General features: G+C 61.4%; 277 protein-coding genes, 2 tRNA genes, 2 pseudogenes and 1 riboswitch (1 of these 282 running past the window's edge). Of the genes and pseudogenes, 145 read left to right on the forward strand and 136 right to left on the reverse strand.

Annotated features, from left to right (window positions below; genetic code table 11):
• Nucleotides 1-889 carry the 3' portion of an extracellular solute-binding protein gene (locus JFT44_RS06140; protein WP_057958156.1) on the forward strand. Its footprint begins 137 nt before the window's first position, so only the last 889 of its 1,026 coding nucleotides appear in the window; the start codon falls outside the window, past its left edge; its stop codon occupies nucleotides 887-889.
• Complete coding sequence (locus JFT44_RS06145; RefSeq protein WP_186625913.1) at nucleotides 889-2,454, forward strand: iron ABC transporter permease; 1,566 nt, start codon at nucleotides 889-891, stop codon at nucleotides 2,452-2,454. The genes JFT44_RS06140 and JFT44_RS06145 overlap by 1 nt, the downstream gene beginning before the upstream one ends.
• Before the next feature lie 72 nt (nucleotides 2,455-2,526).
• On the opposite strand, the gene JFT44_RS06150 is transcribed toward JFT44_RS06145, so the two are convergent.
• The 12 genes from JFT44_RS06150 to JFT44_RS06205 all read right to left on the reverse strand — a co-directional run bounded on the left by JFT44_RS06150 (nucleotide 2,527) and on the right by JFT44_RS06205 (nucleotide 16,877).
• Complete coding sequence (locus JFT44_RS06150; RefSeq protein WP_186625914.1) at nucleotides 2,527-4,461, reverse strand: methyl-accepting chemotaxis protein; 1,935 nt, start codon at nucleotides 4,459-4,461, stop codon at nucleotides 2,527-2,529.
• A gap of 139 nt (nucleotides 4,462-4,600) precedes the next feature.
• The gene (locus JFT44_RS06155; RefSeq protein ID WP_057437412.1) at nucleotides 4,601-5,890 is read right to left on the reverse strand and encodes an adenylosuccinate synthase; all 1,290 of its coding nucleotides are present in this window, start codon (nucleotides 5,888-5,890) and stop codon (nucleotides 4,601-4,603) included.
• Between the two features lie 54 nt (nucleotides 5,891-5,944).
• Nucleotides 5,945-7,132 carry an ATP phosphoribosyltransferase regulatory subunit gene (locus tag JFT44_RS06160; protein WP_057958153.1) on the reverse strand — a complete coding sequence of 396 codons (1,188 nt, stop codon included), beginning with the start codon at nucleotides 7,130-7,132 and terminating at the stop codon, nucleotides 5,945-5,947.
• 296 nt (nucleotides 7,133-7,428) lie between these two features.
• A complete protein-coding gene (hflC, locus tag JFT44_RS06165; RefSeq protein ID WP_017849753.1) occupies nucleotides 7,429-8,295 on the reverse strand; it encodes a protease modulator HflC in 867 nt (288 codons plus the stop codon).
• Complete coding sequence (gene hflK, locus JFT44_RS06170; protein WP_057958152.1) at nucleotides 8,295-9,473, reverse strand: FtsH protease activity modulator HflK; 1,179 nt, start codon at nucleotides 9,471-9,473, stop codon at nucleotides 8,295-8,297. Before hflK ends, hflC begins: the two co-directional genes overlap by 1 nt.
• A 96-nt stretch (nucleotides 9,474-9,569) precedes the next feature.
• Nucleotides 9,570-10,871 carry a ribosome rescue GTPase HflX gene (gene hflX / locus JFT44_RS06175; RefSeq protein WP_029299582.1) on the reverse strand — a complete coding sequence of 434 codons (1,302 nt, stop codon included), beginning with the start codon at nucleotides 10,869-10,871 and terminating at the stop codon, nucleotides 9,570-9,572.
• A gap of 12 nt (nucleotides 10,872-10,883) precedes the next feature.
• A complete protein-coding gene (gene hfq, locus JFT44_RS06180; RefSeq protein WP_010221594.1) occupies nucleotides 10,884-11,144 on the reverse strand; it encodes an RNA chaperone Hfq in 261 nt (86 codons plus the stop codon).
• A gap of 94 nt (nucleotides 11,145-11,238) precedes the next feature.
• Entirely contained in the window at nucleotides 11,239-12,210 is a 972-nt protein-coding gene (gene miaA / locus JFT44_RS06185) for a tRNA (adenosine(37)-N6)-dimethylallyltransferase MiaA (protein ID WP_057958151.1), read from the reverse strand.
• Nucleotides 12,210-14,108: a DNA mismatch repair endonuclease MutL gene (gene mutL, locus JFT44_RS06190; protein ID WP_186625919.1), complete on the reverse strand. Its 1,899-nt coding sequence runs from the start codon at nucleotides 14,106-14,108 to the stop codon at nucleotides 12,210-12,212. Before mutL ends, miaA begins: the two co-directional genes overlap by 1 nt.
• 14 nt (nucleotides 14,109-14,122) lie before the next feature.
• Nucleotides 14,123-15,544: an N-acetylmuramoyl-L-alanine amidase gene (locus JFT44_RS06195; RefSeq protein ID WP_057958187.1), complete on the reverse strand. Its 1,422-nt coding sequence runs from the start codon at nucleotides 15,542-15,544 to the stop codon at nucleotides 14,123-14,125.
• Nucleotides 15,545-15,561: 17 nt separating this feature from the next.
• On the reverse strand, nucleotides 15,562-16,029 hold the full coding sequence (gene tsaE / locus JFT44_RS06200; protein WP_057437400.1) for a tRNA (adenosine(37)-N6)-threonylcarbamoyltransferase complex ATPase subunit type 1 TsaE: 468 nt from the start codon (nucleotides 16,027-16,029) through the stop codon (nucleotides 15,562-15,564).
• Entirely contained in the window at nucleotides 16,017-16,877 is an 861-nt protein-coding gene (locus JFT44_RS06205) for an NAD(P)H-hydrate dehydratase (RefSeq protein WP_057437392.1), read from the reverse strand. Before JFT44_RS06205 ends, tsaE begins: the two co-directional genes overlap by 13 nt.
• A 63-nt stretch (nucleotides 16,878-16,940) precedes the next feature.
• Here JFT44_RS06205 and queG point away from each other — a divergent pair, with 63 nt between their 5' ends.
• Complete coding sequence (gene queG, locus JFT44_RS06210; RefSeq protein WP_057958149.1) at nucleotides 16,941-18,020, forward strand: tRNA epoxyqueuosine(34) reductase QueG; 1,080 nt, start codon at nucleotides 16,941-16,943, stop codon at nucleotides 18,018-18,020.
• Here queG and JFT44_RS06215 read toward each other — a convergent pair.
• Together JFT44_RS06215 and orn are read right to left on the reverse strand one after the other, a co-directional pair.
• A complete protein-coding gene (locus tag JFT44_RS06215) occupies nucleotides 18,002-18,616 on the reverse strand; it encodes a trimeric intracellular cation channel family protein (protein WP_169851492.1) in 615 nt (204 codons plus the stop codon). The genes queG and JFT44_RS06215 overlap by 19 nt on opposite strands.
• Nucleotides 18,617-18,813: 197 nt before the next feature.
• Nucleotides 18,814-19,356, reverse strand: coding sequence for an oligoribonuclease (orn, locus tag JFT44_RS06220; protein ID WP_003188046.1), 543 nt, complete (start codon nucleotides 19,354-19,356; stop codon nucleotides 18,814-18,816).
• 106 nt (nucleotides 19,357-19,462) lie between these two features.
• On the opposite strand from orn, the gene rsgA reads away from it, so the two are divergent.
• On the forward strand, nucleotides 19,463-20,494 hold the full coding sequence (gene rsgA, locus JFT44_RS06225; protein ID WP_057437388.1) for a small ribosomal subunit biogenesis GTPase RsgA: 1,032 nt from the start codon (nucleotides 19,463-19,465) through the stop codon (nucleotides 20,492-20,494).
• Between the two features lie 284 nt (nucleotides 20,495-20,778).
• A complete protein-coding gene (locus tag JFT44_RS06230) occupies nucleotides 20,779-21,174 on the forward strand; it encodes a type II toxin-antitoxin system PemK/MazF family toxin (protein WP_186625915.1) in 396 nt (131 codons plus the stop codon).
• Nucleotides 21,175-21,227: 53 nt separating this feature from the next.
• Here the strand turns inward: JFT44_RS06230 and motB are convergent, their stop codons facing one another.
• Together motB and motA are read right to left on the reverse strand one after the other, a co-directional pair.
• Nucleotides 21,228-22,250: a flagellar motor protein MotB gene (gene motB / locus JFT44_RS06235; RefSeq protein ID WP_186625916.1), complete on the reverse strand. Its 1,023-nt coding sequence runs from the start codon at nucleotides 22,248-22,250 to the stop codon at nucleotides 21,228-21,230.
• A 3-nt stretch (nucleotides 22,251-22,253) separates the two neighbouring features.
• Nucleotides 22,254-23,105: a flagellar motor stator protein MotA gene (gene motA, locus JFT44_RS06240; RefSeq protein WP_120731393.1), complete on the reverse strand. Its 852-nt coding sequence runs from the start codon at nucleotides 23,103-23,105 to the stop codon at nucleotides 22,254-22,256.
• A gap of 166 nt (nucleotides 23,106-23,271) precedes the next feature.
• On the opposite strand from motA, the gene JFT44_RS06245 reads away from it, so the two are divergent.
• Genes JFT44_RS06245 through asd form a run of 3 tightly spaced genes read left to right on the forward strand, consistent with a single transcriptional unit; the run spans nucleotide 23,272 to nucleotide 26,557 of the window.
• Entirely contained in the window at nucleotides 23,272-24,807 is a 1,536-nt protein-coding gene (locus JFT44_RS06245) for an HDOD domain-containing protein (RefSeq protein ID WP_120731391.1), read from the forward strand.
• A gap of 57 nt (nucleotides 24,808-24,864) precedes the next feature.
• The gene (locus JFT44_RS06250) at nucleotides 24,865-25,680 is read left to right on the forward strand and encodes a rhodanese-like domain-containing protein (RefSeq protein WP_057958145.1); all 816 of its coding nucleotides are present in this window, start codon (nucleotides 24,865-24,867) and stop codon (nucleotides 25,678-25,680) included.
• 16 nt (nucleotides 25,681-25,696) lie between these two features.
• Nucleotides 25,697-26,557, forward strand: coding sequence for an archaetidylserine decarboxylase (gene asd / locus JFT44_RS06255; protein WP_198830445.1), 861 nt, complete (start codon nucleotides 25,697-25,699; stop codon nucleotides 26,555-26,557).
• A gap of 133 nt (nucleotides 26,558-26,690) precedes the next feature.
• On the opposite strand, the gene serB is transcribed toward asd, so the two are convergent.
• Entirely contained in the window at nucleotides 26,691-27,902 is a 1,212-nt protein-coding gene (gene serB, locus JFT44_RS06260; protein ID WP_057958143.1) for a phosphoserine phosphatase SerB, read from the reverse strand.
• 133 nt (nucleotides 27,903-28,035) lie between these two features.
• On the opposite strand from serB, the gene JFT44_RS06265 reads away from it, so the two are divergent.
• Complete coding sequence (locus tag JFT44_RS06265; RefSeq protein WP_120731386.1) at nucleotides 28,036-29,565, forward strand: AhpA/YtjB family protein; 1,530 nt, start codon at nucleotides 28,036-28,038, stop codon at nucleotides 29,563-29,565.
• 164 nt (nucleotides 29,566-29,729) lie between these two features.
• On the opposite strand, the gene JFT44_RS06270 is transcribed toward JFT44_RS06265, so the two are convergent.
• The 6 genes from JFT44_RS06270 to JFT44_RS06295 all read right to left on the reverse strand — a co-directional run bounded on the left by JFT44_RS06270 (nucleotide 29,730) and on the right by JFT44_RS06295 (nucleotide 36,959).
• Nucleotides 29,730-30,437 (reverse strand): membrane integrity-associated transporter subunit PqiC, encoded by a 708-nt coding sequence (locus tag JFT44_RS06270; protein ID WP_057444497.1) that lies wholly within the window; start codon nucleotides 30,435-30,437, stop codon nucleotides 29,730-29,732.
• A 176-nt stretch (nucleotides 30,438-30,613) separates the two neighbouring features.
• Nucleotides 30,614-32,878: a DNA topoisomerase IV subunit A gene (gene parC / locus JFT44_RS06275; RefSeq protein ID WP_057437367.1), complete on the reverse strand. Its 2,265-nt coding sequence runs from the start codon at nucleotides 32,876-32,878 to the stop codon at nucleotides 30,614-30,616.
• A gap of 10 nt (nucleotides 32,879-32,888) precedes the next feature.
• Entirely contained in the window at nucleotides 32,889-33,410 is a 522-nt protein-coding gene (locus JFT44_RS06280; protein WP_057437365.1) for a TIGR02281 family clan AA aspartic protease, read from the reverse strand.
• Entirely contained in the window at nucleotides 33,407-34,402 is a 996-nt protein-coding gene (locus JFT44_RS06285; protein WP_198830446.1) for an esterase-like activity of phytase family protein, read from the reverse strand. Before JFT44_RS06285 ends, JFT44_RS06280 begins: the two co-directional genes overlap by 4 nt.
• Nucleotides 34,402-36,306 (reverse strand): DNA topoisomerase IV subunit B, encoded by a 1,905-nt coding sequence (parE, locus tag JFT44_RS06290; protein ID WP_057437361.1) that lies wholly within the window; start codon nucleotides 36,304-36,306, stop codon nucleotides 34,402-34,404. Before parE ends, JFT44_RS06285 begins: the two co-directional genes overlap by 1 nt.
• A 44-nt stretch (nucleotides 36,307-36,350) precedes the next feature.
• Nucleotides 36,351-36,959: a YqiA/YcfP family alpha/beta fold hydrolase gene (locus tag JFT44_RS06295; RefSeq protein ID WP_057958139.1), complete on the reverse strand. Its 609-nt coding sequence runs from the start codon at nucleotides 36,957-36,959 to the stop codon at nucleotides 36,351-36,353.
• A 133-nt stretch (nucleotides 36,960-37,092) separates the two neighbouring features.
• On the opposite strand from JFT44_RS06295, the gene JFT44_RS06300 reads away from it, so the two are divergent.
• From JFT44_RS06300 to JFT44_RS06310, 3 genes are all read left to right on the forward strand, one after another.
• The gene (locus JFT44_RS06300; RefSeq protein ID WP_057437349.1) at nucleotides 37,093-37,983 is read left to right on the forward strand and encodes a LysR family transcriptional regulator; all 891 of its coding nucleotides are present in this window, start codon (nucleotides 37,093-37,095) and stop codon (nucleotides 37,981-37,983) included.
• Between the two features lie 259 nt (nucleotides 37,984-38,242).
• Nucleotides 38,243-39,559, forward strand: a complete 1,317-nt coding sequence (locus JFT44_RS06305) for an MFS transporter (protein WP_169959889.1) — start codon at nucleotides 38,243-38,245, stop codon at nucleotides 39,557-39,559.
• A gap of 71 nt (nucleotides 39,560-39,630) precedes the next feature.
• On the forward strand, nucleotides 39,631-40,614 hold the full coding sequence (locus tag JFT44_RS06310; RefSeq protein WP_169959890.1) for a M14 family metallopeptidase: 984 nt from the start codon (nucleotides 39,631-39,633) through the stop codon (nucleotides 40,612-40,614).
• A gap of 1 nt (nucleotide 40,615) precedes the next feature.
• Here JFT44_RS06310 and cpdA read toward each other — a convergent pair whose 3' ends face one another.
• The 3 genes from cpdA to JFT44_RS06325 form a co-directional block, all read right to left on the reverse strand.
• Nucleotides 40,616-41,431 (reverse strand): 3',5'-cyclic-AMP phosphodiesterase, encoded by an 816-nt coding sequence (gene cpdA / locus JFT44_RS06315; protein ID WP_115127244.1) that lies wholly within the window; start codon nucleotides 41,429-41,431, stop codon nucleotides 40,616-40,618.
• 98 nt (nucleotides 41,432-41,529) lie between these two features.
• Nucleotides 41,530-41,979, reverse strand: coding sequence for a DUF1249 domain-containing protein (locus tag JFT44_RS06320; protein WP_057437343.1), 450 nt, complete (start codon nucleotides 41,977-41,979; stop codon nucleotides 41,530-41,532).
• Nucleotides 41,970-42,587 carry an NUDIX domain-containing protein gene (locus JFT44_RS06325; RefSeq protein ID WP_057437341.1) on the reverse strand — a complete coding sequence of 206 codons (618 nt, stop codon included), beginning with the start codon at nucleotides 42,585-42,587 and terminating at the stop codon, nucleotides 41,970-41,972. Before JFT44_RS06325 ends, JFT44_RS06320 begins: the two co-directional genes overlap by 10 nt.
• 202 nt (nucleotides 42,588-42,789) lie before the next feature.
• Here JFT44_RS06325 and JFT44_RS06330 point away from each other — a divergent pair, with 202 nt between their 5' ends.
• Nucleotides 42,790-43,536, forward strand: coding sequence for an RsiV family protein (locus JFT44_RS06330; RefSeq protein WP_057437337.1), 747 nt, complete (start codon nucleotides 42,790-42,792; stop codon nucleotides 43,534-43,536).
• On the opposite strand, the gene cytX is transcribed toward JFT44_RS06330, so the two are convergent.
• Nucleotides 43,505-44,794, reverse strand: coding sequence for a putative hydroxymethylpyrimidine transporter CytX (cytX, locus tag JFT44_RS06335; RefSeq protein ID WP_198791932.1), 1,290 nt, complete (start codon nucleotides 44,792-44,794; stop codon nucleotides 43,505-43,507). The two genes, JFT44_RS06330 and cytX, sit on opposite strands and share 32 nt — an antisense overlap.
• Before the next feature lie 135 nt (nucleotides 44,795-44,929).
• Nucleotides 44,930-46,819, reverse strand: a complete 1,890-nt coding sequence (thiC, locus tag JFT44_RS06340; protein WP_057437335.1) for a phosphomethylpyrimidine synthase ThiC — start codon at nucleotides 46,817-46,819, stop codon at nucleotides 44,930-44,932.
• Between the two features lie 150 nt (nucleotides 46,820-46,969).
• Nucleotides 46,970-47,075: riboswitch (TPP riboswitch) on the reverse strand.
• 196 nt (nucleotides 47,076-47,271) lie between these two features.
• Between thiC and JFT44_RS06345 the strand changes: the two genes are divergently transcribed.
• Nucleotides 47,272-48,711: a TolC family outer membrane protein gene (locus tag JFT44_RS06345; RefSeq protein ID WP_120731374.1), complete on the forward strand. Its 1,440-nt coding sequence runs from the start codon at nucleotides 47,272-47,274 to the stop codon at nucleotides 48,709-48,711.
• A 332-nt stretch (nucleotides 48,712-49,043) separates the two neighbouring features.
• Here the strand turns inward: JFT44_RS06345 and waaA are convergent, their stop codons facing one another.
• The gene (gene waaA, locus JFT44_RS06350; protein WP_057958131.1) at nucleotides 49,044-50,321 is read right to left on the reverse strand and encodes a lipid IV(A) 3-deoxy-D-manno-octulosonic acid transferase; all 1,278 of its coding nucleotides are present in this window, start codon (nucleotides 50,319-50,321) and stop codon (nucleotides 49,044-49,046) included.
• A 23-nt stretch (nucleotides 50,322-50,344) separates the two neighbouring features.
• The gene (locus JFT44_RS06355; protein WP_198830447.1) at nucleotides 50,345-51,235 is read right to left on the reverse strand and encodes a LysR family transcriptional regulator; all 891 of its coding nucleotides are present in this window, start codon (nucleotides 51,233-51,235) and stop codon (nucleotides 50,345-50,347) included.
• 103 nt (nucleotides 51,236-51,338) lie between these two features.
• Here JFT44_RS06355 and JFT44_RS06360 point away from each other — a divergent pair, with 103 nt between their 5' ends.
• The 4 genes from JFT44_RS06360 to JFT44_RS06375 all read left to right on the forward strand — a co-directional run bounded on the left by JFT44_RS06360 (nucleotide 51,339) and on the right by JFT44_RS06375 (nucleotide 54,751).
• Nucleotides 51,339-51,674: a multidrug efflux SMR transporter gene (locus JFT44_RS06360; RefSeq protein WP_057437331.1), complete on the forward strand. Its 336-nt coding sequence runs from the start codon at nucleotides 51,339-51,341 to the stop codon at nucleotides 51,672-51,674.
• Nucleotides 51,675-51,759: 85 nt separating this feature from the next.
• Complete coding sequence (locus tag JFT44_RS06365; RefSeq protein WP_057958129.1) at nucleotides 51,760-52,935, forward strand: FAD-binding oxidoreductase; 1,176 nt, start codon at nucleotides 51,760-51,762, stop codon at nucleotides 52,933-52,935.
• Nucleotides 52,932-53,744, forward strand: a complete 813-nt coding sequence (locus JFT44_RS06370) for an aldo/keto reductase (protein ID WP_057958128.1) — start codon at nucleotides 52,932-52,934, stop codon at nucleotides 53,742-53,744. Before JFT44_RS06365 ends, JFT44_RS06370 begins: the two co-directional genes overlap by 4 nt.
• Nucleotides 53,745-53,785: 41 nt before the next feature.
• Complete coding sequence (locus JFT44_RS06375; RefSeq protein WP_057437325.1) at nucleotides 53,786-54,751, forward strand: hypothetical protein; 966 nt, start codon at nucleotides 53,786-53,788, stop codon at nucleotides 54,749-54,751.
• A 27-nt stretch (nucleotides 54,752-54,778) separates the two neighbouring features.
• Here the strand turns inward: JFT44_RS06375 and JFT44_RS06380 are convergent, their stop codons facing one another.
• The 3 genes from JFT44_RS06380 to msbA all read right to left on the reverse strand — a co-directional run bounded on the left by JFT44_RS06380 (nucleotide 54,779) and on the right by msbA (nucleotide 59,081).
• Complete coding sequence (locus tag JFT44_RS06380) at nucleotides 54,779-55,708, reverse strand: NAD-dependent epimerase/dehydratase family protein (protein ID WP_057958127.1); 930 nt, start codon at nucleotides 55,706-55,708, stop codon at nucleotides 54,779-54,781.
• A gap of 10 nt (nucleotides 55,709-55,718) precedes the next feature.
• Nucleotides 55,719-57,155 (reverse strand): bifunctional D-glycero-beta-D-manno-heptose-7-phosphate kinase/D-glycero-beta-D-manno-heptose 1-phosphate adenylyltransferase HldE, encoded by a 1,437-nt coding sequence (gene hldE / locus JFT44_RS06385; RefSeq protein ID WP_057958126.1) that lies wholly within the window; start codon nucleotides 57,153-57,155, stop codon nucleotides 55,719-55,721.
• Nucleotides 57,156-57,260: 105 nt separating this feature from the next.
• A complete protein-coding gene (gene msbA, locus JFT44_RS06390) occupies nucleotides 57,261-59,081 on the reverse strand; it encodes a lipid A export permease/ATP-binding protein MsbA (protein WP_120731370.1) in 1,821 nt (606 codons plus the stop codon).
• A gap of 124 nt (nucleotides 59,082-59,205) precedes the next feature.
• On the opposite strand from msbA, the gene JFT44_RS06395 reads away from it, so the two are divergent.
• Entirely contained in the window at nucleotides 59,206-59,862 is a 657-nt protein-coding gene (locus tag JFT44_RS06395; RefSeq protein ID WP_186625801.1) for a phosphotransferase, read from the forward strand.
• A 2-nt stretch (nucleotides 59,863-59,864) separates the two neighbouring features.
• Here JFT44_RS06395 and JFT44_RS06400 read toward each other — a convergent pair whose 3' ends face one another.
• From JFT44_RS06400 to JFT44_RS06415, 4 genes are all read right to left on the reverse strand, one after another.
• Nucleotides 59,865-61,229, reverse strand: a complete 1,365-nt coding sequence (locus JFT44_RS06400; RefSeq protein WP_233098297.1) for a hypothetical protein — start codon at nucleotides 61,227-61,229, stop codon at nucleotides 59,865-59,867.
• A gap of 268 nt (nucleotides 61,230-61,497) precedes the next feature.
• Complete coding sequence (locus tag JFT44_RS06405) at nucleotides 61,498-62,403, reverse strand: glycosyltransferase family A protein (RefSeq protein ID WP_233093217.1); 906 nt, start codon at nucleotides 62,401-62,403, stop codon at nucleotides 61,498-61,500.
• Nucleotides 62,396-64,150 carry a carbamoyltransferase gene (locus JFT44_RS06410; protein WP_057437314.1) on the reverse strand — a complete coding sequence of 585 codons (1,755 nt, stop codon included), beginning with the start codon at nucleotides 64,148-64,150 and terminating at the stop codon, nucleotides 62,396-62,398. Before JFT44_RS06410 ends, JFT44_RS06405 begins: the two co-directional genes overlap by 8 nt.
• Before the next feature lie 150 nt (nucleotides 64,151-64,300).
• Nucleotides 64,301-64,642: a YceK/YidQ family lipoprotein gene (locus tag JFT44_RS06415; RefSeq protein ID WP_057437310.1), complete on the reverse strand. Its 342-nt coding sequence runs from the start codon at nucleotides 64,640-64,642 to the stop codon at nucleotides 64,301-64,303.
• Between the two features lie 163 nt (nucleotides 64,643-64,805).
• Between JFT44_RS06415 and JFT44_RS06420 the strand changes: the two genes are divergently transcribed.
• Nucleotides 64,806-66,899 (forward strand): TonB-dependent receptor, encoded by a 2,094-nt coding sequence (locus JFT44_RS06420; RefSeq protein ID WP_198830448.1) that lies wholly within the window; start codon nucleotides 64,806-64,808, stop codon nucleotides 66,897-66,899.
• Between the two features lie 150 nt (nucleotides 66,900-67,049).
• Here JFT44_RS06420 and JFT44_RS06425 read toward each other — a convergent pair whose 3' ends face one another.
• The 9 genes from JFT44_RS06425 to glnE all read right to left on the reverse strand — a co-directional run bounded on the left by JFT44_RS06425 (nucleotide 67,050) and on the right by glnE (nucleotide 77,667).
• The gene (locus tag JFT44_RS06425) at nucleotides 67,050-67,361 is read right to left on the reverse strand and encodes a hypothetical protein (RefSeq protein WP_128593001.1); all 312 of its coding nucleotides are present in this window, start codon (nucleotides 67,359-67,361) and stop codon (nucleotides 67,050-67,052) included.
• Between the two features lie 209 nt (nucleotides 67,362-67,570).
• Complete coding sequence (locus tag JFT44_RS06430) at nucleotides 67,571-69,022, reverse strand: lipopolysaccharide kinase InaA family protein (protein WP_057958121.1); 1,452 nt, start codon at nucleotides 69,020-69,022, stop codon at nucleotides 67,571-67,573.
• Nucleotides 69,022-69,774 carry a lipopolysaccharide kinase InaA family protein gene (locus JFT44_RS06435; RefSeq protein ID WP_057437306.1) on the reverse strand — a complete coding sequence of 251 codons (753 nt, stop codon included), beginning with the start codon at nucleotides 69,772-69,774 and terminating at the stop codon, nucleotides 69,022-69,024. The genes JFT44_RS06430 and JFT44_RS06435 overlap by 1 nt, the downstream gene beginning before the upstream one ends.
• Nucleotides 69,771-70,505 (reverse strand): lipopolysaccharide kinase InaA family protein, encoded by a 735-nt coding sequence (locus tag JFT44_RS06440; protein ID WP_057958119.1) that lies wholly within the window; start codon nucleotides 70,503-70,505, stop codon nucleotides 69,771-69,773. The genes JFT44_RS06435 and JFT44_RS06440 overlap by 4 nt, the downstream gene beginning before the upstream one ends.
• The gene (gene rfaP, locus JFT44_RS06445; RefSeq protein WP_057958118.1) at nucleotides 70,505-71,311 is read right to left on the reverse strand and encodes a lipopolysaccharide core heptose(I) kinase RfaP; all 807 of its coding nucleotides are present in this window, start codon (nucleotides 71,309-71,311) and stop codon (nucleotides 70,505-70,507) included. Before rfaP ends, JFT44_RS06440 begins: the two co-directional genes overlap by 1 nt.
• The gene (locus JFT44_RS06450; protein ID WP_115127231.1) at nucleotides 71,311-72,432 is read right to left on the reverse strand and encodes a glycosyltransferase family 4 protein; all 1,122 of its coding nucleotides are present in this window, start codon (nucleotides 72,430-72,432) and stop codon (nucleotides 71,311-71,313) included. Before JFT44_RS06450 ends, rfaP begins: the two co-directional genes overlap by 1 nt.
• Nucleotides 72,432-73,493: a lipopolysaccharide heptosyltransferase I gene (gene waaC, locus JFT44_RS06455; protein ID WP_057437702.1), complete on the reverse strand. Its 1,062-nt coding sequence runs from the start codon at nucleotides 73,491-73,493 to the stop codon at nucleotides 72,432-72,434. Before waaC ends, JFT44_RS06450 begins: the two co-directional genes overlap by 1 nt.
• A 1-nt stretch (nucleotide 73,494) precedes the next feature.
• The gene (waaF, locus tag JFT44_RS06460; RefSeq protein ID WP_115127229.1) at nucleotides 73,495-74,529 is read right to left on the reverse strand and encodes a lipopolysaccharide heptosyltransferase II; all 1,035 of its coding nucleotides are present in this window, start codon (nucleotides 74,527-74,529) and stop codon (nucleotides 73,495-73,497) included.
• A 198-nt stretch (nucleotides 74,530-74,727) separates the two neighbouring features.
• Nucleotides 74,728-77,667, reverse strand: coding sequence for a bifunctional [glutamate--ammonia ligase]-adenylyl-L-tyrosine phosphorylase/[glutamate--ammonia-ligase] adenylyltransferase (gene glnE / locus JFT44_RS06465; protein WP_057958115.1), 2,940 nt, complete (start codon nucleotides 77,665-77,667; stop codon nucleotides 74,728-74,730).
• Between the two features lie 383 nt (nucleotides 77,668-78,050).
• Here glnE and aceE point away from each other — a divergent pair, with 383 nt between their 5' ends.
• From aceE to msrA, 4 genes are all read left to right on the forward strand, one after another.
• Entirely contained in the window at nucleotides 78,051-80,696 is a 2,646-nt protein-coding gene (gene aceE, locus JFT44_RS06470) for a pyruvate dehydrogenase (acetyl-transferring), homodimeric type (protein ID WP_057958114.1), read from the forward strand.
• 11 nt (nucleotides 80,697-80,707) lie between these two features.
• Nucleotides 80,708-82,360, forward strand: coding sequence for a dihydrolipoyllysine-residue acetyltransferase (gene aceF / locus JFT44_RS06475; protein ID WP_198830449.1), 1,653 nt, complete (start codon nucleotides 80,708-80,710; stop codon nucleotides 82,358-82,360).
• 314 nt (nucleotides 82,361-82,674) lie between these two features.
• Nucleotides 82,675-85,365 (forward strand): bifunctional diguanylate cyclase/phosphodiesterase, encoded by a 2,691-nt coding sequence (locus JFT44_RS06480; RefSeq protein ID WP_120731356.1) that lies wholly within the window; start codon nucleotides 82,675-82,677, stop codon nucleotides 85,363-85,365.
• A gap of 67 nt (nucleotides 85,366-85,432) precedes the next feature.
• On the forward strand, nucleotides 85,433-86,080 hold the full coding sequence (gene msrA, locus JFT44_RS06485; RefSeq protein ID WP_057444633.1) for a peptide-methionine (S)-S-oxide reductase MsrA: 648 nt from the start codon (nucleotides 85,433-85,435) through the stop codon (nucleotides 86,078-86,080).
• A 96-nt stretch (nucleotides 86,081-86,176) separates the two neighbouring features.
• On the opposite strand, the gene JFT44_RS06490 is transcribed toward msrA, so the two are convergent.
• Nucleotides 86,177-87,013, reverse strand: a complete 837-nt coding sequence (locus JFT44_RS06490) for a 23S rRNA (adenine(2030)-N(6))-methyltransferase RlmJ (protein WP_057958111.1) — start codon at nucleotides 87,011-87,013, stop codon at nucleotides 86,177-86,179.
• 252 nt (nucleotides 87,014-87,265) lie between these two features.
• On the opposite strand from JFT44_RS06490, the gene JFT44_RS06495 reads away from it, so the two are divergent.
• Entirely contained in the window at nucleotides 87,266-88,534 is a 1,269-nt protein-coding gene (locus JFT44_RS06495) for an O-acetylhomoserine aminocarboxypropyltransferase/cysteine synthase family protein (protein ID WP_057437305.1), read from the forward strand.
• Nucleotide 88,535: 1 nt separating this feature from the next.
• Here the strand turns inward: JFT44_RS06495 and JFT44_RS06500 are convergent, their stop codons facing one another.
• From JFT44_RS06500 to putP, 3 genes are all read right to left on the reverse strand, one after another.
• Nucleotides 88,536-89,246 (reverse strand): DUF4123 domain-containing protein, encoded by a 711-nt coding sequence (locus JFT44_RS06500; RefSeq protein WP_057958110.1) that lies wholly within the window; start codon nucleotides 89,244-89,246, stop codon nucleotides 88,536-88,538.
• Nucleotides 89,246-91,282 carry a type VI secretion system tip protein VgrG gene (locus JFT44_RS06505; protein ID WP_186625796.1) on the reverse strand — a complete coding sequence of 679 codons (2,037 nt, stop codon included), beginning with the start codon at nucleotides 91,280-91,282 and terminating at the stop codon, nucleotides 89,246-89,248. Before JFT44_RS06505 ends, JFT44_RS06500 begins: the two co-directional genes overlap by 1 nt.
• A 188-nt stretch (nucleotides 91,283-91,470) precedes the next feature.
• Nucleotides 91,471-92,955, reverse strand: coding sequence for a sodium/proline symporter PutP (putP, locus tag JFT44_RS06510; RefSeq protein ID WP_057958108.1), 1,485 nt, complete (start codon nucleotides 92,953-92,955; stop codon nucleotides 91,471-91,473).
• A 458-nt stretch (nucleotides 92,956-93,413) separates the two neighbouring features.
• On the opposite strand from putP, the gene putA reads away from it, so the two are divergent.
• Both putA and JFT44_RS06520 read left to right on the forward strand, forming a co-directional pair.
• Nucleotides 93,414-97,367: a trifunctional transcriptional regulator/proline dehydrogenase/L-glutamate gamma-semialdehyde dehydrogenase gene (gene putA, locus JFT44_RS06515; RefSeq protein WP_186625795.1), complete on the forward strand. Its 3,954-nt coding sequence runs from the start codon at nucleotides 93,414-93,416 to the stop codon at nucleotides 97,365-97,367.
• Between the two features lie 221 nt (nucleotides 97,368-97,588).
• Nucleotides 97,589-99,391, forward strand: coding sequence for an acyl-CoA dehydrogenase (locus JFT44_RS06520; protein ID WP_120731348.1), 1,803 nt, complete (start codon nucleotides 97,589-97,591; stop codon nucleotides 99,389-99,391).
• On the opposite strand, the gene JFT44_RS06525 is transcribed toward JFT44_RS06520, so the two are convergent.
• Together JFT44_RS06525 and JFT44_RS06530 are read right to left on the reverse strand one after the other, a co-directional pair.
• A complete protein-coding gene (locus JFT44_RS06525; RefSeq protein ID WP_057437293.1) occupies nucleotides 99,392-99,685 on the reverse strand; it encodes a cell division protein ZapA in 294 nt (97 codons plus the stop codon).
• Nucleotides 99,682-99,912, reverse strand: a complete 231-nt coding sequence (locus tag JFT44_RS06530; protein WP_029299225.1) for a hypothetical protein — start codon at nucleotides 99,910-99,912, stop codon at nucleotides 99,682-99,684. The genes JFT44_RS06525 and JFT44_RS06530 overlap by 4 nt, the downstream gene beginning before the upstream one ends.
• Before the next feature lie 275 nt (nucleotides 99,913-100,187).
• Here JFT44_RS06530 and JFT44_RS06535 point away from each other — a divergent pair, with 275 nt between their 5' ends.
• The 5 genes from JFT44_RS06535 to trxC all read left to right on the forward strand — a co-directional run bounded on the left by JFT44_RS06535 (nucleotide 100,188) and on the right by trxC (nucleotide 109,347).
• Nucleotides 100,188-101,813 (forward strand): methyl-accepting chemotaxis protein, encoded by a 1,626-nt coding sequence (locus JFT44_RS06535; RefSeq protein WP_057958105.1) that lies wholly within the window; start codon nucleotides 100,188-100,190, stop codon nucleotides 101,811-101,813.
• Nucleotides 101,814-101,972: 159 nt separating this feature from the next.
• Nucleotides 101,973-103,715, forward strand: coding sequence for a potassium/proton antiporter (locus JFT44_RS06540; protein WP_057958104.1), 1,743 nt, complete (start codon nucleotides 101,973-101,975; stop codon nucleotides 103,713-103,715).
• A 70-nt stretch (nucleotides 103,716-103,785) separates the two neighbouring features.
• Nucleotides 103,786-107,124, forward strand: a complete 3,339-nt coding sequence (gene mscK / locus JFT44_RS06545) for a mechanosensitive channel MscK (RefSeq protein WP_057958103.1) — start codon at nucleotides 103,786-103,788, stop codon at nucleotides 107,122-107,124.
• A gap of 48 nt (nucleotides 107,125-107,172) precedes the next feature.
• Nucleotides 107,173-108,636, forward strand: coding sequence for a protein adenylyltransferase SelO (gene selO / locus JFT44_RS06550; protein WP_057958102.1), 1,464 nt, complete (start codon nucleotides 107,173-107,175; stop codon nucleotides 108,634-108,636).
• Between the two features lie 276 nt (nucleotides 108,637-108,912).
• Complete coding sequence (gene trxC / locus JFT44_RS06555) at nucleotides 108,913-109,347, forward strand: thioredoxin TrxC (RefSeq protein WP_057958101.1); 435 nt, start codon at nucleotides 108,913-108,915, stop codon at nucleotides 109,345-109,347.
• A 96-nt stretch (nucleotides 109,348-109,443) separates the two neighbouring features.
• Here the strand turns inward: trxC and JFT44_RS06560 are convergent, their stop codons facing one another.
• Nucleotides 109,444-110,214 (reverse strand): ParA family protein, encoded by a 771-nt coding sequence (locus JFT44_RS06560; protein WP_057958100.1) that lies wholly within the window; start codon nucleotides 110,212-110,214, stop codon nucleotides 109,444-109,446.
• Nucleotides 110,215-110,563: 349 nt separating this feature from the next.
• On the opposite strand from JFT44_RS06560, the gene JFT44_RS06565 reads away from it, so the two are divergent.
• The 20 genes from JFT44_RS06565 (at nucleotide 110,564) to JFT44_RS06660 (ending at nucleotide 128,086) form a co-directional block, all read left to right on the forward strand.
• A complete protein-coding gene (locus tag JFT44_RS06565) occupies nucleotides 110,564-111,283 on the forward strand; it encodes a beta-ketoacyl synthase chain length factor (protein WP_057958099.1) in 720 nt (239 codons plus the stop codon).
• A complete protein-coding gene (locus JFT44_RS06570; protein WP_057437274.1) occupies nucleotides 111,259-112,071 on the forward strand; it encodes a 1-acyl-sn-glycerol-3-phosphate acyltransferase in 813 nt (270 codons plus the stop codon). The genes JFT44_RS06565 and JFT44_RS06570 overlap by 25 nt, the downstream gene beginning before the upstream one ends.
• A complete protein-coding gene (locus JFT44_RS06575; protein WP_057958098.1) occupies nucleotides 112,049-112,318 on the forward strand; it encodes a phosphopantetheine-binding protein in 270 nt (89 codons plus the stop codon). The genes JFT44_RS06570 and JFT44_RS06575 overlap by 23 nt, the downstream gene beginning before the upstream one ends.
• Nucleotides 112,319-112,327: 9 nt before the next feature.
• Complete coding sequence (locus JFT44_RS06580) at nucleotides 112,328-112,582, forward strand: acyl carrier protein (RefSeq protein WP_032862153.1); 255 nt, start codon at nucleotides 112,328-112,330, stop codon at nucleotides 112,580-112,582.
• Complete coding sequence (locus JFT44_RS06585; RefSeq protein ID WP_057958097.1) at nucleotides 112,579-113,124, forward strand: hypothetical protein; 546 nt, start codon at nucleotides 112,579-112,581, stop codon at nucleotides 113,122-113,124. The genes JFT44_RS06580 and JFT44_RS06585 overlap by 4 nt, the downstream gene beginning before the upstream one ends.
• On the forward strand, nucleotides 113,121-114,791 hold the full coding sequence (locus tag JFT44_RS06590; RefSeq protein ID WP_169989270.1) for an acyl-CoA synthetase family protein: 1,671 nt from the start codon (nucleotides 113,121-113,123) through the stop codon (nucleotides 114,789-114,791). The genes JFT44_RS06585 and JFT44_RS06590 overlap by 4 nt, the downstream gene beginning before the upstream one ends.
• A 122-nt stretch (nucleotides 114,792-114,913) precedes the next feature.
• Nucleotides 114,914-115,648 (forward strand): glycosyltransferase family 2 protein, encoded by a 735-nt coding sequence (locus JFT44_RS06595; protein ID WP_057437268.1) that lies wholly within the window; start codon nucleotides 114,914-114,916, stop codon nucleotides 115,646-115,648.
• The gene (locus JFT44_RS06600) at nucleotides 115,645-116,583 is read left to right on the forward strand and encodes a glycosyl transferase (protein ID WP_169989269.1); all 939 of its coding nucleotides are present in this window, start codon (nucleotides 115,645-115,647) and stop codon (nucleotides 116,581-116,583) included. Before JFT44_RS06595 ends, JFT44_RS06600 begins: the two co-directional genes overlap by 4 nt.
• Nucleotides 116,564-118,108: a histidine ammonia-lyase gene (gene hutH, locus JFT44_RS06605; RefSeq protein ID WP_057958094.1), complete on the forward strand. Its 1,545-nt coding sequence runs from the start codon at nucleotides 116,564-116,566 to the stop codon at nucleotides 118,106-118,108. The genes JFT44_RS06600 and hutH (JFT44_RS06605) overlap by 20 nt, the downstream gene beginning before the upstream one ends.
• Nucleotides 118,101-118,529: a thioesterase family protein gene (locus tag JFT44_RS06610; protein ID WP_057958093.1), complete on the forward strand. Its 429-nt coding sequence runs from the start codon at nucleotides 118,101-118,103 to the stop codon at nucleotides 118,527-118,529. Before hutH (JFT44_RS06605) ends, JFT44_RS06610 begins: the two co-directional genes overlap by 8 nt.
• Nucleotides 118,523-119,206: an outer membrane lipoprotein carrier protein LolA gene (locus tag JFT44_RS06615; protein ID WP_233096763.1), complete on the forward strand. Its 684-nt coding sequence runs from the start codon at nucleotides 118,523-118,525 to the stop codon at nucleotides 119,204-119,206. The genes JFT44_RS06610 and JFT44_RS06615 overlap by 7 nt, the downstream gene beginning before the upstream one ends.
• A complete protein-coding gene (locus JFT44_RS06620; RefSeq protein WP_057958092.1) occupies nucleotides 119,196-121,508 on the forward strand; it encodes an MMPL family transporter in 2,313 nt (770 codons plus the stop codon). Before JFT44_RS06615 ends, JFT44_RS06620 begins: the two co-directional genes overlap by 11 nt.
• 57 nt (nucleotides 121,509-121,565) lie before the next feature.
• Nucleotides 121,566-122,813 (forward strand): NAD(P)/FAD-dependent oxidoreductase, encoded by a 1,248-nt coding sequence (locus JFT44_RS06625; RefSeq protein ID WP_081044168.1) that lies wholly within the window; start codon nucleotides 121,566-121,568, stop codon nucleotides 122,811-122,813.
• 11 nt (nucleotides 122,814-122,824) lie between these two features.
• Nucleotides 122,825-123,559 carry a class I SAM-dependent methyltransferase gene (locus JFT44_RS06630; protein WP_169989309.1) on the forward strand — a complete coding sequence of 245 codons (735 nt, stop codon included), beginning with the start codon at nucleotides 122,825-122,827 and terminating at the stop codon, nucleotides 123,557-123,559.
• A complete protein-coding gene (locus tag JFT44_RS06635) occupies nucleotides 123,556-124,038 on the forward strand; it encodes a hypothetical protein (protein ID WP_057958090.1) in 483 nt (160 codons plus the stop codon). Before JFT44_RS06630 ends, JFT44_RS06635 begins: the two co-directional genes overlap by 4 nt.
• Nucleotides 124,035-125,201 (forward strand): beta-ketoacyl-[acyl-carrier-protein] synthase family protein, encoded by a 1,167-nt coding sequence (locus JFT44_RS06640; protein WP_057958089.1) that lies wholly within the window; start codon nucleotides 124,035-124,037, stop codon nucleotides 125,199-125,201. Before JFT44_RS06635 ends, JFT44_RS06640 begins: the two co-directional genes overlap by 4 nt.
• Entirely contained in the window at nucleotides 125,198-125,662 is a 465-nt protein-coding gene (locus JFT44_RS06645; protein ID WP_057437248.1) for a hotdog family protein, read from the forward strand. The genes JFT44_RS06640 and JFT44_RS06645 overlap by 4 nt, the downstream gene beginning before the upstream one ends.
• Nucleotides 125,655-126,383 carry a 3-oxoacyl-ACP reductase FabG gene (gene fabG / locus JFT44_RS06650; RefSeq protein WP_057437246.1) on the forward strand — a complete coding sequence of 243 codons (729 nt, stop codon included), beginning with the start codon at nucleotides 125,655-125,657 and terminating at the stop codon, nucleotides 126,381-126,383. The genes JFT44_RS06645 and fabG overlap by 8 nt, the downstream gene beginning before the upstream one ends.
• Complete coding sequence (locus JFT44_RS06655) at nucleotides 126,383-127,609, forward strand: beta-ketoacyl-ACP synthase (protein WP_198830450.1); 1,227 nt, start codon at nucleotides 126,383-126,385, stop codon at nucleotides 127,607-127,609. The genes fabG and JFT44_RS06655 overlap by 1 nt, the downstream gene beginning before the upstream one ends.
• Nucleotides 127,610-127,636: 27 nt before the next feature.
• Entirely contained in the window at nucleotides 127,637-128,086 is a 450-nt protein-coding gene (locus tag JFT44_RS06660) for a hypothetical protein (protein WP_057958088.1), read from the forward strand.
• A gap of 227 nt (nucleotides 128,087-128,313) precedes the next feature.
• Here JFT44_RS06660 and JFT44_RS28600 read toward each other — a convergent pair whose 3' ends face one another.
• Nucleotides 128,314-128,514, reverse strand: a complete 201-nt coding sequence (locus JFT44_RS28600; protein ID WP_233098298.1) for a type II toxin-antitoxin system PemK/MazF family toxin — start codon at nucleotides 128,512-128,514, stop codon at nucleotides 128,314-128,316.
• Nucleotides 128,515-128,567: 53 nt separating this feature from the next.
• Nucleotides 128,568-129,461, reverse strand: a complete 894-nt coding sequence (locus JFT44_RS06670) for a LysR family transcriptional regulator (RefSeq protein ID WP_057437242.1) — start codon at nucleotides 129,459-129,461, stop codon at nucleotides 128,568-128,570.
• A gap of 171 nt (nucleotides 129,462-129,632) precedes the next feature.
• Here JFT44_RS06670 and JFT44_RS06675 point away from each other — a divergent pair, with 171 nt between their 5' ends.
• Nucleotides 129,633-130,850, forward strand: coding sequence for an MFS transporter (locus JFT44_RS06675; RefSeq protein ID WP_233098307.1), 1,218 nt, complete (start codon nucleotides 129,633-129,635; stop codon nucleotides 130,848-130,850).
• Between the two features lie 133 nt (nucleotides 130,851-130,983).
• Here JFT44_RS06675 and hemE read toward each other — a convergent pair whose 3' ends face one another.
• From hemE to pilM, 11 genes are all read right to left on the reverse strand, one after another.
• Nucleotides 130,984-132,051 carry a uroporphyrinogen decarboxylase gene (gene hemE, locus JFT44_RS06680; protein WP_057437235.1) on the reverse strand — a complete coding sequence of 356 codons (1,068 nt, stop codon included), beginning with the start codon at nucleotides 132,049-132,051 and terminating at the stop codon, nucleotides 130,984-130,986.
• 241 nt (nucleotides 132,052-132,292) lie between these two features.
• Nucleotides 132,293-133,711, reverse strand: a complete 1,419-nt coding sequence (locus tag JFT44_RS06685; RefSeq protein WP_034105894.1) for an FAD-dependent oxidoreductase — start codon at nucleotides 133,709-133,711, stop codon at nucleotides 132,293-132,295.
• Between the two features lie 32 nt (nucleotides 133,712-133,743).
• A complete protein-coding gene (gene gltB, locus JFT44_RS06690) occupies nucleotides 133,744-138,189 on the reverse strand; it encodes a glutamate synthase large subunit (RefSeq protein ID WP_120731332.1) in 4,446 nt (1,481 codons plus the stop codon).
• Between the two features lie 350 nt (nucleotides 138,190-138,539).
• Nucleotides 138,540-140,114, reverse strand: a complete 1,575-nt coding sequence (locus JFT44_RS06695) for an SPOR domain-containing protein (protein ID WP_057958083.1) — start codon at nucleotides 140,112-140,114, stop codon at nucleotides 138,540-138,542.
• Nucleotides 140,115-140,124: 10 nt separating this feature from the next.
• On the reverse strand, nucleotides 140,125-141,225 hold the full coding sequence (aroB, locus tag JFT44_RS06700) for a 3-dehydroquinate synthase (protein ID WP_057958082.1): 1,101 nt from the start codon (nucleotides 141,223-141,225) through the stop codon (nucleotides 140,125-140,127).
• Nucleotides 141,226-141,372: 147 nt separating this feature from the next.
• Nucleotides 141,373-141,891 carry a shikimate kinase AroK gene (gene aroK, locus JFT44_RS06705; RefSeq protein WP_057437234.1) on the reverse strand — a complete coding sequence of 173 codons (519 nt, stop codon included), beginning with the start codon at nucleotides 141,889-141,891 and terminating at the stop codon, nucleotides 141,373-141,375.
• A gap of 4 nt (nucleotides 141,892-141,895) precedes the next feature.
• Nucleotides 141,896-143,227 (reverse strand): type IV pilus secretin PilQ, encoded by a 1,332-nt coding sequence (locus tag JFT44_RS06710; RefSeq protein ID WP_057958081.1) that lies wholly within the window; start codon nucleotides 143,225-143,227, stop codon nucleotides 141,896-141,898.
• Nucleotides 143,228-143,296: 69 nt separating this feature from the next.
• Nucleotides 143,297-143,812 carry a pilus assembly protein PilP gene (locus JFT44_RS06715; protein ID WP_081044166.1) on the reverse strand — a complete coding sequence of 172 codons (516 nt, stop codon included), beginning with the start codon at nucleotides 143,810-143,812 and terminating at the stop codon, nucleotides 143,297-143,299.
• On the reverse strand, nucleotides 143,809-144,429 hold the full coding sequence (locus tag JFT44_RS06720) for a type 4a pilus biogenesis protein PilO (RefSeq protein WP_057958080.1): 621 nt from the start codon (nucleotides 144,427-144,429) through the stop codon (nucleotides 143,809-143,811). The genes JFT44_RS06715 and JFT44_RS06720 overlap by 4 nt, the downstream gene beginning before the upstream one ends.
• A complete protein-coding gene (locus tag JFT44_RS06725) occupies nucleotides 144,426-144,977 on the reverse strand; it encodes a PilN domain-containing protein (RefSeq protein WP_169989265.1) in 552 nt (183 codons plus the stop codon). The genes JFT44_RS06720 and JFT44_RS06725 overlap by 4 nt, the downstream gene beginning before the upstream one ends.
• A complete protein-coding gene (pilM, locus tag JFT44_RS06730; protein WP_128593035.1) occupies nucleotides 144,977-145,630 on the reverse strand; it encodes a type IV pilus biogenesis protein PilM in 654 nt (217 codons plus the stop codon). The genes JFT44_RS06725 and pilM overlap by 1 nt, the downstream gene beginning before the upstream one ends.
• A 220-nt stretch (nucleotides 145,631-145,850) precedes the next feature.
• Here pilM and JFT44_RS06735 point away from each other — a divergent pair, with 220 nt between their 5' ends.
• Nucleotides 145,851-148,292: a penicillin-binding protein 1A gene (locus JFT44_RS06735; protein ID WP_370693729.1), complete on the forward strand. Its 2,442-nt coding sequence runs from the start codon at nucleotides 145,851-145,853 to the stop codon at nucleotides 148,290-148,292.
• Nucleotides 148,293-148,502: 210 nt separating this feature from the next.
• Here JFT44_RS06735 and JFT44_RS06740 read toward each other — a convergent pair whose 3' ends face one another.
• The 3 genes from JFT44_RS06740 to rpmE all read right to left on the reverse strand — a co-directional run bounded on the left by JFT44_RS06740 (nucleotide 148,503) and on the right by rpmE (nucleotide 151,005).
• Nucleotides 148,503-149,771 (reverse strand): malic enzyme-like NAD(P)-binding protein, encoded by a 1,269-nt coding sequence (locus JFT44_RS06740; protein ID WP_057958076.1) that lies wholly within the window; start codon nucleotides 149,769-149,771, stop codon nucleotides 148,503-148,505.
• A 182-nt stretch (nucleotides 149,772-149,953) separates the two neighbouring features.
• A complete protein-coding gene (locus tag JFT44_RS06745; RefSeq protein ID WP_170059436.1) occupies nucleotides 149,954-150,760 on the reverse strand; it encodes a thermonuclease family protein in 807 nt (268 codons plus the stop codon).
• Between the two features lie 14 nt (nucleotides 150,761-150,774).
• Nucleotides 150,775-151,005 (reverse strand): 50S ribosomal protein L31, encoded by a 231-nt coding sequence (gene rpmE, locus JFT44_RS06750; RefSeq protein ID WP_198830452.1) that lies wholly within the window; start codon nucleotides 151,003-151,005, stop codon nucleotides 150,775-150,777.
• 202 nt (nucleotides 151,006-151,207) lie between these two features.
• Here rpmE and JFT44_RS06755 point away from each other — a divergent pair, with 202 nt between their 5' ends.
• From JFT44_RS06755 to JFT44_RS06805, 11 genes are all read left to right on the forward strand, one after another.
• Nucleotides 151,208-153,427, forward strand: a complete 2,220-nt coding sequence (locus JFT44_RS06755) for a primosomal protein N' (RefSeq protein WP_198830453.1) — start codon at nucleotides 151,208-151,210, stop codon at nucleotides 153,425-153,427.
• A gap of 180 nt (nucleotides 153,428-153,607) precedes the next feature.
• On the forward strand, nucleotides 153,608-155,344 hold the full coding sequence (gene argS, locus JFT44_RS06760) for an arginine--tRNA ligase (RefSeq protein WP_128593005.1): 1,737 nt from the start codon (nucleotides 153,608-153,610) through the stop codon (nucleotides 155,342-155,344).
• Between the two features lies 1 nt (nucleotide 155,345).
• Entirely contained in the window at nucleotides 155,346-156,047 is a 702-nt protein-coding gene (locus JFT44_RS06765) for an SPOR domain-containing protein (RefSeq protein ID WP_029296044.1), read from the forward strand.
• Nucleotides 156,048-156,302: 255 nt separating this feature from the next.
• Complete coding sequence (hslV, locus tag JFT44_RS06770) at nucleotides 156,303-156,833, forward strand: ATP-dependent protease subunit HslV (RefSeq protein WP_017738857.1); 531 nt, start codon at nucleotides 156,303-156,305, stop codon at nucleotides 156,831-156,833.
• Between the two features lie 39 nt (nucleotides 156,834-156,872).
• Nucleotides 156,873-158,210, forward strand: coding sequence for an ATP-dependent protease ATPase subunit HslU (hslU, locus tag JFT44_RS06775; RefSeq protein ID WP_057437226.1), 1,338 nt, complete (start codon nucleotides 156,873-156,875; stop codon nucleotides 158,208-158,210).
• Between the two features lie 162 nt (nucleotides 158,211-158,372).
• Nucleotides 158,373-158,750 carry a gamma-butyrobetaine hydroxylase-like domain-containing protein gene (locus JFT44_RS06780; protein WP_057437225.1) on the forward strand — a complete coding sequence of 126 codons (378 nt, stop codon included), beginning with the start codon at nucleotides 158,373-158,375 and terminating at the stop codon, nucleotides 158,748-158,750.
• Between the two features lie 250 nt (nucleotides 158,751-159,000).
• Nucleotides 159,001-160,680 (forward strand): class II poly(R)-hydroxyalkanoic acid synthase, encoded by a 1,680-nt coding sequence (phaC, locus tag JFT44_RS06785; protein WP_057958071.1) that lies wholly within the window; start codon nucleotides 159,001-159,003, stop codon nucleotides 160,678-160,680.
• Between the two features lie 156 nt (nucleotides 160,681-160,836).
• Nucleotides 160,837-161,694, forward strand: coding sequence for a poly(3-hydroxyalkanoate) depolymerase (phaZ, locus tag JFT44_RS06790; protein WP_057437223.1), 858 nt, complete (start codon nucleotides 160,837-160,839; stop codon nucleotides 161,692-161,694).
• A 102-nt stretch (nucleotides 161,695-161,796) separates the two neighbouring features.
• Nucleotides 161,797-163,479, forward strand: coding sequence for a class II poly(R)-hydroxyalkanoic acid synthase (phaC, locus tag JFT44_RS06795; protein WP_057437221.1), 1,683 nt, complete (start codon nucleotides 161,797-161,799; stop codon nucleotides 163,477-163,479).
• A 27-nt stretch (nucleotides 163,480-163,506) separates the two neighbouring features.
• Nucleotides 163,507-164,133: a TetR/AcrR family transcriptional regulator gene (locus JFT44_RS06800; protein WP_057437220.1), complete on the forward strand. Its 627-nt coding sequence runs from the start codon at nucleotides 163,507-163,509 to the stop codon at nucleotides 164,131-164,133.
• A gap of 500 nt (nucleotides 164,134-164,633) precedes the next feature.
• Nucleotides 164,634-165,530, forward strand: coding sequence for a LysR family transcriptional regulator (locus tag JFT44_RS06805; RefSeq protein ID WP_057958069.1), 897 nt, complete (start codon nucleotides 164,634-164,636; stop codon nucleotides 165,528-165,530).
• Nucleotides 165,531-165,612: 82 nt separating this feature from the next.
• Here JFT44_RS06805 and JFT44_RS06810 read toward each other — a convergent pair whose 3' ends face one another.
• The 3 genes from JFT44_RS06810 to JFT44_RS06820 all read right to left on the reverse strand — a co-directional run bounded on the left by JFT44_RS06810 (nucleotide 165,613) and on the right by JFT44_RS06820 (nucleotide 167,417).
• Nucleotides 165,613-166,569, reverse strand: a complete 957-nt coding sequence (locus JFT44_RS06810) for a phasin family protein (protein WP_186625136.1) — start codon at nucleotides 166,567-166,569, stop codon at nucleotides 165,613-165,615.
• An 11-nt stretch (nucleotides 166,570-166,580) separates the two neighbouring features.
• Nucleotides 166,581-167,003 (reverse strand): phasin family protein, encoded by a 423-nt coding sequence (locus JFT44_RS06815; protein WP_057437211.1) that lies wholly within the window; start codon nucleotides 167,001-167,003, stop codon nucleotides 166,581-166,583.
• Between the two features lie 138 nt (nucleotides 167,004-167,141).
• Nucleotides 167,142-167,417 (reverse strand): polyhydroxyalkanoic acid system family protein, encoded by a 276-nt coding sequence (locus JFT44_RS06820; RefSeq protein WP_038445377.1) that lies wholly within the window; start codon nucleotides 167,415-167,417, stop codon nucleotides 167,142-167,144.
• Between the two features lie 155 nt (nucleotides 167,418-167,572).
• On the opposite strand from JFT44_RS06820, the gene ubiE reads away from it, so the two are divergent.
• The 12 genes and pseudogenes from ubiE (at nucleotide 167,573) to JFT44_RS06875 (ending at nucleotide 177,707) form a co-directional block, all read left to right on the forward strand.
• On the forward strand, nucleotides 167,573-168,343 hold the full coding sequence (gene ubiE, locus JFT44_RS06825; RefSeq protein ID WP_003209306.1) for a bifunctional demethylmenaquinone methyltransferase/2-methoxy-6-polyprenyl-1,4-benzoquinol methylase UbiE: 771 nt from the start codon (nucleotides 167,573-167,575) through the stop codon (nucleotides 168,341-168,343).
• Nucleotides 168,343-168,966, forward strand: a complete 624-nt coding sequence (locus tag JFT44_RS06830; RefSeq protein WP_128593008.1) for an SCP2 domain-containing protein — start codon at nucleotides 168,343-168,345, stop codon at nucleotides 168,964-168,966. The genes ubiE and JFT44_RS06830 overlap by 1 nt, the downstream gene beginning before the upstream one ends.
• On the forward strand, nucleotides 168,963-170,567 hold the full coding sequence (gene ubiB / locus JFT44_RS06835) for a ubiquinone biosynthesis regulatory protein kinase UbiB (RefSeq protein WP_057958067.1): 1,605 nt from the start codon (nucleotides 168,963-168,965) through the stop codon (nucleotides 170,565-170,567). Before JFT44_RS06830 ends, ubiB begins: the two co-directional genes overlap by 4 nt.
• Before the next feature lie 64 nt (nucleotides 170,568-170,631).
• Nucleotides 170,632-171,024 carry a phosphoribosyl-AMP cyclohydrolase gene (hisI, locus tag JFT44_RS06840; RefSeq protein WP_029296001.1) on the forward strand — a complete coding sequence of 131 codons (393 nt, stop codon included), beginning with the start codon at nucleotides 170,632-170,634 and terminating at the stop codon, nucleotides 171,022-171,024.
• 2 nt (nucleotides 171,025-171,026) lie between these two features.
• Nucleotides 171,027-171,359 (forward strand): phosphoribosyl-ATP diphosphatase, encoded by a 333-nt coding sequence (locus tag JFT44_RS06845; RefSeq protein WP_029295998.1) that lies wholly within the window; start codon nucleotides 171,027-171,029, stop codon nucleotides 171,357-171,359.
• A 27-nt stretch (nucleotides 171,360-171,386) separates the two neighbouring features.
• A complete protein-coding gene (locus tag JFT44_RS06850; RefSeq protein WP_038445371.1) occupies nucleotides 171,387-171,665 on the forward strand; it encodes a twin-arginine translocase TatA/TatE family subunit in 279 nt (92 codons plus the stop codon).
• A gap of 10 nt (nucleotides 171,666-171,675) precedes the next feature.
• Nucleotides 171,676-172,083 carry a Sec-independent protein translocase protein TatB gene (gene tatB, locus JFT44_RS06855; RefSeq protein ID WP_057958066.1) on the forward strand — a complete coding sequence of 136 codons (408 nt, stop codon included), beginning with the start codon at nucleotides 171,676-171,678 and terminating at the stop codon, nucleotides 172,081-172,083.
• Nucleotides 172,080-172,871 (forward strand): twin-arginine translocase subunit TatC, encoded by a 792-nt coding sequence (gene tatC, locus JFT44_RS06860; protein ID WP_057958065.1) that lies wholly within the window; start codon nucleotides 172,080-172,082, stop codon nucleotides 172,869-172,871. The genes tatB and tatC overlap by 4 nt, the downstream gene beginning before the upstream one ends.
• On the forward strand, nucleotides 172,868-173,575 hold the full coding sequence (locus JFT44_RS06865; RefSeq protein ID WP_120731318.1) for a 16S rRNA (uracil(1498)-N(3))-methyltransferase: 708 nt from the start codon (nucleotides 172,868-172,870) through the stop codon (nucleotides 173,573-173,575). Before tatC ends, JFT44_RS06865 begins: the two co-directional genes overlap by 4 nt.
• Before the next feature lie 121 nt (nucleotides 173,576-173,696).
• A pseudogene (locus JFT44_RS29045) lies at nucleotides 173,697-174,710 on the forward strand (methyl-accepting chemotaxis protein); the annotation flags it as partial.
• 198 nt (nucleotides 174,711-174,908) lie between these two features.
• Entirely contained in the window at nucleotides 174,909-175,613 is a 705-nt protein-coding gene (locus tag JFT44_RS29050) for a methyl-accepting chemotaxis protein (RefSeq protein WP_374067396.1), read from the forward strand.
• Nucleotides 175,614-175,799: 186 nt separating this feature from the next.
• On the forward strand, nucleotides 175,800-177,707 hold the full coding sequence (locus JFT44_RS06875; RefSeq protein WP_198830454.1) for a methyl-accepting chemotaxis protein: 1,908 nt from the start codon (nucleotides 175,800-175,802) through the stop codon (nucleotides 177,705-177,707).
• Nucleotides 177,708-177,723: 16 nt separating this feature from the next.
• Here JFT44_RS06875 and JFT44_RS06880 read toward each other — a convergent pair whose 3' ends face one another.
• From JFT44_RS06880 to hutC, 22 genes are all read right to left on the reverse strand, one after another.
• Nucleotides 177,724-178,458, reverse strand: coding sequence for an amino acid ABC transporter ATP-binding protein (locus JFT44_RS06880; RefSeq protein WP_057958061.1), 735 nt, complete (start codon nucleotides 178,456-178,458; stop codon nucleotides 177,724-177,726).
• Nucleotides 178,451-179,410, reverse strand: coding sequence for an amino acid ABC transporter permease (locus tag JFT44_RS06885; RefSeq protein WP_198830455.1), 960 nt, complete (start codon nucleotides 179,408-179,410; stop codon nucleotides 178,451-178,453). The genes JFT44_RS06880 and JFT44_RS06885 overlap by 8 nt, the downstream gene beginning before the upstream one ends.
• Nucleotides 179,411-179,533: 123 nt before the next feature.
• On the reverse strand, nucleotides 179,534-180,331 hold the full coding sequence (locus tag JFT44_RS06890; protein ID WP_057958059.1) for a transporter substrate-binding domain-containing protein: 798 nt from the start codon (nucleotides 180,329-180,331) through the stop codon (nucleotides 179,534-179,536).
• 221 nt (nucleotides 180,332-180,552) lie between these two features.
• Entirely contained in the window at nucleotides 180,553-181,353 is an 801-nt protein-coding gene (locus tag JFT44_RS06895) for a transporter substrate-binding domain-containing protein (protein WP_120731312.1), read from the reverse strand.
• A gap of 229 nt (nucleotides 181,354-181,582) precedes the next feature.
• Nucleotides 181,583-184,153 carry a glucans biosynthesis glucosyltransferase MdoH gene (mdoH, locus tag JFT44_RS06900; RefSeq protein WP_198830456.1) on the reverse strand — a complete coding sequence of 857 codons (2,571 nt, stop codon included), beginning with the start codon at nucleotides 184,151-184,153 and terminating at the stop codon, nucleotides 181,583-181,585.
• On the reverse strand, nucleotides 184,146-185,873 hold the full coding sequence (locus tag JFT44_RS06905; RefSeq protein ID WP_057958074.1) for a glucan biosynthesis protein G: 1,728 nt from the start codon (nucleotides 185,871-185,873) through the stop codon (nucleotides 184,146-184,148). The genes mdoH and JFT44_RS06905 overlap by 8 nt, the downstream gene beginning before the upstream one ends.
• A 266-nt stretch (nucleotides 185,874-186,139) precedes the next feature.
• On the reverse strand, nucleotides 186,140-186,577 hold the full coding sequence (dtd, locus tag JFT44_RS06910) for a D-aminoacyl-tRNA deacylase (RefSeq protein WP_198830457.1): 438 nt from the start codon (nucleotides 186,575-186,577) through the stop codon (nucleotides 186,140-186,142).
• Complete coding sequence (gene pip, locus JFT44_RS06915; protein WP_186625125.1) at nucleotides 186,574-187,545, reverse strand: prolyl aminopeptidase; 972 nt, start codon at nucleotides 187,543-187,545, stop codon at nucleotides 186,574-186,576. Before pip ends, dtd begins: the two co-directional genes overlap by 4 nt.
• A 338-nt stretch (nucleotides 187,546-187,883) precedes the next feature.
• Nucleotides 187,884-188,252, reverse strand: coding sequence for a hypothetical protein (locus tag JFT44_RS06920; protein ID WP_198799417.1), 369 nt, complete (start codon nucleotides 188,250-188,252; stop codon nucleotides 187,884-187,886).
• A 7-nt stretch (nucleotides 188,253-188,259) separates the two neighbouring features.
• Nucleotides 188,260-189,099: an RNase A-like domain-containing protein gene (locus tag JFT44_RS06925; RefSeq protein ID WP_198830458.1), complete on the reverse strand. Its 840-nt coding sequence runs from the start codon at nucleotides 189,097-189,099 to the stop codon at nucleotides 188,260-188,262.
• Nucleotides 189,100-189,197: 98 nt separating this feature from the next.
• Nucleotides 189,198-190,013 carry an N-formylglutamate deformylase gene (hutG, locus tag JFT44_RS06930; protein WP_169989256.1) on the reverse strand — a complete coding sequence of 272 codons (816 nt, stop codon included), beginning with the start codon at nucleotides 190,011-190,013 and terminating at the stop codon, nucleotides 189,198-189,200.
• A 29-nt stretch (nucleotides 190,014-190,042) separates the two neighbouring features.
• Nucleotides 190,043-191,248, reverse strand: coding sequence for an imidazolonepropionase (gene hutI, locus JFT44_RS06935; protein WP_198830459.1), 1,206 nt, complete (start codon nucleotides 191,246-191,248; stop codon nucleotides 190,043-190,045).
• A gap of 15 nt (nucleotides 191,249-191,263) precedes the next feature.
• Nucleotides 191,264-192,673 carry an amino acid permease gene (locus JFT44_RS06940; RefSeq protein WP_057437175.1) on the reverse strand — a complete coding sequence of 470 codons (1,410 nt, stop codon included), beginning with the start codon at nucleotides 192,671-192,673 and terminating at the stop codon, nucleotides 191,264-191,266.
• Between the two features lie 92 nt (nucleotides 192,674-192,765).
• Nucleotides 192,766-194,304, reverse strand: a complete 1,539-nt coding sequence (hutH, locus tag JFT44_RS06945; RefSeq protein ID WP_198830460.1) for a histidine ammonia-lyase — start codon at nucleotides 194,302-194,304, stop codon at nucleotides 192,766-192,768.
• Nucleotides 194,305-194,323: 19 nt separating this feature from the next.
• Nucleotides 194,324-195,847 carry a histidine ammonia-lyase gene (gene hutH, locus JFT44_RS06950; RefSeq protein WP_120734390.1) on the reverse strand — a complete coding sequence of 508 codons (1,524 nt, stop codon included), beginning with the start codon at nucleotides 195,845-195,847 and terminating at the stop codon, nucleotides 194,324-194,326.
• A 136-nt stretch (nucleotides 195,848-195,983) separates the two neighbouring features.
• Nucleotides 195,984-196,808: a glycine betaine/L-proline ABC transporter ATP-binding protein gene (locus tag JFT44_RS06955; protein ID WP_115127186.1), complete on the reverse strand. Its 825-nt coding sequence runs from the start codon at nucleotides 196,806-196,808 to the stop codon at nucleotides 195,984-195,986.
• A complete protein-coding gene (locus JFT44_RS06960) occupies nucleotides 196,805-197,656 on the reverse strand; it encodes a proline/glycine betaine ABC transporter permease (RefSeq protein WP_198830461.1) in 852 nt (283 codons plus the stop codon). Before JFT44_RS06960 ends, JFT44_RS06955 begins: the two co-directional genes overlap by 4 nt.
• A 72-nt stretch (nucleotides 197,657-197,728) precedes the next feature.
• The gene (locus tag JFT44_RS06965) at nucleotides 197,729-198,697 is read right to left on the reverse strand and encodes an ABC transporter substrate-binding protein (RefSeq protein WP_198791939.1); all 969 of its coding nucleotides are present in this window, start codon (nucleotides 198,695-198,697) and stop codon (nucleotides 197,729-197,731) included.
• A 68-nt stretch (nucleotides 198,698-198,765) separates the two neighbouring features.
• Nucleotides 198,766-200,235, reverse strand: coding sequence for a cytosine permease (locus JFT44_RS06970; protein WP_057958050.1), 1,470 nt, complete (start codon nucleotides 200,233-200,235; stop codon nucleotides 198,766-198,768).
• Between the two features lie 175 nt (nucleotides 200,236-200,410).
• On the reverse strand, nucleotides 200,411-202,096 hold the full coding sequence (gene hutU, locus JFT44_RS06975; protein ID WP_169989252.1) for a urocanate hydratase: 1,686 nt from the start codon (nucleotides 202,094-202,096) through the stop codon (nucleotides 200,411-200,413).
• Nucleotides 202,097-202,488: 392 nt separating this feature from the next.
• Nucleotides 202,489-203,049, reverse strand: a complete 561-nt coding sequence (locus JFT44_RS06980; protein ID WP_198830462.1) for a HutD family protein — start codon at nucleotides 203,047-203,049, stop codon at nucleotides 202,489-202,491.
• On the reverse strand, nucleotides 203,046-203,756 hold the full coding sequence (gene hutC, locus JFT44_RS06985; protein ID WP_233093227.1) for a histidine utilization repressor: 711 nt from the start codon (nucleotides 203,754-203,756) through the stop codon (nucleotides 203,046-203,048). The genes JFT44_RS06980 and hutC overlap by 4 nt, the downstream gene beginning before the upstream one ends.
• Before the next feature lie 147 nt (nucleotides 203,757-203,903).
• Between hutC and JFT44_RS06990 the strand changes: the two genes are divergently transcribed.
• The gene (locus tag JFT44_RS06990) at nucleotides 203,904-205,268 is read left to right on the forward strand and encodes a formimidoylglutamate deiminase (RefSeq protein WP_198830463.1); all 1,365 of its coding nucleotides are present in this window, start codon (nucleotides 203,904-203,906) and stop codon (nucleotides 205,266-205,268) included.
• 338 nt (nucleotides 205,269-205,606) lie between these two features.
• Nucleotides 205,607-205,915 (forward strand): DUF6124 family protein, encoded by a 309-nt coding sequence (locus tag JFT44_RS06995; RefSeq protein WP_057958046.1) that lies wholly within the window; start codon nucleotides 205,607-205,609, stop codon nucleotides 205,913-205,915.
• Nucleotides 205,916-205,963: 48 nt separating this feature from the next.
• Here JFT44_RS06995 and JFT44_RS07000 read toward each other — a convergent pair whose 3' ends face one another.
• From JFT44_RS07000 to JFT44_RS07025, 6 genes are all read right to left on the reverse strand, one after another.
• Nucleotides 205,964-206,533: a lipocalin family protein gene (locus JFT44_RS07000; protein WP_032862264.1), complete on the reverse strand. Its 570-nt coding sequence runs from the start codon at nucleotides 206,531-206,533 to the stop codon at nucleotides 205,964-205,966.
• 30 nt (nucleotides 206,534-206,563) lie between these two features.
• Entirely contained in the window at nucleotides 206,564-206,818 is a 255-nt protein-coding gene (locus JFT44_RS07005) for a lipoprotein (RefSeq protein WP_038445326.1), read from the reverse strand.
• Between the two features lie 237 nt (nucleotides 206,819-207,055).
• Nucleotides 207,056-208,066 (reverse strand): class 1 fructose-bisphosphatase, encoded by a 1,011-nt coding sequence (locus JFT44_RS07010; protein ID WP_057437154.1) that lies wholly within the window; start codon nucleotides 208,064-208,066, stop codon nucleotides 207,056-207,058.
• Between the two features lie 112 nt (nucleotides 208,067-208,178).
• Nucleotides 208,179-209,516, reverse strand: a complete 1,338-nt coding sequence (locus tag JFT44_RS07015; protein WP_198830479.1) for a DUF3999 domain-containing protein — start codon at nucleotides 209,514-209,516, stop codon at nucleotides 208,179-208,181.
• Nucleotides 209,516-212,587, reverse strand: coding sequence for a DUF2339 domain-containing protein (locus JFT44_RS07020; RefSeq protein ID WP_169989251.1), 3,072 nt, complete (start codon nucleotides 212,585-212,587; stop codon nucleotides 209,516-209,518). Before JFT44_RS07020 ends, JFT44_RS07015 begins: the two co-directional genes overlap by 1 nt.
• Nucleotides 212,588-212,743: 156 nt before the next feature.
• Nucleotides 212,744-215,194 carry a glycogen/starch/alpha-glucan phosphorylase gene (locus JFT44_RS07025; protein ID WP_115127180.1) on the reverse strand — a complete coding sequence of 817 codons (2,451 nt, stop codon included), beginning with the start codon at nucleotides 215,192-215,194 and terminating at the stop codon, nucleotides 212,744-212,746.
• A 240-nt stretch (nucleotides 215,195-215,434) separates the two neighbouring features.
• Here JFT44_RS07025 and JFT44_RS07030 point away from each other — a divergent pair, with 240 nt between their 5' ends.
• Nucleotides 215,435-215,869 carry a YkgJ family cysteine cluster protein gene (locus tag JFT44_RS07030; protein ID WP_032862271.1) on the forward strand — a complete coding sequence of 145 codons (435 nt, stop codon included), beginning with the start codon at nucleotides 215,435-215,437 and terminating at the stop codon, nucleotides 215,867-215,869.
• A 206-nt stretch (nucleotides 215,870-216,075) separates the two neighbouring features.
• On the opposite strand, the gene typA is transcribed toward JFT44_RS07030, so the two are convergent.
• Together typA and thiI are read right to left on the reverse strand one after the other, a co-directional pair.
• Nucleotides 216,076-217,896, reverse strand: coding sequence for a translational GTPase TypA (typA, locus tag JFT44_RS07035; RefSeq protein ID WP_024072901.1), 1,821 nt, complete (start codon nucleotides 217,894-217,896; stop codon nucleotides 216,076-216,078).
• A 139-nt stretch (nucleotides 217,897-218,035) separates the two neighbouring features.
• Nucleotides 218,036-219,490, reverse strand: a complete 1,455-nt coding sequence (thiI, locus tag JFT44_RS07040) for a tRNA uracil 4-sulfurtransferase ThiI (protein WP_057437149.1) — start codon at nucleotides 219,488-219,490, stop codon at nucleotides 218,036-218,038.
• A 333-nt stretch (nucleotides 219,491-219,823) separates the two neighbouring features.
• Here thiI and glnA point away from each other — a divergent pair, with 333 nt between their 5' ends.
• The 3 genes from glnA to ntrC all read left to right on the forward strand — a co-directional run bounded on the left by glnA (nucleotide 219,824) and on the right by ntrC (nucleotide 224,150).
• Complete coding sequence (glnA, locus tag JFT44_RS07045; RefSeq protein ID WP_057958042.1) at nucleotides 219,824-221,230, forward strand: glutamate--ammonia ligase; 1,407 nt, start codon at nucleotides 219,824-219,826, stop codon at nucleotides 221,228-221,230.
• A 401-nt stretch (nucleotides 221,231-221,631) separates the two neighbouring features.
• Nucleotides 221,632-222,717, forward strand: coding sequence for a nitrogen regulation protein NR(II) (gene glnL, locus JFT44_RS07050; protein ID WP_057437145.1), 1,086 nt, complete (start codon nucleotides 221,632-221,634; stop codon nucleotides 222,715-222,717).
• Nucleotides 222,714-224,150, forward strand: coding sequence for a nitrogen regulation protein NR(I) (gene ntrC, locus JFT44_RS07055; protein WP_057444610.1), 1,437 nt, complete (start codon nucleotides 222,714-222,716; stop codon nucleotides 224,148-224,150). The genes glnL and ntrC overlap by 4 nt, the downstream gene beginning before the upstream one ends.
• A 426-nt stretch (nucleotides 224,151-224,576) precedes the next feature.
• Here ntrC and JFT44_RS07060 read toward each other — a convergent pair whose 3' ends face one another.
• Complete coding sequence (locus JFT44_RS07060; protein WP_057958040.1) at nucleotides 224,577-225,017, reverse strand: hypothetical protein; 441 nt, start codon at nucleotides 225,015-225,017, stop codon at nucleotides 224,577-224,579.
• Here JFT44_RS07060 and JFT44_RS07065 point away from each other — a divergent pair.
• A complete protein-coding gene (locus JFT44_RS07065) occupies nucleotides 225,016-225,471 on the forward strand; it encodes a tRNA (cytidine(34)-2'-O)-methyltransferase (protein WP_057437141.1) in 456 nt (151 codons plus the stop codon). The genes JFT44_RS07060 and JFT44_RS07065 overlap by 2 nt on opposite strands.
• Nucleotides 225,472-225,628: 157 nt before the next feature.
• Here JFT44_RS07065 and secB read toward each other — a convergent pair whose 3' ends face one another.
• From secB to JFT44_RS07080, 3 genes are read right to left on the reverse strand one after another with little or no spacing between them, the layout of a single operon-like run.
• Entirely contained in the window at nucleotides 225,629-226,114 is a 486-nt protein-coding gene (gene secB, locus JFT44_RS07070) for a protein-export chaperone SecB (protein WP_057437139.1), read from the reverse strand.
• Between the two features lie 44 nt (nucleotides 226,115-226,158).
• On the reverse strand, nucleotides 226,159-226,413 hold the full coding sequence (gene grxC / locus JFT44_RS07075; protein ID WP_115127178.1) for a glutaredoxin 3: 255 nt from the start codon (nucleotides 226,411-226,413) through the stop codon (nucleotides 226,159-226,161).
• Between the two features lies 1 nt (nucleotide 226,414).
• Complete coding sequence (locus JFT44_RS07080) at nucleotides 226,415-226,828, reverse strand: rhodanese-like domain-containing protein (protein WP_029295907.1); 414 nt, start codon at nucleotides 226,826-226,828, stop codon at nucleotides 226,415-226,417.
• Nucleotides 226,829-226,979: 151 nt separating this feature from the next.
• Here JFT44_RS07080 and gpmI point away from each other — a divergent pair, with 151 nt between their 5' ends.
• From gpmI to JFT44_RS07100, 4 genes are all read left to right on the forward strand, one after another.
• Nucleotides 226,980-228,506 carry a 2,3-bisphosphoglycerate-independent phosphoglycerate mutase gene (gene gpmI, locus JFT44_RS07085; RefSeq protein ID WP_169989250.1) on the forward strand — a complete coding sequence of 509 codons (1,527 nt, stop codon included), beginning with the start codon at nucleotides 226,980-226,982 and terminating at the stop codon, nucleotides 228,504-228,506.
• 257 nt (nucleotides 228,507-228,763) lie between these two features.
• A complete protein-coding gene (locus JFT44_RS07090) occupies nucleotides 228,764-230,050 on the forward strand; it encodes a murein hydrolase activator EnvC (RefSeq protein WP_057958037.1) in 1,287 nt (428 codons plus the stop codon).
• Between the two features lie 29 nt (nucleotides 230,051-230,079).
• Nucleotides 230,080-231,387: a S41 family peptidase gene (locus JFT44_RS07095; RefSeq protein ID WP_057958036.1), complete on the forward strand. Its 1,308-nt coding sequence runs from the start codon at nucleotides 230,080-230,082 to the stop codon at nucleotides 231,385-231,387.
• Nucleotide 231,388: 1 nt separating this feature from the next.
• Nucleotides 231,389-232,162, forward strand: a complete 774-nt coding sequence (locus tag JFT44_RS07100) for a divergent polysaccharide deacetylase family protein (protein ID WP_057958035.1) — start codon at nucleotides 231,389-231,391, stop codon at nucleotides 232,160-232,162.
• Between the two features lie 3 nt (nucleotides 232,163-232,165).
• Here the strand turns inward: JFT44_RS07100 and JFT44_RS07105 are convergent, their stop codons facing one another.
• The 7 genes from JFT44_RS07105 to JFT44_RS07135 form a co-directional block, all read right to left on the reverse strand.
• On the reverse strand, nucleotides 232,166-232,921 hold the full coding sequence (locus tag JFT44_RS07105; RefSeq protein WP_057444609.1) for an ABC transporter substrate-binding protein: 756 nt from the start codon (nucleotides 232,919-232,921) through the stop codon (nucleotides 232,166-232,168).
• Nucleotides 232,922-232,987: 66 nt separating this feature from the next.
• On the reverse strand, nucleotides 232,988-233,758 hold the full coding sequence (hisF, locus tag JFT44_RS07110; RefSeq protein ID WP_003171107.1) for an imidazole glycerol phosphate synthase subunit HisF: 771 nt from the start codon (nucleotides 233,756-233,758) through the stop codon (nucleotides 232,988-232,990).
• Between the two features lie 9 nt (nucleotides 233,759-233,767).
• Complete coding sequence (gene hisA, locus JFT44_RS07115; RefSeq protein ID WP_038445290.1) at nucleotides 233,768-234,505, reverse strand: 1-(5-phosphoribosyl)-5-[(5-phosphoribosylamino)methylideneamino]imidazole-4-carboxamide isomerase; 738 nt, start codon at nucleotides 234,503-234,505, stop codon at nucleotides 233,768-233,770.
• A 39-nt stretch (nucleotides 234,506-234,544) separates the two neighbouring features.
• Nucleotides 234,545-234,802 (reverse strand): DUF2164 domain-containing protein, encoded by a 258-nt coding sequence (locus JFT44_RS07120; RefSeq protein ID WP_029295898.1) that lies wholly within the window; start codon nucleotides 234,800-234,802, stop codon nucleotides 234,545-234,547.
• Nucleotides 234,802-235,440 carry an imidazole glycerol phosphate synthase subunit HisH gene (gene hisH, locus JFT44_RS07125; RefSeq protein WP_057437127.1) on the reverse strand — a complete coding sequence of 213 codons (639 nt, stop codon included), beginning with the start codon at nucleotides 235,438-235,440 and terminating at the stop codon, nucleotides 234,802-234,804. Before hisH ends, JFT44_RS07120 begins: the two co-directional genes overlap by 1 nt.
• Nucleotides 235,440-236,033: an imidazoleglycerol-phosphate dehydratase HisB gene (gene hisB, locus JFT44_RS07130; protein ID WP_003218037.1), complete on the reverse strand. Its 594-nt coding sequence runs from the start codon at nucleotides 236,031-236,033 to the stop codon at nucleotides 235,440-235,442. The genes hisH and hisB overlap by 1 nt, the downstream gene beginning before the upstream one ends.
• A 254-nt stretch (nucleotides 236,034-236,287) precedes the next feature.
• The gene (locus JFT44_RS07135) at nucleotides 236,288-237,949 is read right to left on the reverse strand and encodes an OFA family MFS transporter (protein WP_057958034.1); all 1,662 of its coding nucleotides are present in this window, start codon (nucleotides 237,947-237,949) and stop codon (nucleotides 236,288-236,290) included.
• A 296-nt stretch (nucleotides 237,950-238,245) separates the two neighbouring features.
• Between JFT44_RS07135 and JFT44_RS07140 the strand changes: the two genes are divergently transcribed.
• From JFT44_RS07140 to JFT44_RS07165, 6 genes are all read left to right on the forward strand, one after another.
• A complete protein-coding gene (locus JFT44_RS07140) occupies nucleotides 238,246-240,465 on the forward strand; it encodes an AsmA family protein (protein WP_120731290.1) in 2,220 nt (739 codons plus the stop codon).
• Entirely contained in the window at nucleotides 240,462-241,529 is a 1,068-nt protein-coding gene (mutY, locus tag JFT44_RS07145) for an A/G-specific adenine glycosylase (RefSeq protein WP_057958032.1), read from the forward strand. Before JFT44_RS07140 ends, mutY begins: the two co-directional genes overlap by 4 nt.
• Nucleotides 241,526-241,798 (forward strand): oxidative damage protection protein, encoded by a 273-nt coding sequence (locus JFT44_RS07150; RefSeq protein ID WP_038445278.1) that lies wholly within the window; start codon nucleotides 241,526-241,528, stop codon nucleotides 241,796-241,798. Before mutY ends, JFT44_RS07150 begins: the two co-directional genes overlap by 4 nt.
• A 103-nt stretch (nucleotides 241,799-241,901) precedes the next feature.
• A tRNA-Phe gene (locus tag JFT44_RS07155) sits at nucleotides 241,902-241,977 on the forward strand.
• Nucleotides 241,978-242,184: 207 nt separating this feature from the next.
• On the forward strand, nucleotides 242,185-242,853 hold the full coding sequence (locus tag JFT44_RS07160) for a hypothetical protein (protein ID WP_057437122.1): 669 nt from the start codon (nucleotides 242,185-242,187) through the stop codon (nucleotides 242,851-242,853).
• Between the two features lie 303 nt (nucleotides 242,854-243,156).
• Nucleotides 243,157-245,232, forward strand: a complete 2,076-nt coding sequence (locus tag JFT44_RS07165) for a TonB-dependent siderophore receptor (protein WP_198817965.1) — start codon at nucleotides 243,157-243,159, stop codon at nucleotides 245,230-245,232.
• Between the two features lie 29 nt (nucleotides 245,233-245,261).
• Here the strand turns inward: JFT44_RS07165 and JFT44_RS07170 are convergent, their stop codons facing one another.
• Nucleotides 245,262-246,902, reverse strand: a complete 1,641-nt coding sequence (locus JFT44_RS07170) for a glycosyltransferase family 39 protein (RefSeq protein WP_198830464.1) — start codon at nucleotides 246,900-246,902, stop codon at nucleotides 245,262-245,264.
• 322 nt (nucleotides 246,903-247,224) lie between these two features.
• On the opposite strand from JFT44_RS07170, the gene JFT44_RS07175 reads away from it, so the two are divergent.
• Both JFT44_RS07175 and JFT44_RS07180 read left to right on the forward strand, forming a co-directional pair.
• Nucleotides 247,225-248,133 (forward strand): alpha/beta fold hydrolase, encoded by a 909-nt coding sequence (locus JFT44_RS07175; protein ID WP_120731284.1) that lies wholly within the window; start codon nucleotides 247,225-247,227, stop codon nucleotides 248,131-248,133.
• 70 nt (nucleotides 248,134-248,203) lie between these two features.
• Nucleotides 248,204-248,617 (forward strand): hypothetical protein, encoded by a 414-nt coding sequence (locus JFT44_RS07180; protein ID WP_198830465.1) that lies wholly within the window; start codon nucleotides 248,204-248,206, stop codon nucleotides 248,615-248,617.
• 255 nt (nucleotides 248,618-248,872) lie between these two features.
• Here JFT44_RS07180 and gabP read toward each other — a convergent pair whose 3' ends face one another.
• On the reverse strand, nucleotides 248,873-250,264 hold the full coding sequence (gene gabP, locus JFT44_RS07185; RefSeq protein ID WP_169989243.1) for a GABA permease: 1,392 nt from the start codon (nucleotides 250,262-250,264) through the stop codon (nucleotides 248,873-248,875).
• Between the two features lie 553 nt (nucleotides 250,265-250,817).
• Here gabP and JFT44_RS07190 point away from each other — a divergent pair.
• From JFT44_RS07190 to JFT44_RS07210, 5 genes are all read left to right on the forward strand, one after another.
• Entirely contained in the window at nucleotides 250,818-251,591 is a 774-nt protein-coding gene (locus JFT44_RS07190) for an ABC transporter ATP-binding protein (RefSeq protein WP_057437115.1), read from the forward strand.
• A gap of 13 nt (nucleotides 251,592-251,604) precedes the next feature.
• Nucleotides 251,605-252,357, forward strand: coding sequence for an ABC transporter substrate-binding protein (locus JFT44_RS07195; protein WP_032862321.1), 753 nt, complete (start codon nucleotides 251,605-251,607; stop codon nucleotides 252,355-252,357).
• A 74-nt stretch (nucleotides 252,358-252,431) separates the two neighbouring features.
• On the forward strand, nucleotides 252,432-253,127 hold the full coding sequence (locus JFT44_RS07200; protein WP_057437111.1) for an ABC transporter permease: 696 nt from the start codon (nucleotides 252,432-252,434) through the stop codon (nucleotides 253,125-253,127).
• A 38-nt stretch (nucleotides 253,128-253,165) separates the two neighbouring features.
• Nucleotides 253,166-253,855: an ABC transporter permease gene (locus JFT44_RS07205; protein ID WP_029295855.1), complete on the forward strand. Its 690-nt coding sequence runs from the start codon at nucleotides 253,166-253,168 to the stop codon at nucleotides 253,853-253,855.
• Nucleotides 253,836-255,059 carry a methyltransferase gene (locus JFT44_RS07210; RefSeq protein ID WP_198830466.1) on the forward strand — a complete coding sequence of 408 codons (1,224 nt, stop codon included), beginning with the start codon at nucleotides 253,836-253,838 and terminating at the stop codon, nucleotides 255,057-255,059. The genes JFT44_RS07205 and JFT44_RS07210 overlap by 20 nt, the downstream gene beginning before the upstream one ends.
• A 230-nt stretch (nucleotides 255,060-255,289) precedes the next feature.
• Here the strand turns inward: JFT44_RS07210 and bcsQ are convergent, their stop codons facing one another.
• Both bcsQ and JFT44_RS07220 read right to left on the reverse strand, forming a co-directional pair.
• A complete protein-coding gene (gene bcsQ / locus JFT44_RS07215; RefSeq protein ID WP_198830467.1) occupies nucleotides 255,290-256,141 on the reverse strand; it encodes a cellulose biosynthesis protein BcsQ in 852 nt (283 codons plus the stop codon).
• A gap of 190 nt (nucleotides 256,142-256,331) precedes the next feature.
• Nucleotides 256,332-257,180 (reverse strand): SDR family NAD(P)-dependent oxidoreductase, encoded by an 849-nt coding sequence (locus JFT44_RS07220; protein WP_198830468.1) that lies wholly within the window; start codon nucleotides 257,178-257,180, stop codon nucleotides 256,332-256,334.
• Between the two features lie 252 nt (nucleotides 257,181-257,432).
• Here JFT44_RS07220 and JFT44_RS07225 point away from each other — a divergent pair.
• The 6 genes from JFT44_RS07225 (at nucleotide 257,433) to JFT44_RS07250 (ending at nucleotide 267,363) form a co-directional block, all read left to right on the forward strand.
• A tRNA-Thr gene (locus tag JFT44_RS07225) sits at nucleotides 257,433-257,508 on the forward strand.
• A 172-nt stretch (nucleotides 257,509-257,680) separates the two neighbouring features.
• Nucleotides 257,681-259,003 (forward strand): integrase arm-type DNA-binding domain-containing protein, encoded by a 1,323-nt coding sequence (locus tag JFT44_RS07230; RefSeq protein WP_060767896.1) that lies wholly within the window; start codon nucleotides 257,681-257,683, stop codon nucleotides 259,001-259,003.
• A gap of 911 nt (nucleotides 259,004-259,914) precedes the next feature.
• Nucleotides 259,915-260,898, forward strand: coding sequence for an integrase domain-containing protein (locus JFT44_RS07235; protein WP_060767897.1), 984 nt, complete (start codon nucleotides 259,915-259,917; stop codon nucleotides 260,896-260,898).
• Nucleotides 260,895-261,200, forward strand: a complete 306-nt coding sequence (locus JFT44_RS07240; RefSeq protein ID WP_060767898.1) for a hypothetical protein — start codon at nucleotides 260,895-260,897, stop codon at nucleotides 261,198-261,200. The genes JFT44_RS07235 and JFT44_RS07240 overlap by 4 nt, the downstream gene beginning before the upstream one ends.
• Nucleotides 261,201-261,698: 498 nt before the next feature.
• Nucleotides 261,699-266,273: an ATP-binding protein gene (locus JFT44_RS07245; RefSeq protein WP_060767899.1), complete on the forward strand. Its 4,575-nt coding sequence runs from the start codon at nucleotides 261,699-261,701 to the stop codon at nucleotides 266,271-266,273.
• A gap of 799 nt (nucleotides 266,274-267,072) precedes the next feature.
• Nucleotides 267,073-267,363 carry a DUF3077 domain-containing protein gene (locus JFT44_RS07250; RefSeq protein WP_057437100.1) on the forward strand — a complete coding sequence of 97 codons (291 nt, stop codon included), beginning with the start codon at nucleotides 267,073-267,075 and terminating at the stop codon, nucleotides 267,361-267,363.
• Between the two features lie 43 nt (nucleotides 267,364-267,406).
• On the opposite strand, the gene JFT44_RS07255 is transcribed toward JFT44_RS07250, so the two are convergent.
• Nucleotides 267,407-268,204: a helix-turn-helix domain-containing protein gene (locus JFT44_RS07255; protein WP_057437098.1), complete on the reverse strand. Its 798-nt coding sequence runs from the start codon at nucleotides 268,202-268,204 to the stop codon at nucleotides 267,407-267,409.
• Between the two features lie 119 nt (nucleotides 268,205-268,323).
• Between JFT44_RS07255 and JFT44_RS07260 the strand changes: the two genes are divergently transcribed.
• The 4 genes from JFT44_RS07260 to JFT44_RS07275 all read left to right on the forward strand — a co-directional run bounded on the left by JFT44_RS07260 (nucleotide 268,324) and on the right by JFT44_RS07275 (nucleotide 272,666).
• On the forward strand, nucleotides 268,324-269,202 hold the full coding sequence (locus JFT44_RS07260) for an EamA family transporter (protein ID WP_169989232.1): 879 nt from the start codon (nucleotides 268,324-268,326) through the stop codon (nucleotides 269,200-269,202).
• Nucleotides 269,203-269,338: 136 nt separating this feature from the next.
• The gene (locus JFT44_RS07265) at nucleotides 269,339-270,685 is read left to right on the forward strand and encodes a CHASE2 domain-containing protein (RefSeq protein ID WP_169959959.1); all 1,347 of its coding nucleotides are present in this window, start codon (nucleotides 269,339-269,341) and stop codon (nucleotides 270,683-270,685) included.
• A 37-nt stretch (nucleotides 270,686-270,722) separates the two neighbouring features.
• Nucleotides 270,723-271,088, forward strand: a complete 366-nt coding sequence (locus JFT44_RS07270; protein WP_057437096.1) for a hypothetical protein — start codon at nucleotides 270,723-270,725, stop codon at nucleotides 271,086-271,088.
• Nucleotides 271,089-271,100: 12 nt separating this feature from the next.
• Nucleotides 271,101-272,666 carry a M48 family metallopeptidase gene (locus JFT44_RS07275; RefSeq protein ID WP_057958018.1) on the forward strand — a complete coding sequence of 522 codons (1,566 nt, stop codon included), beginning with the start codon at nucleotides 271,101-271,103 and terminating at the stop codon, nucleotides 272,664-272,666.
• A gap of 75 nt (nucleotides 272,667-272,741) precedes the next feature.
• Here the strand turns inward: JFT44_RS07275 and JFT44_RS07280 are convergent, their stop codons facing one another.
• The gene (locus tag JFT44_RS07280) at nucleotides 272,742-274,058 is read right to left on the reverse strand and encodes an OprD family porin (RefSeq protein WP_169959961.1); all 1,317 of its coding nucleotides are present in this window, start codon (nucleotides 274,056-274,058) and stop codon (nucleotides 272,742-272,744) included.
• A gap of 459 nt (nucleotides 274,059-274,517) precedes the next feature.
• On the opposite strand from JFT44_RS07280, the gene JFT44_RS07285 reads away from it, so the two are divergent.
• Nucleotides 274,518-276,590 carry a TonB-dependent siderophore receptor gene (locus JFT44_RS07285; RefSeq protein WP_057958016.1) on the forward strand — a complete coding sequence of 691 codons (2,073 nt, stop codon included), beginning with the start codon at nucleotides 274,518-274,520 and terminating at the stop codon, nucleotides 276,588-276,590.
• Between the two features lie 186 nt (nucleotides 276,591-276,776).
• On the opposite strand, the gene JFT44_RS07290 is transcribed toward JFT44_RS07285, so the two are convergent.
• The 4 genes from JFT44_RS07290 to JFT44_RS07305 all read right to left on the reverse strand — a co-directional run bounded on the left by JFT44_RS07290 (nucleotide 276,777) and on the right by JFT44_RS07305 (nucleotide 282,344).
• Nucleotides 276,777-276,989, reverse strand: coding sequence for a hypothetical protein (locus JFT44_RS07290; RefSeq protein WP_057958013.1), 213 nt, complete (start codon nucleotides 276,987-276,989; stop codon nucleotides 276,777-276,779).
• A gap of 231 nt (nucleotides 276,990-277,220) precedes the next feature.
• Complete coding sequence (aguA, locus tag JFT44_RS07295; RefSeq protein ID WP_198830469.1) at nucleotides 277,221-278,339, reverse strand: agmatine deiminase; 1,119 nt, start codon at nucleotides 278,337-278,339, stop codon at nucleotides 277,221-277,223.
• A 5-nt stretch (nucleotides 278,340-278,344) separates the two neighbouring features.
• Nucleotides 278,345-279,223 carry an N-carbamoylputrescine amidase gene (gene aguB / locus JFT44_RS07300; protein WP_057437091.1) on the reverse strand — a complete coding sequence of 293 codons (879 nt, stop codon included), beginning with the start codon at nucleotides 279,221-279,223 and terminating at the stop codon, nucleotides 278,345-278,347.
• Between the two features lie 211 nt (nucleotides 279,224-279,434).
• A complete protein-coding gene (locus JFT44_RS07305; protein WP_198830470.1) occupies nucleotides 279,435-282,344 on the reverse strand; it encodes an aminotransferase in 2,910 nt (969 codons plus the stop codon).
• A 177-nt stretch (nucleotides 282,345-282,521) separates the two neighbouring features.
• Between JFT44_RS07305 and rfbB the strand changes: the two genes are divergently transcribed.
• From rfbB to JFT44_RS07340, 7 genes are read left to right on the forward strand one after another with little or no spacing between them, the layout of a single operon-like run.
• Nucleotides 282,522-283,604: a dTDP-glucose 4,6-dehydratase gene (rfbB, locus tag JFT44_RS07310; protein WP_198830471.1), complete on the forward strand. Its 1,083-nt coding sequence runs from the start codon at nucleotides 282,522-282,524 to the stop codon at nucleotides 283,602-283,604.
• Nucleotides 283,601-284,476, forward strand: a complete 876-nt coding sequence (gene rfbA / locus JFT44_RS07315; RefSeq protein ID WP_198830472.1) for a glucose-1-phosphate thymidylyltransferase RfbA — start codon at nucleotides 283,601-283,603, stop codon at nucleotides 284,474-284,476. Before rfbB ends, rfbA begins: the two co-directional genes overlap by 4 nt.
• Entirely contained in the window at nucleotides 284,473-285,018 is a 546-nt protein-coding gene (rfbC, locus tag JFT44_RS07320; protein WP_169959966.1) for a dTDP-4-dehydrorhamnose 3,5-epimerase, read from the forward strand. Before rfbA ends, rfbC begins: the two co-directional genes overlap by 4 nt.
• Complete coding sequence (rfbD, locus tag JFT44_RS07325) at nucleotides 285,015-285,896, forward strand: dTDP-4-dehydrorhamnose reductase (protein ID WP_198830473.1); 882 nt, start codon at nucleotides 285,015-285,017, stop codon at nucleotides 285,894-285,896. The genes rfbC and rfbD overlap by 4 nt, the downstream gene beginning before the upstream one ends.
• Nucleotides 285,897-285,931: 35 nt before the next feature.
• On the forward strand, nucleotides 285,932-287,740 hold the full coding sequence (locus JFT44_RS07330) for an ATP-binding protein (protein WP_198791962.1): 1,809 nt from the start codon (nucleotides 285,932-285,934) through the stop codon (nucleotides 287,738-287,740).
• Nucleotides 287,737-289,119, forward strand: a complete 1,383-nt coding sequence (locus tag JFT44_RS07335; protein ID WP_120731254.1) for a sigma-54 dependent transcriptional regulator — start codon at nucleotides 287,737-287,739, stop codon at nucleotides 289,117-289,119. The genes JFT44_RS07330 and JFT44_RS07335 overlap by 4 nt, the downstream gene beginning before the upstream one ends.
• Nucleotides 289,120-289,145: 26 nt before the next feature.
• The gene (locus tag JFT44_RS07340; RefSeq protein WP_057958008.1) at nucleotides 289,146-289,601 is read left to right on the forward strand and encodes a thioesterase domain-containing protein; all 456 of its coding nucleotides are present in this window, start codon (nucleotides 289,146-289,148) and stop codon (nucleotides 289,599-289,601) included.
• Between the two features lie 81 nt (nucleotides 289,602-289,682).
• Here JFT44_RS07340 and cysQ read toward each other — a convergent pair whose 3' ends face one another.
• A complete protein-coding gene (gene cysQ, locus JFT44_RS07345; protein WP_057958007.1) occupies nucleotides 289,683-290,519 on the reverse strand; it encodes a 3'(2'),5'-bisphosphate nucleotidase CysQ in 837 nt (278 codons plus the stop codon).
• Nucleotides 290,516-291,082: an ADP compounds hydrolase NudE gene (nudE, locus tag JFT44_RS07350; protein ID WP_057958006.1), complete on the reverse strand. Its 567-nt coding sequence runs from the start codon at nucleotides 291,080-291,082 to the stop codon at nucleotides 290,516-290,518. Before nudE ends, cysQ begins: the two co-directional genes overlap by 4 nt.
• A gap of 91 nt (nucleotides 291,083-291,173) precedes the next feature.
• On the opposite strand from nudE, the gene yrfG reads away from it, so the two are divergent.
• Nucleotides 291,174-291,836: a GMP/IMP nucleotidase gene (gene yrfG, locus JFT44_RS07355; protein WP_057958005.1), complete on the forward strand. Its 663-nt coding sequence runs from the start codon at nucleotides 291,174-291,176 to the stop codon at nucleotides 291,834-291,836.
• Nucleotides 291,837-291,963: 127 nt separating this feature from the next.
• Here yrfG and lysM read toward each other — a convergent pair whose 3' ends face one another.
• Nucleotides 291,964-292,404, reverse strand: a complete 441-nt coding sequence (gene lysM, locus JFT44_RS07360; RefSeq protein ID WP_057437074.1) for a peptidoglycan-binding protein LysM — start codon at nucleotides 292,402-292,404, stop codon at nucleotides 291,964-291,966.
• A 133-nt stretch (nucleotides 292,405-292,537) separates the two neighbouring features.
• Between lysM and JFT44_RS07365 the strand changes: the two genes are divergently transcribed.
• From JFT44_RS07365 to JFT44_RS07380, 4 genes are all read left to right on the forward strand, one after another.
• Nucleotides 292,538-293,407, forward strand: a complete 870-nt coding sequence (locus tag JFT44_RS07365; protein WP_057444600.1) for a LysR family transcriptional regulator — start codon at nucleotides 292,538-292,540, stop codon at nucleotides 293,405-293,407.
• A gap of 115 nt (nucleotides 293,408-293,522) precedes the next feature.
• Entirely contained in the window at nucleotides 293,523-294,362 is an 840-nt protein-coding gene (fdhD, locus tag JFT44_RS07370; protein WP_057958003.1) for a formate dehydrogenase accessory sulfurtransferase FdhD, read from the forward strand.
• On the forward strand, nucleotides 294,359-296,707 hold the full coding sequence (locus JFT44_RS07375) for an FdhF/YdeP family oxidoreductase (protein ID WP_186625090.1): 2,349 nt from the start codon (nucleotides 294,359-294,361) through the stop codon (nucleotides 296,705-296,707). The genes fdhD and JFT44_RS07375 overlap by 4 nt, the downstream gene beginning before the upstream one ends.
• A gap of 223 nt (nucleotides 296,708-296,930) precedes the next feature.
• On the forward strand, nucleotides 296,931-297,410 hold the full coding sequence (locus tag JFT44_RS07380) for a glycine zipper domain-containing protein (RefSeq protein WP_057437072.1): 480 nt from the start codon (nucleotides 296,931-296,933) through the stop codon (nucleotides 297,408-297,410).
• 134 nt (nucleotides 297,411-297,544) lie between these two features.
• Here JFT44_RS07380 and JFT44_RS07385 read toward each other — a convergent pair whose 3' ends face one another.
• From JFT44_RS07385 to JFT44_RS07395, 3 genes are all read right to left on the reverse strand, one after another.
• Entirely contained in the window at nucleotides 297,545-297,976 is a 432-nt protein-coding gene (locus JFT44_RS07385; protein ID WP_057437070.1) for a thioesterase family protein, read from the reverse strand.
• Nucleotides 297,977-297,999: 23 nt separating this feature from the next.
• Nucleotides 298,000-299,937, reverse strand: a complete 1,938-nt coding sequence (locus JFT44_RS07390; protein WP_120731245.1) for an ATP-dependent DNA helicase RecQ — start codon at nucleotides 299,935-299,937, stop codon at nucleotides 298,000-298,002.
• Between the two features lie 273 nt (nucleotides 299,938-300,210).
• Nucleotides 300,211-301,386, reverse strand: a complete 1,176-nt coding sequence (locus tag JFT44_RS07395) for a tetratricopeptide repeat protein (protein WP_057437068.1) — start codon at nucleotides 301,384-301,386, stop codon at nucleotides 300,211-300,213.
• 292 nt (nucleotides 301,387-301,678) lie between these two features.
• Here JFT44_RS07395 and JFT44_RS07400 point away from each other — a divergent pair, with 292 nt between their 5' ends.
• Complete coding sequence (locus tag JFT44_RS07400) at nucleotides 301,679-302,161, forward strand: hypothetical protein (RefSeq protein ID WP_057958000.1); 483 nt, start codon at nucleotides 301,679-301,681, stop codon at nucleotides 302,159-302,161.
• Nucleotides 302,162-302,435: 274 nt separating this feature from the next.
• Nucleotides 302,436-302,792, forward strand: a complete 357-nt coding sequence (locus JFT44_RS28955) for a DUF1493 family protein (protein ID WP_029299791.1) — start codon at nucleotides 302,436-302,438, stop codon at nucleotides 302,790-302,792.
• Between the two features lie 115 nt (nucleotides 302,793-302,907).
• Here JFT44_RS28955 and JFT44_RS07410 read toward each other — a convergent pair whose 3' ends face one another.
• Both JFT44_RS07410 and hslO read right to left on the reverse strand, forming a co-directional pair.
• Nucleotides 302,908-304,449 carry a phosphoenolpyruvate carboxykinase gene (locus JFT44_RS07410; RefSeq protein WP_057437065.1) on the reverse strand — a complete coding sequence of 514 codons (1,542 nt, stop codon included), beginning with the start codon at nucleotides 304,447-304,449 and terminating at the stop codon, nucleotides 302,908-302,910.
• A gap of 179 nt (nucleotides 304,450-304,628) precedes the next feature.
• Nucleotides 304,629-305,531, reverse strand: a complete 903-nt coding sequence (gene hslO, locus JFT44_RS07415; RefSeq protein WP_057437064.1) for an Hsp33 family molecular chaperone HslO — start codon at nucleotides 305,529-305,531, stop codon at nucleotides 304,629-304,631.
• 126 nt (nucleotides 305,532-305,657) lie between these two features.
• Between hslO and JFT44_RS07420 the strand changes: the two genes are divergently transcribed.
• Nucleotides 305,658-306,458 carry a phosphatase PAP2 family protein gene (locus tag JFT44_RS07420; RefSeq protein WP_057957999.1) on the forward strand — a complete coding sequence of 267 codons (801 nt, stop codon included), beginning with the start codon at nucleotides 305,658-305,660 and terminating at the stop codon, nucleotides 306,456-306,458.
• Nucleotides 306,459-306,499: 41 nt separating this feature from the next.
• Here the strand turns inward: JFT44_RS07420 and JFT44_RS07425 are convergent, their stop codons facing one another.
• Entirely contained in the window at nucleotides 306,500-306,907 is a 408-nt protein-coding gene (locus tag JFT44_RS07425; RefSeq protein WP_057437060.1) for an RNA-binding S4 domain-containing protein, read from the reverse strand.
• A 300-nt stretch (nucleotides 306,908-307,207) separates the two neighbouring features.
• On the opposite strand from JFT44_RS07425, the gene JFT44_RS07430 reads away from it, so the two are divergent.
• Nucleotides 307,208-307,672, forward strand: coding sequence for an ATP-dependent zinc protease (locus tag JFT44_RS07430; RefSeq protein ID WP_374067400.1), 465 nt, complete (start codon nucleotides 307,208-307,210; stop codon nucleotides 307,670-307,672).
• A complete protein-coding gene (gene rimK / locus JFT44_RS07435; protein ID WP_057957998.1) occupies nucleotides 307,669-308,574 on the forward strand; it encodes a 30S ribosomal protein S6--L-glutamate ligase in 906 nt (301 codons plus the stop codon). The genes JFT44_RS07430 and rimK overlap by 4 nt, the downstream gene beginning before the upstream one ends.
• A gap of 129 nt (nucleotides 308,575-308,703) precedes the next feature.
• Here rimK and JFT44_RS07440 read toward each other — a convergent pair whose 3' ends face one another.
• Together JFT44_RS07440 and ompR are read right to left on the reverse strand one after the other, a co-directional pair.
• Nucleotides 308,704-310,017: an ATP-binding protein gene (locus JFT44_RS07440; protein ID WP_057437058.1), complete on the reverse strand. Its 1,314-nt coding sequence runs from the start codon at nucleotides 310,015-310,017 to the stop codon at nucleotides 308,704-308,706.
• A gap of 116 nt (nucleotides 310,018-310,133) precedes the next feature.
• Nucleotides 310,134-310,874, reverse strand: coding sequence for a two-component system response regulator OmpR (gene ompR / locus JFT44_RS07445; RefSeq protein ID WP_032856582.1), 741 nt, complete (start codon nucleotides 310,872-310,874; stop codon nucleotides 310,134-310,136).
• Between the two features lie 334 nt (nucleotides 310,875-311,208).
• Here ompR and JFT44_RS07450 point away from each other — a divergent pair, with 334 nt between their 5' ends.
• The 7 genes from JFT44_RS07450 to tauD all read left to right on the forward strand — a co-directional run bounded on the left by JFT44_RS07450 (nucleotide 311,209) and on the right by tauD (nucleotide 319,418).
• Nucleotides 311,209-313,545, forward strand: coding sequence for a Tex family protein (locus JFT44_RS07450; RefSeq protein WP_115127153.1), 2,337 nt, complete (start codon nucleotides 311,209-311,211; stop codon nucleotides 313,543-313,545).
• Complete coding sequence (locus JFT44_RS07455; protein WP_057437056.1) at nucleotides 313,545-313,928, forward strand: PaaI family thioesterase; 384 nt, start codon at nucleotides 313,545-313,547, stop codon at nucleotides 313,926-313,928. Before JFT44_RS07450 ends, JFT44_RS07455 begins: the two co-directional genes overlap by 1 nt.
• A gap of 215 nt (nucleotides 313,929-314,143) precedes the next feature.
• A complete protein-coding gene (gshA, locus tag JFT44_RS07460) occupies nucleotides 314,144-315,727 on the forward strand; it encodes a glutamate--cysteine ligase (RefSeq protein WP_169990608.1) in 1,584 nt (527 codons plus the stop codon).
• A 244-nt stretch (nucleotides 315,728-315,971) separates the two neighbouring features.
• Nucleotides 315,972-316,949 (forward strand): taurine ABC transporter substrate-binding protein, encoded by a 978-nt coding sequence (gene tauA, locus JFT44_RS07465; RefSeq protein ID WP_169990609.1) that lies wholly within the window; start codon nucleotides 315,972-315,974, stop codon nucleotides 316,947-316,949.
• 16 nt (nucleotides 316,950-316,965) lie between these two features.
• Nucleotides 316,966-317,745 (forward strand): taurine ABC transporter ATP-binding subunit, encoded by a 780-nt coding sequence (tauB, locus tag JFT44_RS07470; protein WP_057437050.1) that lies wholly within the window; start codon nucleotides 316,966-316,968, stop codon nucleotides 317,743-317,745.
• A complete protein-coding gene (gene tauC, locus JFT44_RS07475) occupies nucleotides 317,742-318,569 on the forward strand; it encodes a taurine ABC transporter permease TauC (RefSeq protein WP_057957994.1) in 828 nt (275 codons plus the stop codon). Before tauB ends, tauC begins: the two co-directional genes overlap by 4 nt.
• Nucleotides 318,570-318,581: 12 nt before the next feature.
• Nucleotides 318,582-319,418 carry a taurine dioxygenase gene (tauD, locus tag JFT44_RS07480; RefSeq protein ID WP_198830474.1) on the forward strand — a complete coding sequence of 279 codons (837 nt, stop codon included), beginning with the start codon at nucleotides 318,582-318,584 and terminating at the stop codon, nucleotides 319,416-319,418.
• A gap of 49 nt (nucleotides 319,419-319,467) precedes the next feature.
• Here tauD and betT read toward each other — a convergent pair whose 3' ends face one another.
• Together betT and epsC are read right to left on the reverse strand one after the other, a co-directional pair.
• Entirely contained in the window at nucleotides 319,468-321,432 is a 1,965-nt protein-coding gene (gene betT, locus JFT44_RS07485; protein ID WP_164844872.1) for a choline transporter BetT, read from the reverse strand.
• Between the two features lie 408 nt (nucleotides 321,433-321,840).
• Complete coding sequence (gene epsC / locus JFT44_RS07490; protein WP_186625083.1) at nucleotides 321,841-322,767, reverse strand: serine O-acetyltransferase EpsC; 927 nt, start codon at nucleotides 322,765-322,767, stop codon at nucleotides 321,841-321,843.
• A 166-nt stretch (nucleotides 322,768-322,933) separates the two neighbouring features.
• On the opposite strand from epsC, the gene JFT44_RS07495 reads away from it, so the two are divergent.
• The 9 genes and pseudogenes from JFT44_RS07495 to JFT44_RS07535 all read left to right on the forward strand — a co-directional run.
• Complete coding sequence (locus JFT44_RS07495) at nucleotides 322,934-323,926, forward strand: D-cysteine desulfhydrase (RefSeq protein ID WP_169990611.1); 993 nt, start codon at nucleotides 322,934-322,936, stop codon at nucleotides 323,924-323,926.
• 177 nt (nucleotides 323,927-324,103) lie between these two features.
• Nucleotides 324,104-324,898 (forward strand): cystine ABC transporter substrate-binding protein, encoded by a 795-nt coding sequence (tcyJ, locus tag JFT44_RS07500; RefSeq protein ID WP_057437040.1) that lies wholly within the window; start codon nucleotides 324,104-324,106, stop codon nucleotides 324,896-324,898.
• Entirely contained in the window at nucleotides 324,898-325,563 is a 666-nt protein-coding gene (tcyL, locus tag JFT44_RS07505) for a cystine ABC transporter permease (protein WP_032884921.1), read from the forward strand. Before tcyJ ends, tcyL begins: the two co-directional genes overlap by 1 nt.
• A gap of 3 nt (nucleotides 325,564-325,566) precedes the next feature.
• A complete protein-coding gene (tcyN, locus tag JFT44_RS07510) occupies nucleotides 325,567-326,313 on the forward strand; it encodes an L-cystine ABC transporter ATP-binding protein TcyN (protein WP_198830475.1) in 747 nt (248 codons plus the stop codon).
• A gap of 307 nt (nucleotides 326,314-326,620) precedes the next feature.
• Nucleotides 326,621-327,397 carry a hypothetical protein gene (locus JFT44_RS07515; protein WP_198830476.1) on the forward strand — a complete coding sequence of 259 codons (777 nt, stop codon included), beginning with the start codon at nucleotides 326,621-326,623 and terminating at the stop codon, nucleotides 327,395-327,397.
• Nucleotides 327,398-327,581: 184 nt separating this feature from the next.
• Nucleotides 327,582-328,823, forward strand: coding sequence for an SfnB family sulfur acquisition oxidoreductase (locus JFT44_RS07520; RefSeq protein ID WP_198830477.1), 1,242 nt, complete (start codon nucleotides 327,582-327,584; stop codon nucleotides 328,821-328,823).
• 23 nt (nucleotides 328,824-328,846) lie between these two features.
• Complete coding sequence (locus JFT44_RS07525; RefSeq protein ID WP_115127149.1) at nucleotides 328,847-330,040, forward strand: SfnB family sulfur acquisition oxidoreductase; 1,194 nt, start codon at nucleotides 328,847-328,849, stop codon at nucleotides 330,038-330,040.
• A complete protein-coding gene (locus JFT44_RS07530) occupies nucleotides 330,040-331,401 on the forward strand; it encodes an LLM class flavin-dependent oxidoreductase (protein ID WP_057437674.1) in 1,362 nt (453 codons plus the stop codon). The genes JFT44_RS07525 and JFT44_RS07530 overlap by 1 nt, the downstream gene beginning before the upstream one ends.
• Before the next feature lie 43 nt (nucleotides 331,402-331,444).
• Nucleotides 331,445-331,732: pseudogene (locus tag JFT44_RS07535) on the forward strand (MetQ/NlpA family ABC transporter substrate-binding protein); the annotation flags it as partial.
• Nucleotides 331,733-331,861: the final 129 nt, after the last annotated feature.

The raw sequence follows: 331,861 nt of genomic DNA on the forward strand, positions 1-331,861 counted from the left end.
GGAAGTCGGCGATGAACTCGCCAAGGCCTTCGAAGCCAAGACCGGCATTCATGTGAATGTACGCAAGGGCAGCAGCAACCAACTGGCCAGCCAGGTCGTCGAAGAGGGTGAGCGCTCCCCCGCCGACGTGATCTACACCGAAGAATCCCCACCACTGAACAAACTTGGCGAACAAGGCCTGCTGGCCACTATCGACGCCAGTACCCTGGATGTCCTGCCCAAGGAATACGTGGCCGCCAATGGCGCCTGGATGGGCGTCACCGCACGTACCCGGGTAGTGGCCTTCAATCCGAAATTGATCAAGGAAGAAGAGCTACCCAAGTCGGTACTGGATTTCGCCAACCCCGAGTGGCAGGGCAAAGTGGGCTTCGTCCCCACCAGCGGCGCCTTCCAGGAACAGGCTGTGGCCATCATCAAACTGCATGGTCGCGATGCCGCCGAAGAATGGCTGACCGGGCTGCGCGCGTTCGGCAAGGTCTACAGCAATAACATGGTCGCCCTCAAAGCCGTGGAAAACGGCGAAGTAGCGACGGTGCTGGTGAATAACTACTACTGGTTTGCCCTGAAAAAGGAAAAAACCAACCTGGATTCGCAACTGCACTACTTCACCGATGGCGATGCTGGCGGCCTGATCACCGTATCGGCAGCAGCGGCATTGAAATCCAGCAAGCACCCCAAGCAAGCCCAGCAACTGCTGGCGTTCATGGCCAGCGAAGAAGGCCAGCGGGTTATCACCAACACCTCCGCCGAGTACCCGCTGCGCAAGGGCATGCAGTCCAACCGCGGCCTCAAGCCATTCAGCGAACTGCAACCGCCCAAAGTCACTCCCGCCGACCTGGGCAACGCCGAAGAAGCCCTGGAGCTGGAACGTGACGTTGGCTTGAACTGATGACCCCATCGCAATCTGCCCCCGCCTTGCGCGGCGGCTTTAGCCCCCGGCGCAAACGCCCGTCAATCTGGCTGCTGCTGCCGGTCTTTTTACTGGTGGGCTTGAGCCTGCTGCCGTTGGTGTATGTGGGCCTCAAGGCCTGGCAAGCCGGCTGGGCCGAGGCTGTGCATCTGCTGTGGCGCCCGTATGTGTTCGGGCTACTGCGCAACACCTTGGCATTAATGGTCGGCGTGACCGTCGCCTGCGCGGTGATCGGCCTGTCCCTGGCCTGGCTGCTGGAGCGCAGCAACCTGCCGGGCCGGCGGATCTGGGGCGTAATCCTGTGCCTGCCGTTTGCCGTGCCGGCGTTTGTCAGCAGCTTTACCTGGGTATCCCTGAGCGCCCAGTTCGAAGGCCTGGGCGGCGCCATCCTGGTCATGACCCTGTCCAAATACCCCCTGGTGTTCCTGCCGGTGGCGGCCACCCTGCGCAACCTGGACCCGTCCCTGGAAGAGTCGGCCCGCACCCTGGGGCTCAATCGCTGGAGCGTGTTTTTTCGCATCACCCTGCCGTTGCTGTGGCCGTCGCTGCTGGCCGGCGCCCTGTTGATCGCCTTGCATATGCTGGTGGAGTTCGGCGCCCTGTCGATCATCGGCCTGCAGACCTTCACCACGGCGATCTACCAACAGTTCGAATTGGAGTTCAGCAACGCCAATGCGGCGATGCTGTCTGCGGTGCTGCTGGTCATGTGCCTGACCCTGCTGTGGCTGGAACTGCGCGTGCGCGGCAAGGGCCGGCATGTGCGCACCGGACAAGGCGCGGCGCGGCATGCCGAACAGGTTCGACTGGGCAGATGGGCGCCATTGGGCCAGCTGTACTGCCTGATGCTGGCGATCATTGGCAGTGGCATTCCGTTGGGGATGCTCGGCTACTGGCTGGCCGTGGGTTCTTCAGCAGCCTTCCCGATAGCCGAGATCAGCGAGGCGCTGCTGTCCTCCCTGGCGCTGTCCCTGGGCGGCGCGGCACTCTGCCTGGCGCTGGCCTTACCGGTGGGTCTTCTGGTGGTGCGCTACAAAGGCCAACTGGCGCTGTGGGCCGAACGCCTGCCCTACTTGCTGCACGCCCTGCCCGGCCTGGTGATTGCCCTGACCCTGGTGTATTTCGCCCTGCATTACGTGCCGGCGCTGTATCAGACCTCGGCGTTGCTGCTGATCGCCTACGCGCTGCTGTTCCTGCCACTGGCCCAGGCGCCGATCCGTACCGCCTTGAACAAGGCTGCACCGCAACTGGAAGAGGCGGCCCGCACCCTCGGCGCATCGTCGTTCAGCGCGTTTTGTCGGGTGACCCTGCCGATTATCTTTCCGGCATTGGGCGCGGCGTTTGCGCTGGTGTTCCTCGATGCGATGAAGGAGTTGACCGCGACTTTGCTGCTCAGTCCAACCGGGTTGAATACCCTGGCCACGGCGGTGTGGGCGCACACCTCGAATGTGGAGTTTGCGGCGGCGGCGCCTTATGCGGCGCTGTTGATTCTGGTGTCGGGGCTGCCCGTCTACCTGCTCACGACACGGATGTATCTGAGCCGCTGAGAGCGCTATCGCAGGCAAGCCAGCTCCTACATTGGAGTGGGTTTGCCCGCGATAAGGCCCGAGCCGCCAACCTCAGGCCCGGAACTGCCCCAGGCTGGCCTTCAACTGCGCCGCCAAGCCATCCAGCACCTTGCCGCTGGCCGTGGTTTCCACCACCGCCTGCGCTGCGCGCTCGGCCTGGGCATGGATCACCTCGACCCGCCCCCGCACCGCATGCGCGCCCTGGGCCTGATGTTCGGCAGCCCGGGTCGCCAGGCCAATCGCCGCATGCACCTGCTCCACTGAGTCTTGCACCGTTTGCTGCAAGCGCACACTTTCGCGCAGCACCAGCAGACCCTCGCTGGCCTGGCGCCCGGCCTTGCCGATGGTCTCCACCGCCTCGCGCGCGCCTTGCTGCAACGCCACGATATGCGCCTGGATATCACCGGTAGAGCTTTGGGTTTTACTGGCCAACGCCCGCACTTCGTCTGCCACCACCGCAAAACCCCGCCCGGTTTCACCGGCACGCGCCGCCTCAATGGCGGCATTCAGGGCCAGCAGGTTGGTTTGCTCGGCAATGCCGTGGATCACCGTCAACACCACTTCAATCTGCTCGCTTTGCTGGGCCAGGCGCTCGATCACCTTGGAACCGGCCTGCACCTGCCCGGCCAAGGCCTCGATCAAACTGCCGACCTCGGCCGAAGTACGGGAGTTTTCATCCGTGGCCTGACGGATATCCACCACCTGCTGCAACGCGGCCTGCATGGCATGGCTTTCAGCCTGGGCCTCGTCAGCCATTTGCGACAGCGCCCGCAGGCTCTCGGCCACTTCATCACGCTGCAAACCTGCTGCGGCATCGGCGCCGGCATTGCGCAGGGTCATCGCGCCGATTTCCACGCCGGTACGCTGGGCCACATCGCCCGCCTCACGCACGATGGGCTGCAACTTATCCACAAACCGATTGACCGCCGAAGCCATGGCGCCGATTTCATCCTTGCTGTTGATCTGCACACGCTTGGTCAGGTCACCGTCACCGGCCGCCAAATCATCCATAGCCGCGATCAGCAGCTTGAGGCGATTGACCACCCGCCGCCCCAGCACCACGGCAATCAGCAACAGCACACCCAGGCCCACCACCGCCAGACCCAGACCGATACGCCAGCGCAGGGCCTGCGCGGCCTCTTGTACGGCGCTGGAGGTATTGGCGGTCATTTGCGTGGCCGTGGCCTGCGCCGACTGCAGACGGGCACCCATGGCCGCCGCACTGTCCGCCGCCGCGCCTTTGAGGCTGTCGCCCACCAATTGACCGCCATTGGCGATCAGCGCGGCAAAACGCTGGTCCAGCGCCGCCAGGTCCGCCTCGACCGCAGCGGTGGAAACCCCCATCAGCACCTTGCCGATCTCTACACCATTGGGGCTGATGGACGCTTCGACGTAGTACACCGAAGGGTCGCTTTTCGCAGCACTCAACACTTTGTCCAACGCACGGTCGCCCTGGCCTTTTTCCAGGAGCGCCTTGTTGATCGGGTTTGCCCGGTTCAAATAACGAGTCAGGTGCTGGCCTGTGGCGTCGTCATACACCACAAACAGTACATTGGGATTGCGCTGGGCACGCCGAGCGAACTCCGACAACGCAGGAACATCGCTGTCCCACATTGCACGGGGCGCAACCGAGGCCAGCAACTGCGCCATATCATTGGCAGAGTCCCTCAGGTCCTTTTCCAGGGTCGTACGCAGTTGCTGCTGCTCTTGCTTCAATCGCGCAGAAAGCCCGGCCGTGAGGCGGTCGCTGGTGCTGGACGACAAGCTATCCAGGCTGGACGTCACTTCCTTGCCGGCCTGGGTCAATTCGCCCGACAGTTTCTGGCTGTCCACACCCAGGCGTTTGCCCAAATCGGCTTCCAGGGCCGTGACTGTGCTCCGGGTCAGGGCGACCGCCACCAGCACTTGCACCAAAAGAGCGATACCAAGGGTAACGAACACCGGCCGCAACAGCCGGCTTTGTAACAATGAGAGAACGGCAGACATCGGGAATCCCTCCACCACGGGTGCCATTAAATTGATAGCACCGCGAAAGAGAGAAACATAGCAAGGGTCGTGCCGTGCGCACCGCAGAAACGACAAAGGGCCCCCGAAGGGACCCTTTGCTTTTTACATCAACAGCTTATTAAGCGAACGGATGACGCAAAACGATGGTCTCGTTGCGGTCCGGGCCCGTCGAAATAATGTCGATCGGCGCGCCAATCAGCTCTTCAACGCGCTTGATGTAGGCGCGGGCGTTAGCTGGCAGTTCTTCCAGGGTCTTGGCACCCACGGTCGATTCGCTCCAGCCCGGCACTTCTTCGTACACAGGCTGCAGGCCCACGTAGCTGTCAGCGTCGGTCGGGGCAACATCATTACCTTCGGCGTCTTTGTAACCAACGCAGATGTTGATGGTTTCCAGGCCGTCGAGTACGTCCAGCTTGGTCAGGCAGATACCCGAGATGCTGTTCACGTCGATAGCGCGACGCAGGATGACAGCATCGAACCAGCCACAACGACGGGCACGACCGGTCGTCGCGCCGAACTCGTGGCCTTGTTTGGCCAGGTGCGCACCGACGTCGTCGAACAGCTCAGTCGGGAACGGACCCGAACCTACGCGCGTGGTGTAGGCCTTGGTGATGCCCAGGATGTAGTCCAGGAACATCGGACCAACGCCCGAACCCGTCGCAACGCCGCCAGCGGTGGTGTTGGAGCTGGTCACGTACGGGTAGGTACCGTGGTCGATGTCCAGCAACGAGCCCTGGGCACCTTCGAACATGATGTCTTTGCCGGCGCGACGCAGGTCGTGCAGTTCGGCAGTCACGTCCAGCATCAGCGGCTTGAGCAGCTCGGCGTATTCCTTGCACTCGGCCAGGGTCTTGTCGAACTCAATGGCTGGCTCTTTGTAGTAACCGACCAGCATGAAGTTGTGGTAATCCACCAGTTCACGCAGCTTGTCTTCAAAGCGCGGCATGTTGAGCAGGTCGCCCACACGCAGGCCACGACGTGCAACCTTGTCTTCGTAGGCCGGGCCGATACCGCGACCGGTGGTGCCGATCTTCAGCTCGCCACGGGCCTTTTCACGGGCCTGGTCCAGCGCAACGTGGAAGGACAGGATCAGCGGGCAGGACGGGCTGATACGCAGGCGCTCGCGCACCGGTACGCCTTTCTCTTCCAGCTTGGTGATCTCGCGCAGCAGGGCGTCAGGTGCAACCACCACGCCGTTGCCGATCAGGCACTGCACGCCTTCGCGCAGTACGCCCGACGGGATCAGGTGCAAGACGGTTTTTTCGCCATCGATGACCAGGGTGTGGCCAGCGTTGTGGCCACCTTGGTAGCGCACTACGGCGGCAGCATGTTCGGTCAGCAGATCAACGATCTTGCCTTTGCCCTCATCACCCCATTGGGTGCCCAGGACTACGACATTCTTACCCATAACACTTGTCCTCATTCGCGCAAACTTGGTGCCGGCGTTGGCCGGCAGGAAAACTCAAGAAGCCAGTGGCGATACTTGCCAAAGCCCGTTCTGCTGAATCAATTGCCGGTCGCAGTCCGCTTCACGGGCGGCGGCCAATGGCTGCCCAGGCAAGGCCTGGACGACACGCTGACCCTCACTGCGCAACTGGCAGACCTGCTGCCAGAGTGCCGCGTCCGTACTGTCTGGCATCCAGATACCGCCAGACGGTAGCTCGACTTCAGCACGCCCCAGGGTCACCAGGGTTTTCAAATCGGTGGAAAAGCCAGTCGCCGGACGGGCACGACCGAAGTCGGCGCCGATATCGTCATAACGACCGCCTTGGGCGATGGCTTGGCCAACGCCCGGAACAAACACCGCGAACACCACACCGGTGTGGTAGTGGTAGCCGCGCAACTCACCCAGGTCAAAATACAACGGCAGTTGCGGGAAGCGCGCCGACAACTGCTCGGCAATCGCCAGCACGTCGTCCAGGGCCGCCAGCACCGGGGCCGGCGCGTTGGCCAGGCGATCACGGGCAGCGGTCAGCACTTCGCGACCACCACACAGGTCCACCAGCGCACGCAGCATGCCAGCCAGGTCGGCAGGCACGCCTTCGGTCAGGGCGATCACTTCGTCGATGGCCTTGCGCTGCAGGGCATCGAACAACTGCTGCTCCACTTCGCCGGACAAACCGGCCGCACGGGCCAGGCCACGGTAGATACCGACATGCCCCAGGTCCATGTGGACATCCGGCACATCGGCCAGTTGCAGCATCGCCAGCATCAGGCTGATGACTTCAACGTCGCTGCTCGGGCTCGCATCGCCATACAACTCGGCGCCCAACTGGATCGGGCTACGGGACGATGACAAGGCGCGCGGTTGCGCATGCAGCACGCTGCCGGCGTAGCACAGGCGGCTCGGCCCTTCACGACGCAAGGTATGCGCATCAATGCGCGCCACTTGCGGCGTGATGTCGGCGCGAAAGCCCATTTGCCGGCCCGATTGCGGGTCGATGACCTTGAAGGTGCGCAGATCCAGGTCCTGGCCCGCGCCGGTCAGCAGGGATTCCAGGTACTCGATATGGGGAGTCACGACAAACTCGTAACCCCAGCTCTGGAACAGATCCAACACCTGGCGACGCGCGATTTCAATACGCGCAGCCTCTGGTGGCAGTACTTCTTCGATGCCATCTGGCAGCAGCCAGCGGTCTACCGTTGCCATTACGCCATTCCCCTATGACCCGGCCTGCCCTTGGGCGAGCCTTGAGTGAAGCAGAAAATACCCGGCCCCTGCATAAACCACGCGCAAGAGCGACGTGACGAATGGCCTGTAGACGGCCTCGTCGGGCACTTTCCTCGAAAAACCTGTCACGCCTGCAACGCACAACAACAATCAAACATGCAGACGCAAAAAAGCCGGGAATTTCCCGGCTGCCGCATCATACACCCGTTTTCCGAAAGGATCACCCCGCCGAGCGTTTTAGCCGCCCGACGGAGTGGAACCAGCCAGTCAGCGGGTTACTTGGACTTTTCCAGGTAGCGGAAGAAATCGCTACTTGGGTCCAGCACCATGACATCGGTTTTGTTCGCAAAGCTTTCACGGTAGGCACGCAGGCTACGGTAGAACGCGTAGAACTCCTGGTCCTGGCCATAAGCCTTGGCGTAGATCGACGCGGCTTGGGCATCACCATCACCACGAGCCTCTTCGGACTCACGATAGGCCTCTGCCAACAGTACGCGACGCTGACGGTCGGCATCCGCACGGATACCTTCAGCCAGTTCGTTACCCTTGGCACGGTGCTCACGCGCCTCACGCTCACGCTCGGTGCTCATACGCTCGAACACGCTGCGGTTCACTTCCTTGGGCAGGTCAATGGCCTTGACCCGAACATCGACCACTTCGATACCCAGCTCTTTTTCCGCCATGGTGTTCAGCGAACGGGTGATGTCAGCCATCAGCGCATCACGCTCACCGGATACCACCTCGTGCAGGGTGCGCTTACCAAACTGGTCGCGCAGGCCCGATTCCAGACGACGGGACAAACGCTCGTCGGCAATCTGCTTGAGGCCGGAAGTCGCGGTGTAGAAGCGCTCGGCATCCTTGACGCGCCACTTGGCGTAGGCGTCAACCATCACGGCTTTCTTTTCCAGGGTCAGGAAACGCTGTGTCGGTGCATCCAGGGTCATCAGGCGGGCGTCAAACTTGCGCACCTGGTTGACGTAAGGGACTTTCACATGCAGGCCCGGCTGGACATCCGCCTGAACCACACGCCCGAATTGCAGCAACACCGCACGCTCGGTCTGAGCCACGATGTAGAAGCAGTTCCAGGCAGCGATGACCACGACGACGCCCACAATCAGGGCGGTCAGCGATTTATTGCTCATCAACGACTCTCCCGGGAACGTGTTTGCTGTTGCTGCAAGTCAGCGGCCGCACGGGCGCTCGCTTCGTTGGCAGCGGCAGTCGAACTGGCGGAAGACGAAGTACTGCCGGCACTACGACCACCTTCGATCATCTTGTCCAGCGGCAGGTACAGCAGGTTGTTCTGCCCACCCTTGTTGCCGGTCACGAGAACCTTGCTGGTGTTGGTGAAGACTTCCTGCATGGTGTCCAGGTACAGACGCTCGCGGGTGACTTCCGGTGCCTTGCGGTACTCGGCCACCAGCTTGGTGAAGCGGTCAGCCTCACCCTTGGCGCGGGACACGACTTCGTCGCGGTAACCGTTGGCATCTTCAATGATGCGCTGGGCCTGACCACGGGCTTCCGGCACCACGCCGTTGGCGTAGGTTTCAGCCTGGTTGCGCGAACGCTGCTCGTCTTCACGGGCACGGATCACGTCATCGAAGGCTTCCTGCACTTCACGCGGTGCCGCTGCGCTCTGTACGTTGACCTGGGTAACGGTGATACCGGTGCGATAGGTATCGAGGAACCGTTGCAGGCGCTCCTTGATCTCGCTGGCCATCAGTTCACGGCCTTCGGTCAGCACCTGGTCCATCGCAGTGGAACCCACTACGTGGCGCAGGGCGCTTTCGGTCGCGTGCTGCAAGCTGATTTCCGGCTGGTCGACGTTAAGCACGAAGTCCTGCAGATTGCTGATCTTGTACTGCACGGTCAGCGGCACTTCGACGATGTTCTCGTCTTCGGTCAGCATCTGGCCCTGCTTGGTGTAGGCACGCTCACGCGTGACGTTCTCCATGTACTTCTTGTCGATCGGCGGGAAGTAGATATTCAGGCCGGGGCCGACAGTCTCGTAGTACTTGCCGAAGCGCAGCACCACGGCTTGCTCCTGCTCGTCCACCACATAGACCGCGCTGTACAGCCAGACAGCCGCCAGCGCCACGAGGCCCAGGCCAAGCAGGCCGTAGCCGCCGCCCTTGCCTGTGCGACCGCCGTCGTCACCACCACGTTTTTTTCCACCACCGAACAACCCATTCAGGCTTTCCTGCAGCTTTCGGAAGGCCTCGTCGAGATCTGGTGGCCCCTTGCGGTCGCCATTATTGCGGCGTTTACCACCCCAAGGATCCTGATTATTCGAGTTGCCACCCGGCTCATTCCAAGCCATAGCGCTCTCCATCTGATAAAGCAAAGACGCACCCACGGCGCGCCGACCAATGCTACAGAATGCCTGCCACAGCGGCACAACCGCTTTCTCAGGCTTTTATTGCAAAGTGTGTTGTTCGAGGAACTCCGTCGGTACAACGCCCTCACGACTCACCAGCCGATTGAGCTCCGAACGAGGCAAACGAACAGCCAGCAGGCTGACACCCTCTTCGTCGTGTTCTTCTTTCTGTACGGCACCCAGTTCAAAGAACTGAGCACGCAGTCGAGCAAAACGCTGAGGCAAGCGCAAGGTGCCGACGAACAAATCGCCACCGAGCAACTCGGCAATCGCCTGCTCAAGCAATTCCAGACCACTACCGTCCCGCGCCGACAGCCAGACCCGCTGGGGCCTGCCGTTTTCGTCGCGCTGGATTTGCGGCTCCACACCTTCAAGCAAATCGAGTTTGTTATAGACCTCGAGGATCGGCAAGTCCTGGGCGCCAATCTCACCCAGTACTACCATGACCTGCTCGATCTGCAACATCCGGTCAGGCTCGGCCGCATCAATGACGTGCAGCAGCAGGTCGGAGTTGCTCGACTCTTCGAGCGTAGACCGGAATGCCTCGACCAGCTTGTGCGGCAAGTGGCGGATGAAGCCCACAGTGTCGGCCAGCACAATCGGCCCCAGGTCGTCGAGTTCCAGACGGCGCAAGGTCGGGTCAAGGGTGGCGAACAATTGGTCTGCCGCGTACACGTCCGATTTGGTCACGTTGTTGAACAGCGTGGATTTACCGGCGTTGGTGTAGCCCACCAGGGACACGGTAGGGATATCCGCACGGGTACGGCCGCGTCGCGATTGCTCGCGCTGACTGCGCACCTTCTCCAGCCGGCCCTTGATCTGGCGCAGGCGCACCCGCAGCAGACGCCGGTCGGTTTCGAGTTGGGTTTCACCCGGCCCACGCATGCCGATACCGCCACCCTGACGCTCAAGGTGCGTCCAGCCGCGAACCAGGCGGGTGCTCATGTGGTCAAGCTGGGCCAGTTCGACCTGGAGCTTGCCTTCATGGGTACGGGCGCGTTGGGCGAAGATATCGAGAATCAGACCGGTACGGTCAATCACGCGACACTCGAAAACACGTTCGAGGTTACGTTCCTGACTGGGCGTGAGGATGTGATTGAAGATAACCAGATCGGCTTCTTCGGCATGGACCAGGTCGCGCAGTTCCTCGACCTTGCCGCTGCCAATCAGAAATTTGGCGGTTGGCCGATGACGCGGCACGTTAAAAAACGCGACGGTCTCGGCGCCGGCCGAATTTGCCAGCTCCTGAAACTCCTGCGGATCTTCGCGCGCCTCAGGGTCCTGTCCATCCAAGTGAACGAGGATTACTCGCTCACCACCACCGTGGCGCTCAAAGAACAAAGGAGACTCCTATCAGGCGTTACCTGGCTCAGCGTCACCCTGTTCGGATTCGGTTGCGCTAGGCAGACGAATTGGACGAACCGGCACTACTGTCGAGATAGCGTGTTTGTAGACCATCTGGCTGACGGTGTTTTTCAGCAGGATCACGAACTGGTCGAAAGACTCGATCGTACCTTGCAGCTTGATGCCGTTGACCAGATAGATGGAAACCCCAACTTTCTCTTTACGTAAAGTATTCAAGTAAGGGTCTTGTAGCGAATGCCCTTTTGACATGTGCCGCACTCCTTTAAGGATCAATAATAAAAAATCGGAAAATAGATAGCTTGTGACCGTCACACCCCCAAGGATAGACGGCAATTGCAAGGACTCAGCTCAATATGGAGACCGTTCCCAAGTATTTCAAGGCGCGTGACAGATTGTCGCAATCCAGACTGTCCAGCCAATGCAGGTCAGTCCAACTGCGCAGCCAAGTGAACTGGCGTTTTGCCAATTGGCGCGTGGCAATAATGCCGCGCTCCTGCATTTCGGCTGACGTCAGCTTGCCATCCAGATGATCCCAGACTTGGCGGTAGCCTACAGCACGTATCGAAGGCAATCCCGGATGCAGATCACCTCTTGAACGCAGTGCTACGACCTCCTCCACGAACCCCTGTTCCAACATAATTGTGAATCTTTGTGCAATTCGTTCATGCAGCACCTGCCGATTCGCCGGAGCGATAGCCAGATTGGCGACAGTATAGGGCAATTGTCCCGGTCCAGAGGTGCCTGCGTCAGTACTTTGCGCAGATTGTCTGAGGCGATGGGCCGTCATTGTCTGGCCACTCACGCGCCAGACTTCCAGAGCCCGGCTCAGGCGCTGGGGGTCGTTGGGGTGAATGCGCGCGGCAGATACCGGGTCAATCGCCGCCAATTGCTCGTGCAGGGCCTGCCAACCAAGGCGTGCAGCCTCTTCTTCGATTTCGGCGCGCACCTGCGGATCGGCGGGCGGCATGTCGGCCAAGCCTTCCTGCAGCGCCTTGTAATAGAGCATCGTGCCGCCCACCAGCAGCGGGATATTGCCCCGCGCGGTGATTTCAGCCATGGCCGCCAGGGCATCGGTACGAAAATCCGCCGCCGAGTAGCTTTGCGATGGATCAATAATGTCGATCAGTCGATGGGGATGGGCGGCCAACAGCTCCTTGGACGGCTTGGCGGTACCAATGTCCATGTCCCGGTAAACCAGGGCTGAATCAACACTGATCAGCTCACAGGGCAAAACCTTGGTCAGCTCGATCGCAAGGTCTGTCTTGCCGGCGGCCGTCGGGCCCATCAGGAAGATGGCGGGAGGTAGAGAGCTCATCAGCGGCCGCGCAGGAATAGTTTGTCCAGATCATCCAGGCCCATTTGGGTCCAGGTCGGTCGGCCATGGTTGCACTGGCCACTGCGCTCGGTGTTTTCCATGTCCCGCAGCAGGCCGTTCATTTCCGGCAGGGCCAGGCGCCGGTTGGCGCGGATCGCGCCGTGGCAGGCCATGGTGCCGAGCAGTTCGTTGATATGCGCCTGGATCCGGTCACTGGTGCCGTATTCCATCAGGTCCGCCAGCACGTCGGCCACCAGCCGATTGGCCTCGGCCTGCTTGAGCAGGGCGGGAATCTGCCGGATGGCCAGGGTTTCCGGGCCCAGGCGCTGCAACTCAAAACCCAGTTTCTGGAACACCGCGTGGTGCTCCTCGGCGCAATCGGCTTCCCGCTGGCTCACCGCCAGGGACTCCGGCACCAGCAATGGCTGGCCGCTCAGGCCTTCACTGGCCATGGCGATCTTCAGGCGCTCGTACATGATCCGTTCGTGGGCCGCGTGCATGTCCACCAGCACCAGGCCGTGGGCGTTTTCCGCGAGGATATAGATACCCTTGAGCTGGGCCAGGGCATAACCCAGGGGCGGGATATCACCGCCGCCTTCCGGCAGGGCCACTGCGCCCGACTCGGCATCGGGCAGCGGCGCGAAGAATTCGCGATAGGCCGCCTGGGCCTCGGCCACCGGCACCGCCGATTGCGGACGCGGGGTGTATTGATACTGATAGCCCGCCCCCGCGCCGGAACCCGGCGCCGGGTAACTTGGCTGGGCTTGCGGCGATTGCAGCAGGTTGGCCGCCAGGCTCATTTCGCCCTGGGGCCCGAATTCACCGGCCTCCGGCCCTGTCGGGCGGACGACGGCGGTGACAATCGGCGCCGCCAGTTGATCGTCCGGGCGCACATCGCCCAAGGCACGGTGCAAGGTGCCATAGAGGAAGTCATGGACCATGCGCCCGTCACGGAAGCGCACCTCGTGCTTGGTCGGGTGCACGTTGACGTCGACCACCGCGGGGTCCACTTCAAAAAACAGCACAAAGGTTGGGTGCCGGCCATTGAACAGCACGTCGCGATAGGCCTGGCGCACCGCATGGGCCACCAGCTTGTCGCGTACGGCACGGCCATTCACAAAGAAATACTGCAAGTCTGCCTGGCTGCGGGAGAACGTCGGCAGGCCGACCCAACCCCACAAATGCAGGCCGTTACGCTCGATCTCAATCGGCAGCGCCTGTTCCAGGAAGCCTGCGCCGCAGATTGCCGACACGCGTCGGGCGCGGGCGGCATCGTCATTGGCCTCATGCAGGCTGAGGATGGTCTTGCCGTTGTGGCGCAGGTGGAAGGCCACATCAAAGCGCGCCAGGGCCAGGCGCTTGATGACTTCTTGCAGGTGATCGAATTCGGTTTTTTCGGCCTTGAGGAATTTGCGCCGCGCCGGGGTATTGAAGAACAGGTCGCGCACTTCCACCGAGGTGCCCACTGGATGGGCTGCCGGCTGGACCCGAGGGGCCATGTCACGGCCTTCGGTTTCCACCTGCCAGGCCTGTTCGGCGCCACGGGTGCGGGAGGTCAAGGTCAGGCGCGCCACGGAGCTGATTGATGCCAGCGCCTCACCACGAAAGCCCAGGCTCATCACCCGCTCAAGGTCTTCCAGGTCACGGATTTTGCTGGTGGCATGGCGTGCCAGTGCCAGCGGCAGGTCGTCCGAGGAAATCCCGCTACCGTCGTCGCGCACCCGCAGCAGCTTGACGCCGCCCTGCTCGACATCCACGTCGATGCGCTTGGCGCCGGAGTCGAGGCTGTTTTCCAGCAGTTCCTTGATCACCGACGCCGGGCGCTCAACCACCTCGCCCGCAGCGATCTGGTTGGCCAGCCGCGGGCTGAGCAGTTCGATGCGCGAAGCGCTGTTCAATACCGATTCGCTCATTACTGTGCTGCCAACTTAGTGCTGGGGATGGTCAACACCTGGCCGACTTTCAGCTCATCGGTTTTCAGGTTATTGGCGCTGCGCAAGGTGGCGGCCGAGACCTGGAAACGCACGGCCAGCATGGCCAAGGTGTCGCCGGGCTGCACCCGGTGATCACGCGGGCCCTGGGCGATTTTCCCGGAGTCCCGTAGCCAGGCGATATAGGTGCCCGGCGGCGGGTTCTGCTGGAAGAACTGACGCACGCCGGAACTGATGGAGCGCGCCAACGCCTGCTGGTGGCTGGCGCTGGCCAGCTTGTTGGCTTCGTTGGCGTTGGAGATAAAGCCGGTTTCGACCAGGATCGACGGGATATCCGGCGACTTGAGCACCATAAACCCGGCCTGCTCCACCCGCTGCTTGTGCAACGGGGTGACCCGGCCCATGTTGGTCAGGACTTTCTGCCCGACGTTCAGGCTGGAGGTCAGCGAGGCAGTCATCGACAGATCCAGCAATACACCCGCGAGCATGCGGTCCTTGTCATCCAGGGACACGTTGCCGGCACCGCCGATCAAGTCGGAACGGTTTTCGCTGTCGGCCAGCCAGCGTGCGGTCTCGGATGTGGCGCCACGATCCGACAGGGCAAACACCGAGGCGCCAAAGGCGGCCTTCGACGGGGCGGCGTCGGCGTGGATCGACACGAACAGGTCGGCGCCCTTCTTGCGGGCGATTTCGGTACGCCCGCGCAGCGGGATGAAGTAGTCGCCGGTACGGGTCAATTCGGCGCGGTAGCCTTTCATCCCGTTGATCTGGCGCTGCAATTCGCGGGCGATGGCCAGGACCACGTCTTTTTCGTGCTGGCCACGGGAGCCCGAGGCGCCCGGGTCTTCACCGCCGTGGCCGGCGTCGATCACCACGATGACGTCACGTTTGCCGGCCGGGGCTGGCGGCAGCGGTGGCAACTTGACCTGGGGCTGCGCGGGGCTGACCGGCACGGCTGGCGTGGTGGCGACCGAAGGCGCAGGTGCCGGGGCTGGCGCCGCATCGGCAGGGTTATCGAACAGATCGACCACCAGGCGGTTGCCATACTGGGCGTTCGGCGCGAGGGAAAAACTCTTCGGCGTCACGACCTTTTTCAGGTCGATGACCACCCGCAGGTCAGTCGGCGTGCGCTGGGCCGAGCGCATCGCGGTAATCGGCGTGTTCGCAGTGGAGACCTTCAGGGGCGCGGCCAGGGTCGCACCGTTGATGTCAATCACCAGGCGATCAGGCGCCGTCAGGGTAAAGACACTGTGCTGGACCGGGCCAGACAGGTCGAACACCAGTCGCGTGTTATCCGGAGCTCGCCACAGGCGCACACTTTTCACCTGTGAAGCAGCCAGAGCATTGACAGTCATTGCCGCAAGCAACACCCCCACGACAGCAACCAACGCGCGAAAGCGCATACCTAACCCACCCATTATTAGAATTTCAAAGCCAAAGCGGCACACCAGGACTCACTGCGCGCGCTCTGGGACAACAATTTCAACTGACGCCCATGGTTATGCGCAGTAATGGTAATGGTCAGGTCGGGCTTTGGCAAAAAGCCTGTGCCCTTGTCCGGCCACTCGATCAGGCACAAGGCGTCGCCATCGAAGTAATCGCGGATGCCCATGTACTCCAATTCCTCGGGATCCACCAGGCGATACAGGTCGAAATGGAACGCCCGCACCTCACCGATCTCGTAAGGCTCTACCAGGGTGAACGTCGGACTTTTCACTGCACCACTATGCCCAAGCCCGCGAATGATGCCGCGCGACAGCGTGGTTTTGCCGGCGCCCAGATCACCTTGCAGAAAAATCAGGCCCACACCCCCGGTGATCTCGGCAATGCTCTTGCCGAGAGCCACCATGGCCTCTTCATCCGCTATAAACAGCGTTACTTCAGACACGGTGACTGCTCCTCCAACAACTGACGAATGGCGGGAATCAGGTCACTGGCCACCAGGCCGCGACCCAAGGTGCCCTGACGATCGCCCGCCGTGGCGTGCAACCACACTGCCAGGCTGGCGGCCTCGAACGCTGGCATGCCTTGGGCCAGCAGCGCGCCGGTCAAGCCGGCGAGCACATCCCCCAGGCCCGCCGATGCCATGGCCGGATGCCCCTGGTCACAGCGCGCCACCCGCCCATCCGGGCTGGCGATCAGGCTGCCCGCGCCCTTGAGCACCGTGACTGCATTGAATTTCTGGCTCAGCGCGCGCGCCACCTTAAGCCGGTCGGCCTGAACCTCGGCTGTCGAGATCCCCATCAGCCGCGCTGCCTCCCCTGGGTGCGGAGTGATCACGCAATCGGCCGGCAAGGTTACATGGCCTGCGGCCAGCAGGTTCAGCGCGTCTGCATCCCAGACCTGGGGTTGCCGGGCATTGGCGGCCACCGACAGTAGGCTTTTGCCCCACGCCATGTCGCCCAGGCCAGGGCCGACAACCATCACCGAGACTTTTTCCAGCAAACCCATCAACTGATTGGCCGAATGCACGCCGCGCACCATGACTTCCGGCAAGCGGGTCAAAGCGGCGGGGACATGTTCACTGCGGGTCGCCAGGGACACCAGGCCAGCACCGCTGCGCAAGGCGCTTTCAGCACTCAGTAGCGCGGCGCCGCCAAAGCCATGGTCGCCACCAATCACCAGGACGTGGCCAAACTGCCCCTTGTGGGCCTCTGGGGAACGCGCAGCCAGTTGCGGCAATTGGCCGGGCAACAGGGGCTGCACGTCGGTTATTTCGTGTTTTGTCTGCGGCATGCGTCTTCAAGCTCCGATGTCTGGCAGAATTATACGCATCTAACCTGCGGTTTCTCTCGTCTCATGCCTGCTATTACCACCGATCTGCCCGCCCTCGCCCAATCGATCAAAGACTGGGGTCGCGAGCTGGGCTTTCAACAAGTCGGCATCAGCGGCCTGGACCTGGCCGAGCATGAACAGCACCTACAGCGCTGGCTCGACGCGGGCTACCACGGCGAGATGGACTACATGGGCGCCCATGGCAGCAAACGCTCGCACCCGGACGAGTTGGTACCCGGCACCTTGCGCGTGGTGTCCCTGCGCATGGATTACCTGCCCGGCGATACGCAAATGGCGCAACTGCTGGCCCAACCCGAAAAAGCCTATATCTCCCGCTACGCCCTGGGCCGCGACTACCACAAGCTGATCCGCAAGCGCGTGCAGCAACTGGCCGACCGCATCCAGGCACAGATCGGCCCGTTTGGTTTTCGCGCCTTTGTCGACAGCGCCCCAGTGCTGGAAAAAGCCATCGCCGAACAAGCCGGCCTGGGCTGGATCGGCAAAAACACCCTGGTCCTCAACCGCAAGGCCGGTAGCTACTTCTTCCTCAGCGAACTGTTCGTCGACCTGCCACTGCCCGTCGACCCGCCCCACAGCACCGAACACTGCGGCCGCTGCACCGCCTGCCTGGACATCTGCCCCACCAATGCCTTCGTCGGCCCCTATGTGCTGGACGCCCGGCGCTGCATTTCCTACTTGACCATCGAACTCAAGAGCGCAATCCCCGAGGATCTGCGGCCACTGATTGGCAACCGCGTGTTCGGCTGCGATGACTGTCAGATCGTTTGCCCGTGGAATCGTTTCGCCCGACCTTCAGGAGAAAGCGATTTCAAGCCGCGCCACAACCTGGATAACGCCGAACTGGCCGAGTTATTTATGTGGGATGAGGATAAATTCCTCAGCAGTACCGAAGGCTCGCCGCTACGCCGCGCCGGTTATGAGCGTTGGCTGCGTAACCTGGCCGTGGGCCTGGGCAACGCGCCTTCCAGCATTCCGGTGCTGGAAGCCTTGAAGGCGCGCCGGGACTACCCCTCCGAACTGGTCCGCGAACATGTCGAATGGGCGCTGAACCAGCACGCGACGCGTCAATGTTCGTCGTTGTAGACGAACTTGGGCATTTCCCAGTGAAAGCGGATGGCCAGCAGTCGCAGTAGAAAACCGCTGAACAGGGTGAGCAGAATCGCTTGCTCGCTGGGCAGTTCGAGGTAGATGCACAGCATGTAGCACCAGGCGGCGAGGAACGACACGCTGGCATACAACTCGCGGCGGAAGATCAACGGAATATCGTTACAGAAAATATCCCGCAGGATCCCGCCGAAGACTCCGGTGATCACCCCGCTGACCGAGGCCACCAGCATGCCGTGCCCCATTTCCAGGGCCGTCATGCAGCCGATCAGGGTGAAAGCCACCAGCCCTACGGCGTCCAGCGCCAAAAACAGTGAGCGCAAGTGGCGCATCAGCGGGGCGATAAAGATCGTCACCAATGCCGCTACCGAGGTCAGCACCAGGTATTCCGGATGTTTGACCCAGGTCAGCGGGTAATGGCCGAGCAACACATCGCGCACCGAACCGCCACCCAGCGCCGTCACGCAGGCGATCAACACCACGCCAAACCAGTCCATGCCACGACGGCCGGCGGACAAGGCGCCGGTCATGGCTTCGGCGGTGATGGCGATGAGGTAGAGCATCAGCAGCATGATGGCGATCCTTGCAAAGAGGCGCGCAGTCTAATCATTTGGCGAAGGCACCAAAAGGGGGCGCTCGGCGAAAGACCGAGCATGCCCACACTTGGAATGCGATCAAGTGTGTGGTTTGAGGGCACAGAACTTTGCACACACCACACAGCAACTGTGGGAGCGGGCTTGCCCGCGATGGCGCCAGCCCTGGCGCCACGAACTCAAGCCTTGATGAAATGCTTGCGGTAATGCTGCAACTCGGCAATCGACTCGCGGATATCATCCAGGGCCAGGTGGGTGCTGCCCTTATGGAAGCTGTCCTTGACCTCTGGCGCCCAACGCGCGGCCAGTTCTTTCAAGGTCGACACATCGAGGTTGCGGTAGTGGAAGTAGCTTTCCAGCCCCTTCATATGGGTATAAAGGAAGCGGCGGTCCTGGCAGATGCTGTTGCCACAGATCGGCGACTTGCCCTTGGGCACCCACTTTTCCAGGAAGGCAATCGTCTGGGCCTCAGCCTCGGCCATGCTGATGCGGCTGTCGCGCACGCGCTGGGTCAGGCCCGAGTTGCCGTGGGTGCGGGTGTTCCACTCGTCCATGGTGGCCAGCACCGCGTCGCTGTGGTGGATGGCGATCACCGGACCTTCGGCCAAGGTGTTGAGGTTGCTGTCGGTGACAATGGTCGCCATCTCGATGATGACGTCGGTGTCAGGGTTCAGACCGGTCATTTCCAGATCGATCCAAATCAGGTTCTGTGGGTTTTGCATGTCGTGGTTCCTTGGCACCTTGGCGTAGCTGCGCAGTTTAGCAGGCGGGGCGTGCTAGACTCGCGACCGTTTTATCCAACCTTTGCATTATCGACACGGAACACCAATGGCCAAACGCCAGCTCAACCGTCGCCAAAACTGGCGCATCGAAAAAATCCAGGGTGAACGCGCTGCCCGCGCCGCCAAACGTGAATCTTCTGCCGTGGAAGCGCTGGAGGGTGGCGACCTGGGCCCCGAACAAACGGGCCTGGTGATCGCGCACTTTGGGGTGCAGGTCGAAGTCGAGGCCCTGGAGGGCGAGCTGGCCGGCGAAGTGTTCCGCTGCCACCTGCGCGCCAACCTGCCGGCCCTGGTAACCGGCGACAAAGTGGTGTGGCGTGCCGGCAACCAAGGCATCGGGGTGATCGTCGCGCAACTGCCGCGCAGCACCGAACTGCGCCGCCCGGACAGCCGTGGCCAACTCAAGCCGGTGGCGGCCAACGTCGACATGATTGTCATCGTCTTCGCCCCGCTGCCCGAGCCACACGCCAACCTGATCGACCGCTACCTGGTGGCGGCCGAGCACGCCGGCATCCGCCCGCTGTTGCTGCTGAACAAATTCGACCTGATCGACGACCAGAACGCCCCGGCGCTGAATGCGTTGCTTGCGGTGTATCGGCAGTTGGGCTACCCGGTGCTGGAAGTCTCGGCACACCATGGCAACGGCATGGAACAGCTGCAACAGCAGTTGGACGGGCGCATCAGCGTGTTCGTCGGCCAGTCGGGCGTGGGTAAGTCGTCGCTGGTCAACAGCCTGCTACCGGAAGTCGAGACCCGCGTCGGCCCGCTGTCGGAGCTGTCCGGCCAGGGTACGCACACCACCACCACCGCACGCCTGTTCCACTTCCCGGGCGGTGGCGAGCTGATCGACTCCCCCGGCATCCGTGAATTCGGCCTGGGCCACGTCAGCCGCGCAGATGTAGAAGCGGGTTTCATCGAGTTCAACGACTTGATCGGCACGTGCCGCTTCCGCGACTGCAAGCACGACCGCGAGCCGGGTTGTGCGTTGCTCAAGGCCCTGGAAGACGGGCGCGTGCAGCAACAACGCATGAACAGCTATCGCTCGATCATCGCGAGTTTGCCGGAAAGCAGTTACTGAGTGGCCATGCCTCGATACACTTTAAGTGCAGCCTGCAACCCCCCTACTCCATTGATTTAATAGGGGCCGGCATCAAGAATTCAGGACAACTGGGTGGCTCGTTGACACAAGCCAGCTTGAATTCGGAATTCCTGATGCCCATAATCACTCCGTTACCGGCGAAAGTCGGCAGGAGTCTGGATCCTTCCCGGAGTTGATCCAGCGGCGCAGAAGGGGCGAAGCAAGCTCCACTGCGTGTCGAATGAAGCCGCCTTCGGGCGGCTTTGCTTTTGCGGGACATTCGATTGACTCTCTACTATCACCCCAAACAAGGCGATGTTCTTCTCTGCGATTTCACACGAGGCTGTGTCGCCCCTGAAATGCTGAAGATCCGTAAAGTCGTGGTGATATCCCCTACCTCCAGCCACAATCGCAGGCTGTGCACTGTAGTCCCGATCGCCTCTACTGCCCCCGAAGTCCAGCATGCCTGGCACCACCTGTTACACATCAACCCCCTTCAGTCCGATGGCTACAAAGAGCTGTGGGTGAAGTGCGACATGATCTATACCGTGAGTTTCGAGCGCCTCGACAAGCTGCATAGAAAGACCCGCTCCAAAGGTCGGGAGTACTTCGTACCGCGGCTGAATACCGATGATATGCAAGGCGTGATCAGTGGCGTCAAAGCCTACCTCCCACTTTGAGCACAAGTAAAAACGCCCCGACTGATCGGGGCGCTTTCATTTAGACGGTACGCCTACGAGCCTGGCGCAGGCACCGTAGGAGCCTTTACCCCGCCCTCATCAAACAGATTCAGCTTCTGCCGCAACTCATGGGCCGGCAACGGCTGCTGCTCGGGTGGCAGGGCATTCGGGTCTAACGGCACTTCACCCGGTGCGCCCTCGCCCTGGGTCGGTACCGGCGCAGGGGCACCCTGCTCGCCTTCGATGGCACGCTGGGCCTTTTTGGTCAGCACCACAATATCAATGCGCCGGTTGATCGGGTTGAACGGGTCCTGGACATCAAACAGCTGGGATGAAGCAAAGCCCACGACGCGCGCCACCTGGGTATCCGGATAGCTGCCGGCCACCAGGACACGGCGGGCGGCGTTGGCACGGTTGGCCGACAACTCCCAATTACCGAAATCGCCCAGGCCCGAATACGGCTTGGCATCGGTGTGGCCGCTGACGCTGATCTTGTTCGGCACCGCCTTGATGGTGTCGGCCATGGCCAGCAGGATGTCTTCGAAGTAAGACTTCAAGCGCGCACTGCCAGAGTCGAACATCGGTCGATTGGCCGCATCCATGATCTGGATACGCAGGCCGTCCTGGGTGATATCGAAGTGGATCTGATCCTTGAATTTTTGCAGTTGCGGGTTTTCATCGACCTTGTTCTGCAACTCTTGCAGTAACAGCTCCAGGCGTTCCTGCTCGACCTGTTCGGCCATGCTCTCGACGGTCTGGCGCTCGATCGGGATATTTTCCTGGGGCGCTTCGGTCTGCACCTCCGGGTTGATGGTGCGTTCAGGGGCCAATTCGGGCGAGCCGCCCAAGTCGATCACAAACGGCGTGCCGCTCTCGGAAAACCCAATGGGGTCCTTGAAGTAACCGGCGATGGCGATCTTCTGTTCCGGCGTCGCGGTGGACATCAGCCACAACACCAAAAAGAACGCCATCATCGCCGTCGCAAAGTCAGCGAAGGCAATTTTCCAGGCACCACCGTGGTGCCCAGCAGCGAAGCGCTTGACGCGCTTGATGATAATCGGCTGGTTGTTTTCCATGGCTTAGCGACCGCGAACTGCTTGTTCCAGCTCGGCAAAGCTTGGACGGTGCTTCGGATACAGCACCTTGCGCCCGAACTCCACCGCCAGGGATGGCGGCATACCGGAAGCCGAAGCCACCAGGGACGCCTTGATCGCTTCGTAGATATTCAGCTCTTCCTTGGCGTCGTGGGCCAGGGAGGTGGCCAGCGGGCCAAAGAAACCATAGGCTGCGAGAATACCGAAGAAGGTCCCCACCAGCGCCGCGCCGACGTGCATACCGATGGCCGCCTGGTCGCCTTCGCCCAGGGACGCCATGGTCACCACGATCCCCAGTACTGCCGCGACAATACCGAAACCGGGCATGCCGTCGGCGATACCGGTCACGGCGTGGGATGGGTGCTCGAGTTCTTCCTTGAGGCTGAACAGCTCCATGTCGAACAGGCCTTCCAGCTCGTGGGGGGCCATGTTGCCGGAGGACATGATGCGCAGGTAGTCGCAGACATAGGCGGTCATGCGGTCATCCTTGAGCACGGCCGGGTACTTGGCGAAGATCGGGCTCGCTGCGGCGTCCTCGATATCCGCCTCGATGGCCATCATGCCTTCGCGGCGGCTCTTGTTCAGGATCTCGTAGACCAGGCCCAGCACTTCCAGATAGAACGTGTGGGAAAAGCGCGAGCTGAACATGCCCAGCGACTTTTTGATCACGTGCATGGTCATGTAGCTAGGGTTGGCCTGCAGGAAAGCGCCAAACGCCGCACCGCCGATGATCAGCACTTCGAAGGGCTGGATCAGCGCAGCAATTTTACCGTGGGACAGAACGTATCCGCCGAGCACGCTTGCGATGACGACGATGATGCCGATAATTTTAGCCATAGGGGATGAGTACTTGCGCCGTCGGGTTCATGGACATATTCGGAAGATCTAAAAACTCTTCTTCTACTTATCGGCAAAACTGCGCCAGACTATAGCCCGTTAAGGCGAAAAGCCAGTTCGGCCCACTCCGGGCGTGTTGACCGCAAGTGATGATCGCGCCCCAATCATGGCAAACGAAACGACAGTCCCAACTACAAAACCCAACTCTCTGGCTGGCTGGATCAAGCGTCTGGACGAGGTTCTCCTGCCCGTCCCGCAGGCGAGCCACATTGCCGTGTGCAAGGCCATCGGCGACAGTCGCCGTTCGTTGCGAGATATTGCAGAGCTGATGCAAGACAGCCCGGCACTGGTCCTGAGCGTCATGCGTGAAGCCAACAACCAGGCCCACGGCAGCCTGGCAGAGCCCGCAGAAAACCTTGAAGTGGCGATCAACCGCCTCGGCCTCAAGCGCACCGAAGAACTGCTCGCGCGCCTGCCGTCGGTGCCGCTCAATGAAATCCCCGTGGCCCTGCGCCAATTGCAGCTGATCAGCCAGCATGCCTCGCAGCAAGCCAGCGGCCTGTTTGCCAGCCGCCTGGCGCGCCTGTGGCAGGATATTCATTGGGGCAGCCTGCTGTTTCTTTCACCGCTGTGGCCGATGGCCGTTGCCTACCCCAAGCTCCTGGAGGAATGGGAGCTGCGGGTGATCCACAAGGGTCAATCGGCACGCAAGGTCGAACAGGAATTGTTTGGCGTGCCCCTGCTGGCACTGTGCCTGGAGCTGACCGAGGCCTGGCGCTTGCCGATCTGGGTATCCCAGGGCTACCAACTGCTGCTCAAGGAACAACGCTTACTGGTCAAGGCCCTGCACATCGCCCGCGATGAAGTGCCGTTGAGCCAGCAGCAAAAACTCGATGCCGACCCGGCGCTGCGGCGCTGGCTGAACCAACCGGCCAATACCGTGCTACTGGCCAATGGCATGGCACTGGCGGCCCAGGAATCCTGGGCCTGCCCCCATACCCAGCGCTGGCAGTACCTCACCGCGTTGTACCTGCAACAACCACTGGCCGACGTGCAGCAACAGGTGCACCAACAGGCGGTCATCAGCGCGCGCCATACCCTGACCGCCGGTCTCTGGCATCCGGCACTGGCGTTGATCTGGCCCTGGCATGTGCAACGAGTGCATCGCGGCCTGCTGCCCGCACCGCCGCCGACCGCCGAAGCCCTGGCGGTGTGGCGCAAGCGTTGTACTGAGCTGCTGGTGGAGCCCAGCCGCTTCGCCAATGCGATGCACTTGACCACCTGCGCCAAGGAGGCCCTGGTTGCCAGTGGCATGCAGCGCGTGATGTTGCTGATGGCCGACAAGGCCTTGGCCACTTTGCGCGTGCATCAGGTCGACGGCCTGCCCAAGGACGCTGCCAACCTGAGCCTTGAGTCCGCACAAAGCACGCTGCTGCAACGCTTGCTGGAGAAGCCTGCGCAAGTGCGCCTCAACCCGGAAAATCACGCACAATTCGCGGTGCTGCTGCCTGCTTCATTGCGGCGCCTGTTCGTCGGCGAGCATTTGCTGCTGCGCTCCCTGAGCTGTAACGGCCGGGTGGTGATGCTGATGATTGCCGACCAGGGGGGCGGGCCGTTCTCCGAAACCACCGTGCAGGCCTTCGGCAAAACCGCCCAATGCATCGAGAAAGCCCTGCACTGCTTTACCAACCGCACCGCTTGATGCTTGCGTTACAATCGCCCTCTTTTATCACCCAACCTAGCGCCCGGGAGACCTCACATGCCTGACTTTTCTGGCTTGCCGCTGGTGATCGAACCCAGCGACCTGCTTAGTCGCCTCGCTGCCGAGCCGTTGATTCTGGTGGACCTCACCAGCGCCGCCCGTTATGCCCAGGGGCATATCCCCGGTGCGCACTTTGTCGATCCCAAGCGCACCCAGTTGGGCCAGCCACCGGCCCCAGGGCTGCTGCCGGCCAAGGCCGACCTGGAGAAACTGTTCGGCGAACTGGGCCACACCCCGGATGCCACCTACGTGGTGTATGACGACGAAGGCGGCGGCTGGGCCGGGCGGTTTATCTGGTTGCTCGACGTGATCGGCCACAAGAAATATCACTACCTTGATGGCGGCCTGCTGGCATGGCTGGATGAACAGCACCCCGTGTCCACCGAGGCCACCGTTGCCGTCGGCGGCCCGGTCAGCCTGACCCTGCACGACGAGCCCACGGCCACCCGCGAATACCTGCAAAGCCGCCTCGGTGCTGCCGACCTGGGCATCTGGGATGCCCGTGGCCCGCTGGAATACAGCGGCGAAAAAGTCCTCGCGGCCAAGGGCGGGCATATTCCCGGCGCAGTCAACTTCGAATGGACGGCGGGCATGGACAAGGCACGCAACCTGCGGATCCGCCGCGACATGCCGCAGATCCTCGAAGGCCTGGGCCTGACCAAAGACAAAGAAATCATCACCCACTGCCAGACTCACCACCGTTCTGGCTTCACCTACCTGGTGGCCAAGGCGCTCGGTTATCCGCGAGTCAAAGGTTATGCCGGTTCCTGGGGCGAATGGGGCAACCACCCCGACACCCCCGTCGAGATTTAAGGTTTAAGGACAGTTCATGAAAAAGCGTTTGTTTATCCTCAGCCAGTACCTGCTGCCCCACCACCTGCTGTCGCGCCTGGCCGGCTGCATTGCCGAATGCCGTGTGCGCTGGTTCAAAAATGCCTTCACCACCTGGTTCGCCAAGCGCTACCAGGTGGATATGTCCCAGGCCCTGGTAGAAGACGTGACCGCTTACGAGCACTTCAACGCCTTCTTCACCCGCGCCCTGAAAGACGGCGCCCGCCCCCTGGACTCAACCCCGGGCGCAGTGCTGAGCCCGGCAGACGGCGCAGTCAGCCAGCTCGGCCCGATCGAGCACGGCCGCGTGTTCCAGGCCAAGGGCCACAGTTTCAGCGTGCTGGAACTGCTCGGTGGCGACGCCGCCGTTGCCGCACCGTTCATGGGCGGCGACTTTGCCACCATTTACCTGTCGCCGAAGGACTACCACCGCGTGCACATGCCACTGGCCGGCACCCTGCGGGAAATGGTCTACGTGCCTGGGCGGATTTTCTCGGTCAACCAGACCACGGCCGAAAACGTGCCGGAGTTGTTTGCGCGTAACGAGCGTGTGGTTTGCCTGTTCGACACCGAGCGCGGCCCGATGGCCGTGGTATTGGTGGGCGCGATGATTGTCGCGTCGATTGAAACCGTATGGGCCGGCCTGGTAACGCCGCCCAAGCGCGAGCTGAAAACCGTGCGCTACGACGAAGCCGCCCGTGCGCCGATCCACCTGGAAAAAGGTGCGGAACTGGGACGCTTCAAGCTGGGTTCGACCGCTATCGTGCTGTTTGGGCCGGATCAGGTGAAGTGGGCGCAAGAGCTGGCGGCAGGCACGCCGGTGCAGATGGGCCAGGGTATCGCGCTGCCAAAAGCCTGATCCGAATACAGCGAAAATCAAATGTGGGAGCGGGCTTGCTCGCGAAGGCGGTGTGACAGTCGACACCTTAGTTGACTGACACACCGCCTTCGCGAGCAAGCCCGCTCCCACATTTTTGACCGCGTTCCTGTCGTTATTGGCCGTCGCGGTCGCGAAAGCCCAACAGATACAACACACCGTCCAACCCCAAGGTCGAAATCGCCTGCTTGGCCGACTGTTTGACCAACGGCTTGGCCCGGAACGCTACGCCCAACCCGGCGATAGCCAGCATCGGCAAGTCGTTGGCGCCGTCGCCGACCGCAATGGTCTGCTCCAGACGCAAACCTTCCTTGTGCGCCAGCTCCTTGAGCAAGTCAGCCTTGCGTTGCGCATCGACAATCGGTTCGACCGCCACGCCCGTCACCTTGCCATCCACCACTTCCAGCTCGTTGGCGAACACGTAGTCGATGCCCAGCTTGGCCTGCAATTGCTTGGCGAAGTAGGTAAAGCCACCCGAGAGGATCGCGGTCTTGTAGCCCAGGCGCTTGAGTTCGGCGAACAGGGTTTCGGCACCTTCGGTCAAGCGCAGGGAGGCGCCAATGGAATCGAGGACGCTGACGTCCAGGCCCTTGAGCAATGCCAGGCGCTCCTTGAAGCTGGCGCGAAAATCCAGCTCGCCGGCCATGGCGCGCTCGGTGATCGCCGAGACTTGCTCGCCCACGCCTGCGGCCTTGGCCAACTCGTCGATGACTTCGGCTTCGATCAGAGTCGAGTCCATGTCGAACACCGCCAGGCGCCGGTTACGACGGAACAGCGAATCTTCCTGGAAGGCGATATCCACGTTCAGTTCCTGGGCCACGCTGAGGAACTCGGCGCGCAAGGCTTGCGGGTCAGCCGGCTCACCGCGCACGGAGAACTCGATGCAGCCCTTGCCCTGGTCCGCCGGGGTGTTCAGGGGCATGCGACCCGACAGACGGTCGATATGGTCGATATTCAAGCCATATTGCGCAGTGATCGAGCTGACCCGCTGCAATTGTTCAGCCGTGACCTTGCGCGTCAGCAGGGTGACGATGTGGCGTTTCTTGCCTTGGCCGGCCACCCAGTGCTGGTAATCCGCTTCGGATACCGGGGTAAAACGCACCTGCTGGTCCAGCTTATAGGCGGTAAACAGGATGTCCTTGAGCACAGACGACGCCTGTTCGCTATCTGGAATCTCCACCAGGATGCCGAACGACAGGGTGTCGTGGATCACGGCCTGGCCGATGTCGAGAATGGTCACGCCACCCTGGGCCAGAACACCGGTAATGGCTGCGGTAAGACCCGGACGGTCAACACCGGTGATGTTAATCAGGACAATTTCGCGCAAAGCGCACCCCCGAGCTGGAAAAAAACCGCATTCTACCCACTTTCAGTGACCATCGGGCACAGCCAACGCTTTGCCGGTCTTGGGCCTGTCGCTATACTGCGCGTCAACTTCACGGACCAAGAGCCGAGCGCAAGTGAACCGGCCCACGCCAGTAAAAACCGATAACTTCTTCCTGCTGATCTTCCGGGCACTGCGCCACCGCCGTGTACCGATCGCATTACGCATCGCCAGCCATAACGTGATCCTGGTCGCCCTGGCCCTGGTAATCTACGCCTGCGTGATGGGTTTGCAGTTCAAACAGGCCATGCACGAGCAAGCCGACGCCCTGGGCGAGAGCTTGACGACCCAGACCGCCACCTCGGCGACCGAGCTGTTGGTGTCCAATGACATCCTCAGCCTCAACGTGCTGCTCAACAACCTGACCAAGAACCCGCTGGTGGCCCACGCGGCCATCTACAGCGTGGACAACCGGATCATGGCCGAAGCCGGGCAACGCCCGAGAAACGGCCTGCTGGGTGAGGCCGAAGGCCTGTACCAGAGCAATATCACGTTTCAGGATGTGAAAGCCGGCCAATTGCGCATCAGCCTGGACATGCAACAGTTCCAGCAGCCGATGACCATCAGCCTGCAAAGCATGGGCATCCTCAGCGCGATCCTGCTGGCCTTGGCCCTGGCCTTGAGCCTGCGCCTGGGCCGGCATATCTCCACGCCGCTGATGCAGTTGCGCATCTGGCTGCGCGACATCGACGAACACACCCCGGCCACCGACCGCCAGGATGAGATCGGCGACCTTGCCCGCCAGTTGCACACCAGCTTTGCCCCGGAGCCGGTCATACCTGAAGCCAAGCCCGAGCCGGAGTTCGACGACACCGACTATGACGACGAACCCGAGTTCGAAGTGCGCAACCTGCGCGATCCGAACTTCGACGAGTCGACGCCGATGGCTGGCCTCAAGCCTGCACCGCGCACGGCCATCAAGGCCGAAGAAGACAGCCTGGACGATGACGACCCGTTTGCCGACCTGCGTGACGAGTCGGCGCCAAGCCCGGTGGTCGCGCCCCGGCCTGCGAGCAGCCAGCCCCAGCACAGCGCGGTGTTGGCCGTGCAACTGGGCGCCCAGGAGCAATTGCGCCGCCTGCCACGGGCACGCCTGACCGAGTTGCTGGAACGCTACCGCGATTGCCTGGACCAGGCAGCCTCGCTGTACCAGAGCGAACTGCACACCTTGAACGACGGCAGCACGTTGATGCTGTTCCACAGCGAAGACAGCGGCGAAGACTACCTGACCAATGCCATCTGCTGCGGTGAACTGCTGCGCGCCCTGGGCCATGCCTTGCAGATCGAAGTCGCCGACAGCGGCATCACCCTGCAACTGCAACTGGGCCTGACATTGGGCGATGATCTGTATGGCATGAGCCAGATTGATCTGCTGCTGACCGAAAACGCCCAGGACGCCCTAGCCTTGTCGCAACACAGCCGCAACCTGCTGCTGGTGGAGCGCAAGATCAGCGACGACGCCTTGATCCGCCAACGCGCACGTATCCGGCCGATTGCCAGCCCTGAAGGCGCGTGCTGTGTAGAGCGCTTGATGGAGCCTTACCCGTCGATGCTGGAACGTCAGCTGGCACGGATGCATGAGACCCGCAACAAGCCAGCAATGTGACACAGGCTTGTGTGGGAGCGGGCTTGCCCGCGATAGCGCTGGATCAGTCAATCAAGTGTCGACTGACACTGCGCTATCGCGGGCAAGCCCGCTCCCACATTGGATCTGCGCCAAACAAAAAGGCCCGCTTACTCAGCGGGCCTTTTATTTGGCTGCGATTCAGGTCAGAACCTGAACACTTCCATATCCGTACGAATCGGCGATGCCATCGGGATCTTCGGCTTTTCCGGGGCTGCCGGCTTGGCCGGCGCCGGGGCCTGCTTGCGCGGGGCCTCGGCAATCGGTGGCTGGTTGGCCAATGGCTTGAGGGCAACCGACAACTGCTCAGCCAAACGCTGCAACAACACGCCCTGGGCCTGGACCTGGGAAGCGGTGCTGCCGGCATGCTGCTCCTGCAGATGCACAATGCGGTTGTCCCGCACCTGGCCACGGCGGTCGATCAGGCGCCATTGCGCGTCAAGGATGGCCGGCTGCGAAGCCCCGGAGTCCAGGCGCGTGATAGTCAGCAACACCTGCACATCCGGCGTGAAGCTGGTGGGCGCCGGCGACAGCACCACACGCTGGCTGTCCAGATGGCCGGCCACCTGGCGCAGCATCAACTGGTTGATATCCGAAGACAGGCTACCGGCCCAACGGCCGTCGATGGAGCCTTGCAGGCTGCCATCGTCCTGGCGTTGCAGCAGGGTTTCACGTTGCAGGTAATCGGCAACCACGACCGGCCCGAGCAAGACCGCCATGCCAGCACTTTGCGCAGGTTGCGCCGGATTTCCGCTATCCAGCTGGTACAGCGACACCGGTTGGTGCGTAGTGCAACCCGCCAACCCCAAAAGGCCAGCGAGCATCAAAAATAAAGGAAGGCGTGGAGCAGTCATCATCCCATCCAGGTGGCTGCCACAAGGCAAACCACAATGTAATACTAAAAATAACCTATACGCGCTCAGCCACGCCGGCGCTGGAAAGGCCATATCATCCGTGAATATGCGCCATGACTCCAGCGCGAAAGCGCCGATCTACGCGTTAAATCGTAGATCGGGTGCTCTATATCGCTTTAAGCAGGTGTTTCTACCAGCAAAGCATCCACCCGCTGGAAGCCACGGGGCAATTTGTTCCCGCGGCGTCCACGTTCACCCTTGTAATGCTCAAGGTCATCAGGGCGCAGGGACAGCGTACGTTTACCGGCCTGCAGCACCAGGGTAGAGCCTTCCGGGATCACCGCGATGTCGGTCACGTACTCTTCGCGACTGGCCACCCGCTCCCCTGGGATACCAATGATCTTGTTGCCCTTGCCCTTGCCCAACTGCGGCAGGTCGCTGATCTTGAACACCAGCAAACGCCCCTCGGTGGTCACCGAGGCCAGCCAATTGCCTTCACGGTCCTCGACCGGACGCGGCAGGATCACCTTGGCGTTGTTCGGCAGGCTCAACAGCGCCTTGCCCGCCTTGTTCTTGGCCTGCAAATCCTCGCCCTTGACCACGAAACCGTAGCCGGCGTCAGAGGCGATGACGTACAGCGAGTCATCATCGGGCAGCAATACACATTCAAAACTTGCCCCTGGCGGCGGCGCCAGGCGGCCGGTCAACGGCTCGCCCTGGCCCCGTGCAGATGGCAGGGTATGGGCCGGCACCGAATAACTGCGCCCGGTGGAGTCGATAAACACCGCGAACTGGTTGGAACGCCCGGCTGCGGCGGTCTTGAACCCATCGCCGGCTTTGTACGACAAACCGGTGGCATCAATATCATGCCCCTTGGCGGAACGAACCCAACCCTTTTCCGACAGAACGACGGTAATTTTCTCGTTGGGCAACAGCTCGGTTTCGGTCAGGGCCTTGGCTTCGGCACGCTCGACAATCGGCGAGCGGCGGTCGTCGCCATAGGTTTCGGCATCTTTGATCAATTCGCTGCGCACCAGCTTCTTGAGCTTGGCTTCGCTGCCCAGCAGGGCTTGCAGCTTGGCTTGTTCCTTGAGCAGCGCGTCCTGTTCGTCGCGCAGCTTCATCTCTTCCAGGCGCGCCAACTGACGCAGGCGGGTGTCGAGGATGTAGTCGGCCTGGATCTCGCTCAGCTCGAAACGCGCGATCAGCTCGGCTTTCGGGTGCTCGGCGGTGCGGATAATGTGGATCACTTCATCCAGGTTGAGATAGGCGATCAGCAAGCCGTCCAACAGGTGCAGGCGACGCTCGACCTTGTCCAGGCGGAACTGCAGGCGGCGGCGCACGGTATTGACCCGGAACTCCAGCCACTCCACCAGCAGGTTGCGCAGGTTTTTCAACTGCGGCTTGCCGTCCAGGCCAATGATGTTGACGTTGACCCGGTAGCTGGATTCCAGCTCGGTGCTGGCAAACAGATGCTGCATCAGCACTTCGTGATCGACCCGGCTATTGGTCGGGATGATCACGATGCGGCAAGGGTTCTCGTGGTCGGACTCGTCACGCAGGTCCGCCACTTGCGGCAGCTTCGACGGCTTGGCCTGCATCAGCGCGGCAATCTGTTCCAGCACCTTGGCGCCGGAGACCTGGTGCGGCAAGGCGGTGACGATGATGTCGCCATCTTCGATGTGGTACACCGCACGCATGCGCACCGAGCCCTTGCCGGTCTCGTACATTTTCAGCAGGTCGGCACGCGGCGTGATGATTTCCGCTTCGGTCGGGTAATCCGGGCCCTGGATATGCTCACACAGTTGCTCAACCGTGGCCTTGGGCTCATCGAGCAGGCGCACGCAGGCCGTGGCGACTTCACGCAGGTTGTGCGGTGGCACATCAGTGGCCATGCCCACGGCGATGCCGGTGGTGCCGTTGAGCAGGATATTGGGCAGGCGCGCCGGCAATACCAATGGCTCGTCGAGGGTGCCGTCGAAGTTCGGGCCCCAGTCTGCCGTGCCTTGGCCCAGCTCGCTGAGCAGCACTTCGGAGTAGCGCGACAGGCGCGCCTCGGTATAACGCATGGCAGCGAACGACTTGGGATCATCCGGCGCCCCCCAGTTGCCCTGGCCATCGACCAAGGTGTAGCGGTAGCTGAACGGCTGGGCCATCAGCACCATGGCTTCGTAGCACGCCGAGTCGCCGTGGGGGTGGAACTTGCCGAGCACGTCACCGACGGTACGCGCCGACTTCTTGTGCTTGGAGTCCGCGTCCAGGCCCAACTCACTCATGGCGTAGATAATGCGCCGCTGTACCGGTTTCAGGCCGTCGCCGATGTGCGGCAAGGCACGGTCCATGATCACGTACATGGAGTAGTTGAGGTAGGCATTTTCGGTGAAGTCAGCCAGCGACCGGCGTTCTACGCCGTCTAAGCTGTCTGCAAGGATGTCACTCATGCGGGCCTCATCATTGTCTGGTCTGGCGTAGCAGCAAGGTGCCGCCACGCTGGGTAAATTCAAGTTGTTTCAATGCGCTCATGCCCAACAGCACTTGCTCGCCACCCAGCCCCGGCGCCACCAGGGCGCGCACGTCCTGCAGGACGATATCGCCCAACTGCAGGCGGTCGAGGTGGGTGCGATAGCCCTGGCTGCGGCCGTTGGCGGTGCTCAAGGTCACCGGCAAACCGCGCTTGAGCCCCAGGCGTTCGGCCAACTCGGCCGGCACCGCCACATCGGTGGCGCCGGTATCGAGCATGAAATCCACCGGCTGGCCGTTGATCTGGCCAGTGGCGACGAAATGCCCTTGGCCGTTACCGACCAGTTTCACTTCGATATAACCCTCGTGTTGCTGTGAGGTGACCACGGCATTGGGGTTTTCCTGCCGCGCCTCCCATTGCCCGAAAAACCGCGTGGCCAGAAACAGTCCGGCACCCCAGGCCACGAACATCAACACCCGCCCGGCACGCTTGCCCGGTGGTTGCGCACTCAAGGCTGGGCGCTCCAGCCACCGGCCGGGGCGGCAAAACGATAGACCATCGGGCGTTTTTCAGCATCGGCCCGAGCGCCGAAATTATTGTCGATGCCAATCCAGGCGCCGTCGGCGTCAATCAACAGGGCTTCCGCCAGGCCGTAGTTCTGGGGGTAACGTCGATTTGGCACCAGGGCCTCATCGGCATACGACCAGCACAACTCGACCGTGGCCGTCACGCTGTCGCGCCGGCAGATCTGGAACGCGTTGCGCTCCAGGGTAAACAGCTTGCCGTTGAACAACGCCAGGTCAGCAAAGTCCTTGGACACCGCCCTGGCCCCCGGAAACTGCGCCGGTTGCATTTCCTGGCCGGCTTCGCTCAACAGTACGCACGGGCCATCACAATCCCAAACGCTTTGCCCGCGCTTGATCGAGATCAGCCCGCGCCGCTCACGCTCGGCTGCCAGCCAGATCTGGTTGCCCTCGGGGTTGACCGCCAAGCCCTCAAACAGGGCATTGAAGTGCAACAACAGGCCACTGGCCCGCGCCTCGCGGACCATGCCAGGGGCAATCTTCAGCCACTCGGGATCACCGCTTGCCGGCACCTGCAGCACGGCCGCATGGGCTTCGCTGACGATATAGCGATTACCCGCGGCGTCACAGCTGATGCCTTCAAAATCCAGGTCGCCGCCGCGAATTACCGACGCCGCCGTGGTGCGTGCGCGCAAGCCCCAGGGCAGGCCAGACTCGGGCACCGGCGGCACGTTGATCGTTACCGTCTCGGCCTGCCAGGTGTCGGCGCGGGTATCGAGGCGGTAGATCTGGTCGTCGTCGCGGTCAGAGACCGTCCACAAGTCCTTGCCACACAAGGCCAGGCCCGACAGGTTGCCGCCGCGCATGCCGTCTACAGGGTGTTCGGACAACAACTTGAGCTCGGCCGCAGGCTGGGCAACCACTGGGGTAGCAGCCAACCCGCTCAACAACAGTATCGCCAGGGCGAAACCGCTGCGCATCAGCCCAATACCTCGGCCAGGTTGCCTTTGGACTCCAGCCAGGCCTTGCGGTCGCCGGCGCGCTTCTTGGCCAGCAACATGTCCATCATTTCCGAAGTGGCGGCATAGTCTTCGAGGGTCAACTGCACCAGGCGCCGGGTGTTCGGGTCCATGGTGGTTTCGCGCAGTTGCGGCGGGTTCATTTCACCCAGGCCCTTGAATCGGGTGACTTGTGGCTTGCCGCGCTTCTTCTCGGCCACCAGGCGGTCGAGGATGCCGTCGCGTTCGGCCTCGTCCAGGGCGTAGAAGATTTCTTTGCCCAGGTCGATGCGGTACAGCGGCGGCATGGCCACGTAGACGTGACCGGCATCCACCAGCGGGCGGAAATGCTGGACGAACAGTGCGCAGAGCAACGTGGCAATGTGCAGACCATCGGAGTCGGCGTCGGCCAGGATGCAGATCTTGCCGTAGCGCAACTGGCTCATGTCCTCGGCGCCTGGATCGACGCCAATGGCCACGGCGATGTTGTGCACTTCCTGGCTGGCCAGGACTTCGCTGCCATCGACTTCCCAGGTGTTGAGGATCTTGCCGCGCAGCGGCAGGATCGCCTGGAATTCCTTGTCCCGCGCCTGTTTGGCCGAACCACCGGCGGAATCACCTTCGACCAGGAACAGTTCGGAGCGCATCGGGTCCTGGCCGGCGCAGTCCGCCAGCTTGCCGGGCAACGCCGGGCCCTGGGTAATGCGCTTGCGCTCGACCTTTTTGCTGGCCTTGAGGCGACGGCCGGCGTTGTTGATCGCCAGCTCCGCCAGGGCCAGGCCCAGTTCCGGGTGCTCGTTGAGCCACAGGCTGAACGCATCCTTGACCACGCCCGAGACAAACGCCGCGGCCTCGCGGGACGACAGGCGTTCCTTGGTCTGGCCGGAGAATTGCGGCTCCTGCATTTTCATCGACAGCACAAAGGCGATGCGTTCCCAGACGTCTTCCGGCGCCAGCTTCACGCCGCGCGGCAACAGGCTGCGGTATTCGCAGAATTCGCGCATGGCATCCAGCAAGCCCTGGCGCAGACCGTTGACGTGGGTACCGCCCTGGGCGGTGGGGATCAGGTTGACGTAGCTTTCCTGGACGCTGTCGCCCCCTTCGGGCAGCCACAGCAAGGCCCAGTCCACGGCCTCCTTGTTACCTGCCAGGCTGCCGCAGAACGGCTCGTTGGGCAGGCGTTCGAACTCGCTGACCGAGTCTTCGAGGTAGGAGCGCAAGCCGTCTTCGTAGTGCCACTCGACCTTTTCGCCGGTGCCTTTGTCTTCAAAACTGACCAGCAAGCCCGGGCACAGTACGGCCTTGGCCTTGAGTACGTGCTTGAGGCGGCTGATGGAGAATTTCGGGGAATCGAAGTATTTCGGGTCCGGCGCGAAGTACACGCTGGTCCCGGTATTGCGCTTGCCGACCGTACCGACCACTTCCAGCTCGGTGGCCTTGTAGCCATCGGCGAAGGTCATCTGGTATTCGTTGCCGTCGCGCTTGACCTTGACCCGCACCTGCGTGGACAAGGCGTTGACCACGGAAATACCCACACCGTGCAAGCCGCCGGAAAACTGGTAGTTCTTGTTGGAGAACTTGCCGCCCGCGTGCAGCTTGGTGAGGATCAGCTCGACACCCGACACGCCCTCTTCCGGGTGGATGTCCACCGGCATACCGCGCCCGTCGTCGGACACTTCCAGGGAATGGTCGGCGTGCAGGATGACCTGGACCGACTTGGCATGCCCGGCCAAGGCTTCGTCGACGCTGTTGTCGATGACTTCCTGGGCAAGGTGGTTCGGCCGACTGGTGTCGGTGTACATGCCGGGGCGTTTGCGCACCGGGTCGAGGCCCGAGAGGACTTCGATGGCGTCGGCGTTATAAGAGCTAGCGCTGGGAGTGGCCATGGGGTCTCGTCGTGAGTCGTTCGATTAAAAAGTAACCTGCGGTTTCACAATGCGGTGAAATCGAAGGATTGGTACTGATCTGCACCAATGCCGGCAAAACTCAACAGCGCCGGCAACTGTCGGCCAAAGCCCTGGTAACCGTGGTCGCCGCCAGCCTGGATACGCAAGGCACAGGCCCGGTAATACTGCTCGGCGAGGCGATAATCCAGTGTTTCGTCCCCGGTCTGCAACCACACCTGATAGCGCTGGGCATCCTGGGGCGCTGCAACCTCAAGCTCAGCCAGGGCCGCGACGTGATCGTGGGTCAGTTCCCAGGTTTCATCGGTGTAGAGGTTCGTCTGGGTGCCCAGGTAACCGTCGAACATGCGATGGGGGCTGACCGCCGGGTTGACCAACAGCGCCTTGAGGCCATGGCGTTCGGCAAGATGGGTTGCATAGTAGCCGCCGAGTGAGCTGCCGACCAGCAGCGGCCGCCCCAGCTCGCCGATCGCCTGCTCCAGCTGGACCATCGCCTGGCGTGGGTGGTGATGCAAGGCCGGCACCCGCAGTTGGTCGGCCAGACCGAGACTGTCCATCACGCCCATCAGTAAGCTGGCCTTGGTCGAGGCCGGCGCACTGTTGAAACCGTGGATATACAAGATCGAAGCGGACATGCAGGGCTCTCCGTGCGTTATCAGCCAAAGGGGCGCAGTTTACAGGGAACGCGGGGGTTGTGGGTGCAGCCCATCGCCGCTGGCGGTACTATCGCTGACGCCGCGTTGATGAGCCGCCAGGCAGGAAAACCGCATGCAACTAGAATGGCTTGAGGATTTTATCGAACTGGCCCGCACCCGCAGCCTGTCGCGGGCCGCCGAAAATCGCTGTGTCACGCACCCGGCGTTCGGCCGACGTATCCGCGCCCTGGAAGAATGGGTCGGTACACCCTTGATCGAGCGCAAACAGCCCCTGTCACTGACGCCTTGCGGCGTGCTGTTCCTGGACGCCGCGACACAATCATTGCAACTGCTGACCACTGTCAGGGCGCAATTCAAAGGCACCACCCTGAGCCGCGACGAGCCTGTGCGCATCGCCACCGGCCGGACCCTGGCCAGCGATTTTTTCCCGGACTGGTACGAGTCATTGCACCAGCGCCTGGGCAATTTTGCAGTGTCATTGGTCACCAGCGGGGCGCAAGAAGCGATCAGCAAGCTGTCCGCCGGTGAGGTCGACCTGCTGTTGAGCTTTTCCAGCCCATTGACCCAGACACTGCTGGGCGCGGAGCGTTGCGACTCCCGGGTACTGGCCAATGAGGAACTGTTGCCGGTCAGTGCGCCGGACGCCAATGGCCTGCCGCGCCAGCAGATCTGCACCGCGCCCTGCGCCATGAGCATCCCCTGGCTGGCCTTTTCTCCGTCCCTGGCACTGCGCGGCGTGCTGGCCCAGCACCTTGAGCGGCTGCCACAGCACCTGGCGCTGCGCATGGTCTACCAGGCGGACTCTTATGACGCCATCCTGGAAATGGCCAAGCGTGGCAGAGGCCTGGCATGGCTGCCGCGCATGGTGGTCAAGGATGCGCTGGCCTCGGGCGAGTTGCTGATTGCAGGCGGCCCCGAGTTTCACGTCGCCTTCGACGTCTCGCTGCATCGCCTGCACGCCAACCAGAGCGAAATGGTCATGAAGATCTGGGAAGGTCTGTGAACCTGTCGTTGCGCCAACAGCGTTTGCGATCATAGCGCCAGGCATTGCATCAACTCCAAGATGCGTAAAACCCAATGCCTGTCGGCCCCGTGCCAAAACAGCTCAAACCTGTGCCGAAACGGCAATTGCTGTTCGTGCGCACTTGATTCAATTTCACCCGGGCTTTCACCCATAACAATTAATGCCTTCGATCTCGTCAGGCCGCGCTGCGGTTCGGCGAATCCGAATGCCAACTGTGAAACAGACCCGGTGCACACCCATGACAGTCCCATCATCCGTCTTATCATCGGCACAGGCTCCAACCCAGCGAGGTCCATGGAAGGAGATCGTCGCTGCCAGTGTCGGCAACGCCTTGGAGTTTTATGATTTGCTGATCTACGGCTATTTCGCAGTAGTGATCAGCAAACAGTTTTTCCCATCCGATAACGAAACCACCTCACTGCTGCTGGCCGTAGGCTCGTTTGGCATTTCCTTCCTGATGCGCCCCCTGGGCGCCATCGTGCTCGGTTCCTACACCGACAGGGCCGGGCGAAAGGCATCGTTAACGATGTCGATCATGATCATGCTGATCGGCACCGCAATGATTACCTTCGCCCCGACCTATGAGCAGATCGGCTTGGCAGCGCCGCTGTTGATCATCGTTGCGCGCATGCTCCAGGGCTTTTCTACGGGCGGTGAGTTTGGTGCGGCGACCGCATTCATGGTCGAGCACGCCGATGCCAAACGCCGTGGCTTCTTTGCCAGTTGGCAATTGTCGACCCAGGGCCTGGCGACCGTACTGGCCGCGGGGGTCAGTGCAATCCTCAGCTATGTGCTGTCGGATGTGCAGTTGAACGACTGGGGTTGGCGTGTGGCCTTCGGCTTCGGCCTGCTGATCGGGCCGGTGGGTTTCTACATTCGCACGCAAATCGATGAAACCCCAGACTTCAAGAAAACCGCCGCCAGCACAAAGGTGAAGACGCCGCTGCGCGATGTGTTGGTCAAAGGGCACGTCAGCCTGTTGCTGGCTATCGGCGTGGTGGCCGGGGCCACAGCATTCAACTATGTGCACAAGCTGTACATGCCCATTTATGCCCTTAAACAACTGAACATCACCGCCACCTCTTCGTATCTCGGGGCGCTGATGACTGGCGTGACCCTGATGTTGATGGCCCCGGTATTTGGTGGCTTATCCGATCGCTACGGACGCTTTCGGGTACTGACAATCGCCTTGCTGCTTACCGGGTTTTCGTCCTATCCGATGTTCGCCCTGCTCAACGCCTTCCCCAGCTTTTCTACGCTGCTGACCGTGCAGGCGATTGTCGGGTTGTTGATCGCTGCCTGCCTGGGGCCCATCCCGGCGATGCTTGCCGATATTTTCCCAACCAGCATTCGCGGGACCGGCCTGGCGCTGAGCTACAACTTTTCCGTCACCCTGTTTGGTGGTTTTGCGCCCTTGATCGTGACCTGGATGATCGACGCCAGCGGCAGCAAGCTGGCCCCCAGCTTTTATGTCATGGCGACCATTCTGATCAGCGTACTGGCGATTATCTGCCTGGGCCGACGCATGCGCGGCACCCACCCCGCTGCCCATTAAACAAACCCTTCCTGCTTGTCGCGCGCCAAGCCCGCGCGGCAAGTGCACACCTCGGTCAGTCGGAGACTGAAATGAAAACCCTTGAGCAGGTTCGTGCAGCACTCAAACCCTACCCCGTGGAGGTCCAGTTCCCTGATCTGAGCCAATGGAAAACCGGTAACTGCGGGATCGACTACATCCACAGCTTCGACAGCGGCACGCCAGGGCCCCATGTGCTGATCATGGCGCTGACCCATGGCAATGAAGTCAGCGGCGCAATCGCGGTGGACGCCCTGTTGCGCAGCGGGGTGCGCCCGCGCCAGGGGCGATTGTCCCTGGGCTTTGCCAACATACAGGCCTATCAACGCTTCGACCCACAGGACATTGATGCGACCCGCTTTATTGACGAGGACATGAACCGCGTCTGGCTGCCATCAACCCTCGACGGCCCGCGCGACTCCGCCGAATTGCGCCGCGCCCGGGAGCTGCGCCCGCTGATCGACAGCGTCGATTTGCTGCTCGATATCCACTCAATGCACGAAGAATCACCGCCGCTGATGATGTGCGGTGCATGCGCCAAAGGCCTGGCGTTCGCCCAATCATTAGGCGTACCGGCAACCATCGTCGCAGACGCCGGCCACGCCAACGGCCGGCGCATGCGTGACTACGGCGGATTCGGCGATGCCGCCAGCCCCAAGAATGCGCTGCTGATCGAGACCGGCCAGCACTTTTCGAAAAGCAGTGAACGGGTCGCCCTCGACGTCGCGGCCCGCTTCCTGATTGCGACTCAGGCAGTCGTCGAGGCGGATGTATCGACGTTTCTCAGCCAGGAAAAACCTGCAGCCCAGCAATGTTTGCAAGTCACTGACCCAGTGATTGCCCACAGCATGGACTTCAGTTTCACCGATGACTTTCGTGGCCTGGAGCGGATCAGCCACGCGGGAACGGTGATCGCCCGGGATGCCCAGCGCGAAATCGTCACGCCGTATGACAACTGCGTGTTGATTCAGCCTTCGCTGCGGCATCTGGGGCAAGGCGTTACGGTGGTGAGGTTAGCGCGGGACCACCGTCAATAGATCAGTAGCCATTGCTGGCGTAATCGACGGTGAAGGCAAACCCCTGGACCCGCTCTACGCCTGTTTCCAAGCGTCCATCGGCATGCAAACGCAGCCAGCGATAGCCAGGGGCCTGTTCGCTGACGTTGAAATCCTCACTGCCCGGGGTGAACTGGATACAGGTCGACGGCGACGCCAGCAGGCGCACGCCATGGCGTTCGCGGTCGATTTCCTGGTGCACATGCCCCCACAGCACCGCCCGTACCTGGGGAAACCGGTCGAGGACAGCGAACAGCGCCTCAGGGTTACGCAGGCCAATCGGCTCCATCCAGGCACAGCCGATAGGCACGGGGTGATGATGGAAGCACACCAGGTGATGGCGGCCCGGTGCTTCGCTCAACGCCTGGGCCAAGAGCTGCAGTTGCACATCCGCCAGATAACCCGGCACCGAGCCCGGCACGGCGGAGTCCAGCATAATGACCCGCCAGTTGCCCACATCCACCACCGGCTCCAGCAACGCACTGCCCATGGTGGCCTCGGCCATGACCTGCGGCTCATCGTGGTTGCCCGGGATCCAGCGCGCCGGGGCCCCGACCTGCTGGCTCAGTTCGCGAAACAGCTGGTAGGACGCAAGCGTGCCGTCCTGGGACAGGTCGCCGGTGGCCAGCAGCAAATCAATCTGCGGCTGCTGGGCGCGGACCAGGTCAATCACCCGCTGCAGGCTGTCACGGGTGTTCATGCCCAGCAGCGTACCGTCGGCCTCGGCAAACAGGTGGCTGTCAGACAGTTGCACCAGCAACGCCGGCGCATCAGGGTTCACGATGGATACGCTCGGCAAGGCGTTCTCCCAGGGCGATCACGAAAAATGGACAATGGGCGCAATTATGCTGGGGCAGGATACAAAGAGGAAACCCGTGAAGCAGACGCAGTTCACATCTACCGCACGACTTCAAACTCATGGCCCAACGCCAGGCAATGGCTCAACCACTCGCCGAGGAACACATTGAGCTGGGCTTTCTCATCGGGCTGGTGCATGAACACATTGGGGTAAGGATAGATGCTGCGAAAGCGCCGTGCATGTTCGGCGCTGACTACTTCGGCCATCTGTGCATCGTGATACACCTGCACTTCCAACTGCGGCACCGGCAGCCACGGCAGGCTGTGCTCCTGGCGCACCCGCAGGGTGCTGGTGTAGGGGCAGGTGAGGATCACTTCCAGGTTCAACACGCCGAGCATCTGGTCGCCGTGGGTCACGGCGATCCGGCGCGCTTCGGGCGCGTGGCGCATGTCCGGCAACAGGCGCATCAGCCGCGCGTAGTTAGCCTCGCAAGCGGCTTGCAAGCCGATCAGATCAACCCGGTAGCGTTCCCGTACCTTTACTGCCATAGCCCCCTCACTTCCGCGCGATTAAGCGCAAGCCATTGCAGGGCGATAATGCTGGCTGCGTTGGAAATTTTACCGTCGCGTACCGCTTGCAGGGCATCTTCAAAAGCCCAGACGGTGACACGGATATCTTCTGCCTCCTCGGCCAGGCCATGGATACCGCCGGCACCGGCACTGTCGCAACGCCCCAAAAACAGGTGGACGAATTCGGTGCTGCCACCCGGCGAGGGGAAATATTTGGTGATCGGCCACAGCGCGGAGAAGGTCAGCCCAGCTTCCTCTTCGGCTTCGCGGTGTGCAACCTCCTCCGGTTGCTCGTCCTTGTCGATCAGGCCGGCCACCATTTCCACCAGCCAGGGGTTGTCGGTGCGACCCATGGCGCCCACACGAAATTGCTCGATCAACACCACTTCATCGCGCTGCGGGTCGTAGGGCAGTACACACACGGCATCGTGGCGCACAAAAATCTCACGGTTGATAACCGGGCTCATGCCGCCATCGAACAACTCGTGACGCAGTTGCACGCGATCGAGCTTGTAGAAGCCGCTGTAGGCATTGTCGCGCTGAACCTCTTCGAATCTGGTCGGCGTCGATTTCGCACTGTCGGTCATATCAACCCTCGTTTAATCCGGTGTGTGTCTTAGCATCGCGCCATCCTACAGCGCTCGCGCGCCTCGGTGCAGCCTCTTTGCGGTTGCCGGGACGGGCGGCGGCGGTCACACTCACTGTAATCAGCTTAGTGGCGAACTGACTGGGATGCCGATAGTCGAAGCCCCATATCTTTCGCTCTTCTCCGCTTTATGAAGGACGCCCATGTCGCTGTTAAAAGTCGCCTCCGTGGCCTGTATTGCCCTGACGCTCGGTGCTTGCCAGAGCCTGTTCCAACCCAGCTACCGTGCGCCGCTGGAAGCCACTCGCGATGCCTCAGAGGTGGTGCAACCCGGCTGCACCACTGCCGATTGCCCGCTGGTGAACATCGATACAGTGCATTTCGCCAGCGAGCCCAAGCTCGATGCGCTGATCGAGCAACGCCTGCTGGAAATGACCCGCACCACCCCCGGCGCCCCGGTGCCGGCGACCTTGAATGCCTATCGGGAAAAATTCCTGCGTGAGTCCGGCCCGCGCAACAGCATGTATTTGCAGGCCAAGGTACGGGAGCAGCATGACGGCTTGGTGATCATCGAGCTGTCCAGCTACCTGGACACCGGCGGTGCCCACGGCGAACCCGGCCGTGGCTTCATCAACTACTCGCGCCAACAGCAAAAAAACCTGACCCTGGCGGACATGCTGCGCCCCGGCAAGGAAGACGCGTTCTGGAAAGCCGCCCAGGTGGCCCACAACAGCTGGCTGATCAGCACTCGCCTGAGCCTGGAGCCGGAGTACGTGAAAAGCTGGCCCTTCCAGAAAACCCCGAACGTGGCGCTGACCTACGGTGCCGTGGTGCTCAAGTACCCTACGACCACCATTGCGCCTTACGCCATGGGCCACGTCGAGTTGCAGATTCCTTACGCTCGCCTCGACGGCATCATCAAGCCTGAGCTGGTGCCCGTGCGCCGCTGAAAGCGCGCCCAAGGATAAATTGCAACAGCCCTGCCAGCGTCAGTGCCGGCAGGGTCGCGCCAATATCCGGGTACAGATTGACCAGCAGATGATAGGTACTGACTCCTCCCAGCCAGGCCAGCAATGCCGGCCAGCGCAGGCTTGTAGCCAGGGCCTGGCCACGCCGGCGCAGAATGAAGTGGTCCACCAGCACCACGCCAAACAGCGGCGCGAATACCGAGCCGATCAACAGCAGGAAGTTCTGATACTGGGCCAAGGGCGCAAAGCAGGCGATCAGCGTGCACACAAGCCCAATCGCCAGCGCCAGGTGCTCGACTTTCAGGCGCAATAGCATGCCGCTGGACACCGCCGCCGAGTGAATATCAGCGAAGGCGTTTTCTGATTCATCCAACAGAATCAGCAACAGCGGAATCCCCAGGCCAGCCCCGGCCAACGCCAGCAACAGCGCATTGACTTCGCCACTGGGCGCAAACGCCAGGGTGTAGGCCACGCCCAGGCTCATCAGCCAGAAACTACCGATAAAAAAGCCCAGGGCGGTGCCGCCGAACACACGGGTGGCGCGCTGGCCGAAGCGTGAGTAATCGGCAATCAGCGGCAGCCAGGACAACGGCATGGCAATGGCGATGTCAAACCCGACGGCAAACGGCAGCGAACCATCGCCGGCCTGGGCCCACAGCGCGGCCAGGTCGGCCTTGGCGAACAGGTTCCAGGTCAGCCACAGGCACGCCGCCAGCAACAGCCAGATCCCCCACTTGCGCAGGATCTGCCGCACGAAGGTCAACGGGCCGCTGACCGCGAGCAACGTGGCGAGGCCGCCGAAGAACACGGTCCAGAGCAACGGGCTGGCCCACAGGCTGCCGGCGCTGAAAGCCCGGGTACCCAGCAGGCTGGCGGCATCGCGCATGACAATAATCTCGAACGAGCCCCAGCCGATCAGTTGCAACAGGTTCAACAGCGCCGGCAGGCTCGCCCCCTTGGCGCCGAGGCTGAGCTTGAGGGCGGCCATGGACGACAGGCCGGTGTCACTGCCGATCACCCCGACGGCGGCCAGCAACAGCACGCCCACCAGGGTACCGAGCAAGATCGCCAGCAACGACCCCGACAGGCCCAGCCCCGGCGCCAACAGTGCACCGGTTTGCAGGACCATCAGGCCGATGCCGAGGGAGAACCATAGGGAAAACAGATCGCGGGCGCCGAAGACTCTTTTATCGGCAGGCACCGCGATGTCAGGGGAATAGGTGCTGGGTTGAATGCTCAAGGGGGTTATCTCAGAGGGACATGATCGTTCCCACGCTCTGCGTGGGAATGCCGCTTTGGACGCTCCGCGTCCGCTTTGTGACGCGCAGCGTCACGGGATGCATTCCCACGCGGAGCGTGGGAACGATCATTGGGCTCAGACCTTTTTGTAGAGCTGACTGCCTTCCTGCTTGAACCGCTCCGCCTGCTCGGCCAAGCCCTTGGCCACATCCACGTCCACCGCCTCGATGCGCTGGTTGGCCGCGTACTCGCGCACTTCCTGGGTGATTTTCATCGAGCAGAATTTCGGCCCGCACATCGAGCAGAAATGCGCGACCTTGGCCGAGTCCTTGGGCAGGGTTTCATCGTGATAGGAACGTGCGGTGTCCGGGTCCAGGCCGAGGTTGAACTGATCTTCCCAGCGGAACTCGAACCGCGCCTTGCTCAAGGCGTTGTCGCGGATCTGCGCGCCCGGATGACCTTTTGCCAAGTCGGCCGCGTGGGCCGCAATCTTGTAGGTGATGATCCCGGTCTTCACGTCATCCTTGTTCGGCAGGCCCAGGTGTTCCTTGGGCGTGACGTAGCAGAGCATGGCGCAACCGAACCAGCCGATCATCGCCGCGCCGATGCCCGAGGTGATGTGGTCGTAGCCCGGTGCAATATCGGTGGTCAGCGGGCCCAGGGTGTAGAACGGCGCTTCGTCACAGCACTCCAGCTGCTTGTCCATGTTTTCCTTGATCAACTGCATCGGCACATGGCCAGGGCCTTCGATCATGGTTTGCACATCGTGTTTCCAGGCGATCTTCGTCAACTCGCCGAGGGTTTCCAGCTCGCCGAACTGCGCCGCATCGTTGGCGTCGGCAATCGAGCCTGGGCGCAGGCCATCGCCGAGGGAGAAACTGACATCGTAGGCCTTCATGATTTCGCAGATTTCGTCGAAATGCGTGTAGGTGAAGTTCTCTTTATGGTGCGCCAGGCACCACTTGGCCATGATCGAGCCGCCCCGGGACACAATGCCGGTGACGCGCTTGGCGGTCAGCGGTACATAGCGCAGCAACACGCCGGCGTGGATGGTGAAGTAGTCGACGCCCTGCTCGGCCTGTTCGATCAAGGTGTCGCGGAACAGCTCCCAGGTCAGGTCTTCGGCGGCGCCGCCGACTTTTTCCAGGGCCTGGTAGATCGGCACGGTACCGATCGGCACCGGCGAGTTGCGGATGATCCACTCGCGGGTTTCGTGGATGTGCTTGCCGGTGGACAGGTCCATCACCGTGTCCGAGCCCCAGCGAATACCCCAGGTGAGTTTCGCCACTTCTTCTTCGATGGACGAACCCAGGGCGCTGTTGCCGATATTGCCGTTGACCTTCACCAGGAAGTTACGGCCGATGATCATCGGCTCCAGTTCGGTGTGGTTGATGTTGGCCGGAATGATGGCGCGGCCACGGGCGATTTCTTCGCGCACAAACTCCGGGGTGATGATTTTCGGCACGCTGGCCCCGAAGCTGTGCCCGGCGTGTTGCTGGTCGAGCAGGCCAGTGGCGCGAGCCTCTTCGAGCTTCATGTTTTCGCGGATGGCGACGTATTCCATCTCGGCGGTGATGATGCCTTTGCGCGCGTAATGCATCTGGGTCACGTTGGCCCCGGCCTTGGCGCGGCGCGGGTTTTTCACGTGGGCAAAACGCAGGGCGGTCAGCTCGGCGTCGCTCAGGCGCTGCTGGCCGAAGTGCGAACTGAGGCCCGCCAGGCGCTCGGTGTCGCCACGGGATTCGATCCACGGCGAGCGCACATCGCCCAGGCCTTTGCGCACGTCGATGATGATATTCGGGTCGGTATACGGCCCGGAGGTGTCGTAGACCACCACTGGCGCATTGATTTCGCCGCCGAAGTCGGTGGGGGTCACGTCCAGGCTGACTTCACGCATCGGCACGCGGATATCCGGGCGAGTGCCCTGCACATAGACTTTTTGCGAGCGGGTAAACGGCTGCACGGATCCGGAATCGACCTTGGCCGACTCACTCAAATGCACGGTGTTTTTTAGTTTTGTACTCATCACGGGCTCTCCAGACACATCCAGGCAGTGGATTTTTGTCGGAGTGAACCTGTGGCGGACGGACGCACTGGAACCAGTGCTGTGCTTGGCGCACGAGGGCTGTTCGATTGTCGAACAACATCCCGGACGAAGCACAAGAGGACTCGCCGGGTGACGAGAAATCTTGTTCCCTACGCAGGCGCTAACCTGATCAGGTTCAACGGGATCCGGTATTTACCGATCTCAGCCTCATAGCAAGGCACCCCGACAAGAACGAGGCCAGTCTAGACCATGGAGCAGGCAAATTGCCAATAGCGGTGCATTCAGCGTGATGAATGGCGCAATTACAGGATTGTTGTGCCGGGGTACGGCCACTACACTCGGCTCCTGCCTCAGCGGCTTGACGCTATGGATTGCTCGTCGTAGCCTTGAACGCTAAATTATTGTCGTAATATTTATCTAGGGATCGCCTCATGCTGCGCAAACTTTCACTGGCTCTTGCCGTGTCTTGTGCGACCAATGGAATGGTCTGGGCAGCAGAAGCGCCCTTGTCGACCAAAACCGACCTGGTCAGCGTCTACCAGGAAGCGGTGGACAACAACGCCGACCTGGCCGCCGCCCGCGCCCAATATGGCGCGCAAAAAGAAGTGGTGCCCCAGGCCCGTGCCGGCTTGCTGCCCAACCTTTCGGCCGGCGCCGACGTGAACAACGTACGCACCCAGATCGACACCCCGTCAGCCACCGCCAATCGCGATGCCCACACCTGGCGTGCGACCCTGAGCCAGCCACTGTTCCGTGCCGACCGCTGGTTCCAGTTGCAGGCGGCCGAAGCGGTCAATGAACAGGCCGCACTGCAGCTGTCGGCCACCGAGCAGGAACTGATCCTGCAAAGCGCGGAAAACTACTTTGCGGTGCTGCGCGCCCAGGACAACCTGGCCTCGACCAAGGCCGAAGAAGCCGCTTTCAAGCGCCAGCTGGACCAGTCCAACGAGCGTTTCGACGTGGGCCTGTCGGACAAGACCGACGTGCTGCAATCCCAGGCCAGCTACGACACCGCGCGGGCCAACCGGATCCTCGCCCAGCGCCAGGTGGATGACGCGTTTGAAGCGCTGATCACTCTGACCAACCGCCAGTACAACGCGATCCAGGGCATTGTCCACACCCTGCCCGTTTTGCCGCCAGCGCCGAATGACGCCAAGGCCTGGGTCGACACCGCCGGACGGCAGAACCTGAACCTGCTGGCCAGCAACTATGCGGTCACCGCTGCCGAAGAAACCCTCAAGCAACGCAAGGCCGGCCACGCGCCGACCCTGGACGCGGTGGCGCAATACGAAAAAGGCGACAACGACGCCCTCGGTTTCAGCAACCCCAACGCGTTCGGCCAGCCCTATCGTGGTGATGTCGAGCAACGCACCATCGGCCTGCGCCTGAATATCCCGCTGTACAGCGGCGGCCTCACCAGCTCCCAGGTACGTGAATCCTATTCGCGCCTGGGCCAGACCGAACAGCAACGCGAAGGCCTGCGCCGCCAGGTGGTGGAAAACACCCGCAACCTGCACCGCGCGGTGAACACCGATGTGGAACAGGTACAGGCACGCCGCCAGTCGATCATCTCCAACCAGAGCGCAGTGGAAGCCACGGAAATCGGTTACCAGGTGGGCACACGCAATATCGTCGACGTGCTCGACGCCCAGCGCCAGCTGTACACCTCGGTGCGCAACTACAACAACAGCCGTTATGACTACATCCTCGACAACCTGCGCTTGAAGCAGGCGGCAGGGACGTTGAACCCAGGGGATCTGCAGGATCTGGCGCGGTACCTGAAGGCTGACTACAACCCGGACAAGGATTTCCTGCCGCCGGATCTGGCCAAGGCCGCGTCCGAACAACTGAAGGCCCGCCCCAACAATTGAGCCACACCACAACAGCCGTGTGAGAGTTGGCTGGTGTGGGAGCCGGGCTTGCCCGCGATACAGGCACCTCGGTTTATCTACACGTCTCTTTAGTGATTCTTAGGTTTGTGTACATATCCGTTGCTGCGGTCATGGCCACTTAGGGTTCCGCCCTTACGGCGGCTCACTTTGGGGCTTTCCAAAGTGAGCCGCCGTAAGGGCGGAACCAATAGCCGCCGTAACCGCAGCAACGGATATGTACACAACCCCAATAAGCACTAGATAAAAGAGTTATGTAGATACCTATGGCTATCGCAAGCAAGCCAGCTCCCACATTTTTGACCGAGCGGGGGTCAGGGTTTGATTAGTCTGTCCAAGCCATCGAGCAAACGCTTCAACGCGCCCTGATTAGCCTGCATCACCTTAAGCCCCGCCAGCGCCCGCTTGCGCGCATCCTGCGGTAGCTCGAACAGCTGCCGCACCACCTCGGCCAACCCCTCGGCATCATCCACTTCCTGCAACGCTCCGGCCTCGCGCATCATCGCGGCGATTTCGAGGAAGTTGAACAGGTGCGGGCCACTGATCACCGGTTTGGCCAGCGCCGCCGGCTCCAGCAGGTTGTGCCCGCCATTGGGCACCAGGCTGCCGCCGACAAAGGCGCTATCGGCCAAGGCGTAGAGAAACAGCAACTCGCCCATGGTGTCGCCAAGCAATACCGAGGTGTCGGCACCGACCGGCGCGCCGCTGGAGCGCTGCACCGTAGCAAAACCCTGCTGTTGGCAAAGCTCCAGCACTGCGTTGAACCGCTCCGGGTGACGGGGCACCAGGATCAGCAGCGCATTGGGGTAACTGGCGAGCAGTTGCCGATGGGCAGCCAGCACCACTTCATCTTCGCCCTCGTGGGTACTGGCGGCGATCCATACCGGGCGCTCGCTGGCCTGCCATTGCTCGCGCAACGCAGCGGCGCGCGCCAGCAGTTCGGGGTCGATGGTCAGGTCAAACTTGATCGAGCCGGTGACTTCGACTGTTTCCGGGCGCGCGCCCAGGCTGCGGAAGCGCTCGGCCTCGGTGGCGGTCTGCACGGCAAACAGGCTCATTTCTGCCAGCATTGGCGCAGTCAGCTTGGCGAAACGCCCGTAACCCTTGGCCGAACGTGCCGACAGCCGCGCATTGGCCAAGGCCACGGGAATCCCGCGCTTGGCACATTGGTGAATATGGTTGGGCCACAATTCGGTTTCCATGATGACCGCAAGCCTGGGCTGCACCCGGTCCAGAAAACGCTTGGCGGCACACGGTAAATCGTAAGGCAGGTAGCAATGCTGGATGCGCGGTTCATCGGCGAACAGCGCCTGGATCCGCTCGGAACCGGTGGGCGTCATGCAGGTGACGGTGATCGGCAACTGTGGATGCCGCTCCAGCAAACCGCGGATCATCGGCGCGGCGGCGATGCTCTCGCCCACCGACACCGCGTGCACCCAGATCCCGCCGGGCTTGAGTACCGGCAAGCCGTAGGAAAAGCGCTCGCTGACGCGCTTGGCGTAGGCCGGCGCCTTGCGGGCCCGCAGCCATAGACGTAAGGCCACCAACGGCAGCGCCAGGTAAAACAGACAGCTATAGAGAGTTCTATTCATGGCGGCGGAGTTTATCGGCTTTTTCAGCCGATCGCCTGCAAACACGCGGTAAAACGTTCGGCCAGAAAGCGCGCCGCCGGGCCAAGGGGCTCATCGCGCCGCCACACCAATTCCACCACCAGGGCCGGCGGCGTCCACTCGCTGTCCAACTCGACCATCTGCCCCTGATACGTCGGGTACTGCACCACATGCCGGGGCAACCAGGCCCAGCCCAGGCCGCGCACCAACCATTCGGCCAGCACGTAGAAACTGTCGGCGCGCCATACCTGGGGGCTGGCCGCCTCGCTGCCGGGGTAGACGCTGGTCTGGGTCGACATCAGCAATTGGCGAAACTGCGCCAGACGCTGGCAATCGACAAACCCACCCCTGGCCAGCGGGTGCCCGACGCCACACACCGTGACCATTTCCACACTGCCGACCACCCGCCGTTCAAGGGCCTCAGGGATCTGATCGTGGTAGAACAGCAACCCCAGGTCGGCCTTGCGCTCCACCAACTTGCGAGCGACATCGCCCTGGGCCGTGCTGGACAATTGCACCTCCAGACTGGGAAATTTCCCGGCCAGCGCGTCAAGGCTGTCGAGTACCGGCTGATACAGCATGGCTTCGTCCTGGGCCAGGCGCAGCCGCGCTTCTTCGCCGCGCATCAGGGACAGGGCGCGGCCGTTGAGGCGCTCACACTGGCGCAGCACTTCCCGGGCTTCCTCCAGCAATACCGTGCCGGCCTCGGTCAGGCGTGGCTGGCGACCGCTGCTGCGATCAAACAGGCTCACGCCCAGGTCGGCCTCGAGCAGAGCAATGCCATTGCTCACCGCCGATTGCGCCTTGCGCTGGTCCCGTGCCACCGCCGAGAACGAGCGCTGCTCGGCGACGCTGACAAACAGGCGCATCTGCTCCAGATTCCACTGCACGCTCATTGGCTCAACCCATCTTGAATTCGGATAGGTAATGACTTTACCCCATCTGCGGATTCTCTAGAATGCCGGCCTTATTACACGCCCCAATTCCGAGGAACACCCCATGAACGCCGCCTACTACTACCTGGCCATTGCCATCTGCTCGGAAGTGATCGCCACCGTTTCCATGAAAGCGATCAAGGGCTGGAGCACGCCAATCCCCCTGCTGCTGGTGATCGTCGGCTATGGCGTCGCATTCTGGATGCTGACCCTGGTGGTGCGCACCGTGCCCGTGGGCGTGGCCTACGCAGTGTGGGCGGGGCTGGGGATCGTCATGGTCAGCATCGCGGCGCTGTTTATCTACGGGCAAAAACTCGATCTGCCGGCGATGCTGGGGATGGGCATGATTGTGCTGGGGGTGGTGGTGATTCAGTTGTTTTCGAAAACCGCGGGCCACTGACCTTCTACAGTTGTTGATCCTGGGCAAAGATCCCGCTGTCGAGTCTGTATACTTGGCCTCTTGTTCCGAACACTGAGGTCGCCCCATGCCATCCGTTATTTCCACCGACGTCCTGATTGTCGGCGCCGGGGTTGCCGGCCTCTGGCTCAATGCGCGCCTGCGCAGCCAGGGGTTCTCCACGATTGTGGTGGAGAACGCGACCTTGGGTGGCGGGCAGAGCGTGAAGTCCCAGGGGATCATTCACGGCGGTGCGAAGTACGCCCTGCATGGCGCCCTGACCGGCGCCTCCGAAGCCATTGCCGATATGCCGCGACGCTGGCGGGAAGCGCTGGCGGGCAGTGGCGAGCTGGACCTGACGGGCGTGCGCCTGTTGTCCCAGGCTCATTACCTGTGGTCGCCGGGCACCCTGGCCGGCAACCTCACCAGCTTCTTCGCCAGCAAGGCGGTGCGTGGCCGCGTCGATCAGGTCAAGGGTGACGATTTGCCGCCGGCCCTGCAAGACCGCCGCTTCAAGGGCAAGGTCTATCGCCTGGCCGAACTGGTGGTGGACGTGCCGAGCCTGATCGAGCGCCTGGCACAACTGGCCGGCGACGGCCTGCTCGCCGGGCAACAGATCGAACCGCTGCTGGAAGATGACATCCTCGTCGGCCTGAAAGTCGACGGCCGGGCGATCCGCGCCCAGCGCATCGTGCTGAGTGCCGGCGGCGGCACCGCCGAGCTGCTGACGGCCCTGGGCCTGAGCCAGCCGGCCATGCAAAAACGCCCGCTGCATATGATCATCGCCAAGGGCCCCGGCCTCAAACCTCTGTACGCGCACTGCCTGGGTGGCGGCACCAAGCCTCGGATCACCATCACCACGCACCCGGCCGCCGATGGCCGTTGGGTGTGGTACATGGGCGGTGATATTGCCGAGACCGAAGGCGTGCACCGCACGCCCGCCGAGCAGATCGCCACGGCGCAAAAGGAACTGGCGCACCTGCTGCCATGGATCGACATGAGCCAGACCCAATGGGCGACCCTGCGAGTAGACCGCGCCGAACCCCTGCAAACGGGCCTGACCCGGCCGGACAACGCGTTCCTCGCCGAACAGGGCCGCTTGCTGGTGGGTTGGCCGACCAAGCTGGCCCTGGCGCCGGACTTCGCCGACCGGGTGCTCAGCGCCCTGCAACGTGACGGCATCCAGCCAACGCCAAGCACACCGCTGCCCGAACTGCCGCGCCCGGCCATCGCCCAACCTGCCTGGGAGCAATTGTTGCCATGAGCCTACCGACCCTGCATGACCTCCATCGCCCCCTGGGCAGCACCGGCCTGCTGGTGTCGCCACTGGGCCTGGGCACCGTGAAGCTGGGGCGCGACCAGGGGGTGAAGTACCCCAATGGTTTCCAGATCCCCAATGATGAAGAAGCGCGCATGTTGCTGCGCCAGGCCCGCGAGCTGGGGATCAACCTGATCGACACCGCCCCCGCCTACGGCCATAGCGAAGAGCGCCTGGGGCCGTTGCTGCGAGGCCAGCGCCAGGACTGGGTGATCGTCAGCAAGGTCGGCGAAGAGTTTGCCGACGGTGTGTCCCATCACGATTTCAGTGCCGCCCACACCCGGTTGTCCGTGGAGCGCAGCTTGAAACGCCTGGAAACGGATTTTATCGACCTGGTGCTGGTGCATTCCGACGGTAATGACTTGCATATCCTCAACAACTGCGAGGTGTACCAGACTCTGGCGGAGCTTAAGCGCGAGGGCAAGATTCGCGGTTTCGGCTTCTCCGGCAAAACCGTCGAAGGCGGGGTGAAGGCTCTGGAACAAGGCGATTGCGCCATGGTCACCTACAATCTGAGCGAGCAAAACGAAAAAGCCGTGATTGATTACGCTGCCGCCCATGGCAAAGGCATCCTGGTGAAAAAGGCCCTGGCCAGTGGCCATGCCTGCCTTGAACCGGGAGTGGATCCAATTCACGCCAGTTTCACCTTGTTGTTTGCGCAAACGGGCGTGGCCAGTGCTATTGTCGGGACCATCAACCCGCTGCACCTTGCCCATAATGTGGCAACCGCTGCCAAGATCATTCGCCAATCCTGATGCCGCCGACGCGGCCGACCCCGACGCAAGAAGGAGCCGACATGCCGCGAACGCTCATAAGAAAAAACCCCAGTAATTTCAAAACACTGCCGCTGTACGTCGAAGCCACCCCCGAAGGCCTGAGCTACCAGAGCGTGGGCATGCCGCTCAACTTTGCCCAGACCCTGCAGCGGCGCAAGCCAGTGGACGTAGCAGACGCCGAACGCTTTGCCCTGGAACTGGCCAACCTCGGGGTGTCGGTGCGCCTGACGCTGCACTGGCAAAACCGCGATTACTGGGTGTTGGTGCGCCAGCGCCGGCAGGACCGTGGCGATGTGGTGCTCAAGCTGATTTCCGGCTACGTGCCAGCCCATGAACTGAACCTGCCGCTGCACACCGCTATTCAGGAAATCGCCGAGGAATGCCTGCTGGAAACCCCGGAGGGCTGGCTCGGCGGACGTTTCAATGACACTTGGCTGCCGGCGCCCTACTCCAGCGCCCTGCACTACCGCGAGGCATTGCCGTTTCGCCTGTCGCCGCTGTCCGGCGCTGCCCGCCCGGTGCGCTGCGCCAGCATGCAGTTGATCGAACGCCCGCGGGCCTATGTGCACCTGCCCACGGCCTCACTGCAATTGATCTATGACCTGCGCCTGGAAGTGCCCAAGGAAGCCAAGTCCCTGAGCCTGTTCCATGTGGACGAACGCCTGGAGGGCGACCAACTGGTGGCCCGCCTGGACCGCCAGCGCCCGGATTTGTACCTGATGCCCCTGAAGGACGGCCAGCCGTGCGCCGAGCTGTATACCCTGAAGAAGGATCAACTGATCCCGGCGAGCACCCGTGGGTTGTACCTGGCGGAGAGTTTTGCCCAGCAGGAGGGCTGGTTGGTGCGTGATGAGCGGATCCGCTGGAAGGACTGGCTCAGGCAACAGGGCCTGAGCGCGCCGGAGAAGGAATCGAAGTTGAAGCAATTGACCGGGCGGGCCAGGCAGATCTTGCGCAAGATGGTGCCGAAGAAGGCGGGTCGCTGAAGCAGCCCCGCCTGTGGCGAGCGGTACCTACTGGTTGAGTAGTCGCTCCAGACCAACCTTCAGCGGCGTCGGCTCAGGCAATGTGAAGCTTGCCGCCAAGCGCTGGTTGTTGGCTCTGGAGTGCCGGATATCCCCCGAGCGCGGCGCTGTGTAGCTGACAGCCGGCAACGAGCCGATGATTTCCGACAGCGCCTGCAGCAACTGCTTGAGGGTGGTGGTGTGGTTCCAGCCGACATTGATCGCGCCCAGGGGGGCATCCGCCATTTCCACGGCTTGCACCAGTACCGCTACCAGATCCCCTACGTACATGAAGTCACGGGTTTGCTCACCGTCGCCGAATACGGCAATCGGCAGGCCTTTTTGCGCGCGCTCGCTGAAGATGCTGATCACCCCGGAATACGGCGATGACGGATCCTGGCGCGGGCCAAAAATATTGAAGAAGCGGAAAATCACCGGCTCCAGGCCATGCTGGCGGCGATAGAAGTCAAAGTAGTGCTCGCTGGCCAGCTTGTCCGAGGCATATGGCGTCAACGGCGCCTTGGCGGTTTGCTCGTCGATCGAGTCGCCCTCGCCGTTATTGCCATACACCGCCGCACTGGAGGCAAACACCACGCGCTTGACCCCAGCCTGGCGCATGGCCTCGCAGACATTCAGGCTGCCCACGAAGTTGCTCTGGTGCGTACTGACCGGGTCATCCACCGACGCCTGCACCGAAGCAACCGCCGCCAGATGCACCACCGCCGTCGCCCCCACCGCTGCGCGGGCGACCAGTGCGGCATCGGCCACATCGCCTTCGAGCAGTTGCAGGCGCGGGTTATCCAATGGCAGGTTACTGCGCTTGCCGGTGGACAGGTTATCCAGCACACGCACCGCATAGCCCTTGGCTAGCAGTGCATCGACCAGATTGGAGCCGATAAAACCAGCGCCGCCGGTAATCAGTACGAGAGCATCAGACATAGCGGTAAACCTATTGGGCGGCATCGTTGGTTTGACGAATTTTATCGACAATCGCGGTGGTCGAGCTGTTCTCCACCAACCCCAGGACTTTGACCTTGCCGCCATAGGCATTGACGATATCGGCGCCGACCACCTGGTCGACCGAGTAATCCCCGCCCTTGACCAATACATCTGGCTTGACCTGGGCCAGCAGGTTTTCCGGGGTGCCCTCGGAGAAGCTGATCACCCAGTCCACCGCGCCTAACCCAGCCAGCACCGCCATGCGCCGATCCACGCTGTTGATGGGCCGGCCAGGGCCTTTGAGGCGGCTGACCGAAGCATCGTCGTTGATCGCCACGATCAGGCGATCACCCTGGGCACGAGCCTGCTCCAGGTAAGTCACATGGCCGGCATGCAGGATGTCGAAACAACCATTGGTGAAGACAATGCTTTCGTTATGGGCGCGGGCATCGTCAATCGCCAGCAGCAACTGCTCAAGGCTCAACACGCCACGCTCCGAACCTTCCTCACGCTGGATCGCGCGACGCAGTTCCGGGGCGCTGATGGACGCCGTACCCAGTTTGCCGACCACGATGCTCGCCGCCAGGTTGGCCAGGGCCACCGCGTGGGGCAACTCCTCGCCGGCGGCGATCGCCGCCGCCAGGGTGGAAATAACGGTGTCGCCGGCGCCGGTGACGTCGAACACTTCCCGCGCTCGCGCAGGCAGGTGCATGGCCGGGTGACCGGGGCGCAACAGGGTCATGCCGTGTTCGCCACGGGTCACCAGCAACGCGCCGAGGTCGAGATCGGCCATCAGGCTTGCGCCTTTGCTCACCAAATCGTGCTCATCGACGCAGCCGCCGACGATGGTTTCAAATTCGCTGAGATTCGGCGTGATCAGGCTGGCGCCCCGGTAGACCGAGAAGTCCTTGCCCTTGGGGTCGGCCAGCACCGGGATACCCCGGGCCTTGGCGGCCTGGATCAGCACCTGGTGGTTTTTCAGTGCGCCTTTGCCGTAGTCCGACAGCACCAGCACCTTGATGCCTTCAAGCAACGCGTCGACCTGGTCACTGAGGGCCAGGGCGTCGGTGGCAAAGGGTTCTTCAAAGTCGATACGCAGCAATTGCTGGTGACGGCTCATGACCCGCAGCTTGACGATGGTCGGCTGGTGGGCAATGCGCTGGAACAGCGCACGCACGCCAGCGCCGCGCAGGCTGTTGGTCAGGCTGTCGGCGGCTTCGTCGTCGCCGGTCACGCCGACCAGGGAGGCCGGGGCGCCGAGCGCGGCGATGTTAAGGGCAACGTTGGCGGCGCCCCCTGGACGGTCTTCGATTTGCTCGACCTTGACTACCGGTACCGGTGCCTCAGGGGAAATCCGTGAGGTACCGCCATGCCAGTAACGGTCGAGCATGACATCGCCGACCACCAAGACAGGGGCTTGATCGAATCGCGGCATGGACAACTTCATGGAGCAACCCACATACAAAATGAACAGGGGCGCGATATTAGCACAGGGAAAAGCATCGACCGATTCAATCCTGGCGGTCAATGCCAGCCTGGCTGCAATGGCGCCTCAATAGGCATCTGTCACGTGGGAGGGCGCCACCGGGTCACCTTCTTCGAACTCCTTGGCGTGCAACCGCGCGTAGTAGCCATTCTTCGCCAGCAACTCGACGTGGGTGCCGCGCTCGACAATCTGGCCGTCATCCATCACCAGGATCAGGTCGGCTTTCTCGATGGTGCTCAGGCGGTGGGCAATCACCAGGGTCGTGCGGTTCTTCACCACATGGTCCAGGGCAGCCTGGATATGGCGCTCGGACTCGGTATCCAGGGCCGAGGTGGCCTCGTCGAGAATCAACAGCGGCGCATCCTTGAGCAGGGCCCGGGCAATCGCGATGCGTTGGCGCTGGCCACCGGACAGCAACACGCCGTTCTCGCCCACCAGGGTTTCATAGCCCTGGGGCATCTTCACGATGAACTCATCGGCATAGGCTTCGCGAGCGGCATGATGCACCGCGTCGGTGGGCGCGCCGGCCAGGTCGCCATAGGCGATGTTGTTGGTCACGGTGTCGTTGAACAAGGTGACCTGCTGGGTCACCAGGGCGATTTGCCGGCGCAGGTTACGCAGGGTGAAATCCTGCACGCGTACGCCATCGAGCAGAATCTGCCCCTGTTCGTGCTGATAGAAGCGTGGGATCAAGCCCGCCAGGGTGGATTTGCCGCTGCCCGAACGCCCTACCAGTGCGACCATTTGCCCAGGCTCGACGATAAAGCTGATGTCGTTGAGCACCTTCTTGTCGCTATCCGGGTATTGGAAGCTGAGGTTGCGCACTTCAATGCGCCCCGCCAGACGCTCATGTTCAATCACGCCCTGGTCAACTTCTACCGGCTCATCCAACTGCTCGAAAATACTTTCGGCGCCCGCCACACCCTTCTGGATGGTCGAGCTGACTTCGGAAAGCTGGCGAATCGGCTTGGGCAACAAGCCAGCCATGGTGATGTAGGCCACCAGATCACCCGGCGAGGCATCGCCACGCAAATACAGGACCAGGAACATGACCACGGCCATCGCACTGTAGGTCACCAACTGCAGCATCGGCGTGTACACCGCGCCGGTCTTGGTCATCGCCAGCTGCTTCTCGGTGTTGCTCAGGCTCGCCTGCTTGAAGCGCACCTTTTCATACTGCTCACCGCCAAAGCTGCGGACCACGCGGTAGCCGTGGATCGTCTCGGATGCCACATGGGTCACGTCGCCCATGGACACCTGGATTTTCTTGCTTTGCTTGCGGAATTTACGACTGGTGCTGTTCACCATCATGCCGATCACCGGCAGGATCGCCAGCATCACCAGGGTCAGTTTCCAGTTCATCCACACCAGGGTGCAGAACAGGAAAATCACGGTCATGCCTTCACGGATAACCACCTTGATCGCATCGGTGGCAGCACCGGTGACCATGGTCACGTTAAAGGTAATGCGCGAGATCAGATGGCCGGAGTTGTTCTTGTCAAAGAAGCGGTTGGGCAACTCCAACAGCTTGTTGAACAGCACTACACGCAGGTCGTGGACCAACCCCAGGGAAACCCGGGCCAGGAAGAAGTTGCCGAGGAACGAACCTACGCCCTGCCAGGCCGCGATCAGCACGATCATCAGCGGCACGGTTTCCAGCAACTGCAACTTGCCCAGATAGGGGTTGCCGGGGAACAGACTGGCCTCGGGGTTCGCCAAGCCATCGACAAAATACTTGAGGATATAAGCGAGCATCGGCTGGGTCGATGCGAAGATCAGGAACCCGACGATACTCAGGATGAACAGACCCACATAAGGCCGTACGTAAGTCAGGAGGCGAAAGTAAATCGCCAGCGTCGACTGGGTTTTCGGTTCAGGACTGCTCATGGGAATCCGCGCAAATCAGTAAGGCGCGGATCATATCACAGGCCTCTTCAGCCCAAAAAACATGAGCAGGGGCCAGCCTTGCACCAAGTCGGTTAAGATAACCGGCTATTGATGGGAGTCAGGCATGCAAGTAATCGATCACAACACCTATGAGGCACTGCGCGCCGGCGCGCAGGTGCTGGAAGCCGATGGTTCTGGCGACAAGGTGCTCCGGTTGACCGATGGTTGCATGCTCAAACTGTTCCGGCGCAAGCGCCTGCTCAGTTCGGCGCTGTTCTACCCGTATGCACAACGTTTCGCCAATAACACCCGCGCCCTGCAGCAACGGGATATCCCCTGCCCGCGCATCATTGCGGTGTATCGCATCCCCAGCATTGCGCGGGATGCGGTGTACTACAGCCCGCTGGCCGGGGAAACCATCCGCCAGTTACAGCTTGCCACAGCCGAGGCCGACGCCCTGCGTGTGCGTCTTGGCAGCTTCATTGCGCAATTGCATGAGAAGGGCGTGTACTTTCGCTCGCTGCACTTTGGCAACGTGGTCCTGACACCGGAAAACACCCTGGGGCTGATCGACATTGCCGACCTGAGTTGCCAGACCGCCCCCCTGAGCCAGAGCAAGCGCCTGCGTAACTTCAGCCACCTGCGACGCTACCCTGAGGACCGCCAGTGGCTGCTGGGCGATGATGCCGGGCAAGCCTTTTTCGATGGCTATCGCCAGGGCTTGCCGGCAGGCAGTCAACAGGCGCCGTTGATTGAGCGCCTGCGGCAACTACTGGACTGATCTTACTGGGTGATGACCAGTACCGTGGCGCCTCGACGATTGGCGAAGCGCTCGACGATGCGCAGGTTGCGCTCGGCCAGCCAACTGGTGAGCCAGGGCTCGTTGCCGCGGGCTTCGATCAGGAAGTAGCGGAATTTACCTGCGTGCGCCGGAGACATCGCAGCTTCACGGGTCAGTTTCTTGAGCAGATAACCCCGTCCAGCGTAATAGCCGATACGGCCATCATCGAAGTAAGCAGGCACATCCGGCTCGACATTCGCCGCCATCCAGCGCCCCGCCTCGACGTACTGGACCTTGCCCGGCCCGGTGGACACCACATTGGACAGCATCACCAATAGGCATATCGCCACCAGCGCCTTGCCCAGGCGCGGGAACTGCTGGGCAAACATCTGCAGCGCCATCGCCAACGCTGGCACCAACAGCAGGTTCAAGAAGCTCATGTAGCGCATGTTCATGAACTGCTGCTGGATAAAGAACAACAACAATACCAGCAGGTACAACACCGCCGCCCAGGCAAAAGGCCGGTATTCATGCCAGTAGCGCTTGATCGCCTGCCAATTGCGGCCCCGTAAAAACGGCACGGCAAACGGACCGCAAATATTCACAAAGCTGATGGCCATGGTCGCCAGGATGCCAAAGAAGATGATGCGCCCTGCTTCATCCCGGGAGTACTTGTTGATCAGCGAGTTGGCGAACTGCTCGCGCAGCAAATCGAATGACGCCAGGACACTGCTCGGGTTGATCATGTCCATATAGTAGGCAACGCGCGCCGACGAAAAACCACCCGTTGCCGTGACCAACACCATCCCCGCAACCACGCCGAGCAGCGGTAGCGCAATAAACTGCAGGAGTGCCAGGCGCCGCTCACGCACCCACAGGCCAGGCAACTGCCATAAGCCCAGCGCAGGCAACAGCAACAACGCTTCCAGCCGGAAGGCTGCCGCCGCGACAATTGCCAGGTGGATGGTTGCCGCACGCAGCCACCCCCCTCGAGCCTGCCAACGCATGGCCAGCCAGAGCGTCAGGGTGCAGAAAAACCAGAAGCCGAACTCACGCAGGATCTCACCGCGAAACTCGTTGAACGCCGGCATCGCCAGCACCACCAGGCAGGCCCAGGGCGCAACCTGCACCGAGCGCTGGCGAACGCAGTCAACCAGCAGGGCACAGGTCCCGGCGGCAAACAGCGAACACCATAAGTGGGCACTCAGTTCTATGGGCAGGGCTGTAACCGAATGGGTGCCGGCCAGGAGCAGCGAGAACCAGGGCCAGTTGAACAGGGCAAAGGCGGCTTTCGGGCCGTGGACGTAAGCGGTCTGGGCAATGGTCAGGTAGAAAGCCGCATCACGCCCGACCGTCGCTGCGCCCAATATGGCGATCAGGGATAGCAGCAGACTCCCGAAAAATGCCACTCGAACGGGATGTTCGACGACAACACTCAACACCCGGGCCCAAAATTTACTGCCTATTCCAACCACACCCCCCCCTTAAAACCTGGCGTCACATCGTGCGCACAAGATTTGGAAACATATATTCCAGAAAAACCACCACGCCACAAAAAACCAACGCCCGGTCATTGCAATCAACTCAGGCGCTTCATAGGTCATTCCAGGCGTAGCGTAACAGGCTATAAAACGCTTACTTGAACATCAGCTGAAGCGCCTTGCGTGTGTACGACCAGCGAGTCAGGGCACGCCAGTCTGTACGTACCGCCTGGCAGTAAAACTGCCTGGCAAGCGTGTATTCACCAGCACTGAAGCAATTGCGAAACAAAGACAGGCAGCGCTGCGCGAGAAACGCACGGCGCAAGCCTTGCAACTCTGCCGGCATACGCACTGGCGAAAACACCTCGTCAACCAGGCTCACACCCGCCGCCACACTGTGCTTGATGTCATGCCGCAAGCTGTCTGCATGTTTGTAGATCAAGGCCAGCGGCTGGTCGATAACCGTGCAGGGCACGCGCGCCAGGGCCTGGGCAAACACCGGGATATCCTCGGCGTTGCGCATGCGCTCCGGGTAGTTGCCTACCGCAAAAATCTCCCGGTGCATGGCGCAGGCGCCATTGGAGATGGCGATGGTCTTGTCCAGCAAATACCCGCGCACCCGCAGATAAGGCGTAGCAGGCAACGGCTTGACGGCATGCAGGCGGCGCTTGCCATCTTCAAATACCGACCAGTGGCCACCGATGATCAGGCGGCTATCCGGGTGAGCAGCAATATGCTGCGCAACCAGGGCCAGGGCGCCCGGGGCCATTTCATCATCGGCGTCCAGGAACATCAGGTACTGGCCCGCAGACTCCTCAATGCCACGATTGCGCACCGAGGCCAGGCCGCCATTGGGCTTGCGCAACACCTGGAAGCGTCCCGGATGCTTGGCCAGCAGAGCGTCCAGCACCTGCGGCGTGTCGTCGGTAGAGCCGTCATCAATCACCAACAACTGCGCATCGGCTTCGTCGAGTTGCGCCAGCACCGACTCAACCGCGCGCCCCAGGGTGCGCGCGTAGTTGTAGGCAGGGATGACGACGCCAATCAGTGCTTCAGTCAACGGCTTGCCCTTCCACACCATCTTTGACGACCAGGATGTCTTCCATGATCAGGTACTGCAGGTCGGAGCCGAAGAACATGTTCAATGCGTCGGTCGGCGAGCAGATCATTGCTTCGCCACGGCGGTTGAGCGAGGTGTTCAGGGACACACCGTTGCCGGTCAGCACTTCCAGCTCTTTCATCATGTCGTAGTAGCGCGGGTTGTACTCGCGCTTGAGCACCTGGGCGCGGGAGGTGCCATCTTCATGGACCACTTCCGGCACGCGGGTTTTCCACTCTTCGGCGACTTCAAAGGTGAAGGTCATGAACGGGGCCGGGTGATCGACCTTGATCATCTGCGGGGCCACGGTGTCGAGCATCGACGGGCAGAAGGGCCTCCAGCGCTCGCGGAACTTGATCTGGTGGTTGATCCGGTCAGCCACGCCCACGGCGCTCGGGCAACCGATGATCGAACGACCGCCCAAGGCGCGCGGACCGAACTCCATGCGTCCCTGGAACCAGGCTACCGGGTTGCCGTCGACCATGATCTGGGCGATGCGCTTGGGCATATCGTCGATCTGGCGCCACTTCGGCTTGCTCGGGTGCTTGGCACACGCGGCAATCACTTCTTCGTTGCTGTAGGACGGGCCGAGATAGACGTGCTCCATCTTCTCTACCGGTACCCCACGGGCATGGGACACATAGGCCGCCGCGCCCACGGCGGTGCCGGCATCGCCGGACGCCGGCTGCACGAACAGCTCCTTGACGTCATCGCGGGCAATGATCTTCTGGTTCAACTTGACGTTCAACGCGCAGCCGCCGGCGAAGGCCAGCTTGCCGGTTTCCTTGAGGATATCGCCCAGGTAATGGTCGATCATCTGCAACGACAGCTTCTCGAACAGAGCCTGCATGCTGGCCGCGTAGTGGATGTACGGCTCGTCGGCGATATCGCCTTCGCGCTTGGGGCCCAGCCACTCGATCAGTTTTGGCGAGAAGTAGAAGCCCTTGCCCTTCTCTTTATAGCGGCGCAGGCCGATGACGTTGGCATAGTCGGTGTTGATCACCAACTCGCCATTTTCAAAAGAGGCCAGGCGCGAGAAATCGTACTTGCTGGCATCGCCATAGGGTGCCATGCCCATGACCTTGAACTCGCCGTCGAGCATCTCGAAACCGAGGAACTCGGTGATCGCGCCGTACAGGCCGCCCAGGGAGTCCGGGTCGTAGAATTCTTTGATCTTGTGGATCTTGCCGTTCTCGCCATAACCGAAGAAGGTCGTGGCGTACTCGCCTTTACCGTCGATCCCGAGGATCGCGGTCTTCTCCTGGAAGCCCGAGCAGTGATAGGCGCTGGAGGCGTGGGCCAGGTGGTGTTCAACCGGTTCGATCTTGATCTTCTTCGGATCGAAGCCCAGTTGCTCCAGGCACCAGACAATCTTGTTGCGATAGCGCTTGTAGCGCCGGTTGCCCATCAGGATCGCGTCAAGGGCGCGGTCCGGGGCGTACCAGTAACGCTTGGCATAGTGCCAGCGAGCCTCGCCGAACAAGCTGATCGGGGCAAACGGGATCGCCACCACATCAACGTCGGAGGGTTTGATGCCAGCCTGTTCCAGGCAGAACTTCGCCGATTCGTAGGGCATGCGGTTCTTTGCATGTTTATCACGTACGAAGCGCTCTTCTTCGGCCGCCGCGATCAGCTTGCCGTCGATATACAGGGCTGCGGAAGGATCATGGCTAAGGGCGCCGGACAGGCCAAGAATCGTCAATGCCACTGGGGTCTAGCCTCTTTTAGTCTGCATGCAGGCGCTGGCGCCTGAAAAATATGTGCCCCTCGCCTCGGCGAGAAAAGCTAAAGGGCGGGATTATAGCTTAAAAGCGGCAAAACGCCTCTAGCCGCAAATGGCAGGGAGAAACAAGAGGCATCATCGGAAAATCTCGATACTGCCATCGCGGTTCTGTCGGTAGACGGTGTAGGGCAGTACCAAAGTATCGAGGACACCCGACAGGGCAAAATCAATGGCAATCCAGGGTACCGAGGCAATCTGCTGGTCTTCCAGGCTTTTCTTGCCGTTGGGTTCGCCATTCAGGGAGCAGAAGTCATACACCACCCCGCTGTAGATACGGGGCACGCTCTCGCAGTGGCTGCGCAGGTCCTTGAGTTTCTGGCTGGCTACTGCGTCTTCGCGAAACACCGTGTCGAGGGTGCCGCAGGCGGTGGTCGAAAGGACAATGGCGGCAAGCAGCAGAATATTTGTAGGATTCACGGGCAACCCTCTTTGGCATGGGGCGGACAGCCTAACCCAAGATGGCGTAAGACGAATATGCCGGCATTTTGCGGGAATATTCGTCGGAAACGCCACGCAGAATCGTTAAACTCGCGCCCTTTTTTCCGCGCCCGCGCTGCGCGTCATAGAAGTTGGTTCGCTCATGAAAGTTGTTGCTCCCACCTGTTTTGCGATGTTGCTCCCCAGCCTGCTGGGCCTGCAGCAAACGGCCCTGGCCGAAGAGGCCCCACTGATTCTCGACCCCAGTGTGGTGACGGGCTCGCGTAGTGCCAGCCGCAGTTTCGACCTGCCCTACTCGGTGGACAGCATCAGCCGTGAGCAGATCAGCGACGGCCAGCTGGGCATCAATGCCTCGGAAGCCCTGTCCCGCGTGCCGGGGCTGGTGGTGCAGAACCGCCAGAACTATGCCCAGGACCTGCAGATTTCCTCCCGTGGTTTTGGCGCGCGCTCGGCGTTTGGCGTACGCGGGATCAAGCTGATTGCCGATGGCATCCCCGCCAGCACCCCGGATGGCCAGGGCCAGGCCGCCACCTTCAACCTCGACACCGCCGACCGCATCGAAGTCCTGCGCGGCCCGGCAGCCACCCTGTATGGCAGCAACGCCGGCGGGGTGATCCAGATGTTCTCGCGCAACGGCGAAGGCCCACCCCGTATCGGCGCCGAAACCCTGGTCGGCAGCGATGGCCTGAACAAGCATCACCTCAGCGCCGAGGGCGCGGTGCAGGGCGCCGGTTTTGTCCTCGATGCCTCACGCATGGACACCGACGGCTACCGCGACCACAGCAGCGCCCGCCGCGACCAGACCTTCGCCAAGCTCAACCTCGAGCCCGATGACGACAGCAAGCTGGCCCTGATCTACAGCAGCCTGGAGCAGAACGGCACCCAGGACCCGCTGGGGCAGACCTGGGCAGGCTACAAGGCCGACCCGCGCTCGGTGAGCAGCAATGCCCTGGCGTACAACACACGCAAGAGCATTGATCACCAACAGGTAGGGATGAATTACGAGCGGTACATTGGCGATGCGACATTGCAGGTGAATGCCTACACCGGGCGCAGGAGTGTGATTCAGTATTTGTCGATTCCCAAGGGTGTTCCGAGCAACGAACGCGGCGGCGGCGTCGTGCAATTCGACCGCAAGTTCTACGGCGGCGGCGTGCGCTGGATGCAGCCCATCGACAGCGTGCCGGGCGAATTGATGATCATCACCGGCCTGGACTTCGACCAGAGCGAAGATAGCCGTCACGGCTACCAGAACTACAGCGGCAACACCCTCGGCGTGAAAGGCGAATTGCGCCGCAATGAAATCGACACCGCCCGCAGCCTCGACCCGTACATCCAGGCCAACTGGGCCATCGACCGCTGGACCCTGCAAGCCGGGCTGCGCCACAGCACCATGGAAATGGACGTCGATGACCAGTTCCTGAGCAATGGCGATGCCAGTGGCAACAAGACCTACCAGAAGAACACGCCGTCGATGAGCGTGATGTACGCGTTTACCCCTGAGCTGCACGGCTATGTCAGCGCTGGCAAGGGCTTCGAAACGCCGACCCAGGCCGAAATGGCCTACGCCCCGGGCGCCATCGAAGGTTTCAACTTTGGCCTGAAGCCGTCAGAAAGCACTCAATATGAAGTGGGTTTGAAGGCGCAGGTGAACAACAGCACGCGGGTCAATGCCGCTGTGTTCCAGATCACCACCGAGGATGAGCTGGTAGTCGCACAGTCCAATGGCGGACGCACCAGCTACCAAAACGCCGGCCGCACCCTGCGCCGTGGCTTTGAGCTGGGTATCGAAAGCCAACTGAGCGAACAGTGGAGCGCCAACCTCGCCTACACCCGCCTGCAAGCCACCTACGACAGCAACTTCAGCAACAGCGGCAAAACCGTGGAGAAGGGCAACTACCTACCCGGCGTCCCACAGACCACGCTCTTTGCCGAACTGAACTGGAAACCACGGGACTGGGTCAGCACCGCCGTCGAAGGCATGTACCGCAGCAAGATCTATGTCGAAGACACCAACCAGAAGCATGCTGCTCCGGCTTACAGCGTTTTCAACTGGCGTGCACGCTTTGAACAGAAAGTCGAACACTGGACCTTTCACCAGACCCTGCGCCTGGACAACCTGCTGGATCGCCAGTACATCGGTTCGGTGATTGTCGGCGATGGCAACGATCGTTATTACGAAGCCGCGCCCGGCAGGTCGTGGTATGCGGGCGCAGGAGCCCAGTACAGCTTTTGAGTGATAAAAACCAATGGGCAAATAACATTGCCCATTTGGCTCCCACATTAATAACAGAAACTTCCTATAACCCGCCCCCTACACTTTGAAAAGTACCCACCAAAATTACAAAGAACCACAAACAAAAATACCCACTCAACTTTTAAGCAATCATCCATCAGCTTTTAATTGCCACTCCCCATTGGTTCCGTAAACCAGCTCATGATCTATGGGCTCTCGATAGGGATCACCGAAGTTCACATAACCGCCATCACCTTTGCCATTAGAGGCGGTTGGCTGCCATTCCTGGGTATCGGCGTTAAAAAATTCGGCATCATCACCAGCGGTTGTGTCCTTTGGATTGCGCACACCCGACTGCACTTTATCTATTGGGCTTGTTGGATTCACCGGATCTATCGGCTTATTTTTACCGGCCAGATCACTGTAAAAAGAAAACGGATGAAAGCCTGTTATCGAAGTCATTTGCACACCCCCGGAATTAACATTTCGACCACTCAATAAACATCTATGTAAGATATTCCTATCAAGCGTCGATACAACCTATTAACCCCAACAAACAATGTCCAGAGCACTACTTAATCAAAATATTAAGTAATGCCCCTTGCCTTCGAAAACACTGTGATTTCCCAGACCTGAAGAAATCGCTACGACTTATGACGGCCTAACGCGGATCACCCAACTAACTCGCTCACCTTGGGCAAGCGCTGATCAATCACACGATACAAAGCACTATCAGCCGGCCAGTTGCGCATAAACCGCGCACGGTCCTTGGCAAACGCCGGTGCGAAGCTGCTCAGCGAGCCATGCTGACACATCGAATCCAGATCAATCAGCACCCAACGCCCTCCTTGCCAGAACAGGTTGCGCCCCTTGAAGTCGCCATGGCTGATCCGCTCGCGAATCAGCTCGCCAAACAGGCGATCCAGGGCCAATAGCTCAGGCTCGGGCACCTCGCCGCTGTCCACGTAAGGGGCCAGGTGTTCGATCAGGTCGGGCCCGGACAGGTGCTCGGTGACCAGATAAGCCCGGCTGCGCAGCCAGAAAAAGCGTCGCTCCAGAAGCGCCAGGGGCTTGGGCGTGGCAATCCCCAGGAATGTCAGGCGGTTGCCTTCGCTCCAGGCGTGCCAGGCGCGGCTGGGCCTCCAGAAGCGCCTGAGCCAGTGCATAAAACCCTTGATGTTGTAGCGCTTGATCACCAGCGCTCGACCCGCAGCATCAACCCCGGCCACCGTGGCCGAGGCGCCGGCCTTGTACATTTGGCCCTGGTCGACAAGCCTATCGACGTTTGCCAGTACCGGCAGCAGGGTAGCTTCTTCTTCACGCCGGATGGCGCGCAGCCCAAAGGCCCCGCGCACTACGCTGAACAAGGTGCACTCACGGCCAATCTTGCCCATGAAGTCTTTCAGGCGCCAGGCGCGCACTTTGCGCACCTGTTTTTGCAAGGCTTCCAGGGGCAACGCGTGCTCGCCGTTGCTTAACAGGTAGTGCACCAGTAATTCTTCGGTAAACGGTTCGAGGTCGCTCGGTAACTGGGCAAAAAACACCCCGAGGTTTTCCAGCACCCGGTTACGTGACAGGGGTTTACCCGCCTGTTCGACGCAGATCCCCCCCCCGTCGATCAAATACAGCTTGTCAGCCTGACGCATCAAGTTGTCCAGGTGCAGATCTTCCTGCCACAAACCCTTGGCGTGCATCTGGGCAATCGCACCCAGCGCTTCGGCCAGTACCGCCTGTTGCTCATCGGCCAAGGGCGGCAAGGCTTCGACTGCCGCCCAGGCGTCGGCCAGGCTTTGGGCCCCTTCCAGAAACTCGAACAGCAGCCAGCCACCCTCACCGTCTTGCAGGCCGTCGGCGAGCAACAGCGGGGTAGTGAGGCCTTGCTCGGCGAGCAGGCGCACGCCCTGGAGTTCGCGCTGGAAATGTCGCGCGGCGTTGCTACCCACCAGCAACTTGGCCAGCACCGGCCGGCCACGCCAGATGGCCGCGCCCACATAACGCTGGCCGGGCAACACCCGCAACAGGCTCAGCAGTTGCAACTGCCCAGGGCCCGCTGCATCCGCCAACTCAATACTCAAGGGCAACGTGGGCGTACGCCCGGCGTTTTTGAGCTCAGACAACCGCATCAGCGGGCCTCCTTGTGACTGCGCCGCCCCGCCAGGTACTGCGCCCAGGTATCCACCAGCGAACTGTCCTCCGGCTGGTCGAGGTAGGCCGCCAGGAATTGCCGCACCTGCGCTGCCGTCCATGCGCCAGCACGGCGCAGCAATGGCTCAAGGTCTTTGACCCGATCACGCCGGCCCAGCAACAGCGGCCGGGTTTTTTCCAGGTCGATCAACTGCGCCGCGTAACCGTCGCCGGTGGCCTGCAGGAAGATATGTTTAGGGTAAAAACAGCCATGCACCTGGCCGACGCCATGGAGCTTGCGCGCCAATTGGCCGCAAGCCACGAGGATCGCGTGGTGCTGGGCGGCACTCAGGGCCGGCCACTGCTCAAGCAATGAGTCCAGGTCATTCCAGCCATCCAACGCGCGGGTCAGCAGCAAGGCGCGGTATTCGCCGGCAACCTTGCGCTCGCCATAAAAGGCGGCCTGCAAGGCCGGGATCGCCTTCTGCCGATAGCGGCTGATATTGCGAAACTCACGGGCAAAGGTCGGCTCGCCAAAGGGCCGATGCAGGGTGCGCGTCAGGTAGTTGCTCTGGCGCTTGAGGTAAAAGCCACGGCCTTCCAGTTCCAGGCGGAACACACTGCTCCAGCCGCCGCGACTGGTGTTGGGCTCATCCACTGCGTCCAGTTGCCTGGCCCACAGGGCGTCGAAGTCAGCCAGGCCATTGCGCTCCAGCAAGGCCCGGTCTTCAGTTGCCAGGAAGTCATTCATTCGCGTCCCTCGAAAAACTTCAGCACATGGCGAATCCGCTGTTTATCCGACGTATTCAGGTGCTTGCGCCGACAATATTGCATGTAGAAGCGTAGGCGCTGGGTGGCCGACAAGTGGTATTTGGCAACCTTGTCCAGGCACGCCAGGTCCTTGGTGATCCGGTACTTGAGCCAGAACCCGCGCCAGAAGTCGCCGTTGGGGCAGTCGATCAGGTACAGGGTCTGCTGGTCGTCGATCAACAGGTTGCGCCACTTCAAATCGTTGTGGGTAAACCGGTGGTCGTGCATGGTCCGGGTGTATTCGGCGAGCTGGCGGCTGACCTTGTCGACCCATACCGGGTCGGACAATTGCGGATCCTTGCGTTCGGCCAGGGCCGCCAGGTCTTCGGTGCGGGGCAACTCGCGGGTGATCATCGCCCCACGATCATAGGCCAGGCCCTTGCGCTCCAGGCCCCAGGCCACGACTTCGGCCGTGGGAATGCCCCACTTGGCGAAGCGCTTAAGGTTCTGCCATTCGGACTTGACCCGTGGCTTGCCCAGGTAACGCCGCAACCCCTTGCCGGCGCCGGTGTAGCGCTTGACGTAATAGTTGACCCCGCCGCGCTGCACACGAATGACTTCGGACAGCGGATCACGGGTCAGCCGCTCGCCTTGCAGGGCAAACACCGCATCGAGGCTACCAAAATCGTCCACAAGCTCCGAGTAAGCAGGTTCCAGGTTCCAACCCGCCATCAGAGCGCACCTCCGTACCGGACTTTACGGTCATAGAGCTTGCTGGCCTTGCGCTCCAGCCACTGCAGCAGCGCGCCTTCCTCGGCCAGGATCTGGCGCAGGGGTTGCTGGAAGTAGCCTTTGAGGAAGCGCAACTTGTCGCGGCGGGTCAGGCCGATATCCAGAATCGAGAAATACAGGGCCGCCAAATCCTTGTTGCGCCAGCGCTGACTGATGCGCGGGCGCACTTGGGCACGGTGCAGGTCGATCACCGACAGTTTGAAGTCATCGGCCGTCACCGGTTTGTCGGTGTGCAGCAGGAAGTGGCAGATGTAGCAGTCACGATGGTTGACGCCAGCGCGATGCATCATCCCGGTCATGCGGGCCACTTCGGCAATCAGCGCGCGCTTGAGACGCGGCTCGGGTGGCTGCTTGAGCCAGTCCATGCTCAAGTCTTCCAGGCTGATGGTCGGCGCCAACTCTTGGGTGACAATAAAGGAATGCTGGTCGGCCGGGTTGGCGCCGCGCTCGCCGTAGGCCACGGCGGTCATGGTCGGTACGCCCACTTCATGCAGGCGCTGGATTGCCTGCCACTCCTGCCCGGCGCCCAGCACCGGCAGTTTGGCGGTGAACAGGTTCTTGAAAATTTCACCCCAGCCGATGCCACGGTGGATTTTCACAAAGTAGCCGCGTCCATCCACCTCGGTGCGCAAGGTGCGACGGGCTTCCAGTTCACGGTAAACCTCACCCTCCAACAGCTCGACTTCGGCGAACGCATCGCGCCCGGCCCAAAGGCTCTTGAACGGTTCGGCAAGAATCAACTTCATCAGTGTTGCTCCGCCAGAATTACATCCGCAGCGTGCTGCGGCATGCTATAGAGGTCGGCCGTCTCGGCGAAGGCCAGACCATTGCGGCTCCAGGCCGCACGTTGCTGCTGATCACTGAGCATCCCGGCCAGGTACTGGTTGAGCTGGGCCTGCTCGAAAGGCTCGTCCAGCACACGCCCGCAATCAGCTTCGCTGATGTAATGGGCATAACCACACACCGCTGTGACCAGTACCGGCAACCCGGCCACCAGGGCTTCGAGCAGCACGGTCCCGGTGTTTTCGTTGTACGCCGGGTGAATCAACAGGTCGGCGCCCAGCAGGAAACGCGGGATATCACTGCGCCCCTTGAGGAACTGCACATTGTCGCCCAGGCCCAGGGTAGCACTCTGCAATTGGAATACTTTGGGGTCGTCCTGGCCAATTACAAACAGGCGGGTGCGCTTCTTCAGGTCTGGCGGCAGTGCGGCCAGCGCCTTGAGGCTGCGGTCCACGCCCTTGGTCTTGAAGCCCGAACCGATCTGCACCAGCAGCAGATCGTCGTCCGCGAGGTTGAATTCGGCACGGAAGCCGGCGCGGATCTCGGCCGCATTCGGCGGCGCCCGACGGTCCTGGGCGATGCCCGGTGGCAGCAGGTGGAAGCGCGCCAGCGGCGTGTCGTAGTGTTTGATAAACAGCGGCTGCTGGACCTCGGAGATCATCAGCACTTGGGTCTTGGCCTCCTTGGCAAACACCGCGCGCTCGTACTCGGCAAAGTGCCGGTAGCGGCCAAAGCTGCGATACAGCGAATGCCGCAGGTTCTGTGCCTTGTCCTCAAAACAGCCGTCTGCCGCGTAGTACACATCCAGGCCGGGCATTTTGTTGAAGCCGATCAAGCGGTCCACCGGGCGTTTGGCCAGGTCGGCCTGCATCCAGGCGGTCAACTTCTCGTTGCGCCGATGGTTGAAGAACGCCTTGACCGGCGCCACCAGCACTTCAAAACCGGGTGGCACGTCGCCTTCCCAGATCAAGGTGTACACACGAATCTGGTGACCGCGCTGCTGACACTCCAGGGCGATGCGCATGAAGTCGCGCTGCAAGCCACCAAAGGGGAAATATTTGTACAGTACAAATGCCAGTTGCATCAGTGCAGCTCCTCAGCCAATAACAACGTGCTCAGTCGGCTGGCCACACGCTCAGGGTTCAGGCGAGTAAAGCACAGTGGCCACTCGCGCTTGAGATCAAACCGGCGCTGGTCTTCAGCGCTCGGTTGGTAGGTGCATTTCTTTTGCAGGCAGGGCGCGCAGGGGAAATCGCTGCCCAGATGAATCTGCGCCTTGCCATAGGCACCGGTCAGGCCCGGGTTGGTCGGGCCGAACAGGGAGATCGTCGGCACATCCAGCGCAGCGGCCAGGTGCCCGAGGCCGGTATCCACCGCCACACAGGCCCTGGCGCCGGCCAATACCCGCGCCACACCGGCCAGGTTCAGCTTGGGCAAGACTTCGGCATTGGCCAGGCCCTGGGCCAGGCGTTCGGCGCGGGCTTTTTCCGCGGCATTGCCCCACGGCAGTTTCACATCCACTCCCAGGCTGCCCATGCGCTCGGCCAACTCGCGCCAGTAGGCTTCGGGCCAGTGCTTGGTGTCCCAGGTGGTGCCGTGCAGCAGCAGCACAAAAGGCTTCTTCGGCGGCAGGCCGAGCAGTTTCTCAGTGCTCAGGCCGTAATCCCCAAGGCCTTTGGGCAGGTCATAGCCCAGGGCCACGGCGAACAGCTGGCGCAGGCGCTCCACCGCATGCTGGCCACGAGCAACCGCCAGGCGCCGGGAATAGAAGCGCGCAGCAATGGGTTCGCGAGCTGAATCTCTGTCAAAGCCCGCCACCGGCGCCCGCACATAGCGGGTCAGCCAGGCGCTTTTAAGCAGGCCCTGGGCGTCGATTACCAGGTCGTATTTAGTCGACTGGATCTGCTTCTTGAAGCGGCGCCACTCGCCACTCTTGAAGGTCTGCCAGAGGTTCTTGCGCCAGCGGCGAATCGCCACGGGGATCACCTTGTCCACCGCCGGGTGCCAGGTGGGGATTTCGGCGAAGCCTTCTTCCACCACCCAGTCAAAGCGAATCCCCGGGATCGCCCGGGCCGCGTCGGTCAATGCCGGCAAGGCGTGGATCACATCGCCCAGGGATGAGGTCTTGATTACCAGTACCCGCAACTCAATGAACCTCGACCACGTTGCCCTGCAAACGCTGCAAGGCTTCGGCTACCGCATCGGGCAGCAACTGGCGCAGGCAATTGTAGTGGCCGAAACGGCAGGTGCGGTCAAAGCACGGGCTGCAATCGAGGCCCAGGCGCACCACTTCGACCTTGTCGGCCAATGGTGGGGTAAAGCCCGGCGAGGTGGAGCCGTACACCGCCACCAGCGGGCGGTTGAGCGCGGCGGCCACGTGCATCAGGCCGGAGTCGTTGGACACCACCGAGTCGGCGCAGGACAACAGGTCGATGGCCTCGGCCAATGACGTATCGCCACTGAGATTGACCGCTTCTTCGCGCAGGCCGGGGATCAGGCGCTGGCGGATATCCTCGCCCACCGAGTGATCGTTTTTCGAGCCAAACAGCCAGACTTGCCAGCCTTCGCGGATTTTCAGCTCGGCGACCTTGGCGTAATGCTCCGACGGCCAGCGCTTGGACTCGCCAAACTCGGCGCCTGGGCACAGCGCCAGCACCGGCCGATCGAGGCTCAGGCCGAACTTGGCCAGGGCCGCGTCGCGGGTGACCGGGTCGATGAGCAGGCTCGGCCGTGGATACGGCGTCGGCAACTCGGCATTGGGCGCATAGGCCAGGGCCATGAAGCGCTCGATCATCAGCGGGTAGCGGGCCTTATCGAGCTTGCGCACGTCATTGAGCAAGCCATAGCGGAACTCGCCGCGCCAGCCGGTACGCTTGGGGATGCCGGCGAAGAACGGCACCAGGGCCGACTTCATCGAGTTGGGCAGCAGGATCGCCTGGTCGTACTGGCCGGCCAGGGACTTGCCGATCCGCCGCCGGGTCGCCAGCTCCAGCGCGCCATGGCCGAGCGGGAAGCTCAAGGCCTGCCGTACCTCGGGCATGCGTTCCAGGATCGGCCGGCTCCACTCGGGGGCGAGCACGTCGATTTGGCAGTCGGGATGACGCTGTTTCAGGCACTGGAACAGTGTCTGCGCCATTACCATGTCACCGACCCAACTGGGCCCAACGATCAGAATATTCATGTAGTTTCCACAAACGATTCGGGGAGGCTCATGCCTCCCCGCCTCGATAATTACTGTAGGTCACGGTTTGTGTGGGAGCGGGCAGGCCCGCGATAGCATCACCGCGTGCTGTCAGCCAGACCGCAGCGCCTGCATCGCGGGCCAGCCCGCTTCCACCTAAAGCCGGTCTCCACATTCAATTGGGGTCGCCGTAGTGTTTTAGCTTAACCCCAGTTCTTGCCAGATCCGTTTCACCTGCCGCCGTTCGTCGGCAAACTGATCCCCGGCCACCACACCCGCCTCGTTCTGCAAGGCCTGGCGATGGGCTGCCGAGCGGTAGGCCTTATACACCTCGCGCAACAGGTGGGCATCGGCGGCGGGCATCAGCCCGACCTGCTCCAAGCCTTCCAGGATGCGGATATTGTCGGTATAGCGCAGCAGCAATGGATGTTGCGCAGACCACGCCAAAGCGGCGTATTGCACCATAAATTCAATATCGACGATACCTCCTGCGTCCTGCTTGAGATCGAACAGCGCCGTGGGCTCGAAGGCATTCGCCGCGGTGCCGGCTGCGGTCGACTTAGTGCCCAGGTTGTCACGCATCTTGGCGCGCATCTCGCTGACCTCCTGGCGCAGCTTCGCCAGGTCCTGCGTGCGCCCCAGTACCCGCGCCCGTACGGCCTCAAACGCCCGGCCCACGTCCTGGCTGCCGACCAGCACCCGCGCGCGCACCAGGGCTTGATGCTCCCAGGTCCAGGCCTCGTTTTCCTGATAACGGGCAAATGCCCCCAGGGAGCTGACCAGCAGGCCGGATGCGCCAGAAGGTCGCAGGCGCATATCCACTTCGTACAATTGCCCAGAGTTGGTCTGGGTGGTCAGCAGGTGAATGATGCGCTGGCCCAGGCGGGTAAAGAACTGCGCGCCATCAATCGGCTTGGCGCCGTCGGTTTCGGCCTGGGGGTCACCGTCGTGGATAAACACCAGGTCCAGGTCCGAGCCATGTCCCAGTTCGATACCGCCGACCTTGCCATAACCGACGATGATAAATCCGGGGTCGCACAAGGTACCGTCCAGGCGTTGCGGCGTACCGTGGCGGGCCACGGTCTGGCGCCAGGCCAGGGCCAACACCTGCTCCAGAATCGCCTCGGCGAGCCAGGTCAGGTAGTCGCTGACCTTCATCAGCGGCAGGCTGCCAGCGATTTCCGAGGCCGCGACCCGCAACCGGTGCGCCAGCTTGAAGTGGCGCAGGGCTTCCATTTGCTGCTCAAGGTCATCCTCAGGGATGCGTGTGAGGCGCTCGCGCAGTTCGGCGGCCAGTTCCGGCGCCAAGGGCGGCTTGAACAGGCGGCCTTCGTTAAGCAATTCGTCCAGCAGCAGCGGGAAGCGGGTGATCTGCTCGGCAATCCACGGGCTGGCGGCGCACAGGGTCAACAACCGACGCAAGGCGTCAGGGTTTTCCGTCAACAGCACCAGATAAGCAGAACGCCGCGCGACGGCCTCTACCAACGGCAGCACACGCTCCAGCACCAGGTCCGGGTTGGCATGTTCGACAGCCTGGGCCAGCAGGCGCGGGATAAACGCATCCAGGCGCTCACGCCCCAGGCGCTGCATCGCGCGCAATTGCGGGCTGCCGCGCAGGCTGGCCAAGGCTTTCAGGGCCTTAGGCGCGTCGGCAAAGCCGCCTTCGGCCAATTGGCGACAGGCGGCCTCCTCATTTTGGGATTCTTCCCACAAGGGCAGCCACTCGCCACCCACCACCAATTCGCTTTCCACCCCCTCCTCTTCGTCCGGATCGGCAATCACCTGGCGGAAATGCCAGTCCACCCGGCCACGCCAGTACATCAACTGTTCATGGAACGCCGTCCAGTTGGCAAAACCCAACATAAAGGCAATGCGCGCCTGGTCCTCGTCCGTGTTGGGCAGCATTTGCGTCTGGCGATCGGCAATGGCCTGGATCGCATGCTCGGTGTAGCGCAGGAACTCATAGCCGGCACGCAACTCGGCAATCACCGCCGGCGGCAGGTAGCCCTGGCCTTCCAGGGTGCCCAGCACCTTCAGCAGCGGCCGTTGTTGCAGGCTGAGGTCGCGGCCACCGTGAATCAGCTGGAACGCCTGGGCGATAAACTCCACTTCGCGGATGCCGCCAGCCCCCAGCTTGATGTTGTCGGCCATGCCCTTGCGCCGCACTTCCTGCTGGATCAACTGCTTCATGGTGCGCAGCGCTTCGATCGCAGAAAAGTCCAGGTAACGCCGATAGACAAACGGGCGCAGCAGGTCGAGCAGTTGCGCGCCGGCCACCTGGTCGCCGGCCACCACTCGCGCCTTGATCATCGCGTAGCGTTCCCAGTCGCGGCCCTGGTCCTGGTAGTACTGCTCCAATGCGTTGAAGCTCAACACCAGCGCCCCGGCGGAGCCGTAGGGCCGCAGGCGCATATCGACCCGGAACACAAAGCCGTCGACAGTCATCGGGTCCAGGGCCTTGATCAGCTTCTGGCCCAGACGGATAAAGAACTCCTGGTTGTCGAGGGCCCGCTTGGCGCCCACGGTCTCGCCGCCTTCGGGGTAGGCGAAGATCAGGTCGATGTCCGACGACAGGTTCAGTTCCACCGCACCCAGCTTGCCCATGCCGAGGATGACCATCTGCTGCGGCTCGCCGCTGCGCCCGCCGATGGGGGTGCCGAATTGCGCGCAGTGGCGCTGGTACAGCCACTGGTAAGCCTGGTCGATGCTGGCGTCGGCCATGTCCGACAGGTCGCGGCAGGTCTGTACCAGGTCCGCCTGTCGGGTCAGGTCGCGCCAGATGATCCGCACTTGCTGGCGGGTGCGCTGGCGACGCAGCACACGCCCCAGCTCATCTTCTGTTTCAGCCTGTTGCACGGCTGCGGCAATCTGCCCACACAGCTCATCAGGCGCAAAGCCGCGGTCCAGCTCGCCCCAGGCCACCAGCTCAAGCAACATCAAAGGGTCACGAACACTCTGTTCAATCACAAAATCGCTGGCGGCACACACCCGGGCGAAGTCGGCCCAACGTTGCGGCGTCCACGCAGACAGGCCATGATCGGCATCCAGCATGGCCGCCGCGTCACGAAATGACTGCTCGGCCCGGTTGGCAAATGGCAACAGAACGGCTGGGAGTTCAACCAGCGTTGGAAGGCTCATGGTCTATCCTTGATCGGCGCGTGAATGGCGAGTGGCTGTGAACGCAAGAACCACGCTCGATGAAGGACTGTCGAACAAAAGTTAGAAATAGCTGAAAAATCATTAATTTTGGCAGGCAACATTAAACTTCTACCTTTTCTTGTTCGCAAAAGATCAACAATAACGATTATGCTCACCAGCCAGACCGAGCAACCACCTCGGTCTTGTGTAGTTTTACTACTCGTATATACATTCGAAAGGCTGAAATGGCCGACGATTTGTAGTAAAACTACAGGACGCCGAAGCAACCTTCGGCCATCCAAGAATTTATGTCGTCTGCCCACAAGGCCAGTCGCAAACTTCAGGCAACCGATTCTGGTAGCCTTTCCGCCCTGGAGCAAGCCATGCAAGACCTCGATCCCGTCGAAACCCAGGAATGGCTGGACGCCCTGGAATCGGTTCTCGACAAAGAAGGCGAAGACCGTGCTCACTACCTGATGACCCGTATGGGCGAACTCGCGACCCGCAGCGGCTCGCAACTGCCCTACGCCATCACCACGCCATACCGCAACACCATCCCCGTTACCCACGAAGCACGCATGCCTGGCGACCTGTTCATGGAACGCCGCATTCGCTCGCTGGTACGCTGGAACGCGATGGCGATGGTTATGCGCACGAACTTGAAAGACTCTGACCTGGGCGGTCACATCTCCAGCTTCGCTTCCAGCGCAACCCTGTATGACATTGGCTTCAACTACTTCTTCCAGGCCCCGACCGAAGAACACGGCGGCGACCTGATCTACTTCCAGGGTCACACCTCGCCAGGCGTCTACGCCCGTGCGTTCATGGAAGGTCGCATCACCGAAGACCAGATGAACAACTTCCGCCAGGAAGTCGACGGTGGCGGCCTGTCGTCGTACCCGCACCCTTGGCTGATGCCTGACTTCTGGCAGTTCCCGACCGTATCCATGGGTCTGGGCCCGATCCAGGCGATCTACCAGGCACGTTTCATGAAGTACCTGGAAGCCCGTGGCTTCATCCCCGAAGGCAAGCAGAAGGTCTGGTGTTTCCTGGGCGACGGCGAGTGCGACGAGCCGGAATCCCTGGGCGCCATCTCCCTGGCCGGCCGCGAGAAGCTGGACAACCTGATCTTCGTCATCAACTGCAACCTGCAGCGCCTCGACGGCCCGGTTCGCGGCAACGGCAAGATCATTCAGGAACTCGAAGGCGTGTTCCGCGGTGCCCAGTGGAACGTAACCAAAGTCATCTGGGGCCGTTTCTGGGACCCACTGCTGGCCAAGGACGTCGACGGTATCCTGCAACGCCGCATGGACGAAGTCATCGACGGCGAGTACCAGAACTACAAAGCCAAAGACGGCGCGTTCGTACGTGAACACTTCTTCAACACGCCTGAACTCAAGGCGATGGTTGCCGACCTGTCCGACGACGAGATCTGGAAACTCAACCGTGGCGGCCACGACCCGTACAAGGTCTACGCGGCGTACCACGAAGCGGTCAACCACAAAGAACAACCGACCGTCATCCTGGCCAAGACCATCAAGGGTTATGGCACCGGTGCCGGCGAAGCGAAGAACACCGCCCACAACACCAAGAAAGTCGATGTCGACAGCCTGAAGTTGTTCCGCGACCGCTTCGACATTCCGGTCAAGGACGAAGAGCTGGAGAACCTGCCGTTCTTCAAGCCCGAGCCAAACAGCGCCGAAGCCCGCTACCTCAGCGAGCGTCGCACTGCACTGGGCGGTTTCGTGCCACAGCGCCGCGCACAGAGCTTCAGCGTACCGACGCCGGACCTCAGCACCCTCAAGGCAATCCTTGACGGTTCGGGCGACCGTGAAATCTCCACCACCATGGCCTTCGTGCGGATCCTCGCGCAACTGGTCAAGGACAAGGAAATCGGCCCGCGCATCGTCCCTATCATCCCGGACGAAGCCCGTACCTTCGGTATGGAAGGCATGTTCCGCCAGTTGGGCATCTACTCCTCCGTCGGCCAGCTCTACGAGCCAGTCGATAAAGACCAGGTGATGTTCTACAAGGAAGACAAGAAGGGCCAGATCCTCGAAGAAGGCATCAACGAAGCGGGCGCCATGAGCTCCTTCATCGCTGCCGGTACTTCGTACTCCAGTCACAACCAGCCGATGCTGCCGTTCTACATCTTCTACTCGATGTTCGGCTTCCAGCGTATTGGCGACCTGGCTTGGGCAGCAGGCGACAGCCGTACCCGTGGTTTCCTGATCGGCGGTACCGCCGGGCGCACCACGCTGAACGGCGAAGGCCTGCAACACGAAGACGGTCACAGCCACATCCTGGCTGCCACCATCCCGAACTGCCGCACCTTTGATCCAACCTACGGCTACGAGCTGGCGGTGATCATCCAGGACGGCATGAAGAAGATGACCGAAGAGCAGCAGGACGTTTTCTACTACATCACCGTGATGAACGAGTCCTACCAGCAACCTGCCATGCCGGCCGGTGTTGAAGAAGGCATCATCAAGGGCATGTACCTGCTCGAAGAAGACACCAAGGAAGCGGCACACCACGTGCAACTGATGGGCTCCGGCACCATCCTGCGCGAAGTGCGTGAAGCGGCGAAGATCCTGCGTGAAGAGTTCAACGTCGGCGCTGATGTGTGGAGCGTTACCAGCTTCAATGAACTGCGTCGCGACGGCCTGGCCGTAGAGCGCAGCAACCGCCTGCACCCAGGCCAGAAGCCTGCGCTGAGCTACGTCGAAGAGTGCCTGGCTGGCCGTAAGGGGCCGGTTATCGCCTCTACCGACTACATGAAACTGTTTGCTGAACAAATTCGCCAGTGGGTCCCGTCCAAGGAATTCAAAGTCCTGGGCACCGATGGTTTCGGCCGCAGTGACAGCCGCAAGAAGCTGCGTCACTTCTTCGAAGTCGACCGTCACTTTGTGGTGTTGGCAGCCCTGGAAGCCTTGGCTGACCGTGGTGAGATCGAACCCAAGGTGGTGGCTGACGCCATCGTCAAGTTCGGGATCAACCCGGAAAAACGCAACCCACTGGACTGCTGAGGAGACTTTTTGTGAGCGAACTCATTCGCGTACCTGACATCGGCAGCGGTGAAGGTGAAGTAATCGAGCTGTTTGTAAAGGTCGGCGACACCGTCGAAGCCGACCAGAGCATCCTGACCCTGGAGTCGGACAAGGCGAGCATGGAAATCCCTGCTCCCAAGGCCGGCGTGGTCAAGAGCCTGAAAGTGAAGCTGGGCGACCGCCTGAAAGAAGGCGACGAACTGCTGGAGCTGGAAATCGAAGGTGCCGCTGATGCGGCCCCGGCGGCGGCGCCTGCTGCCGCTGCTGCACCGGCACCAGCCGCCGAAAAACCTGCTGCTGCCGAGGCGCCTGCTGCCCCGGCCGCAGCTCCGGCCGCTGCCACTGTCCAGGACATTCACGTCCCGGACATCGGCTCGTCGGGCAAGGCCAAGATCATCGAGCTGCTGGTCAAAGTCGGCGACACCGTCGAAGCCGACCAGTCGCTGATCACCCTGGAGTCCGACAAGGCCTCCATGGAAATCCCATCGCCGGCTGCCGGCGTAGTGGAAAGCATCGCGGTCAAGCTCGAAGACGAAGTCGGCACTGGTGACTTCATCCTCAAGCTGAAAGTACAAGGCGCTGCGCCTGCTGCTGCTCCGGCGCCTGCCGCTGCCGCTGCTGCTCCGGCCGCCAAGACTGAAGCTGCACCGGCTGCCGCCGCCCCGGCTCCTGCGGCAAAAGCCGAGGCCGCACCGGCCCCGGCGGCTGCCCCTGCGCCAAGTGGTGCCAAGGCTCACGCCGGCCCTGCCGTGCGTCAACTGGCCCGTGAATTCGGCGTCGAGCTGAGCGCTGTCAGCCCTACCGGCCCACATGGTCGCGTGCTCAAGGAAGACGTGCAGGTCTACGTCAAGTCCATGATGCAAAAAGCCAAGGAAGCTCCGGCTGCCGGTGCTGCTACCGGTGGCTCGGGCATACCGCCGATCCGCACCGTAGACTTCAGCCGCTTCGGCGAAATCGAAGAAGTGCCGATGACGCGCCTGATGCAAATCGGCGCAGCCGGTCTGCACGCCAGCTGGCTGAACATTCCGCATGTGACTCAGTTCGACCAGGCCGACATCACCGACCTGGAAGCTTTCCGCGTTGCGCAGAAAGCTGTGGCCGAGAAGGCTGGCGTCAAGCTGACCGTGCTGCCACTGCTGCTCAAGGCCTGCGCGCACCTGCTCAAGGAGCTGCCGGACTTCAACAGTTCGCTGGCACCAAGCGGCAAGGCGATCATTCGCAAGAAATACGTGCACATCGGCTTCGCCGTCGACACCCCGGATGGCCTGCTGGTACCGGTCATCAAGAACGTCGACCAGAAGAGCCTGCTGCAACTGGCTGCCGAAGCGGCTGCACTGGCTGCCAAGGCCCGCGACAAGAAGCTGACTCCGGACGACATGCAAGGTGCCTGCTTCACCATCTCCAGCCTCGGGCACATTGGCGGCACTGGCTTCACGCCAATCGTCAACGCGCCGGAAGTGGCGATCCTCGGTGTTTCCAAGGCCACTATCCAGCCTGTGTGGGACGGCAAGGCCTTCCAGCCGAAGCTGATGCTGCCACTGTCGCTGTCCTACGATCACCGCGTGATCAATGGCGCGGCCGCTGCACGCTTCACCCAGCGCCTGAGCCAGTTGCTGAACGACATCCGCACCATCCTGCTGTAAACGGCAGCGGCCTCCCCTTCACCGGGGAGGCCTGGCTGCAACGATTTCCGAGCGCCACGCTCGTACCTCAACCCCGCCAACTTGGCGGGGCTTTTTTTGCCCGCCTCAATTGCCCAGGCGCCTACAAAGACCACGCAGGATAACCGTCCATCATTGCGACTGTAGAAATCCGCTGCACGGCCGATAACCCACTTATAGCACTTAGCCTTCATCCTCTCTTGTCAGTCCGTGCTGCATGATGCAACCTTGCCGCAGACAGCAACAAAGAGGGCGATAGCCCAGCGCGATGCGCATTTTTCCAAGCGAGCTCCCCCATGAAAAGCCAACCCGATGTCGCCCGAACGGCGGCCGAGGTCGTGACGCAATTACCGGTGCCTTCGCGCCTCGGTATGCTGCGTTTCGAGCGGCTGAATGAGGCCAGCTGGGCGCTGCTGTACCTTGACCCCAATTGTGAACGCCAATTCGGCTTGCCCGCCGTAGAGCTGTGCTCGCTGATCGGCTCGCCCTACGCCAGCCTGATGGAGCCCCAGGCACGCTACCAGTTGCATGACGCGATCCAGCAGCAACTGACCGCCAGCCCCCACTACCTGGTGCGCTACACCTTGCACACCAACGACGGCCAGTTGAGCCTGCTGGAGGTCGGCGAGGCCTACAAGCAGCACAATCGCCACCTGCTACGCGGCTACCTGATGGTGGTAGACGGCTTGTTCAGCAACCCGGCGCCGATGCCCACCGCCGACCTGGAGGACCAGAACAGCCGCCTGCAGATCGCCCTGGAGCTCAACCAGCGTGCACAACAGGAACAGTTACAGCACCTGGAGCGGGTGCGCGCCCAGCAGGAGCTGATCCTGCTGCTGGCCCGCCAGCGCTACAGCACCAACAATTCCCTGCAAGAAGCCGCCGAACTGATCACCCGCAGTGCCTGCGATATCTACCAGATCGACTGCGCCAGTATCTGGAACCTCGAAGGCCAGCAACTGGTGCCGATTTCTGCTTTTCACCGCGCCGACCAGCAGCACCATCTGCCCTTGCCGATTGATGCCAGCGGCTTCCCGGACTACCTGGAAGCCCTGCAAAGCAGCCGCGCCATCGACGCCGGCAATGCCCTGCGCGATCCCCGCACCCGGGACATGGCCGAAAGCCTGCGCCCCCTGGAAGTCCACGCCATGCTCGACGCCAGTATCCGCGTGGATGGCCAGGTGGTGGGCGTGCTGTGCCTGGAACAAAGCACTTGCACCCGAGATTGGCTGTCCGATGAAATTGCCTTTGCCGGTGAATTGGCCGACCAGTTCGCCCAGGTCATCAACAACCACAACCGTCGCACCGCCACCAGCGCCCTGCATCTGTTCCAGCGCGCCGTGGAGCAAAGTGCCAACGCCTTCCTGCTGGTCAATTGCGACGGCGTAGTGGAGTACGTCAACCCCAGCTTTACCGCAATCACCCAGTACAGCACCGAAGAAGTCCACGGCCATCGCCTGGCCCAGTTGCCGGCCCTGGAAAACCTCAGCGAACTGCTGTTCGACGCGCCCTCCAGCCTGGCCCAAAGCAACAGCTGGCAGGGCGAGTTCAAGAGCCGGCGCAAAAACCTCGAACCGTACTGGGGCCAGCTGTCGATTTCCAAAGTGTATGGCGACAACCGCGAACTGACCCACTACATCGGCATCTACGAAGACATCACCCAGGCCAAGCTGGCCCAGCAGCGTATCGAGCGCCTGGCCTACACCGACAACCTGACCAACCTGGGCAACCGCCCGGCGTTTATCCGCAACCTCGACGAACGCTTCGCCCGCGACAGCGACGCGCCCATCAGCCTGTTGCTGGTGGATATCGACAACTTCAAGCGGATCAACGACAGCCTCGGCCACCAGACCGGCGACAAGTTGCTGATCAGCCTTGCCCGGCGCCTGCGCAACAGCCTCAATGCCGGCGGCAGCCTGGCGCGTTTTGCCAGTAACGAATTTGCGGTGCTGCTCGACAACGCCGACCTTGAAGTCGGCCAGCAAATGGCCTGCCAGTTGTTGATGACCCTCGACAAACCGATGTTCGTCGACAACCAGTTGATCAGCGTCACCGGCTCCGTGGGCCTGGCCTGCGCCCCGCTGCATGGCCGCGACCCACAGACACTGATGCGCAACGCCGGCCTGGCGCTGCACAAGGCCAAGGCCAACGGCAAGCACCAGGTGCAGGTGTTTACCGAAACCCTGAATGCCGAGGCCAGTTACAAACTGTTCGTGGAAAACAATCTGCGCCGCGCCCTGACCCAGAACGAGCTGGACGTGTTCTACCAGCCCAAGCTGTGCCTGCGCAGCGGGCGCCTGCTCGGCATGGAGGCGCTGTTGCGCTGGAACCACCCGGAAAAGGGCATGATCCGTCCGGACCAGTTCATCAGCGTCGCCGAAGAGACCGGCCTGATCATCCCCATCGGCAAATGGATCGCGCGCCAGGCCTGCCGCATGAGCAAGCAGTTGAGCGCCGCGGGCATGGGCAACTTGCAGGTGGCGATCAACCTGTCGCCCAAGCAGTTTTCCGACCCGGACCTGGTGGCATCCATCGCCAGCATCCTCAAGGAAGAACAGCTACCGGCCAACCTGCTGGAGCTGGAGCTGACCGAGGGCCTGCTGCTGGAAGCCACCGAGGACACGCGCCTGCAACTGGATCAGTTGAAGAGTTTCGGCCTGACCCTGGCCATGGATGATTTCGGCACCGGCTACTCGTCCCTGAGTTACCTGAAGAAATTCCCCATCGACATCATCAAGATCGACCGCAGCTTTATCCATGAAATCCCGGACAACCAGGACGACATGGAAATCACCTCGGCGGTGATCGCCATGGCGCACAACCTCAAGCTCAAGGTGGTCGCCGAAGGCATCGAGACTGCCGAGCAACTGGCGTTCCTGCGCCGCCATCGCTGCGACGTCGGCCAGGGCTACCTGTTCGACCGGCCAATCCCCGGCTCCGAGTTGCTGGACAGGCTCAAACGCTATCCACGCGGGCCAATCGCCTGACAGCGCTGTAACACTCGGGCACACTGGTGGTCTGAACTGTTAACTCAACCTGACGAGAGGACTGATCATGGTCTTGCGCTCGGAAATCCTGGTGAATAAAAACGTGCTGCCTACTGCCGAACAAGCCCTGCCTGGTCGTGAAACCCCGATGAATCTGCCCGAGACGCACTTCGTCAACGGCAACCCGCTGCTGGGCCCGTTTATGGACGATGTGGGGTTTGCGATTTTTGGCCTCGGCTGTTTCTGGGGCGCAGAACGCAAATTCTGGCAGCGCGACGGCGTGGTCAGCACCGTGGTCGGCTACGCCGGCGGCTTCACACCAAACCCGACCTACGAAGAAGTCTGCTCGGGCCTGACCGGCCATAGCGAAGTGGTGCTGGTGGTGTATGACCAGGCCAAACTCAAGTACGAAGACCTGTTGAAAATGTTCTGGGAACTGCACAACCCAACCCAGGGCATGCGCCAGGGCAATGACATTGGCAGCCAGTATCGCTCGGTGATCTACGCGACCACGCCTGAGCAACTGGAGGCTGCGAAGGCCAGTGCACAGGCCTATCAGGAAGAACTGACCAAGGCCGGCCTGGGCGAGATCACCACGGAAATCGACGAGGCGCCCACGGTGTACTTCGCCGAGGCCTATCACCAGCAGTACCTGGCGAAGAATCCCCAGGGTTATTGCGGGATCGGCGGTACTGGCGTGACCTGCCCGATCTGACGTCAAAAGCATCGCGGGCAAGCCCGCTCCCACATGGGATCACATCACCATGTGGGAGCGGGCTTGCCCGCGATAGCACTCTAAAGAGCGATGCCGTTACTCGGCGATCAGCCAATCCATCTGCCACCCACCCTGGGTCTGCCCCAGTTTTTTCGACAGCCACGGCAACAGCTCACGCAACTCCTCCTCCAGCCCCCACGGCGGGTTGGCAATCGCCAGGCCCGAACCGGTCAGGGTGTTGGGGGTATCCAGCGGATGCACCAGCAACTCCACGCGCAGCAGCTTTGGCGCGCCGGTGCCGGCCAGGTCCTGGTAGAAACGGCGCAACATGCGCTGGTCCTTGACCGGGTACCAGATCGCGGCGACCGTCTGGCGCATGCGGCCCACGGCTTCCTTGAGGGAGGCGGCGCAACGCTGCATCTCGTCGAGTTGCTCGAACGGCGGGTCGATCAGCATCAGCGCGCGCTTTTCCGGCACCGGCAGCAAGGCCCGTGGCACATGCCAGCCTTCGCCCAGATGGACCTTCACACGGCGGTCGCCCTTCATGTTGTCCTTGAGCAACACGCCGTCTTCCGGGTGTTTTTCGTTGAGCAGCACGCGGTCCTGGGGGCGGGTCAGGCGTCGCGCCAGTTCTGGCGAACCAGGGTAATAGCGCAATTGGCCATCCGGGTTCATCTCGTGCAGCACCCGCATGTAGTCAGCGGTCAGCGCCGGCAGGTCCGCCTCGCCCCACAGGCGGGCAATGCCTTCCAGGTATTCACCGGTGCGGTTGGCCTGGTCGCCTTGCAGGTCATACAGACCAATCCCGGCGTGGGTGTCGAGATAGGCAAACGGCTGTTCCTTGCGCGACATCAGGGCGATGAGGCGGGTCAAGGTCAGGTGTTTGAAGACATCGGCGTGGTTGCCGGCGTGAAAGGCGTGACGATAATTCATGGTTGCTCCTGCGCAGGGGGCGAAGTTTACCTTTTACGCGGGCAAAGGTGCAGGGCTGCATGCCGGGCGGTGCTTATGTCGCAAATGTAGGAACAGCAGCGAAAACGTTCTAGCGAGTTATGTGCGAGCGGGCTTGCCCGCGATGCAGGCGACGCGGTATTACCCGTACTCTGCGCTGATGCCATCGCAGGCAAGCCAGCTCCTACCTTATCCGGGGCTGCCCCATGCAATCCAGGGAGGTCAGTATCCACCATGAAAGACGCCACAATCGCATTGCACCACGGCTTCAAATCGGACCCGACCACCAAGGCGGTCGCCGTGCCGATCTACCAGAACGTCGCCTTCGAGTTCGATAACGCCCAGCATGGCGCCGATCTGTTCAACCTCGACGTACCCGGCAATATCTACACGCGGATCATGAACCCCACCAACGACGTGCTGGAACAGCGCATGGCCGCGCTGGAAGGCGGGATCGCGGCCCTGGCCGTGTCGGCGGGCAGCGCGGCCATTCACTATGCCATCCAGGCCCTGACCCGCGCCGGCGACAATATCGTCTCCACCCCACAGCTGTACGGCGGCACCTACACCCTGTTCGCCCACCTGCTGCCGAGCTTCGGCGTTGATGTGCGCTTCGCCCGCAACGACTCGGCCGAGGCCATCGCCGAGCTGATCGACGACAACACCAAGCTGGTGTACTGCGAAAGCATCGGCAACCCGGCGGGCAATATCGTCGACCTGCAGGCCCTGGCCGACGTCGCCCATGCCCGCGGCGTACCGCTGATGGTGGATAACACCGTCGCCACGCCGATCCTGTGCAAGCCGATCCAGTTTGGCGCGGATATCGTCGTGCATTCCCTGACCAAGTATGTCGGCGGCCACGGCAACTCTCTGGGCGGGGTGATTGTCGACAGCGGCACCTTCCCCTGGACCGACTACCCGCAGAAATTCCCCGGCCTCAACCAACCCGAGCCGGCCTACCATGGCGTGGTGTACAGCGAGAAATTCGGCCCCGCAGCCTTTATTGCCCGTGCCCGCACCGTGCCGCTGCGCAACACCGGTGCCGCCCTGGCCCCGATGAATGCCTTCCTGCTGCTGCAAGGCCTGGAAACCCTGGCCCTGCGCATGGAACGCCACACCGAGAACGCGTTGAAAGTCGCGCAGTTCCTGCAGGCCCACGAGCAGGTGGAATGGGTCAGCTACGCCGGCCTGCCGGATCACCCGCACCATCACCTGGCGCAAAAGTACATGCAGGGCAAACCCTCGGCGATCCTGTCCTTCGGCCTGAAGGGCGGCTATGCCGCCGGGGTGCGCTTCTACGATGCGCTGCAGATCTTCAAGCGCCTGGTGAATATCGGCGACGCCAAGTCCCTGGCCTGCCACCCAGCGTCCACCACCCACCGGCAGATGAACGAGCAGGAGCAGGCCAAGGCCGGCGTACGTCCGGAGATGATCCGCCTGTCGGTGGGCATCGAGGCGATCGAGGACCTGCTCGATGACTTGCAGCAGTCACTGAACGCCTGACTCAACCCCGCTCGCCGGCCAGGTAGGCAATCAATGCCTGCTGCCCGGCGTAAGGTGGGCGCACAAAGTACGCGACCTTGTGCTGCAAGGTCGCTGGCGCGAAGGCGTCGTGCACGTCGGGATGCTCCTGGGCCAGCCATTGCAGCAGGTTATCCACCAGGGTCACGCTGGACTGTTCGCCAAGCTGCTTGAGTAGCGTGGGGGGCACCTCCCACCAGGGACTTTTCCTCGCCGCCCCCACTCCCGTGGCCGGCACTTCCTGGAGCTGGCCGTTGATCCAGTAGCGTCGAAATACCGCAAGCACCTCCCCCGCACCAGGCCCCAGCCCTTGCAGGATCGGCAGCAGATAGCCACCATCCCAGAAGCGGAAAAACACTTCCTGCCCCTCGGGCAAACGCACCTTGGTCAGGCTGGCGAGATGTTCGACCACCGTGGGCAGCGGGCTGGAGGAAATGGCCAACCAACCCCAATCGGTAGCCGCGCATTCGGCCACCCAGTCGAGAAACCCACTGCTCTCGCTGACCAATGCCACATAGGGCATCACCTCAGCCCAGGCGGCGTACTCGCTGCCGGCCCACACCGGGCTCAATGGCCCGCCATCTGCCTGGCGCCAGGCCGCCACCGGCTGACACTCACTGGTACTGGCCAGGATGACAAACAGCTGCTCGCCGTCCTGCAGCGGCTCCTGGGCCAGCCACTCACGGGGGGTCATCAGCGCAAGCCCCCCACTCGATGCTGCGGAGTGTCGCAGACGCCATTGTTGCAGCGCTCACACTCCTCACAGAACGGCGCACTGCGCCTGAAGCTGAACACCTGTGCGGCACTCAACGGTGCGGCCAACACCGCCAGCAGGGTTTCCTGAACCCCTGGACGCAGGGGTGATGGCGCCGTGGCAGCCGACGGCGCACCGCCCAACTGGATCGGTGTGCTGCTGAAAATCCCCCCGGCCGACAATGTGATCCATTGCCCACCGGCCTGCAGCGTCAGGCTGGCGCCGCCATCGACCACCATTTGCTGGCCTGCGCCGAGGCTGATCTGCTCGCCCGCCTGCAACGAATAACGCGCCACTTGCACCTGTTGCTGCCCCGCGATCACCAGGTGATCGTCCTGCTTGAGTTCCGTCAGCCGGTTGCCGTGGGTAATCCGCTGCTCTTCGCCGTGCAACTCGTGGTGCGACTCGCCGCTTACCTGCACATGCCGCTGGTGATCCACCTGCAGGCGCAGATCGTGGAGCACGTGCTGGGTCCAGTCGCGTTGGGCCCGCAGGTAGATCTGCTCGGCGCCCTTGCGGTCTTCGATGCGCAGCTCGTTATAGCCACCACCCCCTGGGCTGCTCTGGCTGCGGAAGATGCTGCGGGTCTTGTCCGCGGGCAGGTCGAGGGGCACTGGCGTCGCGCCATTGGCCAGGCAGCCGACCACCAGCGGCATATCGACATCGCCGTTGACGAACCCCACCAGCACTTCCATGCCCACCCGCGGGATCACCACGCTGCCGTAGTGTTCGTGGGCCCAGGCGCTGGCAACCCGCAGCCAGCAGCTGGAATGTTCGCTGTATTGGCCGTGGCGATCCCAGGCCAGTTGCACCTTGACCCGGCCAAACTCATCGCAATGGATTTCGCTGTCGACCGGCCCGGTGACCACAGCGTTCTGAAAGCCTGCAACCGGCGCCCTCGCCGCAGGCAGCGGCGGGCGAAACGGCACGTCCCAGGGCGTGGCGAAGAACTCGTTGCGATACCCCTGCTCATCCATCGCGCCGACAGACTCCTCCAGCACTTGCGGTTGCCGGCCCTGGTGGATCACCCGCGTCACCAGCCACAGGCCATTCCATGCCTGGCGCGGATGGTCGGCCAGTGTGAGGAACTGTCCGCTGACCAGCGCCGTCTGGTCGCCCTCGCCGTAGGCTTGCCGCTGGTCGCTGCGATGACGCTCCAGCGCCCGCTGCGCCAGGTGCTTGCCATGGGTACGGTCGGTGAAGTGCCCAGGGTAGCCCTGGGCCTCCAGCGGCGGTAGCTGCTCGCCGAGGGCGGCGCTTTCCAGCACCAGACGCGGCTTGCGAAAATCATAGTCGCGCAGGTTGACCCCGGTAGTCCGCGCCTCCAGGCGCACCGTGAAACGCTTGATCACCGGCGCCGCCGCCACCATGCCCGAACCCGGCGCATAGCCCGTCGGCTGGGCTGCCTGGGCAAACACCGTCTGATCATCGCCGAACACCAGCAGATGCCCGTCCGGCCGGTGTTGAAAGTGATAGTGAATCCCCAGTTCGGCGCACAGCCGCTGGATAAATGCCAGGTCGGTTTCATCGAACTGCACGCAGTACTCGCGCTCGGGATAGGTCGCGCCCAGTCGCCACTCAAAGGCATCGCGCTGGATGCCCTGCCCCTCCAGCACCAGGCTGACAATCTGCGGCACCGTCTTGTGCTGGAAAATGCGTTGCCGGGCACTGTGTTGCAGATAGGCCAACTGCGGCACCAGGCTCAATTGATAATGGGTCAGGCGCCGGCCCGAGTCACCTTGCGCGACCCGCTGGATTTGCCCATGGATGCCATGGCCCTGGGCATCAAAGGCGAGAAAGGCCTGGCGGTGCAGGAGGTTTTCCAGATCCAGGTCCGGCTGTTCGCTGACCAACTCAAGATCGAAACGATAGGGCTGGCTGATAGCCTCCTCGCCCTTGAACGCCAGGACCTTGAGGTCACTGGGCTGGCCATCGACAGTCAGGCTAAACGCACTTTGATTGGCAGGAGCGAACATCCGGTGTTTCTCTGCAAGTGGAGGGCCTGGAATTCTGCACCAGCCATTTGCCGAGCTGCGTACGCTGCAGGCAATTCAGTTAATCCCTACAACGCAGGCTCCATCGTCGCACCCAAAAAAAACGGCCCGACATCCAGGGATGCGGGCCGCTTTCAGTTCAGCAGGCCATCAAGGCCTGCATGAACGCCTCACTTGTTGAGGTTGTAGTCTTTCTCGGCAGCTGTGAAGCGCTCAACCATACCGGCAGTCGGGGCGCCCATCTTGCTCACGAAGTAGATCGCCAGGCTGGCGAACAGGAAGCCTGGGATGATTTCGTACAGACCCAGCAGCTCGAAGTGTTTCCACACGATCACGGTGATCGCGCCGACCAGGATACCGGCCAGTGCGCCGTTGCGGGTCATGCCTTTCCACAGGACCGAGATCAGGACCACAGGACCGAACGCGGCGCCGAAGCCGGCCCAGGCGTAGCTCACCAGGCCCAGTACGCGGTTTTCTGGGTTAGCAGCCATCGCGATGGCGATCAACGCAACCACCAGCACCATGATCCGGCCGACCCATACCAGCTCAAGCTGGGAAGCGCCCTTGCGCAGGAACGCCTTGTAGAAGTCTTCGGTCAGGGCGCTGGAGCACACCAGCAACTGGCAGCTCAGGGTGCTCATCACGGCAGCCAGGATGGCCGACAGCAGCACGCCAGCAACCCAAGGGTTGAACAGCAGCTTGGCCAGCTCGATGAACACACGCTCTGGGTTTTCGGTCACGGGACCGGCCACTTCCGGGTGTGCCGAGAAGTAGGCAATACCGAAGAAACCTACGGCCACGGTGCCGGCCAGGCACAGGATCATCCAGGCCATGGAGATGCGACGCGCCTTGGCAATCGACTTGACCGAATCCGCCGCCATGAAACGCGCGAGGATGTGCGGCTGGCCGAAGTAGCCCAGGCCCCAGCCCATCAGCGAGATGATGCCGATGAAGGTAGTGTTTTTCAGCATGTCGAAGCTGGTTGGATCCTTCGCTTCAATAGCCAGGAAGGTGGTATCGACACCGCCGGTGGCCAGCAGCACGATGATGGGCGTCAGGATCAACGCGAAGATCATCAGGGTGGCTTGTACGGTATCTGTCCAGCTTACTGCCAGGAAACCACCGATAAAGGTGTAGGCAATCGTCGCCGCAGCACCGGCCCACAGCGCCGTCTCGTAGGACATGCCGAAGGTGCTTTCGAACAGACGGGCACCGGCCACGATGCCAGAAGCGCAGTAGATGGTGAAGAACACCAGGATCACTACCGCCGAGATAATCCGCAGCAGGCCGCTCTTGTCTTCAAAACGGCTGGAGAAGTAGTCCGGCAGGGTCAGGGCGTCGCCGTTGTGTTCGGTCTGCACGCGCAGGCGACCTGCCACAAACAGCCAGTTCAGGTAAGCACCGACGATCAGGCCGATGGCGATCCAGCTTTCCGACAGGCCCGACATGTAGATGGCACCTGGCAGGCCCATCAACAACCAGCCGCTCATATCCGAAGCGCCAGCCGAGAGTGCGGTGACGACGCTGCCGAGGCTGCGACCACCGAGGATGTAATCGGAAAGGTTATTGGTGGAGCGATAGGCCATGAGACCAATCAGCACCATTGCCGCGATGTAGATCACAAATGTGATCAAGGTTGGATTACTTACGCTCATTGAGTTACGCCCTGGCTTTGTTTTTATGTAGCGGCGGTCTGTCAGGCCATCTACAACCGAGTAGTGTGTAGACGAAGCTGCGTGCCGCGCATTTATGACTGACGTTTCCCCAGGAAAGCCATCAGCCGATGAACCGAACCCTAGGGTTGGTTGCACCTTGGGCGTGAATGCTATTCAACAAAGCAAATAAGGTGCAACCAGTTTCGTGAGAATTAGTTGCACCCTGGCGCGTTTTTCGGCAAACGGCGGTTTTTTGCTCCTTTTCGGAGCAAGAACAGCCAAATCCAGAAGCAAATGCACCAATATTCAGCCGATTTGGTCGAGTGAAAATGATTTCTGACGAGCAGCGTGAATTTCATGAAGAAAATGGGTTGCACCCGGTTGCACCTCGTACGGCGCAAAGCTAATCTTGCCGCCAGCTGATGCCACACAGTAGTGGCACCCATGAGGATAAAAATATGGCTACGACCACCCTTGGGGTCAAACTCGATGACCCAACCCGCGAACGCCTCAAGGCCGCCGCGACCTCCATTGATCGCACGCCGCACTGGCTGATCAAGCAGGCAATTTTCAATTACCTGGAGAAACTCGAGGGTGGTGCAACCCTGACCGAGCTCAATGGTTCGGGCGTCAAGGACGCAGACGACGCGGGCGAGGTGCAGAACGACCACGCTCACCAGTGCTTCCTCGAGTTTGCCGAAAGCATCCTGCCGCAATCGGTGCTGCGCGCCTCGATCACCGCCGCTTACCGCCGCCCCGAGCCGGAAGTGGTGCCGATGCTGATCGAGCAGGCTCGCCTGCCGGCCCAGATGGCCGAAGCCACCAACAAGCTGGCGGCCTCGATTGCCGAAAAACTGCGTAACCAGAAGAGCGCCGGCGGCCGTGCCGGTATCGTCCAGGGCCTGCTGCAGGAATTTTCCCTGTCGTCCCAGGAAGGCGTGGCCCTGATGTGCCTGGCCGAAGCGCTGCTGCGGATCCCCGACAAGGGCACCCGTGACGCGCTGATCCGCGACAAGATCAGCACCGGCAACTGGCACCCGCACCTGGGCAACAGCCCATCGTTGTTCGTCAACGCCGCCACCTGGGGCCTGCTGCTGACCGGCAAACTGGTCGCCACCCACAATGAGGCCGGCCTGACCTCCTCCCTGAGCCGCATTATCGGCAAGAGCGGCGAGCCGATGATCCGCAAGGGCGTCGACATGGCCATGCGCCTGATGGGCGAGCAGTTCGTCACCGGCGAAACCATCGCCGAAGCCCTGGCCAATGCGAGCAAGTTCGAAGCCAAGGGCTTCCGCTACTCCTACGACATGCTCGGTGAAGCTGCACTGACCGAACACGACGCACAGAAGTACCTGGCCTCGTACGAACAAGCCATTCACTCCATCGGCAAAGCCTCTCACGGCCGTGGGATTTATGAAGGCCCGGGCATCTCCATCAAGCTGTCGGCCCTGCACCCGCGCTACAGCCGCGCCCAGTACGAGCGCGTGATGGACGAGCTGTACCCGCGCCTGCTGTCCCTGACGCTGCTGGCCAAGCAATACGACATCGGCCTGAACATCGACGCCGAAGAAGCCGACCGCCTGGAGCTGTCCCTGGACCTGCTCGAGCGCCTGTGCTTCGAGCCGCAACTGACCGGCTGGAACGGTATCGGTTTCGTGATCCAGGCTTACCAGAAGCGCTGCCCGTACGTGATCGACTACGTGATCGACCTGGCACGCCGCAGCCGTCACCGCCTGATGATCCGCCTGGTAAAAGGCGCGTACTGGGACAGCGAAATCAAGCGCGCCCAGGTCGAAGGCCTGGAAGGCTACCCGGTCTACACCCGCAAGGTGTACACCGACGTTTCCTACATCGCCTGCGCACGCAAGCTGCTGTCGGTACCGGAAGTCATCTACCCGCAGTTCGCCACGCACAACGCCCACACCCTGTCGGCCATCTACCACATCGCCGGCCAGAACTATTACCCCGGCCAGTACGAGTTCCAGTGCCTGCACGGCATGGGTGAACCGCTGTACGAACAAGTCGTAGGCAAGGTTTCCGAAGGCAAGCTGAACCGTCCATGCCGCGTGTACGCGCCGGTCGGCACCCACGAAACCCTGCTGGCCTACCTGGTGCGTCGCCTGCTGGAAAACGGCGCCAACACCTCGTTCGTCAACCGTATCGCCGACCAATCCATCTCGATCCAGGAGCTGGTGGCCGATCCAGTGGCCAGCATCGAGCAGATGGCGACGCTGGAAGGCGGCTTCGGCCTGCCGCACCCGCGTATTCCACTGCCACGCGACCTGTATGGCAGCGAGCGCGCCAACTCGGCCGGTATCGACCTGGCCAACGAACACCGCCTGGCGTCGCTGTCCTGCGCCTTGCTGGCCACCGCGCACAACAACTGGAAGGCCGCGCCGATGCTCGGTTGCGCGTCCAGCAATGAAGCCGCTGCGCCGGTGCTGAATCCGTCCGACCTGCGTGATGTGGTTGGCCACGTCCAGGAAGCCACGGTCGAAGACGTCGACAACGCTATCCAGTGCGCCCTGAATGCCGCACCGATCTGGCAGGCCACCCCGCCGGCCGAACGCGCCGCGATCCTCGAACGTGCCGCCGACTTGATGGAAGGCGAGATCCAGCCACTGATGGGCCTGCTGGCCCGTGAAGCCGGCAAGACCTTCGCCAACGCCATCGCCGAAGTGCGTGAAGCCGTGGACTTCCTGCGTTACTACGCCGTGCAGGCGCGTAACGATTTCACCAACGACGCCCACCGCCCACTGGGCCCGGTGGTGTGCATCAGCCCGTGGAACTTCCCGCTGGCGATCTTCAGTGGCCAAGTCGCCGCCGCACTGGCCGCCGGTAACCCGGTATTGGCCAAGCCGGCCGAACAGACCCCGCTGGTCGCCGCGCAAGCCGTGCGCCTGCTGCTCGAAGCCGGCATTCCGGAAGGCGTGCTGCAACTGCTGCCGGGCCAGGGCGAAAGCGTTGGTGCCCGCCTGGTGGGTGATGATCGCGTCAAAGGCGTGATGTTCACCGGCTCCACCGAAGTGGCGCGCCTGCTGCAACGCAATGTCGCCGGACGCCTGGATGCCCAGGGCCGCCCAATCCCGCTGATCGCCGAAACCGGTGGCCAGAACGCGATGATCGTCGACTCCTCGGCTCTGACCGAACAGGTGGTGATCGACGTCGTCTCCTCGGCCTTCGACAGTGCCGGCCAGCGTTGCTCGGCCCTGCGTGTACTGTGCCTGCAGGAAGATTCGGCAGACCGCGTTATCGAAATGCTCAAGGGTGCCATGGCCGAATGCCGTCTCGGCAACCCGGAGCGCCTGTCTGTGGATATCGGCCCGGTAATCGACGCCGAAGCCAAGGCGGGCATCGAGAAGCACATCCAGGCCATGCGCGACAAAGGCCGTACCGTGTACCAGGTGGCAATTGCCGACAGTGAAGAAATCAAGCGCGGCACCTTCGTGATGCCAACCCTGATCGAGCTGGAAAGCTTCGACGAGCTGCAACGGGAGATCTTCGGCCCGGTCCTGCACGTGGTGCGCTACAAGCGTAAGGAAATCGACCAGTTGATCGGTCAGATCAATGCTTCTGGCTACGGTCTGACCCTGGGCGTGCACACCCGTATCGACGAGACCATCGCCAAGGTGATCGACAACGTCCATGCCGGTAACGTCTACGTTAACCGCAACATCGTCGGTGCCGTCGTCGGCGTGCAGCCATTCGGTGGCGAAGGCCTGTCGGGTACCGGCCCGAAAGCCGGTGGTCCGCTGTACCTGTACCGCCTGCTGTCGACCCGCCCTACCGATGCGATCGAGCAATCCTTCGTACGGGGCGATGCACTGGCCGCACCGGATGTGCGCCTGCGTGACGCCATGAGCCAACCGCTGAGTGCCCTGAAAACCTGGGCCGACGGCAACAAGTTCAGCGAACTGAGCGCCCTGTGCAGCCAGTTCGCCGCGCAATCGCAAAGCGGTATCACCCGCCTGCTGGCCGGCCCGACCGGCGAGCGCAACAGCTACGCCATCCTACCCCGCGAGCACGTGCTGTGCCTGGCGGACGTAGAAGGCGATCTGCTGGCGCAACTGGCGGCCGTACTGGCTGTGGGTAGCTCGGCAGTGTGGCCGGAATCTGACCTGACCAAGGCGCTGTTCCCACGGCTGCCGAAGGAAGTTCAGGCGAAGATCCAGCGTGTAGCCGATTGGACCAAGGACGAAGTGATCTTCGACGCCGTCCTGCACCACGGCGATTCCGACCAACTGCGTGGGGTTTGCCAGCAAGTGGCGCAACGCAGCGGCGCGATTGTCGGGGTCAATGGCCTGTCCTCGGGCGAAACCAACATTGCGTTGGAGCGCCTGGTGATCGAGCGTGCGTTGAGCGTCAACACCGCTGCGGCGGGTGGTAACGCGAGCCTGATGACTATCGGCTAGTCACCACCGAGCACTCCCACGCTCTGCGTGGGAGTGCAGCCCAGGACACTCCGCGTCCGCGACGCAGAGCGTCGCAAGAGGCGTTCCCACGCAGAGCGTGGGAACGATCTTGTACATTCATCCTGCCTTTGTTTTGCTGCTCCATCACCCAGATCAATCTTGCTATCGCGCCTCTATTCGCGCACTTAGACTGCGGCCTATTCCCAAATAGGTAAGCCGCCATGTCCGAGACGCTCCTCAGTTCCCGCAATCTGGCTTTCGAGCTGTATGAAGTCCTCGATGCCGAGGGCCTGACCCAGCGCGAGCGGTTTGCCGAACACACTCGCGAAACCTTCGATGCCGCCATCGGCACCGCCCGCCACATCGCCGAAAAGTACTTCGCCCCCCACAACCGCAAGGGCGACGAGAACGAACCGCGCTACGAAGATGGCCAGGCGATCCTGATCCCGGAAGTGAAACCTGCCGTGGATGCCTTCCTCGAAGCCGGCTTTCTCAATGCGGCGCGCAGTTTTGAAGCCGGTGGCATGCAACTGCCGACGCTGCTGTCCCAGGCCTGTTTTGCGCACTTTCAGTCAGCCAATGCGGCTTCCACCTCGTACCCGTTCCTGACCATGGGCGCGGCCAACCTGATCGAGAGTTTTGGCACCGAGGAGCAGAAGCAACGCTTTCTGCAACCGATGATCGAGGGCCGCTTCTTCGGCACCATGGCCTTGACCGAACCCCATGCCGGCTCGTCGCTGTCGGATATCCGCACCCGCGCCGAGCCGGCGGCGGATGGCACCTACCGCCTCAAGGGCAACAAGATCTTTATCTCCGGTGGCGATCACCCGCTGTCGGAAAACATCGTGCACATGGTCTTGGCCAAACTGCCGGACGCGCCCGCCGGGGTGAAGGGCATTTCGCTGTTTATCGTGCCCAAGTTCCTGGTCAACGACGACGGCAGCCTGGGCCCGCGCAATGATGTGCTGCTGGCCGGGCTGTTCCACAAGATGGGCTGGCGCGGCACCACCTCCACCGCGCTGAACTTCGGCGATAACGGCGAGTGTGTCGGCTATCTGGTGGGCAAGCCGCACCAGGGTCTGGCCTGTATGTTCCAGATGATGAACGAGGCGCGGATTGGGGTCGGCATGGGTGCGGTGATGCTCGGTTATGCCGGTTACCTGTACTCCCTGGAATACGCCCGGGAACGCCCGCAAGGCCGCCTGCCCGACAGCAAAGATCCGAACACCGCGCCGGTGTCGATCATCCAGCACGCTGATATCAAGCGCATGTTGCTTACGCAAAAAGCCTATGTAGAAGGCGCCTTCGACCTGGGCCTATATGCCGCGCGCCTGTTCGATGACACCACCACCCTGGACAGCGAAACCGGGCGCAGGCAGGCCCATGAGTTGCTGGACCTGCTGACCCCGATCGTCAAATCCTGGCCCTCGGAGTTCTGCCTGAAGGCCAACGAGCTGGCGATCCAGATTCTCGGCGGCCACGGCTACACCCGCGAATACCCGGTGGAGCAGTACTACCGCGACAACCGCCTGAACCCGATCCACGAAGGCACCCATGGCATCCAGTCCCTGGACCTGCTGGGACGCAAGCTTGCGCAAAATGGCGGTTCGGGCCTGAAGCAGTTGATTCGCCTGATCGCCGAGACCGGCGCACGGGCCCAGCAATACCCGTCACTCACGGCCATGCGCGAACCACTGGAGCAGTTGGTGGCGCGCCTGCAAAGCGTGACCCTGGGGCTGTTGACGGATCTCGCCCAAGGCAAGGTCAACAGCAGCCTGGCGAACTCGGCGCTGTACCTGAAAGTGTTTGGGCATACGGTGATTGGCTGGCGCTGGCTGGAACAGGCGATCCGCGCCGAAGAAGGGCTGGCCAGGGGGAATGCGACGGATGTGACTTTCTATAAAGGCAAGCTGCAAGCGGCCCGGTACTTCCTGACGTGGGAAGTACCGGGCTGCCATCATGAACTGTCGATCCTGCAGGCGCGGGACGATACGTGCCTGGCCATGCAGGATGAATGGTTCTGATCAGGGCTGGCCGATGGCCTTGGCAATCACGTCGACCGTGGCGCTGACTTGCTCTTGGTAACGGTCGAGTTCCTGCTGGTGACGCTGCTGCATGTCGATCTGTTCGGCACATAGATTCAGCGCCGCCAGCACCAGCAGCTTGTCGCCGATCAGGGTCGGGTACTTCTGCTTGGTGGTTGCCAGGGACGCCTTGAGCAGGGTCACGGCCTTGAGCAGGGTGCTGTCTTCCCCATCCGGGGCCTTGATCGAGTAATCCTCACCGAGAATCGAAACGACCTTTATCCCTTCACTCATGCGCTGACAGGACCTGCGCTCACACGCTCAACCAACGCCTGGATACGGGCTGCGGTGGCGCCCTGCTTTTCTTCCTGCTCCATCAGGTTCAGTTGCAAGCTGTCGTTCTCATCCTTGGCGCGGGCCAGCTCGGCCTTGAGGGATTCGTTGGTGCCCAGCAGAGCTTGATTCTGCTGCACCAGGTCACTGACCAGTTGTTCCAGTTGGCTGAGGGATGTTTCTAACATTTTGAATTCTCGGGCTTTTTCAAAGGGCGGTGACGATAAAGAAAATTCACCGTGGAAGCCAGGGTTATCCTGGCGCGCAGCCCCGATTTCACGGGTCAGGCCACGCTGTGGAGCCTTAGTGACTGCATTTACGCCATCTGGTTCCTGAATCCATTCCAATCCGCGCAGGATGCGACAAAAACGCGCACCCCCTCAAGACTTTAGTCGTACGTCCGATAGGTCATGCTTACCCCGCCTCAAAGCCGCACGGATCGCGCCTCTCCCAGGACCACTGCATGTCTCTTCGTAATATGAATATCGCGCCGCGCGCGTTTCTCGGCTTCGCGTGCATTGGTGCGCTGATGTTGTTTCTCGGTGTTTTTGCGCTGAATCAGATGGGCAAGATCCGGGGTGCCACCGAAGACATCACCCTGAGCAGCGTGCCGAGCATTCGCGCCCTCGACGACTTCACCCAACTGACCCTGCGCCTGCGTGTGTTGTCCTACCGCCTACTGACCAACCGCGAGCCGGAGGTGCAACAAAAGACCCTGGAAGCCTTTGAACTGCGTAACCAGCAGATTCGGACAGCCCAGAGCGTGTATGAAAAGCTGATCGACAGCCGCGAGGAACGCTCGGCCTACGACGATTATGTGCGCCTGCTGGGCCAGTACCGGCAGATCGAAGAGCGGATGAAGAGCCTGTCGCGCAACAATCAGATCGAAGAGCTGCGCACCTTGCTCAACACCGAACTGCTGAGCAACTCCGAGGCAGTCAACGCGGTCCTGACGCGTCTGCTGGACATCAACAATTCGATGGCCAACGACAGCAACCAGAAAGCCGCCGAGCAATATGATTCGGCCTTCGAGCTGGTGGTCGCCCTGCTGGTGCTGGCCACGGCGCTGACCATGCTATTTGCCTGGCTGCTGACCCGCAGCATCACCCTGCCCATCGCCCAGGCCCTGGACGCGGCCGAGAAGATTGCCGAGGGCAACCTGACCCAGCCGATCAAGGTCGATGGCGATGACGAAGCCGGCCGCCTGTTGCGCGCGATGAATAAAATGCAGGAGAAATTGCGCGACACCCTGCAGCGCATTTCCGGCTCGGCCACCCAACTGGCCTCGGCTGCCGAAGAACTGAACGCCGTCACCGATGAAAGCGCCCGTGGCCTGACCCAACAGAACAACGAGATCGAGCAGGCGGCCACCGCCGTCAACGAGATGACCAGCGCCGTCGAAGAAGTGGCGCGCAATGCCGTCAGCACTTCCGAAGCCTCGAAAAACGCCACCGCCTCGGCCGGCGATGGCCGCGACCTGGTGCAGGAAACCGTCAGCGCGATTGAGCGCATGAGCGGCGATGTGCAGGGCACCGCCACGCTGATCGGCGCCCTGGCCGAAGAGTCGCGGGATATCGGCAAGGTATTGGATGTGATTCGCGGCCTGGCCGACCAGACCAACCTGCTGGCCCTGAACGCCGCCATCGAAGCCGCGCGCGCCGGGGAAGCCGGGCGCGGGTTTGCCGTGGTTGCCGATGAAGTACGGGCCCTGGCCCATCGTACCCAGCAATCGACCAGTGAAATCGAGCGGATGATCGGCAGTATCCAGGCCGGCACCGAACAGGCAGTGGATTCGATGCGCAACAGCACCGAGCGCGCCGAATCGACGCTCAATATCGCCAAAGGCGCGGGGATGTCCCTGGATACCATCAATAGCGCAATTATCGAGATCAACGAGCGCAACCTGGTGATCGCCAGCGCCGCAGAAGAGCAGGCGCAGGTCGCGCGGGAAGTGGACCGCAACCTGGTGAACATCCGCGACTTGTCGGTGCAGTCGGCCACCGGCGCCAGCCAGACCAGTGCGGCGAGCAGTGAGTTGTCGCGCCTGGCGGTGGATTTGAATGGGATGGTGGGTAGATTCCGTCTCTAACAGACACTGCATCATAAATGTGGGGGCTTGCCTGCTCCCACATTGGTTCTGCGTAAACCTGAAAAGCTTTTTGACAGCGCAGCAATTCAACAGGTTAGAATCGCTGGCACGCAGACTGCATGGTCAGTCTGCGCCCGCCTTATTTTCGGAGTACTGCCTTTGAATGCGACGACCATCAACAGCCTGTTCTTGATCGGCGCGTTGCTGGTAGGTGCGAGCATTCTGGTGAGTTCTCTTTCGTCCCGCCTGGGGATCCCGATCCTGGTGATCATCCTGGCCGTGGGCATGCTGGCCGGCGTCGATGGCGGCGGGATCATTTTCGATAACTACCCAACCGCTTACCTGGTGGGCAACCTGGCATTGGCAGTGATCCTGCTCGATGGCGGCTTGCGGACCCGGGTCGCGAGTTTTCGCGTGGCACTGTGGCCAGCCCTGTCGCTGGCGACCGTGGGGGTGTTGATAACCACCGGCCTCACCGGTATGGCGGCGGCCTGGCTGTTCGACCTCAATATCATCCAGGGCCTGCTGATCGGCGCCATCGTCGGCTCCACCGATGCCGCCGCCGTGTTCTCGCTGCTGGGCGGCAAGGGCCTGAACGAACGGGTCAGTGCCAGCCTGGAAATCGAATCCGGCAGCAACGACCCGATGGCGGTGTTCCTCACCGTGACCCTGATCGACATGCTTGCCAGCGGCCAGACCGGCTTGCACTGGAGCCTGTTGACCCACCTGATCCGCGAGTTCGGCATCGGCGGCATTATCGGCCTGGGCGGCGGCTGGTTGATGCTGCAACTGGTCAACCGGATCAACCTGGCCAACGGTCTGTACCCGATCCTCGTGATCGCCGGCGGCCTGTTCGTCTTCGCCCTGACCAATGCCTTGCACGGCAGCGGCTTCCTCGCCGTGTACCTGTGCGGCCTGGTGATCGGCAACCGCCCGGTACGCAGCCGCCACGGCATCCTGCATATGCTCGACGGCATGGCCTGGCTGGCGCAGATCGGCATGTTCCTGGTGCTGGGCCTGCTGGTCACGCCCCATGACCTGCTGCCCATCGCCCTGCCGGCCCTGGGCCTGGCACTGTGGATGATCCTGTTTGCGCGGCCGCTGTCGGTGGCCGTCGGCCTGCTGCCGTTCAAGGCCTTCCATGGCCGCGAAAAAGTGTTTATCGCCTGGGTCGGCCTGCGCGGCGCGGTGCCGATCATTCTCGCGGTGTTCCCGTTGATGGCCGGCCTGCCCCACGCCCAGCTGTATTTCAACCTGGCGTTCTTTATTGTGCTGGTGTCGTTGCTGGTGCAAGGCACCAGCCTGCCGTGGGTCGCCAAACTCTTGAAAGTGACGGTACCACCCGAGCCTGCGCCGATTTCCCGGGCAGCCCTGGAAGTGCACGTCACCAGCGAGTGGGAGCTGTTCGTCTACCGCCTGGGGGCGGAGAAATGGTGCATCGGCGCGGCCCTGCGCGAGCTGAAAATGCCCGAAGGCACACGGATCGCCGCGCTGTTTCGTGGCCAGCAACTGCTCCATCCGTCGGGTAGTACGGTGCTGGAAGCCGATGACCTGCTGTGCGTGATCGGCCATGAACACAACCTCGCCGCCCTCGGCAAGCTGTTCAGCCAGGCACCACAACGGGGCCTGGACCTGCGCTTCTTCGGCGACTTCGTGCTGGAGGGCGACGCCCAGCTGGGCGCGGTTTCGGCGCTGTACGGGCTCAAGCTCGACGGCATCGACCCGGACATGCCACTGAGCAGCTTTATTACCCAGAAAGTCGGTGGCGCCCCGGTTGTCGGCGACCAGGTGGAGTGGAACAACACCATTTGGACGGTTGCCGTGATGGACGGGAACAAGATCGGCAAAGTCGGCGTCAGATTCCCCGAAGGAAGTCGCCCGGGGCCCGGATTCTTCCTCTAAACTGCGGGGCGACGATGCGCCAGTGGCCATCAGCACGCCCCCTATTCTTCATCTTGTTCGATCGGTCTCTATGACATTCCTGCGCACTTTTTTAGCCACTGCCCTACTGGGTCTGACCCTCTGCGTCAGCCCCGTATATGCCGCCGCCCCGCCAAGCATCGAGAGCGTGCAACAGACCCTGGACAAGCTGCCTGACCGCAAACTGCCCGACGCCGACATGAAGGCGCTGCAAAATGTGTTGCAGCAGACCCTGACCCTGCTGGGCAACAAGCAGGATTACGAGCAACGCCTGACTGACCTCAAGCGTCAGCTCGAAGGCGCGCCCCGCCAGACCACGGAAAACTCCCGTGAACTGGCCCGCCTCAAAAGCACCAAAGTGGTGCCTGTGGCCCAGCGCTACGCCAGCCTGCCGGTGCCCCAGCTCGAACAACTGCTGGTGCAGCGCAGCACCCAGCAGGGCGACCTGCAAAAGGAGTTGGCCGACGCCAACAGCCTGAGCATCGCCGCCCAGACCCGCCCCGAGCGCGCCCAGACCGAAATCAGCAAGAGCCAGACGCGCATCCAGCAGATCAATGGCATCCTCAAGGCCGGCAAGGACAATGGCAAACCCCTCAACGGCGACCAGCGCAACCTGCTGAATGCCGAACTGGCGGCGCTCAATGCCTTGATCCCGCTGCGCCGCCAGGAGCTGGCGGGCAACAGCCAGCTGCAAGACCTGGGCAACAGCCAGCATGACCTGGCAGTGGAAAAAACCGCGCGCCTGGAGCAGGAAATCCAGGACCTGCAAACCCTGATCAACCAGAAACGCCTGGCCCAGTCCCAGGAAACCGTGACTCAGCAGTCCATCGAAGCGCAGAAGGCCGGCGGCAGCAGCCTGCTGACCACGGAAAGCGCGGCCAACCTGAAACTGTCCGACTACCTGCTCAGAAGCACCGACCGGCTCAACGAGCTGACCCAAGAGAACCTGAAAACCAAGCAGTTGCTGGACAACATGACCCAGAGCGATTCGGCCCTGGACGAGCAGATCAACGTGCTCAAGGGCAGCCTGCTGCTGTCGAAAATTCTCTATCAACAGAAACAGGCCTTGCCGCGCCTGAAGGTCGACCGGGATCTGGCGGACGATATCGCCAACATTCGCCTGTACCAGTTCGAGGTCAACCAGCAGCGCGAACTGATCAACTCGCCGAGTGCCTACGTCGATAACTTGCTGGCCAACCAGCCCGAAGACCAGGTCACCCCGCAATTGCGCCGCACCCTGCTGGAACTGGCCGTGACCCGCAGCGACCTGCTCGAGCGCCTGAGCCGGGAACTGAGCGCACTGCTCAACGAATCCATCACCCTGCAACTGAACCAGAAACAGCTGCTCAGCACCGCCGCCAGCCTGCGCGCGACCCTCGACGAACAGATGTTCTGGATCCCCAGCAACAAACCGCTGGACGTCGAATGGCTGGAAGCCGTGCCCACCCGCCTGGAAAAACAGGTCAACACCCTGCCCTGGGCCTCCAGCCTCAGCGAACTGTATGACGGCCTGACCCAGCGCCCGCTGCTGTTCTTGCCCCTGCTGCTGTTGATCGGCGCCCTGCTATGGCGACGTAACAACCTGTACGAGCGGCTGAAAAAAATCCATATGGATATCGGTCACTTCAAACGTGACAGCCAGTGGCACACCCCGATCGCCATCCTGGTGAATATCCTGCTGGCCTTGCCGGTGACCCTCGGCCTGGCGCTGTGTGGCTACGCCCTGCAAATCGATGCCCGTGGGCAGAACGCCAACCTGGGCATGGCCCTGGTACAGATCGCCCAGGCGTGGTTAGTGTTCTACACCGCCTATCGCATCCTGGCGCCGGGCGGTGTGGCCGAACTGCATTTCCGCTGGGAAAAACCCCAGGTCGAATTCCTCCAGGGCTGGATCCGCAAACTGGGGCTGGTGGTGTTGGCGCTGGTGGCCGTGGTGTCCATCGCCGAACATCAGCCGGCGGCCCTGGCCAACGATGTGCTGGGGATCGCTGTGGTCCTGACCTGCTACGGGCTGATGGCCTGGCTGCTCAGTCGCCTGTTGCTCAATAGCCCGACCCATGAAAAGGCCTCGCTGTTTCGCAAGGTGGTCGGCGTGGCGTTTACCGCGCTGCCCATCGCGCTGTTTATTGCCGTGTGTTTTGGCTACTACTACACCGCGCTCAAACTCAGCGACCGCCTGATCAACACCCTGTACCTGCTGATGTTCTGGCTGGTGATCGAAGCCACCTTCGTCCGTGGCCTGGGTGTGGCCGCACGGCGCCTGGCCTACTCCCGGGCACTGGCCAAGCGCCAGGCGGCCAAGGAAGCCGGCGACGGCGAAGTGGTGATTGAGGAACCGACCCTGGATATCGAGCAGGTCAACGAGCAGTCCATGCGCCTGATTCGCCTGGCCTTGCTCGGCGGCTTTATCGCGGCGCTGTACTGGGTCTGGTCAGACCTGATCTCGGTGTTCTCCTACCTGGACAACATCACCCTCTACGAGTACACCAGCGGCACCGGCGCCAATATCAGCATGGTGCCCATCAGCATCGGCGACATGCTCGGCGCACTGATCATCATCGGCATCACCTTCGCCCTGGCGCGCAACCTGCCGGGCCTGCTGGAAGTGCTGGTGCTGTCCAAACTCGACCTGGCCCAGGGCAGTGCCTATGCCACCACCACCTTGCTGTCGTATGTGATTGCCGGTGTGGGCTTTGTGTCGACCCTGTCGACCCTCGGGGTCAGCTGGGACAAGTTGCAATGGCTGGTGGCCGCGCTGTCGGTGGGCCTGGGTTTCGGCATGCAGGAGATCTTCGCCAACTTTATCTCCGGCATCATGATCCTGTTCGAGCGCCCGGTGCGCATCGGCGACACCATTACCATCGGCAACCTGTCGGGGACGGTGAGCAAGATCCGCATCCGCGCCACCACCATCACCGACTTCGACCGCAAGGACATCATTGTCCCGAACAAAACCTTTATCACCGGGCAGTTGATCAACTGGTCGCTGACCGACACCATCACCCGGGTGACCCTCAAGCTTGGCGTGGACTACGGCTCCGATCTGGACCTGGTGAAGGAATTGTTGCTCAAGGCCGCCAGGGATAACCCACGGGTACTGAAAGACCCGGAACCCCTTGTGTACTTCCTGAACTTCGGCGAAAGCACCCTCGACCACGAATTGCGCATGCATGTACGCGATCTGGGCGACCGCAACCCGGTGATTGATGAGGTCAACCGCTTTATCAACCGTGAGTTCAAGAAGCAGAGCATCAACATTTCGTTCCGTCAGATGGAGATTTACCTGAAAAACCTGCACGGCCAGGAATACAAGCTGGTGGAAGTCGAACCCGTGAGCAAGCCGGCGAATGACGGCTCGCCACAACCCACACCGCCGGCCAAACTCGACTAACCGCGCTATCCCCAGCAGAATGCTCGGACATTCTGCTGGAGATGGCCGGTGAAAGCCCTCGACGACCTGACCTTCGACAACCGCTTCGCCCGCCTGGGCGATGGTTTCTCAACCCACGTATTGCCCGAGCCCATCGACGAGCCACGGCTGGTGGTGGCGAGCAACGCCGCCATGGCCCTGCTGGACCTCGACCCGGCCGTGGCCGACACGCCGGTGTTCGCCGAACTGTTCGGCGGCCACACGCTGTGGGCCGAGGCCGAACCGCGGGCGATGGTCTATTCCGGGCATCAGTTTGGCTCTTACAACCCGCAACTGGGGGACGGCCGCGGCTTGCTGCTGGGCGAGGTGTATAACGCGGCGGGCGAGCACTGGGACTTGCACCTCAAGGGCGCCGGGCAAACGCCTTACTCGCGCATGGGCGATGGCCGCGCGGTGCTGCGTTCGTCGATCCGCGAGTTTCTCGCCTCCGAAGCCTTGCACGCCCTGGGCATCCCCAGCAGCCGCGCCCTGTGCGTGATCGGCTCCGACACCCCGGTATGGCGCGAGAAGCAGGAACGCGCGGCCATGGTGCTGCGCCTGGCGCCGAGCCATATCCGCTTTGGGCACTTCGAATACTTCTACTACACCCAGAAAACCGAGCTGCACCAACAACTGGCCGAGCATGTGCTGAAGCTGCACTTTGCCCAATGCCAGGAGCAACCCGAGCCCTACCTGGCAATGTTCCGCGAGATCGTCGAGCGCAATGCCGAGCTGATCGCCAAGTGGCAGGCCTACGGGTTTTGCCATGGGGTGATGAACACCGACAATATGTCGATCCTGGGGATTACCTTCGACTTCGGGCCGTTTGCCTTCCTCGATGACTTCGACGCCCACTTCATCTGCAACCACTCCGATCACGAAGGCCGCTATTCCTTCAGCAACCAGGTGCCCATCGGCCAGTGGAACCTCAGCGCCCTGGCCCAGGCGCTGACGCCATACATCAGCGTTGAAGCCCTGCGCGAGACCCTGGGCCTGTACCTGCCGCTGTACCAGGCCCATTACCTGGACCTGATGCGCCGCCGCCTGGGCCTGACCACCGCCGAGGACGATGACCAGAAACTGGTGGAGCGCCTGCTGCAACTGATGCAGAACAGTGGCGTGGACTACACCTTGTTTTTCCGCCATCTGGGCGACGAATCCGCCGCACTGGCCGTGGCGCGCCTGCGTGATGACTTTGTCGACCGCGCGGGCTTCGATGCCTGGGCCGACGAGTACAAGGCCCGGGTTGAGCGCGACGGTACTGGCAGCGAGGCAGAACGCCGCGAGCGCATGCACGCGGTCAACCCGCTGTATATCCTGCGCAACTACCTGGCACAAAACGCCATCACCGCCGCCGAGTCAGGCGACTACAGTGAAGTGCGAAGACTGCATGAGGTGTTGAGCACGCCATTTGAAGAACAGCCGGGGATGGAACAGTACGCGCAGCGGCCGCCCGATTGGGGCAAGCATTTGGAGATCAGTTGCTCGTCCTAACCCTGCTCAATGAATACGCTCATTTCCGGTCATTCCTTCCACTTGCCGTTATCGCATCTTGCTATGAGCGTTAGTCCCGGGATCAAATTATCGCAGTATGCGATAAGCGCTCAGCAGACCAGTGGTGGTATCTCATACCTGCGTAGGCAGCCTGGATACGCCGTCAAACATGTGCACAGGCAAAAATGTGAGCCCGTGCGTCGCTACCGCCTAACCTTGATAATCTTGGCCCTGGCTCCAAATAGTGTTCATTGGCAACGTCAACGGAACCCCATCATGTCCGATTCTCTTGTAATCCCCTGCCCACACTGCAACGGCCTCAACCGCATCCCCCACGAACGCCTGGGCGATGCCCCGAAGTGCGGGCGCTGCAAGCAGCCGATGTTGCTGAGCAAACCGTTTGAATTGAACCAGGGCGATTATTCCAGCCAGATCAAGGGCGATTTACCGCTACTGGTGGACGTGTGGGCCGCGTGGTGCGGGCCGTGCAAGGCGTTTGCGCCGGTGTTTGAACAGGCCGCCGGGCAGTTGGCCGGCAAGTGCCGGCTGGCCAAGCTCGATAGCGAGGCCAACCAGCAGCTTTCGGCACAATTGGGGATTCGCTCGATTCCCAGCCTGATCCTATTCAAGAACGGCCGGGAAGTAGCGCGCCAGAGCGGGGCGTTTCCGTTACCGCAACTGATGAGCTGGTTGCGTAGCCAAGGGGTGTAACCCCAGATGACAGTGGGTCAGTTGATGCCTCTGCAAGCTGGCCCCCCCTGATCGCAGGCAAGCCAGCTCCCACATTGAGCGTGTTCACTCTTCAGATCAGGCGTTTTCCAGCAAGTTATGCAGCTCCACAAACTGCAGGGTCAGTTTGTGGCGCGGGTCCAGGTGGATCAGCGGTTTGCTTTCCTGATGGGACTCGCGCATGCGCACCGAGCTGGCCAGGTACACCGGCAGCACCGGCAGGCCTTCGGCAATCAACTCGTCCAGCATCTTCTGCGGCAGGCTCGCGCGGGCCTGGAACTGGTTGACCACGATGCCTTCCACTTCGAGGCCTTCGTTGTGGTCCTCCTTGAGTTCTTCGATTTCCGCCAGCAGGCCATACAGCGCCTGCCGTGAGAAGCTGTCGCAGTCGAAAGGGATCAACACACGATCAGCGGCGATCAGCGCCGAAACCGCATAGAAGTTCAGGGCCGGCGGCGTATCCAGGTAAATCCGGTCGTAATCCTCGGACAATTCATCCAACAGCTTTCGCAACTTGTTGATCTTGTGCTTGGCCTCGAGCTTGGGCTGCAGGTCCGCCAGCTCTGCGGTGGCAGTGATGACATGCAGGTTGTCGAAGGGGGTTTCGTAGATATCCACCTGGTTTTTCTTCGAAAACGGCCCGGAAGACAGGGTCTGCTTGAAGAAGTCGGCAATACCCATGGGAATATCGTCGCCCGTCAGCCCCGTCAGGTACTGGGTCGAGTTGGCCTGGGCATCGAGGTCCACCAACAGGGTTCGATAGCCTTCACTGGCACTGACCGCCGCCAGGTTGCAGGCGATGCTGGATTTGCCAACGCCGCCTTTTTGATTGAACACCACGCGCCGCATGGAAAAACCTCCGTGTATCAATGAATGCCCGAGTGTAGAGGGCAAAAGCGCCCGCTCGCTACCTTGATCAAGCTTGTACTACAGCATCTGGGGATGGATCCCGCATAACTATCTCGTAACACGCCAACCAATACAGAGTTACCTGACACCAGACACCCGTAGCCATTGGCGGACAATCACTGATCCTTTTTCGCCGACTTTGTAATATCTCGTGAACAATTCTTTACCAAAGTTTGCTAGAACCCCACAGCACCGGGATAATGCGCGCCACTCGGCCATCGCGCCATGTCCCGTCGCGGCGGGGCAATTTGCAGCACAAGGAAGCCCGCAGGGGCGGGAAATCTTCTCAGTGATCAACTTCAACATCGCCCAATGGCGTGCCTGGGCCCCTGGGCTCGACAGCGAGGATGCCTGGCGCGACTGGTGCCATGCCAAGGTGTTGCTCGCCCAAAGCGATGCCGCGCCCGATGTGTCGTTCCTGCCGGCCATGCAGCGCCGGCGCCTGAGCCGCCTGGCGCGGATGGCCTTCAGCGTCGGCTGGCCATTGGCCGAAGGTTTGCAGGATCTGCCGCTGGTGTTTGTTTCACGTCACGGCGAAACCCCACGCACCCTGGATATTCTCAGCGACCTGGCCAATGACCAGCCCCTGTCGCCCACCCAGTTCAGCCTGTCGGTGCACAACGCGGTAATTGGCCTGTGGTCGATCCTGCGCAATGAAACCAGCGAAATGACTGCCCTGGCAGCCGCGGGCGACGGCCTGGAGCACGGCATGCTCGAGGCCGCCGCCCTGCTCAACGAGGGCGCGCCGGCGGTATTGCTGGTGATTACCGAAGAGCAGCCACCTCCAGCCTACGCACGCTGGATCGACGACGTGCCGTTCCCCTACGCCCTGGGCCTGCTGCTGACCCCAGGCGACGAATGGCAACTGGCGCTGCACACCGCGACTGTCCAACCTGCCAAGACCCAGTGGCCCCATGCCCTGAACCTGCTGTGCGCCCTGCTTACCGAGCAGGGGGCCTGCCAACATGCCTGGAAGAACCGAGTATGGAACTGGCAACGCAAACCCTGACCGACAAGCCCCGGGACGCCTATTACTGGCGCCTGTTCGCCACGGCCGCCAGCTTCGTGCTGTTCGGCCTGGGCGGCCTGTGCCTGCGCCTGCTGGTGTTTCCCCTGCTCAGTTGCCTGCCGGGGGATGCGCAGCAGCATCAGCGACGTGCGCGCCTGACCATCGGCCGCCTGTTCTGGTTCTTTATCAACATGATGTACCGCGCCGGCATTCTCACCTACAGCGTCGAGGGTGCCGAAAAACTCGGGCGCCCCGGGCAGATGATCATCGCCAACCACCCGTCGCTGATCGACGTCGTCGTGCTGATCGGCCTGGTGCGCGATGCCAATTGCGTGGTCAAGCAAAGCCTGTGGCATAACCCTTTCACCCGTGGCCCGGTGAGCGATGCCGGCTATATCAGCAATGACGGCAGCATCGACATGCTCGATGCCGCCGCAGGCGCCCTGAGGGGCGGCCAGACCCTGATTATCTTTCCCGAAGGCACCCGCACCGTACCGGGCAAAGCCCCGGCCTTTCATCGCGGGGCCGCCGCCATCGCCCTGCGCGGTGCGACAATCATCACCCCCGTGGTGCTCAAGGTCAGCCCGACCACGCTGACCAAGGCCGAGCCCTGGTATCGCATCCCCCACCGCCGCTTTCACTTCAGTTTGCAGGTGGGTGCCGATATAGACCCACAGGTGTTTGCCTCACAAGGGCCAGCGCCTCAGGCCTCACGCAAGCTCAACGATTACCTGCATCACTATTTCATTAAGGAGCTCGCCGAAGATGAGCAACCCAAACAGCCTTGAGCACGAAATCAAAACCCTGATCATCGAGGCCCTGGGCCTGGAAGATATCGACGCCTGCGACATTGGCAGCGAGCAACCCCTGTTCGGCGAAGGCCTGGGCCTGGATTCGGTAGACGCCCTGGAACTGGGCCTGGCGATCCAGAAAAAGTACGGCATCAAGATCGACGCCGACGCCAAGGACACCCGCAATCACTTTATCAACGTGGCCAGCCTCGCGGCGTTCGTCACGGCCAGACAGGCAGCTTGAGACCCAACCATGCAAACTCGTGACGATATCTTCAACACCCTGCGCGACGCCCTGGTGGAACTGTTTGAACTGGACCCGGCACGGGTCACTCTCGACGCCAACCTGTACCAGGACCTGGAAATCGACAGCATCGATGCCGTGGACCTGATCGACCATATCAAGCGCCAGACCGGCAAGAAAATCGCCGCCGAAGAGTTCAAGGCCGTGCGTACGGTCAATGACGTGGTCGAGGCGGTCTACCGCCTGGTCCAACCGGCCGCATGAGCCGGCTGATCGGCCTTGGCCTGTTGCTGGTAGGGCTGCTGTACCCTTTTGCGGTGTATTACGGCACGGAGCATTTCGCTCCGTGGCAATTCGGCCTGCTGCTGGCCAGCCTGTGGTTGCTGCGCGCGCTGACCGGCCCGCGACGCCCTGGCAGTGGCTGGATGGCGGCGGCTGCAATTGTGTTTTGCCTGCTGCTGGCCTGGTTCGACAACCCGCAACTGCTGCGCTGGTACCCGAGCCTGGTCAGCGTGTTCATGCTGGCGCTGTTCGGCCTGAGCCTGAAATACGGCCCGCCGATGGTCGAGCGCCTGGCGCGCCTGAGCGATCCGCAATTGCCCGAAAAGGCCATTGCGTACACACGCCAGGTCACCGTGGCATGGAGTGTGTTTTTCTTGTGTAACGGCCTGCTCGCCGCCGCGCTCACCCTGTGGGCACCGCTGAGCTGGTGGACGTTGTACAACGGTCTGATCGCCTATGGCTTGATGGGGCTGTTGTTTGCCGTGGAATGGCTGATACGACAAAGGGTTCGAGGCCGCGTATGAATTGGGTCAATCTTGAGCATCTGTTGCTTGAGCCTGTAGAACTGCGTTTGGTCACTACCGAACCGTCGATGAATCACGCGCAACTGTGCGAGCGGGCCCTGAGCCTCGCGTCCGGCCTGCAAGCCCGTGGCATCCAGCGCCTGGCGGTGCACCTGAACGACGCCGGCGAGCTGGCGATCGCCTTGCTGGGCGCCTGGCAGGCCGGGGTCAGCGTGTTGCTGCCCGCCGACCTGCAACCCCAGACCCGCCAACGCTGGGCCGCTGATGTTGACGCCTGGCTGACCGAAGCGGGCGACCTTGACGCGCTCTACCAGCCCGCAGTTGCCGCCGCCGCCCTTGACCTGGATACCTGCCAGTTGAGCCTGTGCACCTCCGGCTCCAGCGGCGAGCCCAAGCGCATCGACAAAACCCTGCGCCAACTGGCCAATGAGGTCCAGGCCCTGGAAGCCTTGTGGGGCGCCGACCTGGGCGAGGCCTGCATCATCGGCAGCGTCGCCACCCAGCATATCTACGGCCTGCTGTTCCGCGTGCTGTGGCCGCTGTGCGCTGGGCGCACGTTTGTGCGTGAGCAACTGCCGTTCCCCGAAGACTTGCAGCGCGTCAGCCGCCAGCACCCGCACTTTGCCTGGGTGGCCAGCCCGGCCCTGCTCAAGCGCATGGGCGATAATCTTGACTGGGCCGCCTTGAGCACGGTCAAGCGCGTGTTCTCCTCCGGTGGCGCACTGCCCGCCGACGCGGCCGACAGTCTGCATCAACGCCTGCAGCAGTGGCCGACGGAGATCCTCGGCAGCTCGGAAACCGGCGGCATTGCCTGGCGCCAGGGCCACGCGCCGTGGCAGCCGTTTGCCGATGTGCAACTGAGCCAGGATGCCGACGGCACCTTGCGCATTGCCTCGCCGTACCTGCCAGCGGGGCATGTCGAGCAGACTGCCGATGCCGCCCAGATCCACGCCGACGGGCGCTTCGAACTGCTCGGGCGCCTGGATCGGATCGTCAAGCTGGAAGAAAAACGCATCTCCCTGCCGATGCTCGAACAAGCCCTGGCGGATCACGCCTGGGTCGCCGAAGCGCGCCTGGGCGTGGTCCAGGAAAACCGCGCGTCCCTCGGCGCCCTGGTGGTGCTCAGTGGCGACGGCCTGCACGCCTTGCGCAACCAAGGCCGACGGACCGTCACCCAAACCCTGCGCCAACACCTGAGCCAGCATTGCGAAGCCCTGGCCCTGCCCCGCCGCTGGCGCCTGTTGCGGCAGTTGCCGCTCAACCCCCAGGGCAAGCTGCCCCAGGCGCAAATCGAAGCCCTGCTGCAGGCGCCGCGCCCCAAGGCGCCGGACGTCCTGGCGCAGGTCGAAAGCGACGGCGAATGGACCCTGCAACTGAGCATTCCGCCGGACCTGGCCTACTTCAGCGGCCACTTCCCCCACACCCCGGTGCTGCCGGGGGTTGTGCAGGTGGAATGGGCGTTCAATCTGGGCCAGCAACTGCTCGATCTCCCGCCGACCTTTGCCGGCATGGAAGTGCTCAAATTCCAGCAACTGGTGCGCCCGGGCGATGTGGTCGAGTTGCACCTGCGTTTTGATCGCGAGCGGGGCAAGTTGTATTTCGCTTATCGCAATGACAGTGCGGCGTGTTCCAGCGGGCGGGTTTTGCTGGAGAATTCTCATGCATAGGTTGGGTGAGCGCTGCGCGCTCAATCGCGGGCAAGCCCGCTCCCACAATGGATACACATTCCCAATGTGGGAGCTGGCTTGCCTGCGATGCAGGCAACTCGGTCCATCAGGTGTCCGCCACCATGCATAACCCCTGCGCCCTGATCCCGGTCTACAACCATGAAGCCGCCGTGCCCGCCGTGGTCCGCAGCCTGCTGGAGCATGGCCTGCCCTGCCTGCTGGTGGACGATGGCAGCAGCCCCGCCTGCGCCGCCGTACTGGCGCAACTGGCCAGCCTGGACAACGTCTCGCTGATCACCCTGCCCACCAACCAGGGCAAGGGCGGTGCGGTGCAAGTCGGTTTTCGCGAAGCCGCACGCCTGGGCTTTACCCATGCCCTGCAAGTGGACGCCGACGGCCAGCACGACCTGCGCGAAGTCGCCCTGTTTATCGACGCCTCGCGCACTCACCCCGATGCGGTGATCTGCGGCTACCCCGAATACGACGACAGCGTGCCCAAGGGCCGCCTCTACGCCCGCTACCTGACCCATGTCTGGGTGTGGATCAACAGCCTGTCGCTGCAGATCCGCGATTCGATGTGCGGCTTTCGCATCTACCCGCTGGCACCGGTGCTGGCGCTGATGGACTCGGCGCGGATCGGCAAGCGCATGGATTTCGACTCCGACATCCTCGTGCGTTTGTCATGGCGCAACCAGCCGATGCGCTGGCTGCCGACCAAGGTGCATTACCCGGCCGATGGCCTGTCGCACTTTCGGATGTTCCACGACAACCTGCTGATTTCGTCGATGCACACCCGGCTGTTCTTTGGCATGTTGCTGCGTGCGCCGCTGATCCTCTGGCGACGGTGGCAGGCATGAGCGAAAACACCCGGCATTGGGCCGACCGCCAGGAGCGCGGCAGTTTCTGGCTGATGAAGCTCACCGCGTTCGCCGCCAAGGTCCTCGGGCGCCGGGTGCTGAGCCCACTGCTGTATGGCATCGTCCTGTACTTTTTCGTGTTTGGTCGCGCCGCGCGCCAGAGCATCTGGCAATACCAGCAGCGCCTGGCCGACTGGAACGGGCGCGACGAGCTGCGCCCCAGCCACAAAAAGGTCTTCAGCCAATTCATGGCCTTCGCCGACGCCTTGCTGGACAAGCTCGACGTATGGAACGGCAAGCTGCGCCTGGAACAGATCGAGATCATCGACCCGGCCCAGTTGCGCGGGCAACTGCGCGGCGAACGTGGGCAGATGCTGGTGGGTGCGCACCTGGGCAACCTGGAAGTGTGCCGGGCCCTGGCGGAGCTGGGCGAGAAAGTCACCATGAATGTGCTGGTGCACACCAAGCATGCCGAACAGTTCAACCGCCTGCTGGGCGAAGCCGGGGCGAGCAACCTGCGGCTGATCCAGGTCAGCGAACTGGACCCGGCGGTGATGCTGCTGCTCAGCCAGCGCCTGGACGACGGTGAATGGCTGGCGATTGCCGGCGACCGAATCCCGCTGCATGGCGGGCGCACCGTGCGCGTGGACTTTCTCGGCCATAGCGCGGCCTTCCCCCAGGGCCCGTGGTTGCTGGCCGGGCTGCTCAAATGCCCGGTCAACCTGCTGATGTGCCTCAAGCACCAGGGCCGCTATCGTTTGATCATCGAGCCCTTCGCCCAATTGATCGAATGGAAACGCAGCGACCGCCCGCAAGTGATCGCCCACTGGGCCGCCCGCTACGCCGAACGCCTGGGCCAATTCTGCCTGGAAGCGCCCCAACAATGGTTCAACTTTTACCCTTTCTGGAAGACCGATGACGACGCATCTGCTTGAGCCGGTAACCTTCGGCGAACTCCCTTTGCGCATCGAAGACGTGCTGGCCCTGGCCAACCGTCAGGCGCCCACTCGCCTGCAAGACGATGCCGGGTACCGCCAGCGCATCGCCAAGGGCGCGCAGTTCCTCGATTCGCTGCTGGACAAGGAAGGCGTGATCTACGGCGTGACCACCGGCTATGGCGACTCGTGCGTGGTGGCGGTGCCGTTGCAGCATGTCGAGGCATTGCCGCGCCACCTGTACACCTTCCACGGCTGCGGCCTGGGCAAGTTGCTCGACGCCCAGGCCACCCGTGCGGTGCTGGCGGCGCGTTTACAGTCGCTGTGCCATGGCGTGTCCGGGGTGCGGGTTGAACTGCTGGAGCGCCTGCATGCGTTTCTTGAACACGACATCCTGCCGCTGATCCCGGAAGAAGGCTCGGTCGGCGCCAGCGGCGATCTGACGCCGCTGTCATACGTGGCCGCGACCTTGTCCGGCGAGCGTGAAGTGCTGTTCCGGGGCGAGCGCCGCCAGGCTGCCGATGTCCATCGCGAGCTGGGCTGGACCCCGCTGGTGCTGCGACCCAAGGAAGCCCTGGCGCTGATGAACGGCACCGCGGTGATGACCGGCCTGGCCTGCCTGGCCTTCGCCCGCGCCGACTACCTGCTGCAACTGGCCACACGCATCACCGCGCTGAACGTGGTGGCGTTGCAAGGCAACCCGGAGCACTTCGACGAACGCCTGTTCGCCGCCAAACCACACCCCGGGCAGATGCAGGTCGCAGCCTGGCTGCGCAAGGACCTGGCGATCGACGCCCCGACCGCGCCGCTGCACCGCCTGCAAGACCGCTACTCGCTACGCTGCGCGCCCCACGTCCTCGGCGTGCTGGCCGACAGCCTGAACTGGCTGCGCTCGTTTATCGAGATCGAACTCAACAGTGCCAACGACAACCCGATCATCGACGCCGAAGCCGAACGTGTGCTGCACGGCGGGCACTTCTACGGCGGGCATATCGCCTTTGCCATGGACAGCCTGAAGAACCTGGTGGCCAACGTCGCCGACCTGCTCGACCGGCAACTCGCGCTGCTGGTGGACGAGCGCTACAACCATGGCTTGCCGAGCAACCTGTCGGGCGCCCCGGCGGACCGCGCAATGATCAACCACGGCTTCAAGGCGGTGCAGATCGGCACCAGCGCCTGGACCGCCGAAGCGTTGAAAAACACCATGCCGGCCAGCGTGTTTTCGCGCTCCACCGAATGCCACAACCAGGACAAGGTCAGCATGGGCACCATCGCCGCCCGCGATGCGATCCGCGTCTTGGAGCTGACCGAACAAGTGGCCGCCGCCACCTTGCTCGCCGCCAACCAGGGCGTGTGGTTGCGCGCCCAGGTCAAGGATGCACGGCCGTTGCCGCCAGCCCTGGCTGCGATGCACGAGGCACTGGCCAAGGACTTCCCGCCGGTGATCGAAGACCGGGCCCTGGAGGGCGAACTGCGCCTGTGCCTGCAACGCATCGCCGCGCAACACTGGAGGCTGCATGCGTAGCCCCGGCGTATTGCACAGCGACACACAAATCCTCGTACCGTTCTTCGACATCGACACGATGAACGTGGTCTGGCACGGCCACTACGTGAAGTACCTGGAAATCGCCCGTTGCGCGTTGCTCGACAAGCTCGGCCACAACTACACGGCAATGCTCGAATCCGGCTATGCGTGGCCGGTGATCGACATGCAACTGCGCTACGTGCGTGGCGCCACCTTTGGCCAGACCCTCAACGTGCGCGCCAGCCTGGTGGAGTGGGAGAACCGCTTGAAGGTCAACTACCTGATCACCGACCTTGCCAGCGGCGAACGCCTGACCCGCGCCAGCACCGTGCAAGTGGCCGTAGAAATTGCCAGCCGCGAGATGCAACTGGCCTCGCCAACCGTGTTCACCACCGCCGTCGAAAGGGCCTTGAAATGCTGACCCCTGTGGGAGCTGGCTTGCCGGCGATGGACGTCAACGCTAACGCAGGGGCCCTGACACTGCGCAGCGCCCTGAGGTTTTTTGCGAGCAAGCTCGCACCTACAGCGGCAGGGTTGTTGCTGAGCTTCGGGGCTTATGCTTTTGACCTGCAACAGCTCAGCGATCAACTGGCCAAGCCTACGGTGATCCACGGCAACTTCATCCAGGAAAAACACCTGCGTGCCCTGCCCCAGCCGCTGACCAGCACAGGTACCTTCGTCCTGGCCAAGGACCACGGCCTGCTCTGGCTGCTGAAAACCCCGCTGCAGCAGGACTACCGCATCAACGCCCAGGGTATTGCCCGCCGTGATGCAAACGGTTGGCAGCCACTGCCGAACAAAAGCGCCGGCGCCGAGCAGAACCGTTTGTTCCTCGCCGTCCTGCAAGGCGACAGCAGTGGCTTGCAGCGCGACTTCGAGTTGCAGCTGCAAGGCGAAGCCAAGGCCTGGAAACTCACGTTGATCCCGCGCTCGCTGCTGCTCAAGCAAGTGTTCACCCAAATCAATATCGACGGCGGCGAACTGGTGCACACCATCGAGTTGCTGGAAACCCAGGGCGACAGCACCCTGTTGCGCATGCAGGACAGTACCAGCACGCAACCTTTGAGCGACGCGGAGCAACACGACTTTGCCCAGTGAGCGTTGGTTGCCGCGCCTGTTCCTGATCCTGCTGGTGGCCGTGCTGGCCCTGGCCGGCTGGCAATGGCGCCAGGGCGCGCCGTTGTCGGCCAACCTGATGGAACTGGTGCCAGGTAACACCCCGGACGCCCTGGAGCTGGCGGCCGAGCAGCGCATGCAGGAACCCCTGAACCGCGAGATGCTGGTGCTGGTCGGGCATGCCGAGCGTCAGCAGGCGGTGGCCATGGCCGAACAATTGGGCGAGCGCTGGCAGGCCAGCGGTCTGTTTGAAAAAGTCACCTGGACCCTGCAAGCCGACCTGCCCGCCCTGCGCCAGCAATTGCTGCAAGGGCGCCTGGCGATGCTGTCGACCAAGGACCGCGAACAGTTGATCGGCGAGCCTGCGGCGTTTATCGCAGAGCGGGTACACACACTGTTCGATCCCTTTACCGGCTTCAGCCTGGTCCCCAGCCAGGACGACTGGCTGGGCCTGACCGGACGCATCCAGAGCAGCCAGCCACAACACGGCGCGGTGCAACTGGATATCGGCAGCGGCGCGCTGATCGCCGACGCCGACGGCAAGAGCTGGGTATTGCTGCGTGCGCGTACCCAGGGCAATGCCTTTGATATGAAGCTGCCGCTGCAAGTCGCCGACTTGCTGCAAGCCAGCCGCGAACAGGCCGCCCAGCACGGCGTGCAACTGCTCGCCGCCAGCGGCCTGCTGTACGCGGCCAACGGTCAACAACAAGCCAGCCGCGAGATGACCTGGGTCGGCGGTGGCGCAACGGTGGGGATCCTGTTGCTGTTGCTGCTGGCGTTTCGTCGCTGGCGGGTGTTGCTGGCGTTTGTCCCGGTGCTGGTGGGCATGCTGTTTGGCGCGGTGGCCTGTGTGGCGCTGTTCGGCCATATGCATGTGATGACCCTGGTGCTGGGCGCGAGCCTGATCGGCGTGGCCGTCGACTACCCGCTGCACTACCTGTCCAAGAGCTGGAGCCTGCAACCCTGGCGCAGCTGGCCAGCCTTGCGCCTGACCCTGCCGGGCCTGAGCCTGAGCCTGGCCACCAGTTGCATCGGCTACCTGGCCCTGGCCTGGACGCCGTTCCCGGCGCTGACCCAGATCGCCGTGTTCTCCGCCGCCGGCCTGGTGGGCGCCTACCTGTCGGCGGTGTGCCTGTTGCCGGCGCTGCTCAACGGCATGGACCTGCGCCCGGCGCAATGGCCGCTGCGGGTCGCCGAGTTCCTGCTGGGGGTGCGTGAGTCGCTGCTCAAGCGCCTGCCGAGCCAGGCATTGCTGGTGCTGGCCCTGCTGTTCTGCGCCGGTGGCCTGTGGCATCTGAACAGCAAGAACGATATTCGCCAGTGGATCAGCGCGCCGCCGCAACTGCTGCAAGAAGCCCAGGCGATTGCCCGCATTACCGGCTACCAGCCCACCAGCCAGTTCTTCCTGGTACGCGCGGACAATCAACAGCAGTTGCTGGAACGCCAGGCTGCGTTGAGCCTGCGCCTGGATCAACTGGTGCACATGGAAAAACTGCAAGGCTACCTGGCGCTCAATCAACTGGTCAGCCCCCCCGGCGAACAGCAGCAATTGCGCGAAGCCCTGAATCAACTGCCCGCCCTGTGGCAGCCGCTGCTCGACCTCGGCATCCCCGCCAGCGCCCTGCAAGCAGAGCTGGCGCAGTTGCAGGCGCTGCCCACCGCCGACATCGACGCCGCCCTGGCTGGCCCGCTGGCCGAGCCGTGGCGCCTGCTGTGGCTGGGCAATGTCGAGGGCGGCGTGGCGGCGATGGTCAGCCTGCAAGGCTTGAACAACCCGGCGCTGCTGCGCATCCAGGCCCTTGACCTGCCGGGCGTGCAACTGGTGGACCGCCTCGGCGACTTGAACCAGGTATTTGCCGCAACCCAGATCAGCGCTGCCGAATTGAAATTATTGTCCTGTGTACTGATCGTCTTGCTGCTGATTCTGCCCTTTGGCCTGGGCGGCGCGCTGCGGATTGTCGCCCTGCCGCTGCTGGCGGCGCTGTGCAGCCTGGCCAGCCTCGGTTGGCTGGGGCAGCCGTTGACCCTGTTCAGCCTGTTCGGCCTGCTGCTGGTGACGGCGATCAGCGTCGATTATGCAATCCTCATGCGCGAACAGATCGGCGGTGCCGCTGTCAGCCTGCTGGGGACGTTGCTGGCAGCCGTCACCACCTGGCTGTCCTTTGGCCTGCTGGCGGTGTCCAGCACCCCGGCGGTGAGTAATTTCGGCCTGTCGGTCAGCCTGGGCCTGGCCTTCAGCTTTATGCTGGCGCCATGGGCCGGCCGCCAGGAACATGCGCAATGATGCCCACTAATTTTTTTGAGTTGAATGTAATGATCGCCAACCCGGCAAGGAGCCACAGTGCCCACAGTTGAAATGGAACGCCGCCAGGTCGTGGTGATCGGTGCCGGCCCGTCCGGTGCCATTGCGGCCGCGCTGCTCAAGCGTAACGGGCATGATGTATTGATCATCGAGCGCGAGCACTTCCCGCGTTTTTCCATCGGCGAGAGCCTGCTGTCCCACTGCATCGACTTTATCGAAGAGGCCGGCATGCTCGAGGCCGTCAACGCCGCCGGTTTCCAACTGAAAACCGGTGCCGCGTTTGCCTGGGGCGAGCGCTACAGCGCCTTTGATTTCGGTGACACATTCAGCGACGGCAAGCCCACGACCTTCCAGGTCCAGCGCGCCGACTTCGACAAGTTGCTGGCCGATCAGGCGGCGCTGCAAGGCGTAGAGATCCGTTACGGCCAGACCCTGGTCGGGGTGGATTTCGCCGCCGGCCACCGCTACCTGCATGTACGCCGCGAAAACGGTCGCGAATACCACATCAAGGCCGGCTTCGTCCTCGACGCCAGCGGTTACGGTCGCGTGCTGCCACGCCTGCTGAACCTGGAAGCGCCGTCGAACTTCCCGCTGCGCCAGGCGGTGTTCACCCACGTCGAGGACCATATCGAACATCCGGGCTTCGACCGCAGCAAGATTCTTATCACCACCCACCCGACCCAGCGCGATATCTGGTTCTGGACCATCCCGTTCAGCAACGGGCGCTGCTCGGTGGGCGTGGTCGCGGCCAAGGAGCATTTCGCCGGCTGCGATGGGGATCTGGATGCCTGCCTGCGCCGCTTTATCGAACAAACCCCGAGCCTGTCCAGTGTGCTGGCGAATGCCGTGTGGGATACCCCGGCCCGGACCATTGGCGGCTACTCGGCGAACGTCACCACCCTGCATGGCCCGGGGTTTGCGCTGCTGGGCAATGCCGCGGAGTTCCTCGACCCGGTGTTCTCGTCCGGCGTGACCATCGCCATGCGCTCGGCCAGCATGGCCGCCGGGCTCTTGCACCGCCAGCTCAAGGGCGAAAGCGTGGACTGGCAAACCGAGTTCGCGGTGCCGCTCAAACGCGGGGTCGACACCTTCCGCTGCTACGTCGAAGGCTGGTACGCCGGCACCTTCCAGGATGTGATCTATCACCCTGGCAGCTCGCCGGAAATCCGCCGCATGATCAGTTCGATCCTCGCCGGCTACGCCTGGGATGAACGCAACCCCTTTGTCAGCGAACCCAAGCGCCGCTTGCGGATGCTCTCGGAAATTTGTGCGGCAGAAAACCTATGAGCAGCCCACCTGTGTCAAAAGAGTACTTGAGTAAAAACTACGTCGAAGAAACCAAATTCGGCTTCTGGTTCCTGCGCAGCCACACCTGGCAGCATCATGTGCTGCGCGTGGCAATCAACGACCTGCGCAGCCTGTTCAGCACCCCGCTGCCGGAAGCTCCAGTGCTGCTGGATGCCGGTTGCGGCCAGGGCAAGTCGTTCCGTTATTTGCAGCAGGTATTCGCCCCCCAGCGCCTGATCGGCCTTGACGCCGACCCCCACAGCCTCGACCTGAGCCGTGCCGAAGCGGCGCGCCAGGGCATTGATATCGAGTTGATCGGCAGCGATTGCGCAACCCTCAAGGTGGCCGATGACAGTGTCGATATCCTGTTCTGCCACCAGACCTTCCACCACCTGGTGGAGCAACAGCGGGCACTCACCGAGTTCTATCGGGTGCTCAAGCCGGGCGGCTACCTGCTGTTTGCCGAGTCCACCGAAGCCTATATCGACACCTGGGTGATTCGCTGGCTGTTCCGCCACCCGATGCATGTGCAGAAAAGCGCCGCCGAGTACCTGGAGATGATCCGCGACCAGGGTTTCGAGTTTGGCCCGCAGAATGTGTCGTACCCGTACCTGTGGTGGAGCCGCTCGGCTGACTTCGGCCTGCTGGAGCGTTGGGGCCTGCGTCAGCCCAAGCCGTTTGGCGAGCGTGAAGAGACCCTGGTGAATGTGGTTGCACGCAAGCCACTCGCAGGCCCGCCAGCATGATCCGCGCGTTGTTGATCGGCTGCCTGTTGCTGCTGGCCGCGTGCGCCAGCCAGCCGCCACTGCCGGTGCATACACCGAGCCTGGCCTTGCCCCTGCAATTGCATATCGAGCGCGAGCAGGACGGCCAGCGCCAGGACTGGTTGCTGGTGATCCAGCGCGAAGGCGAGGCCCTGCGCTGGTCACTGATGGACCCGCTGGGCATCCCCCAGGCCCGGCAAAAGCTGGTGGCCGGCCGTTGGCAGGCAGATGGCCTGCTACCGCCCAACCCCCAGGCCCGCGAGCTGTTTGCGGCGCTGCTGTTCGCCCTGACCCCGGCCGCTGAAATGCCCGGCAACTACCCCCAAGCCCGTGAAGGCGATGGCGTACGGGTACTCAAGCCGCACTGGCAGGTGATCTACCGCGCGCCCCTGACCTTCAGCGTGAACATGCCCGGCCAGCACCTGAACTATCGCGTCACCGCGCTTGAGAGCAGCCCATGACCGCCTACCTCAATGCCCTGGGGATCATCTGCGCCCTAGGCCGCGGCCAGCAGGCCGTGCGGCGCAATCTGTTTGCCGGGGATTGCTCGGGTATGCGCGCCGAGAGCGGCTGGGTGCCCGAGCGAGTACTGCCGGTGGGCAGCGTGCCTGGCGAACTGGCGCCACTGCCGCCGCACCTGGCCCAGCAGAGCAGTCGCAATAATCAGCTGTTGCTGGAGGCCGCCTTGCAGATCGAAGGCCCGATCCGGCAGGCGATCGACACCTTTGGCGCCTCGCGTATCGGTGTGGTGCTGGGTACCAGCACCTCGGGCATTGATGAAGCCAGTCGCGGCATCGCCCATTACCTGCGCGAAGGGCAGTTCCCCGAGGCCTATGACTACCGGCAACAGGAACTCGGCGCCCCGGCCAACTTCCTCGCCGACTGGCTGCAACTGAGCGGCCCGGCCTATGTGATTTCCACCGCCTGCACCTCCAGCGCCCGCGCAATGATGAGCGCACGCCGCCTGCTGGACCTGGGCCTGTGCGATGCGGTGCTGTGTGGCGGGGTCGATAGCCTGTGCAAGCTGACCCTCAATGGCTTTACCTCGCTGGAAGCGGTCTCCAGCGAACGCTGCAACCCGTTTTCGGTGAACCGCAACGGCATCAATATCGGCGAGGCGGCGGTGCTGTTCCTGATGAGCAAAACCCCGGCGCCCATCGCCCTGCTGGGTAGCGGCGCCAGTTGCGATGCGCACCATATTTCTGCGCCGGAACCCAGCGGCAAGGGCGCATTGCAGGCCATGCGCAAGGCCCTGGCCAGCGCGAAACTGGCGCCGGCGCAGATCGGTTACCTGAACCTGCACGGCACCGCCACCCAGCATAACGACGCCATGGAAAGCCTGGCCGTGGCAAGCCTGTTCCCCGCCGGTGTAGCCTGTTCCTCGACCAAGCCCATGACCGGCCATACCCTCGGCGCCGCCGGGGCGCTGGAAGCGGCATTCTGCTGGCTGAGCCTGATGGAAGGTGCTGTGCCGCCCCATATCTGGGACGGCCAAGCCGACCCGGCGCTGCCCGCCCTGCGCTGGGCCAAGGTCGGCGACCTCCTGGAAAAACGCTGCCTGATGAGTAACTCGTTTGCCTTCGGCGGCAATAACGTCAGCCTGATTATCGGAGACGCCCTATGAGCCATTGGCCACTCGCCGAACTGCTGCCCCACGCCGGGGACATGATCCTGATCGACCAGGTGTTGGCGTTCGATGAAGAACAGATCCGCACCCGCGTCACCGTCAAGCCCGGCGGCCTGTTCAACCGCCCTGACGGCAGCCTGCCGGCCTGGGTCGGCGTCGAGTTGATGGCGCAAAGCGTGGCCGCCTATGCCGGCTGCCGCGCACGCCAGAACGGCGAAGCAGTGGAGTTGGGCTTCCTGCTGGGCACGCGCAAATTCGAATGCAATGTCGAGCACTTTCCCGCCGGCAGCGAACTGACCATCCACGGCCTGCGCTCCCTGGAAGACGACAACGGCATGGGTGTGTTCGAATGCCACCTGACCGGCGACGGGATCCAGGCCAGCGCCCGCCTGAACGTATTTCGACCGCCCCAGGCGGCCAACTATTTAGCTGAATCGAAGGACACGCGTCATGACTGAATCCGTACTGGTCACCGGCTCCAGCCGGGGTATCGGCCGCGCTATCGCCCTGCGCCTGGCCCAGGCCGGCCATGACATTGTGCTGCATTGCCGCAGCGGCCGCGCCGAGGCAGATGCCGTACAGGTCGAAGTCGAGGCCCTGGGCCGCAAGGCGCGGGTACTGCAATTCGACGTGGCGGACCGGGCCACCTGCAAGCAGATCCTTGAAGCCGACGTAGAAGCCCACGGTGCCTATTACGGCGTGGTGCTGAATGCCGGGCTGACCCGCGATGGCGCGTTCCCGGCGTTGTCGGAAGACGACTGGGACGTGGTGATGCGTACCAATCTCGATGGTTTCTATAACGTGCTACACCCAGTGATGATGCCGATGATCCGGCGTCGTGCGGCCGGGCGCATTGTATGTATTACCTCGGTCTCGGGGCTGATCGGCAACCGTGGCCAGGTCAACTACAGCGCGTCCAAGGCCGGCCTGATCGGCGCCGCCAAGGCCCTGGCCATTGAGCTGGGCAAGCGCAAGATCACCGTCAACTGCGTGGCCCCGGGCCTGATCGACACGGCAATGCTCGATGAGAATGTGCCGGTGGAAGAACTGATGAAAATGATCCCCGCGCAACGCATGGGCACCCCCGAAGAGGTCGCCAGTGCGGTGAACTTCCTGATGTCAGCCGAGGCCGGCTACATCACCCGCCAGGTCCTGGCCGTGAACGGGGGCCTGTGCTGATGAAACGTGTGGTAGTCACCGGCATGGCCGGCATGACCTCCCTGGGCAGCGACTGGGACACCATCGTCGCCAACTTCCGCGCCCGGCGCAGCGGTATCCGGCGCATGGACGAGTGGGATCGCTTCAGCGAACTGAACACCCGCCTGGCCGGGCCGATTGACGACTTTGTGGTGCCGGCCCACTGGACCCGCAAACAATTGCGCAGCATGGGCCGGGTCTCGCGCCTGGCGGTGTGGGCCGCCGAGCAGGCGTTGCAGGACGCAGGCCTGCTGGGCGATGCGTCGATCAAGGATGGGCGCATGGGTGTCGCCTGCGGCTCATCCACCGGCAGCACCGACGAGATCAAGGCATTCGGCAATATGCTGCTCAACTCGGTGGCCGAGGGTCTGAACGCCAACTCCTACGTGCGCATGATGCCGCACACCACGGCGGCCAATATCAGCATCTTTTTTGGCCTCACCGGGCGCCTGATCCCCACGTCCAGCGCGTGTACCAGCGGCAGCCAGGGCATCGGCTATGCCTATGAAGCGATCAAGTTCGGCCGCCTGCCACTGATGCTAGCCGGTGGCGCCGAAGAACTGTGCCCCACCGAAGCCATGGTGTTTGACGCGCTCTACGCCACCAGCCTGAAAAACGACGCGCCGCAAACCAGCCCACGGCCCTACGACAGCGGTCGCGACGGCCTGGTGATCGGCGAAGGCGGCGGCATGCTGGTGCTTGAGGAGCTGGAACATGCCCTGGCCCGTGGTGCGCATATCCATGCCGAAATCGTTGGTTTTGGCAGCAACGCCGACGGCCAGCACACCACGCGACCTGAACAGACCACCATGCGCCGCGCCATGGAGCTGGCCCTCGAAGATGCCGGCCTGGCGCCGGATGCCATCGGTTATGTGAACGGCCACGGCACCGCCACCGAACAAGGTGACATTGCCGAAACCCTGGCCACCAGCAGCCTGTTCGGCAGCCGCATGCCCATCAGCTCGCAGAAGAGTTTCCTCGGCCATACCCTGGGCGCCTGCGGGGCGCTGGAGTCGTGGTTCAGCATCGAGATGATGAACCGCGACCAGTACGTGCCGACCTTCAACCTCGATCAAGTGGACCCGCGCTGCGGCGAGCTGGATTACCTGCGCGGCGAGTTCCGCCAGATGCACAACGGCTACGTGATGAACAACAACTTTGCCTTTGGCGGCGTCAACACGTCGCTGATCTTTCGCCGCTGGCAGTAAGCCTTTTATTTGATTGGAGAGAACGCAATGTCTTCGTTGCTACGCGCCACCCTTATCGCCCTGACGCTGCTGACCGCTGCCGGCTGCACCAGCAAGCCGGTGCTCAACACCCAGCACGCGCTTGCCGCCAACGAGCAGGTCAGTGAAGAGAAAATGAAACAGAGCATCCTCACCGCCCTGGACAAGCGCAACTGGACCGTGCAACGCGCCGACCCACGCCTGATCCAGGCCCAGATCAATGTGCGCAACCGCTACTACGCCGAAATCGACATTCGCTACACCGGCACCAGCTACGCCATCACGTATCGCGACAGCCAGGAACTGGGCTACAAGAACGGCAAGATCCATCGCAACTACAACCGCTGGGTGAGCATGCTCGACCGCGACATCATGGCCGCGTTGCGCTCTAACGGCGCCGCGCAAGCGGGTACCGCGGCGCAGTTGTTCAAGGAGACGGGGACGTCGAAGCAGAACTGATCGGCGCCTGAAAAACCGGCATCTACCTTGCACCAGAAACGACAAAGGGCGCCTTTCGGCGCCCTCTTCACAAGCAGGCTGGCTTGGCCTTAACAGCTAAAAACTGCTCACTGGAAAGTTCAGCGATTTTGTAAGTTCGTTTGCCATGCCGATCCTTACGCTTGATTCGATCAAGTCGTCCAAGGCTGACGGTGGCAACGCTGTCGCATTTCGCCCAGCACACTGGGTTAGCTTTCAAGCTGCAAGTGGTGTGCGAGTACCGTCTGCGGCGCCGTGGTACTTAGGGGCACAACCGTTACCAACAGCTTATTGGTCCTGTGCCTGCGTATCACAATGACGGGTCTGATCTTGATGATTTCCGGCACCTCATAGCCTCGAAAATCACAAATCAACACACTGCCTTCTTTGGGCTGATAGAGAAGTGTCATCCATGTCACTCAGTGAAAAACAAACGGTTCCGGTACCTGATATGTGAACGCCGCTACACCAACGCCTTACGCGTCAGCAGCTCGACAAACGCCTTGGCCATGGGTGACTGCTGGTCCTTGCGCTGCACCAGCCACACTGCCGTTACCGCCTCCGGGTCGAGCAAGGTGCGGTAGACCACACCGTCGATGCGGATGCGCTGGTATGACGCCGGCAACACCGAGACTCCCAACCCCGCCGCCACCAGGCCGATGATGGTCATGGCCTCGCCCGCCTCCTGGGCGAAGTGCGGGCTGAAACCGGCATCGCGGGCCAGGTTGATCAACTGTGCGTACAAACCACTACCGTAGGCCCGTGGGAAGAATACGAAGGGTTCTTCAGCCAACTGCGTCAGGTGCAAACCGCGCTCGCTGCCTTGCGCCAACGGATGCCCGGCACTGAGTACCGCCACCAGGGGCTCACGCATCAGCTCTACGACACTCAATGCATCGGGCAATGGCAACGGGCGCATCAAGCCGACCTGGATCGTTTCGTCCCCCAGCGCATCAGCCACCTCGGTGCTGCTCATCTCCTGCAAATTCAAATGCACTGCCGGGAAGGCCTGGCGAAAAGCAAAAATCGCCTGTGGGATGCTGGAGTTGAACGGCGCCGAAGAGGTGAAGCCAATCTTCAGTTCCCCCAGCTCCCCCAACTGCGCCCGGCGTGCCACATCCGCAGCCTTGTCGACCTGGGCCAGTACCAGGCGGGCTTCCGTGAGGAACAAGCGCCCGGCCTCGCTCAGCTCGACCCGACGATTGGTGCGTTCGAACAACCGGGCGCCGACCTCCTGCTCCAGCGCCTGGATCTGCTGGCTCAAGGGCGGCTGAGAGATGCCCAGGACCTGGGCGGCCCGGCCGAAATGCAGCTCTTCAGCCACGGCGATGAAGTAGCGCAAGTGGCGCAATTCCATGAAAACCTCATTAGGTCGTAAAAGCTATCAAACAGGTCGAACAATATATTGGAAAGAATCATTAGCCAGCTATATTCTTTTTGCATGGCCAGTCCTGGCTGCCTTTGCTTCCCGAGGTCCCGCGTGAAAGCTGCCGTCGCTCCGCTTGCCCAAGAACGTCCGCCCACTGCCCTGGATGAGGTGGTGGCGCAACTCAACGACGTGTACATCGAAAAAGGTACGCCGTTGTTTATGCGTACAGTGCTGGCGCTGTTTTCCGGGGGCTTTGCCACCTTTGCCCTGCTGTATTGCGTACAGCCGATGATGCCGGTGCTGTCCCACGAGTTTTCCATCAACGCCGCGCAGAGCAGCCTGATCCTCTCCGTCTCCACCGCGATGCTTGCCTTTGGCCTGCTGATCACCGGGCCGATTTCCGACCGCCTGGGGCGCAAACCGGTGATGGTCACCTCGCTGTTCTGCGCAGCCGTGTGCACCATCGCCAGCGGCCTGATGCCGACCTGGGAAGGCATCCTGTGGATGCGCGCGCTGCTCGGTCTGTCCCTCAGTGGCCTGGCGGCCGTGGCCATGACCTACCTCAGCGAAGAGATCCACCCGCAGCACATCGGCCTGGCCATGGGCCTGTACATCGGCGGCAACGCGATTGGGGGCATGAGCGGGCGCCTGATCACTGGCGTATTGATCGACTTTGTCAGCTGGCACACGGCAATGCTGATCATCGGCGCACTGGCGCTGATTGCGGCGACGGTGTTCTGGAAGATCCTGCCGCCCTCGCGCAACTTCCGCGCCAGCAGCCTCAAGCCGCGCAACCTGGTCAACGGTTTCGTCATGCACTTCAAGGATGCCGGCCTGCCCTGGCTGTTTCTTGAGGCCTTTGTGTTGATGGGGGCGTTTGTCACGCTGTTCAACTACATCGGCTACCGCTTGCTGGCCGATCCCTATGACCTGAGCCAGGCGGTGGTGGGCCTGCTGTCGGTGGTGTACCTGTCGGGCATCTACAGCTCGGCGAAGATTGGCTCGCTGGCCGACCGCCTCGGCCGCCGTCGCGTACTCTGGGCCACGATTGTGCTGATGCTGGCCGGCATCACCCTGACCCTGTTCAGCCCGCTGCCACTGATCATCATCGGCATGCTGATCTTCACTTTCGGCTTCTTCGGCGCCCACTCGGTAGCCAGCAGCTGGATCGGCCGCCGCGCCCTGAAAGCCAAGGGGCAGGCGTCGTCGCTGTACCTGTTCAGTTATTACGCAGGGTCGAGCATTGCCGGGACGGCCGGTGGGTTTTTCTGGCATTACGCCGGATGGAACGGGATTGGCGGGTTTATCATCGCGCTGCTGATCGTGGCGCTGCTGGTGGCGTTGAAACTGGCCAAGTTGCCACCGCTCAAACTGTAGGAGCTGGCTTGCCAGCGATGTGGCCCGAAGAATCACCACAAGGCTCAGGCATGTCATCGCCGGCAAGCCGGCTCCTACAACAATCGTCAGCCAATAAAAAACCGGCCTGAGCCGGTTTTTTATTAGCTGATGCTTACTCGTGATACTGCGCCGACAACTCATGCACCGCACGCAGGAACGCGCCTGCATGCTCTGGGTTCACTTCCGGGGTGATGCCATGGCCGAGGTTGAACACGTGGCCGCTGCCCTTGCCGTAGCTGGCGAGGATGCGGCCCACTTCGGCGCGGATCGCTTCCGGCTTGGCGTAGAGCACGGTCGGGTCCATGTTGCCTTGCAGGGCCACCTGGTTGCCGACGCGGCGACGGGCTTCGCCCAGGTCGCAGGTCCAGTCCAGGCCCAGCGCATCGGCGCCCGCATCAGCGATGCTTTCCAGCCACAGACCGCCACCCTTGGTGAACAGGATCACCGGCACTTTGCGGCCTTCGTGTTCGCGGATCAGGCCACTGACGATTTTGCGCATGTAGGCCAGGGAGAACTCCTGGTACGCCGCCGCCGACAGGTTGCCGCCCCAGGTGTCGAAGATCTGCACCGCTTGCGCGCCGGCCATGATCTGGCCGTTGAGGTAGGACACGACCGACTGCGCCAGCTTGTCCAGCAGCAAGTGCATGGCTTGTGGGTTGTCGTAGAGCATGGCCTTGGTCTTGCGGAAGTCTTTCGACGAACCGCCTTCGACCATATAGGTGGCCAGGGTCCACGGGCTGCCGGAGAAGCCGATCAGCGGTACGCGGCCATTGAGTTCACGGCGGATGGTGCTGACGGCGTCCATCACGTAACCGAGGTCTTTGTGTGGGTCCGGGATCGGCAGGGCTTCGATGTCGGCCAGGGTGCTGATCACTTTCTTGAAGCGTGGACCTTCGCCGGTTTCAAAGTACAGGCCTTGGCCCATGGCATCGGGGATGGTCAGGATATCGGAGAAAAGAATGGCCGCATCCAGTTGTGGATAGCGGTCCAGCGGCTGCATCGTGACTTCGCAGGCGAACTCCGGGTTCATGCACAAGCTCATGAAATCGCCCGCGTTGGCGCGGCTGGCGCGGTACTCCGGCAGGTAGCGACCGGCTTGACGCATCATCCACACGGGGGTGACGTCTACGGGTTGCTTGAGCAGGGCACGAAGGAAACGGTCGTTCTTGAGGGCAGTCATGTCGGCATCCGCAAAAAAAGTGCGGGCATTTTCTCAGAGCCGGACGCAAAAGGCACGGTTACAGGTCAGCCTTTTGTCTATCGGGTCAATTTGTCGCGGACATGAAAGCACCGCAAAACAAATGTGGGAGCGGGCTTGCTCGCGAATGCGGGTTGTCAGTGGACATATCTGGTCACTGTTAGATCGCATTCGCGAGCAAGCCCGCTCCCACATTTTTGATCCCATTCCAGGGGGATCAGTATTAGACCTGCAAGTAGTCCAGGATGCCCTCGGCGGCGTTGCGGCCTTCGAAGATCGCCGTCACCACCAGGTCAGAGCCGCGCACCATATCGCCACCGGCGAAGATTTTCGGGTTGCTGGTCTGGTGCTTGTACTGGCCTTGTTCCGGGGCCACGACGCGGCCCTGGCTGTCGGTCTGGATCTGGAACTGCTCGAACCACGGCGCCGGGCTTGGGCGGAAGCCGAAAGCGATGACCACGGCGTCAGCCGGGATGATCTCTTCGGAACCCGGGATCGGCTCGGGGCTGCGGCGGCCCCGGGCGTCCGGTTCGCCGAGACGGGTCTCGACCACCTTCACGCCTTCGACGCGGTCTTCACCGACAATCGCGATCGGCTGGCGGTTGTAGAGGAATTTCACGCCTTCTTCCTTGGCGTTCTTCACCTCTTTGCGCGAGCCCGGCATGTTGGCCTCGTCACGGCGATAGGCACAGGTCACCGACTTGGCGCCCTGGCGGATCGACGTGCGGTTGCAGTCCATCGCGGTGTCACCACCGCCCAGTACCACGACCTTCTTGCCTTTCATGTCGACGAAATCTTCCGGCGACTTTTCAAAGCCCAGGTTGCGGTTGACGTTGGCGATCAGGAAGTCGAGCGCGTCATACACGCCCGGCAGGTCCTCACCGGCAAAGCCGCCCTTCATGTAGGTGTAGGTGCCCATGCCCATGAATACCGCATCGTATTCTTCGAGCAGTTGCTCCATGGTGATGTCTTTGCCGATTTCGGTGTTGAGACGGAACTCGATACCCATGCCGGTGAAGACTTCGCGGCGATTACTCAGCACGGTCTTTTCCAGCTTGAACTCGGGGATGCCGAAGGTCAGCAGGCCACCGATTTCCGGGTTCTTGTCGAACACCACCGGGGTCACACCGCCACGCACCAGCACGTCAGCACAACCCAGGCCCGCCGGGCCCGCGCCGATAATCGCCACGCGCTTGCCGGTCGGCTTGACCTTGGACATGTCCGGGCGCCAGCCCATGGCGAACGCGGTGTCGGTGATGTACTTCTCCACCGAGCCGATGGTCACCGCACCAAAGCCGTCGTTGAGGGTGCAGGCACCCTCGCACAGACGATCCTGGGGACAAACCCGGCCGCAGACTTCCGGCAGGGTGTTGGTCTGGTGCGACAGCTCGGCGGCGGCGAGGATATTGCCCTCGGCCACCAGCTTGAGCCAGTTGGGAATGAAGTTGTGCACCGGGCACTTCCATTCGCAATACGGGTTACCGCACCCCAGGCAGCGGTGGGCCTGATCGGCCGAGTGCTGGGGTTTGAAGGGTTCGTAGATCTCCACGAACTCTTTCTTGCGTTGACGCAACAGTTTCTTCTTCGGATCTTTGCGCCCGACATCGATGAACTGGAAGTCGTTATTCAGACGTTCAGCCATGTTAAAACCTCATCAAACTCTTCAGGCGCATATCACTGCGGGTTGGCACGGATGCTGGAAAGCAACGATTTCAGGTTGGCAGCCTTGGGCTTGACCAGCCAGAAACGACGCAGGTAATCATCGAGGTTCTCGGCGAGGTTACGACCCCATTCGCTGCCGGTTTCCTCGACGTACTCGTCCAGCACGTGCTGCAAGTGGTTCCGGTAGGACTCCATGGCCTCGCCGCTGATCCGCTGGATCTCGACCAACTCGTGGTTGACCTTGTCGACGAAGGTGTTGTCCTGGTCCAGCACGTAGGCGAAACCGCCAGTCATGCCCGAACCGAAGTTGTAACCGGTCTTGCCCAAGACGCAGACGAAACCACCGGTCATGTACTCGCAGCAGTGATCGCCAGTGCCTTCGACCACGGTGTGGGCACCGGAGTTACGCACGGCGAAACGCTCGCCGGCCGTACCGGCAGCGAACAGCTTGCCACCGGTAGCGCCGTACAAGCAGGTGTTGCCGATGATGGCACTGTCCTGGGTCTTGTAAATGCTACCCGCTGGCGGAACGATCACCAGCTTGCCGCCGGTCATGCCCTTGCCCACGTAGTCGTTGGCGTCGCCTTGGAGGTACATGTGCAGGCCGCCGGCGTTCCACACGCCAAAGCTCTGGCCCGCAGTGCCCTTGAAGCGGAAAGTGATCGGCGCCTTGGCCATGCCCTGGTTGCCGTGTTTGCGGGCGATTTCGCCGGAGATCCGCGCGCCGATGGAACGGTCGCAGTTGCAGATATCCAGGGCGAACTCGCCACCGCTGGCGTCATTGATCGAGGAGCCGGCCATGTCGACCATTTTCTCGGCCAACAGGCCTTTGTCGAACGGCGGGTTGCGATCCACCTGGCAGAATTGTGGCTTGTCTGCCGGGATGTGATCGCTGCCCAACAGCGGCGTCAGGTCCAGGTGCTGTTGCTTGGCGGTCTGGCCTTCGAGGATGTCCAGCAGATCGGTACGCCCGATCAGCTCTTCCAGGGAGCGCACGCCGAGCTTGGCCAGCCATTCACGGGTTTCTTCGGCGACGTAGGTGAAGAAGTTCACCACCATGTCGACGGTGCCGATGTAGTGATCCTTGCGCAGCTTCTCGTTCTGCGTGGCCACGCCGGTCGCGCAGTTGTTCAGGTGGCAGATGCGCAGGTATTTGCAGCCCAGGGCGATCATCGGTGCGGTACCGAAGCCGAAGCTTTCAGCGCCGAGGATCGCGGCCTTGATCACGTCGAGGCCGGTTTTCAGGCCGCCGTCGGTCTGCACCCGGACCTTGCCGCGCAGGTCGTTGCCGCGCAGGGTCTGGTGAGTCTCGGCCAGGCCCAGCTCCCACGGTGCGCCGGCGTACTTGATCGAGGTCAGCGGCGAAGCGCCGGTGCCGCCGTCATAGCCGGAGATGGTGATCAGGTCGGCATAGGCCTTGGCCACGCCAGCGGCGATGGTGCCGACGCCGGCTTCCGCGACCAGTTTCACCGAGACCAGGGCCTGCGGGTTGACTTGCTTGAGGTCGAAAATCAGCTGCGACAAGTCTTCAATCGAGTAGATGTCGTGGTGCGGCGGCGGCGAAATCAGGGTCACGCCCGGCACTGCATAACGCAGCTTGGCGATCAGACCGTTGACCTTGCCGCCTGGCAGCTGGCCGCCCTCACCGGGCTTGGCGCCCTGGGCGACTTTGATCTGCAGCACTTCGGCGTTGACCAGGTATTCCGGGGTTACGCCGAAACGGCCAGTGGCGACCTGCTTGATTTTCGAACTCTTGATGGTGCCGTAGCGCGCCGGGTCTTCGCCACCTTCGCCGGAGTTGGAACGCGCACCCAGGCGGTTCATGGCTTCGGCCAGGGCTTCGTGGGCCTCGGGAGACAAGGCGCCCAGGGAGATACCGGCAGAGTCGAAACGCTTGAGGATCGACTCCAGTGGTTCGATTTCGCTGATAGCCAACGGCGTGTCCAGGGTTTTCACCTGGAACAGGTCGCGGATCATCGACACCGGGCGGTTATCCACCAGCGCGGTGTATTCCTTGAACTTGGCGTAGTCGCCCTGCTGCACAGCGGCTTGCAGGGTGCTGACCACGTCCGGGTTGTAGGCGTGGTATTCGCCACCGTGCACGAACTTGAGCAGGCCACCTTGCTGGATCGGCTTGCGCGCGCTCCAGGCCTCCAAGGCCAGGGCTTTCTGTTCGGCTTCGATATCGACGAAACGCGCGCCCTTGATGCGGCTTGGCACGCCACGGAAACTCAGTTCGCAGACTTCTTCCGACAGGCCGATGGCCTCGAACAACTGCGCGCCACGGTAAGAGGTGACGGTGGAGATGCCCATCTTCGACAGGATCTTCAGCAAGCCCTTGGTGATGCCTTTACGGTAGTTCTTGAATACCTCGTAGAGGTCACCCAACACTTCACCGGTACGGATCAGGTCGCCCAGCACTTCGTACGCGAGGAACGGGTAAACGGCCGAGGCGCCAAAGCCGATCAGCACCGCAAAGTGGTGCGGGTCGCGGGCGGTGGCGGTTTCGACGAGGATGTTGGAGTCGCAACGCAGGCCTTTTTCGGTCAGGCGATGGTGCACCGCGCCGGTAGCCAGGGAAGCGTGGATCGGCAGCTTGCCTGGGGCGATATGGCGGTCGGTCAGCACGATCTGGGTACGACCGGCGCGCACGGCTTCTTCAGCCTGATCGGCGACGTTGCGCACAGCGGCTTCCAGGCCGAGGCTCTCGTCGTAGTTCAGGTCGATGATCTGCCGGTCGAAGCCTGGACGCTCCAGGGTCATCAGCGAACGCCACTTGGCCGGGGAAATCACCGGCGAGCTGAGGATCACGCGCGAAGCGTGCTCTGGCGATTCCTGGAAGATATTGCGCTCGGCACCGAGGCACACTTCCAGGGACATGACGATGGCTTCACGCAGCGGGTCGATCGGCGGGTTGGTGACCTGGGCGAACTGCTGGCGGAAATAGTCATACGGCGTGCGCACGCGCTGGGACAGCACGGCCATCGGCGTATCGTCGCCCATGGAGCCGACCGCCTCGTAGCCTTGCTCGCCGAGTGGGCGCAGCACCTGGTCGCGCTCCTCGAACGTGACCTGGTACATCTTCATGTACTGCTTGAGCTGGTCGACGTCATAGAACGCCGAACCGTGGTCGTTGTCTTCCATGGTCGCCTGGATGCGCAGGGCGTTCTTGCGCAGCCATTGCTTGTACGGGTGACGCGACTTCAAGCGGTTGTCGATGGCATCGGTGTCGAGGATCTGCCCGGTTTCGGTGTCCACGGCAAGGATCTGACCAGGGCCGACGCGGCCTTTGGCAATCACGTCTTCAGGCTGGTAGTTCCACACGCCAACTTCCGAAGCCAAGGTGATGAAGCCGTTGGTGGTGGTCACCCAACGCGCCGGGCGCAGGCCGTTACGGTCGAGCAGGCACACCGCGTAGCGACCATCGGTCATGACCACCCCGGCCGGGCCGTCCCACGGTTCCATGTGCATCGAGTTGTACTCATAGAACGCCCGCAGATCGGGGTCCATGGTCTCGACGTTCTGCCACGCAGGCGGAATGATCATGCGCACGCCACGGAACAGGTCGATGCCGCCGGTGACCATCAGTTCGAGCATGTTGTCCATGCTCGAGGAGTCGGAACCCACACGGTTGACCAGTGGGCCGAGCTCTTCGAGGTCCATCAGGTCGTTGGCGAACTTGGTGCGACGGGCCACGGCCCAGTTGCGGTTGCCGGTGATGGTGTTGATCTCGCCGTTGTGGGCGAGGAAGCGGAATGGCTGGGCCAGCGGCCATTTCGGCAGGGTATTGGTGGAGAAGCGCTGGTGGAACACGCAGATCGCGGTTTGCAGGCGCTCATCGCTCAGGTCCGGATAGAAGGCGGTCAAGTCCGCCGGCATCATCAGGCCTTTATAAATGATGGTCTTGTGGGAAAAGCTGCAGATGTAGTGGTCGGTGTCCAGGGCGTTGGCCACGGACGAACGGCGACGCGAGGTGAACAGCTTGATCGCCATGTCCTGGTCGCTCAGGCCGTCGCCTGCGATAAACACTTGTTCGATCTGCGGCAGGCGCTCGTGGGCCAGGCGGCCGAGCACGCTGGTGTCGATCGGCACTTTGCGCCAGCCAACGAGTTGCAGGCCGGCAGCGAGGATCTCGCGGTTCATGTTCTCGCGAGCGGCCTCGGCTTTGACCGGGTCCTGGTTGAAGAACACCATGCCCACCGCGTATTGCTTGGGCAAATCGGCGCCGAAGGTTTCCTTGGCGACAGCGCGCAGGAACAGGTCGGGCTTTTGAATCAGCAAGCCACAACCGTCACCGGTTTTGCCGTCGGCGTTGATCCCACCGCGGTGGGTCATGCAGGTCAGGGCCTCGATGGCCGTTTGCAGAAGGGTATGACTGGGTTCGCCCTGCATATGGGCTATCAGGCCGAAACCACAGTTATCCTTGAATTCGTCGGGTTGGTACAGACCTGCTTTCATAGACACTTTCTCACCAGGCTGCCTCTTATTTCGAGGCAAATTTCTTTTCAATTCAACCGGTTACCTTCCACGCCGAACGTACGCCGGCTTAGCGGGGGCAAAAGGGAGGTCATTGTACACACCGACACAGACGCCCACAAATTTGGCGACGAACTGTCGCAAATCTATGTCGCATTTATGAAAGGTTTAAAGCGATATGCTGTGCTAGTCAAAACTTTTTTAATTCTGACTGCTACTACTCAAAAGCCACTGTGGCGCAGACACCACAAAGCGCGCGGCCTTCAGGGCTGCACGCTGTTGTAGTTTTTTTGAGGTGCTGGGAGGGCGACCTGGGTAAGGTCGCCGGTTCTTCAGCGAGTTGTTGCGAGTTCTTGTTGAACGCTGGCAACAGTGCGAGGCCAAGGTTTACCAGCCTGGACCTTCGCTGGCAAGGCTTTGATAGCGGAATCGGCAGCCGCACGGCTCGGGAAACTGCCGTAGGTGATCACGTAGAGAGGCTTGCCGTTGAGCACTTTCTTGAAGTAACGGTACTCGCCGCCGTGCTCTTTGACGAACGCCTGGGCGTTGCCTTCGGAGCTGGTGCCGAGGATCTGCACCACATAGTTCTTGGCCGGTTGGCTGCCGTACCAGCCGCTGCCGGCAGCAGCCTTGGCCACGGTCACCGGTTTTTCAGCAGGCTTGGCGGCTGGCGCGGGCTTGGCCACCGGGGCTGGCGTCGGCTTGACCACTGGCGCCGGGGCTGGCTTGGCGGTGGCAACCTGGGTCGGCGCAGGCGTTGGCTTGGCCGCCGGCACAGGTGCCGGGCTGGCTGTTTCACCAGGTGGCGGAGCTACGGTGGTAACGGTCGGCGGCGTGGCGCTGGAGCCTTCTACCGGCACACCGTCGTCGCCTTCGGAGATGGCGCCGGCCTCTTCTGCCAACGGGCCACGCATGACCGGCTGGCCAACCATCGGCAGGTTGGTAGGCTGGCCGGAACCGGCAAACTCAACGGCAGGTGCGCCATTGGTGGTGGGCTTGCCCAGTGGCAGTTGTGCCTGCTCGGTAGGCGCGCCTGGTGCGGTCGGTGCCTTGCTGCGGCCAGGAATCAACCAGGCGGCGGCTACGGCAACCACGACAACGGCAGAAATCGCCAGTACGTGTTTCTTCGGCATGGTGAACCCCATCTTTGGACGCTTAACCGCAGAGCGGCTGGCAATCATGGCTTCGATCATTGCATCGCGGGCAACCTGGTTGATGGTGCCAGGCCAGCCGTCGGAGCTTTCGTGAATATCAGAGATCTGCTGGGCAGAGAAAAGTTCGATGCCCTGGCCGGCACCTTCAAGGCGCTGGGCCAGGTACTCGCGGGTTTCTTCTTCTTCGTAGGGCTGCAATTCGATGACGTGAAACAGCTCTTGCTCGCCACTGAGCTGCTCCAGATCGGCAATCAGCGACGCCTCACCGAACAGGAAGACATGGGGACGACCTTCCGGCGTACCCGCCGCCAGGGCCAGCAACGCTTCCAGAGCGGACTCGTCGAGCTGCTCGGCATCGTCCACCAGCAGGTAGACTTCCTGGCCGGTCAGGCCCAACTGCACCACTTGCTTGAGAATGGCGGTGGGCTCGGCATTCGCCACGTCCAGCGCCTGGGCAACCTGGCGCAACACGCCTGCCGCATCGCCGGCACCACGGGCGGAAACCACCACGCTCTGCACCGATTGCTTGTTAGTGCTGGCCACCAGGGCCTGGCGCAGCAAAGTCTTGCCGCTGCCCAGGGGGCCAGTGACCACCAGCAGCAACTGGCTGTAGCGCGCCAGGTGATGCAACTGCCCCAGCACCGGCTTGCGCTGCGCAGGGAAAAACTTGAAACCGGGAACCCGTGGCGCAAAAGGGTCGTGGCTCAACTGGTAATGGCCGAGGAAAGCCTCGTCGGCATGCAAACTAGTCATCGGGATCTGGTTAACCTTTCAGCTGGGCCAGGGCGCGGTAATCCGCTCCCAGCGTGGCCTGTAGAATCTCTTTCGGATAATCGTCGGTCACTACCGCTTCGCCCATTCGGCGCAACAGCACCAGACGCAAACGACCATCGATCACTTTTTTGTCTATCGCCATATGTTCAAGGAAATCAGCCTCGGTCATCTCCTCAGGGGGGATGACCGGCAACCCGGCGCGCTGGAACAGGCGGATACCGCGATCACGCTCTTGGACACTGATCCAGCCCAGGCGTTGCGACATCTCCAACGCCATCACTGTGCCAGCCGCTACGGCCTCTCCATGCAACCAGACACCATAGCCCATGTGAGTTTCAATCGCATGGCCGAAGGTGTGGCCCAGGTTCAAGGTGGCACGCACACCAGACTCACGTTCGTCGGCATTGACCACCAGCGCCTTGGCCGCGCAGGAGCGGGAGATAGCTTCGGTCAGCGCCACCTGATCCAGGTTGCGCAAGGCATCGACGTGCTCTTCAAGCCAGGTCAGGAACGGCTCGTCGCAGATCAACCCGTACTTGATGACTTCCGCCAGGCCCGCCGACAGCTCGCGGGGCGGCAAGGTGTTGAGGGTAGCGGTGTCGATCAACACAGCATTGGGCTGGTAGAACGCGCCAACCATGTTTTTGCCCAGGGGATGGTTGATCCCGGTCTTGCCGCCCACCGACGAATCGACCTGGGACAGCAGGGTGGTCGGCACCTGGATAAAGTCCACACCACGCTGGTAACAGGCCGCCGCAAAACCGGCCATGTCGCCGATCACGCCGCCACCAAGGGCCACTACCGTGGTCCGCCGGTCGTGGCGCGCGGTGAGCAGGCCGTCAAAAATCAGCTGCAGGGTTTCCCAGTTCTTGAAGGCTTCGCCGTCGGGAAGAATCACCGAGATCACCGAATACGCCGCAAGGCTGCGACTCAGGCGCTCAAGGTAGAGCGGCGCCACGGTCTCGTTGGAGATGATCGCCACTTGTCGCCCGGCAATGTGCGGCGCGAGCAACTCGGGCTGGTCCAACAAACCCTCGCCAATATGGATCGGGTAGCTACGCTCGCCAAGATCGACCTTAAGTGTCTGCATGTGTCCCCGCGCTGAAGATGGAAGCAGGCATCCTGCCCTGTATTAACGTTGTCGGCACCGTCGAGATCGGACGCTGCCTGATGGCTCTACGCCACACCTCGGACGGCTGTAACGCGCTGCCGAGGATAGCGCATTTCGGCCCTGGCTTTAACGGGGCGGCAGTTGCTGCAGGCGCTCGAGAATGTCGATTACGACCATGCGCGGTGGCCGTTCATCGGTTTCCACCACCAGATCGGCGATTTCCCGATAAAGCGGATCGCGCAGCGCCAGCAAGTCCCGCAGGGTTTTCTCGGGGTTGGCGGTGCGCAGTAATGGCCGGTTGCGGTCACGTGCGGTGCGCCCGACCTGCTGCTCGACCGACGCATGCAAATAGATCACCCGACCGCCAGCATGCAGCGCCCGCCGATTTTCCTCGCGCATCACGGCGCCGCCGCCGGTGGCCAATACCACGCCATCGCAGCCGCACAGCTCGGCAATCATTGCCTGCTCGCGATCACGAAAGCCCAGCTCGCCTTCCTTATCGAAGATCCACGGGATATTGGCGCCCGTGCGCAATTCAATTTCCTTATCGGAGTCTTTGAATGGCAGGCGCAGCTCTTTGGCCAGCAAACGGCCGATGGTGCTTTTTCCAGCCCCCATCGGCCCTACAAGAATCAAATTTCGCACAGAATCAACGACTCACAGCAATCGCCTGGTTATTCATAATACGCGGAGTCAGGAATACCAGCAGCTCGGATTTTCTTTGGGCAACCACATCACGCCGGAAAAGGCGGCCAAGATACGGCACATCGCCCAAAAATGGCACTTTATCTACCACCTTGCTTTGGTTTTTGGAGAAAACCCCACCGAGGACGATGGTCTCGCCGTCCCTGACCAGAACCTTGGCGTTGACCTCGTTCTTCTTGATCGGCGGCACATCGTTGAGTTTGTTCAGGTAGTCGGGCTCATCCTTGGTCACCCGAACCTCCATGATCACCTGGTCATCGGGGGTGATTTGCGGCGTCACCTCCAGGGACAGCGAGGCTTCCTTGAACGAGACCGAGGTCGCCCCCTCGGACGTGGCTTCCTGGTAAGGAATCTCGGTGCCCTTGAGAATCCGCGCAGTTTCCTTGTTGGAGGTGACCACCTTGGGCTGGGAGATCACTTCGCCATTGCCGCCTTTTTCCATGGCCGTGAGTTCCAGGTCCAGCAGCACGTTATCGGTGATAAAGGCGATGCCCAGGCCGGAGCTCGGGCTGACCACGCCCAGGTCAACGAACGGTGAGCTATCGGGCGACTCGCCCTCACCGGACGGTTTTTTATCGACCCCGCCCCCACTCCAATTACCTTTACTGCGCAGCAACCCGCCCCAGCGCACCCCCACGCTTTTGTCATAGTCGACATTGGCCTCGACTATCCGCGCCTCGATCATCACCTGGCGTACCGGCACATCCAACTGACTGACGATGCGCCGCAGCTCCTCCAGGCGCTCGCCCGTCTGGTAGGCGATGATGTTGTTGGTGCGGTCATCCACCGTCACCGAACCGCGCTCATCGGTCGCCCCCTCCAGCCCGGTCACCGACTGGAACAGCTTGGCCAGCTCAGACGCCTTGGCGTAATTGACTTGCAGCAGCTCCCGACGCAGTGGCGTCAGCTCGGTCATCAACTTGCGCGACTCCAGGGCCAGCAACTCCCGTGCGGCCAGTTCCTCGGCCGGGGCCACCAGCAGCACGTTGGCGGTCACCCGCCGGTCCAGGCCCTTGGCCTGCAACACCAGGTCCAGGGCCTGGTCCCACGGCACATCCTTGAGGCGCAGGGTTATCGAGCCTTGCACATCATCACCGGCCACCAGGTTGAGCCCGGCCACATCGGCAATCTGCTGCAAGACGGCGCGCACCTCAATGTCCTGAAAGTTGAGGGACAGCCTGTTGCCGGTAAATGGGCCACGCGCTGTGTTCAAGGGCGAACTACCGGGAGGAGGCAATTGAATCAGGTCGATTCGCTTGGGCACAGCCTCAGTCATCGGTGCTGTGAACGCTATCCATAGCGCCACACCGAAGGACGAAATAATCCTTTTCATTTTTTGCTTCCGTTATGAGTTCACGTTCAATACCAAAGTGCGCGGACGCTCAAGCCAGGCGCCCTCACCATCGGGGAAAAGCTCGACCAGCTCCAACTGCCCCTCATGGATCGCCACCACGCGCCCATGATCAGTCCCCAGGTAATCCCCCACCGCCAGGCGATGAACACCCGCCGCGCCGCGTAGCAGGGCAAACCTCTGCGCGCCCAGCGACAGGGTGCCGACCATCTGGAACTGATCCACGGCAAACCCTTCGAGAAACTGCCGGGGGCGGTCGAGGTTCGGCGCAGCTCCAGGCTTGCCGGTAGGACGACTGGCGGGCTGGTCCGGCGGCTGGAAGGGGTCACGCAGGGGTGGCGAGCTGGAGACAAACCGTAGCCCCGGTCTCGCCACGGGCACCTCATCCGCCATAGGCAGCGCTTGCTGGCGAATCGTTTGCAACTCGTCATTCAGCGCCTGCAACTGCGGGTCACTGTCGCATCCAGCAAGCAATACCAGGCCCAGGCCCACAACCTTGAAACGGCTCATGGCAATGCTCCCTGCTCGCTGTACCTGTAGGTCTTGGCGAGCATCGTCAGGCTCAACAAGGCCCCACCCTCGGAATCCGCAGGGCGAATGACAAAGTCATGCAGGGTAACGATCTGCGGCAACCCGGCCACGCCACTGACGAAGGCCAGGAGGTCGTGATAGGTGCCTAGCAGCTTGAGCTGCATCGGCCGCTCGACGAACACCGGCTGCACGTGTTCATCCAGCACACTGAGCTGCTCCACCAGTACCCCGCTGAGCTGCCCCAGCCGAGTGAAGTCGTCCAGCAGACCGGGCATTTGCCTCAGCGTCGGCATTTGGCGCAACTGTTCAGTGAAGGCGGTGCGCAGGGTTTCAAGCTCGCGCACCACGCTGTCATGCTGCGCGGCTTGCCGGGCTTTGGCAGCAAACTGCTGGCGCAGGCTTATCTCTCCCACCTCGTGACGCTGCAAGACCTCGCGCGCGCTGCTCAGGTAGACAGCATTCCCGACCATCAGCACCAGCAAGGCAAGCACCGCGCCCACCACAATCCGGCCAGCCAAAGGCCAGTGGGCGGTGTTGCGGTACAGCGTGGAGAGTTGCGGGAGTGCCAGCCCTGACAGGCTGGACCCAAGGCTCACCGCGGCGTCTCCTGATGCTCCCCATGGTCCACCATCAACTGGAAGGCGCTGCCCGCACCGCCCTCCTCGGCCCGTACATGGCGCAGATTAGGCGCGCGCAGGGTATTGGAGGCTTCCAGGCTACGCATCAGCCGGGTGACATCATCGCTGGACACCGCCGTACCAGTGACCTCCACCGATGTGCCACTGACGCTGACCTCGCTCAGTTGAACCCCATCTGGCATGGCGCGGGCCAACTGGTCGAGCAACTCCTGGCCCGATGTGCGATGGCCCTGGAGGTCTTCGACCACCTTCATCCGCTCCATCAGTTGCTGACGCTGCTCACGCAGTTCGTCGATGGTCTTGATACGCGAATCCAATACCGTGACTTGCTTGCTCAAGTGGTTGTTACGAGCCACCTGCCGATCAATCGCGCGGTCGATGACCCGGTCGGCCAGCCAGACGGCGACCAAGGCAATAGTGGTAATTGCCAACAGGAAAATCAGGAAAAATTTGCGACGGCGCTCAGCGCGTTCTTCACGCCAGGGTAAAAGGTTGATTCTTGTCATCAATCGAAACTCCTGAGGGCCAAACCGCAGGCGACCCGCAATCCCTGGGCATCGGCAGCCCATTGTGCACTATTGATCCCACTCCCCGGCGCTATCCGGGCGACCACCTGATCGGTCATCCGCGCCAGGGCAAACGCCTCTACATCAACCACTCGAGCAACCAGGCCGGCCATGGCCAGCACCGCTTCGCGCGCTTCTACCTGCTCCTTGAGGCATGCCACAAGCAGCACATCAACATAACCGGGTTCACGACTCGATGGGCCCTGGACCTGAAAATCAATTGCAACCTCATCCAACGGATAAGGAATGTACTGGTCAGCTTCGCAGCGCAGGCGCTGCTCCATCTCGCCTGCTTCAAGCCCCGCCTCCAGCGCAACCACCCGGCTGATCACCGAAGGGCCCGCCACGGCAACCGCCGCATGGGCGACCTGGGTCCGCGCCCGGAACAATGCCTTGGAAAGGGTCTGCGCGACAACCTCCAGATCAACGATATTACCGTCGACCACCGCATGCCCCGGTAAAGGCTGGCTCGCATACGCGTGCACTGCATAGCCATCGCCGGCGCGAGCCAGCTCCAGAACCTTCACGCCGCTGTCCTGGATGTCCACACCCAGCACGGTATCGGCTTTTTGCCTGAAAAATCCCTTTCTCATAAAACTCCCTAAAGCTTTGCCTGTCTCAGGGCTGGTCAGTTCCGGGCTTGATGCATTCGGTCGGCTCGGTTGAGCGGCGCCCATGACGCCTCGAGGCGAAAAATGCTTTAATGCCCAGCGTTTTTTCCCGCTTTTTATCTGCAGGTCGGGTCGATACATCCTTAGTCATGCCTATCCCGACACCTAACCCATTCTTTTCTCTGGAAATCCAAAAGCCTTGATTCGTCTGCTGAAGTTTTTCGGGTACTCCTTCGTCGCTATCGTTTGCGGGCTGCTGCTCGTGTTCAGCGGCGCCTATCTCTACCTTAGTCCGGGATTGCCCTCGGTAGAGGCCCTGAGAAGTATCCAGTTGCAGATTCCTTTGCGGGTCTACAGCAGCGATGAAAAACTGATCGCGGAGTTCGGCGAAATGCGCCGCACCCCGATCCGTTTCGCCGACATTCCACCCAATTTCATCAATGCCCTGTTATCGGCCGAAGACGATAATTTTGCCAACCACTATGGCGTGGACCCCAGCAGCCTGGTGCGTGCAGCCACGCAGCTGGTAAAAAGCGGACACATTCAATCGGGCGGCAGCACCATCACCATGCAGGTGGCGAAGAACTTCTTCCTCACCAGCGAGCGCAGCTTCTCGCGCAAAGCCACGGAAATCCTCCTGGCGCTGCAGATCGAACGCCAACTGACCAAGGACGAAATCCTTGAGCTGTACGTCAACAAGATCTACCTGGGCAATCGGGCCTATGGGATCGAGGCGGCGTCCCAGGTGTACTACGGCAAGTCGATTCGTGATGCCAGCCTGGCACAAATGGCAATGATTGCCGGCCTGCCCAAGGCCCCGTCACGCTTTAACCCGCTGGCCAACCCGGCCCGCAGCAAGGAGCGCCGCGACTGGATCCTGGGGCGCATGTACAAGCTGGGCAAGATCGACCAGAGCGCCTATGAAAGCGCAGTGGCCGAGCCGTTGAATGCCAGCTACCACGTGCCGACGCCCGAGGTCAGCGCGCCGTATATCGCCGAAATGGCCCGCGCCGAAATGGTCGGCCGCTATGGCAGCGATGCCTACACCGAAGGTTTCCGTGTCACCACGACCATTCCGAGCAATTTGCAGGAAATCGCCAACCACGCGGTGCATGAGGGCCTGATCGCCTATGACCAGCGCCACGGCTACCGTGGGCCGGAATCGCGCCTGCCAGGCAAGACCCTGAGCGCCTGGACGGTTGAACTGGGCAAGCAGCGCTCCATCAGCGGCCTGGATCCGGCCATCGTCACCCAGGTTAAAAAAGATGGCGTGCAGGTCCTGACCCGCAGCGGCGAAGAACATGTGGCATGGGACAGCATGAAGTGGGCCCGCCCTTTCCTGAACACCAACAGCATGGGGCCGATGCCCAAGCAGCCATCTGATGTGGCCCAGGTCGGCGACCTGATCCGCGTGCAGCGCCAGAAGGACGACAGTCTGAAATTCAGCCAGGTCCCGGTCGCCCAGGGCGCCCTGGTCTCCCTGGACCCGCAGAACGGTGCGATCCGCGCCCTGGTCGGTGGCTTCGCCTTCGAGCAGAGCAACTACAACCGCGCCACCCAGGCCAAGCGCCAGCCGGGCTCCAGCTTCAAACCGTTTGTCTACAGTGCCGCGCTGGATAACGGCTATACCGCCGCCAGCCTGGTCAACGACGCGCCTATCGTGTTTGTCGACGAGTACCTGGACAAGGTCTGGCGTCCGAAGAACGATACCAATACCTTCCTCGGTCCGATCCGCGTGCGCGAGGCGCTGTACAAGTCGCGCAACCTGGTGTCGATCCGCTTGCTGCAGGCGATGGGCGTGGGCAAGACCATCGACTACATGACCCGCTTCGGCTTCAACAAGCAGGACCTGCCGCCAAACCTGTCCCTGGCCCTGGGCACCGCGACCCTCACGCCAATGGAGATCGCCACCGGCTGGAGTGTATTTGCCAACGGCGGCTACAAAGTCACGCCGTACCTGATCGACAAGATCGAAAGCCGCAACGGCGACACACTGTTTCTCGCCAACCCACCGAGCGTGCCCAACGGCGTCGTCGCCAGCGATGGCCTGGCTGCACCGGCCAACGGCGGTATCACCATCGAACCGACACCCGGTGCTGCACCCACTGATGCCACGCCGGCTCCAGCCGCACCAGCGGTGGCGGAGCGGATTGTCGATGGCCGCACCACCTATATTCTCACCAGCATGCTGCAGGACGTGATCAAGCGCGGCACCGGCCGCCGCGCCCTGGCCCTGGGCCGTACGGACCTTGCGGGCAAGACCGGTACCACCAACGAATCCAAGGACGCCTGGTTCTCCGGTTATAACGCCGACTACATCACCACCGTCTGGACCGGCTACGACCAGCCAGAAAGCCTCGGTCGCCGCGAATACGGCGGCACCGTCGCCCTGCCGATCTGGATGAGCTACATGGGCGGCGCCCTCAAGGACAAGCCGGCCCACACCCAGGCCGAGCCGGAAGGCATCCTCAGCCTGCGCATCGACCCGATCAGCGGCCGCGCCGCCGCACCGGGCACGCCGAATGCGTACTTTGAACTGTTCAAGAGCGAAGACACGCCGCCGTCGATGAATGAACTGGGCAATGGCGTGGCACCGGGCAGCCCGTTGCCGGCGGATGAATCTGCGCCGATCGACTTGTTCTGATCAACACAGATTCAACTGTGTGCGGGCTTGTGTGGGAGCGGGCTTGCCCGCGAAGACGTCGGCCCAGCAAACATTGATGTTGACTGACCCACTGCTTTCGCGGGCAAGCCCGCTCCCACATTGGACGGTGCACACTCCCCCCGTTTTGCAGCCACAAAAAAAGCCCCGACTCGCAAGAGCCGGGGCTTTTTGTTGGTGCGCTACAACGGCTTAGCCGTTGAACACATCATCCACGCTTTGCAGCGGGTAGTTCTTCGGATACGGCAGGGTTGCCACACCTGTCTCGATGGCGGCCTTGGCCACGGCATCGGAGATCACGGTGATCAGGCGCTTATCCATTGGTTTTGGAATGATGTACTCACGGCCGAATTCCAGCTTGGCGCCACCGTAGGCGTCGCATACGTCCTGGGGCACTGGCAGCTTGGCCAGTTCACGCAGGGCGTTGGCGGCAGCCACTTTCATCTCTTCGTTGATGCGCTTGGCGCGAACGTCCAGGGCGCCACGGAAGATGAATGGGAAGCCCAGTACGTTGTTGACCTGGTTCGGGTAGTCCGAACGGCCAGTGGCCATGATCACGTCATTACGGGTGGCGTGTGCCAGTTCCGGGGCGATTTCCGGATCAGGGTTCGAGCAGGCGAACACGATCGGGTTGGCCGCCATGGACTTCAGGCCTTCAGCGCTCAGCAGGTTCGGGCCGGACAGGCCAACGAACACGTCAGCACCATCCAGTGCGTCAGCCAGGGTGCGCTTGGAGGACGGGTGGGCAAACATCGCCTTGTACTGGTTCAGGTCGGTACGCTCGGACTGGATCACGCCCTTGCTGTCGACCATGTAGATGTTTTCAAGGCGCGCGCCCATGCTCACGATCAGCTTCATGCAGGAGATAGCCGCTGCACCAGCGCCAAGGCAGACGATTTTCGCGTCGGACAGGGTTTTGCCAGCGATTTCCAGGGCGTTGATCATGCCGGCCGCAGTAACGATCGCGGTGCCGTGCTGGTCATCGTGGAATACCGGGATGTCGCACTGTTCGATCAGGGCCTTTTCGATCTCGAAGCACTCAGGTGCCTTGATGTCTTCCAGGTTGATGCCACCAAAGGTGATGGAGATGCGCTTGACGGTGTCGATGAAGGCTTGCGGGCTTTCGGAGTCGACTTCGATGTCGAATACGTCGATGCCGGCAAAGCGCTTGAACAGTACGCCCTTGCCTTCCATCACTGGCTTGGAAGCCAATGGGCCGAGGTTACCCAGGCCGAGAATCGCGGTGCCATCAGAAATCACTGCAACCAGATTGCCCTTGCCGGTGTATTTGTAGGCCAGTTCAGGATCGCGGGCGATTTCACGCACGGGCTCGGCTACACCGGGGCTGTACGCCAGCGACAGGTCGCGTGCGGTAGCAGTGGCTTTGGTGAGCTCGACACTCAGCTTTCCTGGACGAGGATGGGCATGATATTCGAGAGCGGCAGTTTTCAAATCAGACATATCGGCATTCCGCTTTTTACTGTTGGACGACGGACCGCCGAGGATACTCGCCTCGCAAAGTCCCTACAAGACTGGGTAGTCACCGGTGTCAAGGGCCCTGCCCTACGACTTTCGGCCAAGAGCCACGGGATACAAGGCCTACAACTGTTCACAATCGACAGAAAAAATGTCTACAATTTTTCTTATTGTGCCAATTGCAGCATGCCGGGATCGGTCAAGGGGAGCAGCCAGCGCGCCTGGCCACTTTTCAGGCCGCCACGCCGGGAGCGATCCAACACCCAGCCACGGGCCTCGATATCCTGGCCTTGCAGGCGCTTGAGCAGGGCATTGTCGAATTGCCCGACCAGATTGGGTGCAACCCGTAATACCAGGGAGTCCTGCAGTTCGATCCAGATCCCGCCGCGATTGCGTTCGACCTTGCTCACGCGACCGCTGACTACGGCGAAGCCCGACTGCTGGATTTGCCCGGCTTTTTGCACAGGCGACTGACGCCACAGGCCCAACCTGGCTGCGCGCGCACTGCGCTCGGCAGCTTGCTGGCAGGCGACCAGGTCGACATTGGGGGCCACCGCCACCAGGAACCCGAGCCCCTCGGCGAGCAGTTGGGCCTCCAGATTCGCGCCGTTGGCCCCATACAGATGGGCCAGGGTTCGCCCATAACGGTCCTTGCCCTCGCGACCTGGCACGACCCCGACCCGACCGTCGCTGGCATCCACCAAGCCTTGCAGGCGTTGGCGCGCAGCCACGGCGAACGGCTCGTCCGGGCGGCCTTTCTTGCCGGTCTCAGGCGCATTGACGCCGATCATGCGCACACTGCGCCCGTCCTTGAGACGGACGGTGTCGCCATCCACCACGCGCTGTACCTCGAAGGTGCTGACCGCCGCAGGCGCAGGGCAAAACACCTCGGCCTGAGCGGCCGACAGCCAGATCGCAGGCACAAAAAAGGCGCCCGCAAGGGACGCCTTCTTCATAAGCAGGTAAAAGCCCATCAGGCTTTCGAACCTTACTCTGCAGCAGTTGGAGCTTTCTTGCCGAAAGCACCGAAACGGTCGGCGAAGCGCTGTACACGGCCGCCAGTATCCAGAGTCTTCTGCTTACCGGTGTAGAACGGGTGGCACTCGTTGCATACGTCAGTGCCCAGTGGCTTGCACAGGTTCGAACGGGTTTCGAACTTGTTGCCGCAGCTGCAAGTAACTTGGATGGTTTCGTACGCTGGATGGATATCGGCTTTCATGGTGTCTTCCTCAGGCTAGCGTGCCGCCACTCGACACTATTGTCGAATACCGCACGTAATTAGGCCGCGGATTCTACCAGAGCTTTTTAAACGCGCAAGCGCCGCCATGCCCCCTTTCATCAGAAACTGTGGCAGGACACTCCCCTGCGGGTCTGCTAGGCTCGCGCCCTTCTCCACCGCCTGCCATATGAGAACCTCCCGCGTGCCCGACGCCATTTTGCGCCTCGCCCTGCCCTCGCCCCTGCGCCGTCTGTTCGATTATCGGGCGCCTGCGGGTGTCGTGCGGTCGCAGTTGCAGCCGGGGATGCGCGTGCGCGTGCCGTTTGGCCGAAGGGAGATGATCGGGATTCTGATCGAGGTGGCGGACCACAGCGAAGTGCCGGCAGAAAAGCTCAAGCCGGCCCTGGCCATCCTCGATGCCACGCCACCGCTGCCGGCGTCGCTGTTCAAGCTGTGCCTGTGGACCTCCCAGTATTACCAGCACAGCCTGGGCGATACCTTGAGCTGGGCCTTGCCGGTGCTGTTGCGCCAGGGCGAGTTGGCCGAGGCCCGCCAGGAGCGTTTCTGGTCGATGGCCCCCGGCGCGCGCCTGGACGACCCACGCATCGCCCGCGCCCCGCGCCAGCGTGAGGCCCTGGCCACCCTGGCGCAGCATCCCCATGGCGTTGCTCACCAGTTGCTGAGCAAGCTGATGTTGAGCAAGGACAGCCTCGACCTGCTGCTGGCCAAGGAGCTGGTGCAAGTGGAAATCCGCCGCCACGCCCCCGGCGAACGCCATGAACACTGGCTGGCCCAACCGGAATTGCCGCTGAACCCGGAACAACGCGCGGCCTTTGAGGCCATCAGTGCCGGTGCCGACAGCTTTCACGCGTTCCTGCTGGCCGGTGTCACCGGCAGCGGCAAGACCGAAGTCTATTTGCAACTGATCCGCGAAACCCTGGAAGCCGGCAAGCAGGCACTGGTGCTGATCCCCGAGATCAACCTCGGCCCCCAGACCCTGGCGCGCTTCGAGCAACGGTTCAATGCACGGATCGCCCTGGTGCACTCGGCCGTCAACGACCGCGAACGCCTGGAATCCTGGCTCGCCGCCCGGGACGGCGAGGCCGACATTATTATCGGCACCCGCTCGGCGCTGTTCACGCCGATGAAAAACCCCGGCCTGATCATCATCGACGAAGAACACGACGGCTCTTATAAGCAGCAGGAAGGCCTGCGCTACCACGCCCGCGACCTGGCCCTGGTGCGTGCGCGCCAGGAAAACATCCCGATTGTGCTTGGCTCGGCCACCCCCTCCCTGGAAAGCCTGCACAACGCCTACACCGGGCGCTACGGCCTGCTGCGCCTCAACGAGCGCGCGGGCGGCGCCAAGCAACCGCGCTTCCTGCGCCTGGATGTGAAAAGCCGGCCACTGGACAGCGGTATTTCCGGGCCGATGCAACAAGCCATTGGCCAGACCCTGGCGGCCGGCCAGCAAGTGCTGGTGTTCCTCAACCGCCGGGGCTTTGCGCCGACCCTGCTGTGCCATGACTGCGGCTGGATGTCCGAGTGCAACCGCTGCGATGCGCGCATGACGGTGCACCAGCGCTCCGGCGAGTTGCGCTGCCACCATTGCGGCCATGTGGAGCGAGTGCCACGCCACTGCCCGCAATGCGGCAAAGTCGACCTGCGGCCGGTAGGCGCCGGCACCGAGCGCGCCGAGGAGCGCCTGGGGATTCTGTTCCCGGACTTCCCGGTACTGCGGGTGGACCGCGACAGTACGTCGCGCAAGGATGCAATGAACCAGCTGTTCGCCACGATCCAGAAAGGCCAGCCGTGCATCCTGGTGGGTACGCAGATGCTTGCCAAAGGTCATCACTTCCCCCGCGTGACCCTGGTCTCGATCCTGGATGCCGATGGCGGCCTGTTCTCCGGGGACTTTCGCGCCAGCGAACGCATGGCGCAGCTGATCGTGCAGGTCGCAGGCCGCGCCGGGCGTGCCGAAGAGCCTGGCAAGGTGATCATCCAGACCCACCTGGCCGACCACCCATTGCTGATTCAACTGACAGAACAAGGCTACTTCGCCTTCGCCGAGCAGGCCTTGAGCGAGCGCCGCTCCGCCGGTTTGCCCCCCTTTGCGCACCTCGCGCTGTTGCGCGCCGAGGCCCATAAACCGGGGCAGGCCGAAGATTTCCTGGATGAAGCGTGCAGCGCGGCTGAACGTTTGCTCGGCGAGCTGGGTCTGAGCGGCATCGAGTTGCTGGGCCCTGTGCCTGCACCGATGGAGCGCCGCGCCGGGCGTTATCGCGCACAGCTCCTGTTGCAAGCCACCGCCCGCGCGCCGCTGCATCGGCTATTAAGTAGCTGGTTGCTTGCTCTGGAGCAAATGCCCAGCGGGCGACAGGTGCGATGGTCGTTGGATGTCGATCCGGTGGATTTGTACTGATAGGTAAATCGCTATCGCCGGCAAGCCAGCCTACATTTTGAACGGTGGGCTTGCCCGCGATGAGGCCCGCAGGTCCAGTAACCGACCTTGATGGTTGGCAAGCCCGCCCTCGCACCGGATAATGTCCAGTTTTTCCACCTGCGCATCGCGCGCCGCCGCATGCGGTCGAAAGAGAACACCATGAAAGACACAATTCGCCAGTTGATCCAACAAGCCCTCACCCAACTCGTCAACGAAGGTGTGTTGCCTGAAGGCCTGACGCCGGCGATCCAGGTGGAAAACTCTCGAGACAAGACCCACGGCGACTTCGCCAGCAACATCGCGATGATGCTGGCCAAGCCCGCGGGCATGAAACCGCGCGACCTCGCGGAAAAAATCATTGCCGCGCTGCCATCTGATCCGCAGGTCAGCAAGGCCGAAATCGCCGGCCCCGGTTTTATCAATATTTTCCAGAACACCCAGGCCCTGGCTTCGCGCCTGGACGCAGCCCTGGCCGACGCCAAGATCGGCGTGCGCAAGGCCGGCCCGCTGCAGCGCGTGGCCATCGACCTGTCGGCCCCCAACCTGGCCAAAGAGATGCACGTCGGCCACCTGCGCTCGACCATCATTGGCGACGGCGTGGCACGGGTCCTGGAGTTTCTCGGCGACACCGTGATCCGCCAGAACCACGTGGGCGACTGGGGTACCCAGTTCGGCATGCTGATGGCGTACCTGCAAGAAAACCCCATCACCAGCAACGAGCTGTCGGACCTGGAAAACTTCTACCGCGCCGCCAAAAAGCGCTTTGACGAATCCGAAGAGTTCGCCAACCGCGCCCGTGGCCTGGTGGTCAAGCTGCAGGCCGGCGACCCGGAGTGCCTGGAGCTGTGGGCACGTTTCCGCGATATTTCCCTGTCCCACTGCCAGAAAATCTACGAACTGCTGAACGTCAAACTGACCATGGCCGACGTGATGGGCGAAAGTGCCTACAACGACGACCTGATCAACGTGGTCAACGACCTCAAGGCCAAGGGTCTGCTGGTTGAGAGCAACGGCGCCCAGTGCGTGTTCCTCGAAGAATTCAAGACCGCCGACGGCGAGCCGCTGCCAGTGATCATCGTCAAGGCCGACGGCGGCTATCTGTACGCCACCACCGACCTGGCGGCCGTGCGCTACCGCAGCGGCGTGCTGAAAGCCGATCGCGCGCTGTACTTCGTCGACCAGCGCCAGGCCCTGCACTTCCAGCAAGTGTTCGAGGTGGCGCGCCGCGCCGGTTTCGTCACCCACCCGATGCACATGGAGCACATGGGCTTCGGCACCATGAACGGCGCCGATGGCCGCCCGTTCAAGACCCGCGACGGCGGCACCGTGAAGCTGATCGACCTGCTGAACGAAGCCCAGGAGCGTGCCTACAACCTGGTGAAGGAAAAGAACCCGGAACTGGCCGAAGCCGACCTGCGCAATATCGCCAAGGTAGTGGGTATTGGCGCGGTGAAATACGCCGACCTGTCCAAGCACCGCACCAGCGACTACAGCTTCAACTTCGAGCTGATGCTCAACTTTGAAGGCAACACCGCGCCGTACCTGCTGTATGCCTACACCCGTGTGGCGGGCGTGTTCCGCAAGCTGGGCAAGGATTTCAGCGAAGTCGAAGGGCAGATCGTGCTGGACGCGCCCCACGAGCAGGAACTGGCGGCCAAACTGGCGCAGTTCGGCGAAGTGCTCAACAGCGTGGGCGAGAAAGGTACGCCACACATTCTGTGCACCTACCTGTATGAAGTCGCCGGGTTGTTCTCCAGCTTCTACGAGAACTGCCCGATCCTGAGCGCCGACGACGAAACGCAAAAGCAAAGCCGCCTGCGCCTCGCCGCACTGGCTGGACGGACCCTCAAGCAAGGCCTGGAACTGTTGGGCCTGGAAACTCTGGAGCGTATGTAAGTTGGCAGCCAAGAAAAAACCTGCACCCAAGCGCGGCGCCAGCCGCTACCAGGCACCGGCAAAACAACCGATCCCGGGCTGGATGTGGCTGGCCATCGGCCTGTCGGTCGGTGCGTTTATCGTGTTCCTGATGAAGCTGGAGCCGGGCCAGGGCGAAGACGTGAAGCGGGTCAAGCAGGAGCAGCAGAAGGCCAGCAAGATCGCCGAAGCGAACAAGACACCGCCGAGCCCGACCGCGCCGGTGAAGCCGAAGTACGACTTCTACACGTTGCTGCCGGAATCGGAAGTGATCGTTCCGCAAGACGCCGTGCCGGAGAAAACCCTGCCGACCCCGCAAGTACCGACCACCCCGGTGACCCCGGCAGAAGCGGCGAAGATCGACACCGCACGGGCCCAGGCCGCACTGGCCGGGATTACCCCGCCACCGGCACCACCGGTCGCCACCACCAAGGCGGCGCCGGTGACCAAGTTCTTCCTGCAAGCGGGCTCGTTCCCCAAGCAGGCGGATGCGGACCGGGTGCGGGCGCAGATTATCCTGCTGGGGCAGACGGTAACGGTGGAATCCGGAACGGTGAAGGAAGCGACCTGGTATCGCGTGCTGGTGGGGCCGTTCAGCAACCGTGAACAGCTGACCGTGGCGCAGAAACAACTGGCGGGCGCGGGCTTTAGCAACCTGTTGTTACAACAACGCCAGAGCCGCTGAGCCACAGCCAACACGGATCAACTGTGGGAGCTGGCTTGCCGGCGATGACGGTGCATCAGTCAATATTTTCAGTGACGAGTGCACCGCTATCGCAGGCAAGCCAGTTCCCACATTGGTTTTATAGGGCTCTCGAGCCTGTGCCAGTGCGCTAGACACCACTCGTCCGCGCACCCTTCCTACGGTTGAAATCTCCCCCGCCACCCCCATATGAGTTCCATCAGGGCATTTTCGCCCCGCAGCGTGGAGACTCTCCCCTTGACCACCATCGTTTCAGTTCGTCGCCACGGCAAAGTCGTCATGGGCGGCGACGGCCAGGTTTCCCTTGGCAATACCGTGATGAAAGGCAACGCGAAAAAAGTGCGTCGCCTGTACCACGGCCAGGTCCTTGCCGGTTTTGCAGGGGCCACCGCTGACGCCTTTACCCTGTTCGAGCGTTTTGAAGGCCAACTGGAAAAACACCAGGGCCATCTGGTGCGTGCCGCCGTCGAACTGGCCAAGGAGTGGCGCACCGACCGCTCCCTCAGCCGCCTCGAAGCCATGCTCGCCGTCGCCAACAAAGACGCGTCCCTGATCATCACCGGCAACGGTGACGTGGTTGAGCCCGAAAACGGCCTGATCGCCATGGGTTCCGGCGGGGGCTATGCCCAGGCCGCAGCCAGTGCCCTGCTGAAAAAAACCGACCTGTCGGCCCGGGAAATCGTCGAGACCGCCTTGGGTATCGCCGGCGATATCTGCGTGTTCACCAACCACAACCTGACCATTGAGGAGCAGGACCTCGCGGAATAAGCCCGTCGGCTTTTTCCTGCTTGAGGACCACACACCACTATGTCCATGACTCCCCGCGAAATCGTCCATGAACTCAATCGCCATATCATCGGCCAGGACGATGCCAAGCGCGCCGTTGCCATCGCCCTGCGTAACCGCTGGCGCCGGATGCAACTGCCCGAAGAATTGCGCGTTGAAGTAACCCCCAAGAACATCCTGATGATCGGCCCGACCGGTGTCGGCAAGACCGAAATCGCCCGGCGCCTGGCCAAGCTGGCCAACGCACCGTTCATCAAGGTCGAAGCCACCAAGTTCACCGAAGTCGGCTACGTGGGCCGTGACGTCGAGTCGATCATCCGTGATCTGGCCGACGCCGCCCTGAAACTGTTGCGCGAACAGGAAATGACCAAGGTCAGCCATCGCGCCGAAGACGCTGCCGAAGAGCGCATCCTCGACGCCCTGCTGCCACCGGCACGCGCGGGCTTCAATGAAGACGCCGCTCCTGCCTCCGATTCCAACACGCGCCAGCTGTTCCGCAAGCGCCTGCGTGAAGGCCAGTTGGACGACAAGGAAATCGAGATCGAAGTCGCCGAAAGCGCTGGCGTCGATATCTCGGCGCCGCCTGGCATGGAAGAAATGACCAGCCAGTTGCAGAACCTGTTCGCCAACATGGGCAAGGGCAAGAAGAAAAGCCGCAAGCTCAAGGTCAAGGACGCGCTCAAGCTGGTGCGTGACGAAGAAGCCGGGCGCCTGGTCAACGAGGAAGAACTCAAGGCCAAGGCCCTGGAAGCCGTCGAGCAGCACGGCATCGTGTTTATCGACGAGATCGACAAGGTGGCCAAGCGCGGCAATTCCGGCGGCGTTGATGTCTCCCGCGAAGGCGTACAGCGCGACCTGCTGCCGCTGATCGAAGGCTGCACGGTGAATACCAAGCTGGGCATGGTCAAGACTGACCATATCCTGTTTATCGCATCCGGCGCGTTCCACCTGAGCAAGCCAAGCGACCTGGTGCCGGAGCTGCAAGGCCGCCTGCCGATTCGCGTGGAACTCAAGGCGCTGACCCCGGGCGACTTCGAACGCATCCTCAGCGAGCCACACGCTTCGCTGACCGAGCAATACCGCGAGCTGCTGAAAACCGAAGGCCTGGGGATCGAGTTCCTGCCAGACGGTATCAAGCGTTTGGCGGAAATTGCCTGGCAGGTCAACGAGAAGACCGAGAATATCGGTGCCCGTCGCCTGCACACCCTGCTTGAGCGCCTGCTGGAGGAAGTATCCTTCAGCGCCGGCGACATGGCGGGCGCGCAGAATGGCGTGGCGATCAGGATCGACGCCGACTACGTCAACAGCCACCTGGGCGAGTTGGCGCAGAACGAAGACCTGTCTCGTTATATCCTGTAAGGCTTACGCAGGAACCGCTCTGCTTTAATGTGGGAGCGGGCTTGCTCGCGAATGCGGTGGGTCAGTCACAGTTGCATAAACTGACCCACCGCATTCGCGAGCAAGCCCGCTCCCACATTTTAAAGCCGGTTCCTTCAGGATCATCCACGAGCGGTTCCCCCAATGTCTAAAATGCCCACCGCCATCAATCTGCACAAAGCCTCCAAGACCCTCTCGCTGACCTACGGCCCCGACGAGGTCTATCACCTGAGCGCCGAACTGCTGCGGGTGCACTCACCTTCCGCCGAGGTCCAGGGCCACGGCAAACCGATCCTGCAATTCGGCAAGCTGAATGTCGGCCTGACCAAGATCGAACCTGCCGGGCAGTACGCACTGAAATTGACCTTCGACGACGGTCATGACAGCGGACTGTTCACCTGGGACTACCTCTACCAACTCGCCGTACGTCAGGACGCGCTGTGGGCCGATTATCTTGCCGAGCTCAAGGCAGCCGGAAAAACCCGCGACCCGAGCCAGTCCGTCGTCAAGCTGATGCTCTAAATCAAGCCTCTTGCTCATTAGTGGGCATTTTCTAATTTCATCTGCTTGAATGCCCTGTGGTGTGACCAAAGATTGGTCCGCTTGCGCATTAAATAAAACTCGGGTAACCAATGGAGTTGGCAAGTTCCCTGCATTTTACGATGCGGTATCAACGGTCACCCGAGCAGCAGTACCAGGCTTGTGTTGTGCCTCGATAATTGGGTGCACAGCGGTACCCGGTACTCGTCTTTCGGACAATGGAGCGTCGTGGATGAGTAACAAGAATAACGATGACTTGAAACGCCAGGCCTCGGAAAACACCCTGGGGCTGAACCCGATCATCGCATTACGGAAAAAGGATTTACTGGCTTCTGCGCGCATGGTGCTGACCCAGGCCATCAAGCAACCCCTGCACAGCGTCAAGCACGTCGCCCACTTTGGCGTCGAATTGAAAAACGTGGTGTTCGGCAAGTCCGAGCTTGCCCCTGAAAGCGATGACCGTCGTTTCAACGACCCGGCCTGGAGCCAGAACCCGCTCTATAAGCGCTACCTGCAAACCTACCTGGCGTGGCGCAAGGAACTACACGACTGGATCGGCGACAGCAACCTGTCGGAGCAGGACATCAGCCGTGGGCACTTCGTCATCAATCTCATGACCGAAGCCATGGCCCCCACCAACAGCGCCGCCAACCCGGCAGCGGTCAAACGCTTCTTTGAAACCGGCGGCAAGAGCCTGCTCGATGGCCTCTCGCACCTGGCCAAGGACCTGGTGCATAACGGCGGCATGCCGAGCCAGGTGAATATGGGCGCCTTTGAAGTGGGCAAGAGCCTGGGCACCAGCGAAGGCGCGGTAGTGTTTCGCAATGACGTGCTGGAGCTGATCCAGTACAAGCCGATCACCGAGCAGGTGTACGAGCGCCCACTGCTGGTGGTGCCGCCGCAGATCAACAAGTTTTATGTGTTCGACCTGAGCCCGGACAAGAGCCTGGCGCGTTTCTGCCTGCGCAATAACCAGCAGACCTTTATCGTCAGTTGGCGCAACCCCACCAAGGCCCAGCGCGAATGGGGCCTGTCGACCTATATCGAAGCGCTGAAAGAGGCGGTCGACGTGGTCACGGCGATTACCGGCAGCAAAGACATCAACATGCTCGGCGCCTGCTCGGGCGGCATCACCTGCACCGCGCTGCTGGGCCACTATGCGGCGCTGGGCGAGAAGAAGGTCAACGCCCTGACCTTGCTGGTCAGTGTGCTGGACACCACCCTCGACACCCAGGTAGCCCTGTTCGTCGATGAGCAGACCCTGGAGGCGGCCAAGCGCCACTCCTACCAGGCCGGCGTGCTGGAAGGCCGGGACATGGCCAAGGTGTTCGCCTGGATGCGCCCCAATGACCTGATCTGGAACTACTGGGTCAACAACTACCTGTTGGGCAATGAGCCACCGGTGTTCGACATCCTGTTCTGGAACAACGACACCACGCGCTTGCCGGCGGCCTTCCACGGCGACCTGATCGAACTGTTCAAGAACAACCCGCTGATACGGGCCAATGCCCTGGAAGTGTGCGGCACCCCGATTGACCTCAAGCAGGTGACGGCCGACATCTACTCGCTGGCGGGCACCAACGACCACATCACGCCGTGGCAGTCCTGCTACAAGTCGGCGCAACTGTTTGGCGGCAAGGTCGAGTTCGTGCTGTCCAGCAGCGGGCATATCCAGAGCATCCTCAACCCCCCCGGCAACCCCAAGGCGCGTTACCAGACCAGCGAGAGCATGGGCGAGAAGGCATTGGACTGGCAGGAAAACGCCACCAAGCATACCGACTCGTGGTGGCTGCACTGGCAGGGCTGGCTAGGGGAGCGTTCGGGCAAATTGAAGAAGTCGCCTGCGAACCTAGGCAATAAAGCCTACGCGGCGGCGGAGGCTGCACCAGGGACATACGTTCACGAGCGCTAAGGCCACACTTTTGTGTGATTGCAATGAGATCAAATGTGGGAGCTGGCTTGCCTGCGATAACGGTGGGTCAGCCAACACATGTACTGACTGACCCGCCGCTATCGCAGGCAAGCCAGCTCCCACATTGACCGCAGTAACACTTCACAGGGCTTGAGCATGCCGCAACCGTTCATCTTCCGTACCATCGACCTGGATGGCCAGACCATCCGCACGGCGGTACGACCGGGCAAGTCTCACTTGACGCCACTGCTGATTTTCAACGGCATCGGCGCCAACCTTGAGCTGGTGTTTCCGTTCGTCCAGGCCCTGGACCCGGACCTGGAAGTGATTGCCTTTGATGTACCCGGAGTGGGCGGGTCATCGACACCCAGTCGCCCCTATCGCTTTCCCGGCCTGGCCAAACTCACCGCGCGCATGCTCGACTACCTGGACTACGGCCAGGTCAATGCCGTCGGGGTTTCCTGGGGCGGCGCCCTGGCACAGCAATTTGCCTACGACTACCCGGAGCGCTGCAAGAAGCTGATCCTGGCCGCCACCGCCGCCGGTGCCTTTATGGTGCCCGGCAAACCGAAGGTGTTATGGCTGATGGCCAGCCCGCGGCGCTATATCCAACCGTCCCATGTGGTGCGCATCGCGCCGATGATTTACGGCGGCTCGTTCCGCCGGGATTCAAAACTGGCCGCCGAACACGCAAGCAAAGTGCGCTCGGCCGGCAAGCTGGGCTACTACTGGCAGCTGTTTGCGGGCCTGGGCTGGACCAGCATTCACTGGCTGCACAAGATCAAGCAGCCGACCCTGGTGCTGGCCGGCGACGACGACCCGCTGATCCCCTTGGTCAATATGCGCATGCTGGCCTGGCGCATCCCCAATGCGCAGTTACACATCATCGACGACGGCCATCTGTTCCTGATTACCCGGGCCGAAGCGGTGGCACCGATCATCATGAAGTTTCTCCAGGAGGAGCGCTTGCGCGCGGTGATCCATCCGCAGCCGGCGCCCCATAGCCACACCTGAGCGGTATCGGGTCAGGACGACCCCTACGCGCAACTTGGCCAGAACCGACTATGGTTCTGAATTGGCGTGCTTGTTGGCGAATTGACGAAGGAGTGTTGACCCATGCGTGACAGACCCGTAAACGTCCCGGCGCCTACACCCGCCGCGTTCATCAATGCACAAAGTGCAATCACCGGCTTGCGTGGCCGGGATCTGCTATCGACCCTGCGCACTGTCGCCGCCCACGGGTTGCGCAACCCGTTGCACAGCGCCCGGCATGCGTTGGCATTGGGTGGGCAACTGGGCCGGGTGCTGCTGGGTGAGACCGTGCATGAACCCAACCCCCACGACAGTCGCTTCGCCGACCCTACCTGGGCCCTCAACCCCCTGTACCGGCGCAGCCTGCAAGCGTATTTGAGCTGGCAGAAACAAACCCGGCACTGGATCGACGACAGCAGCCTGAGCGACGACGACCGCGCACGGGCGCACTTTGCCTTCTCGTTGCTCAACGATGCAGTGTCACCGTCCAACACCCTGCTCAACCCGCTGGCGATCAAAGAGCTGCTCAATTCCGGCGGCCACAGCGTGGTGCGCGGCGTAAGCAACCTGTTCGATGACCTGCTGCACAACAATGGCCTGCCACGCCAGGTCACCAAGCAGGCGTTCGAGGTGGGCAAGACGGTAGCGACCACGCCCGGTTCGGTGGTGTTTCGCAATGAGCTGCTGGAGCTGATCCAGTACAAGCCCATGAGCGAAAAACAGTACGCCAAGCCACTGCTGGTGGTGCCGCCGCAAATCAACAAGTACTACATTTTCGATTTAAGCCCGGCCAACAGCTTCGTGCAGTACGCCCTGAAAAACGGCCTGCAAGTGTTTATGGTCAGTTGGCGCAACCCGGACGTGCGCCATCGCGAGTGGGGCCTGTCGACCTATGTGGCGGCGCTGGAGGAAGCATTGAATATCTGCCGGGCGATCAGCGGCGCCCGCGAAGTGAACCTGATGGGTGCCTGCGCCGGCGGCCTGACCATCGCCGCCCTGCAGGGGCACCTGCAGGCCAAGCGCCAACAACGGCGGGTCGCCAGTGCCACTTACCTGGTAAGCCTGCTGGACAGCCAGATCGACAGCCCCGCCACGCTGTTTGCCGACGAACAGACCCTGGAAGCGGCCAAGCGCCGTTCCTACCAGGAAGGGGTGCTGGATGGCCGGGACATGGCCAAGGTCTTTGCCTGGATGCGCCCCAATGACCTGATCTGGAACTACTGGATCAACAATTACCTGCTGGGCAAGGAGCCGCCGGCGTTCGACATCCTGTACTGGAACAACGACAACACCCGCTTGCCGGCGGCCTTGCATGGCGATCTGCTGGATTTCTTCAAGCACAACCCCTTGAGCCATCCCGGTGGCCTGGAAGTCTGCGGCACGCCCATCGACTTGCAGAAGGTTACCGTCGACAGCTTCAGCGTGGCCGGGATCAACGATCACATCACCCCGTGGGACGCGGTCTACCGTTCGACCTTGCTACTGGGCGGCGACAAACGTTTTGTGCTTTCCAACAGCGGGCATATCCAGAGCATCCTCAACCCGCCGGGCAACCCCAAGGCGAACTTCGTCGAGAACCTCAAGCTGAGCAGCGATCCACGCGCCTGGTACTACGACGCCAGCCACATCGAGGGCAGTTGGTGGCCGCAGTGGCTTGAGTGGATCCAGCAACGCTCCGGGGTGCAGCGCGAAACCCTGACGGCCCTGGGCAACCAGAACTACCCACCGATGGAAGCAGCACCGGGCACCTATGTGCGGGTGCGCTGAGCTCAACGATCAGATTAAGAAGACTGGATGAAAACCCGCGACCGGATCCTTGAATGTGCCCTGCAGTTGTTCAACCACAAGGGCGAGCCAAATGTTTCAACCATGGAGGTGGCCAATGAAATGGGGATCAGCCCCGGCAACCTCTACTACCACTTCCATGGCAAGGAGCCCCTGGTACTGGGGCTGTTCGAGCGCTTTCAGGGGGAGTTGGCACCGCTGCTCGACCCGCCGCCGGATGTGCAGTTGGCGCCCGAGGATTACTGGCTGTTCCTGCACCTGATCGTTGAGCGCATGGCGCACTATCGGTTCCTGTTCCAGGACCTGTCGAACCTGGCCGGACGCTTGCCCAAATTGGCCAAGGGGATTCGTAACCTGCTGACCGCGCTCAAGCGCACACTGGCCTCACTGCTGGCACGGCTCAAGGCACAAGGGCAGTTGGTCAGCGAGACCCAGGCACTGGGGCAGTTGGTGGAGCAGATCACCATGACCCTGCTGTTCTCCCTGGATTACCAGCGGATCCTGGACCGCGAGGCCGAGGTGCGGGTGGCGGTGTATCAAGTGATGATGCTGGTGGCACCGCACCTGTTGATGCCGGCGCGGTTGGCCACCGAGCGTTTTGCACTACGCTACCTGGACGACACACAGCCCGTGTAGGCCGACGACTTACAAGTCTGCAACCAAGGTTGACAGACTTACATCGTCATCTATTGCTGTTGCAACTTCCCGCTATTGCTTTTCTCACTTGGCAATTATCACGGGCGCCAATGTATTACGCCGGCAGCCTCTTTGAAGTAACCATCACCGAAAACCCTGATCGACGAATAGTGCATAACGATATGGGTAACTTTGAATATGATCGCAAACACACTCTTGAGCACTGCGATCACCGGCGCTTTCTTTTCCTTCTCAAGAGCCCCCAGGCCCCACGCTACCTGATGTGGACAGCCAGGGCAGCGAACCACGGGCGGAATTTCAAATTCGTGCAAATACCTAACCAGACCGATAGGTGGCATCATCAAGATCTGTAACATGATAGGTAACACGAAAGATTGACCGCATGTAACATGCCCGAGCTTTATAATGACGACTAAAGAGTAACGACGTAGCATCATTATAAAAAACGTATTACATATCTCTCAGCGAAAGGGATTCTTGTGGATATCAGATTTCTCGAAAGTTTGATTGCCGTCATCGAGACCGGCTCAATCGCCGCAGCGGCGCGCAGGGAAAACCTTACCGCCCCGGCGATCAGCCAGCGTATCCAGGCGCTTGAACGCTCTCTTTCCTGCGAATTGCTCAACCGAGCGGCCCATTCTGTCGGTCCTTCCGAGCAGTGCCTTGTACTCTTGCCGAGCATTCGCGCCCTGATTCAGGGCTGTGCACAACTACACGACGAACTGGATGCGGGCGGGCTGTCCGGCGACCTGCGGCTGGGAGCCGTGTCCACGGCATTGACCGGTATCCTGCCGCAGGTCATGGAACAACTGCTGGTCGCGGCACCACGCTTGCGCCTGCGGATCACTCCGGGCGATTCGCGCAACCTTTATGAACAGGTCGTCGCCGGCGAGTTGGACGCTGGCATCATGGTGCGACCGCCCTTTGCATTGCCTAAAACCCTGACCCTGGAAGTGTTGCGGCGCGAGTCATTGATGATTCTTACAAAAGCGCCTGTCGAACCCGGTGAAATTGCCTCGACCATTCTCTCCCACCCGCTGATCAGCTATGACACCAATGCCTGGGGCGGCCAGATCGCCCAGCAGTACCTTCAAGACCACCAATTACAGCCAGATGTGCTGTGCAATCTGGATGCCTTGGAGGCGATATCCCTGATGGTCGCCAAGGGCATGGGCGTATCCCTGGTGCCGGCATGGGCCGGGTTGAAGACCGACGATGTGTACGCAACACCAACAAGCCACACGAACGCCTACCAGCGGGAGATTGTTCTGCTCTACCGATCAACCCCGAGGCGGCCCCAGGCATTGAAGGTACTCAACAACCTGCTGATGCAAACCTGCCGCGAATCCGAGGCCCCAGGCGAGCCCGACCGTTAGACGTGTATCACTGTCGGTGTTCCACCCGCCAAAAAAAACGCCCGGCCTTTAAGGCCGGGCGTTTTTACACGTCCCCCGAAAATCAGGACTGACTGGATGGCGTCGGGGTTGCCGGCGTTACAGTCGGGGTCGCCGCGGCCGGCGTCGGCGCAGTGGCCGAGTTGGTCGCAGGTGCCGGGGTTGCAGGCTTGGCCGCGACAGCTGGCTTGGGCGCTGCAGGCTTCTTGGCTACGGCGGGTTTCTTCGCCGAGGGCTTTGCAGCAGGTTTCGCGGCCGGTTTCGCGGCAGCCGGTTTGGCAGCGGGTTTGGCTGCAACTGGCTTGGTCGCCGGCTTGGCGGCAGCGGTTTTGGCCACTGGCTTGGCGGCAGGTTTGGCTGCCGGCTTGGCCGCTGGTTTTGCCGCAGCTTTGGCCGCTACCGGCTTCTTGGCTGCTGGTTTGGCTGCTGCCGTTTTCGCCGCGGGCTTGGCTGCTGCCTTGGCCGCAGGTTTAGCTGCTGGCTTGGCTGCAGGTTTGGCTGCGGCCTTGGCCAATGGCTTGGCCACGGTTTTCGCTGCTGGTTTGGCCGCAGCCGTTTTCGCGGCCGGCTTGGCAGCAGGCTTGGCCGCCGCTTTGACTGGAGCGACTTTAGCGCCGGTCAGCTTTTCGATTTGCTTGGTCAGGGTATCGACCTTGCTGTGCAGCGCCTTGACTTCATTGCGGCTAGGCACACCCAGGCGCGAAATAGCACTGTTCAGGCGCTTGTCGAGTGCGCCTTCGAGTTCGCCCCAAGTACCCAGTACCTGTTTTTTTGCATCACTGATACGGGACTTGGCAGAGCTCGCGCTCGCCTTGGCCGCATCGACTTGCTTGCCCACTGTGCTCTTGGTCAACTTCTCGGCCTTCTCGCCGTCTTTAACCAAAGTCTCGAAGAGTTTGCTACCGTCACTGTCGATCTTCGAGTACACGCCTAAACCAGCCAGCCAGATCTTGCGGGAGTATTCTTCAACTTTCCCGACCCAAGAGCTGCCTTCTTTCTGAGTAGTCTTTTTAACAGCCATCCGATGTCTCCTTAGTGTTTACGCGCGACACGTTCGAGCAATGCCGTTAGCTCATCGAGCTTAGCAGAGAGTGTCTCCACGTCATGTTTAGACGCAATGCCGATTCGATTCAAGGCACTTGCAACACGCTCGTCAAAAGCCTTCTCGACTTTATCCAGTTGCACTTCGACGCGACCTTTGACGCTGGAGACATTGCTCTTAACGTAATCAATCTGACTGTTGGCGGCATCAAGTTGTTCATTCACAACTTTTTTGCCTTTACTTTCAACATGTTGACCCGTCTTAACGAGCTCCTTGAAGTACTCGCTGCCTTCGCTGCCGACCTTCGCGTAAGCCCCCAAACCCGCCAACCAGATCTTGCGAGCATAGATTTTAACGTCGCTCAGGGCGCTGATTTGGGTGTCGATTTTTTTCTTCAAAATAACTTTGGCCATGGTGCACCTCACGCATAAAAGGGTGGAGGAACTGCCCACAGGAGTTGAGGGCTGAGTACAAAGTAGGGAGAAAAATTAGAATCGGCACCCTAAGAACGGCGCAATCGACCGGCACCCAATGCGGCGCGCGGTCGCAGATCAGGCCAGGGCCTTATCCAGGGCCTTCTCGATTTCGGACTTGATAGTGCCACTCATGGCCGACATCAACAGACCCAGTTCCACGTCGATCCGTAACGAATCCTCGGCCACTTTCAGTGTGCCTTTGACGCCGGAACGCTTGAGGTTCAACGTGTCGCCAGACCAAGACGGCTCCAGGCCATATTGCTCCTTGAGTTTATGCGCCAACTTCTCGGCTTTCGCCCTGGCAGCTTCCTTACCCAGTGCGTGGGCACGTTCAATCTGAATGCGGGCCATTTGAATGACTCCTCGTTATAAAGACGTATTGAGCACCCTACTCACCCGCCATGCGGCAAAAGGTCTCGGTGGCCACCCATCTTACCTTCAGCCTTGCCAAGACAAAGCATGCCTTGGGGATTAGAATGCCCCCATTCTCTTTTGGTGACAGCGATATGACTGATCAGCGCAAAGGCAGCGATGCCGAACCCACCACTCACTTCGGCTTCAAGAACGTCCCGGAAAGCCAGAAAGCGGAAAAAGTCGCTGAGGTGTTCCACTCCGTGGCCGCCAAGTACGACCTGATGAACGACGTGCTGTCGGGTGGCATGCACCGCCTGTGGAAGCGCTTCACCATCGAATTGTCGGGCGTGCGCACCGGCAACCGGGTGCTGGATATCGCTGGCGGCACCGGCGACCTGGCAGCCAAGTTCTCCAAGCTGGTTGGCCCCACCGGCCAGGTGGTATTGGCCGACATCAACGGCTCGATGCTCAAGGTCGGCCGCGACCGCCTGCTGGACAAGGGCGTGGCGGGCAATATCGAGTTCGTCCAGGCCGACGCAGAAAAGCTGCCGTTCCCCGACAACCATTTCGACTGCGTGACCATTGCCTTCGGTCTGCGCAACGTGACCCACAAGGAAGACGCCCTGCGCTCGATGCTGCGGGTGCTCAAGCCGGGCGGGCGCCTGCTGGTGCTGGAGTTCTCCAAGCCGACCAACGCGCTGATGTCCAAGGTCTACGACACTTACTCATTCGCCTTTATGCCGCTGATGGGCAAGCTGATCACCAATGACGCCGAGAGCTATCGCTACCTGGCCGAGTCGATCCGCATGCACCCCAACCAGGAAACCCTGAAGTCGATGATGGTCGAGGCCGGTTTCGACCGCGTGACCTATCACAACATGACCTCGGGCATCGTTGCCCTGCATCGCGGCATCAAGCCCTGATGTTGTTCACCGGCCTTCTCGCCAGCGTCGAACACGGCCTCAACCGTGTCCTGCGCCTGGACAGCACCGCCCTGGCGCGGCTGGCGCACTTGCACGGCAAGATCATTGCCGTCGATTGCAGCAGCCCGGCCTTGCAGCTGTTTATCCTGCCCAGCGATGAAGGCCTGATGCTCGCCGCGCACTGGGCCGCCGATGCCGACTGCACCCTGCGTGCGCCAGCGGCGAGCCTGCTGCGCCTGGCTTTGAGCCGCGACAAGACTGCAATCCTGCACGGCCCCGATGTGACCCTTGAAGGCGACAGCGCGGTGCTGATGGACCTCGCCGCGGTGCTGCAAGACCTCGATCTGGACTGGGAATACGAGCTGTCGCGCTGGCTCGGCCCGGTGGCCACCCAGTTGATCGGCGGGCACCTGCGCAGCCGTTCGCGCTGGTACCAGCAGGGTTTCGCCAGCCTCAATCAGAACCTCGCCGAATACCTGAGCGAAGAATCGCGCACCCTCGTCGGACAACGGGAAGCCGAAGCGCGCTTTCGTGAACTCGACCAGGCCAAACTCGACCTGGAACGGCTTGAGGCGCGCTTCGAGCGCCTGAGCCGCTCCCTTGATCCAAGCGATAACGCATGAAGCTGCTCGCCGTCCGCCGTTTGTTCCGAATCCAACGCGTCGTCATTCGCTATCGCCTCGATGACCTGCTGTTCGCCCTGCCGCTGCCGTGGTTCCTGCTGGCGGTGCGCTATGTGCTGCCGTGGCGCTGGTTCCCGCGCAAGACCCTGGACCTGAGCCGTGGCGCGCGCCTGCGCCTGGCACTGCAGGACCTGGGGCCGATCTTCATCAAGTTCGGGCAGATCCTGTCGACCCGCCGCGACCTGTTGCCCGAAGACATCGCCGACGAGCTGATGCTGTTGCAGGACCGCGTGCCACCGTTCGACTCCCAGCAGTCGATGAAGCTGATCGAAGAACAGCTGGGCAAGAAAATCAGCGAAGTGTTCAGCCGTTTCGACGTCGAGCCCCTGGCCTCGGCCTCGGTCGCCCAGGTGCACGCCGCACAGCTGAAAACCGGCGAAGAAGTGGTGGTCAAGGTGATCCGCCCCGGCCTCAAGCCGATCATCGGCCAGGACCTGGCGTGGCTGTTCATTCTGGCCCGCGCCGCCGAGCGTTTCTCTGCCGATGCACGCCTGCTGCACCCGGTGGACGTGGTCGCCGACTACGAAAAAACCATCTACGACGAACTCGACCTGTTGCGCGAAGCGGCCAACGCCAGCCAGCTCAAGCGCAACTTCGAAGGCTCGACGATGCTGTATGTGCCGCAGGTCTATTGGGACTGGTGCCGGCCAAAGGTGCTGGTGATGGAGCGCATCTACGGCGTGCAAGTCACCGACCTGGCGACCCTGGCCGACCAGCGTACCGATATGAAGATGCTCGCCGAGCGTGGTGTGGAAATCTTCTTCACCCAGGTGTTCCGCGACAGCTTCTTCCACGCCGACATGCACCCCGGCAATATCTTCGTCAGCACGGTGAACCCGTGGAGCCCGCAGTACATCGCGATCGACTGCGGCATCGTCGGCAGCCTCACGCCCGAGGACCAGGACTACCTGGCGCGCAACCTGTTTGCCTTCTTCAAGCGTGATTACCGGCGCGTGGCGCAGTTGCACATCGACTCGGGCTGGGTGCCGGCCGAGACCAAGCTCAATGAATTCGAAGCGGCGATCCGCACCGTGTGCGAGCCGATCTTCGAAAAACCGTTAAAAGATATTTCATTCGGCCAGGTGCTGATGCGTCTGTTCCAGACTGCGCGGCGCTTCAATATGGAAGTGCAGCCGCAGTTGGTGCTGCTGCAAAAGACCTTGCTCAATATTGAAGGCCTGGGCCGCCAGCTGTACCCGGACCTGGACCTGTGGAACACCGCGCAACCGTTCCTCGAACGCTGGATGCGCGAGCGGGTCAGCCCGAAAACCCTGCTGGGCAACCTGCAAAGCCAGGTCGAGCAACTGCCGCACCTGGCCAACATGACCCGCGACCTGCTGGAGCGCATGTCCCAGCCCCACGCCAAGGACCCGGCGCCGCCGTGGCACCAGCGCAAGGACGACTGGTTCCTGCGCCTGCTCGGCGCGGCGCACCTGGGCGGTGGCGCGGTGCTTGCCGCCGGTGGACCGTTGAACGAGCTGGGCCATTGGCCGGCCGGGATCATGGTCGCCGTGGGCCTTTATCTGGTCGTGCGTCGATAGGTCGACCGGTTATACACTGTTGCACATTGCCGGGGCGGGTCGCGCACGGCTGTCGGAGTCGAAGATGAAAGACTGGCTGGACGAGATCAAATGGGACAGTGACGGCCTGGTGCCAGCCATTGCCCAGGACCACAAGACCGGGCGCATCCTGATGATGGCCTGGATGAACCGCGAGGCCCTGAGCCTGACTGCCGCCGAGCAGCGTGCCATCTACTGGTCACGTTCCCGTGGCAAACTATGGCGCAAGGGCGAAGAGTCCGGGCATGTGCAAAAACTGCACGAAATGCGCCTGGACTGCGACGCTGACGTGATCGTGCTGATGGTCGAGCAGATCGGCGACATCGCCTGTCATACCGGCCGCCACAGCTGCTTCTACCGGGTGTTCGAGAACGGCGCGTGGAAAACCGTCGAGCCCGTACTCAAAGACCCGCACGCCATTTACTCGGCAGGACATTGAACATGAGCGATACCCTGAACCGTGTGGCCCAGGTGCTGGAGGACCGCAAAGGTGCGGACGCCGACAGCTCCTATGTCGCCAGCCTGTACCACAAGGGCCTGAACAAGATTCTGGAAAAACTCGGCGAGGAATCCGTCGAGACCATCATCGCCGCCAAGGATGCCGAGATCAGCGGCGATTACAGCGATGTCATCTATGAGACTGCCGACTTGTGGTTCCATAGCCTGGTCATGCTCGCCCAACTGGGGCAGCATCCACAGGCCGTGCTGGATGAACTGGACCGTCGCTTCGGCTTGTCCGGGCACGCCGAAAAGGCCTCGCGCCCGTCCGCCTGAATAACTTTCTGACTGAGGAATTGCAGCATGGGCATTTTTGACTGGAAACACTGGATCGTTATTCTCGTGGTAGTCGTCCTGGTGTTCGGTACCAAGAAACTGAAGAACCTGGGCACCGACGTCGGCGAGTCCATCAAGGGCTTTCGCAAGGCCATGAACGACGACGAAAAACCGGCCGATACCGGCGCAAACCCGGTCCCGCCGGCACAGCCTGTACACCCCCAGGCAGCCCAGCCGATCACCGAGCGCCGTACCTTCGACGTGCAGGCCGAGAAAGTCGAAGAGCCGTCCCGCAAAGACTCGTGAGCACTGACTAATGTTTGGTATCAGCTTCTCTGAACTGCTGCTCGTCGGCCTTGTTGCCCTGTTGGTGCTGGGGCCTGAACGCCTGCCCGGCGCCGCACGCACGGCCGGCCTGTGGGTCGGGCGCCTGAAACGCAGTTTCAACGCCATCAAACAGGAAGTTGAACGGGAAATCGGCGCCGACGAGATTCGTCGGCAGCTGCACAACGAACATATTCTGTCCCTGGAGCAGGAGGCGCGCAAAATTCTCACGCCCCAGCAACAGGCGCCGACACCGGTTGAACCGGTGGCCGAGCAGAGCATTGCGCCGGTGGCCGAGACGGCCCCGATCGCCACGCCCGCTCCTCCAGCAGAGCCCGCGCCGACGCCCGCCGCGTCGCCCGCTCCCCACGACCCTACATTGCCGCCGCGAGCCCCATGAGCGCTGATAAACCGGAAAACGACCAGCATATGCCGCTGGTCTCGCACCTCACCGAGTTGCGCACCCGCTTGCTGCGGTGTGTGGCGGCGATCTTTGTGATCTTTGCCGGGCTGTTTGCCTTTACCCAGCAGATCTACACCTTCGTCTCGACACCGCTGCGCGATTACCTGCCGGTGGGCGCGACGATGATCGCCACCGACGTGTCCTCGCCGTTCCTCACGCCGCTCAAGCTGACGATGATGGTGTCGCTGTTCCTGGCGATCCCGGTGATCCTGCACCAGATCTGGGGGTTTATCGCGCCCGGCCTGTACAAGCATGAAAAGCGTATTGCCGTGCCACTGCTGGTGTCGAGCATCATGCTGTTCTACACCGGCATGGCGTTCGCCTACTTCCTGGTGTTCCCGCTGATCTTCAAATTCTTCGCCGCCGCCACCCCGGCCGGCGTGGAAATGATGACCGACATCAGCAGCTACCTCGACTTCGTGATGACGCTGTTCTTCGCCTTTGGCGTGGCCTTCGAGATCCCGGTAGCGGTGGTGTTGCTGGTGTGGATCGGCGTGGTCGACGTCAAATACCTGCGCAAGATCCGCCCGTACGTGATCATCGGCTGCTTCGTGGTCGGCATGATCCTGACCCCACCGGATATCTTCTCGCAGACCTTGCTGGCCGTGCCGATGTGGATGCTGTTTGAAGTGGGCATCCTGTTTGGCAGCCTGGTGAGCAAGCGTGGCGAACACCCGGATGACCAACCTGCCGATGACGACCAGCCGCCAGCGACTCAACCGTGAACCTGTTGCTGCTGGAAGAGGCCGACTTTATCGCGGCCGACCGGGTGATCCTGCGGGATCGGCGCCTGGTGCATATGCAGGAGGTGCATCGTGCGGCGGTTGGCGACAGCCTGCGCGTCGGACGCATTGGCGGGCTGATGGGCAATGCCGAGCTACTGCGCCTGGAGGCGGGTGAAGCCGAGCTGCAAATCAGCCTCGACCAGCCGCCACCGGCCAAGTTGCCACTGACCCTGCTGCTGGCCCTGCCCCGCCCGAAAATGCTGCGTCGGGTGCTACAGACCGTGGCGTCCATGGGTGTGCCACGGGTGGTCCTGGTCAACAGTTATCGGGTCGAGAAAAGCTTCTGGCAAACCCCATTCCTGGAGCCAGAAGCCGTACGCGAACAACTGATCCTCGGCCTGGAACAGGCGCGGGATACCGTGCTGCCCGAGATCATCATCGAAAAGCGCTTCAAACCCTTCGTCGAAGACCGTCTGCCGGCCCTGGCCCAGGGCACTCTCGGCCTGGTCGGGCATCCCGGCGACTACCCGTCCTGCCCACGCGGGCTGGATCAGCCGGTGACCCTGGCCATCGGCCCCGAAGGTGGCTGGATTCCCTACGAGGTGGACTTGCTGGCCAAGGCCGGCTTGCAGCCAGTGCAACTGGGCGCGCGGATCCTGCGTGTGGAAACTGCCGTTACCGCGCTGCTCGCTCGCCTCTTCTGATTCCGCCCCTCCAAAAACACCACAAAGCCAGCTCCCACAGGGCTTTGTGTCGCTACAGAATCGCGCTTGCATGCCGATATCCTCAGGATAAGTCCAAGCCTTGTTCAGGGGAGTCCACCGCATGTACCGTTGGTTAGCTGAAAAACTGGGGAATGTAAGCGTCAATCGTAAACTGAGCGTGGGGTTTGGCCTGGTATTGCTTCTCACCCTTCTAATCACCTTCACCGGCTGGACAGGCCTGAGTGGCGTGATCAGCCGTGGCGATAAGCTGGGCTTTATTTCCAGCCTCAATGAGCTGACCAAAGACCTGCGCCAGGCGCGCCTGGACTATGAAATGCGCCGTGGCGAGCAAGGCCCGGAGCGGGTCAATGAGTTGATGGAGAAACTCGACAGCGGCCTGAAAACCGCCCGCAGCCAGATCGAGCAACCGGCAGACGACGCCTTGATCGACGAGCAACTGGCCGCGGTTGCCAAGTATCGGCAATCCTTCAGCGCCATGGTCCAGGCCGGAGCCCAACGCGAAGATGCCCGCAGCAAACTCGGCGCTACCGCCGACAACGCCGTCGCACGCATCGCGGAGATCGAAAAAGTCCTGCTGCAAGGTGACAGCGTCACCCAGTTCAACAGCGTGATCGAGTTGAGCAAGCTGATTCAGCAAGCGCGCTTCCAAGTGCGTGGCTACACCTACAGCGCCAAGGTCGAAGCTGAGCAGCCGGCACTGGAGGCCATCGCCAATGCCCTGAAGAGCGCCGACAGCCTGCGCAGCCAACTGCCTGAGCAGTACGGCGCCAACCTGCAAGAGGCCAGCAACTCCCTCAAGGCCTATCTCGCCGCCGTCAGCCAGTTCCGCGACTCCCAGGTCGCCAGCACCGCAGCGCTCAAGGCCATGGCTGAGCAAGGCGACCTGCTGTTTGATCGCAGCAAGAAACTGACTGCTTCACAAACCGTGATCCGCGACAACGATGCCGCACAGGCCAAGTTCCTGTTGATGCTGGCCGCAGCCCTGGCACTGTTCTGTGGCATCGTCGCGGCCTGGACGATTACCCGGCAGATCGTGATCCCACTGGGCCAGACCCTCAAGGTCGCCGAGCGCGTCGCCGCCGGCGACCTGACCCACGACCTGGTTTCGCAACGCCAGGACGAACTGGGCCAACTGCAACGCGCCATGCAAAGCATGACCATGGGCCTGCGCGATCTGATCGGCGGGATCAGTGATGGCGTGACGCAAATCGCCAGCGCCGCCGAGCAGCTATCGGCCGTTACCGAGCAGACCAGCGCCGGGGTCAACAACCAGAAGATCGAGACTGACCAGGTCGCCACTGCGATGAACGAAATGGCCGCCACCGTGCAGGAAGTGGCGCGCAATGCCGAGGAAGCCTCGGAAGCCGCCGTCGCCGCCGACCAGCAGGCCCGCGAAGGTGACAGGGTCGTCGGTGAAGCCATCGCCCAGATCGAGCGCCTGGCCGGCGAAGTCGGAAACTCCACCGAGGCCATGGGCCACCTCAAGCGCGAAAGCGACAAGATCGGCAGCGTACTGGACGTGATCAAGTCCGTGGCCCAGCAAACCAACCTGCTGGCCCTTAACGCGGCCATTGAAGCCGCACGCGCCGGGGAAGCCGGCCGTGGCTTCGCGGTGGTGGCCGATGAGGTGCGCAGCCTGGCGCAACGCACCCAGAAGTCCACCGAGGAAATCGAAGAGCTGATCGTCGGCCTGCAAAGTGGCACCCAACAGGTGGCGACCATCATGGACAGCAGCCGCAGCCTCACCGACAGCAGCGTCGAGCTGACACGCCGGGCTGGCAATGCCCTGGAAAACATCACCCGCACGGTCTCGGCCATCCAGGCCATGAACCAGCAGATCGCCACTGCTGCCGAGCAACAGAGCGCCGTGGCCGAAGAGATCAACCGCAGCGTGCTGAATGTACGCGATGTGTCCGAACAGACCGCAGCGGCCAGCGAAGAAACCGCCGCCTCCAGTACCGAACTGGCGCGCCTGGGTTCCCATCTGCAGGCGTTGGTCGGGCGCTTCCGGGTCTGACACCTCCCCTTCGCGGCGACCCGTCCGGGTCGCCGCATGCAACTTGTGAAATTTCCTACATGTTTTTCAGGCCCTGATCGGTACGCCTGGCGCCCAAGGGAACTAGCGTTCAATGGGTTCACTGTGTCCACGCCCCTCGGCGTCCCGGCACGTTGATTTCCTTTGTGCACTTGCCGGAGGTTGGCCATGCTTCGTCGAATGACTCAACTGCTGGGTAACGCCAGCGTCACCCTCAAACTGGTCCTGGGTTTTGCCTTGGTGTTGGCCCTGAGCCTTGTGATTGCCCTGACTGGCTGGCAGGCCCTCGCCGCCTCGCTCTACCGCTCACAGACTCTGACCGTTCTCGCCCAACTGGCGGTCGCCGGCGAGGAGCTAAGGGCCGACCGCATCGTCTACCGCACCCTGGACGACGAGGCCAGCCTTGGCAAACTGAGCCAGTCCATGGAGAAGATCGACGGATATCTGGCCGAGCTTGCACAACGTCTGAAAGCGCCGAAACCCCAACAGTATTTGCAAAGCATGGGGAACCTCTCCGAGCATTTCAAAACGACGCTCAAGGATGTCCCCGCGCGGGTCAAACAACGGGAAACCGCCCGTGAGCAGCTCAAACAGAGCTCGGTGCGCACCAGTGACGTCCTCGCGCAATTGGCCAGCGACCTGCCGGACCAGGAAGACGAAAAAGCCCTCGATGCCATCGAAAGCCTGCGCCTGGCGATCGAACAGGCCGAAGACCGCGCCCTGAGCCCGGCCTGGGCCGCCAGCAGCCTGGATGTCTATACCCAGGAGGTCAGCGACGCAGAACGCAGCCTCGAACTCGCCCAGGCGGCCGTGGAGAGGCTGCCCGTGGACAGCAGCGCATTGAAAAATGCCGTACTAGGCATTCGCACGCACCTGACACGCCTGCGGGACACCCAACTGACGACCGAAACCGCGCAAAACCAGCTCGAGCAGCAGTTGGACCAGCTACTGGCACAAAGCGACCTGCTTACTCAGGACCAGACTCAGCGCCGTGACCGGGAAGCCGAACAAGCCCGCACCCAGACCCTGGCCATTACCGGGGCGGCCCTGCTGTTCGGCGCCCTCGCCGCCTGGATAATCTCCGGGCAGATCGTCAAACCATTGCGCAGGGCGCTCACAGTGGCCAATCGCATTGCCGAGGGCGACTTGAGCCACGATGTGCAGACCCAGCGCCGTGATGAACTGGGCCAGTTGCAATGCAGCATGGCGCGAATGACCCTGAACCTGCGGGGGCTGATTGGCAGCATCAGCGACAATGCCCGGCAAATCGCCAGCGCCGCCGAGGAGCTTTCGGCCGTTACCGAGCAAACCCGGGCCGGCGTCAGCAATCAGCGCGACGAAACCGAGCAGGTGGCGACCGCCATGAACCAGATGCTCGCCGCTGCCCAGGAGGTCGCCCGGCACGCCGAACAGGCCTCGATCGCCGCCACCCAGGCCAATCAGCAGACCGAACTGGGCGACCAGGTGGTGGCCGATGCGGTGGCACACATAGAACACCTCGCCCACGAAATGGCACGCTCAAGCCAGGCCATGCTGGGCCTGCAGCGGGAAAGTCAGAAGATCGGCAGTGTGCTGGAGGTGATCAAGTCGGTGTCCCAGCAGACCAACCTGCTGGCGCTCAATGCGGCAATCGAGGCCGCACGTGCCGGTGAGGCCGGCCAAGGGTTTGCGGTGGTGGCCGACGAAGTACGCAGCCTCGCCCAGCGTACCCAGCAGTCCGCTGAGGAAATCGAAGAGCTGATTGGCGGATTGCACAGCGGCACGCAACAGGTCGCCGATATCATGGACAACAGCCGCACCTTGACCGACCGCAGCGTCGGCCTGACCCGCAACGCCGGCGACGCCCTGACGGAAATCGCGCGCACCGTGCTGGTCATCCAGGAAATGAATCCACAGATCGCCGCCGCTGCCGAACAGCAAAGTGCGGTGGCCGAGGAGATTAACCGCAGCGTGTTGAAAGTCCGGGATGTGTCGGAGCAAACCGCCGCTGCCAGTGAACAGACAGCGGCGGCGAGTATCGAATTGGCACGCCTGGGCACGGACCTTCAGCAGTACGTGGGCAAGTTCAAGGTATGAGCATGCCCCCTGGGCTTTACAGAACCTGGCGCAAGAACGCTTGTGCCCGTGGGTCCTTCGGCGCATCGAAGAACTGCGCGGGCGCAGCATCTTCCAACAGTTTGCCGTGATCAAAAAACAGCACACGGTCCGCCACTTCCCGGGCAAAGCCCATTTCGTGGGTCACGCAGACCATGGTCATGCCTTCCAGGGCCAGGGTCTTCATGACGTCCAGCACTTCGCCGACCATTTCCGGGTCCAGCGCCGAGGTGGGCTCGTCAAACAGCATGACCTTGGGCTCCATGGCCAACGCCCGGGCAATCGCCACACGCTGTTGCTGGCCGCCGGAGAGCCGTGAAGGAAACTCGTTGGCTTTCTGCGCAATGCCGACCTTTTCCAACAAGGCCAGGGCCTTGGCCTCGCGCTCTTGCTTGCCGCGCTTGCGCACGACTTTCTGCGCCAGGCACAGGTTTTCCAGCACGGTCATGTGCGGGAACAGGTTGAAGTGCTGGAACACCATGCCGACTTCCCGGCGATAGGCGTTCACATCGGTCTTGGGGTCGGCCAGTTGCAGGCCGTCGATGCTCACCGAGCCCGAGTCGAACTCCTCCAGGCCGTTGAGGCAGCGCAGGAACGTCGATTTGCCGGAACCGGATGGACCGATCACCACCAGCACTTCGCCCTTGGCCACCTGGGTGGTGACGTGATCCACCGCGCGCACCACGTGCCCACGGGTGTCGAAGACTTTTACCAGATCGCGGACTTCAATCACTTTGGGCGAGCCTCCGCTCAAGCCGGCTGGCCATTTTCGACAGCGGCAGGTTGATCAGCAGGTACAGGCCTGCGACACAGAACAGGATTTCAAACGGCGAAAACGAGGTGGTGATGACTTCGCGGCCGCTTTTGAGCAGCTCGGTGATAGCGATCACCGACACCAGCGAGGTGTCCTTGACCAGGCTGATAAATTGCCCGGCCAACGGCGGCAGCACGCGCTTGAAGGCTTGCGGCAATACCACGTGGCGCATCGACTGGCTGGCACTCAGCCCCAGGGAACGGGCCGCTTCGCCCTGGCCACGGGCAATCGACTGCACGCCCGCGCGCACGATTTCCGCCACGTAGGCGCCGGTAAACAGCGACAGCGCGGCGATACCGGCGAACTCACGCGACAGGTTCAGCACCGTGCCGATAAAGAAGTAGAAAATGAAGATCTGTACCAATAGCGGCGTGCCTCGCACCAGTTCGACGTAGATCGTCGACAGATCGCGCAAGGTCGGGTTATTCGACAACCGACACAAACCGGCCGCCAGGCCGATGAACAGGCCCAATACCCCCGAAACCAAGGACAGCCACAGGGTGGTCCACAAGCCCCACATCAACGGGCCCAACGCCCAATGCCGGGTCACGCCAATCACATCGCCTTCGGCCACATCGTCGCCACGGGCTACTTGCAGGCTGTTTTCGGCCACCGTCAGGTGCTGCTCGGCACCTGCGTCGTTACGCAGGGTGACTTCAGCCACGTCGCCCTTGCGCACCAGCTCGACCACCGTGGAAATATCCGCCGCGCGCTTGGACTCTTCGGCCTGGTAGGCAAAGTATTGCGGCACACGGTTCCAGCGCCATTCGTAGGACATCAGCGAGGTGGCGTAGTACAACGCGCCGGCCATGCCGACCAGCACCAGCACGGTCAGCAGGTGCCAGGGCCATTGGGCTTTTTTCTGTTTCATTGCGAGTTCCGGGAGGTGTATCGGCTGTCAGGCCGCCATCGCGGGCAAGCCCGCTCCCACCTTGGAATGCACTCCAACTGTGGGGGCGGGCTTGCCCGCGATGGGCGCGACGCGGTTGCTAGCTTATTCCATGTCCTTGAGCCACTCGGAGCTCTTGAACCACTTGTCATGGATGCGATCGTAGGTGCCGTCGTGCTTGATCTGGTGCAGGAAGTTGTTGATGAAGTTGATGCTGTCGTAGTCGCCCTTCTTCAAGCCGAATGCCAGAGGCTCATAGGTGAAGGGTTCTTCGAGGTATACCAACTTGCCGTTGCCGACTTTTTTCTCGGCCACCACGTTGTACGGCGCGTCGTAGACAAAGGCATCGGCCTTGCCGTTGACCACGTCAAGCACACCTTCCTGCTCGTTGTCGTAGCCGTGGTACTTGGCCTTGGAGATCAGCTTCTTGGCCACCATCTCGCCGGTGGTGCCGAGCTTGGAGGTCAGACGGTACTTCTCGTCGTTCAGGTCTTTGTAGGACTTGATAGTGCCTTCCAGTTCCTTGCGGATCAGCAGGGTCTGGCCCACCACGATGAACGGTTCGCTGAAGTTCAGGCGCAGGTTGCGCTCCTGGGTCAGGGTCATGCCGCTGCCGATCATGTCGAACTTGCCGGTCAGGAACGCCGGGATGATCCCGTCGTAACCGGTGGAGACCAGTTCCAGCTTGACCCCCATGGACTTGGCCATTGCCTTGAGCAGGTCGACTTCAAAACCAATGATTTCGCCGCGTTTGTTGGTCATCTCGAACGGCATGTAGGTCGGATCCATGCCGACTTTCAAGGTGCCGCGCTTGACCGCTTCGTCAATCGCCCCGGCCTGGGCCGTATTGACCGCCAGCAGGGCCGTCACGCCGAGCATCAGCATCGAAAGATACTTTTTCATCACCAAGTCCCCTGACTCATTTTATTTTGATGCGAGCCCCAGCAGGGCTGCACTATTTCTTCGGGGAGCGATGCTAACCCACTCGCCCACTGGCACAAAGGTCTAGCCGGGATTTGTTGGCTGATATGACAGAAAAACCCTACAAAAACCCGGAGAAAGCGCAGTTAGAGGGCTTGCCCTACTGGGCGCCTCCCATGTGAGTATGTAAGCAGTTGTGACCGTCATTCGATCTCCGACAGCCAGTCCGTGTCCCGGAACCACTTGTCATGCAGCCGATCGTAGGTGCCGTCCTGGGCAATCTGATTAAGGAAGTGATTGATCCAGTTCAGGCTGTCGTAGTCGCCCTTCTTCAGCCCAAACGCCAGGGGCTCGTAGGTGAAGGGTTGCTCCAGGGCCAGCAGTTTGCGGTTTTGCGGCTTGGCCAGGGCGATCAGGTTATAGGGCGCATCATGGATAAACGCATCAACCTCACCGCTGACCACCTGGCGGACGCCTTCCTCCGCCGTGGCAACACTCTGCAGCTGTGCAGCCCCCAGGAAGCGCCGCGCCGCCACTTCGCCCGTGGTGCCATCCGCCGCCGCAATCCGGTAGCCGGCTTCGTTCAAGTCTTCAATGCTGCTGACTTTGCCGGCCAGGCGCGGGTGAAGCAGCACGGTCTGGCCGACAATGATGAATGAATCACTGAAGTTGAGTTTGAGGTTGCGCTCCTGGGTCACGGTCATGCCGCTGCCGATCAGGTCGAACCGGCCGGCCAGCAGGCCCGGGATCAGTTCGGTATAAGCCACCGGAACCCATTCCAGCCTCACCCCCAGGGCTTTGCCCATTTCTTCGAGCAGGTCTGCTTCGAAGCCGATGACCCGCCCCTGTTTATCAGTCATCTCGAAGGGCACATAGTTGGGATCCGTCCCCACCTTCAAGACCCCGCGCCGCACGGCCTCATCAATCGCGCCTGCGTGTGCCATCTGCAGCTGTACCAACGCGACAATGCCCAGCAGCAGCATCGACCAGTAACCCTTGATCATGAAAAGCCCCTTTTTCATTACACAGCCGCACACCGGGCGTTGCGGGTTTAGCGCAAACCAGAGGCGGTCGATTCAGATTTGGGGGGCGATGCTAACCCACCGGCAGGCAGGGCAATACGCCTTGAACCAGGGTCTTTTGTATCGAAGTTAGAAGGGTGAAGCAGAAGCGACAAGCGCTGTAGGAGAGGCGTATCAAGCGCCCCCGAGACAGGTCTCGGGGGCGTCTGAATCAGGCAGGTTGCACCTGGGATGACAGCGGTTGCAGCGGCAGCAACGGCGCATGGGGGTCGGCCTTGACCGACTCGCGCCAGGCACCCAGCCATTCGGCATGCCCCTCGCTCCAGACTTGCTCATGCAGGCGTGCCAGGGCCACCGGGTCGCTGAGCAACGCCACGCGCTCGTTGTTGTTCAGGCCAGCAGGGCCGACTTTCAACGCATGCCGCACACGCTCGATACGCAGCCACTCGATCGGCTCTGCCTGACCATGTCGGGACGTTGCCAGAGCACAGGCCAGGGCATTCTGTTGCGGATCGACCACTGCCCGGATAAACCCGTCATTGAGTGCATGCCAACGGTTTTCGTGGGTATAGCGGTCGGTCGACAGCAGCGCCTGCGGCGGATTGTATTCCTCGGGGATCAGGAACAGGCTTTCGTCGCGGGACTTGAGGCCCAGATTGACCCGGCTGGAGATCACCGACACCGGGATCGATAGCATCAGCGAACCGACAATCGGCACCAGCCACCACAGGAAGCTGGGGTTCAACCACACCACCAGCAGCGCCCAGAAGAAGCCCAGCAAGGTCTGCGGACCGTGGCGCTTGACCGCCTCGCTCCAGGGCGTGGAGTCGTCGTCACGTTGCGGCGAGTTCCAGGTCGCGGCCCAGCCGAGGAACGCGGCGAGCACGAAACGGGTGTGGAAAATCATCCGTACCGGCGCCAGCAGCATGGAGAACAACATCTCCAGGAGCATCGACAAGGTCACCTTGAACTTGCCACCGAACTCTTTCGCGCCCTTGGCCCAGATCAGGATGATGCTCAGCAATTTAGGCAGGAACAGCAGCACGATGGTGGTGGAGAACAGCGCCACCGCCTTGTCCGGATGCCATTGTGGCCACAGCGGATACAACTGGCGCGGCGCCATGAAGTACTGCGGCTCCATCAGGGTGTTGACCGCCAGCAGGGCCGTGGACAGCACCAGGAACAGGAACCACAACGGTGCCGACAGGTACGACATCACGCCGGTGAGGAACACCGCACGGTGTACCGGGTGCATGCCCTTGACCAGGAACAGGCGGAAGTTCATCAGGTTACCGTGGCACCAGCGACGGTCACGCTTGAGCTCGTCCAGCAGGTTGGGCGGCAGTTCTTCGTAGCTGCCCGGCAAGTCGTAGGCAATCCACACGCCCCAGCCGGCACGGCGCATCAGCGCAGCTTCAACGAAGTCGTGGGAAAGAATCGAACCGGCGAACGCACCTTTGCCGGGCAACGGCGCCAGGGCGCAGTGCTCGATAAACGGCTTCATGCGGATGATCGCGTTGTGGCCCCAGTAGTGGGATTCGCCCAACTGCCAGAAGTGCAGGCCGGCGGTGAACAGCGGGCCGTAGACGCGAGTGGCGAACTGCTGCATGCGTGCATACAGGGTGTCCATGCCCGAGGCACGTGGCGCGGTCTGGATGATCCCGGCGTCCGGCGTGGCTTCCATCAGGCGCACCAGGCTGGTCAGGCATTCGCCGCTCATCACGCTGTCGGCGTCGAGGACCACCATGTACTTGTAGTCACCGCCCCAGCGACGGCAGAAGTCGTCGAGGTTGCCGCTCTTGCGTTTGACGCGACGGCGACGGCGGCGATAGAAGATCTTGCCAAAGCCACCGGCTTCGCGGCACACGTCGAGCCAGGCTTGCTGTTCGGCGATGCAGATATCGGCGTCGTTACTGTCACTGAGCACGAAGAAATCGAAGCGGTCCAGATCGCCAGTGGCAGCGACCGACTCAAAGGTCGCACGCAAGCCGGCAAACACCCGGGGCACGTCTTCGTTGCAGATCGGCATCACCAGCGCGGTACGGGCCTCTTTCGGGATCGGCTCGTCGCCGGCGCTTTTGCCGGAGATCCGGTACTTGTCGTGACCGGTAAGCAGTTCAAGGAAGCCCATCAGCGCGGTCCAGAAACCTGCCGAAACCCAGCAGAACAGAATCCCGAACATGATCAGGATGCTGGTTTGCAGGGCGTAGGGCAGGACCTGGGTAGCGGTTTGCAGCAGGGTCTGGTTGCGCACCTCGTCAAAGTCGACGAAGGACCAGCCCTGGTAAGGCATGATGCCTTTCATGTACCAGCCGGCCACAATCGTCTGGCCGAGCATCAGCACCAGCAGGATATAGCGGCGGATCGAACCGACCGTGCGCCAGCGCGCAGCCGGCAGCACGCGCTCGTCTTTCGGCGGCGCAGGAGGGTTGCTGCGGCCGGTCAACCGGCGCCAGCCACGCACCAGAATATTGGTGCGCCAAGGCTCGGGCACCACTTTGGTACGGCGGATCGGCGGCGTGGCCTTGAGGCAAACCCGACCGCTGGCGTCGAGCACCAGCATTTCGGCTTCCTCTAGCTCCTCGGCAGTGTTGAGGGTCAGCCGGCGGCCAACCGACGCCTGCGCGGCGTCCACCGGTGCGTCAAAGGTCGACGACGACAGGCGCTCGTGCAGTTCGGAGAAGGACTTGCAGCCCGCCAGTTCGGCGCGCTGCTCGTCGGTCATCGGAAGATGCGCCAGGTACTCGGCAAGAGTCTCTGGCTGGACTTGAGAATTACTCATCGGCAGGCAACTGATTGCTCCAGGTTTCGGTCAGGACTTGTTCTGTCTTGACTGGCTCCGGGGTGGCTGGGGCAGCTTCTGGCTGCTTGTCCTTGGCGTCTTTCTTGGCCTGTTTCTCGTGTTGCTTGGCCAAGACTTTGTCAGCCTTCAGGACTTGGGTGGAAGCCTGCTCTGGCTCAGGCTTGACGATATCCTGGACCAGGGCCGCACGCATTTCGGTCGGTTTGCCTGCATCCTTGATCTTCAAGCGCAGGGTCAGGCGCCAGCCTTTGGTGTGCGGGTTGTAGCGCACGCTGTTTTCCACGACTTCGCCGTTTTCGCCGACGCTGACCTGGCTGCGCACTGCTGCATCGGGCTTCAGGGCCTTGAGGGACGGGCCTTCGAAGTCCACCAGATAGGCCACGCTGCCGTCTGGCTGACGGATCAGGTTGGACTGTTTCACATCACCGGTAGAACGCAGGGTCTGCTTGACCCAGGCACTGTCCGGCGAGTGGAACGGTGCATCGTTGAGAGTCCAGTGCAGGCGGTAGGCGATATCCAGCGGCTCGCCGGGCTTAGGCAGTTCGGCCGGGCTCCAGAAGGCAACGATGTTGTCGTTGGTTTCATCGGCGGTCGGAATCTCTACCAGATCCACGGAACCCTTGCCCCAGTCGCCTTGCGGCTCGATCCAGGCGCTTGGGCGCTTGTCGTAGTTGTCGTCGAGGTCTTCGTACTGGCTGAAGTTGCGACCACGCTGCAACAGGCCGAAACCACGCGGGTTTTCTACCGAGAAGTTGCTGACCGACAGGTGTTTTGGGTTGTTCAGCGGGCGCCAGATCCACTCGCCGTTACCGGCATGGATCGACAGGCCGCTGGAGTCGTGCAGTTCGCGACGGTAATTGAGCACTTTGGACGGCTGGTTGGCGCCGAACAGGAACATGCTGGTCAGCGGGGCAACGCCCAGCTTGCTGACATTGTCACGCAGGAACATCTGCGACTTGACGTCGACAATGGTGTCGGTGCCCGGACGCAGGATCAGGCGGTAGGCGCCGGTGGCCCGTGGCGAATCCAGCAAGGCGAAGATCACCAGGTGCTTGTCGCCCGGCTTTGGACGCTCGATCCAGAACTCGGTGAAACGCGGGAACTCTTCGCCGGACGGCAGCGCGGTATCAATCGCCATGCCACGGGCCGACAGGCCATAGACCTGGTCCTTGCCCACGACGCGGAAATAGCTGGCGCCGAGCATGGTCATGATTTCGTCTTGCTTGTCGTCCTTGTTGATCGGGTACAGCACGCGAAAGCCGGCATAACCCAGCTGATCGGTGGCTTTAGGATCAAACTTGACGTCGCCGAAATCGAAACGAGTCGGGTCGTACTTGATTTCCTGGACGTCGGTCGCGGTGACTTCGTTGATTTTCACCGGCGTGTCGAAGTGCATGCCCTGGTGATAGAAGGACAGCTTGAACGGGGTTTTCTGCTCGGCCCACTCGGCTTTTTCATTGCGGAAACGAATTTTCTGGTAATCAGCGAACTTCATTTCGCGGAATTCGTTCGGCAGATTGCTGCGTGGGGCTTCGTATTTCTGCCCGGCCAACTCTTTTGCCTTGGCCGACACATCGTCCAGACTGAATGCCCACAGTTGACCCGCGCCGAACAGGCAAAACAGGGCGGAGCCCGTCACCAGTGCGTTTCGTAACCGTTTGGCAGACAATTTTGGTGCATTACAGGGACTAACAATCACGAGCAACCCTCGCCGAAAACAGATCAAAAAACCAACGGCCAGCTATCTATATGCCAGGTTGGCGAGCATTGTTCCGACTCCGATGGGGCTAAATGATTCCCCAAGGGCGACCGGACAAGTCTCTACCTAAATCAAAACTGGACCAATTTACGCTGGTCCCCGTAGCGCGCGATTATCTAGTAGCCCGTGAGATAACGCAGCAGGGGCAACCAAGTATTTGTAGCGAAAACTTGCGTTTTGCGCATTAAAAGTCGTTTTTCATACAATCAGGTCTGTAACAGGAAGGTGACCGGCCCGTCATTGACCAAATGCACCTGCATATCCGCGCCAAAACGCCCCGACGCCACCGTGCCATGCAATTGTTGCGCTTTTGACAACAAGTGCTCGAAAAGCGCCTCGCCCAACGCCGGTGGCGCCGCTTTGGAGAAGCTCGGACGCAGGCCGCTCTTGGTGTCGGCCGCCAGGGTGAACTGGGACACCAGCAGCAAACCACCGCCAATGTCCTTCAACGACAGGTTCATCTTGCCCTCGTCGTCACTGAACACCCGGTAGTTAAGCAGCTTATGCAACAACTTGTCGGCACTGGCGGCGGTATCTGAAGGTTCAACGGCCACCAGTACCAGCAAACCCTGGTCTATCGCACCCACCACCTGCCCCGCCACCTCGACCCGGGCGCCACGCACCCGCTGCAAAAGGCCCTTCATGCTTCTTCAGGGGGCAGATCAAGCAGGCGTCGTGCCATCTGGCCCGCCGCACGCACCAGCGCATCGGTGATACCCGGCTCGGACGCCGCGTGGCCCGCCTCGCGGATCACCTGCAACTCACTGTTCGGCCAGGCCTGGTGCAGCTCCCAGGCATTATCCAGCGGGCAGATCATATCGTAGCGGCCATGCACGATGATCCCCGGCAGATGGGCGATCTTGTGCATATCGCGAATCAGTTGGTTGGGCTCCAGGAACGAGTTATTGGTGAAGTAGTGGCACTCGATGCGCGCAATCGACAACGCGCGCTGGGGCTCGGAGAAGCGCTCGATCAGCTGCGGGCTGGGGCACAGGCCGAGCATGCGGCCTTCCCAGGTGGACCAGGCCTTGGCGGCATGCATCTGGGCGATCTGGTCATTGCCGGTCAGGCGCTTGTGGTAGGCGCTGATCATGTCGTGGCGCTCTTCCACCGGGATTGGCGCGATGTAGTCCTGCCAGTAGTCCGGGAACAGGCGGCTCGCGCCGGCCTGGTAGAACCACTGGATATCCTGGGGGCGGGCCAGGAAGATGCCGCGCACAATCAGGCCAAGCACGCGATCAGGGTGGGTTTGTGCATAGGCCAGGGCCAGGGTCGAGCCCCAGGAACCACCGAACAGCACCCATTTTTCAATCCCCAGGTGCTCGCGAATGCGCTCAAGGTCGGCAACCAGGTCCCAGGTGGTGTTGTTTTCCAGGCTGGCCCGCGGAGTGGAGCGCCCGCAGCCGCGCTGGTCAAAGGTGACGATGCGGTACAGGTTCGGATCGAAATAGCAGCGGCTATTGGCATCGCAGCCGGCGCCTGGACCGCCATGGATGAAGACCACGGGCAAACCTTGCGGGGAACCACTTTCGTCGACATACAGCGTGTGGGTTTCATCGACGGCCAGATCGTGCCGGACGTAGGGTTTGATCTGCGGGTACAAAGTCTGCATTGCGCGCTCCGTAAGGGGTCGGGTCCATCCCTGGGGGGACGTCTATTATTTTGCCGTCTGGCATCATAAACCCGAATTGTGCAATGAGCATGTCCTTGAGGACTTAGACCTGTGTCAGTGATCAGCCAGGAAGGTTCGCGCACCACGTGTGGGAGCGGGCTTGCTCGCGATAGCGGCGGATCAGTCGACATATTTGTGAACTGACAGACCGCCTTCGCGGCGATGCGGCGACCTGACAAGCCCGCTCCCACATTTCGCCCCCATTGTTTGATCTGGCGCTTACGACGTGAGGACGCCGCTGCATCCTGGAACGGTTGTGGATCCTTTGCGTCGTGTTATCAATACATCCTATTGAACAGCCGCTTTATGCCTCGCCACTGAGTACGCTTGAGGTTTTCATCCAGAAGCCGACAAACCCACAGCAAGAACTGGTGGTTGTTACAACCGAAGTAATGCTCTGAAAAACATAACTCATAATCAAACGGTGCTGCATTGCGCAGTCCACCAGGTGTCAGGTTATTACGCAGGTAGCCGTGAATTTCCCGCTTGAGTAGCAGGACACTGAGGCGGGAATGGGCGTCAACATAGCCTTGCACAATAGCCGGCAAGGAAAGAGGCACAATCGCAGGTTCTCCTTCCCTGCGCCACGCACCGACTTTCTCACCCACTTCGCTATACATGAAACCCGTTAAACGCTGATAAGCCATAACCGCCTCAGATAATCGGAAAGGCCGTCAGCACATACATGGGCATGTTGTTGAACTCCTCGAATTTGATAACCACCCGTACCCTGGTCATTTGGATAGTCGCCTGAGGAAAGCGCGGGCGTATCCCCCACCCCACGACCTGCCCAAGGTTTGCTTCAATGGTATAGACGCTGGAGCGCGCTTTGAACTTGGACATGAGTACAATTTTGAGCTTGTTCATCTGCAACGCCTGGCTTACAGCCCATTCCGCAACCTCAGCGTTATTGAACGTTGAAATACTCTCGGCATTGGGCATTTTTTGCGCGCGTTTTTGCAAAAACTCCAGCGACTTGCCGACATGCAAGCCATAAGCATGGCCACCACCGAGTTTTTTTGGTGCATGCAGAGGTCGCTCGCTCACATTAAGCCTCATCCTGCCAGCCTGAACGGATGAGACTCGAAAAGCCGCGTAGAGGCTGGCGGTGGATAACGGCACGGCAAACTCACCAGCTAAACCAATCACCTGCCCTGTTGCAGGTGAGGCTCCCAAGCCAGCGGCTATCGCCTGACCGGATCTATAGGCGTACGACGCAGTTGTCTCGCCGCTGAGCAGTTGTGCGGTACCGGCAGCCAACTGATCAGAGGCGTGTACCCCCATGGCAACACAGCCCATCTTGCTGATCATCGTCGGCTCAGGTAATGCGCACAAAACACCTGCGCCCGCCAATTCGATGATCCCACCAACGACACGCAAACCACCAAAAATTCGATTTGAGGCGATTTCAGCAGCGCTCAGGGATTGGTGTTCCAAAATCGCTGCCATCTGCGCATAACTTAAAACAACTCGAAATTCCTCTTCCTGAGACACCACCGTTGGCCCTTCCTGATCGCAGAGGCCCGCAGACTAACCAAACAACATAGATGTACTAAGGGTGGTAACCACATTAAGGAAATAACCTACTCAAGTTACGGAATAGGCCTTGAAGACAACTGCTTCTGGCCCCACGCCAAGAACCCTTCCAGCAACTGCCTCAACACCACCCGCGTCGGCTCGGCCAGATCCTGTCGATACCTGAACGGCTCAAACTCCTCCATGTACGTGCACTGCCCCAACTCCAACTGCACCGCATGAATATCCTGCGCCGGGTTGCCGTAGTGCCGGGTGATATGCCCGCCCTTGAAGCGCCCGTTCAGCACATGGCTGTAGTGCGGATGCGCCGCGCAGATGGCTTCCAACTGGCTGGCCAACTGGGGGTCGCAGGCGGCGCCATTGAAGGTGCCGAGGTTGAAGTCCGGTAGCTTGCCGTCGAACAGGTGTGGGATCACCGAGCGGATCGAGTGGGCGTCGAACAGCAGCGCGTAGCCGAATTCGGCCTTGAGCCGCGCCAGTTCCTGTTGCAGGGTCTGGTGATAAGGCGTCCAGATCTGCTCCAGATAGGTCGCCCGCTCCGCCTTCGACGGCTCCTTGCCTTCAATAAACAACGGCACGCCATCAAACAGCGTCGCGGGAAACAGGCCGGTGGTCGCCCCGGCATACAGCGGCTTGTCGTCCGACGGCCGGTTCAAGTCGATGACAAACCGCGAATACTCGGCCGCCAGGGTGCTGGCCCCCAGCTCTGCAGCAAAATCGTACAGCGTAGGGATATGCCAGTCGGTATCCGGCAGGCTTTGCGCCTCGGGGATCAGGCCCGCTGCAACCGCAGGCGTCAGGCGCAGGCCGGCGTGGGGCATGCTGATCAGCAGCGGTGTGCGGCCTTGTTTGAAGTTCAGAACCTTATCCACAGCAGTACTCCTTACTCACAAAGGCAACCTTACACATCGACGTCGACGCCATGGCGCACGACGCGTTTATCCAACTCGCCACCCAGCCAGTAGGCCAGGTCGGCGGGGCGGTCGATCTGCCAGGCGACAAAATCCGCGACCTTGCCCACTTCCAGCGAGCCATGGGTGTCGCCCATGCCCAACGCCGTGGCGGCATGCTGGGTAACACCGGCCAGGGCTTCTTCCGGGGTCATGCGGAACAAGGTGCAGGCCATGTTCAGCATCAGCCGCACGGACAAGGCCGGCGAGGTGCCGGGGTTGAGGTCGCTGGCAATGGCGATCTTCACCCCGTGCTTGCGCAAGGCGTCCATCGGCGGCAACTGGGTTTCGCGCAAAAAGTAAAACGCGCCCGGTAGCAACACGGCGACGGTGCCGGCGGCGGCCATGGCGATGGCGTCTTCTTCGGTCATGAACTCCAGGTGATCCGCCGACAGCGCCTGATACCGCGCCGCCAGGCTGGAGCCGTGCAGCGACGACAGTTGCTCGGCGTGCAACTTTACCGGCAACCCCAAGCGCTGCGCGACCTTGAACACGCGCTCTACCTGCTCGGTGGAAAACGCCAGGTATTCGCAGAACGCATCCACTGCGTCCACCAACCCTTCTGCTGCCAGGGTCGGCAGCATCTCGTTGCAGATGTGCTCGATGTAGTCGTCGGCGCGATCCTTGTACTCCGGCGGCAACGCATGGGCCGCCAGGCACGTGGCGCGCACGCTGACGGGCAACTCCTGGCCCAGGCGCCGGGCCACCCGCAGCATCTTGCGCTCGTTGGCCAGATCCAGGCCGTAGCCGGACTTGATCTCCACCGTGGTCACGCCATCGCGCAGCAAACTGCGCAGGCGCTTGCGGCTGCTGTCGAACAGCTCGTCCTCGGTCGCCGCACGCGTGGCGCGTACGGTGCTGGCAATGCCGCCGCCGGTCGCCGCGATCTCGGCGTAGCTCACGCCTTGCAGGCGCTGCTCGAATTCGCCGCTGCGGTTGCCGCCAAATACCGTGTGGGTATGGCAGTCGATCAGCCCCGGCGTGACCCACGCCCCTTGCAAGTCATGGGTCTGCGCGTAGTCGCCAGGCGGCAGCTCGGCACGGGGGCCGACCCACTCGATCAGCGAACCGGCCGTGACCATGGCGCCATCCTCGATGATCGAGTACTCGCCCCGGGCCATGGTTGCGATGTGGCAGTGTTGCCAAAGCGTTTTCATCAACGCCTCCCTAAGTTATCGGTGAGACAAAGCCGGGTCGTAATTGACCTTGGCCGCTTGCCCTGCTGCGGGCTTGACCCACAGCAGGTAGGCGAGGACCAGCAACACGATCCATACGGCGCCCACCAGCAGCGCGGCCTGGGTGTCCGGGAAGTAGCCCAGCACACCAAAAATAAACAGCATGAACACAATGGCCGCCGCCGGCGCATAGGGCCAGAACGGTACCGGGAATTTCAGTTCGGCGATCTGCGCCTTGGTCATCGAGCGGCGCATCGCCACCTGCGTGACCAGGATCATCAGCCACACCCACACGGTAGCGAAAGTGGCAATCGAGGCAATCACCAGGAATACGTTTTCCGGGATCAGGTAGTTCAACACCACGCCGCCCAGCAGCGCTGCGCCCATCACCACCACGGTCATCCACGGCACACCGTGGCGCGACAGTTGCGCAAAGCCCTTGGGCGCCTGCCCTTGCTGGGCCAGGCCGTACATCATGCGGCCGGCGCCGAAGATGTCACTGTTGATGGCCGAGACGGCCGCCGAGATCACCACAATATTGAGGATGGTCGCCGCCGAGCCAATCCCCAGGTTGCTGAAGATCTGCACGAATGGGCTGCCCTGGCTGCCGATCTGCGGCCACGGGTAGATGGCCATCAGCACAAACAGGGTCAGCACGTAGAACAGCAGGATGCGCAGCGGTACCGCGTTGATCGCCTTGGGGATCACCCGTTGCGGGTCCTTGGCTTCACCGGCAGTGATGCCGATGATCTCGATGCCGCCAAAGGCAAACATCACCACCGCAAACGAGGCGATCAGGCCGCCCAGGCCATTGGGCATGAAGCCACCATGGGCCCACAGGTTGCTCAACCCGCTGGCCGGTGCGTCAGCCGCCGAATGCACGCCGAACAGCATGATGCCGAACCCGCCAAGGATCATCGCGACAATCGCGCCGACCTTGAGCAACGACAGCCAGAACTCCATTTCGCCGAACACCTTGACGTTGCACAGGTTCAGCCCGCCGATCAGTAGGACGATGCCGAGCACCCAGACCCAGCGTGCGACCTCGGGAAACCAGAAGCCCATGTAGATGCCGAAGGCGGTGACGTCCGCCAGGCAGACGATGATCATTTCAAAAGCGTAGGTCCAACCGAGGATAAAACCGGCCATCGGGCCCAGGTAAGTGCTGGCGTACTGGCCGAACGAGCCGGACACCGGATTGTGCACGGCCATTTCGCCGAGGGCGCGCATCACCATAAATACGGCGGCGCCGCCGATCAGATAGGCCAGCAACACCGCCGGGCCGGCCATTTGGATCGCCGAGGCAGAACCGTAGAACAGCCCGGTGCCGATCGCCGACCCCAGTGCCATGAAGCGAATATGACGGGCGGTCAGTCCGCGTTTGAGACCTTGTGCTTGCTGGTGCATTTCTCGTCCCTAATTATTGTTATCCAGAGAGAATCCGAACCTATGGGCGACCCCATGCGGGAGCCAGCTCCCACACAGGATCGGTGTGCGGCTTACAGGCTTGGCAGCAGCTTGGCCGGCACCAACTCGTTCAGGCAGCGGCTGGCCAACAGTTCGCTGGCGGCATTGATATCCGGGGCGAAGAAGCGGTCCTTGTCATAGAAGCCCACTTTTGCGCGCAGGATCCCACGGGCCTTTTCCAGCTTGGGCGAGGTTTTCAGGCCATCGCGCAGGTCCAGGCCCTGGCAGGCGGCCAGCCATTCCACTGCGAGCACCCCCCGGGTATTTTCAGCCATTTCCCACAGGCGCTTGCCGGCAGCCGGCGCCATCGACACGTGGTCTTCCTGGTTGGCCGACGTCGGCAGGCTGTCGACGCTATGGGGATGGGACAACGCCTTGTTCTCGCTGGCCAACGCCGCTGCCGTCACCTGGGCAATCATGAAACCGGAGTTGACCCCGCCATTGCCCACCAGGAACGGCGGCAATTGCGACATGTGCTTGTCCATCATCAACGAGATACGGCGCTCGCTCAGGGAGCCGATTTCAGCAATGGCCAGGGCCATGTTGTCGGCGGCCATCGCCACCGGTTCGGCGTGGAAGTTACCGCCGGAGATCACATCGCCTTCGGTGGCAAATACCAGCGGGTTATCCGATACCGCGTTGGCTTCGACCACCAACACCTCGGCCGCTTGGCGGAACTGGGTCAGGCAGGCGCCCATGACTTGCGGCTGGCAGCGCAGGGAGTACGGGTCTTGCACTTTGTCGCAGTTCTGGTGGGACTGGGACACCTGGCTGCTTTCACCGAGCAGGTCGCGATAGGCGGCGGCCGAGTCGATCTGCCCACGCTGGCCACGGGCCGCATGGATGCGCGCGTCGAACGGCGAGCGCGAGCCCAGCACCGCTTCCACGGTCAGGCCGCCACAGGCGATGGCGGCGGCGAACAGGTCTTCGCCTTCGAACAAGCCACGCAGGGCGTAGGCCGTGGAGACCTGGGTGCCATTGAGCAGCGCCAGGCCTTCCTTGGCAGCCAGGGTCAGCGGCGTGAGGCCGGCGACTTTCAGCGCTTCGGTCGCCTCCAGCCACTCACCTTTGTAACGCGCCTTGCCTTCGCCCAACAGCACCAGGGACATATGGGCCAGCGGCGCCAAGTCACCGGACGCGCCCACCGAGCCCTTGAGCGGGATATGCGGGTAGACCTCGGCGTTGATCAAGGCGATCAGCGCGTCGATCACCTGGCGGCGAATCCCGGAGAAACCGCGGCTCAGGCTGTTGACCTTGAGCACCATCACCAAACGCACCAGCGCATCGCTGATCGGCTCGCCGACCCCGGCCGCGTGGGACAACACCAGGGAACGCTGGAGGTTTTCCAGGTCTTCGCTGGCGATACGGGTCGAGGCCAGCAGGCCGAAACCGGTGTTGATGCCATAGGCGGTGCGGTTCTCGGCGAGAATCTGCTCGACACAGGCCACACTGGCTTCGATCTGCGCCGAGGCGCTGTCATCCAGGCTGAGGGTTACCGGCTGCTGGTAGATGGCCCGCAGTTGGGCAAGGGTCAGTTGGCCTGGAATCAGATTTAGCGCAGTCACATTCATGCTCCTTTTGAAATAGGGTTCAGTGCAAATTCGGTAAAGCGTGGTTCAACAAATCGGTGTCCTTGAGCAGCGCCGCCGTGGTCGCGATGTCCGGCGCCAACCAACGGTCCTGTTCATAGGCCGGGACGTGCTCGCGCAGCAGGCGCCAGGCGGTGTGGGTGCCGGCGCCGAAGCCTTGCGCCTTGAGGAACTCAAAGGCCTGGGCCGCCAACAGGTATTCGATGGCGAGGATCTGGGTGAGGTTTGCCAACACTGAGTGCAGCTTGAGCGCGGCGTTGGTGCCCATGCTCAGGTGGTCTTCCTGCAGGCCCGAGGTGACGAAGTTGTCGAGCACGGCCGGCTGCGCCAGTTGGCGATTCTGCCCACAGAGGGAAGCGGCGACGTACTGCACGATCATCATCCCCGAGTTGACCCCCGGGTTGCTCACCAGGAATGCCGGCAAGCCGCTAACGTGGGGGTTGATCAGGCGGTCCAGGCGGCGCTCGGCGATGGAGCCGATTTCCGCCATGGCGATGGCCAGCATATCCGCCGCCAGCGCCACGGACTGGCCGTGGGGGTTGGCCTGGGACACCACGCGGTAGTTGTCCGGCGTGCCCAGCAGCAGTGGGTTGTCGGTGGCACCGTTGAGTTCGGTTTCGATCTGCCGGGTGGCGTGCTCCAGTTGATCGCGGGCGGCGCCGTGGACCTGGGGGATCGAACGGATGCTCAGCGCGTCCTGGGTACGAATGCCACGGCTGGCGGCAATCACCTCGCTGCCCTCGAGCAAGGCCCGCAGGTTACTGCCGACCTGCTGCATACCGGGGTGTGGCTTGAGGGCGATGATCTGCTCATCGAAGGCATCGATCTGCCCGCGTTGTGCTTCAAAACTCATGGCGCCGATCACATCGGCCCATTGCAGCAAGTGGTGGGCATCGGCCAGGGCCAGGCAGCTCAGGCCACTCATGCATGGTGTGCCATTGACCAGGCACAGGCCGTCCTTGGCGCCGAGCACCACCGGCTGCAAGCCTTCGGCGGCCAGCGCCGCCTCGGCCGTCACAATCTGGCCGCGATAGCTGACATTTCCCACTCCCAGCAGGGCAATGCCGATATGGGCCATGTGGGTCAGGTAGCCCACCGAGCCCTGGGACGGCACGTGCGGGGTGATGCCATGGTTGAGCAGCGCCAGCAGCGAATGCACCACCTGCGGATGCAGGCCGGACTTGCCCTGGCTGAAGTTGATGATGGCCGCGCAGATGATCGCGCGGGTCTGTTCATCACTCAGCGGCGCTCCCACACCACAGGCGTGGCTGAGCAAGGTGTTGCGCGACAGTTGACTCAGTTGCTCGCCCTTGAGCGACACATTGCACAAGGCGCCCAGGCCGGTGTTGACGCCATAGGCCCGCTCGCCGCTGGTGACGATGCGTTGCACGATGGCCTGGGCATTGTCGATCCGCGCCCAGGCCGGGCCCGACAGCTCCAGCTCGGCGCCGAAGCGCGCGACGGCAACCACGTCCTGCCAGTGCAGGGGGGTGTCGGCGATGACGATTTTTTTAGCCTGGGACATCTTCATACCTTCTTCAATTCTTTTGCAGCCTTGCCGGCCTCTTCGCGAGCAAGCCCGCTCCCACACTTGGAATGCGTTCCCCTGTGGGAGCGGGCTTGCTCGCGAAGAGGCCAGCCGACTCACCACAAACCCCGGCTCAGACCACCGCCGCCCGCCGCTGAACAAACCGGTCCACATACTCATCCGCCGGCGAATGCAAGATCTCCCGCGGCGTGCCGACCTGGATCAGCTTGCCGTCCTTGAGGATCGCGATGCGGTTACCGATGCGCACGGCCTCATCCAGGTCGTGGGTGATAAACACGATGGTCTTGTGCAGGGTCTTTTGCAGCTCCAGCAACTGGTCCTGCATCTCGGCGCGGATCAGTGGGTCAAGGGCGCTGAACGCCTCGTCCATCAGGATGATGTCGGTGTCGGCCGCCAGGGCCCGGGCCAGGCCCACGCGCTGGCGCATGCCGCCCGACAACTGGTGCGGGTATTTGCTTTCGTAGCCCTTCAGGCCCACGGTTTCGATCCAGTGCAATGCACGCTCGGTGCACACTTGCTTGGTTTCACCGCGCACTTTCAGGCCATAGGCGACGTTGTCCAGCACGCTCTTGTGGGGCAGCAGGCCGAAGCTCTGGAACACCATGCTGATCTTGTGCCGGCGGAACTGGCGCAGGGCTTCCATATCCAGTTGCAGGATGTCTTCGCCGTCCACCAGGATCGCGCCGCTGGTGGGGTCGATCAGGCGGTTGAAGTGGCGCACCAGGGTGGACTTGCCGGAACCCGACAGGCCCATGATCACAAAGATCTCGCCGGTACCGATGCTCAGGGACAGGTCATTCACGCCCACCACACAACCGGTCTGTGCCAGCACCTGGTCCTTGGTCTGGCCTTGGCCAATAAGCGCCAGGGCTTCCTGCTCACGCGCACCGAAAATCTTGAATACGTTTTTCACTTCGATCTTGCTGACAGTAGTCATTTGCTCGCCTCATGCCGTGGACGACCATAGGCCTGGGTAATGCGGTCGATGACCACTGCGAGAATCACAATCGCCAGGCCAGCCTCCAGGCCGCGCCCGACGTTAAGGGTCTGGATGCCCACCAATACGTCTTCACCCAAGCCACGGGCGCCGATCATCGAGGCGATCACCACCATCGACAGGGCCATCATGGTGGTCTGGTTGATCCCGGCCATGATGCTCGGCAGGGCCAGCGGCAGTTGCACGCCAAACAGTTGCTGCCAGCGGTTGGCGCCGAAGGCATTGATGGCTTCCATCACTTCCCGGTCCACCTGGCGAATGCCCAGGTCGGTCAGGCGAATCAGCGGCGGCGCGGCGTAGATCACCGTGGCGAAAATCGCCGGCACCTTGCCCAGGCCAAACAGCATCAGTACCGGGATCAGGTACACGAAGCTGGGCATGGTCTGCATGATGTCCAGCAGCGGCATCAACACCGAGCGCAGGCGATTGCTGCGTGCCGAGAGAATGCCCAGGGGAATGCCGATCAGCACCGAGATCACCGTGGCCACCATCATCAGCGCCAGGGTCTGCATCAGCTTGTCCCACAGGCCGACCGCACCCACCAGGAACAACAGGCCGACGATCACAGCCGTGGTCAGCAGCTTGCGGGTGGCGTGCCATGCAATGCCGCCGACTATCGCCAGCATCAGCCACCAGGGTGCCGCGCGTAGCAGGCCCTCCAGGTTGACGATGGCCCACAGCAAGGTGTCGGAGATCTGCCGGAACACATCGCCGTAATTGGTCACCAGTGCATCGACCCAACCGTTGACCCAGTCGGCGATGGAAAACGTAAAACTCTCAGGAAACATAACGTGCTCTCGATCCAGTGGAGTGTGGCCGGGTGCCCGGCTGCCTGTTCAGGGTAGCCGGGGGCACTGGGCCTACAAGGCCGCGTCGATTTTCTTGGCTGCGTCTTCACTGACCCAGGCGTGCCATACCTGCGGGTGCTCCTTGAGGAAGATCTTCGCCAGCTTCGCCGAGTCAATGCGCTCCTTGCTCATGCGCGCCAGGTTCTGGTTGAGCAGGTCTATGGGCAGGTTGACCTTCTCCAGCACCGCCACCAGTTCCGGGGCCTGCTCGTAGAAAGTCTTGGACAGGCCGACCTTGATGGTCACGCGTTTATCCACACCGGGTTTTTCGTCGAGTTTGACCAGGTCCACCTGGCCCATCAGCGGCGTCGGCGACCAGTAGTAGAACAGGATCGGCTCGCCACGCTTGTAGCTCGACAGCACCGCCGCATCGAGCGCCGGGCCAGTGCCAGGGCGGAAGTTGGTGTAGGAACTTTCCAGGCCATAGCTCTTGAGCATTTCGCTGTTGTCCAGCTCGCAGGTCCAGCCGGCCGGGCAGTTGTAGAAGCGGCCTTTGGCGGGCTCTTCCTGGTCCTTGAACACCGCAGAATACTTGGCCAGGTCGGCGATGTTTTTCAGGTCCGGGGCCTTGGCTTCGAGTTTGCGCTTGGCGTCGCCTTCGATCACATAGCGCGGCACGTACCAGCCTTCAACCGCACCGACCACAGGGGCGCCGACACCCACGACCTTGCCGGCCTTCTCGGCCTTGTTCCACACTTCGCTACGGCCAACCCACTCTTCGGCGAAGATCTGGATATCGTTGCTGCCCAGGGCGTTTTCCATGGTGATGGAATTGCCCGGCAGGCTATCGGTTTTGCAGTCGTAGCCTTTTTCCAGGACCACTTGCAGGACGTCGGTCAGCAACATGCCGCTTTCCCAGTTCAGGCCGGCGAACTTCACCGGTTTGCCCGACTCGCACCAACCGGCCGCCTGGGTGGCGCCAGCACTGGCCAACAGGCCGGCGGCGAGCAATGGGGTCAGCAGGATCTTATGCATTCTCATTATGTGACGCTCCCAATCATGAAATGGATTACGGCAGTCAAAAGGCATCCTGCCTTGTCCACGTCCCATCAGGCTTGTGTAATCAGCCCGTTGTTTTTAGGGGTAGCTATAGCTGTAGCGCCCTGCTCTATCGGCAAAATCAGTCGTTCAGGCATTGCGCCGTGCCATTTTTTTGCACACACGTAATACAGGGCGGCGGGCAGTACCAGGCCGATGATCCAGGAAATATCCACCCCGCCCAGGCTGGCCACCAGGGGGCCGGTGTAGAACTTGGTGGCGATGAACGGCAACTGCACCAGCACCCCGAACACGTAGACGCTGATACCCAGCAGGTTCCAGCGGCCGTAGCGACCGTTCGGATCGGCCAGTGCCGGCACGTCATAGCGGTCGCGGGTGATGCAGTAGTAGTCCACCAGGTTGATCGCGCTCCAGGGTGTAAAGAACGCCAGCAAAAACAGGATGAAGGACTTGAACGCACTGAGGAACGAGTGCTGGCCGAGCAACGCGATCAGGGTCGCCGCACCGACAATCAGCAGCACGAAAACCAGGCGCTGCAGGCGCGTGACCTCCATGCGCCCACGAAAGCCACTGACGATGGTCGCAATGCACATAAAGCTGCCGTAGGAGTTCAGCGTGGAGATGGTGACCTTGCCGAATGCGATGCTGAAGTACAGCAATGCCGCCGTGGCCCCCGTGCCGCCCAGACCTACGATGTAGGCCACTTCGTTACCGGCAAATTGCCCGTTGGACATCGCAGCGGCAAACACGCCGAGGATCATCGCCACCTGGGCGCCAATGACCGAACCTGCGCCTGCGGCCAGAAAGGTTTTCACCGAGGATGTGTTGCGCGGCAGGTAGCGGGAATAGTCAGCCACATAAGGCCCAAAGGCGATTTGCCACGAGGCCGCGAGCGACACCGCGAGCAGGAAGCTGCTCCAGCTGAAGTGGCGGATTTGCAGGAGCGCGCCAACGTCGGTCTGGCTCATCAGGCGGCTGAACAGGTACACAAAGGCAATCACCCCAATGACGCTGGCGACACGGCCGATGAAATGGATCACCCGGTAACCGAGCACCGTGACCAGCACGATGACACTGGCGAAAATCAGAATGCCAACGCTGTCGCTGACCCCAAACAACTGGCCCAGCGCCTGACCGGACAGCACGGTCCCGGTGGCGGTGAAACCGAGGTACATCAGACACACCAGCACAATCGGGATGGCTGCGCCGTACACACCGAACTGCACCCGGCTGGAAATCATCTGCGGCAGGCCAAGCCTGGGCCCTTGCGCCGCATGCAACGCCATCACGCCGCCGCCCAGCAGTTGACCGATCAACAGACCGATCAACGACCAGAACACATCACCGCCCAGCACCACGGCCAGGGCCCCGGTGACAATCGCGGTGATTTGCAGGTTGGCGCCCATCCACAGGGTGAACTGGCTCAATAGACGACCGTGTCTTTCCGCTTCCGGGATGTAGTCGATCGAACGCCTTTCGATCAACGGGGTGGAGCTTGCACGCGCGTCTTTTGCAGCCATGGGTGTTCAACCTCTAATGGATTGTTTTCGGTGGTGCGGCTCAAACATGTTTCAAATACACAGCAGGTCAAATGTGGGAGCTGGCTTGCCTGCGATTGCATCCCTGTGGTCTGCCTGACAGACCCAGTCGCCCGCATCGCAGGCAAGCCAGCTCCCACAGGAACCGAGCCAGGCGTTACTTGATCATTGGCAGGTTCAGGCCCTGCTCCTTGGCGCAATCAATCGCGATCTGGTAACCCGCATCAGCATGACGCATCACCCCGGTGGCCGGGTCGTTGTGCAGCACGCGGGCAATACGCTCGGCGGCTTCGTCGGTGCCGTCGCAGACGATGACCATGCCGGAGTGCTGGGAGAAGCCCATGCCCACGCCGCCACCGTGGTGCAGCGAAACCCAGGTCGCGCCGCTGGCGGTGTTGAGCAGGGCATTGAGCAGCGGCCAGTCGGACACGGCATCGGAACCGTCCTGCATGGATTCGGTTTCGCGGTTGGGGCTGGCCACCGAGCCGGAGTCCAGGTGGTCACGGCCGATCACCACCGGTGCCGACAGTTCGCCGCTGCGTACCATCTCGTTGAATGCCAGGCCGAGCTTGGCACGTTGGCCCAGGCCAACCCAGCAGATGCGCGCCGGCAGGCCCTGGAAGCTGATGCGCTCGCGGGCCATGTCCAGCCAGTTGTGCAGGTGGGCGTCGTCGGGGATCAGCTCTTTGACCTTGGCGTCGGTCTTGTAGATGTCCTGCGGGTCGCCCGACAGTGCCGCCCAACGGAACGGGCCGATGCCACGGCAGAACAGCGGGCGGATGTAGGCCGGTACAAAGCCTGGGAAGTCGAAGGCATTTTCCACGCCTTCTTCCTGCGCCATCTGACGGATGTTGTTGCCGTAGTCGAAGGTCGGTACGCCCATCTTCTGGAAGTCCAGCATCGCCTTGACGTGTACGGCCATCGACTGCTTGGCGGCCTTGATCACGGCAGCCGGCTCGGTCTTGGCACGGGCGCGGTACTGCTCCCAGGTCCAGCCGGCAGGCAGGTAACCATTGAGTGGGTCGTGGGCGCTGGTCTGGTCGGTGACCATGTCCGGGCGCACGCCGCGCTTGACCAGTTCCGGGAGGATTTCGGCAGCGTTGCCCAGCAGGGCGATGGAGATGGCCTTGCCTTCCTTGGTGTATTTGGCGATGCGCGCCAGGGCGTCGTCGAGGTCGCTGGCTTGTTCGTCGACATAACGGCTGTTCAAGCGGAAGTCGATACTGACCTGCTGGCATTCAATGTTCAGCGAGCACGCGCCGGCCAGGGTCGCGGCCAGCGGTTGGGCGCCGCCCATGCCGCCGAGGCCGGCAGTGAGCACCCAACGGCCTTTGAGGTTGCTGTCGTAATGTTGGCGACCGGCCTCAACGAAGGTTTCGTAGGTGCCCTGGACGATGCCCTGGCTGCCGATGTAGATCCAGCTGCCGGCGGTCATCTGGCCGTACATGGCCAGGCCCTTGGCATCCAGTTCGTTGAAGTGCTCCCAACTGGCCCAGTGCGGTACCAGGTTGGAGTTGGCGATCAGTACACGCGGGGCATTGCTGTGGGTTTTGAACACGCCGACCGGCTTGCCGGATTGCACCAGCAGGGTTTCGTCGTCGTTCAGGTTGGTCAGGCTTTCGACGATCTGGTCGTAGCATTCCCAGTTACGCGCCGCACGGCCGATACCGCCGTACACCACCAACTCTTTCGGGTTCTCGGCCACTTGCGGGTCGAGGTTGTTCATCAGCATGCGCAGCGGCGCTTCAGTCAGCCAGCTTTTGGCGGTGAGCGTGTTGCCACGGGCGGCGCGGACTTCAACGTCGCGGTACTTGGTAGGCTTGTTCTGGGAAAAGTCAGTCACAAAAAACTCCTCAGCAATCGATGCGCGAACACGATGGTGCGAAGAGGATGTTTAGCGACTCTTATGCACACACCTTTACTTGTACATACAAGCATATGCAATCTGACTGCCAACTTGGGAAGTCCGTGCTGAAGATTTATTGCCGAGGCGCGTGTAAGCCTTGGAAATAAAGGCTTGAAGGCTTTATGAAATTTCTGAAAGGGGTGACTTGAACCGCTGGAGGATTGCTACAAAGGCAGGGCATTGCGCCATGCTGGGGCATTCGGTAACAACTTGGTGCGGGCCTGGAAACAGATTGTGCAGCCTCTCCATAACCCATGTGGGAGCTGGCTTGCCTGCGATAGCCACTTGTCTGACACACCGCAATCGCAGGCAAGCCAGCTCCCACAGGTTTAATCGCGTGCGGTCAGTTCGATCAGGCAGCAGCGGCCTGTCACGCTGATATCCAGCAAGTCACTGTTACCGTCCACCTGCAAACAATCATGATGACCCAGCACTTCGCCCAGCACCTTCACCTCATCAGCCACACTGAACACCAGCACGGTGTGCGCGGCACTGAAAAACTGCTGCACCCCATCCACCCACTGCAAACGTGCGTGGTAACGCTGGGGCGAGTAGATCAGGTTGAAGTCGCGAATCGGCCCGGTGATCAGGCGGCACACCACCTGGCTTTCACCCTTGAAGGCGAACGGTTGCAGCGGTAACAATCCGCGCTGCTCTTCACCGTCCACGGTCAGCACCATGCCCGCACCCTGAATCACGGTGATGACCCGTTGATACCCGGCAAACGTGGAAAAGCCGCCCGACTCCCCGATATCGGCAATCGACAGGCGCCAGCCAAAACCTTCCAGGCCGTGGCCGGCATCACGGGTGATTTCTTCGGTGCTGCCGCCGCCGTTTTTCCACGGCATGCGTACGTAATCGGCAGCACGCCAGACCTTGACTGCACTCATTTGCTGAAACGTCCTTCGAGGCTATGGCGGGAACCGGGGTGGATCAGGCGTGCGGCAGTCACCGGCTGGCGCCCGGACCAGGTGCGCCGGCGAATCAGCAGGCACGGCTCGCCGGTCTCGATCTGCAGCAGCTTGCATTCCTGCGGGTCGGCCAGGATCGCTTCCACAACATGCTCGCCCTCGGTCAGCGGCGCCACCTGGTTGAGATAGGCGTAAGGGGTTTGCTGGGTGAAATCCTGTTGCAGGTATTCCGGTGCCACCAACGCGTTGACGAAACGGTCTTCGATTTGCACCGGGATATCGTTTTCGTAGTGCACGATCAGCGAGTGGAACACCCGCCCGCCTTCACGCATTTCCAGGGCCACGGCGCGCTCGGAACCGGCGGCTTCTTCGCCCAGGGTAATCACCTTGCAGGTGTGGCGATGGCCACGGGAGGCGATCTCATCGGCGATGTTATGCACCTCGAACAGCGCCGACTGGCTCTTGGGCTCGGCGACAAAAGTGCCGACGCCTTGCATGCGCACCAGCAGACCTTCGGCGGTCAGCTCCCGCAGGGCCCGGTTGATGGTCATGCGGCTAAAGCCCAGTTGGTTGACCAACTCGCTTTCCGACGGCACGCGATAGTGCGGCGGCCAGTTGCCGTTGAGAATCTGCTGGCTGATCATCTGCTTGACGCGGGCATACAAGGGCGCCGGACTTTCGTCCATGTGGGCAGCCAGCGGGGACTTGGCGGGCGGAGTCGGCACGGGGAATCCTTGCAGGGGGAAAAGATGCATAGATTGCCGGAGTTTACCGAGCAGGCAAACGTCTGTATATGTATATACAAATAAACACACGACCGGGGTGCCTTGATCATGTCCGCTTTCTTTGCCGAACGCGCGCTGCTGCCTAATGGATGGGCCACTGATGTACTGCTTGAAGTCAGCGCCGATGGCCTGCTGACCAACGTGATGGCCAATGCCAGTGCAGACGGCGCCGAGCGGCTGAGAGGCCCGTTGTTACCCGGCATGCCGAACCTGCACTCCCACGCGTTTCAACGGGCCATGGCGGGGCTGGCGGAGGTCGCCGGCAACCCCAATGACAGTTTCTGGACCTGGCGCGACCTGATGTACCGTATGGTCGGCCAGATCAGCCCCGAGCAATTGCAGGTCATCGCCCGCCAGCTGTATATCGAGATGCTCAAGGCCGGCTACACCTCGGTCGCCGAGTTCCACTATGTGCATCACGACATCAGCGGCCAGCCTTACGCCGACCCCACCGAACTGTCGCGTCAGATCAGCCAGGCGGCGGCCAGCAGCGGGATCGGCCTGACCTTGCTGCCAGTGCTCTACAGCCACTCGGGCTTTGGCGGCCAGGCGCCGAACGACGGCCAGCGCCGCTTTATCAACAGCACCGATAACTACCTGGAGCTGCAAGCGCGCCTGCAACCGATCCTGGCCGCGCAACCGGCGCAGCAACTGGGCCTGTGTTTCCACTCATTGCGCGCAGTCACTCCGCAACAGATCAGCGCGGTATTGGCCGCCAGCGATAAGAGCTGCCCGGTGCATATCCACATCGCCGAACAGCAAAAGGAAGTCGATGACTGCCTGGCCTGGAGCGGCAAACGCCCGCTGCAATGGCTGTATGACCATGTGAACGTCGACCAGCGCTGGTGCCTGGTGCACGCCACCCACGCCAACTCCGACGAAGTGACATTGATGGCCAACAGCCGGGCGATTGCCGGGCTGTGCCTGACCACTGAGGCCAACCTGGGCGACGGGATTTTCCCAGCGGTGGATTTCCTGGCCCAGGGCGGGCGCATGGGGATTGGTTCGGACAGCCATGTGTCATTGAGCGTGGTTGAAGAACTGCGCTGGCTGGAATACGGCCAGCGCCTGCGCGACCAGCGGCGCAACCGCCTGTATCGCAGCGATCAACCGATGGTCGGCCGCACCCTGTATGACGCAGCCCTCGACGGCGGCGCCCAGGCGCTGGGGCAACCGATTGGTCGCCTGGAAGTCGGCAAGCGTGCGGACTGGCTGGTGCTGGACGGCAATGATCCGTACCTGGCGACGGCCAGTGCAGACGGGATTCTCAACCGCTGGCTGTTTGCCGGGGGTGATCGGCAGGTGCGTGATGTGTTGGTCAACGGCCAGTGGGTGGTGCGCGATGGGCATCATGCGGGCGAGGAAGAGAGCAGCCGGGCCTTCGCGCAAGTCCTGAGAGACTTGTTGTCTTAAGAACAACCCATAACCCATGTGGGAGTGTTGGTCATGGTTTGTAAAGGGCCAGCAAGGCGTGTCCCTTTAAATTGCAGGACGTTTCCGAGACAATCCCTGCCGCCTTGTGCCTGTTGGATTCGATGGCTAGCCTGCGGTCTGTCACTGCTCATCAGTGATCGGGTTTAGTCGCCCGGCACATCACAAGGCGCATGGTCACATGAAGTTTTATGGCGGCTGTGCGCAGGGCACCCTCGGGTGCGCCGGATTCCTTGTGGCCGGTCGACTAACCTGCGTACAGCCGCCACCCTTCGTTTAGTCGCGACGGACCGGCTCCGACTCTCACAAGGAGCTTCACCATGCATAAAATTGTCCCCGACCCACCCAGCGACCCCGCCAAAGACCGCGCCGCCTTCAACCGCGCCATCGACCACTACCTGCCGACCCAAGATGCTCACAGTGCCCGCGACGATTTGAGCTTCGAAGACGCCCTGCTCTACACCGCCAGCCTGCTGGACAGTGCGTCAGCGACGGCGCTCGATTGTGGAGAGATGCTGCAAAGCCCCGAACGGGCAAAGGTGTTGGCGGTGTGGCATTTACTGGAGATCGCCAAGACCACGGTTGATCGATCCATTGCACACCTGCACCCCGCCACGGCCAGAACCTGAGGGCAAAAAAAGGGCGGGTTTATTAAAAAACCCGCCCTTTGTTTCGCATTACTGCGAGGTCTTGGCCATCTGCTTGTCCGACGTACGCCAGATCAAACGTGTGGTGTCGTAACCCTGCTGGCGCGCCCTGCTCAGCAAGTCTTCGCGGGTGTCGGCACTGACGGTCGGCGTGCGTGACAACAGCCACATATAGCGCCGGCTCGGGCTGCCGACGATGGCGGTCTTGTAGTCATCGCTGACGTACAACACCCAGTAATCGCCCTTGGCCACGCCCGGTAGCAACGCGGTGAACCAGTTATTGAATTCGACCCACAACTTGTCGGTCTTGCCCGGGACCTGCGGCGTGGCCGTGCCCTTGGCTTCTTCCCACTTCCACTCGGTGGTCAGGCAGCGATTGAACACTGACATGTCGCCATCGGGTAGCAGGGAGTAACGGGCCTCGGATTGCGCGCAGTTGCGCTGGAAGTACATGGGCAGGCGGGCCAGTTCGTACCAGGTGCCCTGGTAACGCTTGAGGTTGACGCTGCCGACAGTCTTGGGTTGCAGATCATCGCCAGAATGGCTGGCGCAGCCTGCCAAAAACAGGCTGGCGCAAAGGTATAAAACAAAACGCATCATTCTTCTTCTCCCGCAGGCTTGCGCCCCGGTTTACTTCAGGCCTTGCCCGGAAAACATCAGAACTTTGTCACCGGCGTACTGCACGCTGATAAAGCTGTTTTTGTCGCCCCAGGTGCAACTGGACATGCCCAGTGCGCCAGAACAATCGGTGGGCTTACCCAACAGCGACTCCACCTCGGCCTTGGCCATGCCAGCCGAGAGCTTCTGGTAATTTTCCTGGGTGACCTTGCTGCAAGCGGCCAACAGCACGCAAAAGCACAAGAGGGCGAGACGGCGTAACGACATGGTAGAGCTCCTGGAGGGACACGCAGCAGTGGGGGTCTGCCAGAAGCTTAGAAGGGAAAAGGGGGGTCTGGTTCCCGCAAGGCAAAAACAAAAAAAGCCCCGAATCGCTGAAACGTTTCGGGGCCTTGGTCTGGCGCATGATTCATTGTAAAAGCGAGCTGGCTCGCGAAAAACATCCAGCCAACGCAGCGCTGCGCCGGGAATACTTCGCGAGCAAGCCTGCTCCTACAGAAGGCCTTAGGCCTTGTGGTAACCCGTCACACGCGCCACTTCTTCCTTGGACCCCAGGAACACCGCCACACGCTGGTGCAGGCCTTCAGGCTGGATGTCGAGGATGCGCTGGTGGCCGTCAGTCGACGCACCGCCCGCTTGCTCAACCAGGAACGACATCGGGTTGGCTTCGTACATCAGGCGCAGTTTGCCCGGCTTGGACGGCTCGCGGCTGTCGCGTGGGTACATGAACAGACCGCCACGGGTCAGGATGCGGTGTACGTCGGCAACCATCGCGGCCACCCAGCGCATGTTGAAGTTTTTCTTCAGCGGGCCTTCTTCGCCTTCCATCAACTCGTTGACGTAGCGCTTGACCGGTTCTTCCCAGTGGCGCTGGTTGGACATGTTGATCGCAAATTCCTGGGTCGAGGCAGGAATGGAGATGTCTTCGTGAGTCAGCACAAAGCTGCCCATTTCGCGGTCCAGGGTAAAGCCCTTGACGCCATCACCCAGGGTCAGCACCAGCATGGTCTGTGGGCCGTAGATCGCATAGCCGGCAGCAACCTGCTCGGTGCCTGGCTGCAGGAAGGCCTTTTCGTTCAGCGCTTCGTTCTGGCTCAGGTATTCGTTAGGGCAACGCAGTACCGAGAAGATGGTGCCGACTGGCGCGTTGATGTCGATGTTCGACGAGCCGTCCAGCGGGTCGAATACCAACAGGTACGCGCCTTTAGGGTATTTGCCCGGGATCTGGTAGGCATTGTCCATTTCTTCGGACGCCATGCCGGCCAGGTGACCGCCCCATTCGTTGGCTTCGAGCAGGATTTCGTTGGAAATCACGTCGAGTTTCTTCTGCACTTCGCCTTGCACGTTTTCAGTGCCCATGCTGCCCAGGACGCCGCCCAGCGCGCCTTTGGACACGGCGTGGCTGATTTCCTTGCAAGCACGCGCCACCACTTCGATCAGGAAGCGCAGATCGGCAGGGGTGTTGTTGCTGCGGGTCTGCTCAATCAAATAGCGACTCAGGGTAACGCGGGACATGGACGGCTCCGGAGAATGGGGGGGCTAAAAACCCGCGCAGTTTAGCGCGAGTCGGGGCGCATTTCCTCCTATCAGACGAGATAACCCTGACAGAGTTCATGTAGGCCCCGGCTCAGGGCCTGGTAGGCGGCTTGCGCAACAGGTTGTAGGCCATCGCCCCAAGTGCCGCTACGCCCAGCAGCAATACGGCCCACAGGCCGATTGTCTGCCAGTTGATACCTGCGACATTTGGCGCGGCTGGCGGGTTGGCGTGCCATTCGCCATCGACCCGAGCCTGGCCCAGAGCCGCGAGGCGCTGGGGTTGGTAGTCGGGAATCAGGGTCGTCAACGGCAGGTTCGCAGCCTTGGCCGACGGGTTGCCCAGCGCCAGGGTAAACGGCGGTTCGCCCCGCGCCAGGAACACCACTTGCGTGGCCCGCACAGCAAAACTCAACGCCGGCGCCTGCGCGCCCAGGCCACCGCCCCGCTCGTCTACGTCCAGCTTGAGTTGCCGCACCGGATAGCCCGGCAACTGCAATTGATCCTGGGTGACTTCTTGCCCGCCCTGCGTCAACCGATAGAGCAAACCACGGCTCAATGGCTGCCATGCCTGCTTGCTGTCCTGCCGCCCTTGCAGACCCACCGGCGCCAGGCTGTTGGGCTGGCGCAACTCAACGCGCACCCGCTCGATGCTTAACACGCCAGGCAACTGCCAGCTGTACTGCCCAGGCTCCAGGGTACTGCCGGCCAATGGCTCGGACCACACCAGCGACAACGGCAGGCTGCTGGTGCTCTGCACTTCAATGGAGGTCAACTCGGGCGCGGCCTGGCCTTGCCATAGCAGGCGCAGGTAGCGCGCTGGCTGCCCTGGCAAGGGGACTTCACGCTGCTCCACCCGTTCGTCGGCAAATGCCAGACGCGCCACCTGCCCGTCACCCCAGGAGCGCCAGTGCTGCAAATCGTCACTGGCTTCGATACTGAAACGCTGGAAGCCATCATGCTCGGCAGCCCAATCGAGGATCAGCTTTTGCAACGGCGCCTTGATTGCACTGGCATCCAGCAGCCAGCCGCGTCGCACCTGCGCGCCGGCCGGCGCCTCGCTGGACGGCTGCACCTGCACCAGGGTGCCCGTGGCGTTGGATTGCACGCGCACGCTGGGCACACTGTCGCTGGCGTTGTCGGCGGCATACAGCGGGAAGCCCTTCAGCCGGGCCAGGTTGTTTGCGCTTGCGGGCGACTGCCGCACTAATGCATATGCCTGGGGCTCGCCCGCCGCGTTGAACACCCGCAGGTCACTGAGATCGGCCTGACGGGCGCTCAATTGCACCGCCAGCGGCAACTCCAGGCGATACCAGGGGCCTTCGCCGCTGACCGTCAGCGGCACTTTGGCGGTGAAGTCTGCGGGGCCTTCTGCGGCCGACGCCGATAACGCGGCGCACAGGCCCACCAGTGCAATGCTCAGTTTGCCGATCAAGAGGACGCTCCTTGGGTTTGAATCTCAGGTTCGCTGCGTTTGGGCGGCAGCGGAGCGAAATAGCCCACCACCAGCAACAGCCCGCCCACGCCGATAAACGACACGATCCGCTCCAGCCCGCCACGGTTGCTCAACTCGACGAGGAACAACTTGGCGACCACCACGCCGATCAGCACCGCGCCGACCAGCCACACTTCCCGGCGATTGCGCAGGTGCCCGCCGATCATCAGGCCCAGGGCAATCAGGGTCCAGACAATCGACAGCCCGGCCTGCACCAGCATCGAGTCAAGCAACGCATCCAGATCAAACGGCACGCCGCCCCAATGGTGCGCCGCGCGCATCACCAGTGCGGTGAAGAAGGCAAACAGCGAGACCCCGGCAACGCCCTGGGCAATCCACGGGGTGCGGCCGCCCAGTTGCGGCGCCGCGCTGCGCGCCCACAGGTACACGCCCAGCAGCGCAAACAGCAGGCCAAGATCCAAGGGGTTGAGCAACGGCACATACGGTAATGGCCTGGCCGTGCCGTCGCTGAACATATTCGCCAACCAGAACCACACCAGCATCAGCGCGGCCAACGGCAGCGCGGCCAGCAGGCGATATTCGCGTGGATAAGCCGATAGCGGCCACGGCCACTGGCGCGGCGCAGCAATGGCTATCAGGTACAGGCTTGGGAAAATCGCCCAGCCCAGCCAGCGCCAGGCGTTGTATTGCACCGAAAGCACCAACAGGCCGTAGCGCAATTCCAGGGCCAGCATGCCGATCAGCATCCAGCAGCCCAGCACGTGGGCGACGCTCAAGGCTTTTGCCGCCGCCAGGTCGGCCAAATAACGCAGCGCGATGAAATGCACGGCGAACACCGCAAGCCAGGCCAGCCAGCCCCATTCGGCCGCCGGGTGGTAATAGCGATGCAACGATACCAATACCACCAGCGCCACCGCCGGCATCAGCAACAGGCAGAGGGTGCCCAGCGCGGCCCAGCGCAAGCGCAACGCCAACAACATCCACAACGCTGCACTGGCCGCAGCCGCCGCCAACAGGAAGGTGGCTTGCAACTCTGGCGGGGTGAAGCGCAGCACTTCGTGGTTCAGCGCCAATACCCACCACGCCGCGCCCCAGGCCAGCAGGCCGTTGGATACATGGGGCAACTTGAGTCGTCGATCACTGCCCCGCAAGCGCCAGGCGCCGACAAATGCGGCCAACCCGACCAGCATCGGCGCCCAGAAACCGATATGCCGGAACGCCGGCAGTTCACCGCCGCCCCAGGATGTCAGCGCGACCAAAGCCCCCGCCAGCACTTGCACGCCGAGCGCGCAGAACAGGAAGGTGCGCGAAGCGATAGACACGCCGACAAACACCGTCACCAGTCCCGCCAGCGCCCAGCTGATCGCGGTGCCCTGCTCGGCCACCAGCAACGGCGCCAGCAGGTACACAAAGCCCAGGCCAAGGCCGGCCAGGACCGGCAAGCCCTGGCGCTCCCACTTCGAGGTCTGCTCCAGCGCGGCCGTGCGCAGTTGCTGGAAGCTGAACAGCAACGCCACGCCGAGCAACAAGGCGCCCAGCGCCGCGCCGTCCAGCAGCGTGTGTTCGCCCACGTCCAGCTCACTGAGAAACGCCAGCGCCGAGCCCAACTGCAACAGCAGGCCAAACGCCCGCGCCAACGAGCGTTGCTGACGCAGACCGAGCCAAAGGATGCCGGCGCCTTCCACCGCCCAGGCCGCCGCGGTCCAGCGCGCGTCCAGGCCCAGCGGGATCGCCAGGCTGGCAAAGATCACACCCAGGGCCAGGCAGGTTTCTGCCAGCAACACGGTGCGCCCACCGCTAAGCACCCGCGCCAGGACCATATAGATGATGCCCAATGCCAACGCACTGAAGGCCGGGGCGAAGGCCAGGTGCTGCACCAGGGTGAACTGCAAGCCAAATGCCACAAGCGGCGGGCCGAACAGCAGGCCGCCATCCACATAATCGCCCTTGGCTGCCGACCAGCGCAGCAGCGCGGCACGGCTGTCATCGGCCGGGGCATCGGCCGTTTCCAGGAGTTTGCGTCGCGCAAACAGCAAGCCGATGGCCAGGTACATCAGGAAAAACAGAATCAGGAACGGCTCGGTACTCCACAGCAGTTCCGGTGTGTAAGAGCGAATACCCCAGGCAAACCCGATACCGAAGGTGCCGGCAAAGCCAATCACATTGAGCAAGCGCCAGGCCTTGAACCAGGCGATGGCGAGGATCCCGGCGTTGAGCAGGGCGAAGTAGCTGAACAACGCCACATGGTTGCCCTCGCCGGTGGACGCGAGGATTGGCGCGGCAAACCCGCCGAGCGCGGCGGCGCAGGCCAGGCCGATGGCGTCCTGGGTAATCGCCAGGATCGCCGAAAACACCGTCACCGCCACCAACAGGCCCAGTGCCGCGCTCGGATCGAGCAATGGGTGCAGGCGCATGGCGGCGAACACCGTCAGGTACAACACGGCGATGCCCGCGCCTTGCAGGATCAGCGCATAACTGCCCCGGCGCAGGCGCAGCCACCACCCCAGGCCCAGCAAGCCCAGGGCACAGGCAGCGACACCGGCGTAGCGCAGCTCGATGGGCACCACCATGCCTTCGGTGGCATAACGCAGCAAAAATGCCAGGCCGAGGAACAACAGCACCACGCCGACCCGCAGCACGGTATTGCCGCCCAGCAGCCAGTTGCGCGCGGCGCCGATGGCACGTTCGATCAGGGTGGGGCTACGAGGGATTTCGGGTTCAGCTTCGCGGGCAACGGCGGCCGGTTTCCACAGATCGTCCGGCAGCGGCGGGCTCGGTTCGGGAGCCGGGGTGGATTGCAGTTCGGCGGGCAACTCCCAGACCAGCTCTGGGGCGGGCGCGGGTTCGGCCATGGACGGTTCAACCTGAGGCGGCTTTTCCAGCAGCGCGAGGCGTTGCTCCAGCGCCTTCAGGGCACTGCCGAGGTGCGACAGGCGAATGGCCTGGCCAATCCCCAAACCCAGCAGTGCACCGAAGCCTGCATCACTGAACGATTCATCCAGCGCCCAGCCGAGCACCAGGCCAATCAGCATGAACATCCATTGCATGGTCCAAATCCCTAAGCAAACCGAGACCCAGTATATAGACGCATAACCCATGTGGGAGCGGGCTTGCTCGCGATAGCGGTGCATCAGTCAACTATTTGCTAACTGACGTACCGCTATCGCGGGCAAGCCCGCTCCCCCATTTTGCTCCTGCGGCGTTTAGTCCAGGGCTTTCCAGATCTCGGTCGCATATTCCCGGATGGTGCGGTCCGACGAGAACCACCCGGTACGCGCGGTGTTGAGCACCGCCGAACGCCACCATTCCTTGGAGTCATGCCAATGGGCTTCGACCCGCGCCTGGGCGTCCCAGTAGGAATCAAAATCGGCGCACACCAGGAAGCGGTCGTAGTCGATCAACGAATCAATCAGCCCCACATAGCGCCCCGGATCATCCGGCGAGAACACCCCGCCACGAATCGCCTGCAGCACATCGTTCAGGCGATGGGAGGCGGCGATTTCGGGAGCGGCGCTGAACTCACCGGCCTGTTTACGCGCTTCCACCTGTTCGGCACTCAGGCCGAAGATAAACATATGCTCGCCGCCGATGCGCTCGTGCATCTCCACGTTGGCGCCGTCCATGGTGCCGATGGTCAGTGCGCCATTGAGGCCGAACTTCATATTGCTGGTGCCCGAGGCCTCGAAGCCGGCGGTGGAGATCTGCTCCGACAGGTCAGCGGCCGGGATGATGTTTTCCGCGAGGCTGACGTTGTAGTTAGGCAGGAACACCACCTTGAGCAAACCGCGCACGGTCGGGTCGTTGTTCACCGTACGGGCGATGTCGTTGGTCAACTTGATGATCAGCTTGGCCTGGTGATAGCTGGCCGCCGCCTTGCCGGCGAAGATCTTCACCCGCGGCACCCAGTCCACCTCGGGCTCGGCACGAATCGCCTGGTACAGGGCGACGGTGTGCAACAGGTTCAGCAACTGGCGCTTGTACTCGTGGATGCGTTTGACCTGGACGTCGAACATCGCCGCCGGGTTGACCGCGATCCCCAGGCGTTCATGGATGATATCGGCCAGCACGCGCTTGCTGTGCAGGCGTTGCTCGGCAAAGGCTTTGCGAAATGCCTGTTTCTCGGCAAAGGTTTCCAGCTCCACCAGGCGCTGTTCCATATTGTCGAGAATATCCGGGCCCAGGGCTTCCACCAGCATCGCGGTGAGCTTGGGGTTGGCCTGAAACAGCCAGCGGCGGAAGGTAATGCCGTTGGTCTTGTTGTTGATACGCTCGGGGTAGAGCTTGTGCAGTTCGGAGAACACCGTGCTGCGCATCAACTGCGTGTGCAACCCGGACACGCCGTTGACGCTATGGGAGCCGAGGAACGCCAGGTTGCCCATGCGCACACGCCGGCCGTTGTCCTCTTCGATCAGCGAGACGGCGCGCAGCACATCGAAATCGTGGATGCCCTTGGCCCGCAGCGAATCAATGTGCTGGGCGTTGATCAGGTAGATGATCTGCATGTGCCGGGGCAGCATGCGTTCCATCAGGCCCACCGGCCAGGTCTCCAGGGCTTCGGGGAGCAGGGTGTGGTTGGTGTAGGACAGCGTCTCCACCGTGACCTGCCAGGCCGCCTCCCAGGCAATATCGTGCAAGTCGACCAACTGGCGCATCAACTCGGCCACGGCGATGGACGGGTGGGTGTCGTTGAGCTGGATGGCCGCGTGCTCGCCCAGGCTCAGGACCGAGCCGTGCATGTTTTTGTGGCGCCGCAGCAGGTCTTGCAGGGAGGCCGAGACGAAGAAGTATTCCTGGCGCAGGCGCAGTTCCTGCCCCGCTTCGGTGCTGTCGGCCGGGTAAAGCACCCTGGAGATGCTTTCGGCACGGGCCACTTCGGCGACGGCGCCCAAATGGTCACCGGCATTGAAACGCTCCAGGTGCAGGTCTTCCACGGCCCGCGCGCGCCACAGGCGCAAGGTGTTCACACTGGCACCGCGCCAGCCGACCACCGGGGTGTCGTAGGCCACCGCGCGCACGGTTTCATTGGGCGACCAGACCTGGATCGACTTGCCGGACGCATCCAGCACGGTCTCGACACTGCCGCCAAAACCGATCGGGTAGATCACCTCGGCGCGCTCGAACTCCCAGGGGTTGCCGAAATCCAGCCAGCGCTCGGTCTGTTCCTGCTGCCAGCCATCGACAATCGCCTGGCGAAACAGCCCGTGCTCGTAGCGAATGCCATAACCATGGCCGGCAATGCCCAGGGTCGACATGCTTTCCATAAAGCACGCGGCCAGGCGCCCCAGGCCACCGTTGCCCAGGGCCGCATCGGGCTCCAGCAGGCGAATGCGCTCCAGGTCCACACCCAACTCGCCGACAGCTTCGCGCGCCACCTCCCACAGGCCGAGGTTGCTCAGGCTGTCAAACAGCAGACGGCCGATCAGGAACTCCAGGGACAGGTAATACACCCGCTTCTGCCCGCTGCGGTAGATACGCCGGGTGTGGTCCATCCAGTGCTCGACCATATGGTCGCGCGCCGCCAGGGCAATGGCTTCGAACCAGTCGTGGTCGAAGGCGTGATCGGGGTCCTTGCCCACCGCATAAGTGAGTTTGGTCAAGACAGCATCGCGAAACGCGGCTACCTCTGCTTCTCGTGCAAGCGGTTCCTGAGACATCGGTGCAACCTCGGGCGAGATAGAAGAAGGGAAATCCTAGAGCCTAGACGGTCTGACCCATGGCATGGCTGACGGTTCGGCAGTTTTTTCACTCATTCACGCATACCGGTTTTAGATGCAGGGGCCGTGCCCGTTTGTGCGTCGGACCGGCCTTTGAGCCGAAACCCGCAAAATATTGTTCAAAAAATCACCAATCCCGGTATCATCGCGCGCCCGGACAAAGCCCCTCTTGGAAACCTGATGAAGCCTCAACTGATCGCCGCCGCGGAACTCGACCGTCTCGAAACGTGGCAGAAATACTCCAGCCACATGTGCGGCGGCTGCACATCCAACTGCTGCACCCTGCCGGTTGAGGTGAAGATCAAGGATTTGATCCGCATTGGTATCGTTGACGAGTTCGAGCGTGGCGACCCGCCGAAGAACATCGCCAAGCGCTTGCAGAAGGAAGGCATCGTCGAGCGGTTCAACTCCAAGTCCGAGATCTTTACTCTGCAGCGCATGAGCAACAACGATTGCCTGTACCTGGATCGTAAGACGCGCTTCTGCACTATTTATGACAAACGCCCGGATACCTGCCGCAATCACCCGAAAATCGGGCCACGGCCGGGGTATTGCGCGTACAAGCCCAAGGAAGTGGTGCGCGAGACCAAGTTGCGTACGCTCGACAAGTTCTAACCGATGATCGTTCCCACGCTCCGCGTGGGAATGCCTCCTGGGGCGCTCTGCGCCCCGCTGCCAAGGGCAAACGCAGAGCGTTCAGGGCTGCATTCCCACGCGGAGCGTGGGAACGATCACAGGCCAGACACCACACAATCTGCAGGCATAAAAAAACGCCCCCGGCCTTTCGACCGGGGGCGTTTTTTTTCAGCTGGAACTAAGTATCAGTTCTTGGCCTTTTTGGCAGCGCGGGTACGCTCGCCTTCGTCCAGGATCTTCTTACGAAGACGGATGGACTTCGGCGTTACTTCGCACAGCTCGTCGTCCTGGATGAATTCCAGAGCCTGTTCCAGGGTGAAGCGAACAGGTGGAACCAGGGCGATGGTTTCGTCTTTACCCGAAGCACGCATGTTGTCGAGCTTCTTGCCTTTGGTTGGGTTGACGCCCATGTCGTTGTCACGGCTGTTCAGACCAACGATCTGGCCGTTGTAGATCTCTTGACCGTGTTCAACGAACAGCTTGCCACGCGCCTGGAGGGTTTCCAGGGAGTAGGTCAGCGCCTTGCCGGTTTCTACCGATACCAGAACACCGTTCTGACGGCCGGACATGTCGCCGGACTTCATGGTGTCGTAGCGATCGAAGATCGAGGTCAGGATGCCAGCACCGTTGGTCAGGGTCAGGAACTGGTTACGGAAACCGATCAGACCACGAGCAGGGATGTTGTATTCCAGACGCACACGGCCTTTGCCATCCGGCACCATGTTGGTCAGGTCGCCCTTACGCAGGCCCATCTCTTCCATGACCTTGCCCTGGGATTCTTCAGGGGTGTCGATGGTGACGTTTTCGAACGGTTCCTGCTTCACGCCGTCAACGGTACGGATGATCACTTCAGGACGACCAACGCCCATTTCGAAGCCTTCGCGACGCATGGTTTCGATCAGTACCGAGAGGTGCAGCTCACCACGGCCGGAAACCTTGAACTTGTCAGCCGAGTCGCCTTCTTCAACGCGCAGTGCAACGTTGTACAGCAGCTCTTTGTCCAGACGTTCCTTGATGTTACGGGAAGTCACGAACTTGCCTTCTTTACCGCAGAAAGGCGAGTCGTTTACCTGGAAGGTCATGGAAACGGTTGGCTCGTCAACGGTCAGAGGCTTCATCGCCTCGACAGTGTCCGGCTGGCACAGGGTGTCGGAGATGAACAGCGAGTCCATACCGCTTACGCACACGATGTCGCCGGCGAAAGCTTCTTCAACGTCGATACGGTGCAGACCGTGGTGACCCATCAGCTTCAGGATACGACCGTTACGCTTCTTGCCGTCGGCGCCGATAGCCACAACCGGGGTGTTCGGCTTGACGCTACCACGAGCGATACGGCCAACGCCGATAACACCCAGGAAGCTGTTGTAGTCCAGTGCCGAGATTTGCATCTGGAACGGACCGTCACGGTCAACCTTCGGAGGTGGCACGTGGTCAACGATCGCCTGGTACAGCGGGGTCATGTCTTCCGCCATGGCGGTGTGTTCCAGACCGGCAATACCGTTCAGGGCAGAGGCGTAGATCACTTGGAAATCAAGTTGTTCTTCGGTAGCACCCAGGTTGTCGAACAGGTCGAAGATCTGGTCCAGAACCCAGTCCGGACGCGCGCCTGGACGGTCAACCTTGTTGATGCACACGATCGGACGCAGGCCGGCTTCGAAAGCCTTCTTGGTCACGAAACGGGTTTGCGGCATAGGGCCGTCTTGGGCATCAACCAGCAGCAGAACGGAGTCAACCATCGACATTACGCGTTCTACTTCGCCGCCGAAGTCGGCGTGGCCCGGGGTGTCCACGATGTTGATGTGGTAGCCGTTCCAGTTGATAGCGGTGTTTTTTGCCAGGATGGTAATACCGCGCTCTTTTTCCTGGTCGTTGGAGTCCATCACGCGCTCGTCGTTGAGCTCGTTGCGCTCCAGGGTGCCGGATTGACGCAGGAGTTTGTCTACCAGGGTGGTTTTACCATGGTCAACGTGGGCAATGATGGCGATGTTACGTAGATTTTCGATCACTTGTGTATCTCGATCAGAGGATTCGGTGTGCTGACAGGTCGTGGCAGCGATTAACAGTAGAGTCAGGCCTTGCCGTTACAGCTTGACGGCAGAGTCGGGGGGCCGGTGACGCAGGCCACAGGCAAACAGCCCCGGGCTCTTAGCTCGGTCGATAAACGCGCACATTGGCATATCCCTCACTGAGCAAATGGTGGGCATGCAGGCGACTCATCACGCCTTTGTCGCAATACAGCAGGTACTGACGGCTGTTATCCAGTTCCTTGAAACGCGCGTTCAGTGCATAGAACGGCAGCGTTTGCACGTCGATGCCAGCGATTTCCAGTGGCTCATCTTCAGCGGCATCCGGGTGACGGATGTCGATGACGATCTGGCCGGCCAGGGCTTCGCTGACTTCTTCGATCTGCACATCCTGGCCCAATTCATCGATTACCCGATCAATCGGCACCAGTTTGGCGTTCTCGAGCGCTCGCTCCAGAATCGCCATGTCGAATTCTTTCTCTTCATGCTCCACGCGGTAGCGCTTGGCATGGGTCTTGGGGTTCACCGAGATGACCCCGCAGTACTCTGGCATGTGCTTGGCGAAATCAGCGGTGCCGATTTCGTTGGCCAGGTCGATGATGTCTTGCTTGTGGCTGGCGATCAGCGGGCGCAATACCAGCTTGTCGGTCACACAGTCGATCACGGACAGGTTCGGCAGGGTCTGGCTGGAGACCTGGGAAATCGCCTCGCCGGTAACCAGCGCTTCGATTTGCAGGCGGTCGGCGATTTTCGACGCTGCGCGCAACATCATACGCTTCAATACGACGCCCATATGACCGTTATCGACTTTTCCGAGAATTTCTCCCAGGACTTCCTCGAACGGTACGCTGACAAACAGCACGCGCTGGGAGCTGCCGTACTTCTTCCAGATATAGTGCGCGACTTCCATCACGCCCAATTCATGTGCACGCCCGCCCAGGTTAAAGAAGCAGAAGTGGCTCATCAGGCCGCGGCGCATGATCTGGTAGGCCGCCACGGTGGAGTCGAAACCGCCGGACATCAGTACCAGGGTCTGCTCCAGCGCGCCCAGCGGATAGCCGCCGATGCTGTTGTGCTGGCTGTGGATCACAAACAACCGTTGGTCGCGAATTTCGATGCGCACTTCGATTTGCGGCTCTTTAAGCGAAATTCCAGCGGCGCCGCACTCGCGACGCAGCTTGCTGCCGACGTATTTCTCGACATCCATGGAGCTGAACGGGTGCTTGCCGGCACGCTTGCAACGCACTGAAAAAATCTTGCCTTCAAGGCTGTTGCCGAAGTGCAGTTTGCATTTTTCAGTGATGTCGTCGAAATCGCCCAGCGGGTACTCGTCGACCTGCAGGAAGTGCGCGATGCCCGGCATGCAGCTCAGGCGCTCGGTCATGTCTTTCAAGGCTTTGGCGTCAGTAATGCGGGTTTCCAGCTCGAGATTGTCCCACACACCGTTCACCACCACAGCCGGGTCCAGGTCACGGAGCACGGCGCGGATATTCTTGGCCAATTGACGGATGAAACGCATCCGTACCGGTCGGCTCTTGATGGTGATTTCGGGGAAGACTTTAACGATTAATTTCATGGAAACAGCGCGCGCAGGGCCAGCCGAAAAAGGGGGGCGCGGATTATAGCGGAAATCGCTCAAGGTTTGACCAGTTAATATACAAACGGCACACCACGCACCAAACAGGTGCATTTACAGGCAGTTGCGCTACATTGCAGTGCGCAATTTTTGCCGTTTTTTCGATTTGCACCTTTATAGGGGCGATTTTGAGGCAAAAAACCCATGTCGGGGCACTGGCATGCAATTTGCTCTCTTGTGAGGCAGGTTGCCATGGCGGACTATCCGCGCCGGCATCACCCACATTCTAAGGGCTACTCCACTACCCAAGCCCGAAGCCACCCGGAGGACACTATGTCGAAGTCGGTTCAACTCATCAAAGATCATGACGTTAAATGGATTGATCTGCGCTTCACGGACACCAAAGGCACTCAGCACCACGTGACCATGCCGGCTCGCGATGCGCTGGATGACGCCTTCTTCGAAGAAGGCAAAATGTTCGACGGCTCCTCCATTGCTGGCTGGAAAGGCATCGAAGCCTCCGACATGATCCTGATGCCGGACGACTCCACCGCCGTACTCGATCCGTTCACCGAAGAGCCGACCCTGATCATCGTCTGCGACGTGATCGAGCCTTCGACCATGCAAGGCTACGACCGCGACCCACGTGCGATCGCCAAGCGTGCCGAGGAATACCTGAAGTCCACCGGTATCGGTGACACCGTATTCGTGGGCCCGGAACCAGAATTCTTCATCTTCGACCAAGTGAAGTTCAAGTCCGACATCTCCGGCTCGATGTTCAAGATCTACTCCGAACAAGGTTCGTGGATGTCCGACCAGGACGTGGAAGGCGGCAACCATGGCCACCGTCCAGGTATCAAAGGTGGTTACTTCCCGGTTCCGCCGTTCGACCACGACCACGAAATCCGTACCTCCATGTGCAACGCCATGGAAGACATGGGCCTGGTCATCGAAGTGCACCACCACGAAGTGGCCACTGCCGGCCAGAACGAAATCGGTGTGAAGTTCAACACCCTGGTGGCCAAGGCTGACGAAGTCCAGACCCTGAAGTACTGCGTACACAACACTGCCGTTGCCTATGGCCGTACCGCTACCTTCATGCCTAAGCCACTGTACGGCGATAACGGTTCGGGTATGCACGTTCACCTGTCCATCGCCAAAGATGGCAAGAACACCTTCGCTGGCGAAGGTTATGCCGGCCTGTCCGACACTGCCCTGTACTTCATCGGCGGTATCATCAAGCACGGTAAGGCCCTGAATGGCTTCACCAACCCGTCGACCAACTCCTACAAGCGTCTGGTCCCAGGTTTCGAAGCACCGGTAATGCTGGCCTACTCGGCTCGCAACCGTTCCGCGTCGATCCGTATTCCTTACGTGTCCAGCCCTCGCGCTCGCCGTATCGAAGCACGCTTCCCGGATCCAGCAGCCAACCCGTACCTGGGCTTTGCTGCACTGCTGATGGCTGGCCTGGACGGCATCCAGAACAAGATCCACCCAGGCGACGCCGCCGACAAGAACTTGTACGACCTGCCGCCTGAAGAGGCCAAAGAGATCCCACAAGTGTGCGGCAGCCTGAAAGAAGCCCTGGAAGAGCTGGATAAGGGCCGTGCGTTCCTGACCAAAGGCGGCGTGTTCAGCGACGACTTTATCGACGCCTACATCGCCCTGAAAAGCGAAGAAGAAATCAAGGTCCGCACCTTCGTACACCCACTGGAATACGAGCTGTACTACAGCTGCTGATCCGGTAGCGCTGCTTAACGTGGCGTGACAAAAAGACCTCCTTCGGGAGGTCTTTTTTTTGCCTGAAACAATGACTATCCACCTTTGCAAACCCCATCAGAACTGTAGGAGCTGGCTTGCCTGCTCCTACAGTTTGACTGGGGTTTTTCAGGAAATATTTGATCGCTGAACAGAATGTGGGAATTCGCACTATATTGGTGCGATAGGTTGCACCCTTGCCCACCCATCAACCCATTTTGGGTCGAAATCTCCCGAGAGAGCTGGCCGAACGCCATAGTTTCGCGCCTAAAGCCCCCATTTCAGGGCTTTTACGCTTCTTTTCGGAGCCTTGGTTTGGTTTTTGCATTTTCCTGGTATCAGCGTGTGCCTCAAGCCCACGCCTTGCTCCAAAAGAGGTCCTAATGACCATCAGCGACGCACTGCACCGCTTGCTACTCGACAACCTGACCACCGCGACCATTCTGCTCAATGACGAACTGCGCCTTGAGTACATGAACCCCGCGGCGGAGATGCTCCTGGCCATCAGCGGTCAGCGCAGCCATGGGCAATTTATCAGCGAGCTGTTCACCGAGTCCGCCGAGGCCTTGAGTTCCTTGCGCCAGGCCGTGGAGCAGGCCCACCCGTTTACCAAGCGTGAAGCGATGCTCACGGCCCTCACCGGCCAGACCCTGACCGTCGACTACGCGGTAACGCCGATCCTGAGCCACGGCGCCACCTTGCTGCTGCTGGAAGTGCATCCCCGGGATCGCCTGCTGCGCATCACCAAGGAAGAAGCCCAGCTGTCCAAGCAGGAAACCAGCAAGATGCTGGTGCGCGGCCTGGCCCATGAGATCAAGAACCCGTTGGGCGGGATTCGCGGCGCCGCACAGTTGCTGGCCCGCGAGCTGCCGGATGAGAACCTCAAGGACTACACCAACGTCATCATCGAAGAAGCCGACCGCCTGCGTAACCTGGTGGACCGCATGCTCGGCTCCAACAAGCTGCCGTCGCTGGCGATGACCAATATCCATGAGGTGCTGGAGCGCGTCTGCCAGTTGGTGGAGGCCGAAAGCCAGGGCTGCATCACCCTGGTGCGCGACTATGACCCGAGCATTCCCGATGTCCTGATCGACCGCGAGCAGATGATCCAGGCGGTGCTCAATATCGTGCGCAACGCCATGCAAGCCATCAGCAGCCAGAACGAGTTGCGCCTGGGGCGCATCAGCCTGCGCACCCGCGCCTTGCGCCAGTTCACCATCGGCCATGTGCGCCATCGCCTGGTAACCAAGGTCGAGATCATCGACAACGGCCCGGGTATCCCGGCCGAACTGCAGGAAACCATTTTCTTCCCAATGGTCAGCGGCCGCCCGGACGGTACCGGGCTGGGCCTGGCCATTACCCAGAACATCATCAGCCAGCACCAGGGCCTGATCGAATGTGAAAGCCATCCCGGCCACACGACCTTTTCGATCTTTCTGCCACTGGAACAAGGAGCCCCATCGACATGAGCCGTAGTGAAACTGTCTGGATCGTCGATGACGACCGTTCCATCCGCTGGGTCCTGGAGAAAGCCTTGCAACAGGAAGGCATGACCACCCAGAGCTTCGACAGCGCCGATGGAGTGATGAGCCGCCTGGCACGCCAGCAGCCCGACGTGATCATCTCCGATATCCGCATGCCCGGCGCCAGTGGCCTGGACTTGCTGGCGCGGATTCGCGAGCAGCACCCGCGTTTGCCGGTGATCATCATGACCGCGCACTCGGATCTGGACAGCGCTGTCGCGTCCTACCAGGGCGGCGCCTTCGAGTACCTGCCCAAGCCGTTCGACGTCGATGAGGCGGTGGCGCTGGTCAAGCGCGCCAACCAGCACGCCCAGGAACAGCAAGGCCAGGCCGTGGTACCGACCCTGACCCGCACCCCGGAGATCATCGGTGAAGCACCGGCGATGCAGGAAGTGTTTCGCGCCATCGGGCGCCTGAGCCACTCCAACATCACCGTGTTGATCAACGGTGAGTCCGGGACAGGTAAAGAGCTGGTGGCCCATGCCCTGCACCGTCACAGCCCACGGGCGGCCTCGCCGTTCATCGCACTGAACATGGCGGCGATCCCCAAGGACTTGATGGAGTCCGAGCTGTTCGGCCACGAAAAAGGCGCGTTTACCGGCGCGGCCAACCTGCGTCGCGGGCGTTTTGAACAGGCGGACGGCGGCACGCTGTTCCTCGATGAAATCGGCGACATGCCGGCCGACACCCAGACCCGGCTGTTGCGGGTACTGGCCGACGGTGAGTTCTATCGTGTCGGCGGCCATACGCCGGTCAAGGTCGACGTGCGCATCATCGCCGCGACCCACCAGAACCTGGAAACCCTGGTGCACGCCGGCAAGTTTCGCGAGGACTTGTTCCACCGCCTGAACGTGATCCGCATCCATATCCCACGCATGTCGGACCGCCGCGAAGATATCCCGACCCTGGCCCGCCACTTCCTCAGCCGCGCCGCCCAGGAGCTGGCGGTGGAGCCCAAGCTGCTGAAGACGGAGACCGAGGAATACCTGAAGAACCTGCCATGGCCGGGCAACGTGCGCCAACTGGAGAACACTTGCCGCTGGATCACGGTGATGGCGTCCGGGCGCGAAGTGCATATCAGCGACCTGCCACCGGAGCTGTTGAGCCTGCCCCAGGATTCAGCACCGGTGACCAACTGGGAACAGGCCCTGCGCCAATGGGCCGACCAGGCCCTGGCCCGCGGCCAGTCAAGCCTGCTGGACAGCGCCGTGCCGACCTTTGAGCGGATCATGATCGAAACCGCCCTCAAGCACACCGCCGGCCGGCGTCGTGATGCCGCAGTGCTGCTGGGCTGGGGCCGCAATACCTTGACCCGCAAGATCAAGGAATTGGGGATGAAGGTCGATGGTGGGGATGATGATGAGGGCGAAGAGGCCTGAGTACAGCCCTCCAGCACATGAATGACCTAATGTGGTGAGGGCTTATGTGGGAGCTGGCTTGCCTGCGATTGCATCACCTCGGTATATCTAAAAGGCCGAGGTGCCCGCATCGCAGGCAAGCCTGCTCCCACATTTGTGTGGTGTGCACCGCTTCAACGCACCATGAACCGCTATCGCGCACAAAACCCAGGCCACTTTCAAATAAATCCTGAGCCCTGAAAACACCAAAGCCCCGTAATCCGGGGCTTTGCGCTTTATAAAAGAAAACTCTCAGACAATCTCGCCACTCTGGCACGCCCCCTGCAATAACCCTGGTACTACCCAGTTTCGGGGACCTTGGTACAGGCAGGCCGAGAATCCCCTCTTTAATTCGAGCGTCAAACCGTTTTGGGAGCCCTGGTACAGGCAGGCCGGGAACTCCCTCTTTTATTGCTCCAGGAGATGGATCTCCAGTCGCCAGCGGTCATCGACCGCCTTGCCCGACCATTCCCCCCGCAGGGGCCGCGCCGCCACCAGGTTCAGCAGCAAGCCAGCATCGGTCTTGCGCACGCGCCAGTTCACATCCTTGTCATTGACCTTCAATTGCCCCGCCTGGGCCTGGCCCTGGGCGTCGAACAGCAGCGCCACGGTGCCGTCGATATGCTCGCCATGCAGCTTCGGCTCGCTGTTGAACCACACCACCAGGCCATCTGCGGCGGGCTCGACCTGCAGCAAGGCAGTCGGGTCCGGGGTGGTCAGGCGACCGATCATCAAACCCACCATCAGGCCGACAATCGCCAGCGAGCCCAGGACGCGAGGCAATAGCTTCGGCCTGGGGTCGTCTTCAGGGGTAGAATGCGCTGCATCTTTATCTTCGGAGCCGTGCATGTTTCACGTCATCCTTTTTCAACCAGAAATTCCGCCGAATACCGGCAACGTTATCAGGCTGTGCGCCAACAGTGGCTGCCACCTGCATTTGATCGAGCCGCTGGGCTTCGAGATGGACGACAAGCGCCTGCGCCGCGCGGGCCTGGACTATCACGAGTACGCCACCCTGCAGCGCCACGCCGACCTCGCCAGTTGCCTGGAGAGCCTGGGCCAGCCGCGCCTGTTTGCGTTCACCACCAAGGGCTCGCGGCCGTTTCATGATGCCAGCTTTGCCGAAGGGGACGCCTTCCTGTTCGGCCCAGAGAGCCGTGGCCTGCCGGCAGACGTACTCGACGCCCTGCCCGACGGCCAGCGCCTGCGCCTGCCGATGCGCGAAGGCTGCCGCAGCCTGAACCTGTCCAACACCGTGGCCGTCGCCGTCTATGAAGGCTGGCGCCAGCTCGGGTTCAAATAACCCCCAAAACCAAATGTGGGAGCGGGCGTGTGTGGGAGCCGGGCTTGCCCGCGATGCAGGCACCTCGGTGTGTCAGTGACACAGAGGTGATGCTATCGCTGGCAAGCCAGCTCCCACACACGCCCGCTCCCACATTTAGAGCAGCGTCGGGTTCAGCTTACTGAACCGTCGGTGCGCCTTCCTGTTGCATGCGCTGCAGCTCTTGCGCATACAGGGCATCGAAGTTCACCGGGGCCAGCATCAGGGCCGGGAACGAGCCACGGGTGACCAGGCTGTCCAGGGTCTCGCGGGCATACGGGAACAGGATGTTCGGGCAGAACGCGCCCAGGGTGTGGCTCATGGACGCATCGTCCAGGCCCTGGATCAGGAAGATACCGGCCTGCTGGACTTCAGCGATGAATGCCACTTCTTCACCGTTCTTCACGGTGACCGACAGGGTCAGTACCACTTCGTGGAAGTCGCCTTCGAGCTGCTTCTGACGGGTGTTCAGGTCCAGGCCGACGCTTGGGGTCCATTCCTGACGGAAGATCGCCGGGCTTTTCGGCGCTTCGAACGACAGGTCACGCACGTAGATACGCTGCAGGGAAAATTGTGGGCCTTGAGCCTCTTCTGCTGCCGCTTCGATGTTCGGTTGGTCAGTCATCTCGCAGATCCTTCTTGATCTTGGGGTCTTTTAGGTTTTTGGAGTCAGACGTGAAGCAGCGCGTCGAGTTTACCGGCGCGCTCCAGGGCGAACAGGTCGTCGCATCCACCGATATGCTGGGTACCGATCCAGATTTGCGGCACAGAGGTGCGCCCCGCCTTCTGGGCCATCTCGGCACGCACCGCAGGCTTGCCATCGACCTTGATCTCTTCGAAGGCAACCTTTTTGCTCTGGAGCAACTGCTTGGCTCGCATGCAATAGGGGCAATAATCGCTGGAATAAACGACAACCTGGCTCATATCACTTCACCAACGGCAGGTTATCGGCGCGCCAGCTGGAGATACCACCCGACAGCTTGGCGGCGGTGAAGCCGCTTTTCATCATTTCGCGGGCATGGCCACCGGAGTGCTGGCCTTGGGCGTCGACCAGGATAATGGTCTTGGCCTTGTGCTTTTCCAGCTCGGCGATGCGGGCGATCAGCTTGTCCTGGGGAATATTCAGCGCGCCGACGATATGACCGGCGGCAAAGTCCTTGGCCGGGCGGATGTCGACGACAACGGCCTGGTCCTTGTTGACCAGCGCGGTCAGCTCGGCGGTGCTGAGGCTACGGCCGCCACGGCTCACTTCATGAGCAATCAGCAGCGCCAGCAGTACGACGAAGGCACCGACCAGCAGATAGTGAGAGGTAGCAAATGCAATCAGGTGATCAACCATCAAGGAGGTTCCAGGGCGTTAAAATGGCGGTAAGTATACACAGCCGCCATGGGGGGCCAACCCCCGTAAAGCGGTGACGGCATCGGAACTTCGCTTTAAACTGCCACTCCCTTTTCAATCGCCTTCCTTTAATAACGCCGCGAGAGGATCTATGACTACCACGCCTAAACCTTTGGTCCTGATGATTCTCGATGGCTTCGGTCACAGTGAAAACCCCCACGACAACGCCGTATTCGCGGCGAACAAGCCGGTACTGGACCGCCTGTGCGCCAGCGTACCCAATGGCCTGATCTCCGGATCGGGCATGGACGTCGGCCTGCCGGACGGCCAGATGGGCAACTCCGAAGTCGGCCATATGAACCTGGGCGCCGGACGAGTGGTATATCAGGACTTCACCCGTGTGACCAAAGCCATCCGCGATGGCGAGTTCTTCGAGAACCCGACCATCTGCGCCGCGGTGGATAAAGCCGTTGCCGCCGGCAAGGCCGTGCACTTCATGGGCCTGCTGTCCGACGGTGGCGTACACAGCCACCAGGATCATCTGGTAGCCATGGCCGAACTGGCCTTCAAGCGCGGTGCCGAGAAGATCTACCTGCACGCCTTCCTCGATGGCCGCGATACCCCGCCCAAAAGCGCGCAATCGTCCATCGAACTGCTGGACGCGACCTTCGCCGCCCTCGGCAAGGGCCGTATCGCCAGCCTGGTCGGCCGCTACTTCGCCATGGACCGCGACAACCGCTGGGACCGCGTGTCCCAGGCCTACAACCTGATCGTCGACGGCAACGCCGAATTCAACGCTGCCACCGCCCAGCAAGGCCTGGAAGCCGCCTACGCCCGTGGCGAGAGCGATGAGTTCGTCAAGGCCACCACCATCGGCGAGCCGGTGAAGGTCGAAGATGGCGACGCCGTGGTGTTCATGAACTTCCGCGCCGACCGTGCCCGCGAGTTGAGCCATGTGTTCGTCGATGAGGGTTTCAAAGACTTCGAGCGCGCGCGCCGCCCGCAGGTCGAATTCGTGATGCTCACCCAATACGCCGCCAACATCCCGGCCCCGTCGGCCTTCGCCCCGGGCAGTCTGGAAAACGTGCTGGGTGATTACCTGGCGAAGAACGACAAGACCCAGCTGCGCATCGCTGAGACCGAGAAATACGCCCACGTCACGTTCTTTTTCTCCGGTGGCCGCGAAGAACCGTTCCCCGGCGAAGAGCGCATCCTGATCCCGTCGCCGAAAGTCGCCACCTACGACCTGCAGCCGGAAATGAGCGCGCCGCAAGTTACCGATAAAATTGTCGACGCCATTGAACACCAGCGTTATGACGTGATCGTGGTCAACTACGCCAACGGCGACATGGTCGGCCACAGCGGCAACCTGCAAGCAGCAATCAAGGCCGTGGAATGCCTGGACCTGTGCGTAGGCCGGATCGTCGAGGCCCTGGAGAAGGTCGGCGGCGAAGCGCTGATCACCGCTGACCACGGCAACTGCGAGCAGATGTCCGACGAATCCACCGGCCAGGCCCACACAGCCCACACCACCGAGCCAGTGCCATTCATTTATGTCGGCAAACGCGACTTCAAGGTGCGCGAAGGCGGCGTGCTGGCGGACGTGGCACCGACCATGCTCATGCTGATGGGCCTGGAGAAACCTGCCGAGATGACCGGCACCTCGATTCTGGTCTGATTTTAAAACCACCACCAAACAATGTGGGAGCGGGCTTGCCCGCGATAGCGACGGATCGGTCGACATTGCTATGGCCGACACAGCGCAATCGCGGGCAAGCCCGCTCCCACATGGGTAAGTGGCGTTTTTGAAGGTGGCTTTTAGCCACACCCCCGCCACTCGGCACCTAACTTGCCCGCCAGCCTGAATTGGGCGTTTTTTTTGCAGCGTGGGGCGGGCATACTAGGCCGTCCCTTTCCCTGGTGTCGCCCGCCTCTATGCTTCGCGCCTTGATTACCCTTGCTCTTGTCTGCGTGCTCCAACCGGCCTTGGCCGACGAACGTGCGCAAACCCAACAACAGTTGGACGCTACGCGTCAGGACATTACCGAGCTGAAAAAGCTGCTCGGCAAGCTCCAGGAAGAAAAATCCGGGGTGCAGAAAGACCTGCGCGGCACGGAAACCGAAATGGGCAAGCTGGAGAAGCAGGTCCAGGAGCTGCAAAAAGAATTAAAGAAGAGCGAGTCGGAACTGGAGCGACTCGACGGTGAGAAAAAAAAACTCCAGAGCGCGCGCGTTGAACAGCAACGCCTGATCGCGATCCAGGCCCGTGCCGCCTACCAGAACGGCCGCCAGGAATACCTCAAGCTGCTGCTCAACCAGCAGAACCCGGAAAAATTCGCCCGCACCCTGACCTACTACGATTACCTGAGCACCGCGCGCCTGGAGCAACTCAAGAGTTTCAACGAGACCCTGCGCCAGTTGGCCAACGTCGAGCAGGAAATCGCTGACCAGCAAAGCCAACTGCTGGCCCAGAAGAGCAGCCTGGACACCCAGCGCGACGAACTGGACAAAGTGCGCAAGGAGCGCCAGCAGGCCCTGGCCAAGCTCAACAACGACGTAAAAGCCCGTGATGCCAAGTTGCAGGCGCGTCAGCAGGACCAGGCCGACCTGGCCAAAGTACTCAAAACCATCGAGGAAACCCTGGCACGCCAGGCCCGCGAGGCCGAAGAAGCGCGGCAGAAAGCGCTGATGGCCCAGCAGGAAGCAGAAAAAAAGCGCCAGCGTGAAGCCGAGGCGCTCGCCAGCGACGCCCCGCGTAAACCGGCGCGTGCAGCACCCGGGCCGCTGGTTTCCAGGGCCGGCGAATCGTTTGGCGGGCCTTTTGCTACTGCCCGAGGCAAACTTCCATGGCCAGTTGATGGTCGACTACTGGCACGCTTTGGTGAAACCCGTGGCGATGACACCCGTACCAAGTGGGATGGCGTGATGATCAGCGCCTCTGCGGGCAGCCAGGTGCACGCCGTCCACGGCGGGCGCGTGGTGTTCGCCGATTGGTTGCGCGGCGCCGGGTTGCTGGTGATTCTTGACCACGGCAATGGCTATTTGAGCCTGTACGGCCACAATCAAACGTTACTCAAGGCCGCAGGTGATGTTGTAAAAGCCGGTGAATCCATCTCCACTGTCGGTAACAGTGGTGGCCAGGACACCCCGGCGCTGTACTTTGCTATTCGTCAGCAGGGCCGCCCGAGCGACCCTGCACAATGGTGTCGCGCCCAAGGATAGGCCGCACCTACATTAGGAGTTCGTTCGACATGCTGCATTTGTCCCGCCTCACTTCGCTGGCCCTGACGATCGCCCTGGTGATCGGCGCGCCTATGGCATTCGCCGACCAGACCGCACCGTCTGCCATGGCCGCGACCACCAAGGCACCGCTGCCGCTGGACGAATTGCGCACCTTTGCCGAGGTCATGGACCGGATCAAGGCCGCCTATGTCGAACCCGTGGACGACAAGACCCTGCTGGAAAACGCCATCAAAGGCATGCTCAGCAACCTCGACCCGCACTCTGCCTACCTGGGCCCGGAAGATTTCGCCGAGCTGCAGGAAAGCACCAGCGGCGAATTCGGCGGCCTGGGCATCGAAGTCGGCGCCGAGGACGGCATCATCAAGGTGGTGTCGCCAATCGACGACACCCCGGCGTCCAAGGCCGGCATCCAGGCCGGCGACCTGATCGTCAAGATCAACGGCCAGCCGACCCGTGGCCAGACCATGACCGAAGCCGTCGACAAGATGCGCGGCAAGGTCGGCCAGAAAATCACCCTGACCCTGGTGCGCGACGGCGGCAGCCCGTTTGACGTGACCCTGACCCGAGCCACCATCGTGGTCAAGAGCGTGAAGAGCCAGTTGCTGGAGTCGGGCTACGGCTATATCCGCATCACCCAGTTCCAGGTCAAGACCGGCGACGAAGTGGCCAAGGCCCTGGCCAAGCTGCGCAAGGACAACGGCAAGAAGCTCAACGGCATCGTCCTGGACCTGCGCAACAACCCCGGCGGCGTGCTGCAATCAGCGGTGGAAGTGGTCGACCACTTCATCACCAAAGGCTTGATCGTGTACACCAAGGGCCGCATTGCCAACTCCGAGCTGCGCTTCTCGGCCACCGGCAAGGACCTCAGCGAAAACGTACCGCTGGCGGTGCTGATCAACGGCGGCAGCGCCTCGGCCTCGGAAATCGTCGCCGGCGCCCTGCAAGACCAGAAACGCGGCGTACTGATGGGCACCACCAGCTTCGGCAAGGGCTCGGTGCAAACCGTGCTGCCGCTGAACAACGAGCGGGCGCTGAAGATCACCACGGCGTTGTACTACACGCCTAATGGTCGCTCGATCCAGGCCCAGGGCATCGTGCCGGATATCGAGGTGCGCCGGGCCAAGATCACCAACGAAAGCGACAACGAGTACTTCAAGGAAGCCGACCTGCAAGGTCACCTGGGCAATGGCAACGGCGGCGCCGACCAGCCAACCGGCAGCGGCCCGAAAGCCAAGCCGATGCCACAGGACGACGATTACCAACTGGCCCAGGCGCTGAGCCTGCTCAAGGGCTTGAGCATTACGCGCAGCCGTTGATATGCGTTTTGCGCTAATCCTTGCAATGTTGTGCAGCCTGGCCGGAGTCGCCCAAGCGACGCCGGCCGACAAGCCCCACAAAGCCTACCTCACGCTTATCATCGACGACCTTGGGCAAAACCTGCCCAGGGATCGTCGTGTGCTGGCCCTGCCCGGCCCGGTGACGGCGGCAATCATGCCCGACACGCCCCACGCTGCTGAAGTCGCCCGCGAGGCCCACCGCGCCGGCAAGATCGTGATTCTGCACATGCCCATGGACCCGGCCACCGGCCCCTTCGCCTGGCACCCCGAGCTGCCCATCGAAGAACTGGGCAAGCGCCTGGATGCGGCATTCAAGGCCGTGCCTTACACCGCCGGCATCAACAACCACATGGGCAGCCGCATGACGGCCGAGCCTGGCGCCATGGCGTGGTTGATGGGCGAGCTGCAGCGTCGGCACAAGTTTTTCGTCGACAGCCGGACCAGCGCCAAGACCGTGGCGGCCGCCGAGGCTCAGAAAATCAACCTGGCCCACGTCTCACGGGATGTATTTCTGGATGACGAACGGACCGAAGCGGCCATCGCCACGCAGTTGCAGACGGCTATCAAGCTGGCCCACAAACAGGGCTCGGCGGTGATGATCGGCCATCCTTATCCACAGACCCTGGCGGTGCTGGAGCGCGAACTGCCCAAGCTCAAGGCCCAGGGTATCGAGTGGATTGATATCAAGCTGATGATCAGTGTGCGCAGCAATCGGGCGATGGCTGGGCACGGCAAGGATGGGGTTTACCGCTGAAACCTACAGATAGCGCGCCATGATCTGATCCACCACACCTTCCTTGCGTAGCTGGTCCAGCGCCGCCTGCAGCTTGGCCACCACCTCATCCGGCACCTCCTTGTTCAGCGCCAGATACAACTGGGCGCTATTGAAGCGCAGCACCGTCTTGAGCCCGGAAACCCCCACCTGGCGCGCCAGATAGCGCCCGGCCGGGTCGCCGGTGGCCCAGAGGTCAATCTGCCCCTCCATCAGCTTTTGCGCATTGTCCTGGTCGCGCAGCACGATGATCGGCTTGAGCCCGCGCTTTTCCAGGGTCTGGGCAATGGCATCGCCTTTGTAGGCACCGATCTTGTAGCTACGGGCGTGCTCAAGGTCGGTCAGCTGGATCTTGCTGTCAGCCTTGGCCAGCAGCACCCAGTCATCCGGGCCGATGGGGCCGACCCACTTGAACAGCGCTTCGCGGTCCGGCAGGCGCGCCATGACAAACACGCCGTAGCCTGGTTTTTCCAGGGCGAGTTTATAGATCCGCTCCCAAGGGAAGCGCAGCGTGAGGTTGTAGGAAATACCAGCCTGCTTGAAAGTCTCGCGGACAATGTCCACCGCGATGCCTTCGATGTTCTCGTCCTTGGCGAAGTTCTTGCCGTTTTTCGCCATGTTGTAGGGCGGAAAGTTCTCCGTCAGCAGCACCAGAGAAGTGCCAGACGGCTCAGCGGCATTGGCCGAGCCCGCCAACAGAATGGAAGAACTGGCGAGGGCAAGCAGCAGGTCTTTGAGCATGTAGGGGTACCGGAATCCATGGCAGGCCCCAGAGTGCCGCGAGCCTGCCATGGTGTCCAGTGACGTTTAGCGGACGACGATTCCGCGTGCTGCCATGTAGGCCTTTGCCTCAGGCACGGTGTATTCGCCAAAGTGGAAAATACTCGCCGCCAGCACCGCGCTGGCGTGGCCTTCGATAACGCCGTCGGCCAGGTGTTGCAGGTTGCCCACACCACCGGACGCAATCACTGGAATGCCCAGTGCGTCACTGATGGCGCGGGTCACGCCCAGGTCAAAGCCGTTTTTCATGCCGTCCTGATCCATGCTGGTCAGCAGGATTTCACCGGCGCCCAGGCCTTCCATCTTCATCGCCCACTCCACCGCATCCAGGCCGGTCGGCTTGCGCCCGCCGTGGGTGAAGATCTCCCAGCGCGGGGTTTCACCCGGGCCGGAGACTTTCTTGGCGTCGATGGCGACGACGATGCATTGCGAACCGAAGTGCTGCGCCGCTTCGCCGACAAACTCCGGGTTGAACACCGCGGCCGTGTTGATCGAGACCTTGTCCGCACCCGCGTTAAGCAGGTTACGAATATCCTGCACGGTGCGTACGCCACCGCCCACGGTCAGCGGGATAAACACCTGGCTGGCCATGCGCTCGACGGTATGCAGCGTGGTATCGCGGCCGTCGACGCTGGCGGTGATGTCGAGAAAGGTAATCTCGTCGGCACCCTGCTCGTCGTAGCGACGGGCGATTTCCACCGGGTCGCCGGCGTCACGGATGTTCTCGAACTTGACGCCCTTGACCACCCGACCGTTGTCGACGTCCAGGCAAGGGATGATGCGTTTGGCCAGCGCCATGGTCAGTCCTCAGCCTTTGTAGGCATCGCAGTAAGCCTGGGCTTCGGCGACGTCCAGGGTGCCTTCGTAGATCGCCCGGCCGGTGATGGCGCCGATGATCCCCGGCGCCTTGGCGTCCAGCAGCGACTTGATATCGCCCAGGTTGTGGATACCGCCGGAAGCAATCACCGGGATCTTGGTGGCGGCCGCCAGCGCAGCGGTAAACGGTACGTTGCAGCCCTGCATCATGCCGTCTTTGGCGATGTCGGTATAAACGATGGCGGACACACCGTCGGCCTCGAACTGCTTGGCCAGGTCGATCACCTGCACGGTGCTGATTTGCGCCCAGCCGTCTGTAGCGACGAAACCATCCTTGGCGTCCAGGCCCACGATGACCTTGCCCGGAAACGCGCGGCAGGCTTCGGCGACGAAGGCCGGGTCTTTCACCGCCTTGGTGCCGATGATCACGTAGCTCACGCCCGCCTTGACGTAGTGCTCGATGGTTTCCAGGGAGCGGATACCGCCACCGATCTGGATCGGCAGGTTCGGGTAGCGCTTGGCGATGGCCGTCACCACTTCGCCATTGACCGGTTGGCCTTCAAAGGCGCCGTTCAAGTCCACCAGATGCAGGCGACGGCAGCCGCCCTCCACCCACTTGGCAGCCATGCTCACCGGGTCATCGGAAAACACTGTGGAATCTTCCATGCGGCCCTGGCGCAGACGTACACAAGCGCCGTCCTTGAGATCGATAGCGGGGATAATCAGCATCTGGCAAACCTTATTCGATATTCAGCATTGCTCGGAAAATCAGGGTTTTTCGAGCGCCCACAAGTCGCTTTCGATGCTTTCGAACCTTTCTTTAAGGTGCGTCTGCACATCGAAAATCGCCCTGTTGTAATAGTGCGGAGCAATTTCAGTGGTGAACAGCTCGAGGATCTCAGCCACCTCGAACGACCCGAGACGGAGCTCGAAGCGATCTTCCATGAAACGCTTGATCTTGTCGGTCGCCTCACTCTCCTGCTGGGGAGTGAGATTGAGGATCGGTGGCTTGATCTTCTTGGCCATTACCAGCGCCCGTCCCAACTGGCGAAGTTCTGCAACAGTTGCAGGCCATGGGTATGGCTTTTCTCCGGGTGGAACTGCACGGCAAAGCGCGAACCTTCGGCCAGCGCTGCGGCGAAATCGACGCCGTAGTGCCCGCCACCCACCACCTGGCGCGGGTTACCGGCGGCGATGTAGTAGCTGTGGACGAAGTAGAAACGCGCCATGTCCGGGATGTCATGCCACAGCGGGTGGTCGACGGTGCGGCGCACTTCGTTCCAGCCCATGTGCGGGACTTTCAGATGCTCGCCGTCTTCGTGCAGATCCTTGCCGAAAAACTTCACCGCGCCTGGGAACAGGCCGATGCAGTCGACGCCGCCGTTCTCTTCACTGCGGTCGAGCAAGGCTTGCATGCCCACGCAGATCCCGAGGAACGGCCGGTCCTGGCTGACTTCGCGCACCAGGCTGTCAAAGCCCAGGCGGCGGATTTCGGCCATGCAGTCGCGAATCGCGCCCACACCGGGGAACACCACACGGTCGGCTTCGCGGATCACCTGCGCATCGCTGGTGATCAGCACCTTGCCGGCACCGACGTGCTCGAGGGCCTTGGCCACCGAATGCAGGTTACCCATGCCGTAGTCGATAACCGCGACCGTCTGCATTACAGAACGCCCTTGGTCGACGGCATTTGCCCGGCCATGCGGTCATCGAGCTCCACGGCCATGCGCAGGGCGCGGCCGAAAGCCTTGAACACGGTTTCGATCTGGTGGTGGGTGTTGGTGCCACGCAGGTTGTCGATGTGCAGGCTGACCAGAGCGTGGTTGACGAAGCCCTGGAAGAATTCCTGGAACAGGTCCACGTCAAAGCCACCCACCGTGGCGCGGGTGTAAGGCACGTGCATCTGCAGGCCTGGGCGGCCCGAGAAGTCGATGACCACACGCGACAGCGCCTCGTCCAGCGGGACATAGGCATGGCCGTAACGGCGGATGCCCTTTTTGTCGCCGATGGCCTTGGCAAACGCCTGGCCGAGGGTGATACCGACATCCTCCACGGTGTGGTGGTCGTCGATATGCAGGTCACCCTTGCTGACGATATCCAGGTCGATCAGCCCATGACGGGCGATTTGATCCAGCATGTGCTCAAGAAAAGGAACACCGATATCAAATCGGGCCTTTCCGGTGCCATCCAGGTTGATCGAGGCTTTGATCTGGGTTTCCAGAGTGTCGCGCTCGACGGACGCCTTACGTTCGGCCATCACCAGCTCCGCAAAATCATTGGGCGAAAAAGGTGGTCATTATAGGGGCTGCGGGCGCTAAACAGAAACATCGAAGGGGATAAGACTGACGGCCTGTCGGGCATAGACATGTCAGTACAAGTGCGGGAGCTGGCGTGCGTGGGAGCTGGCTTGCCTGCGATGCAGACGCCTGCGTACTACAGATACACCGAGCAGGTTCTATCGCGGGCAAGCCCGGCTCCCACAGGAACCGGGCCCACACGGGTTATGCGGTGTTAGTGGAACAGCACTGCAGTCTTCTGCAAGGTCACCCACACGCCCCACGCCAGCGGAATACCCACCACCAGCCACGCAGCAATCGCCAATGGCACGGTGCCGGAAGCGGCTTTCCACTCCAGGGAAGTGCTGGCATCGGCACCCTTGTCATGGCCCAGCGCCTGTTCGGCGGCCAGTTCGGCGTCGGTCATGAAGTACTTGTCGGCCACCGGACGCACCAGCAGGTTGCAGATAAAGCCCAGCACCAACAGGCCGGCGAGGATGTACAAGGTGATGTCATAAGCCGCAGCACGCTCCACGCCAATGCTCAGCTGATACTCACGCAGGTAGTTGACCAGCACCGGGCCCAGCACGCCGGCCGCCGCCCAGGCAGTCAGCAGGCGACCGTGGATCGCACCGACCATTTGCGTACCGAACAGGTCCGCCAGGTAGGCCGGCACGGTCGCGAAGCCGCCGCCGTACATCGACAGGATGATGCAGAACGCCGCCACGAACAGCGAGACGTTGCCCAAGTGGCCGAGGTTCGGGATCAGCGCATACAGGGCAAAGCCCAGGGCGAAGAACACGAAGTAGGTGTTTTTACGGCCCAGGTAGTCAGAGAACGACGCCCAGAAGAACCGCCCACCAATGTTGAACAGGCTCAACAACCCGGTGAAACCGGCAGCGATGGCTGCGATGGAAGCCAGTTGCCCGGCATCCAGTTGGCCAAATGGCACATCCACACCCAGCAACTTGCCACCAAACACTTCCTGCAACAGCGGCGACGCCATGCCGAGAATGCCGATACCGGCCGATACGTTCAGGCAGAGCACCAGCCACACCAGGCGAAATTGCGGGGTTTTCCAGGCCACGTTCACGTGCACGTGGCGATGGGTAATCATCGCGTTGCTGGCTTTTTTCGCCGGCGCGGTCCAGCCCTCAGGCTTCCAGCCGGTCGGCGGGACGCGGTAGGACAAGGCGCCGCCGATCATGAACACGAAGTAGATCGCGGCCATCACCAAGAAGCTCTGCCATACGCCCACGCCAGTCGGCGAAGCGAAGTGGCCCATCAGTGCCGCTGCCAGGGGGGCGCCGACCATCGCACCACCACCAAAGCCCATGATCGCCATGCCGGTGGCCATGCCGCGCTTGTCCGGGAACCACTTGATCAGGGTCGAGACCGGCGAGATATAGCCCAGGCCCAGGCCGATACCGCCGATGACCCCGGAGCCGAGCCACATCAGCCAGATCTGGTGGGTATAGATCCCCAGCGCCGAGATCAGCAGGCCACCACACCAGCACAGTGCCGAGACCACACCGGCTTTGCGCGGCCCGGCGTGTTCCAGCCAGCCGCCCCAGATAGCGGCCGAGCAGCCCAGGAAGATGAAGAACAGGGTGTAGATCCAGCCCAGCATGGAGATCGGCCAGTCGCAGGACGACGAGAAGATCTGCGCGATAAAGCTCATGTCCGGCGCGCACGCGACCGGTGCGGTGACGCCCAGCGCCTTGGACAGTGGCAGCCAGAACACCGAAAAGCCGTAGGCCATGCCGATGCACAAGTGGATAGCCAGGGCGGCCGGCGGAACCAGCCAGCGGTTAAACCCTGGCTTGGCGATGATGCGTTCCTTGGACAGGAACGCAGGCTGCGCAGCAGGAATGCCGGCCGCAGTGCTAGTGTTCATTGGTGTTTCCCCCAGTTGTTGGTCTGTGTTCGCCAGGCGCTCTCCTCCTCGGCCTTTGCACGCAATGCGTGGCCGTTTTGTCGAGTGAAGCTCCCTGTAAGCGCGACGTTTCGTCGCAGAAGGCGGGCGAACGCGCAAAGATTAGCATTTGGCGCCGCGAGAAAAACCAAACTGACACTACCTTTTTCGGCTCATCTGTTTTGTTTGACACTATGTAACGATGCGTAAACAGCCGCAGGTCCAGCGGCGTTATACTCTGCGGCTAAATTTTGAAATCGACATACAAGGACTCGCCCATGAAAGCGTTCGGCAAAATCCTGGGTCTGGTACTTCTCGGGCTGTTGCTGATCATTGTGGCTCTGGGCTTTGCCCTGACCCACCTCTTCGATCCCAACGACTACAAAGACGAGATTCGCCAGATTGCCCGCGACAAGGCCCACATCGAGCTGACGCTCAATGGCGATATCGGCTGGAGCCTGTTCCCGTGGCTGGGCCTGGAGTTGCATGAAGCCAGCGTGGCCACCCTGAGCAATCCTGCCCAGCCGTTTGCCGATCTGCAGATGCTCGGCCTGTCGGTACGGGTACTGCCGCTGCTGCGTCGTGAAGTGCAGATGAGCGATGTGCGCGTCGAGGGCCTGAACCTGCGCCTCAACCGCGACAAGCAAGGCCACGGCAACTGGGAAGATATCGGCAAGGCACCGCCCGTTGCAGCCACCGGCACCGCCGAGGCACCCGTGACGACTGCGCCAACCACGGCGCCAGCGCCGGACAAACCGGCTCAGCCGATCCGCCTGGATATCGACAGCCTGACGGTCAACAACGCCCGCATCGAGTACAACGACGAGCAGACCGGCAAGCAATTCAGCGCCGAGAGCATTCAGTTGAGCACCGGTGCCGTGCATGAAGGCGCGAGCATCCCGGTCAAACTCACTGCCTTCTTCGGCAGCAACCAGCCAGTGATGCGGGTCAAGAGCGAACTCAGCGGCGAGCTGCGTTTTGATCGCGCCCTCAAGCGCTATCAGTTCGAAGACATGAAAGTCGCAGGCGAAGCCACCGGCGAGCCGCTGCAAGGCAAGACCGTGACCTTTGCCACCCAGGGCCAGTTGCTGGTGGACCTGTCGGCGAACATTGCCGAGTGGACCGGCCTCAAGCTGTCGCTCAACCAACTGCGGGCACTGGGCGAAGTAAAGGTCAACGACCTGGATAAAACCCCACAGATCAGCGGCGCCCTGTCGATTGCCCAGTTTGACCTGGCCAAGTTCCTCGACAGCGTCGGCCAGCCCCTGCCGGCCATGGCCCCAGGGAGCCTGAGCAAAGTCGAACTGGTCAGCCGCCTGCAAGGCACGCCGTCGAGCATGGCCCTGGAAGACCTCAACCTGAAAGTCGACGGCAGCACCTTTACCGGGCGCCTGGCGGTGGAGGACTTTGCCAAGCAATCCTTGCGCGTGCAGCTCAAGGGCGACACGTTCAATGCCGACCATTACCTGCCCGCCAAGTCCGAAGCCGCCAACAGCGCCGCCGTCGCACGCCAGGCCGAAGTGCAAAGCAGCGAAGCCGGGGCCATGGCCGCCGGTGGCACCACGCCGTTGCCGGACGCGCCGACCAAAGGCGCCTGGAGCACCGACAAACTGCTGCCCCTGGCGCGCCTGCGCGGCCTGGACGTGATTGCCGACCTGTCCTTCGGCCAACTGACCCTGAGCCAGTTGCCCATCGAGAATGCAGCCCTCAAGGCCTCCGGCCAGGGTGGCCAGTTCAAGCTCGACACCTTGAGCGGTGGCCTCTATAACGGCACGTTCCAGGCCAACGGCAGCCTCGATGCACGGGAAGATGTGCCGGTGCTGGCGTTGCAGACCAAAATCAAGCAAGTACCGGTCGAGCGCATCCTGCAAGCCCAGGGGCAAACCCCGCCGGTCAAGGGCCAGATCACCCTCGACAGCAACCTGAACGGGCGTGGCAACAGCCAGAAAGCGCTGATCGACAGCCTCAACGGCACCGCCAGCTTTGTGATCAACAATGGCGTGCTGCTCAATGCCAACCTTGAGCAACAGCTGTGCACGGGTATCGCCCTGCTCAACCGCAAGACCTTGGCCACGACACCGCGCAGCAAGGACACACCGTTCCAGGAACTCAAGGGCAACCTGACCTTCCGTAACGGCGTGGCGAGCAACCCGGACCTGAAAGTGCGCATCCCCGGCCTGACCGTCAACGGCAATGGCGACGTGGACCTGCGTGTACTGGGCATGGACTACCGCGTGGGCATCATCGTCGAGGGCGACAAGCGCGACATGCCGGACCCGGCCTGCCAGGTCGGCTCGAACTTCCAGGGTATCGAAGTGCCGCTGCGCTGCCGTGGCCCGCTGGAACTGGGCGCCAAAGCCTGCCGCCTGGACAAGGACGGCCTGGGCCAGGTGGCCGCCAAGATGGCGGGCAACAAGCTCAGCGAGAAGATTGAAGAGAAGCTCGACAAGGTCAATCCCAAGCTCAAAGACGCCCTCAAAGGTTTGTTCAACCGATGAGAAACGAGCAATTTTCAGCGGCCGTGCTCGACTGGTACGACCGCCACGGTCGCCATGACTTGCCCTGGCAACAGGGCATCACCCCGTATCGGGTGTGGGTCTCGGAAATCATGCTGCAACAGACCCAGGTCAGCACCGTGCTCAATTACTTCGACCGTTTCATGGCTTCGCTGCCAACGGTCGAGGCCCTGGCGGCCGCGCCGGAAGATGAAGTACTGCACCTGTGGACCGGGCTGGGCTACTACACCCGGGCGCGCAACCTGCAGAAGACTGCCAAGATCGTGGTGGCCGAATACGGCGGCGAGTTTCCCCGCGATGTAGAGAAACTCACCGAACTGCCGGGCATCGGCCTGTCCACCGCCGGTGCCATCGCCAGCCTGAGCATGGGCCTGCGCGCACCGATCCTCGACGGCAACGTCAAGCGCGTGCTGGCACGTTTTACTGCCCAGGAGGGCTATCCGGGCGAGCCCAAGGTGGCCAAGCAGTTGTGGGCCACTGCCGAGCGCTTTACCCCCCACGACCGCGTCAATGCCTACACCCAGGCCATGATGGACATGGGCGCCACCCTCTGTACCCGCAGCAAGCCCAGTTGCCTGCTGTGCCCCCTGGAAAAGGGCTGCGAGGCGCACATGCTGGGCCTGGAAACCCGCTACCCGATCCCCAAGCCGCGCAAGACCATCCCGCAAAAGCGCACGCTGATGCCGATGCTGGCCAACCAGGAGGGCGCGATCCTGCTTTACCGTCGCCCCTCTACGGGCCTTTGGGGCGGGCTGTGGAGCTTGCCGGAGCTGGACGACCTGAACGACCTGGAACACCTGGCCAACCAGCACTCACTGGCGCTGGGCAAGCATCAGGCGCTACCTGGACTGGTCCACACCTTCAGCCACTTCCAGCTGGCTATCGAACCCTGGCTGGTGCAGGTCGAGGAATCGGCCCATCACGTGGCCGAGGCCGACTGGCTCTGGTATAACCTCGCCACCCCGCCGCGCCTGGGCCTTGCCGCCCCGGTGAAAAAACTGCTGAAGCGCGCGGCCGACGTATTGAACGCAGGAGTTTCGTCATGACCCGCACCATCATCTGCCGCAAGTATCACGAAGAACTGCCAGCCCTGGAGCGTGCCCCATTCCCGGGCGCCAAGGGCCAGGACATTTTCGACCACGTCTCCGCCAAGGCCTGGGCCGACTGGCAGAAGCACCAGACCCTGCTGATCAACGAAAAACGCCTGAACATGATGAACGCCGAAGACCGCAAATATCTGCAGGGCGAGATGGACAAGTACTTTTCCGGCGAGGATTACGCCAAGGCCGACGGCTACGTGCCGCCTGCTCAATAATTGAGCAAAAACCGGGGTTGGCACGTAAGCGACGGTAATAATTAAATATTTTTTGAAAACTTGCTTGACGACCCCCTGAAAAACCCGTTTAATGCGCCCCGTTGCCCAGATAGCTCAGTCGGTAGAGCAGGGGATTGAAAATCCCCGTGTCGGCGGTTCGATTCCGTCTCTGGGCACCACTTATTAGTTTCAGGTGGTGCAAAAATCATCTGGAACACCCAAGAAACCCGCCTAGTGCGGGTTTTTTGTTGCCTGCGATTTAGTATCGCCAGCGCCCCTCTGGTTACTTTCAGGTTAACGCCAAGCCTTGCTGGCACCTGATGTGTTATTTATTTCCCTGCTCAACCGTCTAGCCTTAATCCAATCTTCAGCAAGGTAGTTATTTCATGACCCGGTACTTGTTATGCACGCTGTTAATGCTGACAGCGCTGCTCAGCGGATGCGCTACTACGATGGACGTCGCGATCAACGCAACCCCTGACCCGGATTATCACTTTGACCGACAAGCGACGGTGCTGGTGACGTCGGTCGGCGGCAATGCCGAGAACGCGCTCAATGCCCGCTACTACCTGCGCGATATGGTCAGCGCCATGAAGGACCAGGGGTTTCGCGAGGTGTATACCGACGTGTCCCTGCCCAAGAACCGCACGCCGAAAATCACGATCACCCTCGACATCGACAGTCACCAGGTGACCTACCGCTATACCGCCACCGAGTATGGGCAGGTGCCAACCAGCACCTCCACCGTGTGCAAGAACAGCAAGAAAAAAAGCGACCAGATGATCTGCACCAGCACGCCGAACACCACCTATGGCCCGGTAGGCAGCTCGGAGCGCACCGGCTACACCACCCTCACCACCTTCACCGCCACGGCCCGGGATGAAGCGAGCAAACGCGCGGTGTACCTGCTGCGGGTAACGTCCTACAACGAGGACTGCCAGGCCGCCAAGGTCGAAGCCTTCCTGGTGCAGCAGGGCCTGCAGAACCTGAACTTCCAGGATCGCGTGCAGCGCAACTACACCGTCACGATGCCCGAGGGGTATCGCTGCAAATAGTTCGTCGCCCCCTTCCAGGTAGTTCAGGACGAATGTCACTTCGCAGCCCTGCCTGACTGCCAGCCTTGATTGCCCCTCACCGCTCAGGGCGACCCCACCCGGTCGCCCGCATCAAACACCCCCGCCAAAAAGCCAGGCTCGACTGAAGCTCATGGTTGCTAATAGCAATTATTATCATTTAAGCTGGCGCGCAAAATCCCCCCCTGCCCCACTAACAATAATCAAGGAGCTGCGATGCCCTCTGCACGCGAGTCAGGTTCATGGTTGAAGGCGTTTGGCCTTGCCCCCTTCGGATTCGCTTCGATGCTTGTCCCGGTCGCAGACGCGGCCGAGAAAACAGGCCAGCTCGAACTGCCCAGCCAAAGTATTACGGCAACTGCCTCAGAAGAAACGGCCGACGGCCCGGTCAAAGGCTACGTCGCCAAGCGCAGTACAACGGGGGCCAAGACCGACACCCCCATCACTGAGATCCCCCAGTCGATTTCCGTCATCAGCGCCGACCGCATGCGCGATCAGGGCGCGCTGACCGTGCAAGACGCATTGCGATATGTTTCCGGGGTGCGGGCCGAAACCTTCGGGCTCGATAGCCGCGGAGACTGGTCGAAAGTGCGAGGCAGCTCGCCGGCCCTGTTCCTTGATGGTTTACAGCAGAGCTTCGGCACTTACACCAACGTGCGCACCGACCCCTTCACCCTGGAACGCCTTGAAGTGCTCAAGGGCCCCGCGTCGATGCTGTATGGGCAAAGCCCGGTGGGCGGCCTGATCAACCAGGTCAGCAAACGCCCCAAAGCCGAACAGCACACCGAACTGCAACTGCAATACGGCAATTACAACCGCAAGCAGGTCGCCGTCGACACCACCGGCGCCCTGAACCCGCAAGGCACGCTGCTGTACCGGCTGGTGGCGATCCAGCGCGACAGCGACACCCAGGTTGATCATGTCAAAGACAACCGCCAGGTGCTGATGCCATCGCTGACCTGGCGCCCCAACGAAGATATCGACTGGACCGTCATGGCCAACATCCAGCGCGATGACAGCGGCTCCACCACGCAGTTCTTCCCACACAAAGGTACCGTCTGGAATGCGCCATATGGCCGGATCCACAGCAACCGGTTTGCCAGCGAGCCAGGGTTCGACGAATACGACAGTGACCAGACAGCCCTGACGTCGCAATTCTCGTGGCACCTGAACGACACATGGACGCTGCGCCAGAACCTGCGCTGGCAGAAAAGCAAAGTCAGCTACCAGTCGATTTATGCGAAATTCGCAAGAAACCCACCGTTTAACGCCGATAACCAGACCCTCGACCGTGTCTATTACGTTTCCAAACCAGAGGTCAAAGTCTGGGTTGCCGACCAAAACGCCGAGGCCCGATTTGACACCGGCCCGCTACAGCACACGCTGCTGCTGGGGGGCGACTACCAGCATGCGGTCTCCAACCGGGAAGGTGCCAGCGGTAACGCAACACCACTGAACGTGTACGAACCGGTGTATGGCACCTTTGATCCCTCGGTCATTCGCCTCACCGCAGACCCGGAACAACGGGTCATGCAACAAGGGCTGTATGCCCAGGACCAGATCAAATACCAACAGTGGCTGCTGACCCTCGGCCTGCGCAAGGATTGGGCCGCCAGCCAAACCCAAGGCAGCGCCCGGCAAAAGGACGACAAGGTGACCGGCCGCGCAGGCCTGACCTACCTGTTCGACAACGGCATAGCGCCCTACTTGAGCTACAGCGAATCATTCCAGCCCCAAATCGGCCTCAACCGGCGAACGCTGGAGCCCTACGTACCGCTCAAGGGCAAACAGTGGGAGCTGGGGGTGAAATATCAGCCGGTTGGCAGCAACAGTCTCTACACCGCAGCGGTGTATGACATTCGCGAGCAGAACCGCCGCATGCCCGACCCCCTGGATGCGATGAATACCCTGCAAAGTGGTGAAACCCGCGCCCGTGGCCTGGAGCTCGAAGCGCTGGTGACGGTCACGCCCGACTGGGACCTGATTGGCACCTACAGCTACACCGACACCACCGTCATCAAGGGCGCGCCCGCCGAGCAAGGCAAACGCCTGTCCAGCGTTCCCGAGAACATGGCCTCGGTATGGAGCCAACATCGGTTCAGCATCGGCGACATTTCCGGGTTCAGTGTCGGTGCCGGCATTCGCTATGTGGGAACCAGCTGGGATGGCGCCGACCGCCTGAAAACGCCGTCTTCTACCCTGGTGGATGCGATGCTCGGGTACCGCTACCAGAACTGGAACCTGACGCTCAACGCGACCAACCTTGAAGACAAGACCTACTACACCACATGCCTGGCGCGAGGCGACTGCTTTATCGGCAACCGTCGTACGCTCGTCGGTACGCTGGCCTACAACTTTTGATTGAGTTGTAAATCCACGGCGGCGGCTGATCATGGCACCCGGAACACCAGCAACGGGTTGTCATTAAGCCGCCCATTGAAAGCCGGTACCAGATGCTGCAGCGGCGTGCCCTGCAGCAGTTCGGTTTCCTTGCGCGCGACAATCACCCAGGACGAGCGCGGCAGTGCGTTCAGGCGCGCAAGGTCATCGCGCCCGATAAACAGCGGCTGCTCGTCATGATCCAGGTTCATGATGTAGCGAATGGCCCAGGTGTCCTTGCCAAGGTTGAGAAACACCAGCGGCCCGGGGTGCTCGGCCCGCAGGGTTTCCACCGCACCCACAAAGTTTTTGGTGTCGAACTGCAGATCCTTGGCCGGCTCCACGACCGTCACCAGCACCAGCCATTGGGTGGCCAGCGCGATCAGGCTGAGCACCACCAGTCGCGCCCCCACACGGCTGCGCCAGCGACGCCAGGCCACCACCGCCGCCAACTGCAGGGCGATCAGCAGCGCAATCAACCCCGGCACTGAAACATCAGGCCAGTAACCGTGTTTGCTCCACAACTGGCGGCAGACCAAGACCACGACAACCCCCAGCAGCGGCAGGATCGCCACCAGCCACGCATAACCCCGACGCACCCCAAGCAACCAACCCCGGGCCTGAAGCAGCCCATAAGCCGCCACCGCGGCAAACATCGGGACCATCGGCAGGATGTAGTAGGCACGCTTGAAGTTCGGCACCGACAACCCCAGCAGGATCATCAGGCCACAGCCGCCCAGGCGCAGCATCAGGCGCACGTCGGCATCAGCGTTGCGCGCCGACCAGGTGTGGCGCAGGGCAATCAACGTCGCCAGCGCCAGCGGGATCACCGGGAAATAGCGATACAGGCTCAGCTTGAAGTAGAAGTAGAACGGCTCGCCGCTTTCATCCAGGCGACCGGCCACCTGCATCTTCATCACCTCGTCGGCAAAAGCATCCCCCCCGCTGATCCGCGCCAGCTTCAGCAACACCCACCAACAGGAAAAGAGCAGGACCAGGCCGATCACGCCGTGGGCAAGCACCTTTTTCAGCAAGCCAATCTTCTCTTCCCGCGTGCGGGCAGGCCCCAGCGCCCAGTACACGCAAGCAACCCCACAGACCTCGATCAAGCCCAAAGGGCCACGCATGGCAAACGCCGCCACGAACAAGGGAAAGATTGCGTATTGGCGCAGCCGCGAGCCCAGGCGCTCGCCGGTGTGCAGCAAGTAGAAACAGCCCAGGCACAGCAGGGAGACCATCTGATCCAGGCAGACTGAGCGCGACTTCTCCAGCCATTGCGCGGTCAATGCCGTCAGCACCACCGTCAGCAACGCCCAGGTCCGGCCGCAGGGCACCAGCAAGCGGTAGATCAGGGCCACGACCCCAGCCGACGCCAGAGCGGTGGGCAACACGTTAGCCAGGTCGTTAGGCGCACCGAACAGCCGGGCAAAGAGCAGGCTGAAATAGGTCGCCGTGCCCGGATAATCCGGGTAAGGCTCACCGTAGGTGGTGGGGAAGAGGCTCGCGCCGTGGCGAAACATCTCCTGCATAAACACCGCCCAACGCCCGTCAAACCCTTGCGGCGACTGATCCCAGATGCCCAGGGTAAATAACAACAAGGCCACCAGGAAAACACCCAGGGCCTCCACACGAAAACGGTTGCGGTGTTCCATGGTTTAACCTGCCAGGGCGGGGGAGATGCTGGCGTATATTGCCGGCAGCACGGCTGAATCACGCCTGAACCGAATGCAACATTTACCTGTACACACCTGTGGCGAGCGGGCTTGCCCGCGCTGGGCTGCAGGGCTGTCCCATTTTTTGGGGCCGCTGCGCGACCCAACGCGGGCAAGCCCGCTCGCCACAACCGCCTTTTTTACGGGATTGGCTGGCAGGTATCGCGCGCCTTTGGCTGGCGATTTTGTTAGTGTCAGCCTCCAATAAAAACTGCGCACGGGTCGTCACCCCCCATCGAAAGCGCATGGATCGAGGCCAGTGATGAACCTGCCCAGCCGCCCGCACCCCGAGACATTCCACGAGCCCGCCGCCGACCACTACCCCATTGGCGGCTTCACCTGGCGCCATATCCGCAGCGATATCGAACGCCCAGTGGTGATCATCAACGCCGCCACCTCAGTGCGCTGCCGCCACTATTCGCGCTTTGCCGAGTACCTGTTTGCCAAGGGTTTCGATGTCATTACCTACGACTACCGCGGCATCGGCGAGTCGCGCAGTGGCTCGTTGCGTGGGTTCAAAGCCTCATGGTCAGACTGGGGCCGGCTGGATTTCGAGGCCATCCTGCGACGGGCGCAACGCGAGTTTGCCGGGCAGCCCATTGATGTAGTCGGCCACAGCTTTGGCGGCTGCGCGGCCGGGCTTGGGGCGTCGGGCGCCGCGATCAGGCGCCTGGTGACGGTGGGCGCGCAGTTCGCCTACTGGCGTGACTATCAAGCGAGCGGGCGCTGGCGGATGTTTGCCAAGTGGCACCTGGTGATGCCGCTGGTGACTGCTGTGTGCGGGTATTTCCCGGGCAAGCGCCTGGGCTGGCTGGAAGACACGCCCGCCGGCGTGGTGCGCGACTGGAGCACACCCACCCCCACCTACGAGACACGCCCCAGCGGGCGGGCCTTGGACGAGTTGCCTTTTGCCCGGGTGCAGGCACAGATCCTGGCGATCAGCATCAGCGACGACCCGTTTGGCACCGTGCCCGCCATTGAGCGTCTGCTGAATTACTTCCAGGCCAGCGAGCGCACGCACCTGCGTATCGCGCCGGGGGATATTGGCGAAGAGGTCGTCGGGCATTTCGCGTTTTTCCGCAGTGAATATCAGGATCGGTTGTGGCCGATTGCACTGGCGTGGCTGCAGCACGGCCAACTGGCGCCCGACACACCGGGCACCCGGCTGTAGAAACCCTTGGGATTTCGCCAGACCTGCGCTTCAATACGCCACCCAGATCCTGAACCAAGGACGTGAGCCCATGGCTTCGCCAGACAAGCAGAAAAAACGTGCCCAACGGGCAAAAGCCAAGGCCAAGCAGAACCGCACCCAGCGCGCCAATGCGCCGAAGCCGGATGCGTTTGCCGGTGACGACGACCGCATTGACCTTGAGTCGGTGGACTTGACCGAACTGTTCGTGGAAATGCGCGCGGCCGGCGAGACCAGCCAGCAGGCGCTGTGTGCGGCATTCCTGGCGCACCCGTTGCTGGCACTGGTGCTGGAGCAGGAAGGCGAAGAAAACGCCACGGACTTTATCCTGGCGGCGCTGATCGAGTATCGGCAGTGGTCCACCGACAGCGATGATGAAGCGGCGGCGTTGGCCTGGATTGAATCGCCACAGTTCCAGGCGGACTACGTGGCGGCATCCCAGGCGCTGACCAGCGCGCAGGATTGATACAAAACCAATGTGGGAGCCGGGCAAGCCCTAATGCCGATCAGTTAAGCGAACGCAATGCTCAACGTAGTGAAGATCAAATGTGGGAGCGGGCTTGTCGGATCGCCGCATCGCCGCGAAGACGTCGGCCCAGCCAACATTGATGTTGACTGACCCACCGCTTTCGCGAGCAAGCCCGCTCCCACAGGGGATCTGCGCTTAACTGCCCGGCTCCCACAGTGCTTTGTGGTGCCAGGCAGCAAGCATTTCAACTCGTCAGTTGAGTACCGCAGCCCCCAACTTCTGGGCCCGGCGCCGGCTCGCCACCAGCAACCCCGCCAATACCACCAGCAGGCTCAACACACCGGTCGCAATAATCTCCACCCGGTGCGCTTCCTGGAACAGCATGATGGTCAACGCGCCGACGATAAACACGATCACCGCATAGGTCAGGCCCGGAAACAGCCACATCTTGAAGGCAATCTGCTCGCCCGCCGCTGTACGCTTCTGACGCATGCGCAGTTGCGACACGGCAATCACCAGGTACACCAGCAGCGCAATCGCGCCGGAGCTGGCCAGCAGGAATTCAAACACCGCCGCCGGGGCCACGTAGTTGGCGAATACCGCGAGGAACGCCGCGCCGGTAGACAGCATCACCGCCCAGTAAGGCGTGCCGCTCTTGTTGGTGCGTTTGGCCACTGCCGGCGCATCACCACGACGGCCCAGGGAAAACAGCATGCGCGACGCGGTGTACAGCGCCGAGTTCAAGCAGCTGGTTACGGCGACCAATACCACCAGGTCGACGATCAGCTTGGCATTCGGGATGCCCATGCGTTCCAGCACAGTCTGGTAGGAACCAACGGCTGCCAGGGTCGGATCGTTCCATGGCACCAGGGCCACGACGATGAAGATCGACACCAGGTAGAACAAGCCGATCCGCCAGATCACCGAGTTGGTGGCCTTGGTGATCTGCTGGCCAGGGTTCTTCGACTCTGCGGCCGCGATGGTCACGATCTCGGTGCCCATGAACGAGAACATGGTGGTCAGAATCGCCGCCAGCACCGCGCCCATGCCGTTGGGCAAAAAGCCTTGGGTGTCGAACAGGTGCGAGACGCCGCTGACCTGGCTGCCCGGCAGCAAGCCAAAGATCGCCAGCACGCCGAGGATCACAAAACCGATGATCGCCACCACCTTGATCAGGGCAAACCAGAACTCGAACTCGCCGTAGTTCTTCACACTGAACAGGTTGGTCGCGGTCAGCAGCAGGGTGATGACCAAGGTGAAGGCCCAGATCGCCACATCAGGGAACCAGGCATGCAGGATGGTTGCGGCGGCGTTGGCTTCCAGGGGAATCACCAGCACCCAGAACCACCAGTACAGCCAGCCGATGGTAAAGCCGGCCCAATGGCCGATGGCCCGGTCGGCGTAGGTGGAAAATGAACCGGTGTCTGGCGAAGCAACGGCCATCTCGGCCAGCATGCGCATCACCAGCACCACCAACGTACCGGCTGCGGCATAGGCCAGCAGCACGGCAGGCCCGGCTGCCGCAATCGCGTGGCCGGAGCCGACAAACAAACCGGCGCCGATCACACCGGCAATCGACAACATGGTGACATGCCGCGGTTTGAGCCCCTGTTCGAGGTCATTGGAGCTTTGCGTACTACTCATTGACACACCTTTGCGAGGAATTGCGTATTCGGTCCACCCGGTTTGCTGAGTCTTCGTGAAAAGAAACAAACGGGGCGTTCTTTATTTTTTACGCAAGATTTGCGCCAAAATGTTACAAAGCCAAGGTTGACGCGGCCTGTAGGACAATCCATCGGCGCTCGCAAGCCATTGAGATTACTGGCAATCCGCCACAGCGTTACCGCTCGACTCACTTCAAGAACGAATGAGTGCACCAAAAACACACACAAAAAGTCAGTGACGCCCAATTAAAGGGCTGATAGGCACCGTTTACCCGTTTAACCCTTCCAACACCCGGCCAAAGCTGGCACCATCGCGCCCTTTTTTACGCGACTGCCACGGGTTTATCGGTTAAAACGGCTGTTCGGTTGTTGATGGCGCGACACGCTACTGTGCCGATGCGACAACCTGTCACACACTGCCTGTTTAACGCCCGTGGCGCTGTTGGCTGTCATCCGAGCGCTATGCTAGCTTGGCGCCACGCTAGGAAGGCGACCCAACAGCAGGAACGCAATGAACACAATGAGGACCGCACATGGCTTTGGCCGCGCCCGCGCTTGAAATCCGCAACTTGCATAAACGCTATGGTGAGCTGGAGGTGCTTAAAGGCATCTCGCTGACCGCTCGCGACGGCGATGTGATCTCGATCCTGGGTTCGTCCGGTTCCGGCAAGTCCACATTCCTGCGCTGCATCAACCTGCTGGAAAACCCGCACCAGGGCCAGATCCTGGTGGCCGGCGAAGAGCTCAAGCTCAAGGCCGCGAAAAACGGCGAACTGATGGCCGCCGACGGCAAGCAGATCAATCGCCTGCGCAGCGAAATCGGTTTTGTCTTCCAGAATTTCAACCTCTGGCCCCACATGAGCATCCTCGACAACATCATCGAGGCCCCACGCCGCGTGCTCGGCCAGAGCAAGGCCGAAGCCATCGAAGTGGCCGAAGCGCTGCTGGCCAAGGTGGGCATTGGCGACAAACGCCACGCCTACCCGGCGCAATTGTCTGGCGGCCAGCAACAACGCGCGGCCATCGCTCGCACCCTGGCGATGCAACCTAAAGTCATTCTGTTCGATGAGCCCACTTCGGCACTTGACCCGGAAATGGTTCAGGAAGTACTTAATGTGATCCGCGCGCTGGCCGAAGAAGGCCGCACCATGCTGCTGGTCACCCACGAAATGGGCTTTGCCCGCCAAGTGTCCAGCGAAGTGGTGTTCCTCCACCAGGGGCTGGTCGAAGAGCAAGGATCGCCACAGCAGGTGTTTGACAACCCGCTTTCGGCGCGCTGCAAACAATTCATGTCCAGCAACCGCTAACGGAGCAACATGCATGCAGAACTATAAAAAATTCCTCCTGGCCGCCGCCGTTTCCATGGCGTTCAGCGCCACGGCCATGGCCGAGACTTTGAAAATGGGGATCGAGGCGGCTTACCCGCCCTTCAACAATAAAGACGCCAGCGGCAACGTTGTCGGCTTCGACAAAGACATCGGCGACGCCCTGTGCGCCAAGATGAAAGTCGAGAAGTGCGAAGTGTATGTCTCGGACTGGGACGGCATCATCCCGGCCCTGAACGCCAAGAAATTCGACTTCCTGGTGTCGTCGCTGTCGATCACCGACGAGCGCAAGCAGGCCGTTGATTTCACCGACCCGTACTACTCCAACAAGCTGCAATTCATCGCGGCCAAATCCATCAAAGACTTCAAGACCGACGCCGGCTACCTCAAAGGCAAGATCATCGGTGCCCAGCGCGCGACATTGGCCGGTACCTACCTGGAAGACAAACTGCCAGACACCACCGCCAAGCTCTATGACACCCAGGAAAACGCCTACCTCGACCTGACGTCCGGCCGCCTGGACGGGATGCTCGCCGACAAGTACGTGCAATACGAATGGCTCAAGAGCAAAGACGGTTCGGCCTACGAGTTCAAAGGCGATCCGGTTGTAGAAAGCGACAAGATCGGCATCGCCGTGCGCAAAGGCGACCCACTGCGCGAGCGCCTGAACAAGGCCCTGGCGGAAATCAAGGCCGACGGCACCTACAAGAAGATCAACGACAAGTACTTCCCTTTCAGCATCGAATGATCCTGATTGGCCAGTCCGGCGCGCTCGCTTGAGCGCGCCGGCTTTTCGCAAGCCTTGCGCGATATGAAAAAACCATGAATTTCGATCTCTACGGATTCGGCCCCGCACTCGCTGCCGGCGCGCTGATGACCGTCAAACTGGCACTCACGGCGTTATGCCTGGGGCTGGTGCTCGGCCTGGCCGGCGCCTTGGCCAAGACTTCCCCGTACAAGTTCCTGCAATGGCTTGGCGGCGCTTACTCGACCATTGTCCGGGGCATTCCCGAACTGCTGTGGGTCCTGCTGATTTATTTCGGCACGGTCAATATGATGCGTGCCCTCGGGGAGTTCTTCGGTAACCCCGACCTGTCGCTCAGCGCCTTCGCTGCCGGCGTGATTGCCCTGGGCCTGTGCTTTGGCGCCTACGCCACCGAAGTGTTTCGTGGCGCGATCCTGGCGATCCCCAAAGGCCATCGCGAAGCGGGCATCGCCCTGGGCCTGTCGAAGCTGCGTATTTTCACCCGCTTGATCATGCCGCAGATGTGGCGCATCGCCCTGCCGGGCCTGGGCAACCTGTTTATGATTCTGATGAAGGACACCGCGCTGGTCTCGGTGATCGGCCTGGAAGAAATCATGCGCCACGCGCAAATCGGCGTGACCGTCACCAAGCAGCCTTTCACCTTCTTCATGGTCGCGGCCTTCATGTACCTGGGCCTCACCGTGCTGGCCATGGTCGGCATGTACTTCCTGGAAAAACGCGCCGCTCGCGGCTTTGCGAGGAGCACGCAATGAACGGCGACTACAGCTGGCTGTCGCATTTCGACCTGGGCCTGAACTGGGCCGTGATCATCAAGTGGCTGCCACGACTGGCCCAGGGCGCGACCCTGACCCTGGAACTGGTGGCCATCGCGGTCATCGCCGGGCTGCTGCTGGCGATCCCCCTGGGCATCGCCCGTTCTTCGCGCCTGTGGTACGTGCGCACCCTGCCCTACTGCTACATCTTCTTCTTCCGTGGCACACCGTTGCTGGTGCAGCTGTTTTTGGTCTACTACGGCCTGGCGCAGTTCGACGCCGTGCGCGAAAGCGCCCTGTGGCCCTACCTGCGGGACCCGTTCTGGTGCGCCACCGTCACCATGACCCTGCACACTGCCGCTTACATCGCGGAAATCCTGCGCGGCGCGATCCAGGCCATCCCGCCCGGGGAAATCGAAGCGGCGCGGGCACTGGGCATGTCCAAGCCCAAGGCGCTGTTCTACATCATCCTGCCGCGTGCCGCGCGCATCGGCCTGCCGGCCTACAGCAACGAAGTGATCCTGATGCTCAAGGCCAGCGCCCTGGCCAGTACCGTGACCTTGCTGGAACTGACCGGCATGGCCCGCACCATCATTGCCCGCACCTACCTGCCGGTGGAGATCTTCTTTGCCGCCGGGATGTTCTACCTGCTGATGGCCTATGTGCTGGTGCGCGGCTTCAAGCTGCTGGAACGCTGGTTGCGGGTCGATGCCTGCCAGGGACGCTGACAGCGGGTTGACGGGCGAGCGACTGCTGGCCCGTTTTCTCGCGTTGGATGCGTTCCTCACCGAACATCAAGGGCTGTGGCGACCACGGCCCTTCACCCATCTGCAATTGCCTTGGGAAGCCCAGCACCCAGCGCTGGCCCAATGGCTGCGCCGGCGCTCCCTGGCAGAAGCCGAAAGCAGCCACAACCTGCCCACCGAACTCCAGGCCCCAGCGCCGTTTCCCCAATGGGCGCAGCTGGCCGTCCAGCTCAGTGCTGTGAATAAGTTACCGGCGGGCGCGCTGCATGCGCCGTCGGCGCGCCTGAATGTCGATGTACCGGGGCGTAAATGGCAGCAAATCGAGGCGTTTGGCAGCGCTCTGCAGTTTGCCGAGCGCCCCACCCATTGGCTCGACTGGTGCGCCGGTAAAGGCCACCTCGGCCGGCGGCTGCTGCAACCGGGGCAACACCTGACCTGCCTGGAGTACGACCCGGCGCTGATCGCCGCAGGCCAGGCCCTCAGTGACCATCATCAAATGCCCGCCCGCCACCACCCGCAAGACGTGATGGCCGAGGACGCCGTGCAACAACTGCTCGGCGAACACACCCCCGTCGCCCTGCACGCCTGTGGCGATCTGCACGTACGCCTGCTGCAATTAGCCAGCGCCGCCGGCTGCAAGCACCTGGCCGTGGCGCCCTGCTGTTACAACCGCATCAGTAGCGAGCAATACCAGGCGCTGTCGGCCCCGGCCCGCGCCTCGGCGCTGCGTTTGTCGCGGGAAGACCTCGGCCTGCCCCTGAGCGAAACCGTCACCGCCGGCTTGCGGGTGCGCCTGCAACGCGACACCTCCATGGCCCGGCGCCTGGGTTTCGATCAGTTGCAGCGGCAACTGCGCGGGTGCGATGAGTACCTGCCCACGCCTTCGTTGCCCAGCGAATGGCTGCATCGGTCCTTCGCTGACTACTGCCAGCACCTGGCGGCGCTCAAGGGGTTATCCACAGGCGAGCAGGACTGGGCCGCGCTGGAGCAGCATGGCTGGCAGCGCCTGGCGCAGGTACGAAACCTGGAGTTGGTGCGCGGTCTGTTTCGCCGCCCGCTGGAAATGTGGCTGGTTCTGGATCGGGCACTGTTTCTTCAAGAGAACGGCTACCAGGCTCAAGTAGGCCGCTTCTGCGAAACAGCGCTGACACCGCGCAACCTGATGGTGCTCGCCGAGCGCGATTAAAGGGCAGGACGCCCTGTGGATAAGTCTGTTGATGAAATTCTGTCGAGTGCCGTAAAGACGGGCGCCACAGGCACAAATGCTGACTGGTCATTATTTGTTCACAAAATAAAACGCACGCAAAACAGGCAGTTGCAGCGTAATGAGAACATCTTCACAAAATGGCTGTTTCAACACTTGTGCGACCAACAAATTGTGCATAAGCATTTGCGCCTAACCGTATAAGACGTGGTTCAGGCCGCGCCTGGAGGGCCATCCAGTAACTGGCACAGCCCATGGATATCGTCACAGGCCAGGCTCGCGGCCTCGTTATCCAGTGGGTCCTCGCCAAAGGCCAGCGCCTCGCTGATCTGCGGGTCACGATGGATCACTTCCACGCCACCTTCCCCAAGACGCTGCCTGAACAGGTCCAGCATATCCAGGCTGAAGGCACTGCCCTCATCCAGCTGGTTGACCAACACCAGGCAACGTGGCGCCGACGGGCGCGCAAGATACGGCGCCAACAATCGCTGCATCTGCTCCAGCGTGCCCAGCGACGCCGCGTCCGCCAGGGCCAGCACCACCACGGCATCGGCGACGTGTAAGGCCTGGTGCAGGTAAACATTATTGCCGGCAGGGGTGTCGATGATGACCGTGTGCTGATCACTCAGGCCCAGGCGTGACAAGTGCTGCGCCAGCCACTCTGGGTCCTGCTTGAGCCAGCGCTGCAGGTCTTCCTGCTGCTGCATATCGGTCTCGCCGAAGACCACCACCTGGCAGCCGCAGAAACCGGGCTGGGCGAGCTGATCCCAAGGTTGATTACACAGGCTGGCACGACCGAGGCCCGGGGTGCCCTGGGGCAGGTCAAAGTGCAGGTACAGGGCGTTTTGCGGATCCAGCTCCAGCACCGTCACCGCCCGCCCGAGGCGCTGCAAGCCGCTGCCCAGTGCCGTCGCCAGCGTGCTGCGGCCCACCCCACCATTGACCGAGGCCAACACCACCACCCGTGGGCGTTTTGCTGAAGCGACGATTGGCTGGGGTTGTTCCGCAGGGGAAGACGCGTCGTCGATGGGGGTGTCTTCGAAGAACTGCAATGTCGCCGTCATCGGGTGATCCTGACGGATAGCATGCGTTGCAAAACCTTCGTCGGCCTGGCTCACAGCCCCTCCTTGTCCCGGCACCGCTTGCAGAGCATGGGCGCACATGTTGTTCAGGCAGTCTGGGACAGGTCGGTGGAGGTGTCATTATTTTGGTGTTTTTTATCATGTTCATTTAGACGAGCGGTCGAAAGTCAATCTAGTGACTCTGCTTTATGCGCTCCCACTGCTGCGCAACGTGCTCGGCACTGGACGCACTCACTCGCGCCAGGTCGTCGGGATACTCCACCCCCTGATTCTCGACAAACCGCGTCGCGGTAAATTGACCATTACTGGCGCGCAGTATGTAACCCGTATCCTGGCATTGCCCCGACGCCAGGAACACCACCCCCGGCGCCACCCACTCCGGCTTGAGATTGTCCGGCTCACCCTCAATGCCCCACATGCGCGTCTTGGCCACTGGCGACACCGCATTGACCAGGATCCCGTCCTTCGCGCCTTCCATACTCAGGGCATTCATGATGCCCAGTTGCGCCATCTTGCCCGCCGCATAGGCCACCAGCCCGGGCTGGGCATATTGCTGGTACATCGCCCGATCAGACGACGTCAGCACCACCCGCGCGGCAGTGGATGGCTTGAGGTATTGCCAGGCATGTTTGCATAGCCAGATGGGCGCATAGACATTGATACCCAGCGCACGCCCGATAAACGCCGCGTCCGCCTCCTCAATGGATTGATAACCCACCCAGCCGGCGTTATGAATCAGGATATCCAACTGCCCAAACGCCGCGATGGCCGTCTCGACCAATTGCCGACAGCCTTGCTCGCTGGACAAATCCCCCTGATGAGCAACCGCGCTCAACCCCTGGGCCTGCAGGCGGCGTGCCGCATCCAGGGCGATGGAGGCATCGCTTCCCGATCCGAGGTTATCGGCGCCGATATCACTGATCACCACATTGGCCCCGCGCTGGGCCAGTGCTTGTGCGTAGACAAACCCCAAGCCACGGCCTGCGCCGGTGATAACGGCGGTTTTTCCTGCGAAATTCATTGGCTTTTCCTCATTGAGTGCCACCTCAACTTAGCTATGAACAACGGCATTGTTTAATACTGATCAAGGGGCGGTTTGATACCTTCTGCGTATCAAGCCCCACGCCCCCCAAGGCCTCGGCACCGGCACTCATCACCCTTTGCCAAAGCGCTGGAGCGTGCGACCGGCAGCGGAAAAACCACGTTCTGAAAAATAGTCAGAATTCAGGGGTTTACAGAACCTTTCCAATCGCTATAATCGTCGCCCTAACACGCCGGTATAGCTCAGTTGGTAGAGCAACTGACTTGTAATCAGTAGGTCCCGGGTTCGACTCCTGGTGCCGGCACCATACAAGGTTCCAGAGAAGGCTTTCAAAATCTCTGGAACCCCCGAAAAACCCGCCTTCTGGCGGGTTTTTTCGTTTTGGCGTTCCGTCGGATTCCGCCAAAATCTTATGGATACCAGCCGTTTTAAGGATAAAGATAGGGGTAAGGTCATTCGATAAAGGGAGGAGTACCCTTATGTCGCGCACCACTGCCCCGCTCTCTGATTCGGCTTGTCGTTCAGCCAAGCCCACCGACCGCGCCTATAAGCTTTTCGACGGCGACGGCCTCTACCTTTTAGTCCAACCCAACGGCCGCAAAGGCTGGCGTTTCAGGTATGTAAAACCTGATGGTCGTGAAGGGCTGACCTCGTTTGGCAACTACCCCGTGGTCGGCCTCGCCGATGCGCGCAAGAAGCGGCTGGAGGTCAAGCGGATGCTGGCGGAAGGCATCGACCCCATCGAGTCCAAACATCAAGCCAAGACGCAAGCCACAATCCGAGGCCGAACCTTTGAGGACGCAGCCTTGGACTGGCACAAAGCGATGTCTGCCAAATGGGCTCCGGGCCATGCCAAGACGGTCCTGAGCCGCCTCAAAACCCATGTTTTTCCTCTAATCGGTGATCGCGCTATTGTCGACCTAGACACTCACGACTTGATGCAACCTCTGGACGCAATCCAGAAGCGTGGCACGATTGACGTCGCGTTAAGGGTACAAAACTACCTGCAAAGCATCATGCGCGAGGCGAAACGTGCTCGACAGATCGCGGCAAACCCTGCCTCCGACCTTGAAGGTTTGATCAAAGCCCCGAGGGTAGTTCACCGCCCAGCTTTACCCTTATCGCGCCTGCCTGAATTGCAGGAGCGCATCGACAGCTACAAAGGACGAACGCTGACTCGGCTGACAGTCATGCTCTCTCTACATGTGTTTGTCCGCTCGAGCGAACTACGCTTCGCCCGCTGGAGCGAGTTCGACCTCAAGCGCGGCACCTGGGAGATACCGGACACTCGACCCGCGCTGTACGGAGTACCCTTTTCAACAAGAGGTACGAAGATGGCCGGGGACATCCACCTTGTACCCTTATCGCCGCAAGCGGTGACCCTGCTTGAACAGATCCACACCCTCACCGGCGAATTCGACCTGGTATTTGCGGGCGATGCCAACCCGTCGAAACCGATGTCTGAGAACACGGTGAACAGCGCGCTTCGAAATATGGGTTACGACACCAAAACCGAAATCTGTGGCCATGGCTTCCGCTCGATGGCCTGCAGCGCACTGATCGAGTCAGGATTGTGGTCGGAGACAGCCATTGAACGGCAGATGAGCCACAAAGAACGCAACAACGTCCGCGCTGCTTACATCCACAAGGCCGAATTCATTGAGGAGCGCAGATTGATCATGAACTGGTGGAGCCGGTTCCTTGAGACGAATCGACAGGAGCATGTCACCCCCCACGAATTCGCGAACCAGACCGGACCGAACGTCACTCGCTTAAAAGCAAAACGTGGCGCAACTGAGTAAGCGCTCGGTCTTAATATCTCAGTGATCCGCTTGTCCACGCGGGTCCATCCAAATAGGGCTGCAAAGCCGCCCTGTTTGGATGGACCTCACTTAAAAAATCTAAAGCCCACGCAACTGTCTGTGGAAAACCACAGATTTCCACCGGTGGATAATTTCATCCACAGCCGCAGAACTCCCAAAAATTCGAGCCTTGACCCGAATTATCCACAGGCGTAGAAAAGATCGGGCAAAGCGCTGTCGTTGACAGCAACCCCAGGTAGCCAGAACCTTTAAGGCTACGCCACACCGTGGTGGTTCTCCCAAAGTGCGATTAGCGTCCGGCGGCTCGCACGGTCACAGCGATGTGATGGATGCCTACTTTTATCAGTGTGCCCACTGCGGCAATTCATACCCTTTCATAGCTGCCCTGCAGCAACCTATCCGCTTGGCCATTTCATTGCGCCAACCTGCGCCCGTCTCTTTCTCCCGGAAAGAGACGGGCGCTCCAACCGCTGCTGCAGCCCAACTCGTACAAGGCTTTGCGGCATTCCCCCTCGTGACAATCGGCGTGACAAACACCGAAGTCACCCGCAACAGCGATGCAGATGATGGTGCCGCAGCCCAAGGAATGGACTGCACCTGACTGACAGCCAGGCATGCCCCGGTCATCGCATCACTGCCTTCACCCGACTCAGGATCTCGCGGCGCCGGTCTAGTCAGCCAGTGCAGCCTCCACCCGCCCACTTCTTCGGAAGTGCTCAGGAGGTCAGATCGTGAGATGCCCAAGCTCCCGGTCGTAAAGAGCCGCCAGTCCCGCGTTAGTGGACAACCCTCACAGGTCGCAGGGGCCTTGATCCCTGATAACACTCAACATCCTTGGCGGGATGACGTGGGGAAAGTCTCAAAGGTTTGGCTTCGAGAGGAGTTTGATCATGGCACTGATAGGTAGACGGGACGGGCGGAATTTTGGCTATGGTCGTCAACTGAGCTATGCCGGGCCGCAAGCGCTGAAGGACATGTTCGGCGGCGGGCACTATGGGACCGTTAAAGCGCACAGTGATCGCTGGCAGGCGTTTGTTCGATGGTGTCGTTCTGAGGATGGGCCAGGGTTCAACGATGCGCGAAAAATTGTTCGACAGACCTTGCTGGACTACGCCAGGTATCTGCGGCAGCAAGTCGAACAAGGAGCTATCGGCATCGCGACCGCGCAAAATCGATTGTCCAGCGTGAATCGAACCATGGCCGCGCTTCGCGGTGATCAGTCCGTGAAAGTACCGAGCCCAAGCAAGGCATTGGGAATGCAGCGGGCAAGTGTTCGTCGCTCAGTGCCGCAAGGCCAAGACCGCGAATACGTTAAGCGGATCGTTGACGAGCTTTGCGAACATCAGCAGCCGCGCGCTGCCGCCATCGTTCAGTTAGCGCGAGCCACCGGCATGCGTTTGCGTGAGGCGATTTTGGCCGACCTTACTCGACTGCAACGGGAAGCCGAGCAACTCGGGAGGATCAACATCCAGGACGGCACAAAAGGTGGGCGCAGCGGAGCAACAGCAGCTCGCTGGATCGTGGTGGATGACCATGTACGCGAAGCACTCAGATATGCCGAGCAAGTCTTACCGCATGGCAGCCACAACCTACTGGCACCGAACGAGAGCTACCTCGATTTCCAGCAACGCGTCGTACGCCCCGCCCGAGACGTCCTCCATACGCACAACCTCAAAGGCTTCCACGAAATGCGCGCAGCCTATGCGAGCGAACGCTATGAGCAAATCACCCTCTATCCCGCGCCCATCAATAATGATGGGCGGTGCGACCAGTTTGACCGGCCCCTTGATCGGCAGGCCCGAGAACAACTCAGCTATGAACTTGGGCACGGCCGTATCGACGTGGTATCGGCTTACATCGGTGGTCGAGCATGAGTAAGCCATTCGATATGGAGCTGTTCTTGGCGGGCGTTCTGACCGGATCGCACTCCACCCGCAAGCGTCACCTTCGTCAGGCGAAGGCCATTCAAGCGGCGATACATTATCGCTGGCACCTAGACAATCCATGGACCTGGCAGCGAAAACATATCGATTGGTTTCTAAATCAGCACCTGAACCAGCGCACTGAATCCACCCGCTATTACTATCTGCTGACCGTGCATTTGCTCACTATTCGCTTAGGTAAGCCATGGCATTTCAAGGTCAGCATCTATAGGGGACCTCGGGAGAGACGCTGACCAACGTTTTCACCCGATTTGATCATTGCACGCAAAAAGGGCGACAGGCCTAGATCGGCCAGGGGTGGAAAGCCGGCATGGTCCACTTTGCTCCCCGGTGAGGATGGTCGGTAACGGCATCCGCTGTTGCTAGCCAGCCATCCGCCCTAGAAAGGCGGGGAGTTCTCATGCTTGGCCTTCCGTGGATAAAGCTCGGTAGCCCTGCGGAATGCCCGGTGACAACATCCATGTTAACGGTCAATCTATGCTCCAGATAACGGCTCATTTCCCCAGACCGCTTTTGGCAACCAATGAACTACAACGATATGTGGCATCGGACGCGATAATTCGTCAGCCGGTGCTACGCACGACAAAAGGTCCCCCCCCAACTCTAGAGCGTTGTGGACGTATTCGGATATCGCGTGGCGCGTTGGCTAATCGTGCCGGGAAAAATAAGGTGCGGCACAGCCTGGCTGCTGAATAGTTCAGGGGGCAGTCGTAGTCAAACAGGACAAGCAAATGAGCAAAGCAGGTATTCAGTCCAATCGAGGCGATGGTTACCAAACGCTGGTTGCCTTTGACTGGGCTTTGAGCGTCCTTTCGGAGCCTGGTTACCAGTGGCTTGAAGTAGATTCAGTAAGCGGGTCAGTGGACGATGTGGTGATCGGCAAAGTAGATGGCACCAAAATTTACTGCCAGTGCAAAAAAAACCAGACGCTGCATAAGGCCTGGTCTACTGCCGACCTCGCCGACGAATTGCGCAAGGCAATCAGCTTGTTGACCAGCGATCCGACAGCGGAAATTCGCTTCTATTCGCGCAGCGCGTTTGGTGATCTCTCAAGACTGCGGGAATACAGCACCAACTATGCCGATGAAGCAACCTACCAAACCAATCTGGGCAAGGCGCTCCAAGAGTCAGATACCGAACTAGGAAGTCTGCTTGTCGAACAGGCGTCAAATCTTTCAACCTACCAGTTCCTAAAACGCACGACGTTTGAAATCAGTCCAGAACTGGATCGCATGGAGGCATTTCTGCGCGAGCGTTTGTGGCGGTTGGTAAGCAACGGTTCAGCGGCTTACAACACCCTATGGACACGCCTTGACTACCTCGGAATGCGCGTTAGCGGCCACGGCGAAAGTAGTGCTACGCAACATCGACTGACAAAGGACAACCTGAAAGTCTTGCTGGACAACGCAGGCTCGCTGCTGACCCCTCCCATGGACATGGTAAAGGTTCGTTCTTCATTCAAAAGCACTTCTGCCATTGGCCGGTCATGGCGCAGAGATATTGGCAGTGAAAGCGTTTCGAATCCATCCGTCAACGAACTCATCAAAGCCATTGAAGCCAAACATGGCTCTATCTTGCTCACCGGTTTGCCGGGATCTGGCAAGACCTGCGTAATGCTGGCAGTGCAAGAAGCACTGGAACAACTCGCCCAAACCCGCACTGACCTACTGCCGCTGTTCATTCAATCGCGCGAGTTCGCCGACATCGTCACTGCGCAAGACCGTCAAGCCCTAGGCCTGCCTGAACATTGGGTAGAAGGAGCGGCACGCATGGCGGAGGATGCGCACGTGGTCGTAATGATCGACTCGTTAGATGTACTTTCCATTGCCCGTGAACACAGCGTACTTACGTACTTCCTTGCCCAAATTGATCGTCTGCTGCTGGTTCCCAACATTACCGTTGTCACTGCCTGTCGCGACTTTGACTGTCATTACGATCGGCGTATTGCCCAGCGCAGTTGGGGTAAAAAAATCACCTGCCAGCCATTGGAATGGGATACCGAGATAGCGCCGCTGCTCGTAAAACTCAGCATTGACGCATCGGCCACCGATACGACCACGCGCGAATTGATTTGTAATCCACGTGAATTGGCCTTGTTTGTTGAATTAGCGCAGCAAGGAGGTAGCTTCAATGTAGTGACCAGCCAAGCGCTGGCACAGCGCTACCTTGCCACGATCGTGCAGGCCAATAGCGCACTGGGCGATGCCGCCATGCAAGCCATCGAAGCCATCGCGGCTGAAATGCTAAGGTTGCGCAGTCTTGCGGTGCCACGTCAGCGATTCACCGCCTCACAAGATATTCAACGTGCACTTCTCAGTAATAAGGTGCTGCATGAGACGCAGGATGGGCAACTGACATTCGGGCACCAGACGCTGCTCGACGTATTGGTGATCAGCGGCGCGGTACGCCAAGCTGTTACTTTGAACGCATTCATACAACGTTTACCGCCCGTGCCTTTTGTGCGCCCCAGCATTCGCAGCTTTGTCACGCAGCTGACAACCGGAGATCGACGCGAATTCCGAAAACAGCTGCGTACTGTTTTGACAGGCAACAATGCCTTCCATATTCGCCGTCTTGTGGCGGAAACCTTTACAGAACAACCCCCACACGATGACGACTGGCTTCTAATACGCGACCTGCGCAACCAGCATCGTGATGTCTTTCAGGTGATCTACACCCAGGCGGCTCGGGTGGAATGGCATCACTTCTGGATGAAGCATCTAGTCCCGTTTTTGAAAGATACCCGCGATGTTGACGGGTTAACGATGCATGTGCACCGAGTATCTCAATGGAAAAATGACGATGCCGTAGGGGTGTTCGCATTTTGGACCGAGGTACTGGCACTGGATGGGGTGGATAATACCCAGCTGACAAATTCTATTGCACATGCGATCACGCAAGTCCATGCAGACCATTCGGCGATGCTTGTGCCTTTGCTTATCGAATTGCTTAAGTTACCGAGGCAAGAACACAGCTTTCTCGGGCATGCACTCGCGCGCTGCGTAAAAGATGGCGGTATGGATGATACGGTTCTGTGGCGTTATGTCGCTGGCGAAGTCACCGACGAAGATGTGCTTGCCTATAGCTTTGACAAAAAGCTGCACTGTCAACCGCATGAGTTTGGGACAAGCAATAAAAGTTTTCTCGCAGATCGAATGCGAAAGTCCACGGCATTGCTTGACCTGGCTATAGCATCGATTGAGCGATGGAGCCAAATCAAGAACTCACGCTATGGCGAGGCTCCGAAAATTTTTTGGAGCGGCTTCCTACACCAAACGTCATACAACGACGCACACACCCAGACCGACCACCGGCACCTTGATAGTGAACGCATACTGCTGGATGCCGTTGAAACCGCCGTCTTGCATCACGCAAACACGCAATCGAATTGGTGGAAAAGCAACAGCGAACGTCTGTGCTTCAGCACAGAAGGCGCATTGCGCTATTTCGCCATCCTCGCGTGCATGGCAGCACCAACCGCTAACCTGGATGTGATTGGCCGCATGCTTTGCAACAAAAAACTGCTCGAATCCGCTTTGTCGTATGAACTCGGCACGCTTATACAGACCACTTTTCTGCACCTTGATGCGGCTACGCAAGACGCAATACATTCGACTGTTTTAACCCTTCGCCTGGAAACTGCAACTGACCCGAAGCACCATGCATGGGCGCTACGAGATCAAGCGAAACTAATTCTTACCATCCCCTGCCATCTGCGTTCAGCCGACGCACAGGCTGTATTGGATGAGTGCGAAAAAGAAATATGGCCTCTGATTCGCCAGCCGGACATTCACATGCGTGGAGGAATGGTTAGCGCACCGTTTTCTTTCGAGGTGTTTCTTGGTGCAAGCGATGACTCCGTGCTGGGCCTGCTGAATCACTACAAAGCGCATGCCAGTAGCCCTTTTGATGACTTTCTGATGGGGGGAGAGAGAGAGGTTGGCTCACAATTACGTGACGCGGCTTCGCGCCACCCCACCCGCTTTATGAGTCTTTTATCAGCCAACTGGGAGCGGATCTCGGACCGCTTTCGAGACGACCTCATGGAGGGCATTGCGACCTACCTGGCTCACCGCTACGGCAACTTGCAGGTAAATGGCACTTGGTCACCCAAAGATGAGCCCAATGCGGCAGCGTTGGTGCAGCAAATCCTGAATGAGCTGGAAGCGCATCCGAGTCATTGGCACCACAACCGCGTCGCATCTAAAGCAATAGAGAGCTGTGCGCACGTAGTTGAACTGTCAAAGGACGCTACGCGGCTAGTGTCTTTGGCTGCGGATTTTTCGACACTACAGGAGGAGAGCTCCATCTCAGGGGATTCCGTTGATTTGGTCACAGCTGGCATCAATATGGCCAAAGGGAACGCAGCGGAAGCCTTGATGATCGTGGCCAATCAACTTGAAAAGAACGGCGTACCGTGGCCCCAATTGCTACCGAATGCGCTACGCCTATTTGCCGCAGACCCGCACCCCGCTATTCGCGCCCTATTGCTGCGGCGTATGCCCTATTTACAAAGCCATCACCCTGAACTTGGCTGGGAGCTGTTTGGCCTTACCATGCAGGAGAAATCCCCCGGACTTTGGCCAATAGCCGAATCTAGCCTGTATTACGCTTACTACCAAAAATTCGAAATTGTCGCTTTGTGGCTAGCACGTCTTTATCGCGAAGGCAGCAACAAGGATTTTGAGACTTGGGGGCGTATATCCGCACTGGCAGCTCTTTCGAAACGATTGGAGTTTTCTTCCCTTCTCGTAGAAATCAACGCAGGGGAAACCGTCGAAGCGTGGTGTGGTGCGGCGAGCGTTTGGACTCACAGCGACAACATTCAGCAGCACCGGGAACAGTGTCTTGCCGGTCTTGAGGCCGGCTTGGATGCAGAGAATCATTATGCTCTTGCCGTTGCCCGCAAATTCCGCAACCTCTTCCAGGAGACAACGCCGCTGGTTGCTGTACCCATTGAGCTAATTCGGCGCTGCTTGTTCTTGCTAGGAACAGAAGCTGATTCTGCACGAAACGACATCTATGGCTTCGATGCATGGCTGAACGCTATGTCACTTCGCGATCCAATGTATGCATTAGAAGCGACCGAGATTTACCTTGATTTTGTTCGACAGACAAAACCCTATCTATACGACCATGAGAACAACCTCACACAACTGCTAACCCGCCTTTTCGCGCAGGCTGAAGAACAGGAGGAGTCAGACGGTGGTGCCATGCTGCAGCGAGTGGTAGCGACGCAGGATTCGCTGCTGACTCTGGGTGTCGACGGCATGAATGATTGGCTTAAAGCCGCGGAGCGTCCATGACCATAAATAGCGAAACAGGTGCTTTACGAAGGCATCGCCATAAAACTCATGGGATTCATGCGCAGCACTAACCACAGCAATCCGACGACTCCAAAGGGTGATAAAAGCAGCGATCACAGCGATACGGCTGTAACCCTCCGGAGAACGGCCTGCGGCACGCCAACGATTTGGGTGCCAAGTAGCCATCTGCATCCTGATATGCCTATTTTTATAGCTATCAACAAGCGAGCGCACGTCTTGAGGTAGTTTTAGAGGTAGAAAAACGCAGTCTCAAAGATAATAACGACCGTCATCAATAAGTTATTGATTGGTTCGACTCCTGGTGCCGCACCATACAAAATGAAGCCTCCACAGATTTGTGGGGGCTTTGTTGTTTCTGGGAATTGGGCCTCAGAACCGCCGATATTCCGGAGAACTGCTCCACCAGAAAAATCCCACACCCTGTAAGTTGCAGCCCATAAGCCATCGCGCTAACCTCCTCCCCGTCGCTGCTCATCAGTGACCGGGCCTGGAAACCCGATGCTTAAGGACGCTACAGCGTCGTCAATCAATCAGCAGGCGCTTTTTTTATGCCTGTTGTTTGTGCTTTTTGGCGGCTGTACGTGGGAGGCCTTGTGCCTGCCGGGTTCCTTTTGCCTCGGTTTCCAGCCCGCGTACAGCTGCCACCTTTCGCTTGGAAACGTCTGGGGCAGCTCTTTTTGTTCATGCAAAGGGAGTTAGCTATGCCGTACGAAATACCGCCTGAAACCATTCGCTCCTTGGGTAGCATTTGCCGACTTCCACTATCCGGAGGCCAGCAATGAACACCTCACCCCCAGCAACCACCCTCGGTGCCGTAACCTTCGCAGACTGTGGCGAAAGCAAACACGATATGAAGGTCTTCCGCGTCAATGCCGGCATTCCCTTCCAGGAAGCCCTTGAACACGCCTCCCACCTGCTCTACTACGCCAATGTTCTCTCGCTCGATGCCGCCATGGATGTAGACGGGGAAAAGTATGCGTTTTCTTCGCACTACCTGGGCGAGATGGGTAAAGCGATCCTCGACGATGTGCTCCTGGCCATGCAGCCCGAGGGGCCTGAGCCGCAGTAAGCCGTTCGCGCCCGATGCTGTGCGTCGGGCGCCTAAATGCTCATTAGGCCTGAGCCCAAGCAACCGAATCCTTCGCAAAATACCGACTAGGCACCTCCCCCAACACCCGCCTGAAAACACTCGTAAACGCACTCGAGCTGCTATACCCCAAATCAATCGCCACCCGCGTCACCGACTCCCCGTTCCCCAACCTGACCACCGCCGCCAACAGGCAGGCTTGCTGGCGCCATTCCACAAAGCTGATGCCCGTCTGCTGGCGAAACAAGCGGGTGAAGGTGCGGCGGCTCATGCCGAGGCGCTGGGTCATGTCGTCGATGCTGGTTTCCAGTGATGGCTGTTCCAGCAGGTGACGACAGATGGGGGCCAGCCGGGGGTCGTTGGGGAGTGGGGCGTTGAGTGACAGGGGGCGCATGTCGGCTATTTCGTCGAGCAGCAGGGTCATCAGGCGGCCGTGCAGGTGGTCCTTTTCGTACAGCGCCGGTATGTCGATGGCGCGGGTCAGCAGTTCGCGCAGCAGCGTCGATACGCCGAACACCTGGCACTGCGCGGGCAGGTTCAGGCGGGTTGCGGCGTGGGGGCGGATGTAGGTGTTGAGCATGGTCACCGGGCCGCTCATGCTCATTTCGTGGGGTACGCCCGCCGGGACCCAGATGGCGCGGTGGGGTGGCACCACCCAGTTGCCCTGTTGGGTGAAGACGGTGATCACGCCGCAGGCGGCGTAGGCGAATTGCCCGCGGCGATGGGTATGCACCGCAAAGTGCTGGCCATCGGCATAGTCGTTGGCGGTGACCACGGCGTCGCGGGGGGTGTTTTCGTAGGGGTCGATGTCAGTTTGGCGCATGGCCCGAATTTAATGATTTATGACCTGATAGTGCAAGCGAGCCATCGCGCCTATTGCGCATAGTTGCGCCTTGGCTGGCGCACACAGGTGCCGGCGCTGCTTTGTGGAATCAGAACACCATGCAAAAGAAGCATCTGGCCCTGGCCGTGTTGGTGACGGCTGTCTGGGGGCTGAATTTTCCGATTACCAAGTTGGGGCTGGCGGGGGTTGATCCGCTGTTGCTGACTGCGCTGCGCTTTACGTTGGCGGCGTTGCCGTGGGTGTTTTTTGTGCGGCGCCCGGCCATTGCCATGAAGTGGTTGGTGGCCTACGGGCTGATTTTCGGGGTGGCAATGTGGGCCTTGATCAACCTGGGGATTGAATGGGGTGTACCGCCAGGTACGGCAGCCTTGTTGATCCAGTTCAGTGCGTTTTTTACCCTGGGTTGGGGGGTGTTGTTGTTTCGCGAGCAACTGAGCGTCGGCCAGATCCTCGGGGTGGGGCTGGCGGCTGTAGGACTGGTCGGTATTATCGCCAGCAGTCCGGGCGAGGCGACAACCCTGGGTTATGGCCTGCTGCTGGTAAGTGCGTTCAGTTGGAGTGTGGGCAACGTCATCATCAAGCAATCAAAAGTGCGCGAGATGTTTGCCTTTGTGGTGTGGGCCAGTCTGTTCCCGCCGCTGCCGTTGCTGCTGCTGACGTGGTTGGCCCATGGATCGGCGCCGTTCACTGCGCTGGTCACCCATATGGAGTGGCTGACGGTGTTCTCGCTGTTGTTCCAGGTGTACGCGGCCACGCACTTTTGTTACTGGGGCTGGAACCTGCTGCTGCGCGAGTACCCGGTCTCCAAAGTGGCGCCGTTGTCGTTGCTGATCCCGGTGTTTGGCGTCACCGGCTCCATGCTGTTGCTGGGGCATCGGGTCGATCTCAACGAGGGAATCTCGATTGCGCTGATTTTGTCGGCCTTGGCAGTGGGGCTAGTGAAATGGCGCCCAGCGAGGACGTCATCTGCCGCTTGATGCCAAGGGCGACGCGCGCAAGATAGCACTTAGCCATATTTCTAATTGACACCCCCCTCCCCGTCCTTTAAAACCCATGCATTCGCTGCGGGAACCCTGCCCCCAACAGCACCCGCCGTTTTTTATCGAGACATGGATGTCGAAGAACCCGCCGCTTTTTAATCGTCGTCGCTATTTGCTCGCGTTTTTTATCGTGTTGCTGGCGGTGCTCGACCCCTTCGGCCTGGCCAGTTCCAGTGACAAGGCATCCGCCCAGTGGCTCAACCGGATGTTCTCCAGCAATTACCCGAGCACCGGCCAGCAACATATCACCGTGGTGTTGATCGACGACGCCTACCTGATGCGCAACAACACGTCATGGCCGATGCCGTATAGCGAGCAGAGCAAGTTGTTCAAGCGCTTGCTGGCCTACAAGCCCAAGGCGGTGTTTGTGGATTTGCTGTACAGCCACGATCACTCCCTGGGCGACCCGACGCGGGGCAGCCAGTTGTTGGCGAATGTGTTCGAGCGCTATCAGCGCCGGGGCATTCCGTTGCTGCTGGCCAACACCGGGGTGACACGGGGCGAGAATGGGCAGGCCAATACCCTTGAGCAATTTGCCGCGTTCAGCCAGCCAGGGCTGGTGGTCTGGGACGGTGTGGACGACAAGTACCCCTTGGCGATGCCGACCGCGCTGGGGGTAATGGAAACCCCGGCCCTGGCGCTGTACCGCCAGTTCTGCAAGGGCCAGCCGTGTGCCGACCAACTGCCGCGGGATGCTGAAGCCGCTGCACAGCTACAGCCGATCGCCGTGCAGTGGGGCTTGAAGCTGGCGCCGCAGCAGGCGCAGATCGCGGATATCCGGCACTGCGCACCACCGCGCAACTTTGTGCTGGATGGGGTGGCGCAATTGTTCCAGGCGGTGTTCTGGAAACTCGACGACTCCGCCCAGGCCCGTTGCCCGTATAGCCTGACCCTGTCGGCCAGCGACCTGGAGGTCAGCTCGCCGGAAGACCAGGCGTTGGTGGCCGGGTTGCTGCGCGACCGACTGGTGATGGTCGGGGCCAGTATCACCTCCACCGGCGACCTGGTGCAGTCGCCCGTGCATGGGCTGATCCCCGGGGTGTACCTGCATGCCATGGCTTTGGACAACCTGATCGACAAGGGCATGGATTACGACCGCGAGCCGGCCAATTTCCCGAGGTTGAACCTGCACTGGGTAGACGTCCTGGAGCTTGGGCTGCTGGCGCTGATTATCGTGCTCAAGGCCCTGCATGCACGGCGCCTGGCCGGTTTGCAAACCTGGACTCGCTGGCGGGATCAAGAAACCCGCTTCTTCACCACACCCTACCCGTCGTGGGGGCTGGTGATGCTGGTACTGCTGGCGGTGTGCTGGGTGCTGTATCTGAACCACATCACCCTGGTCAACGTGCTGGGTATTGTTTTGCTGTCATTGGCGCTGTTCAGCGAGCGGATCGAAGCTTTCTTCGACCGTGGCCGCTGAGGGTGCCGCCATGTCGTCTCACTCAAGGAAACCAAGGATGAACAGAATCCTCATCGTGTTACTCGCCGCGCTCTACAGCCAGGGTGTACTGGCCGAAACCCACGTCATCAAGGAGTTCCTGGCCGACCCGGTGGAGGTGGTGGACGAGCAGGGCAAGCTGCAGCGGGAAATCGCCCGCAAAGACACCCCCAAGCAACCCGTTCAGGTGTTGAAACTCAACAAGGAACTGGAACTGGTCCAGGTGGAGCTGGCTGGGCAGAAAGTCTGGCTGGATACCGGGGACCTGCGCATCGAGCCGCCCTTCCACGTCACCGAGCTGCCGTGCCAGCTCATGCCCCAAAGCCTGGCCAAGGACAGTAACAACAAGTCCACCCTCGGCTACGGTGCCGGCTGCAATCAATAAGGGAGTATCGCGGTGAAGGGATATCTATTGCTGGCCAGTGCATTGCTCAGCGGCTGCGCCACCTTGAAGGGGGCAGACCAGGCGTTTATGAACCTGGTGGGGCCATCGACGCAGTCGCGCGTCGAAGGCCACTATGTGGATAACGCCGACGTGCGCCAGTACTACAGGCTCGACCCGCAGCGCGCGGGCCAGCAGCGCTTGAGCTACGACGGGCGCACCGTACCTGCCGCCGAGGCGCGCCAGCAGAACCTGGTGGATATCCCGATGCTGCAGGTGTACTTGCAGGGCATCGTCACGCGCCTGTCCAAGGGCTGGCCGGGGCAGTTGCCGCTGTTGCAGGTGAAGATCACCGACAGCTACAGCTTCGGGCCGTCGGCGGACCCGTACGGCAACATCTTCGTGCCCCTGGGCATGCTGGAAAACGTCGGCAGCGAAGACGAAATCGCCGCCATGCTCGGCCATGAAATGAGCCATGTGCTGCTGCATCACCATGACCGCGCCGCCGCCTTCCAGCAGCAGAAGGATATGTTCACCACCGTGGCGTCCACTGTGGCCCTGGCAACCGTGGCGGCCAACACCGGGGTGGACCGCAGTTCGGGCACCATGAAACTGTTCAGCAAGGACCCGGCCGGCACGCAAAAAACCATCGGCAATACCGTGTTGTATACCTCGCTGGCCAACAGCTTTTCCGACAACGTGTGGAGCACTGCGTGGGGCCGCAGCCAGGAAGACCAGGCCGACCTGCTCGGCACCGACCTGATGATCCGGGCCGGCTACGCGCCCCGTGCGGCCACCCACAGCCTGGAGCGCCTGAATGATTTCCAGGGCAAGCAGAAACCATTGCTGACGGGTTTTCTCACCGCCCGCAAGGATGCGATGCAAGACTCATTGCAGCAGTTCAACCTCGACCGCTTTACCAAGGAGCTGGACGTGCTGGTCAAGGACGGCCTGACCAATACCATCACCGCCACCACCGATTACTTCAACCGCTCCCACATGTCCGCCATCGACCGTGACACCGAGCTGCGCCAGTACCTGCAACGCGAGTACCGCAAGGAGCGCCGCGCCCGGGTCAACACCACGAACTGGCCGAAGGTGCGTGACGCCGCCCCTGTGGCCAAGGCCATGCAGGGTTACAAGGACGCCTACGCCGCCACCGCTGCCCTGGCAAAAAACAAGGTGCCCGAAGCCGATGCGTTTATCCGGCGCGCCTTGAGTTCACCGGTCAAGGACCAGCCAAACATCCGCCGCACCGCCTACGCCGTGCGCCTGGCCCAGGGCAAAAACGCCGAGGCGCTCCAGCAATTGCAGGCGATCAAGGACTGGTCCCTGGCCGGGCCTTCGACCTATGACTTGATGATCAGCTACTACCTCAAGCGCGGCGATGGCAAGGCCGCGCTGGCCATGATCGACACAGCCGAGCGCCACTTGGGTTCGGAAGAGTTGTTTATCACCGAGAAGCTGCTGGCCAATCAGCAACTGCAGAACACCCAACAGGTGCAAAGCGTACTGCGCAAATGCGGGCAGTACCCGACACGCAAGGCCAACTGCCAGAAGTTGGCGCAGGTCAAGGCGTAAGGTTTCAGGCAGCCATAAAAAAACCCCGACACGTCGGGGTTTTTTATTGCCTGGTATCAGGCACGACGCACGATCTTAGAACACGTTGATCGGGTAGTCGGCGAACAGACGGATTTCGTTACCACCAACGTTGTATTCGCTGGCGTTGTTGGAAACGCGCAACCAGGATGCACGAGCGCGCAGGCTCAGGTCCTTGGCTGGACCAGCTTGTACGACGTACTTGAACTGGTTGAAGATTTCACGCTCGGAACCATCGCCACGGTTGGTACCGTCGTCAATGTTGGTGCCACGCACGTAAGCGACGTTATAGGTCAGGCCCGGTACGCCGAAGGCGCTGAAGTCCAGACCGTAACCAACCTGCCAGGAACGCTCGTCTTTAGCGTTGAAGTCAGACCAGTAGGAGTTGGCCAACAGGATGGTGTTGCCGCCGTCGCCGATACCGCCAGCGTTGCGGTAGCCACCGTACAGATAGCCAGTGTCACCGGTGCTGCGCTGGTGAGCGACAGTGAAGCTATGCGCGCCAACGGCCCACGTAGCGCCCAGGCTCCAGATCTTGTTGTCGCGGGCGTCTTCGTTCTTCTGGTTTTCCAGAGCGAAGCTCTTGTCCAGCTTGGTTTTGTAGCCGTTGAAGTCAAAAGTCAGCGACTGCTCTTGTGGCAAGGCCAGCACGTAGTTGACGTTGATGTATTGCTTCTTCAGCACGTCTTGCATGTCGGAAGCGTACAGCGCGGCCGACAGGCTTTCGGTGAATTTGTAGCTACCACCGATGTAGTCGATGCTCTTCAGGCCGCCGCTGTCGGTGCCTTCCATGCTCTTGCGAGCTTCCTTGGTGAAGTGACCAGCATCAAGTTGCAGGCCAGCGATCTCTTTGGAAACAATCGAAGTACCGGTGTAGGTTTCCGACAACAGACGCGAGTTGTCGTACTGCAATACAGGTACGGCCGGGAACTGATCACCGTACTTGAGCACAGTGTTGGACACACGGAACTTAACGGCAGCGCCGCCTTTGGCCAGGTCGTGTGGTGCCGGACCAGGGTTTGGCTTGCCGTTGGCATCAACAGTGCCGTTGCCTTGCTTGAAGAAGTCGATACCGCCAGCACCAGCGCGGCCTTGGCCACCATCCAGGCGAATAGCGTATTGGCCGATCACGTCCACACCCACACCGACGGTGCCTTGGGTGAAGCCGGACTCAAACTTACCGATAAAGCCTTGGCCCCATTCAGCTTTGTCTTGCTTGCGGTTTTTGTAATCGCGGCTGATATACGCATTACGCGCCGCGATGTTCAGGTGGCTGTCTTCCACGAAGCCTTTGGATTGCTCCTGGTCGTTTGCCATTGCCTGAGTAGCGCTCAAAATCCCCAGAGCAATCAGACCCATCCGTTTATTCAACATTTTCTTATTCCTTATTACTGGTTGAGTACGCGCTGTGACACCTGGCTCCATTTGGCTTTTTTGGTATCAATTTTCCCCGGATAAAAAAAGGCCCGCGGACGACCGAATATGCCGCGGGCCTTTTTTATAGGGAAGTCATGGCGGTTAGCCACAGGCGTTGAGGCGAATCCTATCCGCGCCCTCAGCCGCATGTCAATTTCGTGAATCGTCTGTATTTAGGCAAAAAAAGTCTAAGCGATATTATTTAGCCATTATTTACGCGATATATACGCTCGGCCAATTCATCGCCTGAATAAGCCGCTGGTGGGTAACGCATTTTCCCCTGCGGCGTAAAATTCCATAAAAAACACATCTTGAAACATTTGTTTTCGCGGAAGGTCGAGGAATGATTAACGCGCGCAAATAGCAAGCATTATCATTCGCGCGCTTTCTTCCTCCTTCTTACGGATGCGCCCCTCGATGCCTGCCTCTCGCCTGACGCCCATAACCCTTGGGCTTTCCGCACTGCTGTGCGCCGGATTTGCCTGCGCCGCGACCACACTGCCCGCCACCTCCATCAGCGCCGAAGCTGACGAGGACGACCCGCGCGTCAAAGACACCAACACCGCCACGCGCACAAGCACGCCGGTGCGCTACGTGCCCCAGGCGATCGACTCGGTAAAGACCGAGAACCTGCGCGCCTACGGCACCAACGACCTGGGCCAGGCCCTGAGTGGCATCCCCAACGTCAGCAGCGGCGCCGACACGCGCTTCGACAGTTTGCGCATCCGTGGCTTCGAAGCCAGCAACGACTTCTACCTCGATGGCATTCGCGACGACAGCCAGTACGTGCGCGACCTGCACAACATCGAACGCATCGACGTGCTCAAGGGCCCCGCCGCCGTGTTGTACGGCCGTGGTGGCCAGGGCGGGATCGTCAACCGCGTCAGCAAAATGCCCCAGGCCGGGCGTGCTTCCAGCCTCGAGGCCCAGGGCGGCACGAACGGGCTGCGCAGTCTGTACACCGACTTGAGCGCTGACCCGACCGAGAACATCAGCCTGCGCCTGAACATGGGCAACGAGGACACCGACAGCTTCCGCGACGGCATCAGCGGCAACCGCAAACTGTTCGCGCCGTCGATAAGCTGGCAACTGACCCCGCAACTGAACTGGCTGGTGCAATACGAATACAGCCGCTACGACCGCACCCCGGACCGTGGCATCCCCGGCGTGCGCGGGCGCCCGGCCGATGTGAGCCGCGACACCACCTACGGCGACCCACGGGACTATATCGACGACACCACCCAGTCCCTGCGCTCCAAGCTCGCCTATGAACTCAACGACAGCTGGCAACTGCGCCACACCCTGGGCGTGTTCAAGCTCGACAGTGACTTCGACAATACCTACCTGAACGGCTACGACCCCAAGACCAACACCGTCGCGCGCCAGCGCTGGCAGCAAGACCTGACGACGCGCAACGTATTCAATAACGTCGAACTCGAAGGTGGCTTCAATACCTTTGGCCTGGAACACCGCCTGCTGACCGGCGTGGAGCTGGGCAGCCAGCGCCGTGATCCGAAGTTGTACAGCGCGGTAACGGCCACAGTGCCCGGCCTCGATCTGAACCACCCCAACCGCCACCTGAGCCATACCGGGCCGATGACGATCTCGAGTAACAACCACACCGAGGTCGAAAGCCAAGGCCTGTATGTGCAGGACCAACTGCGCCTGAACGATCAGTGGCAGTTGCTCGCAGGTTTGCGCTACGACCGTTTTGAAGTGGACACCACCAATAAAATCATCAACCTGGGCAAAAAGGTCGACAGCCACAACACTAGCCCACGGCTGGGCGTGGTGTGGACGCCAGTGGAGAACCATTCGTTCTACGCGTCGTGGAGCAAGACGTTTTCCCCCACCGGCGGCGGCCTGATCGGCATCACCCCGAATGCGAAGGACAATACCAATGACCTGAGCCCCGAGCTGACCAAGCAAAAGGAAATCGGGGTCAAGAGCGACTGGTTCGACGACCGCTTGAGCACCACCCTCGCCGTGTATGAACTGGAACTCTACAACCGCCGCACCCGCGACCCGGAGAAACCACTGATCACCCTGCTCAGCGGCCTCCAGCGTTCCCGTGGTATCGAGCTGACCACCACCGGCAAAATCGCCGGCAACTGGTATGTACGCGGCGGCATCGGCGTACAGGATGCCAAGGTGGTGAAAGACAACAATAGCTTTGAAGGCAAACGCATCAGCGACGTGGCCAAGCGCAACGCCAGCCTGTTCGTTACCTGGAAACCGGAAATGGGCTGGTACGCCGAAACCGGCCTGACCCTGGTGGGTGATCGTTATGCCGATAACGCCAACACCGTGGTGTTGCCGGGCTATGGCCGCTGGGACGCCCTGGCCGGGTTCCGGCACAAGGACTGGGATGTGAAGGCGGCGCTCAATAACATCAGCGACAAGACGTACTACGCGTCGGCGACCAGCGCCAACCAGATCCAGTTTGGTGAGCCGCGCAGCCTGGTGGTAACGGGGACGTACAACTTCTAAGCCACATGCGGCTCATGGGGGAGCGGGCTTGTCGGATCGCCGCATCGCCGCGAAGACGTCGGCCCAGCCAACATTGATGTTGACTGACCCACTGCTTTCGCGAGCAAGCCCGCTCCCACAGGGGATCTGCGCTTAACTGACTGGCATTAGGGCAAGCCCGCTCCCACACTTGCAGATCAGTGGCAGTCAGTTGCGGATCAATTCGCATAGCACTTGCACCTCATCCTCACTGAACAACCCCAGCGGGTAGCGCTCACTCATCACCCTGCGTGGATCAGCCTGCCGGATCCGGCGCGAGCCGTTTTCCTTCAACCAGAGTGCCAGCGCGTGAATCGCTTCGCCCCGAACTGCCAGGGGGTGGGGCGCGCGTGTATAGACCAGGTTGATATCGGCGTTCATTTCAGCGCTCTCTCCTACTGCTTGAGCGGCTAACTTACTCAAGGTTTATGACAGAACTGTGCAGTCACAAACCCCGATCACTGTCACAACGCCGATACAAGAGCTATGCCAATAAGCCCGATTTACGGGCTTGCACACACAAAAAAGCCCACGGCCCCAATGGGCCGTGGGCTTGCTGTTATTGCCCAGTGCAGTGGCTGACGATCAGCCGTCGTACGGCGAAATCGCCTGTTACAAGTGCACTCGGTTTTTGTGCGGCGCGGGCTGTTGTTGGGTCAGACAGTGGATATTGCCGCCCCCCAGTAACAGTTCACGACCTGGCACCATCACCACTTCATGTTGCGGGAACAGACCCTGAAGGATTTCCTCGGCGCGGCTGTCCAGCGGGTCATCAAAACTCGGCGCGATGATGCCGCCGTTGACGATCAGAAAGTTGACGTAGGAACCAGCCAAACGCACGGTCGGATTACGCTCCTGGGAACCGTCCACCGGATCAACACCGGCGCACTCTTCCTCAGTGGCGTACAACGGCCCCGGGATCGGCATTTTATGTACGATAAACGCGCGGCCCTTGGCGTCTGTGCTGTTTTGCAGCACGTCCATGGCGGCATGGCAGCGTGCATAGTTCGGGTCTTGCGGGTCGTCGGTCCAGGCCAGCAATACTTCGCCCGGGCGCACGTAGCAGCAGAAGTTATCCACATGGCCGTCGGTTTCGTCGTTGAACAGACCGTCGGGCAGCCAGATGATCTTATCCACAGCCAGGTTGGCGCTGAGGACCGCTTCGATCTCTTCGCGGCCCAGGTGCGGGTTGCGATTACGATTAAGCAGGCATTCCTCGGTGGTGATCAGCGTGCCTTCACCATCAACGTGGATCGAGCCGCCCTCCAGCACAAAACCTTCGGTGCGATAACGCGGGCTGCGCTCGATCTCAAGGATCTTGCCGCCCACCTGGGAATCGCGGTTCCACGGCGCATACAAGCCACCGTCAAACCCGCCCCAGGCGTTGAAATCCCAGTTCACGCCACGCACTTCGCCCTGGTCATTGATCACGAAGGTCGGCCCGCTGTCGCGTACCCACGCATCGTCGCTGGACATCTCCACCACTCGGATATTCGGCACATCCAGGCGCGCCCGGGCGTTTTCGTACTGGCCGGCGGAGACCGCAACCGTCACCGGTTCAAAACGCGCAATGGCCTTGGCCACTGCCGCATGGGCCGCCTGCGCCGGCTTGCCGCCCAGGCGCCAGTTGTCGGGACGCTCGGGCCAGATCATCCAGGCCTGGGTCTGGGGCGCCCACTCGGCTGGCATATAAAAGCCGTCAGCGCGAGGCGTGCAGTGCAAAGTGGTCATGGCGATCAGGACTCCAGGGAACCGTCGAGGGTCTTGAGCGCGCCGTACAGGTTCGGCCGGCGATCACGGAACGAGCCCCACGCGCTGCGGATGTGCTCCAGCTCATCGAGGTCGAAACTGTGCACCAGGATGCCTTCTGCGGTTTCGTTGAGCTCTTCGACTTTTTCGCCGAACTGGTTGGCAATGAACGACGAGCCGTAGAAGGTAATGTCGTAGCCGTCCTGCTCTTCGTTGCCGATGCGGTTACTGGCGATCAGCGGCATCAGGTTGGCGCCGGCATGGCCTTGTTGCACGCGCTGCCAGTGGTCGCGGGACGAAATGGTCTTGTCGTGTGGCTCGCTGCCGATGGCGGTCGGGTAGAACAGGATCTCTGCACCTTGCAGCGCCATGCTGCGGGCGCATTCCGGGAACCACTGGTCCCAGCAGATGCCCACGCCGATCTTCGCGTAGCGGGTGTTCCACACTTTGAAGCCGGTATCGCCCGGGTTGAAGTAGTACTTTTCGTGGTAGCCAGGGCCATCCGGGATGTGGCTTTTACGATAAATCCCGAGGTTGGAGCCGTCGGCGTCGATGATCGCGATGCTGTTGAAACGCGCACGGCCAGCCAGTTCGAAGAAGCTGATCGGCAGCACCACTTGCAGTTCCTTGGCGATTTTCTGGAAGTGCTTGATGGCCACGTTGTCGTCAACCGAGGTCGCCAGTTGCAGATAGTCCGGGTTCGGCTTCTGGCAGAAGTACGGGCTTTCGAACAGTTCCTGGATCAGGATGATCTGCGCGCCTTTGGCGGCGGCCTCACGGACCAGCTTTTCAGCGGTCTCGATATTGGCTTCAAGGTCCCAGGAACAAGCCATCTGGGTAGCGGCGACGGTAACGATACGGCTCATGAATCATCTCCTGGGCGGTGGTCAGCGGCCAGGATAACCAGGGCCGATGACAGAAAGGGGAATGCTGCGCGACTTTATAGCGGATAAAAATCGGCTTTTAAAGCGCGCAAACATCCGACTATCTAAAAAACTCAAAATATTACCGATAACAATCGGCTTTAAAAGTGAAACCCCAATCAACTGTGGGAGCATTTCAATTTATTGAAGGGGGTTACAACCCTTCATCCAGCACCTTCGACAACATGTCGACAAAGAAATCCACACTGCGTTTAGACGTGACCATCGGCGGCTTGATCTTGAGGATGTTCAAATAGTCCCCGGTCGGCTGCATAAAAATCCCCAGCTCACGCAAGCGATCACACAGCTTGGCGGTTTCTTGCGTCGCCGGCTCCAGAGTCTGCCGGTCCCGCACCAACTCCAGCCCCAGATAAAAGCCCGAGCCATGCACCGCCCCCACCAGCGGATGGCGCTCGATCAGCGCCTCGAGCCGCGCCTTGAAGTGCCCGCCGACCACCTGGGCGTTTTCCCAGAGCTTTTCTTGCTCCATCACATCCAGCACCGCCAGACCAATCTGGCAACTGACCGGGCTGCCGCCGGAGGACGAGAAGAAGTACCCTTCGGCCTCCAGCGCTTCGGCGATTTCCCGGCGGGTAATCACCGCACCGAGGGGCTGGCCGTTACCCATGCCCTTGGCCATGGTGATGATGTCCGGCACCACGCCCTGCTCTTCAAAGCCCCAGAAGAAATGGCCCATGCGCCCATAGCCGACCTGCACTTCATCGGCGATACACACACCACCCTGGGCGCGCACCAGGGCATACACCTGCTGCAAATAGCCCGGTGGCAGGGCGATGCCACCGGCATTGCCATACACCGGCTCGCAGATAAAGCCCGCCAACTGGCGCTGGCTGGCGGCGATTTTCGCCAGGTTGTGCTCAACGCTGCGCACGTAATCCGGCGCAGTGTCCGGGCCACGGAATTCGCCGCGATAGGTATTGGGCGCGGTCACGGGGTGCACCCAGTCGGGCCGGCTGCTCAGGGCCTGGGGGTTGTCGGCGATCGAGGTGGACACCGCATCGGCCGCCACCGACCAGCCGTGATAGGCCTCCAGCACACTGAGCATGTCGCGCCCGCCGCTGTAGGCCCAGGCCAGGCGGATCGCCAGGTCGTTGGCTTCGGTGCCACTGTTGACCAGGAACACGCGGTCCATGGACTCGGGCGCCAGCGCCAGCAGACGCTCGGAAAACTCGGCAATTGCGGCGTAATGAAAGCGTGAGTTGGTGTTGAGCAGCGACCACTGCCGCGCCGCCACCTGGGCCATGCGCGGATGGCCGTGGCCCAGTACCGCGACATTGTTGAGCATGTCCAGGTACGAGCGGCCCTGCATGTCGATCAGATGATTGCGCCAGCCACGCTCGATGCGCGGCGGGTCGACGTAATAGTGCTTCTGCGAGCGGGCGAAGCTGGCGTCGCGCCGGGCCAGCAAGGCTTCTGGATCCAACTCCGGCTCGGCGTCACAGGCCAGGCCCAGCAGCGTCGCCGGCGATGGGCACAACGCCTGCCAGGCCGCAGCGCGGGACGGCGTGCAGAACAATGGCGGATCAAGGTCAACCCGGCACAGTTGCACGGTCAATGCCCCGCACGCCTCCCCCAGGACCTGTCCTTTGAGCACCGCGGCACCGGGTTGCAAGGCATTTTTCAGGCCCTGTAGCCGTACATTCAGTTGAGCGCTATGCAGACTTAATACGCCATCGGCGGTGCAGCGCAGGATGCCGGCGAACGGCGCCTCTACGACGCTGCCCTGGGGCACATACAGTTCGACGTGCAGGGCGAACGTGTGCGGTTCGCTCGCGCAGTCCGGGCGCGTGCGGGACAAGCGATACTGACCATAACGACTGGCCGCCAAGCCGTGGACCGTTGCAGCCTGCTGCAATAGATGTTGATCGATGCCAGGGGTTTCCCAGTTTCCGGCTTCGAAATGCTCACTGAGTACACCCAGGTCGATCAGCGCGAACTCGCGCCCCACCAGGCCCGGCAGCAGCGGGGCAAAACCTTCGCCGGCCACTGGTTTGGGGGTTGCACCGACGCCCGCCTGGATCGCCGCCTCCATCAATTCAAACGGCACCGAGGTGGCAACGTGGAAAATTTCCCACTCGTGCTCGGCATTCTTCAACAGGTAAGAGTTATCTGGGTCCAGGCGCTGCTGCTGTTCGCTGCTCAGGACTAGAACCGCCGCACGGGCCACAATCAGCGGCCACAACGCCTGCAATTCCTGGGGTTGCAAAGGGGTCAACGCGTGACAGGCCTGGATCGCCGGCAGGATCGCAAACGGGTCGCCGTCAGCGTGGTGCAGTAAAGCGGCGCAGGTCACCGACAGGTCGGCAATCCGCCAGGTATGCACCAAATCACCGAAGTCGATAACGCCCTGCACCTGCCAATGCCGCTCGGCATCCCGCTGCCACACCACGTTGTCATCGGTGATATCCATATGCACCGCCTGCCACGGCAATTGCTCGGCCAGGGGGCGCAGGCGCTGCTCGACCTGGGCGGCGACCTGTTCCAGGGCCGCACGCTGGGGCAGGTTGTCGAGTGTCGAGAGTAAATGACGGATCAGTTCCAGGGCGTGGCGCGGGTCCCACTGCAGGGTGCGCTCCAGGCCCCCATGGGCGAAGCCGGCCAACGCCCGGCTCATCTGCCCGCACAGCTGGCCAAACCCGGCGATCAGCTCACGGCCCAGGTGCGGCAGGTGGGTCAGCGGCTGGCCGTCGATATAGTCCAGCAACCGCAGGTGCACCGCCTGCCCGGCGACCGTCAGGCTCAGCAGTTGCTCGCCATCAAGGGTACTGATGACCGTGGGCACCCGAACCGCCGCATGCGCCTGCAGGTGCGCCAGGGCGGCGTGCTGGGCGTGCAGCTCGACGGCGGCATACTCGCCACGGCAGATTTTCAGGACGAAGCGGCCCCGGTCACTGTCGACCCGGTAATTGAGGTCTTGCTGGCTGCCCAGGGACTGCAGCGTGCCACTGAGGCCGTAATGTTGCTCAAGCATCTGCAAGGCTTGCTCCGGCCCGACTTGAGGGCACGGCAAACTGGCGCGGTGGATCAATGTATCGAGCAACATGTGACGGCCCCTGGTTTTTTTGTCCGGTGCCTATATCGCCATTGTTGACGGGGGTTGCGCAACCCCTGGAAGACGGCCAGGCCGGCGATCTGACCGCGCGCCCTTGCACCGGCTCGCGCCACAACACAAGCTATGCTCCATTCGCTTTATGTCTGTCTAAGGAAAAGGGCTCTCGACATGCGCATTCTTATTACCGGCGGTGCAGGATTTATTGGCTCGGCTCTGGTCCGGTACTTGATTCAACATACCGGGCATGAAGTGCTCAACCTCGACAAACTGACCTACGCTGGCAATCTTGAGTCGCTGGCCAGCATCGCGACCAACACCCGCTATGAATTCGTCCAGGCCGACATCATCGACCAGGCCACCGTCAGCGCAGTGCTGGCACGCTTCCAGCCCCAGGCCATCATGCACCTGGCGGCCGAGTCCCATGTCGATCGTTCCATCGACGGTCCGTCGGACTTTATCCAGACCAACATCGTCGGCACCTACAGCCTGCTGGAAGCCACTCGCGCCTATTGGCAACAGTTGGCAGAGCCGGCCAAGAGCGCCTTCCGCTTCCATCACATTTCCACCGACGAAGTGTATGGCGACCTGCATGGTGTGGATGACCTGTTCACCGAAACCACGCCTTACGCGCCAAGCTCGCCTTACTCTGCGAGCAAGGCCGCGTCCGACCACCTGGTTCGCGCCTGGCAGCGCACCTACGGTTTACCGGTGCTGCTGACCAACTGCTCGAACAACTACGGGCCGTTCCACTTCCCCGAGAAACTGATCCCGCTGGTGATCCTCAATGCCTTGGCAGGCAAGCCCCTGCCGGTATATGGCGATGGCCTGCAAGTGCGCGACTGGCTGTATGTCGAAGACCATGCCCGTGCGTTGCTCAAAGTGGTCACCGAAGGTGTGGTGGGCGAGACCTACAACATCGGCGGGCACAATGAGCAGAAGAACATCGACGTGGTGCGTGGTATCTGTGCACTGCTTGAAGAGCTGGCGCCACAGCGTCCGGCCGGCGTTGCGCAGTTCACCGACCTGATCACCTTCGTCAAGGATCGCCCAGGCCACGACCAGCGTTACGCCATCGACGCCAGCAAGATCGAGCGCGAACTGGGCTGGGTTCCTGAAGAAACCTTCAAAACCGGCCTGCGCAAGACCGTCCAGTGGTATCTGGATAACCTGCAATGGTGCCGCCGAGTCCAGGACGGCAGCTATCAAGGACAACGACTGGGTAACACCGACCTAAAGGATCTGATCGCATGATGAAGGGAATTGTATTGGCCGGCGGCTCCGGCACCCGCTTGCACCCCATTACCCTGGGCGTGTCCAAGCAGTTGTTGCCGGTCTATGACAAACCGATGATCTACTACCCGATCTCGGTGCTGATGCTGGCCGGGATCAAGGAGATCCTAGTGATTTCGACCCCAGCGGACCTGCCGCAGTACCGCAACCTGCTGGGAGACGGCAGCCAGTTCGGGGTTACCTTCAGTTATGCCGAACAACCCAGCCCGGACGGCCTGGCCCAGGCGTTCCTGATTGGCGAAGCGTTTATTGGCAAGGATCCCGTGTGCCTGATTCTGGGCGACAACATCTTCCATGGTCAGAGCTTCAGCCAGCAACTGCACAGCGCCGTCAAGCGCGACAAGGGCGCCACTGTGTTCGGCTACTGGGTCAAGGACCCGGAACGCTTTGGCGTGATCGACTTCGACAGCGAAGGTCGCGCCCTGTCCATCGAAGAAAAGCCCCTCAAGCCCAAATCCAGCTACGCCGTAACAGGCCTGTATTTCTACGACAACGACGTGATCCAGATTGCCAAGTCGATCAAACCGTCACCCCGTGGCGAACTGGAAATCACCGACGTCAACAATGCCTACCTGCAACGCGGCGACCTACAGGTTGAACGCTTTGGCCGGGGCTTCGCCTGGCTCGACACCGGTACCCATGACAGCCTGCTGGAGGCTTCGCAGTATGTGCAAACCATCGAGCACCGCCAGGGTTTGAAAGTCGCGTGCCTGGAAGAAATCGCCTACCAGAGCGGCTGGATCGACCGTGAGCACTTGCTCGAGCGCGCTAAATATTTTGGCAAGACCGGCTATGGGCAGTACCTGTTCGCCCTGGCGGGAGAGCACCAGTGAATATCGTGGAAACCTCCCTGCCCGGTGTGCTGATCATCGAACCTAAAGTGTTCGGTGACGAACGCGGTTTTTTCTACGAGAGTTTCAACGCTCGCGCTTTTGCAGAGGCCACCGGCCTTACGCGCACTTTTGTCCAGGACAACCACTCACGCTCACAGAAAGGCGTGTTGCGCGGCCTGCATTACCAACTGGAACACACCCAGGGCAAACTGGTGCGCGTCAGCGCCGGCGAGGTCCTGGACGTGGCGGTCGACATCCGCCGCAGCTCGCCGAATTTCGGCCAATGGATCGGTGTGCGCCTGTCTGCGCAGAATCATCGCCAACTGTGGGTACCGGAAGGTTTTGCCCACGGCTTCGTGGTGCTGAGCGACTACGCCGAGTTCCTCTACAAGACCACCGACTATTACCAGCCAAGTGCCGAGCGCTGCATTCTGTGGAATGACCCAACGCTGGCTATCGACTGGCAACTGACCGAACCGCCACAACTGTCCGCCAAGGACCAGAACGGCAAGCCTCTGCTGGAAGCCGAGCTGTTCCCATGAACAACCCCCTGAAAATCCTCATCACCGGCCAACACGGCCAGGTTTCCCGCGAGCTGCAACAGCGGCTCCAGGGCCTGGGTGAACTGGTCGTGCTCGGTCGCGACCAGCTCGACCTGGCCAACCCCGAGCAGATCCGCCAACAGGTGCGCAGCCATCGCCCTGGGTTGATCATCAACGCGGCGGCCCATACTGCTGTCGACCAGGCCGAGAACGAGCCCGAGGTGGCCTTCGCGATCAATGCCACGGCGCCCGGCATCCTCGCCGAAGAAGCCAAGGCCCTGGGCATCCCGTTGATCCACTACTCCACCGACTATGTGTTTGACGGCAGCAAGCCGGCGCCCTACACCGAGGACGATGCGCCCAACCCGTTGGGTGTCTACGGCCAGAGCAAGCTGGCGGGCGAGCAGGCCATCGCGGCGGTGGGCGGTCAGTACCTGGTCCTGCGTACCAGTTGGGTGTATTCGAGCCACGGCAAGAATTTCCTGCTGACCATGCAGCGCCTGCTCCAGGAAAAACCGCAGATGCGTATCGTCGCCGATCAGATCGGTGCGCCGACCTGGGCCGGGACCATCGCCAACAGCACCCGGGCACTGATCGAGCGCTGGCAGGCCGGCCAGGCCGGGGACTGGGGCGTCTATCACTTGACGGCCCAGGGCGAGACCTCGTGGTTCGGCTTTGCCCAGGCCATTGGCGAGCAACTGCTGGCCGAAGGCAAGGCGTGCGCCGAGCTGGAAGGGATTCCCGCCAGCGACTACCCCACGCCCGCCAAGCGCCCGTTGAACTCGCGCCTGGACTGCAGCCGCCTGCAACAACAATGGCACGTCGGCCAACCGCAATGGCGCGAAGCATTGCGCGAGTGTCTTGCACTGCAGCACTAGGCATAATGCGCCTGTACCCACAGGCGCAGACTTACATGACTCCACCCCTTCCACGAAGACCCCGCTGGCGCAGCCTGGCGTTGCTGGCGTTATGCCTGGCACCGCTGCTGTGGCCGCTGGAGCATCTGGCCGAACGTTACTACCGCAGCGAGCTGGCCGGGCAGAACCGCCAGACCCTCGACCTGTACGTCGCCAACCTGCTGGGCACCCTGCACCGCTACGAAATACTGCCGCAAATCCTCGGCGAATTGCCGGCCTTGCGTACCGCCCTGGAAGCGCCTCACATCAGCACCAACCTGGTCGCCGCCAACCAGTTGCTCAAGGAGGTGTCAGTCCAGGCGGGCGTGGAAGTGATGTACCTGATGGACACCCGTGGCAAGACCCTGGCCGCCTCGAACTGGGACAAACAGGACAGCTTCGTCGGCCGCAACTTTTCCTTTCGTCCGTATTTCAGTGAGGCCATGGCCGGGCGCCTGGGGCGTTTCTTCGGCCTGGGCACCACCTCGGCCAAGCGCGGGTACTTCTTCGCCGCTGCGGTGCGCGAAGACGAACATGTGATTGGCGTGCTGGTGGTCAAGGTCGACCTGGACCACACCGAAAGCCTCTGGGGCCAGACCCCCGAGCAACTGCTGGTCACCGACCACAACGGCGTGGTGATCCTGACCTCACGCCCACAATGGCGTTTTCGCGCGACCCGGCCACTGACCGAGGCCGAGCACCAGGCGATCGTCGCGATCCAGCCCTACCCGACCCGCGACCCACAGCCCCTGACTTTCAGCTCCAATGCCTGGCTGCGCCAGTCCACCGAAATCGCCGAAACCGGCTGGAATGTGGAGATTCTTGCGCCGCGCACCCTGATCGACCGCCCTGTGCGCACGGTGGTTGCCGTCGGCGGCGCGACCTTACTGGTGCTGATGCTGCTGCTCGGCCTGATGATGCAGCGCCGTCGCCACTACCTGGAACGCATCGCCTTTGAAGCCAAGGCCCGGCGCGAGCTGGAAATGCGCGTGGCCGAACGCACCAGTGACCTCGAAGGCCTCAACCGCCGCCTGCGCCAGGAAGTACTGGAGCGCGAAAATGCCCAGCAGGAATTGGTGCGCGCCCAGGATGACTTGGTGCAGGCCGGCAAACTGTCGGCGCTGGGTACCATGTCGGCGAGTATCAGCCATGAACTCAACCAGCCCCTGGCGGCCATTCGCAGCTACGCGGAAAACGCTGAGATTCTCCTCGATCACCAGCGCACCGACGACGCGCGGGGCAACCTCAAACTGATCAGCGAACTGACCGGGCGCATGGCCTCGATCATCGCCCACTTGCGCGCCTTTGCCCGCCGCGACCGGCATGCCCCGGAAAGCGTGGCCTTGCAACCGGCCCTGGACGATGCGCTGGCATTACTGGCCAAGCGCCGGCGGGCCATGGAAGTGGAGCTGATCCGCGACTTGCCAGAAGCCTCCCTGTGGGTGGAGGCCGGGGAAACCCGCCTGCGCCAGGTGCTGGGCAACCTGCTGGCCAATGCCCTGGATGCGTTGACCGAAAAGGGTCCGCCGCGCAAATTGTGGCTGAGTGCCGAATCCACCGAGCAGGGCGTCAACCTGTACATCCGCGACAATGGGCCGGGGTTCTGCATGGAAGCCCTGGGTCGCGCCAGCGAGCCCTTCTATACCACCAAGACCCGCACCCAGGGCCTGGGGTTGGGCCTGGCCATCTGTGACACCCTGATGCGTGCCTTTGGTGGTGAACTGCTGTTCGCCAACCACAAGGAAGGCGGCGCACTGATAACCTTGAAACTGCGCGCCGGGGCACCCGGCGTCAGTCTGCAACCGTCCGAGGACCGCAGTGTATGACTATCGATAACCAGATTCAGGTGGTGTTGATCGACGATGATCCACACCTGCGTCAGGCCCTGTGCCAGACCCTGGACCTGGCCGGGCTGAAAGTCCTGCCCCTTGGCGAGGCCACCGGCCTCACGGCGCGCCTGACGCGGGATTGGCCAGGGGTGGTGGTCAGCGATATCCGCATGCCCGGCATGGACGGCCTGGAGCTGCTCACCGAGCTCCACGGCCAGGACCCGGAGTTGCCAGTACTGCTGATCACCGGCCACGGCGATGTGCCACTGGCGGTGCAAGCAATGCGCGCCGGCGCCTATGACTTCCTCGAAAAACCCTTCGCCAGCGACGCCCTGCTCGACAGCGTGCGCCGCGCCTTGTCGCTGCGCCGGCTGGTGCTGGACAACCGCAGCCTGCGCCTGGCCCTGAGTGACCGCCAGCAATTGAGCACGCGCCTGGTCGGCCAGTCGGCGCCGATGCTGCGCCTGCGCGAGCAGATTGGCGCGCTGGCGGCGACCCGCGCCGACGTGCTGATCCTCGGCGAAACCGGCGCCGGCAAGGAAGTGGTGGCGCGCGCCCTGCACGACCTGTCGAACCGCCGCACCGGGCCCTTCGTCGCTATCAACGCAGGCGCCCTGGCCGAGTCCGTGGTCGAAAGCGAGCTGTTCGGCCATGAGCCAGGGGCGTTTACCGGTGCGCAGAAACGGCGCATCGGCAAGTTCGAATTTGCCAACGGCGGCACGTTGTTTCTCGATGAAATCGAGAGCATGAGCCTGGACGTGCAGGTCAAGTTGTTGCGTCTGCTACAGGAGCGGGTGGTTGAGCGCCTGGGGGGCAATCAGCAGATCCCGCTGGATATCCGCATCATCGCCGCGACCAAGGAAGACCTGCGCCAGTCCGCCGACCAGGGGCGCTTTCGCGCAGACTTGTACTACCGCCTGAACGTCGCGCCGCTGCGCATTCCGCCGCTGCGCGAGCGGGGCGAAGATGCCCTGATGCTGTTCCAGCACTTCGCCGACGAGGCCAGCAGCCGCCACGGCCTGCCGCTGCATGAGCTGCAGCCGGGCCAACGGGCAATGCTGTTGCGCCATAACTGGCCGGGCAACGTGCGCGAACTGCAAAACGTCGCCGAGCGCTTCGCCCTTGGCCTGGAACTGGCCCTGGACAACGCACCGGACGGCCCGGCGCCGGGTGTACCGATGTCTACGGGGGGGTTGAGCGAGCAAGTCGAGCACTTTGAAAAAGCCCTGATCGCGGCCGAACTCGGCCGCCCCCACAGCTCTGTGCGCAGCCTGGCCGAAGCCCTGGGCGTGCCGCGCAAAACCCTGCATGACAAGTTACGCAAGCACGGCCTGAACTTTGCCGACAGCGGCAACGCCCACGCTGACGACGATTGACCTTTTCCCCCTGCCAAGAGACTGCCATGAGCCGCGATAGCCGTTACCTGGAATCCATTCTGCACCATGACATCCCCCTGACCCGGGAGATGGGCCTCAAGGTGCTCGACTGGCAGGACCGGCAACTGCGCCTGCACTTACCGTTGCAAGCCAATATCAACCACAAGAGCACCATGTTCGGCGGCAGCCTGTATTGCGGCGCGGTCTTGGCGGGCTGGGGCTGGCTGCACCTGCAATTGCGCGAGGAAGGGATTGAAGACGGGCATATCGTAATTCAGGAAGGGCAGATCAGCTACCCATTGCCTGTCACCCAGGACGCCACGGCGATTTGCCAGGCACCGGAGGACAAGGTGTGGAAGCGCTTTTTGGCGACGTACCGGCGCCATGGCCGGGCGCGGCTGGCGTTGCAGGCGTGGATCGTGAATGAGGGCAGTGAAGCGCGAGCGGTGGCGTTTACCGGGCAGTACGTGTTGCACCGCTAGGCAAGATCATCCAAGGCCTATCTGGGAGCGGGATTGTGTGGGAGCAGGCAAGCCCGCTCCCACATTTGATCTGCATTGCCTTCAAGAACGGGCCAGAGTCAGCAAACGCTCGCGCCAGGCGGCCTTGGCCGGCAAGGCCAGGAAGAACGGGTTCAACAGCGACTCGCGTGCCGGGTAGCTGAACGGCTGGCCATTCAACTCCAGCACTTCGCCGCCAGCACCTTCCAGCACACCCTGGGCGGCGGCGGTGTCCCACTGCGACGTCGGCGCCAGGCGCGGATAGCAATCGGCGCTGCCTTCGGCCAACAGGCAGAACTTCAAGGAACTGCCGATATTGGCCAGCTTCAACTCCCCCAGCCCTTCACTCAACCCATCGAGCAAGCGCTCCTGTTCGGGGCTGGTGTGGCGGCGGCTGGCAACTACGGTGAACGCCTCGCCTGCGGCCGGCTTCTGGCGCACCTGAATCGGCCGAGGTGCAGCATTCACGTCGGATCGCCACGCCCCAAGCCCGGCGCCGCCGAAGTAGCAGCGGCCACTGGTGGGCATCGACACCACACCAAACACCACCTGCCCCTGTTCGATCAAGGCGATGTTGACGGTAAATTCTTCGCTGCCGCTGATAAATTCCTTGGTGCCATCCAGCGGGTCCACCAGCCACCAGCGTTGCCAACCGGCACGCACGCTCTGGTCGATATCGGCATCTTCTTCCGACAGCACCGGGATGCTTGGGTCCAGCGCAGTGAGGCCGGCGAGAATCAGGTGATGGGCGGCCAGGTCGGCGGCGGTCACCGGCGAATCATCCGCCTTGGCCGTCACGGCTACATTGGCGCGCCAGTACGGCAGGATGACCTCGCCGGCCTGGCGGGCCAGTTCAATCACCGGGGCAATGTACGGGTGGCCGAGGAACAATTCGCTCATGGCTGGAAGGCTCCACGCTGGGTCAACAAGTCCCGTACCAGGTACAACGCGGCCAGGGCCCGGCCTTCGCTGAACTGCGGGTTCTGCGCCAGTTGTGCGAGCTCGCGCAGGTTGACCCGGTCCACGCGCATCGGCTCGGGCTCGTCGCCTTCCAGGCGCTCTTCGTACAGCTCGGTGGCCAGCACCACCTGGATTTTCTGGCTCATGTAGCCAGGGGACAGGGACAGTTCGGTCAGGTGCTCCAACTGCCGGGCGCCATAGCCCGCCTCTTCCTTGAGCTCGCGGTCTGCCGCTGCCAGCACGTCTTCGCCCGGCTCGATCAGGCCCTTGGGCAATGACAGTTCATACTCATCCGTGCCACCGCAGTATTCTTCCACCAGCAGCGCGTGGTCAGCGTCGATCATCGCCACGATCATCACCGCGCCATACCCTGCACCCCGGCCCACCAGGCGCTCGTAGGTCCGTTCAACGCCATTGGAAAAGCGCAGTTGCACTTCCTCCACGCGGAACAAACGGCTACTGGCGACAATTTCGCGGGCGAGGACGGTGGGTTTCTGGCGCATAGAGGGCTCCTTGGCGTGATCGGGTTACTATACCGTGGCTTTTCCGATTGTCTGTGTCGGATATGTTTACTTACTTGCTTGAGAACCCACCATGCCGCCACTGCCCTGGTCCGATATCGACACCGTCCTGCTGGACATGGACGGCACCCTGCTTGACCTGCATTTCGACAACCACTTCTGGATGGAACACCTGCCCCGGCGCTATGCCGAACTGCACGGTGTGAGCCTTGCCCTGGCGGAGATGGAGTTGCAGCCGCTGTTCGAGCGTAACGCCGGCCAGTTGCAATGGTATTGCCTGGATTTCTGGAGCACCGAACTGAAGATCCCGGTGCGCGAACTCAAGCTGGAAACCGCCCATTTGATCGCCCTGCGGCCGGACGCCGATACCTTTCTGGCGGCCATCAAGCAGGCCGGCAAGCGCGTGATCCTGATCACCAACGCCCACCGCGATTCGCTGTCGTTGAAGTTGGAACGCATTGAGTTGGCGCCGTATTTCGAGCGGCTGATCAGCTCTCACGACTATGGTTTTGCCAAGGAAAACCCGCAGTTCTGGGACGCCCTGCAAGCGGACATCGACTTCGACCCGGCGCGCAGCCTGTTTATCGACGACACCTTGCCGATTCTGCGCAGTGCGCGGGATTTTGGCGTGGGGCATTTGCTGGCGGTGAAAGAGCCGGACAGCCGCAAAGGGCCGAAGGATACGGCGGAGTTTGATGCAGTCGGGGATTACCGGGAATTGATCAGCGGGCTCTAAAACTAGATGTGAGGCCCCTGTGGGAGCGGGCTTGCCCGCGATAGCGGTGGGTCAGAGCTAGATCTGCTGACTGACACACCGCAATCGCGGGCAAGCCCGCTCCCACATTATTCATCTGCTCCAGGTATTACTCAGGAATACGCAGCGTCTGCCCTGGGTAGATTTTGTCCGGGTGCGACAACATCGGCTTGTTGGCCTCGAAGATTTTGTTGTACAGATTGGCATTGCCGTAGACCGACAGGGAAATCGCGCTGAGGGTGTCGCCCTTTTTCACCACGACAAAACGGGCAGCCGCAACAACAGGGCCCGACACAGTGATCTGGTCATCCACGGTCGCCACGCCGGCAATGTTGCCCAGCGCCAGCAGAATCTTCTCTTTCTCCTCCTGGGTGGCGACTTCACCGGTCACTGTCACCTTGTCGCCCTCCACGGTGGTCTGCACATTCGGGTTACCCAGGCCGACCTTGGCAACGTGATCCTTCAACTGCTCACTCGCGTTTGCATTACCCGGCGTCAACAGATCAACGATTTTCTCGCCGGCTTCTTTGATAAAGCTAAAAAGACTCATAGTGCGCTCTCCTTGGGATTGGGTTTCCAGATGCCAAAGACTAGACCAGTCTTACAGATCTTGGTTCCAGCCCGACCAATGACGCAAACGCGCTAGAATCCCTGCGCCATTGGCATAAGCCCCCGGAGCGAAGATGGACATCAAACAACTGAAATTCCTCATCGCCCTCGACGAAACCCGTCACTTCGGCCAGGCGGCCGCGCGCTGCCACATCACCCAGCCAACCCTGTCGATGCGCCTGCGCAGCCTGGAAGAAGAGCTGGAGCTGCCGCTGGTCAATCGCGGCCAGCGTTTCGAGGGTTTTACCGCCCCTGGCGAGCGGGTGCTGGCGTGGGCGCGTACGGTGCTGGCCGCCTATGACGGCCTGCAGGCCGAAGCGGCCGCCTGCCGGGGCAACCTGGTGGGGACATTGCGCCTGGGCGTGGTGCCGCTGTCGAGCTTTGATCCGCTGGCCTTGATGCAACAGTTGCACAGGCAGCACCCCAGCCTGCGCTTTGAGCTGTCGGCGTTGAGCTCCGAGCAGATCCTCGAACAACTGGCGAGCAATCGCCTGGACCTGGGGGTGTCCTACCTTGAACGCCTCGACAGCGAGCGCTTTGACTCCCTGGCCCTGGACGAAACCCGCATGGGCCTGTTGTACGACCAACGCTTTTTCAGCTTTGGCGAAAAGCCCCTGAGCTGGGAGGCGCTGATCGAGCTGCCCCTGGGCATGCTCACCAGCGGCATGCATTTTCGCCAGTCCATCGACCATAACTTCCACAGCCGCGGCCTGACGCCACACCCCTTGCTGCAAACCGATGCCGTCCATCAGTTGCTGCAGGCCGTGCATGGCGGCCTGTGTTGTGCGGTGATGCCCCTGGACGGCGGCCTCGACGCCCTGACCGAACACCTGCGCCTGCAACCTATCGAAAACGCGCAAACCCTGGCCAAGCTGGGGCTGATCATGCGGCGCAGCGCGCCACGTTCGGCGTTGGCCGAGGCGTGTTTCGCGCTTTATCAGTAATCGCTACCGAAGCATTGATCGACGTCATCTATCGGTAGATCAGTATTGGCGATTAGACGCGACCCTTTGTCGCGCCTAGTCTTCACTCTGAACACTTCGCCGGTGACTAGACTTGATGAACGCCCAGCGCCCTGCGTGCGCGGCGCCTGCCCTGACAACGCCCGCACCTGCCGCCAGCCAGAGTTATCAATATTGCAGCCTCGACCACACGGAATCGGCCAGCACCGCGCTGGCCGAGGAAGTTGCGTTGGCGATTGCCTACAACGACATCAGCCAGGCCGTGATGCTGGTGACGCCCACCGATCTTGAAGACTTTATCGTCGGCTTCAGCCTGGGCAGCGGCATCATCAGCGACATCAGCGACATCTATGACCTGCAACTGAGCGGCGCAGGCTCGGCCCAATACGCCCAGGTGCAGATCTGCAGCCGCGCCTTCTGGAACCTCAAGCAACAGCGCCGGCAACTGGCCGGCACCAGCGGCTGCGGCCTGTGTGGCGTGGAAGCCGTGGAGCAGGCGTTGCCGGACCTGCAGGTTTTGCCGGGCGCACCACTGCCGCCTGCCGCCTGGCTCGAGGGCTTGCGCCAGCGTATCAGCGCCTTCCAGCCGTTGGGCCAATACAGTGGCGCGGTGCATGCAGCGGTGTTCATGAATAACCAGGGCGAACTGCTGCTGGGCCGCGAAGATATCGGCCGGCATAACGCCCTCGACAAACTGATCGGCGCCCTGGTGCGCCAGCGCATCCCGACCGAAGGCGGCGTGGCGATTGTCACCAGCCGTTGCAGCCTCGAATTGATCCAGAAAGTCCTGCGCGCGGGCATCCAGACCCTGGTCAGCCTGTCGTCACCCACCGGCCTGGCCCTGCAATGGGCGCGCCGGCACAACCTCAATCTTATCCACCTGCCGCAAAAAAGCGCGCCGCGGGTCTACAGCCCTGCGATGGAGTACCAGCCATGAGCAATCATCACCAAGCCGACCAAACCCCGACCCCGCGCTACAAGCCCTACAAAGGCCCGGCGGGCGGCTGGGGCGCGCTGATCAGCGTGGCACAGGCGTGGCTGACCAGCGATAACGCGCTGAAAAACCTGCGCATGATGCTCAAGACCAACCAGAACGGCGGCTTCGACTGCCCAGGTTGCGCCTGGGGTGACTCGCCGGAAAGCGGCATGGTCAAGTTCTGCGAGAACGGCGCCAAGGCGGTCAACTGGGAAGCCACCAAGCGCCGGGTGGATGCGGCGTTCTTCGCCAAGCACAGCGTCAGCTCCCTGCTGGAGCAAAGCGATTACTGGCTCGAATACCAGGGCCGCCTGACCGAGCCGATGAGCTATGACGCCGAGACCGACCGCTACAAGCCAATCAGCTGGGAGTCGGCCTTCGACCTGATCGGCAAGCACCTGCAAGCCCTGCCAAGCCCGGACATGGCCGAGTTCTACACCTCGGGCCGCGCCAGCAATGAAGCGGCATACCTGTATCAGCTGTTCGTGCGCGCCTATGGCACCAACAACTTCCCGGACTGCTCGAACATGTGCCACGAAGCCAGCGGCGTAGCCCTGGCGCAAAGTGTGGGGGTCGGCAAAGGCACCGTGACGTTTGACGACTTCGAACACGCCGACGCGATTTTCGTCTGGGGCCAGAACCCCGGCACCAACCACCCACGCATGCTTGAACCGCTGCGCGAAGCAGTGAAACGCGGTGCCCAGGTGGTGTGTATCAACCCGCTCAAAGAGCGTGGCCTGGAACGCTTCCAGCACCCGCAACATCCACTGGAAATGCTCACCAACGGTGATAAACCGACCAACACCGCATATTTCCGTCCGGCGCTGGGGGGCGACATGGCCATCCTGCGCGGCATGGCCAAGTTCCTGCTGCTGTGGGAGCGCCAGGCCCAGGCCGAAGGCAAAGAGGCAGTGTTCGACCACGACTTCCTCAATGAACACACGGTCAATGTGCTGGATTACCTGGCCAAGATCGACGACACCTCCTGGGATGAAATCGTCGAACAGTCCGGCCTGAGCCTGGTGGAGATCGAGCAAGCGGCGCGCATGTACGCCAAAGGCAAGAACGTGATCATGTGCTGGGCGATGGGCATCACCCAGCATCGGCATTCGGTGCCGACCATCCAGGAAATCGCCAACCTGATGCTGCTGCGCGGCAACATCGGCCGCCCAGGTGCCGGCCTGTGCCCGGTGCGTGGCCATAGCAACGTGCAGGGCGATCGCACCATGGGCATCAACGAACGGCCGCCCGTGGCCTTCCTGGATGCCCTGGAGCGTCGTTTCCAGTTCAAGGTGCCCCGTGACAACGGGCATAACGTGGTCGAAGCCATTCACGCCATGCTTGAGGGCCGCGCCAAGGTGTTTATCGGCCTGGGCGGCAACTTCGCCCAAGCCACGCCTGACAGCCCCCGCACCTTCCAGGCCTTGAGCAACTGCGACCTGACCGTGCAGATCAGCACCAAGCTCAATCGCAGCCACTTGGCCCACGGTAAACAGGCTTTGATCCTGCCGTGCCTGGGTCGTACTGACATTGATATCCAGGCCGATGGCCCGCAAGCGGTGACGGTGGAAGACTCGTTCAGCATGGTGCACGCCTCCAACGGCCAATTGCAGCCGCTGTCGAAGCTGATGAAATCGGAACCGGCCATTGTCGCCGGCATCGCCGCCGCCACCCTGGGCAGCAAACCGGTGGACTGGAACTGGCTGGTGGCCGACTACCGCCGCATCCGCGACTTGATCGCCGACACCATTCCCGGCTTCAAGGACTTCAATGAGCGCGTGCAGCACCCAGGCGGTTTCTACCTGGGCAACAGCGCCGGCGCCCGCCGCTGGAACACGCCGTCAGGTCGCGCCAACTTCCGCGCCAACATCCTGCCCAAGGACCTGGTGCATGAACGCACCCGCGCCACTGGCCAGTTACCCGACCTGATCATGCAATCCATGCGCTCCCATGATCAGTACAACACCACTATCTACGGCCTGGATGACCGCTATCGTGGGGTCAAGGGCCAGCGCGACGTGTTGTTTGTCAACGAAGCCGACATCATCCGCCTGGGCTTCAAGCCGGGGCAGAAGGCCGATATCGTGTCGATCTGGGACGATGGCCGTGAACGCCGGGTCAAGGGCTTTACCTTGCTGGCGTTCGATATTCCGGCGGGGCAGGCGGCGGCCTATTACCCGGAGGTCAACCCGCTGGTGCCGTTGGAAAGCACTGGGGATGGTAGCCATACGCCTACTTCCAAGTTTGTGGCGATTCGCCTGGAAGCGGCCAGCGACAATGGTCTGATCATGGCCCGGACCGCCTGATCGTCTCCATGTCTGGGAACGATTTTTACGGGCACAAAAAAGGCCGCTTTTGTATAAAAGCGGCCTTCCCGAAGTAGCTAAAGACCGGCAAAAACGACTTAAGTTCCCTAGATAAAACAGCAACTTAGCTAATTGTATACAACCTGCACCACTGGTCGGAATTCGATTGTAAGAATATTCCGACAACCTCAGGATCGCGCCGTCATCCCCTTGAGGTTCACCTATGAAGTTCTCCTCGATTCTCTTGTTGTCCCTTGGCCTGGTCAGTGGCGCAGCCATGGCCGGTGGCACCACCGAAGCCGGTGTAGGCGGCGCATTGGGCGGGGTTTTAGGTTCGGTCGTCGGCCAGCAGATCGGCGGCAATACCGGTTCGGCCATTGGTGCGGCCCTGGGCGGCGCCGGCGGTAGCGCAGTGGGCGCAGACAAACGCAGCCGTGGCGAAGCAGCCATTGGCGGCGCACTGGGCGCAGCAGGCGGCAACGTGGTCGGGCGCAGTGTCGGCGGTAGCACCGGCAGCCTGATCGGCGCGGCAGCCGGCGGTGGCGCGGGCGGCGCGCTGGGTAACTATATGGGCAATAAGAGCGATGACGACGACCGTCGCTATCGCGGGCGTGATAACCGCCGCTATGACCGTGATGATCATCGTGGCCGTGGGCATGCTTATGGCCATCGCAAGAACAAGCATCACTACCGTCACCGGTAAACACAGCAAACTCAATGTGGGAGCTGGCTTGCCTGCGCTAGCGCAATGCCAGCAACCAATAGGTGGCTTGACACTGCGCTAGCGCGGGCAAGCCCGGCTCCCACATTAGCTCTTCATTGTTTCGCAGGCCGCCGTCAGACCGCCAGGTGTTGCAGTGCTTCGCGCAGTACCTGTGGAATCGTCACCGGCTGGTTAGTCGCCCGATCCACAAACACATGCACAAACCGCCCCGCCGCACAGGCCTCATCTTCGCCGGCCTTGAACACCGCCAATTCGTACTGCACTGAACTGTTGCCCAATTTGCCCACCCGCAGGCCAATCTCGATACGGTCGGGGAAAGCAATCGAGGCGAAGTAGTCGCACGCCGAACTCACCACAAACCCCACCACTTCGCCGTCATGGATATCCAGCCCGCCCTGTTCAATCAGGTACGTGTTCACTGCCGTGTCGAAGAAGCTGTAGTAGGTGACGTTATTCACATGGCCGTACACATCATTGTCGTGCCAGCGCGTAATGATCGGCTGGAAGTGACGGTAATCGGCACGCTGCGGCATTGAGTCAGGCATGGACAAGTCTCGTTGAAGTGAATTTACAGGTCGTTCAGGTGGGCCTCGGCCCAATCCCGCACCTCGGCATACGGATACTCTTCCAGCACCGCAAACCCTGGAATCCCCCGGGCCTTGAGCTTGGTAAACAGTGGCACGCTGATCCCGCATAAAAACCGCGTCAAGCGCTCGGCCCCTGGCAAGCTGCCGGTGTGTTGATGATGCCTGTGGATAAAATCCCCGCACAGCCCCTGGAAGTTTTTATCCACAAGCGGTGCCAGGCCCGGTGGTGCGGGCAGATGGGCGACCTGTCCAGAACAAACCGAGCAATGCCCACACTGGCGGGGGGCGGCTGCATCGCCAAAATACTCGGCCAACCGAAAGCCCAGGCAACGCTCACTGGCGAACAACGCCAACATCCCATGGATCCGCGCCACTTCCGTGGCTTCGTGCTGCTTGAAGCCTGTGTATAACTCGGCGCTCAAGGCCTGGGGATCAAACCCGGTATCGAGCAGGCTATAGACCTCGGTCATCTGCTTGCTCTCCAGCTCGATCAGGCCCTGCTCCTGGAAATAGTCCAGCGCCTTGACCACCCGGCCGCGTTCGGCCTGGTGCTGTTGATAAAGCGCATCAAAGTCCACGGTGGCCCAGCTCCTGGCCCGTTTGCACGCTTGGATAATCGCGGCGACAAACTGCTGTCGCTCACCGGAAAAACGCGCCAGCAATACCTCCGGTTCTACCAGGTACTTGAAGCGATACTCGGCATAAAACGCATAGCGCGGTGCAATCACCCCCTTGAGCTCCAACTGCACCAGCAAAGTCTTGAGCGGTAGCTCGCGGATATTGCTCAGTTCCGCTAACGAGCGCAGCAGAAACTCCCATTGCCCGTCATCACCGGCCGCCAGCAGTTCCTCCAGCACCAGGCGGATGCCTTCCTGCTCCGGCGTATCGCCGTACACAAAGTTCTCCAGCACATTGAGGCTGTCGCGGTTGGCCAGCACCAGGCACTCGGAAGGCTGGCCATCGCGACCGGCACGCCCGATTTCCTGGCTGTAGTTCTCGATGGATTTGGGCAGATCGAAATGCACCACATTGCGGATGTCGCTCTTGTCGATGCCCATGCCGAAGGCAATGGTAGCGACGATGCAATTGGACTGGCCGCCCATGAACCGGCGCTGGATGCCTTCGCGCTTATCATGGGGTAAACCTGCGTGATAAGCCTCGGCCTGGATGCCATGGCGATTCAGGTGCTCGGCGATCTGCTCGGCAGTCTTCTGCAAGGTGACATAGACGATGCTCGGCTGGTTGGCCCGCTCGCCCATCCACTCCGCCAGGCGCCGGCGCTTGTCGGCGCCGCTGACCGGCTCCACCCACAGGTTGAGGTTGGGCCGGTAGAACCCCGTGGTGATCACGTCGGCGGGGGCGATGGCGAACTTGGCCTGCATGTCCGCAATGACCTTGGGCGTGGCGGTGGCCGTCAACAGCAGCGCCTGGGGAATGTTGAACTGGTGTTGGTAGTCGGGGAGTTTCAGGTAGTCCGGGCGGAAGTTGTGGCCCCACTCGGAAATACAGTGCGCCTCGTCCACCACCAGTAGCGAAATCGAAACGCTGTGCAAAAAGTTGCGAAAGCGCTCGTTCTTCAGGCGCTCTACGGAAATCATCAGGATCTTCAATTCGCCGGAGCGAGCGCGGGCCATTACGTCATTGGCCTGCTCACGGCTTTGTGTCGAATCAATGCTGCCGGCCGAAATGCCATGGCGCTGCAAAAAGTCCAGTTGGTCCTGCATCAACGCCAACAACGGCGACACTACCAGTGTCAGGTGCGGCAGCAACACGGCTGAGAGCTGATAACAGAGGGATTTGCCGGAGCCGGTGGGAAAGATCGCCGCCGCCGAGCGGCCTGCCAGCACGGCGCTGACAGCCGCCTCCTGGCCTGGGCGAAACTGTGGATAACCAAAGACCTGCTGGAGGGTGTCGTGCATAAGCTGTCACTCCATTGACCGCTGAACAGGCCTAAAACATAGCCCGGGATTTTCAGCGAATCGAGAAAGGTCGCGTGGAAAAGAGAGACAGGATGATACACAGGCGGCGAGGGTGAAGCCGGTAGCAAACGGCAATCTATAAAACACCCCAAAACAAAAGTGGGAGCGGGCCTGCCCGCGATGGTGGTGCCCCAGTCGATACTGCTGTTGACTGTTACACCACTATCGCGGGCAAGCCCGCTCCCACATTTTCAGATCTTTGCTACAGCTCAATCAGCGGTTTTGCACACGCTCAATGGCTTTGTCATACACCGGGTTGGCCTTCTGTTCCTTGGCCAACTGATAGTGACGCAGCGCATCGGCAAACTGCCCGGCCGCTTCGTAGATCCGCGCAATGTTGTAGTAGGAACCGGCGCGCACGGTGGCCGCTGTCGGGCCACTGGCCAGGGCGATCGCCTTGCGGTTGGCCCAGATCGACTCGGCGGTGTTACCGGCTTTCTGATAGGCCAGGCCGAGGTTGCCGTAGGCTTTACCGAAGGAATTGTCCAGTTCGATAGCCTGACGGAAGTAGTCGATTGCCTGGTCCAGGTTACCGGCTTGGTAGGCCGCTTCGCCTTTGAGGTTCAGCTTCTTCGCATCGCCCTGTACCGCAGAACTGACCACCACCGCATCCACGGCAACGCTGTCGTTGAGCAGGGGTTTGACTTCGTTGAGCACATCCTTGGCTTCGACCAGCACGCCGGTGAAGGTATTGATGTCCTGGAAGTCGCCGCTGCCGGTCATGCGGAACACGGTCCACAGGTTACCGGTACGGTTGGTCGGCACGTAGTAGGTGCGAACCAGGGACTGGCCCATGTACACAAACACCTTGGCCTGGCTCTCGGACAGTGCAGTGGAGCCTGTGTTGGTGCGGTTGGAGAAGTCATGCACGGCGTAGACGTAGCTTTCGCCGTAGTGTTTTTTCTGCAGGGTGATGGTTTCCGGGCCGTAGCTGTCGGTGTCATCCACATCCAGCTCGGCATCGGTGCCGGTCTTGCTGTTGAAGTAGATGTTGTTGCCGGGGAAGATCATGTGGGAGTCGAGGTCCGAAGGCGATTGCCCCCAGGTCAGCACTACACGCAGGCCGTCGAGGTTTTCCATCACCGGGCTGATGGCGTATGTCATGCCTTTGCACGGGCACTTCACCACCAGGTTGGAATAGCCGGGCTTCTTGATGATCAGCAGATTGTCGGCGCCATCGGCAACTTCGCTGGTGAGGGTGACCTGGCCCTGGGCGTTGGTGCGCCCCACCACGTTCTGTGCGCCGTTGCGTTGCAGCAAGACTTCAGCGTCGGCGATTTTCTGGTCCTTGACCACCGCACTGAGCACTTCAATTGGCAACTGCTCGGCCTGGACAGAAAACGCCACCGCACACAATGACATCGCCGAGGCGATACGAAGCAAACCCATGCTTAACTCCCTTTAAGTAGTGGGCGGAATTGCCCTACAAGATTTTGCGGTGAAACATACGCTGAATTCAGGGGTTTTGCCGGGATTTTATACAAAATGTGACGTGGTTTTTATCCCGCCTGCGCCAGGGTGCCCCACAGCCAAATTGCCAACATCAGAAGACTCTGTAGGAAATTGCTTGGTCGGGCACCATACGCTTCCCAAACTGCCTCAGGTGCCCACTCAACCCTCTACAGAATCGGCCAAGCCTGACCGAAACTAGCGCCCTCGCAACCTTCTCGGCAAGAAATCCGTGAACCTTGAAAGGACTCAGTACATCGGCCATTACGGCGTCACGTTCAGCGTGATTCGTTTCACTGTACGGCCCGATAACAAGCAAGCACTTGCCAGCCTTTGCTTGCTAGACGCAAAGGCCTCTGCGCCAGAGGTTCGCCTGCGACTACAAAGTCTGTATGAGCGAATGCTCGCCCAGGATCTTCCGTGCCTCATGACAGTGGCCATTTCAAAACCATTGACCAGAAAACAGGCCGATAGCCTGAACAACCGGAATAACGTCGTCAAAAAAGCCATTTCAGGTGCGGTTGCAGCCCCAATTGGGATCATTTCCAGCAAGGCAGAATCACTGATCGAAAACTTCACCCGCGATTTGATATCCCGCCAGCTCCGCAACTTCCAGCGTGCAGACATCATCATCGGCCTAGAGGCTCGGGTCAGCGGGGGAATTGGCCCGCAGCGCTCAAGCCTCTCAATGCATGTGTACTCAGATGAGCCATAGTCAAATGCTGTATCTACAGACGGCGATCTTCTTCGCCTTTTATCTATTGCTGCATTACAAAATCACCGACGGCACACTCAGAAAGCGTTTTGCTGCCACGTTTATCGTAAGCGGCTTGATCCTGACATTCTGGCTACCTTATGTGGCCATCATTCTCAGCATTCAACTCCTCCCCCTCGCTCTGTTCTTGATAGGCTTGGCACTCTTTCTGACCCGCAACAAATACCGCCATCATCACGACCATCCCCCTCACCCACTCCTGCGTGCTCCCACCATGAACCTGGCCCCCCACTTCCCCGAAGACCCTGTCATGCAGCAGCTCCTGCAATTGCTGCACGAAGAAATCGGCCTGCCCAAGCACAAGACCATCCGCCTTAAAACCTCGCTTAACTTCGACCTCGGCTGCGACGGCGCCGAAGCCAGGCAATTTATGGAGGCGCTGGAGCAGACATTCGATCTCGACCTGGGTGACTATGATGCTTATCGTTACTTCAACCCGCCGGTCTTCGATGTATTCCTCAAACACCGCGCCAAGGGCCGGGGCGAGAAAATGCCGCTCACCATCGGCATGCTCTACCTGGCGATCAAGACTCATAGCTGGGATACACAGACGCTGGAAAATCTGAGCTGAAGAACACTGAGTGGTTAATGTGGGCCTTTTTGCCGCCCTGCTCTACGCTCATCGAGATTTCCACGCGCACAAAAAAGCCGCCCACTAGGGGCGGCTTTTTAACAGCTAGCGAATCTTACAACTTCGGACCCGCCGCCTTGATCGCGTCGCTCACTTCAAATTTCTTGAAGTTCTCGACGAACAGGCCGGCCAGGGCCTTCGCTGCTTCGTCGTAGGCAGCCTTGTCAGCCCAGGTGTTGCGTGGGTTCAACAGGCCGGTCTCAACGCCCGGTACGGCCAATGGCACGTCGAGGTTGATGGTGTCCAGGTGCTCGGTTTGCGCACCGATCAACGCGCCGCTCTGGATCGCTGCGATCACCGCACGGGTGGTCGGGATGTTGAAGCGTTTGCCGACGCCGTAGCCACCGCCGGTCCAACCGGTGTTGACCAGGTAGACCTTGGAGCCGAAGCCACGGATGCGCTTGATCAGCAGCTCTGCGTATTCGCCAGCCGGACGCGGGAAGAACGGTGCGCCGAAGCAGGTGGAGAAGGTCGACTTGATGCCGCTGCCCGAACCCATTTCAGTCGAGCCCACCAGTGCGGTGTAGCCGGACAGGAAGTGGTAGGCCGCTTGTTCTTCATTGAGGATCGACACCGGTGGCAGTACGCCAGTCAGGTCGCAGGTCAGGAAGATCACCGCGTTTGGCTCGCCGCCCAGGTTCTTCTCGGAACGCTTGGCAACGTGCTCCAGCGGGTACGCCGCGCGGCTGTTCTGGGTCAGGCTGACGTTGGTGTAATCGGCGTGCTTGGCATCGTCGATCACCACGTTTTCCAGGACGGCGCCGTGCTTGATGGCTTTCCAGATGACCGGCTCGTTCTTCTCCGACAGGTCGATGCACTTGGCATAGCAACCGCCTTCGATGTTGAACACCACGCCTTCGCCCCAACCGTGTTCGTCGTCACCGATCAGGTAGCGGCTTTCGTCGGCGGACAGGGTGGTCTTGCCAGTGCCGGAGAGGCCGAAGAACAAGGTCACGTCGCCTTCTTCACCGATGTTGGCAGCGCAGTGCATTGGCAGCACGTCAGCGGCCGGCAGCAGGAAGTTCTGCACCGAGAACATGGCTTTTTTCATCTCGCCGGCGTAACGCATGCCAGCAATCAGGACTTTTTTCTGGGCGAAGTTGAGGATCACGCAACCATCGGAATTGGTGCCGTCACGCTCAGGCACACATTCAAAGTTGGCAACGTTGAGCACTTGCCACTCTTCACGCCCGGCCGGGTTGTACTGGGCCGGGTTGATGAACAGGCAACGACCGAACAGGTTCTGCCAGGCAGTCTGAGTGGTCATTTTCACGGCCAGGTAGTGTTCTTCGGCAGAACCTACATGCACGTGGGAAACGAAATGCTCTTGCGCGTTGTTGAAAGCCTCGACGCGAGCCCACAGGGCATCGAACTTGTCGGCCGGGAACTTGCGGTTGATCGGGCCCCAGGCAATAGCGGCCTGGGTGGATGGCTCTTCAACGATGAAACGGTCGACCGGCGAACGACCGGTACGGTGACCGGTTTCTACGACCAGCGCGCCAGTATCGGCAAGCACGCCTTCACCGCGCTGCAGGGCTTCTTTGACCAGATCGTCAACACTCAGATCGGTGTATACGGCGTTATTGGCTTGCGTCATGAGGTTCCCCGTCGGCCTATGGCCGAGTGCTCCAAACGTTTTGTAGTAGAAAGTTGCGCACTACTACCGCGAAAAAAGTGGGCCGGATTATGCCAGAAAAGCCCAAAAAAAGTAGGGCCCTCCCGTCAGAACACCTCTAATCCGGCGTTTGTCAGGTGATTTACCTGTGCTTAAACGTTTTAGTGGTGGGTACCAGAAGGGGTGTCAACGCCAGCGCCAGCGAACAATTGGGCGATATCGGCAGCGTCGAACAGGTAGCGCTGGTTGCAGAACTGGCAGTCGATCTCGATTCTGCCACCGTGCTCCACCGCCAGATTCTGCGCATCCTCAAGGCCCAGGCTCACCAGGGCATTGCCCGAGCGCTCGCGGGAGCAGCTGCAATGGAAACGCAGCGATTGCGCATCGAACAGGCGCACTTCCTCTTCATGGTACAGGCGGTGCAGGATGGTTTCGTTGTCCAGGCCCAGCAGCTCTTCAGCGGTCAGGGTACCGGCCAGGGCAGTGAGGCCGCGCCAGCTTTCCTCGCGCTCATCCTCGTCCTTGATACGGTCCGCCGGCAGCTGTTGCAACAGCAGGCCACGGGCGCGCTTGCCGTCCGCATTGAGCCAGAAGCGGGTGCCCACTTGCTGGGACATGACGAAATAGTTGGTGAAGCAGTCGGACAGGGTTTCCCCGTCCAGATCGACAATGCCCTGGTAACGCTGGCCAACGGTCGGGTCGATGGTCAACGCCAGCACGCCGTTGGGCATCAGGTCGGCCAGGGTCGCGTCCGCCGGGATCTGGTCTGCGTCATAACGTGCCAGGCCACGGATTTCCCGCTCACTGGAGCACTCGATCATCAGCATCGGCACCGGGCCTTCGGAGCGCGCCTGGAGGATCAGCAAGCCATCGAACTTCATGGTGCCCACCAGCAGCGACGCGGCGGCCATCAGTTCGCCAAGCAACTGCGCGACCGGCTCCGGATAGGGATGCTTGGCAAGGACTTCGGCATAGCTGCGCTCCAGGGCAACCAGCTCGCCACGAGCGTCGTTGTCGTCAAAGAGGAAACGTTGGGTGAAGTCGGTATCCGGTAGATCAGTCATAGGTCTGGGTATCTGAATTGATGACAAAGTGATGACAATGTTTCTAAAATTATGCGCTTTAGCACCAATTTGGTGCGCTTTTCTTCTGATAGGTGAAGAGAGTTTAGAGCGAAGAGGAAACAGTTTATGAACAATCCGGGTTTGTTCCAAGCCAAGTGGAACCTCGGGCGATTGGCCCTGTGCAATTTACTCGCTCTGGGGCTGCTGTGTTTTTGGCTATGGCCCGCAGGCCAGATGCTTTGCGTGATATTCGACGAATGGCTGTTTCATCTGCTCAACGACCCGCTGGCCAGCAACCCGACCTGGCTGCATGTATGGGCGATCGCCAGCCTGCGGCCATTTGATGCGGTGGTCGGGGTGATCCTGCTGATGCTGCTGATTCGCGGCGAATGGGTGTTCAAGGCGATTGAAGTGCGCCAGGCGTTTTTCGGTTTCCTCGCGATTCTGCTGTTACTGCTGTTTATCCGCATGCTGTTTTCCAAGCTCGCGGCGCAGATGGGCTGGCAGCACAATAGCCCGTCGATGGTGATCAGTGGAGCGATCCATATGAGCGACTATTTCCCGAACCTGGAAAAAACCTGGGAATTGAAAGACCGTTCCAGCCAGAGTTTCCCCGGTGATCATGCTTCAGTGTTGCTGATCTGGGGGATGTTCATGAGCGTGTTTGCCAAGCGGATCGGCCAGGTGGTACTGATCTGGGGCCTGGCACTGCTGTTTATGATGCCGCGCCTGGTGGCAGGTGCTCACTGGGGGCAGGACGACTACATCGGTGGCGTACTGCTGGCGCTGTTAGCGCTGGGTTGGGGTTACTACACACCGTTTGCGGCGAAGGTCTCAGCTTGGCTGCTACGCATAACCGAACCGGTATTCCGGCTGCTTCAACGGGTACCCGCGATCAATCGCCTGAGCGTGATCCGCAACGCCTGAGCCCTGGTGCAGGAGCCTGATCGGCTCCTGCACGTAACCCCTCAATCATCATTGCCGCTGCCGCGAAACTTGAACAGGTCGCGGCGCTGTTTCTTGCTCGGCTTGCCGTCGGTGCTCATACCCAAGGCTCCGGCCTTGCGCATGGCCGCCGCATTCTCGCGCTTGGCAATACTGGCGGGGGTCTCGGTGTACAGCGCCTGGGCTTCAGGCGCGCCTCGGCGGACGATGGAGAGCGCCTCCACCAACACGGTTTTCTCATCAAAGCCGATGCGAATCTGCAACTCGTCGCCAACACGCGGTTCCTTGCCCGGCTTGCAGCGCTCGCCTCGGCAGTGCACCTTGCCGCTCTCGATGGCGGCCTTGGCCAAGGCCCGGGTCTTGTAGAAACGTGCGGCCCACAGCCACTTGTCCAAACGGACTTTTTCGTCCTCTTCCTGCTTTTGAGCCACTTGAATTCCTCGCTCTGAAAAATGTCGCAACTTAACAGTCGAATCCCTTCGACGCACAAACGCCAAGGCTCACCTAAGATACGCCAGGTGTCAGGCAGTTTCCCTTCAGCCGTCGTTTTTTATGGTGTGAAGATATCTGTCGCCATTTGGTGAATATTCTGCGTGAATACCGCGAATTCGGCGCCAAGCGCTCGTCAACGGTCCTGGGTTGTCACAATCCGTGAGCTATTGGACGCTAGTGTCGTATGACGTAGAAACTTCCCTGATTGCCGGTTGTTCATATTGAAGACATTTGACCATTTGACCGTTGTCGGTCTGCGTGAATGGGTGGCGCTTCCCGATTTGGGTGTGGCGGGCCTGCGCGCAAAGATCGACACCGGCGCCAGTACCTCCAGCCTGCATGCCACCGAGATCGAGCCTTTTGAGCGTGACGGTGAAAAATGGCTGCGCTTTACGGCGCACCTGGGCAGCGTGGTGCAACTGCGTCACCGGCGCTGCGAAGCACCGCTGGTGGCCATGAAAACCATTAAAAGCTCCAACGGCCAGGCGCAGGTGCGCTACGTCATCAGCACCACCCTGGCCCTGGGTGATCGGGTATGGAGGGTGGAGTTCACCCTGGCTTGCCGCAAAACCATGCGTTACCGCCTGTTGCTAGGTTCCAAAGCCCTGATCGACGGCCAGTTAGTGGTCAACCCGGGGCTCAAGTATGTTCAAGACAAGCCGGTGTTCCCGGTCTCCACTATTGCTGCCACAGGTGTTGCATGAAGATCGCTGTGCTGTCGCGTAACCCGCGTCTGTATTCCACCCGCCGTCTGGTCGAGGCCGGCACCGAACGGGGCCATGAGATGGTGGTGATCGATACGTTGCGCGCCTATATGAACATTGCCAGTCATAAGCCGCAGATCCACTACCGGGGCAAACCACTGGAAGGCTTCGACGCGGTGATCCCGCGTATCGGGGCCTCGGTGACGTTCTACGGCTGCGCGGTCCTGCGCCAGTTTGAAATGATGGGGGTGTTTCCGCTCAACGAATCGGTGGCCATTGCCCGCTCCCGGGACAAGCTGCGCTCCCTGCAATTGCTGTCGCGCCGGGGCATCGGCTTGCCCGTGACTGGTTTTGCCCATTCCCCCGATGACATTCCCGACCTGATCGAGATGGTCAACGGTGCGCCATTGGTGATCAAGGTGCTGGAAGGCACCCAGGGCATTGGTGTGGTGCTGTGTGAAACCGCCACGGCGGCAGAGTCGGTGATCGAAGCGTTCATGGGCCTCAAGCAGAACATCATGGTCCAGGAATACATCAAGGAAGCCGGCGGGGCCGATATCCGTTGCTTCGTGGTGGGGGACAAGGTGATTGCCGCGATGAAGCGCCAGGCCAAGCCGGGGGAGTTTCGCTCCAACCTGCATCGGGGTGGCAGCGCCAGCCTGATCAAGATCACCCCGGAAGAACGCATGACCGCCCTGCGCGCAGCCAAGGTCATGGGCTTGAGTGTGGCGGGCGTGGATATCCTGCGCTCGAACCACGGGCCACTGGTGATGGAAGTCAACTCGTCACCAGGCCTGGAAGGAATTGAGACCACCACCAACAAGGATGTGGCGGGGATCATCATTCAGCATCTGGAGAAGAACAGCGGGCCGAATCTGACCCGGACCAAGGGCAAGGGCTGAAATACGCCCTTTAGGGCAGCACAAACCAGTGTGGGAGCTGGCTTGCCTGCGATGACTGACTAACATTCAACATCACTGTTAGTTTTTTTCGCAGGCAAACCAGCTCCCACATTTGATTTTAGTCGTGGCTTAGACCGCATCCCTTGGCAACATCAGCCCCAACGGCAAGCGCACCCGCGCTTCCAGCCCGCCATCGGCACGGTTGCGCAGCTCAACATTGCCACCATGCATCGAGGCAATCCGCCGCACAATCGCCAGCCCCAGGCCGGTGCCTTTGCCACCACGAGCACGGTCGCCACGGGTGAAGGGGTTGAAAATGCCCTCCAGCTCCGCCGGATCAATCCCGGCGCCACGGTCCATGACACTCAGCACCACATAGGGCGCGTTGGTGTCACCAGACACATAGGCGGCGACTTCCACCTCGGTGCCCGCATGATGCAAGGCGTTGCCGATCAGGTTGTTCAACAGGCGCTTCATCGAGACCCGGCGCAACGCAAAGGGCTGGATCGGCTCCAGGCGCATGTGTACCTGCTCGCCATTCTGGTTATAGGGCGCCACGACCTCGCGGACCAGGTCGGTCAGGTCCACTTCTTCCACCACCTCATCGCGACCATCGCGGATAAACGCCAGGAACTGGTCGAGAATCGCGTCCATGTCTTCGATATCACGGACCATGTCATCGGTCAGGTCGGTGTGGTTACCCATCAGTTCCAGGGACAGGCGCAAGCGTGTCAGCGGCGTGCGCAGGTCGTGGGACACCCCGGCCAGCATCAGCTCACGCTCGCGACCGGCCTGTTCGACATCCTCGGCCATCTGGTTGAACGCGCTATAGACCTCGGTCATTTCGCTGGGCGTATCGCTGATCGGCAGGCGCACGCTGCGCCCCTGCCCCAGTTGCCTGGCGGCGAACACCAGGCGCTTGAGCGGCTGGTTGAGCTGGCGCACGAAAATCCAGGCCGACGCGGTGGAAAGCAGGCCGATAGCCAGGAACCAGCCAAGTACGTTCCAGATCTTCTGCCCCCGCAGCGGGTGCGGATACAGCGGAACCTTGATCCATGCATCGCCCAGGCTCGGCGCGCGCACCCAGAGGGCGGGTGATACATGCATGCGCAAGCGCACCTCGGTGTCTTCACCCAGTTCGGCCTGCATCTGGCGCTGGTAGATCTCGCTGTAAGGCCAATGCTGCTCGCCTTCCGGCACGCCAGCCCCATCCACGCGGGTCAACGTCGACGCCTTGGCGACTTTTTCGCGGTTCTCCGGATCCACAGCCCAGTAGCCACGCAATGTCAGCGCAACACCATGGCTGTACTGCCGGTCCACCAGCACGTCTTCGTTCATCAATAGATAAACGAGGGTCAGCGCCTTGGAAAACAGCACGACGATCAGCACCAGCCAAAGGGTGCGGGAGAAGAAACTTTGGGGGAACCACAGCGGGGTTTTCATAGAAGACAGCTAGACACCTGGCAAGAGCGAGCCACGCTCGCAGAATTGCAGACGCCGGGCATCCGGCCGACCCCTTGGGATCGAACTCCGGAATACCCGCATGTGCAAATCATCGATTACTTGGTTGCCGTGCCATCCGGCACAAACACGTAACCCACGCCCCACACTGTCTGGATATAACGCGGCTTGGACGGATCCGGCTCGATCATCCGGCGCAGACGGGAAATCTGCACATCGATGGAGCGCTCCAGGGCGTCCCATTCACGACCACGGGCCAGGTTCATCAGCTTGTCACGGGTCAGCGGTTGGCGAGCGTTCATCACCAGCGCCTTGAGCACCGCGAATTCGCCCGTGGTGAGCATGTGGACTTCTTCGCCACGCTTGAGCTCACGGGTAGCCAGCGACAGTTCGTAGTCACCAAAAGTCACGCTTTCATCTTCGCTGCCTGGCGCGCCCGGTACGGGAGCCGCCTGGCGACGCAATACGGCCTTGACCCGCGCCATCAGCTCGTCGGGGTTGAATGGCTTGGCCAGGTAGTCGTCGGCGCCCAGTTCCAGGCCCTTGATACGGCTCAGCTCATCGCCCTTGGCGGTCAGCATGATGATCGGGATCTGGTTGTTGGTGCTGCGCAGGCGCTTGCAGGCGGTCAGGCCGTCTTCGCCGGGCAACATCAGGTCAAGCACGACCAGGTTGAAGACTTCGCGCCCGAGCAGGCGGTCCATCTGCTCGGTGTTCGGCACCGCGCGGGCACGGTAGCCCTTGGAGGTGAAGAACCGCTCCAGCAGGCTGCTCAGCCCCGGATCGTCATCAACGATGAGAATTTTTTCGCCTTCAGCAGTTTGTGCAGTGCTGCTCATTGGATGCTCCTCTTATCTGGCGCGCATTATGGCTTAGCTGCCGTTATACGCACGGTACGCATTGTTAGCAGATTTTTCTCCAACCACCAGTGCGCCGGCGCCTGGCGCAATCCCCCCAAGAACGGATCGCTGGTTATAATGCCGCGCCTCAGTGCCGGGCAATACCGTGGCCGGCCTGGTGTTTTTTCATCTGCTTGTCGTGACTTTTTCGATTTCGAGGGTCAATAGGCTGCCTCTTGACCCAGGCAGCGGCGCCAGTCGGGCCGCTCAACCAGCCGCGCAAAGCCTTGTTTTCCGGGCCTGCGCACTGCTTTCAAGAATTTCAGGTGGTTTTATGGACAGCATCAACAGCCGCATCGCCGAGGAACTCGGTGTACGCCCACAACAGGTCGAAGCGGCCGTCGCTCTACTGGATGAAGGCTCCACCGTGCCCTTCATCGCCCGTTACCGTAAAGAAGTGACCGGCAGCCTCGATGATATCCAGCTGCGGCATCTGGAAGAGCGCCTGCGCTACCTGCGAGAACTCGACGAACGGCGTGTCAGCATTCTCGCCAGCATCCAGGAGCAGGGCAAGCTGACCCCGCAACTCGAACGCGATATCAAGCTCGCCGACACCAAGACCCGCCTCGAAGACTTGTACCTGCCGTACAAGCAGAAGCGCCGCACCAAGGGCCAGATCGCCCTGGAAGCCGGCCTCGGCGAGCTGGCCGACGGTCTGTTCAACGACCCGTCCCTGACCCCGGAAACCGAAGCCGCGCGCTTTGTCGATGGCGAAAAAGGCGTGGCCGACGTCAAGGCCGCCCTCGAAGGCGCCAAGTACATCCTCATGGAGCGTTTCGCCGAAGACGCCAACCTGCTGGAAAAATTGCGTAACTACCTGAAACAGGAAGCCACCCTCAGCGCCCGTGTGATCGCCGGCAAAGAGGAAGAAGGCGCCAAGTTCCGCGATTACTTCGAGCACGACGAACCACTGAAAAGCATGCCGTCCCACCGCGCCCTCGCCATTTTCCGCGGCCGCAACGAAGGCATTCTCAGCTCCGCACTGAAGGTCGGCGACGAACTGCCGGGCACCATGCACCCGTGCGAAGGCATGATCGGCCAACAATTCGGCATCCAGAATCAGAATCGTCCTGCGGATAAATGGCTCAGTGAAGTCGTGCGCTGGACCTGGAAGGTCAAGCTCTACACCCACCTGGAAACCGACCTGCTGGGCGAGCTGCGCGACGGCGCCGAGACCGAGGCGATCAACGTATTCGCCCACAACCTGCACGACCTGCTGCTGGCCGCTCCGGCCGGCCCGCGCGCAACCCTGGGCCTGGACCCGGGCCTGCGCACCGGTTGCAAGGTCGCCGTGGTCGACGCCACCGGCAAGCTGCTGGACCACGCCACCGTGTACCCGCACGTGCCCCACAACAAGTGGGACCAGACCATCGCCATCCTCGCCGCCCTGTGCGCCAAGCATGCGGTAGACCTGATTGCCATCGGCAACGGCACCGCCAGCCGCGAAACCGACAAGCTGGCCCTGGAACTGATCAAAAAATACCCAGGCATGAAAATGACCAAGGTCATGGTCTCCGAGGCGGGCGCTTCGGTGTACTCGGCGTCGGAACTGGCCTCCAAGGAATTCCCGGACCTCGACGTGTCGATCCGTGGCGCGGTGTCCATCGCACGCCGACTACAGGATCCACTGGCCGAGCTGGTGAAGATCGACCCTAAATCCATTGGCGTCGGCCAGTACCAGCACGACGTGTCGCAGCTGAAACTGGCGCGCGGCCTGGATGCAGTGGTGGAAGACTGTGTGAACAAGGTCGGCGTCGACGTCAACACTGCCTCGGTCGCCCTGCTGGCGCGGATTTCCGGCCTCAACTCCACCCTGGCGCAGAATATCGTCACCCATCGCGATGAAAACGGCGCGTTCAAGACCCGAGCGGCGCTGAAAAAAGTCGCACGCCTTGGCGAAAAAACCTTCGAACAGGCCGCCGGCTTCCTGCGCGTGATGAACGGTGACAACCCGCTCGACGCCTCGGCAGTCCACCCGGAAGCCTATCCGCTGGTACAGCGCATCGCCGCTGAAACCGACCGCGATATCCGCTCGCTGATCGGCGACGCCGCGTTCCTCAAGCGCCTGGATCCGAAGAAGTACACCGACGAAACCTTCGGTGTGCCGACCATCACCGACATCCTGCAAGAACTGGAAAAACCGGGCCGCGACCCGCGTCCGGAGTTCAAGACCGCCGAGTTCCAGGAAGGCGTCGAAGACCTCAAGGACTTGCAACTGGGGATGATCCTCGAAGGCGTGGTGACCAACGTGACCAACTTCGGCGCATTTGTGGATATCGGTGTGCATCAGGACGGTTTGGTGCATATCTCCGCGCTTTCAGAGAAGTTCATCAAGGATCCGCGCGAGGCGGTGAAGGCCGGGGATGTGGTCAAGGTCAAGGTCATGGAAGTGGATATCCCGCGCAAACGCGTGGGCCTGTCGATGCGCATGAGCGATACCCCCGGCGAGAAAATCGACGGTGCCCGTGGCGCACGCCCGGGTTCAGCACCACGCCAGTCGCAAAACCGCTCGGAAAACACTGCACCGCGTAAGGAAGCCACCACCGCAGCCCCGGCCAATAACGCCATGGCTTCGCTGTTCGCCAACGCCAAGCAGTTGAAAAAGCGCTGATGGAGCTGCCAGCCGGCTTGACCCACAGCGCCTTCAGCGAGCTGCTCGGCTGCCGTCTGCAACGCCTGGACCAAGGCGTTGCCGAGGTTGCCCTGAGCCTGGAGCCACAATTGCGCAACCGCGCGGGCAAGCTCCATGGCGGGGCGATTTTCAGCCTGGTGGACATTGCCATGGGGCTGGCCTGTTCCAGCTCCCACGGTTTTGACCAGCAGAGCGCAACCATCGAGTGCAAAATCAACTACATCCGTGCCGTGTCCGACGGTGACGTGCTGTGCACCGCCCGGGTCATCCACCCCGGCCGGCGCACGCTGGTGGTCGAGGCCGAGGTGTATCAGGACGAAAGACTCGTCGCAAAAGCACAAGGCACCTTCGCTGTCCTATAGCTCCCTGTCATCAATTTGGGTTAATTTCGGCGCTGCGAAAACAGCGTCGGAATTTTCTTCCTGCGCGATAGCCAAATTCAGGGAATGAAGTCGGCACTTTCAGAGCAGGTTGTTCCGGCTCGAAAACCAGGCGATAACGCCAGTTTTAACTTCACCCTTGTAGACCGTCTTGCCCACCCCCATATTGGGGCGACTGACGCGTGAAGGAATCCAACTTGAGCGAACTTCTCAACCGCCGCCTGGCTCTGCTCGGCAAGCGCGAACACCTCTCTTTGCTTGAGCACTGCCTGCACGGCATCGAGCGTGAATGCCTGCGTGTCACCGGCGAAGGCCGCCTGGCTCAAACGCCGCATCCAGAGGCCCTGGGCGCCGCATTGACCCATGAGTCGATTACCACCGACTATTCCGAGTCGCTGCTGGAGTTCATCACGCCGGCACTGCCCAACCCGGCAGATACCCTGCGCAGCCTCGACAAAATTCATCGTTTTGCCTACAGCAAGCTCGGCAACGAGTACCTGTGGAGTCCATCGATGCCGTGCCCGTTGCCGGCCGAGGAAGATATTCCGATTGCCTACTACGGCACCTCCAATATCGGACAGCTCAAATACGTGTATCGCAAGGGCCTGGCCCTGCGCTACGGCAAGACCATGCAGTGCATTGCCGGTATCCACTACAACTTCTCCCTGCCGGAAGAGCTGTGGCCGTTGCTCAAGGAAGCCGAAGGCTTCGTGGGCACCGACCGTGACTACCAGTCCACGGCCTATATCGCGTTGATCCGTAACTTCCGCCGCTACAGCTGGCTGCTGATGTATCTGTTCGGTGCCTCGCCAGCCCTGGATGCGGGTTTCCTGCGCGGGCGTTCCCACCAGCTGGAACAGTTCGATGCCGACACCCTGTACCTGCCCTATGCCACCAGCCTGCGCATGAGCGATCTGGGTTACCAGAGCAACGCCCAGGCCGGCCTGACCCCTTGCTATAACGATCTGGCCAGCTACACCGACAGCCTGCGCGAAGCGGTGGCAACGCCCTACGCGCCCTACGTCGAAGTCGGCACCCATAAGGATGGTGAGTGGGTACAGCTCAACACCAACATCCTGCAGATCGAAAACGAGTACTACTCCAATATCCGCCCCAAACGCGTGACCTACACCGGCGAACGGCCGATCCAGGCGCTGATGGCCCGTGGCATCCAGTACATCGAAGTGCGCTGCCTGGACATCAACCCGTTCCTGCCGATGGGCATCGACCTGCCGGAGTCGCGCTTCCTCGACGCGTTCCTGCTGTACTGCGCATTGGACGACAGCCCGCTGTTCGAAAACAACGAGTGCGGCAATGCCACGTCGAACTTCCTCAGTGTGGTCAAGGAAGGCCGGCGTCCGGGGCTGCAATTGCAGCGTCGCGGCCAGGCGGTGGAAATGAAGGAATGGGCCGCCGAACTGCTGGAGAAAATCGCCCCGCTGGCTGCTCTGCTGGACCAGAGCCAGGGCATCAGCGAACACAGCCTGGCACTGGATGCCCAGTTGGCGAAGATCCAGGATTCGTCCCTGACCCCGTCGGCCCAAGTGTTGGCCGCCATGCAGGAGCGCAAGGAAAGCTTTGCGCAGTTCTCCCTGCGTCAGAGCGAAGTGCATGCCGAGTACTTCCGTAGCGAACCGTTGCCGGCAGACGAGCAGGCGCGTTTTGAAGAGCTGGCGCGTACATCGCTGGCGCAACAGGCGGAGCTGGAGCAGAACGAAGTGGGCGATTTCGACGTGTTTGTCGGGGCGTACCAGGCGAGCATCCTGGCGATCAGTAACTGACGCCATCCGATGCCCCCAGTGGGAGCTGGCTTACCTGCGATGAGGCCGTCACATCCAAATAAGATGTCGGCTGTTATACCGCTATCGCAGGCAAGCCAGCTCCCCCATTAATTTCATGGCCCTGAAGCTCTGTTTGCACTTTTCTCCTCATAAGCTAATTCGAAAAGGTTATTTATTTTCGGATTCTTAGATCATTTAGTCTCCTCACACGCCAACGTCTGGCCGCCTGATGAGGAGCCTCTCCATGCTACGACCTTCCCCTTTACGCCTCCTGGCGGCCCTGTCCCTGGCCGGCGCCAGCCTGTTTGCCCAGGCGGCCGACGTGACCATCGCCTACCAGACCACCGTTGACCCGGCCAAAGTCGCCCAGGCCGACGGCGCTTATGAAAAAGCCACGAACGCCACTATCGACTGGCGCAAATTCGACAATGGCGCCGATATCATCGCCGCCATCGCGTCCGGCGATGTGCAGATCGGCTACCTCGGTTCCAGCCCGCTGACCGCAGCCATCACCCGCAAAGTGCCGGTGCAGACCTTCCTCGTCGCCACCCAGATCGGTGGCGCCGAAGCCCTGGTGGCGCGCAACGGTTCCGGGATCAACAGCCCGCAGGACCTGATCGGCAAGAAAATCGCCGTGCCGTTTGTTTCCACCGGCCACTACAGCCTGTTGGCCGCGCTCAAGCACTGGAACATCGACCCGTCGAAAGTCACCGTACTCAACCTCGCCCCGCCGGCCATCATCGCCGCCTGGAAGCGTGGCGATATCGACGCCACTTATGTCTGGGATCCGGCCCTGGGCGTGGCCAAGGAAAACGGCAAGGTGCTGATCACCTCGGGCGAACTGGCCAAGTTCGGCGCGCCGACCTTCGATGCCTGGATCGTGCGTAAGGACTTTGCCGAGAAGCACCCGGAAATTGTCAGCGCCTTTGCCAAAGTCACCCTTGATGCCTACGCCCAATACCGTAAAGACCCACAAGCCTGGCTGGCCGATAAGGGCAACGTCGACAAACTGGTGAGGCTCTCCGGCGCCAAGGCCAGTGATATCCCGCTGCTGCTGCAAGGCAACGTCTACCCACTGGCCGCCGACCAAGTGACGCTACTTGGCGCCCCGACCACCAAGGCCGTGACCGATACCGCCGCGTTCCTCAAGGAACAAGGCAAGGTCGAGGCCGTGCTGCCGGACTACGCCCCTTACGTCAGCGCCAAGTTCATCACTAACTGATCAGGAGTTCATCGCGATGGCCTTGCTACAGCTGGAGCGCATCAGCGCACAGTACCCAGGCGCAACCACGCCCGTGCTGGCGGATATTTCCCTGACCCTCGGCCCCCAGCAATTGCTGGTGGCCCTCGGCCCTTCCGGCAGTGGCAAGACTTCGCTGTTGAACCTGATTGCCGGCTTCGTCGAACCCAGCGCCGGACGCATCACCCTCGATGGCGTGCCCGTGCAAGGCCCGAGTGCCGAGCGTGGCGTGGTGTTCCAGGACGACGCCCTGCTGCCCTGGCAAGACGTGCTGGCCAATGTCGGCTTCGGCCTGGAGCTGGCCGGTGTGCCCAAGGCCCAGCGGCAAGTCCGCGCCCGGGAAATGCTTGCCCTGGTGGACCTGGCCGGCTTTGACAGCCGGCGCATCTGGCAGCTGTCTGGCGGGCAGAAACAACGCGTCGGCCTGGCCCGCGCCCTGGCTGCCGACCCACGGGTGCTGCTGATGGACGAACCCTTCGGCGCCCTCGATGCCTTCACCCGTGAACAGATGCAGGAGCTGCTGCTGCAAGTCTGGCGGCGCACGGCCAAGCCGGTATTCCTGATCACCCATGACATCGAAGAAGCGGTGTTCCTCGCCACCGACCTGATTCTGCTGGCGCCCAACCCCGGGCAAATCGTCGAGCGCCTGAGCCTGGACTTTGGCCAGCGTTACGCGGCCGGCGAGTCGGCCCGTGCGATCAAGTCCGACCCACGGTTTATCGAAACCCGCGAACACGTGCTGGGCAAAGTGTTCTCGCAACGGCAGGAGTCCGCATGAGCAGTTATGAAATCCCGGCCACCGCCGTCAGCCCGGCCACCCCGGCGCTGCGCCGCAATCTGAGCACACGCTGGATCAGCGGGCTGACCCTGGGTGCGCTGCTGGCGCTGTGGTGGGCCGTGACCGCCAGCGGGCTGATCGAGCCGCTGTTCCTGCCGCCTCCGTCTGCCGTGCTGCAAAAGGGCTGGCTGCTGGCGACCAGCGGCTATATGGACTCCACCCTCTGGCAGCACCTGGGTGCCAGCCTTGGCCGTATCGGCCTGGGCCTGGGCTTTGCAGTGCTGACCGCCGTGCCGATCGGCATTGCTATCGGCGCCAACCGCATCGCCCGCGGCATTCTCGACCCGCTGATCGAGTTCTACAGGCCGATCCCGCCGCTGGCCTACCTGCCCTTGATCGTGATCTGGTGCGGCATCGGTGAGCTGTCCAAGGTGTTGCTGATCTACCTGGCGATCTTCGCCCCGATTGCCATCGCCACCGCCACCGGCGTGCGCACGGTCGACCCGGCCAAATTGCGCGCAGCGCAGTCCCTGGGCGCCACGCGGGCGCAGTTGATCCGCCATGTGATCTTGCCCAGCGCCCTGCCCGATATCCTTACCGGCGTGCGCATCGGCCTGGGTGTCGGTTGGTCGACCCTGGTGGCCGCCGAGTTGATCGCCGCCACCAGCGGCCTGGGGTTCATGGTGCAGTCAGCCGCGCAATTTTTGGTCACCGACGTGGTGGTACTGGGCATCCTGGTGATCGCGCTGATCGCCTTTGCCATGGAAATGGGCCTACGCGCCCTGCAGCGTAAATGGGTGCCTTGGCATGGCCAGGCCCACTAGGAAGAGAACAACATGAGCCACCTGACCGTTACCCCCTTAAGCACCGCCCTGGGCGCCCAGATCAGTGGCGTCGATATCACCCAGGCGCTGAACCTCGAACAGCGCGACGCCATCGAGCGCGCGCTGCTCCAGCATTCGGTGCTGTTCTTTCGCGACCAGCCGATCACCCCGCAGCAGCAAGCGCGCTTCGCGGCGAATTTCGGTGACCTGCATATTCACCCGATCTACCCCAACGTGCCCGAGCAGCCTGAAGTGCTGGTGCTCGACACCGCCGTCACCGACGTGCGCGACAATGCCATCTGGCACACCGACGTGACCTTCCTGCCCACCCCGGCCCTGGGCGCGGTGCTCAGCGCCAAGCTGCTGCCGGCCTTTGGCGGTGACACTTTGTGGGCCAGCGGTATTGCGGCCTACGAGGCACTGTCGGAACCGATGAAGATTTTTTTGACCGGCCTGACGGCAACCCATGACTTCACCCGCTCGTTCCCTCAGGAACGTTACGGCAACACCGCCCAAGACCTGGCCCGCTGGGAAGAAGCGCGCAAAAAGAACCCGCCCCTGTCCCACCCGGTGATCCGCACCCACCCGGTCAGCGGGCGTAAATCGCTGTTTGTCAGTGAGGGCTTCACCAGCAAGATCAACGAACTGGAGCCGGCCGAAAGCGAAGTCATCCTCAAGCTGTTGTTCGCCCACGCCACTCGCCCGGAATTCACCCTGCGCTGGCGCTGGCAAGTCAACGACGTGGCCTTCTGGGACAACCGCGTGACGCAGCACTACGCCGTGGACGACTATCGGCCACAGCGGCGTGTGATGCATCGGGCGACGATTCTGGGTGATGTGCCGTTCTGATCCGACACGCCCTGTAGGCGCCGGCAAGCCGGCGCCTACAAAGGTTGCATCAGCGGACCAGATGCAGGAACTGCAAGTGCCGTTCGTACTGGTCGAGGATGTCGTTGATGATCTGCTCTTTGGTGTAGCCCACCAGGTCGTAATCCTGGCTGCCTTCGCTCAAGTGCACTTCCGCGCGGTAGTAGCGACGGTTGTTGATTGCCTTCGAGCCCAGGCCACCGAGGGCAAAGGACGGCGTGAAGTAGCCGCGCATCTGCACCTGATAGACAAACGGACGCTCTTCGCCATGGCCGATTTCCAGGCTGACGCTGTCGTTGGACGGGTCAGGCTGGGTGACGACGTTCAGGCCCTTCTCGACAAACACTGCCGTCACTTCTTCAATCGCCGGGCGTACCGTGGTTTCGAGGAAGCGGTACACCTCATCGCGCGACGGGAAATGCACCGCCTGGCTCAGGCGCTGGCGCCAGCCGCCACGGCCCCTGCGGGAGGCCGCCGAGACGGGTGCCAGGGAATGCATCCGGGCGATCTGCTTCTGCGATTCGAGGTAGAACGCCTTGTGCAGCCCCCACATCATCAACAGCAGGATCAACGAGAACGGTAACGACGTCAGCACCACCGCCGACTTGAGCGAGTCAATGCTACCGGCAAACAGCAAGGCGCTGGTCACCAGCGCGGTCATGGCGCCCCAGAACACCCGCAGCCACTTCGGCCCGTCTTCATCGGCATTGCCGCCCTTGGACGACAGGGTCGACAGCACCACGGTGCCGGAGTCGGCCGAGGTGACAAAGAACACAAAACTGATAAACACCGTGACCGCGATGACAGTCTTGCTCCATGGATAGGTTTCCAGCAGCAGGTACAGGCTCATCGACGGGTTGTCGATGGCCGACTGCCCCAGCGCCGCCATGCCGTGGTTGAGCACCTGGTCAATCGCACTGTTGCCGAAGATCGACATCCAGGCCAGGGTGAAACCCAGTGGGATCAGGAGCACGCCGAAGACAAATTCGCGGATGGTCCGGCCACGGGAAATGCGTGCGATAAACAGGCCCACGAACGGCGACCATGCGATCCACCAGGCCCAATAAAACACGGTCCAGCCGCCGAGCCAATCGCTGGGCTCGTTGTAGGCGTAGACGTCAAAACTCTTGGTCGGCAGTGCGCCCAGGTAGTCACCGACGTTCTGGATCAGGGTGTTGAGCAAATGCTGGGTGGGCCCGGCGAACAACACAAACAGCAGCAGCGCACAGGCCAGCAGCATGTTGATGTCGGACATGACCCGCACGCCCTTGTCGACACCGGCCACTGCGACCAGGATCGCCGCGCCCATCATCAGGGTGATCAGGCCGACCTGGATCCATTGGGTGTGGGCGATGCCGAACAGGTAGTCCAGGCCCGAGTTGAGGTGCAGCACCCCAAAACCCATGTCCGCGCCCAGGCCGAACACCGTGGCGATGATGCCGAAGCCATCCACCGCATAGCCGATGGGGCCATTGATGCGCTTGCCGATCAGCGGGTACAGCGCCGAACGCAAGGCCAGCGGCAGGTTATGCCGGTAGGCGAAGTACGCCAGGGCCATGCCGACGAACGCAAAGACGCCCCAGCCATGCAGGCCCCAATGCAGAAACAGCACCTGCATGGCCTGGCGCGCCGCGTCGGCGTTCAAGGCCTCGCCCTGGGGCGGTTGCACCAGGTGGGTCAAGGGTTCCGAGACGCAGAAGAAAAACAGCGTGATGCTGATCCCGGCGGCAAACAGCATGCCGGCCCAGGACAGGTAACTGAATTCGGGCTCGTCGTGGTCGGCACCGAGTTTGATCTTGCCGTAGCCAGACAACGCGGTGACCACCACGAAGACCAGATACAGGGTCATCGCCAGCATGTAGTACCAGCCGACCGTATTGGCCGCCCAGTTTTGCGCGGCCAGCAACCAGGCGCCGGCCTGCTCGGGGATCGCGATTACGGTGACACCAAACAGCAGGATGAAGCTGGCGGCGAAGTAAAACACCGGTGCATTCATACGCACCTGGCCGCTTGAAGGAACAGACGATGCACTCATGAACGGTGCACCTCGAGGGTATTGGATGTGGCTGTATAAAACGGACTCAGCAAAGGTAAGCCTCCTGTTGTGAGCGGGCAGCGAACCACCGGTTTAACTTGAACGAACGTTCAAGTTAAACATGGATAGGCGGTCTGGGACTAATCGCAGGGCTGAGTGGTAGGTAATTCCTACACTAGCTCAAGGAAGGGTATGACGTGTGGGGAAGGTAAAACGTTCAGCGATTGCTGGCCTAAATTGAAATGCCATCCCCTGTGGGAGCGGACTTGCCCGCGACAACTGAGTGTCAGGTTAGAGGTATTTGACTGGCCTACCGCCATCGCGGGCAAGCCCGCTCCCACACAAGCCCGCTCCCCCATCAGGTCGTCGCTACTTCTGCGTCCCGTCATCATGCTGCAAGTTCGCCTGCGTGATATTCGCCCCCACCGGCACGCTGCGGGTCAGCCACACGTTGCCGCCAATGGTCGAACCCTTGCCGATGGTGATTCGCCCCAGGATCGTCGCCCCGGCGTAGATCACCACATCGTCCTCGACAATCGGGTGGCGTGGATGGCCCTTCTGCAACTGCCCATCTTCATCCGCCGGGAAACGCTTGGCGCCCAGGGTCACCGCCTGATAGATACGCACCCGCTCGCCAATGATCGCCGTTTCGCCAATCACCACACCCGTGCCGTGGTCGATAAAGAAGCTCGGGCCGATCTGCGCGCCTGGGTGAATGTCGATGCCAGTGGCCGAATGCGCGATTTCCGCGCTGATCCGCGCGAGCAGAGGCAGCCCGGCGCGATACAAATGGTGGGCCAGGCGATGGTGGATCACCGCGAGAATGCCCGGATAGCACAGCAGCACCTCATCCACCGTGCGTGCAGCCGGATCCCCGTGATAGGCCGCCAGCACATCGGTGTCCAACAGGCTGCGCAGCGCCGGCAAAGCCAGGGCAAAGTCCTGGATCAAGCGGATGGCCAGTGCATCGACTTCCTTATCGGCATTGCCGCCCTGGCGCGCGGCGTAGCGCAACTCCAGGCGGGCCTGGGCGAGCAAGGCGTTGAGCGCCACATCCAGGGTATGGCCGACGTAGAAGTCCTCACTTTCCTCACGCAGATCCACCGGGCCCAGGCGCATGGGGAACAGCGCACCGCACAGCGCTTCAAGAATTTGCGCCACGGCCTCGCGCGACGGTAACTCGCGACCGCCCTGCTCGCCGCTGACCCGCCCATTGCGGGTACGCCACTGATCCCGGGCGCCGCGCAACTGGCTGACGATGGTCTGTAACTGCCAATGACTGGAACGCTCACTCACGGTATTCCCTCCTGAGGTAATGGCCACACTTTACGGTATGCAACCGGGCGGCCCTTAAGAACCAATGGTGCGATGCTAATAACACTTTGGCATAAGCATCTGGCGGTTGCCCCGGCAAAAAGCCCTGCCTATAGTCCTCCCCATCTTCTATTACCCGTGCGTAACCATGATCAAACAACAGCTCGACCGTTTTAATCGTCTGAACCTGCTGGGCGGCGCCACCGCCCTGGAAAAACTCGAACGACTGTCGACCTGGCTGGGCCGTGATATCTACATCAAGCGCGATGACACCACGCCGCTGGCCATGGGCGGCAACAAGCTGCGCAAGCTCGAATACCTCGCCGCCGATGCCCTGGCCCAAGGCGCCGACACGTTGATCACCGCCGGCGCGATCCAGTCCAACCATGTGCGCCAGACCGCAGCCCTCGCCGCCAAGCTGGGCCTAGGCTGTGTCGCCCTGCTGGAAAATCCCACGGGCACCGACGACCCCAACTACCTGGGCAACGGCAACCGCCTGTTGGTCGAGCTGTTCGACGCCAAGGTCGAATTGGTCGAAAACCTGGACAACGCCGACGAGCAACTCAACGCCCTGGCCGAACGCCTGCGCAGCAATGGTAAAAACCCCTACATAGTGCCCATTGGCGGCTCCAACGCCCTGGGCGCCCTGGGTTATGTGCGGGCCGGGCTGGAACTGGCCGGGCAAATCGAAGACAGCGGCCTGCAGTTCGCGGCAGTGGTCCTGGCCTCCGGCAGCGCCGGCACCCACAGCGGCCTGGCCCTGGCGTTGAGTGAAGTGCTGCCGGACTTGCCGGTGATTGGCGTCACCGTGTCGCGCACCGACGAAGCGCAACGGCCCAAGGTCCAAGGCCTGGCCGAGCGCACGGCGCAGTTGTTGGGGGTGACGGTACCCTACGCCTTCAACGTGATTTTATGGGACGAATACTTCGCCCCGCGCTACGGCGAACCCAACGCCGGCACCCTGGCGGCAATCAAGCTGCTGGCAAGCCAGGAAGGCCTGTTGCTGGACCCGGTCTACACCGGCAAGGCCATGGCCGGGTTGCTCGACGGTATCGGTCGCCAGGCCTTCGCTGAAGGGCCGATCATCTTCCTGCACACCGGCGGCGCGCCGGCGTTGTTTGCCTATGACTCAGTGTTCTGATTGGACACATTGAATCTCTACTTAATATGCAAAAATGGAATATAAAGTTTAATTTATATTATTTTTAACGCTTTCAAACTCGCCCTATAGTCGCGCTCCCACACACCGCGTTTTTAGGGCAGGATACGACCACTGCGTCACCTGCTTCGCTCACCATAAAAAACACAGGGGCTTGTCATGACTATTTCTGTACTGCGTCGCACGTTGCTGGTTGGCACATTGGGCCTGGCGCTTGGCGCCGGCTTGCTGGGCCAGGCAGTTGCCGGCGAGCAACTGGGCAACATCAAGAAGGCCGGCGAGATCAAGATCGGCCTGGAAGGCACCTACCCACCGTTCAGTTTCGTCGATGAAAACGGCAAACTCAGTGGCTTTGAAGCCGAGCTGTCCGAAGCCCTGGCCAAGGAACTGGGGGTCAAGGTCAAGCTGCAGGCTACCCCGTGGGACGGCATCCTCGCCGCCCTGGAATCCAAGCGCCTCGACGCAGTGGTCAACCAGGTGACGATCTCCGAAGAGCGCAAGAAAAAATACGATTTCTCCAAGCCCTACACCGTCTCCGGGATCCAGGCGCTGACCCTGGCGAAAAACGTCGACACCATCAAGACCGCCGACGACCTGGCCGGCAAGAAAGTCGGGGTGGGCCTTGGCACCAACTACGAACAATGGCTCAAAGACAACCAACCCAAAGCCATCATCAAGACCTATAACGACGACCCCACCAAATTCCAGGACCTGCGCATTGGCCGTATCGACGCGATTCTGATCGACCGCCTGGCGGCCCTGGAATATGCGAAAAAAGCCAAGGACACCGCCGCTGCCGGTGAAGCCTTCTCCCGCCAGGAAGCCGGGATTGCCCTGCGCAAAGGCGAGCCTGAATTGCTTGAAGCGGTCAACCAGGCCCTCGACAAACTGCGCGCCGACGGCACTTTGAAGAAGCTGTCCGAGAAATACTTCAACGCTGACGTCACCCAATAATGGAAGCAGGTTTCCAACTCGCGCTCGATTCCGCGCCCTTTCTGCTCAAGGGCGCGTACTACACGGTGATTCTCAGCCTCGGCGGGATGTTTTTCGGCTTGCTGCTGGGCTTCGGCCTGGCCTTGATGCGCCTGTCGCGCTTCAAGCTCTTGAGCTGGACGGCCAGGGTCTACGTCTCGTTCTTTCGCGGCACGCCGTTGCTGGTGCAGCTGTTCTTGATCTACTACGGCTTGCCGCAGGTGGGCATCGAGCTGGATCCGATCCCGGCAGCGATGATCGGCTTCTCGCTGAACATGGCGGCCTATGCCTGTGAAATCCTGCGCGCCGCCATTGCCTCCATCGAGCGTGGCCAGTGGGAAGCTGCCGCCAGTATCGGCATGACCCGCGCACAGACCTTGCGCCGGGCCATCCTGCCGCAGGCGATGCGCACGGCCCTGCCGCCCCTGGGCAACAGCTTTATTTCGCTGGTAAAAGATACGGCGCTGGCCGCCACCATCCAGGTGCCCGAGCTGTTCCGCCAGGCCCAACTGGTATCGGCACGCACCTTTGAAATTTTCACCATGTACCTGTCCGCAGCCCTGATCTACTGGGTTCTGGCCAGCATCCTGGCGCATTTTCAGAATCGCCTGGAAGACCGGGTCAACCGGCATGACCTGGAGTCTTGAAGCATGATCGTGGTTGAAAAACTGACCAAACAATTCAAGGGTCAGGTGGTGCTCAACGGGATCGACCTGGAGGTCCAAGAAGGCGAAGTTGTCGCCATCATTGGCCCCAGCGGCTCCGGCAAGACCACCTTCCTGCGCTGCCTGAATTTCCTCGAAGAACCCACCAGTGGCCGGATCAAGGTCGGCGACATCGAGATCGACGGCAGCCGCCCGCTCAACCAGCAACAGGGCCTGGTGCGGCGCCTGCGCCAGCATGTGGGTTTTGTGTTCCAGGGCTTTAACTTGTTCCCCCATCGCACCGCCCTGGAGAACGTCATCGAAGGCCCGCTGGTGGTCAAGAAGATGCCACGCGAGACCGCTGACCGCCTCGGTCGCGCACTGCTGGCCAAGGTTGGCCTGGCGGGCAAGGAAGACGCCTACCCCCGGCGCCTGTCCGGTGGCCAGCAGCAGCGGGTGGCCATTGCCCGAGCCTTGGCGATGGAGCCGGAAGTGATCCTGTTCGATGAACCGACCTCGGCCCTCGACCCGGAGTTGGTAGGCGAAGTCCTGGCGACCATCCGCAGCCTCGCCGAAGAGAAACGCACCATGGTCATCGTCACCCACGAAATGAGCTTTGCCCGTGACGTGGCCAACCGGGTGATCTTCTTCGACAAGGGTGTGATCGTCGAGCAAGGCGAAGCCAAGGCGCTGTTTGCCAACCCCAGGGAAGAACGCACCCGGCAGTTCCTCAGCAAATTCCTCACCCACTGACCCCCCCCCCCTGTAGGAGCCGGCTTGCCGGCGCCTACAAGGTTTGTGACTTTCGGAAAAATCCCCGTATTCATTCGGCAAAGTGCCTGTCAGAACCCCCTTTAATAACACCCTCCAGTAAGACCCTTCTGAATAATCCCAAACCCGCCGTTTAGCCTTTTGCCGCCATTGACGCCCCCTGGCCAACCCTCTTATCTAGGGCTCAAAGGATTGGATCCCATCCTGGCTTTTCAAAAAAATCGTTCCTTTCGAACCCCACGCCTGAGGTTCGGAACGATCGCTGCTGGCTGCATCAAGGAGATTATTTATGACGCACATCCCCCCCCTGGCCATGTTCGCCGCGCCGACAGTACCCCAAGCTCATAAACAAGGTATCAACGCGCAGGCCGCCACTCATTTGCAGGTCGATATCGCCCCCTACCCAGACATGGGCAAGGGCGACTTGATCGAGTTGTTCTGGAACAACTGCTTTGCCGCCTCCAAGCGTGTAGGCGCCGCCGATATCGGCCTGGCCAGCCATCTGCGGGTGCCCGAAAGCTTTGTGCAAAACGGTGCTGCACGCATTCATTACCGGGTCATGCAAGTGGGGCGCGGCCCGGCGCGCTCCATGATTACCCGGGTGCAGGTCAAGACCGCTTGCCCGGGTGGGCAGCCTTCAGTGCTGTGTGCCGAAGAAAACCAGAACCTGGCCCCCGTCGCCCTGCCCGAAACCATCCGCCGCCATGGCGTCAACCCCAGCCAGATCCGCCGGGGCGTGCCGTTGACCATCGAGCCCTACCTGAACATGGCCGCCGGTGATGCAATCACTCTGCGCTGGGGCGACGCGCGCCTGGACCTGCCCCCGATCCAGGCCGCCGAGGTGGGGCACCCCGTGCAGGTCTGGGTGCCTTCGGCGCTGATCCTGGAGGCCGGGGACGATGCCCGCCAGGAGGTCACCTACTGCGTGATCGACCGCGTGGGCAACAACTCGCGCTGGGCACCCGGGCGCATCGTGAGCATCGCCCAGGCCAACGCCACAGGCGCAGCCGATGCTTTGTCGGTGTACCAGCCCCGGCGTCCTGGCTCGCCGTGCGAACCGGGGTGACAGACCTTCTATGCATATTCCTAAAAGTTAGTTTATTTAAAAAATAAACACGCTTAGGGTATATGCACCGGACCACCGGACATTCCTGATTTTTAGCTTTTCCACGGATGTGAGGTAGGTATGGTCAACATTACCCCGGTGCACAACGCCAGGGCATCACGGGTCGCCACGCAGGGGCGCACCGATGTCTAACTTGGCGCAATCGCCCCTCCAGAGCGATCTGGATATCGCCCCGCTGCTGTTGCCCACCCAGGTGCTGCGCAACGACAGTGAAGCCCTCGCCGCTGCCCACGCGCTTGCCCAGGCCGCCCGCCTGCAAGCCGGGCTGCGCGACCGCCAGCGCAAACTGCCCTGGTCCGAAATCGAACAGTTCACCCGCAGTGGCCTGGGGAGCATTTCCATCCCCCGCGAATACGGCGGCCCGCAAGTGTCGTTTGTGACCCTGGCTGAAGTGTTCGCGATTATCAGCGCCGTCGACCCGGCCCTGGGGCAGATCCCGCAGAACCACTTTGGCATCTTGCACGTGCTGCAAGGCGCCGCCAGCGAATCACAGAAAAAACAGCTGTTCCAAAGCGTGCTCGACGGCTGGCGCATCGGCAATGGCGGGCCGGAACGCGGTACCAAAAACACCCTGGATGTGAAGGCCCGGATCAGCGCCGAGGGTGACGGTTTTGTCATCAACGGCCAGAAGTTCTACTCCACCGGCGCGCTGTTTGCCCATTGGGTCGCGGTCAAGGCCCTGGACGACGAAGGCCGCCAGGTCATGGCGTTTGTGCGCCGTGGCACCCCGGGATTGCGCATCGTCGATGACTGGTCGGGCTTTGGCCAACGCACCACCGCCAGCGGCACCGTGTTGCTGAACAATGTGCCAGTGGACGCCGATCTGGTGGTACCGATCTGGCGCCTGGGGCAAACCCCGGGCATCCAGGGCGCGGTCTCGCAATTGATCCAGGCGGCCATCGACGCCGGCATCGCCCGTGGCGCCCTCGACGACACCATCAGTTTTGTCCGTGAACGCTCGCGGCCGTGGATCGACGCCAAGGTCGAACGGGCCAGCGACGACCTCTATGTGATCGCCGATATCGGCAAGCTGAAAATCGAACTGCACGCCGCCGAAGCCCTGCTGCGCAAGGCCGGCCAGGTGCTGGACCAGGTCAGCGCCGCGCCCATCACCGCACACTCCGCCGCCCGGGCCTCGATTGCCGTGGCACAAGCCAAGGTGCTGACCACCGAAGTCTCGCTGCTGGTCAGCGAGAAACTCTTCGAACTGGCCGGCAGCCGCGCCACCCTCGCCGAGTTCAACCTCGACCGCCACTGGCGCAATGCACGGGTGCACACCCTGCACGACCCGGTGCGCTGGAAGTATTACGCGGTGGGCGCCTGGCACCTCAACGGAACCTTGCCGGCCCGGCATTCCTGGATCTGACGACCAGACCTCTGGAGAAAAACATGACGCTTTCCCATTCCGTCGCGGTCATCACCAGCGATGAACAAGCCCTGATTGTCGCCAGCGACCTGGCCGAAGACTTTCGCCGCGACAGCGCCCTGCGCGACCGTGAACGCCGCCTGCCGCTCGCCGAACTGGAAGCCTTTTCCCGCTCCGGCCTGTGGGGCATCAGCGTGCCCAAGGCATACGGCGGCGCTGGCGTGTCCAACGTCACCCTGGCCAAGGTCATTGCCCTGATCGCCCAGGCCGATGCCTCGTTGGGGCAGATCCCGCAGAACCATTTTTATGCCCTGGAAGTGCTGCGCATCAATGGCAGCCCGGCGCAGCAACAACGCCTGTATGCCGAGGTGCTGGCCGGCCAGCGCTTTGGCAATGCCCTGGCGGAACTGGGCACCAAGACCGCCCATGACCGGGTGACGAAACTTGTGCGCGACGGCGACGGTTTTCGCATCAGCGGCCGCAAGTTCTACGCCACCGGCGCGATCTACGCCCAGCGCATTCCCACCTCGGTGGTGGATGAACACGGCGTGCAGCAACTGGCCTTTGTGCCACATGACAGCCAGGGCCTGACGGTGATCGACGACTGGAGCGGCTTCGGCCAGCGCACCACCGGCAGCGGTTCGGTGGTGTTCGACAATGTGTGGGTCGCAGCCGAAGACGTGATTCCGTTCCAGAGCGCCTTCGAGCGCCCGACCACCGTGGGCCCGCTGGCGCAGATCCTTCACGCGGCCATCGACACCGGCATCGCCCGCGCCGCCTTTGAAGATGCCCTTCATTTTGTGCGCACCAAGACCCGGCCGTGGATCGACTCGGGCAATGACACGGCCAGCGAAGACCCGCTGACCCTGAAAAGCTTCGGCCACCTGAGCATCCGCCTGCACGCCACCGAAGCCCTGCTGGAGCGCTCCGGCGAATTCCTCGACCGCGCCCAGGCCGACAGCAATGCGCAAACCGTCGCGGCGGCGTCGATTGCCGTGGCTGAAGTACGTGCCCTGAGCACCGAGATTTCCCTGGCCGCCGGCAGCACCCTGTTCGAACTCGCCGGCAGCCAGGCAACCCTCGCCGAACATGGCCTGGACCGCCACTGGCGCAACGCCCGGGTGCACACCCTGCACGACCCGGTGCGCTGGAAGTACCACGCCGTCGGCAATTATTACCTCAACGATGAAAACCCGCCGCTGCGGGGGACCCTCTGATGTTGAAGAAAAAGATCCTGCTCAATGCCTTCAACATGAACTGCATCGGGCATATCAACCATGGCCTGTGGACGCATCCACGGGACACCTCGACCCAGTACAAGACCGTCGAATACTGGACCGAGCTGGCGCAACTGCTGGAGCGTGGGCTGTTCGACGGCTTGTTTATCGCCGACATCGTTGGCGTGTACGACGTCTATCAAGGCTCGGTCGAGGTGCCGCTCAAGGAGTCGATCCAACTGCCAGTCAACGACCCACTGCTACTGGTCTCGGCCATGGCCGCCGTAACGAAAAACCTCGGCTTCGGCCTGACCGCCAACCTGACTTACGAGCCGCCGTATCTGTTCGCCCGGCGCATGTCCACCCTCGATCACCTGAGCCGTGGCCGGGTGGGCTGGAACATCGTCACCGGCTACCTGGACAGCGCCGCCAAGGCCATGGGCCTCACCGAACAGGTCGAGCATGACCGGCGCTACGACCAGGCCGACGAGTACCTGGAGGTGCTGTACAAGCTGTGGGAAGGCAGTTGGGAAGACGACGCGGTACTCAACGACCCGCAACAACGGATCTATGCCCAACCGGGCAAGGTGCACAAGGTCGAGCACCATGGCGAGTTCTATCAGGTGCAGGGCTATCACCTGTGCGAGCCCTCGCCGCAGCGCACGCCAGTGCTGTTCCAGGCCGGCAGTTCGGAGCGCGGCCTGGTGTTTGCCGGGCGCCATGCCGAGTGCGTGTTTATTAGCGGGCAGAACAAGGCTGCGACCAAGGTGCAAGTGGACAAGGTACGCGCCAGCGCGGTCGCAGCCGGACGCAACCCAGACGACATCAAGGTGTTCATGGGGCTCAACGTGATTGTCGGCGCCACCGAGGCGCTGGCCTGGGCCAAGCATGCCGAGTACCTGAGCTACGCCAGCGCCGAGGCCGGCGTGGCACATTTCAGCGCCTCCACCGCCATCGACTTCTCGCAATACGAGCTGGACGAACCGATCCAGTACGTGAAGAGCAACGCGATCCAATCAGCCACTAAAGCCTTGCAGAACAACGACTGGACCCGGCGCAAGTTGTTGGAACAACACGCGTTGGGTGGGCGCTATATCACCCTGGTGGGTTCGCCTGCGCAGGTGGCTGATGAGCTGGAATCCTGGATCAGCGAGACCGGGCTGGATGGCTTCAACCTGACGCGCATTGTTACGCCGGAGAGCTATGTGGATTTTATCGAGCTGGTGATTCCCGAGTTGCAAAGGCGTGGGTCATACAAGACTGCTTATGAGACCGGAACCTTGCGAGAAAAGGTCTTCCACCGCGAAGCGCACTTACCCGAACAACACACCGGTTCCACCTACCGCCACTCCCACATTTAGACCTTTATTGCTCATACCAACACCTTATGACTGGAAATCGACCATGAAAACAACACTGCTCTCCCACCCAGTCAAAGCACTGGCCCTGGCCCTCGGCCTGTTCAGCTCGGCGGTGTTTGCCGCCGATGCGCCGCTGAAAGTCGGCACCACGGCGGCCTTCGCCATTCCCCTCGAAGCCGCCGTCGAAGAGGCCGGCAAGCAGGGCCTGAAAGTCGAGCTGGTGGAGTTCACCGACTGGATCGCGCCCAACGTCAGCCTCGCCGCCGGCGATATCGACGTGAATTACTTCCAGCACATTCCGTTCCTGGAAAACGCTAAGGCCGCCGCCGGTTTGGTATGACTCACCCACATGGGTTACAAATCAGTTCACGCACATAGGTAACAGTTATTAACTGGCAGGGTCGATTTTGTGAGGATCTGACCATGCCCTGGGAAGAGCTGAAACCTATGGACCTCAAAG

The sequence above is a fragment of the Pseudomonas sp. MF5691 genome (assembly GCF_016405645.1).
Lineage (GTDB): Bacteria > Pseudomonadota > Gammaproteobacteria > Pseudomonadales > Pseudomonadaceae > Aquipseudomonas > Aquipseudomonas shahriarae.

Coding starts and splice junctions, on each gene's coding strand:
- JFT44_RS06145 (WP_186625913.1), top strand. CDS start 889: ATGACCCCATCGCAATCTGCCCCCGCCTTGCGCGGCGGCTTTAGCCCC.
- JFT44_RS06150 (WP_186625914.1), bottom strand. CDS start 4,461: ATGTCTGCCGTTCTCTCATTGTTACAAAGCCGGCTGTTGCGGCCGGTG.
- JFT44_RS06155 (WP_057437412.1), bottom strand. CDS start 5,890: ATGGGTAAGAATGTCGTAGTCCTGGGCACCCAATGGGGTGATGAGGGC.
- JFT44_RS06160 (WP_057958153.1), bottom strand. CDS start 7,132: ATGGCAACGGTAGACCGCTGGCTGCTGCCAGATGGCATCGAAGAAGTA.
- hflC (WP_017849753.1), bottom strand. CDS start 8,295: ATGAGCAATAAATCGCTGACCGCCCTGATTGTGGGCGTCGTCGTGGTC.
- hflK (WP_057958152.1), bottom strand. CDS start 9,473: ATGGCTTGGAATGAGCCGGGTGGCAACTCGAATAATCAGGATCCTTGG.
- hfq (WP_010221594.1), bottom strand. CDS start 11,144: ATGTCAAAAGGGCATTCGCTACAAGACCCTTACTTGAATACTTTACGT.
- miaA (WP_057958151.1), bottom strand. CDS start 12,210: ATGAGCTCTCTACCTCCCGCCATCTTCCTGATGGGCCCGACGGCCGCC.
- JFT44_RS06195 (WP_057958187.1), bottom strand. CDS start 15,544: ATGCGCTTTCGCGCGTTGGTTGCTGTCGTGGGGGTGTTGCTTGCGGCA.
- JFT44_RS06205 (WP_057437392.1), bottom strand. CDS start 16,877: ATGCCGCAGACAAAACACGAAATAACCGACGTGCAGCCCCTGTTGCCC.
- queG (WP_057958149.1), top strand. CDS start 16,941: ATGCCTGCTATTACCACCGATCTGCCCGCCCTCGCCCAATCGATCAAA.
- orn (WP_003188046.1), bottom strand. CDS start 19,356: ATGCAAAACCCACAGAACCTGATTTGGATCGATCTGGAAATGACCGGT.
- rsgA (WP_057437388.1), top strand. CDS start 19,463: ATGGCCAAACGCCAGCTCAACCGTCGCCAAAACTGGCGCATCGAAAAA.
- motB (WP_186625916.1), bottom strand. CDS start 22,250: ATGGAAAACAACCAGCCGATTATCATCAAGCGCGTCAAGCGCTTCGCT.
- motA (WP_120731393.1), bottom strand. CDS start 23,105: ATGGCTAAAATTATCGGCATCATCGTCGTCATCGCAAGCGTGCTCGGC.
- JFT44_RS06245 (WP_120731391.1), top strand. CDS start 23,272: ATGGCAAACGAAACGACAGTCCCAACTACAAAACCCAACTCTCTGGCT.
- JFT44_RS06250 (WP_057958145.1), top strand. CDS start 24,865: ATGCCTGACTTTTCTGGCTTGCCGCTGGTGATCGAACCCAGCGACCTG.
- asd (WP_198830445.1), top strand. CDS start 25,697: ATGAAAAAGCGTTTGTTTATCCTCAGCCAGTACCTGCTGCCCCACCAC.
- JFT44_RS06270 (WP_057444497.1), bottom strand. CDS start 30,437: ATGACTGCTCCACGCCTTCCTTTATTTTTGATGCTCGCTGGCCTTTTG.
- parC (WP_057437367.1), bottom strand. CDS start 32,878: ATGAGTGACATCCTTGCAGACAGCTTAGACGGCGTAGAACGCCGGTCG.
- JFT44_RS06285 (WP_198830446.1), bottom strand. CDS start 34,402: ATGCGCAGCGGTTTCGCCCTGGCGATACTGTTGTTGAGCGGGTTGGCT.
- parE (WP_057437361.1), bottom strand. CDS start 36,306: ATGGCCACTCCCAGCGCTAGCTCTTATAACGCCGACGCCATCGAAGTC.
- JFT44_RS06295 (WP_057958139.1), bottom strand. CDS start 36,959: ATGTCCGCTTCGATCTTGTATATCCACGGTTTCAACAGTGCGCCGGCC.
- JFT44_RS06300 (WP_057437349.1), top strand. CDS start 37,093: ATGCAACTAGAATGGCTTGAGGATTTTATCGAACTGGCCCGCACCCGC.
- JFT44_RS06305 (WP_169959889.1), top strand. CDS start 38,243: ATGACAGTCCCATCATCCGTCTTATCATCGGCACAGGCTCCAACCCAG.
- JFT44_RS06310 (WP_169959890.1), top strand. CDS start 39,631: ATGAAAACCCTTGAGCAGGTTCGTGCAGCACTCAAACCCTACCCCGTG.
- JFT44_RS06320 (WP_057437343.1), bottom strand. CDS start 41,979: ATGGCAGTAAAGGTACGGGAACGCTACCGGGTTGATCTGATCGGCTTG.
- JFT44_RS06325 (WP_057437341.1), bottom strand. CDS start 42,587: ATGACCGACAGTGCGAAATCGACGCCGACCAGATTCGAAGAGGTTCAG.
- JFT44_RS06330 (WP_057437337.1), top strand. CDS start 42,790: ATGTCGCTGTTAAAAGTCGCCTCCGTGGCCTGTATTGCCCTGACGCTC.
- thiC (WP_057437335.1), bottom strand. CDS start 46,819: ATGAGTACAAAACTAAAAAACACCGTGCATTTGAGTGAGTCGGCCAAG.
- JFT44_RS06345 (WP_120731374.1), top strand. CDS start 47,272: ATGCTGCGCAAACTTTCACTGGCTCTTGCCGTGTCTTGTGCGACCAAT.
- waaA (WP_057958131.1), bottom strand. CDS start 50,321: ATGAATAGAACTCTCTATAGCTGTCTGTTTTACCTGGCGCTGCCGTTG.
- JFT44_RS06355 (WP_198830447.1), bottom strand. CDS start 51,235: ATGAGCGTGCAGTGGAATCTGGAGCAGATGCGCCTGTTTGTCAGCGTC.
- JFT44_RS06360 (WP_057437331.1), top strand. CDS start 51,339: ATGAACGCCGCCTACTACTACCTGGCCATTGCCATCTGCTCGGAAGTG.
- JFT44_RS06365 (WP_057958129.1), top strand. CDS start 51,760: ATGCCATCCGTTATTTCCACCGACGTCCTGATTGTCGGCGCCGGGGTT.
- JFT44_RS06370 (WP_057958128.1), top strand. CDS start 52,932: ATGAGCCTACCGACCCTGCATGACCTCCATCGCCCCCTGGGCAGCACC.
- JFT44_RS06375 (WP_057437325.1), top strand. CDS start 53,786: ATGCCGCGAACGCTCATAAGAAAAAACCCCAGTAATTTCAAAACACTG.
- JFT44_RS06380 (WP_057958127.1), bottom strand. CDS start 55,708: ATGTCTGATGCTCTCGTACTGATTACCGGCGGCGCTGGTTTTATCGGC.
- hldE (WP_057958126.1), bottom strand. CDS start 57,155: ATGAAGTTGTCCATGCCGCGATTCGATCAAGCCCCTGTCTTGGTGGTC.
- msbA (WP_120731370.1), bottom strand. CDS start 59,081: ATGAGCAGTCCTGAACCGAAAACCCAGTCGACGCTGGCGATTTACTTT.
- JFT44_RS06395 (WP_186625801.1), top strand. CDS start 59,206: ATGCAAGTAATCGATCACAACACCTATGAGGCACTGCGCGCCGGCGCG.
- JFT44_RS06420 (WP_198830448.1), top strand. CDS start 64,806: ATGAAAGTTGTTGCTCCCACCTGTTTTGCGATGTTGCTCCCCAGCCTG.
- JFT44_RS06425 (WP_128593001.1), bottom strand. CDS start 67,361: ATGACTTCGATAACAGGCTTTCATCCGTTTTCTTTTTACAGTGATCTG.
- JFT44_RS06430 (WP_057958121.1), bottom strand. CDS start 69,022: ATGCGGTTGTCTGAGCTCAAAAACGCCGGGCGTACGCCCACGTTGCCC.
- JFT44_RS06435 (WP_057437306.1), bottom strand. CDS start 69,774: ATGAATGACTTCCTGGCAACTGAAGACCGGGCCTTGCTGGAGCGCAAT.
- JFT44_RS06440 (WP_057958119.1), bottom strand. CDS start 70,505: ATGGCGGGTTGGAACCTGGAACCTGCTTACTCGGAGCTTGTGGACGAT.
- rfaP (WP_057958118.1), bottom strand. CDS start 71,311: ATGAAGTTGATTCTTGCCGAACCGTTCAAGAGCCTTTGGGCCGGGCGC.
- JFT44_RS06450 (WP_115127231.1), bottom strand. CDS start 72,432: ATGCAACTGGCATTTGTACTGTACAAATATTTCCCCTTTGGTGGCTTG.
- waaF (WP_115127229.1), bottom strand. CDS start 74,529: ATGAATATTCTGATCGTTGGGCCCAGTTGGGTCGGTGACATGGTAATG.
- glnE (WP_057958115.1), bottom strand. CDS start 77,667: ATGAGCCTTCCAACGCTGGTTGAACTCCCAGCCGTTCTGTTGCCATTT.
- aceE (WP_057958114.1), top strand. CDS start 78,051: ATGCAAGACCTCGATCCCGTCGAAACCCAGGAATGGCTGGACGCCCTG.
- JFT44_RS06480 (WP_120731356.1), top strand. CDS start 82,675: ATGAAAAGCCAACCCGATGTCGCCCGAACGGCGGCCGAGGTCGTGACG.
- msrA (WP_057444633.1), top strand. CDS start 85,433: ATGGTCTTGCGCTCGGAAATCCTGGTGAATAAAAACGTGCTGCCTACT.
- JFT44_RS06490 (WP_057958111.1), bottom strand. CDS start 87,013: ATGAATTATCGTCACGCCTTTCACGCCGGCAACCACGCCGATGTCTTC.
- JFT44_RS06495 (WP_057437305.1), top strand. CDS start 87,266: ATGAAAGACGCCACAATCGCATTGCACCACGGCTTCAAATCGGACCCG.
- JFT44_RS06500 (WP_057958110.1), bottom strand. CDS start 89,246: ATGACCCCCCGTGAGTGGCTGGCCCAGGAGCCGCTGCAGGACGGCGAG.
- JFT44_RS06505 (WP_186625796.1), bottom strand. CDS start 91,282: ATGTTCGCTCCTGCCAATCAAAGTGCGTTTAGCCTGACTGTCGATGGC.
- putP (WP_057958108.1), bottom strand. CDS start 92,955: ATGAGCGTAAGTAATCCAACCTTGATCACATTTGTGATCTACATCGCG.
- putA (WP_186625795.1), top strand. CDS start 93,414: ATGGCTACGACCACCCTTGGGGTCAAACTCGATGACCCAACCCGCGAA.
- JFT44_RS06520 (WP_120731348.1), top strand. CDS start 97,589: ATGTCCGAGACGCTCCTCAGTTCCCGCAATCTGGCTTTCGAGCTGTAT.
- JFT44_RS06525 (WP_057437293.1), bottom strand. CDS start 99,685: ATGAGTGAAGGGATAAAGGTCGTTTCGATTCTCGGTGAGGATTACTCG.
- JFT44_RS06530 (WP_029299225.1), bottom strand. CDS start 99,912: ATGTTAGAAACATCCCTCAGCCAACTGGAACAACTGGTCAGTGACCTG.
- JFT44_RS06535 (WP_057958105.1), top strand. CDS start 100,188: ATGTCTCTTCGTAATATGAATATCGCGCCGCGCGCGTTTCTCGGCTTC.
- mscK (WP_057958103.1), top strand. CDS start 103,786: ATGACATTCCTGCGCACTTTTTTAGCCACTGCCCTACTGGGTCTGACC.
- trxC (WP_057958101.1), top strand. CDS start 108,913: ATGTCCGATTCTCTTGTAATCCCCTGCCCACACTGCAACGGCCTCAAC.
- JFT44_RS06560 (WP_057958100.1), bottom strand. CDS start 110,214: ATGCGGCGCGTGGTGTTCAATCAAAAAGGCGGCGTTGGCAAATCCAGC.
- JFT44_RS06570 (WP_057437274.1), top strand. CDS start 111,259: ATGGAACTGGCAACGCAAACCCTGACCGACAAGCCCCGGGACGCCTAT.
- JFT44_RS06575 (WP_057958098.1), top strand. CDS start 112,049: ATGAGCAACCCAAACAGCCTTGAGCACGAAATCAAAACCCTGATCATC.
- JFT44_RS06580 (WP_032862153.1), top strand. CDS start 112,328: ATGCAAACTCGTGACGATATCTTCAACACCCTGCGCGACGCCCTGGTG.
- JFT44_RS06585 (WP_057958097.1), top strand. CDS start 112,579: ATGAGCCGGCTGATCGGCCTTGGCCTGTTGCTGGTAGGGCTGCTGTAC.
- JFT44_RS06590 (WP_169989270.1), top strand. CDS start 113,121: ATGAATTGGGTCAATCTTGAGCATCTGTTGCTTGAGCCTGTAGAACTG.
- JFT44_RS06595 (WP_057437268.1), top strand. CDS start 114,914: ATGCATAACCCCTGCGCCCTGATCCCGGTCTACAACCATGAAGCCGCC.
- JFT44_RS06600 (WP_169989269.1), top strand. CDS start 115,645: ATGAGCGAAAACACCCGGCATTGGGCCGACCGCCAGGAGCGCGGCAGT.
- hutH (WP_057958094.1), top strand. CDS start 116,564: ATGACGACGCATCTGCTTGAGCCGGTAACCTTCGGCGAACTCCCTTTG.
- JFT44_RS06610 (WP_057958093.1), top strand. CDS start 118,101: ATGCGTAGCCCCGGCGTATTGCACAGCGACACACAAATCCTCGTACCG.
- JFT44_RS06615 (WP_233096763.1), top strand. CDS start 118,523: ATGCTGACCCCTGTGGGAGCTGGCTTGCCGGCGATGGACGTCAACGCT.
- JFT44_RS06635 (WP_057958090.1), top strand. CDS start 123,556: ATGATCCGCGCGTTGTTGATCGGCTGCCTGTTGCTGCTGGCCGCGTGC.
- JFT44_RS06640 (WP_057958089.1), top strand. CDS start 124,035: ATGACCGCCTACCTCAATGCCCTGGGGATCATCTGCGCCCTAGGCCGC.
- JFT44_RS06645 (WP_057437248.1), top strand. CDS start 125,198: ATGAGCCATTGGCCACTCGCCGAACTGCTGCCCCACGCCGGGGACATG.
- fabG (WP_057437246.1), top strand. CDS start 125,655: ATGACTGAATCCGTACTGGTCACCGGCTCCAGCCGGGGTATCGGCCGC.
- JFT44_RS06655 (WP_198830450.1), top strand. CDS start 126,383: ATGAAACGTGTGGTAGTCACCGGCATGGCCGGCATGACCTCCCTGGGC.
- JFT44_RS06660 (WP_057958088.1), top strand. CDS start 127,637: ATGTCTTCGTTGCTACGCGCCACCCTTATCGCCCTGACGCTGCTGACC.
- JFT44_RS28600 (WP_233098298.1), bottom strand. CDS start 128,514: ATGACACTTCTCTATCAGCCCAAAGAAGGCAGTGTGTTGATTTGTGAT.
- JFT44_RS06670 (WP_057437242.1), bottom strand. CDS start 129,461: ATGGAATTGCGCCACTTGCGCTACTTCATCGCCGTGGCTGAAGAGCTG.
- hemE (WP_057437235.1), bottom strand. CDS start 132,051: ATGACTGCCCTCAAGAACGACCGTTTCCTTCGTGCCCTGCTCAAGCAA.
- JFT44_RS06685 (WP_034105894.1), bottom strand. CDS start 133,711: ATGGCTGAACGTCTGAATAACGACTTCCAGTTCATCGATGTCGGGCGC.
- gltB (WP_120731332.1), bottom strand. CDS start 138,189: ATGAAAGCAGGTCTGTACCAACCCGACGAATTCAAGGATAACTGTGGT.
- JFT44_RS06695 (WP_057958083.1), bottom strand. CDS start 140,114: ATGACTAGTTTGCATGCCGACGAGGCTTTCCTCGGCCATTACCAGTTG.
- aroB (WP_057958082.1), bottom strand. CDS start 141,225: ATGCAGACACTTAAGGTCGATCTTGGCGAGCGTAGCTACCCGATCCAT.
- JFT44_RS06710 (WP_057958081.1), bottom strand. CDS start 143,227: ATGACTGAGGCTGTGCCCAAGCGAATCGACCTGATTCAATTGCCTCCT.
- JFT44_RS06715 (WP_081044166.1), bottom strand. CDS start 143,812: ATGAGCCGTTTCAAGGTTGTGGGCCTGGGCCTGGTATTGCTTGCTGGA.
- JFT44_RS06725 (WP_169989265.1), bottom strand. CDS start 144,977: ATGACAAGAATCAACCTTTTACCCTGGCGTGAAGAACGCGCTGAGCGC.
- pilM (WP_128593035.1), bottom strand. CDS start 145,630: ATGAGAAAGGGATTTTTCAGGCAAAAAGCCGATACCGTGCTGGGTGTG.
- JFT44_RS06740 (WP_057958076.1), bottom strand. CDS start 149,771: ATGTCTGATTTGAAAACTGCCGCTCTCGAATATCATGCCCATCCTCGT.
- JFT44_RS06745 (WP_170059436.1), bottom strand. CDS start 150,760: ATGGGCTTTTACCTGCTTATGAAGAAGGCGTCCCTTGCGGGCGCCTTT.
- rpmE (WP_198830452.1), bottom strand. CDS start 151,005: ATGAAAGCCGATATCCATCCAGCGTACGAAACCATCCAAGTTACTTGC.
- argS (WP_128593005.1), top strand. CDS start 153,608: ATGAAAGACACAATTCGCCAGTTGATCCAACAAGCCCTCACCCAACTC.
- hslU (WP_057437226.1), top strand. CDS start 156,873: ATGTCCATGACTCCCCGCGAAATCGTCCATGAACTCAATCGCCATATC.
- JFT44_RS06780 (WP_057437225.1), top strand. CDS start 158,373: ATGTCTAAAATGCCCACCGCCATCAATCTGCACAAAGCCTCCAAGACC.
- phaC (WP_057958071.1), top strand. CDS start 159,001: ATGAGTAACAAGAATAACGATGACTTGAAACGCCAGGCCTCGGAAAAC.
- phaZ (WP_057437223.1), top strand. CDS start 160,837: ATGCCGCAACCGTTCATCTTCCGTACCATCGACCTGGATGGCCAGACC.
- phaC (WP_057437221.1), top strand. CDS start 161,797: ATGCGTGACAGACCCGTAAACGTCCCGGCGCCTACACCCGCCGCGTTC.
- JFT44_RS06800 (WP_057437220.1), top strand. CDS start 163,507: ATGAAAACCCGCGACCGGATCCTTGAATGTGCCCTGCAGTTGTTCAAC.
- JFT44_RS06810 (WP_186625136.1), bottom strand. CDS start 166,569: ATGGCTGTTAAAAAGACTACTCAGAAAGAAGGCAGCTCTTGGGTCGGG.
- JFT44_RS06815 (WP_057437211.1), bottom strand. CDS start 167,003: ATGGCCAAAGTTATTTTGAAGAAAAAAATCGACACCCAAATCAGCGCC.
- JFT44_RS06820 (WP_038445377.1), bottom strand. CDS start 167,417: ATGGCCCGCATTCAGATTGAACGTGCCCACGCACTGGGTAAGGAAGCT.
- ubiE (WP_003209306.1), top strand. CDS start 167,573: ATGACTGATCAGCGCAAAGGCAGCGATGCCGAACCCACCACTCACTTC.
- JFT44_RS06830 (WP_128593008.1), top strand. CDS start 168,343: ATGTTGTTCACCGGCCTTCTCGCCAGCGTCGAACACGGCCTCAACCGT.
- ubiB (WP_057958067.1), top strand. CDS start 168,963: ATGAAGCTGCTCGCCGTCCGCCGTTTGTTCCGAATCCAACGCGTCGTC.
- hisI (WP_029296001.1), top strand. CDS start 170,632: ATGAAAGACTGGCTGGACGAGATCAAATGGGACAGTGACGGCCTGGTG.
- JFT44_RS06845 (WP_029295998.1), top strand. CDS start 171,027: ATGAGCGATACCCTGAACCGTGTGGCCCAGGTGCTGGAGGACCGCAAA.
- JFT44_RS06850 (WP_038445371.1), top strand. CDS start 171,387: ATGGGCATTTTTGACTGGAAACACTGGATCGTTATTCTCGTGGTAGTC.
- tatB (WP_057958066.1), top strand. CDS start 171,676: ATGTTTGGTATCAGCTTCTCTGAACTGCTGCTCGTCGGCCTTGTTGCC.
- tatC (WP_057958065.1), top strand. CDS start 172,080: ATGAGCGCTGATAAACCGGAAAACGACCAGCATATGCCGCTGGTCTCG.
- JFT44_RS29050 (WP_374067396.1), top strand. CDS start 174,909: ATGGCCGCCACCGTGCAGGAAGTGGCGCGCAATGCCGAGGAAGCCTCG.
- JFT44_RS06875 (WP_198830454.1), top strand. CDS start 175,800: ATGCTTCGTCGAATGACTCAACTGCTGGGTAACGCCAGCGTCACCCTC.
- JFT44_RS06885 (WP_198830455.1), bottom strand. CDS start 179,410: ATGAAACAGAAAAAAGCCCAATGGCCCTGGCACCTGCTGACCGTGCTG.
- JFT44_RS06890 (WP_057958059.1), bottom strand. CDS start 180,331: ATGAAAAAGTATCTTTCGATGCTGATGCTCGGCGTGACGGCCCTGCTG.
- JFT44_RS06895 (WP_120731312.1), bottom strand. CDS start 181,353: ATGATCAAGGGTTACTGGTCGATGCTGCTGCTGGGCATTGTCGCGTTG.
- mdoH (WP_198830456.1), bottom strand. CDS start 184,153: ATGAGTAATTCTCAAGTCCAGCCAGAGACTCTTGCCGAGTACCTGGCG.
- dtd (WP_198830457.1), bottom strand. CDS start 186,577: ATGAAGGGCCTTTTGCAGCGGGTGCGTGGCGCCCGGGTCGAGGTGGCG.
- pip (WP_186625125.1), bottom strand. CDS start 187,545: ATGCAGACTTTGTACCCGCAGATCAAACCCTACGTCCGGCACGATCTG.
- JFT44_RS06920 (WP_198799417.1), bottom strand. CDS start 188,252: ATGGCTTATCAGCGTTTAACGGGTTTCATGTATAGCGAAGTGGGTGAG.
- hutI (WP_198830459.1), bottom strand. CDS start 191,248: ATGAAAACGCTTTGGCAACACTGCCACATCGCAACCATGGCCCGGGGC.
- JFT44_RS06940 (WP_057437175.1), bottom strand. CDS start 192,673: ATGCACCAGCAAGCACAAGGTCTCAAACGCGGACTGACCGCCCGTCAT.
- hutH (WP_198830460.1), bottom strand. CDS start 194,304: ATGAATGTGACTGCGCTAAATCTGATTCCAGGCCAACTGACCCTTGCC.
- hutH (WP_120734390.1), bottom strand. CDS start 195,847: ATGTCCCAGGCTAAAAAAATCGTCATCGCCGACACCCCCCTGCACTGG.
- JFT44_RS06955 (WP_115127186.1), bottom strand. CDS start 196,808: ATGACTACTGTCAGCAAGATCGAAGTGAAAAACGTATTCAAGATTTTC.
- JFT44_RS06960 (WP_198830461.1), bottom strand. CDS start 197,656: ATGTTTCCTGAGAGTTTTACGTTTTCCATCGCCGACTGGGTCAACGGT.
- JFT44_RS06965 (WP_198791939.1), bottom strand. CDS start 198,697: ATGAGAATGCATAAGATCCTGCTGACCCCATTGCTCGCCGCCGGCCTG.
- JFT44_RS06970 (WP_057958050.1), bottom strand. CDS start 200,235: ATGGCTGCAAAAGACGCGCGTGCAAGCTCCACCCCGTTGATCGAAAGG.
- JFT44_RS06980 (WP_198830462.1), bottom strand. CDS start 203,049: ATGAGTGCAGTCAAGGTCTGGCGTGCTGCCGATTACGTACGCATGCCG.
- hutC (WP_233093227.1), bottom strand. CDS start 203,756: ATGGACGAAAGTCCGGCGCCCTTGTATGCCCGCGTCAAGCAGATGATC.
- JFT44_RS06990 (WP_198830463.1), top strand. CDS start 203,904: ATGTCCGCTTTCTTTGCCGAACGCGCGCTGCTGCCTAATGGATGGGCC.
- JFT44_RS06995 (WP_057958046.1), top strand. CDS start 205,607: ATGCATAAAATTGTCCCCGACCCACCCAGCGACCCCGCCAAAGACCGC.
- JFT44_RS07000 (WP_032862264.1), bottom strand. CDS start 206,533: ATGATGCGTTTTGTTTTATACCTTTGCGCCAGCCTGTTTTTGGCAGGC.
- JFT44_RS07005 (WP_038445326.1), bottom strand. CDS start 206,818: ATGTCGTTACGCCGTCTCGCCCTCTTGTGCTTTTGCGTGCTGTTGGCC.
- JFT44_RS07010 (WP_057437154.1), bottom strand. CDS start 208,066: ATGTCCCGCGTTACCCTGAGTCGCTATTTGATTGAGCAGACCCGCAGC.
- JFT44_RS07020 (WP_169989251.1), bottom strand. CDS start 212,587: ATGCAATGGATGTTCATGCTGATTGGCCTGGTGCTCGGCTGGGCGCTG.
- JFT44_RS07025 (WP_115127180.1), bottom strand. CDS start 215,194: ATGTCTCAGGAACCGCTTGCACGAGAAGCAGAGGTAGCCGCGTTTCGC.
- JFT44_RS07030 (WP_032862271.1), top strand. CDS start 215,435: ATGAAGCCTCAACTGATCGCCGCCGCGGAACTCGACCGTCTCGAAACG.
- thiI (WP_057437149.1), bottom strand. CDS start 219,490: ATGAAATTAATCGTTAAAGTCTTCCCCGAAATCACCATCAAGAGCCGA.
- glnA (WP_057958042.1), top strand. CDS start 219,824: ATGTCGAAGTCGGTTCAACTCATCAAAGATCATGACGTTAAATGGATT.
- glnL (WP_057437145.1), top strand. CDS start 221,632: ATGACCATCAGCGACGCACTGCACCGCTTGCTACTCGACAACCTGACC.
- ntrC (WP_057444610.1), top strand. CDS start 222,714: ATGAGCCGTAGTGAAACTGTCTGGATCGTCGATGACGACCGTTCCATC.
- JFT44_RS07065 (WP_057437141.1), top strand. CDS start 225,016: ATGTTTCACGTCATCCTTTTTCAACCAGAAATTCCGCCGAATACCGGC.
- JFT44_RS07060 (WP_057958040.1), bottom strand. CDS start 225,017: ATGCACGGCTCCGAAGATAAAGATGCAGCGCATTCTACCCCTGAAGAC.
- secB (WP_057437139.1), bottom strand. CDS start 226,114: ATGACTGACCAACCGAACATCGAAGCGGCAGCAGAAGAGGCTCAAGGC.
- grxC (WP_115127178.1), bottom strand. CDS start 226,413: ATGAGCCAGGTTGTCGTTTATTCCAGCGATTATTGCCCCTATTGCATG.
- JFT44_RS07080 (WP_029295907.1), bottom strand. CDS start 226,828: ATGGTTGATCACCTGATTGCATTTGCTACCTCTCACTATCTGCTGGTC.
- gpmI (WP_169989250.1), top strand. CDS start 226,980: ATGACTACCACGCCTAAACCTTTGGTCCTGATGATTCTCGATGGCTTC.
- JFT44_RS07090 (WP_057958037.1), top strand. CDS start 228,764: ATGCTTCGCGCCTTGATTACCCTTGCTCTTGTCTGCGTGCTCCAACCG.
- JFT44_RS07095 (WP_057958036.1), top strand. CDS start 230,080: ATGCTGCATTTGTCCCGCCTCACTTCGCTGGCCCTGACGATCGCCCTG.
- JFT44_RS07100 (WP_057958035.1), top strand. CDS start 231,389: ATGCGTTTTGCGCTAATCCTTGCAATGTTGTGCAGCCTGGCCGGAGTC.
- JFT44_RS07105 (WP_057444609.1), bottom strand. CDS start 232,921: ATGCTCAAAGACCTGCTGCTTGCCCTCGCCAGTTCTTCCATTCTGTTG.
- hisF (WP_003171107.1), bottom strand. CDS start 233,758: ATGGCGCTGGCCAAACGCATCATCCCTTGCCTGGACGTCGACAACGGT.
- hisA (WP_038445290.1), bottom strand. CDS start 234,505: ATGCTGATTATCCCCGCTATCGATCTCAAGGACGGCGCTTGTGTACGT.
- JFT44_RS07120 (WP_029295898.1), bottom strand. CDS start 234,802: ATGGCCAAGAAGATCAAGCCACCGATCCTCAATCTCACTCCCCAGCAG.
- hisH (WP_057437127.1), bottom strand. CDS start 235,440: ATGCAGACGGTCGCGGTTATCGACTACGGCATGGGTAACCTGCATTCG.
- hisB (WP_003218037.1), bottom strand. CDS start 236,033: ATGGCCGAACGTAAGGCGTCCGTCGAGCGCGACACTCTGGAAACCCAG.
- JFT44_RS07135 (WP_057958034.1), bottom strand. CDS start 237,949: ATGAACACTAGCACTGCGGCCGGCATTCCTGCTGCGCAGCCTGCGTTC.
- JFT44_RS07140 (WP_120731290.1), top strand. CDS start 238,246: ATGAAAGCGTTCGGCAAAATCCTGGGTCTGGTACTTCTCGGGCTGTTG.
- mutY (WP_057958032.1), top strand. CDS start 240,462: ATGAGAAACGAGCAATTTTCAGCGGCCGTGCTCGACTGGTACGACCGC.
- JFT44_RS07150 (WP_038445278.1), top strand. CDS start 241,526: ATGACCCGCACCATCATCTGCCGCAAGTATCACGAAGAACTGCCAGCC.
- JFT44_RS07160 (WP_057437122.1), top strand. CDS start 242,185: ATGACCCGGTACTTGTTATGCACGCTGTTAATGCTGACAGCGCTGCTC.
- JFT44_RS07165 (WP_198817965.1), top strand. CDS start 243,157: ATGCTTGTCCCGGTCGCAGACGCGGCCGAGAAAACAGGCCAGCTCGAA.
- JFT44_RS07170 (WP_198830464.1), bottom strand. CDS start 246,902: ATGGAACACCGCAACCGTTTTCGTGTGGAGGCCCTGGGTGTTTTCCTG.
- JFT44_RS07175 (WP_120731284.1), top strand. CDS start 247,225: ATGAACCTGCCCAGCCGCCCGCACCCCGAGACATTCCACGAGCCCGCC.
- JFT44_RS07180 (WP_198830465.1), top strand. CDS start 248,204: ATGGCTTCGCCAGACAAGCAGAAAAAACGTGCCCAACGGGCAAAAGCC.
- gabP (WP_169989243.1), bottom strand. CDS start 250,264: ATGAGTAGTACGCAAAGCTCCAATGACCTCGAACAGGGGCTCAAACCG.
- JFT44_RS07190 (WP_057437115.1), top strand. CDS start 250,818: ATGGCTTTGGCCGCGCCCGCGCTTGAAATCCGCAACTTGCATAAACGC.
- JFT44_RS07195 (WP_032862321.1), top strand. CDS start 251,605: ATGCAGAACTATAAAAAATTCCTCCTGGCCGCCGCCGTTTCCATGGCG.
- JFT44_RS07200 (WP_057437111.1), top strand. CDS start 252,432: ATGAATTTCGATCTCTACGGATTCGGCCCCGCACTCGCTGCCGGCGCG.
- JFT44_RS07210 (WP_198830466.1), top strand. CDS start 253,836: ATGCCTGCCAGGGACGCTGACAGCGGGTTGACGGGCGAGCGACTGCTG.
- bcsQ (WP_198830467.1), bottom strand. CDS start 256,141: ATGACGGCGACATTGCAGTTCTTCGAAGACACCCCCATCGACGACGCG.
- JFT44_RS07220 (WP_198830468.1), bottom strand. CDS start 257,180: ATGAATTTCGCAGGAAAAACCGCCGTTATCACCGGCGCAGGCCGTGGC.
- JFT44_RS07230 (WP_060767896.1), top strand. CDS start 257,681: ATGTCGCGCACCACTGCCCCGCTCTCTGATTCGGCTTGTCGTTCAGCC.
- JFT44_RS07235 (WP_060767897.1), top strand. CDS start 259,915: ATGGCACTGATAGGTAGACGGGACGGGCGGAATTTTGGCTATGGTCGT.
- JFT44_RS07240 (WP_060767898.1), top strand. CDS start 260,895: ATGAGTAAGCCATTCGATATGGAGCTGTTCTTGGCGGGCGTTCTGACC.
- JFT44_RS07245 (WP_060767899.1), top strand. CDS start 261,699: ATGAGCAAAGCAGGTATTCAGTCCAATCGAGGCGATGGTTACCAAACG.
- JFT44_RS07250 (WP_057437100.1), top strand. CDS start 267,073: ATGAACACCTCACCCCCAGCAACCACCCTCGGTGCCGTAACCTTCGCA.
- JFT44_RS07255 (WP_057437098.1), bottom strand. CDS start 268,204: ATGCGCCAAACTGACATCGACCCCTACGAAAACACCCCCCGCGACGCC.
- JFT44_RS07260 (WP_169989232.1), top strand. CDS start 268,324: ATGCAAAAGAAGCATCTGGCCCTGGCCGTGTTGGTGACGGCTGTCTGG.
- JFT44_RS07265 (WP_169959959.1), top strand. CDS start 269,339: ATGTCGAAGAACCCGCCGCTTTTTAATCGTCGTCGCTATTTGCTCGCG.
- JFT44_RS07270 (WP_057437096.1), top strand. CDS start 270,723: ATGAACAGAATCCTCATCGTGTTACTCGCCGCGCTCTACAGCCAGGGT.
- JFT44_RS07280 (WP_169959961.1), bottom strand. CDS start 274,058: ATGTTGAATAAACGGATGGGTCTGATTGCTCTGGGGATTTTGAGCGCT.
- JFT44_RS07285 (WP_057958016.1), top strand. CDS start 274,518: ATGCCTGCCTCTCGCCTGACGCCCATAACCCTTGGGCTTTCCGCACTG.
- JFT44_RS07290 (WP_057958013.1), bottom strand. CDS start 276,989: ATGAACGCCGATATCAACCTGGTCTATACACGCGCGCCCCACCCCCTG.
- aguA (WP_198830469.1), bottom strand. CDS start 278,339: ATGACCACTTTGCACTGCACGCCTCGCGCTGACGGCTTTTATATGCCA.
- aguB (WP_057437091.1), bottom strand. CDS start 279,223: ATGAGCCGTATCGTTACCGTCGCCGCTACCCAGATGGCTTGTTCCTGG.
- JFT44_RS07305 (WP_198830470.1), bottom strand. CDS start 282,344: ATGTTGCTCGATACATTGATCCACCGCGCCAGTTTGCCGTGCCCTCAA.
- rfbB (WP_198830471.1), top strand. CDS start 282,522: ATGCGCATTCTTATTACCGGCGGTGCAGGATTTATTGGCTCGGCTCTG.
- rfbA (WP_198830472.1), top strand. CDS start 283,601: ATGATGAAGGGAATTGTATTGGCCGGCGGCTCCGGCACCCGCTTGCAC.
- rfbD (WP_198830473.1), top strand. CDS start 285,015: ATGAACAACCCCCTGAAAATCCTCATCACCGGCCAACACGGCCAGGTT.
- JFT44_RS07330 (WP_198791962.1), top strand. CDS start 285,932: ATGACTCCACCCCTTCCACGAAGACCCCGCTGGCGCAGCCTGGCGTTG.
- JFT44_RS07335 (WP_120731254.1), top strand. CDS start 287,737: ATGACTATCGATAACCAGATTCAGGTGGTGTTGATCGACGATGATCCA.
- JFT44_RS07340 (WP_057958008.1), top strand. CDS start 289,146: ATGAGCCGCGATAGCCGTTACCTGGAATCCATTCTGCACCATGACATC.
- cysQ (WP_057958007.1), bottom strand. CDS start 290,519: ATGAGCGAATTGTTCCTCGGCCACCCGTACATTGCCCCGGTGATTGAA.
- nudE (WP_057958006.1), bottom strand. CDS start 291,082: ATGCGCCAGAAACCCACCGTCCTCGCCCGCGAAATTGTCGCCAGTAGC.
- yrfG (WP_057958005.1), top strand. CDS start 291,174: ATGCCGCCACTGCCCTGGTCCGATATCGACACCGTCCTGCTGGACATG.
- lysM (WP_057437074.1), bottom strand. CDS start 292,404: ATGAGTCTTTTTAGCTTTATCAAAGAAGCCGGCGAGAAAATCGTTGAT.
- JFT44_RS07365 (WP_057444600.1), top strand. CDS start 292,538: ATGGACATCAAACAACTGAAATTCCTCATCGCCCTCGACGAAACCCGT.
- fdhD (WP_057958003.1), top strand. CDS start 293,523: ATGAACGCCCAGCGCCCTGCGTGCGCGGCGCCTGCCCTGACAACGCCC.
- JFT44_RS07375 (WP_186625090.1), top strand. CDS start 294,359: ATGAGCAATCATCACCAAGCCGACCAAACCCCGACCCCGCGCTACAAG.
- JFT44_RS07380 (WP_057437072.1), top strand. CDS start 296,931: ATGAAGTTCTCCTCGATTCTCTTGTTGTCCCTTGGCCTGGTCAGTGGC.
- JFT44_RS07385 (WP_057437070.1), bottom strand. CDS start 297,976: ATGCCTGACTCAATGCCGCAGCGTGCCGATTACCGTCACTTCCAGCCG.
- JFT44_RS07390 (WP_120731245.1), bottom strand. CDS start 299,937: ATGCACGACACCCTCCAGCAGGTCTTTGGTTATCCACAGTTTCGCCCA.
- JFT44_RS07395 (WP_057437068.1), bottom strand. CDS start 301,386: ATGGGTTTGCTTCGTATCGCCTCGGCGATGTCATTGTGTGCGGTGGCG.
- JFT44_RS28955 (WP_029299791.1), top strand. CDS start 302,436: ATGAACCTGGCCCCCCACTTCCCCGAAGACCCTGTCATGCAGCAGCTC.
- JFT44_RS07410 (WP_057437065.1), bottom strand. CDS start 304,449: ATGACGCAAGCCAATAACGCCGTATACACCGATCTGAGTGTTGACGAT.
- hslO (WP_057437064.1), bottom strand. CDS start 305,531: ATGACTGATCTACCGGATACCGACTTCACCCAACGTTTCCTCTTTGAC.
- JFT44_RS07420 (WP_057957999.1), top strand. CDS start 305,658: ATGAACAATCCGGGTTTGTTCCAAGCCAAGTGGAACCTCGGGCGATTG.
- rimK (WP_057957998.1), top strand. CDS start 307,669: ATGAAGATCGCTGTGCTGTCGCGTAACCCGCGTCTGTATTCCACCCGC.
- JFT44_RS07440 (WP_057437058.1), bottom strand. CDS start 310,017: ATGAAAACCCCGCTGTGGTTCCCCCAAAGTTTCTTCTCCCGCACCCTT.
- ompR (WP_032856582.1), bottom strand. CDS start 310,874: ATGAGCAGCACTGCACAAACTGCTGAAGGCGAAAAAATTCTCATCGTT.
- JFT44_RS07450 (WP_115127153.1), top strand. CDS start 311,209: ATGGACAGCATCAACAGCCGCATCGCCGAGGAACTCGGTGTACGCCCA.
- JFT44_RS07455 (WP_057437056.1), top strand. CDS start 313,545: ATGGAGCTGCCAGCCGGCTTGACCCACAGCGCCTTCAGCGAGCTGCTC.
- tauA (WP_169990609.1), top strand. CDS start 315,972: ATGCTACGACCTTCCCCTTTACGCCTCCTGGCGGCCCTGTCCCTGGCC.
- tauB (WP_057437050.1), top strand. CDS start 316,966: ATGGCCTTGCTACAGCTGGAGCGCATCAGCGCACAGTACCCAGGCGCA.
- tauC (WP_057957994.1), top strand. CDS start 317,742: ATGAGCAGTTATGAAATCCCGGCCACCGCCGTCAGCCCGGCCACCCCG.
- tauD (WP_198830474.1), top strand. CDS start 318,582: ATGAGCCACCTGACCGTTACCCCCTTAAGCACCGCCCTGGGCGCCCAG.
- betT (WP_164844872.1), bottom strand. CDS start 321,432: ATGAATGCACCGGTGTTTTACTTCGCCGCCAGCTTCATCCTGCTGTTT.
- JFT44_RS07495 (WP_169990611.1), top strand. CDS start 322,934: ATGATCAAACAACAGCTCGACCGTTTTAATCGTCTGAACCTGCTGGGC.
- tcyJ (WP_057437040.1), top strand. CDS start 324,104: ATGACTATTTCTGTACTGCGTCGCACGTTGCTGGTTGGCACATTGGGC.
- tcyL (WP_032884921.1), top strand. CDS start 324,898: ATGGAAGCAGGTTTCCAACTCGCGCTCGATTCCGCGCCCTTTCTGCTC.
- tcyN (WP_198830475.1), top strand. CDS start 325,567: ATGATCGTGGTTGAAAAACTGACCAAACAATTCAAGGGTCAGGTGGTG.
- JFT44_RS07515 (WP_198830476.1), top strand. CDS start 326,621: ATGACGCACATCCCCCCCCTGGCCATGTTCGCCGCGCCGACAGTACCC.
- JFT44_RS07520 (WP_198830477.1), top strand. CDS start 327,582: ATGTCTAACTTGGCGCAATCGCCCCTCCAGAGCGATCTGGATATCGCC.
- JFT44_RS07525 (WP_115127149.1), top strand. CDS start 328,847: ATGACGCTTTCCCATTCCGTCGCGGTCATCACCAGCGATGAACAAGCC.
- JFT44_RS07530 (WP_057437674.1), top strand. CDS start 330,040: ATGTTGAAGAAAAAGATCCTGCTCAATGCCTTCAACATGAACTGCATC.